General features: G+C 36.2%; 355 protein-coding genes, 5 tRNA genes and 2 pseudogenes. 162 read left to right on the top strand and 200 right to left on the bottom strand.

Annotated features, from left to right (window positions below; all coding sequences use genetic code 11):
* Positions 1-57: 57 nt before the first annotated feature.
* The 10 genes from ACFOWA_RS20585 to ACFOWA_RS20540 form a co-directional block, all read right to left on the bottom strand.
* On the bottom strand, positions 58-573 hold the full coding sequence (locus ACFOWA_RS20585; RefSeq protein ID WP_378988917.1) for a DUF1565 domain-containing protein: 516 nt from the start codon (positions 571-573) through the stop codon (positions 58-60).
* Positions 574-600: 27 nt separating this feature from the next.
* Positions 601-1,482 carry a phytanoyl-CoA dioxygenase family protein gene (locus ACFOWA_RS20580; RefSeq protein WP_378988915.1) on the bottom strand — a complete coding sequence of 294 codons (882 nt, stop codon included), beginning with the start codon at positions 1,480-1,482 and terminating at the stop codon, positions 601-603.
* Between the two features lie 182 nt (positions 1,483-1,664).
* The gene (locus ACFOWA_RS20575) at positions 1,665-3,056 is read right to left on the bottom strand and encodes a sugar porter family MFS transporter (protein ID WP_378988913.1); all 1,392 of its coding nucleotides are present in this window, start codon (positions 3,054-3,056) and stop codon (positions 1,665-1,667) included.
* Between the two features lie 14 nt (positions 3,057-3,070).
* Entirely contained in the window at positions 3,071-4,849 is a 1,779-nt protein-coding gene (locus ACFOWA_RS20570; RefSeq protein WP_378988911.1) for an endo-1,4-beta-xylanase, read from the bottom strand.
* Positions 4,850-4,873: 24 nt separating this feature from the next.
* Positions 4,874-5,692 carry a sugar phosphate isomerase/epimerase gene (locus ACFOWA_RS20565; protein WP_378988909.1) on the bottom strand — a complete coding sequence of 273 codons (819 nt, stop codon included), beginning with the start codon at positions 5,690-5,692 and terminating at the stop codon, positions 4,874-4,876.
* Between the two features lie 36 nt (positions 5,693-5,728).
* Positions 5,729-6,937: a glycoside hydrolase family 88 protein gene (locus ACFOWA_RS20560; protein WP_378988907.1), complete on the bottom strand. Its 1,209-nt coding sequence runs from the start codon at positions 6,935-6,937 to the stop codon at positions 5,729-5,731.
* A 248-nt stretch (positions 6,938-7,185) separates the two neighbouring features.
* Positions 7,186-8,091 carry a sugar phosphate isomerase/epimerase family protein gene (locus ACFOWA_RS20555; RefSeq protein WP_378988905.1) on the bottom strand — a complete coding sequence of 302 codons (906 nt, stop codon included), beginning with the start codon at positions 8,089-8,091 and terminating at the stop codon, positions 7,186-7,188.
* Between the two features lie 15 nt (positions 8,092-8,106).
* Positions 8,107-9,783 carry a GMC oxidoreductase gene (locus ACFOWA_RS20550; protein ID WP_378988903.1) on the bottom strand — a complete coding sequence of 559 codons (1,677 nt, stop codon included), beginning with the start codon at positions 9,781-9,783 and terminating at the stop codon, positions 8,107-8,109.
* A 14-nt stretch (positions 9,784-9,797) separates the two neighbouring features.
* Entirely contained in the window at positions 9,798-10,328 is a 531-nt protein-coding gene (locus ACFOWA_RS20545; protein ID WP_378988901.1) for a gluconate 2-dehydrogenase subunit 3 family protein, read from the bottom strand.
* 1 nt (position 10,329) lies between these two features.
* A complete protein-coding gene (locus ACFOWA_RS20540; protein ID WP_378988899.1) occupies positions 10,330-12,189 on the bottom strand; it encodes a heparinase II/III domain-containing protein in 1,860 nt (619 codons plus the stop codon).
* Between the two features lie 275 nt (positions 12,190-12,464).
* Between ACFOWA_RS20540 and ACFOWA_RS20535 the strand changes: the two genes are divergently transcribed.
* Positions 12,465-13,316 carry an AraC family transcriptional regulator gene (locus tag ACFOWA_RS20535; RefSeq protein ID WP_378988897.1) on the top strand — a complete coding sequence of 284 codons (852 nt, stop codon included), beginning with the start codon at positions 12,465-12,467 and terminating at the stop codon, positions 13,314-13,316.
* A 99-nt stretch (positions 13,317-13,415) separates the two neighbouring features.
* On the opposite strand, the gene ACFOWA_RS20530 is transcribed toward ACFOWA_RS20535, so the two are convergent.
* The 16 genes from ACFOWA_RS20530 to ACFOWA_RS20455 form a co-directional block, all read right to left on the bottom strand.
* On the bottom strand, positions 13,416-15,230 hold the full coding sequence (locus ACFOWA_RS20530) for an endo-1,4-beta-xylanase (RefSeq protein WP_378988895.1): 1,815 nt from the start codon (positions 15,228-15,230) through the stop codon (positions 13,416-13,418).
* Between the two features lie 208 nt (positions 15,231-15,438).
* Positions 15,439-16,911 (bottom strand): RagB/SusD family nutrient uptake outer membrane protein, encoded by a 1,473-nt coding sequence (locus ACFOWA_RS20525; RefSeq protein ID WP_154281189.1) that lies wholly within the window; start codon positions 16,909-16,911, stop codon positions 15,439-15,441.
* 25 nt (positions 16,912-16,936) lie between these two features.
* Entirely contained in the window at positions 16,937-20,146 is a 3,210-nt protein-coding gene (locus ACFOWA_RS20520) for a SusC/RagA family TonB-linked outer membrane protein (protein ID WP_378988893.1), read from the bottom strand.
* A 209-nt stretch (positions 20,147-20,355) separates the two neighbouring features.
* Positions 20,356-21,456: a bile acid:sodium symporter family protein gene (locus ACFOWA_RS20515; RefSeq protein ID WP_154281191.1), complete on the bottom strand. Its 1,101-nt coding sequence runs from the start codon at positions 21,454-21,456 to the stop codon at positions 20,356-20,358.
* 3 nt (positions 21,457-21,459) lie between these two features.
* Positions 21,460-22,452: an aldo/keto reductase gene (locus tag ACFOWA_RS20510; RefSeq protein ID WP_154281192.1), complete on the bottom strand. Its 993-nt coding sequence runs from the start codon at positions 22,450-22,452 to the stop codon at positions 21,460-21,462.
* Between the two features lie 86 nt (positions 22,453-22,538).
* Positions 22,539-24,911, bottom strand: a complete 2,373-nt coding sequence (hepB, locus tag ACFOWA_RS20505) for a heparin/heparin-sulfate lyase HepB (RefSeq protein WP_378988891.1) — start codon at positions 24,909-24,911, stop codon at positions 22,539-22,541.
* Between the two features lie 80 nt (positions 24,912-24,991).
* Positions 24,992-25,441, bottom strand: coding sequence for a GlcG/HbpS family heme-binding protein (locus tag ACFOWA_RS20500; protein ID WP_154281194.1), 450 nt, complete (start codon positions 25,439-25,441; stop codon positions 24,992-24,994).
* A gap of 28 nt (positions 25,442-25,469) precedes the next feature.
* Positions 25,470-26,678 carry a glycoside hydrolase family 88 protein gene (locus ACFOWA_RS20495; RefSeq protein WP_154281195.1) on the bottom strand — a complete coding sequence of 403 codons (1,209 nt, stop codon included), beginning with the start codon at positions 26,676-26,678 and terminating at the stop codon, positions 25,470-25,472.
* Complete coding sequence (locus tag ACFOWA_RS20490) at positions 26,675-27,970, bottom strand: DUF4861 family protein (protein WP_154281196.1); 1,296 nt, start codon at positions 27,968-27,970, stop codon at positions 26,675-26,677. The genes ACFOWA_RS20495 and ACFOWA_RS20490 overlap by 4 nt, the downstream gene beginning before the upstream one ends.
* Positions 27,971-28,508: 538 nt before the next feature.
* Positions 28,509-29,234 carry a GntR family transcriptional regulator gene (locus tag ACFOWA_RS20485; protein ID WP_378988888.1) on the bottom strand — a complete coding sequence of 242 codons (726 nt, stop codon included), beginning with the start codon at positions 29,232-29,234 and terminating at the stop codon, positions 28,509-28,511.
* Positions 29,235-29,260: 26 nt separating this feature from the next.
* Positions 29,261-31,867 carry an SUMF1/EgtB/PvdO family nonheme iron enzyme gene (locus ACFOWA_RS20480; RefSeq protein ID WP_378988886.1) on the bottom strand — a complete coding sequence of 869 codons (2,607 nt, stop codon included), beginning with the start codon at positions 31,865-31,867 and terminating at the stop codon, positions 29,261-29,263.
* Positions 31,868-31,905: 38 nt separating this feature from the next.
* Positions 31,906-32,907: a multidrug DMT transporter permease gene (locus ACFOWA_RS20475; RefSeq protein ID WP_378988884.1), complete on the bottom strand. Its 1,002-nt coding sequence runs from the start codon at positions 32,905-32,907 to the stop codon at positions 31,906-31,908.
* Between the two features lie 112 nt (positions 32,908-33,019).
* Complete coding sequence (locus ACFOWA_RS20470) at positions 33,020-33,805, bottom strand: phytanoyl-CoA dioxygenase family protein (protein ID WP_378988882.1); 786 nt, start codon at positions 33,803-33,805, stop codon at positions 33,020-33,022.
* Positions 33,806-33,816: 11 nt separating this feature from the next.
* Positions 33,817-34,728 carry a ribokinase gene (gene rbsK, locus ACFOWA_RS20465; protein WP_154281201.1) on the bottom strand — a complete coding sequence of 304 codons (912 nt, stop codon included), beginning with the start codon at positions 34,726-34,728 and terminating at the stop codon, positions 33,817-33,819.
* Positions 34,729-34,797: 69 nt separating this feature from the next.
* Complete coding sequence (locus ACFOWA_RS20460) at positions 34,798-35,619, bottom strand: sugar phosphate isomerase/epimerase family protein (RefSeq protein WP_154281202.1); 822 nt, start codon at positions 35,617-35,619, stop codon at positions 34,798-34,800.
* Between the two features lie 111 nt (positions 35,620-35,730).
* Positions 35,731-39,921 (bottom strand): hybrid sensor histidine kinase/response regulator transcription factor, encoded by a 4,191-nt coding sequence (locus ACFOWA_RS20455; RefSeq protein WP_378988880.1) that lies wholly within the window; start codon positions 39,919-39,921, stop codon positions 35,731-35,733.
* A 193-nt stretch (positions 39,922-40,114) separates the two neighbouring features.
* Between ACFOWA_RS20455 and ACFOWA_RS20450 the strand changes: the two genes are divergently transcribed.
* From ACFOWA_RS20450 to ACFOWA_RS20435, 4 genes are all read left to right on the top strand, one after another.
* Positions 40,115-41,221: a hypothetical protein gene (locus tag ACFOWA_RS20450; protein WP_378988878.1), complete on the top strand. Its 1,107-nt coding sequence runs from the start codon at positions 40,115-40,117 to the stop codon at positions 41,219-41,221.
* A gap of 217 nt (positions 41,222-41,438) precedes the next feature.
* Positions 41,439-43,484, top strand: a complete 2,046-nt coding sequence (locus ACFOWA_RS20445; protein ID WP_378988876.1) for a glycoside hydrolase family 31 protein — start codon at positions 41,439-41,441, stop codon at positions 43,482-43,484.
* 105 nt (positions 43,485-43,589) lie between these two features.
* Positions 43,590-44,651 (top strand): hypothetical protein, encoded by a 1,062-nt coding sequence (locus tag ACFOWA_RS20440; protein WP_154281205.1) that lies wholly within the window; start codon positions 43,590-43,592, stop codon positions 44,649-44,651.
* An 80-nt stretch (positions 44,652-44,731) separates the two neighbouring features.
* Positions 44,732-45,769 carry a hypothetical protein gene (locus ACFOWA_RS20435; RefSeq protein ID WP_167515688.1) on the top strand — a complete coding sequence of 346 codons (1,038 nt, stop codon included), beginning with the start codon at positions 44,732-44,734 and terminating at the stop codon, positions 45,767-45,769.
* A 109-nt stretch (positions 45,770-45,878) separates the two neighbouring features.
* Here the strand turns inward: ACFOWA_RS20435 and ACFOWA_RS20430 are convergent, their stop codons facing one another.
* The 8 genes from ACFOWA_RS20430 to ACFOWA_RS20395 all read right to left on the bottom strand — a co-directional run bounded on the left by ACFOWA_RS20430 (position 45,879) and on the right by ACFOWA_RS20395 (position 59,882).
* Positions 45,879-47,018, bottom strand: coding sequence for a hypothetical protein (locus ACFOWA_RS20430; RefSeq protein ID WP_378988874.1), 1,140 nt, complete (start codon positions 47,016-47,018; stop codon positions 45,879-45,881).
* 98 nt (positions 47,019-47,116) lie between these two features.
* Positions 47,117-48,289 carry a hypothetical protein gene (locus tag ACFOWA_RS20425; protein ID WP_154281208.1) on the bottom strand — a complete coding sequence of 391 codons (1,173 nt, stop codon included), beginning with the start codon at positions 48,287-48,289 and terminating at the stop codon, positions 47,117-47,119.
* Positions 48,290-48,542: 253 nt separating this feature from the next.
* Positions 48,543-50,741 (bottom strand): GH92 family glycosyl hydrolase, encoded by a 2,199-nt coding sequence (locus ACFOWA_RS20420; protein WP_378988872.1) that lies wholly within the window; start codon positions 50,739-50,741, stop codon positions 48,543-48,545.
* Positions 50,742-51,247: 506 nt separating this feature from the next.
* Positions 51,248-53,827 carry a beta-L-arabinofuranosidase domain-containing protein gene (locus tag ACFOWA_RS20415; RefSeq protein WP_154281210.1) on the bottom strand — a complete coding sequence of 860 codons (2,580 nt, stop codon included), beginning with the start codon at positions 53,825-53,827 and terminating at the stop codon, positions 51,248-51,250.
* A 99-nt stretch (positions 53,828-53,926) separates the two neighbouring features.
* Positions 53,927-56,482 carry a glycoside hydrolase family 38 C-terminal domain-containing protein gene (locus ACFOWA_RS20410; RefSeq protein WP_378988870.1) on the bottom strand — a complete coding sequence of 852 codons (2,556 nt, stop codon included), beginning with the start codon at positions 56,480-56,482 and terminating at the stop codon, positions 53,927-53,929.
* 42 nt (positions 56,483-56,524) lie between these two features.
* Positions 56,525-57,439, bottom strand: coding sequence for an alpha/beta hydrolase (locus ACFOWA_RS20405; RefSeq protein WP_154281212.1), 915 nt, complete (start codon positions 57,437-57,439; stop codon positions 56,525-56,527).
* Positions 57,440-57,489: 50 nt separating this feature from the next.
* The gene (locus ACFOWA_RS20400; protein ID WP_154281213.1) at positions 57,490-58,452 is read right to left on the bottom strand and encodes a hypothetical protein; all 963 of its coding nucleotides are present in this window, start codon (positions 58,450-58,452) and stop codon (positions 57,490-57,492) included.
* Between the two features lie 116 nt (positions 58,453-58,568).
* On the bottom strand, positions 58,569-59,882 hold the full coding sequence (locus ACFOWA_RS20395; RefSeq protein ID WP_154281214.1) for a Gfo/Idh/MocA family protein: 1,314 nt from the start codon (positions 59,880-59,882) through the stop codon (positions 58,569-58,571).
* Positions 59,883-60,205: 323 nt separating this feature from the next.
* Between ACFOWA_RS20395 and ACFOWA_RS20390 the strand changes: the two genes are divergently transcribed.
* The 3 genes from ACFOWA_RS20390 to ACFOWA_RS20380 all read left to right on the top strand — a co-directional run bounded on the left by ACFOWA_RS20390 (position 60,206) and on the right by ACFOWA_RS20380 (position 66,106).
* Positions 60,206-61,108, top strand: coding sequence for an AraC family transcriptional regulator (locus ACFOWA_RS20390; protein WP_154281215.1), 903 nt, complete (start codon positions 60,206-60,208; stop codon positions 61,106-61,108).
* Positions 61,109-61,411: 303 nt separating this feature from the next.
* Positions 61,412-62,755: a sugar porter family MFS transporter gene (locus tag ACFOWA_RS20385; protein WP_154281216.1), complete on the top strand. Its 1,344-nt coding sequence runs from the start codon at positions 61,412-61,414 to the stop codon at positions 62,753-62,755.
* Positions 62,756-62,767: 12 nt separating this feature from the next.
* Positions 62,768-66,106 (top strand): DUF5107 domain-containing protein, encoded by a 3,339-nt coding sequence (locus ACFOWA_RS20380; protein ID WP_154281217.1) that lies wholly within the window; start codon positions 62,768-62,770, stop codon positions 66,104-66,106.
* A gap of 222 nt (positions 66,107-66,328) precedes the next feature.
* Here the strand turns inward: ACFOWA_RS20380 and ACFOWA_RS20375 are convergent, their stop codons facing one another.
* From ACFOWA_RS20375 to ACFOWA_RS20360, 4 genes are all read right to left on the bottom strand, one after another.
* The gene (locus tag ACFOWA_RS20375; RefSeq protein ID WP_378988867.1) at positions 66,329-67,351 is read right to left on the bottom strand and encodes a LacI family DNA-binding transcriptional regulator; all 1,023 of its coding nucleotides are present in this window, start codon (positions 67,349-67,351) and stop codon (positions 66,329-66,331) included.
* A 736-nt stretch (positions 67,352-68,087) separates the two neighbouring features.
* Positions 68,088-68,255 (bottom strand): hypothetical protein, encoded by a 168-nt coding sequence (locus ACFOWA_RS20370; protein ID WP_154281219.1) that lies wholly within the window; start codon positions 68,253-68,255, stop codon positions 68,088-68,090.
* Positions 68,256-68,560: 305 nt separating this feature from the next.
* Positions 68,561-68,953, bottom strand: a complete 393-nt coding sequence (locus ACFOWA_RS20365; protein WP_378988865.1) for a transposase — start codon at positions 68,951-68,953, stop codon at positions 68,561-68,563.
* A gap of 215 nt (positions 68,954-69,168) precedes the next feature.
* Entirely contained in the window at positions 69,169-69,315 is a 147-nt protein-coding gene (locus tag ACFOWA_RS20360) for a hypothetical protein (protein ID WP_154281220.1), read from the bottom strand.
* A 120-nt stretch (positions 69,316-69,435) separates the two neighbouring features.
* Here ACFOWA_RS20360 and ACFOWA_RS20355 point away from each other — a divergent pair, with 120 nt between their 5' ends.
* Positions 69,436-69,855 (top strand): cupin domain-containing protein, encoded by a 420-nt coding sequence (locus ACFOWA_RS20355; RefSeq protein ID WP_378988863.1) that lies wholly within the window; start codon positions 69,436-69,438, stop codon positions 69,853-69,855.
* Positions 69,856-69,878: 23 nt separating this feature from the next.
* Here ACFOWA_RS20355 and pdxR read toward each other — a convergent pair whose 3' ends face one another.
* Positions 69,879-71,342 (bottom strand): MocR-like pyridoxine biosynthesis transcription factor PdxR, encoded by a 1,464-nt coding sequence (gene pdxR / locus ACFOWA_RS20350; protein ID WP_378988861.1) that lies wholly within the window; start codon positions 71,340-71,342, stop codon positions 69,879-69,881.
* 310 nt (positions 71,343-71,652) lie between these two features.
* On the opposite strand from pdxR, the gene ACFOWA_RS20345 reads away from it, so the two are divergent.
* From ACFOWA_RS20345 to ACFOWA_RS20335, 3 genes are read left to right on the top strand one after another with little or no spacing between them, the layout of a single operon-like run.
* Positions 71,653-72,144 (top strand): DoxX family protein, encoded by a 492-nt coding sequence (locus ACFOWA_RS20345; RefSeq protein WP_378988859.1) that lies wholly within the window; start codon positions 71,653-71,655, stop codon positions 72,142-72,144.
* A gap of 29 nt (positions 72,145-72,173) precedes the next feature.
* On the top strand, positions 72,174-72,608 hold the full coding sequence (locus ACFOWA_RS20340; protein ID WP_378988857.1) for a carboxymuconolactone decarboxylase family protein: 435 nt from the start codon (positions 72,174-72,176) through the stop codon (positions 72,606-72,608).
* 4 nt (positions 72,609-72,612) lie between these two features.
* The gene (locus tag ACFOWA_RS20335) at positions 72,613-73,050 is read left to right on the top strand and encodes a GNAT family N-acetyltransferase (protein ID WP_378988855.1); all 438 of its coding nucleotides are present in this window, start codon (positions 72,613-72,615) and stop codon (positions 73,048-73,050) included.
* A gap of 62 nt (positions 73,051-73,112) precedes the next feature.
* On the opposite strand, the gene ACFOWA_RS20330 is transcribed toward ACFOWA_RS20335, so the two are convergent.
* On the bottom strand, positions 73,113-73,709 hold the full coding sequence (locus ACFOWA_RS20330) for an HD domain-containing protein (RefSeq protein ID WP_378988853.1): 597 nt from the start codon (positions 73,707-73,709) through the stop codon (positions 73,113-73,115).
* A 219-nt stretch (positions 73,710-73,928) separates the two neighbouring features.
* Between ACFOWA_RS20330 and ACFOWA_RS20325 the strand changes: the two genes are divergently transcribed.
* From ACFOWA_RS20325 to ACFOWA_RS20315, 3 genes are all read left to right on the top strand, one after another.
* Positions 73,929-74,516 carry a Crp/Fnr family transcriptional regulator gene (locus ACFOWA_RS20325; RefSeq protein WP_378988852.1) on the top strand — a complete coding sequence of 196 codons (588 nt, stop codon included), beginning with the start codon at positions 73,929-73,931 and terminating at the stop codon, positions 74,514-74,516.
* 141 nt (positions 74,517-74,657) lie between these two features.
* The gene (locus ACFOWA_RS20320) at positions 74,658-75,506 is read left to right on the top strand and encodes an MBL fold metallo-hydrolase (RefSeq protein WP_378988850.1); all 849 of its coding nucleotides are present in this window, start codon (positions 74,658-74,660) and stop codon (positions 75,504-75,506) included.
* Positions 75,507-75,658: 152 nt separating this feature from the next.
* Positions 75,659-75,832 carry a hypothetical protein gene (locus tag ACFOWA_RS20315; RefSeq protein WP_378988848.1) on the top strand — a complete coding sequence of 58 codons (174 nt, stop codon included), beginning with the start codon at positions 75,659-75,661 and terminating at the stop codon, positions 75,830-75,832.
* Positions 75,833-75,909: 77 nt separating this feature from the next.
* Here the strand turns inward: ACFOWA_RS20315 and ACFOWA_RS20310 are convergent, their stop codons facing one another.
* From ACFOWA_RS20310 to ACFOWA_RS20300, 3 genes are all read right to left on the bottom strand, one after another.
* Positions 75,910-76,113 (bottom strand): DarT ssDNA thymidine ADP-ribosyltransferase family protein, encoded by a 204-nt coding sequence (locus ACFOWA_RS20310; protein WP_378988846.1) that lies wholly within the window; start codon positions 76,111-76,113, stop codon positions 75,910-75,912.
* Positions 76,114-76,315: 202 nt separating this feature from the next.
* On the bottom strand, positions 76,316-77,626 hold the full coding sequence (locus tag ACFOWA_RS20305; RefSeq protein WP_378988844.1) for a hypothetical protein: 1,311 nt from the start codon (positions 77,624-77,626) through the stop codon (positions 76,316-76,318).
* A complete protein-coding gene (locus ACFOWA_RS20300) occupies positions 77,605-78,231 on the bottom strand; it encodes an ATP-binding protein (RefSeq protein WP_378988842.1) in 627 nt (208 codons plus the stop codon). The genes ACFOWA_RS20305 and ACFOWA_RS20300 overlap by 22 nt, the downstream gene beginning before the upstream one ends.
* 1,276 nt (positions 78,232-79,507) lie before the next feature.
* Here ACFOWA_RS20300 and ACFOWA_RS20295 point away from each other — a divergent pair.
* The 5 genes from ACFOWA_RS20295 (at position 79,508) to ACFOWA_RS20275 (ending at position 86,391) form a co-directional block, all read left to right on the top strand.
* Positions 79,508-80,230, top strand: a complete 723-nt coding sequence (locus tag ACFOWA_RS20295; RefSeq protein ID WP_378988840.1) for a hypothetical protein — start codon at positions 79,508-79,510, stop codon at positions 80,228-80,230.
* Between the two features lie 916 nt (positions 80,231-81,146).
* Positions 81,147-83,876 carry a hypothetical protein gene (locus ACFOWA_RS20290; protein WP_378988838.1) on the top strand — a complete coding sequence of 910 codons (2,730 nt, stop codon included), beginning with the start codon at positions 81,147-81,149 and terminating at the stop codon, positions 83,874-83,876.
* Positions 83,857-84,663: a hypothetical protein gene (locus ACFOWA_RS20285; protein ID WP_378988836.1), complete on the top strand. Its 807-nt coding sequence runs from the start codon at positions 83,857-83,859 to the stop codon at positions 84,661-84,663. The genes ACFOWA_RS20290 and ACFOWA_RS20285 overlap by 20 nt, the downstream gene beginning before the upstream one ends.
* Complete coding sequence (locus ACFOWA_RS20280; protein WP_378988835.1) at positions 84,660-85,892, top strand: hypothetical protein; 1,233 nt, start codon at positions 84,660-84,662, stop codon at positions 85,890-85,892. The genes ACFOWA_RS20285 and ACFOWA_RS20280 overlap by 4 nt, the downstream gene beginning before the upstream one ends.
* Positions 85,873-86,391 (top strand): condensin complex protein MksE, encoded by a 519-nt coding sequence (locus ACFOWA_RS20275; protein ID WP_378988833.1) that lies wholly within the window; start codon positions 85,873-85,875, stop codon positions 86,389-86,391. The genes ACFOWA_RS20280 and ACFOWA_RS20275 overlap by 20 nt, the downstream gene beginning before the upstream one ends.
* Before the next feature lie 93 nt (positions 86,392-86,484).
* Here the strand turns inward: ACFOWA_RS20275 and ACFOWA_RS20270 are convergent.
* Positions 86,485-87,377 (bottom strand): annotated as a pseudogene (locus tag ACFOWA_RS20270) (IS982 family transposase).
* A 960-nt stretch (positions 87,378-88,337) separates the two neighbouring features.
* On the opposite strand from ACFOWA_RS20270, the gene ACFOWA_RS20265 reads away from it, so the two are divergent.
* From ACFOWA_RS20265 to ACFOWA_RS20245, 5 genes are all read left to right on the top strand, one after another.
* A complete protein-coding gene (locus ACFOWA_RS20265; protein ID WP_378988831.1) occupies positions 88,338-90,938 on the top strand; it encodes a tellurite resistance TerB C-terminal domain-containing protein in 2,601 nt (866 codons plus the stop codon).
* Positions 90,935-92,248, top strand: a complete 1,314-nt coding sequence (locus tag ACFOWA_RS20260; protein ID WP_378988829.1) for an ATP-binding protein — start codon at positions 90,935-90,937, stop codon at positions 92,246-92,248. The genes ACFOWA_RS20265 and ACFOWA_RS20260 overlap by 4 nt, the downstream gene beginning before the upstream one ends.
* On the top strand, positions 92,245-94,383 hold the full coding sequence (locus ACFOWA_RS20255) for a DEAD/DEAH box helicase (protein ID WP_378988827.1): 2,139 nt from the start codon (positions 92,245-92,247) through the stop codon (positions 94,381-94,383). Before ACFOWA_RS20260 ends, ACFOWA_RS20255 begins: the two co-directional genes overlap by 4 nt.
* A gap of 559 nt (positions 94,384-94,942) precedes the next feature.
* Positions 94,943-95,338, top strand: coding sequence for a hypothetical protein (locus ACFOWA_RS20250; RefSeq protein WP_378988825.1), 396 nt, complete (start codon positions 94,943-94,945; stop codon positions 95,336-95,338).
* A 590-nt stretch (positions 95,339-95,928) separates the two neighbouring features.
* Positions 95,929-97,098 carry a Fic family protein gene (locus ACFOWA_RS20245; RefSeq protein ID WP_378988823.1) on the top strand — a complete coding sequence of 390 codons (1,170 nt, stop codon included), beginning with the start codon at positions 95,929-95,931 and terminating at the stop codon, positions 97,096-97,098.
* Between the two features lie 493 nt (positions 97,099-97,591).
* Here the strand turns inward: ACFOWA_RS20245 and ACFOWA_RS20240 are convergent, their stop codons facing one another.
* Both ACFOWA_RS20240 and ACFOWA_RS20235 read right to left on the bottom strand, forming a co-directional pair.
* Complete coding sequence (locus ACFOWA_RS20240; protein ID WP_378988821.1) at positions 97,592-98,812, bottom strand: site-specific integrase; 1,221 nt, start codon at positions 98,810-98,812, stop codon at positions 97,592-97,594.
* 249 nt (positions 98,813-99,061) lie between these two features.
* Positions 99,062-99,134: transfer RNA gene (locus tag ACFOWA_RS20235), tRNA-Lys, on the bottom strand.
* A gap of 355 nt (positions 99,135-99,489) precedes the next feature.
* Here ACFOWA_RS20235 and ACFOWA_RS20230 point away from each other — a divergent pair.
* Positions 99,490-99,918, top strand: a complete 429-nt coding sequence (locus tag ACFOWA_RS20230; RefSeq protein ID WP_378988819.1) for a nuclear transport factor 2 family protein — start codon at positions 99,490-99,492, stop codon at positions 99,916-99,918.
* Between the two features lie 649 nt (positions 99,919-100,567).
* Here the strand turns inward: ACFOWA_RS20230 and ACFOWA_RS20225 are convergent.
* From ACFOWA_RS20225 to ACFOWA_RS20210, 4 genes are all read right to left on the bottom strand, one after another.
* A complete protein-coding gene (locus ACFOWA_RS20225; protein ID WP_378988817.1) occupies positions 100,568-100,966 on the bottom strand; it encodes a winged helix-turn-helix transcriptional regulator in 399 nt (132 codons plus the stop codon).
* Positions 100,967-101,425: 459 nt separating this feature from the next.
* Complete coding sequence (locus tag ACFOWA_RS20220; protein WP_378988815.1) at positions 101,426-103,873, bottom strand: TonB-dependent receptor domain-containing protein; 2,448 nt, start codon at positions 103,871-103,873, stop codon at positions 101,426-101,428.
* A gap of 65 nt (positions 103,874-103,938) precedes the next feature.
* Positions 103,939-105,684: a PspC domain-containing protein gene (locus ACFOWA_RS20215; RefSeq protein ID WP_378988813.1), complete on the bottom strand. Its 1,746-nt coding sequence runs from the start codon at positions 105,682-105,684 to the stop codon at positions 103,939-103,941.
* A gap of 20 nt (positions 105,685-105,704) precedes the next feature.
* Positions 105,705-106,040 carry a PadR family transcriptional regulator gene (locus tag ACFOWA_RS20210; protein ID WP_378988811.1) on the bottom strand — a complete coding sequence of 112 codons (336 nt, stop codon included), beginning with the start codon at positions 106,038-106,040 and terminating at the stop codon, positions 105,705-105,707.
* A 784-nt stretch (positions 106,041-106,824) separates the two neighbouring features.
* Here ACFOWA_RS20210 and ACFOWA_RS20205 point away from each other — a divergent pair.
* Together ACFOWA_RS20205 and ACFOWA_RS20200 are read left to right on the top strand one after the other, a co-directional pair.
* On the top strand, positions 106,825-108,282 hold the full coding sequence (locus ACFOWA_RS20205; protein ID WP_378988809.1) for an amino acid permease: 1,458 nt from the start codon (positions 106,825-106,827) through the stop codon (positions 108,280-108,282).
* 211 nt (positions 108,283-108,493) lie between these two features.
* Positions 108,494-108,661, top strand: coding sequence for a hypothetical protein (locus tag ACFOWA_RS20200; protein ID WP_378988807.1), 168 nt, complete (start codon positions 108,494-108,496; stop codon positions 108,659-108,661).
* Between the two features lie 8 nt (positions 108,662-108,669).
* Here ACFOWA_RS20200 and ACFOWA_RS20195 read toward each other — a convergent pair whose 3' ends face one another.
* The 5 genes from ACFOWA_RS20195 to recO all read right to left on the bottom strand — a co-directional run bounded on the left by ACFOWA_RS20195 (position 108,670) and on the right by recO (position 111,355).
* Entirely contained in the window at positions 108,670-109,296 is a 627-nt protein-coding gene (locus ACFOWA_RS20195) for a class I SAM-dependent methyltransferase (protein WP_378988805.1), read from the bottom strand.
* A 28-nt stretch (positions 109,297-109,324) separates the two neighbouring features.
* Positions 109,325-110,248 carry a UbiA family prenyltransferase gene (locus tag ACFOWA_RS20190; protein ID WP_378988803.1) on the bottom strand — a complete coding sequence of 308 codons (924 nt, stop codon included), beginning with the start codon at positions 110,246-110,248 and terminating at the stop codon, positions 109,325-109,327.
* Positions 110,249-110,360: 112 nt separating this feature from the next.
* Positions 110,361-110,438: transfer RNA gene (locus ACFOWA_RS20185), tRNA-Val, on the bottom strand.
* 53 nt (positions 110,439-110,491) lie between these two features.
* Positions 110,492-110,566, bottom strand: a tRNA-Val gene (locus ACFOWA_RS20180).
* Between the two features lie 63 nt (positions 110,567-110,629).
* Positions 110,630-111,355, bottom strand: coding sequence for a DNA repair protein RecO (gene recO, locus ACFOWA_RS20175; protein ID WP_378988801.1), 726 nt, complete (start codon positions 111,353-111,355; stop codon positions 110,630-110,632).
* Between the two features lie 121 nt (positions 111,356-111,476).
* Between recO and ACFOWA_RS20170 the strand changes: the two genes are divergently transcribed.
* The gene (locus ACFOWA_RS20170; RefSeq protein ID WP_378988799.1) at positions 111,477-113,828 is read left to right on the top strand and encodes an efflux RND transporter permease subunit; all 2,352 of its coding nucleotides are present in this window, start codon (positions 111,477-111,479) and stop codon (positions 113,826-113,828) included.
* A 43-nt stretch (positions 113,829-113,871) separates the two neighbouring features.
* Here the strand turns inward: ACFOWA_RS20170 and ACFOWA_RS20165 are convergent, their stop codons facing one another.
* A complete protein-coding gene (locus tag ACFOWA_RS20165; protein ID WP_378988797.1) occupies positions 113,872-114,144 on the bottom strand; it encodes an isoleucyl-tRNA synthetase in 273 nt (90 codons plus the stop codon).
* Between the two features lie 268 nt (positions 114,145-114,412).
* On the opposite strand from ACFOWA_RS20165, the gene ileS reads away from it, so the two are divergent.
* Genes ileS through ACFOWA_RS20150 form a run of 3 tightly spaced genes read left to right on the top strand, consistent with a single transcriptional unit; the run spans position 114,413 to position 118,833 of the window.
* On the top strand, positions 114,413-117,817 hold the full coding sequence (gene ileS / locus ACFOWA_RS20160; RefSeq protein WP_378988795.1) for an isoleucine--tRNA ligase: 3,405 nt from the start codon (positions 114,413-114,415) through the stop codon (positions 117,815-117,817).
* Positions 117,818-117,847: 30 nt separating this feature from the next.
* Complete coding sequence (locus tag ACFOWA_RS20155) at positions 117,848-118,231, top strand: TraR/DksA family transcriptional regulator (protein ID WP_123206568.1); 384 nt, start codon at positions 117,848-117,850, stop codon at positions 118,229-118,231.
* Positions 118,231-118,833 (top strand): lipoprotein signal peptidase, encoded by a 603-nt coding sequence (locus ACFOWA_RS20150; protein ID WP_378988793.1) that lies wholly within the window; start codon positions 118,231-118,233, stop codon positions 118,831-118,833. The genes ACFOWA_RS20155 and ACFOWA_RS20150 overlap by 1 nt, the downstream gene beginning before the upstream one ends.
* Before the next feature lie 197 nt (positions 118,834-119,030).
* Here ACFOWA_RS20150 and ACFOWA_RS20145 read toward each other — a convergent pair whose 3' ends face one another.
* Together ACFOWA_RS20145 and ACFOWA_RS20140 are read right to left on the bottom strand one after the other, a co-directional pair.
* A complete protein-coding gene (locus tag ACFOWA_RS20145; RefSeq protein ID WP_378988791.1) occupies positions 119,031-119,390 on the bottom strand; it encodes a ribosomal maturation YjgA family protein in 360 nt (119 codons plus the stop codon).
* Between the two features lie 65 nt (positions 119,391-119,455).
* A complete protein-coding gene (locus ACFOWA_RS20140) occupies positions 119,456-120,043 on the bottom strand; it encodes a YceI family protein (RefSeq protein WP_378988789.1) in 588 nt (195 codons plus the stop codon).
* A 637-nt stretch (positions 120,044-120,680) separates the two neighbouring features.
* On the opposite strand from ACFOWA_RS20140, the gene ACFOWA_RS20135 reads away from it, so the two are divergent.
* A complete protein-coding gene (locus ACFOWA_RS20135) occupies positions 120,681-121,106 on the top strand; it encodes a VOC family protein (protein ID WP_378988787.1) in 426 nt (141 codons plus the stop codon).
* 563 nt (positions 121,107-121,669) lie between these two features.
* On the opposite strand, the gene gcvP is transcribed toward ACFOWA_RS20135, so the two are convergent.
* The gene (gene gcvP / locus ACFOWA_RS20130; RefSeq protein ID WP_378988785.1) at positions 121,670-124,546 is read right to left on the bottom strand and encodes an aminomethyl-transferring glycine dehydrogenase; all 2,877 of its coding nucleotides are present in this window, start codon (positions 124,544-124,546) and stop codon (positions 121,670-121,672) included.
* A 343-nt stretch (positions 124,547-124,889) separates the two neighbouring features.
* Here gcvP and ACFOWA_RS20125 point away from each other — a divergent pair, with 343 nt between their 5' ends.
* Complete coding sequence (locus ACFOWA_RS20125; RefSeq protein ID WP_378988783.1) at positions 124,890-125,741, top strand: hypothetical protein; 852 nt, start codon at positions 124,890-124,892, stop codon at positions 125,739-125,741.
* Between the two features lie 38 nt (positions 125,742-125,779).
* Here the strand turns inward: ACFOWA_RS20125 and ACFOWA_RS20120 are convergent, their stop codons facing one another.
* The 3 genes from ACFOWA_RS20120 to ACFOWA_RS20110 form a co-directional block, all read right to left on the bottom strand.
* Positions 125,780-126,343, bottom strand: a complete 564-nt coding sequence (locus ACFOWA_RS20120; protein WP_378988781.1) for a hypothetical protein — start codon at positions 126,341-126,343, stop codon at positions 125,780-125,782.
* Positions 126,344-126,551: 208 nt separating this feature from the next.
* Positions 126,552-127,448 carry an EamA family transporter gene (locus ACFOWA_RS20115; protein WP_378988779.1) on the bottom strand — a complete coding sequence of 299 codons (897 nt, stop codon included), beginning with the start codon at positions 127,446-127,448 and terminating at the stop codon, positions 126,552-126,554.
* Between the two features lie 120 nt (positions 127,449-127,568).
* Entirely contained in the window at positions 127,569-128,285 is a 717-nt protein-coding gene (locus ACFOWA_RS20110; RefSeq protein ID WP_378988777.1) for a pyridoxine 5'-phosphate synthase, read from the bottom strand.
* A gap of 82 nt (positions 128,286-128,367) precedes the next feature.
* On the opposite strand from ACFOWA_RS20110, the gene ACFOWA_RS20105 reads away from it, so the two are divergent.
* Together ACFOWA_RS20105 and ACFOWA_RS20100 are read left to right on the top strand one after the other, a co-directional pair.
* A complete protein-coding gene (locus ACFOWA_RS20105; protein ID WP_378988775.1) occupies positions 128,368-130,008 on the top strand; it encodes an ArnT family glycosyltransferase in 1,641 nt (546 codons plus the stop codon).
* A 2-nt stretch (positions 130,009-130,010) separates the two neighbouring features.
* Positions 130,011-130,391, top strand: a complete 381-nt coding sequence (locus ACFOWA_RS20100; RefSeq protein ID WP_378988773.1) for a GtrA family protein — start codon at positions 130,011-130,013, stop codon at positions 130,389-130,391.
* Between the two features lie 315 nt (positions 130,392-130,706).
* Here ACFOWA_RS20100 and ACFOWA_RS20095 read toward each other — a convergent pair whose 3' ends face one another.
* The 3 genes from ACFOWA_RS20095 to ACFOWA_RS20085 all read right to left on the bottom strand — a co-directional run bounded on the left by ACFOWA_RS20095 (position 130,707) and on the right by ACFOWA_RS20085 (position 133,723).
* Complete coding sequence (locus tag ACFOWA_RS20095; RefSeq protein WP_378988771.1) at positions 130,707-131,051, bottom strand: DUF6370 family protein; 345 nt, start codon at positions 131,049-131,051, stop codon at positions 130,707-130,709.
* A gap of 297 nt (positions 131,052-131,348) precedes the next feature.
* Entirely contained in the window at positions 131,349-132,665 is a 1,317-nt protein-coding gene (gene ahcY / locus ACFOWA_RS20090; protein ID WP_123206581.1) for an adenosylhomocysteinase, read from the bottom strand.
* 455 nt (positions 132,666-133,120) lie between these two features.
* Positions 133,121-133,723, bottom strand: coding sequence for a hypothetical protein (locus tag ACFOWA_RS20085; RefSeq protein WP_378988769.1), 603 nt, complete (start codon positions 133,721-133,723; stop codon positions 133,121-133,123).
* 367 nt (positions 133,724-134,090) lie between these two features.
* On the opposite strand from ACFOWA_RS20085, the gene ACFOWA_RS20080 reads away from it, so the two are divergent.
* From ACFOWA_RS20080 to ACFOWA_RS20065, 4 genes are all read left to right on the top strand, one after another.
* Positions 134,091-135,065 carry a hypothetical protein gene (locus ACFOWA_RS20080; RefSeq protein WP_378988767.1) on the top strand — a complete coding sequence of 325 codons (975 nt, stop codon included), beginning with the start codon at positions 134,091-134,093 and terminating at the stop codon, positions 135,063-135,065.
* 25 nt (positions 135,066-135,090) lie between these two features.
* Entirely contained in the window at positions 135,091-135,279 is a 189-nt protein-coding gene (locus ACFOWA_RS20075; RefSeq protein WP_378988765.1) for a hypothetical protein, read from the top strand.
* Between the two features lie 514 nt (positions 135,280-135,793).
* The gene (locus ACFOWA_RS20070) at positions 135,794-136,015 is read left to right on the top strand and encodes a hypothetical protein (protein WP_378988763.1); all 222 of its coding nucleotides are present in this window, start codon (positions 135,794-135,796) and stop codon (positions 136,013-136,015) included.
* 41 nt (positions 136,016-136,056) lie between these two features.
* Positions 136,057-137,163, top strand: a complete 1,107-nt coding sequence (locus tag ACFOWA_RS20065; protein WP_378988761.1) for a hypothetical protein — start codon at positions 136,057-136,059, stop codon at positions 137,161-137,163.
* Positions 137,164-137,186: 23 nt separating this feature from the next.
* Here the strand turns inward: ACFOWA_RS20065 and ACFOWA_RS20060 are convergent, their stop codons facing one another.
* The 8 genes from ACFOWA_RS20060 to ACFOWA_RS20025 form a co-directional block, all read right to left on the bottom strand.
* Entirely contained in the window at positions 137,187-137,474 is a 288-nt protein-coding gene (locus ACFOWA_RS20060; protein WP_378988759.1) for a helix-turn-helix domain-containing protein, read from the bottom strand.
* 117 nt (positions 137,475-137,591) lie between these two features.
* The gene (locus ACFOWA_RS20055; protein WP_378988757.1) at positions 137,592-137,867 is read right to left on the bottom strand and encodes a hypothetical protein; all 276 of its coding nucleotides are present in this window, start codon (positions 137,865-137,867) and stop codon (positions 137,592-137,594) included.
* Between the two features lie 469 nt (positions 137,868-138,336).
* Positions 138,337-138,633 carry a hypothetical protein gene (locus tag ACFOWA_RS20050; protein ID WP_378988755.1) on the bottom strand — a complete coding sequence of 99 codons (297 nt, stop codon included), beginning with the start codon at positions 138,631-138,633 and terminating at the stop codon, positions 138,337-138,339.
* Positions 138,634-138,824: 191 nt separating this feature from the next.
* Positions 138,825-139,055 (bottom strand): hypothetical protein, encoded by a 231-nt coding sequence (locus ACFOWA_RS20045; protein ID WP_378988754.1) that lies wholly within the window; start codon positions 139,053-139,055, stop codon positions 138,825-138,827.
* Between the two features lie 152 nt (positions 139,056-139,207).
* Entirely contained in the window at positions 139,208-139,492 is a 285-nt protein-coding gene (locus tag ACFOWA_RS20040) for a hypothetical protein (RefSeq protein ID WP_378988752.1), read from the bottom strand.
* Positions 139,493-139,800: 308 nt separating this feature from the next.
* On the bottom strand, positions 139,801-140,352 hold the full coding sequence (locus ACFOWA_RS20035) for a hypothetical protein (RefSeq protein ID WP_378988750.1): 552 nt from the start codon (positions 140,350-140,352) through the stop codon (positions 139,801-139,803).
* 30 nt (positions 140,353-140,382) lie between these two features.
* Positions 140,383-140,619 (bottom strand): hypothetical protein, encoded by a 237-nt coding sequence (locus tag ACFOWA_RS20030; protein WP_378988748.1) that lies wholly within the window; start codon positions 140,617-140,619, stop codon positions 140,383-140,385.
* A gap of 12 nt (positions 140,620-140,631) precedes the next feature.
* Complete coding sequence (locus ACFOWA_RS20025) at positions 140,632-140,928, bottom strand: SH3 beta-barrel fold-containing protein (RefSeq protein WP_378988746.1); 297 nt, start codon at positions 140,926-140,928, stop codon at positions 140,632-140,634.
* A gap of 114 nt (positions 140,929-141,042) precedes the next feature.
* On the opposite strand from ACFOWA_RS20025, the gene ACFOWA_RS20020 reads away from it, so the two are divergent.
* From ACFOWA_RS20020 to ACFOWA_RS20010, 3 genes are all read left to right on the top strand, one after another.
* Positions 141,043-141,279, top strand: coding sequence for a hypothetical protein (locus ACFOWA_RS20020; RefSeq protein WP_378988744.1), 237 nt, complete (start codon positions 141,043-141,045; stop codon positions 141,277-141,279).
* Positions 141,280-141,307: 28 nt separating this feature from the next.
* Entirely contained in the window at positions 141,308-141,724 is a 417-nt protein-coding gene (locus ACFOWA_RS20015; RefSeq protein ID WP_378988742.1) for a hypothetical protein, read from the top strand.
* Between the two features lie 68 nt (positions 141,725-141,792).
* Positions 141,793-142,572, top strand: a complete 780-nt coding sequence (locus ACFOWA_RS20010; RefSeq protein ID WP_378988740.1) for a hypothetical protein — start codon at positions 141,793-141,795, stop codon at positions 142,570-142,572.
* An 80-nt stretch (positions 142,573-142,652) separates the two neighbouring features.
* Here ACFOWA_RS20010 and ACFOWA_RS20005 read toward each other — a convergent pair whose 3' ends face one another.
* Positions 142,653-143,045, bottom strand: a complete 393-nt coding sequence (locus ACFOWA_RS20005; RefSeq protein WP_378988738.1) for a hypothetical protein — start codon at positions 143,043-143,045, stop codon at positions 142,653-142,655.
* Between the two features lie 106 nt (positions 143,046-143,151).
* On the bottom strand, positions 143,152-143,343 hold the full coding sequence (locus ACFOWA_RS20000; RefSeq protein WP_378988736.1) for a type II toxin-antitoxin system HicA family toxin: 192 nt from the start codon (positions 143,341-143,343) through the stop codon (positions 143,152-143,154).
* Between the two features lie 158 nt (positions 143,344-143,501).
* On the opposite strand from ACFOWA_RS20000, the gene ACFOWA_RS19995 reads away from it, so the two are divergent.
* Entirely contained in the window at positions 143,502-143,867 is a 366-nt protein-coding gene (locus ACFOWA_RS19995; protein ID WP_378988734.1) for a hypothetical protein, read from the top strand.
* Between the two features lie 47 nt (positions 143,868-143,914).
* Positions 143,915-144,493, top strand: a complete 579-nt coding sequence (locus ACFOWA_RS19990; RefSeq protein WP_378988732.1) for a DUF4468 domain-containing protein — start codon at positions 143,915-143,917, stop codon at positions 144,491-144,493.
* 86 nt (positions 144,494-144,579) lie between these two features.
* Here the strand turns inward: ACFOWA_RS19990 and ACFOWA_RS19985 are convergent, their stop codons facing one another.
* The 5 genes from ACFOWA_RS19985 to ACFOWA_RS19965 all read right to left on the bottom strand — a co-directional run bounded on the left by ACFOWA_RS19985 (position 144,580) and on the right by ACFOWA_RS19965 (position 150,185).
* Positions 144,580-148,707, bottom strand: coding sequence for a tape measure protein (locus ACFOWA_RS19985; protein WP_378988730.1), 4,128 nt, complete (start codon positions 148,705-148,707; stop codon positions 144,580-144,582).
* 3 nt (positions 148,708-148,710) lie between these two features.
* The gene (locus ACFOWA_RS19980; protein WP_378988728.1) at positions 148,711-149,142 is read right to left on the bottom strand and encodes a hypothetical protein; all 432 of its coding nucleotides are present in this window, start codon (positions 149,140-149,142) and stop codon (positions 148,711-148,713) included.
* The gene (locus tag ACFOWA_RS19975) at positions 149,139-149,579 is read right to left on the bottom strand and encodes a hypothetical protein (protein WP_378988726.1); all 441 of its coding nucleotides are present in this window, start codon (positions 149,577-149,579) and stop codon (positions 149,139-149,141) included. The genes ACFOWA_RS19980 and ACFOWA_RS19975 overlap by 4 nt, the downstream gene beginning before the upstream one ends.
* Positions 149,580-149,582: 3 nt before the next feature.
* The gene (locus ACFOWA_RS19970) at positions 149,583-149,870 is read right to left on the bottom strand and encodes a hypothetical protein (protein WP_378988724.1); all 288 of its coding nucleotides are present in this window, start codon (positions 149,868-149,870) and stop codon (positions 149,583-149,585) included.
* 105 nt (positions 149,871-149,975) lie between these two features.
* Positions 149,976-150,185, bottom strand: a complete 210-nt coding sequence (locus tag ACFOWA_RS19965; protein ID WP_378988722.1) for a hypothetical protein — start codon at positions 150,183-150,185, stop codon at positions 149,976-149,978.
* 515 nt (positions 150,186-150,700) lie between these two features.
* On the opposite strand from ACFOWA_RS19965, the gene ACFOWA_RS19960 reads away from it, so the two are divergent.
* Entirely contained in the window at positions 150,701-151,087 is a 387-nt protein-coding gene (locus tag ACFOWA_RS19960) for a hypothetical protein (RefSeq protein WP_378988720.1), read from the top strand.
* 305 nt (positions 151,088-151,392) lie between these two features.
* On the opposite strand, the gene ACFOWA_RS19955 is transcribed toward ACFOWA_RS19960, so the two are convergent.
* The 13 genes from ACFOWA_RS19955 to ACFOWA_RS19895 form a co-directional block, all read right to left on the bottom strand.
* A complete protein-coding gene (locus tag ACFOWA_RS19955) occupies positions 151,393-151,848 on the bottom strand; it encodes a hypothetical protein (RefSeq protein ID WP_378988718.1) in 456 nt (151 codons plus the stop codon).
* Positions 151,833-152,312 (bottom strand): hypothetical protein, encoded by a 480-nt coding sequence (locus tag ACFOWA_RS19950; RefSeq protein WP_378988716.1) that lies wholly within the window; start codon positions 152,310-152,312, stop codon positions 151,833-151,835. Before ACFOWA_RS19950 ends, ACFOWA_RS19955 begins: the two co-directional genes overlap by 16 nt.
* Positions 152,312-152,485, bottom strand: a complete 174-nt coding sequence (locus ACFOWA_RS19945; RefSeq protein WP_378988714.1) for a hypothetical protein — start codon at positions 152,483-152,485, stop codon at positions 152,312-152,314. Before ACFOWA_RS19945 ends, ACFOWA_RS19950 begins: the two co-directional genes overlap by 1 nt.
* Positions 152,472-152,705 carry a hypothetical protein gene (locus ACFOWA_RS19940; RefSeq protein WP_378988712.1) on the bottom strand — a complete coding sequence of 78 codons (234 nt, stop codon included), beginning with the start codon at positions 152,703-152,705 and terminating at the stop codon, positions 152,472-152,474. Before ACFOWA_RS19940 ends, ACFOWA_RS19945 begins: the two co-directional genes overlap by 14 nt.
* A gap of 5 nt (positions 152,706-152,710) precedes the next feature.
* Complete coding sequence (locus tag ACFOWA_RS19935) at positions 152,711-152,929, bottom strand: hypothetical protein (protein WP_378988711.1); 219 nt, start codon at positions 152,927-152,929, stop codon at positions 152,711-152,713.
* A gap of 2 nt (positions 152,930-152,931) precedes the next feature.
* A complete protein-coding gene (locus ACFOWA_RS19930; RefSeq protein WP_378988709.1) occupies positions 152,932-153,513 on the bottom strand; it encodes a hypothetical protein in 582 nt (193 codons plus the stop codon).
* 156 nt (positions 153,514-153,669) lie between these two features.
* Positions 153,670-154,014: a hypothetical protein gene (locus tag ACFOWA_RS19925; RefSeq protein ID WP_378988707.1), complete on the bottom strand. Its 345-nt coding sequence runs from the start codon at positions 154,012-154,014 to the stop codon at positions 153,670-153,672.
* Between the two features lie 3 nt (positions 154,015-154,017).
* Positions 154,018-155,379, bottom strand: a complete 1,362-nt coding sequence (locus tag ACFOWA_RS19920; RefSeq protein ID WP_378988705.1) for a DUF6965 family protein — start codon at positions 155,377-155,379, stop codon at positions 154,018-154,020.
* Between the two features lie 107 nt (positions 155,380-155,486).
* On the bottom strand, positions 155,487-156,740 hold the full coding sequence (locus tag ACFOWA_RS19915; RefSeq protein WP_378988704.1) for a hypothetical protein: 1,254 nt from the start codon (positions 156,738-156,740) through the stop codon (positions 155,487-155,489).
* Positions 156,727-157,032 carry a hypothetical protein gene (locus ACFOWA_RS19910; RefSeq protein ID WP_378988702.1) on the bottom strand — a complete coding sequence of 102 codons (306 nt, stop codon included), beginning with the start codon at positions 157,030-157,032 and terminating at the stop codon, positions 156,727-156,729. Before ACFOWA_RS19910 ends, ACFOWA_RS19915 begins: the two co-directional genes overlap by 14 nt.
* A gap of 5 nt (positions 157,033-157,037) precedes the next feature.
* Positions 157,038-157,331, bottom strand: a complete 294-nt coding sequence (locus tag ACFOWA_RS19905) for a helix-turn-helix domain-containing protein (protein WP_378988700.1) — start codon at positions 157,329-157,331, stop codon at positions 157,038-157,040.
* Positions 157,331-157,717 (bottom strand): helix-turn-helix domain-containing protein, encoded by a 387-nt coding sequence (locus ACFOWA_RS19900; RefSeq protein ID WP_378988698.1) that lies wholly within the window; start codon positions 157,715-157,717, stop codon positions 157,331-157,333. The genes ACFOWA_RS19905 and ACFOWA_RS19900 overlap by 1 nt, the downstream gene beginning before the upstream one ends.
* A gap of 306 nt (positions 157,718-158,023) precedes the next feature.
* Positions 158,024-159,331 (bottom strand): tyrosine-type recombinase/integrase, encoded by a 1,308-nt coding sequence (locus tag ACFOWA_RS19895; protein ID WP_378988696.1) that lies wholly within the window; start codon positions 159,329-159,331, stop codon positions 158,024-158,026.
* A gap of 514 nt (positions 159,332-159,845) precedes the next feature.
* Between ACFOWA_RS19895 and ACFOWA_RS19890 the strand changes: the two genes are divergently transcribed.
* Positions 159,846-160,274 carry a CBS domain-containing protein gene (locus ACFOWA_RS19890; RefSeq protein WP_378988694.1) on the top strand — a complete coding sequence of 143 codons (429 nt, stop codon included), beginning with the start codon at positions 159,846-159,848 and terminating at the stop codon, positions 160,272-160,274.
* Between the two features lie 139 nt (positions 160,275-160,413).
* On the opposite strand, the gene ACFOWA_RS19885 is transcribed toward ACFOWA_RS19890, so the two are convergent.
* The gene (locus tag ACFOWA_RS19885; RefSeq protein ID WP_378988692.1) at positions 160,414-161,862 is read right to left on the bottom strand and encodes a M20/M25/M40 family metallo-hydrolase; all 1,449 of its coding nucleotides are present in this window, start codon (positions 161,860-161,862) and stop codon (positions 160,414-160,416) included.
* Here ACFOWA_RS19885 and ACFOWA_RS19880 point away from each other — a divergent pair.
* A complete protein-coding gene (locus ACFOWA_RS19880) occupies positions 161,861-162,016 on the top strand; it encodes a hypothetical protein (RefSeq protein WP_378988690.1) in 156 nt (51 codons plus the stop codon). The genes ACFOWA_RS19885 and ACFOWA_RS19880 overlap by 2 nt on opposite strands.
* 96 nt (positions 162,017-162,112) lie before the next feature.
* Here the strand turns inward: ACFOWA_RS19880 and ACFOWA_RS19875 are convergent, their stop codons facing one another.
* Positions 162,113-163,168: a TerC family protein gene (locus ACFOWA_RS19875; RefSeq protein ID WP_378988688.1), complete on the bottom strand. Its 1,056-nt coding sequence runs from the start codon at positions 163,166-163,168 to the stop codon at positions 162,113-162,115.
* Positions 163,168-164,139: a polyprenyl synthetase family protein gene (locus tag ACFOWA_RS19870; protein WP_378988686.1), complete on the bottom strand. Its 972-nt coding sequence runs from the start codon at positions 164,137-164,139 to the stop codon at positions 163,168-163,170. Before ACFOWA_RS19870 ends, ACFOWA_RS19875 begins: the two co-directional genes overlap by 1 nt.
* Before the next feature lie 72 nt (positions 164,140-164,211).
* Here ACFOWA_RS19870 and ACFOWA_RS19865 point away from each other — a divergent pair, with 72 nt between their 5' ends.
* Positions 164,212-165,207, top strand: a complete 996-nt coding sequence (locus ACFOWA_RS19865; protein WP_378988684.1) for an alpha/beta hydrolase — start codon at positions 164,212-164,214, stop codon at positions 165,205-165,207.
* Positions 165,208-165,214: 7 nt separating this feature from the next.
* Positions 165,215-165,751: a hypothetical protein gene (locus tag ACFOWA_RS19860; protein WP_378988682.1), complete on the top strand. Its 537-nt coding sequence runs from the start codon at positions 165,215-165,217 to the stop codon at positions 165,749-165,751.
* A 277-nt stretch (positions 165,752-166,028) separates the two neighbouring features.
* Here the strand turns inward: ACFOWA_RS19860 and ACFOWA_RS19855 are convergent, their stop codons facing one another.
* From ACFOWA_RS19855 to ACFOWA_RS19825, 7 genes are all read right to left on the bottom strand, one after another.
* Positions 166,029-166,997, bottom strand: coding sequence for a YpdA family putative bacillithiol disulfide reductase (locus tag ACFOWA_RS19855; protein WP_378988680.1), 969 nt, complete (start codon positions 166,995-166,997; stop codon positions 166,029-166,031).
* Positions 166,998-167,172: 175 nt separating this feature from the next.
* Positions 167,173-168,585, bottom strand: coding sequence for an MBL fold metallo-hydrolase (locus tag ACFOWA_RS19850; protein WP_378988678.1), 1,413 nt, complete (start codon positions 168,583-168,585; stop codon positions 167,173-167,175).
* 170 nt (positions 168,586-168,755) lie between these two features.
* On the bottom strand, positions 168,756-169,781 hold the full coding sequence (locus ACFOWA_RS19845) for an asparaginase (RefSeq protein WP_378988676.1): 1,026 nt from the start codon (positions 169,779-169,781) through the stop codon (positions 168,756-168,758).
* Positions 169,782-169,879: 98 nt separating this feature from the next.
* The gene (locus tag ACFOWA_RS19840) at positions 169,880-170,647 is read right to left on the bottom strand and encodes a TatD family hydrolase (protein WP_378988674.1); all 768 of its coding nucleotides are present in this window, start codon (positions 170,645-170,647) and stop codon (positions 169,880-169,882) included.
* A 99-nt stretch (positions 170,648-170,746) separates the two neighbouring features.
* Positions 170,747-171,742: an FKBP-type peptidyl-prolyl cis-trans isomerase gene (locus ACFOWA_RS19835; RefSeq protein ID WP_378988672.1), complete on the bottom strand. Its 996-nt coding sequence runs from the start codon at positions 171,740-171,742 to the stop codon at positions 170,747-170,749.
* 58 nt (positions 171,743-171,800) lie between these two features.
* Positions 171,801-172,811: a DHH family phosphoesterase gene (locus ACFOWA_RS19830; protein ID WP_378988670.1), complete on the bottom strand. Its 1,011-nt coding sequence runs from the start codon at positions 172,809-172,811 to the stop codon at positions 171,801-171,803.
* Positions 172,812-172,959: 148 nt separating this feature from the next.
* Positions 172,960-175,356: a TonB-dependent siderophore receptor gene (locus ACFOWA_RS19825; protein ID WP_378988668.1), complete on the bottom strand. Its 2,397-nt coding sequence runs from the start codon at positions 175,354-175,356 to the stop codon at positions 172,960-172,962.
* Positions 175,357-175,769: 413 nt separating this feature from the next.
* Between ACFOWA_RS19825 and ACFOWA_RS19820 the strand changes: the two genes are divergently transcribed.
* The 3 genes from ACFOWA_RS19820 to ACFOWA_RS19810 all read left to right on the top strand — a co-directional run bounded on the left by ACFOWA_RS19820 (position 175,770) and on the right by ACFOWA_RS19810 (position 177,283).
* Positions 175,770-176,189 (top strand): nucleoside-diphosphate kinase, encoded by a 420-nt coding sequence (locus ACFOWA_RS19820; RefSeq protein WP_378988666.1) that lies wholly within the window; start codon positions 175,770-175,772, stop codon positions 176,187-176,189.
* Between the two features lie 128 nt (positions 176,190-176,317).
* The gene (locus ACFOWA_RS19815) at positions 176,318-177,046 is read left to right on the top strand and encodes an FKBP-type peptidyl-prolyl cis-trans isomerase (RefSeq protein ID WP_378988664.1); all 729 of its coding nucleotides are present in this window, start codon (positions 176,318-176,320) and stop codon (positions 177,044-177,046) included.
* A 57-nt stretch (positions 177,047-177,103) separates the two neighbouring features.
* Positions 177,104-177,283, top strand: a complete 180-nt coding sequence (locus ACFOWA_RS19810) for a hypothetical protein (protein WP_208646881.1) — start codon at positions 177,104-177,106, stop codon at positions 177,281-177,283.
* A gap of 50 nt (positions 177,284-177,333) precedes the next feature.
* On the opposite strand, the gene ACFOWA_RS19805 is transcribed toward ACFOWA_RS19810, so the two are convergent.
* Together ACFOWA_RS19805 and recF are read right to left on the bottom strand one after the other, a co-directional pair.
* Positions 177,334-177,624, bottom strand: a complete 291-nt coding sequence (locus ACFOWA_RS19805) for a DUF721 domain-containing protein (RefSeq protein WP_378988662.1) — start codon at positions 177,622-177,624, stop codon at positions 177,334-177,336.
* Positions 177,617-178,720, bottom strand: a complete 1,104-nt coding sequence (gene recF / locus ACFOWA_RS19800) for a DNA replication/repair protein RecF (protein WP_378988935.1) — start codon at positions 178,718-178,720, stop codon at positions 177,617-177,619. The genes ACFOWA_RS19805 and recF overlap by 8 nt, the downstream gene beginning before the upstream one ends.
* Before the next feature lie 43 nt (positions 178,721-178,763).
* On the opposite strand from recF, the gene ACFOWA_RS19795 reads away from it, so the two are divergent.
* Positions 178,764-179,216, top strand: coding sequence for a hypothetical protein (locus tag ACFOWA_RS19795; RefSeq protein ID WP_378988660.1), 453 nt, complete (start codon positions 178,764-178,766; stop codon positions 179,214-179,216).
* 122 nt (positions 179,217-179,338) lie between these two features.
* On the top strand, positions 179,339-180,004 hold the full coding sequence (locus ACFOWA_RS19790; RefSeq protein ID WP_378988658.1) for a tetratricopeptide repeat protein: 666 nt from the start codon (positions 179,339-179,341) through the stop codon (positions 180,002-180,004).
* Positions 180,005-180,128: 124 nt separating this feature from the next.
* On the opposite strand, the gene pth is transcribed toward ACFOWA_RS19790, so the two are convergent.
* From pth to ACFOWA_RS19775, 3 genes are all read right to left on the bottom strand, one after another.
* Positions 180,129-180,689, bottom strand: a complete 561-nt coding sequence (gene pth / locus ACFOWA_RS19785) for an aminoacyl-tRNA hydrolase (RefSeq protein WP_378988657.1) — start codon at positions 180,687-180,689, stop codon at positions 180,129-180,131.
* Between the two features lie 241 nt (positions 180,690-180,930).
* Positions 180,931-181,515, bottom strand: coding sequence for a 50S ribosomal protein L25/general stress protein Ctc (locus ACFOWA_RS19780; protein WP_378988655.1), 585 nt, complete (start codon positions 181,513-181,515; stop codon positions 180,931-180,933).
* A gap of 147 nt (positions 181,516-181,662) precedes the next feature.
* On the bottom strand, positions 181,663-182,604 hold the full coding sequence (locus tag ACFOWA_RS19775) for a ribose-phosphate pyrophosphokinase (RefSeq protein WP_123207246.1): 942 nt from the start codon (positions 182,602-182,604) through the stop codon (positions 181,663-181,665).
* Positions 182,605-182,957: 353 nt separating this feature from the next.
* On the opposite strand from ACFOWA_RS19775, the gene ACFOWA_RS19770 reads away from it, so the two are divergent.
* Together ACFOWA_RS19770 and ACFOWA_RS19765 are read left to right on the top strand one after the other, a co-directional pair.
* Positions 182,958-185,984 carry a glycosyltransferase family 117 protein gene (locus ACFOWA_RS19770; protein WP_378988653.1) on the top strand — a complete coding sequence of 1,009 codons (3,027 nt, stop codon included), beginning with the start codon at positions 182,958-182,960 and terminating at the stop codon, positions 185,982-185,984.
* A gap of 230 nt (positions 185,985-186,214) precedes the next feature.
* Positions 186,215-189,256 (top strand): glycosyltransferase family 117 protein, encoded by a 3,042-nt coding sequence (locus ACFOWA_RS19765; RefSeq protein WP_378988651.1) that lies wholly within the window; start codon positions 186,215-186,217, stop codon positions 189,254-189,256.
* Positions 189,257-189,562: 306 nt separating this feature from the next.
* Here ACFOWA_RS19765 and ACFOWA_RS19760 read toward each other — a convergent pair whose 3' ends face one another.
* The 16 genes from ACFOWA_RS19760 to ACFOWA_RS19685 form a co-directional block, all read right to left on the bottom strand.
* Entirely contained in the window at positions 189,563-190,525 is a 963-nt protein-coding gene (locus ACFOWA_RS19760) for an acetyl-CoA carboxylase carboxyltransferase subunit alpha (protein WP_378988649.1), read from the bottom strand.
* A gap of 118 nt (positions 190,526-190,643) precedes the next feature.
* Entirely contained in the window at positions 190,644-192,203 is a 1,560-nt protein-coding gene (locus ACFOWA_RS19755; protein ID WP_378988647.1) for a S10 family peptidase, read from the bottom strand.
* A 126-nt stretch (positions 192,204-192,329) separates the two neighbouring features.
* Positions 192,330-193,910 carry a SusD/RagB family nutrient-binding outer membrane lipoprotein gene (locus ACFOWA_RS19750; RefSeq protein ID WP_378988645.1) on the bottom strand — a complete coding sequence of 527 codons (1,581 nt, stop codon included), beginning with the start codon at positions 193,908-193,910 and terminating at the stop codon, positions 192,330-192,332.
* Between the two features lie 19 nt (positions 193,911-193,929).
* Positions 193,930-197,205: a SusC/RagA family TonB-linked outer membrane protein gene (locus ACFOWA_RS19745; protein ID WP_378988643.1), complete on the bottom strand. Its 3,276-nt coding sequence runs from the start codon at positions 197,203-197,205 to the stop codon at positions 193,930-193,932.
* 183 nt (positions 197,206-197,388) lie between these two features.
* A complete protein-coding gene (locus ACFOWA_RS19740; protein ID WP_378988641.1) occupies positions 197,389-198,453 on the bottom strand; it encodes a FecR family protein in 1,065 nt (354 codons plus the stop codon).
* Between the two features lie 411 nt (positions 198,454-198,864).
* A complete protein-coding gene (locus ACFOWA_RS19735; protein WP_378988639.1) occupies positions 198,865-199,419 on the bottom strand; it encodes an RNA polymerase sigma factor in 555 nt (184 codons plus the stop codon).
* A 110-nt stretch (positions 199,420-199,529) separates the two neighbouring features.
* Positions 199,530-201,416 carry an alpha-amylase family glycosyl hydrolase gene (locus ACFOWA_RS19730; protein ID WP_378988637.1) on the bottom strand — a complete coding sequence of 629 codons (1,887 nt, stop codon included), beginning with the start codon at positions 201,414-201,416 and terminating at the stop codon, positions 199,530-199,532.
* A gap of 85 nt (positions 201,417-201,501) precedes the next feature.
* Positions 201,502-202,878, bottom strand: coding sequence for an MFS transporter (locus ACFOWA_RS19725; protein ID WP_378988635.1), 1,377 nt, complete (start codon positions 202,876-202,878; stop codon positions 201,502-201,504).
* Between the two features lie 133 nt (positions 202,879-203,011).
* Positions 203,012-204,856: an alpha-amylase family protein gene (locus tag ACFOWA_RS19720; protein ID WP_378988633.1), complete on the bottom strand. Its 1,845-nt coding sequence runs from the start codon at positions 204,854-204,856 to the stop codon at positions 203,012-203,014.
* On the bottom strand, positions 204,853-207,171 hold the full coding sequence (locus ACFOWA_RS19715) for a glycoside hydrolase family 65 protein (protein WP_378988631.1): 2,319 nt from the start codon (positions 207,169-207,171) through the stop codon (positions 204,853-204,855). Before ACFOWA_RS19715 ends, ACFOWA_RS19720 begins: the two co-directional genes overlap by 4 nt.
* A gap of 74 nt (positions 207,172-207,245) precedes the next feature.
* Entirely contained in the window at positions 207,246-207,926 is a 681-nt protein-coding gene (pgmB, locus tag ACFOWA_RS19710) for a beta-phosphoglucomutase (RefSeq protein ID WP_378988629.1), read from the bottom strand.
* Between the two features lie 168 nt (positions 207,927-208,094).
* A complete protein-coding gene (locus ACFOWA_RS19705) occupies positions 208,095-209,939 on the bottom strand; it encodes a glycoside hydrolase family 13 protein (protein WP_378988627.1) in 1,845 nt (614 codons plus the stop codon).
* A gap of 192 nt (positions 209,940-210,131) precedes the next feature.
* Complete coding sequence (locus ACFOWA_RS19700; protein ID WP_378988625.1) at positions 210,132-211,133, bottom strand: SusE domain-containing protein; 1,002 nt, start codon at positions 211,131-211,133, stop codon at positions 210,132-210,134.
* Between the two features lie 19 nt (positions 211,134-211,152).
* Positions 211,153-212,736: a RagB/SusD family nutrient uptake outer membrane protein gene (locus ACFOWA_RS19695; RefSeq protein WP_378988623.1), complete on the bottom strand. Its 1,584-nt coding sequence runs from the start codon at positions 212,734-212,736 to the stop codon at positions 211,153-211,155.
* A gap of 12 nt (positions 212,737-212,748) precedes the next feature.
* A complete protein-coding gene (locus ACFOWA_RS19690) occupies positions 212,749-215,700 on the bottom strand; it encodes a SusC/RagA family TonB-linked outer membrane protein (RefSeq protein WP_378988621.1) in 2,952 nt (983 codons plus the stop codon).
* A 423-nt stretch (positions 215,701-216,123) separates the two neighbouring features.
* On the bottom strand, positions 216,124-217,149 hold the full coding sequence (locus ACFOWA_RS19685) for a LacI family DNA-binding transcriptional regulator (protein ID WP_378988619.1): 1,026 nt from the start codon (positions 217,147-217,149) through the stop codon (positions 216,124-216,126).
* A 285-nt stretch (positions 217,150-217,434) separates the two neighbouring features.
* Between ACFOWA_RS19685 and ACFOWA_RS19680 the strand changes: the two genes are divergently transcribed.
* From ACFOWA_RS19680 to ACFOWA_RS19670, 3 genes are all read left to right on the top strand, one after another.
* Complete coding sequence (locus tag ACFOWA_RS19680) at positions 217,435-217,794, top strand: response regulator (RefSeq protein WP_378988617.1); 360 nt, start codon at positions 217,435-217,437, stop codon at positions 217,792-217,794.
* Positions 217,795-217,947: 153 nt separating this feature from the next.
* Positions 217,948-219,048 carry a DNA polymerase IV gene (gene dinB, locus ACFOWA_RS19675; RefSeq protein WP_378988615.1) on the top strand — a complete coding sequence of 367 codons (1,101 nt, stop codon included), beginning with the start codon at positions 217,948-217,950 and terminating at the stop codon, positions 219,046-219,048.
* Between the two features lie 125 nt (positions 219,049-219,173).
* Entirely contained in the window at positions 219,174-219,749 is a 576-nt protein-coding gene (locus tag ACFOWA_RS19670) for a hypothetical protein (protein WP_378988613.1), read from the top strand.
* Positions 219,750-219,798: 49 nt separating this feature from the next.
* Here ACFOWA_RS19670 and ACFOWA_RS19665 read toward each other — a convergent pair whose 3' ends face one another.
* Positions 219,799-221,286, bottom strand: a complete 1,488-nt coding sequence (locus ACFOWA_RS19665) for a glycoside hydrolase family 32 protein (protein ID WP_378988611.1) — start codon at positions 221,284-221,286, stop codon at positions 219,799-219,801.
* Positions 221,287-221,784: 498 nt separating this feature from the next.
* Between ACFOWA_RS19665 and ACFOWA_RS19660 the strand changes: the two genes are divergently transcribed.
* The 10 genes from ACFOWA_RS19660 to acpS all read left to right on the top strand — a co-directional run bounded on the left by ACFOWA_RS19660 (position 221,785) and on the right by acpS (position 228,812).
* Positions 221,785-223,017: a tyrosine-type recombinase/integrase gene (locus tag ACFOWA_RS19660; RefSeq protein ID WP_378988609.1), complete on the top strand. Its 1,233-nt coding sequence runs from the start codon at positions 221,785-221,787 to the stop codon at positions 223,015-223,017.
* Positions 223,018-223,090: 73 nt separating this feature from the next.
* The gene (locus tag ACFOWA_RS19655; protein ID WP_378988607.1) at positions 223,091-223,432 is read left to right on the top strand and encodes a helix-turn-helix domain-containing protein; all 342 of its coding nucleotides are present in this window, start codon (positions 223,091-223,093) and stop codon (positions 223,430-223,432) included.
* 250 nt (positions 223,433-223,682) lie between these two features.
* Positions 223,683-223,967, top strand: a complete 285-nt coding sequence (locus tag ACFOWA_RS19650) for a hypothetical protein (protein WP_378988605.1) — start codon at positions 223,683-223,685, stop codon at positions 223,965-223,967.
* The gene (locus ACFOWA_RS19645) at positions 223,968-224,288 is read left to right on the top strand and encodes a helix-turn-helix domain-containing protein (RefSeq protein WP_378988603.1); all 321 of its coding nucleotides are present in this window, start codon (positions 223,968-223,970) and stop codon (positions 224,286-224,288) included.
* A gap of 3 nt (positions 224,289-224,291) precedes the next feature.
* Positions 224,292-225,146 carry an ImmA/IrrE family metallo-endopeptidase gene (locus ACFOWA_RS19640; RefSeq protein ID WP_378988601.1) on the top strand — a complete coding sequence of 285 codons (855 nt, stop codon included), beginning with the start codon at positions 224,292-224,294 and terminating at the stop codon, positions 225,144-225,146.
* Positions 225,139-225,897 (top strand): hypothetical protein, encoded by a 759-nt coding sequence (locus tag ACFOWA_RS19635; RefSeq protein ID WP_378988599.1) that lies wholly within the window; start codon positions 225,139-225,141, stop codon positions 225,895-225,897. Before ACFOWA_RS19640 ends, ACFOWA_RS19635 begins: the two co-directional genes overlap by 8 nt.
* Before the next feature lie 21 nt (positions 225,898-225,918).
* Positions 225,919-226,989: a nucleotide kinase domain-containing protein gene (locus ACFOWA_RS19630; protein ID WP_378988597.1), complete on the top strand. Its 1,071-nt coding sequence runs from the start codon at positions 225,919-225,921 to the stop codon at positions 226,987-226,989.
* A 17-nt stretch (positions 226,990-227,006) separates the two neighbouring features.
* Positions 227,007-227,852, top strand: coding sequence for a dCTP deaminase domain-containing protein (locus tag ACFOWA_RS19625; protein WP_378988595.1), 846 nt, complete (start codon positions 227,007-227,009; stop codon positions 227,850-227,852).
* Positions 227,830-228,420: a hypothetical protein gene (locus tag ACFOWA_RS19620; protein ID WP_378988593.1), complete on the top strand. Its 591-nt coding sequence runs from the start codon at positions 227,830-227,832 to the stop codon at positions 228,418-228,420. The genes ACFOWA_RS19625 and ACFOWA_RS19620 overlap by 23 nt, the downstream gene beginning before the upstream one ends.
* Before the next feature lie 11 nt (positions 228,421-228,431).
* Positions 228,432-228,812: a holo-ACP synthase gene (gene acpS, locus ACFOWA_RS19615; protein ID WP_378988591.1), complete on the top strand. Its 381-nt coding sequence runs from the start codon at positions 228,432-228,434 to the stop codon at positions 228,810-228,812.
* A gap of 103 nt (positions 228,813-228,915) precedes the next feature.
* On the opposite strand, the gene ACFOWA_RS19610 is transcribed toward acpS, so the two are convergent.
* The 4 genes from ACFOWA_RS19610 to ACFOWA_RS19595 form a co-directional block, all read right to left on the bottom strand.
* Positions 228,916-229,971 (bottom strand): DUF932 domain-containing protein, encoded by a 1,056-nt coding sequence (locus ACFOWA_RS19610; RefSeq protein ID WP_378988589.1) that lies wholly within the window; start codon positions 229,969-229,971, stop codon positions 228,916-228,918.
* A gap of 245 nt (positions 229,972-230,216) precedes the next feature.
* Positions 230,217-230,798: a hypothetical protein gene (locus tag ACFOWA_RS19605; protein ID WP_378988587.1), complete on the bottom strand. Its 582-nt coding sequence runs from the start codon at positions 230,796-230,798 to the stop codon at positions 230,217-230,219.
* A 586-nt stretch (positions 230,799-231,384) separates the two neighbouring features.
* Positions 231,385-231,849 carry a JAB domain-containing protein gene (locus ACFOWA_RS19600; protein ID WP_378988585.1) on the bottom strand — a complete coding sequence of 155 codons (465 nt, stop codon included), beginning with the start codon at positions 231,847-231,849 and terminating at the stop codon, positions 231,385-231,387.
* A gap of 397 nt (positions 231,850-232,246) precedes the next feature.
* Entirely contained in the window at positions 232,247-233,251 is a 1,005-nt protein-coding gene (locus ACFOWA_RS19595; protein WP_378988583.1) for an NAD(P)/FAD-dependent oxidoreductase, read from the bottom strand.
* Between the two features lie 108 nt (positions 233,252-233,359).
* Between ACFOWA_RS19595 and ACFOWA_RS19590 the strand changes: the two genes are divergently transcribed.
* The 31 genes from ACFOWA_RS19590 to ACFOWA_RS19440 all read left to right on the top strand — a co-directional run bounded on the left by ACFOWA_RS19590 (position 233,360) and on the right by ACFOWA_RS19440 (position 271,621).
* The gene (locus ACFOWA_RS19590; RefSeq protein WP_378988581.1) at positions 233,360-233,737 is read left to right on the top strand and encodes a Fur family transcriptional regulator; all 378 of its coding nucleotides are present in this window, start codon (positions 233,360-233,362) and stop codon (positions 233,735-233,737) included.
* Between the two features lie 516 nt (positions 233,738-234,253).
* Positions 234,254-236,602, top strand: a complete 2,349-nt coding sequence (locus ACFOWA_RS19585) for a TonB-dependent siderophore receptor (protein ID WP_378988579.1) — start codon at positions 234,254-234,256, stop codon at positions 236,600-236,602.
* A 3-nt stretch (positions 236,603-236,605) separates the two neighbouring features.
* On the top strand, positions 236,606-238,012 hold the full coding sequence (locus ACFOWA_RS19580; protein WP_378988577.1) for an ABC transporter permease subunit: 1,407 nt from the start codon (positions 236,606-236,608) through the stop codon (positions 238,010-238,012).
* A gap of 1 nt (position 238,013) precedes the next feature.
* Positions 238,014-239,453: a DUF3526 domain-containing protein gene (locus ACFOWA_RS19575; RefSeq protein ID WP_378988575.1), complete on the top strand. Its 1,440-nt coding sequence runs from the start codon at positions 238,014-238,016 to the stop codon at positions 239,451-239,453.
* A 22-nt stretch (positions 239,454-239,475) separates the two neighbouring features.
* On the top strand, positions 239,476-240,171 hold the full coding sequence (locus ACFOWA_RS19570) for an ABC transporter ATP-binding protein (RefSeq protein WP_378988573.1): 696 nt from the start codon (positions 239,476-239,478) through the stop codon (positions 240,169-240,171).
* A gap of 27 nt (positions 240,172-240,198) precedes the next feature.
* On the top strand, positions 240,199-242,580 hold the full coding sequence (locus tag ACFOWA_RS19565) for a TonB-dependent siderophore receptor (protein ID WP_378988571.1): 2,382 nt from the start codon (positions 240,199-240,201) through the stop codon (positions 242,578-242,580).
* Positions 242,580-244,010 (top strand): DUF3526 domain-containing protein, encoded by a 1,431-nt coding sequence (locus ACFOWA_RS19560; RefSeq protein ID WP_378988569.1) that lies wholly within the window; start codon positions 242,580-242,582, stop codon positions 244,008-244,010. The genes ACFOWA_RS19565 and ACFOWA_RS19560 overlap by 1 nt, the downstream gene beginning before the upstream one ends.
* A gap of 2 nt (positions 244,011-244,012) precedes the next feature.
* On the top strand, positions 244,013-245,434 hold the full coding sequence (locus ACFOWA_RS19555; protein WP_378988567.1) for a DUF3526 domain-containing protein: 1,422 nt from the start codon (positions 244,013-244,015) through the stop codon (positions 245,432-245,434).
* Between the two features lie 52 nt (positions 245,435-245,486).
* A complete protein-coding gene (locus ACFOWA_RS19550) occupies positions 245,487-245,873 on the top strand; it encodes a hypothetical protein (RefSeq protein ID WP_378988565.1) in 387 nt (128 codons plus the stop codon).
* A 99-nt stretch (positions 245,874-245,972) separates the two neighbouring features.
* Positions 245,973-248,090, top strand: a complete 2,118-nt coding sequence (locus tag ACFOWA_RS19545; RefSeq protein WP_378988563.1) for a TonB-dependent receptor domain-containing protein — start codon at positions 245,973-245,975, stop codon at positions 248,088-248,090.
* 10 nt (positions 248,091-248,100) lie between these two features.
* Complete coding sequence (locus ACFOWA_RS19540) at positions 248,101-249,297, top strand: hypothetical protein (RefSeq protein WP_378988561.1); 1,197 nt, start codon at positions 248,101-248,103, stop codon at positions 249,295-249,297.
* Between the two features lie 135 nt (positions 249,298-249,432).
* Positions 249,433-250,848 (top strand): DUF3526 domain-containing protein, encoded by a 1,416-nt coding sequence (locus ACFOWA_RS19535; RefSeq protein WP_378988559.1) that lies wholly within the window; start codon positions 249,433-249,435, stop codon positions 250,846-250,848.
* Positions 250,849-250,853: 5 nt separating this feature from the next.
* Positions 250,854-252,188 (top strand): DUF3526 domain-containing protein, encoded by a 1,335-nt coding sequence (locus ACFOWA_RS19530; RefSeq protein WP_378988557.1) that lies wholly within the window; start codon positions 250,854-250,856, stop codon positions 252,186-252,188.
* A gap of 1 nt (position 252,189) precedes the next feature.
* Complete coding sequence (locus tag ACFOWA_RS19525; protein ID WP_378988555.1) at positions 252,190-254,382, top strand: carbohydrate binding family 9 domain-containing protein; 2,193 nt, start codon at positions 252,190-252,192, stop codon at positions 254,380-254,382.
* 9 nt (positions 254,383-254,391) lie between these two features.
* Entirely contained in the window at positions 254,392-255,558 is a 1,167-nt protein-coding gene (locus tag ACFOWA_RS19520) for a GTP-binding protein (RefSeq protein ID WP_378988553.1), read from the top strand.
* Positions 255,559-255,826: 268 nt separating this feature from the next.
* Positions 255,827-256,213 (top strand): MerC domain-containing protein, encoded by a 387-nt coding sequence (locus tag ACFOWA_RS19515; RefSeq protein WP_378988551.1) that lies wholly within the window; start codon positions 255,827-255,829, stop codon positions 256,211-256,213.
* Positions 256,214-256,389: 176 nt separating this feature from the next.
* Complete coding sequence (locus tag ACFOWA_RS19510; protein ID WP_378988549.1) at positions 256,390-256,998, top strand: ABC transporter ATP-binding protein; 609 nt, start codon at positions 256,390-256,392, stop codon at positions 256,996-256,998.
* Positions 256,995-258,215: an ABC transporter permease gene (locus tag ACFOWA_RS19505; protein ID WP_378988547.1), complete on the top strand. Its 1,221-nt coding sequence runs from the start codon at positions 256,995-256,997 to the stop codon at positions 258,213-258,215. The genes ACFOWA_RS19510 and ACFOWA_RS19505 overlap by 4 nt, the downstream gene beginning before the upstream one ends.
* A gap of 106 nt (positions 258,216-258,321) precedes the next feature.
* The gene (locus tag ACFOWA_RS19500; protein ID WP_378988545.1) at positions 258,322-258,747 is read left to right on the top strand and encodes a Fur family transcriptional regulator; all 426 of its coding nucleotides are present in this window, start codon (positions 258,322-258,324) and stop codon (positions 258,745-258,747) included.
* 97 nt (positions 258,748-258,844) lie between these two features.
* Positions 258,845-259,297 (top strand): hypothetical protein, encoded by a 453-nt coding sequence (locus ACFOWA_RS19495; RefSeq protein WP_378988543.1) that lies wholly within the window; start codon positions 258,845-258,847, stop codon positions 259,295-259,297.
* A 91-nt stretch (positions 259,298-259,388) separates the two neighbouring features.
* Positions 259,389-259,742: a hypothetical protein gene (locus tag ACFOWA_RS19490; protein ID WP_378988541.1), complete on the top strand. Its 354-nt coding sequence runs from the start codon at positions 259,389-259,391 to the stop codon at positions 259,740-259,742.
* A gap of 85 nt (positions 259,743-259,827) precedes the next feature.
* Positions 259,828-262,560 carry a TonB-dependent receptor gene (locus ACFOWA_RS19485; protein WP_378988539.1) on the top strand — a complete coding sequence of 911 codons (2,733 nt, stop codon included), beginning with the start codon at positions 259,828-259,830 and terminating at the stop codon, positions 262,558-262,560.
* A 16-nt stretch (positions 262,561-262,576) separates the two neighbouring features.
* Complete coding sequence (locus ACFOWA_RS19480) at positions 262,577-263,785, top strand: DUF4876 domain-containing protein (RefSeq protein ID WP_378988537.1); 1,209 nt, start codon at positions 262,577-262,579, stop codon at positions 263,783-263,785.
* A gap of 111 nt (positions 263,786-263,896) precedes the next feature.
* Positions 263,897-265,378, top strand: coding sequence for a DUF6850 family outer membrane beta-barrel protein (locus ACFOWA_RS19475; protein WP_378988535.1), 1,482 nt, complete (start codon positions 263,897-263,899; stop codon positions 265,376-265,378).
* A 118-nt stretch (positions 265,379-265,496) separates the two neighbouring features.
* Positions 265,497-266,249: a hypothetical protein gene (locus ACFOWA_RS19470; RefSeq protein ID WP_378988533.1), complete on the top strand. Its 753-nt coding sequence runs from the start codon at positions 265,497-265,499 to the stop codon at positions 266,247-266,249.
* A complete protein-coding gene (locus ACFOWA_RS19465; protein ID WP_378988531.1) occupies positions 266,239-267,411 on the top strand; it encodes an APC family permease in 1,173 nt (390 codons plus the stop codon). The genes ACFOWA_RS19470 and ACFOWA_RS19465 overlap by 11 nt, the downstream gene beginning before the upstream one ends.
* Before the next feature lie 42 nt (positions 267,412-267,453).
* A complete protein-coding gene (locus ACFOWA_RS19460) occupies positions 267,454-267,690 on the top strand; it encodes a hypothetical protein (protein WP_378988529.1) in 237 nt (78 codons plus the stop codon).
* A gap of 56 nt (positions 267,691-267,746) precedes the next feature.
* Positions 267,747-268,064, top strand: a complete 318-nt coding sequence (locus ACFOWA_RS19455; RefSeq protein ID WP_378988527.1) for a hypothetical protein — start codon at positions 267,747-267,749, stop codon at positions 268,062-268,064.
* Between the two features lie 37 nt (positions 268,065-268,101).
* Positions 268,102-270,462, top strand: coding sequence for a TonB-dependent receptor (locus ACFOWA_RS19450; RefSeq protein ID WP_378988525.1), 2,361 nt, complete (start codon positions 268,102-268,104; stop codon positions 270,460-270,462).
* A gap of 11 nt (positions 270,463-270,473) precedes the next feature.
* Positions 270,474-271,034: a hypothetical protein gene (locus ACFOWA_RS19445; RefSeq protein ID WP_378988524.1), complete on the top strand. Its 561-nt coding sequence runs from the start codon at positions 270,474-270,476 to the stop codon at positions 271,032-271,034.
* A gap of 95 nt (positions 271,035-271,129) precedes the next feature.
* Positions 271,130-271,621 (top strand): hypothetical protein, encoded by a 492-nt coding sequence (locus tag ACFOWA_RS19440; RefSeq protein ID WP_378988522.1) that lies wholly within the window; start codon positions 271,130-271,132, stop codon positions 271,619-271,621.
* 133 nt (positions 271,622-271,754) lie between these two features.
* Here ACFOWA_RS19440 and ACFOWA_RS19435 read toward each other — a convergent pair whose 3' ends face one another.
* The 15 genes from ACFOWA_RS19435 to ACFOWA_RS19365 form a co-directional block, all read right to left on the bottom strand.
* Positions 271,755-272,765, bottom strand: coding sequence for a hypothetical protein (locus ACFOWA_RS19435; RefSeq protein WP_378988520.1), 1,011 nt, complete (start codon positions 272,763-272,765; stop codon positions 271,755-271,757).
* A gap of 34 nt (positions 272,766-272,799) precedes the next feature.
* Positions 272,800-273,411, bottom strand: coding sequence for a hypothetical protein (locus tag ACFOWA_RS19430; protein WP_378988518.1), 612 nt, complete (start codon positions 273,409-273,411; stop codon positions 272,800-272,802).
* 1 nt (position 273,412) lies between these two features.
* Entirely contained in the window at positions 273,413-274,459 is a 1,047-nt protein-coding gene (traM, locus tag ACFOWA_RS19425) for a conjugative transposon protein TraM (RefSeq protein ID WP_378988516.1), read from the bottom strand.
* Positions 274,460-274,485: 26 nt separating this feature from the next.
* Positions 274,486-274,704: a hypothetical protein gene (locus ACFOWA_RS19420; protein ID WP_378988514.1), complete on the bottom strand. Its 219-nt coding sequence runs from the start codon at positions 274,702-274,704 to the stop codon at positions 274,486-274,488.
* A gap of 3 nt (positions 274,705-274,707) precedes the next feature.
* Entirely contained in the window at positions 274,708-275,319 is a 612-nt protein-coding gene (traK, locus tag ACFOWA_RS19415) for a conjugative transposon protein TraK (protein ID WP_378988512.1), read from the bottom strand.
* A gap of 44 nt (positions 275,320-275,363) precedes the next feature.
* Complete coding sequence (gene traJ / locus ACFOWA_RS19410) at positions 275,364-276,563, bottom strand: conjugative transposon protein TraJ (RefSeq protein ID WP_378988510.1); 1,200 nt, start codon at positions 276,561-276,563, stop codon at positions 275,364-275,366.
* A gap of 15 nt (positions 276,564-276,578) precedes the next feature.
* On the bottom strand, positions 276,579-277,199 hold the full coding sequence (locus ACFOWA_RS19405) for a TerB family tellurite resistance protein (protein ID WP_378988508.1): 621 nt from the start codon (positions 277,197-277,199) through the stop codon (positions 276,579-276,581).
* The gene (locus tag ACFOWA_RS19400; protein ID WP_378988507.1) at positions 277,186-277,824 is read right to left on the bottom strand and encodes a hypothetical protein; all 639 of its coding nucleotides are present in this window, start codon (positions 277,822-277,824) and stop codon (positions 277,186-277,188) included. Before ACFOWA_RS19400 ends, ACFOWA_RS19405 begins: the two co-directional genes overlap by 14 nt.
* The gene (locus ACFOWA_RS19395; protein WP_378988505.1) at positions 277,808-278,509 is read right to left on the bottom strand and encodes a conjugal transfer protein TraI; all 702 of its coding nucleotides are present in this window, start codon (positions 278,507-278,509) and stop codon (positions 277,808-277,810) included. Before ACFOWA_RS19395 ends, ACFOWA_RS19400 begins: the two co-directional genes overlap by 17 nt.
* A gap of 12 nt (positions 278,510-278,521) precedes the next feature.
* Positions 278,522-278,890 carry a hypothetical protein gene (locus ACFOWA_RS19390; protein ID WP_378988503.1) on the bottom strand — a complete coding sequence of 123 codons (369 nt, stop codon included), beginning with the start codon at positions 278,888-278,890 and terminating at the stop codon, positions 278,522-278,524.
* A gap of 6 nt (positions 278,891-278,896) precedes the next feature.
* Positions 278,897-281,356, bottom strand: coding sequence for a TraG family conjugative transposon ATPase (locus ACFOWA_RS19385; protein ID WP_378988933.1), 2,460 nt, complete (start codon positions 281,354-281,356; stop codon positions 278,897-278,899).
* Positions 281,343-281,678 (bottom strand): DUF4133 domain-containing protein, encoded by a 336-nt coding sequence (locus ACFOWA_RS19380; RefSeq protein WP_378988931.1) that lies wholly within the window; start codon positions 281,676-281,678, stop codon positions 281,343-281,345. Before ACFOWA_RS19380 ends, ACFOWA_RS19385 begins: the two co-directional genes overlap by 14 nt.
* A 10-nt stretch (positions 281,679-281,688) precedes the next feature.
* Positions 281,689-282,012, bottom strand: coding sequence for a DUF4134 domain-containing protein (locus ACFOWA_RS19375; RefSeq protein ID WP_378988501.1), 324 nt, complete (start codon positions 282,010-282,012; stop codon positions 281,689-281,691).
* Between the two features lie 18 nt (positions 282,013-282,030).
* Positions 282,031-282,564, bottom strand: a complete 534-nt coding sequence (locus tag ACFOWA_RS19370) for a hypothetical protein (protein WP_378988499.1) — start codon at positions 282,562-282,564, stop codon at positions 282,031-282,033.
* Positions 282,565-282,681: 117 nt separating this feature from the next.
* Positions 282,682-283,539, bottom strand: coding sequence for an RteC domain-containing protein (locus ACFOWA_RS19365; RefSeq protein ID WP_378988497.1), 858 nt, complete (start codon positions 283,537-283,539; stop codon positions 282,682-282,684).
* A 401-nt stretch (positions 283,540-283,940) separates the two neighbouring features.
* Here ACFOWA_RS19365 and ACFOWA_RS19360 point away from each other — a divergent pair, with 401 nt between their 5' ends.
* From ACFOWA_RS19360 to ACFOWA_RS19350, 3 genes are read left to right on the top strand one after another with little or no spacing between them, the layout of a single operon-like run.
* The gene (locus ACFOWA_RS19360; RefSeq protein WP_378988495.1) at positions 283,941-284,516 is read left to right on the top strand and encodes a Crp/Fnr family transcriptional regulator; all 576 of its coding nucleotides are present in this window, start codon (positions 283,941-283,943) and stop codon (positions 284,514-284,516) included.
* A 26-nt stretch (positions 284,517-284,542) separates the two neighbouring features.
* Positions 284,543-285,952, top strand: a complete 1,410-nt coding sequence (locus ACFOWA_RS19355; RefSeq protein ID WP_378988493.1) for a hypothetical protein — start codon at positions 284,543-284,545, stop codon at positions 285,950-285,952.
* Between the two features lie 22 nt (positions 285,953-285,974).
* A complete protein-coding gene (locus tag ACFOWA_RS19350; RefSeq protein WP_378988491.1) occupies positions 285,975-286,316 on the top strand; it encodes a hypothetical protein in 342 nt (113 codons plus the stop codon).
* A gap of 25 nt (positions 286,317-286,341) precedes the next feature.
* On the opposite strand, the gene ACFOWA_RS19345 is transcribed toward ACFOWA_RS19350, so the two are convergent.
* Positions 286,342-286,581 (bottom strand): helix-turn-helix domain-containing protein, encoded by a 240-nt coding sequence (locus tag ACFOWA_RS19345; RefSeq protein ID WP_378988490.1) that lies wholly within the window; start codon positions 286,579-286,581, stop codon positions 286,342-286,344.
* 315 nt (positions 286,582-286,896) lie between these two features.
* On the opposite strand from ACFOWA_RS19345, the gene ACFOWA_RS19340 reads away from it, so the two are divergent.
* Together ACFOWA_RS19340 and ACFOWA_RS19335 are read left to right on the top strand one after the other, a co-directional pair.
* Positions 286,897-287,790: a HEPN domain-containing protein gene (locus ACFOWA_RS19340; RefSeq protein ID WP_378988489.1), complete on the top strand. Its 894-nt coding sequence runs from the start codon at positions 286,897-286,899 to the stop codon at positions 287,788-287,790.
* Positions 287,783-289,066 (top strand): hypothetical protein, encoded by a 1,284-nt coding sequence (locus ACFOWA_RS19335; RefSeq protein WP_378988488.1) that lies wholly within the window; start codon positions 287,783-287,785, stop codon positions 289,064-289,066. Before ACFOWA_RS19340 ends, ACFOWA_RS19335 begins: the two co-directional genes overlap by 8 nt.
* A 158-nt stretch (positions 289,067-289,224) precedes the next feature.
* Here the strand turns inward: ACFOWA_RS19335 and ACFOWA_RS19330 are convergent, their stop codons facing one another.
* The 4 genes from ACFOWA_RS19330 to ACFOWA_RS19315 form a co-directional block, all read right to left on the bottom strand.
* The gene (locus ACFOWA_RS19330; RefSeq protein ID WP_378988487.1) at positions 289,225-290,007 is read right to left on the bottom strand and encodes a hypothetical protein; all 783 of its coding nucleotides are present in this window, start codon (positions 290,005-290,007) and stop codon (positions 289,225-289,227) included.
* Between the two features lie 265 nt (positions 290,008-290,272).
* The gene (gene mobC / locus ACFOWA_RS19325; protein WP_378988486.1) at positions 290,273-292,291 is read right to left on the bottom strand and encodes a conjugal transfer protein MobC; all 2,019 of its coding nucleotides are present in this window, start codon (positions 292,289-292,291) and stop codon (positions 290,273-290,275) included.
* A gap of 3 nt (positions 292,292-292,294) precedes the next feature.
* Positions 292,295-293,497 (bottom strand): relaxase/mobilization nuclease domain-containing protein, encoded by a 1,203-nt coding sequence (locus ACFOWA_RS19320; protein WP_378988485.1) that lies wholly within the window; start codon positions 293,495-293,497, stop codon positions 292,295-292,297.
* Positions 293,482-293,886, bottom strand: coding sequence for a mobilization protein (locus ACFOWA_RS19315; RefSeq protein ID WP_378988484.1), 405 nt, complete (start codon positions 293,884-293,886; stop codon positions 293,482-293,484). Before ACFOWA_RS19315 ends, ACFOWA_RS19320 begins: the two co-directional genes overlap by 16 nt.
* 322 nt (positions 293,887-294,208) lie before the next feature.
* On the opposite strand from ACFOWA_RS19315, the gene ACFOWA_RS19310 reads away from it, so the two are divergent.
* Positions 294,209-294,985 (top strand): hypothetical protein, encoded by a 777-nt coding sequence (locus ACFOWA_RS19310; protein ID WP_378988483.1) that lies wholly within the window; start codon positions 294,209-294,211, stop codon positions 294,983-294,985.
* A 198-nt stretch (positions 294,986-295,183) separates the two neighbouring features.
* Here ACFOWA_RS19310 and ACFOWA_RS19305 read toward each other — a convergent pair.
* Both ACFOWA_RS19305 and ACFOWA_RS19300 read right to left on the bottom strand, forming a co-directional pair.
* Positions 295,184-295,257 (bottom strand) — tRNA-Asn (locus ACFOWA_RS19305).
* Between the two features lie 74 nt (positions 295,258-295,331).
* Positions 295,332-295,405: transfer RNA gene (locus tag ACFOWA_RS19300), tRNA-Asn, on the bottom strand.
* 144 nt (positions 295,406-295,549) lie between these two features.
* Between ACFOWA_RS19300 and ACFOWA_RS19295 the strand changes: the two genes are divergently transcribed.
* Positions 295,550-296,473, top strand: coding sequence for a PfkB family carbohydrate kinase (locus ACFOWA_RS19295; RefSeq protein ID WP_378988482.1), 924 nt, complete (start codon positions 295,550-295,552; stop codon positions 296,471-296,473).
* Between the two features lie 44 nt (positions 296,474-296,517).
* Here the strand turns inward: ACFOWA_RS19295 and ACFOWA_RS19290 are convergent, their stop codons facing one another.
* The 3 genes from ACFOWA_RS19290 to ACFOWA_RS19280 form a co-directional block, all read right to left on the bottom strand.
* Positions 296,518-296,751 (bottom strand): cytochrome b5 domain-containing protein, encoded by a 234-nt coding sequence (locus ACFOWA_RS19290; RefSeq protein ID WP_378988480.1) that lies wholly within the window; start codon positions 296,749-296,751, stop codon positions 296,518-296,520.
* A gap of 953 nt (positions 296,752-297,704) precedes the next feature.
* Positions 297,705-298,397 carry a lycopene cyclase domain-containing protein gene (locus tag ACFOWA_RS19285; RefSeq protein ID WP_378988478.1) on the bottom strand — a complete coding sequence of 231 codons (693 nt, stop codon included), beginning with the start codon at positions 298,395-298,397 and terminating at the stop codon, positions 297,705-297,707.
* Positions 298,398-298,928 (bottom strand): hypothetical protein, encoded by a 531-nt coding sequence (locus tag ACFOWA_RS19280; RefSeq protein WP_378988476.1) that lies wholly within the window; start codon positions 298,926-298,928, stop codon positions 298,398-298,400.
* Between the two features lie 164 nt (positions 298,929-299,092).
* Here ACFOWA_RS19280 and ACFOWA_RS19275 point away from each other — a divergent pair, with 164 nt between their 5' ends.
* Complete coding sequence (locus ACFOWA_RS19275; RefSeq protein WP_378988474.1) at positions 299,093-300,574, top strand: phytoene desaturase family protein; 1,482 nt, start codon at positions 299,093-299,095, stop codon at positions 300,572-300,574.
* A 486-nt stretch (positions 300,575-301,060) separates the two neighbouring features.
* Here ACFOWA_RS19275 and ACFOWA_RS19270 read toward each other — a convergent pair whose 3' ends face one another.
* The 4 genes from ACFOWA_RS19270 to ACFOWA_RS19255 all read right to left on the bottom strand — a co-directional run bounded on the left by ACFOWA_RS19270 (position 301,061) and on the right by ACFOWA_RS19255 (position 303,792).
* Entirely contained in the window at positions 301,061-301,591 is a 531-nt protein-coding gene (locus ACFOWA_RS19270; protein ID WP_123207273.1) for an RNA polymerase sigma factor, read from the bottom strand.
* 133 nt (positions 301,592-301,724) lie between these two features.
* The gene (gene murB, locus ACFOWA_RS19265) at positions 301,725-302,741 is read right to left on the bottom strand and encodes a UDP-N-acetylmuramate dehydrogenase (RefSeq protein ID WP_378988473.1); all 1,017 of its coding nucleotides are present in this window, start codon (positions 302,739-302,741) and stop codon (positions 301,725-301,727) included.
* 40 nt (positions 302,742-302,781) lie between these two features.
* Positions 302,782-303,225: a hypothetical protein gene (locus ACFOWA_RS19260; protein ID WP_378988471.1), complete on the bottom strand. Its 444-nt coding sequence runs from the start codon at positions 303,223-303,225 to the stop codon at positions 302,782-302,784.
* A 114-nt stretch (positions 303,226-303,339) separates the two neighbouring features.
* Positions 303,340-303,792, bottom strand: a complete 453-nt coding sequence (locus ACFOWA_RS19255; RefSeq protein WP_378988469.1) for a sterol desaturase family protein — start codon at positions 303,790-303,792, stop codon at positions 303,340-303,342.
* Positions 303,793-303,955: 163 nt separating this feature from the next.
* On the opposite strand from ACFOWA_RS19255, the gene ACFOWA_RS19250 reads away from it, so the two are divergent.
* The 5 genes from ACFOWA_RS19250 (at position 303,956) to ACFOWA_RS19230 (ending at position 311,402) form a co-directional block, all read left to right on the top strand.
* Complete coding sequence (locus tag ACFOWA_RS19250) at positions 303,956-304,561, top strand: TetR/AcrR family transcriptional regulator (RefSeq protein ID WP_378988467.1); 606 nt, start codon at positions 303,956-303,958, stop codon at positions 304,559-304,561.
* Positions 304,562-304,763: 202 nt separating this feature from the next.
* The gene (locus ACFOWA_RS19245) at positions 304,764-306,104 is read left to right on the top strand and encodes a TolC family protein (RefSeq protein ID WP_378988465.1); all 1,341 of its coding nucleotides are present in this window, start codon (positions 304,764-304,766) and stop codon (positions 306,102-306,104) included.
* A 2-nt stretch (positions 306,105-306,106) separates the two neighbouring features.
* The gene (locus ACFOWA_RS19240) at positions 306,107-307,174 is read left to right on the top strand and encodes an efflux RND transporter periplasmic adaptor subunit (RefSeq protein ID WP_123207284.1); all 1,068 of its coding nucleotides are present in this window, start codon (positions 306,107-306,109) and stop codon (positions 307,172-307,174) included.
* A gap of 74 nt (positions 307,175-307,248) precedes the next feature.
* Positions 307,249-310,443 carry an efflux RND transporter permease subunit gene (locus tag ACFOWA_RS19235; RefSeq protein WP_378988463.1) on the top strand — a complete coding sequence of 1,065 codons (3,195 nt, stop codon included), beginning with the start codon at positions 307,249-307,251 and terminating at the stop codon, positions 310,441-310,443.
* 152 nt (positions 310,444-310,595) lie between these two features.
* A complete protein-coding gene (locus ACFOWA_RS19230; protein ID WP_378988461.1) occupies positions 310,596-311,402 on the top strand; it encodes a hypothetical protein in 807 nt (268 codons plus the stop codon).
* A gap of 47 nt (positions 311,403-311,449) precedes the next feature.
* Here ACFOWA_RS19230 and ACFOWA_RS19225 read toward each other — a convergent pair whose 3' ends face one another.
* The 5 genes from ACFOWA_RS19225 to ACFOWA_RS19205 all read right to left on the bottom strand — a co-directional run bounded on the left by ACFOWA_RS19225 (position 311,450) and on the right by ACFOWA_RS19205 (position 319,056).
* The gene (locus ACFOWA_RS19225; RefSeq protein WP_378988459.1) at positions 311,450-312,649 is read right to left on the bottom strand and encodes an MFS transporter; all 1,200 of its coding nucleotides are present in this window, start codon (positions 312,647-312,649) and stop codon (positions 311,450-311,452) included.
* Positions 312,650-312,854: 205 nt separating this feature from the next.
* Positions 312,855-314,378, bottom strand: coding sequence for a choice-of-anchor I family protein (locus ACFOWA_RS19220; RefSeq protein WP_378988457.1), 1,524 nt, complete (start codon positions 314,376-314,378; stop codon positions 312,855-312,857).
* A 760-nt stretch (positions 314,379-315,138) separates the two neighbouring features.
* Positions 315,139-316,545 carry a dihydrolipoyl dehydrogenase gene (gene lpdA / locus ACFOWA_RS19215; protein WP_378988455.1) on the bottom strand — a complete coding sequence of 469 codons (1,407 nt, stop codon included), beginning with the start codon at positions 316,543-316,545 and terminating at the stop codon, positions 315,139-315,141.
* Positions 316,546-316,712: 167 nt separating this feature from the next.
* On the bottom strand, positions 316,713-317,873 hold the full coding sequence (locus tag ACFOWA_RS19210) for an esterase-like activity of phytase family protein (protein WP_378988453.1): 1,161 nt from the start codon (positions 317,871-317,873) through the stop codon (positions 316,713-316,715).
* 289 nt (positions 317,874-318,162) lie between these two features.
* On the bottom strand, positions 318,163-319,056 hold the full coding sequence (locus ACFOWA_RS19205; RefSeq protein WP_378988451.1) for a DUF6515 family protein: 894 nt from the start codon (positions 319,054-319,056) through the stop codon (positions 318,163-318,165).
* A gap of 200 nt (positions 319,057-319,256) precedes the next feature.
* Between ACFOWA_RS19205 and ACFOWA_RS19200 the strand changes: the two genes are divergently transcribed.
* The 10 genes and pseudogenes from ACFOWA_RS19200 to ACFOWA_RS19155 all read left to right on the top strand — a co-directional run bounded on the left by ACFOWA_RS19200 (position 319,257) and on the right by ACFOWA_RS19155 (position 328,746).
* Entirely contained in the window at positions 319,257-321,125 is a 1,869-nt protein-coding gene (locus tag ACFOWA_RS19200; RefSeq protein ID WP_378988449.1) for a CocE/NonD family hydrolase, read from the top strand.
* A 6-nt stretch (positions 321,126-321,131) separates the two neighbouring features.
* Positions 321,132-323,003 carry a CocE/NonD family hydrolase gene (locus tag ACFOWA_RS19195; RefSeq protein ID WP_378988447.1) on the top strand — a complete coding sequence of 624 codons (1,872 nt, stop codon included), beginning with the start codon at positions 321,132-321,134 and terminating at the stop codon, positions 323,001-323,003.
* 34 nt (positions 323,004-323,037) lie between these two features.
* The gene (locus tag ACFOWA_RS19190) at positions 323,038-323,934 is read left to right on the top strand and encodes a hypothetical protein (protein ID WP_378988445.1); all 897 of its coding nucleotides are present in this window, start codon (positions 323,038-323,040) and stop codon (positions 323,932-323,934) included.
* Positions 323,874-324,695, top strand: coding sequence for a M1 family metallopeptidase (locus ACFOWA_RS19185; RefSeq protein ID WP_378988443.1), 822 nt, complete (start codon positions 323,874-323,876; stop codon positions 324,693-324,695). Before ACFOWA_RS19190 ends, ACFOWA_RS19185 begins: the two co-directional genes overlap by 61 nt.
* A gap of 200 nt (positions 324,696-324,895) precedes the next feature.
* Positions 324,896-325,627 carry a head GIN domain-containing protein gene (locus ACFOWA_RS19180; RefSeq protein WP_378988441.1) on the top strand — a complete coding sequence of 244 codons (732 nt, stop codon included), beginning with the start codon at positions 324,896-324,898 and terminating at the stop codon, positions 325,625-325,627.
* A 215-nt stretch (positions 325,628-325,842) separates the two neighbouring features.
* Positions 325,843-326,274: pseudogene (locus ACFOWA_RS19175) on the top strand (VOC family protein).
* 294 nt (positions 326,275-326,568) lie between these two features.
* Positions 326,569-327,219 carry a hypothetical protein gene (locus ACFOWA_RS19170; protein ID WP_378988439.1) on the top strand — a complete coding sequence of 217 codons (651 nt, stop codon included), beginning with the start codon at positions 326,569-326,571 and terminating at the stop codon, positions 327,217-327,219.
* Between the two features lie 10 nt (positions 327,220-327,229).
* Positions 327,230-327,799 (top strand): Crp/Fnr family transcriptional regulator, encoded by a 570-nt coding sequence (locus tag ACFOWA_RS19165; RefSeq protein WP_378988437.1) that lies wholly within the window; start codon positions 327,230-327,232, stop codon positions 327,797-327,799.
* Positions 327,800-327,892: 93 nt separating this feature from the next.
* On the top strand, positions 327,893-328,219 hold the full coding sequence (locus ACFOWA_RS19160) for an ArsR/SmtB family transcription factor (protein WP_378988435.1): 327 nt from the start codon (positions 327,893-327,895) through the stop codon (positions 328,217-328,219).
* Positions 328,220-328,275: 56 nt separating this feature from the next.
* Positions 328,276-328,746, top strand: a complete 471-nt coding sequence (locus ACFOWA_RS19155) for a DUF6428 family protein (RefSeq protein WP_378988433.1) — start codon at positions 328,276-328,278, stop codon at positions 328,744-328,746.
* Positions 328,747-328,892: 146 nt separating this feature from the next.
* Here ACFOWA_RS19155 and ACFOWA_RS19150 read toward each other — a convergent pair whose 3' ends face one another.
* On the bottom strand, positions 328,893-329,783 hold the full coding sequence (locus ACFOWA_RS19150; protein WP_378988431.1) for a hypothetical protein: 891 nt from the start codon (positions 329,781-329,783) through the stop codon (positions 328,893-328,895).
* Positions 329,784-329,868: 85 nt separating this feature from the next.
* Positions 329,869-330,573, bottom strand: a complete 705-nt coding sequence (locus ACFOWA_RS19145; RefSeq protein ID WP_378988429.1) for a DUF2490 domain-containing protein — start codon at positions 330,571-330,573, stop codon at positions 329,869-329,871.
* A gap of 243 nt (positions 330,574-330,816) precedes the next feature.
* Here ACFOWA_RS19145 and fabV point away from each other — a divergent pair, with 243 nt between their 5' ends.
* From fabV to ACFOWA_RS19120, 5 genes are all read left to right on the top strand, one after another.
* Complete coding sequence (fabV, locus tag ACFOWA_RS19140) at positions 330,817-332,010, top strand: enoyl-ACP reductase FabV (protein ID WP_378988427.1); 1,194 nt, start codon at positions 330,817-330,819, stop codon at positions 332,008-332,010.
* 96 nt (positions 332,011-332,106) lie between these two features.
* On the top strand, positions 332,107-332,649 hold the full coding sequence (locus tag ACFOWA_RS19135; protein ID WP_378988425.1) for a GNAT family N-acetyltransferase: 543 nt from the start codon (positions 332,107-332,109) through the stop codon (positions 332,647-332,649).
* 324 nt (positions 332,650-332,973) lie between these two features.
* Complete coding sequence (locus ACFOWA_RS19130; RefSeq protein ID WP_109926476.1) at positions 332,974-333,426, top strand: cold-shock protein; 453 nt, start codon at positions 332,974-332,976, stop codon at positions 333,424-333,426.
* Between the two features lie 593 nt (positions 333,427-334,019).
* Positions 334,020-334,706: an SIMPL domain-containing protein gene (locus ACFOWA_RS19125; RefSeq protein WP_378988423.1), complete on the top strand. Its 687-nt coding sequence runs from the start codon at positions 334,020-334,022 to the stop codon at positions 334,704-334,706.
* Positions 334,707-334,804: 98 nt separating this feature from the next.
* Complete coding sequence (locus ACFOWA_RS19120) at positions 334,805-335,116, top strand: hypothetical protein (protein ID WP_378988420.1); 312 nt, start codon at positions 334,805-334,807, stop codon at positions 335,114-335,116.
* A gap of 216 nt (positions 335,117-335,332) precedes the next feature.
* Here the strand turns inward: ACFOWA_RS19120 and serS are convergent, their stop codons facing one another.
* The gene (gene serS / locus ACFOWA_RS19115; RefSeq protein ID WP_378988418.1) at positions 335,333-336,604 is read right to left on the bottom strand and encodes a serine--tRNA ligase; all 1,272 of its coding nucleotides are present in this window, start codon (positions 336,602-336,604) and stop codon (positions 335,333-335,335) included.
* A gap of 116 nt (positions 336,605-336,720) precedes the next feature.
* Between serS and rsmI the strand changes: the two genes are divergently transcribed.
* The 8 genes from rsmI (at position 336,721) to ACFOWA_RS19075 (ending at position 341,960) form a co-directional block, all read left to right on the top strand.
* The gene (gene rsmI / locus ACFOWA_RS19110) at positions 336,721-337,434 is read left to right on the top strand and encodes a 16S rRNA (cytidine(1402)-2'-O)-methyltransferase (protein WP_378988416.1); all 714 of its coding nucleotides are present in this window, start codon (positions 336,721-336,723) and stop codon (positions 337,432-337,434) included.
* A gap of 18 nt (positions 337,435-337,452) precedes the next feature.
* Entirely contained in the window at positions 337,453-337,755 is a 303-nt protein-coding gene (locus ACFOWA_RS19105) for a nucleotidyltransferase family protein (protein ID WP_378988414.1), read from the top strand.
* A gap of 1 nt (position 337,756) precedes the next feature.
* Positions 337,757-338,086: a HepT-like ribonuclease domain-containing protein gene (locus ACFOWA_RS19100; RefSeq protein ID WP_378988929.1), complete on the top strand. Its 330-nt coding sequence runs from the start codon at positions 337,757-337,759 to the stop codon at positions 338,084-338,086.
* 16 nt (positions 338,087-338,102) lie between these two features.
* Positions 338,103-338,756, top strand: coding sequence for a PH domain-containing protein (locus ACFOWA_RS19095; RefSeq protein WP_378988412.1), 654 nt, complete (start codon positions 338,103-338,105; stop codon positions 338,754-338,756).
* Positions 338,757-338,832: 76 nt separating this feature from the next.
* Positions 338,833-340,470, top strand: coding sequence for an apolipoprotein N-acyltransferase (lnt, locus tag ACFOWA_RS19090; RefSeq protein WP_378988410.1), 1,638 nt, complete (start codon positions 338,833-338,835; stop codon positions 340,468-340,470).
* A complete protein-coding gene (locus ACFOWA_RS19085; RefSeq protein ID WP_378988408.1) occupies positions 340,442-340,912 on the top strand; it encodes a DinB family protein in 471 nt (156 codons plus the stop codon). Before lnt ends, ACFOWA_RS19085 begins: the two co-directional genes overlap by 29 nt.
* A gap of 6 nt (positions 340,913-340,918) precedes the next feature.
* Positions 340,919-341,434 carry a signal peptidase II gene (gene lspA / locus ACFOWA_RS19080; protein ID WP_378988406.1) on the top strand — a complete coding sequence of 172 codons (516 nt, stop codon included), beginning with the start codon at positions 340,919-340,921 and terminating at the stop codon, positions 341,432-341,434.
* Positions 341,435-341,543: 109 nt separating this feature from the next.
* Positions 341,544-341,960 carry an OsmC family protein gene (locus tag ACFOWA_RS19075; protein ID WP_378988404.1) on the top strand — a complete coding sequence of 139 codons (417 nt, stop codon included), beginning with the start codon at positions 341,544-341,546 and terminating at the stop codon, positions 341,958-341,960.
* A 69-nt stretch (positions 341,961-342,029) separates the two neighbouring features.
* On the opposite strand, the gene ACFOWA_RS19070 is transcribed toward ACFOWA_RS19075, so the two are convergent.
* Complete coding sequence (locus ACFOWA_RS19070; RefSeq protein ID WP_378988402.1) at positions 342,030-342,719, bottom strand: helix-turn-helix transcriptional regulator; 690 nt, start codon at positions 342,717-342,719, stop codon at positions 342,030-342,032.
* Between the two features lie 79 nt (positions 342,720-342,798).
* Positions 342,799-344,439: an NAD+ synthase gene (locus tag ACFOWA_RS19065; protein ID WP_378988400.1), complete on the bottom strand. Its 1,641-nt coding sequence runs from the start codon at positions 344,437-344,439 to the stop codon at positions 342,799-342,801.
* Positions 344,440-344,656: 217 nt separating this feature from the next.
* On the opposite strand from ACFOWA_RS19065, the gene gldB reads away from it, so the two are divergent.
* From gldB to ACFOWA_RS19050, 3 genes are all read left to right on the top strand, one after another.
* The gene (gene gldB / locus ACFOWA_RS19060) at positions 344,657-345,691 is read left to right on the top strand and encodes a gliding motility lipoprotein GldB (RefSeq protein WP_378988398.1); all 1,035 of its coding nucleotides are present in this window, start codon (positions 344,657-344,659) and stop codon (positions 345,689-345,691) included.
* Positions 345,692-345,789: 98 nt separating this feature from the next.
* Positions 345,790-346,560 carry a patatin-like phospholipase family protein gene (locus ACFOWA_RS19055; RefSeq protein ID WP_378988396.1) on the top strand — a complete coding sequence of 257 codons (771 nt, stop codon included), beginning with the start codon at positions 345,790-345,792 and terminating at the stop codon, positions 346,558-346,560.
* Positions 346,557-347,825, top strand: a complete 1,269-nt coding sequence (locus ACFOWA_RS19050) for a hypothetical protein (RefSeq protein WP_378988394.1) — start codon at positions 346,557-346,559, stop codon at positions 347,823-347,825. The genes ACFOWA_RS19055 and ACFOWA_RS19050 overlap by 4 nt, the downstream gene beginning before the upstream one ends.
* A 6-nt stretch (positions 347,826-347,831) precedes the next feature.
* Here ACFOWA_RS19050 and ACFOWA_RS19045 read toward each other — a convergent pair whose 3' ends face one another.
* The 7 genes from ACFOWA_RS19045 to ACFOWA_RS19015 form a co-directional block, all read right to left on the bottom strand.
* The gene (locus ACFOWA_RS19045; RefSeq protein ID WP_378988393.1) at positions 347,832-348,545 is read right to left on the bottom strand and encodes a 2-phosphosulfolactate phosphatase; all 714 of its coding nucleotides are present in this window, start codon (positions 348,543-348,545) and stop codon (positions 347,832-347,834) included.
* Positions 348,546-348,628: 83 nt separating this feature from the next.
* Positions 348,629-349,708, bottom strand: a complete 1,080-nt coding sequence (gene gcvT / locus ACFOWA_RS19040) for a glycine cleavage system aminomethyltransferase GcvT (protein ID WP_378988391.1) — start codon at positions 349,706-349,708, stop codon at positions 348,629-348,631.
* A gap of 241 nt (positions 349,709-349,949) precedes the next feature.
* The gene (locus ACFOWA_RS19035; protein ID WP_378988389.1) at positions 349,950-351,152 is read right to left on the bottom strand and encodes a glycosyltransferase family 4 protein; all 1,203 of its coding nucleotides are present in this window, start codon (positions 351,150-351,152) and stop codon (positions 349,950-349,952) included.
* A gap of 21 nt (positions 351,153-351,173) precedes the next feature.
* The gene (locus ACFOWA_RS19030; RefSeq protein ID WP_378988387.1) at positions 351,174-351,782 is read right to left on the bottom strand and encodes a ribonuclease HII; all 609 of its coding nucleotides are present in this window, start codon (positions 351,780-351,782) and stop codon (positions 351,174-351,176) included.
* 99 nt (positions 351,783-351,881) lie between these two features.
* A complete protein-coding gene (locus tag ACFOWA_RS19025; RefSeq protein ID WP_378988385.1) occupies positions 351,882-353,024 on the bottom strand; it encodes an ABC transporter permease in 1,143 nt (380 codons plus the stop codon).
* Complete coding sequence (locus ACFOWA_RS19020) at positions 353,024-354,160, bottom strand: glycosyltransferase family 2 protein (RefSeq protein WP_378988383.1); 1,137 nt, start codon at positions 354,158-354,160, stop codon at positions 353,024-353,026. The genes ACFOWA_RS19025 and ACFOWA_RS19020 overlap by 1 nt, the downstream gene beginning before the upstream one ends.
* On the bottom strand, positions 354,138-355,115 hold the full coding sequence (locus tag ACFOWA_RS19015) for a hypothetical protein (protein WP_449302295.1): 978 nt from the start codon (positions 355,113-355,115) through the stop codon (positions 354,138-354,140). The genes ACFOWA_RS19020 and ACFOWA_RS19015 overlap by 23 nt, the downstream gene beginning before the upstream one ends.
* Before the next feature lie 42 nt (positions 355,116-355,157).
* On the opposite strand from ACFOWA_RS19015, the gene ruvC reads away from it, so the two are divergent.
* Complete coding sequence (gene ruvC / locus ACFOWA_RS19010) at positions 355,158-355,745, top strand: crossover junction endodeoxyribonuclease RuvC (RefSeq protein ID WP_378988927.1); 588 nt, start codon at positions 355,158-355,160, stop codon at positions 355,743-355,745.
* Between the two features lie 67 nt (positions 355,746-355,812).
* Here the strand turns inward: ruvC and ACFOWA_RS19005 are convergent, their stop codons facing one another.
* From ACFOWA_RS19005 to ACFOWA_RS18995, 3 genes are all read right to left on the bottom strand, one after another.
* The gene (locus ACFOWA_RS19005; RefSeq protein WP_378988379.1) at positions 355,813-356,700 is read right to left on the bottom strand and encodes a DUF4349 domain-containing protein; all 888 of its coding nucleotides are present in this window, start codon (positions 356,698-356,700) and stop codon (positions 355,813-355,815) included.
* A 286-nt stretch (positions 356,701-356,986) separates the two neighbouring features.
* Positions 356,987-357,205 carry a hypothetical protein gene (locus ACFOWA_RS19000; protein ID WP_123207329.1) on the bottom strand — a complete coding sequence of 73 codons (219 nt, stop codon included), beginning with the start codon at positions 357,203-357,205 and terminating at the stop codon, positions 356,987-356,989.
* 58 nt (positions 357,206-357,263) lie between these two features.
* Complete coding sequence (locus ACFOWA_RS18995) at positions 357,264-358,028, bottom strand: 5'-nucleotidase, lipoprotein e(P4) family (RefSeq protein WP_378988377.1); 765 nt, start codon at positions 358,026-358,028, stop codon at positions 357,264-357,266.
* 176 nt (positions 358,029-358,204) lie between these two features.
* Here ACFOWA_RS18995 and ACFOWA_RS18990 point away from each other — a divergent pair, with 176 nt between their 5' ends.
* Complete coding sequence (locus ACFOWA_RS18990) at positions 358,205-358,915, top strand: hypothetical protein (RefSeq protein ID WP_378988375.1); 711 nt, start codon at positions 358,205-358,207, stop codon at positions 358,913-358,915.
* Positions 358,916-359,000: 85 nt separating this feature from the next.
* On the opposite strand, the gene atpG is transcribed toward ACFOWA_RS18990, so the two are convergent.
* From atpG to ACFOWA_RS18950, 8 genes are all read right to left on the bottom strand, one after another.
* The gene (gene atpG / locus ACFOWA_RS18985; protein ID WP_378988373.1) at positions 359,001-359,885 is read right to left on the bottom strand and encodes an ATP synthase F1 subunit gamma; all 885 of its coding nucleotides are present in this window, start codon (positions 359,883-359,885) and stop codon (positions 359,001-359,003) included.
* Between the two features lie 87 nt (positions 359,886-359,972).
* A complete protein-coding gene (atpA, locus tag ACFOWA_RS18980) occupies positions 359,973-361,547 on the bottom strand; it encodes a F0F1 ATP synthase subunit alpha (protein WP_121284031.1) in 1,575 nt (524 codons plus the stop codon).
* Between the two features lie 209 nt (positions 361,548-361,756).
* Positions 361,757-362,296 (bottom strand): ATP synthase F1 subunit delta, encoded by a 540-nt coding sequence (gene atpH / locus ACFOWA_RS18975; RefSeq protein WP_378988371.1) that lies wholly within the window; start codon positions 362,294-362,296, stop codon positions 361,757-361,759.
* Between the two features lie 108 nt (positions 362,297-362,404).
* Positions 362,405-362,899 (bottom strand): F0F1 ATP synthase subunit B, encoded by a 495-nt coding sequence (locus ACFOWA_RS18970; protein ID WP_378988369.1) that lies wholly within the window; start codon positions 362,897-362,899, stop codon positions 362,405-362,407.
* 89 nt (positions 362,900-362,988) lie between these two features.
* Positions 362,989-363,204 carry an ATP synthase F0 subunit C gene (gene atpE / locus ACFOWA_RS18965; protein ID WP_056087863.1) on the bottom strand — a complete coding sequence of 72 codons (216 nt, stop codon included), beginning with the start codon at positions 363,202-363,204 and terminating at the stop codon, positions 362,989-362,991.
* A 41-nt stretch (positions 363,205-363,245) separates the two neighbouring features.
* A complete protein-coding gene (atpB, locus tag ACFOWA_RS18960; protein ID WP_378988367.1) occupies positions 363,246-364,370 on the bottom strand; it encodes a F0F1 ATP synthase subunit A in 1,125 nt (374 codons plus the stop codon).
* 14 nt (positions 364,371-364,384) lie between these two features.
* The gene (locus ACFOWA_RS18955; RefSeq protein ID WP_378988365.1) at positions 364,385-364,654 is read right to left on the bottom strand and encodes a hypothetical protein; all 270 of its coding nucleotides are present in this window, start codon (positions 364,652-364,654) and stop codon (positions 364,385-364,387) included.
* A gap of 247 nt (positions 364,655-364,901) precedes the next feature.
* Positions 364,902-365,126, bottom strand: a complete 225-nt coding sequence (locus ACFOWA_RS18950; protein WP_378988363.1) for an AtpZ/AtpI family protein — start codon at positions 365,124-365,126, stop codon at positions 364,902-364,904.
* A 111-nt stretch (positions 365,127-365,237) separates the two neighbouring features.
* Between ACFOWA_RS18950 and porW the strand changes: the two genes are divergently transcribed.
* The 5 genes from porW (at position 365,238) to uvrC (ending at position 372,744) form a co-directional block, all read left to right on the top strand.
* Positions 365,238-368,009, top strand: a complete 2,772-nt coding sequence (gene porW, locus ACFOWA_RS18945) for a type IX secretion system periplasmic lipoprotein PorW/SprE (protein ID WP_378988361.1) — start codon at positions 365,238-365,240, stop codon at positions 368,007-368,009.
* A 1-nt stretch (position 368,010) separates the two neighbouring features.
* Complete coding sequence (locus ACFOWA_RS18940) at positions 368,011-370,233, top strand: transglycosylase domain-containing protein (RefSeq protein WP_378988358.1); 2,223 nt, start codon at positions 368,011-368,013, stop codon at positions 370,231-370,233.
* A 70-nt stretch (positions 370,234-370,303) separates the two neighbouring features.
* Positions 370,304-370,534, top strand: coding sequence for a hypothetical protein (locus ACFOWA_RS18935; RefSeq protein WP_378988355.1), 231 nt, complete (start codon positions 370,304-370,306; stop codon positions 370,532-370,534).
* 2 nt (positions 370,535-370,536) lie between these two features.
* On the top strand, positions 370,537-370,905 hold the full coding sequence (locus ACFOWA_RS18930; RefSeq protein WP_378988352.1) for a type II toxin-antitoxin system VapC family toxin: 369 nt from the start codon (positions 370,537-370,539) through the stop codon (positions 370,903-370,905).
* A gap of 30 nt (positions 370,906-370,935) precedes the next feature.
* Positions 370,936-372,744: an excinuclease ABC subunit UvrC gene (gene uvrC, locus ACFOWA_RS18925; RefSeq protein WP_378988349.1), complete on the top strand. Its 1,809-nt coding sequence runs from the start codon at positions 370,936-370,938 to the stop codon at positions 372,742-372,744.
* 88 nt (positions 372,745-372,832) lie between these two features.
* Here the strand turns inward: uvrC and porN are convergent, their stop codons facing one another.
* The 6 genes from porN to ACFOWA_RS18895 form a co-directional block, all read right to left on the bottom strand.
* Positions 372,833-373,741 (bottom strand): type IX secretion system ring subunit PorN/GldN, encoded by a 909-nt coding sequence (porN, locus tag ACFOWA_RS18920; protein WP_378988346.1) that lies wholly within the window; start codon positions 373,739-373,741, stop codon positions 372,833-372,835.
* 7 nt (positions 373,742-373,748) lie between these two features.
* A complete protein-coding gene (porM, locus tag ACFOWA_RS18915; protein ID WP_378988343.1) occupies positions 373,749-375,281 on the bottom strand; it encodes a type IX secretion system motor protein PorM/GldM in 1,533 nt (510 codons plus the stop codon).
* Positions 375,282-375,321: 40 nt separating this feature from the next.
* Positions 375,322-376,131 (bottom strand): type IX secretion system motor protein PorL/GldL, encoded by an 810-nt coding sequence (porL, locus tag ACFOWA_RS18910; RefSeq protein ID WP_378988340.1) that lies wholly within the window; start codon positions 376,129-376,131, stop codon positions 375,322-375,324.
* 48 nt (positions 376,132-376,179) lie between these two features.
* A complete protein-coding gene (gene porK, locus ACFOWA_RS18905; protein ID WP_378988337.1) occupies positions 376,180-377,502 on the bottom strand; it encodes a T9SS ring complex lipoprotein PorK/GldK in 1,323 nt (440 codons plus the stop codon).
* A 221-nt stretch (positions 377,503-377,723) separates the two neighbouring features.
* Positions 377,724-378,494 carry a uroporphyrinogen-III synthase gene (locus ACFOWA_RS18900; RefSeq protein ID WP_378988334.1) on the bottom strand — a complete coding sequence of 257 codons (771 nt, stop codon included), beginning with the start codon at positions 378,492-378,494 and terminating at the stop codon, positions 377,724-377,726.
* 14 nt (positions 378,495-378,508) lie between these two features.
* Positions 378,509-379,450, bottom strand: coding sequence for a DUF4271 domain-containing protein (locus tag ACFOWA_RS18895; RefSeq protein ID WP_378988331.1), 942 nt, complete (start codon positions 379,448-379,450; stop codon positions 378,509-378,511).
* Positions 379,451-379,580: 130 nt separating this feature from the next.
* On the opposite strand from ACFOWA_RS18895, the gene hemW reads away from it, so the two are divergent.
* The 6 genes from hemW to ACFOWA_RS18865 all read left to right on the top strand — a co-directional run bounded on the left by hemW (position 379,581) and on the right by ACFOWA_RS18865 (position 385,200).
* Complete coding sequence (hemW, locus tag ACFOWA_RS18890; protein WP_378988925.1) at positions 379,581-380,708, top strand: radical SAM family heme chaperone HemW; 1,128 nt, start codon at positions 379,581-379,583, stop codon at positions 380,706-380,708.
* Positions 380,709-380,754: 46 nt separating this feature from the next.
* Positions 380,755-381,537, top strand: a complete 783-nt coding sequence (locus ACFOWA_RS18885; RefSeq protein ID WP_378988328.1) for an SDR family oxidoreductase — start codon at positions 380,755-380,757, stop codon at positions 381,535-381,537.
* Between the two features lie 309 nt (positions 381,538-381,846).
* Positions 381,847-382,398 carry a fasciclin domain-containing protein gene (locus tag ACFOWA_RS18880; protein ID WP_123207348.1) on the top strand — a complete coding sequence of 184 codons (552 nt, stop codon included), beginning with the start codon at positions 381,847-381,849 and terminating at the stop codon, positions 382,396-382,398.
* 187 nt (positions 382,399-382,585) lie between these two features.
* Positions 382,586-383,377, top strand: a complete 792-nt coding sequence (locus ACFOWA_RS18875; protein ID WP_378988325.1) for a DUF3050 domain-containing protein — start codon at positions 382,586-382,588, stop codon at positions 383,375-383,377.
* Between the two features lie 180 nt (positions 383,378-383,557).
* Positions 383,558-384,436 (top strand): cupin-like domain-containing protein, encoded by an 879-nt coding sequence (locus ACFOWA_RS18870; RefSeq protein ID WP_378988322.1) that lies wholly within the window; start codon positions 383,558-383,560, stop codon positions 384,434-384,436.
* A gap of 149 nt (positions 384,437-384,585) precedes the next feature.
* A complete protein-coding gene (locus ACFOWA_RS18865; RefSeq protein WP_378988319.1) occupies positions 384,586-385,200 on the top strand; it encodes a sugar O-acetyltransferase in 615 nt (204 codons plus the stop codon).
* Between the two features lie 40 nt (positions 385,201-385,240).
* Here the strand turns inward: ACFOWA_RS18865 and ACFOWA_RS18860 are convergent, their stop codons facing one another.
* Positions 385,241-385,666 carry a YybH family protein gene (locus tag ACFOWA_RS18860; protein ID WP_378988316.1) on the bottom strand — a complete coding sequence of 142 codons (426 nt, stop codon included), beginning with the start codon at positions 385,664-385,666 and terminating at the stop codon, positions 385,241-385,243.
* Positions 385,667-385,752: 86 nt separating this feature from the next.
* On the opposite strand from ACFOWA_RS18860, the gene ACFOWA_RS18855 reads away from it, so the two are divergent.
* Together ACFOWA_RS18855 and rsgA are read left to right on the top strand one after the other, a co-directional pair.
* Entirely contained in the window at positions 385,753-386,634 is an 882-nt protein-coding gene (locus ACFOWA_RS18855) for a carbohydrate kinase family protein (protein WP_378988313.1), read from the top strand.
* Positions 386,635-386,744: 110 nt separating this feature from the next.
* Positions 386,745-387,665, top strand: a complete 921-nt coding sequence (gene rsgA / locus ACFOWA_RS18850) for a ribosome small subunit-dependent GTPase A (RefSeq protein WP_378988310.1) — start codon at positions 386,745-386,747, stop codon at positions 387,663-387,665.
* A 101-nt stretch (positions 387,666-387,766) separates the two neighbouring features.
* Here the strand turns inward: rsgA and ACFOWA_RS18845 are convergent, their stop codons facing one another.
* Both ACFOWA_RS18845 and ACFOWA_RS18840 read right to left on the bottom strand, forming a co-directional pair.
* Complete coding sequence (locus tag ACFOWA_RS18845) at positions 387,767-390,226, bottom strand: hypothetical protein (protein ID WP_378988937.1); 2,460 nt, start codon at positions 390,224-390,226, stop codon at positions 387,767-387,769.
* Complete coding sequence (locus tag ACFOWA_RS18840) at positions 390,192-391,217, bottom strand: hypothetical protein (RefSeq protein ID WP_378988307.1); 1,026 nt, start codon at positions 391,215-391,217, stop codon at positions 390,192-390,194. The genes ACFOWA_RS18845 and ACFOWA_RS18840 overlap by 35 nt, the downstream gene beginning before the upstream one ends.
* A 28-nt stretch (positions 391,218-391,245) precedes the next feature.
* Between ACFOWA_RS18840 and dtd the strand changes: the two genes are divergently transcribed.
* The 3 genes from dtd to ACFOWA_RS18825 are packed head-to-tail and all read left to right on the top strand — an operon-like array spanning position 391,246 to position 393,566.
* Positions 391,246-391,698 (top strand): D-aminoacyl-tRNA deacylase, encoded by a 453-nt coding sequence (gene dtd, locus ACFOWA_RS18835; RefSeq protein ID WP_378988304.1) that lies wholly within the window; start codon positions 391,246-391,248, stop codon positions 391,696-391,698.
* Position 391,699: 1 nt separating this feature from the next.
* Complete coding sequence (locus ACFOWA_RS18830; RefSeq protein ID WP_378988301.1) at positions 391,700-393,238, top strand: glycosyltransferase family 39 protein; 1,539 nt, start codon at positions 391,700-391,702, stop codon at positions 393,236-393,238.
* Entirely contained in the window at positions 393,228-393,566 is a 339-nt protein-coding gene (locus ACFOWA_RS18825) for a nucleotide pyrophosphohydrolase (protein ID WP_378988298.1), read from the top strand. The genes ACFOWA_RS18830 and ACFOWA_RS18825 overlap by 11 nt, the downstream gene beginning before the upstream one ends.
* A gap of 37 nt (positions 393,567-393,603) precedes the next feature.
* Here ACFOWA_RS18825 and ACFOWA_RS18820 read toward each other — a convergent pair whose 3' ends face one another.
* Complete coding sequence (locus ACFOWA_RS18820) at positions 393,604-393,903, bottom strand: DUF4286 family protein (protein WP_378988295.1); 300 nt, start codon at positions 393,901-393,903, stop codon at positions 393,604-393,606.
* Between the two features lie 148 nt (positions 393,904-394,051).
* Between ACFOWA_RS18820 and ACFOWA_RS18815 the strand changes: the two genes are divergently transcribed.
* Positions 394,052-394,366: a hypothetical protein gene (locus ACFOWA_RS18815; RefSeq protein ID WP_378988292.1), complete on the top strand. Its 315-nt coding sequence runs from the start codon at positions 394,052-394,054 to the stop codon at positions 394,364-394,366.
* Here ACFOWA_RS18815 and ACFOWA_RS18810 read toward each other — a convergent pair.
* Positions 394,363-396,186, bottom strand: a complete 1,824-nt coding sequence (locus ACFOWA_RS18810; RefSeq protein WP_378988289.1) for a tetratricopeptide repeat protein — start codon at positions 396,184-396,186, stop codon at positions 394,363-394,365. The two genes, ACFOWA_RS18815 and ACFOWA_RS18810, sit on opposite strands and share 4 nt — an antisense overlap.
* A gap of 232 nt (positions 396,187-396,418) precedes the next feature.
* Between ACFOWA_RS18810 and ACFOWA_RS18805 the strand changes: the two genes are divergently transcribed.
* From ACFOWA_RS18805 to ACFOWA_RS18795, 3 genes are all read left to right on the top strand, one after another.
* Complete coding sequence (locus ACFOWA_RS18805) at positions 396,419-398,305, top strand: S9 family peptidase (RefSeq protein WP_378988286.1); 1,887 nt, start codon at positions 396,419-396,421, stop codon at positions 398,303-398,305.
* A gap of 3 nt (positions 398,306-398,308) precedes the next feature.
* Positions 398,309-399,976 carry a sensor histidine kinase gene (locus ACFOWA_RS18800; protein ID WP_378988283.1) on the top strand — a complete coding sequence of 556 codons (1,668 nt, stop codon included), beginning with the start codon at positions 398,309-398,311 and terminating at the stop codon, positions 399,974-399,976.
* A gap of 112 nt (positions 399,977-400,088) precedes the next feature.
* Positions 400,089-400,778, top strand: coding sequence for a response regulator transcription factor (locus ACFOWA_RS18795; protein ID WP_378988280.1), 690 nt, complete (start codon positions 400,089-400,091; stop codon positions 400,776-400,778).
* 101 nt (positions 400,779-400,879) lie between these two features.
* Here the strand turns inward: ACFOWA_RS18795 and ACFOWA_RS18790 are convergent, their stop codons facing one another.
* The 3 genes from ACFOWA_RS18790 to ACFOWA_RS18780 all read right to left on the bottom strand — a co-directional run bounded on the left by ACFOWA_RS18790 (position 400,880) and on the right by ACFOWA_RS18780 (position 404,346).
* A complete protein-coding gene (locus tag ACFOWA_RS18790) occupies positions 400,880-401,416 on the bottom strand; it encodes a GNAT family N-acetyltransferase (RefSeq protein WP_378988277.1) in 537 nt (178 codons plus the stop codon).
* Between the two features lie 58 nt (positions 401,417-401,474).
* Positions 401,475-402,719 (bottom strand): metallophosphoesterase, encoded by a 1,245-nt coding sequence (locus tag ACFOWA_RS18785; protein ID WP_378988274.1) that lies wholly within the window; start codon positions 402,717-402,719, stop codon positions 401,475-401,477.
* 139 nt (positions 402,720-402,858) lie between these two features.
* Positions 402,859-404,346, bottom strand: a complete 1,488-nt coding sequence (locus ACFOWA_RS18780; RefSeq protein WP_378988271.1) for a magnesium chelatase — start codon at positions 404,344-404,346, stop codon at positions 402,859-402,861.
* Positions 404,347-404,380: the final 34 nt, after the last annotated feature.

Genomic DNA, 404,380 nt, shown 5'->3' with positions numbered 1-404,380 from the left:
AGAATGATCAAAAAACCACCTCACACATATAAAATGATTATCACTTAAACGCCTATTTCAATTATTTTTATCTGCAACTGGCCTAAGTACTTTATCAAGGGTTTCTTTTTCGTAAAGTGATTTGCCATTTAAAAATACTTCACCGGTATGGTGCACCCTTCCTTTGTTTAAAAACCAATCACCATCTATAAAATCTTTGTATGGATTGTAATCGCCAAAAAACGAATTAGGAATGGTTACTTTCCATATATTCTTCTCTTTTTTCCAACCTGATATTGCTTCGGAACCCTTAATCTGCACTTTTTCGCCCATTGCAGCACGATAAATAATTCTTTTTGTATTGCTTTCGCCTCCTCGCAATGGATTAACCCATTCCCGGTAGGTACCAGCATGAACTGTAATAGTATCTCCAGGGTAAGCTTTTCTTACTGCCGCAGCTATCGTTTTAAAAGGACTTGCAGCTGTACCGCTATTGGCATCGTTTCCTTTTTTTGTAACATGATATTCAGTGCAAAAGCCCTTTGTAGCAAAAATTAGTACTAAAATTGAAAAACATACGGTCAGTTTGTTCATAATTAATTAATTTTAAGATGATTACCTTTATAAACTGGTTTTAATTTTTAATACTTCAGGCCTCAAATAGGGTTTATTTAAGTCGACAATAGGCCGGTAAGCATAAGGATCTGCACCGGCCACCATCATGATATCTCTTAAATCTTCTGTTAAAGGAAATTTTCCGTCTTGATCCCATGGCAACATACTTTCGGCACTCATGTAATGATTAACAAGAGCTGTCCTAAAATTATCATCCGTTTTGTTACGGAGAGAGCTGTGCAAAAGATACCCGTTAAAAAATACCACATCACCTCTTTTTGCTGCTAAAGGGATGATATCTTCTGAGGGATAACTGGATACATCAATGGTATCTACATCTGCGTATTCATTACTAGAATTTTCGGCCCTTGGCATAATGTAGCCGGGTTTTTGACTTTGCGGAATAACCCACAAACATCCATTTTGCACACTTGCATCGTCAATAGCTATCCAAACTCCTATCAGAGATTTATCTCGGGTGGGAATATAAAATTCGTCTTGATGCCAAGACTGCCCAGCTTTGCCTGGACCTTTTACAAACAACATAGACTGCATGCACTTTACATTTGGGCTCACTATTTTAGTTAAAACATCTATAACAGCCTTGTGCGAGAGATAATTTTTTATCACCGGGGAAATTTTATGGGGAAAATGGATGGCCACATATTTCTTTAAAATGTCTGCGTCACTTTCATTTTCGCCCACGGGAAGCATGCCGTCTACCTGTCCGTAATCGCCCTTAAAAATTTTTGCGGTGTCGTTCTTAAGTTCTTCTACTTCTATAGGCGAAAATAAACCTTTTGCAACGAGGAAGCCGTAATTCTGATAAAAGCGAATATTCTCTTCGGTAATATTTCTGTGCTGTATAAACTGATCTTGATTGGTCATAATATTATTGTTCTTTGCGTACAGTGGGTTATGTTAACGTCCCGATAGCTACGGGGAGAAACGGTATCCTTTTTGGCTTTTGGGGTCAAAAAGATACCGTGGAAAGCGTGTTAAACCGAAGTTTTGCCGAGCTCATTGATACCAATAACAATGGAAATTTATCAATAAACGCCCAAATCTCATCAATCATCTGACTTGCCTATTAATTGGGTTTCGAGTTCTTCGAGTGTTTTTCCTTTAGTTTCTGGGATACTAGTTTTTATATAAAAGAAGTAGATTATGCAAAATAGAGCGAACAGTGAAAGTGTTACCGAGGTTCCTAAGTGTTTATTTAAAATGGGAAAGGAAAAACTTGCCGCAAAATCTGCTAGCCATAAAACCAATGTAGCAAAAGAAAGTGCCAGCCCGCGAATACGGTTAGGAAAAATTTCTGAAAGAATAACCCAGGTAACGGCGCCTAAACTGGCAGAAAAACCAGCTATATCGACCAATAAAAATATAAGCACTAAGTAGTACTGATAAAAATTGAGGAAGAAACAAGCGGCTACTGCCAAGAGTGAAAGCGCCATAACGGCACAGCCGGTAAGCAGTAATTTTTTACGACCAGCTTTATCTACCAGCCATATAGCTACCAAAGTAAATACCAGCATGGTAACACCGATAGCGATGGTTTGCATAGAAGCGATGGATGCACTTACACCTGTGTTTTTGAAAATCTCAGGGGCGTAATATAAGATAGCATTAATGCCTGTTATTTGTTGAAATATGGCAATCAATACGCCCATAATAAGCACTTTGCTGTACTTTGCGTGAAACAGATCTTTTAAATCACCTGCAATCTCACGGCTAAAACTGCTGCTAATGGTTAGTATTTCTGCTTCGGCATAAGCTTTGCCCCCAGTTTTTGAAAGTATGGTATATGCTTTGTCCTTTTTGTTATTTTGAACAAGCCAACGGGGAGTTTCGGGTACTAAGAACAGGGCAACAAAAAATAGTGCAGCCGGAATGGCTTGTGATGCAAACATCCATCGCCAACTATTTTCGCCTAAATCTGCTAAGGTATAATTTACCACATAAGCAAGTAAAATACCCAAAACTATTGCCAATTGATATAGGGAAACCATTCTACCCCGAAACAAAGCAGGCACTGTTTCGGCAATATACATGGGTACAGCCATGGCAGCTGCGCCTACTGCTATGCCGCCCGCAATTCTGAAGATGATAAACTCTATTAACGAATTGGCAAATGCAACGCCGATACCTGTAGCTGCAAATAAAAAGGCACAGAAAAACAGGGCTGTTCTCCTCCCAAGCGCATCGGCCAGTTTCCCAGCCATCAATGCCCCTAAGCCACAACCAATTAATATAGAACTTACTGCCCAGCCTAGCATCAATTCATCTAACTGAAAAAAGCCTTTTATAAATGGGATGGTGCCGGATATAATGGCGGTATCAAAACCAAACAAAACACCACCTAAAGCTGATATGGAACTTATCATTACCACGTAAAGCTGATTGAATGGATAGGAGGCGTTAGTGTTGCTTTGAGAAAAGGTACTCGCTGTGTTGGCCATGTTATCTTGTTATATTAATTTTTTAGCTTGATAGTAATTGTTTTTCCGTCGCTTGTTATAGTTGCTTGTTCTTCTATTTGTCTCGATCCGCTTTTTACGGTAATGCTGTAATTGCCGTTAAATGCTTTTACATTATAAATCCCTTTGCTGTTTGTACGTCCATCTGTATTTGTTGCCCATGTTTTACTAACCAGGTTTGTGAATACTTGTCCGTTAGGTTTTAACCGCCAATCTTTATCCCATAATGCTGCTGCAGGAATCCAATGTTGTTTTTCCCAAAAGCCCCATTGCGTTACTCCTGTTACAGAGGGGTTACTAAATACAGCGGTTAAAAAATCGCGGGTATAATTCATTTTAAAATCATCATCATCGCTGGTTATATCAAATTCGCTAATTTGTATGGGAAGCCCCAATTCGGCAAAACGATTTAAACGGGCTATTACATAATCAATTGAAGGTGGAGTTCCCCCAATATGGCCTTGTTCGCCAATGGCATCTACGGGTGCTTTCTTTTCCTTTAAAAACCGTACAGTGTTGTAAAAAGACTCACTAGCTTCTTCATCATGAAACATGGTATAGTCGTTTACCAATAACGTTACACCCGGAGCACCTTTTCTTGCGGCTTTAAACCAATCGATCATTACATCACGCCTCAATAAATCAATGATATCATGATGTGCATACGGCTCGTTAAGTACATGCCATTCGGAGAATTGGCCCTTCATTTCGCTGGTTTGCACATTAATATTATCGATAGCAGCTTTACGAAGTGCAGCAGTATCATTTTTAATGTCGGCTAGCCACGTTGGTGAGTGTTGCCACGATGGCCATATCATTACTGTACCCTGGGTGGTTATATTGTTTGCCCGCAGGTAGCGCACAGCGTCTTTAGTTTTATTATGGTCATATCGCGGCCAGTATTTCCACTTCAATTCATTTTCGAACACTACCTGATTGAAGTATCGGAACAACGTGTCGTGATAATTTTTTAAACTGGGGTTAAGTGTATCTAAAAGGGTTTTTGAATTTGCTGCTGTTCCCCAAACAAAATTCAGTCTTTTCATTTTTACAGCTACGGTTGCACCGGGCACAGGCTTACCATTTTTATCAATTACCTTTACCGCCAAACTTCCTTTTCTGTATTTTTCTATGCGCTCTGCAGCAGCTTTTCGCCAAGGAGCATCGGGTTTATCTCCATCATAATGAACTACACTACGCGGAAGCTCGGTAATTTGAACCGTTTGTTTGTAATTTCTTAAATCTAGATCTGCAATTTCAAAAACCTGAGCCATATTGCCACAATATATTGTCAGCGATAAATCTCCCTTATTAACGTCTCTTGAGGCAAGGATTGGCACTTTTATAGTTGTCCATTGCTGACCGCATGATATACCGCGTTCAAATAAGGGCGGCCATTCTATTTTGCCATTTATTGTGCGATCGAGTTTTACTTCTATAAAAGCTTCGCCTGTTTCCCTTTTGCTTTTTAGGGTACGCATTTTAAACCCTAACCAAAGTACATCTCCATTTTTAATTTCAGCATTAATAACCGATTTGAGCATAATCACTGTAGGTTTTTGCTCAATAGCACCCACCCTTAAAGCAGATTTAAAAGACTGCCCATCAACAGTGGTTATCTCTACATTTTGAGATGTATTAAACGACTTAATACCATCAGGCAATAACACTTCTCCAGTATTGGATTGAGCCCATAAAGAGTGTGTTAAGGTAAGTAGTGCAATTATGCTAATTAGCGTTTTTGTATTATTTAAGGTAATTCTCCCTGTTATCATGTTAATTTTTTTTGATACCCTATTTTAATTGTTTGGATAGCGTTGCTTAAGTAAATTCATCATATATACATTAATATCCCATTGATTAGCTATCGGCATTGCTGTATAAGGAATTGCAGGCATATAAGGAAAAGGGCCAAATTCGGGTGTAATGGTGAGCAAATCTGCACCCTCACTCCTTCTGTATTTTACAATTGCATCCCACCAATTTAAGTGTGTTTGCAACTCGGTTGTCCATTGTGGTGATCGGGGATCTGAAACTTGTGCCGACTGGCTGTATCCAACCCTGGCATGAATATGTACGGTACGGCTTATGGCCAATTCTATAGCGTCGTGATGATCTTCCAACAAACTTTCTGATACGTTGCACCAATGCGAAAAATCGGCGGTAATTACTATTTCGGGATTGGCTATAAGCAATTCTTTTGCAATATGGACTGCAAATAAAGCCTTGTTACGGTGGGTTTCGTGAGCAATGGTAATTCCGGTTTCGTTTGATATTACCTCAGCCATTTCAAAAAGCTTTCGGTTTTGTTCTGCAGTATAATAGTCTTTACCTGTTTGTGAATCTATTAATACTGGATTTAAACTGGCAAGCTTGTATAGGTACTTTTTAAAGCTTTCGGAATGTTGTGTAAAATCTTTTTCAAATGATTGATAATACTGACCCACCAAAAGCAAATCGTGCTGCTTTAGGGCATCGCCCATCTGTATTTTTTCTATTTCATTAATTGGCATCCCTGCTTCTACACCATCGTATCCAGCGTTTTTTACCATCGAGCAGAATTCATTCCAAGAGATTTGTTCAGCTCCCCAGCGGGGACAGCAGTATTTAATTTTCATTTTCTACTAATTATATTTTTAGTGATGAATCTATCGTCATCTAGTCATCTCATCTGCCGCCACCATAATAATTCCAGGTACAAAACCCATAAAACGTTCGTCCATTTTATTAACCTGCTTTTGTTCGGCTGGCACGGCCCAGCCTGTATAGGCATTGTGAATATTACCATTTTCGTCTACGCTTTTTTGTATAAATAACCATGCTTTGGCGAACATATCATCGTATTCATTAGGAATCCATCCCTTACGCACACCTTCTTTTAATGCAGATAAAACCATTGAAATACTGGTTACTTCTTCAGGTGTTGAAGGGTCATCAACAAGAACGTGTAACCCTCCATTTTTGCTCTGATACTGTTTTATACCATCTGCAATAATTTTCATGCTAGCAGCAATCGTTTTAAATTTGGGATGGCTCTTGGGAAGATAACGCAGTAAACCAGCAATAGCCCACAATAACCAGCCTTGCGAACGGCACCAATAAGTTGTTGCATTTTCGCCGTTAAACAATCCTGTCCTTACTAATTTTTTATCTTTATCTAAAAAATGTTTTATCCCTGCTTCTAGCTGAAAAAGAGATTGTTTCCAATAAATATCGGCCACTTTAGGGTCGGTAGATAGTGTAGCCGCAATGGCCGTTGTACGTGTAGCCCAATAAGCCGAATCAGGTATGGTAAACTTCATATAGTCAAAGTCATCATGCGCAAGCATACCAAACCTGTCTCTACCCACATAATGCAAAACCGCATCTGCAACATCAAAACACACTCTTTTTGCGGTAGGATCTTTAGTTATTTTATATAGCTCATGCACTGGAAACGAAACACCTAGGTTAGCCGAATAGATAACAAATGTTAGAGGTCCATCACGCAAAATCCTTGCTTTTGGCCCTTCGTATTGTTTAAAATACTCAGCATCAGTTAATTTTCCGTCATTTTCTACGTGATATTTAAACCATTTATCCGCAAAAACAAATCCTTCTTTAAATCCCCGATTTGCAAAACGAAGCAGACCCTCTACTTGTATAGAGCCAAACCAATCCGTATTTACCACACTAAATTCCTGCTTTAAAACATTTTGTATCAACTCCTTAATATTTGCAGGTAAGTTTTTAGGTAAACCCGTATCTACCAAGGGAGTTACCTCTAAACTTTTTAGATCAGGAGTGCTTTTAGCAAGTAAAGGCGCTAAAACACCACCTGTTGTGGCTGTCAATAATAGACCAGCGAAGTTCCTTCTTTTCATGAGATGATAAATTATTATTTATTGGTCTAATTTGGTTCCAGGGGCGTAAACATATGGCCTGATAAACTATAAAAATAAACCATCTTAAGGTGAAATGTTATTCTTATTTTATTTAATTTAGAAACTATTTTAATCAAATGGTAAATAAAAATAGCACTTTTTTAAAGCTTTCGAAATCTCAGTAGCACTCGGGGCAATGATACTTTTATTGATAAAAAGTATCCAAAAATCAACACCAATACGCTAAATTAAAAATATCGTTTTAAAGCATCTGGATATTGGGCTAAGGCAATTTCGGGCTCCTCCAATTCAGGGTGCCACAGCTTTTCCCATTCCAAACTGTAAAAACCTTTATATTTCACCTGCTTCAGGCTATCAAAAGCCTCCTTTAACGGAACGTCACCCTGCCCTAGCAATACATAATGTTCTTTACCATCAATTACTTTAGCATCTTTAACATGCACATGCCTAATGTATTTTGCTAATTTTTTACAGACTTCTGCAGGCGACTGTTTAGATGCCGCCCACATATTATGAATATCCCATATCATACCCACGTTGTGGTTTTCTGCTTGTTGCATCACGTACTGCAACTCATTCATTTCCACTAGTTCACCATGAGATTCCAGCAATACCATCACCTGACTAGCATAATTTCCAAGCAGTTTAAGGTTTGTGGCTATGGTATCCAACGAAGCTTTTCGTGCTTCGCCGCTCAACAGCTTTTCTGGAAATACCCGCACATATTTGCTACCTAAACGCTGCGCTAGGTCGATATATTTTTTGGCCTCGTCAAGGTTCTTGTCCCTATCAGGGTTGGCATTATAATGCATGTGCGCCGACGAGCCTAAATCTGTTATGATTAAACCCTTATCGCTAATCATACGTTTTGTAGAGGCCATATTCGCCTCGCTGAACCAGAGAGATTTGTTAAGGTCGAGTTCCCCGGCAATTATCCTTATTTCTACTCCCTGATAATCGTATTTTGAGGCAAAATCAAGTATCTGCGGAAGATCCCATTTGGGGCAACCAAGTGTAGAAAAGGATAGTTTGGGACCCTTTATTACAGCATCGGGTAATTTATAAGCCAAAGACAACGCACCCAACACTATTCCCGAATACTTGATAAATTTCTTTCTGTTGATCTGTTCCATCGTCGCCGTTACTAGTTATAGATTATTGTTTTTAAGTTCTGATACCGCATAGTTTGCAGCTCGAGCGGTAAGTGCCATATAGGTAAGCGATGGGTTTTGTGATGATGTAGAGGTCATGCAGGCACCATCGGTAACAAAAACATTTTTACAATGATGAAGCTGGTTCCATTGATTTAGTAATGATGTTTCGGGATCTTTTCCCATCCTTACTCCGCCCATCACATGGTTTTCATTACCAGGATTACGTTTAGTATCTATCGACTCAATATTGGTGAAACCGGCCTTGGTAAACATGTCTGTAAACTGACCAAAAAAATCTAATATCATTTTTTCATCATTCTCATCATAGCTAACATTTACCCTCAGCTGCGGCAGGCCATATTTGTCCTTTTTTACTGGATCAAGCGATACCTTATTTGTTATTTTCGGAATAGTTTCTCCCATCATTTGGGCAAAAATTTTCCATTTACCTGGCATTTTATTATCAATATTGGCTTTTAGGTTTTCACCATAATCATTTCCATAATCAGTATGGCCTCTTTGCGACCCTATCACCGTATTATAACCTCTTAAAAAATTGGTTTCTTGCGTGTAAATATTCCTGAAACGGGGCATAAAACTCATGGTCGGTCGGCGTCCGTCTGTACCGAATTCTTTTAGTCCATCGAATTCGGCGGTAACTTTTCCTCTGTAATTATGTGAACCTACGTATTTACCCAACAACCCACTATCATTCCCTAGACCGTTTGGAAACCTTGCAGAAGTTGAGTTAAGCAGAATGAGGTTACTGTTGAGTGCTGATGCGTTTACAAAAACTACCTTGGCATAGTATGCCGTAGTTTTCTTGGTTTTGATGTCGATCACGTTCACACCCGTAGCTTTTTTAGTCTGCTCGTCATAAATTATAGAATGTACCAGCGATTCTGAAAGCAATGTGAGGTTACCCGTTTTTTGAGCCCAGGGAATGGTGGATGAATTGCTAGAAAAATACCCACCGAAAGGACATCCTCTGGCACAAAGATCCCGATTTTGGCACTTCCCCCTTCCCTGTTGTAAATGTACTGGCTGAGGTTTGGTCAAATGCGCCACCCTCGCTATAATAACATTCCTGTCTTTATAATTACGCCCTACCACATCACGCAAGTGTTCTTCTAAACATGTCATTTCAAATGGCGGCAAAAATTCACCGTCAGGTAAGGTCGCCAATCCATCGCGGTTTCCGGCTATGCCGATAAATTTTTCGACATGGCTGTACCAGGGTGCTATATCTGCATAGCGTATAGGCCAGTCTACTGCGAAACCGTCACGTAGCGGACCGGTAAAATCGAAGTCGCTCCATCTTTGCGTATGCCTGGCCCATAAAAGCGACCGGCCGCCTACCTGATTGCCCCTTATCCAGTCGTAAGGTTTTTCTTGTATGTATTCTTGTTCAGCATCCTTCTTCAAAAAATGCATAGTGCTTTCATCAAACACATAATTTCTACTAGGTATTTTATATTCCTTACTTATACTATAAGGCACTGTACCTCGGTGGGCAAATTCCCAAGGAAACATATTTGTTGTAGGGTAATCTTTAATGTGCTCAACATTGCGGCCACTCTCAATCATCAGCGTTTTTAAGCCCTTTTCTGTAAGCTCTTTGGCGACCCAACCGCCAGACATACCTGAACCAATCACTATCGCATCATACATTTTTACATATCTATTTAAGAAACCGAAAATATTTTTACACAACCATGAAAACGACTCGGAACCAACTCATACGGGATAATTTTAGTCATAAAATACTCCGAGGTGTTATAGCCTTTTATAACCCACTTTCGTGTTTCTGCTAAAAAATATTTTAAATCTTCGATGGATTTTCCCTTCTCTATGCTCCTTAATATTGTTAATTTATCGGAATGAGTTAATTTATTAAAAGAGTTGCCCGCCTGTTCTCTTGAATAGTTGTTCAGTTGCCTTAAGCCTTTAACATATATTTCTTGTTGTTTATCATCATAGCAATCATCCATCATTTTTAACAAAAAATGATACAGGTTTAGCTTTTTTGCCCCATAGGTACCCGTTTCGGGAATTATTGTTTCTACTACCCCAGAAAGTAAAATTTCTTCCTTGTCGCTAATCCTGATGAATTTTAGCTTAAGGGAAATGGCACCCCTATCATCCTGACAGGCAGGTATCAATAATATGGCACCACCAACAATGGTTATTTGCTTAATCCATACCCTTCTATTCATGTTACCAGTTTTTTAAAGGTTTAATAATAGTATCTGAGTGATCTCCTTCGTCTTTATACACAACCGCAATGGTTGTTTTACTTACGTCTTTTAAGTGGATGGTTAACCTTTTGATTCCCTTATTTGTGTCTTCACGTTGTGGTTGTATGGATTGCGACAACGGCCTGGCTTCTAGTATTTCAAAGCTCGCGTTCTCAGGGCTTTCAATCTGGACTTTAAGTTTTTCATTATCCAAAGTCAATATCGCTATTCTTTTATTTGCAGAAAGTTGAATAGTTGCTGCTGTTTGCATAAACCAATACAAATCCTTCACTGGCGTTGCGGCAAGCACCTCATCCTGAACTAGCACCTGTTTTTTATCCTGCAAGGCTATACCGCGTATGGCCGATTCAACTTTAGGTGAATACGCATTCGTCATATCCATTATACCAAAAGTTGACGATTTGCCAGATACGAAGCGGTCAATTTTCGTCGAGGCTTTAGGATTTTGGTCGGGCTGTTTACTTGGGTTCATCACCAGTGTGTTATGGCCTTCCGCCTTCATCCGGTAATAAGTCCATCGCTGGCCAGTAGCTACATCAAAGTAACCGGGCAAATCATATGTATCATGTTGCAGGTCCATCGCCCAGCGTTTGCCGTTCCGCTCTAAAACAAAATTGCCAATGTCCAAATGCCCATGACTTGCGGTATTGGAACCGGCCTTAAAACCCACAAACCAAGCCTTAGGGTCACTCCAAGATGAACGCATTGTTGCTACTTCGGCTCCCCGGAAGTAATTATCTAGCGGCAGTTCTTTACCACCAACATAGCTCGCATCATACCATAGTAACTCGCGGACATTATATTCCGGATGTTTTTTTTGATAGCTTGCTAATAGCGGTTGATTATATTTTTTAGCAAACCAAAACAGTTCGGGCGATTGAATTAAGTCCGTCCAGCAATCGGCATAATCAAATGGCTTACCGCTGTTACTGCCCATAGCTAAAAAGTAATCGGCAGTTTTTGAAAATCCCTCTATCTTGCTCAAACCAAAGTCTGTACCTAAAGCCGTTTCTAATGACGCTATCAAGGCCACGTTATACTGTGTTCCGAACTTCCAATAACCTGGCCCTTCGTCGGTTGCCCCGTCAGGTGCTAACTTTAACATGGTATGGGGTATATGCTGTATTACCTGCCCAATTAGGTAATTGCAAAGCTTGGGCTCTTCATCGGCAATAGCTAAAGCTGCCAAACCTACGCCGCCGCTGCAAACCTGGTTCCAGTTACTGGTTGCTTTTGGCCAGTTAACCAAGTGCTTATTCTCCAAACCGCTGTACCCCATGTAAGCCCTTAATAAGCCTTTATCAATTATGGCCTGTTTGATGATTTTACGTTGTTCGGGCGTCCAAACTTCATACAGCCAGTCATACCCTATGGCAAATCCGTGAAGCATTTCCGATGTATCCAAAAAATGCCATGGGTTCCAGTCGGGGAAACGAGATGCAGAATAAAGATCGCCCCAGACCTTTGCAGCATATTTTTTATTTCCAGTTAATCGGTAAGCCATAGCAAGAACGTATACCCGCCTGTAAACAGTACGGCTCACTTCCAATAACTGTCCGCCCAACTGGTTAGCCAGAACATACTTAACAGTATCCGCAGAAAGCAAAGAGTCTGCTTGGTGTATCAATACCTTGCTAACCTTTCTAAGAAATTCATCTTTTGTAATATTTACTTTTAAATCTTCAAAGTCTTTAATCGATTTTAACATTAACCTAGGATGGCCGGTATTTAAAGTAGATAAAATACTATCCGGAAGTTTAACCTGTCCAAAGCATAAACCCGCATAGAAAATAAAGAAAAGTGAAACAAAAAATTTCATCCTATAAATCATATTAAATTTCTCCCTAATAATAAGGTGATATGGTTTTAGTGCTGATTTTATTAAATCCGTGAAGTTCCTTCTTTTCATGAGGTGATAAATATTATTTATTGGTATGATTTGGTTCCAGGGGCGTAAACATATTGCCCGATAAACTATAAAAATAAACCATCTTAAGGTGAAATGTTATTCTTATTTTATTTAATTTAGAAACTATATTAATCAAATGCTAAATAAAAATAGCACTTAGAATTAAAATACATTGTAATTATGCTATGAAGCCGATTGTTCAAAAATTACCCTTAACAGAAAATAGTTCGTTTGTGAGCAGATCTTACCGCACGCCTAATTTTGAAGTACCGTGGCACCATCATGTAGAATACGAGTTGATATTATTTACGGAAGGCTCTGGGATGAGTTTTATCGGTAATTATATTGGAGGGTTTGAAACAGGTGATATATTTTTCTTGGGAAAAAATCTTCCACATACATTTCAAAAGCGGGAGAAAGATTTAATAACAAGTGCCATCGTGATCCAATTTCGAGAGGACTGTTGGGGGGAAGACTTCTTTTTAGCCGACGAATGCTCCCCTATCAGAGAATTATTTGCTATTTCAGCGAAGGGATTAAAAGTTTCGAACTCAAGCAAGATTGCACTAACTGCCTTAATTAAAGAATTGGAGCATATAGTTGGCTTTCAACGTGTAATTGGTTTATGTAATTGTCTAAATATTATAGCTTCAGTAACTGATTACCTCCTACTGTCGACTGGTATGGTTAGACAATCTGACCCCAAAAGCAATGATAAGATTGATAAGATTTTTGACTTTACTATCTGCTCGTTTAAAAGACCAATTGAACTGCAGGAAGTAGCAAGCATTGGCAATATGAGCGTTCCTGCATTTTGCAGTTATTTTAAAAAATGCACAAAAAAAACTTACATCAGCTTTTTAAATGAAGTACGAATCGGTTACGCCTGTAGAAGTTTGGCAAATGTAGATAAAAGCATTAATCAGGTTTGTTTCGAAAGTGGCTTTCAAACACTACAGAATTTTAATAAACAGTTTTATAAACTAAAACAAGTTACGCCATCTGCCTATCGGAAAAAAATAATTAGAAATTTGTAGCAGCATTCCCCTTGAAACAACTATCTCTTGTGTAATTTAGTGCTTGTTACTTTTCCGACAACCCAGAGGTTATGATTTGCAGCAACCTTTTAATAACTTTTAGTTATCCAATATGACAGTAACAACTTCACCTTTAGCTGTTAATTTAGTCTGTTTTTTGATTACTTTATTACCTTTCTTTATCAAAATCTCGTATGCTCCATTAAATCCACGAACTTGTAGTTTACCGTCCTTATCGGTAATCCCTTTTTCATGGGTTGACCAAACATTGCTCACAAGGTTTGTGAAAACCTGACCCTGGGGCTTAATGTTCCAATTTTTATCCCAAAGTGCAGAGGCTGAAATCCAATGCTGTTTTTCCCAAAATCCCCATTGTACAAAACCAATTGTATTGGGATTACTGAATACTGCCGTCATAAAATCTCTCATATAACGTGCCTTAAAATCATTATCATCACTTGTAATGTCGAATTCAGAAATCTGAATCGGTAATCCTAACTCTGAAAAATGAGCTAGCTTAGCTATAACATATTCGATTGCCGGAGGAGTGCTACCAATGTGACCTTGCTCTCCAATGGCGTCTATAGCTCCATGCGCTTGCAAAAACTTAGCATTTTCAAAAAATGTTTCACTGGGAGAACCTTTTCCATCTTGTCGAAACATGGTATAATCGTTTAGAAATAATTTTACGCCAGGCGCTCCTGCTCTCGCTGCTTTGAACCAGTTAAGCATGGCATTATTACCTAATAAATCAACCAATTCATGGTGATTATATGTTTCGTTAACTACATCCCATTCTGTAAACTGCCCCTTCATTACTGTTGTTTGATCCTTTATTGTTGCCAATATAGATTTTTGAAGTGCACTGGTATCATTTTTTAAGGGTAACAAATGAGGTGAATGTTGCCAAGATGGCCAAACCATAACATGACCTCTTATTTTAATATCTTGCTGTTTTAACCATTTTGTTGCTGATAGCGTTTTGTTGTGGTCATATTTTTGCCAATACTTGGCTTTCATTTCATTTTCTAAAACTACTTCATTAAAGTACTTAACTAAGGTGTCGCGGTATATTTTTGCGTCTGCACTAACTGTATCTAATAAGATAGATGAATTTGAAGCAGTTCCCCAAGCAAAACTGTGCTTTTTTAAGTGTACCTCCACACTTGCACCTTGTACAGGTTTGCCGTTTTTGTTTAACACGAGAACTTGCAAATTGCCTTTTCGATATTTTTCTATGCGCTCTGCAGCTGCCTTTCGCCATGGGGCATCAGGACTATCTCCATCATAATGCACCACGCTGCGAGGTAAGTCGCTATATTTGGTAGTTTTTTCATAGTTGATAAGCGTTAAATCGCCAAATTCAAAAATCTGGGCTGCAGCTCCACATTTTAAAACAAATGATAGTTCACCAGAAGCTATGTTTCTAGAAGCAATAAATGGTATTTGAAAACTTATCCACTTAGCACCTATTGATATGCCTCGCTCTAGGATAGGCGGCCATTCATATTTGCCATTAACAGTACGGTCTAATGAGATTTCTATAACTGCCTCTCCAGATTCTCTTTTACTTTGAATACATTTTGCCTTAAATGATAGCCACATAACATCGCCAACATTAACCTTATTATTTACTGGTGCTCTTAATATGTATTCTTTAGTACCAACAGGTATATTGTAGGTATTTACCTTAAGGGCAGATGTGAATAATTGATCTTTTACAGTTACAGTTTCTATACCCGAAAATTCTTTAGTATTTGTTAGCGAGTTTATGCCACGGAGTAATGTGTCCCCTATTTTTACTTGCCCAAAAACCAGATTTGAACTAAAGAGAAAAAAAGCGGTTATTAGCTTTAAAAGATGGTTGTATTTCATTTTCTGCATGGAATGTAAGCGCGTAATTTTCCTTTTCATGGTTATATACCTGACAATTTTTAGTATTAACCAAATAGTCACATAGACCCACATAGTTCGGTGTCTATGTGCCCTCATGTTAGCTTGATGCAAATTGCATCCTGTCTCAATACTCATATCTCAATACTCACATCTATGTAGTTTAATTTATGTCGTAACAAGTCAGTATATTTAATAAAAGCCGGCGAAATCACCGGCTTTTATTTTGTTATTGATACCCGTTATTTTGAGGTAACAAATTAGTATTAAGGTTAATCTGCGGTTGAGGTACAGGGTAATAGCGATGAAAATCTTTAATATTAGTAAATCCTGCGGCGGTTAATACAGTCACTAACTTGCCCATACGTATTAAATCATCTCTGCGTTTCCCTTCAAAACAAAACTCCCAATGGCGTTCGTCTAAAACGGCATTTTCAAATGCATTTTGATCTAAGCCAGAAAGAAGCCCAAGGTTTACGCGAAATCTTACTTTGTTTATGCCAATGTATTTATTGGGGTCTGCTGGATTAATACGGTTTAAGGCTTCTGAATGCATTAACAAAACATCGGCATAGCGGATGATAAGAAAGTTGCAACGATCGTTAAAGGTCGTTAAAGCCAATGCATCATCCCTGTATTTAGCACAAAAAGGATTAGTTGTTGGAGTGGTTAAATAATTGTAGGGAGTACCAGTTATACCTACACCCTGATCGTAAAAATTGAATTTCTTCCTAATAACATCTGTACTTGGAAAAGAATCGTAAAATTTACGTTCTGCAGGGAAAGAGCCAAATGAGTTAGGATAAACAAGACCATCAACCAGAAATCCGGTCATGCCACCTGCACGATTCGGTGCCTGATCAAATTGGATAGAGAAAATATGCTCTATCCCATTTTCTTTAGTTACATTAAATACATCTGAATAGTTAGGAAATAAATTATACTCCTTAGAATTAATAACTTTTTCGCAAGCTGCAGCTGCATTTTGAAAATCATCTGCTTCTTTAAAAGGCATGTAAGCACGTGTAAGATATACTTTTGCGAGTAAAGAAGTAGCCGCACCAGAACTTGCTGTACCCTTGTAACCTGACGAGATTTGAGCTTCCTTTTTTAAATTTAGCTCTGCGTACTTAAAGTCTTCAATTATCTGTTTATAAACTAAGCTTTGTTCCGTTCTGCTAGGCTTTTGTGCTTTCAGATCTTCCAGTTCGGTAAATGATTCTAAAACAAGAGGTACATTTCCAAACATTTTTACGAGTTCAAAATAGCAGTGCGCCCGTATAAACCGTGCTTCGGCAAGGTAAGGGTTAATAACAGCATCAGACAACCCTGATAAAGGAGCTTGTTTAATAATCACGTTAGCACGAGAAATAATAATATAATTACGCACCCAAAATTGATCAATTTCACTATTCACAGGAGTGATTAAATGATTCTGCATTTCATATCTAGGCCCACTTGTTGCTATTGTTGTCAATTCGTCGCTAAATATATCAGTAAGTATCAAATTACTTCTTCCATAGCCTTCATTGGCCTCAAACATAATATAAAGCCCATTTGCCAATACTCGTAAATCTTCTTCAGATTTAGGAAATGTGGCTAAGTCTAGGCTGGAGAATTGTTTTTCGTCCAAAAATTTCTTGCATCCGGTTTGTATCGATACAAAAAATATTAATATTAAAATTTTAAATATATTTTTCATTTCATTTTCTTTTTAAGCGTTTATACTAAAATCCAAATTTTGCTCCAAATATAAATGACCGTGCAACTGCATAAGCTCCCTGGTCTACTCCTTGTACAAATTGTCTGGTAGAAGCATATGAATTAACCTCTGGATCAAAACCAGTATATTTGGTAATAACGCCTAGGTTAGTACCAGTAACATATAGGCGTAAAGAATTTATTTTAGCTCCCTTTAACCATTTATTATCATTTATTTGGTAAGATAAGGAAAGCGATTTTAGCCTTATGTAGCTTCCGTCTTCAAGGAAATCGTCTGCAAGCAATCTGCTAGTTTCGGAACCTGCAGCGGTAAGCGTGTTGCTTGTTCCTTCGCCTTTCCACCTGTTAAGCACACTTTTTCCTTTATTATTTGCTGCCTCATATTCTAAATAGTATTTATTCAGGTTCAAAATTTTATTGCCTTGCTGCCCTTGTAAAAAAGCATTCAGTTCAAATCCTTTATAAGAGAAGGTGTTAGTAAAGCCAAAAACGAATTTTGGATATGCTGATCCATCCATTATTTTCTTATCACCCTGGTCTATTTTCTGATCATTGTTAATATCTATATATTTGGCAAAACCAGGTTTAAGTGTGGCTTTGTAGGCGTTACTAAAGTTACTATTGTTGATTTCTGTTTGTGATTGCCAGATGCCATCAAATGTGTAGAGAAAAAATTTCCCTAATTCTTGGCCAGGTTGAAGAATTATAAAATCTTCTCTGGAGATAAGTGCTTCAAACTCACCTGACCCTATTTTCCGAAACGGTTCAAGTCCTAGGGATAAAATTTTATTTCTGTTGGTTGCAAGGTTAAATGACGAATTCCATTTAAAGTTTGTAGTGCTTATAGGTTTTCCTGAAAGGGAAAGTTCTAACCCTTTATTACTAATGGAGCCTAGATTTTCCTGAGCGTTTGTAAAGCCAGTTGTTGCAGGTAATGCTACTTGCCATAATAGATTAGTGGTTTTCTTATTATAATAATCAATAGTAAAGAGCAATCGCTCAGACCATAAACTTACATCCACTCCGGCATTAAAAGCTGCCGTTTGCTCCCATTGAAGATTTTGATTTGAGACTTGAGAGGCAGCAGCGGCAACTTGCTTGGTAGTTCCGAAAACTACATTGCCATCTTTTGCACTTGGATTATTGCTTGATGAAGCTAAATCATACCCATACCTTGATAGATAAGGATTAATTTCCTGATTTCCAGTTACCCCATAGCCTGCTCGTATTTTTAAATCAGATATCATATCTAATTTTTTAAGCATAGGCAACTCTTTAAGCTTATAAGCTATGGCTGCCGATGGGAAGTACCCATATCTGTGATTAGCACCGAACTTACTTGATCCGTCAGCCCTTAAAGTTGCTGTTAGTAATAAGTTAGACCATAGTTTCCCATTGATACGTGTATAGTATGATTGTAGCTGATTTTGATCTGCGAAAGAAAATGCTTTTTGTGCTGGCCCCGCACCTAAACTATTCTCCTCAAAAGCATTTGAAAATATTCCGGCACTACTAGCGGTACTAGTTTCGTTATTAAATTTTTGAAAAGATACACCAGCTAATGCTGTAATTGAATATTTAGATCCAAAATCTTTGGTATAAGTTAGGTAGTTTTCATTTAACCAGTTTCTGGTAATCCGGTTAAATTTACTACCAGAGCCTTTGTTACCAGCTTCTTCATAAAGATCGCTCGGCGCAAAAAAGTTTTGCCTTCCGCTTGCAGATTCGCCTCCAACAAGCACTTTAAGCTTCAATCCTTTTAAAATATCATACTCTCCAAACATGCTTACTTGTGCCCTATTTAGATAGGCGTCATTAGTTACCCTTTCAGAATAAGCTACAGGATTACCCAATCTGTCTACATTGCCAGAATAACTTACAGAGAAATCATCCCTTATGATGCCATTACCGTAAGAATAGCCATTAATTGGTCCACTTACAGGTATGGAAGGATTAATACGTAGAGCATTCAATATTACGCCACCCTGAGTTCCTCCAGCTGTATTAACAAGCGTGTTATGACCAAGTGTATGGGCTAAAACGGAAGTTAAACCGAATTTTAATTTATCAGATATCTGACGATCCAAGTTGAAACGTAAATTCCCTCTTTCAAAGCCAGTTTTTCGTACTATACCGTCCTGTTGAAATACCTCTCCACTTAGTAGGAATTTGGTTTTTTCTTCACCTCCACTTATGCTTAATTGTGCGCTAGATACTGGTGCTGACTGAAAAAGTTCGTCCTGCCAGTTAGTGGTGTGGGTAGAAAAATAATCTAATAAAGCCTGTGATGCAAAAGGCGCAGCCGTCGGCGTGAGGTTTTTAATCACCTCATTTTTATATTCCGCATATTCCCTGGCATTCATTAAATCAAGTTTTTTAGTAACTGAACTAACTCCATGGTAACCTTCCAAATTAATGTTCAACTGCCCAGCTTTTCCGCGTTTGGTGGTAATTAATATTACTCCGTTTGCGCCACGAGAACCATAGATAGCTGTAGCAGAAGCATCTTTTAATATCTCCATAGATTCAATATCGTTTGGATTTAAAGAACTTAAATCTTCATTACTCGGATATCCATCAACCACAAATAAAGGCTCACTACTTGTTCCTAATGAATTATTTCCTCGTATCCTGATGTTTGGCCGAGCACCAGGAGTGGCATCACTATTGGTTACCTGCACACCCGCAGCCCTACCTTGTAAAGCCTGACTAACTGAGGTTAGCTGTGTGTTTTTAAAATCAGCTGCTTTTATCGAAGATACTGAACCTGTTACATCGCCTTTTTTAACAGAGCCATAGCCGATAACCACTACATCGTTAAGTAATTTACTTTCTGATTTTAAAACAACATTTAACTTGGTATTCTTTCCAACAGATATCTCTTGTGTTTCAAAACCGATATAAGAAAAAACCAATACCGAATTTTCTGAAGATACATTGATACTAAAATCGCCATTATTTGTTGATACAACCCCATTTTGAGTGCCTTTTTCTTTAATACTAACCCCTGGAAGTGTCTCATTATTACTATCAGTTATTTTACCAGAAACAGTTATAACAGCTTTGCTTGAGGTTATTTTTAGTTTGGGATTTACTGCTGCTTTTACGTGTATGCTTAACAGCGATGCAGTAAGAGAAACTACTAGTAAACACAAAAAGGATTTAAACAATACACTTTTTGGAATACGTGGATCACGAAAGGCAAATTTTTTCATACTTTAAATTATTTGGTTAATTATTTGGTTATTTCAGATGCTTGTTATAGCACTATTGGATTGGTTTTTAAACTAAAATGAGGCATTCACTGTAATTTCCTCACTTATTCATTTAAGCAAATGGAAGAATAGTAAGCTAATCAGGGTTGCTGTAATGAGTATTTTTTTTACTCATTCCTGTATTTTTAAATAAAAAAGATGCTTCTAGCTTAAACAACAGATTCTTCTGGACGCGGTTCAATAGGTTTACTTCCCCAATAGGTTGCTAGCAGAGAAAATGTGGTGTTCATAATAGGCCCGTTAACTGCAGGGGCTAAACCCACCGTTGCAATTTTACCCATCTGTACTGCAATTCCAGATGCTAAGCCACCATTTTGCATCCCCACTTCAATAGCTATTGTTCTGCTGTTTAATTTTGACAGGCCAAATAAGCGACCACCCCAATAACCCAAAAACACTCCAGCGGTCATGTGTAAAAACATGGCAACCACCAACGTAATGCCAATATGCAACATATTGTTTCTACCTGCAGCCGTAATTATTATAATGATACAAGCGATGCCGGCCATAGAAATTTTGGGCATTACATGATCTATCCACACTGCTTTTTTATGAAAAAAGTGGTTTACAAAAACGCCGAGGAAAATAGGTATGATTACCAGTTTCAATATATCCAGAAACATAGCAGAAAAGCTAACTGGCACAAATTGACCTCCTAAAAATTTCATTAATAGTGGGGTCATTAGTGGAGCTAGCAGCGTAGAAACTGCAGTAATGGTGACCGATAAAGCTAAATTGGCCTTTGCAATAAAAGCGATGACATTACTGGCCAATCCGCTTGGCATACAGCCCACCAAAACAACCCCCGCCGCAATCTCTGGCGGAAAGCCGAATGCTTTGGCTATGGTAAAACCAACAAAAGGCATAATGGTATAATGGCATAGCACGCCAACCAATACTGCTTTAGGCATTTTAAACACGCCAGACAAATCGCGCCAGCCCATGGTACAACCTACTCCAAAAGTAATAATTTGCAGCAAAGGCACAATGAGGTTTTTTAGTTGAAAGCTGCCTAAGGTGATAAAATATTCAGGAAAAGTCATAGCAACAGTTACCGAAGCAAGGATGAAAACTGTATAAGCGAATTTTTTAAATTTGGCCGACTGCATCATGGTAAATGCCAGAAGCAGCCAAAATACGGTTAAAAACAAGCCTCCTTCCACAAGTTTATGACTTAAAAATAAGTAAGTAGCAATTATTAATATGGCTACCGTTGCCAGTAGGGATATTTTTTTTAGGGTGATGCCCATTTTTTAAAGTATTAAATCTATTTGAAGCAAAGCATTATTAATGTTATTGATTTCTTCGTCTGTTAATATGAAAGAAGCTGCTTTTACATTTTCTAACATCTGCGAAGCATTACGTGCCCCAACCAACACTGAAGTAACCGCGGGTTGCCTCATAGTCCAATTAAGTGCTAATTGTGCAAGGCTGATGTCTCTTTCATCTGCTATGTGTTTTACGGCATCCAGCATTTTCATCACTTCCTTATGGTTGTGCTCTTTAAAATAAGGTGTGTTAGGGCGGTGGTCGCCATGGTTAAAAACATGCCCAGGTTTTATTTTACCTGTTAAAAGTCCTTTTTGTAAGGATGTATGTGGTAAAATACCAATACCATTCTTTAGGCAAAAAGGTACCAGGTCTTTTTCAATACCCCGATTAACCATACTATACGCTACCTGATTTGTAGCTATTGGCAAAACAGCATTGGCTCTTTCCAGTAAATCTACTGGGCAGTTACATACTCCAGCCGCCAGAATTTTACCTTGCGTTTTCAATATTTCCAATGCTTCCATGGTCTCTTCTATAGGCGTGGTGCTTTCTGGCCAATGCATCTGGAAAAGGTCGATATAATCGGTTTGTAAACGCTTAAGGCTTCGTTCACATTCGTCGATAACACTTTGCTTACCATTAAACTTATATATTTTAACAGGTTTGTCCTGATTGTCTTTGCTCTCAAAAGCAAAATCACCTTTCTCGGCGTCCCATATCATCCCAAATTTTGTAAGCAGCTGCACTTTGTCACGCTTGCCCTTAATGGTATTTCCAACCACAATTTCGCTATGCCCCATGCCATAAACGGGAGCGGTATCAATGGTGGTTACTCCGTTTTCTATAGCAGCTTCAATTGCCTTAATTGCATCGCCTTCATCGGCTCCGCCCCAAAACCAGCCTCCTATTGCGAACGCGCCATAAGTAATAGGCGAAAGCATAATGTTTGTGCCCGGTAATTGCTTCTTATCCATTTTATTATTTTTTTATATTGATGTTTTAATATTTAGTTGAGATAAATAGAGCTGGCGTTTTTAGGTTAGCCTCACCTACTCAATTTTTATTTTCTTTTGATTATGTACTCACCCTGCCCTGCATTAAAATACAGCAAGCCATCTTTATTGTACAGGTCATTTATAGAATTTTTACTATTGCTTAGGCACTTGATACTCCAATTGCCTTTTGCCAAATCGGCAATTAACACCTTGGTTGTTCCCTTAGCAGTTATTTTTAAATTGATGGCAGTTGCAGCCAGGTCTCCGTTTTTATTGAACAGTACCATCCTATCACCGATTGTAGTGCCTACAAATCGATCTGTTTCTACCCTTTCGGCCAACAGTGGCTTGGCATTTCCATAATCCATCACCTGCATCACATTCAAAAAATTATCCACCTTGTTGCCATCCTTAGGCGAAATCTCTATTCGCCATGCGGCATTATCTCCAGAGTTATTTGCCGCAACAATTTGCTGAGGGAAATTTTTTCCGTTCACGTTGTATTCATTTCCCTTGCCACCAACTTTCTGTATACTAAGGTTTTGAATCAATGGCAATAAAGTAGTGTTGATCATTTGACCATTGTACCCTTTGTCGCTCCGTTTTACCATGGTAATATTCCCTTGGATTACAGGCTCTTCCACGCAGTGCAATAACCAAGATTTTTTATAGCTTTTATCGGAAGCATCTACGCGATCAAAAACAATCAAAGCTGCAGGTACACCTATATTTTTAAGGTTCAAAAACACAAAAGAGCGCTTAAAGCTTTTTACTTTATTACTATAAGCTTCTGCAAGTTCTCCTTTTAGGTAAGTATATTCGGGGGCTATGGTATCAGGGCCAAAAGCATGTGCCAGTACTTCACCTGTTTTATAATCTTTTGCAAGAAAATCTGAGAGGTTTTTGGGTTCTGCCGCACCATTGGGAAACTGCTGCCCACCATCGTTCACTACCTCATTATCATGCCAGGTGAACTTTTCATCAGACTTGTAGATAAGCATTGAATTATGAGCAATTGTACGTTGATAATAGTTTTTAAAATGCGCTGAGCCATAGGCTCCTGTGGTGCCTTGGTAAATGCCCGAGTTAACTGCAAGAGGCCCTTTATAATAAAGTTGAAAACTGCCCGCATCCAAATGTTGATGGTTGGTAAAATTATAGGCACCTATCTTCATCTCAGCCACTACTGCATTTGAGTTTATGCCAGCTTCCCAACCTGTTCTTGCCACCATGGTGCCCAAGGGCTCTTTAAAGTATTTTGTTAGGGGCGTAGAACGCATGTCTTCTTTTGGCAATACATTGGGGTCTATGAGTAAGAGATCGTATAGGGGGTCTTTGCCAATCAGTTTTCCTTTAATAGCCGCACTCATAAGAACGGGGTCTTTGAAATAACTTGCCGTAAGCGCATCGGATGCCATGCTCCAATAGTCGCCGAATTTGATGAACAACTCGTTAAAATCGTCGCCATCTCTAAATACCTGTCCATCGGGTCTGCGGGTATAAAACCATTTATACGGCACGTTAGCTTGAGACTTGCTTACCACGTTTGGATACCCCATCCTATCAAAAAGGAGGGTAAAAAGCAAATCGTACTTAAACCGGTAAGGTCCATAAGCACTTCCCTGGTGGTGGTAAGAAGCTGGGTAAAACAAATTTCTAATCGGGATAAATTCAGCAAATATCCTACCCGCTACCAAGTTGTATATCTCGGGTTTTTCATCATAAGTAGCAATGCCGCAAGAAAGCATATCTCTTGATAACTGTGCCTCTACCCCATGTCCCACAATGGATCCTTGCACTAATTTTGGCCAAACTACTTCTAGTTTTGTTGCCAAAGATTCCATTTGTGTGATGAGGACTTTTTTTTCTTTATCGCCTATTAAATCATAGCACCAATCATATACTACAGCCATGGTATGTATGGCATTACCGATGTCTCTGCAAACGTCGGCTTTATTATAATCAATGATGATGGTCTTATTCAGGTTTTGTATGGCAACCACGGCTGCTTCTCCCGATGGAACATGATGGTCAAACGCATACAAAAAAGCTTTTGATTCAATTGCACTTAACACTTTAAAATCTATGTTGTGCCTTACACCTTGTTTTAGCTTACCATCGGTAGGCCTAAGAGCCTGTTTCCTGATGCTATCTAAACAACCCGACAACAAAGGGTTTGCCGCATTTTCTTTTAGCTTCGCAATGTCTGATTTTCTAAAATACAAACGAGGGTGTTCGTGGGGTGGCTTGGGGATATCCAAGCCCAAGCCATCCCTTTTGGTTAAGGGTGGATATTTAACTTGAACAATTTTATTTGTATCAATAGCATGAATATAGGGATCCACATATCCTGGATGTGCGTCTAATACTTTCTGTGCATGCGCAGCTAATCCGATGGCAAAAGCAACTGCAGTTAGTAGTATTTTAATATTATGCATTAGCAGGTTTCATTTTGATTTTTTTATTGATGTTTTTATGGTACGGCGGTTATAGTGAGGATATTAATTATTGTTTTCTATTACAAAAAGAAACTGTCTCTTCCATATTCCGCTAATTCGTTGTCTTGCATCATCAAATCACCATCGCCCTTCTTACCTTTTCTGCCGCTTACGCCTATGCCGCCAATTACCTGCCCGTTATGCATAATGACCACACCACCTGTAAATCCAGTAAAATTTTCATCCGTCCAATTGCGCATATCAAAATCAACTGTTTTTTCATTTTTGGGAAAGGATGCCCAGTTGATGGTATCTTTTTGGCCTACTACCGCAGAATACGCTTTGCTTTGGGCTAGCTTGATACTTGCGGGCACCACATGATCCATCGCCTGAAATGCTATTAAATGCCCAGAGGCGTTAACTACCGCAACCGCTACGGGGTTACCTCCATCCTTGCTGGCGTTGGTTATGATTTGATTGACGCCTTGCATGGCTTCTTCTAGTGTTACAGATAAAATATTGAATGGCATGTTTTATTTCTAAATATTGAGGTTTTGCTTATCGGGTCATTTCGTCTGCGGCAAGCATGATAATGCCAGGCACAAAGCCACGGAATTTTTCATCCATCAAATTCACCTTTTTCTCTTCGGCGGTTACGGCCCAACCTGTATAGGTATTATGCACCACTCCTTTTTCATCCACACTCTTTTTAATAAACTCCCAACCCTTATTACACATATCATTATATATAGGCGGCAACCAACCATTTCTCATTCCTTCTTTTACAGATGCCACAACCATTGCGATACCGGTAACTTCTTCAGGAGAAGAAGGATCATCAACCAATACATGCAAGCCACCGTTTTTACTTTGATATTTTACAGTCCCATCTGCAATAACCTTCATTGCTGCTGCAGCTCTTTTAAACTCTGGATGTGTTTTTGGCAGATAGCGCAATAACCCACTTATAGCCCATATTAACCAACCCTGAGAGCGGCACCAATAGGTTTTAGCAGGCTCTCCCTTAAATAAACCGGTACGTACAATTCCTTTTTTAACGTCTAAAAAATACTCGATACCTTGGTTTAACTGATAGATAGATTGTTTCCAATACATATTGGCCACAGCTATATCAGTACATAGCGATGCAGCAATTGCGTTAGCCCTTGTTGCCCAGTAAGCAGTATCAGGTATGGCGAAATCCATATAATTATAGTCGTCATGAGCAAGCATTCCAAACCTATCTCTGGCAGCATAATGTAAAATGGCATCGGCTACATCGAAGCAAACTTGCTTGGCTTTTAAATCGCGGGTTTGTTTATACAGTTCATGTACTGGAAATGCTACGCCGAGGTTAGCCGAATAAATAACAAATGTTAAGGGGCCGTCTCGCAGTATCCTTGCCTTTGGTCCTTCATATTGTTTGTAATATTGCTCGTCGGTTAATTTAGAATCATGCTCTACATGAAAATTAAACCACTTTTTGGAGTAGTCTAACCCTTCCTTATAACCTCGATTAGCAAACCGGAGCAAGCCTTCTATCTGTATGGTGCCATCCCAGTCGGTATTAACCGTTTTAAACTCTGCCTTTAGGGTATTTTTCACCATTTGTTTCAGGTTAGCTGGAAGCATATTCGGTAAACCATCCGCACTCAATACAGACTTATCATAAAAATTTTCGGTTTGCTTGCCTACACTTAAAAGCGGCGATAGGAGGCCGCCTAGAGTTAAACCCAAGGCTAATTCTGTAAACTCTTTTCTTTTCATTTATATAAAATTTTTGTTTTTATTGGGTTATTCAACTTGTCTGCAACTTCTTGGATATAGCTTTCAAATCCTGCTTTGGTAGAGAAACGAGGGTCCGTTTTTTCCCAACAGGCGATAAAATAGATGTTATAAGTTTTATTTTTTTGAGGTTTAAGTGCTACATAGGAAGTATTTGGGATACTATCTGATGAGCTGGTGGTGGCATGACTTGCATATTGACTTGCCGGAAATAAAATGGCCAGTCCCAATTTGGTTTTAGTGCCATCGGCCTGATCCCCATAAGTAAACACAGAACTGTATTCGGAATTATGGTTTTTTAATACCGCCTCGCCACCTTCAAAATTAGCTATTCCGGTAACCAGATATTCATTGTCAGCAAGGCTCAACTTAATTTCATTCTTATAAAAATAATCTCTTTTTATGATGGAGACTTTTTCAAAGCCATTTTTTAATCTGCCAGCAGCGTCCCATTTCTTAAAATTTAGTTTAAATGCTGCGTATAAAGATCCTTCAGCAATCGCTCGAAAAGTGGTTTTATCAGCATCAGCCAGACGATAAAGGTTTCCGTTTTTTTGTACCGCTAAACCACCTGCCCCTAATGAATTGCCAGTACGTAAAATATCCATACCCCAATCTTGAAGCTTATGCCAACTACCAACCAAACCTACGCGGTTTAAAATAGGTTCTGATAAGACTTTACCATAGATATCTTTACCATTTCGTTTATCAAAAAAACTTCTGAAAGCCACTTTATCATTTTCAATTCCCGGACCTTCTAGCTGATAAACCGGATCAGCGATGTTCTGTGTAAACCCCCGACTTCTTTCTAAATACTCAATTTCCTTTTCAGGAAGTGCATTTTTACTTTTTTTGCTAAAGCGGATATTCGTTACTTGCGGAAAAGAGATTTCATCAATCGTTTTTACCCATTCCATCTTCAATGTATCTTTTGAGTTAGCATTGAGATTCACTTCTATTAATAAGCAATCCCATCTTCCGTCCTCATCTTTATCTATCAATTGGCTTGTTAAAGTTTTATTTGCTTTCTTTATTAGCGGATAAAAGCCCGAAGGCATATTTTTTAGTTTACTTTTTTCGATACAGATAATTTCACCTTCTCTTTTAAAGCTTTGGTCATTTTCAATAATGATTAAGTGTTGAGGTATTTTGGCTTGTGACCAAGCCTGAGTGGCTACCAAAATGATCAAAATTGGTAAACAAACACGTTTTATAAAAAAATCCTGAAATATCAGCTTATAAAATATCAGCAAACGAAACTTGTAACCTTTCATGTTTTTCGGTTTTTGATTCCATTGGTTTTACCTAATCACTTATTAAGCAAATACATTTGCGTCTCTTATTTGGAGTACAAAAGTATTTTGCTTAAAAAATTGGGTTGGCAAAAAATGAAGTCTATTATATTTGGTTAACCAATTTTTTGTTAACCAAATATAAAAACAATTTTAAACAATTCAAGAAAATTATTTTCTTTTTTAACATAGCTATAATGCTTCTTTTTTCTAAAGAGACATCATAAGACTTATAGAAGGCATGTTTTTGAAGTTTAGCCCAAAAGTAGTTAAGGCCATATCATAGGTAAGTGGAATAGCAGAGTGCTTGTTAACGATGGGTAAGTTATAAGCCGCGCCCGTTCTTCTGCCAAGAAACGTTTATTCGAAAACCAGATTATGGTTTAAAATGGCCAAAATTATCAGTTCTGTTATTTGCTTGAGCAGCTAAGAATTGATTTATTGGAGACTATTAAATCGATTTATAAAAATATTGTTGAACCCGCTAGCTTAAAAAATCAACACTTGTGTTTTGCCTGAGTTAAATTAAACCTTGCAAAATATATTTCTCGGTATTTGCATATAATGAAGTATAAATGCTAAAATCGGTTCTATTGGTATCAATTCTTCTTTCCAGGCGTAATACAGGGCTACCGGCATCAATTTCTAGGTAATGGCTCACCAAATCATCTGCTAAAATTGCCCAAATTTTTTGCTCTCCACCTTTTATCTCAATTTTATAATGCGTTCGTAATAGCTCGTATAAAGATTTGTTTGCTAAGGATCTGGAAGCAAAGCGTGGCAAATTATGATTTGGGATATGGAGAAACTCATAAAAGACAACGGTATCCGCTACCCTTCTCTGCCTTTCAATGTAGAAACAAGAGTCTTCCAATTCTTGCTGAGTTGGAGTAAAAGGCATAACATCTGGCCATGATGTAATTCTAGGGCCGTCGATAATTTTTGTCAATAAGTTTTCTACATTACTGTTTGAATTAGCTAAGCGGCCTTCTATGGATAGAATACCCAGCCCGGTTGGCAATTCTTGTACAATGCTTCCCTTGCCATGATGTTTTTTTATATAGCCATCATTAACCAATAAGGCCAAAGCCTGTCTAATAGTTGGTTGTGTTACCGAGTGAGCGATATTGAGTTCACTTTCTGACGGAAGCAAGTCGCCAGCTTTATAAACCCCATTACTGATTTGTTTACGCAGGGTTTCATAAAGCTGGCGATATTGTGGAATCCTAATATTTTTATCAGCCATTTACAATATTAACAAAAATTAAAGAGCTATTGGTTAGCGTTCATCATACATCTAAAACCAAGTGTACCAGCTCGATCTAAACCTGGGTACATCAAAAAATATTTGCAATGAAAATCAATGGGCTGTTTACCCCCTGGAGCAGCTTTAAAATAACTTGTTCCACCGCCAAAGTACCACCTAGATGTGCTCAACTGCCAAGTTTCACAGCCGCCGCGGAGGGTTACAAAGCGATTATTACCGTCAAACCTTTCGCTCTCATTCCATTCCCATACTTTATTAAATACAAAGCTTGTCCCGTGGGTTTCAGCTGCAGCTTGCCATTCCCATTCTGTGGGTAAGCGCATACCAGCCCATGCGGCGTATGCCCTTGCATCTTCCAAAGAAACATACACAACGGGTTCGTTTTTAATGGCATCTGGGCATTTAGTGCCTTTCCAATGTTTCAAATAGTTATCAGTATTTGTTGGCGTATAGCCTGATTTGTTTATGAAATTTTCAAACTCTCCATTAGTAACCACCTTAGGCATGATTTGGTAATTGGGCAATACCTGATTTTGGTGATGAATAATAAAGCTGAAACCATTCTCTTTCACAAATTTATATTCGGTTTCATTCACTGCGTCCTCATCTGGGTAACAATCACCTTCACGCTGTGCATGTTTAACGGTAAAGTGGTAATTAGCACCCTTAACCTTCAATAAATTGGCGATATAATTTTTATTTGCAACTACAGCACTAGGCGTTTTTGCTTTCTTTAAGGACAAGACTTTAGCATAATTATCATTTACAGGAAGCGGTTTTGCATCTTCCGCCTTTTGCTTAGCTAGCAAAGCAAAAATTTCTTTAGAAGGCATTTTACCTTTAAGACCTAACACGCAACCTAATCGATTTATACTTACACTGATTTTACCATTAACCAAGGCTAATTTTTTTCCTGTCCATAAATCATAATACTGCATGTGATGCTCATCTGCATCAAATTCTACCTTAACACCTTTTAATGGAGCATCGGCAACGACATTCCAAATTCGAGTTTCGCTGTTTTCCCAGGATGATATATTTACCGATTTATTGTTTGTAGGCAAATATGGTTTCCATGAATCAGAGGTGTATAAAGGATAGTATTGTTGCCAAATGGCGTTCATTTTACGGATGGTCTGACGATCTGTGGCGTTCCATTTATTCATTATTCCAAATAGGTTTTCCCAAACTATCGCCCCTTGGCCGTTTAACCATGTAAAAGCAAGGTCGTTCTGGCGGTCGGTTTTACCACGATTGATCCTTAACTGCAAATGATCTGGAATGATCCATTTCAAGGCAAGCACCCCTTGATTATTGATTGGCTTTACGGTTTGTGCCCATGAAGAGGTAACGGCGTTAGGCCCTTGTGCGCATTGCAACAGCGGACTCAATTCAGGGCCAACCGTAACACCTCTTTTATACTTATCCAGCTCTTGCTGAAACTCCATCCCATAGGTGCCAACATCCATAAACAACCCATCGGCATCGGTTTTACCAATTATTTCCGGAAAAATTTTGAAATCAGTTTTGTCAGCTTGCCTGGTATCTACGTCCCAAGGATTATAGATAAGAATTGCTTTTACTCCGTTATCATGAAATTCCTTTACAATATTGGCTAAAGCAGGTATACCGCCGGGCATATTGTAAAAATAATCAAACTGGTTTTTTTCGTCGATACCGATATTAGGATAGCTATGCCATATCATTACCGATTGGAAACCTCCAAATTCCTTTTTCATCTTATCGCAGTACTCTTTTACCTTATACTTGCCGGTTTCGTTATCATAAAAATCCTTGTCCCACATAAATGCAAACCCCATAATAAAATTCTTTTTGAGCCATTGCATTTCAGGCCGGTCATACAATTGCCTGTCTAATGCAATTGATTTAGGATTAAACATTATAGCCAGTTCATTATATCTTTTTACACGGTCTGGATTAGATGGCAGCGACAAATTCAATGAACGTATATTTACCTTTGCAATCATATCATCAAGCGCTTCTACACGTACAAAGGGCACTATAGAAAAACTATCAGTGTTAAATTTGGGCACTGAAAGTGTTTGGCTAAACCTTGCCATTTTCTTATCCGCCATAAAATATTCGGTCCCATGGAATACCCGCCTAACTGGATTTGAAATTTCTTCCCCTTTGTTCTTTAATGCGAAATCGATAAATATCTTGGCCTTACCTGCCTTAGCATCTATCATTCCATCTATCACTATTTTTTCTGAAGGCACTAGCTTCATATCGAAAGCTACCTTATTAAAGTTTATGGTGGTCTGTCTGGTTTTATCAAGAATCAACTCGATAAAATAAGCCGTTGTATCATTGGTATGTGCCCTTACAAATGATTGATAATCTTTCATTTTTTTGTACCAATCGTTCCAATTTTCGCCTGGTTTAGGAGGTAAGATAACAGATTCGCTATGTTCTAAGGTTTCTGAGTACTTCCAGTTAGCTGTACCATCCCACATATCGGCATTTATTACATATTGAGAGAAAGGGAAACGGAGGTAATCTGATTGCTTATTTTGTGCATGGAGTTCAGTGGCTGCAATAAGCAAAATAAAGCATATAAGCAGTTTAAATGTTAGATTTTTATGTTCCATCGTAAAGATTATTAAAAAGGGAATGAGATGATATATTATTAGACTATTTTAGAAACGATTATAGCGATAAGTCCAAACACATAAAAAGCAATGGTAAGGCTTAATAAGGTTAAAGTTCCTTTCGGAGGATTTTTAAATTCTTTCCATACAAAAATACCCCATAAAATGGCGACCACTGTTGCACCCTGTCCCAAACCGTAAGAGATAGCGAAACCTGCCTTTCCTGCTGCTAAAATACTAGCAGACATGCCTATACACCATATCGAACCTCCAAGCACACCTATTAAATGAGTTTTTAAAGTGCCTTCAAAATATTGGCTATAACTTACAGGTTGGCCCACAAAGGGCTTTTTCATAATCACTGTGTTTAAAATAAAATTACTGACGAAGATTCCTAGTGAAAAAAAGAATATAGCAGTATAAGGGCTAAGAAGTCCCGCTTCTGGAGTAATTAGATTTACTGCCATTGATTTGGCTACAAACCGATAAAAAAAACTCATTAAAACACCACTAATTACCGCTAATACAATGCCTTTGGCAGAAGTTTGCTGCGAGCCATTATTCATTTTACGGTAAGCGAAAGCGCTGGTTATAATAGCCAGTGCAACTAAAAATACGCCAACTGCGAGATAAACCGGATCGCCGACGGGGGATGCCATGTAATTGATAAACACACCTAATACTAAAGCGATACCCACGCAAATAGTTATAGCAATGGACATGCCTGCAATAGCAATAGCGGCCACTAATAAAATATTTGCAATATTAAAAATCAGTCCTCCCAACATGGCAGACCCAATACTGCCTGAGCCTGCCTGAGCGAAATCATCGGCGAAAGACCGCCCATGGCTGCCTGAACTACCCAGCGTTAGGGCCAAGACCAAGGAAAACAATAAAATACCGATGGTGTAATCCCAATAGAAAAGCTCAAAACGCCAAGTTTTTGAAGCGAGTTTTTGAGTGTTTGCCCAGGATCCCCAGGCAAACATGGCAACAAAACATAAAATAACAGAGATGGTATAACTTTCTGGAGTATACATTTGGTTTAGGTTTAAATTTGGTTAATTATTGAGGTGAGCTTGATGTAAATTGCATCCTGTCTCAATACTCATATCTGCTTGGTTTAATTCTATAATGTAATTAGGCATTTGTTTAAAATTCCATAATCGCTTTGCGGGATACCTTTAGCAAAGGTTCAAAATTCCCATAATCCCTCACTTTTTTATAGGGTTTGTTTGCAACTGTGTTGTATGAGGCGATAAGGCTCCATCGGTCATGATCAGAATTATTACTATCGGAGCGATGAAGAATATTTCCGTCAAAAAACAAGGCATCGCCAGGTTCCATCTCCATATATTCCAATTCATATTTACTAATTGCTTCTTGTAATCTTTCTTCGTCTACCACAGTTTGTTCGTTGATGCGATCGTGATTTATACGGCCAATTTTTTGCGAACCTCTTAACACCTGAAGGCATCCATTCTCCCTAGTTGCTTTATCTACTGCAATGGTACAGCTTAACATATCTGGCAATAAGCAACCGTAGTTGTACCAATATCCATAATCCTGATGCCACTCCCAAGCCCCACCTTCTTTGGCATTTTTGAGTATCATTTTCGCACTATACACGTAAATTGATTCGCCAAGCAAAATTTCTGCGTTTTCAACAACCCTTTCGTTTCTTGAAAACATGCTGTAAATATCTTCTCCAGGCTTATCCCACATTTTAAGTTTGGTAAGGTTTCCGGTTTGGTCACCTTTAACCAGTACTTCTTCTGGATTAATATCTGCTTGCGCAATGGTTTTTAATTTAGCCACTTCTACTGCACTAAACAAAGATTTAACCAGTATAAATCCACTTTCTTTAAATATCTTTTTATCGGCTGGACTGAATAATTTAAAATTAGGATCTGCGATTACTTCTGGTGATTGTAACATGATGATAAATTTTAGCTATTGAAATTGTTTACTTCGGTTAAAGTAGGTAGACCAGCTACCGTGCCTATTTTTGTTACAGCTAGCGCAGCCACTTTTGAAGCGAAATCAATCGCATCTTCAATAGGCTGATTAGTTGACAATGCATAAACTAGTCCACCGTTAAAGGCATCGCCAGCACCCGTAGAATCGATTGATTTTACTTTTTTAGCTGGGAAATGTTGCTTTTTATCTTGCGAAAGCAGAATACTGCCACATTCCGCCAGTGTAATAATTACATTTTTAGACCCTTTACTGATTAGCGCATCTGCTGCGGCATAGGCCGATTCTAGATCGGTAACTGCTATTCCAGAAATGATACTAGCTTCGGTTTCGTTGGGCGTAATATAATCCACTAAAGCGAGTATTTCAGGCTTAATGGCCTGAGCTGGAGCTGGGTTAAACACTACAGTTGTATTTGTTGAATGGCCAATCCTGATCGCTTCTTCCACAACGTCTAAATTGTTTTCCAACTGGATCAGTAAAAAATCAGCTTCTTCAAACAGTTGTTTATTGGCGTGCAAATCTGCAATGGTTAAATGAGAATTTGCACCCGCAACCACACCTATGGCATTATGGCCTTTATTATCAATGAGTATAAGTCCTACACCAGTATGGCAATCGTCAATCACTTTTACAGCATCTGTCGCTAAGTTTTCTTTTTTAAACAGCGCTAAGGCGTCCTTGCCAAATGTATCGTCGCCAATACAACACATAAATTTTAAGTCGGCTCCAAGTCTGGCCAGCGCTAAAGCCTGGTTAGATCCCTTTCCACCTGGTCCCATATCAAACCTACTGCCCATAATTGTTTCTCCAAGCGATGGAATTTTATCTCCGATTACGCTTAAACCCACGTTGTAACTACCTATCACTAATATTTTCTTCATTTAATTAATTAGATATAAGATTTGAGAAATGAGATATTAGATCTTGCTAAGATTTATACCTTTCTACCTTTAAAATATATTTGTTACTTTTTTAAATCGTTCTTTTTGCCTTTCGTTCATCCATTCGCAAATTTCCCATAAATTAGATACTGGAGTATTAGAAAAGGGCAATGTATGATGATAACCTGGAGGGCCGAATTCGGGAGCAATGGTACTTTGCCTCATCCCTTTAGCTAATTGTTTTTGCCAGATCATATCCCACCATTTTTCATGCGCTTCAACATGCTGCTGGTATTCTGGTGCTCGTGGATCGGGTACTTGTGGCCCTTGTTCATATCCTACACGTGCATGGATGTGTATGCATCGCTCTGCACAAAGCTGTATAATTTCTATTTCTGATTCAATTAAACGCTCACAAACACAAACCCAATGACTAAAATCGCAGCAAATGTTTAGCTCAGCAAATGACAGCAATAGCTCTCTGGTATCCCATGGATTATAAGTTATCCTGCCCCTATGCGTTTCATGTGCAACAGGTATTCCTATTTCTTTTTCGTATGCTAAAGCTTGTGCTAAAAACTCGTGTTTTTGGCTCATTGTCCAACTGTCTTTTCCACTTTGGCTATTGATAAGAACAGGGTTTAAAGGTAATGACTGTTGTATCAATTCTTTAAAAGAGGCTACGTGCTCTGTTACGGTTTCGCCATACGTGTGAATCTGGGCAATAAATTCAAAGTCATACTTGGAAAGTAGTTTTTTAAAGCCTACATGCTCCAATGCTCGAACGCTTTTAAACTCTACCCCGTTGTAGCCATTTTCTTTGATTTTCGAAAATGCCGATTCAAATGGTTCTGTAACTCCCCATAAATGGCGAAAGGTCTTTAACTGCATTTGGTTAGCTTATTATAATAAGTCAAAGCTATATATATTTAATGAAACATACAACACTTATTATAATAAGAATAATTAAATTATTGATTTACAAGATTATAAATAACAAATTTAACCTTTTCCTTTCTTAATGCTATGGTCTATATCAAGCAAAAATTGACTAGGACTAACCCCATATTCCTTTTTAAAAACAGTAGAAAAATATGATTTCGATAAAATACCCACCCGATACATTACTTCTCCTACCGAAACTGCTTCACAGGTCATAATCTCAACTGCTTTTTTTAGGCGTACATTTTTTACAAACTCAATAATGGCAAGTCCTGTTATTTCTTTAATTTTTGTACCAAGTTTAGTTTTGCTCATTCCTATCTCCTTGCAAATCATATCCACACTCAAATCTGGGTTTTCCATGTGTAGTTCTATAATAGCCAAAAGTTTGTCCATCAATTCCTTATCTTTAGCAGAGTGTACAAGTTCCCTTACCTCCACCTTATAGTCTTTCAAGTAACGCTGCTTTATTTTTTGTCGCTGATCAAAAAGATTTTTAATAGTGAGCGATAAAAGATCTATATCAATCGGCTTACTAAAATAATGGTCGGCGCCAAACCCTACACCGCTAATCTTTGTATCAGGAGTATCGTTGGCTGTTAATAAAATAATAGGGATATGACTCGTTTCCAAATCTTCTTTTAGCAAACGGCAAAGTTCAATCCCATCCATTTTGGGCATCATCACATCGCTAAGAATAAGATCCGGACTTTGCTCTTTTGCTTTAATAAGTCCTTCCAGACCATCAACAGCTTCATAAATATGATAATGCAATGCTAAGCACTCCCTTAAAAAAGCCCTTATTTCATCATTATCTTCTACAATAAGTAAGGTTTTTGCTTCCCTTGGCAGCGCTAAATCTAGGTTTCCTTTTATTAGGATATCTTTTTTAAAATACAATTCGTTTTTATACTCCAGGCTTTCTAGTTTAACGGTACTTTCTTCATTATTTTCGTCCCACAGTTCTGATAATTTATACTCTTTTTTACCAATTGGGATTGCTATGCTAATTTCCGTACCCTTAAGCTTTTCACTGTATACATAAATTTCCCCTTTGTGCAAAAACGTAAGGGTTTTAACAAAAGCTAGGCCAAGGCCAGAGCCTAAGTGCGATTGAGTAATCCGGAAATATCGCTCAAACAAATGGTTCATAGATTGTTTGGAAATGCCTATCCCGTTATCGGCCACACGGATGTAAACATATTCGGCTGCTTTATAATTGCTTTTTAAAATCAGTTCATTTTCAAACGATGGCTTTAAGTCTGCAATAGCAAAAAAGATTTCAATTGTTACTGTTTCTCCAGCCGGAGTGTATTTAAAAGAATTATGCAACAGGTTGATGATGATTTTTTCTATGATCCGTTTATCAAACCATAAATCTTCGTTTATTACAGGAATATTTACTTTAAAATTGATCCCTAACTCAATTGCTTTTTCAGAAAAGTCTGCAGCTAAATCATTAATCAATTGAGCTAAATTTCCCTTTGTAACCTTTAGGTTTAAAACACCTGTTTCTGCTTTACGGAAATCGATAATTTCGTTGATCAAACCCATCAGGCGCATGCCGTTTCTGTACATAATTTGAGTTGAGTTCTTCAACGTTTCAGAACCTCCCTCTTTCATTATTCGTTGAAGTGGCCCTAGTATTAAGGTAAGCGGGGTGCGTAATTCGTGAGATATATTGGTAAAAAATTGAAGCTGAGATTGATGAATCTCTTCCTTTTTTACTTCATCTATTTTTTTAAGCTCTACTTTCCTTCTTTGTTGAAGCAAGAAAATCAGTGTTGCCATCAAAACCAATACTCGCGACAACTTAAACCACCAGGTCATCCAGAATGGTGGAACAATAATAACATTTATAGATGCCTCGTTTGTACCCCAAACACCATCGGCATTTCTTGCTTTTACCTTGAAAACATATTTTCCTGGATCTAAATTCGTATACGTTGCTTTTCGCTGATTTCCCACAAAGTTCCATGCCCTGTCAAAGCCTTCAAGATAATAAGCATATTGCGTTTTTTCTGGGTCGATATAATTGAGAGATGCATAGTCGAAAGAAAATAATGATTGATCGTAGGCTAGTTTGACTTCCTTCGCTTCACTAATTGGACTTTTTAAAACCGAATTATCGCCAAATGCTATTACACTTTTGTTAAATATTTGGAAATCGGTAAAATATACAGGTGCTACATTACTGCTGTTAGAAATACTATCGGGATGGAAAATATTAAAGCCCTGAGTTCCTCCGAAAAGCATTTTGCCATCTCGGGTTTTTAAGCTAGAATTTCTAGAAAACTCAAGACCTTGCAATCCATCTGCTTCAGAATATCGTTTAAAGAAAAGCTGATCAGGGTTGTATTTGATAAGGCCGTTATTTGTACTGATCCAAAAATTTCCCTTCAAATCTTCCATAATTTCTAAAATTATGATTTTACCGAATTTAGCGCTTAATGCAGGTTGCTTAAATGTTCTGGTTTTAAAATCAAACAGCATTAAACTGTTTTGCCCTATCCATAATCGTCCTTTAGAATCGTTAAAAACCACATCAACAGGTTCATAGAACGAAATTTTGGTATTAGAGTTCGGATTAAAATAACTAGTTAACGATTTATTTTTTTCAGAATAGCAATATAAACCTGCATCGTCTGTTCCTATCCATAAATCCCCATTTTTATCTTCCTGTATCCGGCTGATACTTTTGCCTTCAAATTTTGTTTTTTGATTAATTGGCCCCTTAAAAAGCCTAAATATGCCTTTTTTTCTATCTAAAACCGATAAGCCGCCGTACGCAGTACCCACCCATAATTGCCCCCTGCTATCTTCAAATAGCTGGCATACGTCATCAGAACCGGTGGAGTTTGTATCTGCGGGCTGGTGAACAAAACGAGAAAAGTTGTTTGTTTTAGGGTTAAACCGATTAAGCCCCCCTCCCCATGTTGCAACCCAAATAGTTCCTTGTTTATCCTTATAGACATGAAGTACCGCATCGGACCCTAGAGTACTTGAATTACCCAATTTATTACGATATACCCTATACGTGTTATCCTTTCGATTCCAAATGTTGATGCCTCCACCGTCTGTCCCTATCCAAATTAAACCGTCTTTATCTTCATAAAAAGTTTTTACGTTTTTATGAGATAAACTGTTCGATTGCGGAAGGGCCGTAACCAGATTGAATTTATACCGTTCGGGACTGTAAACGCATAGCCCCCCACCTGTAGCCACCCAAAAATTATGCTGCTTGTCTTCCAATACAGCGGATACACTGTTTTGAGGAAGACTTGTTTTAGAAGACGGATCACTTTTGTAATGGGTAAAGCTATTGGTCGTAAAACTATATACACTGAGCCCACCATTTACTGTTCCAACCCAAAAATCACCTTTACTATCTTTAAATAGACATAGAACTTCATTTTCTGGCAAACCGATTAGCTTGTTTTCATTTTTTTTAAACTGCCTGACAGATCCTTTTGTACTATTAATAACTGATATTCCTTCCTCTTTTGTCCCTACCCATAGATCGCGGTTTTTATCTTCACAAATTGCAGTAATGAAATTACTGGAAATGCCATTACTTCTATTAAACAACTTCCAAGTACGGCCAAATAATTGATACAGCCCATTTCCATCCGTGCCTACCCAAAGCGTTTTATTGCTAGCTTGATAAATACAATTTATGCCATTAAGGTTCTTTGCCTCTTTAGTGTAAGCGCTATAATTGTCTATTCGCTTTTTTCCAAATTGTATAAGGTTCAAACCACCCGCAGTACCTATCCATAAATTTCCTTTATCATCTACAAAGACAGTTCGGATGTTATTATTGCTTAATCGGCCTGCATTCTTGGTATTGTACAAAAAACGAGTAAATGTATTTGAGTTTCTGTTAAACCTATTTAGTCCAAAACCTGTTGCAACCCAAATATTATGGTCTTTATCTTCGCAAATGCCATTAATAAAGCTATTGCTTATGGAGCCTTTATTGTTTACATCCGGTAGGTAATTTATAACCTGATAGCCATCATATCGGCTCAAGCCATAACTCGTTCCTATCCATATATAACCTTTACTGTCTTGAAAAACACATCTTATTTTACTATTTGACAGCCCTTTTTCAATCACTCTAAATTTAAGTTCAGGATAGGAAGCTGAAGCAATACCTGCATTGGCAAAAAAGAACAGTATAATATATATATGGAAAACGAGCCTACTATATACCAGTGAAATTGTTTTGCAAAGGACCTTTTTGCTCATTAACATTTTAAACAGATTTTAAGGCTAAAATACTGAAAATAACTTGGTGCGATGCCCATATACAAACCACTCGTCGTGTTTTTTGAACGTTATAAGCTAATACAGTTACAAAAATGACCAATCAAGCAACAAGGTATAATTTTAAATTTGGTCATTTGTAGTATAACCATTTATAAAAATTATAAACCTAAACATGATACAAAAACCGGAGGCATTAACCTCAGCTCAATCGATTGCTGGGACAACTAACCTCAAGTATTTAGATTGCTGTCTTTCAGGGCTTTTTGCCAAAAGCAGCGAACATACATCCCAGAAAAAAACCCTTTTCTTAACGAGTTGCAGCTTAACTATTGGTATGATGATCTCAATCACATCATGGGCGCAGGAGGTAAAAAATAAACAGCTGAAACCCCAGTTAATCATTCAATCAAATTTTGAAGGGACAACCCGAGTTGTGCCAATACCTGGTACTAAAGATTATGGCGCTTCAATAGAACGGTTAGCTGGCAAGGGAGCAAAACTAAGGAATAGCGACTGGGATAAAGATCTTATACCAGTAATTAAAAGTGGCATACTGGAGGTTCAATACACTGGTGGCGATTCTTCTAAACGCTACGCTAAAGTTGTACCAGAGCCAGGCAACCCTAACAACCATGTACTTAAGTTTTGGCTGGATGGTTCATGGACAGCAGATTTGGGACTTCAAAAAGCAAGGGTACAAACAAATCTATATGGCATCAAGGGAGGTTTCAAAGAATTTTATCAGTCGGTAAGAGTATTTCTTTCTAACGATTTTGCAGTGCTTCGAGATTACCCTAAAAGAATAACATGGCTTACACTTTCAGAATTTTGGAATAACGAATGGTGGGTAAAAGAAGAGAAATATGGTTTCAGGAATGGCTTGTGTATTGGCAAACTAGATCCTAATGAAACAGATTTAAACTTTTTATTAAATGCCGAAGACCCAGGCCAAAAAGAAGTTTGGCGGTATAACAATACAAACGTAAAAGTACCCATAGGAAAATGGTTTACCATGGAATACTACTTTAAAGAAGGCAATAAAGAAACCGGCCGTTTTTATCTAGCCATAACCCCAGATGGTGAGCCGAAAAAAGTGGTTTATGATGTGCATAATTTTACGCACATGACCACTGATCCAGCTCCAAACGGATTAACAGGATATAACCCGATGAAATTATATACTTCACCAGAAATTGTTGCCTATGTGAAATCTAAGGGGAAAACACTCCAGATTTATTGGGACGATTTTAAACTCTGGAAGAATAAACGCCCACAATAAATACACTTTAAAATTTACAAATAAACTTTATGAAAAACAGGTTTTTGTTTTTACTTCTATTTTTTATGGGTAGCCAGGTTACTGCCCAAAGCACTAATCCCATCGTTATCGGTAAAACTAGATTCACGGTTATTACCCCCGAACTTATCCGAATGGAATATGCCTTGGATGACAAATTTGTAGACAATACTCTTTTTTTGCACATAATCGCTCAGCCTTGAGCAATGAGTTTCAGATTAAACAAGACGGAAACAAGTATACCATTACTACCAAAAGAATGGTAGTAAAATTTATAGATGATGGCTACCCGCTCAGCAACCTTAACATCCGTATTACCGTTTTTAATAAGCCAAAAAATTATGAATGGGCGATGCATAAAAAGGATAATAAAAACCTTGGTGGAACCCTGATTACGCTTGATCAGATTACGGGCGAAGTCCCTACTAGCAATGGTTTATTATCCAGAAACGGTTGTCAGTTAATTGATGATAGCCGAAAAGAAATTTTTGTAGATGGATGGATTGCCGAACGTTCTGTAAATCACCTGTCCGATTTTTACTTTTTCGCCTATGGCAATGATTATAAAACGGCACTCAAGGCCTTGTCTACCATAAGTGGTGAAGTGCCTATGAATCGTAAATATATTCATGGAAGCTGGTATTGCCGCTGGTGGGATTACTCGGCAGATGAGTTTTTAGAAATAGCTAAGGGATATAAGGAACATGATTTCCCGCTTGATGTAATGGTATTGGATATGGGCTGGCATACTCAAAAAGATGCCACAACTGGATTGGGCAATACAGATTCTTACGGATGGACGGGCTACAGCTGGAACAAAAAACTATTTCCCAATCCTCAAGGTCTGCTGAATAAGTTAAAAGACGACGGTCTGGCTATTGCCCTGAATGATCACCCTCATGATGGGATCCGCCATCACGAAGATCAATACCCTAATTTTATGAAAGCTATGGGCGAAGACACTACGGGTAAAAAAGACTTGTTGTTTAATGCCGGAAATAAAAAGTACATGGAAAACTTTTTTAAGTATGCTCAGCAGCCTTTAGAGAATATGGGGGTAGATTTTTGGTGGCTAGACTGGCAACAAGATATGGAAATGCCTTATGTGTTGGGCTACCGCACCTTACGACACTTACCTTGGCTTAACAACCTTTACTTTAAAAATTCAGAACGTGATAACAAACGAGGACTTCTGTTTAGCCGTTGGGCGGGATGGGGAAGCCACCGTACACCTATACAATTTTCTGGTGATGCAAAATCAACCTGGGAATTGCTGAAATTTGAAGTGCCTTTTACCACCAATAGCGGTAACGTTGGATGCTTTTTTTGGGCGCATGATATTGGTGGCTTTTTTGGCGACCGTAATCCGGAACAATACGTGAGGTGGACACAATTCGGACTTACCAATTCATCATTAAGAATACATTCTACTTATGATTCAAAATTAGACAGGCGTCCTTGGCTTTGGGGCGAACAGGCTGAGATAGCAATGAGAAAGGTCTATCATCTTCGCTCGCAATTAATGCCGTACATCTATTCAAGCGTTTGGCAATGCCATAGTCAAACAATCCCCTTAAACCGAGGAATGTATATCGAGTATCCCGACAAGGAAGAGGCGTACAATAATCCGCAACAATACCTATTTGGCGACTTGTTACTCTCTGCCCCGATAGTATCTCCCGGAACAGGAAAAGATTTAATTGCTAACCAAAAAGTTTGGTTTCCAGAAGGTGATACTTGGTTTAATATCTTTAACCATAAAAAATACGAAGGAGGTACAACACAAGATGTAAGTGCAGATATTAATGAGTCTCCCTTATTTGTTAAAGGCGGTTACCCTTTGCCAATGCAACCTTATCGCCAACGAATGGCAACCGCAAAGCTTGATACCCTGGTTATACGATGCTATCCAGGAACAGAGGGTAAAAAGAACATGTTTACGCTTTATGAAGATGATGGTGTTTCTACCGATTATTTAAAGGGCAAAAATGCATTTAATAACCTGTATTATTTGCAAGCGAAGAACGGAGCGGATATAACCATTGATGCTGTTGCCGGCCAAGGTTATAAAGACCAACCGCTAAAAAGGGCCTATCAAATAGAGCTACTTGGTGTAGTGATGAAAGGTGCCAAAGTAAATGGGAAAAGTAGGAAAGTAGTATGGCGAAAAGATTTAAATGCAAGCGTTGTTACTATTCCAAGTACAACGATAAAGCAAGTGATTACCGTTAATTTATTTCAATAAAAGTATTACACTGAGTTCGATAAAAAAATTTATAAAAAGAAAGTTACGAGTACAAGCAATTTAAAAATATTTTTTTAACCAAATAATTATTAATTAAACCAAAGTATGAAAAATTCTTTTTTAATAGTGCTAACTATTCCTGCATTAATATTATGTATGGGCAGTTGCAAGAAAAACCAAGAGGTAGCAAATACCACTGCCTCTTCATCCAGCACTTCAGAAAACCAGCTTCAGTTGCTAAGCACCACAGGCACACTGGTTGCGTCATCAGATTTTAACAATTCAGCTATTTCTTATGTAGATCCACAACGTGATGACCTTACCGGCATTAATGTTAGTCCCTACGACTGGACAACTTCAAATTTTGGAAAAAGCTTTCGCTTTTATTACGAAGGGGGAACATCTACAGACCGCAAAGCTGTAATAACAACAGATGATAACAGTACCAATAACATTCTAAAATACATTATTACTAACGGCACCATTGCGGCAAACCCGCCAAAAGCCAGAGTACAGGTAGAAATTGATGGCTTTAAGGACCCAGTTACTGGCGGATATTTCAAAGAGTTTTACCAAAGCGTAAGAATGAAACTTCATTACAGCTCATTCAAGAAAATTTTAGATGACCCAAACCGACTAGTCCCACCTACCCCAACATACGATCCACATGATTGGCTTACCTTATTTGAACTTTGGAACAATAATACCTGGGGAGATGATTTTCCTTTTAGAATAGGGATAACTTTAAAGAAATCTGCAAACTTGCAAAATTTTAACTTTGAAGCAGGTGCTCAAAAAGATGTTAGCGGTTCGTTTCAAGACGTTTGGAAAAATTCTTCCTCTACATTTGTTGTACCACTAGGCACCTGGATGACTGTTGACATCTATTTTAAAGAAGGTACAGCAGGCAGTAATAATGGTAAGTTTTATATGGCTGTTACGCCAGATGGCGGTACTAAAACAGTAATATTTGATTATGCAACCGGCACTAATCACAATTGGACACAGCACCCAGGTGATCCTAATCCAGACGGTGTGCAAAGTTGGAACGCCATGAAACTATATACTTCTAAAACTATTATCGACGCTGTAAAAGCAGGTACTAATCCTCAATCGTTACAAGTATCTTGGGATAATTTTAGAATTTGGAGAGATAAGCAACCTTAATAATTTAAAAATTGCTTGTACTTTTTTAATAAAGCTTAGTAAACAATAAATATGATCAGCTATAAAAAACCAAATATATCATGAAAAAATATTCTTTTTTGTTAGTATCCATGTGCTTCTTCTTTGCATGCAGCAAAAAAAACAGTCCACTAGTGTCCTCACCACCTATTAATCCAATTGACATCAGTCCTGTACCAACTTCAGAGTTGATATTTAACTCTGGTTTTGAAAACACTACCATCATACAAACTAATGCGCAGATGGATGAATTTAGAGGTAAAGATCTTACGTTCTCTACAAAGAATGATTGGGTAACTGATTTCGCAAACCATCCGAACGTTGGTTATGTAAGAAATTACTATGAAGAAGGTGATAGTACCCAGCGTAGGGCCAGAATTGTAGCAGAACCATTAAACCCGAGCAACAAAGTGCTTAATTATAAATTACTTACACCTCATATTGCCATTCCGGCAAGCTCTCAGTATACGGTAAATGGAATTGTTTTCGATAAAAAAGCCAGAATACAAATGGATATTTACGGCAATACCGATTTGAAGGAAGTATACCAATCTGTACGCCTATTTATACCTACAGACTTTAACAAGCTTGTTAATTCTGCATACCCAGCAAGTGGAGATTGGATTACCCTATTTGAGTTTTGGAATAATGCGCAATGGAATCCTGGGGCTACCTATCCTTTCCGTTTTGGTGTTACGCTTAGCAAAATTGCTCCTGGCACCGTTGGCTCTCCATTCTTTTTCAAAGTTGAAGCCCAGAAATTAGTAAGCGGATTTGTAACCGTATGGGAAAAATCTAACACCGGTTTTCAAGCTCCTATTGGTAAATGGATGACCATAGAGTATTATATCAAAGATGGTAACAAAGGAAACGGACGCTTTTATTTTGCAGTTACACCAGATGGCGGCACTAAAACGGTAGTTTATGACCTTAAAGAAGATACCTGCCATCCAGATGACCCCAATCCGGACGGGCTTGGAGACATCAATCCAATTAAACTTTATACCTCTAATAACATGGTAAATCAGATGAACGCTAGAAATGGCATCTTCCAAGTGTATTGGGATGATTTTAAGTTTTGGAAAAATAAAAGGCCATAATTTTCTTCAATCGAAGAATCCGCTTCATAATAGAACAGCGATTAAACAATAAAATTCCCGGCAACTTGCGCAACCGGGAATTTATACCTTTCAGCCGATTTACCTACTGCTATGGCGTTATAGCGCCCACGCTAGGAAGTTTGTTTTCGTACATTTCCAAGTCATCCCAATATACCTGTAGAGATTTACCTGCAACTTGAAAAGGTTTAACCACAGCCTCGCTGCAGTATAATTTCATCGGGTTAAAGCCATTATAACCCGTAGGACTGGTATTATTGCGATGGATATTAGTTGCATATTTATCACACAACTTATTCCAAACACCTGTATTGGTAGCATTTACCTCACGAACTGCGAAATAAGTTCTGCCTGTACCAGCATCACCTTCTTTAATATAAATTTCTGCTTCCAACCATTTGCCAGTTGGTATTTTATAATTGGTGTTCTGCACACTCCATATATTTAGTGGTTGTGCACCATTTACACCCATTTCATCACAGCTAACTACAAAATTAAATTTTGTTGTGCTTAAATTGTTTGGCCTAGTAATATCAATCGTTATTCTTGAGTCTTTCCCTGTGGTGGTGGGTACATGATCTCTAAATTCCCACAATAGCAACCAATCACCTGCGTTTGGCACTGGAAAAGTAGAGGCTTGAAGAAGATTGAAATCGTTTGGTAAATAAAACTTAACTTTTTGATAGTATTCCCTGATGTTTGATGATACGGCCAAATCTGCCGTTGTGGCACCAGGAGCAAGCGATTGTGAGAATAGTTCTGCAGCCACACGACCTTTATTTGTGTACCCTGCCGGTATTACAGCATTAGTAAGCCTAAAACTTAATATGTTGTCGCTATTGTTGCTACCCACATCCTTAACAGAATTTGGAATTATTTCGGCTCTTCGATCGGTATAAGTTCCCATTTCATAATTCATACGGAAAAGCTTGTATTTTACTGGCGTTTTTGTTTCTAAATCATAGATCCAATCACTATTCATCAAGCCTGTGGTATTACCTTTAATATCCTCTCCTTGAGCAGTTGGGTTAGCCACTATTTGTGGATAGTTAGTATTGGCAGTGCTTCCTGGCTCAAATCCAGACTGAAATATAAATTCCTCTGCTTTAGATACTGCAGGAGGTTGCGTAACAATTGGTGGTGTAACAACAATAGCCGTTTTTGTTCCTTTCTTACATGAATATACCATTGTAAGTAAAAGAATAGCGAAAAGTAAAGGTTTTTTTGTCATAATATTAGATCGTAATCTATTTTTTAAGTTTACTATACCATTAATAAAAGAAAGTTTCTTTAAGCAAGTCACCTTCTTATTATTTAACACCATACATTTTAAGGTGCTATAGCGCCAGGGGTAGGAAGTTTGTTTTCTTGAATTTCAAGATCATCCCAATACATTACAAATGATTTGCCAGCACTTTGAAAAGGTTGAAGAACAGGCGCACTGCAATATACCTTCATTGGATTCCATCCATTCCAGCCCTGTGGGTTTGTATTATTGTGATGAATATTGGTAGCATATTTATCGGTGAGTTTGTACCAAGTACCAGTATTATTCGCATTTACATTGCGCATTGCAAAGTAGTTTCTACCTGCACTACCTACACCCTGTTTCAGGTAAATTTCCGCTTCTAGCCATCTGCCAGAATTTATTGTATAATTGAAATTCTCATCTTTCCAAATATTTACAGGTGGCCCGCCCACACCCATTTCATCACAAGTCATAATAAAGTGAAACTTTGTTGTACTGGTATTATTGGCTCGTGTGACATATATTGCTACTCGAGAATCTTTGCCAGTAGTTGTTGGTATATGGTTTCTGAATTCCCATAATAATAACCAATCGCCTGTATAAGGTAAAGGAAACGTGGAAGACTGTAAGAGATCAAAATCAGTTGGTAAGTAAAACTTAACCTTTTGATAATATTCCGTGACATTAGAAGCTACTGCTTTATCTGCAGTTGTAGCACCAGGTGCAAGTGATTGAGAAAATAATTCGGCTGCCACACGTCCTTTCATATAATTACCTTCGGGTATTGTAGCATTAGTAAGCCGATATCTCAATACCGTGTTGCTGTTGTTGCTGTTTACATTTTTTACAGGGTTGGTTATTATTTGCGCTTGGCGATCGGTATACGTTCCCCCTTCATAATTAATTCGGAAGAGCTTATATTTCACCGGCGTTTTGAGTTCTAAATGATAAGTCCAATCGCTTGATGTTAAGCCTAGGGTATTACCTAAAATATCCTCACCTTGGCCAGTCGGGTTTGCAGCTATTTGGGGGTAATTGGTATTACCACTGCCAGGCTCAAAACCCGACTGAAACACGAGAGAAGGGGTAGCAGCTATTTCTGTAGCATTACTACCCAAGGCAACTATTTTTGCAGATTTACTACCTTCAGAAGCTAAACTTGCCTCAGGATCTGCATTTTTTGAACAAGCACTCAATAATGCCATTGGCAATATTACAGCGTAAATTCTGCTAAAAAAGAATTTCTTTTTCATAATTTTTGGTTTATAATTGGTTAGGTTGTTATTAGTAAATTGTTATCATATTCATTCTATCCTAACTTAAATCAGAATATTGAATGAAATGTTATCAATAAAAAGCAAATGACTATTAACTTAAAATTCATAGATTAAAAAAGACCGAAATTCTTTAATTATCAATGTTTATCTGCTTATTGATGTGTTCAAGACAATCTATTTGCATCTTTCTCTTTGCATAGTTATATCCTGTTAATTATTAAATTTTATACTATTTGCCCCAATTACCCGCCTGTGCTGCCAATTCAAATTCTATAGTAGCGCCATTTGCAATATCTTTATGCCTAATAACAGAACTGTTCCATGGCTTTCCATTTACCTTACATGATTTGATGTAGATATTTTTAGCCGATAAATTATTTGCACTTATACTTAACTTTTTTCCATTGCTTAACGTTATCACCGATTTTTTGTAAAGTGGTGCGTTCAGGTAGTAAATATCCTGACCAGCATTAGGGAATAAACCCACGGCAGACAAAATATACCACGAAGTCATCGCCCCGGTGTCATCATTGCCGGTATAGCCGGTAGTGTCGTAATTTTTATTTAATATCCAGTGTACCCATTTAGAGGTTAGATCTGGTCGCCCAGCGTGGTTAAACGAACGCAAAGCCCAAAATGAAGGTTCATTTCCATAGTCAATAAGCTTGTTATTCATTCCATATTCAAGTCGTTTAGCATACATTTCCTTTCCACCAACCAATTTTATCAAACGGTTTATATCATGCGGAACGAAATAGCTATAGGTCCATGATGTACCCTCATAAAATGGGTTTACCCATGATTTTCCCCACATTTTAGCATCTTGATTGATGAATGATCCATCGGCTTTTTTAGCATCAATGAAACCTTTAAAGCCATCACTTTCTAGGTTAGGGTTCCACAGATTTGTCCATCCCTTACTTCTTTTAATGAATTTTTCATAATCGGCGGTTTCCCCTAAACCTTTGGCTAATTGTGCTACGCAAAAATCGTTATACGCATATTCAAGCGTGTTAGAGTTACTGTTAAAGCATTCAGGAATCCAGCCCAATTCTTTATAGCGGCCATTGTTGGCCTTATATTCCGGATTTTGTTGATTGCGGGCAACTAAACCCTTACGTTCTTTTTCTGCATTATATTTTACCAACCCATAAACTTCTTGCCAGTTTACACCTTTAAGGCCTTTAACATAGGCATCGGCAATTACATTGTCTACATCATTCCCACCTTGCTCTTCCTCCATTTCAATGCCAGCTACAAAGCCATCACGTACAGCACCATTATGTTTATAGCGATCTACAAAGCATTGAATGTTACCACGAACCATATCTTGATCAATTAACATGAACAAGGGGAAGGCCGAACGCCAGGTATCCCATAAGGCGTAATTATCATCCCAATAAGGAGCGTTACTTTTCCAATTTGGATTGTCGCCGGTACGATCACGGGGTTGAATCATGGTATGATACATTGCGGTATAAAAAATCTTTTTTTGTGCTTCAGAGTTGGTTTCAATTTTAATATGCTGCAGCTTGTTCTCCCAAGCAAGCATACCCGCTTTTTCCACATCTTCTAGATTCCATCCTTTAATTTCATTATTGAGGTACTTTTCAGCATTTTCAAATCCCGAAAAGGAAATAGAAGCTTTCATCAAAATTTTATCATCCTGTTGAGTTTTGAAGCGGCAGAATGTTCCAACACGTTGCCCTGCATCCTTATCTAAAGACATGGCATATTCACCTTTTTTCAATGTATTGTCTTTCCATACGCCACTTTCAGAAAATGACTTGTTAAACTGTGCAATAAAATAAAGTTTATAATAGCCATAAGCCCAACCTCCTGAACATTCTATGGATGCACGAATTTGATTTTTTTCAGGCAGTATTTCTACGTCGCATTTTCTAAACTTATAACCTAGCTTGGGTATAAAATCTGCAATGCTTTGGGTAGCATCCAAAACTATGTAAGCACTATCTGTTTTAGGGTATGTAAACTGGTATAATGCAGCATGATGTGTGGGCGCAACGCCAGCAACAATGTTATAACGGTCTAAATTAGTTTGGTAGTAGTATGCCGTGGTAATTTCTTTTGATTTAGGAGAATCGTGCTTATCTGGAGCTACAGCAAGTCCTACTTGAGGAGAAATCAGGAAATGGCCGTACTTTCCCCAGCCTGTACCGCTTACATGCAATTGACCAAACCCTCTGATAGGTCGATTTGGATGGTAACCATCATGATCTCCGTCTATAGTTTGCGGAGATGGGCTGATACTTGCATAAGGTAGTTGCGGACCAATGATACAATTGCTTCCTCGAGTATCAATCACTCCTATTTTGGTGTCAATATAGTTTACCAGTTTAGTTTGTGAAAAGCTTTGAATGGATATTAACAACCCAATACCCATAGTGCTTAACTTTTTAATCATCATAATTTGTAGTCAATTAATTGTTGCTTGTTATTATCTTTATATTTTTTTGAGATGGTAAAATGCTGACTGTAGCTACGTTTAGAAATGATGGCGTTGTACGCTCAAATTCATTCTTGTAAATAAGTACATAGGGAATATTTCTATTAGCTTAGCACTTGGATAATTATGCATGATTGATATTTGGTTACAATTACGGCTATAGTTATAGGCTATACCGATTTAATTTTTTAAGTCTATACTATTAAATAGAGACTTATTAATCTCAAATTACGGCACTTGCTTTGAGGTAAATTTGCTGATATGGATATTTTTTTTGCTGTAATTAGTCAAAAGCCAAATTTCTTTTCACTACGGTTCTATGACATTGATGTCCTCTCTGTAATAAAGGCGCAAAATTTTAGGTAAGAAAAATCACAATAAGATTAAGAAGAATAGAATACCTGTAAACATAATACTGCCGCCAATATGACAGTAGTATTATGTTTACAGGTCATATAACTGAAATACTATTTCATTTTACTTCTATCAGAAAGCCATGTAGTTATAGTTCCACCCGTTTGGCCTGCATCTGCAAATGGCACTAGTATTAATTTTTGTTCTTTACCGTTCGCTGCTCCTAAGACCTCATAAGCCTGATTGCCTGCCCAATCTGCTGGCAAAACTGAACTCACCGCATTTAACTTAATTTGTTTTCCATTTAGTAGAATATCTGCTGAAGCCTTCTGATTAAGCATGTTATCTACTACCAAAACTTGCGGGCCTCGCTGAATGGCAATTTTTCCGGGATAACTAATGCTTCCGCTTAACACCTTGGTTGCAATGTTAAAAGTGATGTCAATCTTGTCGCCCTTCTTCCACACTCGGTCAAGCGTTGCAAAATCGGTTGAGGTAGTTTTATGTTTCTTATTATTTACCCAAACAGTAAAATCATCTGCCCAATATGGCTTACGCAATTGAACAGCAAACTGTCTGGCTATGGCAGGATTTACAACAATGCTTACCTTTCCGTTTGTAGGAAACTGGGTTTGGGTAGTAAACTCAACCGAGGTTTTTTCTTTATTATCCAAGTTAGTTTTAAAAACACCTGGCTGATATAAAAAGAAAGAAGGTGCACCTTTAATCTTTCCGTTTGCGAAAAGCGGGATCATGGCTATGCCGCGAGGCACACTAGAAGCGCAGCAGGACTGATAATCAATACAAGCTTTTTTACCCATAAGAGGTGTGTAATAGCTTACAAAACCAGTATGTGGATCTTGAGCCCCAATTAAGTGGTTATAAACAGAACGTTCCAATTCGTTTAGGTACTCTATTTTACCTGTTAGGCAGAAGAGCTGGTAGTTTAGTTGCACCCAAGTAGTAGTAACACAGCCTTCTCCCATATTGTCTTCAGTTTCGGCAGGCAGCAAATGGTTATCCATAAAGTGTTCTTTAGAGCTAGATGTACCTGTAATGTACAAGCGATTAGCCACAATGTCTTTCCAAGCATTTAATATTGGTGTTAAATAATAGGTGTCGCCTGTAATTTTATACAGTTTTATAACACCAACTAAATTTGAAAGCATTTCGTAAGCTTTACCATTAGCTGTTTTATCTACCCGACCCAAGGTTCCGAGCGTCGAAATTATTCGTGGCCCTTTTGGTTCATCGAAACTTTTGATAATATAATAGCAGAAATCCAGGTATTTTTTATTCCCGGTAAAACGGTAAAGGTCTGTCATTGGATCTAAAATGCAGGTAGCTGCCATGCCAACGTGCCCACCTGCATTTAAGATATTTTTCTGTCCCTTTGCAGTGCCGAATTTTTGGCATAGTAAATCGCCTATTTTGTCGGCAGCCTTTAATGCTGGTTTAAAACCTGAAATTTCATAATACTTCAAAAGCCCGATAAGATCGTACTTGTGTGACCAAACATCCCATCCTGTCCAATGATTATCCATGGCATAAGTACCCAGGTAGCCGTCGCTTAACTGCGCTGCGATCAATTTTTGTGCACTACGGTCTATCTGTATTTTCAAAGCAGGATCCATGGTATTTTCATAGGAGTTACAGGCAGCTTCCAAAAATTTGCCAATATGCTCTCCTATCCATGGATGGTTGCCTGGCCGGTTAATAAATGATCCTAGTATTTTATCTTCGTCAATCCGATATAATCGCTTTTCTATATTGACCTTCATTTTGTCGCCTAACCAGCCTGTTAGTTTCTGGTTATTTAACGCGGCCGGTTTAAACTCTTCGCCTACTTTATTTGCAATTACAGGAAACGCGACATGGTATGGGATATTTTTATAGCCATATTCATCGTTCCATAGTCCGGTATATTGATATTCTGGCACCACTACAGCGTATTCTATTTTAAGAAATGGAGATGTAGATTTAAAAACAAAATCAACGGTATTACTGCCACTGTTCAGTTTTACCTTTTTTTCTAAAGAACTGAGTTTTACATGATCCAGATCAAAAAAATCTGCTTTTATTATCCCATCAACAGCCTTTTCTGATTTATTTTGAACAGTACAGGTGAAGGTGATCTCCTTATTACTCACCTGTTGCTTGTTGGTTATACCTTTTGCACCAACCGTAAAAACAAACATTTGAGCAGGCGGCGCAGCCCCAAACTCCGGCATTCCTTCTAAGGTATTATAGCTCCACCAGTGCTTCATCCGTATGGCGAATGTATTTTCTTCATCCCATTTAATTTGTGCAGGATTAACCAAATACCCTTTTCTGGTATCGCCAGATTTGGTGGTTCCTATAAGCTTGCCGTTAAAGAAAGCATCATAGGTTTGGTCGGTCTGTCCAATAAAAAAGGCCAATGCACCTGTTTTATTGAGTTCCTTTTTAAGGCTTGATGGTATTACTACCGTTTTTCTTAGCCACACTATCGGACTTTCTTTTGGTAGTTCAGCCATTGTCCAAGACAGTTTTCCGCTAATTTCCTTCCAGGCTTTGTCATCAAAATCAGCATCCGAGTAATTCTTTTTATCGGCAAAATTGTACTTCCATTTACCATTCAGTAACAGCCCCTGACCGTGTGCTTGTAGGATGAAAATAGAAATTACAAAAAGCAGTAGCGTATATTTTTTCATTTGTGAATTAAGGTTATTAGACGTAATATCTTTAACGTCTAGCTATTTATTAAATTTTGCGTTTATCTATTGGTACTAATTTTGTTCAGCCACCTTTTTTTACTTTAAAAACAGCTTGTATGTTTGTATTCGGTTATGCCCAATTACAGTTTTCAAGTCATTTTCACCTGTTTTAATCGGCTCGTCATCTGTTTCAATATGGGTAATCTTACTCGCTTTTAAAATTGAAGTATTACCTTTTATCGCGTAATTTATTTCTTCATTTGCCAGGTTCCATACCCGCATTACAATGCCTTTATCAATCCCTTCTTCCGCGGGTTTTAATGCCCATACCAGTACATTTGGGTCTGATATAGAAAAAAGAGAGAATTGTTTTTCAGGATAAGCAGAGCCACCAGTAATTTGATGTGACACTAAAGGATTTTGATGTTGAAGAGAAAAACGCATCGCATCAGCAGCCTTAAAACTTCCTGTATGAGGCTTTAAAGCGAGAAAGTTTTCAAAATACGAATCTCCATCCTGATTTATGATGCCTAGGCCCTCATCTATTTGTCCAGCGGCCAATACCTTGATTAATGCGGTACTATCATCAAAATTACTTACGCTACTCTCTCCCGTTTTCATAAAATAGGCATCGCGGTTTGATAACACCATTCCATAATTTTTATCAGACATATCCGCAAAATGGTTCATCGCCAACCAGTCTAACCGACAAATACTATCGGCATAATGCCCGCCTTTAGCTACTGTTTGCGCTTTTAAAATAGCACCAGCTTCTTCATGCCAGGTTTCTGGTTTATCAATATTTAATGCGAATGAATAGGTAACTGGTTTGGCATCTAGGTTTTGGGTGATGTAGTTTTCTATTTCAACCCGCTCGTTGCCTGCAAATAACGTTATTTTAGAGGTATGCTTAATGGGTTTGTAAGATGATGCCACTAGCGTAACAGAAACTGGGCCTCTGTTTTCAATCCTTATCGGCTCGCCTTCGTCCGCTAAACCTGACCCCAGATCGTTAAAATACATTTTCTTAAAAGGCTTAATGCATTCCTTTTTGTTCTGCTTATCCCATAATCTGGTTACAACCCCCTGGGCAGTCAGGGTAATTTTATAATATTCGTTTTCAATGGTATTACCAGCTGCACTTAAGCCATTTTTCCAGGTTGTGGTTGTATTTTTTCTAATTTCAAAAACTTTATAGCCGAGCGAAGGCACATCTGAAGCCAGGATCCGTAAATAAGATTGATTCTTTTTCATAATGATTTGCGAAGGCACCGCTTTCATGCTCGTTTTGTCAATTACGGTTACATTGGCATTACCTCGATATAAATAGTCACTATAATCTGTTCTTTTCCAGCTTAGCGGATTAAATACATAAAACGCTTCATTTCCGTTGGCTTGCTTAGTAACTAACTCCCCTAGTCTTTTACTAGATTGGCTATACAGCGTATCTACATAACTGTTTAACTGTGTCGCAACTTTGCGCTGCCAGTCTGCACGTTGTTTGCGGGTAATGTATGGGCCGTCGGCTGTCCAGTCGTGTTCAAAATACATTCCACAGGCAAACCATGCTTTCTCCTTCATGTCCTCCAGATTTGAGGCAAACTTTTTGTCTTTTAAAGCAACAAGGGTGTACAAAGCTTCCGCGGCCCTTAACTTTTCAACTGACCGTTTTACTGAAGCCGAAACTTCGGCCAGAGAAGCAAAACTGTTTCCCCACTCGGTAGTGCCATAAGAAAAAGTTTCAGACGGTAGTTTGTTACCATATTGTTTTTCAAAATCCTTAAAAAAATCTATCTCGTTAGATACAATAACCTGATAATCGGCATCAGTTTTTGCTCTGGCTATTTTAGGGAAGGTATTAGTAAGGGTTTTAAGACTGTCGCCTCCTTTGCCAAAAGCTCCTGAAATTGAATACGGGTAATTTTTGGTATCGCGCATTAAATCTTTACAATCTTCTACTGCGTGTTCTGGATTAAAGGCTTCAAGATAAGTACCCATAAAGTAGCGATGATCCTTTCTTTTTGTAATTATAGCTGGGTTAACGGCATACCATTTCATCAAAACCTGCTGATCATCGAGCCCTTTATACCAATACATCTGATTTTTTCTGGTCTCGAGCCCAGTTACTTTTGATGCACATGCACAAACTCCCCTCCAGGAATATTTGGCCCCTGATCCTGCCCATAAAGACGACAAGCCCAAGGGCAGCACTTGATCTTCCATATTTAATACCAAAGGCATATCAAGGCCGTATTTGCGCTTTAATGATCCTGCATAGTACATGTCTCTTAACGTCGCTTCTGCTGGTGCAGCACCCATTAAAACAATCATCGAATTTAACGGCACGGTAATCTGGCCTGCCTTTATTTGGGTAATTAGCTTGTTAAACTGCTCGGGGCTTTTGTTTTTCTGATACGTATACACCCAGTAAGAGCCATCGCAATTCCATTTATTTTGATAAGCGTAGGGCTGTTTAGCAGTAGAATCATTAAGCTTGATATAATAATCGAGTGTTTCTAAAAAAGTGTTTTTATATTTTTCTTCATCACCTGTCCACACATAGTCGGTATGATCATCTAAGGCGATATAAATCTTTTTTTGCTGACCAAAAGCAATGGTTGACAAAAAACAAAGTAGAAGGGTATATTTCATTTCAAATAAAGATGTGGATGTAAATTATAACGATAGCTGAACTTATTTAATAAAACCGCTTGCCAACAACCAGTTGTGGCATCTGTCTATCCAAAGGTCTTTTGTACTATTATTGTTAAGTCCAAAACCGTGGCCACCTTTAGTGTATAAGTGCATTTCTACTGGCACCTTGTTTTTGAGCAGTGCCTGATAAAAAATTAGGCTATTGTCTACCTTCACCCAACCGTCATTACTCGCATGCACGATAAAAGTAGGCGGGGTTTGTGGAGTAACCTGCGTTTCGTTTGAGTAAGTATTAATCATAGCTGCCGTAGGCGAATTTCCTATTAATTTAGTGCGAGAACCTAAATGGGCGATAGTTTGATCAAAGCTGATAACGGGATAAAGTAGCATCATGAAATTTGGCCTTAAACTAACACTTGATAAATTTGGAACTACCGGACGGTCAAAGTGTGTACCCAAAGTAGATGCCAGATGTCCGCCTGCAGAAAAACCGATTACTCCTACCTTTGCGGTATCAATATTCCATTTTTTAGCCTGGCTGCGAATAAGTTTTATTGCTTGTTGGGCATCTTGCAAAGGACCAGTTTCTTTATTTTCCATGATGTTATCATTCGGCAAACGGTACTTTAACACAAAAGCGGCTATACCCATTTTTTGAAATTCTTGCGCCGAGCTATATCCTTCTAAAGACATGGCCAAAAAACCGTAACCACCACCCGGACAAATAATTATAGCAGCACCATTAGCTTTTTCTTTCTCTGGAAGATACATCGTTAACGTGGGAACGGTAACTCCCGTAACTTGCACTTTACCATCAGCTGTAGTTTCGATTTTTTCTATTACTGATGAACTTTTAGCACCGGGTATACTGCTTGTATACAAGGGAATAATTGCTTGGCTATTTGCTGCAAACGATGTTAAAAGTAAGAGGAAAAACGTACAGTGCTTTAGCATGATTGGTTATATTTTAGAGACTTATCAATTGATTACTGGATAGATGGGGATTAATCTTTACCGTTAGCCATTTGACTCTCTGGTGTTTTATTTTTCCATAATTTAAAATCATCCCAATAAATGCGTAGTGGGGTGTTGTGTGCCTTACCAAAAGCAACCAACTCTTTAGACGTGTATAATTTCATTGGATTATAACCAGTAAGTCCATCAGAATTCATATCAGTAGTGTTATGTGTAAAGTTGTGAACATCAAATACTACTTGTTTTTTACCATTTTGAGGCGTTATGGCCATATAAAATCTTCCATTTTGAGCATCTCCGTCTTTAAAATAATATTCCATGGTAAACCATTTTCCCACAGGTACTTTAATGGCTGTGTTATCAGCCTTCCAAACTTCTTTCTGACCAGCATTTTCGCCATTGAGAATAAAGTTAAAATCACTTTCTTCAGCTTTAGGCTTACCTATGCCCAATGTTACCCTGAAACCGTATTTTTCTGTGCTTACCCACCATTCGTTATTCCAGAATTCTGAAATGGTTAACCATTTTATTGGCTCAGGAAAGCTTCTAAGCACATTAAAATCGGCCGGAATAAACATCCTAACAGATTGGTAAAATTCTTTATATCCTTTTTTAATACCGTAAATATTGGCTTGTACCCTTGCTTTTTGCTGCCCTTCAGAAGCTAACCAACTATCATTAATACTAAACATCAACACCTTGTTTTTAATGTTTCCAGGTTCGGGGATAATCTGGGCAATCCTTTTGGTAGAATCGCCACCAGTGTATTGTAAGTTAAATTGTCCTCCACCAATCTTCTCCAAGTCTGCTACCCAATCATTTTTTCCATTTAGCTTGGTATCTTTTCCAATAATGTCATTATCAGACCCTTTAAAAGGTATAACTTTCGAGGTGCCCTCAAATCCTGATTGAAAAATAAGTTCGGGTTTGGCGGGCTTCCCTTTTGAACTTCCTTTAGCTCCCTGCCCATAAGAATTATTAAAGGTGAACATAACTGATATTATTACCGCTATGTATACTATTTTTTGCTTAAAAACGGGTTTATTTATTGAAATCATTTTTTATTTTTTATACTTTTTAAATTAATAATACGCTTAGTTTCTATACCTTAAACTTTAGGCTCCCAGCCTTTTTCATATTTTCTAGACCACAGGTTTTCCGCGGCCTTATTATTAATAATATGGCCATTTGCAGCATTACAGTGCAAGGTATCACCTGTTCTTTGCGATATATTTGCCAAGTGACACAAGAGCACACTTTTATAAGCTTCCGAAACCGGTGAATTAAGCTGAGCATTACCCCTGATTGAATCAACAAAATTTTGAAAATGATAAAGGTCTAAACTCGCAGTTGAGCTTAAAAGATTGTTAGCGTCAGCCTTACTATCAGATTTAATTTCTTTAATCAGTTTATTATCAGCATCGTAAAATTTGCTTCCCGCCGCCCCATCATAAACTAATGTTCCGTTTTCGGCATAAATTGTTGCACCCCGACTATTTTTTTCTACTGGGTATTGATTACAACTTCTGCTTTCCCAAGTTATTGCCTTTTCTTTGCCGAATTCAAAAGTGGCAATTTGCGTATCTGGTGTTTCCCAGTCATCTTTAAATGCATAGCGTCCGCCAGCAGAAGTAACTTTTGTTGGAAAATCTACGCCCAAAAACCATCTGCAAACATCAATTTCATGGGTACCATTGTTGCAAGCTTCGCCCGTTCCCCAGTTCCAGAACCAATGCCAGTTATAATGAACTAAATTACTTTTATAGGCAGATCGTGGTGCAGGTCCTTGCCATAAGTTGAAATCCAAAGTAGCTGGCACAGGAATAATATCACCATGACCAATAGATTTACGATTATTTACATACCATGCTTTCCCAAGATAAGGTTTCCCGATAATTCCGGATTTCAATAGATTAGCCGCTTCCATCACTGTAGGGAACGAACGGCGCTGGTTGCCCATTTGAATTAATTTTTTGTGTTTTGACATTGCCTGTACGAGCAATTCGCCCTCATGCGCATTATGGCCACATGGTTTTTCTACATAAACATGTTTATTGTTCGCAACACCAAGAAGTGCAGCTGGCGCATGCCAATGATCTGGAGCCGCTACAATTAAAGCATCGAAATCTGTCTTTTTAACCAAGTCATGAATATCCCTTACCAAAGTTGGCTTTCTTTTCTCATTAACAAGCGCGTTGAAGCCTTTTTGTATCGCTTTTTCTTCGACATCACAAATGTAGGCGATCTCCACATTTTCAAGCTTAGCATAACTGCTTGCCAAGAAAGAGCCCCTTCCGTTTAAACCCATTACTGCTAACTGTACTTTGTTACTGGGTGCGTTTTTCCCAAAAACAGGGAAATTAAGAATAGTTATTCCAGCTGTTGCTATAGCTGTATCTTTTACAAATTTTCTCCTGTTCATCGTAGTTTGATTCTAATTTGGTTATTAAAGTTTATAATTGGCGCCCCAAATAATTGGTAAACCAAAAATAATCCTTTTATTGTAATTCCATCTTTCTGAAATTCAATTTCTTTTGTATTAGATAAGGTACGTGAACTACATATTGTTACACAGCTTATACATGAACTAATACAAATTAAAAATTGCATGGGAGTATATGGTTGCAATTTTTAATTTGTATTAGCTTATTCGAAGCTCAAACAGTCTAAAAAAAATGAACAAAAGCTAGAATATAGGGTATAACAAAAACTTGATTTGTTAAAACATTTTTCTAACATTGATAGATGAAGAATATACATGGGAATTTTAAAAAGGATGGTTTTGAAGGTCAAATGGCCATCGTTCTTCCAAAATCCATAATCAACCAATTCTGCATTAAGAACAAGATCATAGATAAGGCTTTCATTACAGATATTGGATATTATCCGAAAGCCAAATTTCATTATAGAAAGAGAGCTGGAGTTGAACAAAATATTTTAATTTATTGTGTGGAAGGCAAGGGCCAGGTAACACTTGATAAAAACAAGTACACCATTAACCCAGGAGATTTTTTTGTAATCCCTTTTGGAAAACCTCACGCCTATCAGACAGACATTGAAAACCCATGGACCATATATTGGTGCCATTTTAAAGGTGAACAAACAGATGAAATTATAAAGCAGATCTATAATAAATTTGGGTCTTTTAAAGCGAGTGTTCCTTTCACGGATAGTAGAATTGAGTTGTTTAACAAGTTATACCAAAACTTGGAGAAAGGTTATAGTTTCGAAAATATTAGCTATGTGAATCTATTATTCCCTCAATTTTTAGGCTCTTTTTTATTCAACCAAAAATTTACACCTAATCTAGCGCTTGACACGCCCGACATTATTGACTTATCAATTCAACTGATGCAAGAAAATATTTTCAAGTCACTGTCCCTAAAGGAACTAGCAGAACACGTAAACAGTTCACCAAGCAATTATTCTGCAGTTTTTAGAAAGAAAACTGGTTTTCCGCCTGTAGCATATTTTAATCACCTTAAAATACAGAAAGCTTGTCAGTTTTTACAATTTACGGATCTCAGGATCAAAGAAATAGCATTAAGGTTAGGCATTGAAGATCAATATTATTTTTCTCGCTTATTTACAAAAATAATGAGCTGTTCTCCATCAACATATCGAGAACAAAAAACAGCTGTTAGATGACCTGAAATACTTAATTGATGTTAATTGATCGCTTAAAAGATATATCGAACATTTTTGTTAATGGCAATTTTTAGTATTAGCCTCCTATGTTAGCTTGATGTAAATTGCATCTTGTCTCAATACTCATATATCAATACTCATATCTACGTGGTTTAATTTTTGTCGTGTACTTACATTGATATTATATGGGTTTTGAAATAACCTGAATGATAATTTTGTCTATTATTTTAAGATTTAAGTCCATTGATTAAGCACCTTTATATCTTTACTATTGTATCAAGAACCATCTATTAATTTATTGTTATGAACAAAAGCAACCCCATGTTTAACACTCGTTATATCATTTTCATTTCCTTTATTTCGGCACTTGGAGGTTATCTCTTTGGATTTGATTTTGCAGTTATTGCCGGTGCGCTTCCCTTTTTAAAAGAACAATTTTCCTTTAACGCCTATTGGGAAGGTTTTGCAACTGCTTCATTGGCATTAGGTTGTGTAATTGGCTGCCTAGTTGCTGGATCATTTTCAGATAAATATGGCCGTAGGCCAGGCTTAATGCTAGCTGCATCAATTTTTTTTATTTCTTCCTTGGCAATGGCGTTTTCACATAATAGGGACCTGTTTGTCTTTGCACGTTTTGTTGCGGGCATAGGTGTAGGAATGGCTTCCATGTTATCGCCAATATACATAGCAGAAGTAGCTCCTGCAAGTACAAGAGGGCGTATGGTGGCCATCAATCAGCTTACTATAGTTATTGGCATCTTAATTACTAATTTAGTTAATTACGCTCTAAGAAATAACGGACCAGACGCTTGGAGATGGATGGTTGGGCTTGGAGCAGTACCATCAGGTATATTTTTATTGGGAATCATTAGGCTGCCAGAAAGCCCACGATGGTTGCTTAAAGAAGGTAAAAATGAAAAAGCAGCAGCTATTTTAGCTAAAATAGGCAATAGCGATTTTGTAAAGGAAACAGAAACCAACATTAAAAATTCTTTAAAAGGCGTCTCCGTAAAATTCAGCTATGCTGCCGTTTTTAAGAAAGCGGTTTTGCCAGCGGTATTTGTAGGAATTGGATTGGCAGTATTTCAACAGTTTTGTGGTATAAACGTAGTATTTAATTTTACGACCACTATTTTTGAAAGTGTAGGTTTTACTACTGACGACCAATTAAAACAAACCGTTTTTATAGGCATAGTTAACTTGGTTTTTACGCTTTTAGCCATGTGGCAAGTAGATAAGTTGGGTCGTAAGCCATTAATGATATTAGGTTGCTTAGGATTGGCAATTTTATATATCATAAGTGGCTTTTTGCTACAAACAAAATCTCCACTAGCAGCTTGGCCACTATTGGCTGCAATTGGAGTTTACGCTATGACAATAGGCCCAGTTACATGGGTGCTAATTTCCGAAATATTTCCGACACAAATTCGGGGTGCGGCTACATCAGTGGCAGTAATCTCATTATGGTTGTCTTATGCTTTACTTGTTTTTACATTTCCAATTTTGGCCAGTAAGTTAGGTGCCTATACTCCTTTTTACATCTATGCTGGCATTTGTGTAATCGGGTTTTTGTTTGTGCGTAGTAAAGTAAAAGAAACCAAAGGGCAGACATTGGAAGAACTGGAGAATAATTTCATCGGACATTAATTAAGATTTAATATGAACGTAAAGGCTTGGACTGAAAAAGTTAACATTCCGACATACGAGGTTGGCGAACCTGATAAGAACCCTATGTTTTTTGAAAAACGTGTATATCAGGGAAGTAGTGGGGTGGTTTATCCAAACCCAGTGATAGAAAAAATTTTCGATGAAAAAGCTGATAAAGAATACAATGCTGTTTACCTAGAGAACAAATATTTGAAAATAATGATTTTGCCTGAACTTGGAGGTAGGGTTCAAATGGCATTTGATAAAATCAAGAATAGACATTTTGTTTATTATAATCAAGTAATTAAACCTGCGTTGGTGGGATTGTGTGGCCCTTGGATTTCTGGTGGTATAGAATTTAACTGGCCACAACATCATAGGCCGAGCACTTATGAGGCTGTAGGATATGCTATTGAAGAAAATGAAGATGGAAGCAAAACAATTTGGGTAAATGAAATAGAAAAAATGTTCCACACAAAAGGTATGGCAGGATTTACACTACATCCTGATAAGGCATATTTAGAAATTAATGCCAAATTGAGCAATTTAACAAGTACACCTCAAACCTTTTTGTGGTGGGCAAATCCTGCAGTTAAAGTTCATGATGACTACCAGTCGGTATTTCCTCCTGATGTGAACGCAGTTTTCGATCATGGAAAAAGAGATGTTTCTAGCTTTCCAATCGCAACAGGTACTTATTACAAAGTAGATTATTCTCCAGGAACTGATATTTCTAACTATAAGAATATTCCAGTGCCAACATCTTACATGGCGGTAAATTCCAAGTATAATTTTTTAGGAGGCTATGAGCATGATATTGAGGCAGGCATGCTCCATATCGCAGATCACCATGTATCCCCAGGCAAAAAGCAATGGACATGGGGAAATGGAGATTTTGGGCTTGCTTGGGATAGAAATTTAACTGATGAAGATGGGCCCTATATCGAACTCATGGCGGGAGTTTTTACCGATAACCAACCAGATTTTACTTGGTTAAAACCTTTTGAAGAGAAAATATTTACCCAGTATTTTCTGCCATACCGCGAGCTGGGCGTAGTTAAAAATGCCTCTAAAGATATTTTGCTAAGTATTGATGCCGTAGGAAATATAGTAACAGTAAAAATATTCGTTACCTCAACACAGGAATTAAAAATTAACCTGATTAAGGGTGAGGAAATATGTTTAAGCAAAAAACTGGAATTATCTCCTGAAAACGTATTTATAGAGGAAATTGAATTTTTAAACCAAGTAGATATTAAAGAGTTTAAGGTTTATATCTTTAAAAAAGATGGTAAAGAAATATTAAAACACAACCCTAGCGATGATGAAAGCTCAGAGAAATTGCCTGAAGCTGCAAAGCCGGCATTGCAACCAGACGAAATAGAAAGTGCAGAAGAACTATTTTTAACGGGTCAACATTTAGAGCAATATCGCCACGCTACTTTTAGGCCAATGCCATATTATTTGGAAGCTTTGAAAAGAAATCCAAGTGACATTAGAAACAATAATGCAGTTGGCCTTTGGTATTTTAAAAAAGGATTATTTGCAGAAAGTGTTCCTTATTTTAAAAATGCTGTTGCAACAATTACCAGTCGAAACCCAAATCCTTACAATTGCGAACCCTATTATAATTTAGGCCTAGCACAATTGTTCCTTAATGAAACGGATGCAGCTTACGCTAATTTCTTTAAGGCTAGTTGGGATAAGGCTTATCAAGATTCAGCCTATTACTATATTGCCCAAATTGATTTCGTAAAAGGCAATTTTGAGGATTGTTTACCACATATTAATTGGGCTATTGATAGAAATGCCCGAAACGGTAAAGCTTATGTGATAAAAACTGCTGCTTTAAATAAACTAGGATTTAAAAAACAAGCGCTCGAATTAATTGAACAAGCTTTAAAAAAAGATTTATTTAACTTGACTGCCCGCTATGAGCGTTACTTATTGGCAAAAGAAGCTGGGGAAGATCAAAATGCCAGTGAAACAAAAGCAGAGCTTATCAAATTAAGTGGACAAACATCGCATAATGCCATTGAGTATGCCATTGATTATTTTGGTATGGGTGAATATCAAAAAGCCATTGATTTTATGGAATTAGTTGCATTTAAAAACTGGGATGAACCTCTGATTAATTATTATATTGCTTTTGCTTATTTGCAGTTAAATGATAAAGAATTAGTGGTTAAGCACCTTCAGAAGGCCGCTAATGCAGCTAGTGCTTATTGCTTCCCTAATCGCCTACAGGATATTTTAGTTTTAAATGCAGCAATTGAAAACAACCCAAAAGATGGTAAAGCTTTATACTATTTAGGAAATTTATATTACGATAAGCAACAATATGATTTAGCAATTTCTTTATGGGAAAGAGCAGCAGAATTAGATCCTGAATTTGCTACTGTAAACCGGAATTTAGGTCTGGCTTATTATAACAAAATGCATAATGAAATTGATGCCCTTAGTTATTATGAAAAAGCCTTTGCATTAAATGTTAAAGATCCGAGGGTGTTGATGGAATTAGATTCGCTTTATAAAAGACTGAATAGAACTCCAAAATCAAGATTAGAATTTTTAATGAAAAATCAAGTAGTTGCTGAGCAGAGAGATGATCTTTATTTAGAAATAGTAAGTATCCAAAACATTTTGGGCAACTATGAAAAAGCTTATGATTTACTCAAGGGTCGTAAATTTCATCCTTGGGAAGGCGGCGAAGGAAAAGTTGCTGAACAATATATTTTTGCTTTGGTAGAAATAGCCAAGCAAAATATTACTGAAAAAAATTATAGCAAAGCCATTGGTCTTTTAGAAAAGGCACAGTTTTATCCAGAAAACTTGGGAGAAGGGAAACTTCCTGGAGCACAAGAAAACGATATTTTTTATTGGCTAGGCTGTGCTTACCTAGGTTTGGAGGAGAAAGAAAAAGCTAAGCAATTTTGGGGAAAAGCCACTATCGGTCAAGACGAACCAGGGATTGCCTTGTTTTATAATGATCAGCGGCCAGATAAAATATTTTATCAAGGTTGTGCATGGGTTAAACTAGGGCAATTAGCTAAAGCTGAGAATATATTTAACAAATTAGTTAATTATGGAGAGCGAAATATGGCACAGGAAGTAACTTTAGATTATTTCGCGGTTTCGCTACCTGATTTATTGATTTTTGAAACCGATTTGAATATCAATAACAAAATTCACTGTCTATATATTGCTGGTTTAGGGTATTATGGAATAGGCGAAAACAAAAAGGCTGAAGAATTTTTTGAAAACATATTAGCCATTGACGAAATGAACAGTGGTGCAAAATCACATTATAATTTACTCACAAATTTATCTGTCACAAAAAATGAGCTGTAAGGTCAGGAAAACCTAATCACCATCAAAATAGAAAACGACTGTTACTAACTATTCACATGGTCAAGCTACTGTCTCCGTGCGGACCATATTCTTAAAGATAATTAAGAAAGGAAAAGCTGTAAGTAGTAATTTTTAAACATTTAATATTTACTTTTTTAATGGAACTTGCTATTCTGTCTAGCATATTGGCCAAGCAGAATGTTATTCAATATGAATTTACGACTATGCTCTGACAACATTCCTATTATCGGAAGACTTCCGAACTATCATCTTAGTAGATATAATTTTGTGTATTTTAGCTTCTTGAGTGGACTCACCCAGTCGGGTCAACAGAATGTCCATTATCCCTACGGCAATCTCTTCGAGAGGTTGCACGATAGCGGTAATTGGTACTGGCAAAAATTGGAGGATCTCGATATCATCAAAGGATATCATAGCAAATTGCTCTAAAAGTTTTGGGTCTATTGATATGAGGAGACGCAGAGCTTGCATGGTAATATAATTGGCTGCAAAAAGAAATGCATCTGGTTTGTCATTTCCTTTAATTATATCCCAAAACCCTCCTCCGTGTTCTATTGGACTGGAAAGGTATATAACCCTTTCAACCATGCCATAATCTTTTATTGCACGTTGATAGCCCGTGCAACGATCGATCATTTGCTGCTGAGTAGTTTGAGGCCCGACAAACGCTATTCGTGAATAACCATTTTTAATAAGATGGATTGTTGCGGCATACGTGCTATCTATATTATTTACAATAACATAATCGGTATTAAGGTCCAATAAATATCGGTCAAAGAGTACCATGGGGATGTTTTTTTCGAGTAGTTTACTTATTTCCTGCTCTACCCCTTCCGCAAGAGCAATTATATAGCCATCTACACTCCTATCGTTAAGCATGGAAATAAGCTCAGAGGCCTTTTTAGGGTCATTTCCTGTGCAACAGAAAAGTATTTTATAGCCGCTAGCCGTTGCCTTTTCATCTAAATATTTAGCGATTCCACTAAAAAATGGCTCGGAGATATCGTCAACCAGAAATCCTATAGTTTTACTTTTCCCCGTCCTAAGTCCCTGCGCCATGGAATGTGGCTGATAGCCCAATTCCGTGATTACCTTCTTTACTTTGGCAGTCATCGTTTCGCTAATTTTTTTCTCGTTTGCTCTTCCATTGATGACAAAAGATACAGTCGTTATTGATGTCCCACATTTTATCGCAATATCTTTCATCGAAATTTTATTAACCATGTTGCGCTAAATTTTTATATATCATTTTTTTTAAAAGAACGGCAGACCTGAAAGCGCTCATTGGTTGGCTCAAATTTAAGAATGCCAGTTAGTTTTTTTAGATACTAATATCATTATTAATCGACTTAGTTCGTGTTTCTGCGAAGGTTTATATATAGACAATAGATGGGATAGCTACTTTAGAAGGTTTTACTTACAAAGCCTTTTAATTGGTGAGAGCAATATACCATCTAATCATTGAGCAGCGTATATTAACCTGTTCCAAGTCAGTCTCGCTAATTAACAACAAACTGTTTATAAGAACGAAGTTCGATCAGTTTACTGAAGCTCAGATCATATCTAATTGATTAACTTTAAACATATTCTATATTGAACTGGTATGTTTAGAGATATGTAATTACACCAAAACATTTTTTTCTCAATGCTAATACCCATATTAGTTTCAATAAACCCTCAAGCATTCTGCATGATGAAGCCAAAAATGCTCAGGATAAACTGCACTGTAATTACTTTAATAAAATTTAAATCCTCATCTCTCTTTCTGTGCTTTCATTTTAGCATACCGTTTAAATACATATTAGAAACATATACGGAGTACATGACATCGATTTATTTTCATGAACCATCTAATGCAATTTTGTACTCCAATTGTAGAAAAATTTATTGAGCAACGTGTTACGTAAGACTAGTGACTAATTCAGCGGGCAGCCCATGCAATTTTTTGCATATTATTTTCTTAGGATCTGCTCAAAACCACTTGCTGTAATTCTTTTGGTATCCCCAGTGTATTCATTGGCTGTCCCATCGGAAAGTTATAGGTATCTTTTTGATCATTGTAATATAGGTTGCTTGCTGAAAACGGGCGTTTGCTATTGTAATTTTTATTCTGCTCCTTATCGACCATGTTATATTTCACATAACCGTTTATTTCTTTTGTTTCAAGTAGTGAGTCCCCTGTAAATGGATAAACCGCTGTCAATTGACCCTATCTTGCCGAAAATATTCTTGTCGTAAAAGGTTATTTCTTAATGAGCTTACAAATAATTAAAATTGGTGCAAAGGGGGTAAATTAATCGGTTTGTCCAATTTCTCCTCTATAACCGCCATCGGCAATTATGATCTTGATACTACAAAGAAAATCCCTAAGCACCCGCATCAATAACATAACCACCTTACTATCATGTACATGCGCTACCGTAACCATTATGGCTATAAAAAACCTTTCTTATCAACCACCACATGTCTTTTTATCCCTTTTACTTTTTTGTTGCCGTCAAAACTATTTAGCGCCTTGTTGTTCCCCCAACGAACACTTTGGCTGTCAAGAATGCCCAAACTTGGCTCTGCATTCTGGCCCAGCCCGAACCTTACCTTTTCACGTAGTTTTTCTAAGAGAATGTCCAATTGGCACAGGTCAGACCATTTTTTATAATAATAATAAACCAGTTGCCAATTTGGAAAATCGCTGGGCAGCATCCGCCATTGACAACCTGTTTTCACAAGGTAGTGGATGGCATTCCATATTATCCTAAGGCTGTACTTCCGCTTGCGACTACACAAATTCAAGGTCTTTTTTATAAATTGCCATTGGCTATCGCTCATGTTGGTCGGATAAGTCATATCTAATTGAGTTTGTAGTGATTCACAATTAATATGTTTCCCCCAACGTAGCGGTAGCTTTTTTATCAACTTATGCACATAAACAAAAAAATCAAACTATTTTTAAACAGGCTCTTAGTTACTTGCTTTTAATAACAATCCTAGATAATCGAATCACTAACAAAATTCTATTTGATCCTCATGAGGGATTAAAGACGCTATTTATCCTGCTCAAATTTTTGGGTAAATACATAGCTTAGGTTAAGCAATTCCGCCAATTGATTATAGAAAAATAGCATATCTGTTAGCTCCTCTCCATCGGGCCATTCAGCGGAAAATGCACCCATCCCTTCTACAGCTCCCAAAGTTTGGTTCTGGATTCTTGGACCCTAGCCATCGTCGTTACTGGACCCATTCAGACATCATGCAGTGCTTTAACTTTGCTGCCACATTCAAATAATTGAGTTTACATTAAATCATTAACTATGAAAAAGATCGCACTAATCATTTTAGCAATGTGTGCAGAATTTGTAACAGCACATGCACAACATGATTCAAAAACACTGAACGTAACTAAAACACCTGCCAAGGTGATTTTCAAACAATTGATGAATACCACGGATTTGAAAAACCAGGAAATTACGGTAATAGTGGTAACCATCGCACCAGGTGAAGTTTCTGGAGCGCACATACACCCGATCCCTACGGTTGGTTATGTATTGGAAGGCGAAGTGGAAATGAACTTTAATGGTAAGACCCATCGTTTCAAGCAGGGAGATGCCTTCTACGAAGTTCCCAATCAAATCCATAAAGGGACAAAGAACCTAAGTTCAACAAAAGATGCCAAGCTATTGGTATATTTTATTGGACCTAAAGGGAAGCCATTTATAGCTCCCGGCCATTAATAAGGTGAAGGGTTAACTATGGCTTATTTGGTGATCTTCGACAAGATATTAACAGCACATTCCATGTCTTCTTCGCTCAGAGATGCAAACCCAAAACGTAAGCCGTTATCGTTGACATCACCCTTTTTTTGAAAAGTTGTTCCGATCAACAATAGGCCATTGCGCGCTGCATCAGCAAGCACCTTGTTGATTGGATATTTATCTCTGAATCGTAGCCATACGGACATACCGCCTTGTGGTTTGGTAAATTCGACAGCATGACTCAGTTTCCGGGTTAAAAGATCACAAATAAGATCACATCGTTGTGCATACAATTTATTGGATTTGTTGATATGGCGACTGAGGTCTCCCTTAATGATCATCTGAGCAAGCATATATTCCATAAAGGTATCGCCCCGCAGGTCAATAAGCCGCTTAAGGTGGATAGCTTTTTTTACTATTTCGGGTGCAGCGATTAAGTACCCCACTCTTACCGAGGGGGCAATTAGTTTAGTAAATGACCCTATATAAATAATTTTGCCATTATGACTGGCACTGGCCAAAGGAAGGATGGGACTGTTCTTATAATGAAAATCATAATCGTAGTCATCCTCCATTAAAAAGAGATTATGTTGATCAATCAATTGGAGCAATCTCAGTCTCCGGTTAGCGGACATGGTTACTGTGGTCGGATGATGATGGTGCGGCACAACATATAACAGCTTAACCGCCTGTTTTTCTAAGACCTTTTCTATCTGATCTACATCAATTCCTTCTTGGTCTACAGGAATGGTAATAATGTTTGCGCGGGCATTTACCATGATCTCTGTAGCGAATGAGTAATTAGGGTCACTGACAATAACATTGTCTCCGGGCTTTACGAGCACCATTGTGGCAATATAAATGGCCATTTGCGCCCCGCGGGTTATTATAATATCTGACTTGCTTATATTAAGTCCTCTTGTTTCGTTGAGAAAAATACTGGTTGATTCCCGGAGTAGCTCTAAGCCACCTTCGTCACGCAGGGCCATCAGCTGTTTTATTTTTTTGCTGCTCACCGGATCGTGATATACCTCGCTGATTTCTTTAAAGGGAGCCAGTCTGACATCCGGGAAACCGTCATTAACCACAATATCTTCACTAGTTATTTTTATTGCCTCAACCGGAGAGACTAAGCTGGTATACTTTAAATCTCCAGATACAGCTGGAATAAAATGATTTTTAGGTTGAAACGATCTTGGTTTAATCACGGGTAACTCGGGAATTACCCGATAGCCTTTTCTGGGCACGGTCTCAACCCATTCCTGAGATAAAAGTTCCTCATATGCATTGATCACTGTTTTACGGTTTACATTCAGTAGATGTGCCATTTGCCGGGTCCCTGGGAAATAGGTTCCTGGCTGAATAGTTCCCTCTTGTATCAGGCTGATCAATCTGTTAGTGATCTGCTTATAAATAGGAAAAATCTTGTCTCTGTCAGGAAGGATCAGATTTTGGAAAGGCAGCATATTAACTTTCAGATAACTGGTTGGCAGGTATGCAATAAAAATACAATTTATATCAATACTGTCCTAAACGTTTATTGATTTCTTAAATATCCTTTGCAAAGACTGAATCAATTGTGTTTTAATTGTTCTTTAGAAAAGAGTCCAATGTATACTAAAGTTTGGTTCGGCTTTTGGTGGTCCCCTTCTGAGCCAGTTACCGTATTCATTCTAAAAGCAGGCGTTTAAAATTCAATTAACGAGCAATCCCGATGTTCCAGTTATCGGATTTACTAACTGGACCACCTGATTCCTATCGACTGGTACCCCAAACATGAATTTACGTCCTTTAACTTTGCTATTTCTAAAAATAGAACAAATGAAAAATTCTTCAGGGATCGCCCAGTTATTTTTACGCATTGCGCTTAGCCTTGGCTTTTTACTGCCTGTGATGGACAGATTAGGCTGGATGGGTGCTCATGGTTCGAGTGGAGTTGCCTGGGGCGACTGGAAACATTTTATTGATTATTCCAATATTTTAATGCCCTTTCTAAACAGACCATCTGCTAATATAATGGGATTGACCGCTACAGTTTCTGAAGTAGTGTTTGGCATATGTCTGATTGTCGGCTTAAAGATCAAGCAGATCGCTTTAGGGGCAGCTATCCTGACTCTTGGTTTTGGCCTATGCATGGCCATATTTTTAAACATTGGCGCGCCTTTCACTTACCCTGTATTTGTTTTCACGGGAGCCGCCCTTGTCCTTTCGGGAATCGGCCATTATAAATGGAGCATAGATGATTATATCGCAGTTAAAAACGCATAAATTAAAACAATTATATGAACAGGTTAAAAATGAACGAAGCATTTCCTGAAAGCTACAAGTTGTTGCGGGAAATAGATACCTTAATCAAAAAGACAGGGATACCACCGCTGTATTTGGAATTGATCAAACTCCGAGCATCCCAATTGAACGGCTGCGCCTATTGCTTAAATATTCATAGCAATGATGCCATAAAATATGGAGAAGATCCCAAGCGTATTTATGTGCTAAGCGCTTGGCGCGAGGCAAAGGAGTGGTTTACCGAAGAAGAACAAGTCATTTTGCAGCTCACTGAAGAAATTACGCAAATCAGAAACCATGGTATCAGCGACGAGGTTTACAATAAGTCCATCGAACTATTCGGTGAGCAAAAAACAGCCTATCTGATCACGGCAGCGATCAATATTAATTCATGGAACAGGCTTGGCGTCGGTCTGAATATGCACCCGGTAAATAATAAATCTTAAGCACATGACCTTAACATGCCTCAAAGCGCAAACTAAAGCGGATATTGAATTTTGTAAGGAAGCAATCCTGGAATTCCGTAAAAGCTTAGATCCAGAAAAAGTGGTTGATCATGTTTATCAAATGATTACTCAGGAAGGTTTTGAATTAGTTTTTATTCCTAATGCAGACAATACTAAAGCCGGGGCATTTATCGGTTACCGTATTATGAATTTATTACGTACTGGACCGGTAATCTATGTTGACAATCTATTTACCTTTTCCGAATGCCGGGGTAAAGGCTATGCAGGAACTTTATTGGATCATGTTGCCAGCCGTGCAGCAAGTCAAGGAATAAAAACTATTCATCTTGACAGTGGCTATGATCTCCATACTGCACACCGATTATATTTGAATAAAGGATATTTCCTGGCTTGCAATCACTTTGCTAAATTGATCAGCTGATTGCAAACAAAAAGCACATTGGTTTATCCATTAAGAATTGAACTGCGATGAAGTCTCTGAAATTAAGAGTTACGATTTAAAATACCTTTCTTAACACTTTCTTCAATTAGGCTTTCCGCATAATTCCATATTGTATCTGAACCTTCCTTTATAACTTTCTTCTTTTCGTAAACTTTGTCATAGTTCACCCCAAATTCAGTCCAGGTTCCTCCATGATTAGAAATGTTTTGAAGTAATGGTTCAAGTCTATCCATCGATTTCGCAAACTTTGCTTCATCAGTATTTCCGGCTTCAAACTCTTCCCATATGGCAATCAATTCCTCGGATTGTTCCTTTGGCAGCAATCCAAAAATCCGATTTGCTGCTATTCGTTCTTCGTCTGTATTGGAATGTTTTTTTTGAGTATCATAGATGAAAATATCTCCTGCATCAATTTCGACGATATCATGTATTAGAACCATTTTAATGACTTTCAAGATATCAATAGTTCTATTTGAATGCTCTGCTAAAATAATTGCCATGACAGCCAAATGCCAGCTATGCTCAGCATCATTTTCGTTTCTATCGCTGTTAAATAATTTGGTCTTCCGTTGTATATATTTGATTTTATCAATTTCTTTGATAAAATCGATCTGTTTTATTAAATTATTTGAATCCATTGTTATATAAACTATCACTGTTCTCCGGTAAAAAGAAAAAGAGGTTGGCGTTAGTGCCAACCAGTTAAATACCTTTGAAGGTACGACACTATCAAAGTAATATGGGTAAAAATACAAATTTTAGCGGAAAGCAGATATTTTCCCGATGTTGCGGAATTTATAACAGTTGAAACCACGCCAGTAAAAAATCACATTTGATAAAAAATATTTGTAATTTCAATGATGATGACAGACCTTCTTCAACAGAATGTAGCCAAACATATCTGCCTGACAGCTGAAGAGATGGAACAGTTTTGCAAACCATTTAGAGTAAAGGAGGTGAACAAAAAACAATTGCTGCTCAAAGCAGGAGAAATTTGCAGGTTTGAAGCTTTTGTAACCAAGGGATGCTTCAAAATCTATCATACTGATGATAAAGGACTAGCGCATATCCTTTATTTCGCTGTGGAAGACTGGTGGATAGGTGATATAGATAGCTTTACCAACCAAACCCCGGCGCAACTTTGCATTGAAGCATTGGAGGACAGTGAAATACTGTTAATCAACAAAAAAGACAAGGAAATGCTTTATGAACAGTTGCCTAAAGTGGAGCGGCTTTTCCGGATCATGGGGCAGAAAACCTTTGTTGCCTTACAGCGCAGAATGCTTGGAAATTTAAGCAAGACCGCTGATGAGCGCTATATCGAATTTATTGACAAATACCCAAAGATCGCTCAACGGCTAACTAATATTCAAATTGCCGCCTACCTGGGTATCTCTCATGAGTTTTTAAGTAAGATCAGGAAAAAGATCGTTCAAAAAAAATAAGACCTTTTTTCATTTATTGAACTTGTTCAATCTTTACTACTTCAGTACTATGGATATTTGCATAGTCAAATAAATAATTGAACCATGAAATTTTTAAGCGTATTATCTCCAATAATGTTAACCTTAACAAGTATATTTACTATGGAAACTCAAGCACAAAGCATCAAAACAATTGATGCGCAACCTTTGCAATTGAAAGTTTATCACGCCAATGAAGCAGGCATAGGTGTTGCTTCTGTTATTGTATACGGTAAGACAGATGCAATACTCATCGATGCCCAGTTTACGTTGGCCGATGCCGAAAATGTTGCAAAAGAGATTAAATCAACAGGTAAAAAGCTAACCGCGATTTATGTATCTCATGGCGACCCTGACTATTATTTTGGATTGGAAGTTTTTAAAAGATATTTCCCTGGTGTGACTGTTTATGCGACGACCGAAACAGTTGAACATATTAAAGCCACGGCACAAAAGAAATTAGGTGTATGGGGAGGCCAGGTGGGTGATGCGATCACCAAAAATATAATACTGCCACAGATCATAAAAGGCACCAGCCTTGACCTGGAAGGACAAAAATTAGAGATCATTGGTTTAAACGAGTTTCCACAAAGAACGTTTATCTGGATCCCATCTATAAAAGCTGTGGTTGGCGGGATCAACGTTTTCGGTGATAATTTCCATTTGTGGATGGCCGACGACAAGGAGTCGACCGAAGTGAACCCGCGTGGTAAATGGTTGCTTGCCCTGCAAAAAACAGCAGCTTTAAAACCAGAGATCGTTATCCCTGCACATGGAACAGGTGCATCGTCATTTAATCTTAAATCGATAAAGTTTACTGAAGATTATCTGCAATTTTACCAGGAAGCACTAAGAACAAATAAAACTTCGGCCGAATTAATTAAAACGATCAAAGCGAAATATCCCAACCTCGCCTTTGAAACTGCTTTGCAGATTGGCGCTAAAGTAAATACCGGGGAAATGAAATGGTAAAATAAATCACTGCCGGCCCGACACAGGAAAAATGCCTGGCCGGCTTTTAAATTTAATACAATGACAAATTTAGAGATCGTAAAAAGTACTTATGAAGGTACAGCTGAGGAGAATGCTGCGAACCTTGCTAGGTTTTTACATGAGAACGCCGCGTGGACCGAGGCCAGGGGGTTGGTTTCGAAGCTATTGTAGCTAACGTGTTTCAACGCCTGGCTACAGAATGGATAGCTTATAAAGTAACCATTGAAGATTATGTTGCCGATGGTGACAAAATTTTTGCCTATGGCACCTATTCAGGGACTTACTGGACAAACCGATCCATTTGACCCCTTCCCGCCAATTCCCTAACAGACAGGTAAGCAGAACTTTATGACAATTTTATTTTCGGCGAGAGGGGGTCAATCTACTCTGATTTATCCACATATCCGTCAAGTTTCACCTCAAAGTTATCCCTGACATTGATGATATCCAGGTTTCCAATATTTACGTAATTGGGGTCTTGATTTTTATGCCCCCTGACATAGATGCCATTTTTTAAGATATATTCTAAATTATCGCAATGTATTATTCTGTAAAGCCACAACGGATTAGGAATGCTTCCCGCCATAAAGAGTTAGTTTGAGATTGATGGATTAAGTTGCAAGATAGCGATACTGGATCAGAATAGAAATAGTTCCACTAATTAACATTATCTATAGATGACGGCTGGCCCAACCATTTTCCAGGCAAGAGACTGGAAGAATTATTGTCACTATGACCATCTCCTTAGCATGAATTTCAGACAGATCTTAGCATTGTTTTCCAAAGCGCTAAATTGCCAGACGCTTTTGTTGATTAAAGAGTTCAATCCCCGTCACATCGGCATATCTTTCATTAAGTCTTTCCCTGAGATTGAATAGCCTGCGTTCGGATGAATCGACGATCTGTGAAAAAAGGCAAATTTGAACCTTACCAATCTCAACCTTATTTTCATTCTCGATGGATTGAATTGGCTGCACTTTTTCACTAAAGCTTTCTCCTACCACGTATGCGTTTATATACGGAGTTCCGATTAAAGTGCCGCAATTTCCGAAATCTTCCACATAGCCAACAGCTTGATTTCTTTCTTCCCTACCCAGTTTGAACCCGCCGCGCTTGAGTTCGATAATGAGTATTTTCTTAATAGCACTTAAACCATTCTCATGATCGAAATCTGTGGTTGCTGTAATGGAAAATGTAGAATTTCCCATTACAGCAATGTCCGGGCGTTTCCTGTTATTATTAAACAGGTTTTTCTTGAGCTTTTTACCAAAAACCTTTTCCACGGTCGTTTGAAGCTGATTATTTGAAGAAAATTCCGGAGAATCATATTCGGGGCCAAAAATCCAGCGGGCGCTCGCCACCAAAGGGTGCAAAACGTGGAGTTCATCTACTGCCGGATCGCTGGCAAGTTTTCTGATTGCTTCTATCACGGTGATTCTGTTGTCAATCTCATCGAGCACGGTCAACGCATCTTTAATGCTCCAGTTTTCAAGCAGCGTATTCAGACCATCAACATCTTCGCCTGATAGATTGGAAAGTTTAACAAGCAACTCATGTCCGCTACGTGTTTTTTCCAGGTTCAGAACAGTCTCCAAGGCGAGCGCAATAGATTCCTGCTTAGCCGTTGGATTGGAAACGGAGATGTGCTCAATAGCCTCATTGAATTCATTTTTGGCTAAAGGACTTAGATCATTGTATTGATTTTCATATTGCTTTCTGATCTGCAGGGTCCGCTCGTTGATACTATCCTTGGCGATTTTCAAGAACAGGTCTTGAACAACATTGTTTATCGCCTCATAAACCTCATCAAGCTTGGTATCTCTTTTGAACCCAGTCCAGTCTTCGCGAATGTAATCCGCTAAATCCTCAGTCTCAACGACTACGGAATATCTTTTGGCTTCCTGGGACCTGCCATCCAAAACCATGATGTTGCCTAATATCCAGGAAGGTTCTCCTACAAGCCTCCCGCTTTGCCAAATGGCGATACCTTGATATATGGTAGATTTACGGGCTTTCTTGGCATCAATCAAATTTATATTGAGCTTGATCTCACCAACCTGGATTGCGACAGGCTCTATCAGGCCTTTATGATCTTCCAACTGATGGTTTCCCGGTTGATGGAAACTTTAAATTTCGGGTCATGGAGAAACCTGGCGGAAATTACCTCAAGAATCATCTTTGGGTCAGGTAGGTTTTTAGCAACAACTACTTCTAGCCTTGTGCCATTCTTTACGGATTTCTTGAACGTTTCCGATTTAATTACAAAGGGTTGGTCTTCACTCTTTGTGCTCAAAATAAAAGTACTTTGCAGTCCGTTCTTATTGGTAATTACCTTATACTCATTATTGAAACAAAGCAGGCCGTGTCGTCCAACGCCATTTCTACCATAGGCATGTCGCTTAAGGTCAACGCCCTTTGGAAATTCCACCATCTTACCCTGATGTTTAAGGCGGTTGTAGCTCAGCTTCATCCATCTTGAATAGAAATCTTCCTTTGATAATCCAGTTCCATTATCCTCGATGGTAATCTTTTGACCTTTTTCCTGAGGTATAAAGATATCGACTTGCGTCGCGCCAGCATCCCAGGCATTAGCTACCAGTTCGATTAATGCAACTTCGGGAAGTGTGCCCAAATTACCTAAAGTCCGAATAAGATAATCATCTTCGAACAGCGTTCCCTGAACTATTTTAGTAGTATCTTTCATAATTGTCTATCAAAGTGAACTTTGAAAATATTTATTAGCAGAAAATCCTCAGCTGACCCGGTATATGAAATAAGCTTGAAGGGCATACAACTATCCCGCCTGCGGTTTATCAAGTAAAGAATCAGTTTAGCTTAAGCCAATATTTATAGAAGTAAAGGCTAAGAGCATGAATAAATTGCGATGAGCATTAAAAATGCAATAAAGCGTGTTCTAAGAAGAGGATTATATTTTATCAATAAGTGAACAGATCGTGCAACTACATTCTGTGCTGTTCAGCAAAAAAGGAAATTAGCTTTTTTTCTTCGGTCCCGTAGACTGATGTAAGACATCTGAAAACTAGATTCAGGATCGTATTGAAGTACAGTATTTGTTAAAGGGCTTACAAATGAAAGTAGTCCAATTCATATATAAGTTGCACCTATCATAACACTTCAGTGGATATCATAGGAATAGAATGATGTATCTAAGCTAGCGTGCAGAATTTGTGATGGAGAAATTACTTATCGGAAAGATCTATGGTTTTCTTGGACATGTCCGCTATTGAAATTCAACAACAGCCTAGCACCTATCCAAGTGTGTGGACATTAGAAGCACATCAAATTTTATTCAAGTGTTCTTCTTCAGAAATGCCTGGAAATCATTAGAAAGTGAAATCAATTCGCGCGGATATCATTTTCATTCTTCTAAAAAAACATTGCACGCAACAACGATGAATGAATCAGCATCAATGACAGTTTAGGAGTATTATTCCATTTACCAATATACCGGGCTAGCCATAATACCTGAAGACAAAACGTTGGCGCTGTGATAAAAATTCTACATTATCCATTTCCGTTTCCCATATTTTCCATACCTCTAACATCTCTGGAACCAAACCTTCAGCGGGATAAAGTTTTAGTCCCGGATGATTGGTGGAAGAATAAATATCTTTTTTATACAAGGCTGAAAGTGCCTTAAGTATGCCTTTAAGTAATTCCCTTGCTGGTTAGATCCGGCATTCCATTATTATCTGAATATTTTACAAAATACTCATCCTGAAAATTCATCAGTTCAAAAGTAAAATGGAAAAACCAATTCAATTGACCCTTCTTCGCCAAAATACTAAAACAAAGACAAGCAATAATTTACAGTAAATATATTTCTGGTGGGATGGGGTCAATCTATTCTGGTTTATTCACCAACCACTCCATTGTATGCATGTGATATTTCCATTGCGGTTTCCAATAGTCCCTTCAATCAGGCGTTAAGGTTTCCTCCAAAATTTAATCCAGACGTAATGTTGCAGACTGCCAGCCGGGTAGATCGGAATAGGAAATTGTCGTTTGCCGTTACCCCTGAGCTTCATGAGAAAAGAAAACTTGCGCTAAAGGTCTGGAATTTCTATGATGTGGCGAGCGTTTCTGTGACATCGCCAAAAATAACCGGGAGCAGGGATATCAAAAATGTTTTCAGAAGTGTAGCCTATTCGGATTCGAGCATTAAATTGGATAGGTTTCTCAGCCTGTTTAACAATGATTTTTCATTTTTGCAGGATTACATCCATGATAAGTTTTGGAACGATCTTTTTTTGGAGCTAACCACGAGTGGCAAGGCCGAAGGGGATACTATTGTTTTTAAGGATCTTTTTGAACAGTGTCATAAGGTTATGCTCGAACAAGGCCAGGTGTTCACCCCTCGTGAGGATGGAAGGTATAATTTGGAAAATCTCAGCCTTAGCCTTAAGTACATGGTACAGACCCTTTGCGAACATAAGGTTTTTCTGCCTGGATTCGTGATCAAATGTCGCCATTGCTCATCGCGTATCCGGTATTCGATAGAAGAATCAAAGGAGAAGTTCACGTGCAAGGGATGTTCTGGAACCAACCACTTAAGGGCTGAAAATCCGATTGCCTATAAGCTCAATAGCCTTGTGAAAAATAACTACGGGTCAAAAAGTGCAAAGGGGATCTATGTGCCTGATGGAAACATGACGGCGGTGAGAACACTTATCCATTTGTGAAACAAGGCAGTAAATAGTTTTCAATACATCCCTCAGATAGACATTTATGATTGTTCGCAAAGTCGTAAGCCCTTTACCGATCTTGACATTGTTGCTATGTCCTCTGGCAGGTTTTATATCGGAGAGTGTAAACATAGCAGCGACCTGTTTTTTGATAGCGGGAATAAAGCCCTGCTTAACATGGTCGAGCTCGCTGCTATATTGAAGCCCGATTACGTAATCCTTTCTTGCACTACCGATGTCAATGGCAAGTTGGATAAAGCAGCGAAATTTCTCAGACACCATATGGTAAGCTGGAAGTGCCAGCCAGAAGTGGTTCCATATATTGCTTGGGAGCCAGACTATTTTGGCACACATAAATCCGAATACTTTTATTATTAATTAAACGTAAAGTATGGTCTTAAGAATTGGAGAATATAAGATAATCCAGTAGCCAAAAGCGATTTGAAACTGATGTTGGGCGCTAATGATCGCCAATCCTTCTGAATATTTATCCACTAAAGCGATACTTGCCAATCGTTTATTATCATCTCCCTGTTTCATTATCTCGTAGTAGACAATATCACTTATCGGAAAAATGCATTTACCGGAACTGTAAAGTTTTCGTATCCTATCAATGACTTGAAGAGTTACAGGGTCAGAACTTTTCTCGCCATCTCGTAAAAGAATCCAATATTTTAAATCTAAATAGATACTTTTTTACCTGCATAATGGTCGTCAATTTTTGGGTTTTCCTCTCTCATGTAGTCTAATAGATAAGGCATTGGCAAGTTCAATCGGTATTGAATGCTAAATTACCCAATTTTAATATTCATTAGACTTATTTATTGAAGAAGTACGGGCGATGAGAATAATTATTGAGCACAACGATTATCAAATAGCTATTCCTATATTAGGCTACCCTTATAGATAGATTATGCTAAATAGAATAGTAATTATAAATTCAGAATTATATGCTAAGGCAAGCATTCAAATCGGAGATAATGCCAGTATTCAAATAACTGCTGAAAACAATGTTGGCAAAAGTTCTTTTTTAAACAGTCTGAATTTTCTTTATATCACCGAAAAGGATCAGATGCGATTTGAAGATAATCGCAAGCTCTCTGATTCCATGAAGCATTATTTTGATGGCACCAGCATTCATAGTTTTATTTTATTCGAGATTTTTAAAAATGGCTATTACTGCATTTTAGTTAAAGCTACCCCTGAAAACACAATTGAATACTACAAAATAAGTGGCATATATCGAGAGCAGTTTTTTATCGAAACCTCGACTGATGGCTTTAAGGCAAAAAAATGGGAAAAGATATTACAAGAGTTAACTAACGATAATCCTACAGACCCACCTTATTTGCTAAAAAGTGAAGAGCTATACAACCTGGTATATAATTCAGATAAAAATAAAAATCCGGTAGTTTGGATAAAAAAGGAGGTGAAAAGGAAGGGCAGATCCCTCTCAAATAGCTTTACTGATATTTATAAGCACTTGATCAAAACAAGTGAAATTAACGAAAAGTCTTTCAAGAATGCTTTATTGATTGCTGATAACAAGCAAGATGTTTCGTTAAGCGTATTTACTAGTTCCAGTTTCGATAAAATCAATGAATTTGAAAAAAAGAAAAGCCATTTAGACAACTTATCGTCTGCAAAACTTGATTTTGAGAAGTTAAAATTGCTGAACGATAAATTTATAAGCGAGGAAAGCATCTTAGGTAAATTAAAAAATACATTTATTAAGTCATTTGGTAAGGTAGAAAATGAATTGTCAGATAAGGTAGCTCCTGATAGTCTTTTGTCTATTTCAATCCGTAACCACGAAGTAAAAGTTAATACGGTACTAAAAAATGAAAGAGATGATTTAATTGCAGAGAGGGCTACATTTAATTCTCAGATCACCAACGCAATAAATGCCAACAAGGAAATTGAGATGCAATTAAAAGAATTGATTGACTATGAACCTATCGAGGATCACTTAATGTATCAAGGCCTGGTAATGAAACTTGATGAATGCGAAAAGCAAAAAACCGGACTGGAATCTCAATTGACGCAATTAGAGCGAAGTAAATTTTCCCTAAATGAGGTAAAAAAAGGTATCGTCGAGTTGGAAAATGAGATTCAGAAAAAGGAGCAATCCATAGTTCAATATGACAATTTGCTTTACCAAAATATATCGTCCGACCCGGAGATTGTAAAAAAGGTTTTCAATTATCTGAGCAATGATGTCGCACATCTTGATAAATCGAAAATTCAAAAAGCTATTACTATAGCTGATTTACCCATGGTTCTTTTCGATGGTCAGATCGATACATCATCAGTCACATTTGCCAACCCTCCGTCAATTTATCAATTGCAGGAAGAAGTCGCAACAAAGCAAAAAGAATTATCAGAAAAAAAAATCCAATTAGATGCTATTATTAACCGCCATACGCTTCAAGATAAAATTGATGTACTCAAAAGGAGCATAATCGAACAGGGAACCTTATTGGCAAAAATCAGGAGCAAACCGGAATTGTTGAAAAAGAAGACGGAAAATGAGATGTTGATTCAGGTTGTTTTAAAAAAGGCAGTTTTTGAAACCACAATCAAAATCGATGAAAAAGATGTCCAAATAGAAAAGGAAAAAGTAGCATGGGATTTGAGGAAGAAAGAAAAAGAGAAATATGAAAGTGATCTAAAAAAATATAAAACACAGTATCAGTATATAAGTGAGCGATCAGATATTTACGAAATCGAAGAGATACTTGAAGATCCGTTTGACAAAATATATGATAAGTTCACTCGCCTTTATGATGCATTTCGCACAACAAGGGAAAATAGGAAAGAGTTAAAGGATGAGATTAGTACCAAGTTAAAAAAAGATATACAAGATATTAAACAGTTTATTAGAGAGGTTGAAGAAGAAATCAATAATATCCCCCAGATGGATCGGGTCATAAATAATTTATTGGATACGCTTTCCTTTGAAATTGGTAGCCCCACGTTTACTTTTCTTTCGCAATTCAATGATTTTAAGTCATTTGTTTACAAAAGCTATAACAATAAACTTGCGGAATACCCGGTTTCAAATATTCAAAATGTAAAAGTTAAGATTCATGAGAATGAAGCCCTAATGAAGGATTTGGATAAAGTTTCCAAACTGAAATTTTCTAACGGTCTGGATTTCGATAATTCATACTCGGATAGCAAAAGGGCATTGGAAAGACAGATTGCTGAAAGTAAAGGTCGTCCTATTGGAATATCTGATCTATTTACAATCAAGGTTGAAATAACAAAGGCTACAGGCGAAACGGAGGAAATCGATTTGTCAAAGCAGGTTCAGTCAAGGGGAACGAATATTGTACTGAAACTTTATCTATTTCTAAATATCTTAAAAGATCTCGTCCACTCTGCTCCCGAAAATAAGATCGTGATCTATGTTGACGAACTGGATGCAATAGGGCAAAAAAATGTTAAATACCTAAACCGTTTTTGTTCTGAAAATAATTTTGTACCCATTTTCGCTGCTCCAAGGAAAGTAGAAGGTATCCAAAAATATTATATGATTAAAGAGCCAATGAGCAATAACAGAAATCAAAAACCTAAAATCACATTTGGGGAATTACAGTCTTTCCCTGTAACTTATAGAAATGCAGAATCAGGTCTTTAGGAATTTCATTAGGAAAATACTTAATGAGGAAAAAATTAGTTTTTCATCAATCGCGGCTTCAATTAAGGGTTCAAGTGATTTTAATACCTTGATTAATGGAGGATTTATTGCACACATGCCAGCAATAACTGGCGGTGGAAGTATTTATTTAAAAAACAGAATAGCTCTTGAAAAATATTATGCCGCTAAATTTCCTGGCGTTGAGGCTGGAAACACTGCAATTGGTAACATCCATGCATTTCGCAACACGAAAGCCGGGAAAAGGCAAAGTCAAAATATTGTTTTGATACGTGGTAAGAAACCGGTTTTGTTAAATGAGTTAACTGTTGATCTGAGTTTTTATACTGGTGCATTTGGTGCATTTTCAAGTATCTTATTACATCTTGAAACTGATAAAATATGTTTTGTCGAGAATCTGGATTCATTTTTATTAGCCGAACAGGTGATAGGCGATGATTTTACATTTATTCACACCTATGGTGGTATTGGCGCTTCTGTAGTCCAAAAAATAAAAGCCGAAGAAATACTGGTTTTTCCAGATTATGATTTTATTGGGCTACATACTTTTTTAATGGTTAAAAACATTTTTCATTACACCAAACTGTTTGTCCCAGATAATTATAAGGCACTTTATGATACCAAGTCAAGAACGATCAAAACTAAACAGGGCCGAGAACAGCAACCAAGTAAACAGGTTTTAGAATGTAACGAGGAAATTGTGGTCAAAATCAGAACTGATATTTTTGAGCAAAAGAAATTTTTAGAACAGCAGGCACTATTCAAATGAGTAACTTAAACCTATCAGGAAAAGACATTTTAAAGTTCTTGCTGGCACATTATGAATTTGTGCAATTAGCTTTCAACGCAAGTAAGCCTGATTTTATCATTGATGCAGATAAGTTCCTAAACCTCATCAATGAATATAATACCAGTAGTGAGAGCAAAATTTCTGTTTCAAAGATAACTGTCGATCTAAAGTTTTGCCGGCAAATACCAACAGGGGAATATAAGTTGAATGGGAATTACACATCATTCTTAGAGTTTATATTTGATGATTTTATTTTGGACCTGCCAGAAACCTTGAAGAATAGATATCAAGCGATTTTTAGCCATTTTACCAGTCTACAGGTAGAAGCGAATGTGGGAAAGATCATCTTATTGATCCAGGAGATTATTAAAGTCGTTGAAAAGTTTTTGAATGATATTGAAGGACAAACTTATCGGTTGCTAAGAGATACGGAATCGTTAAAAATCAATGCTGAAAATCATTCGGACTTTACTATGCGTATCCAAAAAGCGAATTATTGGATAGACGAATATATCATACCGCTAAATTCAATACTGAATATTGACCACCCGCATTCGGTAGTGAATGCAATAGTCCAAATTCAAAGATATACGAGTGAAAAAAGAATTTTAACTGAAAACTATGAATTGAAGAGGGAGTTTGAAAAACTATATGGTTGTACAGTAAGTGCAAAAGTAGAATTGGATCAGACTTTGAGTAGACTGACGAGAGAATTGTTGCCGCTTTTGGAGAGGATTAAAAGTGATTCCATTATTCTTAGCGGATTTTACCACTATGTTGAAAATGTTGACCAGCCTGAAAATTATATTATTTCATTACCAGCGTTATTAAGAAAGACCAAAACCAATGTAATTTCAAAGACTTTTGGAAGTGAGGCTGCTTTTTTTATTGATCAATTTAGTTACTATGCGCCAGAAGTCCTTTATAAGGAACAATATGAAGAACTAGAATGGCTTCCGGATGCAAGTTATTTTAAAGATCAAATTTTAAAGGCCAAGGGAGTTGATGATTTTTACCAATGGTGTTTTGATGCTTTGAAAGAGCATACTAACAACATTACCCTGTCCAAGTATTTTACTGTTTCAAATCTGATACTGGAGGAAGACCTGCTTGCTGAATATGCTGAAGGTCCGCGATTCGAGATCCAGCTTTCTGATGCTATATTACAAATGCCCAAAGTTAAATTGTATGAAAAGTTACCCCAGTGATCACAAAGAAATAGTAACACAACTATTGGATGGTAGGTTTATTATTTATCCCAATTCATTGTTTGCGACAATACAGCAACAGGAAGAGGATTATATAGAATTTTTCAGAGAATCTCATGGTTTCGAGTTAAGCATGGATGCTGAATTTGCCTACCTTTCGTCAAATGAAATTACAAAAAAGCGTACAAGAGACCTTACACTCTTTCTTGCAATCCTATGCCGGGAGCTGGATTACAGTGGCAAGAATTTTAGAGATGCGATAGAACTGTCGAGTTTTGATATTGCAGAAACAGAACAATTGTTAAAACAGTCCTCTAAATGGGAAATTTTGGAGAAGACTTCCGTAAAAGATTTTGAGATTTTTATTAATGTGTGGCACAAGAAAAATGTTTTAAAAAGGACAGGAAACCAATTTAAATTTACAAAAGCGGTAAAATTGTTTTTTGAATTTGCAGTAAATGTCGCCAATGCAAAGTTAAAGGAACAGCAATCTCAATAAGTCAACGCTATACTAAATAAATATAACTACCGGTCACCGTTAATTTCTTTTTTCAATAAGTCGATATTTATCTATTAACCTGAGTTCGATCAATTAGAATGCAAAAATTTGGTTTGATGATGATTTCTGATAATTGATTGATGGTTTTTTAGGGAAGAATGAATATGCTATCAATCCTGCAATCATATTTGAAATGAAATTGGTAAAAGACCTATGCCTAGAATGTTCCACCTGACATATGTTTTTCAGCTCGTCGTTAACAGTTTCAATTACTGATCTTTTACGAAGCATTATCTTGTCGTTCATAGTCATCAGACTATTTTTCATATTGTTTCTAATACTAGTTATTAGGTGTATATCACTGATAAAGAGTATTTTGGTAAGTTGTTCTGATATGTAGCCTTTGTCTGCGAAAAGCTTACCAAATACGGCTTTCAAGAAATTTTCGTTTTTCAGGGCTGTCTATCATCAACATTTGCTTGGGTAATGGCAAAGTTTAAGATTTCCCCTTTATCATTGATCACAATGTGCAGCTTGAAGCCATAAAACCAGCCCATCGTCGATTTTCCAACCTCTGCAATTCCCTTGAATACCTTGTTTCGTTTTACACGCTTGTTATTGCATACCCTGATTGGGGTAGAATCTACAAAGGAAATACCCGTACACTGACCCAGGCAACAGGTTTTCAAAAAGATGGTCATTGGCATCAGTACGCTTTGACTGAGCTCAACAAAACGGTTATAGGATACTGTATTTGGGAATTCTGATCGCATATGTTTCTGGAGATAGAATAAATAGAAATGCTTAAAGCATCTGAAACCACTCAAATGAAAGAGTAGGCAAACAGAAATTATTTCGCTCTTAGACATCACCGCAGGTCGTTTTGAGCGCTTGCCCAGAAGAAAAGGGCTAGTAGTTTTATCGAAATCTTTGCAGAACTCATCTACAAGACAAAAAATATCACTAATTTTAGAGTAGTCAATCATAAAGAATTATATCTAAGTATTTGGTTTTAAGACACTTAAATATAAGATTTTTTCTTTTGATTGACTAATTTTTTTACCTCATTTATTAATCGAACTCAGGTTATTATATCTTCACCATTATAATAATTCAATAAATCTGTTTTGGTTAGCGTTCCGTCATTGAGGAATTTTTTTTTAAAATAGTGTTGATTAAATTCCATTAAGAGCATACTCTTTTCCAATTGCTTGAATATGGATTTATTATTTTCAATATTACTTTCTACTAAACTTCTTATTGTTAAAAAATTTCATTTAGACCTTTAATAATTCTGTTTATCAGTGTCGCCAAAAGCTCATTATCAAGCTCAACTGATGTGGCACTTAACGCAACGTCTCGTGCCAGCCAGTATATAAGCAATTACTAAGTTGCTACATCCCCCTTCTGAGAATTCACAATGGCGACCATACCAATACCGGGAATATAACTTGTATTTTGTAATTGACACCTAAAAAACCAACACTATGCCAATCAAACCAGGACCAAAAAAAATCGCTGAATTACAGGAGAAATGGATAAGCGCCAGAGGGAGATACCCCTGGAAATACGCCTTCATTGAAACCCCACAAGCACACCAAGGGTAAGTAAAACAAAAGCCACTGGAAGATGCACTGCCCCCAAAAAGTTAGACACTATTTGGGGGCATTTTTTCACGCTGGAGATAAAAATCTGTAATGAGCGCCCCTCACCTGAACAAAACTGAGCGAGAAGCTTGGCAGATAGCACATAAATATCCTTAACGCTGCAGTAACCAGAGCGAAAGAGGCCATATACGAATAGGAAAAAGTACAATTGGAAAAGCGCCGGCTATTCAGTCAATTGGCAGAAAAAATACCTAAATAAAAAACAAACCTGCAAAAACATAGAAATTGCAGGTTCCCGTAAAAGAATCTTAAAAACATTCAATATATTGCCTACATCTAATGATCGGTTTTTATCTCTTATGCATCGGCCTGACTATCGTTTTTTTAACCACGCCAAAGGCTAGAAAAAAAATAGTAGAAATATATACAAATGTTTCGGCTTTTTTTGCCGGTTTGTCTAATTACGCGCAGGTCATTTCTCAAATGCTATTTAAAAATTCTGTCAAAAAATCTTCCCCTAAGATAACAAACAGGAAGATAAACAATGTCATGATTGATAAAAATGTGGCAATCATTCCTTCCCCGGATAAAGCACCCACTCTTTCATACAGCTCTTTGAAGATAGCGCAATCAGGTAAAACAATAGCAAGCACAGAAACCCTGCTCCCGATAATTAATTATCCGTGCTCAAACTCACAGGCACTAGATATCACGTCAGCGGCTATTGATAGATCAAATCCAGGAATAGCAACCGAAATAGAAAATTCGAACGAAAAAGAGAACAAAGCGGACAACCGTTACGTAATAGCTCAACTAATTTCCGGTCTCATTGAAAAAATAAATACACAATCTGCGCAGATACTAGAAATAAACCAAGAAAAAACCATTCCTGTTAACTGGAACCCTCCCCTAGCCCAAGAAAAAGTTGACACTCAAAGTTTAGTCGATCAAGTAGATACGACTACGAATAAACAAGACCCGGAAAACCCAAGGGAAATAGAGATTGTGGGAGAAGAAATTAACCAAGCACAAAACTTGGAGGCAAAGCGGGAAAACGCGAAGCAGCCAGAACAAAGTTTTATTTATTCTAAAAATGAAATACATTCAGAAAAAACAGAGGAAACAGACAGTTTCAGTTTAGAGCAAAACGAAATGGAGGATATTTGGGAAAGGCGCGATAGCCTTATTGACGAGGTAATTGAAATTGATGAAGACAATGAACCAATCGATCAAGAAAAGCTTTCTTTTCGACTGGATCTGGTGATTCCAAGCTGGCCACATCGGTATATCTATTCATTTTCAGACCTCAATCAGGCTAGTAGTGAGCAAAAGGAATTTTACGGTACCTTCAAACAGGAATTTCTTCAAGGTAATTGCATTGATACCCTGGGAAACAGCAACTACTACTTTATTCTTCTGTTCGACTTATTACAGGAATATGAATCCCATAGGGACATTGTAAAACTGGAAAAGCTGATAGACCGGCTATCCGCTGCATATCCCAGAACGAGAAGTTATGCAATGAGATTTTTACTGGAGAAAATGCATCAGGCTTCCTATACTCAGGGGATAACCAGACTAGAAAACAGAATAACAACAGAAATCTCCTATATGTCTTGGGACTGGCGCAGCCGTTACCGTGATAAACTTAAGCTTAGCAAAGCGGATATGGATATTCTTGAAAAAATCAGCCTTCCATCCAACGCATTTGTGAGTATTCCCTTCTGCGGGGCAGAACTTGTTAAACTCTATATCCGTTCGGTAAAGGTTTTGCAAGAAGCATACAAGAGAAAAAATCTAAGTCAGAAGGTAGAATTTGATCTCATCCTCGACCTAATTGCCAGAAAAGAACGCCGTTACCATTTGAATAGTTCAAATTATAACTATGAAATGAAATACGGTTCAAATGGTCTCTATGGATACATCCTAAAATACTGCGAGCAACTTCTGCGGGCGCATTATCATTTTAAAAAGCTTTCTGGATTTGAGCGTCAATACACGCATGCAGCGGTACAAGAAGCAGTAAAGGAGCACATTACCATCCATATTGAAGAAGCGCTCAACGAGCTTTCCTCAAATATTACTCCATTAGATGAACAGACCGAGAAAGCGCTGTACACCATCCATCCAACCCGTTGGAAATCTACCCTTATCCTGGACCAAGACCAAGACCATTACCAGAAAACAGGCAAACAAAGGTTCATTGCCCACGCCGAAGATATAATTAAACTCAACAACAGCAACCCATCTCTAGAGCAGATATACCTCGAGCTTTCCAGGTTTCTCTGCGAGCTGGATAAACAGCTTAGCATAGAATATTTTCTAAAGTATGCGGCGCAAAATGTATCTGCACTAAAACTGGGATTCAAGGAGATGCCTAAATCCATGTCGAAGAAACTCTTCAAGGAACCTGCGAGCGAAACGCGCTTCCTTGGCGTATTGCTGAAAGTTATCAAAAGGGAGATATCAATTAGCGAGGTCCTGATGGAAGTCAAAGATTTTTATGAGCCCATTAGAAAAAAAATCAAACTCGATGAAAATGCAATCCAAAAAGTCCAAAGTGAATTTTCAGGAACGGTCGGACTGCTTGGGGAATTCTTGAGCGATGAGGATCCGGAGGAACAAAAACCAGCCGGTATCCACACACCGGAAGCGAAGTCAGCAGAAGCCTTAAACAATACGGCAAAAAATAACACCGGTTATAAAATAGATTTCAAGGGAATAGAGGCCGGTTTACTGGAACTGTTTGAAAAAAACGATTTTACTTTGGAAAGTCAGCTGATAAATGATTACTGTATCTCAACGGGCACAATGAGCAGCGTGTTGATTAATAACCTCAACGAAAACTGCTACGAACTAATTGACGACCTGCTCATTGAGCAAGAAGGAAGTCATTACTACATCAATAAAGATTATTACGCTCAAATAAAAGACATATGATTACTGGATTAAAACCAAGGGAGGCTACAGCCATCATAAATTCCCTTACAGGCGGAGTAGTTCCCAAGATTGGCCTTCAACACATTACCGTAGGGCGCTCTGCTGAGGTAGATGCATTCTTGCAGGCGCTTAGTGACGTTAAAAATGGACACAGCATGTTCAAGTTCTGGATTGGCGATTTTGGTTCCGGCAAATCCTTTATGCTACACCTTTTAAATACTGTTGCATTAAAACAAAAATTCGTGGTAGCGAACGCCGACTTTACCCCGGATAACCGCCTGTATTCCAATGACGGCAAAGGCGTCGCGCTTTATTCCGCTATCATGGACAATATATCCATACAAACCATGCCTGAAGGCGGGGCCCTGCCTACCCTGCTTGAAAAATGGATTGAGCAAATGCTCGGTGAAACAGCAACAGAGCAAAACATTAGCCTGATGGATATCAGGAAAGAAGAGCATTTGCCACTTGTGGAGCAAAAGATCATGAAAACCATTAACACCATTACAGAAGTCGGCGGATTTGACTTTGGCCTGGTGATATTAAAATATTATAAGGGCTACATTACAGGTAAAGACGGGTTAAAGAGAAATGCACTAAAATGGCTCAAAGGAGAATACCGCACCAAGACTGAGGCCAGAGCAGACCTGGATGTAAGAGAGGTTATTAATGACCTGAATTACTATGATATGCTCAAGAACTTCTGTAAACTTTTTGTGAGCATGGGATATAGTGGCTTTATGATCAACCTGGATGAGGCTATAAACCTCTATAAGATCTCGACTTCCACGATGAGGGAAAAGAACTACGAAAAAATCCTTACGATATACAACGACTGTTTTCAAGGAAAAGTAAACAACTTATTTTTTAATCTGGCCGGAACCAAAGAGGTACTGGAAAACGAACGCCGGGGCCTCTTCAGCTACCGGGCCCTCAGGTCAAGACTAGAAACCAACAAATTTGAAACAGCCGAAATCAGAGATTTTGCGCAACCAGTGATCAGATTATTGCCACTGGACCATAATGAGATCTTTGTGCTGCTGAAAAACCTCAAGGAAATCTTTGATTTTAACTTCAGTACCAATATTGCAATAGATGAGAGGGATATCCACCAGTTCATGGAGGAGCTTTTCAATAAACCAGGCGCTGAAGAATTCCTGACCCCGAGAGAAGTTATCCGGGACTTTCTGAATATCCTGAGCCTTTTAAGGCAGAATCCTGAAATAGATAAACAGCAATTATTTGGCGATTTGCAGGTAAAGGATGAACGTCCGGTTGAAATGAGTTTGGATGATATCGAAGAACTATGATTGAGCTGCTATCAGAGCCAATTCGAAGATACATACGCGATAAACGGTGGGAAGAGCTACGCGCCATCCAGAAGCATGCCATCAAGCATATCATGGAAAGCGAGAAAAACGTGATCCTCTCTTCACGCACCGCCTCGGGAAAAACAGAGGCTGCTTTCCTGCCGATGCTCTCTAAAATCGACTTTAACAAACCGGGCGTCAAAATTCTTTACATCTCCCCGCTGATAGCACTTATCAACGATCAGTTCAATAGAGTCGAAGAGCTTTGCGAATACCTGGATCTACCGGTAACCAAATGGCACGGGGAAGCCAAAAAATCAGCAAAAGAAAACCTGCTTAAAAACCCCGATGGCGTAGTGCTTATCACGCCGGAATCGATCGAGGCGATGCTGGTTAATAAGGAGCAGAACGCAATAAAATTGTTCAGCAGCTTACAGTTTGTGGTTATCGACGAGATCCATTCCTTTATCGGAACTGACCGGGGCATGCAGCTGGCCTCACTCCTTTCCCGACTATCCAGCTTTCACACTTCCAAGTTTCGGGTAATCGGACTATCTGCTACGATCGGAGCGATAGCAGAGACAAAGAAATTGACCGGAGATGCAGAAGGGACAACATTGCTTAGAGACAAAGCCCCCAAAGAGATGGAGGTTTCATTTCGATATTTCAAAATGGAAGGTGCTGAGCTTCCAATTGAGCTCATGAAAGACCTTTATTTAGAGGTAAAAGACAATAAGGTACTCATTTTCCCAAACAGCCGTGGCAGAGCAGAAGAGGTATCAGTCAAACTTAAAAAAATATCAGACCGGCTCAAAGGCCATAGCTATTACTTTTCCCACCACTCCTCCATCGATAGAGAACTACGAGAATATATCGAACAGTTTGCAAAAAACAACAAACGTTATCCATTCAGCATTTCATGCACCTCGACCCTGGAACTGGGCATCGATATCGGCTCAGTTGAAAAAGTAGTACAGATCGATGCAGCACATTCCATATCTTCCCTTATCCAAAGAGTAGGCCGGAGCGGACGGCGTGAAGGCGAAAAAAGCAGCCTGATATTCTACGCTACAGACCAATGGAACCTGTTACAGTCACTTGCCTGTTTATTACTTTTCAGGGACGAATTTATAGAACCTGTTCTCGCCTCAGAAAAACCCTACGATATTTTGCTTCACCAGATGCTCTCGATAATTAAACAAACCAACGGCAGAACACCTCAGCAGCTAAAAAAACATATCAAAGAAAACTATGCTTTTGAGCACATCCAGGAAGCCGAAATGGATGATGTCATCCAAACACTAGTTGAAAAAGAACAACTAGAGCTGATCGGAGGTGAATTGATTGTTGGCGTAGAAGGCGAATGGACAGTTAATAATAAAGACTTCTATAGCGTCTTCCGCTCAGATCCCAGCTTCAAAATCATCCACCACGACAAAACAATAGGCGAGCTCCCGTTAATGTCCGCTTTCCAGATAGACGAAAACATACTTCTGGCAGCAAGAATCTGGAAGATATTAGAGATCGACTACAAGGCAAAGAAGATATTTGTTATTCCGGCAAAAGACGGCAAAAAACCCATGTTTTTCGGTACAGGCGGAGAAGTGCATCCAAAGATCAGAGAAAAGATGCTTGATGTCCTTTCCTGCCAACAAGAATACCAGGAGCTCAACGAGGAGGCAGCGGAAGCATTAAGACTCTTAAGACTAGACTTTAAATGTTATCCCATAACAGAAATAGCAACGCAGCGCCCACTTGTAGCCAAACATGCTGAAACCATATTTTATTCCTTTCAAGGCACTAAAATCAACAAAAGCATAGATTTCCTGCTCAGACTTCAGGGGATTACGGCAGATTATAACGATCATGAGAGTAGTTTTAACTTCAAAGCAAACCCTGCCGAAGTCAAAGCGATGCTAAAAAAACTCAAAGCATCAACAGAACATATAGACTCCGCATTAATAAGTATGCTGGAAAGCAATCCCGCAGTAATGGAGTTTTCAAAATGGGGAACCCTGCTTCCCCTTCAATACCAGCTCATCATCTTAAAACTTAAAATCTACGATTTCACCCACACCGAAATTTTTCTAAGCACCTGTGAATTTGTAGAAGCCCAAGACGGAAGTAAAGATTAAAGCAAACCCAAGAAAATAAATCCAGAAAAATTTATTTCAATACAATAATTTCTTTTTCCTGTACTGCCCTTCAATCTTATTCGTCAATACTTTATCAAAATTAACTATCGCTTCACAATGCTCAAAAAAGGTCGAACTTCCGCGGATTGACCCTACCATAGTGGGCAAATCAAATTTTTGTTTGGTTTGCCCCTTTTTTTTACCCTCAAAAACGGCCTTTAAAGTACCTAGAACGCGCACAGCCTCATTCATTCGAACAGTTCGATGTTGTGTTCCGTCAAAAGTGAGTTTTTTGGGGGTAGATCGAACTAATTAACCGCCTTTTTCCTTCAGAATCCTCCTCTATATATGTTTCATTAAGGTTTTTCAGCAATCCAGTCGCTTTTCCGATTAATTCACCAATACTCTCTTTTCCCCTAGATAAATCGATGAGTCTATTTTCAAGAATGAGGATATTTCTTTCACAGTCTGATTTTATTTTCCTGTACTCAAAATCTAGAATTACATCATTGAGTATCTTTGTCTCGTCCTGCTATAGCTTGTCATTAAAAACAGCAAAATGGCAACAAAAAGTAAAGACAAGACAAAAATTGCAACCAGGAAACCTTGGAGGCGATTAGGTGAGGATGTTAAAGAGAAAATCGTATGCGAAGTTAATTCTGGTATGCTTAGTAAGCGGACTGCTGGCCGTAAATATGGTTTGCCCCCAAGTACTATAGGAAATTGGCTCGATAAGCATAATTTAGCTATCTTGGTACATTCAAAAGCATCTAATGTACTTTCAGCGATGGACGAAAACCAGGAGACAAAACTTCTTAAGAAAAAGATCGATGAGCTAACAAATGCTTTGGCTGATGCCCAGCTAAGAAATGTTGGATTAGAGACTATGATTGAGGTTGCGGAAAGCGAACTTAAGATCAATATTAGAAAAAAGCGTGGTACCAAACGGTCTTAGGAATGCAGCAAAAACTACCGGATAAGCGTCTGATTGAACTTTGTGCACTGTTTGGTGTAAGCCGCCAAGGCTTATTATTTGGCGCAGAAAACAGCGATAAAAACTGATATTTCCCACATGGTGGTATTAGCCTTGGTGGCTGAATTCCGTACAGCAGTTCCGTTTTTGGGAACAAGGAAACTGCTATACATGCTTCTCTGGAAATGGAAAAGCATAATATAAAGATGGGGAGAGACCAGCTTTATGATCTTTTGAGATTTCATGGACTACTTATACGGCGGAGGAAACGCTCCGTTAGGACTAATGACTCCAACCACTCCCTAAAAAGATACCCGAATCTCATTAAACATATGATGCTCTCTGCCCCGGAACAATTATGGATAAGTGTGTATAGTCCTACTATAGCTTGTCGGATAAAACCACATAACCTAAATTCCTACCTACGATTTTATTGACTCTATTTGATATCAGTAATGAAGTGATTGAGGTATGACGTATAAATTAGAAGCCGGGTAATAACAAATAATCTCAACACCTGCGGAGATTAGCCCGCTTAATCTCCGCATTTTTTCGTTAGATTACATTTGCTTATGCGGAGAAAACAAGCTATATTTACCGCATATCTTGCGGAGAATATAATGTACATACACCAATATAAGGCTTGGCCAAAGTTTACTTGGGATGATAAGGCACTCTCAAAATTGCTTACGTCGGTAAGGCATAAGCAAGGTAGGTTATTGGGCAAAATGGAGGGGCTAGGCTTTAGCCTAAAAGAAGAAGCTACCCTACAAACACTTACTCAAGATGTTTTGAAGTCGAGTGAAATTGAAGGGGAAATTCTTAACGCTGACCAGGTACGTTCATCCATCGCCAGGCGGTTAGGAATGGAAGTCGCCGGACTTGTTCCCTCAGACAGAAACGTTGATGGCGTAGTTGAAATGATGCTGGATGCTACTCAGCGTTATAACTCAGCCCTTGGCGACGAGCGATTGTTTGGATGGCATGCAGCACTCTTCCCCACAGGCAGAAGCGGTATGTATAAAATTGTAGTAGGTAATTGGCGGAATAATTCAAAAGATGATCCTATGCAGGTAATTTCCGGCGCAATGGGGAGGGAAACAGTGCACTACCAAGCACCGGACGCCGAACTCCTCGAGCAAGCAATGAAGCACTTTCTAACTTGGTTCAATTCTACCGTTGATATTGATCCAGTTTTAAAAGCAGGTATAGCTCATCTATGGTTTGTTACGGTCCACCCATTTGATGATGGTAATGGCCGTATTGCACGGGCTATTACAGATATGCAACTGGCACGAGCAGATGAGAGTGCACAACGGTTTTACAGTATGTCCTCTCAAATAAGAGTAGAGCGAAATACGTATTATGACATGCTTGAGAAAACACAAAAAGGAGATTTGGATATAACTGAATGGTTAGAATGGTTTCTTTCCTGTTATGATAGAGCTTTGTCTAATACAGGCCAAACATTGGCGAATGTAATTCAAAAAGCTAAGTTCTGGGAAAATCCTGCTACTACGAATATCAATGATAGACAAAGACATATGTTGAATAAACTGTTAGATGGCTTTGATGGAAAGCTTAATTCCTCAAAATGGGCGAAAATAACAAAATGCTCTCAAGATACAGCAGGACGGGATATAGCAGATTTGATTGAACGGAGAATTTTAATTAAGGAAGCTGGTGGGGGTAGAAGTACTACCTACGCTTTAAGTGAAAACTCACGGGTCATCAACTTCTAATTTTAATACATTTAAACAAAAAATTTATAAAAATTCTCTTGATTTAATTTTTCATTTAGATTAGGTGTCTCTCCTAGTATAGCTAGTCATCAACCCGATACTGAAAACACTTATAATAATTTCTTTTTCCTATACTGCCCCTCAATTTTGTTCATTACCACTTTTTCAAAATTTACTACCGCTTCACAATGTTCATAAAAGTTCGATTTTTCGCGGATTGACTCTAGGTGAAAAGGCGATAAACACTTGTGCAAATAAGGTTGGGCTGTCATGTTATAATTTGCAAATCTGAAAGCGAAGAGTACAATGAGTTTAGCTATGAGAATCAAAAAAAATATAATTTTTATTGTAAATAAAAAGCCCCACTCGGACGGAATGGGGACTAAATAATTGATTATCAGACCTAGTTGCTTGACTCGAACAAGCGACCCTCCGATTAACAATCAGTTTAAAAGAATTGTTCTAACATTACTTAAAAGCTACGCTATTTTGACTATTGGATAATAAAAAATTTTTCCTTCAATAACGCCATGTCTGCGCTCACCTTGATATCTAAGACCTTGGCATAAATTTGAGTTGTTTTAATATTAGTATGTCCTAGCATTTTCGAAACGCTTTCGATCGGAACTCCATTTAGTAAAGTTACCGTTGTTGCAAAAGTGTGCCTTGCGATATGGGAACTCAAGTGTTTTTCAATTCCACAGAGAATTGCAATCTCTTTCAGATACTCATTCATCTTCTGGTTACTTGATACTGGTAGTACCCTACCTTTACTTGCACAATAGGGATTATCTTTATATCTGTCCAATATTACAACAGCCGAAGCTAGTAAAGGAACGGCAGAGCGTACACCTGTTTTTGTCCTGTTGGTATAAATCCAGCTGCTACCGTCGATTCCTATCTGGATATTTGATAAACTTAGTTTTTCTACGTCTGAGTATGCGAGTCCGGTAAGACAACAAAAAAGAAAAACATCCCTGACTTGAGAAAGCCTTTCAGTAGAAAATTCTTTTCTGGCCAAGCTATTAAGTTCTTCTTGTGACAAAAAAGGGCGTTCGACGGGTTTCATCTTTATCTTAAAACCAAACATTGGATCTCTATCAATCCATCCTGATGCCAAAGTGATTCGGAGAATCTTCCCAAAATTCTTTAGGTATTTTGCAGCAGTATTACCAGAACATTTATTTTCCGTTCTCAGAAAGAATTCAAAGTCATTTACAAAAGGACGATTGATTTTCTTAATGTTCATGTCTTTGGTACGATATTTCTTTTCAAGAAATGCTAAAACGTGACGCTCCAATACCTGAAATCTTTTGAGGGTTCCTAAGGCATAACCATTCCCAATTAAAGCCTCCATCTTCTGATTATGAAGCTGAATAGCCTCCGCTATGGTGTGAATTTCCGTTTCAATCCCCAACCACTTACACCTAATACTTTCTGCTGTAATTTCCCCAGATGACTCCGAAAGATTCTTATGAGCCTTATAAATATCTGACTGAAGATTGTCAAGGTATGCATTGAAGATTTTCACTTCTTCTTTGTTCCCGGTCTGGCGACCTGTTTTAGAATTCCAGCGGTCGAGATCACAATTAACACCGGTAGTTGTTTCGGAACGTTGTCCCGAAACCGTTATGCGCACATAAACCGGAACAATTCTCTTTTGTTGATTCTTTGGTCTCTTCACATAAAAGAGCAAACTGAAATTAGTTTTCATATAACTGAAATAAGGTTAACAAAGTTAGCCTTACAGTCTAAAAACGACAAGATGTTCACTCTATGAACTACTTGATTAACAATTGGTTACAAGGGATTCGGTGAGTCATTTAAGAATTTTAAATGACTCACCGAATGACGCACCTTTTATATGCGATTTAATGCACATATTAGGTCTTTTATGTCTTTCAAAAAAAAACAGTAATCATTTGATTTACATCGATTTAGTGTTTTTTAACCTTGTTTTCAGTGACCCCTCAGGGGTTCGAACCCTGGACCCACAGATTAAGAGTCTGTTGCTCTACCAGCTGAGCTAAGAAGTCGGTGATTATTAATCAAATATAAAGTAAAAGGGTGATATAGCAATTTATTGTCTAGTGAGTAGAAATGCCCTACGTATTGATGCTAAATTTTTCACAGTATTTTTTTTATCCTATATCATACTTAGGATGTTGAAGTATTTTATCATAGGTCTTCGACAAGCTCAAACTGACAACTAGATAATACCCAATTCAAAGCCTAACTTCATACTCTACCGTCTTACTCCACAGTTTTATTTACCATGGTATCCTAAATGTTATCGGTATCTCAAATGTAACCCATAGTATGAGTGCCTTTGTTCTAACATATTTTTGCATCTAATTAACAACACAGAATTTATTAATTAACAGCAAAATTATGAACACATACAATAACAATAATAAGGTTTCGCATGCCGAAAGTTTATTTCGTAAGCACTTATCTTATTTTACAAACCCGGAAATGAACAAGGAAGAATACGCTAAAATATTTACTGAAGATGCGGTTCAGGAATTTCCTTTTGCACCAGCGCCATATGCAAAAACAGTAAGTGGAAACGAAGCAATTACCGAATACATTACAAACGTAATTAAAGGGGCAACTGATTGGGCTTTCACAAATTTCAATTTCTTCCATACATCCGACCGAAACACGGTATTTGTAGAATTTGAAGGCAGTGCCAAAGTAATTGCTACTGGCAAGTTATACCAACAAATCTATGTGGGTCGTATTTCGATAAGAGGAGAGCAAATTGAAAACTATCGCGAGTATTGGAACCCAACTTCGATTTTTGAGGCATTTGTATAAATTTAATAGTTACTGTTTTATTGCCGTATTGTTTTACGACACGTCTTGCTGAATTTATTTCAGCATCTTCACTGCGAAAAAGATTGGGAAATAATTCAGGGTGACGTAAACTAAAAAATGTAGCTTATTAATAAGTTGAAGGAAAATTAATAATCGTATTCAGGTTAGTAATTAGGAAAACTATTGGTCAAAGACCGCTCTATTCCGCTGCGCTCCAATCGAGATGACGGGAATATATGACGTCATTTCGAGCGTAGCCGAGAAATCTTTTTAATTGGCCGTATGAAGATTGTAGTTCCGCTACGTTCCAATGGATCTGACGGCAATGCCCGAAAAGCGACTTACCTTTGTTAAATAAACGTGATTGAAATGGAAAGCCCCAATTCTTCATTGGGCTTGAAATGGAAAGCAGGGCTGAAACACCAAAAGAATTACTGAACTAACGTTTTCAGGAAAAAATAAAATTGCCACAGAAACACAGAAAGCACAGAAGAAGTATGAATGTAATTCCGAAAATGATTGAGAAATCTTTGTAACCTGGGTTCGATGTTTAAACTTAATATATGCTGTTTTATCGCCGTAATGCTTGTACGACACGTCTTGTTGAATTTATTTCAGGGTGACGCAAACTAAAAAGTAGGATTAAAAATTATTGTTCTTTGATTCTTTGACGATGCTGTTTCCCCCATTCGTGCATGGAGACTATCATTTCTGAGAGCGTTTGGCTATAAGGCGTTAATTCGTATTCGACGGAGATTGGTCGAGTGTTTAACACAGTTCTGGTAACCAAACCGTTGATTTCAAGATCCTTTAATTCCCTTGATAAAATTCTTGGAGATATATCAGCTTCTCTGGATAATTCGCGAAACTTCAGTTTACCACCCCTTAAAATGGCTATCAAAACTAATTTCCATTTGCCTCCAACAACGTCGAGAGTATCTTGCAAAGCGAGCCATGCTTTTTTGCATTCTTCATCAGTCGCGGGCTTTAAACAACGGTCTTTATTCATCATAATACCATAAATATTATCAAGGCAAAAGTATGCCATTCGGCTATATTTTTATGTCTAATTAACAACATAAAACATTTTAAATCATAAAACCTATTATGTATATATACACTAAAAATCCCAAAGCCTTACTTACAGAAAGTTATTTTGTTTACACTTATCTTATTCCACCAAATAAGATATGACGTTTAATAATTATCTATGAGCAATACATAATTTTAACCTCACCCTATCAAAATTTTGGTTTAACTCATGCTGTGCTACCCCTCTCCTAAGAGAGGGATTTAATGGATATACGAGTTACACAGATTGGTTCAAACCACAATTTCTGTTTCCCTCTCTTCAAGGAGAGGGGATGCAATGTCAATACAATAAATACCTTCTTTCATAGGGTGAGGTTAAAATAGAAAGCAAAATTTAGAGCTCTTGTCATTCTGAGCTTGTCGAAGTACTATATCTTGTCTTTGATAAACTCAGACTGACAACTAAGACTATACCCTAACCTCCAGCCCTGCCTTTTATATCATCGGTTGCAGTATTTCTAGATCTTGCTGATTTCACATTTTGGTTACCAAAACCATAACTCACGCTAAAATTTGCCCGTCTGCTGGTGTAACGGTTTGTAACCCTTAAATTTACGTTTTGGTAATCAAGTGCCCCTTTCCAGTAATTGGTAAGCAGAATATCATCCATATTTAGCCTTAACTTAAGCTTTTTGTTTAACATACTTTTTTGTATTCCGGCATTTAAAGCATATTGCGGAATGGTTGTTTGCTCTACACCGGAAACCTTTGGCGATTCGTACCAAAAACTTATTTCTACAGTGATGCTTTTAGGTAAAATAAATGTTTGGGAGGTATTGAAATTATACGCCAGTTTACTTGCACTGTAGGCTGCACCTTCTATGTTTGCATCGGTAAATTTGTTATAGTACAAACTCGCATTGTTTTGCATATTCCACCATTTAGTAATTTTTACAGGAAAATATAGGTTTGCAGAATAGTTTTGCGCTCTGCCTAAATTCTGCCTGATTACGCTAACTATTCGGGTTACTTCATCTTGCTGAGAAATTTGAGTGATTAAATCCTTCGTATTAGCATAATTTACCGAAAGCGAAACTTCTTTATGGCTATAACCAATTTCATAATTATCAGTAAATTGAGGTTTTAAGTATGGATTTCCTTGGTCGATAGCATATGGGTCCATATAAAATGCAAACGGATTTAATTGCTGGTAATTTGGTCGGTCAACCCGGCGACTATACGAATACTTAATGTTGTTATTCTCATTCAGTTTCTGATTTAAAAATGCAGTAGGAAACAAGGAAAGGTAATTCCTATCTACTTCTTTATTTGCAGTAACAGAGTTTCCGTTTGAGTGTGTATGCTCTGCCCTTAAACCGAATTGAATTTGCCAAACCTTCCATTCTTTACCAAAATTAAAATAGGCCGCATTTATGTTCTCTTTGTAAACGAAATTGTTCGATTTGTTTAAATCATTTTGCCACATATCGGCTATAAATTGTTCTGACAAAAAATCATTATGTGTTACCACGTAACTGCTTTTTAATCCGGCTTCAAACTTCATTGTTTTATTGATGAGTAGAACTAAATCAGTTTTTGCGGCAAATATATCTATGTTAGCATCTGTAGTATTTCTTAATAAAGTAGCGTTGGTTTGCTGCCCTGCATGGTTTAAATATCTGGCATTAAATTCTTCATTTTTTTTATTGTTGAAATTTGAATAATCAACATCAAATGAGATGTTTTTACCAGCTTTATCGAAATCGTGCTTAACATTAAAATTAGCCGTTAAGTTATTTGCAGGTGATTTAGAAAAAGCATCTTGCAATACCGAATTGTTGCTCGATACGTTCGATTGTACTTCTTTTATCGATGTATTGCTGAAATTTACAAGATCGGTATTTACGGTATTCGCATCAACCATTACACCAAAAACAGTCGTTTCCGATGCATAATAATCTGCACCCAACTTTCCCTGGAAGCCAACTCCTTTATTTTTTCTGTCAAAATTTTGAGTAAAATCGCTTGCTAAACCATTAGCAAAAGTAGTTCTTGTGAGAAAGGTATTGTTAAAACTTGCTTTTCTGGCCAAAGCTCCATTTCCAAAAATATTCCACTTACCATCTCTATGATTTAGGTTTAGATTAATGCCTGCTCTTGCCAAATCTTTCGGTGAATCTGGCATAATACCTTGTCCGCCGTTCAATGAAACAGTTCCGTTTGTACCAAAAGCTTTGTTTCTTTTTAACTTGATGTTGATAATTCCGGCATTACCTGATGCATCGTATTTTGATGAAGGATTGGTTATAAGTTCGATGGTTGCAATTTGATCGCTACTCATGTTGCTTAATAAAGTAGTAACATCAGCACCCGAAAGAAAATTGGTTTTCCCATCAATCATAATGGTTACGCCTGATTTATTGTTGAGTTTTATCTGTTCGCTTTGCCTGTCTATTTGAACACCCGGTGCCTTTTCCAATACTTCTAAAGCAGTACTTCCCGATGAAACAATACTATTTTCTACATTTACAACCGTTTTATCCATTTGATGCTCTATGTAAGGTTTGCGACCCTGAATACTAACATCCTTAAGTTGTTTGGCATCCGTTTCCATCAAAATATCAGGAATTTTAACATCCGCATTGAGATTAAACACAGCAGTCTTTTTGATTTTGTATCCAATCATAGAAACTTGCATTTGGTAATTACCTGGTTTTAGGTCTTCGAAAATAAATTCTCCGTTTACATTGGCAGCACCGCTTTTTACTACCGTTGTATCAGGAGAATTTAAAATTTTTACTACTGCAAACGGCAAGCCCAAACCTTTTTCATCTACAACTTTACCCGAAAGTTTATTAAATTTTTGGGCAAAGGAAACCCCACACACCAAAAGGCATGCAATTAGCATAAATAATGTTTTCATGGTTTTTTAAATTTGACCTTTGAAGTTTAATGCGATGCGCAGATTAAACTTCAAAGGTATAAAAGTTAGTTTTCTTCAATATTAATACCCAACTCTTGCTCAACTTCTCTAATTCTGGTAGATACTGAATCCTGATAAACGGAATCAGTTGACCTGTTTTTCTTCAAAAATTCCAAATCAAGCAGTTCTTGTTGTAGCTTCTTCTTCTTTATAGCATCTTCTTTTAATTGTGCAATGCATTTCAAACCCTCTTCTGTCATTATCCAGGCAGTGGAATCGTTAGAATCATTTTCTTTATCAGCACAATCCCAGGTTCCATAATTGTTAATATATCTGTAAGCATCTTGTTTAATAATCAGCTTTGTTCCAACAGGAACTTCGAGGTAAATGTAAACCTCCTGATTGCGCCAAATGCTACCTTTTTTTAGTTGAAAGCGAGGATTGAAAACTAATGATTCATCTTTTGTAATATAGCTGTAGCTTATATTTTGAGCATTCTGCAACGCACTCGGGAAAGTTTTTCCCTGCGATTCATATTTCTGAACAATACGAGATGAAGTTGTTTCGCTTTTATTAATGATGATGCGAACATTGTTAGGCGAAACGAACGGTCCATCTTCAAAATCATCAACCACAATTTTATTTTTTTCGTTTCCGTTGATGTGGTAGGCAATGCTATCTTCCTTACTAAAAAATTTACTTTTATCGATATCAATAATGTAAGTGGGTAGCGTTTTTAAATCATCTGTTTGAGTAAGTTCTGCATGCTGCTTAAACTCTGATGAAATTTTCGCCGCTTGATAACCCACGGTGGCAACGCCAGCCAACCAGATAATTAATAAGGCGAACGAAAGTGTTTTATTTATAGCTTGTTTACTAAAAGCAACACGAATAGAAAAGAGAACAAGCGCTAAAATGGGGATGAAACATACAATAAATGCACTTAAAACAATCACACCACGGTTTCCTTCATTAACTATAGAAAACGGGAAATATTCATAAATACTTTCATCCCAAAAACCTTGAAATGCAGCCGCTCCGATAATTAATGAAAGTAAAAATAATGCTCCAAATACAATAATAACAATGGCAATAACCTTAAATATTACTTTTCCGGTACCTGAAACAAAACGACCCAGCCATTCGAAAAACTCACCAATAAAAGTACCCACCTGTGCGAAAATTGGCTGTGCATGTTTGTTGGCTTCAGATAAACGTTCTTTTACTGCCTGCAATTCTTCATCAAGGTTTTTTTGAAATCCCTGTAGATTGGCGGGTTCGCCTTTCATCTCCATTTTTTCTAATCTCGATTTAGCTTTTGGCATAATTATCCAAAGCAACGCATAAACCAAAAGACCAGTTCCACCAAGTAAAATTGTCAAAAGAGTAGCTAAACGAATCCATTTCACATCGAAATCTAAATAATGAGCAACACCGGCACATACACCAGCAATTACACGCTCATCCATATCGCGGTACAATTTTTTATCTACCGGTTGAGCTTGATAGTTTGTGTTTACAACAGGCTCGCTTTCCTCATCTTCAATCGTGTCAAAATCCTGCACACGCCCCATTTGGCCGATAACAAAATTAACATTGGCAGCATCCACAACCTGTTTTTTCTGTTCTTCTAATTGCTCGGTTAATAATTCTGCAATTCGATTTTCGATATCGGTAACAATTTCCAAATCATCAGCATGATTTACAAAATAGTGTTTCACTTCGTTTAAATAAGCCTTTAAAAGCTCGTAGGCACTTTCTTCAATATGAATAATTGTGTTGCCAATATTTATGATGATGGTCTTTTCCATTTCTTTGCGGTTATAAATTGTTACGAATTAGCTCCTGTTTGTGATATACCTACAGCATAAGCCAACTCTTGCCAGGTTTGATCTAATTGAGATAAAATGCTTTTACCATCTTCTGTTAAAGTATAATATTTCCGTGGCGGACCCGAGGTAGATTCTACCCAGTTGTAGCTTAATAAACCATTGTTTTTAAGCCTGGTTAATAATGGATACAATGTTCCCTCAACAACAAGCAGTTTTGCCGATTTTAATTCAGCAATAATATCCGAGGCATAAATTTCTCCTCTTGCTATAATTGATAAAACACAGTATTCCAGAATTCCTTTCCGCATTTGTGTTTGCGTATTTTCTGCTATCATAAAACAAAGATATATTATTTTTATAATACTATGCATTACATAGTACTAAAATAATTTAAAGTTTACAAACAACTAACTGTAAATCAGATTACTAATTTTTTGAATAATTTACATAAATAATTTTAATGAAGATAAATTGATATATTTTACCGTTTTTTGAAAAGCAAAACCGGCGGTTCTTCGGCCAAGATAGTCCTCCTTTTCGCCTATAGTCCCGATGAAAAATCGGGAGCTATTTGGCTCAATCAGGTTTAAATTACTCAGGACTTTACAAGTAATTCACAGTAAAAAATCGATAATGTGATTATTATAATAGTTGGATTTTAACCTTTTTTGAAAAGCAAAACCTGCGGTTCTTTGGCCAAGATAGTCCTGCTTTTCGCCTATAGTCCCGATGAAAAATCGGGAGCTATTTGGCTCAATCAGGTTTAAATTACTTAGGACTTTACAAGTAATTCACAGTAAAAAATCGATAAAAACATCTTAATTTCTGCGAAAATCCTTTTAGACTTACGAGACAAAAATCCAGCACAAAAAACCTTAACTGCCGCGTCATTGCGAGGCATGAAGCAATCCAAATTATTTGAGAAACCTAACGGCCGTTCAAGTATTGCTTCGTGCCTCGCAAAGACGAATGTGTTGATAATATCATTCAGGTTACTATTATTTCAATCTAAAATGGTGTAACAACGATATTTAAAGCACTTCAGCGAGAACAAAAAAACTATACAAACACCATAGATTTAATATATTTTGATAATTTTGCAGCGTTTAATTTTATCAGATGAAAAAATCTATAGCCAGTATTGTTGCAGAAGCCAATCAACAAGGCGAAGGTTCGTTAAAAAGAACCCTTGGTCCTGTTAATTTGATATTAATAGGCGTTGGTTTAACTCTGGGTGCAGGGCTATTCTCTATTACCGGACTAGCGGCCGCAAACCATTCCGGACCAGCAGTTACTTTATCATTTGTTATTGCAGCGCTAGGCTGCGGTTTTGCCGCATTATGTTATGCAGAATTTGCTTCAATGATTCCAGTAGCTGGAAGCGCTTACACCTATTCTTATGCAACAATGGGCGAACTTTTCGCATGGATTATTGGCTGGGATTTGGTTTTAGAATACTCTGTGGGCTGCGCTACAGTTGCTATAAGTTGGTCGCAATATTTAACCCGATTTTTAGCCAGTCTGGGCCTTTATTTACCTCCACAACTTACGCTTTCGCCTTTCGAAACTGCAAAACTTGCTGATGGAAGTACGGTTAGTGGAATAGTGAATATCCCTGCGGCATTGGTTGTAGTTTTAATGACCGCAATTTTAATTCGTGGTACCAAAGGCTCGGCAATTGTAAATGGCATTATCGTTTTTCTAAAAGTTGGTGTTGTTTTGGTTTTCATCGCCCTTGGCTGGCAATACATCGACCCGGCAAATTACCATCCATATATACCCGAAAACACAGGAACCTTTGGACATTACGGCTGGAGTGGTGTATTACGCGGTGCAGGTTTAGTGTTCTTTGTATTTATTGGTTTCGATGCTGTTGCAGCATCCGCACAGGAAACTAAAAATCCTTCCAGAGATTTACCCATTGGAATAATTGGCTCTTTACTCGTTTGTACGGTATTATTCGGTTTGTTTGGTCACGTTATGACGGGATTGGCGAACTATAAGGAATTTGCAAATAGCGGCGCTCCGGTTGCTATCGCAATAGAAAAAACACCTTATGCATGGTTAAGTCAGGGAATAATTTTGGCAATTTTAATCGGTTATACCTCAGTAATTTTGATTGATTTAATGGCGCAATCGAGAATGTTTTATTCGATTAGTAAAGATGGTTTGCTACCGAAGATTTTTTCTGATGTGCATCCAAAATTTAAAACCCCATGGAAATCGAACATGATGTTGTGTGCCTTCATCGGAATTTTCGCCGCATTTGTACCCATGAATGTAGTTGGAGAAATGACAAGCATCGGTACGCTTTTAGCCTTTTTAATGGTTTGCGTAGGAATTCTCATTCTGAGAAAAACAGATCCAGATGCGAAACGTCCATTTAGAGTTCCATTTGTGCCACTAATCCCAATTTTAGGGATTTTAGTTTGTCTTATAATGATGGCATTTTTACCATGGGAAACTTGGTTAAGACTTGGCGTTTGGTTATTTATTGGTTTAGCCATCTATTATTGGTACGGCAAAAAACACAGTAAGCTTAATGGAGTAAATTCGACACAAGAACCAATAAAATAGTGTAGAATTCTGAGGAAAAAATTATCCGATATGATATTATTGAGGAATTATCTAACCGCTCGCTTTTCAAGCAAATGGTTTTATAGCGTTCTTCAAGTAGATAAAAATCAATCCGTTAACAATAATTTGTAAGTTATTAACATTTAAACAAATTTTTATTCTTTGGCTTAACATTTGTCTTATGGAAAATACCTATAAAAAACATTTTCCTATGATTATTAAATTAGACACATCAGTTTTTCGATTTGCAAAGTCGAAAGTACAAACCGAAGAAAAAATCATTAGCAACCTTACAAAAGCGCAATGGATTAATGCAGATAGAATTGTTATGGCAGCTATGTTTGCAGCAACTATCGCTGGTGCAATTTTGTTCAATTAAAAGAGATTTTATTTTTTAAATACGGTAGCTTTTATAAATTTATTATAATAGAATTGTTCTTGCACAATTTCAAATTTTCTATTTAAAAAGTATGGAGTCATCTCGATAAGATTTGATGCTTCTACAATACCTAATGTTTTAAAGAAAATATACATCGAATTTAATAAAACTCGTTGCCACAATTTACCTTTTGATTTGGATAGATTAAAATCTACGAAAAGCCAAAACCCTCCTATTTTTAACATCGAATTTAGCTTATTAAAAATCAATTCGGCTTTTTCTAACTTAAAATTATCAAATAAAAAAGGCGTTAGAATAACATCAAATTCTATAGAAGTATAAAAATCGTCAATAGCAATATTAACAAAATCGACTGTATTCTCTTCAAAGTTTCGAGCTTTAGAAAGTGTTATCATTTCCTTAGAAATCTCCACATAACTTATCTCTAATCCCGTAGAATGTATCTTTGAGATTTCTTCCAAAATCCAGCCTGTACCGCCGCCAACAATCAATACAATACTTTTATCGCCAATGGATTTTAATTGATTGATTTGCGCATTAACCTGCGATTTACCAAATACCAAGCGACTCAGTACATCGTAATTTTTAGCAATTTTATCGTAGTTATTATTCAATTTTTCAGGAGTTGAGAATACATATCAATTATTTAACAAATTGCATTCCTATAATACCACAAATCGCTTTGAATAATATTAAACCGTCTATAACCATTAAGTAGTATAAAATCTTCTTTCGTTTATGCATGGAGTAAGCTAAATAAATTGTTAAGATGAATGGTAGCACGTTAAACAAAACCTGAGGCCAGCCAAATCCTTTGTAAACAGCAAAAATGCCGAGCGAGAGCAACCCTATAATTAATAAAGGAATAAGGATGTTAAAAATCGTTCTGCGCAAACCATAACGTACCACAAAAGTTCTTAAATGTTTATTTGCATCCGTTGGATAATCTTTAATATCAAAAATTATAGCGTTAACTGTACAAAACATCCAGTTTTTTATAAAGAGCCAGGTCCACAAAACAGAATCATGGTAACCGATTCCCGTTTCTATTTTTAACATAATTAGCGGCAACACATTGGCGCAACAAGCCCAAACGAAACCAATTACAAAGGCTTTTAACCAACCTGTATTTCGAAGGTTAAAATTTAACAAAGATTTTGGCAATAACTCGTAATATAAGGCACCAGCAACTATAATAATCAATATTGCTATCCAATAAGAAGTTGGAAGATTTAAAATGTTATAAAAGTTTTGAAAGAGCAAATTAAAGGCTAAAACCAAACATAGGCACATTAGTAAAACCTGACTCCTATTTAGGAATTGCTTATGTTTAAAATACCATTGATTTCGTGGGTTAATTGCTGTAGGACTTGTTGAAACCTTGTTGTAAGCGTAAGTATAATAAATTGTGGGCGCTAAGAATAACAGTAAGTAGTAGTTAATGGAATTGAAAGGCAATCGCAATTGCAATGTTGCTTCTAAAGTTAAAGCAACAGCCAAAACACCCACAAAGTAATTACCGAAAAATATAAAGCGGATGATTTTACCCATACTTATTTGGCTCATCAAAATGAATTGCCAATTTCGGATATAAAAATGATATTGGATGGATATTAATTGTAGAATTTAAATCAGATGATAATAAACAGAAAAAGCCTTTCAGTTCCCTGAAAGGCTTTGGTGGGAAATGAGGGGTTCGAACCCCCGACCCCCTCGGTGTAAACGAGGTGCTCTGAACCAGCTGAGCTAATTTCCCAATAATTTGAGATTGTAAAATTTAAAACCCTTTCAAATCCTTGAAAAGTTTAGTGGGAAATGAGGGGTTCGAACCCCCGACCCCCTCGGTGTAAACGAGGTGCTCTGAACCAGCTGAGCTAATTTCCCTTTCCTTTTGGGATTGCAAATATAGCGGTATAATCTTGTTTCGCAAATCTTTTTTGTTTTTTTTCAGCTAAGCAATATTTCCAGGATTTTGTGCGATTGAACTTCTCCAAATGATGCCGTATGTAAGGTATAGAAAACCAATATCTTATCTAATAAAAAACGTCTTTGCTTATTCGTCATTTTGATATCCGAGATGTTTTCTAAAGGCGTATTAAATAATGAGAGAAAAATTAAAGCATCTTCAAGTTGTAAATATTGAGCATGAATGGGAACCTTTGATACGTATTCCCCTTCTTGCAGGTCAAAATAAATCTGATCAGTCCTTCTAGTTTCATTCGGTGAAAAACCTAAAAATCGTGTAAGTTTAAGTAAGAATGATAAATGAAAATTTGGATTCAAATCTTCACTTTCATCAAACCAGGCAACAGAATTAAATATATAGTCGAATAAACTTTCATCAGCCGATTGCTGCCTAATGCTTTTATACAACACCTCATTTAAGAAAATTATAATACTTGTTTTAATTACATCATATGGAATACTTTTGAAAACAGGAGTTTGACGAACTTCAGATACGCGTTGAATATTGGTGTTAACTTTATGATAAACCACCATATCAAGCAAATGCAGTGATTGCAACATGTTCATCTTTACCTTTGCTTTGGGCTTTTTAACACCATTAATAAGATAAGATTGCATGCCAAATTTATCGGTGAGCACCTGTACAATCACACTACTTTCGCTGTAATTTGTAGTCTTTAAAACTATACCCCTAACCTTGTGCAGCATGCTGTTAAAACATTTTTATCAAAAGTATGTTATTTGTGCAAATTTAGTTGTGCAAAAACCAATCGCATTTTACAAATTAGATTAGTTTTGCCATAAATAATATCATTAAACTAAGCTGCAAATGTGGATTAAGCTATCGCGATTTATTCTTCAAAACCGTATCGCAATCATCGTATTTTTCTTATTGGGCACAGTATTTATGGCTTACCAGGCCAAAAATGTAAAGCTATCTTATACGGGCAGTAAAATTTTGCCAGTTACAGATAGTGCTTTCGTAAAATACAACAATTTCAAAAAAACCTTTGGCGAAGATGGTAGCGTAATGGTTATCGGCATTCGGTCTCCAGCAATTTTTAAGAAAGAAATTTACAACCAATGGGTTCAGTTAAGTAATGACATTCAAAAGCTAAAAGGTATTAAGCAGGTTTTATCATCCGGAAGAATTTTTCAACTGGAAAAAGATACCGTTAATCAGAAATTTCAACTTAAAGCAATTCCTGCAGGATTAGTGAAAACCGATGCTGAAATGGATTCGATTAAAAATACACTTTACAACACGCAGTTTTTTGAAGGTTTGGTTTACAATAGGCAGAATGCAACTTTAATGGCAATTACTTTTGATACCAAAATATTAAATACAGCCGATCGAAACCCTATTTTAAAGCAAATTGAAGAGAAAGCAAAAGCTTTTCAAGAAAAATCAAAAATACAAGTACACATTTCGGGTTTACCTTACATCCGCACAGCGGTAAGCAAATTGGTAAGCAATGAATTTGTACTATTCTTAGGCTTATCAATTTTGGTTTCGGCCATCATCCTTTTAATTTTCTTCAGGAAATTCTATGCCGTTTTCTTCCCTATATTGGTGGTAATTATGGGTGTGATTTGGAGCATTGGAACTTTAGTTTTATTTGGTTTTGAACTCACTATTTTAACAGGACTTATTCCACCATTAATTGTGATTATTGGTATTCCAAACAGTATTTTGTTGCTGAATAAATATCAAAATGAGCTTAGAAAAGATGGCGATAAACAACGGGCTTTAAGCGTAACAATAGAAAGAATTGCGGTTACTACACTTATTGCAAATATAACAGCGGCTATAGGTTTTGGCGTATTGTATTTTACCGGAAGTGAATTATTAATGCAATTTGGTAGCGTAGCATCAATAAATGTTATGATAACCTGGTTAATGTGCCTATGCTTAATCCCGATAATTTTTAGCTATTTGCCTGCACCAAAATTAAATGCGCAAACCCATGTTGAGGAAGGGTTTTTACATAAATTATTAGTAAAAACTGATGTTCTTGTTCAAAACAAAAGTTCTTTAATATATATAGCAACAATTGTAATTTCTATAATAGCATTTATAGGCGTTATGAGAATAAATGTTAATGGTTATGTGGTTGATGATTTACCTAAAAACTCAGAAATACTAACTGATTTAAAGTTTTTCGAAAAGAATTTTGAGGGTATTTTACCGCTTGAGGTTAGTGTTGATACAAAGAAAAAGAATGGTGTATTCAACCTAACAAACCTTAAACGAATGGAAAAAATGGAGAAAATGATTTCTTCATATCCTGAGTTTTCTCGGTCTATCTCGGTAAATATGGGCTTGAAATATGCCACTCAGGCATTTTACAATAACGATTCTACGTTTTTCCGCTTGCCAGATAATATGGAAAAGAACTTCATTTTATCTTATATCGCTAACGGCGGAAAAGGAAATGCTAGTTTGCTGACAAATTTTGTGAGTAAGGATAATCAAAGTACAAGAATTAGTTTTCAAATGGCCGATGTTGGTTCTAAACGCCTTGATGCCATCATGGCCGAACTAAAACCCCGCATTGATAGCATTTTACCTCCAGATAAATTTGATGTAGAATTAACAGGCTCAAGTGTAATCTTTTCTAAAGGAACAGATTATATGTTGAAGCACTTGTTCGAAAGTATCGGTTTAGCCATTGTGTTAATTTCGCTTCTTCGCCTTGCCCAATTTAAAAGTTTAGGCATTATGTTTATTTCCTTACTGCCTAATATAGTACCATTAATTATTACAGCTGGTATTATGGGTTATTTTGGAATTTCATTAAAACCATCAACAATCTTAATTTTTACTATTGCTTTTGGTTTGGCTTCCGATCAAACAATATATTTCTTAACCAGATATCAACAAGAATTAAACCTTACGAATTTTAGCGTTCCGAGGGTAGTAACAGATACCATAACTGAAACAGGTGTGAGCATGACACATATCGCCTTAATTTTATTCTTTGGTTTTGGAATTTTTACAGCCTCGACTTTCGGAGGAACAGTTGTTCTAGGTTTATTACTATCTATAACCTTGTTCGTTGCTTTAATATTTAACTTAACCTTATTACCAGCATTGGTTTTATGGTTAGATAAAAAGAAAGTTAGGAAAGTTGTTTCTGATGAAGATTCGTTAAAAAATGCAGGTGGGTTTGATCATTAATAAATCAAATCCACTAATCAAATCTTCATGAGATAACTTTACTCTATTCCGTGTCAGGCTTTTTCTCTTCTTCATCTACCGGAACTTCAACTGTTGGGTCGGTTTTAATTTCTGCATTCCCCTCGCCATCTTTTTTAGCAAAAAGAATTGGGTAAAGCAGCCAAAGTGCACCTACCATAACCAAAATACCCGATAGAATTTGTAAGTAACGAGCTGAATCTACTTCGTTTGCGTCTAAAATTAAATATGCGATGTAAGAAAGTATGCCTAAAATTAAAACCAAAACGGCTTTTTGTAACTTAAGTAGCTTAATCATGAATTTCTCTTTTTTAAGGTAATTATATGAAATAAAATAAGGATTAGCCCAATAAGTTCTAAAACACCACAAAAATAAAATGCATAAAGCACAAAATCTCGATTCTTAACACTTAAAATGGCTACGATTGGCAAAGCGATTACGGCAATAATCATACAAAAAAGCCCAATATTAAATAATTTCACATTAAAAGTATTTACATCAAAACTACCAAAATTGAGCGAAAAACTTTAACTTTGCATCCTTAATTTTTTGAGGTACTTGATTGATGTATAGCGAATTTAAACAATTAGATCTTGCCAAAATAGGGCAGGAAATACTGGATTTTTGGAAAAAAGAAAACATCTTTGAAAAAAGCATTTCTTCCCGTCCTAAATCCAATCCATTTACTTTCTACGAAGGTCCACCGTCTGCCAATGGCATGCCCGGAATTCACCACGTAATGGCTCGTGCTATTAAAGATATTTTTTGCCGTTACAAAACTCTAAAAGGTTTTCAAGTTAAACGCAAAGGCGGTTGGGATACTCATGGTTTACCAATTGAGCTTGCTGTTGAAAAAAAATTAGGCATTACAAAAGAAGATATAGGTAAAAAAATAAGCGTTGATGATTACAATGCAGCTTGCCGTACCGAGGTAATGAAATATACGGATGTGTGGAACGACCTGACCGAAAAAATGGGTTATTGGGTTGACCTTGAAAAACCATACATCACTTACGAAAACGAATATATTGAAACCCTTTGGTGGATATTAAAACAACTTTACGATAAGAACTTTTTGTACAAAGGTTATACGGTTCAACCGTATTCACCAGCTGCAGGAACTGGTTTAAGCTCGCATGAATTGAACCAACCTGGAACGTACAAAATGCTGAAAGATACTTCTATAACAGCGCAATTCAGACTTAAGAAAGATCAAAATCATCCTTTAATTAATCAATTATTTGAAGAAGAAGCAGAAGATACGGTTATCATTGCCTGGACAACTACACCTTGGACTTTGCCAAGTAATGGTGCTTTAGCAGTTGGCGAAAAAATCGCTTATGTAAAAGTTAAAACTTTCAATCAATATACTTTTGAGCCGGTTAGCGTTGTTTTAGCAAAAGATTTAGTGGCTAAACACTTTAAAAAAGAAGCTGAAAACCTTTCCTTCACAGATTATGAAGGCGGTGATAAATTAATTCCATGGACCATCGTTTCTGAGTTTGCGGGTAAAGATTTGGTTGGATTAAAATACCACCAATTATTAAATTATGTTTCCTCGCCAGAGTTAGAGGAAAACGCTTTTCGCGTTATACCTGCCGATTATGTTACTACAGAAGATGGTACAGGAATCGTTCACATCGCATCGGTTTTTGGTGGGGATGACTTTCGTGTAGCAAAAGAAAATGGCATTCCGGCGGTTATGATTTTTGATGACAAAGGAAATGAACTGCCTTTGGTTGATAAGCAAGGAAAATTTGTTGCAGAGGTTACTGATTTTGCTGGCCGCTACGTAAAGGAAGAATATTATAGTGATGAAGAACGCAATAATCCTGAATTCAGGGCAACTGATGTTTTAATTGCAATTAAACTAAAAGAAGACAATAAAGCTTTTGACGTTAAAAAATACGAACACAGTTACCCACATTGCTGGAGAACTGATAAACCTGTTTTATACTATCCTCTAGATAGCTGGTTTATCAAAACAACAGCTGTTAAAGATAAAATGGTAGAGCTGAATAAAACCATTAACTGGAAACCTGAATCTACCGGTACAGGTCGTTTTGGTAATTGGCTTGAAAACCTGGTTGACTGGAATTTATCACGTTCTCGTTATTGGGGAACTCCCCTTCCAATTTGGAGAACTGCAGATGGTTTAGAGGAAAAATGTATCGGTTCTATTGCTGAGTTGAATTCAGAAATATCTAAATCTATCGAAGCTGGCTTTATGCCTGCAGGCTTTGAGCTGAAAGATATGCACCGCCCTTATGTTGATGATGTGATTTTAACTTCATCAAAAGGCGAAAAAATGAGTCGCGAAACTGACCTGATTGATGTTTGGTTTGATAGCGGCGCCATGCCTTATGCGCAATGGCATTTTCCGTTCGAAAACAAAGAGGAATTTGATAATGCCTACCCTGCAGATTTTATTGCAGAAGGTGTAGATCAAACTCGTGGTTGGTTTTTTACTTTACATGCAATTGCAGTAATGTTAAGCGAGACCAGTGATGAAATTAAAGCCGTAAATGAGAAGGTTGGAAATCCAGGTGTAGCATTTAAAAATGTAGTTTCAAATGGCTTGGTGCTGGATAAGAATGGCAATAAAATGTCTAAACGTTTAGGCAACGCAGTTGATCCATTTAGCACCATCGAAACCTACAGTGCCGATGCAACACGTTGGTATATGATTAGCAATGCATCGCCATGGGATAACCTCAAATTTAGTATAGAAGGACTGGATGAAGTTCGCCGGAAATTTTTCGGAACACTTTACAACACTTATGCGTTTTTCGCTTTGTACGCCAATATCGATAAGTTCGAAATCGACAAAAATAATTTAAGTAAAGTTGAAGAAAGAACTGAACTAGATCGTTGGATTTTATCGTTATTGCAAAACTTAATTAGCGAAGTTGATGAAGCTTACAACACCTATGAGCCAACAAAAGCATCTAGAGCAATACAAACCTTTGTAGATGAACATTTAAGCAATTGGTACATCCGGTTAAGTCGCCGCCGTTTTTGGAAAGGCGAAATGACAGATGATAAACGTGCTGCTTACGAAACGCTTTATACTTGTTTAGAAACTTTAGCACAGCTGATGAGCCCTGTTGCACCTTTCTTTGCCGATTGGTTGTACAGAAACCTAACTGTTACCGATGCACATGCAGAAGAATCGGTACATTTAACACTATGGAAAGAGGCTGATAAAAGCTTAATTGATGCAGCATTAAACGAAAGAATGGTTTATGCGCAAGATATTTCCTCAATGGTTTTATCCCTACGTAAAAAATCAAGCATCAACGTTCGTCAGCCTTTAGCCAAAATCCTTATACCATCATTAAATGGCGATTTTGAACAAAAGATTTCAAAAGTTGCTGATTATATCCTTTCAGAAACAAATGTTAAGCATATCGAATTTATAACAGATACACATGGCATCGTTAAGAAAAAACTTAAACCTAACTTTAAATCATTAGGAAAAAAAGTTGGTAAAGATATGAGTTTAGTTAAAGAAGCTCTAGAAAATGCCAATCAGGATGATATTCAGCGTTTAGAAAACGAAGGCTTTTTAACGGTTGTTGGTAGCAATGATGTAGAGTTTACCATCGATTTAAATGGAGATGTTGAAGTTTTTGCAGAAGATATTCCTGGATGGCAGGTTACAAATCTGGGCAATTTAACAGTTGCTTTAGATGTTACCATATCAGATGACTTGAAACAAGAAGGTATATCAAGAGAATTGGTAAACCGGATTCAGAATTTGCGTAAAGAATTAAACTTCGAAGTAACCGATAGAATAAAAGTTGCTTTACAAAATGATAACCTTGTGGCTGATGCAATTGCTAAAAACAAGGCATACATTTGCGCAGAAATTTTGGCCGATGAACTAGAATTAACAGATACGGTTGCAAATGCAAACAAAATCACTATCGATGATGTTGACTTAAGCATTTCAGTAACTAAAATATAAATCCATATATTAGAAAACTAAATTAAAAGCATGGAAAACAGCAATAAAACCCGCTACTCAGACAGTGAACTACAAGAATTTAAAGAATTAATTCAAGATAAATTACGCAGTTCTAAAGAAGAACTTAATGCGCTAACAACATCTCTAAGTAACCCAAATGCGAATGGTACAGAAGATACTTCTGGTGCTTATAAAACATTAGAAGATGGTTCTGCTACGATGGAAAAAGAGCAAATCAATCAATTAGCTGCTCGTCAGAAAAAGTTCATTGATAACTTAGAAAATGCATTGGTTCGTATTGAAAACAAAACTTACGGTGTTTGCCGTGAGACTGGTAAATTAATTCCAAAAGAACGTTTACGTGCTGTACCGCATGCAACATTAAGCATGGAAGCTAAATTAAAGCAGAATTAATGAAAGGCTACACAAAACCTTTAATATTGATTTTCTTAGTTTTATTAGCCGATCAGCTGATAAAAACCTGGGTTAAAACAAACATGTATTTAGGCCAGGAGTTTAACATTATTGGTAAATGGTTTATCATCCACTTTACCGAAAATAATGGGATGGCTTTCGGGATGGAATTTGGTGGAGAGTTTGGAAAACTAGCTTTATCCTTATTTAGAATTGTAGCTGTAGCCGGGATTGGTTATGGTTTACACTATTTAATCAAACACAAATACCACCGCGGTTTAATTTTAAACGTAGCGCTAATATTTTCTGGTGCTTTAGGTAACATTATCGACTCGGTATTTTATGGTAAAATTTATGGCTACGAAAGTTTATTTCATGGCCGTGTAGTAGATATGTTTTACTTTCCAATTGCCGAAGGGCATTTCCCAACCTGGATTCCGATTTGGGGTGGCGATGAATTTGTATTCTTCAGACCAGTTTTTAACCTAGCCGATGCAGCAATTTCTGTTGGGGTAATCTTAATTTTAATCTTCCAAAAAAACTATTTTAAGGATGATGTTAAGGATGAGGTGAGTATCAACAGTGAAATTGTAGAGGATTAAATAGATTTACGAATTTAGATTTAAGACTTACGATTAAATATCTAAAAAGCAATTAAAAGCCCATTTCTTAACTGAATTGGGCTTTTTTTAATGCAAGAAATCTTAAACTACATTTCCGTTATAGTTAGGTAATGAGCAATCTTTAAGTTTATTGCATATTAAATCAACAAGTTTCATAATTGCAATACCGCACATTCTTAATCTTTAAATAGCAAGCAGATTAAATATCCTACAAAATATGCCAGCAAATCATAAATGCTAAAGTACGTTCCAAGCACGGTGCTCCAAAGTTTGTTGTTTTGCAAACCCAACCAATTAACATAATTAACATCCTGTAGAAACTCAATTATAAAAGAAAAAATCAATAATCCTAAAGCTAACTTTCTATTATTAGTTAAAAGAAATATCCTGAAAAAAGCATACATCAGCACAACTACCAACACATCACCACCAAACGGCCTTATAAAAGCATCATGCAAATAAATCGCGATTAATACCTCAATAATTAGAATTGCAATGAAGATGAATAAGAACTTTAAGTTAAATGTCAATTTCATAGGTGATTAAACGAAAAAAGGTCTCGATAAATATCGAGACCTTTCAATTTCTTTAAACAGAGCAATTATTTTTTAGCTACTAATTTAACTGATAATTCGAAGTTATCATCAATTGCTTTGTCGCCAATGCTATCGAAGAAAGATTTCGAACCGTAACGAATATCATATTTAGTTCTATCAACAGTAATTTTACCTGCTAATGCAGAAACAGTACCATCACCATTTACAGCAACAGTTGCAGGGAAACTTAATGGTTTTGTAATGCCTTTGATAGTTAAATTACCCGATACTACTAAACTTGTTCCAGAACCAGCAACCTTAGTAATTACAAAAGTTGAAGTTGGAAATTTAGCAACACCAAAAAAATCATCTGCTTTTAAATGTCCTTCTAATTTTGCGCTACCATCTGCATCTTTAATAGAGTTCATATCGATGGTGAAAGTACCACCAATTACTTTTTTACCATCAACGTTTAATGATCCTGATTTTAAATCAATTGTTCCGTTATGAGAACCTGTAACTTTTTTACCTACCCATGTAATGGTCGATTTTGATGCATCTGCAGTATATGTTACAGGTTTTTTAGGGTTTGTAAAAGCTGATAAAGCTACTACTGCCACTAATAAAAAGATTGAGCTGAATTTTAATTTCATTTTTTAGTTTTTTAATTTATAATACAAAGATATACTAACAACCGACATTCTCTTATTGACCTATGATAACTTTTTCAAAAATAGTCGGTTTGCTTTTAAAGCTAATTGACTATGATTATAGCTGTAAGGTTTAATTTGTGTGAATATAAATTTGCTAAAGAATTTTTGGAAAGCAAATACAGCATTACTATTTACGTTATTCGGGCTTATCCGCTCTATATAATTTTTTCTTCTACACGTATTTTAGTTTGCATTACACCTATCAGCATTTTCTTCGAAGATATTTCTTTGTCTATATCTTCACAAAACGAAACACCGTGAAAGATTTAAAAAAAAGATATCTTAAAATCCATAAATTTTAGAAGAGCAATACTTGAAGCATCTATTAATGTTCCTCCCGCTATCGCTTCAAGTCCTCATCCTCGTTCCTCGTCTTCCGGGCTTTACGCTCTATCGGGTCTAAAATAACTTTGCCTATGTAAGCATTTAAGGCTGCATAAAACACCGTCATTTCGATCGTAGCCGAGAAATTCTTACTCTACGGCTTGTGTTCCCAAAGACCAAAACAAATGCTAAGCCTTTTAACTTCCGCAACAAGAAATGATACCATTTCAATCCCGTGTAAATAATTAATGTTGTGCTGCTATTTCGAATTGTAGATGCCAAAAAAACCGACTATCTTAGTTATACAATTCCAACAGGCATGAACCACAACGCAAAATCAATACGACCTTTTATTGGCGCCAAAGACTTTGAAACATCAAGAAATTTCTATCGCGACTTAGGTTTTGAAGAAGTTACCCTTGGCAAGCACATGTCGGTTTTTAAAACTGGAAATATGGCTTTTTATTTGCAAGATGCTTATGTAAAAGACTGGATCGAAAACACCATGATATTTATGGAGGTTGATGATGTTAACCGTTTTTACAACGAACTTTCAGCTTTGAACTTAACAACTAAATATAAGGTTAAACTATCACCAATTAAATATGAAGATTGGGGCGAAGAATGTTTCTTACATGACCCAGCTGGTAATTTATGGCATTTTGGGGCATTCAAATAAGTTTCCAATTTTCTTATCGGTAATTAATTGTTATAGTTTGGGCTATTAACCAACCTTTGTTTTTAAACCTGACAGAAGCGGCAGCCCCGAGTTTTTTCTACGAGGGCTACAGCGTATGGCAGGACTGCTTTACCCGATGAAATTCTAAACGTTCATTTCCAAAACAAATCTGTAAGCTTTGTAAAAGATAATTTACGAAATTTCCCCACCATTGCCCCATCCAGCGGGGGATATATATTGCAGATAGCGATGTGCAAGTAAAGTTGAGTACTGAAATATCCAGATATTTACTGCCGACTACCGTTGTTTTTAAACCTGACAGGAGTGGCAGCCCCGAGTTTTTTCTACGAGGGCTACAGCGAATGGCAGGACTGCAGTTCCCGATGAAATTCTAAACGTTCATTTCCAAAAAAAAATCTGCAAGCTTTATAAAAATGAATTTACAGAACTTGCAGATGATTTTATATGGATAAGATTGCCACGTCGGCTGAAAAAGCCTTCTAACAATAACGATCGGGCTTAATTAAGGAGATGGAAAGAAAACCATTTCCCATCTTACATCCCTAAGGTACTATTTCTTCCAAATAACTTTCAACTGGCGGACAAGCACAAATTAATGAACGGTCTCCGTGGCTATCGTTAACGCGACCAACTGATGGCCAGAACTTACGCTCTAACACATAAGGCAATGGAAACGCTGCTGTTTGACGGCTGTAAGCATGCTCCCATTCGTTTGCTGTAATTACCGAAACCGTGTGCGGCGCATTTTTTAGCGGGTTATCAATTTTATCGAATGTACCGTTTTCTACTTCATCTACTTCTTTTTTAATGGCGATTAATGCATCACAGAAACGGTCTAATTCATGTTTAGGCTCAGATTCTGTAGGCTCAACCATTAACGTTCCAGCAACTGGGAATGAAACCGTAGGTGCGTGGAAACCATAATCCATTAAACGCTTAGCGATGTCGGTCACTTCGATTCCAAAAGCTTTAAATGAGCGGCAATCTAAAATCATTTCGTGTGCACAACGACCTTGAGCACCAGAGTATAACACCGGATAGTGTTGCTCCAAACGAGCTTTCATGTAGTTTGCATTTAAAATGGCGTATTTGGTTGCATTGGTTAATCCCTCAGCACCCATCATAGCAATGTAGGCGTGAGAAATAATCAAAATTGATGCTGAACCCCAAGGTGCAGAAGAAACCGCAGAGATCGATTTTCCTTTATCAATATCAACCACTGCATGACCAGGCAGATATGGCACTAAATGTTTTGCCACACCGATTGGACCCATACCAGGACCACCACCGCCGTGAGGAATGCAGAAAGTTTTGTGAAGATTTAAATGGCAAACATCAGCTCCAATATTAGCCGGACTTGTTAAACCAACCTGTGCGTTCATATTTGCACCATCCATGTAAACCTGACCGCCATTGGCGTGAATGGTTGCGCAAATTTCGATAATACTTTCTTCGAATACACCATGAGTTGATGGATAAGTTACCATCAAACAAGAAAGATTTTCTTTATGTAATTCTGCTTTAGCTTTTAAATCTTCAACATCAATGTTGCCGTTTTCTAAAGATTTTACAACAACAATTTTCATATCGGCCATTGCTGCAGAGGCAGGATTTGTACCGTGAGCGGATGCAGGAATTAAAGCTACATTACGATGGAAATCGCCTCTATCGTGGTGATAAGCACGGATAACCATTAAGCCAGCGTATTCTCCCTGAGCACCAGCATTTGGCTGTAAACTCATGGCTGCAAAACCCGTGATTTCGCTTAACCATTTATCTAATTCATTAAAAACAGAATAATAACCTAAAACTTGGTCGGCCGGAGCAAATGGATGGATGCGACCAAAATGTGACCAGGTAACCGGAATCATTTCTGCAGTTGCGTTTAATTTCATGGTGCAACTACCCAAAGCAATCATAGAGTGGCAAAGCGATAAATCTTTTGCCTCTAACGATTTTATGTAGCGCAGCATTTCATGTTCTGAATGATGTGAATTGAAAACCGGATGTGTTAAAAATGCCGATGTACGTTGCAATTCAGCAGGAATAACAGTTTCTACATTCTCTACAACTTCCACTTCATCAGCTGCAATCGCCTTAACTTTAGCAAAGATTTTTGCAATTAAAGCAACGTCTTCAAACGTGGTGGTTTCATCAACAGAAATACTAACTACACTACCCGAATAATTTAAATTGATTTCGTTATCAATACAACCCGATTGAATACCACCTCTTAAATCGCCCAATTCGAAACGAATGGTATCGAAATACACAGAACTTAATTGCTCGTAACCTAAATTTTTAATGGTTGATGCTAAGCTGATTGCCAAACCATGCGTACGTTCTGCAATGGCTTTTAATCCTTTCGGACCGTGGTAAGCAGCATAAAAACCTGCCATAATAGCCAACAAGGCTTGTGCAGTACAAATGTTTGACGTTGCTTTATCTCTACGGATGTGTTGCTCGCGGGTTTGCAAAGCCATACGTAAAGCGTAATCGCCATGGCTATCGATGGTTACACCGATTATACGACCAGGGATAGAACGTTTATATTCATCTTTAGTTGCAAAAAATGCGGCATGTGGTCCACCAAAACCCATCGGAATACCGAAACGTTGTGTTGTACCAACCACAATATCTGCACCCCACTCGCCTGGAGGCGTTAATAAGGTTAAGCTTAAAATATCAGCCGCTACCGTTAATTTAATATTTTGATTGTGCAGCTCTGCAGCAAAGTTTTTATAATCGAAAACTTCACCATTTCCTGCCGGATATTGAACAATTGCACCAAAGAAATCTTCCGTTGTAACGAAATCCAAATGGCTACCAATCACCAATTCAATTCCGTAAGGATTAGCACGGGTTTTTAAAATATCGATGGTTTGAGCGAAAACCAATTCGGATACGAAATATTTTTTAGCTGCCTGGTTTTTGCGTGTGCTGTATTGCATAAACATCGCTTCAGCCGCAGCAGTACCTTCATCTAAAAGTGAAGCATTGGCAATTTCCATTCCGGTTAAATCGATAACCATGGTTTGAAAATTTAACAAAGCCTGCAATCTACCTTGAGCAATTTCTGCCTGATATGGTGTATATTGAGTGTACCATCCCGGGTTTTCAAAAACGTTACGCAAAATAACACCTGGCGTAATGGTATCGTAATAACCCTGTCCGATAAAGCTCTTAAAAACTTTATTTAACAATGAAGTTTGCTTTAAAGCACCAAGATATTCAGTTTCTGATTTCGCAGCTGGCAAATTTAAAGGTTGTTTTAACCTAATTGTTGCCGGTACAGTTTGTTCAATTAAATCATCAATCGAATTAACGCCAACGGTTTGCAACATTGCCTCAGTATCTTCCTGGTTTGGCGCAATATGTCGGTTTTGAAACTCTTCTTTGTAGTGGATGTTTAAGCTCATGCTATATGAATAATAAGATGCCGCAAAGGTAGGAATTTCGCTTATGTTTTAAGCCATAAACCTGTGTAAAAATCATATATCGAGATGGATATTTCGCCATGATTTTACTTCAGAATTATAATTGTTCCTATCAAACGATTGTGTTGAACATGTTACTAAAGGTTGGTTGTAGATGCATTCAATAGATTTTGATACTATTTTGTAAACGATATGATAAAATCATTGACTTTCACTCTTTTTATGTTTTAAATTGTTAAAGCGAAGAAGTAATGTTGTAATATTCAAAGACGTTATAAAGGCAGTTTTATTACCTTTGATAAAACATCACAGCCATATAAATTTTATGAGTTCCAAAAAAAATAATGTTGCTATTTTAGTTCATGCCTGCGATAGGTATGAATTTCTATTTCAAGGCTTTGATCACTTTTTTTCAGCACATTGGGATTTTAAAATTCCTGGCAATTATTATTTCGCAACTGAAGAATTAGATGCAAAAATTAATGGCTTTGAAAATATTAAATCAGGTAATGGAGCATGGGCCGACCGACTAGCTTTCTTATTAAAAAATAAAATTGAAGAAGATTACATTCTTTATTTTCAGGAAGATATGTGGTTGAGCAAGCCTGTGAATAGAAAATTTTTTACAGAACTATTTGATGAAGCTATTAAAAACGATTGGAAACATGTAAAACTTCACAGTTCGGATGTTTATAAAACTAAACCGACGGATAATTTCATTGAGGGGTTTAATGTATCGGAGATAGATAATCGGAAATCGGATTATTTAATGTCGCACCAAGTTACCCTTTGGAAAAAGGATTATTTATTGGCTCAACTTTTTAAAAACGAACATCCGTGGAGAAACGAAAGAAGAGCAACAAAAAGATTGAAAAAACTTAATCCACAAATTTTTCATATTGATTACTTTTCTGAAAATGGTTCTGCAGAAATTAACGTAAACAATCTACCCAAAGATAGAAGTGAATATCATGCAGTATCTTTTAATAGCACACTAAATTTTAATGTTGTAGAATACATTAAGCTGCTAAATAAAGGAAAAGTGGCCCAGAAAAAATATGCTGCTGAATTGCAAGACCATTACGATAATAATTTAACGCATGATGGTAAACCAAAAGCTAAAAAAGAAGATGTTTTTAAAAAGTTTAAAAATTGGTTTACCAAAAAGAAAGGGTAAATAAATCACTTTTTTTACCCTTTCTTTCATTTTAATACTTATTTCTGAACTTTCCAGCCTTCATCTTTACTTAGCTTTAGCTTGTAAGTTTTAGTGATGAAGTTGCTGTTTTCGCTACCATCTTTATCAAATGGAGCAAAATCTGTATTTACCTTTTTAAGCGAAACGGTTACTTTAGCAGTACTTGAATTTACCTGAGAAAAATCGACTGGTTTTTCATCTGATAATACATATTCTACAACTTTTACGGTAGCCTTATCTTCATCCTGTTTTAAAACCAACGGACTAGCTTTTTCGGTTAAAGTTATTTGGTAAACAAAGCTACTATCCTTCGATAGAAATTTCTTGCTAGCTTCTTTTAATGCTAATGAAACCATCCCTTTACTTTCCAAAATTTTATATTTGGCTAAATCCAATTTATCATTTTTGCTGCTAAATTTTATCTCGCCAAAATCGAAACGAGTAGTTTTATATTCTGGGTTTGCTACCAAATATTCTGTTATAACAGAACCTGCTTCTTCTTGGTTAATAGTAGTTTTGGGTGTACAAGCGGCAAAACCGATAATGATTAGTGATAAAATATAATTAATAAGTTTTTTCATTTGACTATTTTTTGTGTTTTAAAGGTATCTAATTTTATTTCAACTGCAAAAAACGCTAAGTTTTTCGCAAAGGAAAAGAAGATATTTTACCACAGAGTATAAGTAGATTCACAGATAGGACAGAGAATTGCAACAGGACTTTGTTTGCTCTGTGCTTTTACTGAGTGTTCTCTGTGGTTTCTAAGCACCAGCTTTGCGAACTTTTCTGTTAAATACTTTTTTGTTTTAAGTACTTCAAATTTGGCAAAACCATTGCTGATAAAATCACGACTACACCAATCCATCGTAAAACCGAAACCTGTTCTTGCAAAACAAAACCAGCCATCATAACTGCTACGGGCAATTCAGCAGCACTTAAAATAGAACTTAATGCTGTGCCAATACGAGGAACGCCTTCTGCGTAAAATAATGGCGGTATTACTGTTCCAAAAACCGAAATAATTAATCCCCATTTTAATAACGAACCACTTAATGCTCCATTAAATAAAAAGACTGGAGGGAAAATTATGAAGATTAAAATGCAGGCTCCCGTTATCATTAAAGCACCCTTCTGCAATGGTGGATATTCGTTTCCTATTTTACCACTTAACATTAAAAAGCCCGCATAAGCTATCGCAGCAAGCAAACCGAAGCCTATTCCTGTTAAATTTAATGCTGAAATTTTAGCTTCAATCATACCACTTGCTAAAACTGTTCCAAATAAAACCAAGAGAATTGCCAGAAATTGTAATGCGCTAGGCTTTTTTTTGTAGATGATAAATTCTAGCAAAATGCTCATCCAAATAAATTGCATCAATAAAACTATCGCAACAGAATTTGGAACCAACTTTACACATTGATAATAAAAGATGCTAACCATTCCGGTGCAGGTTCCTGCTAAAATCATTTTCCACCAGGGTGTTTTAATTTTAATTTCTTTTGATTTATATGTTGATGTTTTGGTTTGAAAGAAAAATAAAATCCACAAAATTACTGCACCAAAAAATGCCTGTGCACCAGTTACATCACCCAAAGTATAGCCATCATGATAAGCAAGTTTAACAAAAGTAGAAAGGATACCGAAACTGCAGGCACCAAAAAAAACAAGGAGAATTCCTTTTAGCATTATATGATTTTATAAGTAGACTTGTCATTCTGAGCTTGTCGAAGAACAACTAAAAGTTTCGACAGGCTCAACATGACAATATGAACGGGAGTAAGCTGTTTAATTTAGTCTTTCAGCTTTTTAAGTAAGTTGCTGTAAATATTTTTTAATGGTAGTTTCTAGTCCCAGATAAAGCGCATCGCTAATTAATGCATGACCAATAGAAACTTCTAACAAACCTGGGATGCTTTGAGCAAAGTAATGAAGATTATGTAAGTCCAAATCATGCCCGGCATTAATACCCAATTTTAAATGATTTGCATGGTGAGCTGCAGCAACGTAATTTACAATAGCTTTTTCTCTATCAGCAAAATAATTGTGTGCGTAAGCCTCGGTATATAACTCGATTCTATCCGTTCCTGTCTCTGCTGCACCTTCAACCATTTCTACAACCGGATCAACAAAAATAGAAACTCGAATGCCTTCCTTCTGGAAAACAGTAACCATTTCTTTCAAATAATCTTTATGTTTAATGGTATCCCAACCATGGTTAGAAGTAATTTGACCCTCAGCATCGGGAACCAATGTAACTTGAGCCGGTTTATTTGCAAGAACTAAATCAACAAATTTATCTTCTTTGCAATTTCCTTCGATATTAAATTCAGTAGAAATGGCAGCTTTTAAATCATAAACATCCTGATAGCGGATATGACGCTCATCTGGACGAGGATGTACTGTTATTCCTAGCGCACCAAATGCCTCACAATCTAAGGCAACTTTTACCAAATCAGGATTATTGCCTCCACGACTGTTACGTAAGGTGGCAATTTTATTGATGTTAACCGATAACTTTGTCATTCAGCAAAGATATAGCTTTGCCTTTATTAATAGGGAATGTTAACTAAATTTGAATTTTTTGCTCATATTTGTTCGAAGCAAAATGAAGATAAAGGATACAAAATTATATAAACTCCTAATCGTTTTACTCACCTTAGCGAGTATTCCTGCACTTTTTAGTAGCATATTAGAACCAGATGGAACGCTTTATGCATCCATGTCTAAAAACATTATACTTTACAATGATTGGTTTAATCTTTACGGTCGCGGGGCAGATTGGTTGGACAAACCACATTTAATGTTTTGGATAACCGCTGCATCTTTTAAAATTTTTGGTATTTCATCTTTTGCATATAAGTTTCCATCATTTCTAGTTGGCTTGCTCGGCGCATGGTACTTATACAAACTTGCCTGCGATATTTATGAGGAGAAAACTGCATTAATCAGTTCCTTAATCTTTCTTAGTGCACTTCACATTATAACCTCAACATTCGATGTTAGAGCAGAAATTTACATCACAACTTTTACTTTAGCTTCCATTTATCATTACTATAAAGCTCAGCATAATTCATTTTGGCATATAGTTGCAGGTTCGTTTTTTGCAGCTTGCGCTATACTTATAAAGGGAATTTTTGTATTGATACCGGTTTTTGCGGGCTTTATTATTTATTGGCTATTTACAAAACAATATAAGCAGTTGATAAACCCAAAATGGTACGTTGCCATATTGCTAATTTTAGTTTTCATCACACCAGAATTATATGCGCTCTATACGCAGTTTGATATGCACCCAGAGAAAGTTGTATTTAACAGAACTGGAGTATCTGGATTAAAATTTTTCTTTTGGGATAGTCAGTTTGGGCGATTTTTTAATAACGGACCAATTAAGGGTAAGGGAGATATTTCATTCTTTTTTCATACAACACTTTGGGCATTTTTGCCTTGGTCGGTTTTGCTGTATGCTGCGGTTGTAAATTTATTTAAAAAGAAAAATAGAGAAAATCTGGCTCCAGAAAGCATCATCATTTGGGCAAGTACAACAGTTACATTTCTTATCTTTTCTCTTTCCAAATTTCAACTTCCCCACTACGTATTAATTATTTTTCCTCAGTTTGCTATAATTACTGCACTGTTTCTTCAGAAACTGGAAGGCAAGGCATTACAAATATTTTTAACAGTACAAAATGTAGTTTTAGTTATAGTATTTGTTCTATTGAGCGTTATCTGGTTTTTGTTTGGCTTTGAAAATTCATATTTGGTATTATTTTTTATTTTAGCAGGTGATTTCGTAACGTTTTTCTTTTTTAAAGGCAATGATATTAAAACCTTAATTGGCCGAAGTGCAGCTACTTCCTTATCGCTTGCGCTTTTTCTTTTCATATTCTTCTACCCTGCTCTTTTGAAATATGAATCTGGTATGCATGCCGGAAATTGGCTTAAAAGAAATTACCCAAAGGCAAAACCAGCGGTTTTAAATTATATTGATGCTTTCTCTTTTGATTTTTATGCTCCCGGCGAAGTGAAATATTTTTATAACTACGCCGATTTAGATAAGACCAAAGCGACAATAGATTTGGTTATTTATGTGCCAGAAGCAGAATTACCAAGATTAAAAAAGGAATATCATGCAGAAGTTTTAAAATCGTTCGAATACTTCCACATCTCTAAATTAACAGCTAAATTTTTTAATGCAAAAACCCGCAGCCAGGTTTTAGAGCGTTTTTATTTGGTTAAATTACATTAAAGATGGATTTATTTCTACGCATTATAAAGTTTGGTTTAACAGGCTTATTGGGGATGGCAATTGATTTTGGAGCAACCTGGTTATGCAAAGAGAAGATCAAGATTAATAAATATATTTCAAACGCCATTGGTTTTGTATTGGCTGTAACCAATAATTACTTAATTAATAGGGTGTGGACTTTCCAAAGCACGAACGCACACTGGGGGACAGAGTTTAGTAAGTTTTTAGCAGTTAGTTTAATTGGATTGGCCCTAAATACGATAATAATATATCTTTTCCATCAGCGCAAAAATGGAACAAACTTTTATGTGGCGAAATTTTTTGCTATAGTTATTGTATTTGTATGGAATTTTATTGCAAATATGTTGTTTACATTTAAGTAACGTTTTTGCCAATAAAATAAAACACAACAAGCCAAATTAATCCTTTAATCAGGAAGAATAAAAACCCTACTAATCCAACCCGCTTAAACCAAAATGTTAGTTTTTCTTTGTTCATTGCGTTATGGTAAAGATAACGGATTTGAATTAAATTAGAAAGATTTTAAATAAGTGTTTGATTCCTTGATGAATAATAACATGTACAACATTACAAATGTATTTACCATCTGACACATTTAAGAAAACTTGAGCTAGTCTGCTAATTTAAGGAAAGGTGGATTTACCTATTTATAATAAGATGCTAAGCTTTTTGACAAGTTATATCTTAATAGTAGGCAATAACTTTATTTCTTTTGCTTTAAAACGATTGTTAACAATTTCTCCTGTTACTTCTGCCGTACTAATTGCATTACAGAATCCGTGTTCGCCATGCGCATCACCGAAATCATCGATGTTTTTCCCATCAACAAAATATGGTTTACCATCAATTTTAACAGCTAGTTCGCAATCCTTTCCTTTCATTTTGAACTGACACTCGCCACAGGCAATTTCTACAATTTGCTTGGAAATTAATTTCGCAGAAGCTTTTTTACTTGGAACTGTTTGCGCATATCCAGCTATTGCACACATGCAGATAAAGAAAGAAAATATTAAATTTTTCATTGATGTTTTTTTTCAAATTTAAGTTTTACCAGCAAAAGAATTACTGTATTTAGTTAATTAAACCTGATAGCAACAAAATCCTTTTTGGTCGCACAAACATCAAACTCCCTCTCGATACTTAAACCAAAAAGATTGTAGTGAATAGCAGGACTGCTTTACCCGAAGCAATACTGAATTCAGGTTTCATAAAATGGCTAATCATAAAACAGAATGTTCCAATATATCTCAAATGATACGCAAAAAAAAAGGGATACACAAATGCGTATCCCTTTTCCAAATCTATTAACTTATTTGGTCTTAATATCTGTAAGTATCTGATTTAAAAGGACCTTCTACCGGAACGCCGATGTAATCAGCTTGGTATTGATCTAAAACATCTAACTCTACACCAATTTTTTCTAAGTGTAAACGAGCAACTTTTTCATCTAAATGCTTAGGTAAAACGTAAACTTTGTTTTCGTAAGCAGCAGTGTTTGTCCAAAGTTCTAATTGAGCTAAAGTTTGGTTTGTAAACGATGCACTCATTACAAAACTTGGGTGACCCGTTGCACAACCTAGATTAACTAAACGACCTTCGGCTAAAACGATAACATCTTTACCTTCTATTGTGTATTTATCAACCTGTGGTTTAATTTCGATTTTGGTATCACCATAATTTCCATTTAACCAGGCCATATCAATTTCGTTATCGAAGTGACCGATATTACAAACAATCGCTTTATCTTTTAATGCTCTGAAGTGCTCTTCGCGAACGATGTTACAGTTACCAGTTGTGGTTACTACAATATCTGCTTCTTTAATAGCATTAGCTAATTTTTTAACTTCGTAACCTTCCATTGCAGCTTGCAAAGCACAAATTGGGTCGATTTCTGTTACAATAACACGTACGCCTTGTGAGCTTAATGATTCTGCAGAACCTTTACCAACATCACCATAACCACATACAACAGCTACTTTACCTGCCATCATAATATCAGTAGCACGACGGATTGCATCTACTAAAGATTCACGACAACCATATTTATTATCGAATTTTGATTTAGTTACCGAATCGTTAACATTAATTGCAGGTGTGTGCAATGTTCCGTTTTTCATTCTTTCGTACAAACGGTGAACACCAGTTGTAGTTTCTTCTGATAAACCTTTAATAGCTGCAATTAGCTCAGGATATTTATCAAAAACCATATTGGTTAAATCGCCACCATCATCTAAAATCATGTTTAATGGTTGTTGCTCCGGACCAAAATGAAGTGTTTGTTCGATACACCAATCAAATTCTTCCTCGTTTAAACCTTTCCAGGCGTAAACCTGAATACCAGCAGCAGCAATTGCAGCCGCAGCATGATCTTGTGTTGAGAAAATATTGCAAGATGACCAGGTAACTTCGGCACCTAATGCAGTTAATGTTTCAATTAATACCGCTGTTTGGATGGTCATGTGCAGACAGCCTGCAATACGAGCACCTTTTAACGGTTGCGTTGGACCGAATTCTTTACGTAAACTCATTAAACCTGGCATTTCTGCTTCGGCTAATTCGATTTCTTTACGGCCCCATTCTGCCAGTGAAATGTCCTTAACTTTGTAAGGGATGTAAGTTGTCTCTACTGATGACATATTGTTTTTATTTAATTGTTTAAAAATCAATCGATTACAAATAGCTTAAATTTCGATTGCCCACTATTTGCCCACTTTTTGTGAAAGTGCTTTGTTTTCGAGCCTCAAAATTACGCAATAGTTTACCCATTATCAAAAGCTTAGTAATTAATCTGTTTTACATTATGCTTTATAACTTTTCAATGGCAAACATTAAACGGAAAACGAACTCATGTACGGTTTTAACAGATTTATGGATTTCCGCATGAATTATAAGTTTTGATAAGTTCTGACTTCCTTGAGTGTGCCGGCTTGAATGTCAACAACCTAGCGCATGGGTTAATACCGCAGCTATTTAAAATCATGTCAGCAATTGTGAGCATTACGCGCGCGCGTAGCGATGTTGGATAATTGCACCAGCTAGCATGTTGCCTTCACCATTTAATTATAGTATTCTGGATTTTATGTTAGCACTTCTACAAACATCCATTAATGATTATTCCATCTATCTCATCTCTGGTCATTAAACTAATTCGTCTTTTCCATATCATCAACTTTTTATACCGCTTTGTAGGAAGTCCGTTATACCACCGTTTAAGGTTTTTCTTTGCAAGCTGCTCATCAATATTGTTAGGACCAAACATGTAACCAACAAGCCTGTCGAAATCCCTTGCTTTCCTTGATAGGGTTTGGCATTCGTAGTATCCATCTATTTGAGATTGATGAACGAACACTCTCCCATTAAAAAACAACTTCCTACATAGCTTTTTAGTGACTGAGCATTCAAAGAAATAAATAAGTGATTGCTGCGGTAGATTTGATTTGCGCGAAACTATTGGGATTTTATACTCAATATCTTCTCCATTGCACTTATATTCCAGTTGAAGACAACCAGTACCGGCAAGCCGGTGGTTTAACGAATAGATACCAAGCTTAGCACCAACCTTAAAGTTTTCACTCCATTCCAATGGACATATCACTTTTTTACCTGGATCAACCATTCCCATCTTCATCAACAAAGCCATGTTAATTCGCTTAGTTTCATCAATAATCGTTCTGCCTTGAGCGGGATAAGCCATAAATAAACTATTTTCCAGCAAATTAAGCCTAAATTACTAGGGAAGATGAAACCTTAGCACTCATTAGATATCATTGGTAATGGTTTAGTATTGGTATTTATTATTGGAATGAGGGTAAAACAATATCCTTTCTGCAAAATATCTCAGGTTTTTGATTGTATCCACTGGAGTATTATATCTTGAGTATTATATCTTGAATGATGTGCGAAAAATCTTTACAAGACAGCAAATCAATCTTTCCTCTAAACACGATATGACCATGTCAAAAACCTTTAACAGTTTACATTGGGAGAACGGTAAAGTTATATTTTCATATTTGGAAATATGAAAGAGATATTATAGATTAGAAAAAAATTAACCTCTCATAATGACTTTCATAGCAAGTGTTATCGCAAAAGAAGGTGTAGCTATAATTGCTGACTCTTTAGTTACAACCTCACAGCCGGTGCTAGACTTTGGCACCTTTCAAAAATATTTATCGGACCAAAAGAAAAACAATGGTAAAGGTGTATCGATTGAAGCAAAAGATATAGCAAAATTGTTTAAAGTCAAGCCGTCTTATACTAAGGATTACGAAGATAAGTTATACAAGTATGATAAGTTTACCGCTATAACGACAGCAGGTTCTGCAAGCATTAATAATAAACGGATTAAAAAGCTAATTCAGGAAGCTATAAAAAAATTTAAACCTACGGGAAGAAATACTGTAAAGAATATTGGAGATAAAATCTCTCAGCTAATTGATTTTATTACACAGGAAGTAAAAAAATTTTTAAACGCGAACTTACGAATTAGTGAAACAATTTTTATTGTTACATTTTATGCTCCGAATACCAATAAAACTACCATATACAAATTAACGGTAAAACAATCACGTCAAGAGGATTTGGAGGACGAAGAATTCGAGTTTGTTGATGTTGATGAAATGCCTGAGAATATCAAGGTTGTCTGCGATGGACAAAACCGAATGGCGGAAAGGATTTTATTCGGTGATTTTAATGCTGCTTTTGACCTGATACCAAAAATTGTTCAACGTGTAGCTAAGGATTTCAAACTACCTGCTAATAAGGTTGGGCAAGATTATTGGAGTTCAATTTTGGAGGATGAGAGCATAATTAATGAACAGATGTGGTCTGAAGCCAAAATAAACAAATTAACTGGGCTTAGTTTACAGCAGGCTGTTGACTTAGCAAATCTTTTAATGAAAATGGAAATTGATATTCAGAAATATACTGAAAACATTCCAACTGTTGGAGGTGTTATAAAATTAGCCGTTATAGATGATGAAGGTTTTAAATTTGTATCAGGAAATACAATAGTAAAGCATCATGATAATATTTAAAAAAATATATCTAAATTTGAAAACTATGAAGCCGACATTAAAAAGACAACAAAAAATCTCTAACTATAAGGAGTTTTATGCTAAAGCGGTTGAAAGGATACGAGCAGCTGAAAGTAAAAATGAAGAGCAAAAGAGATCAGAAATAGAAAAAGATATCGAAAGAATACTGGATGGTAAACACATTATTATTCACGGAAATTTAATTGCGTACTAATCGGGAAAAGAATATAATAGTTAAAGCCCCCGCTTAACACGAGGGCTTTTATTTTTTTAAAAATATCTGTAACGAATACATTGGAAATCCCCTCAAGTGTTAACAGAAAAATTTATTCTTTTCAAACATATGTACTCCCGATTGAGAAGTATCTTCAATCCATCATATTTTAACATTCATACTGGTATTTTTTTCTTGGTTGTTTAAATAAGAAAACGCAAAAATGCTCTGCATAATTATTCACTTTAAGGTATGGTTCTTAAATCTCTTAGGATTTAGTTTCTCGAATTTATTCAGCTGAAATGATTGCTGTTAAAGGATAGATAGATTTTAATTTCGTGTAAGAAACAACGTGTTTTGTGTAAAAAAATGTTAAATAGCTTTTTTAAAACTAAATGTTTTATTAACTTCGATTGGCAAATTCAACGGAATGATATTGGAAAATATAAATTTATCGAATGTCGAACTATAACTGATTTAATTTCCAAATCAATTACTTAGATTAATTTTGATCATGAGCAAAGATTCTTTTATCGATAACCTATATCGTGCTGCATCTAATATGATTAACCAGTTCAATACTGATGAGCCATTAATAAGTGAGGAAGCAACTGATATGTTAAATAATGCTCAAACTAAAGAGCAGATTGTTGATAAGATTTTAAACAACCCTATGACAGGTAAAGTTACGCTAAATCATAAAGGAGAAGACATTACCTTTTTTGTTGAAGCCTAAAGGTGGAAATTAATGTCGCGGTTAATGCTCTCGCCGCAATAATGCTCGCAATATTTCCAGGGTTTCTATTTAGAAAATGTTACTACAAAGGTGAATTCTCAAAACAGTTTAATCAATCAAAAGATATTGACAAATTGTTATGGAATATATTTTTTAGTGGATTATCAATTTTAAATACCTCTTTCCTAATTTATGTATTTAAAGCGATTACTGGTCTAGAAGTTCTATCTTCTTTGAATTATGAAAATTTCAATGGAATCATAGATCCTATCAGCAAAAACAATCTTCCTGCTAAAAAAATCATAGAAAATACCTATAGAGATTTATTTACTTTGATTGCTTTAATATATTATTTCTCCGCCACATCTGGTTTTCTTTGCAACTGGATAGTAATTACATTTAGACTCCATGTAAGAACATCCTTTTTCCGTTTTAAAAATTATTGGCATTACTACATACATGGAGGTTCATTAATATACAGAGCTAAAAGCAACAGGATAAACGAATTTACAATTGCAGATATACTTTGCAACTGCGGTGGGCAGAACATACTCTATAAAGGCATAATATCACAATACACTATTAATGATTCGAATGGCTTAGAAAATATATTTTTAACTGAAGCGAGGACCCTTTTACAAAAGAAAAATGAATTTGGATTTGTGGTTAACACAATTGAAAGGGATATTGCTGGCGCTGCGTTTTGTATACCATACAATACTGTATTAAACATGAATTTTGTTTATGTATATCGGAGTGAACGCCCCAAGCCTTTCAACCAATTCTATTCATATTCACTCAACATTCTATTTATATTAGCATTTATGTCATCTATTCTGCTTATATTTTTTGATTTAAGTAAATATGGTGTAGATGGGTTTTGGGAGAAAACATGGTGTATTTTATTAGCCATAATCTTAATTACTAATGTTAGACTTTTTCTAATGCAGCTGATTAAGGAAAAACCTTTGAGGCTAGATATTTTAAGTTCAACCGTGTTATCAGTTTCTGCATTATTATGGCTTATGAATTTAACTGAAAGAATTACATGGTGGCCAGCTGTCATCACAACTATAATTTATGTTATGGTAGTCGGTTTTTTAGGCAATAAAAATAAAGTGGATGACGATAATGCCTATATCCAATAGCTATGTTTTAAAAGCCTTCTTAATTATCTTTTGGTTTTTGGTATTTTGAAATAGTCTTGTTCAATGTATTCTTCAACATCCTTGCGAAGGAACTTTAATTTGCCAGCTACTTTACTGCCTATTTGATGTTTGTTTATTTTTAACCAGGCATAACTAACATCCATCATATCCATTACCTCGTTAGTCGATAAGTAAGGCTTTTTTCTATTGTACGACTCAGTCAAAAGAATGCTTACCATACCTTCTATATTTTCAATTTTCGTAATCAGTTCTTTAAGGTCTACTGTATCAACTCTATTAAACTTTTCCATATTTTTTTAATTTGTGATGAATATATTATAAAGCTTGCATTTATATTGCCAAGGGTAGTTTACTACTTAAACCACTTGTTGGCAAAGCCATTGAGCATTAATATTAGATTTGCTTGATTATTCGTCTTTGTAAAACGGTTTATCTACGAAGGCGTCAACGATGCTTTTTCTAAACCTCCATTCCCCTCCAACCCTGCTGCATCCTATTTTATGTTTGTTATGGTCAACCCAAGTGCCTCCCTTTTTTAAGTACTCCTGAACTTCTAAGGAAGTCATTAAAGGGTCTTCAATTTTATTCGCCTTGGCAATTTGTTTAACAAGGTTTTCTAAATTCAGTATGCTCTGCTCAAGTTTTTCTAACCTGGTCGTATCCATAAAAGTTACTGGTTCCATATAATATATTAATTAAAAACTACCTTATAATTTATGCTACAAGGTAGTTATGTGATAAGCCAATCAGAAATGTGCTAACTCTAATATTTAATTTTTAAGAATGAATGTTTGTTTGATGATTTGGCTAATGCTTCAAGTTTGGAAATGTCTATCTCCAAGTATGGTTTGGACTATCTCTTTGAGTGGTTATTAAACCCTCTTTTATCCACCTGTCAATCAAAGCCTCTCCGTATATTTTATAAGCCTAAGATTTGCTGATTGTTGGTTTTGATAGTCCCAACTTATCAATTGCTTTTCTTGCTCCCAACTCTGCTGCATCAGCCAAAAGGGCTTGGCATTGTGATAATGACATTGATACTTCCATATGATTTTAATTTTGATCTATAATATACTTAGATTTTGGCGTTCGGGAATGTTGTATTTGATTATCCCATATTGATTGTGTTGCTTCATGTGAATTTTAAGCATGTTATTTATCTTTATGGTAAGATTGATTAATATAATTTTCGATGGAGCTTTGTCTGATTACCCATCCTTTCCCCACTCGGCTGCAACCTATTTTATGTTTGTTTGAAAAAATCCATGTATAACTTAGGTTCATGATTTCAGCAGCTTGTTTAAGAGAGTGCACGATATCTTTCTTTTCTGCCCCTTGTAATAATGTTTGAATCATTTGCTTCATTTCGGCAAGCTCCTGTTGAAGGGCTAACCAATCTTCGGTTGCAATAATTGTTATCGGCTGCATTTTATTAATTTCGTTTTTCATGGGCTAGTTTTTTAAATAATTAAATATCTGGTTCGCATAACCATTCATTATGATATCGTTTTTAAATTCTGTTATGTACGCTCGTGAATGGCAAGCGTAGCACATCCTCCAAAATAATAAAAACCCTGTAAATTAAATAGTTACAAGGTTTTTTTTGGTTGCATCCCGTACATAGGGATTTCAATAATGTATTAGTTTTTTGTTGATTCTTCTTTTTTGCGCTTTACAAATTTTTTAAGTTTGCTTTGTGTTCTTCCAAATAACAAAGCTTGAGTTTTTAAATTAATTGTTTCTTCAGTAATAGGTATGCCCTTTCGCTTAAGAAGCCTCACAACGTAATTTCTGCTAATATCGCCACCCACGCTGGAATGAAGTATTTTAATATCTTCATCTGTGGCTAACACTGATTCTTCATTTTTCATATTTCAATTCACTAATTTACATTATTAATTTATCTTTCGGTACTGGCAAAAGCTGCGGAGCAGGCTTGCACGGTATAATCTCTTCTTTTTTGCATGAAGAGAATGAAATGCTAATCAGCAATATAGCTGTTAATATGTATGTTGTTTTCATCTTAATTATGTTCATTATTAAAAATTGCAGTTGTTATTTCACTCTGTTCCTTGAGAGCAGCCTTAAGTTCTCGCTGGTGCTGGCGCCACTTGATTTGGGTTATGCCTTTCTCGTCACGGTTGGCAATAGCACATTTTACCCGGCAAGAAATCCTTGCCAAATCATAAGCTAAATCCTTGTATGAAGAAATGCTTTCATCCAGCGGGTTTTGTTTTAGAACCTCAAGACTATTTGCGAGCCCTTCAAGTTCTCCTTTAACATAATTAAGTATCTCGCTAGTTTTCATCGTTGCCTCCTTTTTGATTTTTTGACCTGTGGTATTTCCCCATAGCTGGCCGGTTCAATAAAATTATTGAGCGAGAACTATTTAAGTTGAAACTAGACAGCAACTCTCTGATAATGAACGAAAGTCCAAAATTGGATTTTCGAAATGAATGATCATGTGCGTCGAAATCACACACATGATTTGCTAGTAACTTGTGCTTACTAGCAGGTGATATCGAGGTAATTTTTATTACCTCTGGTGATGGGAGAATTAGTACTTCATTCACAAACTTGTAATGTGTGAGTGACCAGTGTGTTTTTATGATTGGATTATTGGCCATTCTTAGCCCCCTTTCCCACGAAAATTGCCACTTCTCTGGTATCCATCACCACATCATTTAAAAGTAGGTGGAAGTTTTTAATGTTCACCTCTGAGTTTGCAATTAAGGATCTTATTTCCTCCTCTGGTTTGCTCCTAATCGTTTGATATTCAACATTGATAAATTCAACCTCATTAGCATCATAAATGCTGCGGTCTGGCCAGAATCCAACCGCTTCAACTATCCAGCCAGTGTTTAGGTTTGGAGTATTACATGAACCAGCTGGTATTGGAGTTAACCAGGCTTTTTCTTCTTTGGCCTCTTTAGGCATCGAAGCAAGTTGCTTTTTCGTATATCCGGACAAATCTCTATGATGGATATGAAAGCGTTCCGTTCCACGATCGTTGAAGAATTTTTTCCAACCTGGATAATACTGTGGACTTTTGGCTGTCACTTTGCAGCCCCAGTGGTCGCATTTAATGTGTGATTTGCCAGGCAATAAACAAGTGTGGTCGACACCAATAAAACGTGGATCTGCGGTTACTATATTTTGAGTTTTCATTATTTTGGTTTAAAGTGGTTAGTTGATTGATTAAGAGATCATACCCCCGGTTGATAAGGTGGCGATGATTAAATATTTTTTTTCTTCAATAATTGTGGTTAATAGTTCACCATCGGTCATGCAGGTATAATGATCCTTACTCTCAAATGGTACGCAGCAAATTGATTTGCTATCGTTTAATGCTTTTAATTTTAGTTCCTCTCTCTCAAGCGCAATACCGTATAGGCATTGCACTGGTCTTGCTAATGAGGTTGGTTGAGTTTTCATAATATTTTTGGTTTAGTAGATTAGGTTTTCAATTTTAAAGCACCTGAATGCTCCCTGTTCTAAATCATAGTAAGCCAGAGTTTTGTTAGTGCTTGGTTTACCTTTATACTCATAGTTTACATGCGGCATTTGCAATGTTCCTACTGCAGTTCTGATTGAGCCATCAACCTTTCGGTATGAGAATTCTACTACACCTTTCATCATAGCGAATTTTAATTTTATCAATTCCCATGCGTGTTTTAAAGCTTCAGCAAATGTTCCGAAGTTTGAGGCAATCTGCCATGCTGTTTTAAATACTAATGATTTCATAATGTTTTTTTTGTACACAACAAATGTAGTTTATGATAACATGATTAATGTCAAGGTAGTGTCATAATCTACAATTGTAGTTTACATAAAAAAAAGCTGATTATCTTTGCCCCCATGAAAGAACAAGACTTAAAAGATTTGCTTGGAAGAGAAGAACTTAATAATTCAGGTATAGCAGATAAAATGTACCCAGATAATAAGTTTGCCAGAACATACTTAAGCGCAAAATTAGCAGGAAGGAAATCTGGTAATGGTTTTGCTCGCCTGACAGACGACGACTTATCTAAAGCATGGGAAGTATTGAAGGACCTAGCGGATGATATTTACAGTAAGGGGCCGGAGCAAGAGTAATCCACAATATTTACAAGAAAAAATAACAATGGCAAATAAATACGATTTAGGACAGGCGCAAAGATTTAGAATTTTCAGAAAGAAGTTCATCAATAATAATAGCGCTACCGCAGCGAAAGATTTGAGTATTGCTCAAAGTAGAATCAGCGGTATAGAGAGTGGTAAGTTTCCCATAGGCCCGCCATTAATTAAACTGCTCGAGCAGAAATACCAGTTGAATAAATACTGGTTGCTTGATAATATTGGCGTTCCGCAAAAAGGAGAACAAAAAACAAGGCCTACACCGCTACTTATATCCGAACTTGGCGATAAAATTGACAAGTTGACTACTGAGGTTTTGGTTCTTTCTAAAAACCTCGACCGAGCTTGGCAAATTATAGAGAGGCTTAACAAAGAGTTAGAACACCAGCAAAAGGACATTGAGAAATTGAAAGGGAAGTTTTGAAACCATTAGCTGATGATATCTATAGTAAAGGGCCGGAGTCGAAATAGCTAATTATAAATAAGATACCAATGAGTAAACCAGAACAGAAACGAGCGATGCCGAAAGGACTTAAAGCAAAAAGTTTAACTTATACCGCTCTAATAGGAATAAGTAGGGTCGTTAAAACAGCATTTATAATAGCTTCATGTTCAATTTTATTGATAGAACTCGTCCTAGTCAGATTTGCAGCACCTACTTTTTTTATTTATAGTCTAGGCACCATATATCTCAAAGGTTGTTACGCAGTTTTCGGCTCGGTTATATTCTATTTCATAAATATTCAGATACCAAAGGAGAAAAAGAAGTTTAAGTCATCTCTATATGTGACTAACAGAATTACCAAACTAATTATAAATCTGGATTTCATCCAAGATAGATTAGAATTAGACAGGCACCCAAAAGCTAAACTAAACTTAGAATCTTTTACAAATGCTGTTGCTAAGACAGATCCAGATCAATCAGTACAAACATTTGTAGATACCAATTTTAAAAATTGGGCTGAATTCTTAGAATTTTTGAAACAGGAATCAAACTCTACATTAAAAGATCTTCTGTTAATACAGGACGTGGTAGATAGCGATATATTAGAATATTTAATCAAGATAGAAAACATTTTTAACTTGATGACATTTTATGAAATTGGCGTTTCTTTCCATCCTGCAAGATGGAAAATGATGAACATTGATTTTCATGGGATCTGGTATAACAAAATAAAGGTCCAAAAAGCATTAGCAAAAAGCTATACAAATACTTTAAAGCAGCACCACGAAAAGCACTATAAGGAACAAGTATTACCAAATTTAAAATAACTCTCTCACCTTATGCAAACACAAAAAGCCCTCACAATCTGCAAGGGCTTTAATATGATAATTAAATAATAGGAATTCTTTTAAGCGGTGGTAAGATTCAATGAAGATAGTTCTTCACCAATTTCCCTAATACCGGCAAGTATTCTATCAACTTGTTTTGGCCCTGGCACTTTGTGACCATTCGCATATTGAGAAATTAATGTTTTGTCCATACCAATGCGCGCACCTAGCGCGCTGGCATTAATGATTTTGTAATAGTCGAAGAACTGCTTCACATCTAACTTGATGGCCACATCTTCAATGGTGATTTCTTTTAAATCTTTGATTTCTGCATACGAGTTATACGCATCAACGATGTTATTTTTTAATTCGGTGACATTATCACCTGATGTACCTATTGGTAAATCTTCGTTTGAAGCAAATGCAGAAAAACCATCCTTGGTTTTTTCTACAATAAATTCGATTTTTGACATCTGCAACTGTCTGCCATTCCGGCCATTTAACTTTTATTACGCAATCCGTTGCGTACGCTCTATTTTCTAGGTTATAGGGAACCTTAATTCTATAATGTAAGCAGGGCTATTTTAACCCTGCTTGTTTTAGTAACTTGTGTGCTAGACCTGTGCCGACTTCTTTCGAATCATGGCTAGTGAGAATCATTTCACTGTTTAGTCTATCTGGGTGGTGCCATACCTCGTGGCTCCCTTTTGCTTCTCTTAAGAAGACAAACCCCTCTTTCTTTAATTTGCGTTTAAGTTCGCTCCATTTCATTTCTCCTATTTTTAAATATCATGATGTAAAGGTAAACAATAGTTTACTTATCTGCAAATAAAAAGTAAACTATTTTATACTTTTATATTGGGAATGGTGTTGAGTTTTTTGTTTACAAAAAACAAATACATACTATTGCAGTAACCAAAATCTAGGAAATGGAATTCAATGAACAAGCCTCGCTCTACTTTTATGCTATCATTAGCCTGAAGGAACAAGAAATAAGACTACAAAATGCGAAACTAATGCTTGAGGAATTTAAGTCTTCGAATACCCAGACATCAACTGATAGGCACTTAAGAGGTATACAATTTGCTGAATCCTTGTACCAAGAACAAAATGCTTTTGATGAAAGGCAAGCCGAGGTCGATGATTATGCTGTCGATGTCATTGAGGATTTGAAAGCTGCGGCAGTACCCCCTAATCAGAATGAAAGGTATGATTTTGAGGAAGGCAGGTATTTCGAAGTTAATTATGACCAAAATGACAAACTAAAATTTTTAGGTCCTTATAGTGAAAATTAATTTATTAGAAAATTTCCCCTTACTTTTATTGCACCAATTTTCAACCCATGAAACGCTTACTACTATCGCTCGCATTTGCATTGATTACCGCAGCGACTTTTGCTCAGACTACACCTAAAATGGAGTTAAAACCATTTGGATTTGCCAGCGCTGCGGATTCCACAAAAAACTTTGTTGTTTTGGAAGTGCCGAAGTTGAAGCAATCTGATTTGTATAACAAAACGCTCACCTACCTGAACGGCCTTTATAAAAACCCTTCTCAAGTCATTAGCTCTGTTGATGGCGAAAGCATTACAGTTAATGGGTATACAAATGACGTCCAAGGAACCTTTAAGTTTCATCAGTACCCTTTCACTTACAATATAGTATTTCAATTTAAAGATGGTAAAATAAAATATCAGCCACGTTTTATTAAATTAATGGAAGTGCCGGAAACTATGCCAGCTAAAGAGATTTACTTGAAAAACACAGATTCAAGCAAACCGCATGAAATAAACGCGATATTTTTTAAATCAAATCGTGATGGATTTTATTATCCGCTAAAAGATTCAATTCAAGAAAACTTGTCATCTTGGGCGAACAGTTATTTAAACGAAATCAAGAAATCCCTTTCAGATAACTGGTAATTAAATGTTATACTGTATCTTAGAAATAAAAAACCTCACTCAAATTAATGAATGAGGTTTTTTTGTACACTAGATGCGAGTAATTACTACGGTTTTACTCCATTGTTTATTAAGTTTTGATAACCTGAATTTGGAGAAGGTTTTGTGTTCTTATCTATATTTATTAAAAGGGCCTCAACATTATCCGTGTTTTTAGCTGTTCTAAACGTATTGGCGTTTATAGCTTGAAGTTCTTGAAAAGAATTAAGAGCGCTCAAATAAATCTTACCCAGATCCGTAGCAATTTTTAGCGAATTAACTGCAGTTATTTTGGTATTATCAAATGTTCCTCTTGCTATCCCTAATAATTGATTCGCAGAATTTTCAGTAAGCCCGGCACTAGTTATAGTACCTATCACACCAGATGGCGGAGTAACATTTGAATTTAACCCAGCTGCATCTATCATTTCTTGGTACTGCTGACCTAAGTTAGAACCAATTTGTTTGTACTTTTCGCGCAAGGCATCAATCTGTGAGTTTGTTGGTGTCCCAGACACAAATAAGGCGGCGTATTCATCATAAAAAGGCTTAAGTGCATCTTTCATAACTTTCTCACTGAAACTGGTGGAAAGTGATTTCCTCATGATATCCTCAAAACTTGTCGCGAAGTCTTGAGCAGCAAATTTACCGTTCTCAAAAAGCTGTTTTAATCCATCGGCCAAACCATTAACGTTTGTACCGGTAAGCAAATCGTTAAGTTGTTCCTGAAGTTGCTGAACACTTATGCCTGCAAGTTCCAACTCATCCCTCAAGGCCTTCAATGATTCAAAGTCTGCTTTAGCCTGGTCTTTTAATTTGCCTTGAGTGTAGAGCTTTTCTAAATCGGCAAATTGTGATCCTGCAAGGCTGGCCATGATGTCCCACGTCTTTGCTTTCCGAAGCCATGTACCATTCTGATAGCCAACACCGCTGGTATAACTTTCACCTTGTAAAGCAGAAAATATTTTATTGTATGCTTTTTCAATTTCTGGCGATTGTTTCTTTAATGCTTCAAGCTGACTTATGATTGCATTATATGAAGTTTTCCCTCTCTGAGCATCATCCAGTTGACGTTTTCGCAATAGAGCCTGATAATCTCGTTCTCCTTTAATCGCTGCGTCCTGATATTCATCCATTGCTTTTTTTGCCGCTTCTTTAGCAGCCTTCAATCCTTTGAAATATCCAAACACACTATTCGCTACACTTATAGCTGCACCGACAATCCCAAGTCCTGCACCAATTTTTTCAGTAGTTGATTTTTCTGGATCTTTTATGTCCTTAATCCCTTTTTGAATGTCGACATAAGCCTGAGCAGCATTTATAAGTACTTCAGAAATATTTCCAATGTTGCCGTTGATATTATCGAATATCGTGGCAACCTGAGATAATTGAGAAACAACCTCTTGAAGTTCCTGTATATTATTGGTTTTGATTGCCTGTTTTAAATTATCAAGTTCTTTTTGTGCCTTGGCTTTTTCCTGAGCGTTACCTTTAAAGTTTTTTAAATCCTCTTCATAAGCTTTTATTGCTTCATATAGCTGCTTTTTAGTACGTTTCCCAACCCAATCGAAAAGCACCTTGTAAGAAGCCATTTTCTTAATATTTTCAGAATCAAGCTGTTTTACCTGCTCAATACCCTCGTTAATAGCATTTTGTGCAGCTGCCTCATCTCCAAGCTTTCTAAGCCGTGCTGCTTCTGCTAATGCTGCCTCCTGATAACCCTTCCTTTTATCTGCATAACTTTGATAAGCCTTTAATAATTCCAGGTTTTTTTTATTTTCTTCGTCTACAGCAACCCTTGTGGCATCTTCCAAAACTTTAGCTTGTTTGGCAATTTGCTGTCCACCACCATCACCACCTTTGGCTTTATCATCGCCGGTAAGTTTAGATTGGAGGTCGTTAAGTTTTTCGAGGTAGGTACGGTCCAAGTCAATTAAGTTACCATAACGGTCTTTAGCGTTTTTAAACCTCTCTTTTGCTTTTTCCTCACCAAACGTAATTCTAAACTGCTCAAAATCTTCATAAATCTTTTTCTGGTCATCAAGGGAGTTTTTAAGTTCATTAGCTGCGATCTTGTCTGTTATTCCGCCTATTGCATCAGATTCTCCAGGCAAGAGAACTCCAGCATCAACCTTAATTCTTCTTTTCTTTCCTGAGTTTTTAGGACTAGCATTATACTTCTCGACATCTTCATTATGCTCCCTGGCCAATCTTCTTAAATTTTCATAAAATGCTTTTTTATCAGCGAGTTCTTTTTCATCTGCATCTAAAGATTCTCGTTTACCTTTTGCGCCTGCTTCATCAAGTTTTGCCTGTAATGCGCGTTGTGCTTTAAATGCAGAATCATCTTCAGCAATAACTTTTTTATTTGATGGCTTTTTAAGCTTATCTTGAAGGGCTTTTATTCTGTCAGATACATCACTGCCTTCAATAGCTGAGCCAGACATTTTTTGTAATTCTGTGATTCTTTTCCTGATATCTGCAACCGCTGTCAATGATTCGTCTCTGACTTCCTTGATTGCGCTTTTTTGTTGTTGCTTCAATATTGCGTATGCTTCGCCAATCCGTCTGCGTTGTGCTATAATTCCATTGGCGATAGCCGTATATTCAATGACTGTAGCATCCTTAGTTTCTTCTTTTGCACCACTTTTTACATCCGCTTTAAATTTAGCTTGAGCCTCTACAGCATTTTTAACGCTCTCGCCTAATTGCTGATATTTAGTGCGTAAATCAGCCAACGATTTACCCTCAGTTGAATACTGCTCGGCCGCTTTTTGAGCGCTTAAATTATTGTTCTTTGCATCTCGTAAATCATATACTGAACGCTGATTTGCCAAACTTTTATTAGAAAATGTAAAAAAATAACGAAGGTTTTCGGCAAAAGAACCGCGGAACATTTGACCAATTTCCTTGACTGCCTCCCTGGCACCAATAATTATAGGCTCAAATAATTTTTTGCTTAAAGCGCTGCTATCTCCTGCAGCCGATGAAAGTTCTGTTGTTAATCTACCCAGTTCAGCATTTAAGCCGGCAACACCTGCGGCTGCCTTATCTCCATAGGACTTGTCAAGCTCTAGTGCTAATTTTGGCAATAAATCGCTGGCAACGACATCACCAGTTTTAAGTAGTTTATTAAGTTCTTGTTCAGTAACTCCCATTGCTTTCGCCGAAAGGGCAAACGCTCCTGGTAGACGTTCTGATAACTGGCCACGTAATTCCTCTGCCTGAACGTTTCCTTTCGATATCATTTGCTGAATAGCCAACAATGAGCCTTCAAGTTGTTCATTTGATAAACCAAGGACTGCAGATGCTTTTGTCACTGATTTGAATATCTTTTCAGATTGCGCTAAATCAAAATTGGAAGCCCGGGCAGCTGCGGTAAACTGTTTGTAAGAGTTTGCTATTGTAAAAAATTCAAGTCCTAAATCTGCGGCAAGTTGCTTTAATTCTGCTAGCTTATTATTCGCTTCACCTTCAGAACCTAATATGTAAGTAAGGGGTGTTTTAATTCGCTGAAAAGCTAAGGTTTTATCGAAAACGTACGTTAAGGCATTACCAAGTGAAAGGTAAGTAGTAGCAAATGATAATAAGTCTTCACTTGCGCCTCTGATTGCGCCACGATAGTTACCAACGTTGCGTTGGTGGTTACCCATTTTCTCATCGAACTTCTTAAGGGCCTCGTTTAATTCGTTGTACTCCTTAACTTTCGCCCTGAGCTCTGGAGTAAGTTTTTTAAACCCATTTTCAGCACCCTTAATTTCAGTTCCTAATTCTTTTAATCGCTTTTGCGCCTCATTGTAAGAACCGGCAACTTCTTGAGCGGCTTTTCTTGCTGCCCTAGCTGCTTCAACTTCTTGCTTACGTTCTAGGTTTATTTTCGCTATTTCAGTTCGATAAGATTGTGCTGAAATCTTTCCTTGTTCATACTCGTTACGAAGGCGAATATTTTCTTGCCTTAACCTTTCTGTGTTTTCCTGGCTAGTTGCTAAAGCCGATTTGAGGTTTAACAATCCTTGCTGGTAACCGGTCATTGGTTTGGCATCAAAACCACTTGTTAAAGCCTTCGATGCCAGCTGTGCTTTTTTTATCATTTCGTCAAATTCCTGACGAATAGTTTTAATGTTTTTTCTAGCCTCATCAACACTAACTTTAACACTCCAGTTTAAGGAACTGCTTCCACTTGCTCGCTTTGCCATTAATTAAATGTTTTTAAAATTATTTTGTATGTGTTGGTAGTTGACTTTGATATTAAGAAACCAACCACCGTCGGTATTTCTCATTGGAATGGGCGGAGAATCAACCCATGTGTGAAAGTCATATTTAAATTGAGAATCTAAAAAAGGTATGATAAGATTTGCAAGAAAATCAAATCTCAATAGATTTGGCTGAGTATTATCGATTCCAGTATTGTTAACTAGATTGATTTTTAAGTTGGGAGCGTAGATGTTAACATTTACGAAACTGCTTTGTATCTTTTCATTGTCAATTGCCAAAACACTAATAGCTACGTTTTCTCCTGTAGCATTTTGAGGTAACCAAAAGTCATAAATTTTCCCTGAAATGTTATTGGTGATTTCGGGGATATTCATTAAGCTTCTGATATCACGAACCACTTCTAATCCTGTTTTCATAGTAATAATGATTTTAATAGTTTTTCAAAAGCCATCGATGAACCGCTGATAACGTCATGTTCTGTAGCTTCTACAAACGCAGCATATTCTAGGCCCGCGACTACGATTAAAATAAGCTCGCCATCATCTACTAAGGTGGCTATCTCTCTTGCATATGCTTCTCCTTTGGCTGCTCCTCCTGAAGCATTAGATATTGGAGGAAAGTAAACGTCTATTATTTGATGGTCGGCAACAAGAACATACCCTATTGATTCTCTGAGGTTATATGTCAGGTTGGAAAAGCCTCCATCGCTTTTAGTTTGGGCTCTTGCCCGGTCAACATAAAACTTTCCAGATTCTTTAAGCGAATCGATTATGCCGTCAATTTCTTGATTGATCAATGCGTTAATGTCATCATCAATATCTTTAATCGTAAAATCTGGATTAATTGATAGCATAACTTAAACCTCCAACCTTGAACTTAATTGACCGGCATAGACGCCTCGAACTGGTCCAGAGAAATATCCAGGTATTTCAATTGCTTGACCAACTAGCGGTAATTCAATGTTAGCGTCAAGACGAACAGAACCAACTTGCCTTGATACCGTTCCATCTTCATTTTTAAATTCTTTTGTAGAATCTAAATGGAATCTGCAAGGGGTTTCTTTATCCTCACCTGGTGCGCCTTCAATTGGGTATCCGGTTACTGCATCTTCGGTGGTTGTACCTCCAGGGGTTTTCCATTTCATTATATGTGGTCTTAAATTCATATTACTGTGTTAATTATTTAATTGTCTCGGTGATTAGTATTTGTTATGCTTTAAAAAAATCCAATACACTAATTTTAGAATTTTTTACATCAATTTGGATAACCCTAAAACCATATTAATTCGTTCGACTGGTGTAGCGGTTTCCATTGCAGATTCTATAATATCCAGATTAGTAGATATCAATTTCTCGATTCTGGATTTAATGTTCTTCCTTCGTCCAAGAGGGTTTGGCGATGGCTCACCCTTTTTAAATGGTATTGAGCCCAGTGGTTGTTCTCCTTTAATAAATGGCATATTACTGTTGTATTTCTGTTAATGATTAAATCAAAAATACCGCTATAGCATGGGATGATGTTGGTGAGGGGGTTACTTGAGGGGGTTGGTAAAATGCTGAAAACAATTTGGAATTGTATCTTAACATAGCCAGCGAAAACATTAAATAGGTGTAATGTGTGCCAAATGATAAAATCAAAATGTCATTAAATTGTAATGTATTAAAATTTATTTAAATTATTTTCTGAAAACTTTTTCGAAATATTTTTAAAATATTTTCCATATAAGGAAATAAAAAAGTTCGTTGAGCACATGACTTTACCGATTAGTAAATAATTTAACTAAGAGCTTTATTTGATGTTCATTTTACATTCTGTTTCGCTTTACAATTACAATAACGCTGACAATAATAGTTTTATCATTATAAAGAGCGGCACTAACATCACTATTATCATCCCTAAGTTAAACACTACTAAAATTAGCATAAATGGTATAACTTTGGTAACTACGTTACCCAAGATAAACAAAAATTAACCATGCTTGAACCAAAAGAATACCTAAATATTCAACACTCTAAACAACATAAAAGTATTAGAGGAGAAGTTAAAAGTATTGACTTTCAAAACGATGGTTTTTTCATAGTTTATATTCCATCATTAAAACTTAGCGCTTATGGAAAAAGTCTTAATGAGGCAAAGGAAATGATGGCTAAAATTACGATCCCAGATTTTTGTGAGAGTTTAATGGATCTTCCAATTGAGAAAGTTTTGATAGAACTTAAATCATTAGGATGGAATTCTAATTCGTTTTTTAAGAAGGAATTAAGTAAATCTGCTCATGTTGATGTGGAAGGCATTTTGAGAGAATTTGATTTACCTAAAGAAACTAAAATTAACGAAAGCACTTTATCAGTAGCGGCTTAAATATGGGTGGTTACCGACCTGTAAAAACTAAGTGTTGGATTGCGTTTCTGAAATTTAAAAATTGTAAACATAAAAGAACTACGGCCTCTCACGATCAATGGAAATGCCCAGGGTGTTTTCGAAACATAGTAATAAGAGAAAAAGATAAGGAAATACCAAGCTTCCATATAAACACCAACTTAGAAACGATGAAAATCGATAAAAAATAATTTTGGGATTGGTTAGAGAATAATTGTTAAAGCAAGCCCCCGCCAAAAACGAGGGCTTTTATATTTTAAAACAAGCCCCTCTCATTTAAAATAATACTATCCTTCCCTAGTATGAGCATAATACTCAGGAAAGTTTTTAATCAGAACCTCATTCAAATCCTTGCTTCGGCCATTCAAAAGAATTGCATAAACATTCCTTAATATGCTGCGGTGTCTTTCAGTTGCTGGCAACATATCCATTTGCTTCACAAGTTCTTGAATAGGAGTTGACAATCGTTCTTCCATTCGCTTAGGATAGTAGAACCTTGCTATCTCCCTTTCTGTTAAATCAATACCTAGGAATACCTTTGTAATCTCCTCATTCTGTACCACTGACCTATCAAAATGGTTAAAGTGATCATTAGGATTTAAAAGGATATTTCTGATCTTACAGAGCATATCTGTTTTCTGAAAATCGCTCATGAAATCTGGATGAGGAATTTCATTGTACACTTGGACGCGAATTTCTACCGTTCCCAAATCTTCTAGGCTGTTTATTATTCCGTTCCCCATTCGGTGCTGTTTTTTTCCATGTAACCGGAATCCTGTAATTCTTTCATTATTCGCTCACCCACTTCATGTACCTTCGTTTTAAAGCGCGGGTTTTTATAGTAAACGTCCAAGTTGTTTGAGAACATACTCACACTCTCGGGGCTATTGAATCCCATGGCCTTCTGAATGACTGGTCTAAATCCAATTTTTAGCTTGAGTTCTTTGTAGAGTATTTTAAAGGGCGCGATGAACCAATATGCTGTTGCTAGAATTATTGGATAGTTTTCTGGTTTTAATTCATAAACCTCAAGTATATCAAGCATAATGATCCCCAGTAAATCCGGATCATCTATCTTTCGCTTACTGTAATCGATACACTCTTGATATACATCGTAATTCAAATCTTTCAACCTAAGCGCCGCCATTTGTGAGAATCTAAGCCGTTCGTTAGTTGTCATACCTTCAAATATTTTTATACCTGACATTATTTATACTCGTTTTTAGCTTCCAAAAGTTTACAGATTTGTTTACTTTTTTCCTGCTCACTTAAAAACCTGTTTCGTTTAACCATTTTAATTTCCTGATCAATTATCTGAACTTCTGATTTCACTGGTAAATCTTCAAACCTGCCAAATTCTTGCTTGTTACCCTCTTCCATCACCTCTAATTATGTTTAATTTTTCATTTGTTAGTTTAATAATTTTAATAAAATGAAGTGTCATTTCAGAATAAAGCGTGATAACATGATTGGCGGCAGTCAAATCTTCTGTAGTCGATTCTAAAGCCTCAACAAGAACATTATTAGTATTAGTCACCTGTTTATGCAGCGCCTCGATTTCCATGTCAATAGCTGCTAATTTTCTTCTTCTTACGTTCATAACTCTTAGCTTAATAGTGCTTGAAATACATGCTCCGGCATATTAGGCGCCAGTATATTTTTCAGCTTTTTTATTTTTACTTGTTTCTCTTCAATTGTCAACCACTTGTTCCCCCGAATACAGGCAATTTCAAGCTTAAGTACATCCATTGTTGTGGTTTTGAAATCCTGATCTGGCACCGAGGCAATACTGGCTGCGGAATACCTAGTTTTTGTTATTGACATAATTATGCTGTTTCGATAGGGAATAATTCTTTGAGGGCATTAGTTTTCGCTTCACTTGTTTTGTTGTCGTGGTAGCTAATATCGAATCTCTGTAAGGCACGAACTGACTTCACAAGGTCATTATCTTTGATAAGTGGCCATATATCCTCACGCTTAAGGAAAGCCAATAAAGCAGGCACATTGGCTTTCTCAAAGAAGTACCTACCATTATCGAAAAAGTTTAGATGATTATCATCGATGCGTTCCTGTATGAAATCTGGATTTTCTTCCACCAATTCAACCAGACTTTTAAGCCTCATTTTTGGTCCGTAAATCACTGGTATCTCAAATATTGCTACAGGCTTCTTCTGATCGCCCGCAGCGGCTTTAAAATTCAGATGCTGCATCAAACTCGGGTCTTTTACTAAAATGCTCATAGCAAAACCGTACATCTTATAGATAATCTCGCCAGAAAAATCCCATTCTTCCAATACGCTTAATTCTTCTTCTATTACCGGCTTTAAATCTTTAAGCCGATCAATATTTCTTGCTTCCCCGATTTTAGCAAGCAATTGCTCAATCGTCATTGTTTTTAAGTTTGTCATCCGTATTTTCAATTATTTAATTATTAAACATTTTCTGGTTTTCCTTCCGTACCAAACCAGAAGTGTTTTGTTCCGGGTATAATCAATCCTTGGTTGGTAATACCATTCTATGGCCAAGGTTATTATGATTGTGAGTATGATTGTGGTGCTCATTTGTTAAAAATGTTGGCCTTCGAGATGTTTGCTGCGGTGGATTATAAGTAATTTCAATTGTCTTAGTTCCTGAGCTTGATAGATCGCACCATATTGATTGATATTGCTTTGAATCTGATCTAGTAGCTCATTGGTTGTGCAAATACTGATAACCTTGGATAAGTCAACAAACTCATAAAATATTGCCAGATCTATACCTTCATCAAAAAACTCAAGTCCAATTGCCTCAACCTGCAGAGCTGCGGGCTCATGTCCCTGGTCATTCTTGTAGTCTCTATCTAGTATTTCGTTGATGTTAGTCAGCATTTCAAGCATTTCAGCTCGTGATAGTTTTTTTAAGTCTTTCATAATTTAATTTTGAGTTATAAGTGAATGTATTTTTTCAAGTCGGGTTAAGTATGGCCGGCAGGCTCGCTTGCCATTGTTGGCTGTTACGATTTCGATGTGGCTACTTATGCAGGCATCTACATCATTAATAGCGCTACCTGCATCAAGCCGCAGCGTTTGTGGTATTATCAATCCTTCAAATGATGGTATATCCCAAAGCTTTTGTTTAGGCTGATCTATGTCTGCTGCAGGAGACGGATTATTAAAATCAGCATATCCAGGGCTAACATAAATGGGATTTTCATTAGTAACTTTTGTAGGTTGAGCATTTGCCAAGTCAAATAATGATTCATTTTGAAAGGTATTCTCAATTGGTTCCTCAATAATTACTGGCAATTCAATTGGTTTCTCTGGTACTGGCAGCGGTATTGGTGATGCCGGTGCAGGCGCGGGTATTGGTGTAATAAAATCACTTACTTTAAACCTGATAAGATAATCTGCTAAGTCAAGACCGTTTTCTCTTTCTTGTGGTGTGGCTTTCTTTTCCAGTAAATCCGACATTTTGAAATTATAGAGTTTGGCTTTTTCGTTCCATTCCTTAAATGCATTTAAGTCAGGGTATAGAATTACCGCCCTGCCATTACAGTTTGCTTTTAGTGCATTGCACTTATCAATACTTAATCCGTTTTTGTTGCCGGATGCAACCCATGTAAATTGTGGAAGATATCCGGTTGCAATAATTGCTGTTTTCTCGCTCTCAACTACTGCAATAGGCAGGTTATTATTAGCTAATTGATGTTCGCCGAATAAGCATTGTTTTAAATTAAAATCAACGGCATTTGTTACCTTATGCACCCATTGTATCCTATCAAATGGAACTTTATTTCGCTTTCCAGTAATGAGATCATATTGCATAATCTTGCCTGTGCGCACTTTGCCAGATATGTCTACTTGCCAAAATACCGTAGAACCTGGCCAATGTTTAGATGTGCCAATTTTGAATTTCTCAATGAGATTGCTTACTGTTTGGCTATCAAATAAGGTGTTAAGGAAGATGATGAAATTGTTATGCTCATAATTTGCCATTGTCTGGCTAAGTAATTTAGTATCAATGTAAGAGGTCGGTATTACAGGTTGAGGAACACTCACTGAAGCAACATCAGTATTATGATCTGGTACTATTCCGTTATCTGCAAAGAAATTTTTAGGTCTGTAGTGAAATCCGCAGCGGTCCGAGCGCTCACATTTACCAACACTTGTGCCGAGCTCGATATTCTTTTCAGTATCAATGTATCTAGCAAACTTTCCTTTTTGCCGACACTCAGGGCAAACGTGTCTAGAGGACATTCCCTTGTATGGTTGAAGTATGTATCTGTGAGTGGTCATTATTTAATTAATTTATACTTGCTGGTCAAGTGATGGTCGATGGTTGACGGTTGTTGGCCCCTTATAAATAAGGGGACGACTCAACCAACCACCAACACACCTCATATCTACACGATGGTTGATGGTTGAAATAGATGGTTGAGCTTTTCAACTAGGTCAACCAACAGTTTTTTATCTTCATGATCACTATGAATTTTTATTACTTTCGAGGTTCCTTTTCCAGACGGAAATTCTTTTGTATAGACATCTTCATAAAAAGTTTTCAGACTTCGGGCAAAATATTCGCTTATGGTACTACGGGTGTAATAGTCTTCGATTTCATCGAAATGATCTTGATAGAGAACCGGCCACGCCTTTATCATCTTCTTTTTGAAATCGCCAGCACTCAGTCCATCTGGATAGTGAGCAAAGATTGAATGCAGAAAAATGAGATGGAAGTACACGGGATAGTCATTAGGCTCCCAATCTTTTTGTTTTTTGACCATTTGCCTAAGTGATCCAGTATTGTTAGAGTTTGATGCAGACCAATCTTGAACGATACGAGGCAATGCACCCTCTTCCCAAATTATTGCAAAATCTTCGAATGGTAATCCCCTAGTTTCTTTTGCTGATACAACACTCAAATTTTTATTTTCTGTATCGCGCTCTACCATTATCTCCATCTCACATTTCTGCCCTGCGATACTTCCTACGTGTGCACGAGCCTCTTTGCTAGCACCTTTGTTTTGGTGTAAAACACCAGTGACATGAATATCGTGTTGTGAACTCAGCTTAAGTAAATCGGTTATCACCAAATGCCCTTCCTCAGCAGACATGAAATCATCCATCACATCAACTATACCGTCCACAATAACCCATTTCACATTTGGCGTTGATTTTACGCCAGCTGCAATCACTTTTTTCCTTTCCTTAGGTCGAAATTCACGTAAATCACAATAGATAAGTCTATCACTCTCTTTGAGATTAGCTAAAGCTAAAATTAACTTCATAGTCCTCGCGGCGTAACTTTCGCCTTGCTCATTATCAAAAAACAACACCACACCCGGCTCAACACATTCAAAATATATCGTCTCGCCTTCGTTAACAGGATAATTATTGATATAGGCGGCTACCTCCATTGCCAACTCTGTTGTTTTTTTGCTTTTTTGTTTTCCTTGTTGGAGGCTGAAGCTTTTCTTGGTTCTATGTGGAAATATCTTCCCATTTTGAACGAAATGCATAAGTGGCTGGGGCAGTGGATAGTCTCTTTTTTGATCTAAAATTGACTTTCCAAATGCGGCAAGCGCATCAAACTCTTGCTCAGGTGCTTCAGCAGCTTCTCCCGCAGCAACATCACTAAGTATCTCTCTAACCTCTATCATCCCCTTCTCCTTTCTTCAGTTCCGGATTGCAGCTTAAATAGCAAACTATTCTACCAGTCTCTTTACATGGTGCTTTGTGGGTTACGAATAATACACCATCATCCTCAAGCATATGTTTGTATCTTGTTAAATTGGGCCTGTAGATATTAAGTGCAGTAGCAACCATTGTTGCAGAGGCGTTAAACTCAGTTAAGTATGCTCTTACCTGCACAAGCTCTGCTTGTTGGTTGTTGTAATTATACTTACCTTTACCGAACTGATCCCCATCAGAATTACCGTTTACGTCTTTCATAGGATTTAAGCGGTTTTTTTGCGTTTAACAATTAATATATCTTCTGGTGTCGCATTAGCATGGTTAACCCTACCACTTTCAAGCCAATCGATAAGATCAGATTGAAGAAAATAAAGCTTGCCCAATCTTTTTATATGCGGCACTTGTCCCCTTGTCACCATCACCCGCAGCGCGCCAGAGGTAATACTTAAAAACTCTGCAGCTTTCTCAACTTTCCAATACGTAGGAGCAGCATCTTTTATGATTAAAGACTTTAACTCTTTTACCTCAGTAACCAATTCTTGTATCTGTGCGTCCATTATAGTTTGTTTGGTTTTTTTGTGAATACAGCATCTATATCGCTTTTAAGGAAGTACACCCTTCCATTGCTACCAGTGTAACAAGGCAAAGTATTTCGCAATCTGTAGTTGCGAATCATCATACGGTTACAACCTAAATAATCCGCAGCTTGCTGCGTTCCCATTCTTTGCTGGTGGTTATCATAAGCATTGATCTCATCAATAGAGAAATTGAATTTCTCAACGAGATATTTTTCAATTCTTTTTAGTCGATCAACATAAACACCAATGGCGCTATGCGGATTAATCCTGGTTGTATCCATTTCGATAATAGATTTAATTTCAATTAATAATAATCCATCAATACCCTGACAGGGATAGTTGACAACTAAAGCACGTTTGTGCATTTATCTGCCAGGGCATTATGTGTGATATGTCTTTGTAGCCATTCTATGGCGCTTACAGGATTTGAAAGCATCTTTATAATCAACGCTAACTTTATATTAATCCTATCAATCAGTTAATGGGATAGCTTTTTTCGTTAATATCATTTGTAGCATTAAAATGATATTATTTACTGAAAAAAAACCCGATTGTTCGGGATAGCTTCACTAGTAACTTTAGCAAATATAAAAATAAATTTAACAAGTGGTAAATAATTTAGCTTTATTTTTTTCTTATAGACTTACAGAATGCTTTTAGGAAATTAAATGCTAGCCAGTTTGATCTTTGACCAGTAAGTTGCTTTGATATTCCGCAGCTTTATCAGTCGTGAAGCTATCAAGGTAATTTTGTGTTGTTTTCAAATCTTTATGGCCAAGCTGCTTAGAAATAAAAGCCAGTGGAGCCTCATTATTCATCAAGTTTGTGCTATAACTGTGGCGCGCATAGTAAGTACTAATTTCCTCAGTAATACCAATCTTGACTGCAATTTTTTTAAGCCCTTGATTGATGGCTGATATTGCCGCAGCCGTTTTGCTTTTGATTTCTTTCTCTGTAGCATTTAAAGGTATGACGTTAAAGATATACCCGTTATTCAATTTGCGCGTTCCATGTCGTTCAATAATTGACAATAGATCTTCTGTTAGACTGATAGTTATTTTGTTTGTTCCACCAGTTTTATTCTCGGTTTTCTTACGAATAAAAGTAAAATGGTCTTTCTTCAAGTCCAACCATCTCAGCCTAAACATGTCAATACAGTTGATCCCACTTGCTAAATAGCTGAAAATAAACATATCCTTAGCAAAAAACTCAGTTTGGTTCTGCGGTTCGTAATTGTAAATGCTCATTATCTCTGGCATTGATAGCGCCCTTTTATTGTTAACGCCTTGAGGAATTTTATACCCAGCTTTATTATCAGCTTTATGGAAAGGATATGCTGCAGCGCTCAATTCTTTACGACTGATCACTTCATTAAAAATAGCTCTTACCCTGATTAAGTACATGCCCAAAGTTGTGCGAGAATACTTAAGTTCTGTTGTCGTCTCTTTAGAGCCTTTAGACTTTTTTTGATAAGTAACCTTCAATGCCCATTTTTCAAAATCAGTAAGCCACTTGGGAGTAACGGTAGATATAATTAAGCTGGTGATTTTACCAGACTTTTCTGTCCTGTTTCTGTTGATATACTCGGTAAGCATTGCAGCTGCCTGATTGTATAGGTTCCTGCTACCATACTTTTCATCTTTTTCAAAATCACTAGCTTTATCATTAAGGAGGAAAATCAAATCGCTTCGGTCCCCCTTTTGCGAGAACCTGGTATTGAAGGTATGAAAATCAAAAGGTTCTAAACTATCAATGATGCCGTTAGCTTTTAGAAGCAATGCATCAAGTTTTCTTTTATCTTCTTTTTGCTCGTCCTTGAGATTTTTACCAGCCATAAGCTTGATAAATTCAGCCTCGGTAAGAGACAAAGAAGTTCCTAATCGTTGAAAGGCCTTAACGTGGGCAACTCGTATTTTAACCGGGAATGTTCCGTCCTGCTTTTTGCTTCGCTTATCTAAGATTATTCTTGCTGTAGCCATACACAAAGATAAGCGTTAGATCGGCATTTGCCCACTACTTGCCCACCTTTTTGTTTTACTCTGTAATATTGTGTAATTAATTTCAATGATAAAACCCATTAAATGAGATTTTTAAGGGATTTTGTTTCTATCAGTATTAGCTTGTAATAAGAGTGTTTATCACTACTGATGACATAATTTATTGTTTTTAAATGTGATACAAAGTTACGCCATAGCTTTGTGAAACCCAAATAAATGACAGCGCAAGCTGGTTTGTGAATTGTAAAATAGCTGATAAATTAACAACATTTGGGTGTAATATCTTCCTTTATATTTTTAGAAAAGCAATACCGTGCTGCTTATGTTATTCCAGTCCTGCTGTCCCAACAAGCACCAATAGGAAAGATTGGTGGCTTTTCGTACCATCAGGTTTAAATAATGCAGAATTGTATTTTTATGCCAATCCTTACACTAAAATAAAAAGTTGATTTCCAGTTATTTATTTCCTAAATTGTTATAACCAAATAAACAAAATATGAAATCAGTTAAACACCTGCTGGATACCAAACAAGTCCGCATAATTTCCGTAAATAAAAATATCTCTGTTTTAGATGCATTAAAAGTTATGACTGATAAGAACATTAGTGCTGTTCTTGTTATGGATGATGAAAAACTTTCGGGCATTTTTACAGAACGGGATTATGCTCGAAAAATCATTCTTCAAGGTAAATCATCTAAAGATACACTGATAGAAGAAGTAATGACACCAAATCTCATTTCAATTACGCTAAGCGATACCATAGATAAATGCATGGAAATAATGACTGAAAAGCACATCCGCCATTTACCAATTGTTGAAAATGAAGAAGTAAAAGGAATGATTTCGATTGGCGATTTAGTAAAATATATTATTGCAGACCAGAAACAAACGATTTCTCAATTGGAAAGCTATATTAGTGGGTAATTTTGGGTTTAGGGTTTAGGGTTTAGGGTTTAGGGAAAACACATCACATGCAATAATGCTTCGAAAAATTGCAAAATATCTGTCTAATCCCTTAATCTGTGGAGTCAAGCCGAAGGAAAAGTCAATAAATCTTTCAGTTCTATTTCCAACGCCACTCCCCAGCAATCATTAATGGTTCTTTTAAATTTTGAGCTTCAAGAAAGGTTTTTAATTCCTCCTCACTTTGAACGCCAACCGGTATTTTGGGTGTATTAGCCAAGGCATAAGTTAACATTGCGCTATATCGAACTGTATTTTTTAAACCTTGCTCATCAACTAATTTAAAACTGTCGCCATCTGAGTGGTAAAACGGACCAGAATTGTTTGGCAATTTACCACCTGCTCCACCACCTGTAGGTATTCCGGCTAGCATAAAGGGTTGATGATCGCTATGTAAACCTGCACCTGCATTAAATATATTTTTAAATCCGGTATCAATTTTAACAATATCTGCGCCCCATGCCGTAAATAGCTCTTTCATTTCGGCTCTGGAAGTTGAAAATCCCTTTGGGTCGTTAGTCATGTCGTAGTTCAACATAAATTTAACCTGACCAATATTTCCGGCTTTCTTTGCTTGTTCTACATATGCTTTAGAACCTAACAAACCTTGCTCCTCACCCATAAACAAAACAAACTCGACTGTTCGCTTAGTTTTTAAATTTAGTTTTTTGAATGTACGGGCCATATCCATAATTGCAAAAGAACCAATGCCGTTATCTATTGCGCCAGTAGCTAAATCCCAGCTATCTAAATGCCCACCAACAACAATTTTATCGTTTGGTAATTCTGCTCCTTTGAAAGTAGCAATTACGTTTCTAGCTTTAATTAAACCCGAAAAATTAGTCATGTTGATGTGCGCTAATTGGTTTTGTGTCTTTAGCTTTTCTTTTAATGCCATCCCATCTTCTAAACCAATGCAAACTGCGGGAATAGGTATTAACTTACCAGTAACCGAAGCCGTACCAGTTAACAAAACACCATCTCTTACTGTATTGATTATAATTACACCAGTAGCACCATATTTTGTTGCAATAGCTGTTTTTTCTGAACGATGTAGCGATTTTGTTCCGGCAGGCGAGCCTGGTAAAACACCTAAATAAATTAATGCGATTTTTCCCTTGAACTTATCAGGATTTGATTGGTAATCTGCCTCTAAACCATTCCCAGCATCTACAATATCACCAGTTATATCTGATTGCACAGGTGAGTGTGCCAAAGTAACAGCTTTGACTTTAGCGAGTGTACTTTTATCTGCACCGATTTCTACATTAATGGTTTTTCTAGCCCAACTTTCCACTTCAAAAGGCTGAAATTTAACATCGCAACCATACGATTTTAATAAATCATAAGCATACTGTTCTGCCTTTGCCCCATTTGCCGAACCTGTTAAACGGTGGCCGATGGTTTCAGTTTCATATTTAAGTGTTTCGTAAGCTTTAGAATTTTGTTGTACATCGGTATTGATTTTATTAAAAACATCGCCGAAGTTATCTTGAGCTTGAACAAAAAAAGATGTGCAAAGTAATGCAGATGCGAAAAAGTATTTCATGAATAGAAGTTTGGTTGCTGATTTATGCGATGAAAATACAAAATATTACACGAGAGTAAGTGCTGTAACGTATATTTTGCTTTGGCATTTTGCAACCGTTAAAAAAATTGAAGGAAAGATTGGTCTAAACCTGACTGAAGTGAACACGAAATGAAATGGAGTACAACGTAAAGCAGGACGAACGATAAAATGAAACACAGGTTTTGCTTTTCAGAAAAACAACTTAGAAAAATCAGTGGCCTGACACAAATTATATTGCCTTATGAACTTTCTTCTTTGGAAAAATTAATGATGCAACCACACTAATTACCAAAATGCTTAAAATAACGATTAAAGAATGCTCTGTTGTAAAACCCCATTTCTCTAGGTAGGTATGGGCAAGCATTTTAATACCGATAAAGGTTAATAGAAAGGCCAAACCGGTTTTTAGGTAATGAAATTTATGGATGATATTTACCAGTAAGAAAAACATAGAGCGCAAGCCCATTATTGCAAATATGTTCGAGAAAAATACGATATATGGGTCTTTAGTTACTGCAAAAATAGCCGGGATAGAATCTACAGCAAATAACAAATCTGTAAATTCTACAATTAATAAAACAATGAATAGCGGCGTAACCATTCGCTTCGCATTAATTTTTACGAAAAAGTTTTTACCCTCGTATTTTGGATGAATAGCGAAAATTTTAGATGCCCATTTAACCACGGGATGGTTTTCCGGGTCGATTTTATCATCCTCATCTTTACTTAAAAACATTTTTACACCAGTAAAAACAAGGAATGCACCGAATACATACAAAATCCAGGCAAATTTGGTTATTAGCGCTGCTCCAACAAAAATGAAGATGAAACGCATAATAATTGCACCTAAAATACCCCAAAACAATACTCTATGATAGTATTTCTCTTCTACAGCAAAGGCAGAAAATATCAATACAATAACGAAAATATTATCAACCGATAAAGCATATTCTATAACATAACCGGTTAAAAATTCTAAACCTAGGTTTTGCTTGTAAATGGATAAACTTTGTTCAAAGCTGCTGGGAATTAGGCTTATGTGATGCTGGTGTTTTACAACAATTTCTTTGAGGTGTGCGAAATCTTTAATACCATGCAATAAATGACCTTCGGTAATTAAAATAAAATAGAAGCCGATAGCAAAGCCAACCATTATCAAGCTCATTACACCAGCTTGTTTTAAACTAACAACATGCTCTTTTTTGCTAAAAAGACCTAAATCTAAGGCCAGAATTAGCACAATAAATAAAAGAAAACCTATGCTGAAAAGTAACTCGTTGCTCATTATTTTTTACGTTCGGTGGTGTATAAAACAAGTTGTTCTAAACCTGTTCTTGCTTCGCCTGCTTCAAATTGGTGTAAAATATCAAATGCTTCCTTCTGGTATTCCTGCATTTTTTGATTTGCATAAAAAACACCTTCCTTTGCGTTAACAAAATCTATAATTTGCTGAATTTTTGCAGGTTCATCCTGATGGTTTTTAACCAAGTTGATGATCCTTTTTCGTTCAGATTTTTCTGCCTTATTCAGCGCATAAATTAATGGTAGCGTTACCTTTTTTTCTTTAATATCGATACCCAAGGGTTTCCCAACATCATCTGTTCCAAAATCAAACGTATCATCTTTTATCTGAAAAGCAATACCAACCTTTTCGCCAAAAAGGCGCATTTTTTCAATTGTTGCATCATCAGCACCTGCTGATGCAGCACCCGCAGCACAACAAGAAGCAATTAAGGAAGCCGTTTTCTGGCGGATAACATCGAAGTACAAATCTTCAGAAATATCCATCTTTCGAACCTTTTCTATTTGCAATAATTCGCCTTCGCTCATTTGCTTTACTGCTTCAGACACAATCTGTAACAAACGATGTTCATTATTGTTTACCGATAACAATAAACCTTTTGCAAGTAAATAATCGCCTACCAAAACGGCTATTTTATTTTTCCATAAAGCATTGATAGAAAAAAAACCGCGGCGTTCGTAAGCATTATCCACTACATCATCATGCACTAGAGTTGCCGTGTGTAAAAGTTCTACCAAGGCAGCACCACGATGTGTAGATTCGGTAATTCCACCGCAAAGTTTAGCAGCAAAAAACACGAACATAGGTCGCATTTGCTTTCCTTTTTGCTTTACAATATAATGCGTAATCCTATCTAGCAATGGTGCATCGCTGTGCATAGAATCTTTAAAGGTTTTTTCAAACGCTTTAATGTCTGCTGCTATAGGTTTTTTTATCTGTTCGATTCCCGGCATTAAGTCGAAAAATTTTGATTGCAAACTTAGGTTAATTTCCTATAAAAGTTTACATTTAATAAAAACATTGCATTGAAAAAACGCTATAAAATTCTGCTTGGCTTATCTGTTATAATAATCGGAACCTATTTTGCTGGTCCGAAGCCAAAAAAGCCTGTTTATAATGAAGAGCCTATCAAAGTGCCGGATATTAAAGAACTTGATGGTTATGTTAAAACAATAGAAAGTAAATTTGATTTAAAACTAGGTAACGCATCAGAAATTGTATGGGCAGATTCAGGTCATAGCCAAACCGAATACGCCGTGGTTTATTTACATGGTTTTTCTGCTTCAAAAATGGAAGGAAACCCGGTTCATATTAATTTAGCCAGAAAGTTAAAGGCAAATTTATATCTGCCACGCCTTGCCGACCATGGTATTGATACCATTGCACCAATGCATTATTTTACAGCCGAACGGCTTTGGGAAACCAGTAAAGAAGCACTTGCTATTGGAAAGAAACTAGGTAAAAAAGTGATATTAGTTGGCACATCTACAGGTGGAACGGTTGCTTTGAAACTTGCTTCTGTTTATCCGGAAATCAATAGCCTGATTCTGTTATCACCTAATGTTGCCATAAATGATAAAAATGCTTGGCTATTAAATGACCCATGGGGATTGCAAATTGCCAGAAAAGTTGTTGGTGGCGACGAACGAAGGGTTTTGGATGCCAGAAGTGACGAATACAAGAAATATTGGTACACCAATTACAGGCTAGAATCTTTAGTGCAATTGCAAGAATTTATTGAAAGCACCATGACAAAAACTGTATTTGAAAAAGTAAAGCAACCTGTTTTAATGCTCTATTATTATAAAAATGAATTAGAACAAGACCCCGTGGTGCGTGTAGGTGCTATGCTGAAAATGTTTAGTGAACTCGGAACCGACCCAGAGTTGAAGAAAAAAATTGCGCTACCAAATGCGGGAAACCATGTTTTAGGTTCTTACATTACATCTAAAGATTTACCAAGCGTAGAAAAAGCAATTGAAAGTTTTATGGGAAATACACTTAAAATACCGATGAAATAACTTTATCATGCTTTCATCTAAATTAAAATTATTATTAATTGAAATCTCATGGCTATTATTGGCTGCTGTTATTACACTTCTATTATGCACTTTAATATTTGGGCTACAAATTTTTCAGAACAGTATTGATATCAACCTACACGATACCTATTTTGTGACCCAATCTTCGCCCATAATATTCATTTTTTTTATAGTAATCAGTTTCACCATTTATCTGATTAAAGAAGGTAAACATTCATATCGACGAAAATTTCAAAATCTCATTACGTTATTTTTAGGATTTATTTTGTTGATGTGCCTTTCACACTTGATTAATATAGTTGCCACATTTGCATCATTTGAAAAATTTTCCCAAGCTTCATCTGGCGAATCTTTAGATAATGGATGGACCGTTCACCCACCTTTAGAAGCAAAAAATAGCAAGTCGGTCGGAAAATTTGAACCTTTTAAAATACTTTCAATTCTAATAATTTTGACTCAATTAATTGCTGCTTCATTAATGATTAGATTGGGATATAAATGGGGGCAGGCAAAATTATTTTAATTTAATCCCTTTCATGAAATATTTCCTTCTGCTTAATATTTCCGCTTTTTACAGCAAACTTTAGCAAAAGAAACACAGGTTTATCTCACTGTTGGCACAGAGGGATAACGAATGAAAATGATGCTAAAAAACTTGCTGAGATTCTACAAAATCGCCTAAATCTTAACATTAATTTCAACCCAATGCCCAGAGAAAATCATTTAAGAATTTTACACAACGGACTGTATAAAGGTTTTGTTCTTTTTATCCTTAGAAAAAATAATGCTTGGTTTTATTTCTAGCCAACTATATTTTTCACAATTATTTCTGCATGAACACGCGAATTTTCGATGAAAAGTTTATGTGTATCTAAGCCGCCACAAACAACACCAGCTAAATACAAACCTTTCACATTGGTCTCCATAGTTTCTTCGTTATAAACCGGACACAAACTTTCGGGCAATTCGATACCAAATTTTCGCAACATAGAAAAATCTGGCTGATAACCAGTCATTGCGATTACAAAATCGTTAGGAATAGTGATTAAACCTTCAGGCGTTTTTACATCAACTTCGTTTGCTCTGATTTCAACCAATTCTGAATCAAAAAATGCTTTAACATCTCCTTCTTTGATTCGATTCTGGATGTCAGGACGAACCCAATATTTAACATGTGGACCAAGTTCTCCACTTCTGATAATCATGGTAACATTTGCACCTTTTCGGTAAGTTTCTAAGGCAGCATCAACTCCAGAATTGTTTGCTCCAACCACCACAACATTTTGAAAAGCATATAAATGAGGGTCTTTATAATAATGGGTAACTTTTGGCAAATCCTCACCAGGAACGTTCATTAATAATGGCACATCATAAAAACCTGTGGCTACAATGACATTTTTGGCTGTATAATTTGTTTTAGATGTACTAATTTCGAAAGCATTTTGCTTGTTTTTTATTACTTGTTTAACGCTTTCAAAAAGATGTATGTTTAAAGCAAATGTCTCTGCAACACGGCGATAATATTCTACTGCTTCATTTCTGTTAGGCTTAGGATTAATGGTTACGAAAGGCACTCCACCTATTTCTAGCTTTTGTGAAGTAGAAAAGAATTTCATAAACACCGGGTAATTAAAAAGGCTGTTTACCAAAACACCCTTCTCTATAATTACGTAGCTCAGGTTCGCTTTTTTGGCTTCGATGGCGCAAGCCATACCGATTGGACCAGCACCAATAATTAATACATCGTAATGATTTTGATTTTCTGACATTTATAAATATTTACCAACTTGGACATGTAAAATCATCTAAGTTTTTGTATAAAAATCTTTATTCTAATTATAATTAACAGCCTCGTTATGGAGTGGCAAGAGCAATCCTTCTATGTAGGTTGATAAGATTTTGCAACTACATTAAGATTGCATAATGCCATGAAATAACGAGAACCTATACTTTCATTGCTTTAGTAGGACAGGCAAAATCGGTGGTTTTTAAACCAGTATTTTTAATTGCCGCATAACCACCTGCAACATCAATTACATGCTCTACTCCTCTTGCTTTCAAAATTGAAGCGGCAATCATCGAGCGATAACCACCTGCGCAATGGATATAATATGTTTTCTCAGGATGAATTTCACTCGTCCAGTCATTAATAAAATCCAACGGGCGACTTAAGGTAAAATCCAAATGTTCAGATTCATACTCTCCAGGTTTGCGAACATCCAATGCAATAATATCACTTTCATTTGCAGCCTTCTCAAAAGCATCGGCAGAAACGGATTCTATAGTATCTACTTCCTTTTCTGCTTTAATCCAGTTTTCAAAACCGCCATCGAGGTATCCAATTGTACTGTCGTAACCCACGCGGGTTAATCTGGTAATCGTTTCTTGTTCCTTACCTTCGTCGGTTATTAGCAGAATTGGTTGTTTTAAATCGGTTATTAAAGCGCCAACCCAAGGTGCAAATTGTCCGTTTAAGCCAATGTTTATAGCGTTTGGAATAAAGCCTTTTGCAAAAACCTGAGGATCTCTCGTATCCAGCATAACGGCACCAGTTTGATTTGCCATATCTTCAAATTCTTGAGCAGATAAGGCAATCATACCCTTTTCAAAAACATCATCAATACTTTCTACACCACCTTTATTAATGGCCGCATTTTTAGCAAAATATTGTGGTGGAGGCAAAATCCCATCCGTAACTTCAGCTATAAACTGTTCTTTAGATTGCGCCTTTAAGGCATAATTTACTTGTTTTTGATGCCCTAAAGTATCAAAAGTTTCCTTGCTCATACTTTTTCCGCATGCAGAGCCTGCACCATGAGCAGGATAAACAATCACATCATCAGCCAAAGGTTTAATCTTTTCGTTTAACGAATCGTAAAGCATTCCTGCTAAATCCTCCATGGTAAGTTGCCCTTTTTGTGCTAAATCCGGGCGACCAACATCTCCAATAAAAAGGGTATCACCACTAAAAATACAGTGATCTTTACCGTTCTCATCAGTTAACAAATAGGTAGTTGATTCTAAGGTATGGCCGGGAGTATGTAATGCGGTTATGGTTAACGCACCAATTTCAAATTGTTCGCCATCTTTGGCAATGTGCGATTTGAATTCTGTTTTAGCTGTAGGACCATAAATGATTTCAGCACCAGATTTTTCGGCTAAATCTACATGACCTGATACAAAATCTGCATGAAAATGTGTTTCGAAAATATACTTAATGGTAGCACCTGCCTTTTCAGCCTTTTTTAAATACGTTGAAACCTCTCTTAGCGGATCTATAATTGCAGCCTCGCCATTACTTTCAATGTAATATGCGGCTTCAGCCAAGCAACCGGTGTATATCTGTTCTATTTTCATTATATAAGATTTAAGTATTGAGATATGAGATTAGAGATTAAAACCTTACGCCCTAAAACTATATTCCATTAACCTTTATTAGCAAAAATAAGGCTAATTACTTAGAACACGAATCGCATACATCATAATTGCACAAGTTTTACTTTTACAGATGTGCGGGAAATTCCAGATTAAGCTGTTTCGTTTGTCAATTCACCACGGATAGATTCTTCCATCAAAACCCGACTTTCGGTTATCGGTAAACCTAAACCCATAACAAACATTAATTTAGTTACGGTGGCTTCGAAAGTAAGGTCGAAACCACTTAAAATACCCATTTTTTGTAATTCGCGACTTGTTTCATAACGACCTAACTGAACGGAACCCTTTTTGCATTGAGAAATATCGATAATGATTTTACCATTTAAAATTGCTTGCCGTAAACTATCTAAAAACCATTGAGCCGTTGTGGTATTGCCCGAGCCAAATGTTTCTAAAATTATGGCATCAACTTTCGAATCTGTTATGGCTTGAACGGCTTGAATTGTAATGCCGGGATAAAGTTTTAAAACCCCGATGTTGGAGTTAAAATTTGTTCTTAAAATCAAGGCTTCATCGGGAGCCGGTAAAATGTAATTTTTATAAAATTGAAGATGTACGCCAGCCTCAGCCAATATTGGATAATTTGGTGAACGGAAAGCTTCAAACTTTTCGCTGTTATATTTTATAGATCGATTTCCACGAAACAATTGTGAATCGAAATATATACAAACCTCTGGCACTAAAGCTTTACCATCTTCTTTTGTAGCAGCAATTTCTAAAGCTGTAATCAGATTTTCCTTTGCATCTGTTCTGATTTCGCCAATTGGCAATTGCGAACCCGTTAAAACAACAGGTTTACTCAAATTCTCTAACATAAAACTTAATGCCGATGCAGTAAATGCCATCGTATCAGAACCATGGAGAATTACAAAACCATCATACAAATCATAATTTTTATAAACCAGTTCTGCCAATGTTTTCCAAATCTCAGGATCCATGTTCGAAGAATCTAAAACCGGATTAAAAGAATGAACATCTAAATGATAATTTAAACGATTTAATTCAGGTACATTTTCTTTAATCTGCTCAAAATTAAAAGGAACCAGCATCCCGTTTTCGGGGTCGTTTATCATCCCGATGGTGCCACCGGTGTAAATTATTAAAATATTATTCATTTGGTTTGGTAAAGTTGCTCATCGCAAAAGAACGTAAAAAGATTCTATTTTGAAGCTTGTTTTATCACGAAATAAAAAGGGTTAATAATTGGAAAAACTTAAACACCAAAAATTTTCTTCGAGTTTTCGGTAGTTACCTTCGCAACATCTTCAACAGAAACATCGTAAATATCTGCTAACTTTTGGACAATATAAATCAAATAACTGCTTTCATTGGGTTTGCCTCTAAATGGAACTGGGGCTAAGTATGGTGAATCCGTTTCCAAAACCAGATTAGATAAAGGGATTTGTGCTAAAACTGCATCTAATCCTGCTTTTTTGTAGGTAACCACACCACCAATTCCTAAGTAGAAATTTAAAGCAATAGCCTGTTTGGCTTGCGCTTCATTTCCGGTAAAACAATGAAAAATGCCTCTCAATTTATCATCCTTTTCACTTTCCAAAATTTCAAAAACTTCGTCGAATGCTTCACGGCAATGAATTACAATCGGCAGATTTAAAGCTTTAGCCCAATTAATTTGTTTACGAAAGGCATCCTGCTGAAAAGCTAAAGTGGTTTTATCCCAATATAAATCAATGCCAATCTCTCCTATCGCATAAACTTTTCTATCAGCAATACTTTTGTGAATGATATCCAGTTGATGCTGATAATCCTCTTTAACATCACAGGGATGCAAACCAGCCATAGCAAAACAATTTTCAGGATATTTTGCTACTAAATTATCTATCATAGCGATAGAAGCCACATCTACATTTGGTAAAAACAATCGATTAACATCATTTTCGAAGCAACGCTGAATCAATTGTTCTTGTTTTTCAGCATCCTGTTCGTAATATATGTGGGTGTGGGTATCGGTAAGAATCATTTGGTAAAGATAGATAAGAAAGGCTAAAGCAAAAAGCATGAAAACACAAAGCCCCGAAACTTAGCGTTTCAGGGCTTTACATCTATTAAATATTTTAACTTATTGAGCCGGAGTTGGCATCATTGGTTGAGCTGCAACAGGTGCTGCACTTCCTTTTTTAATTGATTTGATTTCGATATCGAAAACCAATGGAGTGAAAGGGTTTATTGGACCACCACCGTTTTCGCCGTAACCTAATTTAGATGGGATAATGATTTTAACTTTACCACCAACACCAATTAATTGAACACCTTCGATAAAACCTGGGGCCAATTGATTTAACACTAAAGGACGAGCTGTATATTGAGCCATTGGAGAATGAATACCTGCTTCTTTAGCAATTTTTTCGTTTGATGTATCGAAAACATTGATTTTGCCATCACCTTTTTTATTGGTAAACTGACCAGTGTAATCAACCATAACGGTATCAGTTAAAGCCGCTCTTTCTGCATTACCCGGTTTTTCAATAATGTATTGCAAACCTGATGCTGTAGATTTAACCTCTAATTTATTATCATCGATATATTTTTTAATTTTAGAAGCTTCGTTTGCTTTGTTTTTAGCAATTAAACCTTTGTATTCCGATTCAAAAAATTCTCTTTTCTTTTTCTCGAAAGTAGAATCCGCTTCGTTAGCAGTTTTATGTAAAACTTTTTCAATTTTAACCGTAAAAGTTGCATAATTAGTTTTTAAACCTGCAGGTTTTGGTTGGCCTGAGTATTTAGCCATCGAATCTAAATTCAACTTGAATGAAGCGCTATCGCCTTCACCTAACATTTTCAAAGCAGAAACTAAATCGCCTTTAAACATCGATTTGCTAATTGGGAAAAAAGCAGGACGTTCGTTATCGTAAGTATTCACCAATGTAGAATCGGCGTTGGTGTTGCTTTCAACGGTTTGAATACCGTTTAATTTAACAAAATCACCTTCTTTGATTTTTTCTTTACCTTCATCTTTAAGGATTTTGTATTGCAAATCTCCTTCACCTTTTTTGTAATTGTTACAAGCAGCTAAACCTAACGTTGCTGCGAATAGAATAATTATTCCTTTTTTCATTATTTATTTATTGATTTTTATCGGTTATGAAGCTTGCTTTGCAGGTTTCATTATTTATTTATGCAATTAATTGATTTTTATATTCTGGTAATATTGATTTAAACTCACCTATAACTTCTGTTAATGATTTATCTGATGCGCCACCAGCTGCGTTTCGATGTCCACCACCACTAAAATATTTCTTACAAATTTCATTTGCAGGGAAATCACCTGTAGAACGTAAAGAAAGTTTAACCTTATCTGTTCTTTCGATAATTAAAGCCGCTAAACGAATACCATTTATGGATAAGGCATAATTTACAACACCTTCTGTATCGCCAGTCGTACTGTTGTATTTTGCAAGTTCATCCTTAGTAACTGTAATAACTGCGGTATTAAACTCGTGCAAAACTTCAAGTTTATTTGATAAACAATAGCCTAGAAAGCGTAAACGGTCTTCACTTGCATTATCGTAAACCAACTGATGGATTTTCCAATGTTCTGCACCCAAATCGATTAAATTTGCTGCAATACGATAAACATTTGATGTGGCTAAAGGAAAACGGAAAGATGCAGAATCTGTCATAATCCCTGTGTATAAACAGGTTGCAACATCTTTATTTATGCCCTTTTCATCTTCTAACTGGTTTACAATAAAATCGTAAACTAATTGAGCTGCAGCACATGCATTAATATCCCAATGGCGGTAATCATTAAAATCTTCTGGCTCCAAATGGTGGTCTATCATTACCTTTTTTGCACTTGCCGCTCTAACCAATTCGCCCAACTCATTAATGCGACTTAACGTATTAAAATCGCAACAGAAAATCAGAGCTGCTTCTTCAACCAACTTAGCTGCTTTTTCTTTTTCATCGGTAAAGATTACAACATCACTATTGTTAGGCATCCAATGTAAAAAAATAGGATAATCGGTAGGTGTAACCACAGTTACGTGATGACCTTTTTGAATTAAGTATCCATATAAGCCCAATGATGAGCCCATTGCATCTCCATCAGGTTTATGATGTGTAGTAATTACAATTTTTTGTGGCGTAGCCAATAAGGACTTTAATTCTGTTAATGTAAGCATAATTTTTGCGATGCAAAGCTAAGTAATTTTACCTTTAGTTGTTCTTATTTAATGCTTTAATCGTTGATCTCGATATCACATCTATTTTAAAATAAAAAAGGTTAGCCTGTTTACAGACTAACCTAATTCCTTGTTGCATTACGAGTTATTAGAATTTATAAGATAAAGTAGTAACAAACTGGCGTGGTGGAATTGGATTTACGCTATAATTCTCATGAACAAAATAATTTAATTCGTTTGTTATGTTTGATAATTTAGCCAATAAAGACAATTTCTTCCAAGTATAACCTGCTGAAAAATCAACAGTAGTAAATGCGGTTAATGGAATAATACCTGTTGATGAATTGTTTTTAGTTGTGTTTCTTCCACCGTTTCTATCACCTGTGTAAAATACAGAAGTACCTAATTTTAATCCTTTAATGCTACCATCCTGGAAAGTGTAAAATAAAGTTCCATTTGCTGTATTTTTGGTAGTTCCTACAACACGCTCACCTTCTACAATACCAGTTACAGCCAAAGTAGATGTGTAACGCATATAATTATAGCTATAACCTGCAAGAAAATTTAAGCCACGCACAATCACACCAGATAAATCGATTTCTAAACCATCACTAGCGGTTGCACCCGAAAATTCACGCTTTGTTGGGTCGGCAAGTGCGGTTTGCGCAAATTTGTCGTTCTTAATTTTATACACAGTTAGGTTTGCAGTAAGTTTCCCTTTTAGGAAATCATTTTTAATTCCTGCTTCATATTGGTCGATAATTGAAGGACCCATCGGACCATTTGTTGCAATGTCTATCCCTGTATTTGAGGTAAAGTTATTTGAATAACTAGCATAAATTGAGGTTGTTGTAAGCGGTTGATAGATTAAGCCAAATTTTGGTGAGAATGCTTTATCTATTTTGTCGGCAGCCGTACCTTTGGCATCCAAACCACTGGCAACATTATTTATAGTTGTTGTCGGCGTTTTCTGGAACGACCAACGCACACCAGCCAAAACCTTAAATTGTTCGGTTAAAGAAATTAAATCTTGCACAAAACCGCCCATTCTAAACACCGTGGCATTTGTATTGGTAAGCAAAGTAGTATTTGGCATATTAAAATTACTAGGCTTATTGAATGAAGATGGGTCTAACAAGTTTACACTATCATAATATGTAGGTGCTGTGGTTGGTAAAACATTTGTTGATGCAAATCCACCAGTTTTAGTTTTAGCTTGATCAGCATCTGCACCAATCAATAATGTATGTTTAATGCCTACCGTATTAAAATTACCTGTTAAATTAATTTGCTGATTAAAAGTAAACTCTTCGATATCAGAACGTGTTAAGGCTCTATTCCATATACCGGCTGCATTGGCTGCAGGTCGCTCGGCTGAAAAATAATCTCTGTTGTAAGACTGTACCGCAGCAATTACATTTAATTTCCAATCTTCATTAAACTTGTGGTTTAAAACGGCTTGTGCTGTTGCTGTATTGGTTTTATTATATGCCCAATCGGTATCTACAAAAACATTTCTACCAAGTGGAGACAGTTTATTACCGACAGTGCCGATACCAAAATCAGGGGTAAAATCGCTTTTTAAATAATCTCCCTGAACAATGATTTCTGTATTATCATTCATTTTATAAAGTAAAGATGGATTTACGTAAAATCTTTTCGATTCAACATTATCTCTGTAACTTCCAGCTGATTCGTAAGTGCCAATCACTCTAAAAGCAATTTTCTTAGAAATTGGACCATAAAAATCTACAATAGGCTTATACAAATCGTAACTGCCAACACGCATAGAAACTTCGCCACCATACTCAAATTTTGGTTTTTTGGTAACCATATTCACAACTGCACCGCCACTAACACCACCATATAATAATGCAGCGCTACCTTTTAAAACTTCAACCGATTCTAAAGTACTGGCTTCAGGACTTCCACCAATAGTTGTTCTTGCACCGTTTTTGAACACGTTGTTGGCACCAAGACTGTAACCTCTTGCAAAGAAATTTTCTCCAACCGAACCTCTATTGGCTCCTAATGCAACACCATTAATGTTTTTCATTACATCCCCCAAAGTATTTGCTTGTTGATCTCTGATAACTTGGGCACCTACGATTTGAACGGATTGAGGCAAATCTTTAGGTGCAATTGCAATCTTGCCTAAATTAATCGGCTTTTTATTTGGTGTTTTGTAACCATTAATTGCAACTTCATCCAATTGTGACGCCGATTCGGCAATGGAAAATTCTGTAGTTGTTGTTTCGCCTGCTTTAACTGATATTTCTTTTTGTTGAGCTTTAACACCCACCGCTGAGATTTTAATCACATAATCTCCAGCCAAAACATTTTTTATCACAAAAGTTCCTGATTCATCTGTTTGAGTCGTTTTGGTGGTATTCTTTAATCCAACACTAACAAATGCTGCAGGTTTACCATCGCTGGTTTTAACCTGACCACTAATTACACCAGTTTTATTCTGGGCGACTGCATTTATGCCGAAGAGCATAAAAATTGCTATGAAATTTAAAACGAAAGTAAAGTTTTTATACATGATTATTTGGATTGATTCTAAACAGCCGCAAAGATAGTGTGAGAAGTTAAAAACGCAAATTTATTTAGAATTAATTTAAATAAAAATTGCAAACGCAGCCTAATTAGCCGAAAGCCACTTTTTAAAATGGTTCAGAGGTTTCATAATACATTTTAAGTAGGTGCTTTATCTACCCCGATGACAAGGAATTAAAAGGAATGGTTTCCAGTTATACTTCTTAAGAGAAATTAAACATTCCACTGCAACCTGGAGATGGGGATAGCATGGGCGATAACTACCTATTTATAATATGAAAAGCAAAGGCATGCTTTAATCAAAAGGTTTATAGAGTGGGATAATCTAAGATTTAATAAACATTTCGCTTTAGCCAATTAAAACGTACTTTTGCAAAAATTAATTGATATTAAAGCACAATGAGCACTAACAGAACTTTTACCATGATTAAGCCAGATGCAGTAGCTAACGGCCACATCGGATCTATCTTAAACGACATTACAAATGCAGGTTTTAAAATCGTAGCATTAAAATATACTAAGCTAACGGATGAAACTGCTGGTGAATTTTACGCAGTTCATGCAGAACGCCCTTTTTATAAAGATTTAGTTAGCTTCATGTCGTCAGGACCAATTGTAGCAGCTATCTTAGAAAAAGATAATGCAATTGAAGATTTCAGAAAATTAATTGGCGCAACTAACCCTGCTGAAGCGGCAGAAGGAACAATCCGCCAGAAATATGCTAAATCTATCGATGCGAATGCAGTTCATGGTTCAGATTCTGATGAAAATGCAGAAATCGAAGGAAACTTTTTCTTCAAAGCTGACGAACGTTTCTAAGTTCGCTTAAAAAATTTCTAATAAAACCCCGAAAATTCGGGGTTTTATTGTTTAAAAGAGTTTGTATCTTTCGCTCCATTTATTCAATTATAAAACCTTAAAAGGTTAAGAACATCAAAATTACACCAATGAAAAAAATTTTCTTCGCGATATTAATTTCCAGTATCGCCATTTCATCTTCTGCACAAACCAAAAAGCCAATTGCTAAAAAACCAATAGCTACGGCTAAACCAGCAATTGCCCCGCTGGCTTTAAAAACTGCGCTAGATTCAGCCAGTTACGCGTTTGGCACATCCATAGGTTCGAGTTTAAAAACAACTGGTTTATCAACTATGAATTATGATGTTTTGCTTAAAGGCTTAAAAGATGCTTTTACCGGCAATAAATTACTGTTAAGCCAAGCGCAGGCTCAAGAATGTATTAGTGCAATTATGGCTAGTGCCAATAAAGGAAAATTTGCAGCACAAATTAATGAAAGCAAAACTTTTTTAGAGCAAAATAAAACACGAGCAGGTGTTAAAACTACCGCAAGCGGATTACAATATGAAGTTTTAACCGCGGGAACAGGTGCAAAACCGACTTCGGCTACTGATTCTGTATTGGTGCATTACAAAGGTAGCTTATTAAACGGAAAGCAATTTGATAGCTCTTACGACCGCGGCGAACCGATTACGTTTATGCTAAACCAAGTAATTAAAGGCTGGACAGAAGGGGTTCAATTAATGACGGCAGGTTCGAAGTATAAATTCTTTGTTCCTTACAATTTAGGTTATGGAGAACGTGGTTACGGACCAGACATTCCTCCTTACAGCACATTAATATTTGAAATTGAATTGTTAAAAGTTAACGGGAAATAGCAATCTGTTAAAACATTATTTCGGTTTCTGATGTTAGGTAAAACAAAAATTAACATCATGAAAAGAACATTCCCTTTAGTACTAATTGCATTTTTATGCAGCACCCTTAGCAGTTGCGAACTTATAGGTGGTATATTTAAAGCTGGCGTTTGGTCGGGCGTAATTGTAGTTGTTATTGTTGTAGCCCTGCTAATTTGGATACTTGCGAAAGTATTTGGTGGCGGTAGTAAAGGATAACTGATATAGATATTTAAAAAAAGGTTGAGGACAAAATCTTCAACCTTTACCTAAAGAAAAACCAATTCGGTAATTACCTGACTGCCTGCATGAGCATTTAGTTTTTGTATTATCCCGTCTCTTACCATTACCAATTCATTTTTTATTACTGATGATTCTATCCGGATGAACAACTTTTTATCGTGGATATAAATCTGTTTAGTTCTGTTGGCAATAGCAGTTCCCATTATTTCTGGCCAAATAGCTAGTATCGATGTTTCGTCAAATTTGCGGCGCAAACGATACACATCAAGCATTTTGGTTATGGCATCTTTTAAAGTTACATCGTTGGGTTTACGCATTTCGAATTTGTCCGTTAGTTACTTCAAATAAAGTTACATCAACTTCTATCTTTTTAAAAATAGATTTTACCCTTTCTATTCCAGTGTCGGTAATAAAGATTTGTCCGAAATCGTGATGAGAAACCATTTGCATCAATTTTTGCACCCGATTATCATCCAATTTATCAAAAATATCATCTAATAAAAGTAATGGCTTAAAACCTTTTATTTTAGCTAGATAGGCGTATTGAGCAAGCTTAAGTGCAATTAAAAAAGATTTCTGCTGACCTTGAGAACCAAATTTCTTGAGCGGCATTTCTGTTATTACAAAAGCAAGTTCATCTTTATGAATGCCAGTTGTAGTGCGCTCTAAAACTCTATCCTTCTCTACGGATTTTACAAGCAAATCTTCGAAAGAAGTTTCGCTTAATTGCGATTGATAATTTAGTGCTACAGTTTCATTATTATCAGTGATGTAACTGTAATAATGATTAAAGAGCGGAATAAATTCATCCATAAATGCTTTACGAATGGCAAATATTTTGTTGCCAGCATGAATTAGTTGTTCATCCAATATTTGAAGCAAAGTTGCATCGTAGCGTTTCGTTATTGCAATTTGTTTAAGGAAAGCGTTTCTATTGGCAAGAATACGGTTATAGGTAATTAGTTGGTCGAGATAATGAGCATCGGTTTGAGAAATCACATTATCAATAAATTTACGGCGCTCCTCACTACCTTCCATAATTAGATTTACATCATAAGGTGAAACCATAACTACAGGAAATAAACCAATATGATCAGCAAGTTTGTCGTACTCTTTTTTATTTCTTTTAAACTGCTTTTTCTGATTTCGTTTTACACCACAGCTAATTTTTTCATTCTTTAAATTCCGGTCAAAATCACCTTGAATCATAAAAACATCTTCACCAGTTTTTATTTGCTGGCCATCAATCGGATTAAAATAACTTTTACACAAGCACAAATAGTGAATGGCATCGAGCATATTGGTTTTTCCCGAACCATTATTACCAGTAAAAACGTTTACGGTTTCAGAAAAGCTGATGCCGGCATCGCTGTAGTTTTTAAAATTAAGAAGGGTAATGTTTTTTAACCACATAAATATGGTGCAATTTACCGATTTTTTAGCCTTCAAATGTTCAATGTTAAAAATAAAGCTTACATTCATCGCAAGGAACAATATTATTATGGTTGCACAAAAAATGTTAGAAGGAAATGTTCTTTGGTCTTACGACTATGAACTTACTGAAGGAAGAAATTCTGGCTGGGTAGAAAAATTCGCAGGTATGTTTTCATTTTTAAAACCGCTGCACAACCACGAAGGGAATATTTTATTAGCTTCTAATGGCATATACATTACTGGCGATGAGCAATTAGAACTTCCTTTATCGCATATAGAAGAAGTGTATATGGGTTTTGATGATTTATTTCCGGCCTCATCCGTTAAAAATTTCGGTACATTTTGGCAACCTATTCGAATAAAATCAATCATCAGCAATTCTGAAAGTCAAACCATTTATTTGGTAATTAATTACACAGGTATTTTTAGTGATAACAAAACCTGGTTTAATACCTTAATAAGCTTACTTCGATAAGTTTGGTACTACATACTTATTATCGATTCCTAAATAACTATAGTTTAATTAAATACTAAAAATAAAGGTTGATAGTTTGATTGAAAAACGTATTTTTGCAATCTTAAATTTTTTAAACAAACATGTCTACAACAGATACTCAGACAACACAACCTATTAGAAAAGGTTCTTTTTTACAGGAAAATAGCAAAAGCTTGTTATTTATTGCAGGTGCAGTAATTGTTTTAATTGGTGTGTACTTCTGGTACCAGAACGTTTACTTAAAGGATCGTGCTCAGGAAGCTGCAAGCAAAATGTTTAAAGCAGAGCAACTAATTGGTGTAGATTCTTTATCTAATAGAGCGATTAAAGGCGAAGGTGGCTACCCAGGTTTAGAACAAATTGCTAAAGATTACGATAATACAAAATCGGCTAACTTGGCTAATTTATATTTAGGTGGTATTTATTTACGCAAAGGCGAATACAAACAAGCAATTGATGCGTTAAGCAAATATAGCGCTACTGGTAGTCCGGTTGCTGATCCTTTAGCTTTAGGTTTGTTAGGTGATGCCTACAGTGAATTGAAAGATTACAAACAAGCTTCTACTTATTACAAAAAAGCCGCAGATAAATCAAGCAAATTTACATCGCCTATGTTTTTAAAGAAATTAGGTTTAGTAAACGAAAATTTGAAAGATTTTAAAGGTGCTGTTGATGCTTATACTAAAATTAAAACGCAATATCCAGAAAGCCAGGAGGCACAATTGGTTGATGCTTATATTGCAAGAGCACAAGAACAAGTTAAGTAATTTTGAAATACATAATATTAAAAAAGACTATCGAAAGATGGTCTTTTTTTGTTTCTATCCAAACGTATTTATCTGTTTTAAAGAAATGGAGATAACGCAATTGTGAATAGCTGAATATTATCGTCTATTTATTAAAGGCAGTCATCGTATGAGCAGGCCCAACAGTTACATAACTTTTGATAAGTTCTACACTTTTATCGATTAATGCAGGAAGTTCTAATTGTTCCGTTTTATCAAATAATCCGAGCACAAAATCAACCTGCCGACCTTTAGGATAATCGCTGCCTATACCAAATCGCAATCGGGCGTAATTTTGTCCGCCACAAACTTCTTCAATACTTTTTAAACCATTGTGCCCGGCGCTGCTTCCTTGTAACTTTAATCGCAGCTTTCCTAAGGGAAGCGCCAAATCATCTACAATTACCACAACATTTTCTGGAGCAATTTTAAGTTCTTTCATCCAGTAATTAACTGCCTTACCGCTTAAATTCATAAAAGTTGTAGGTTTAATCACATGAAGCTTTCTGCCTTTAAAAGTCACTTCAGAATAATAAGCCAAACGAATGTTTTCAAAACTTCCATCTAAACTTTTCACCAATTCATCGGCAATATCAAAACCAATGTTATGACGGGTGTGTGCATATTCTGGTCCAATATTTCCTAAGCCAACGATAAGATATTTCATGCGGCAAAGGTAAAAGCTTAAAGCTGAAAGACAAAAGATAAATGAGGAAAGATCGAGGGTGAGGCTAAGTTTGAGGATGAGATTGATGATAAGACTGAGGGTGGAAGATTAGGCCTGAGATTCTTATATGCCGCATATACGAGCTCATCTTGAAAATCCTTAAATCCTAAAAATCCTGGTATAAAAAAAAGCGGTGCAAATATTTGCACCACTTAATCCTATAATTAGTTGTAAATCCTAATTATTTTTTACCTTTTGCAGCTTCAGTTTCTGCTTGTTTTAATGCTCTAGACATACCTACTGATACGATTGTATCCTCAGGAGTGTTAGTAATTGCATATTGGTCTGCTTTAATATCACGAACGCGAACTAAACCACCAACTTCTAATTTGTCGATGCTTACTTCAACCGATTGAGGCATATCAGCAGGCAATGATTTAACACGAAGCTTACGTAATTTTTGAACCATTTTACCACCCATTTTAACACCTGGAGAAGTTCCTGTTAATTTAACAGGGATTTCCATAACGATTTCTTTATCATCAAATAATTGAAGAAAATCGATGTGCATTAAAATATCAGTTAATGGATGGAATTGTGTGTCTTTAACGATTGCTTTAGTTTTTGTACCGTTAACATCTATCTCTACGAAGTTTGCTTCAGCAGTATAAATTACATCTTTTAAATCGGCAATAACTACAGCTAAATGATGTTGTTCTTTGCCACCGTACAATACCGCTGGAACTTTACCTTCGTAACGAAGTTCCTTGGCATCGCGTTTCCCTACGTTCTCTCTTGGAGAACCGCTAATTGCGATTGTTTTCATTTTTATATTTATTTATTAGTATTTAGTATTTAGTATCGAGTATAAAGACCTTAAGCCTTAAACCATCTACCTTACACCTCAAATTTACTTATTAATAACCAGTGTTGAGTATAAAGACCTTAAGCCTTTAAACATAAACCTTTCATCCTAAACTTTAAACAGGTCGCTGATTGAACCATGTTCATTTACGTTTGCTATCGCTCTTGCAAATAAACTTGCTGTACTCAGCTGCCTAATTTTCGGACTTTCCATTTTTAAAGGAATAGTATCCGTAACAATCAATTCTGATAAAACAGAATTTTCTACCGTTTCTATTGCTTTACCCGATAAAACTGCATGCGTACAAACCGCTCTAACACTTGCTGCACCATTCTCCATAATCAAAGCCGCAGCTTTAGATAAGGTTCCTGCTGTATCACATATATCATCAATCAATACAACATCTTGACCGGTAACATCACCAATAATCGACATTGATTCGATTTCATTAGCACGTTTACGACGCTTATCGCATATAATAACTTCTGCATTAAAAAATTTAGCAAAGGTTCGAGCCCTGTAAGAACCACCCATATCTGGTGATGCTATTGTTAAATTTTGTAAGCCTAAGCTTTTAATGTAAGGAACAAATATAACCGAGCCATCTAAGTGATCTACCGGGATATCAAAAAATCCTTGTATTTGTGCTGCATGCAAATCCATCGTCATAATGCGGTGGATGCCTGCAGATTTTAATAAATTAGCAACCAATTTAGCACCTATTGCAACACGAGGTTTATCCTTTCTATCTTGACGGGCTAAACCATAATAAGGAACTACTGCGGTAATATAATGTGCCGATGCTCTTTTAGCGGCATCAACCATTAGCAAAAGTTCCATTAAATTATCGCTGGGCTGATAAGTAGATTGGATTAAGAAAACATCGCAACCACGAATAGATTCATCAAATGAGGGCTGAAACTCACCATCACTAAATTTGTGAATGGTTACATCACCTAAAGCCTTGCCGTAACTTTCGGCAATTTTAAGTGATAATCCTCTGGAACCTGTTCCAGAAAATAGCTTTACTTGATTAAACTGCAATGGCATGATCCGTGTGTAGTTTACTGTAAAAAAAAATCGGATCATGCATTTTGAAATACACGATCCGATGCTAAATTTTGTTGTCCGACCTGGATTCGAACCAAGACAAACAGTACCAAAAACTGTCGTACTACCCTTATACTATCGGACAAACTACTTATCGAGGATATATCCCCGAAAGGGAATGCAAATGTAGGCAGCATATTTTAAATATGCAAGAGCGATTTTAAAAAAAATTAAAATTTCTTTCTCTTTAAAAAGATTCAAGATTTTTCTATTTCGATGCAACGTTTAGCATTCAAATACGACTTTATAGGTTAAAACCTATAACCCTTTTAATATCAATTACTAAACTAACTATGACCTATTCAAAAATCAACAACTTAACCGGTTGGCTGTGTTTTTTAATTGCCGCTGTAACTTACATTTTAACATTAGATCAATCTGCAAGTTTTTGGGATTGTGGCGAATTTATAGCTTCTGCTTTCCGTTTGGAAGTTGTTCATCAACCTGGAGCACCATTGGTTTCAATGATTCAACGGGTATTTTCTTCTTTTGCATTTAGCGATAAAACCAAAGTCGCTTATTGTATGAATATCGCTTCTGCCCTAGCAAGTGCGGCTACAATTTTGTTTTTATTCTGGACAATAACTGCCCTAGCAAAAAGAACTATGATAAAAGTAAAAGAAGAAATTACAAAAGCTAAAACCATAACTATAATCGGCGCAGGCCTTGTTGGTGCTTTGGCTTATGCATTTTCTGATAGTTTCTGGTTTTCGGCAGTAGAGGCCGAGGTTTACGCCATGTCATCTTTATGCACAGCAATTGCCTTGTGGGGAATTTTAAAATGGGAAGCCCAGGCTGATAAGCCAAGGGCTGACCGATGGCTTGCGTTTGTGGCGTATATCATCGGCTTATCAATTGGGGTACATTTACTAAACCTCCTGGTTATTCCTGCCGTTGTTTTTGTTTATTACTTCTGCAAAACGCCACAACCTTCCAATAAAGGGATTATAAAAACATTTTTTGTTTCTATTTTGATTTTGGCATTTGTCCAATTTTGCGTTATTCAATATATGGTATCAACCGCAGCATGGTTCGATTATTTCTTTGTAAATACATTTGGATTGAATTTTGGAACAGGTGTTTTATGCTTTGCTATTCTACTAATTAGTGGCTTAACCTTGGCAATAAGATATTCTATCCTTCAAAAGAAGCAAACCTTAAATCTTGCTTTAGTTTCTACCATGCTAATTATGTTCGGCTACAGTTCCTTTTCCATGCTGATAATCAGAGCAAAGGCAAAACCCAATTTAAATAATACAAACCCCGAAAATGCCTTTACATTTTTAAATTATGTTAACAGGGCGCAATATGGTGAAAGGCCATTGCTTTATGGGCAAAACTATAATGCTGATAAAATAGATATTAAACAAACGGGAAACCTTTACAGAAAGGGCGAAGTTAAATACGAATCAGCTGGTACTAAATCGGATTATGTTTATGACAAGAAAACGCTTTTACCGAGAATGTACAGCGATAAGCCCGAGCATATTAAGTTTTATAAAGATTGGATGGGTTTTGATGACATCCACAAGCCAACTTTGCTCGATAATATAAAATACATGTTTTCCTTCCAGGCAGGGCATATGTACATGAGGTATTTTATGTGGAATTTTGTGGGTAGGCAAAATAATCAGGATGGACAGTTAGGCGAAAACGGCGGCGGCTGGCTAAGCGGCATAAAACCTGTAGATGCCATCCGCCTCGGTGATCAGAAAAATCTACCTCCTTCAATAGTAGATAATAAAGCTTACAATCGCTTTTTCTTCTTACCTCTAATTTTGGGTTTAATTGGTGCAGTTTGGCATTTCAAAAGAAATAAAAACCATGCCGCCGTAATCGCTCTACTTTTCTTTTTTACAGGCGTTGCGATTGTACTTTACTTAAATTCAGTACCTATAGAGCCACGTGAAAGAGATTATGCATACGTTGGTTCCTTTTATGCTTTTGCCATCTGGATTGGATTAAGTGTAATTGGCTTAAAAGAATGGGTATTTAAAACATTTACGCCGGCTAAGTCAGCAATTTTAGCATCCTCAATTGCCTTATTTGCAGCTCCAATATTAATGGCAAGCCAAGGATGGGATGATCATAACCGTTCAGAAAGTCATTTGGCGAGAGATATTTCCGTTAATTACTTAAAATCTTGTGCGCCTAATGCAATACTATTTACCTATGGAGATAATGATACTTTTCCGGTTTGGTATGCTCAGGAAGTGGAAAATATTCGTCCCGATGTAAGGGTTGTAAATTTGAGTCTGTTTACGGCCGACTGGTATATAGATGGTATGAAAAGGAAACAAAATCAATCGGCTCCGCTTCCAATTTCCATGAAACCAGCCCAATATGCCGAAGGCACAAGAGATGTAATGTATTACCAAGATTTTAAGATTGCCCGAAGCATTGAGCTAAAACAAATTATGGAGGTATTGCTATCTGATAATGATGAAGATAAAATTACACTGCAAGATGGTTCAAAATCCAATATCCTGCCAACAAAAAACTTTAAACTAAGCATTAACTCCAAGGATGTAATAGATACAGGAACAGTTCCGCTTGAAGATGCCGGAAAAATTGCGAGTAGCATGGAATGGACGTATAATTCAGATTATGTTAGTAAAGGCACTTTGGCACTGCTCGATATTTTAACCCATAACAATTGGAAGAGACCGATATATTTTTCAGGTGCGATGCCTGATGAACAATATGTGGGCCTAGATAAATATCTATATACTGAAGGCTTAACATTAAGGCTACTTCCATTAAAACCCGATACCGTCAAAACTGAAATGTATGAAAGAGTTAATGTAAAACCTTTTTATAATAATATGATGAATACGTTTAAATGGGGTAACATTAAATATGCTAATCATTTAGACAGGCAATCGGCAGATGATGTAACTATGTTTTCGAACATGTTTAACGGTTTAATTGGCGAATTGATTAATGAAGGCAAAATCACTGAGGGCAAGGCAGCAGTTAACAAATATTATGAAGTGATGCCGCTTAAATTTTACAGTATGCGCCATGTGATGAGCTCATTTTATTTTACTGAAAACCTTTATCGTTTAAATGATTTAAACAGGGCAAATGCTTTTATAAATAAATCGGCTGATTACATGAACAAAGAGTTAACGCACCTGGCTGATGTTTGTGAAAGTAAAAACCAGCTTTCATCAGAAAGAGAAATCCAGGTTTATATGACATACCTTGACCAAATGGTGAAGCTAACGCAAGCTTATAAGCAAAATGATTTAAGCAGTACACTTGAAAAACAATACAGTTTGTTTGCTAATAGGTTTAGCCCATATTTTGGTAGCTAAGCTCCTAATTTATTCTAAATCGAAACCCGTAAAGTATGCCAATCTAAGCTCTTTACGGGTTTTGTATCGTTTTAAGAATTTTATTCAAACGAAGTTAAGTTAGATAGCGAGACATTAAACCATTAAAAATTGTAAAAACAATGGGATATTTTCCTTACTTATCGACTATATTAATTAATTTCGGCAGCATTTTTATGCTCAACATCATTTAATATCATTATCAAAAACCAATGAATTATTCAAAAGTTAATAATATAACAGGCTGGGTTTGCTTTCTAATAGCCACAATAACTTACGTTTTAACCTTAGAACCATCAGTTAGTTTTTGGGATTGTGGCGAGTTTATCGCTTCGGCACTCAAAATGCAAGTAGTTCACCAACCAGGTGCACCATTGTTCTTAATGCTACAACGGTTTTTCTCCATTTTTGCCTTTGGCGATGTTACTAAAGTTGCATACTGGATGAACATTGGCTCTGCATTATCAAGTGCAGCAACAATTTTATTCTTGTTCTGGACAATTACAGCTTTAGCGAAAAAAACATTGGTAAAAGTTGGTGAGGTTATAACAAATGCTCAATTAATAAGCATAATGGGTGCAGGTGCAGTTGGCGCATTGGCGTATGCATTTTCTGATAGTTTCTGGTTTTCTGCTGTAGAATCTGAAGTTTATGCACAATCATCATTGTTTACCGCAATTGTTTTTTGGGGAATTTTGAAATGGGAAGCACATGCTGACGAGCCTAGAGCAGATAGGTGGTTATTGTTTATCGCTTATATTATGGGGCTATCTATCGGTATCCACTTATTAAATTTGTTAACCATTCCTGCTATTGCATTTATTTATTATTTCAGAAAAACCAACAAAGCAACAACATCTGGTATTTTTAAAACACTTTCAGTTGGTATATTAATATTAGGAATTATTCAATATGGAATTATCCAATATTTGGTTTCATTTGGTGCTTATTTCGATTTATTCTTCGTTAATACATTAGGCTTAGGCTTTGGAACTGGAGTTTTATTCTTTGCAATTTTAGTTATTGGTGCTTTCGTTTGGGCAATCCGCTACTCTATAAGACACCAAAAGAAGTTATTAAACTTAGGTTTAATATCTACCGTATTAATCATTTTTGGCTATGCCTCATTTGCTATGATAATTATCAGAGCCAAAGCAGATCCAAACTTAAATAATAGTGCACCAAAAGATGCCTTCTCATTCTTAAGTTATTTAAATAGAGAGCAATATGGCGACAGACCTTTGTTATTTGGCCCTAATTACAACTCAGAGAGAACTGGCGTTTCAGAAGGAAAAACCATCTGGAGAAAAGGAAATGATAAATATGAAGTTGCTGGTAAAAAGAACGATTACGAATATGCAGATAATACCTTTTTGCCTCGTATGTACAGCGACGACCAGAAACATGCCGATTTCTACAAAGAATGGATGAATTTGGATGAAAGTAAAAAACCTAACACAGTAGATAATATTGGTTTCTTATTTAGCTATCAAATTGGATACATGTACATGCGATATTTCGGCTGGAATTTCGTTGGTCGCCAGAACGATGAGCAAGGACAAGGAAGTGGCTTTGAAGGAACATCGCTAAGCGGTATTAAACCAATCGATGCAGTTTGGCATGGAGACCAAAGCCATTTGTCTCCATCAACAGTTGATAACAAAGCGTACAACAGATTCTTCTTTCTACCTTTAATAATTGGTTTGCTAGGTGCAATTTGGCATTTCGGCCGTAATCAAAAAGATGCTGGAGTTGTTGGTTTGCTGTTTTTCTTTACCGGTATAGCAATTGTGCTGTATTTAAATCAAAAACCTTTAGAACCTCGTGAGCGTGATTACGCTTATGTTGGCTCATTTTATGCTTTCTCCATTTGGATTGGGCTCGGTGTTTTAGCCATTAAAGAGTGGTTATTTAAAAAACTTACACCAGCAACTGGTGCAATAGCGGCAACCGTTATCGGTTTGTTCGCAGCACCAGTTATTATGGCTCAACAAGGATGGGATGACCACGACCGTTCAACTAAAATGGTTGCTCATGACATTGCTTATGACTATTTGCAGTCATGCGCACCAAATGCTATTCTATTCACGTACGGCGATAATGATACCTATCCACTATGGTACATTCAAGAGGTTGAAAAAGTTCGCCCGGATGTTAGAATTGTTAATTTAAGTTTGTTTGATACGGATTGGTATATCAATGGAATGAAGCAGAAACAAAATGATTCAGAACCATTGCCAATTTCAATGAAAGAATCGCAGTTTGTGCAAGGCGAACGCGATGTTATGCCTTACGATGATTACAAAATTGCGGGCAGCGTAGAAATCAAAAATATTGTCGATTTGCTATTATCTGATAATGCAGATGATAAAGTTGCCATGCAGGACGGAACAAAATCAAATTTCCTACCAACAAAAAACTTTAAATTAACCATAAATCCTCAAGAGGTTATTAGCACAGGTACCGTCTCAGCGGCTGATGCAGGTAAAATTGCGCAAACAATGGAATGGAAATTTAATAAGGGTTATGTTACCAAAGGTACTTTAGCCATGTTAGATATTTTAGCACACAACAACTGGAAACGCCCAATTTATTTTGCATCTACAGTTCCTTCTGAGCAATATAATGGCTTAGATAAATATTTATACAATGAAGGATTAGCGCTTCGCTTATTGCCGTTAAAAACAGATACAACAGCTACTGATGAGCGTGAAGAATTATTAAATACCCCTGTTTTGTATAAAAACATAATGGATAAATTTAAATGGGGAAACATCAAAACGGCAAAATATTTAGATCCGCAATCATCTGATGATACTTTTATTTTCACCAACATATTAAGCAGCTTAACGGGTAGTTTAATTAAAGAAGGTAAAATAGAAGAAGCAAAAAAAGTTGCTGATAAATATTATGAAGTTATGCCAGACAAGTTTTTTGGCATTCGTACTGTTGTTGTTAAGTATTATATGGCCGAAAACCTTTATAAACTTGGCGAAACCGCTAGAGCAAATGATATATTAATTAAATCTGGAGATTACATACAAAAAGAACTTACTTACCTAGCCGATATTTCTGCTTCGAAAGGAAGTTTATCGGGAACTCAAAACGTTCAAACTGGATTGTATTATTTAGATAGAATGATTAAGACTTCTAAAGCTATGGGACAAACAAAAGTAAGTACACAGCTTGAAAGGCAATTTGCGGGTTTAGAATCAAGATTTTCTGGTTATTTTGGACAACATCAAACTCCGTAACTGAAATTCTTTTAAAAAAAAGCAGCTGCATTAATTTGTAGCTGCTTTCTTTTTGCGCCAAAATTCGAGATGGTTTCTGCGCCTAAAAACTTGCGAAGTCTAAAAAGCTAAGAGCGAAGGAAGACTTCGAAAGTTAATTTATAAGCTCAAAGCGAAGTTTCCTGTAATAGACTTACGAAGTTCTGCCAACACATATCCCCATCCAAACTTCGTAAGGCTTATGCGCCCCTATCTAAACTTCGTTAGTCGAGGCAAAAAAAAACCTGTTTGAGTTAACAAACAGGTTTTTATTATTTAAAAAAATAATTATTCATTCACAACACCCATTGCGCAGAATTTTTCAATTCGTTGTTCTATGAGTTTATCTGTTTTTAATTTACCTAGTGAAGCCAAATCTTTAATAATATAATCTTTCAGGGTTTGCGCCATTAATTCAGGGTTTTGGTGTGCACCACCTAATGGTTCAGGAATAATGCCATCAATAAGCTTGTTTCCAAACATATCATCAGAAGTTAACTTTAAACACTCTGCAGCTTTCTCCTTAAAATCCCAGCTTCTCCATAAAATGGATGAACACGATTCTGGTGAGATTACAGAATACCAGGTATGCTCTAACATATAAACTTTATCGCCTATACCAATACCTAAAGCACCTCCAGATGCACCTTCTCCAACAATAACACAGATAATTGGAACACGAAGGATAGACATTTCGAGTAAGTTTCTGGCAATTGCCTCGCCTTGTCCGCGTTCTTCAGCTTCCAAACCTGGGTAAGCACCCATAGTATCAATCAAAGAAATTACGGGTTTGTTAAACTTTTCAGCTAAGCGCATTAAGCGCAGTGCTTTACGGTAACCTTCTGGGTTAGCCATACCGAAATTATGAAACTGGCGTTCCTTGGTATTTTTACCTTTTTGATGACCGATAACCATTACCGTTTGGCCATTTATTGTGGCAAAACCACCAACAATTGCCTTATCATCTTTTACTGTTCTATCGCCATGTAGTTCAATAAAATCATCGCAAATCATGCTGATGTAATCAAGTGTTTGAGGTCTGTCGGGGTGACGACTCATTTGCACTTTATTCCAACCGGTTAAATTATTATATAAACTTTGAGTGGTTTCATTTAATTTACCATCAAGTTCTTCTAAAGTAGCAGACATATCTACTTTAGTTTTATCGGCAACTTGTTTAACCTTTTCTATCTGCTGAACTAAATCTGCAATAGGTTTTTCGAAATCGAATGATGTTTTAATTTGCTGCATAATTGGGTTACAAAACTAAGTATTTATTTTTAGTTTGCAGTTAACAGTTTAGAAGTTAAAATACGAATTGTTAATTCGCAAATGTATTTGATGGATGTTACTAACATTTAAAATCGGTTTAAAACTTTGCGGCTTCACCTGATTTTGGTAATGCCTTCAGAATAAAATCTCTAACATGATTGTTCGATGTTTTCAAATCTTCCTTGCGTAGATACATCATGTGTCCGCTTCTGTAACCTTCCCAAGTTAATCTATCTTGTAATTTCCCAGCAGCGTCTAATTGCCACATGCTGTATTTTGCATTAAAATAATCACAAGCACCATCATAATAACCTGATTGAACCAATACATGCAAAAATGGATTTTGTGCCATTGCTTGCCGTAAATTATCACCGGTTTTATCGCCCGAATTATCCCATGGATAAACCGAACCAAACATGTTATATTTTAAATCAGTTTTGTAGTTCAGCTCATTTCTAATGTACATATTAATGGCTGGCGTAAAAGAATGCAGCCATGAAGTTAACTCAGCATTATAATCTGGCGATTCACCGGCACCCATTATATCTATTCCTTTGTACCGAGAATCTAATCGACCAACAGTAAAGCCTTTATCCCGGAGCAATTCTTTCCAGAAGAAATCAGTAGGAACGTTCAAGTTATAATCTAAAAATACCTTTTCAGATATTCCGGAATACCGAGCCATTTTAACTGCAATAGCCCGTTTTTTATCAGGACTGAGCATGCTACCTTGGGCAATTGCCGGGATAACCTCATTTATCGTAAAGCTTTCTACCTCTGGCAACATCGCTGTCAAATCTTTCGATTGCAAATCGGCAGGCAAAACCTTATGATACCATGCAGTAGCTGCAAAATATGGTAAACGCAAGGCAGCATCAACTGGTCCACCACGCTCAATACCAAGCTCAGTTGGAGAAACCAAAACAACGCCATTTAAATACATCCATTGATTATTTTGTAGTTCTAATGCCAAACCAGAAACACGAGTGGTTCCATAACTTTCGCCAATTAAAAATTTTGGAGATGCCCAACGGTTATTTCGGGTAACAAAAGTGTTTATCCACTCTGCTAGATACTTGATATCGGCCTTTACTCCGAAGAATTTATTTGTTGGAATATCTTTACTAATCGCTCTGGAATATCCTGTATTTACGGGGTCGATGTAAACAACATCAGCAACATCCAAAATCGAGTATGGGTTTTCTTTATATCCGTAAGGTTGAACAGGATAACCTTCATCATCAATATTTAAAATTACAGGACCTGTGTAAGCAATATGCATCCAGACAGAGGCAGAACCCGGACCACCATTAAATGAGATAACCAATGGTCTTTTATCACGATTTTGTACATCACTCCTTTCGTAATACGTGTAAAACAAACCTGCAATTGGTTTCCCTTCCTCATCCCAAACGGGTAAAGTACCAGTTGTTGCCTTATATGGAACGGCTTTACCGTTAATGGTAACATTGTGGTTGGTAACAACCGAACTTTCTACCTTAATTGTGCGCTCATTGCCTGCTGGCTTTGGCTCTTCTTTTATAGTTACCTGCGATGTTGTGGTGGTTTCTTTGGCAGGTGTTTTTCTTTGAGTTTGCTGCGCTGATGAGTAAATACCAGCAAACAGACAGATGGATAGTATAAATTTAAATTTCATAGCGTTTTGGTTTGGTGCCTAAATATCTTACTAAACATGCGCTTATCAAAAAAACATTGAAAATGTTACTATAAAAAAACGGCATTGCGAAGTTGCAATGCCGTTTCAAAATTTCGAGCGTATTTTTTATTTATCCCACCAAACTCTACCCACCAATTTATCGCCACCTGGAACTGCAGCAGATGCAACTTTATAATTTGCTGCATTTGATACGCCTTCGGCCAATGGATATGGAAAACGACGTGGTATTGAACCGCCCGTATTTGTATTTGGATATACAATTGGAACTAAAGCAGGCAATCCTGTCCTTCTCCAGTTCGACCATGTTTCGTAAAAATCTAACATCGTAATTGTATGTACCCAATATTGCATCGAAATCATTTCTAAACCATTAGCCGCCACATAAGGATGAGCGGCTAGATAAGCTGCTGCATCACTTGCATTTACTGCCATGTTTGCATCGTATTGAGATAAAAATGTCATTGCCGAGGTTACGCCTGCATTATAATGTGCTGCTGCAGAACCACCAATATTAAAACGTTGTGCTGCTTCAGCCCACATTAATTCGGTTTCGGCATAGGTTAAAATAAAGGTATTACCATCTCTCTTAAGCATCCCTGGGTTTGGCGATGAGTAATCTGTAAAATCAGTATATGAAGCATCCTGACGAACATCTCTGCCAGCAATACCGCTCAAATCTTTACCGTTCGGCATTCCTTTCTGAACGCTAGCTGTAGTTATATAAGCAGGATTTTGGGCTTTCGTTACATCTGTTAAGTATAATTTTGTAACGGCAACTTTGCTTAATCTTGGGTCATTATTTGTTTTTAGGTAATTAATAAATGTATTGCTCCAACGGGTATAAAAGTTTTCCTGTCCGCCATCGCCCAACAAAACCTGTGCATTTCTATTTTGCGTAACGCGACCGCCATTTGCATCATGTTTAAAAAATGCATTATCACCATCACCTATCATCGTTTTACCCACAGCCTTTGCAATATAAGTTTGTGCAAGCGTCGCATCAGCCTTGGTTAAACGCATTGCCATACGTAACATCAAACTATTTCCAAAACGTTTCCATTTTGCAACATCACCAGCGAAGATTAAATCACCATTCACAACATCGCCCGAGGCATTTAAAGCTGTCGATGCTTCATCAACCTCTTTTAATAAATCAGTATAAATGGCTTGTTGCGCATCGTATTTAGGATACAAAATGGAAGAATAATAGCCCTTACCAGCATCAAAATATGGGATATCGCCATATAAATCAGTTAGCCTTTCAAAAATTAACGCTTTCCAAATTCTGCCCATTTGATAAACGTTATTGTATTGTGCCTTTCCTCTGGTAAACTCTACTAAATCAACAGCATATTTTACTTGGTCGGGATAAGCTTTTTCCCAATAAGCAGCCGTGTAGCCTTCATTAAGCATGTATTTATCGCCTGCCCAATAGCTAATAACCGATGACATACCTTGCATCATTGTTGCCGAGTAAATCAAATTTCCACGCCAGGTTTCGTATGCAAAATCGGTGCTACCTGTATAGGTTAACTGTGCCGTAGATAGTAGGTAATTTGGATTGTATTGTTCCTGACTTACAGATACGGGATCTGTATTGATTTTTTCGAAGTCTTTTGTACACCCCGATATTAGGATTAACCCTGATAATAAAAGTGGTACGTATAATTTTATGATCGTTTTCATTTTCAATTCGTTTAAAGGATTATAACTTAACACTTAAATTTAAACCATAAGTGCGTACTGGAGGTACACCGCCTAGTTCCATACCCGGAATGGTTGCATTGTAACTAGATTCCGGGTCGATGTTATCTGTTTTCTTCATTAAAATGAATAGATTACGACCAACGAAACTTACATTTAAGCCCTTTATTTTATTGTTAAACATTTTGGCCGGAAAATTATATCCTAAAATTAATTGCCTGAATTTGATAAAGCTTGCATCTTGTACAAACTGCTTAGAAACATTATTGGCGTACGTGCTGTAATAGTTAGCTGCGTTTACACCCAAAGCATCTCGGTTTTCGAGTGTTGCCTGGTGTAATCCAAAAATATAACCATAATAATCAGTTGCAGAAAATATCTTCCCTCCCCACTTACCATCAATTAAGAACGATAGATTTACACCCTTATAACTAAATTCGTTATTCCAGCCAGCTGCCCATTTATTATAAGCAGAACCATAAGCTTTTAATTCGCCTCTTTGTGGTGCGCCATTTGCATCTTTTACAATATTACCAGTGCCATCATACAGAAAATCATAAGCCATTACCTGACCAATAGCCATTCCTTCTAAATTTTGTAAAAACCCAACATTACTACGAGAAGTTGCAAGCAATTGCGAGGCAGTACCAGGAGCTAAGGTGATAACCTTATTATCGTTGTAAGACCCGTTAACACTTGAAGTCCAGTTAAAATCTTTGCTTTTGATAACGTTACCAGAAATTAAAGCTTCAACACCTTTATTTCTTAATTCGCCAATATTTAAAACAGCGCCGCTATAACCTGTAGTTGTAGAAGCTGGAACGGCAAGAATCTCATCACTTGATTTTTTATTGTACCAAGTAACATCTAAGTTTACCCTATCACCAAACAATCGCATTTCGGTACCAATTTCTAGCTCAGTTGCTTTCGAAGCTCTAAGGGATGCATTTGGAATAGATGAGTTAACGATATTCCCAAGCGGAGAGCCATTTACAGATTCGCTACGTAAATTGTAATAAAGTTGCGTTTGGAATGGTGAAGTTGCCTGCCCTACCATTGCATAACCAGCTCTTAATTTACCGAAGCTTAAAAATGATGGTTTCCAAAGTTCAGAAAACACAAATGAACCACTTATTGATGGATAAACTACATTGAGTTTATTATCCTTCCCCGGTGTAGCGAGGGTAGAAAACCAATCGCTTCGGGCACTTCCGGTTAAGTATAAAATATCTTTATAAGTTACTTCTAAAGTTCCATAAATAGATTGCGTTTCTTGGTCTGATTGATATACAGAGACTGATTTACCACCTGTATTACTAAGCGTATAAATACCAAAAAGCTGAAAAGATGCACCGCTATTGTTTGTACCCGAACTTTTGGTTCGGCGATAACTTGCACCCACATTCGGTGTGATGGAGAAATCGTTTATTTTAAACGACTTTCCCATTAAACCATCAACATTTATATCAGAGAACTTGCTAATTTGTTCAGTATATCCACCATCAGCATCGTAAGCTGTACCAGATGGCGTTACTGAAACGTAATTATCATTGTAAGAATCTCTTCCCGCTCTTGCCTGCAAAAATAAACCATTATCAAAAGTATATTTAGCATTAAAAGAACTTAATAAGCGTTCTCTTTTAGTATTATGAATAAAATCATTAGCTGCAAACCATGGATTTGTAGCATAAGGATTTCCTGTATTGTAAGATAGTTCGTTACCCGTAGGCGTTTTGCCAGGTTGTAAAGTTGCAATGTTAACACTTGTTGGTAAAAACGCGGCATTGTAATTTGCATTACCAGCACCATCAGATAGCATTGGTCTGTTTTTAGCTTGCTCTAAAATGTAGTTGAAACGGGCATCTACAACCAGATTTTTAATCGGGTCGAATGTACCAGCTAAGGTAAAGTTTTGTCTATCTAAACCAGAGTTAGGCACTACCGATTTGTTTGTCAAATCGCTTCCAGATAAGCGGATTACGCCGCCCGTAAAAGTTTTGTTTAAAGCCAAGGTATTTGTCCAACTTCCACCAGTTCTGTAGAAGTCTTCGATATTATCTTCTTGTGCGGTGTATGGTCTGCTTACTCCATCAAATTGCACAACATTTGTTCCATCCAATCTTGCTCCCCAACTCGAACTACCAGTAGATGCAGCAGCCAATTGTGTAGCAGGCTTTTGTCCGTTTACACCTTGCCCATAAACATATTGCCAATTGGTTCTATCCATTACCTGTTCGGCAACATAATTACTGCTAAATTCTATGCTATTTCCCTTTCCACTTTTTGTAGTGATGAGAATTACGCCTGCTTTTGCTCTATTCCCGTAAAGCGCAGAAGCCGCAGCTCCCTTTAATACAGAAATACTTTCAATATCATCAGGATTAATGTTGCTAATTGCATCTCCTAAATCTGGAGCATTATCATACTGACCGCCGTTGTTACCAATACCAATTGTGCTACCAAAACCAACCGGAGCACTTTCCATAGGGATTCCGTTTACTACATAAAGTGGCTGACTTGACGGACCTAAGCTAGATACACCACGTATGGTAACATTGGTTGCTGCACCTGCACCACCCGATGTACCTGCAATATCCAAACCTGCAACTTTACCTACTAACGAATTTGTAATGTTGTTTTCGCGAGCCTGAGTTAACGTTTCGCCACCAATTTGCGTTACAGAATAACCTAAAGCTCTTCTTTCTTTTTTGATACCCAAAGCAGTAACCACAACCTCAGATAACTGTTTACTATCTTCTGCCAATACTATATCGATAGATGTTTGAGAACCTATGGATACCTCTTTCGTTTGAAAACCTGCATAAGAAACCACCAAAATGGCATTTTCTGGAGCGTTTAAAGCAAACTTACCGTTAACATCAGTTGAAGTTCCTATAGCTGTTCCTTTTACTCTCACGGTTGCACCAGGCAATGTTACTCCCTGGGCATCTTTTACTGTTCCGCTAATTGGTAAGTCTTTATTTCTGCTGATAACAATTAAGCCACCATCAGAAACTGAGTACTTTAAATTTGTTCTGTTTAATATGGCCGATAAAACATCAGTAACTGGTGTATTGGTTACAGTGATGCTCACATCTTTATTAACAGGAACATAAGACGAGCTATAGACAAAATGATAACTGCTTTGCTGCTCTATAATTTGTAAAACCCTTGCCAATTTTGTTTTCTTCACATCGATAGAAATTTTTTCCTGAGAAAAAACCGATGCGGAAACATTAAGGCAGGTAATGAAAACCATAATACAGGTTAGTTTCATTAGCATAATGAATTTTAAAAGCGCTCTGTATTTTGGGCGCTCTTGCAGTAAGTAATAATAAATCATATTTTTGTTTTTTTGGTTGCATAGTTATTTGGCAGCAAGTTGTTTGCGCATAAACTGCCATTAATTAATCAAAGAAGAATTTTTGAGGGCGGTGCGCCAACACCGTCCTTTTTTGCTCTACTTCGAGATGATTACCTGATTTCCTTTTATCTCATATTTAAAATTTTCTACTTTTTGTAATGCAGACAATACCTGATCGATACTTTCGTGGCTAAAAGTTGCCGTAAAGCGATATTTTTCAATTTCAGGATCTGTAAATTTGATTTCAACACTATACCATTTTTCTAAAACACTCTTTATATCATCAAAATTCTGGTCGTATATTTCTATGCGGTTTTGTGTCCAGGCGGTTTCTACAATTGTACTATCTTTAATTAAAGTATAGTGGTTTATAGTAATTTCCGGGCGAGCAGCTTCGGGTTTTAAAACCTTTTGTTTGGAAGCAAGAGCAACAGTTTTATAAAAAGTAACTTTCTGGCTTGGCTTTAAAGTGATTATACTTCCATTTCCGTTAACAGCTTCCATGGTAATTAAGCCTCTAATTAATGTTGCTTCCGATGAAACTTCATCTGGGTAGGCCTTTACATTAAAAGCAGTACCTAGCACATTAATGTCAAAATCACTTGTATGCACTTTAAAGATTTTGCTTTTATTGTGTGCAACATCAAAATATGCCTCGCCCTTTAAAATAACCTCTCTAGTGGTTTCATTAAAACCCTTTAAAATTGATAAAGAACTTTTCGCATTTAACAATACAATAGAACCATCAGGCAATGTTATTTTCTTCCGCTCACCGCTTTTGGTTGTAAACATTTGGGCTTGAGACATTCCATTCGCCTTATTTTGTCCAACATAACCCCGATAAAAAATGCCAACTGAAATTACAACTAAAATGGCAGCAGCAATTTTTAACCATAGATAGCTTTTGCGCAGTTTTAATGACCTTGTCTCGTTATTAAAATTCAACTTCAATTGCGCTATTTGATCACTCACAGAGTGCTTGTTTCCACTAAGGATAAAATGTATTTTTTTTGCTTCGGCAATTACATTTGCCTGTTCAGGGTGAGCCTTAATATACTTTTCCCAATATTCAATACAAAGCTTGTCGGTTCCTGCACAATATTGCTGGAAAGTACTATCGACAAGGAAATCTTCTGTATTGAATTGACTTCTCTCAATCATTATTATCTGGCTTTTACTAATCAGTGCCTAAAAAGTTTACTTTTTCCTAAAGAAATCTTAACTTTTTTTTAATAAAGCAAATTTATTAGCTGAATGACGTATAGATAAAGAAATTTAATTTGTGATAAAGGGAAAAATTAGGCGAAATGGTTGGTTTGAAGATGAAGAGTTAAGAAATTTTGTCAGATTGTTCATAATTTACCTCACCCTATCAAAGTTTTTGCTTGCTCTTCTATTGTGAGTTCCCTTTCCTTAAAAAGAGGGGTTTATGGACAGTGAATAAATACTCTAGGCTCAAAGTATTGTGTTTCGTTTCCCTCTCTTCAGGGAGAGGGATGCACTAACTTAGTAATAGTTTAGCTTTCATAGGGTGAGGTTACAAAAAAGGATACTTAATTCCCCTACTAAATTTTAAGCTTTCAGTTCCTTGCGCAAAACCTTCAGAGCATCATAAATGGTATTGTATGAAGTTTTTATGGATTGGTTGGTTTGTTCGGCAATTTGCTCATAACTTAATCCATCAAAAAATTTCAAATGAATTAATTGCTTTTGCCTAAAGGTGAGTTTTTCGAGGGCATTTTTAAGTTGATGCTTAACCAATTCGTCGCTTTGAACTTTCACGATAAATTCTTCATAGCTCATTTCCATCCATTCGCCATCGGCTCCGGCATTAAACAGTGCATCATTAATTTTCTTTTTACGCTCTAAAATCCGCAGTAGTTTCCTTTTTAAAAAGGTACGAAGATAAGCTTCAACGTTATCAACACGATTTAGTGTTTCGTGTTTTTCCCAAATGGTTGTAAAAACAAGATCAGTTGCTTCGCTAGAAATATCGGCACTTGCACATACCCTTATTCCGAAATTAACCAAAGGGTAGTAAAGTTCCTTATAGAGATCAAAAAAAGCATCCTTATCTCCGGTACGTAGTCGTTCCCAAAGCAAGTGATGCGATAATTTGTTCTCCATATTTTAGTTAGTTGCTATCGCAATATTAACTAAAATAGCCAAGATTATTTTAGAAAAAACTGCCTCCCTTCTTGGTTATATAAAAACAGGAGACAGCATTATCAAGTAATTTATTTTAAAGCAACTTTACTAAAAATATGGTATTCACCAGGCGCCATTGTTGCCGAGTAAATATTTGAAGTAAGGTTAATTACATTACCAACGGCATCAACCCAATTTCCAGATGCACCAAAATCTACATTAGCATTTTGATTATTCACATCGAAATTTCCAACTACAACAACAGTGTTAGAGGCATCACTAAGTTTAATATATTTTACTCCGCCTGTTAAGTTGTAAGTTGCATTGGTGGTATTAAAAATCGCATTGTTATTTTTTAATTTTATAAACTTAGAATACGCATCATACAAACCCTTTCTATTCGTGTCAGAAAAATAATCCCATTTAATTGGTTTTTCTCCTGTTCTACCGTTAAAGTCGATGCTGATATCATAACCTAACTCTCCAAATTGCCAAACCATTTTCGGTCCGGGTATGCTGAGCAGAAACGCTGCAGCCATCTCATTTCGCTTTAAGGATGTGGGTAAATTTCCCTTTATTAAATAGCTTCCGGCCATATTGCCAAAGGAAATGTTTTTATAATTTAAACGTTCTTCATCATGACTTTCGCTATAAGTTATTAATCCATCCGATTTATTAAAGCCATGTTTGACGTAAAAACCATAAGAAAAATCTGAGCTGCCTAACCAACCCATAGTAGCCTCATTCATATTATAATTTATGTTATTCCAAAGCATCATACCATCTTCTGCTAACACTTTCTCTTCTGATTCTTCTGCGAAATGTTCTAAAATTACATAGAAATTATTGGCATCGATACTTTTAATAAAGCTATTGTATTCTTTCCAAATGGCTACTCTTGTTGCATCATACAGTCTAAACCCAGCATCATCTGTAGATGCTTTTTGTGTAAATCCCTTTGATAAATCAAATCGGAAACCATCGACTTTATATTGCTGCATCCAAAATTTAATCACATTTTTTGCAAAATATTTGGTTGCTGCGCTTTCGTGATTAAAATCATAACCAACATTAAATGGGTGTTTAGGATCTATATTAAACCAAGGACTATTTCCGGCTGGCTTTGAACCATTAAAATACAATTGAACCATTGGCGATTGCCCGAAAGAATGATTTAAAACCATATCCATAATTACAGCAATGCCTTTCCCGTGGCATTCATCAATAAAATTTTGCAATGCTGTTTTCGTTCCATAATATTTATCTGCAGCGAAATAAAAAGAAGGGTTATAACCCCAGCTTAAATTCCCTTCAAACTCATTAACTGGCATCAACTCGATTGCATTAATGCCCATGTTTACCAAATAATCTAGCTTTGCTAAGGTAGATGCATAGTTATGTTCAGCAGTAAAATCACGAATTAGCAATTCGTAAATCACAAGGTTGCTTTTTTCAGGACGAACGAAGCCATTATTTTTCCAAGTATAAGTTGGCTGATTCGCCATCATTGTACTTACAATTCCAGTAGTTTTTCCTGTGGGATAAGCCTTTAAATTTGGATAAGTAGCAGCAGAAATGAAACTATCATTAGCAGGATCCAGAATTTTTTCACAATACGGGTCTGCAACTTTTAATGTACCATCAACCAAAAATTGATAAGCATATTCTGTATTAGGATCGAGATTATCAATCTGAATCCACCAGGTATTTCCATCTGTTGTCCTTTTCATAACCGAAGTAGATGATGACCAATTATTGAATTCGCCAATTAGCGAAACTGATGTTTTATTTGGTGCGTAAAGGGTTACAATTGCCGATTTACCACCGTTGATAAAAGCAACACCATCTTTTGCACCCGCAGGCAAATCAGTTGTAGGCAATACTGGAGGATCAATCCCAGGTCCTTCTGAAGAAGCTTTTTTGCAAGACGTACTAAAAGCTGTTAACAGCAGAAATAGGTAAATAATATTTTTCATTTGGTTAGATTTATTTGGGATTTGTTCACTGCGAACCACCAATACTGCCGGCCGACAAGATTAGTGCTTCGCAGCAGAGATTTGATTAAACCGATCTGTTTTCTTCAATACTTAGCTCAGCAGCTAATACTTCATCAGTTTTCTTTGGATCTTTGATAAATACAAAGCAGATTATTGCTGCTAAAATCATTAATCCGCCACCAATTTGAACGGCTAATAATCTATCATTATTTAACACATTACGCATTAACCAACCGAAACCTAGAGAAGCCATAATTTCTGGCAATACAATGAAGAAATTAAAAATCCCCATGTAAATACCAATTTTATCTTTTGGTAATGAGCCACTTAACATGGCATAAGGCATTGATAAAATACTTGCCCATGCAATACCAACGCCTGTCATACACAGGTACAACATATTTTTATCGTGTACCCATGCGACACTTATTAAGCCAATTGCACCGCAAATTAAACACAAAGCATGCGTGGTTTTTCTACCCAAAGCATCGGCAATTTTTGGCAAAACCAAAGCAAAAAGAAATGTGATAACGCTGTAATAAGCTAATGTTAAACTTCCAAAATCCGCACCTTGCGCATAAACCGGATCTGAAGCATCTTTACCACCGAAAACATTTACCGCAACTGCAGTTGTATAATAGAACCACATTAAAAATAAACCTGGCCACGTAAAAAATTGTACCAAAGAAACAATTTGCATTCGTTTCGGCATGTTTCTTAACGCATGGAGAATTTCGCGAGCTCCACCGCCAAAACCCCTATTGCTTTCGAGAACTTTTTCCTTAAAATCAACATCCTGTGGTGGATATTCTTTCGTGGTAAAAACTGTCCATAATACAGCTGCTAGAAAGAAAAACGCCCCTATATAAAATGAAAATTTTACGTTTTCTGGGATGCTTCCTTGTGCCGCGGTGTTGGTTAAATGAAATACATTATTCATCACCCATGGCAATGAAGACGCAATGCTTCCTCCTAAACCAATCATCATACTTTGCATGATAAAACCTCTGTTTACCTGGCTATCAGGTAATTTATCGGTAACAAAAGCACGGAAAGGTTCCATTGCTATGTTGCCAAAAACATCTAAAATATAGAGCAAGCCTGCCGCCATCCAAAGTACGCTACTGTGCGGCATAAAAATTAAAGCAATACTGCTTACAATTGCTCCAATTAAAAAATAAGGTCTTCTTCTACCCCATTTCGGGTGCCAGGTTCTATCACTTAGATAACCTATAATGGGTTGAACCAAAAGTCCTGTTAATGGAGCTGCCAAAAACAACAATGGTATTTGATCTGGATTAGCGCCAAGGTTTTCGTAAATGCGACCCATGTTGGCACGTTGTAAATCCCAACCAAACTGGATTCCGAAAAAACCAACACTCATATTGATAATTTGTGCGAGTGTTAATTTTGGGTTTTCAAATGCTGTTTTTAAGCTCATTATATTTGGTTTAATTTTTTTACCACAGAGCGCACCGAGCTTTACACAGAGAACACTGAGCTTTTGAAAAACTTCTTTGTTTTCTCTGTGATTTTGTCTTTGTGTACTCTGTGGTAAATTCTTTCTTATTCTTCTAAAATTCTATTACTTGTGCCGAAACCGGATCAAGTTTTACAGGAATACTTGTACCTGCAGGGATGTTTAATTTTCTATCCGTCAGCAAATCGGTAACTGGCGATGAAGATTTAACTTTTAAAATTTGGTCAGGAATTTCGATGTTAGCTTCCAAACTTTGAGAGCGGTCGAAATTTACCACAACCAATAAACGCTGTTTGCCCGAATAGCGGATAAAAGCATACATGCGATTATTCATGTTGCCTGTTTGGGGAACATCATAAATATCACCATGAATAATGGCATCACTTTTCGTGGTTACCTTTAATAATTGCTGATAATAAGCCCTCAATTTCAGCTGGTTTTCATTTAAACCTCTTCCATCAAAAGCGCCATTGTTCATCCATTTCTGATGACTTGGAACACCCCAATAATCAAATATTGTAGTTCGGTTATCATCTCCCCCGTAACCTTCAGCACCTTTGCCTGGCTCACCAACTTCTTGTCCGAAATAAAGCATAACCGGACCAGAGCCCAAAGTTGCTGAAACAACCATTGCCGGTAAAGCCAGTTCAGCATGGCCAGCAAAGCCTTCAGATGCAATGCGTTCTTCATCATGATTTTCTAAAAAACGTAGCATTTTATTTCCAAAACCAGCGCTTTCAGTTTGCCACACATAACGAATGTCTTTTACATCGGCATGTGGTTCATTTCTGATCAATCGTTTCAATCCATCATATAAACCCACTTTATCGTACAGATAATCAAATTTACCTTCATCAAGATATTGCTTATAAACATGTGGATTATAAGCTTCTCCCAGGAAAATAATATCAGGATTTACTTTTTTTACCTGCGGAATAACCCAATTCCAAAAAGCAATTGGAACCATTTCAGCCATATCGCAACGAAAACCATCAACACCTTTTTTAGCCCAGAAAATTAAAATGTCTTGCATTTTAGTCCACACGGGTGGTATTGGGTCAAAATATTTTTTTTCTCCGTTTAGATAATCTACACCATAATTTAGTTTGATGGTTTCATACCAATCATCATATTTTGGTTGCGCTACAAATGAATTATTTCCCGTCGCCTTGGCCGGATTTTCATCAAATTTTCCATCCTGCAAGGCGGAAAGCGGCGTTTGCTTGGGCTCATGCTGTGGCACTAAAAACTTCTGACCAGGAATATAATAGAAATCATTTGCCGGACTAAAGCCTTTAGTAACATCATCATTCGCACCAAAATCTACAACACTTTTTGGTTTCGCATAAGAATGATAACCTCTGGCTACGTGGTTAGGTACAAAATCAATTAAAACTTTAAGGTTTTTAGCATGGGTTCGTTTCACCAAGTCCTCAAACTCCTTCATCCTGTTTTTAACATCTACGGCTAAATCAGGATTTACATCATAATAATCGCGAATGGCGTAAGGAGAACCGGCCCTGCCTTTAACTACATCGGCATCATCAACCTTTATTCCATGCTTGGAATAATCGGTTAAACTTGCATGCGCAATTACGCCCGTGTACCAAACGTAGTTTGCATGGAGTTCTTTAATTCCATCCAAAGCCTTATCGTTAATATCATTAAACTTACCCGAACCATTTTGCTCAATGGTACCGTAAGGAATATTTGCGGTATTTTTATTGCCAAATAAACGAGGCAATAATTGGTAAATAACGATTTGTTTATCGTTCATGCTGTTACTGTTTTTTTGTGCGAATGATGGTGTTGAAAATAATAAAATAAAAAATATACCTAATGAAACTATCGCATTAAGGTTGCTTCGTTCCTCAAAATGACGGGAAGCCGAGGCATAATTTAATACATCTTCCATTTTACATTCTACCCTTCCAATCATACCAACTCCGCGTTATTTACTTCAATTTCTGAGTGACCAGCCAATTTATAAATTTGATTTTTGATGCCGATTTCTAAATCTACAGCAGCATTATTTTTTATGCTGATGCCATTTTCTGTAATGTTAACTTTCAATGTTGCTCCTCTAAAACCAATTGTAAACGAAAAAGATTTCCATTTTTCGGGAATAAAAGGGCTAAAGTGCAGCTTACCATCACGAACACGCATACCAGCGAAACCCTCAACAACACTCATCCAGGTTCCTGCCATCGAAGTGATGTGTAAACCATCTTCTGTATCGTTATTGTAATCGTCCAAATCTAAACGGGCAGTGCGTAAATAAAATTCGTAAGCACGAGCTTCATCGTTTAATTTTGCGGCTAAAATGCTATGTACGCAAGGCGATAAAGAACTTTCATGAACGGTGCGTGGTTCATAAAAATCAAAATTTCGTTTCAAAGTATCTAAATCATAATCTTCCTCGAAGAAGTATAACCCTTGTAAAACATCGGCCTGTTTGATAAAGCATGAACGTAAAATTCTATCCCAACTCCATTTCTGGTTTATTGGTCGCTCGCTTGCAGGTAAATCTTTAACCAGAATTTGTTCCTTATCTAAATATCCATCTTGCTGTAAGAATATCCCCAATTTTTCATCCTGAGGAAAATACATTTTCTCGATAATATCTGCCCAATCTGCAAACTCCTTATCATCGAAATTTAAGCTTTTTAGTAAGCTCGAATATTTTTCTGGTTGTTGGTTTTTAACGATTTCAGCAGCTTCGGTGGTATATTTCATACACCATGTTGCTAATAAATTGGTGTACCAGTTGTTGTTTATATTGTTTTCGTACTCATTCGGACCAGTAACGCCAAGCATTACATATTGCTGCTTATCGCTACTCCAGTTTACACGTTGTTTCCAGAAACGGGCAATGGCAATTAATACCTCTAAACCATAATCTGATAAATAACTTTCATCTGCAGTGTAACGCACATAATTGTAAATTGCAAAAGCAATTGCGCCATTACGGTGTATCTCCTCGAAAGTAATTTCCCATTCGTTGTGGCATTCTTCGCCATTCATGGTAACCATTGGGTACAATGCAGCACCATCCTTAAAACCTAGTTTCGCTGCATTTTCAATCGCTTTGCCCAATTGTTTGTGGCGATAAATCAATAAGTTTTTGCTAACCTCTTGTGGTGCAGTCGCCAGGTAAAAAGGGACACAATAAGCTTCAGTATCCCAATAGGTTGATCCGCCATATTTCTCGCCTGTAAAGCCTTTCGGACCAATATTTAACCTATCATCTTTACCCGTGTAGGTTTGGAAAAGTTGAAAAATATTAAAACGAATAGCTTGCTGAGCAGAAACATCGCCTTCGATAACGATATCACTTTCTTCCCATTTAGTTGCCCAGGTTTCCGCTTGTTCTTTTAATAAAGTATCAAAACCCTTTGCTGTTGCTTTCGCGATAACAGATTTGGTTTGCTTTAAAAGTTCTTCTTTCGGATAATTTTCTGAAGATAAATTAGCAGCAATTTTAATTAGCGTAATTTCTTCATTAGCTTTTATATCAAGCGAAAATGTTTGCCCAACGAATTTTTCCTTTCGAACTTCTTCTGAATTAATTTCTAGTTTTTCTGCGTTTTTATAAAGCTCGATGTTGCTTCCTGTACAAACTTCAAATTCGGTTTTCTTGGTCCTGAGTTTAATGTGAGCTTCTGTTCCAGAAATTTCGTCAGCAACCATTGTCCAAAATTTTTCGTCGTAATTGCTATCCTGATTTTTAACATCACCATCAATAAATGGCATTAAAGTTAATTTTCCATCGAAATCTAATGGCGTGATGCTATAACGAATTGCACCGACCTCATCATCGGCAATACTGCAAAAGCGGGTTGATTTTACCTTTACCGTTTTGCCATTTTTAAGCTTTGCCGTAAAAGTACGTTCCAAAATACCGGCATGCATATTTAATACCCTTTTGAAATCACTTACTTCAGCCGTTGCTAAATCTAGAACCTCATCATCAATTTTTACTTCAATACCCACCCAATTTGCAGCATTTAAAACCTTTGCAAAATATTCTGGATAGCCATTTTTCCACCATCCAACACGGGTTTTATCTGGATAATATACGCCAGCGACATAATTTCCTGGTAAAGTTTCGCCAGTGTAAGTTTCTTCAAAATTGGCTCGTTGCCCCATTCGGCCATTCCCCAAACTGAAAATACTTTCTGAAATTTTATTTAAATGTGGATCAAAGCCTTCTTCGATAATATTCCACTCATCTGCCTTAATGTAATTCTTCATAATTAGTATTGAGTAGTGAGATTTGAGATTTGAGACATGACCCTAAACCTTAAACCCTACACCTTAAACCTCTCTTATAACTTTTCTAAATCTTCTACTGTTAATTTATCTAAACCACTTACCACCACATCGGCTTGGGTAAGTACACTTTTTTCGCCAACGCCGATGGCCTTCATGCCACCACGTTTTGCAGCTTCTACACCAGCAACTGCATCTTCAAAAACTACGCATTCATCTGGCTGAAATCCTAAAAGTTCGGCACCTTTAAGAAATACTTCAGGATCTGGTTTGGATTTAGTTACCATATTTCCATCAACTATTTCATCAAAAAAATGAGCAAGATTGGTGCGTTCTAAAATAATTCCTGAGTTTTTACTTGCAGAACCTAATGCCGATTTATAACCTGCCTTTTGGATGGCTGTTAAAAAATCAACTGTACCTGGCAAAACTTCATCAGGTGTCATTTTGGTAATCATTTCTACATACCAGCTATTTTTTAAGGTAGCCAATTCATCCTTTTCGCTCTCTGTTTTCTCTACACCGCCCCATGCTAAAATTTTGTTCAAACTTTCTACCCGGCTTACACCTTTTAGCTGCTCATTTTGTTCTTCAGTAAAATCGAAACCCATGGTATTTGCTAAACGTTTCCAGGCTTGATAGTGGTAAACTGCCGTATCTACAAGCACACCATCTAAATCGAAAAGGCAAGCTTTAATTGAGGATGATGGAGGTAATATCTGTGATGTATCTTGCATTGTTTTTTTTATAATGTCATCAAATTAATTTTTCTAAAAATAAACCAAACTGATGCCAACTAAATAAATATCTTTAAACAGCTTATAATAAACTTATTACGATTCAATAAATTTTAATGGTTGTTCAATATTGAACATAACCACCAATAATGGACACTTAGTTGCTAATTAATTTAACTCTAAAACTAAAGTTGTTTTAGCAGGCACTTTAATTTCTTTAAACGATAAATTCTCACCTGAAATTACATTTTTTGCTGTAGTTATTCCACTTGTGCGTTCAGAAAACCGCTCGGTATTTAAATTTTTATCCTTATCGGTATTGTTTACAATTACCATAACCGAACCTTTGGCTGAGTTATTATAACGGAAATAAACATAAAGATCATCTTGCGGAACAAACTGCATCAATTTGCCGGTTTGTAAAGCAGGACTATTTTTTCGGTAATTGGCCAAGGTTTTAACAAAAGTAAAAGCCTCATTTTCTTTGTTGGTTCTTCCATCAGCGATAAATTTATCTTTCTTATCGCCATCCCATCCGCCAGGAAAATCTGAACGAATTAAACCATCCGGATTAGAAAAGTTTTTCATTAAAATTTCGGTTCCATAATACATCTCCGGAATGCCACGCATGGTTAATAGTATGGATAAACCCATTTTATACTTATCAAAATCTTCGCCCACTACTGAATAGAAGCGACTCATATCATGATTATCTAAAAAGATACAGTTGGTGTTTGGGTTTTTATAAAGAAAATCGTGAGCCAAAGTAGCATACAAGCGATTTATTCCATCTACCCATCCGTTTTTCCCGTTGATACCTTCGTAAATTGCATCTTTTAATGTAGCATCGGTTATGCCTTGTAAGTGTGTATCAAAACCGCGATTAACTGTATTTCCACCTGTAAAAAATGCCTGGTTAGGAACTGCGGTTACTAAGGTTTCGCCAAAAACTGAAAGACGAGGAAACTCTGCCTGTACTTTCAGCGCCCAATCCGCCATGTAAATGGGGTCATTGTAGCCGTAAGTATCTAAACGCAAACCGTCAATCCCAGCATATTCAATCCACCAAATGTGGTTTTGCGTTAAATAGTTTTGAACAAACGGATTACGCTGATTTAAATCGGGCATTGATGAAACAAACCAACCATCTAGCATTTGTTTACGATCTGCTTCTGAAGCATGAATATCCATCACCGTTTGATCGCGGTAGCTGGTTTGTGTAAATTTTGGCCATTGATTTAGCCAGCTTTTCATTGGTAAATCTTTGTAAAACCAATGGTTGGTACCAACATGATTGTGTACAATATCTTTAATAACCTTCATGCCTTTTGCATGAGCAGTTTCTACATATTTTTTATATAGTTCATTGGTACCATATCGAGGATCTATTTTGTAATGGTCGGTAACAGCATAACCGTGATATGAGGCTTTTGCCATATCGTTTTCCACTTCTGGAGTCATCCAAACAGTAGTTACGCCCAAATCTCTCAGGTAATTTAAATGATTGATTACGCCCTGAATATCACCACCATGACGATAATACATACTATCCCGATTTAATGCAGTTTCAGTTAATCCTTGCACTACATCATTACTTTTATCGCCGTTAGAAAACCTATCGGGCATCAATAAATAAATGAAATCTTTTTGAGTAACGCCTTGAATTCTTTCGGGACTTTTATTGCGGTTTTTTAATTCGTAGGTATAAGAAAATAGCTTTTTGCCATTGGCAGAAAAATTTATTGGGAATTTGCCTGGCTTAGCTGATTTAGATAGTTCTAAATCTATAAACAGGTAATTAGGATTTTCAACTTTATTTACCTTAACTAACTTTACGCCAGGATAAGATAGTGTAATTGTACAAGTAGCAATATTCTCGCCATGCACAAGCAATTGCAGCTTTGGGTTGTGCATTTCAGTAAACCAAAACATAGGTTCTACACGTTCTAACTTTTGGGCAAATAAATTAAAACCTGTTAGAAGAATTATTAAAATAAAATATAATTTTTTCATGTTGAGGTACCGGATGTAAAATGAAAATGGTATTGGTGGATGGTTACATAAAATCAGCATCCTAATTTTATGTAAGATAATTTGAATAATTTATTTGGATAATAGTGAAGAAACTAAAGTTCTTTGAGCAAAAGAATATGCTCTATTTAAAAATACCCTACAAAAGCAATTGCCTTTGTAGGGTATAAATTATTATTGTTTTACAGCTGTAAAACTGCCGGTTTTACCGTCGGCATTTAATTTTAAAGTAAGTTTATAAGTACCAGCACTTGCAATAACAACGTTATTTGCACCATCGCCAATACTGGTTCCCCAATCATGGTTTAACCTGAATTTAAGTTCACCTGCAGTAAGCGGCGTTGTGATTGTCCAGGTATTGTTTCCATCATTGATAAATTTCATGTCAGTATCAACAGACCAGTTACTACCTGGAACAGCGTTACCAATAATAGACCAAACAAGTGGTGTTAAAGTAAAAGTATTTGCATTTAAATCAACTGTCAACTGCTTTGCTCCTTTAGTTACAGAATTGATATCAGCACCAGATGTGCTAATCTTACCACCTCCGGCATCGCCATAAGCAATATCCCATTTCTTGGCAGGAGTGATTTTAAATTTATCACCATCAAAAGCAATTACACCTGTGTAGACACCATTACCAGTTGCAGAAATTAAACTATCTGCTGTGGCAGGATTCCATCCTTGATAATTACCTGGAACATAAATCCAAGCAGTTAACGGGAAAGGTTTCGCACTAACGGTTACAACATTACTATAAACAGGAGCAGTGTTGTTAGAAATTGAGGCTTTAACTCTAATCTCAATATCTGTATTAGAAGTTGTTGGGATACCCAATGATAGCAATAGATTGTTAAAATCTAACCCATTGTAAGCTTTAGTTACTGCTTTAGCATCTAAAATCGCTTCTTTAGGCGTTGCAAAATTAGTCCCTTTAACAGCTAATTGTAACACATTAGAAACAGCTGCTTGGTAGCCGAAACTTGCATCATTAAGCGTGAAGGTAATAACGTTTGTAGTTAGTTTTGATTTATCTAAAACAACTGACGTTGCAGAAGTTTGCAAAGCACCTCCTGTGCCAGAAGTTGCAATAGCTTTAGTTTCATCTTTTTTGCACGACCATAACGACACAGCTATTAAGCTTAACGCCATGGATTTTAAAATTAATGATTTCATATATATTAAAATATTAAGATTAATAACCTGTGTTTTGAACCAAATTCGGATTTGCAATTAAATCTGCAGTTGGCAATGGGAATAAGTTACGGAATGTAGGCAGACCTGTACCAGCTTTAACACCACCTTTAAATGGCCATAAATAACTTGCATCTGTGTATTTACCGTAACGCACTAAATCTGTACGGCGGTGACCTTCCCAATATAACTCACGACCACGCTCATCTAAGAAAAAGTCTGTTGTAAGTACAGAAACGTTACCAGAAGCATTTCCATAAGCACGTGCACGCAAAGCATTTACATACGTTAAAGCTTGAGCCGTTGTACCACCAGTACCACCACGCAATACTGCTTCACCATAAATTAAATACTGCTCAGCCAAACGGAAAATTGGAAAATCTAATGAGCTGAAAACTCCGTTAAGACTTGGCAGTGTTGAACCTGTTGAGGTAACATTTTTAAATTTAGTAACACGCAAACCATCTGTAAATACACCAATTTCATCAACAGCAGCTTTAGTACCGAAGAAAACACCGCGTTTATCTAAAGTACCATTTGGATCAGGAAATAATGCCGGTAAATTAGCACGGGTTCTGTTACCACCCCAGCCACCGTTTGGCACACCATAAGTTGATGGATTCATATCTCCATTAAGGGCTGCATTAACCAAGAAAGTTGTACCACCATAGTTTGTACCATTTACAGCATCATAGTTAATACTTAAGATAGTTTCAGGATTGTTTATGTTATTATCAGATTTAAATAAATCCATATAATTTGCCTTTAATGCATAACCTGCACTGATAACCTTACTAGAATAGGTAATTGCTTCAGTGTATTTGGCAGTGCCTGAGTAAACTTGTGCATTTAAATATAACCTGGCTAATAATGCCCAAGCAGCACCTTTATCAGCACGACCGTATTCGTTTGTACGAGGTTCTGCTAAATCAGTTTCAATTGCTTTCAATTCTGATTCGATGTAAGCGAATAATGCTGCTCTTTTAATTTGCTGAGGAGCAACTTTACCTATAGCATCGTTTTCTGTTACAAAAGGTGGATTACCAAAGGCATCAATCAGTACCCAATACTGGTAAGCACGTAAGAAACGAGCTTCAGCACGGTAACGCTGAATGTTGGTAGCATCAGCACCTGTAATGTTACGTTCTGCTAACTTTTCTGGTGTACTTTCGCGAAGAAATTCATTAACGAAAGTAATTTGAAGTAAACTTCTAGAGTAAAGTCCTCTTAAAAATTGATTATCAACATTAGGGGTAGAATAATCTAATTCTGGAATTCCGGTATCACCCCAAGCACAAATCGCTTCATCAGTAGTTAACTCTTGCGATGTCCAGAATAATCTTAAGAAATCTGCAAAGCCCGCATTTAAACCACCAACATCACTATTATCTGAGCCAGTTGGACTAGTTAATGCATAAGTTGCGTATAATTTAACTAAACTATTTTTGTAACCTGCAGGTGTAGCATAAACTGTCGGTGCAGTAACATCATTCGTTGGTGTTAAATTTAAATCTTCTTTTTTACATGAATTTAATGACAGCAGTAAAACAGCTGATGCCAGTATTGTTTTAAATGAATTTTTCATTTTTATTTATTATTAAAAACCAACATTTAAACCTAAAGTGAATGTTCTTGGTCTCGGGTAAAGATTGTAATCTATACCAGAGATTAATTCAGGATCAACGCCTTTGAAATTAGATACGACAAATACATTCTGACAGTTTGCAGAAATACGCAATGTTGTATTACCATTTTGAGAAAGCTTACCAACGTTATAAGCTAAACCAACATTATCCATTTTTAAGAAAGATGCGTTTTTGATGTAGTAATCGCTTAAAAACTGATTGTTTTGGAAACCTGTATTGTAAATATCTCTACTAGAGTTATTTAAAATTCCTTGCGTACTTAATACGTTATTTTTGATACCGAAGTTAGATGATACGTTATCATAAACATAATTTCCAAGGTTAGCTCTTAAAACAGTACTTGCCGTCCATTTTTTATACGTGAATGAAGTATTGAAACCAAAAGTAAAGTTCGGGTCTGGAGATTTATAGAAATACTGATCGTTTGTATTGATAACACCATCACTATTCAAATCTGCATAAACACCTTCAATTGGTGCACCGCTAGCATTGTAAACTTGTTTGTAAACAAAATATGCTCCTGGTATTTGATTTACAGCGTTGTATTTTAGTGTTACACCAGTTCCACCTGTAATATCACCAGCACTAACTTTAGATCCTGGATCAGGATTTAAAGTCAAATTGGTAATTTTTCTTTTGTTGTAAGCCATATTGAAACCAAAATCCCAGGTAATGTTTTCCTTTTGTATCGCTACAAAATTTAAGCTTGCCTCAATACCTTTAACTTCCATATTACCAACGTTTGTTGTTAAAAGGTTGCTAAAGTTGGTACCTACCGGGATGTTAATTGTACTTAATAAATCTTTAGTTTTCTTAAAGTAAGCATCTACACTACCGTATAATCTGCCTTTCATAAAACCGTAATCTAAACCGGCGTTATAAGTTGTAGTTGTTTCCCATTTCAAATCAGGGTCGTACCCCGCCGGACTGTAGTAGTTATAAAAAGTATTTCCTACCTGGTACTGACCATTATTGCTGTTTGCGTAATATTTTGATAAATAATCATAGTTTCCTATACCATCTTTATTACCAGTTTCACCATAACTTAATCTTAATTTTAAGTCAGATACTACTTTACTGTCTTTCAAGAAATCTTCACCAATAATTCTCCAGGTAAAACCTCCAGATGGGAAATAACCCCAACGGTTTTCTTCAGCAAACTTAGATGATGCATCAGCACGCATGGTACCTTGCAAAATGTATTTATCATTAAAAGTATAAGTAAACCTTCCGTAGTATGAAAGCAATTTATTTTGCTCAATCGAGAATGGGAATACAGGAGTAGTTAATAATTCGCCAGTTCCTCTATACGTATTATAGTTGAAATTTGTTTGAGCGATATCGTAATAACCGTAACCAGCTGTTACATCAAACCTACTCTTAATACTTTCAACGTTTTTTGCGTAATTTAAATAAAACTCAGAAAATGTATTTTTCTCTATATTCTGTCTGTTTCCGTAAAAACCACTAGTAGAAGCGCTTTGTGCTGCAAAAATCGGAACACGTGTTGCACCATAACCTTTAGATACATCATAACCTAAGTTTAAGTTAGCATGTAATTCTGGTAAAAAGTGGAAGGAGTAATCAAATCTTGCGTTACCAAAACTTCTAGCTGCATTACCTTGGTTATCTTGTAACTCAATTAAACCTACAGGATTACGAGGTGCATTTGGATTTGGAACAGTACCATTTATCCATTCGTAATAACCACCAAATTGATTGGCAGCATAAACCGGTTTGGTTGGATCAAATTGAACTGCCGCACCAATCGCATCATTAGGATATTGCGATTCTGTTAATGAACCCTTTAGGTTTAAATCGATTTTTAAATGGTCGGTAAATAATTTTGGTGAGATGGTAATTGCACCAGTTGCTCTTTTTAAATCACTTCTGATAACTACACCTTGTTGATCTAAATAACCACCCGAAACACGGTATGGAACACCTTTAAATGAACCTGAAATGCTTAAGTTATTATCAGTTGTAAATGCAGTACGATAAATTTCATCTTGCCAATCTGTACTTGCAGTACCTAATAAAGCCTTTTGAGCAGCAGTACCATTTGCATTAACATAAGCACGAACTTCATCTGCAGATAATACATCTACTTTTTTCGCAACTGTACCTATAGAGTTATTGGTACTGAAATTAATTACAGGAGCACCGGAACCACCTTTTTTAGTTGTAATTAAAATTACACCATTTGATGCTCTTGAACCATAAATTGCAGTTGCATTCGCATCTTTTAATACTGTAAAGGTTTCAATATCGTTCGGATTTATTAATGATAAAGGACTTGGTGCATTACCAATACTATTACCACTAAAAGGAACACCATCTACAACGATTAAAGGATCGTTACTTGCATTTAGTGAAGCACCACCACGAATACGGATTGTACTACCACCCCCTGGAGCACCGCCACCAGAAATAATGTTTACACCCGCTACTTTACCTTGAATCAATTGTTCTGGAGTGGTAATGGTACCTTTTTGGAAATCTTTCGATCCAACTGTTGTAATAGAACCTGTTAGGTTTTTCTTTTCGGCAGTACCGTAACCGATAACTACAACTTCATTTAATTTTTGTGCATCGGGAGCTAATTGGAAATTAGCTGTTGCATTTGCAGTTACATTTACTGCTTTTTCTAAAGTTTGGTAACCGATAAAACTGGCAGATAAGGTTAAAGAACCATTTGTTAATCCTGTCAATTTGAAGTTACCGTTTCCATCCGTAGATGTACTTCTGGTTGTTCCTTTAACTAAAATGGAAGCACCAGGTAATGGTTGGCCGGTTTCATCAAGCACGGTACCGGATACAGACCCGGTTTGTGCTTTTACGATTAATGCTGTAAAAACTAATAGCACTAAAAGCCCCTGTTTTAGCAGGTAAAATACTTTCATATTCGAAGCTCGTTTAAGTATAAAAATTTGGTTAAATATTATAGTGAATTACACATAGGCCTAATTTACAGCACTTAATGGGAATTCAAAATTTATTTAAAAAATATATTTTTAGCAGTTTTGCATCATATAATTTGTATCAAAAAATCATATACTTTAAAGATTTTTTGATTAACATACATCAATAGATTAAATTTTAACTAACTGATAATCATATTTTTATAAACATAAAATTTGATTTTAAAGTGTAATTATTACACTAAGCCATTTTTTGATGTTTTTTCGGGAACGTTCCCGATGATTCTTAGAGAATTTAGGAATAAATTTCGGGAACGTTCCCGATAGACGCAAGAAATTCTGCCTAAAATACACTAAGTCACGAATTTTTTTGATGAAAAATAGCTTAAAAAATGACTAGAAAATTTATGGTTTTTGAGGTGATTTTGACGTAGAATTACGCATGATAATTTTAGACTCTAAAACCACTTCCGAAGGGAGATTTACGTCTGGTCCTGCATCTAAAATTTTAAATAAAAGGTTAGCAGATTCGGTTCCAATTTCTATTGCAGGTTGGGTGATTGTAGTTAATGATGGGTTTAATAATGGCGCTATTTCTAAACTCGAAAAACTAATGATTTTTAAATCTTCCGGTATAGAAATATTTAAATCATAGCAGGCATAATAAGTTGCAAACGCCAAACGCTCAACCGATGCAAAAAAGCCATCGGGCTTTAATTGGGTTAAAGCATTTTTAATAATCACGCTGTTTTCTTCATAACTGTTGCTACAATCTACAATCAATTGCTCATCAAAAACAAGATTATGTTTTGCTAAGGCGTCAATATAACCCTGCATACGGGTTTTACCAATTGATAAACTTTTGTTTACTACTAAATAACCTACGCGTTTACATCCCTGTTCAATTAAATGTTCTGTAGCCAAAAAGCTGCTTTTATAATCGTTGGTTATTACTCTAGGGGTTTCAATGTCTTCGTAAATTCTATCAAAAAATACCAAAGGCAAACGTTTAGTGCCAAATTTGTTAAGGTAATTATGATCGTTAGCCTCGCCAGATACCGACATGATAATCCCATCAGCACGACCATTATGTAAATGCCGTATGAAGTTTACTTCTTTCTTGTAATCATCATCTGTTACATAAATCAAAATATGGTATCCATTTTCTCGGGCAACACGCTCTATTCCATGAATTGCTTGCGAAAAATAGTTATTTGCCAATTCAGGAACAATTACAGCAATGGTTTTACTTTTTTGTTCACGCAGGTTACTTGCGTAGTGATTGGGCTGATAGTTTAATTCTTTTGCCTTTTCTAAAATAAGTGTTTTAGTAGCAGCATTAATATCGCTGTTATCTCTAAATGCTCTCGAAATTGTAGATGTAGATAAATTTAGGGCTTCAGCTAATTTCTTAATATTAATACTGTCCATTAATTGTAAAACCTTATTGTTAGATAAAGAAGCTGTAAATATAAAATAATAAAATTCTAAATGAATATTGACTTATGAAAATCAATAATACAGATTAATATTACATCTTAAATAAATGGGAAACTAATCATTACGAATTGAAAAGTATAGCTTTAGGCTATAAGCAAAAAAATAATCTATATTTATAAAACAAAATAGGATTTTATTCTATTATTAAGGTATCACAAAAAAATCAAAGCTCAAAACTGCAATCCCGTAGTAAGATTTGGTATTGGGAATAAACGGATGGAAAATAAACGAATACTTATAGCAGATGATGATGAAGGAATAGTTGATGCCGTTACAATGATTCTACAAGTGATGGTCTATGAGGTTGACTTCACCTATGATGGTGCTGCAGTTTTTGAAGCCGTAAAAAAAAGACCTGATTTAATTTTATTGGATATCTGGATGAGTGGCCATGATGGTAGAGACATTTGCCGACAGTTGAAAAGCGACCCAGATTTTAAAGAAATACCAATTTTGATGATATCTGCCAGTCGTGATATTAAGCAATCTGCGCTTGATGCCGGAGCCAACGATTTTATGGAAAAACCCTTCGAAATGGATTCCCTACTAAATAAGGTTACGCATCTATTAAACTAATTTCTTTTTTCATCTGAAGATTTTATTCTGCTATTAAATTTCTCCTTAAGTATATCTTTATACTCAACATCTCCAGATTAGAGCCCCTTATTTTGTAAAGAAATAAATCTTTTTAAATTTTGAAGATAAAAATTCGGAATTTTAGATGATTAAATGTCTGAAGAAACAGCAAACGTATTAAGAAAAATTATTCATATTGATATGGATGCATTTTATGCATCTGTAGAGCAAAGAGATTTTCCTGAATACCGTGGTAAACCAGTAGTAGTAGGTGGAAAACCTGATAGCAGAGGCGTTGTAGCTACAGCAAGCTATGAGGCCAGGCAATATGGTATTCGTTCAGCCATGTCATGCAGCAAAGCTTATCAACTATGCCCAACAGCAATATTTGTTTACCCACGGTTTGATGCCTATTCTGAGGCTTCTAAGAGCATTAGAGAAATTTTCCATCGCTATACAGATATCATCGAGCCACTTTCTTTAGACGAAGCCTATCTCGATGTAACAGAAGATAAATTAGGTATCGGTTCTGCAATAGATATTGCTCAATCCATAAAAGATGCTATTAAAACCGAACTAAATTTAACCGCTTCTGCAGGCGTATCGGTAAATAAATTTGTAGCAAAAATTGCATCTGATATGAATAAGCCTGATGGGCTGACTTTTATTGGTCCATCGAGGATTAAAGCTTTTATGGAAAAACTTCCGGTTGAGAAATTTTTCGGCGTTGGTAAAGTAACTGCCGCAAGAATGAAAGCGATGCAAATTAATACCGGGGCCGACTTAAAAAAGTTAACAGAAGCACAACTATTAGCACAATTTGGCAAATCAGGAAAGTTTTACTACAAAGTTGTTAGAGGAATTGATGAACGACCAGTACAAGCACACCGCGAAACCAAATCGGTAGGTGCAGAAGATACGCTATCTGAAGATACAAGTGATGATGCCGTACTGCATGCATTGTTACAACAAATAAGCGTAACAGTTGCCACTCGGTTAGATAAGCACAAGCTAAAAGGAAAAACCATTACACTTAAAATTAAGTTTGAAGATTTTAGGCAGATAACAAGAAGCCGTTCTTTTGTAAACCCAATAAATGAAGCATCAAACATTTACAATGAAGCTATTAAATTACTAACCGAAGCAGGTTTAGGTTTATTAAAAGTTAGGTTGTTAGGCATTACGCTTTCCAGATTTTATGATGATTTGCCAATTGAAAAGGCAGACAATAATCAGTTGGAGTTTGAATTTTAAGTACAATAGATATTTGCGCAGATTAATCTGCTGATTTATCATTCATCCAAATCCATACTAAAATTTAAGTATAGTTTAAATGATTAAAAGTTCTTAACTTAATTGAGGAATTAAAACAAGCTTTCATGAAAGGCATCATTAAAAAAAACGCTCATGCTTTAACTCGTGAGTTAAACTGGCTATCTGAAGTTATTGATACCAGCATGAAATTGTATTTTGAGCAGGAAACTCCTTACCAAAGCATTTACGATATTCCACCTCCGGATATTACTACCGATGAATCTTTTTACGCAGAAGTATTAAAGCGAGACCAAACCAGTATAGCCGAAAGGATTGTTTTATTACTGAGTTTAGCACCACACATTCGTCCACAAATGCTTGATGTTTTTTTAATAAAAAATAAAAATCTAGATAAGAACTTTACCGAATTTGGAGGTGTTTGCGATACCAAATGCAATTGTTTTATTCCAACCGGAGAAACCGCAGCATTCATTTTAGCCACAAACAATCTCGAAAGTAGATTCGATCTCTTCAATCTCTTTTGCGAAGACCATTATTTTAGTAAAAGAAATATCCTTCAAATTGTAAAGCCAAAAAGTTTCGAACCATATCTTTCTGGCGCCTTAATTCTTTCTTTAGAGTATTTAAGTTATTTGAGCGTAGGGCTTTCAAAATTTACAGCCATCTATGCAGATGATTGACCTAGAAAATTTGAAAGCCTAAAGCAATGTATTAAAAAAGCTCAGCTTATCATTTACGCACCGATATACTTGATATAGCAATTTCAGTTATTGGCTTTTTACCACCTTTAATAATTTCCAATTTACTCAATGGTGATTTAGGGAAAAATGTATCTGTCATGCTGGTAAGACCTTCATCAGCAAAAAGTTCCAAAGATGCAGCATCTAATACTATTGTTATCTTTCCCACTTTAGATTTAGAAATTCTTGGTGCAATGTGCTTCCTGGCAAATCCCTTTTCAAAATTAGAAATGCCTGCTTTAGTTCTATCGATAAAGTAATTGCCAAGCTTATCATAACCAACTATTAATTTTTCGCCTTTGTTGTTACTTAAATTAATTGAGAAACTTTCAGATGCATCGAAAGTTAAACTAAGTTTAAAACATCCTTTTAATGATTTTACAGTTTCTGATAGGTTAAGGTTTTTTTCTGTTGATAAAATCTTTGTCTTTCCTACAGGCTTTATCAGGGCTAACATTTCCTTTACTGGAGTTGATGTTAGATAAAATTCATCCTTAACTTTAGTTAATCCCAATTCGCGGGGCAATGTTGTAGCGCCTCTCCATTCTTTTGTAGGAACCAGATCTGCATATTGCCAGTTATTCATCCAGCCAATAAAAATTTTTCGTTTACCGGTGTTAGACCATGTTATACCAGCATAATTGTCGGTTCCATAATCTACCCATTTTTGTCTATCAGAATCAGGAATAAAAGTTTCTCCGTTAAAACTACCAGTAAAATATTGAGTTGCCGAACCTCCATTTGGCCCACCAGGATTAATGCTTACCAACAGCACCCATTTTGTTTCGCCATTTACTTCTAAAGGGAAAAGATCAGGGCATTCCCAAACGCCACCGTGGGCACCAATATTGTTGCCAAATTCACTTTCCTTTTTCCATTCCTTTAAATTGGTAGATGAATAAAATGTAACACGATCTTTAGTAGCAAGGGTCATTATCCATTTTTTATCTTTTTCAAACCACATTACTTTAGGGTCTCTAAAATCGGTAATTCCTGGGTTTGGTAATACAGGGTTGCCTTTGTATTTCGTCCACGTATCTCCATTATCTGTACTATAAGCAATGCTTTGATATTCGTAAAAGCCTGTTTTTGCTTTTTCAATTTCTGCGTTATGGTGCGTAAAAATTGCCACCATTGCGTTTTTACCAAATCCGGCAGTATTATTTTCATCCACAACTGCACTACCCGAAAAAATCATCCCTAAACTATCTGGGTATAGCGCAATCGGTTTTTCCTTCCAGTTAAATAAATCCTTACTGGTAGCATGCCCCCAATGCATAGGTCCCCATTTTGTATCGTTTGGATAATATTGATAAAACAAATGATAAATGCCATTGTGATAAATCATCCCATTGGGATCGTTCATCCAATGGGCTTTTGGCGAAAAATGAAACTTTGGTCTAAAATCTTGAGCGGAAAGTTTATTGGTATTCAGCCCCAGTAACATTATAAAAATCATCAATTTAACAGTGTTCATATTATAGTTTAATCAGGTTTAACTTAGTATTCGTATAGTATCAATAGGTATGAAAAAAAATTCACAAAATATGATTGCAAAAAATAAGACATTTATTTTTCTCCTAAGAAAAATTATTCTCGCAGCAAATTTATCGTGTAATTAAATCATCTTAAGGTATTAAAAAATCTCCTTTAATTCAAGATGATGTTATTTTCGCCGTAGGGATGGCTTAGAATGAACTAATATAAGTTGCTTTTATAAAAATCAGCTAAAAAACAAAAACCCTTTACAAAATGTAAAGGGTTTTGCTCCCTCTGCTGGGCTCGAACCAGCGACCCTCTGATTAACAGTCAAAAACTGGTGTTTTGCGATGTCTATATATATCTATAATTACTCTGTTTATCAAACACTTACGATTTTTTTGGTTATCTTTGTTTTGAAGGATTTTGCACTATTTCGAGGCTTTTTGTGCAAATCGTGTGCAAATGAAAAGTCCAAAATTTACCTTTTATCAAAATGAAGAAAGCAATAATATCACTGTACCACGATACGAGAAGAGAGCTGGAAGACGGGAAATTTCCTGTCAAATTACGAGCCTATTTTGGCACTGCCAAATTATATGAAACTGGCATTTTCCTAACTATTGAAGAATTTGATCATAGTTATCATGAAAAATCACCAAGAGGAAGGTTTAAAGAAATCCAGATCAGTTTAAAGGCAATTGAAGCAAAGGGGATTGAAGCCGCAAATGCTAATAAGTTTTTTTCCTTCCAAAAATTTGAACGGGCATTGTTCAGGAACAAAGACAGTATTACTAATGTAATAGACCATTACTGCGAGCGAATTAATGATTTAGAAGGAAATGAGCAGATTGGGTATGCTTCCAATTTTCGTTGTAGTATGAATTCTATCTTATCTTTCGCAAATACAGGTAAGGGTAATCCAATATCGGTTTTAAAATTTGAACAAATAACACCTGAATTTCTTGAAAAGTACGAGCGATGGATGGTGGATAGAGAGCTAAGCAGAACAAGCGTAGGAATCTATTTGAGACCTTTGAGAAAGCTTTACAATGATGCTATAGCAAATGGCGATATTAATCCAGATTTATATCCATTTAAAAAGTATAAAATCCCAACTGGAAAAAACATCAAAAAAAATATTGAAAAAGATGTGATGAAATCTCTATTTACAATTGAGGTGGATGATCTCAATGTGGAAAAGGCGAGAGCTTTTTGGTTCTTCAGCTATCAATGTAATGGAATGAATTTTAGAGATATTGCTGAGCTTAAATTCAAGAATTTGGCAGGCAGTTATTTTTCATTTATCAGGTATAAAACCCGAAATACTACTAAAGAAGATCCTACGCCCATTGTGGTTCCTATCACTCCAAGCATAAAGAGTTTTATTAAAAAATATGGTAGGAAAAATGGTAATAACAATGATTATATCTTCCCAATTTTTGAGGTTGGTATGTCGGCCAAGGAAAGGCACCGCATCAACCAAAACTTTATCAGGTTTGTGAACCAACACATGAAAAAGCTTGCCATATCGGTAGGAATTGAATTTAATCTTGGAACAATGTATGCTCGGCATTCATTTACAACAAGAGTAACACGAGAGTTAGGATTGGAGTTTGCACAGGAAGCATTAGGGCATACTACTATTGTGACCACCCAAAATTATTGGGCAGGATTTGAGACCACAGTAAAAAAACAAATGGCAGAAAAGTTATTAGATTTTGGTTAGATAGGGTTATAACCAAGGTTATATTACAAGTATAATAAAGCTAGGTGCAATCTTTGTTTTATAATATGAATTTATGAAACATCTTACTTTTGATCAATTGCCTGATGCTGTAGTAACGCTTTACGAGAAGCTTTTGTCGATAGAGAAAATGCTTACAGACTTAAAAATAAGCAATAATCCTTCTGAAAAAGATTTGCTGAATATTCAGCAAGCATCAGAACTTATTACGCTAGCAGTTCCAACATTATATAGCAAAGTGAGCTTGAAGGAAATTCCCTATATCAAGAAAGGGAAAAGACTTTATTTTTCTAGGTTGGAATTATTGGAGTGGATTAATTCTGGTAAAAAAGAAACAAACTCTGAGATTGTCAATGGAGTAGAAACAGCGTTTTTAAAACTTCATCCCAAAAAATAATATGTTATCCATCCTATTGCTAAATGAATTTATTAAACATATTAGATGCTTAGTGTTTTGAAATAGCCGTACACCTCACTTCTATTTATAAAATTGTACTTTGTTGCATTACTTATATCATCTATGATAAAAAGATAATGGATTTTTACTCATTTTAATTGATGATTTCCTTAGACCAAATAAAAAATATCAAAAAAAAATTGGAATGTAAGATTTTCTTACTACATTTGTGGTATTATAATACACTATTATGGAAACATTAACAATTGAAGCGGTTGAAAAAACTATGGTGGACACTATCCAAGAAATAGCTGATGATCTTGGAATTGACATGAATGTGGAAATCAATTCTCGACCTGGAAGCGCAGGCATAAGTAGTCATATACTAGTAAGTGTTATGGCCAAACTGGAATCAATATTAGATGTTAAAATTCCTGATAATTGTTACATCTTCCATGATAAAATAACCCTACAACAACTTTCCGTAAGAGAAGCAACTCAAAAACTATTAAAGGTAATTAAAAGAAAAAAATAAATGTCAGATAGAGAAAAAATTGCGGCGCGTTTAAAAGATGCTAGAACGTTAGCTGGGCTTTCTCAGGCCCAGGCTGCTGAGAAATTAAGTCTTCAAAGACCTGCGATTTCCGAAATTGAGGCGGGAAACCGTAAAGTAAGCGCCGAGGAAATTGTAATCTTTGCAAATCTTTATAAGGTAGGCACATCATGGCTTCTTGGCGAGGAAGATGATGAAGATCAAACAGAGGAAAGACGAAGATTTGCGGCAAGAGAGTTAAGTAAACTTAGTTCTGACGACGTTCAAAAGGTATTTGATTTATTAAAAATCCTACCAAAATAAATTATGAATCCAACCTACATTGCCGCAACAAAACAAGCAGAGCATTTAAGGCTCAGATTCTCATTGAAAAGTTTCCAGTCTGTCGACATTTATGATCTATGTGATAAATTGGAGGTCACAGTAAGATTTGTTGACGTTAACATGGAAGGAATGTATTTTATAGATGAAAATAAAAAACATCCAACTATTTTCATTTCGAATTTAAGGCCCCTTCCTCGACGTAATTTCACTTGTGGACATGAATTAGGGCATCATTTATTTGGGCATGGAAGTAAAATGGATGCCCTCAGCTCTACAGGTGTGGAACAGGCAAGTTATAATACCGAAGAACGTTTAGTTGATACATTTTCGGGAGCGCTATTAATGCCTATAGGTGGAATTTCTGCTGAATTTAATCGTCGAAATATTCACCCTGATACGGCAAACGTATTGGATTTTTACAAAATCTCTTCGCTTTTCGGCGTTGGATATAGAACATTAATTTCACATTGTAAGGTAAATGGATTGATCAAAGATTTGCAAATGATAAACTTATTAAAGTTTACACCTTCAAAAATTTTAAAAAAGCTTTATCCAAACGGAGAACAGAATACTCATTTCAAAATATTTGATGGCAAATCGAAAGTGGGTCCCGTAGATCTTGAAGTTGGAAATTATCTGTTTTTACCTCCCGACTGTAATGTAGATGGCGACCATCTTAGTTTGATTGATCAGACTAATTATGGTAATATATTCTGCGCAAATAAACCAGGGATAGTACGCGTATTTTCCCATGAACGAGATTTCGGTTTTTTTACCAGAATTCAAAAGTTAGGCTATGTCGGTCTAGCTGAGTATAGACATTTAGAAAATGATTAAAGAAAAAAACATGTCACCAACAATAATCGAAAACACAAATCTGTCAGGCGCTTACATGAAAGTCCTAGGACTTCTAGCCAATGAAAAAGGTAATGAAATAACTCCACTGATATTGTCATTAACAGATTTTAGTGAATCTGAACATATACGTGATTTCCTAGATGATCATTTGATTAAAAGTAAATTAGATACCGTTCAAACCGTATCTGAAACTATCTTCCCTCATTCGCTTTACAAAATGTGTAAGTATGATAGAAAGCGATTATATCAAGAATATCAAACAAACTTTCGATGGATAAGAAGAATTAAAACTGCCAATAGGAATGGAACATATTTTTACCGACTAATAGCTTATAATAAGGGTGGGCAGCCGCTTAATCAACTAGAGAATATTATACACTCCATAGTAAATGACACCCCGTTACGTCGTTCGAAACTTCAAGCTTCAATATTTGATGCAACGGTAGATCATACAAATCAACCATTCCAAGGGTTCCCATGCCTGCAACATGTAACTTTTTATAAATCCGAAAAGGGAGGATTGATTATGAATAGTTTCTATGCTGTACAGTACTTTTATCGTCGGGCATATGGTAACTGGCATGGATTGATTAAACTTGGAGAGTTTGTTGCGAGAGAAACTGGGCTTGAGTTTGAAAGATTGAATTGCTTCATTGGAGTTGAGAAGTTAGACGGCATAACTAAAACAGAAGCAAAAAAACTGTTTGAAAGTATGGAGATCATAAGTTAATGAACGCTTATCTTTGTGATCATGAGTAAAATAATTTCAAATAGCGACCCAGTTCTACCAATAAAGCAACCGCCCAAAAAAAATAGGATGCAAATACATGTTTCTTTAGCGCCAGCAAAAACAACTGAAGTTTTTGACACATATTGGAAATTTGCAGTACTTAGACAAGAAGCATTCTTTAAGAGGTTTCAACAACTGGCTGGACCTTGGTCAGAAGATGAGATTATCAATAAATTTAAATTTACCAATGCTTACCGTGCTGCAGACCGCACAAGTCAATATTTGATTAAGGAAGTTATCTATAAAGAGGGGTATTCAAATGCTCCAAATGAAATTTTGTTTCGTATTTTATTATTTAAATTATTCAACAAAATAGAAACATGGGAGCTCCTAATGTCTGAATTTGGTTTACTAACCTACAAGGATTACGACTTTCGAAAATATGATAAGATTTTATCCGAAGCTATGTCAATTGGCGAACGCATCTATTCGGCAGCTTACATTATGCCTTCAGGTGGGGCATTTTTCGGTTTGAAAAGTAAGCACTCAAATCATCTCAAGTTAATCGAACATATCTTAGAAAATAAAACAGCAGACAAATTGATTGAGGCAAAATCTATGCAGCAGGCATTTGAGATTATCAAGACTTTTCATGGGTTAGGTGACTTTTTGGCTTATCAGTTCACGGTAGATATTAATTATTCCACTCTTACCAATTTTTCAGAATCTTCTTTTGTAGTACCTGGACCGGGAGCAAAAGGTGGTATTAGTAAATGTTTTACGAATACTGGAGGATTGAATAATGTTGAAATCATAAAGTTAATGACCGATAGGCAAGAAAAAGAATTTGAACGCTTAGGCTTAACCTTTAATGATTTATGGGGTCGAAAGCTACAGTTGATAGACTGTCAAAATCTTTTCTGCGAAGTTGATAAGTACTCGAGAGTTCGCCATCCCGATATCAAAGGCTCAAGCGATCGAGTCAAAATTAAACAGATTTTTAAAAGCAACCATTCCCCAATAGAGTATTGGTTTCCTCCCAAATGGGATATTAATAAAAATATCCCTAAAAATAATAAGACAGATCAGTAAATTTAAAATGAAATATCATGAGCTTTCTAGGTGTTAAACAGCTTAATGCACTTCAACAAAAGAAAAATATTATAACCCCTTTTAATTCAAAAAGGGTCAAAAACGGTGCATATGAATTGTCACTAGGTGGTGAAGTTTATTTAACGGATTCTAAGGATGGAAAAGTTGAATATCTTTCTCCTGAAAATAGACAAGTTGATATAAATCCAGGACAGTTTGCGTTATTGCTTACAAAGGAAACTGTAAACATTCCAAATGATAAAATTGCATTCATCTCTATAAAGGCAAGTGAAAAACTTAAAGGACTTGTAAATGTATCTGGTTTCCATGTTGACCCAGGTTATCACGATAATTTACTATTCTCCGTTTACAATGCCGGACCATCTTGTATAGTTTTAAATTTAGATGAACCATACTTCCCAATTTGGTTCGCAGATTTAAATGAGGAATTGACCGAAGAGGAGGCTTACAATAATAATAATGTCCATTTCAAAAAAATGGATCACATTAACCCCAAATATATCGAATCACTTAAAAGAGGAGAGTTGACTTCACCGAAAGCCATTGTAGACAAAATCAAAGAAGGTGAGAATCAAGTTAATGAGAAATTTATTCGATTGGAGGAAAAAACAGATAGAAATGACTGGCTACTTAAAATATTAATTGGTATTGTTTTTGCCATCTGCTTGAAATTGATATGGGACTGGTCTGCGTTTGATCGGGGATTTGAACAAGGGAAAAAATCAGAAAAATTTATTAATGAAATACAATCTGAAGTACTTAAAACATTGCCAGACAGTGTTGTAGTTTACAAAATAGATAGTATCTTAGCAGAACGAAATGGAACAAAGAAAGCAAAATAAGTATTTTGATGAGAATTACAGTCCGAGTGAACAAATTCCTCGAGCTTTCTCTGTTGCATTTGAGGAAGTCAAAACTGGCAAAAAGGGTGAAGTCCGTGTGACAATTAACGAAACTAATCAACTTGGTGATATCATAAATGATAATTCTTCTGTAAGTGATTATTATCGTTATCATGATATATTCCATTATTCTTTTGCAACAATACTTGGCTGGTCTCCTTGTACTCGTGCTATGATGAAAAGGAAGAGGAAAAGCGATCCTGTTACAGATGAAAATGAAGATGGCGCTAGAGCGACAATTACTGAAGAAGCACTATCAATGATCATTTTTAATGAAGCCAAACGTAAAAACTACTTTCTTGATTCTGCAAAAGTTTCGAAAACGACTTTAAGAATAATTAAAGAAATGACAGAAAATTTTGAAGTGAAGGTTCGTACTTCCCAAGATTGGGAAAAGGCTATTTTAACAGCCTACAGAATTTTTAGACATTTAATATCTAATAACGGCGGAGTTGTACATTTCGATTTATCAATGCAGAAGGTTATATATCAAATCCAAGCTAATTAGGAAATAATTTCATGATTGTAAGCATAGGAACAGATATAGTACAGCACACACTAAATTCAAAGCTGTTAAATTGGAATTCAAATGGCAATCTTCAAAATCGAATTTTGTCAGATATTGAGCTCGAAATTTATAATTCTAACCCTTCTGATGATTTTGTAGCAGGCAGGTTCAGTGCAAAAGAGGCCATATTAAAATGTCTGGGAACAGGAATGCAAGATGGAATCTCTCTCAAAGATATATCTGTGTTAAAACATAAGTCGGGAAAAATTGAAGTTGAATTAATTGGTCAACCGAAAGAAATAGCTGATCAACTAGGTATTAATCACTGGCATATAAGTATAACCCATTCACAGGATTATTCTTTGGCATTTGTAATTGGAGAAAAGGTCTAATGTTATATTATATTTAGCATACATTAACACTTATCAGGCACTTAAAGCGCCAAAAAAAAAACGCCCATATTACTACAGACGCTTTAAAATATTGCTCTAGCCTTTAATTAAACACATTTACGCCACTAATAGCGAAGCTTTGGCACAAATCGAATGCGGTTTGGTTTCGCTGTAATGCCGTGCCGTACATGATACTTTTAAATTTGCTTTCATCATCCTTATAATTTCGCACGTTTTGAAAATATCCGTTAACCGCATTATATGCTCCGTACAAAGTGCCTTTTGTGGTGGCTTCCTGTTGCGAGTGGTGCGAAAATGCATAATCCAAAACCGCACTTACCGTATTTGTGTAGATACTGGATAGTTCATCTAGTCGGTTACTTTGTAGGCTTTGCAAAGTTTCCTTGTTTGGAGCCATTGCCATCTGCACCAATTTTTTAACCTCTGCATCTGTAATCCGCACTTTCGCCCATTGGTTAAAAAGTTGCTCCATTTCTTGCGCCAATAAGTTGGTAATTCCTAGTAGTTGATGCGCTTGTTTTAACCTATCGGTTGCGCTGGAGGTATGACGAATTTTAATGCAGTTGCTTTTGTGGCTCATTGCAGCATTTAAAGTATTTTGGCAAACAATGCGAACGGGCGTAAATGCTGCCGTTATGCTTCCGTAACCATTATGCGAAGTAGTCAAAAATAAATACTGCTCTATCAAATCGTTTTTTCCAACACGGATATACTCGGGCAACTTTGCCGTTATGAATATCTTTTCGCCCTTACCCAAAGCCCCTGCGGTTTCGTATAAAATCCCTTCCTTTCCGCCAACAATGGAATCAAAAAAAGAAAATGCATCTATGTTCTGTACAATGTGGTAATCTTTACCAACTACCCCCAAAACTTGGTTATTATCAGTTCTAACATTGGCATAAAAATTTTCTACATCTACATCGGGGATACTATTTGGCAATCCATCTGAGTCGATATATTCGGAAAATGTAATTAAACCTCTTTTTTCTACGGTATAATCTAGCCCAGCATGTTTTATTGCTTCCGCACTTGTCGGATAATCCTGTATGACCTGTCCTAAGGTGTGCCATGCTTTTTCCTTCACGCTAAAAAAACTATGTTTCTGTGTGGCTTCATTGTAATTAAGATTGTGTGCCATGATTGATATTGCTAATGTTTCTTATTCGGGTTAATAGAATTTCAGTCTCAAGTATTTTTACTTTGGGGGTATTGGGCAAAATAAATCTTGAATGCGTTTCCACCTCGTGGACTGTATCGGATATCGTGGTTAGTTCGGTTTCCGCAACTACCCTAACCATTAAATAAAGGGTGTGATACTTTTTCATTTTCTTAGATATAAGTTTAAAAAATGCCCCTTGCCATTTGGCAAAGGGCTAAAGAATTTTATGCAGGGATAACTAAATTTGCTTCGATTTCAGCTAATTTGGTTGAACATAAATTGTTCACAAAATCCGCTACTGCTTTAATGATTGCAGGATTTTTGGTACTGAAAGTATTTCGGTTATCATCTTCGATAGTTAACTTACAATTCGGAAATTGTGTAACTTCAATATCCTCGTTTTCATCCTGTACCAAAACCTTAAATTCGTCCAATGTGCCGATAATGTTTAAAAGGTTATCACGGTGAACTTTACGTTTGTGCAAAATTTCCAACACCTTTAATGTTTCCTCTAAATTTAATGCTGGTTTTGCAGATTGAACTGGCGTTTGATGTTCCGCTTTAGGTTCTTGTTTTACCTCTTCTGTTTTAACTTCGGTTTTAATCGGCTCGGCTTGTTGGCTAGATGCTTCCGCAACTTTACCTTTTACGATGGGTAGAATATCTACTTTTTTTGCATCGTCTTTTTTATCTTCAAATGCTGTGCTATTTGGCATAGCTCCATTTTTAGCCTGTGGCGTTTGAACTGCTGTTGTGCCGTTAGCACCGTTGTTGTCTGCTTTTCTTTTTAAATCTAACGTTTTCATAATTTCTTTTTTTTAAACTGTGGAATAATAATTTTGATAATCTGCCCTATCGGCATTGCTTTTTTTAGTCGTGCAGTCGATTTGTTCGAACTGCTTCTTTTTCTTGGCGGGCTTCTGTCTTTTAATCGTATCATGGCTTAAATATTTAGGTCAGTCGGCTAACGCCTCCTGGCTTTTTGTTAAGCCCCCTCACCTTGATACAATTGATTTGAAAGACAAGACTTTGCGAAAAAAAACCTCGTGAGCGCAGCGAGCAGGGAAGATTTTTTCAGCAAACCCGTAGGGCCTGGTCTTTTCGAAAAATCAATTGTTCAGAAATTTGCTACTCAAAAAGGTTGGATGTGTTAGAAATCAGTTTGAAAATTTTGATCCAAAACCTTTATTGGAATTATTGATAGGTAATATTTTATAATTAATGGTTTGGTGTAGTTGAGAGGTATTCAAAAAGCCCTAACAATTAGTTTACAGAAATTTTTAATCACTCATCAGGCACTTACCCCGCTCTTGAGCGAAAAAAAATAACAGACTATACCCATATTCAAGAGGATTAAGAGCTCAATTGCTTTGTTTTAAGACTTATCTAATGTTACATCAAACCTTCCTTTGCCATCGACAAATAACCATCTACGCTAATGATTAGGTGATCATGAATATCAATCTGCAACAACTTGCCACATTCGCAAATCCTTTTAGTCAAATTCAAATCATGTTTGGAAGGGGTCAGATTTCCACTTGGGTGATTATGCACAAGGACAATAGAGCAGGCTCCAGCTTTTAACGCAATCGCAAAAATCAGCCTTGCATCAACAACCGCCCCATCAATCCCACCTTTTGAGATTTCGGAAATACCGATAACCCGATTGGCACGATTTAGCAACATGATTTTAAATTGCTCCTGTATTTCGATCAATCCCAAATCCCAGTTGTCCATAAAGATTTTATAGCACTGTTTAGGTTCTGAAATTTTTGGTCGCTCATTGGCTTTAAAATGTGGGTGGTAACTTAACTTGATTTCTGCAACCGCTGATAATGGAAATTCGTTCTGTTTCATGGCTTAAATATTTAGGTCAGTCGGCTAACGCCTCCTGGCTTTTTGTTAAGCCCCCTCACCTTGATACAATTGATTTGAAAGACAAGACTTTGCGAAAAAAAACCTCGTGAGCGCAGCGAGCAGGGAAGATTTTTTCAGCCAACCCGTAGGGCTTGGTCTTTTCGGAAAATCAATTGTTCAGAAATTTGCTACTCAAAAAGGTTGGATGCATTTGATTGTAGATAAAAAGAGATCTCATCACTCTTTTGGTCATAGGCCCTGAAAAGCTTTGCCAGAAATTTTTATCAACATTAAGAAAGGTGTAATATTAAAACAGCAAAATCTTTATCGGCAATTTGATTACCTTTTACCTTATTGTTTGATGTGACCGTCTATTGGTAGGTATATCTTTTTTGATTTAAAAACTTTCCTCAATTATTTCTCTATTTGTCATTCCACCTGCAATTCCACCCATTGCAACTGCATAGGATACAGCACGCATCATACTGCTATTGTCTCCACAGGCAAATATTCCCGGTAAGGTTGTTTTCTGAAAAGCATCAATTTTTAAATAATTTTGTTCTGTAAATTCGCAGCCCAATTGTTTGGGTATTTCGCAGGAATGTTCAAATTTTGGCCTTGCGTATAAAGCCATTATTTCTATTGAGGTGTCATCATTAAAAACTACACGTTCAATAAGTCCATTTTTTTGCTCAAAATGATCGATTTCTGTGGTTATAATTTTGATGTTCCGCTTTTTAAGTTTGATCGTTTGTTCTTCTGTTAGTGTAGAGATTCCATTGGTAAAAACCGTTAAATACTTGGTCCAGTTATGGATCAATTTTGCAATTTCAAATGCCATGTCACCATCTGCAAGAATTCCTGTTTTGTCATTTTTGTATTCATAACCGTGGCAATATGGGCAATGAATAACTGAAATCCCCCAACATTCTGAAAAGCCTTTTATATTAGGCATAATATCCTTTACGCCTGTTGCAAATATCAATTTTCTTGCGGTGAATTTGTCTTTCATTTGCGTTGCTACCTCAAAACCGCTTTCGGTTTTTATTCCAACCATTGCCAAGCCGTCGTAAAACTTTACAGTTCCATATTTTTCAACTTGCTTTTTGGCAAGTGTTAATATTTCTTTTGGAGCCTTTCCGTCTTGGGTAATGAAATTATGCGATTGTGGTGTTTGAATATTGCAGGGTTTACCATTGTCAATAATCAATACATTTCTTAAAGCTCTTGCCAAAGCCATTGCAGCCGAAAGCCCTGCGTAACTTCCACCTATGATGATTACATCGAAATCTTTACTGTCCGTCATTGTATGATATTTTGAAAATCCTGTTAATGGAAATGGCAAAGCCAATGCTGTAAGCGCCAAGCTACTTTTTTGAATAAATTGTCTCCTTGAATTCATTTCTTCCTATTTCCTCTGCAAATATACATATATTTTTTATTAATGCGATATTGTCGCAATAAATTATTGCAGCTTTGTCGCATTAATATTTTTGATTAATTTTGCCAGATGATAAAGCGAAGGAATACGGCAACACAGGAGGCTGTTTTGTCAGTGCTGTTAACCAAAAAAAGAGCAATGAGTCAAGATGCTATCGTGAAGCAAATTGATGTTAATGCTGACAGGGCAACTGTTTACAGGATATTAAATCGTTTCTGTGAAGATGAGATTGTCCATAGAATTGTGGCCGACGATGGGAAACAATATTTTGCTATCTGTGTAAAATGCAATGAAACAGATATACCTAGCAATCATTTTCATTTTCGCTGTACAAATTGTGAAACTATTGAATGCCTTCCAACACTTGTTGAATTCTCAGTTCCAGACAAATATTTTGTTCACCAAATGAACTGTTTGCTGGTTGGTATCTGTAAGGATTGTTCTTGATTATCTATTGTCACAATTTAGTATGAAATGATAACTACTTTAAATGGATTAGGATTGTAATAAAATTTAATGCAACTTTGATGCAGTTGTGAATAAGAACCGCTCCATATTCAATAAGCTGATCAGGCAATCATTTGCGCTTTGCATATTATTGCTGTTTATTGGATTCCAGTTTTTCCAATACCATCATCACCATAGCAGTTCCTATACGCTAAGCAATGCTGAGAAAGCTTCTTCAATTACTCAAAAATGCGATATTTGTGAATTTGTACTTAGTAAGCAAAACAATTTCACGGAGTACAAAGCACTAACTATTCCTGAAGCTTCTTCCCAAGAAATCACTACAAATAGCTTTATCTATAAAGCATTCTGGAACAATACCTATCAAGTATTGACCGACAATAAAGGCCCACCTTCCTTCATTTAATCATTCAATTGGCATCTATTGCCAAAAAATTCGATTATTTCTTAATAACCTCCCAAAGGCAAAGCTCCTATGGGAACAAACACGATTAAATGAAATTTATATTTACCATTTTATGCCTTTTTGTAGGTATCTATTGTTATGGACAAGGCAATCTTAAAGGCAAGATTACCCAAAACGGAGGTATGCCAGTATCCAATATCAACATTACCCTAGAAAAAATCAATAAGACTACCATTACGGATGAAAAGGGTGATTTTAGCTTTAATTCAATAGAAGCGGGAACATATAGCCTAAAAGCAAGTGGCGTAAATTTTGTAACCAGTAAGGCAACCGTTAAAATTACAACTAGCAAAACAACAAGCGTCAATCTGGAGATTACCACATTGGATACCCAGCTTGAACTGGTAGAAATCAGTAAAAAGAAAGATCAAACACCATCTCTAACACGCACCAATACGCCCCTCAAAGATTTACCCCAAAGCGTGCAGATTGTAGGGACGCAACAGATAAATGATCAGCAACTCTTATTCATTGAAGATGCCCTGAAAAATGTTGCTGGTGTAAATAATTCTTCCCCATACGGTAATTTCAATTACCGAGGCTTTGAGACTGGTTTGCAGGAAATAATGTTCAATGGAATGAAGGGAAGTCCATTTGCAGAAGGTGTATCTCCCATGTTATCCAATGTAGAATCTATCGAAGTGATCCATGGTCCAACGGCAATACTTTACGGACAGGGCGCATTGGGCGGAAACATTAACCTGATCACCAAGCAGCCAAAAAAATTCGCTTCAGTTAACACCAGCCTATCTGCCGGGAACTTAAATCTATACCGTGGCATGGCCGATATTTCGGGCAGCTTTAATAATAGCAAGACACTGTATGCGGTAGCTAGTGTCGGGTATCAGGACGGTGGGGCTTATTTGGATCGTTTCAAAAAAAGAAACCTTCAGCTTTACGGAGCTGTCAGATATGATCTATCCCTAAAAACATATATCCAGTTAAACGGGACTTATCTAAATGATGTCCAGACCCGAAATTACACGCCATCCATACCAATCGTAAAAACAGATTTATTTGCCCTGCCGATAGACTTTAATTATTCTGGTGATGATGCCTATTACAAAGGAAGTTCATATCAAGCACAATTAGAGGTTCACCATACATTTAACCCAAATTGGAGCTCGCACCTATTGACAAATTTGGCAGAAAGTAATTCTAAAAGAAATGAATACGGGGCATTGGGGTTCTATAATCCGACCACTAAAGAACTGCCTCGTTATTTCACAAAACAGTACATCAGTTCCCCATCATTATCAATTAATCCTTATTTAAATGGAAAAATAAGTGTTGCGGGCATAAAAAATATTTTTTCTTTTGGTGTAAATACAGACTTCAAAAGGAACAATTATCCAGATGGATTTATGCAGTATTCTGCCAACTCCATTTTCCTGAACAATCCAGACTATGGCAATTTCAGTACCGCTGGCCAAACGCTATTCTACCTATCCGATAAAGAAACATTTACCTATAATATTTTTGGGGCATACCTCCAAAACCAATTTGAAATTACCAGTAAATTAAAGGGATTGGTTGGAGTAAGGTACAATAACTATTATTCGAGATACGAAGTACCCAGCATTACGTATGATGGAGTAAGCTTTGATACCTATAACGAATATCCGCAGGTAACTTCTGCATTTATCCCAAGGTTTGGCCTGGTTTACCAGCCATTTAAGCATAGCACATTTTATGTTGACTATAATGAAGGTTTTTCTCCGCAATATAACAATGCGAAAATATATGGTGGACCATTTCCTCCAGAAACCAGCAATAATTATGAGTTGGGCTACAAGGGCAATTTCTTTGAAAATAAATTAACGGCTGGAATTGCTGCATATAGATTAAACAAATCGAATGTATTGACCAATGCCTTGGATCCAATTAACACTTTGTTGCAAAGAGCAATTGGACAGGTTCGAAGTCAGGGAATAGAACTGAGCCTCGGTGGAAATGTAACCAAAGCTTTCTTTATCACCGCAAATTATGCCAACAATAGCACAAAGGTCAGAAAGAGCAACAGGCCAGCAGAAATTGGGCAGGTTTTCAGTAATTCTCCAAAACACATTGCCAATCTCTGGTCAAGCTATCAAATACATGATGGAGCCATGAAAGGGCTACAAATTGGCGCTGGGCCGAGATATATCAGCACAAGATACCTTAACGTAAGAAAAGTTGATGCAGATGTGCTTAAACTACCTAGTTATAAAGTTGTTGATGCCATGGCAAGCTATCAGGTTAGTAATTACAAACTACAGTTTAACATCAACAATATGTTCGATAAAAGTTATGCTCAGAGTGGAAGTTACAATGTTTATGTGCCTGGTATACCTAGAAACTTTCTTTTTACACTGGCATACAGCTTTAAAAAACAATAAGCCATGATCAGAACGATTGCAAAAAACGAAATTAAATCAGCTTTACGTAACACAACTGCAATACTTTTAGCTACAATATTCTATTTACTGGCAGGTGTTGCGGTTTTCTGCGGATGGAAAAACTATACAACTGGAAACGAGCAGCGAAAGCAGGCCAAGGAAATGTTCAGGCACGAGTGGGTAGAACAAAAAGCAAATCCGCATTCAGCCGCCCATTTTGGCACATACCTGTTCAAGCCATTTACCTTCATCAGTCTTTTTGATACAGGGCTGAATAATTATACGGGAAACTCCTACCGTGTAGAGGCACATAACCAGGCTGAAATGAATTATGCGGCAGCACAGGATTCAGACACTGAAATGCGTTTCGGGGAATTGACCATTGCAAACCTTTTTCAGCTTTTTCTTCCTATGTTGATCATATTCTTATGTTTTAGGTCTATATCTGCAGAAAGAGAAAACCAAACCATCAAATTATTATTTGCGCAGGGACTGAAATCCTCTACATTGTTATGGGGCAAAATTATGGGCAATTACATTCTTGTGGTTGGCATCATACTCCCGGTAATTATTACGATGTTGGTGGCAACAGTTCTAAGGGAGCCAGGTATGATTTTTAGAATGTTGTTCTTCAACTTAGGTTACCTTATCTATTTCCTCATCCTTACCTGTGTTTTCGTTGCCGTATCTGCACTTAGCAAAAATTCAAAGAACGCATTGATTTCGAGTTTGGGGATATGGGTGGTGTGTTTCATTATGGCACCCAAACTTGTTGCAGGAATTTCTTCGCGGCTTTATCCGCTCCCATCTCGGGGTGAATTCAATAAAATGATAGAATTTGCAAATTCGAAGGGACTAAAAGGCGACAAAGACAGGATGGAACGCTATAAAGAATACCTCAAAAAAACCTTGTTGAAATATAAGGTAGATAGCGTAAACCAATTACCGGTGAATTTCGACGGATTAAGTATGCAGAACGGTGAAGATTACCTATCGAAAGTATATCAGACCATTAATGATCAGGTAGAAGAGAATATCAATAAACAACAGAACATAGCACAGTTTTTTAGTTTTTTAGATCCTTTTCTATCTATGCAACAACTTTCTATGGCTCTGGCCGGAACGGATTATGAACACCATATTCATTTTCATAAAAAAGCACAAATTTATAGAGATGAGTTTATTCGCAAGCTGAACATTAAAATGGCATACGGGGATAAAAACTACCTCCAATATGATTACGAAGTTGGTCCAGAATTTTTTAAAACCATGAAAGATTTCAACTATAGCCAACCGAATGTAACATGGGCGATTTCAAACTATCAGTATTCACTTTACGCATTAGTATTCTGGCTTGGAATTGCTATCCTATCCATCAATCCGATTTCAAAAAAAATAGCCCTTAACTGATATGAACTTATTTAAAACCATATTCCATTTCGAATGGATACAGCTAAAAAGGCAATACACGCAACTATTGGCACTCGCTCTTTTTCTGGTAATTGGATTCTACGCCATTCATTCTGGCAGTAATGTGATCCGACACCAAAAAACAGTTATAGACACCTTAAACCAACAGTACAATAAGGATTATGCACTGGCAATTAAAAAATTTACCGATACCTTAACACCAGAAACGAAGGCACAGGCAGCAAATGCTGGAATGCCACAAATGATCAATTTCAGGATTGCTCCAATTGCCATTAATGAGCCTAGTGGACTGGCTGTACTGGCCATCGGTCAGCGTGATGTAAACCCGTATTACCAGAAGGTAAAATCGAGCGTAAATTTTTTGGATAATGAGAACGTAGAGCTCAGTAACCCAACGATATTGTTTGCTGGAAATTTCGATCTTTCCTTTGTGCTGATCTATCTTTTACCGCTACTCATCATTACGCTATGCTATAACAGTTATGCGGAGGAAAAGGAACAGGGAACCTATGCCCTGCTTAGTATTCAATCGGCGAGCATCTTAAAAATAATGGTCTATAAGCTTCTTTTTAGAGGAGTTATTGTAATAATTATTGTTATGGCACTAAGTACGATAGGCTTTATCGTTTCTGGAAGCATTGGTGGCGTAACACTATCAGATGCAGCGCTTTGGAGCTATGTCACTGTGCTTTATATCGCTTTTTGGTTTGCAATCTGCTATTTTTTTGTACAGCTAAGGAACAATTCCATAATTACAGCACTAAAATTAGTTGGTGCCTGGCTCTTTTTCTTAATCTTGCTGCCCTCTGTAAGCAATTCCTACCTATCGCTTACCAAACCAATTCCTTTAAGGGCAAATCTTGCGTCATTTGCAAGACACGCAAGTGAGGAAGTTTGGAGTACCAAGCCTGTAATACTTGCAGATTCATTCAATAAAAGTAATCCACAATATAACTCATCTATCAATTTGGAAAAAGATAGTACCAGAAGTGGCGAAAGATTTATCGTAGGATATTACGATCTATTGGAAAGGAAGGTTTCGAGGTACGCCCACGGTATAAATAGCGAGCTAGAAAAAAGAAACTTGTCTGCACAATTTCTAGCAAAATTTAATCCCAGCATTACCATGCAATACTTATATAATGGTATAGCACAAAGTGGAAGAAATGATTACAAAGAATTTGAAAATCAGATCAGCAATTTCCAGAAAAAATGGAAACATCATCTGTATAGCAAACAACTAATAGGAGCCAATTTCACTAAAGAAGAATTAACAAGTCTTCCAAAATTTGCTAAAAGCAAGCTGTCAACTATTTCCGAAATTCTAAAGGGAAGCATAAGCCTTTGGATCGGATTCATTCTATTCCTATTACTGGCAGCTTGGGCTGGTAAAAGAAAGTCTATCAATAACTACAATTAAATTTCAACATAAATCAAAAATCATGTTACAGGCAATAAATCTTACAAAAAACTACAACAATCAAACTGCATTAAACAACCTAAACCTAACCATACAAAAAGGTGAAGTATTTTGCCTTCTAGGGCAAAATGGGGCTGGTAAAACCACTACAATCAACCTTTTTCTTGGGTTTACCACACCAACAACCGGGCAGGCTTTGGTAAATGGGATTGCCGTTGAGAACGATAGCGAAGCTGCAAGAAAACATTTAGCTTACATTCCAGAAGTAGTGATGCTTTACCCAAACCTATCTAGTATAGAAAATCTCGATTTTTTTAGTCGCCTAGCGGGATTTAAATACACAACTCAACAACTAGAAGGATTTTTAGAAAAAGTTGGACTTCAAAAAGATGCTTTTGAAAAACGAATGGGCGGGCACTCTAAGGGCATGCGACAAAAAGTAGGTATTGCGATTGCCTTGGCTAAAAATGCAGATGTATTGTTAATGGATGAACCCACTTCTGGCCTTGATCCAAAAGCAACGGCCGAGTTTACAGAACTGGTTAAAAATTTAGGCAAGGAAGGCAAAGCTATCCTAATGGCTACCCACGATATTTTTAATGCGGTTGAGGTTGGAACAACCATCGGCATTATGAGACGTGGTGAACTGGTACACCAAATGCCAACATCAAATTTGATGGCTACAGATCTTCAAAAACTGTATTTGGAAACCATATAAGCAAACTTTAAAATTCTAAAAATTATCATGAAAAATTTATTACTTATTTATTTATTATTGTGCAGTACACTATCATTTGCACAGAAAACTACTCAACTTACTGGTAAAATAACAGATGAAAATAATTTACCAATTGCAGGTATTACAGTCCAGATAAAAGAAAGGAGCTTTCAAACTTCTACTGATAATCTGGGCAACTTCAAATTCGTTAATCTTGCACCAGGTGTTGTCTCGATAGAAGTTTCTGGTGTAGGATTTACTGCAGAAAAACAAAACATAACTATTCCATCTTCGGGCGTCATCTCATTGGAATTACAGCTTAATAGGCCGAAAAATCTGTTGCAGGAAGTTGTTATCAGTGCAAATAAAACCAGCCCTAATAACACTAGTGCGACCACAAGAATAGAAAGCAGGTTACTAGATCTTCCACAGTCGGTACAATTTGTGAGTAGAGAACTGATAGAGAAACAAAAAATATATCGTTTTGATGAAGCTTTAAAAAATGTGGCAGGCGTAAATTATTCATCAGGCTATGGACTGTTTAATTTTAGGGGCTTTGTAACGCCATCTCAAAATTTCAAGACCAATGGAGCCAATGGAACGGTTTACCCTCAGGGAATTCTTCCCTCACTCTCAAATATTGAGCGTGTGGAGGTTTTAAGAGGCCCTACTGCTATTCTGTTTGGAGAAGGTCAGTTGGGTGGAAATGTAAATTTTGTAACCAAACAACCAAAAAAAGATTTAACAGCTGGTGCAGGCTTGAGCACTGGGAGTTTTGATCTTTTTAGGGCTCAGGCTGATTTAACTGGCTCACTAAACAAAAAACAGACAGTTTATGGTGTGTTTAGTTTTGGTATGGAAGATGGTGGCAGGTTCATTGAACGATTTAAAAATGAAAATCAACTCCTTTACGGAAGCTTAAAGTGGGAGATTGATCCAAAAACCAACATTCAGTTTTATGGGACATATAATCGTGACAGGGCTGGTAATGTTATACCAATGGATGTGCCCTTCTATCGTGACAACTTATTCTCTTTACCAATTAACACCAATATTTCTGGGAATGACTCAAAATTTGATGGCAACTCTTACCAACTGCAATCACATATCAAAAGGCAGTTAACAAACCGAATCTCTGCAAATGTAATTGCTGCATATTCAAATACGCAATCAGAAATTATCAGTTATAGCGCAAGTGGTTTTGTAAATGCAACCACATTTAATGTAGCGAGAGTTAAAACACAAAATAATGTAGAAGAAATTACCCGTTCTCTAAACCTTTTTTTTAATGGGGAATTTGGGCAGGGTTGGTTTAAAAACAAGATTACCTTAGGTTTTGATTTGAAAGGAGAAAATAGTAACTATCCAGATGGACTACTTTCTTTTGTAGCGAAGCCGCTGAATGTGATAAATCCAGATTATAGTCCTTCCGAAAGACTTCCCTCGTCCATACTAACTTACTCATCTATTGCTGAAAAAGTGACGGTAAGAACTACTGGACTTTACTTTCAAGACCAAATATCTCTTACTGAGAAGGTAAAGGCAGTTGCTGGTTTAAGGTTTAATAATTACTATTTTCAGAATAGGATTAATGGAATAAGTTACGATGCAGTAAAGTTTGAAGACATGCTGGATAAACCTAAAAATGTGACTGCCGTAATCCCAAGATTTGGACTTATTTTTCAACCTATCAGCAATATTTCATTTTATGGAGATTATAACACTGGTTTCATTCCACAATCTACCACTTCTCCAGCCCTTGGTGGACCTTTTGATCCAGAAACAAGTAGACAATTTGAAGTTGGTGCAAAGGCAGAGTTTTTTGGGAGCAGGCTGATACCTACTGTTGCTTTCTATGATATTCATAAAAATAACGTGCTTACAAGAGACCTTGACGACCCAGCAGGAAGAAGGAGAAGAGCAATTGGCCAGGTTTCAGGCAAAGGCATGGAATTTACACTTTCTGGATGGGCTGTAAAGGGCTGGGAAATTACTGGAAACTTTAGTTACAACAGAACCAGGATTACAAAAAGCAATGTGCCTTTAGAAATAGGTCAAATATTCGACAATTCTCCGAATCGTATATGGAGCATATGGTCAGCTTATTCATTTAGTGATCCTATATTTAAAGGGCTGGAAATTGGAGGAGCGGCAAGGTATACCAGTTCACGCTATATAGGTGCCAAGCAGATAAGTGCTATTGTCCTAGAACTCCCAGATTACTATGTGTTCGATGCAATGGTAGGCTACAAATTTCAGAATTTGAGACTTAGTTTAAATGGCAATAACCTAGCTAAGCGTAGGTATGCTCAGAGCAGCTATTTTCCAAGAACTTATTTTCCAGGTACTCCCCGTAACTTTTTGGTGTCGCTATCTTACAATATAAGTGTACCTAAAAAAAATAAGTAATGAGTACTACCCTAAAAATAGCTTTCGCTGAAATTAAAAGAAACCGCAGAGAGCGTTCTTTTTTGATTTCAATTATACTCATTGCCGGACTAAGTCTGTTTGCTGTATATGGGGCTGCCAAAGCTTACCAGTCCCAACTAAGTGAAAGAACGAAAGCCAATCAGTTAATGAGAAATAAATTTCTGGGACAAGGTGAAGTAAATCCTCATAACGCGGCTCATTACGGACACTATGTTTACAAGCCCCTTTCTTTTTTTTCTGTTTTTGATGCTGGTATTGAGCGCTATACAGGAAGTTCAATACGCCTTGAGGCCCATAAACAGAATGATGGGCGGTTTTTAGAAAGTCAGCAGTTTTCTGCTCTTGGACGCTATGGTTCATTGTCATTCGCCCTTATGCTGCAGCTAATTTTGCCTCTATTATTAATTTTTATAACTCATGAAACTATTGCTGGTGAAAAAAACAGGGGTACATTAAAAATGATGTTGGCACAGGGGATTAAAACATCAAGTCTAATAAGAGGGAAAGTTTTAGGACTACTTATGATAGCCCTAACGTTCTTATTAGGCTCCTTTTTTGTTTTTTTTCTCTTCGGGCAGTTAAGTGGATTCTCTAATGAAATTCCAAATTTTTCATTCAGGGTACTATTGCTGTTTACAAGTTATGGTGCATATTATTTTTTCCTGATCTCAATAACCACGCTATTATCCGCCAGAAGCTCTAATTTAAATATTACTTTAATTTGTTCTATCTCCATTTGGTTTGTGTTTAGCATTCTAATTCCCCGGCTTGCTGCAGATATTGGTGAGCAACTTTACCCGCTTCCTTCAAGATCCGAATTTCAGGCGGCAATAATTGAAGACACTAAAAATGGGTTAAATGGCCACGATCCAAGAAATAAAAGAACGGAAGAAGTAATGGCAAATATCTTAAAAAAATATAAAGTGCATAGTGCTTCTCAACTTACGGTAAATGCCGATGGAATATTAATGCAAGAAGATGAAAATTATCACAATTTGGTTTTTGACAAGCATTTTGCTGCACTCAAGCAAAAAATGGATGCACAGAATAGTGTGAGCTCTAAATTGTCGCTGATCAATCCATTTCTTGCCCTAAGAAATCTATCTATGTCAATCTCCATAACGGACCCTGCATCATATTTTCAGTTTAAGCAAAGCGCAGAAATGTACCGCAGGTTCCTAATCAAAAAACTAAATGATGAATTTGCGTATGGTGGAGCAAAAAATGGAGATTTCGAGTGGAAGGTGAAATCAGATTACTGGAAAGGAATTTCAGATTATCAATTTAAGTATCCATCAATTAACAGCCTGTTAAAAAATAGTGCTTATGAAATCTATGCAATGTTGATCTGGCTGGTTCTTAGTCTATACCTCTTATCACTTTCTTCTAAAACAATTAATTTAAGTTAGCCATGATACCAACAATATTCAAATACGAGTGGATTGCTATCAAAAGAGGTTACCTACTCAAAATAGGTTTTTCAGTTTATTGCCTCTTGGCATTTTATGCGGTTTTCAAAGGTAATAACATGATTCACAACCGAGAAAGCATCCTTTATAATATTGATACCGCTCAAGTTGCACGCTACAAGACCTTACTTGTAAAGTATGATAAAATAGATACTTTAACCAAACCCGGTAAAAGTACGTTTCGCTTAGTTTCAAATGCTATGCGAATAGATCAGGAATTAAAAAATACGGTAAGTATGCCGACGCATCCATATGCAGCACTTTCCATCGGGCAACTTGATAACCAAAGTTTTTATCACCAGGTTTCACTTTGGAACAATGTGTATAATACAACTGCGGAAGAAATTTTTAATCCTCAAAAACTAATGGTTGGTAACCTTGATCTGGCTTACCTTTTGATTTTTTTATTGCCATTATTGGTTATTGGATGGAATTACAATATACAATCTGATGAAAAAGAGTCAGGAACACTACTGCTTTTAAAAACTTACGCTCGGAAACCTATCCATTTTACAGGCATTAAACTTGCATTTAGATTTGGAGTGCTCTTCACATTAGTGGCGGTATTAAACCTTATTTTTTTTACTGCACTATCAAATCCATTTAATTACCCCACAGAAATCGCTTTTTGGTTGCTTACTACCTTTGTTTATCTGCTATTTTGGTTTGCTCTGATATTCCTTGTAGTATCTCTCAATCAATCAGGCAAATCAAATGCTATTTTTCTTGCTGGTTGCTGGATCACTATCCTGTACATTATACCTACAGCATTGAACAGACATGTAGAATCTAGTAGTTCATCTATTGAAAAAACAGCCTTTGAAGAAGCTCGTGACAACGATATGAAAGTTTGGGAGATACCGTCTTCCATATTAATTGACTCCTTAAAGAAAACCAAATTTAATGCTGATTTTAATAAATATCCTATAACAGATACTCCTTCTTTTAAGTATGCTGCTTTTGTAGAATTTGGGCAGCAGTTTAATGATCATATCGGAATTGCGAACGACAACATAAAATTGTCAAACTATAAAAAGATGCTTTCATTTAACATCATTAATCCAGTATTTTCAACCTTAAGTAGCTTAAATGAATTAACTAGGTCTGATCTCAATGCTTATATCCATTATACAGATGCAGTAAAGCAATATCAGCAGCTCCGTAGATATTATATTTATCAGTTTATGCTTGGTAAAAAGCCGTTTTGGGTAAATGAATTTAAGCACTTTCCAAAGTTTGAATATCAACTAAAATATATTGATAGAACTCTTGTGATTAAGAATCTTATTCATCTACTCACTGCCATAATTACTTTCACTACTATGGGTTTAAGGGTCGGAAACAGGCAATTAAACTCAAGGTGATTATAAGGTACATTGAGAAAAAATTAATAAAATAGAATTTCCCTAATTTAAAATGATAGCTAATAATTTTAAAACCAGTTTAAGCAAATCCACAATAAAGGGACTGGTTTACCTGTTGCTTTTAATTTTCGGCTCTATTCCTTGTATAGAAGGTAGGCATGGTCATATTGCATCATCTGAAAATGAAATACAATTAGCTATTAAGAAAAATCCCAGTGCAAAAGTATTACATCAACATTTAGGTGGTTGTGCTATTTGTAAATTTCTTTCTATCCAACAAGATTCTTTTATGCTAAATTTTAGGATAATTGAGATCATTGCCTTCAATAAGTTAATAAGCATAAGTCGTAGCACATATTTAAGCAATGTGTTTAAGATACTGGCAAATCGGTTTACCAACAAGGGCCCTCCATCGCTAGTTCGTCATTTAATAAATTAATTACCCCATTCTAGGGTTTCCCATTTCCTGTCATTTTAACGAGTGGGATATAACATGCTGTCTTATTCAATTTCTCATTTTTAAAAATTGTCTTTCCATATGAAATGCACAGTTACCTTACTATTATGTCTATTTTCTCTGCTTTGCTGTGCCCAGAACATCAGCAAAAGCAAGCTTGATACTTTACAAAACTTGAAAGAGGTTAATGTTAAAAGTAATTTTCTGCAACTGATTAAAGAGCAGCCTGTGAATATTTCCATTATAGATGTGAAACCATTTTACAATAGCAATACTACGCCAATACAGCTTCTAAAACAGTCTTCTGGCATAAAGATTAAACAAGACGGCGGATACGGCTCTAGGGTAGATTTTTTTATAAATGGAAGTACGGGTAAGCAATTAAAGTTCTTTTTAGATGGACTTCCGTTAGATAATATGGGAGAAACGCAAAGCTTAAATAACCTACCAGTTGAACAGATTGATAGAATTGAAATTTTTAAAGGTGTTTTACCAATTGAATTGGGAGCTGATGCCTTGGGCGGTGCAATCAACATTGTGACCAGGAAGGAGAAGCGAGACTATTTAGATTTATCTTATGCTGTAAGCTCTTTTAATACCCATAAATTAAATTTATTAGGGAAAAAATATTGGAAAGGCAATTTTTACGCAGGCATGCAAGCGGTTGCGGGCACTACAAAAAACAACTATACCGTCACGGCCCAGGTACCCAATAGTTTTGGCAATCTAATTACCAAAGATGTAGAAAGGTTTCATGATGGCTATGAAAATTTTGTAGTGAAGGGAGAGGCAGGATTTGTTGATAAAAAATGGGCGGACGAATTATCTCTTACCATTTCTGCAAGTGGCTTAAATAAAGAATTACAGCACAATTTAACCATGGCGCAACCCTTTGGGAAAGCAACTTATCGAGAAAATTTAATCAATGGCATTTTAAAATATCAAAAGTTAAACCTTATTAAAAACATTAATCTAAGTAGCTACTTTTCTTACAATAGGGTTAAGGGGTTATTTACAGATACTACAAAAAACATCTACACCTGGGATGGGGAAATAGTAGACCGAAAGTTTAGCGGAGGTGAGCTTTCGGGTTCAAGAAACCAACTTAATATTTACACCGATATCTTAAACCATAAACTGATAAGCACTTACTGGATTGCAAAAGATCAGAAGTTAACTTTTAGCAATACGTTACAATATTATTATAGAACTGGTAAGGATACGGTAGCGCAAAATTATTACAACGGTGTTGATTATTTTGCTACCCCATCTGCAATGGCAAAAAATATTGCTGGAATAGGGTATGAGCGTTCGTTCTTTAATCAGAAATTAAAATTTAGCACGTCAGTTAAACACTTCTATGCAGCTATGGAAGGCTATACGCAAGATGGAGATAAACAATTTAAGTCTGTAAATCATATCAATAAAGGTGCTTATAATGTAGCTTTTGCCTATTCGCTTAATCCACAACTGTTGATTAAAACCTCATTTGAGCATGCCTCCCGTTTGCCAGATGTAGAAGAAGCATTTGGAAACTTGATGCAGATTAAGCCTTATCCGAATATTAAGCCAGAAGTTAGCGATAATCTAAATTTGAACTTACTTTATCAGCATAAAATTGCGAGCATAGAACTTACTGGGTTTTATAAAAATGCCGATGACCTGATTTACCTTCAAACCTCGCCAAATTCTGCGGTCTACCGCAATATCTTAGAAGCTCGAATAATTGGTATAGAAACTGCCTTTAATTATCACCCATTTAGTTTTTTAGACTTCAATGCCAATGCTACCTACCAAGATCTAAGAAACAGATCTGAATTAACCGACCTGGGCTTTAACAGCGATCGTTATCTGAATGCCCGTTTACCTAACATTCCCTATTTAATGGTTAATGGCGGGATTTCTTTTAAGCGAAATAACTTTCTACGCAAGGCTGATCAATTACAGGTCTGGTTAAACAGTAATTACACGCATCAATATTTTTTATCATGGGAAATAGATGGAGCAAAGGAGCTTAAGAACCGAATCCCTACACAATTGCTTCATAACACAGGATTATCCTACACTATTAATAATAAACTCACATTCACTTTAGAATCCTACAATTTAACAAACGAGAAAACCTACGACAACTTCAAGGTTCAACTACCAGGAAGGTCGCTGAGTTTTAAAACGAGATTTTACATTTTTAAATCATGAAAAAACAAATATGAAAACTAAAAATTACCTTTTAATCGCCATTTCGGCAACACTTTTATTCATACAGGCATGTAAAAAAGAAAAGGAGCCAGAAAATACGTCAATAGCAAACTATGCATTAAGTGTTACGGGAGGTGTTTACCCAAGCCAGAAAACATACCTTTTTGGTGCTAATCAATTTCCTACGGGAAACATAGGAACCTCAACTGCGCTTGAGTCTGAAAGTAGCGGAATGATGTTTAAATATGGGAAATTCGTCTACCAAACAACTTTTTTAGCGCCTGCAACACTGAGAAAATTTGAGTTTGGCGCAGATGGCAAGCCTGTAGAAAAAGGTTCTTTTGCCGTTGCAGGATTTAGAACCTTTGGCGGAGTTGATTTTATCAGCGAAACCGAAGCATATGCCAGTGCCAATAGCTATGGTGCTGTACCAAAACTGATCAAGTTCAATCCCACCACCATGCAGATTTTGCAAACCATAGATTTAAGTAGCATACAAAAGCCTGGCACCACAGAAGTTTATTACCAAGGTTTTATTCATCGTGGTAACTACTTATATTTTGGGGTAAACTACCAGAAGAACTTTGCTAGTCTAGAAGACAAAGTATTTATCGCCATTGTAGATCTTACAACTGGAAAATTGTTTAAACTTATTTCTGATGACCGCAGTAGCCAAATGTGGAATGGCGGATCTGAGGCATCATTTAGTCCCAATTTTATGATAAAGGATAGTAGTGGGGACATTTACGCAATGGGTTATGCCAATAACGGAAAACCAAGTGGCGTATTAAGAATCAAGAATAATGAAACGGAATTTGATCCTACCTACTTTTTTAACTTAAATACAGCAACAGGAAAACCTTGTTTGGGATTATTTAATTTTCCAAATGGCTTGACCTTTACGCTTGCCTACAGCCCGACTTCATATCCTTTTGATAGTGATGCAAATTACGACCCGCTTGCTACAGCAGAATACCATAAAATTAATTTAACTACCAAAACATCCTCAGGAAACATCTCGTCTTCGCTACCTAAGTTTTTTGGTAATGCGGCGTTCATGACAAAATGGAACAATGAGAAAATTTATTTTAATGTAGCTGCTGGGAACAGCAACAACATTTATTCATATTTAATAAGCAACGGTACAGTAAGCAAAGAATTTACTTTAAGTGCCGGAGCTTGTAATGGTTTTGCGAAACTCGATTAATTTTTCAACAGGCAGGATGGCAACGTCCTGCCTTTAATTTATACGACTTTGAAACCATCATGAGCAAATCAATCAACAATAATAATCTATATGCTCATGATCGCTTCAAAACATTTAAAAACAAATTACATACTGATGAAAATCTGGTTATTAATTAGACACCAATATAAAGAATGGCATTTAAACAAGCTCTTATATGTTTTTATAGGAAGCATTGCTTGTTTATGGATATTCTGCCTATTTACAGGACTGAATGAATATAAGGCAGTTGCGAAAACAAGACAAATAGCGCAGCATAACGATAGAGAACAATGGCTTAACCAAGGCGATAAACACCCGCATATTGCGGCGCATTTTGGCAACTTTGCTTTTAAGCCAATTAATGTACTGAGTATTTTCGATAAGGGAATTGATGCCTACTCTGGAACATATATTTATTTGGAGGCACACAGGCAAAATGATTTTTTACTTAGCCCAGCACAAAGTTCTTCCTCATTAATTCGATTTGGAGAACTTAATGTTGCGTTGTTATTGCAGTTACTCGTACCACTGTTATTAATTATTTTGAGTTTTAATAGTATCATAAGCGAACGCCTTTCTGGAACACTTACCCTAATTAAGGTAACGGGAATTAGTGGACACCAAATGGTAGTTGCCAAAATTTTGTCCCCTCTTATGCTTGCGCTATCTACAATAGTTGTGCTGTATGCTATTTCATTTGTATTATTTTACTTTTCAGATATAAGATTCACAAGCGAGGATCTAGTCAAAACAAGTTTAATACTAATTGCGTATGGGTGCTATTATTTTATCTTTTTAACGGTAACCATTAGTATAGCTACGTTCAGCAAAACACTAAAACAAAGTCTGATCATTTCATTAAGTGTCTGGATTTTTGCCTGTGTAGTTTCACCAAAGCTATTGGCTAATTTTTCTTCAGCAATCTACACCCTGCCATCAAACACCGCTTTTAAAGAAGCGGTTAGAAATGACATCATAAATGGCATGGATGGACATAACACCAGCGATATCAGGGCTAAAAAATTTACAGCCGACCTTCTTAAAAAACACAAGGTAGATAGCACTAGTCAGCTTCCTGTAAACATTGAAGGCCTCGTTATGATGGAAGGTGAAAAGTATAGCAGTAAAGTCTATAACAATCATTTTGACAGCTTGAGCAATGCATTACAAAAACAGCAGAACATTTTTACTTATGCTAGTTTTTTAAACCCGCTTCTAAGCATTAAAAATCTATCCATAGGTCTCAGTAATACCGATTTATCGAATGAGATAGCGTTTCGTAAGGATGCAGAAATATATCGGATGCAATTCGTTCAAGCCATGAATGAAGACATGGCAAAAAACTCTAAAGAAGGAGATTTTAATACCTATAAAACAGGCAAAAAACTATTTAGCCATATCCCAGATTTTGCGTACAAAAATGCAGACACATTAAAGGTATTTAAAAACCATTTACTAGATTTTATTGCATTAATTTTCTTAATGCTGGTAAGTGTAATCTTAATAAAAATAACGGCACAAAAAATTTAAGAACTATGTTAATTCACACTGTATTTACTTTTGAATGGAAGAAAGTAAAAATGAGCTCTGCATTTTGGATCGCCAATGCCCTGCTATTTTCTATTGCGCTAATTGCATTAATAAATGGAAGAAATATAATACGGCAGCAAAAAGACACCATCGATAAAACCATTGTGAAAGAGAAAAAAGTCTTCGATGGAATTATCAACCAAATGCATTATCCAGATACGAGTAGTGCTGATAAAAAATGGGACTACAGTAAGCTTACTGACCCATCTTGGTCGTTGATTTCGCCAAACAAAAGATGGACAACATTTTGGGAGCCCTCTGCTTCATCATTTATGGCAATTGGCAATAGAGATGTTTATCCCTATTATCACGAAATGGAACCTTTTAGCTTCTATATGCGGTTTTTCAAAAATGAAATAAGCAGTCCATTTAAGCTGCTTTTTGGCAACCTAGATCTGGCGTTTGTAATCATATTTTTATTTCCCCTATTTATGATTGCATTTAAATTCAATATCCGATCGGAAGAAGTGGAAAGCGGTACTTTTGCTCTTCTTGATTCGACTAGTTCGGCATCAAAGATTATTAATTTAAAAATACTTTTTTATTTACTATCAACCCTAATACTGCTCAACGGCATTTTGTTGATTTCAGTTGCCTATTTCGATGATCTCAGTTTATCACAATGGCTTAGTTACAGCGTAACTGCTAATTTGTATATCATAGTTTGGTTTTTGATTATATTTTTGGTCGTACAGCTAAAAAAATCATCGGTACAAACTGCCATATTACTGTCAACGCTATGGATATTTCTCTCCATTGGTTTACCTGCAATTATCAATTCGGTGGCAAATTCAAAATACCCTGTTAGCACAGAGGTTTTTAGTAAGTACATCCGCAGGGTTCAGCTAAATCCAGAACCTATACTTTTAAAAAATAGGTTATCAGCATTCACCAAGCTTTATCCTCAATATAAAAATACAGATACTTCTGACCATTTGCTTTTCAATAAAGCTTACGCAGTTAGCGGCGAATTAAGCGACAGAGAGGCCGACGTTGTTTTAAAAAGCTATTTAGAACAAGTGGCGCAGAGAGAAAATTTTATAAGAAAATGGAACTTTTTAAATCCAGTTACCCAATGCCAGCAATCATTTACCAAGACAACACAAACTGATTTAACTGCATTTACAGAATACCTAAAAAGTGTTAGGGCTTTTGTTCAGTTAATTAAAGAAGATTTAACCAATAAATATTTCACTAATCAGAAAATGACTGTTGACGACTTCAATAACAGACTTTCTTTTAAGGAATATTTATCCATTAAAAGCACTGCAAAAAAATAAAATGCAAAAAAAAACCTGTAAATTCTTTTTCCTTGTTGCTACACTATCGGCAAGCCTTTGTTTACATTCATTTGCACAAGAAGTTGACAGAACAGGCAATTTCCCACCACCTGTTCAGCAGGTTAAATTGCAGGCACTAAGAACCAATACACCGATTACTATTGATGGCAAAATTGATGAGCAGGCCTGGAAGATGGCAATACCAGTTAATGGATTTGTACAAGTTGACCCCAATCAGGGAAAGCCTACCAACTATTCAACAATTGTTAAAATATTGTTCGATGAAAAATACCTTTATATAGCCGCCTATTGCAGCGATAGTATCGGCAAAAATGGTATTCGGGTACAAGATCTACGCAGGGATTTCGGCTTTTTCGATAACGACCTTTTTGGTGTGGCCATAGATCCTTTCAATGGTAAACGCAATGCCATGGTTTTTCAAACTAACCCTTACGGAGCCCAAAGAGACCTACAATCATTTGATGATAACATATTCGATAGGGATTGGGATGCGCTATGGAACACCAGAAGTCAGATAAACGATGATGGTTGGAGCTGTGAAATGGCTATCCCGTGGAAAACACTACGTTACCCGGATGCAAAGGATGGGAAAAGCATCTGGGGCATCAACTTTGTTAGAATTGCAAGAAGAACAAACGAAACCAGCGCCTTTCCTGGCTACCCTAGGAGCACAGATAGCTATAGGATGACCTATACAGCGCTTTTGGAAGGGATTGAACCTCCTAAGCCATCCACCAATATACAGGTAAATCCTTATACGGTAGCCACCTATACAGATCATCCAGATGGAGGCAAGAAACTACAATCTAAATTTGGTGGAGAGTTTAAATGGAACCCTAATGTACACAGCACGGTTGATGTAACGATTAATACAGACTTTGCACAAGCTGATGCGGATAGACAGGTTAACAACCTGACAAGATTTTCTGTTCTTTTTCCCGAAAGGAGACAGTTTTTCTTAGAGAATGCTGGATTATTTGATGCCGGAAGTGTGGGTAATTTTAAACCTTTTTTCAGTCGTTCCATAGGTTTAGACCAAAATGGCGACCTTATACCTATCGATGCGGGCTTGAGGTATACCGATAAAAACACCTCATACAGTTTGGGTGCCTTGTACGTACATCAAAGAAACGACAACAATTCTCTCGCTAGCAATATTGCTGTTGCAAGGCTCATCAAGAATTATAGTAAAGCAAATAATATAGGCCTGCTGCTAACTGGAAACCAGCAACAGGCAGATAATGGAACATCTAATGGTAGCGCCTCGATAACAGGGTTTAATAGAATTAGCGATAAACTTAGCCTAGACTATACATTCAGCGGCACAAAAACAAAGGGTATCACACCTGCCGATGGTGTCGCAGCTACCGCCAAACTGAGCTATAACAGCAATGGTATGGGCTTATTGTACAGTACTACCTTTATTTCTAACAATTATAATCCAGCGCTCGGTTTTGTAGCAAGGAACAATTATATCAATAACTATCTGGATGTGTACTTATTGAGAAGAAAAGTAAGTTGGCTACCAAAATTTATAAGGAGTTGGGAACCTGGTGTAAGTTTAGATAGCTATCAAAATCCTGCAAACCTAAACCTACAAGAAGCATTGATAAAAGTCTATCCCATCTTTCTGGTTTTTAATGATGGTGGCAAATTAATTGCTTCGGCACATTTTAACCTGCAACGTTTAGACCAGGAATTTAACCCATTGGGCTTAACCATACCGAAAGGAAGTTATAACTATACGCAGGCAAACCTCGAATACTACAGCGACCGTAGCAGTAAGTTCTCTTATGGCATCTACCTCAATCATGGTGGATATTACGATGGCAATATCTCCAGTTTTACAGGAAATGTAAGGTATGCACCTCTTGCTCAACTGGCGTTTAGTATCGATTACGAATACAATAAATTGAAGAATATAGGTATTGATAAAAATGATTTAACTACACAGCTTGTGGTGCCAAATGTAAGGATGGCATTAAACCCTAGGTTACAGTTTAACCTATTTTACCAGTACAACACGGCAACCGCAAGCAGCCGGTGGAATTCTCGGTTTAGCTGGGAATACAGACCACAATCCTTTATCTATTTAGTATATAACCAACTGGGGCAAACTGGTCTACATCAGCAACAAACCATTGCGAAAATCAGTTATCTCAAACAATTTTAATTAAAACACATGAAGAAATTACCAATAACCATATTAAGTGGCTTTTTAGGCAGTGGCAAAACAACGCTGCTTAATCACATCCTACATAATAAGCTCAACCTTAAAGTTGCCGTGATCGTAAACGACATGAGTGAAGTAAACGTTGATGCCAACACCATTAACAGTGGTGGTACTTTATCAAGAACTGAAGAGAAATTGGTAGAAATGAGCAATGGTTGTATTTGCTGCACACTGCGAGAAGATTTGATGATTGAAGTAGAAAAATTGGCAATGGAAAATCGTTTCGATTACATCTTAATTGAAAGCAGTGGAATTTCTGAGCCTATACCCGTTGCCCAAAGTTTTTCTTTTGTTGATGAAGAAAATGGAATTGATCTCTCCAAATTTAGCTATGTAGATACCATGGTTACCGTAGTAGATTGCTTCAACTTCTCTAAAGACTTTGGAACCGATGAGCTTTTGGTTGATAGAAAACTGACCGATATGGAGGGTGATAACAGAACCATTGTGAACCTTTTAACAGAACAGATAGAATTTGCGAACGTAATTCTACTCAATAAAATTGATTTAGTGTGCGAAACCGAAGTCGGCTTGCTAAAAGCGGTGATAAATAGACTTAACCCAGCTGCAAAAATTATAGAGAGTTGCTACTCCAAAATCCCTATCAAAGAGATTATCGATACCAGGATGTTTGATTTTGATACCGCCTCTCAATCTGCCGGGTGGATTAAAGAATTGGAAGGAACACACCTTCCAGAAACTGAAGTTTACGGAATTTCTTCACTGGTTTATAGAAGTAAGCAACCCTTCCATCCAAAACGTTTTATGAAGTTTTTACAGGAAGATTTTCCTTCCAACATCATCAGGTCAAAGGGACTGTTTTACATTGCTGATCAAAAAGACCAAGCCATGAATTTTTCTCAAGCAGGAGGGTCATCAAAATTGGAGCCAGCTGGTTTATGGTGGTGCAGTATGCCTTATTCAGAGAGAATGGAATATGCCGATTTTGCCATGAACCAAAAAGATATAGAAGCCAGATGGGACAAGGATTTTGGAGACCGAATGAATGAACTCGTCTTTATAGGACAGGATTTGGATAAAGGATTATTAAGCAATGAGTTAAATTCTTGCTTGCTCAATGAAATGGAATTAGTTGATTTTAAGAAAAACAAATAAAGACAAAGGTTTAACATAAAAAATGCGGCGGAAAACCAACCCCGCCGCACTACTACTGCTAACTTAAACTAATTATAATGAAGATCAAATATACTAAATAATTTATTAAAAGCAACAATGTTGCATTTATTTTACAATCCTAAATAATTGCTTTTAACAGCTCCAGAGAGGACAAAATATAACAAAATGGAAAGAAATATTAGTGCTAACGGTATCGAATTGAGAGCAGACAACCATAATGCAACATTATTGCATTTATATTTGTCTCATGAAAACTCGAATTCCTTCAAACCTGCTCGACCGCACTGGTATGACAGCCTCTATTGCTTGCGCCATTCACTGCGCAGCACTTCCCATCATCGCATCTTTACTTCCACTTTATGGGATGGAGTTTCTTTCAAATCCATTGTTCGAACTAGCGATGTTAAGCCTTTCTGTATTAATCGGTATTTCTGCGCTCTTCACCTCATACAAAATACATCGGCAAAAACTACCTTTTATGATTTTAATGCTGGGATTTATTTTCATCGCTTGTGGACATTTATTAGCTGGGTTAGAAGCTTTTTTAATTCCGGTAGGTGGTGTCTTAATCGCTGCTTCACATCTACTTAATATTAAGCTTAATCATAAATGCAGGAAAGATCACCACAATTAATCATACAATGATGAAAACAACAAACAGAAAAATTTTTATCGCCATGCTTGTCATTATTTCCATTCTACAACCAGGATGCAAACATGACCATAGCAAAAAAATAAATGCAAAAGATATCTATCAACTTTACCTGAAAAGCCATGTTAGAAAATAGTGCGGTGATCCAAACGGTCGATATGCATCACCAGTTTGGCAAAGGAACTAGTCTTCATTTCGATGATTGGAGGGTAGAAAGAAATCAACATTATTTGTTGCTAGGCTCATCTGGCAGTGGAAAATCAACACTACTGCATCACATCTCAGGTCTGTTAAAGCCAACAAACGGAAATATATACCTCAATGGGATTGATATCTATTCCCTTTCCGAGCGAGAGCTGGATACATTTAGAGGGAGATATATAGGCATTGTCTTTCAGCGACCGCATTTGATCAAAAGCCTAACTATCGGCCAGAATTTACTTTTGGCACAGGGAATGGCAGGTTATAAAAGTGACATCAAAAGAATCAAAGAGGTATTGAGTTCTTTAGACATCAGAGAAAAATTTAAAAGTAGTACAGAAGAGCTTAGCCAAGGTCAGCTTCAGCGTGTATCTATTGCAAGAGCCGTAATTAACCGTCCTAAGCTGTTAATTGCCGATGAACCCACATCTAGCCTAGATGATTTAAACACAGAAAGCGTAATGGAGCTCTTACTTCAGCAGTCTGTACTTAACAAAACCACCCTTGTAGTGGCTACACATGACCAAAGGATCAAACATTTCTTCACCAATACTTTTCAACTATGAACGCACTGATGATTACTTGGAAACATATCACTTCCAAAAAACTATCTTCATTTCTAAGTATACTGTTAATTGCATTTGGCTCGGCTATACTTTGTGTTTTGTTACTTGCGGCAGCGCAAATTTCTTCCAAGCTAGATCGAAATGCTAAAGATATTGATTTAGTGGTTGGCGCCAAGGGAAGTCCGCTACAGTTAATTCTTTCCAGTATTTATTACATCGATTTTCCAACGGGAAATATACCGCTTATCGAAGCACAAAAAATAATGAGTAGTCCCTTTGTTAAGCGAGCTGTACCGCTAGCACTTGGCGACAACTACAACGGTACCAGAATCGTTGGAACCGATACCAACTTTATCGCCCTCTATGACCTTTCGCTGCAAAAGGGGCAATTTTGGAAAGAAGATTTCCAGACTACTATCGGAGCCGATGTAGCAGAGGTTAATCAACTAAAAATTGGGGATAGCTTTTATGGTGCGCATGGATTAACAGGCAGTTCTGACGTACATAAGGCACATGCCTATAAGGTTGTTGGGATACTTAAAAAACAAGACAATGTAACTGATAATCTGATAATGACCAATGTAGCCAGCGTATGGAAGATGCACGATCCAAAGGATGAGGAAAAGCAAAAAGAACCCCACTCTACAGTAGAAAAGAAAACTCCTGAAATACAGGATCGCGAGCTTACTTCTATTCTAATCCAATACAGATCGCCAATGTCTGTAGTGATGTTTCCAAGAATGGTTAATGCTACAACGAATATGCAGTCTGCTTCACCTGCAATGGAAAGCACAAGGCTCTTCTCCCTTATTGGGGTTGGTATAGATACGCTACAGTGGTTTGCTGGATTGATTATGGCCATTGCAGGCATCAGCGTTTTTGTAAACCTCTATAACTCACTCAAAGAACGAAGTTATGATCTAGCGATTATGAGGGTACTCGGCGCCTCAAGGGCAAAGTTGTTTTTGATTGTCATATCTGAAGGTATAATCCTAACCCTAATTGGTACAACACTTGGTATTGCGCTCGGACATGCTGTAGTAGAGTTAATTGGTCACTTTCAGGATAACGGACAGGCAAAACTTACTGGACTGATCATGATAAGCGGAGAGTATAAACTCTTGATAATTGGACTAATAATTGGCATAATTGCTTCATTAATCCCATCTTTTCAAGCTTACCGAAGCAACATATCGAGTACATTGGCCAAAAATTAGATCAATCAAAAAACAATATGTAAGTCAATTTATCACAGTATTTTGGTTGCTCAAAGTAATATGATTAACCTTGTAAACTGATTGCAAATTTGTATCAGTTTACAAGATGAAACGAGATCCTAACAAGCTACTGATTGATAATAAACTTAAACAGACCCGTCCGAGGTTGCTTGTTCTCGAACAAATTATTGGTAGAAGTGCTGCTGTTTCGCAGCCAGAACTTGAAAAGACATTAAAGCAAGAGGTAGATCGTGTAACCCTTTATCGTACATTAACTACCTTCGAAGAAAAAGGAATTTTGCACAAGATCATGGGTAGTGATGGAAAAGCTAACTACGCAATGTGCGATACAAAATGCACCATCGATCATCATCAAGATCAGCATCTGCACTTTAGCTGTAGCACTTGCCAAAAAATTTATTGTCTTGATATCCAAATCCCGAATATAGCTATCCCAAATCACTTTAATGTGGATGCCATGCAAGTAATGGCAACTGGCACTTGCGAAACCTGTTCTAAAAAGCCTAAGTAAGAGTGATTTCAAGGAAATAAATTCGCTAGGTATTTCTTCAATATATTTAGGAATTTCTTCCATTTTATTGCAACTTTGATGCATTAAAAGAAAAGCCATGAAGCTTAAAATCCTTACTACATTTTTTATGATGTTGTTAGTAAACAACGTTATTGCACAGCAAAAAAAGCACAATCCAAAAGATCAGGTTTCCTCATTGAATTGGGATATTATAGGTAGCATAAGATATACCTTAAACGATAAAAATCAATTAATTGCAAATTTTTCTGAGTCTATGGAGAGATTCAAAAATAAAACTTTTGAACTTGAAGGATACCTAATCCCAATTAAAAACAAAAGAATGCATGATCGCTGTTTACTTTCCCCGCTCCCAATCAATCAATGTTTCTATTGTGGCTCTAACGGTGTACCTGCAATGATTTTGATCGAAATGAAAAAGCCAATACCCTATTCTGAAAAAACCATCCATATTTCGGGTATTTTAAAACTCGCAGAAGGCGATAATAATGTGCCTGTATCATTAATTCAAGCAGAGACCTTTGAGAAATAATAAAAAAAATGATAGGCAACCCTTGAAAAGACGACCCTATCAGATTTTAAAAAATTATAAACTTTCAATTTTTTAATGCAACTTTGTAGCAGTGGTAAAAAGTAAAAAGACAACTCGGAAGAAATTAGGTTTCATCAATCAGATGATTTCCCTTCTTTTGTTATGTGCTATTTTTTCCATTACCACAATACAGGCCTTTCATTATCATAAAGCGATTTCCGAAAAAAATATCTCAAGAACTACTTCTTATGATATACACGTTGAAAATTGCGCAATCTGTGAATTTTTATTGCATCAAAAAAGCAATGAATACCTGCCTTCAAACCAGATTTCGTTAGCCTACTTTCTACCAGAACCAACAACAATTGATGGAACAATCCATTCTGCAATATATCCCAAAGCAATAGCTGCCTTTACCAATAAAGGTCCCCCAACTACAGCATAAGTATCATTTCAAAACCTAATTCTTAGGTTGTAATTAAAATCAAACCATTTTTTTGAATACGGAAGGAGAAATCCTTTTAAACACTATGTATAGAATTTTCTTATGCATTGCATTTTTTGCAATGCCATTCATTGCCTTTTCCCAAAAAAGCAAAACCATTTTACTTAAAGGGAAAGTGCTTGATTTATCTAATTCCAAACCCCTTTCGGGGGTGTCTATCCAAGCTTTGGGAACTCAAAATTTTAAGTTCTCGGCTGATGATGGGTCATTTGAGCTCAGACTTAAACAAGATGGAAATCAAAGTATTAGTTTTTCGCTACTCGGCAAAAAACCCATTCAACAGGATTTCAATCTAAAGAGCGATACTACTATTGTGATCTATATGGAAACGCTGTCCCTTGCATTGAAAGAAGTAGCAGTAACCGCAGGCAGAAGAAAGGTGGGGTCATCATCGGTTATAGATAAAACAGCCATAAAAAATACCCAGCCAACAAGTCTTGCAGATGCTTTACAGTTGTTGCCTGGCCAACTCGCACTCAATCCTGATCTTTCTTCCGCACAACAGATCAACATCAGGCAGGTGCCTTCTAATACCGATGCTGCTAGAGCAAATGCGCTTGGAACGGCAGTCGTATTAGATGGCATCCCATTTTCCAATAATGCAAACTTGCAGACCAATGTAAATATCTTAAATTCATCACCAGGTGCACTTGCTCCATTTTCTTCGGTAGCTGGAAGAGGTAACGATCTTAGGCAAATCCCAGCAGACCAGATCGAAAGTATAGAAGTAATACGGGGTGTGCCTTCTGCCAGATACGGAGATTTAACAACTGGCGCTATATTGGTAAATACCAGAGCTGGCGTATTTAGGCCACAATTCACTACTCGGGTTAATCCAAATCTTATCGAACAATCCGTTGGCTTTGGTACTAAGCTCAAAGGAAACCAGGGAATTCTGAGTTTTGATGGGAATATCAGTTACTCCGAAGAAGACCCAAGAAATACCTTATCTCAATACACCAGAATAAATACACAGTTTACCTGGAGCAGGCCGTGGCTAAACCAACAATTATTTACCACAAATAGAATTGCAATATTTAGTACGCTCGATAATGCAAAACAGGATCCAGACGACCTTCGCTACCAGCGAAAAATATACAGCAGTGATAAGGGGATCAGGCTTTCGAGCAGCGGCAAGTTAAATACGGCGAACTCGTGGTTTTCTTTGTTAAGTTATGATGTTGGTTTTAGCTATACCAACCAGAAAAGTTTAGTGCAGGAACTCATTACCAGAGATCTTTTCCCAGTAACTGATGCCACAACCAACGTTACACAAGTTGGAAGATATGGAGAAGCAGAATATTTGAGTATTGTAAATACTTCTGGAAAACCACTTTCACTCTATGGAAGGCTTGAAGGAACGATTTTTCGCACTACAAAAAATACAGGTAAAAATCAATTCTCAAATCAAATGGTAGTTGGTGCGGAGTATCGTTATGACGGCAATAATGGGGATGGCAGATTATTTGACCCAACACGACCACCCAGACAGAACTATAGTATGGGCGACCGTCCCCGAAGCTATGCAGACATCCCCTCCCTCTTACAGATTTCATACTATGCAGAAGATAGGATAACGACCAATATATTCAACAGAGAGGTAAATTTTAATGCTGGATTAAGATATGACAACATACAGCCACAAAACCCATTCAAGGGAGATTATGGTAATATTTTGGCGCCTAGATTAAATATTGCCATAGAAACTATTAAAAATCTTAGGCTAAAGGCTGGTTATGGAATAACGGCTAAAGCACCTACGCTGTCCTATATGTACCCAGGCGATCGCTATTTCGATTTGGTAAACTATAATTACTATGCTACCAATCCTGCCGAAAGGTTAGTGGTATTAACAACAGTGGTTTTAGACACCAAAAACGAGGAGCTAAAATCTTATCAATCTGAAAAATTTGAACTGGGACTTGACTACGACTTCAAAGGATTTATAGGTTATCTTACCGGATTTAGCGAAATAACTACCGGTGCATTTGGCACCGACCGAAAAGTTGTTCCATTGTCGGTTGCCAAATTTGGAGCAACAAGCTTTCCCATCGGACAACCACCAATATTAAATCCAGTACCCTTAAAATACGATCCTTTTTTTGCAGCAGTAGATATTACCAGCAACAACCGTAGAATAAAAAACACTGGGATGGAATTTCAATTTGACACGCCACCCATACAGCAGATCAATACCAGCTTTAACTTTACAGGAGCTTGGATACAAACCCAGAGCTACGATGATGGAAATGTAGCTGATGCTGCTAGGGCTGTATTTACCAGTGTTACCCCAAAGCGAATTCCAATTTTCCGTTCGGGATTTGGCAACAAAGGAGAGCGCTTTAATACGAGTGCAAGGTTTATTACAAGGATTCCAAAATTAAGGTTCCTGGTAAGTGGCCTTATCCAAACCATCTGGAAAGATACCAATCGAGGTCTAGATCTTAGCCCTTATGCTGTTGGATACATCGATCAGCAGGGAAGTATCACCTACCTCACAACAGAGCAGGCCATGGAGGCACAATACACAGATTTGCGGAGATCACTGTCTGGTACTGTTGCGCTCACAAATAAGCCGCCACCTTTATGGCTTTTCAATATCAGGGTTACTAAAGAATTTAAAAGCGGAAGTGGGCTTTCCTTTTACGTAAACAACTTACTTGCTGATCGCGGAAATTATTTTAATGTCAATACCCAGGCTTACACCACTCGCAACCAAAATCTTTTTTTTGGAGCTGAATTTACTATCAATTTATAACTATAAAATACATAAAATGAAAACACAAAAATTTACTTTAATCCTATTAATTGCCGTAGCCACTACCATTTGGGGCTGCAAAAAAAGAGATGGCAACCTTGTACAAACGGCTACCGTTAAAATCAATGTAAACTATCCAGATAACTATAGCCAAAAAGCTGTAGCCAATACCGAAGTTAAGCTAATCAATAAAGGTAGTGGTAGTTCTATCACTGGTTTTACCAATTCTACAGGAGTAGCTACATTTTCAGATGTTGTACCTGGCACTTATGACATTTCTGTGAACAAATCACTTAGTGCAGCTGAGTCACTTACACTTACTGGTGTATCCCAAGCGCTCGTACTCAACGCAGCTAAGACCGATGCCGTAATTTCAGCACCACAGTCGCCAGAAATAACACTACAACTCTCAGGTTCTGCCGCAGGAAGTTTACTCATCAAGGAAGTTTATTATACTGGTTCAAAGACAGCATCTGGAGGAACTTATTTTTCAGATCAGTTTGTAGAAATTTACAATAACTCTACCGATATAATTTATCTTGATGGATTGTGTATCGCTGATATTTATGGGAATTCTGGGCTAATCAATCCAACTTCACTTCCAACCGCATTTAACACCGATAATACCAGTAGTTATGCCGGAAATGTTTGGAGAATTCCAGGGTCGGGAAAAGAACGTCCGCTTGCACCGGGAGCTAGTATCATTATTGCCCAAGATGGGGTTAACCATAAGGAAGCCACGCTTAATCCAAATTCTCCAGTTGATCTTTCTAAGGCAGACTGGGAAACCTATAACGAAAGGCCAGATAATCGCGATGCAGATGCGCCTGGAGTTCCAAATCTTGAAAAATTGTATTTTACTGGTGGATTTGATTGGCTACTGACCGTTTTCGGTCCGGGTTTGGTCATATTTAAAACAGACGATTTTAGCAAATTGACGATGGCCAACATTCCTGGCAGCACCAGTACCACTACTTATGTTAAAATTCCAAACACCTTGGTAATCGATAGTTTTGAAGCTTTAAAAGATGCATCGAGCGGTAGTTTTAAGCGTTTGCCTGTTGCTATTGATGCAGGTTTTGTATTTGCAAGCGATACCTATACTGCTGAAAGTTTTAGAAGAAAAGTGGCTACTACCATCAATGGAAGAAGAGTACTTCAAGACACGAACAACAGTGGTAACGATTTTCAAAAACTTACTACACCAACACCAAAAGGATTTTAAATAAATGACAACTATCCTTTTTAACCCTTCATTAGGATTGGCCATTTGGTCAATCCTAATGACTTGTTTCCTGATCTTAATCGGCTTTTTGATTTTCAAACTATTAAAGAAATGAGGAAATCTATTTACGCTATACTTAAAAGAACTGGGTTTTTACTGTTGCTGATGATGAGCGCAATTTTGTCTGCAAGGTCACAGTCAAAAACAGATAGCTTGCTCTCATTGTCCCTGGGCATTGGTAATAATGCCTTTTCGCTTTCTTCAAATCCGATATTTATCCGCCATACGGCGATACCCACATTCGCTGAAGTTGGTTTAAGGGCTGAACTCACAAATGGAACTTTTAGGCGACCGCAAGATTTTAAACGGCAGCGCAATTTTGGCTTTGGAGCAACTGGACTTAGCAAGGTGGGAGATTGGCTATTCTATGGTTCGTTTAGCTATGGAAAAAATTATAGGGATAGCATTAAGTATGCAAATGTTGCTAGACCTTACAGCGGCAATCCGTTTATTACTGCTGATGCAGTTGGTGGAAATTGGCGAGGCGATGGGTTGGATGCAAGCTTACAAATTGTAATGCCGAGCACTAAGAAATGGCAAACAGCCATAAAGCTAGATTATGAAACCGAGCAAAACTCTAGAGATAATGATCCAAAACCGCTAAACAGGTTATTAAATTATACCATACAGCCATCATTAGCCTATAAATTCGGATTGTACAATACCCTATCTATCCTAGCGGGTTATAGCTATATGGATGAAATGGTTGAAACTGGTTATTATGCAGATCAAAATCCCATTATTTACAGTTTAAGGGGTTATGGAGAATTTACGGCAGGCCCTGTTGTTACCGCACAGCGATTTACCAAAGGATATGGTTATTTATTCGGGGCGGATTACCTTTATAAAAACGATGTAGAGTTTCTTTTCGGACTGCGGTATGGCTACCAAACCCAAGATGTAAACGATGGTATAGCAAAGCCAATTTTTATTGGTGGTTTGGATGAATTTAAGGGAGAAGCATTTGCCAGTTACACAAGTGGATCAAATCAAAATGGATTTAACGCAAGCGCTAAGGCTTGGTTCAGAGATGGAACTGGTTTTGATCCTGTTTTTAGCGCAATTAACCCAGCTTACTATTTTTCTGGAGTGGATACCAAAATAGCTTATTGGAAAAAACGAGATAGGTATATATTCAATTTTGCAGTCTATCCTGGATTAAGTTATACCAACTACAATGAAGGTATCGCAAAAACGGATTGGACAAGTGTGATGCTTCATCAAGATGCAGGATTTTCAATGATCAATCAGCTCACCAAAAAAACCACATTTGGTGGCGAACTAAAATTAGGTTACCATTTTAACCTTCAAAAAGAAATCATCATTAATCGCCCAACGCAGCTTTCGCCCATTTTGGTAACACCATATTATCAATTTGCATCTGCCGATTACCTCAAGGGAGCTTTCAACCTTTCGGTTACCTATCGCAACGCTAATGTATCCTATCAGTTAAAAACTGGAATTGATTTGGTTAATACGGTTGATTTTGGTAGCAGGAGTATTGCAAACTTATCACTTAACTTAATTTTTTAAAATGAAAATACAATACAGAAATCTTTTATCCATACTGTTAATTGCTATCGTTACAGCCTCATGTAGCAGTACACGAATGTCTCAGCAATCGAAGCGCTACGCTAGTACCTATAAAAAGTTGTCGCAAACCGACAAACAGCTTGCTGATACCCTGATTAAGAAGGTACTCGATAACGAGGGTCTGTTTACAGTTGTTAGCGGGCTTAAACCAATGAGCAGCGTAACAGAACTTTACCTCAAGATTACCACTGCGGATACGCTTCGTCGAGGAGATCGTAGGATTACAGATACCACCAGTGAAGACCTTAAAAAATTAAAACGCTATCAGCAGATCGTAAATTCGCTCAATTTTGGGGATTTAAAATTTATGATTAGCCCTTATCGCATTACACAGAAAGATTCACGCCCAATACAGATTACGGTAAATCGAAGGTCGCTTGTAGATTCGCTCTTAAAAGCCGAGCAATCGTTTTTCGGACAGTTCGGTTTTGTTCCAGGCACCAGCCCCGAAATCTTAGTAAATACAACTGAATACGAGCATAAGTACAACCGCTTTAGGGCCTACGGTTACCTGTTCGGCTATCCAGAACATGCAGTTGATTTTTTTACTGTGGCTTCTATCAGTAATGACAAAACTGGCGTGTTCGTGAAACGGGACTTTTTCCAGATTCCAGTATTCAGCGCCATAAGGGGGCATTTTGTATATGCCGTTCCACAAGGCTACAAACCCGACGAAGTTGACAGTACCATCCTGAACAGGGCTAAATTTTATCTACTACAATATGAAAAGGTAAGAAAGAAGTTCCAACGTGCCGACGGATCTGTCGAATATTACAAATTACTGAAGAAACTAATCAAGAATGCAGCATAAGAAAATAGGCTTTTTTACGGCATGCGCATTGGTTGTAGCAAATATGGTTGGCACTGGGGTATTTTCGAGTTTGGGCTTTCAGGTTGCTGCACTCCCCTCAGTTAGTGTGCTTTTGTTGCTATGGCTTTGTGGGGGCATAGTTGCCTTATGCGGTGGGTTAAGCTATATTGAGTTGGCACGTTTATACCCTGGATCGGGAGGAGAATACCATTACATCAGGTCGGCCTATCCAAAAGTGCTCAGTTTTTTCTCGGGTGGCGTGTCCATATTTGCAGGATTTGCTGCGCCCGTAGCGCTAGCTGCTATTACCTTCAGTAAATATTTTGGGCAATTTTATACAGGGATTCCCGGAAAATGGCTTTCCATCATCCTAATAAGTATTGTTACTGCTTTCCACTGTTTTAGTTTAAAGCTAGGCAGTGGCTTTCAATTGGCTACAACAGTGATTAAAGTTATCATTCTACTCATGTTCATCGGCGCTGGCCTATTCTCTTCGGAACTTGCAAACCCTCTTGATTTAGGCATAGCCCAGTTCGACCTAGTTGCGAGCAAGGGCTTTGCCGTTTCGTTGGTGTATGTATCCTTTGCCTATTCGGGGTGGAATGCTTGTGTGTATATTTTTAGCGAAATCAAAAACCCTGAAAAAAACATTTCCAGATCAATCTTGATCGGCACCGCAGTGGTTACCATCTTATATGTACTCTTAAATTTTGTCTTTCTGAAAACAGTTCCAATAAAAAGTTTGGACGGAGTGATTGAGGTTGGAGCTGTCTCGGCCAAAGCTATCTTTGGTCCTTCTGGAGGGAAATGGATGGCAATTATTATCTCTCTGCTTTTGGTTTCCACAATCAGTGCGATGGTTTGGGTGGGACCACGGGTAATTGATCGGATGTTTTGGTGGAAAGATGGGCAAGAAAGCACAAAAAAAGTAGAGGTACCGCTCAAAGCAATGTTTCTTCAATATGTGGTAACTATGGCCCTGCTCATTACCGACACGTTTGAAGGGATACTTATATCAGCAGGAGTATTACTTTGTTTGAGCTCCTGTTTATGCGTTGCCATCCTTTTCTTTAACAAAAGGCAGATTTCTTTTCAAAGAATGATTGCACCGACTTTCTTTTTGATAGCAAATATTTATACAATGGTGGTACTTCTCACTTAAACTAATTATTAACGGCGATAAACTTAAGATCGAAAACACAAAATGAAATATCTCATCACAGGACTTATTATTTTGTTAACTGGCATTGGCCTAGGAATTTTAGAAGTGATGGAAATCATACCCGATCCAATGACATTTGTGGAACACCACCGTCCAATAGGTATTAAAAAACTACTGGCTCCCTATCTTGTTATGTGTGGGATGATTATCACATTTGTGGGTGTCATATCAATTTGTTACAATCGCCCAAAGAAGAAAAGAAACTATTTAGGCAGATAACTGTTATTTTCCAATATAATTTTCGTTAAATTTGGATAATTGAGGATTTACAATAAATGAAGAAAAAAGGTTTGTATAGATTGGTTACGTTAGTATTGCTTTTTGCGATGCAACTTTCCATTTTGCCTTTTTATCAGATTTTCCACAAACATCATTATTCTGCCAACGAAAAGCAAGGTCAAACAGTTGTTAAAAAGTATGAGAAACCATGTTGCCATCCATTTGAGGTAACCTTCGAAACTGATTTACCTAGGCACCTCACCTTTGTATGCGATAAGCCTATTCCAGCATCATATCTTGATTATTCAAATCCAGAATTTTCAAATCAATTTTTTCATTTTTCAAATAAAGCACCTCCTGTAACAACAGTATAAACACTCTTTATATTGCTTTTACTCATTTACAGGATCAATGAATACCTTTCTTAGGCTATTTAGCCTTTTCTTATTTTTTATTTCTTCTATTAACTCACAGGCGCAAAACTGCCAACTGAAAGTATCTGGCTATGTGCTGAATAGTAAAGATAAAACTCCTTTAACTGGCGCTAGCGTATCCATTAGTAGCTCTGGCACTACGGTGTTGACTGATAGCAATGGATATTTCGCTTTGTCAAACTTATGCCAAGGAAACTACGATATCCATGTTTCAAATGTCGGCTTTGCAGAAAAACATATCGTTTTTACGTTAGGTGCGAACAAAGAGCTACAAGTAGTACTCAATCCTAAAACAACCACACTGAAAAGTGTAGAAGTGAGAGGCACAAAAACAGAAGCTAGACCGTTACAGACCACTAGTCAGCTTACTGGAACTGCCCTAGAGATGACAAAAGGCGTGTCGCTTGGAGAAGCACTTAAAGCAATTGCGGGAGTAAATTCAATTCAAACTGGACCAAATATATCAAAGCCTATCATTCAGGGCCTGTATGGAAACCGTGTCTTAGTTTACAATGCTGGAGTACGGCAAGAAGGTCAGCAATGGGGTAGCGAACATGCACCAGAAGTAGATCCATTTATTGCTAGTCAACTAACTGTGATTAAAGGTGCAGCAAGTGTGATGTATGGTGCCGATGCAATTGGAGGCGTGGTGTTGGTTGAACCTGCACCACTTGGCTACAGAAGCGGATTGGGCGGCAATCTTCATCTTGTAGGGATGAGCAATAGCGGCCTTGGAGCATTTTCGGGTTCTCTTGAGGGTAGCTCTGGAAAAAACAACGAGTTCAGTTGGAGGGCACAGGGAACTGGGCGTATCGCAGGCAACTCGAAAACTGCGAATTATTATTTAAAAAATACAGGTTTAAGGGAGTATAACGGTGCTTTAACATTAGGCTATCGAAAGAATAGTTTTTCGGCAGAATTATATGCGAGTAGTTTCAATACCAAGCTCGGTATATTCAGCGGATCTAATGTGGGCAGCACAGAAGACAGGGACAACGCCATTGGCAGAAATGAGCCGCTCGACATCTATAAATCTGATCTAAACTATACAATAGAAAGGCCTTATCAAGAGGTAAACCATCACATTGCAAAAATCAAGGGTTCATACCGCTTTGAAGACGTAGGCACGATCAGTGTACAGTACAGTTATCAGCAAAACTTCCGAAAAGAATTCGACGTGGTTCGGGGATCAAGTGAAGATACCTACCAGTACCGTTTTGACCTCAGCACACAGGTTGCAGATATTTCCTTTGAGCATAAAAAGCTTTTAGGAATGGTTGGTAAAATTGGAGTGAATGCAATCTACCAACAAAATTTTTATGACGGTGCCTACCTTATCCCCTTTTTTAACAGTTTAAATGGTGCCGCATATTTTATCGAGCGCTACTCATCTGGAAACCTGAGCTTGGAGGCGGGATTTCGCTATGATCACAAGAATATGGATGTTACAAAACGAGTTAATCCGAGGGATAGCAATAGCCCGTTTGAATATCCAGAATTTCGGTTCAGCCAAGTATCAGGAACCGTTGGGGCATCTTATCAGCTTCCGCACGCTTTCAAATTAACATCAACAATAGCAAAAGGCTGGCGCCCACCAGCTATCAATGAACTTTTTATCGAAGGTGTTCATCAGGGCAACGCTTCTTTTGAACGGGGCGACCGATCATTGAAGGAGGAGTCATCTATCAGTTTATCAGCAGGTCTGGTAAGGCAAACTGGGAAATTGACAGGGGAATTTAATGTCTATCGGAACCTGATCGACAACTACATTTATCTTCAGCCGCAACTTGATGCGCAGGGGAAACCAATTTTTGAAATTACCCAGCGAGGGGGTTTCCTTTCTAACAAATTTGTTCAACTTGATGCCAGGTTTACTGGCGCAGACCTATCGTTAGCTTATGAATTGAACAGGCACTTCACGTTTTTAGGAAAATATGCAATGGTTCGGGCATATGATAAAAAGAGCGGGGATCACCTTATTTATATTCCGGCAGATAAGGTTTCTGGCACATTAAGTTATCATCTTTTAGAAACCAAGGGCTTGGGGAAGACAACTTTCGAACTTTCTGCTACGCATGTTTCCAAACAATCAAGAGTTAGAGATAATCAAGACTTTGCACCTGCGCCTAGCGCATACACTTTACTTGATGCCGATATATCCTCTACCCTCAAGGTTAGGGGGAACGAATGGAATATTTCGTTGAGTGTTAACAACGCACTTAATACGGAGTATCGCGATTACCTGAACAGGTTTAGATACTACAGTGCCGACCTAGGTCGAAATATCACATTAAGACTTAAAATACCATTTGGAAATAATAAAAATAGCAACAATTAAACACAAAAATCATGATCAAAAACAAATTAAAACTAGGATTAATTGCCGCAGCGGCAATTGTAATGAGCATTTCAGCTTGTAAAAAAGACAAAGAAGTTCCAGAGCCAGATGAAAACGAGCTGATCACAAAAGTATCTCTCAAGTTTACTAATTCAACTAATGCTAGTGACATTGCTACGGTAACTTGGACAGACCCTGATGGGGATGGTGGTGTTGCCCCAACAATCGGCACACTAAACCTTAAGGCAAATACTTCATATAACTTTGAAGTATCAGAGGTGCTCAATGAAACTGCTGCCCCTGCAGATCGTAATGTTCTGAGTGAAATTACTTCTGAGTCATTCGAGCATTTATGGGTTTACAAGCCAGCGACAGGGTTGAACTTAACACTGGTTAGAACTGACAAGGATAAGAACAATCTGGAAATTGGGATTAAGGGAACTGCTGCTGCAGGAGCTATCTCGTCTGGTTCACTACAGGTTGTATTAAGACATCAGCCAGGCGCGAAAAATGGCACTGAAGCCCCAGGAAGCACAGATTTTTCAGCTGCAATTCCGGTAAGTATAAAATAGATTATAGTATTTAAAAGTCCAGAGGTAATTCTGGACTTTTTTAACTACTTAGATGTAAACTGAAAAACATTCCTATAACCACTAAAAAAATAACCATGAAATTAACAACAATCGCAAGTGTAATTGCTGTATCAACTACATTATTATTTGCAAGTTGTAATAATATAAACGCTGAATTGCAAAAACAATTCAGCGCCGACCACGCTAAACTTGAAGCCGATGAAGCTATTTTGGAAAAAGCGCATGAAAAAATGGAAAGCGAACATGCTGTTTTTGTAACTGAGCACAATGCTATGAAGGAAGCCGACAGCAGTGCTCATAATAAAGTAGAAGCCGAGCATAAAAAATTGCTAGAAAGTCATACCGCTTTAATTGAAAAACATAAAGCCATTATAACGGCACATGAAGCATTAGAAAAAAAACTTGCCGAAGGTAAAACACCTGATGAAGAAATAAAAACGGAGCATAATCAAATGATGAAAGATCATGACATGCTAATGGCTGATCATAAAAAAATTGAATCCGATCATAAAATGATTTTGGAACAGGACAATAAAATCAAAAAAGAAGATAATATGAAGATGTAATTTTTAGGTCTTGTAGCTATTTTAAATGAACTAGAAATAATATTTAAGAGGCTAATAGACTCAGATAATCTTATGCAAAAAAGGGTTGCCAAAAAAATTGGCAACCCTTTTAGTATACAGAAACTAACAACTATCAGACACCAATTCCTTGGCCTTGTCCTTTAGATTTATTTTGAGCTTTATTTCTGCTTTCAGCATATTCTTGTTTAAAGTCCGCTGCTTTTAAAAACTGCTCACGTTTTTCAGGTCGTCCTTCTTTGGTGTAAAGGTTAATCTGACTATAACGTGGCACGGCTTCCAATTGAAGTTTAACAACTTCTCCATTTTTTTCGACAGTAACGGTTGGTCGATTTCCATTGCGAATACTGCCTTCTAAAATTTCACGCTTAACAGGATCTGCCAATTCTTTGATTTCAAACTTATCCAGCACCTTAGAAAGGTCGAATCCGTATGCAGGGTCGGTGTACTGGTTGATCATAAAATTTCCAAAACGATCTTTCGGCACATCAAAATCCAGTTTGATCCAGGCCTTATATTGTTGCCCTGCTTGGCTAACCATATCATCACGATATACCGCACGCCCTTGGATCAAGTTACTTGCCTGTTCGGCAGAAAACCCTTTACCTTTTTCTACATAGATTGTTTGATTAATAGGAGAGGTACGGTAGGTCTGCGCAAACTCTTTCTGTAGATAGTTTACTTTTCCATTTTCCATCGTTGCTAATTTCACAGCATGATTGGCATCCTTACCTACGGCTAAATGACATACTCCATTATGCTCAGTTAGCACCCCTTTTCTTGAATTAAAAAAAGCGATCCCTTCAGAAATATTTGGTAAATCTTTGCTTATTCCCTTATCAGCACCTTCCATCTGCATCAGCACCATTATCTTGTGACCATCTGGAATAGCCTGCCCTTTTTCATGGCAAACCTCAAATTTGTTCAGGTAATAATAATCTGATTGGCTCGATTGCTTAAAGAACAATGTCATATCTACCCTGCCACGAGTAGCCTCCACGGAATCATACAATTTGAAATCAGCCACGTTGGCTTTCATCTTTTCTTCCATCTGCTCAATGAGCTCCTTTTTAAAGCCCAATTTTGCCATCTCCTCGCGGAGGTTTTCTAAATTATTTAAGTTCATAATCAATTTTTTTGGGGGATCGAACATAGCCAAATCACTTAATGCCTGTAACGCTTCCCGTGTCATTAATCTTGTTAAGCACAACCCCAGTGTGCAATTCTGGCGGAAAAGAAAAAACCTCATAAAACTTATTCTTCCAATATCCTTCATCAATGGTTAAGAGGTAATTCTCCAGCCCATTTCCAATACCATATTTAATCAGCAAGCTATCCACCATTTCCCTTACCTGCTTAATTTCATTTTCATCTGCCTCATCCAAGAGAAAAAATTCAAGGTGATCAAATTCTTGGAATACCCCCGCAATCTGATCGTATGCCTTATTTTCATCTAGACGAGAGATAAAATCCATGGGTAGTTCTGATGGGAAATTAATTAACTTCAATAGTTCCTCAATCGGTCTTGTCGGTGTTCCATTATTAAAATGCTGTGGAATTTCAACGGGTCTATGTTTCCATAGCTCATACCCCAAAAGTTCCAATTCACCTTTTTCCCTCGCTTTTATCTCTAAAGAAAGTTTTACCTCACTATCTAAAAAATTTCTGCTAATCACCACTGGAACTTCATCGCCTATAAAGGCTGTAATTTGCTTAGGCAATTCCTCGTCCGAAAGTCCAATTGTTTTTAGGTGTTCTAGCAGTTGCTTCATGCTAAAGCTCCTTGTTTACACGTAGCAAAACTGGAAAATCTCCTTTCAGTCTTACTTTTACTACACGTACCTTTTTAGAGAGCAGAGACCTCGCAGCATCAATACCCGCACCCGCAACTTGACCGCCTATGCCGTCTAATCCATAGATTTGTACGCCTCCGATTGCATCTTCAGCACCCGATCCGGCCACATCACGAAAAACTGCATCTGGTGCATCAATACCCGGCATACCATCGAGCGAATAAACTGAAAGATCGACCGGAATAATTTGATTGCCCAAGCGGATGTTCTTAATATCAAGCAAAAGCCTTTGATTTACAATTCTGCAAAGCCCAAATAGTAAATGACCCTTTGGGATCACTATTCCAGACAACAGAATAGAATCTGTAAGTTTTAATTTTACCGATCCGCCCTGTACTACGTTTTGACTTCCATCAACTAATGCAGTAATGGCTGAAAATTTTTCAGAATGTTGCCCTGAATAAATCTTCCCCAATACTTTTTGCTGCGCCCTAGCTGGATTTTGGATATCTAATATCTTATCCAACACATTGTTCATCTGGTCCATTTCAGGATCTCTTTGCTTTTCATCCTGCATTGATTTCATCAGGAGCTCTAACCTATCTACATCGCTTTTCATCGTACTTGCTCCAGCTTCGAGACCTCTCTTGACCTTCGTTTCTGGCGCACCTACAACCGGAGCATTGATTTCCCTGTTGAGTGCTGCGAGTTTCGAATTGATTTCCATGGTCTTTAAATCGGCATCTCCCAGATTGCCAAGTTTATCAGCTATGGAAGTACCATTTGTATCAATAGAAGTATCTTTACCAGCCTTGGCGTAAAAGCCCATCTTATCTACTGGTTCATCAGCCTTAAAGCTTGCGTCTGGAAGCGTGGTATTGATTCCCTTACTGGCGAGGGCAGCGTTTATTTTTACACCGCTGCCTCCACCCATGGCATAGAATGCCAGTGCCATAAAGGGCATGAACATTAGTGGCACTACCAAAAGGATTTCCCTTTTGTCTCTTGTTTTCTTGTTTGTTTCCATAAAATCTGTTTTTAATTAATAATTGATTATCTAAATAGGCTTAGTATCAGCCAAAGGGAATAGCCTCCAAATGCCAATGCAATAAAGCCAAGCATAATGGCTAACTTTTTCTTTGGTATATCTTTAGCTTTCGTGTTAAGGTTGTCAGCAAGCCTTCGTTGAACTTTTAAAATTTTTGAAGCAATCCTTTGCGCTACAACTTCGACCGAGGGATCATTTTCCCTTTCCTTTTTAAACCATTTCATAAGCTAAGGTTTTAAAATATCCGTGTTTTCTACGGTCTCCCAACGCTGGATCAAAAATCCGTGAGGGTTATTGTCAGATCTTGAAACACTCCTTAAATACCCTTGGGTTACTAAATGACGAACCAAGGTTGAGGTAGATCGGATCAGCTGCTGGGTGGCATAACACTTGAAGTAATAGGGATAAACATCCAAGTTAACATCAATGGAGTCTACCGTGATTTCCTGTGAAATATTGGCGGAAATCAGATTCGTAAAATATCCCTGTTCCTTAAGATTATCATAGGATTTTTTCGCACTTTGGTCAGCTAGGTTCAGTGCCAATAACATATTACGCTGTATAACCTTTTCATCTGGATCCAACGTAAAAAACCAGTGGTGGAACATTTTCACATGGTCTCTTATCTCAACCCCAATGTTATCCTTTCGCTCTGCTGAAATGGCCTCCAATGCTTTCCCATTTGCAAGAATATAAATCCTTTTATTATTGGTCTTTATGATATCAAAACTCTTATAAATGGCAAAGCCAGAGACCAAAATGCAGGCTGCAATCAGAAACAGGCTAAAAGTTTTGATGTGCTTGAAGGCAGTATCTATATTTTTAAATTGTGTAAACATTTTTGTTTTGTTTTTTAGTTAATAAAAAGGAAATGAACAATAATCTACTTGCCCGAAAGTTTGTCCCGCTGATGCGAACTTCCACCATCTGGAAAATAATTGCCGGTAGATTCTGCAGCATAACCTTGCCTCATTTCGCGAACCCCATCGCCAAGGGCATCTGCTGCCATACCCACACCTGCTGATCCTGCGCTCATTCCAGCTGAGGATGTGCCAATGATGATTGAATTTACTTTTTGAACAACCGCATTGCCTCCGCCTGCATGTACCACATAATTTGCAACTGATGGTACGCAGAAGTAGCCCACTATACCAATAACCAGAAAGATGAGGTAAGCTATATCGGTTGAAGAAAAGAAGGTATCACCAGCGGAGTCAATTTGGGAGATATCCAAACGCAGCATGTTTTCCTGAATCTTGCCCAATATGCTGCCATAAATATTGGCGATTGGCAACCAAAGAAAAATATTTACATACCTAGCAATCCAAACCGTTAAGGTTTGTTGAAAACCATCAAAAACTGCAAAGCCGAAAACCAAAGGGCCCAGTATGGCCATTACGATCAACATAAATGTTCGCACCACATTAATGCATAATGCGGCAGAGGCATACAAAACTTCCAGCACCTGGCTCATCCACTTTTTGATCGAATTTTCAAAATTGTACTGCTGCTTTTCCATATAAAAGCTCATGTCATTTGCTATCCCATCTAAAAAGCCTTCATCATCACCATTCGGGTCTTTTGGATGTTTATACTTATACCACTTATCACGGTCGCCATCCCCAGAATCCCCTACATACACCTGCCATTTTTTGGTCTTTTTCATCGCCGCTTCCTTTTGTGCGAGCAAACGCTCGATTGCCTTGTTCGAGTCCTTTACCATGTTCCTAGTGACCGAAACTGTAGGAGAGAGTACTCCATTCATCAAACCAATCACCATAGGGAACATCAATATTGCCAATCCCAAGGCAAATGGACGCAGTAGCGGATAAAAATCAATCGACTCTGCTTGGGCAATTTGCTTCCATACCTTCGAACCAATGTACCAAAGGGCGCCAAAACCTGCCAGCCCTCTTCCTACATCAATAAGCTTGGCACACATCGGCATCATTTCACCGTAAACCTTATCCAAAACGGGTTGCATCCCGTGCAGACTATCAGAAATACCCTGCCCAAAAGTAAGTAATGGCAAAACCGTTCCCATTAGCGCTAGACCAGCGCTCCATAAAATCTTTTTTTTCATAATTTCTAGATTATATCAGTAAAGGCCTTTGAGCTGGGAAATTTCCTTTTTCTGCTGTTTTTTTTGAAGCAAGAGCATATTCGCCTCTGAGTTAAAATTCCGCAGAAACATCAACTTGTCTTGGGTATCTACAAATATCCTATCAATTGCCTTCAGCCGCTCATCATCACTCATTCTTAGCTTACTCGATGTGATGACCATTGTTAAATCTTCGATATTTTGCAGGCTTTGATCAAATAAGTTTTCATATACCCTTGAAAGATAATCCAGCTCATCTACCGAAAAAACATTGGCAGAGGCAAACCCCTTAAATGCACGCTTGTATTCTGTGAGAATATTCTTTTGATAGGAAATGATGTCCGCCACCCTCGCATATTTTTTGACTTCTGGTGATACAGACATCAGTCCATCCAAAAATACCTCATGCAATGAAAAATTGCCCTCGGCAATGTTCTTTACAGATTTGTAGCCATTGGAAACTATTGTGTAACCCTTCTTCATGTCAGTAAGTATATTCTTGAGTTGCGAAAGCTTTTCCACGTTCAATAACAGCTGTGTAGCTTCCTGCGACTGGGCAAAGCAGACATTGCCGCCTAGTAACAATATCAATCCCAAAAAAATTCTAATTCTTTTCATAAAGCCTCCTCATTTTAATGATTTCTGATTTTTCGTTTTTCTGAGCTTTACTTAAACCCTCTACTTCAGCATATAAGCCTAAACTGAACTCGGTTTTTTCGCTCATCGAGCTATGCACTTTCGCAAGTCTAATCAGTCTTTCATCATCGCTCATTTCAACTTTTGATGCAGTTATGATGAGGATCAATTCGTCTAAATCCTTGTTACATTCTGAATGTATCTCAGCGTTAACAGTGCGGAGATAATTAAGATTTGTGTTTCCTATATCCAAAAAAGCCATGTCAGCAAACATTTTTGAAATCTTCACCTGCATAGAAATAATTTCAATCACCCTATAATTTTGTTTGATTACTGGGCTTACCATTTTCAGCGAACCAAAGAAGGCCTCATGTAGTCCAAACTCTCCTGAAGTAAAGCCCTTGATCGTACTAAGACCGTCGGAAACCACATCATATCCTTTTTTCAGATAGCCAGCATACATTTTTAGGTAAGCCAATTGCTTTAGCAAGTATTTTTCCTGCGTTTTTTTCTGCCTGAAAAACTCTGAATAGGTCTGTCCGTAAGAAAGTGAAGTGATAAAAAGCAGAGCCACCATTAATCCAAATACCCTAATTCTCGACCCCATAAAGCTCTTTTAATTTAGCCGCCTCATCTAATGATTTGGCTCGCTGGATTGATAGCAGACTATTTTCCCTATTGAACTTTTTAAGGTCTGACCAATTGCGATCCATCTCATTTGCCGCATCAACGATCATTTCAAGCCTTGCTGCATCACTCATCTGCGTTTTAAATGAATTGACTACCAAAAAAATCTGATCTATATTTTTAACACTCTCTTGCAAGATGCCAGAATAAACCCGTCCCATTTCATCCAGTTCAGCTACCGAGAAATGCCCACTCTTGTTAAAGAGATTCCATGCCCATTTGTATTCATCTACAATATCAAGCTGACTTTGGGTGAGTTCCTTTAGCCGCTTATAATACATGAGTGAAGATTTCACCTTCCAAAGTTCCTCGTAATATTTACTGTAAAGTTCCTTCTGCTTCTGTGTCCAATCCGAAATCTCGGTGAGCTTTAGCTTTGACAACTGGTTTTCCAAAACCTTCTGCGCATTCTGTAGCCAGATGGTTTCATTCTGCAAACGCTGCACCTTCAGGTCCATCGCTTTGATTACTTTTTTTACACCTGCCTTGATCACTTCCAAAACCGCAACTTGCGCATTTGCCCCAGTGGGCAAACTCACAAATATGGTCATGGCGCTTACGGGCAGGATGACCATAAACTTTTTCATAATTTTAAAAATTTTCATAATAATATTTTGTTAATTAATCTTCTTGTATGTCCTTCTACCAATAGAGAGTGAGTTCTTGTCGGGAAAGAAAGAGATAATCTTTCCCTTGCGCGTCTCTGTTAGGCTTTGGGCTTCTGCATTGTAGATCGTTTTCCATACTTCCACCTCATATTCCCGTTTTCCCAGCTTACCCTCTGTAATCAAGTTAAATCCAGTTCTTCGATGGATGACATAATTGTTTCCTTCAATTAGTTCAACTTCTAGCGTGTCATCTGCAATAGAAAACTCGCCTCCAGCGGAATTCACATAGGTGCCTGGGATAAAATCCCTCACCTTATCAGTCGAGCAGCCAAGCATCAAAACAATACCCACGACTAATTTTGCAATTGTACTTTTCATAACATATTATCTAGTTCTGATCTCTTGTGCCAAAACAGCAATTCCCTTTTGGATACTGCCATACTTTCTGGCATATTCGTTTACCTGCACCTTTTCTCGTTCTTCAGTGGTGTAAGCGAGGTATTCTTCTAGCGAAACCTCGGTTCGGTAGACCTTTGAAGATTGACCGCCGATGGAAATAAACACCTCCTTATACTTCCGTTTTTGGTCATTGGCCTTGTTCATCGACAGCACTTGTGCTTTCTCTTTATCGGTCAAGCCAAGCATCTTCTGTATCTGATCAAACTTGTTCTGGTACTTGCTCTGGTCCAATAGAATTTTACAATCTGAGTTATTGATGATTGCCTGTTTTACGATAGGTGACGAAATGATATCCTCCACCTCTTGGGTAACCACTATTGCCTCGCCAAAATGCTTACGAACAGTTTTGAACAAATATTTAATGTATTCTGCCATTCCTTCTTTAGCAATGGCTTTCCACGCTTCTTCCAATAAGATCACCTTTCGTATCCCTTTGAGTTTTCGCATCTTGGAAATGAAGACTTCCATAATGATCAGCGTGATTACAGGGAACAAAATGGGGTGATCTTTCACTTGGTCTAATTCGAAAACAATGAATCTTTCACTCAACAGATCGAGATTTTCAGTTGCATTTAGCAAATAGTCGAACTCGCCACCCCTGTAATATGGATTTAGAACATATAAGAAATTGCCCATATCAAAATCTTTCTCCTTCACCTTGGAGTCTGAAAGTACATCCTGATATTCTGTTTGCAGGAACTCGTAAAAAGTATTGAAACAGGGAAAAATATCACTTCTAGACTCCAGGTGCTCAAAATAAAGCGTTAGGGCATTCGATAATGCCACATACTCAGAGCGCCTAAAATTTTCATCATCCTTTTTCCAAAGCGCAAGCAGTAAAGTTTTAATGCTTTCTTTTTTCTCTGTATCGAGTAAATCACCATCCGCTAAAAAGAAGGGATTGAAGGCTATTGGGCATTCTTCAGAATAAGTGAAATAATACCCATTAACCAAATCGCATAAACCTTTATAGCTGTGGCCAACATCTACCAATACCACATGTGCTCCCTGTTCGTAATAACTTCTGACCATGTGATTGGTAAAGAATGATTTCCCAGAACCTGATGGCCCCAATATAAACTTATTGCGATTGGTCGCTATTCCCATAGAGATGGGTTCATCAGAAATATCTACATGGATTGGTCTTCCAGACAATCTATCTCCCAAGCGAATTCCAAAAGGAGAAACCGAACTTCTGTAATTACTCTCCAGATTGAAAAAGCAGGTTGCCTGTTCCAAAAAAGTATCAAATGTATCATTCATTGGGAAATCGGCCTCATTACCCGGCAGCCCCGCAAACCATATTTGAGCTTGTCCATCGGTTTCCTGTTTGGCAACTGCATCCATCTGTGCCATCGCAGAGGAAACCATATTGCGTAAATCTTTTACCTTATCCCTTTCATCGCTCCAAGCCAGCACGTTAAAATGGGCCTTAACTGGAAGCTTCCCAGAGGCAATCGCCTCATTCAGAAAATCATTTACCGCATCCCGTGAGATTGCATTTTCTCTTGAATATCCAGATAAAGACTGAAGTCTCAATTTTTTTGCCTCTAGGCGTTTTAGGGTCAGGGATGAATCACCTATAAAGACATATTGGTTTAGGATGTGATTACATGGCAAGAGTTGTCCAAGCGGGCTAGCAAAACCTACTGAAAACTTTGTCCTGTCGGTAGAATATTTATCATAATTGATCCTGCTTCCACATAGGGGTGGCAAGTCTTCTACATCAGAAAGCGTGTATAATTCACAATGCTTGTCGCCAATCTTGATTTCTTCACATAGATGTATATCACGGATTACGCTAGCTTGTCCCTCTTTCAAAAGAAAACAATAACGTTCCAATACCCCTGGCGAATTTGCAGTTCCTGCAAGTTCATCATCATTAAGCCGATGAAGCCCCACAAATCCGCTATCTGTTAAGATCCTTTCAAACTGGCCCACTGAATCCAGATAATCACTGTATAGAATTGGGGAAATGGTTTGCGCTGGAACTACTGATTTACGAAGAATATTGCTGTATGCCGAAGAAGATATTTTTCTTCCCGTTGGCTTTTTGGTCAAGAAAATGTAACAGCTATGGTCTAGGCATTCACGTTCGTTAAAAAACCGCTCACTGGATCTAGACAAGAAACTGTCTCCAGCCGACCTAAAATCTGCCTTATAATTACCAGAAACGAACCAATCTTGTTTATGAAATACCGAGTGCTGTGGCAATAATTTGATCGCTTTTATCCATATTTGGTGGTAGGCCTCATAATCACGATCCGAAAGCGTAAAAATTTCTGGTAATGTTACCTTGAAACCAACCGTGATATCTCCCTGCCTAGATAAGATGCAGTTATGCTCAATATTATAAATTGGCAATAAATCTCTAGCCTCTTTCATCATGGCCTCCCTTCAAAGAAATGAACAACCTCCGAGAATTGAACCTTATATACCTTGGGATACCCCGCTTGGCAAAAAATTTCATCAGCCCATGCTCACCGAACTTATGCGAAAGCTTGAATACAGTAAAGAATAGCCCGAAACCAAGTAAAAGAATCACTGGCAGCAATATGAACAACGATGTCCTCATGATATAAAAAGCTGCGAAAAGCACTAGAAGAAAAACTAACCCTACTGCCAGGTAAGCAATATATTGTGCCTTTAGCCCTTTGAATACAATCGGTTTTGAAACTCCCTTATTGATCTTATACACACTTGCCATAACCAATAGATTAAATTCCAAAGAATGATTTCAGCACCGTTGCCACTATCACCAAGAAAATACAGCTCCCGAACCAGGCAGCTGCAACTTTATTGGTGTCTGGCTCGCCCGCATTCCATTTGTTAAAGACCTTAACGGCACCAATTATACCCACAACTGCACCAATTGCATACATCAGATCACAGCCCGTATCAAAGTAACCTTTCACCTTGTTCGTGGCTTCTTGAATTCCAGCATTACCGTCTTGGGCGAAGCAAACGCCGCAAATCAGAACCAGTATCGAGCAAAGTCCAATCGTTACTATTTTAATCTTATATGCTTTTAAATTTTCCATCTTCATATTATTTAATCGTTAATACCATAAATTTTCAAGCTCATCGGCAGTTAAGTGAAATGGTGCATGCTCTGCAATAAATGCATTGATTGCCTTGATATTGGGGTGCGCCCCAATCTTCCCGTAGTCTTCTTTAACCTTTTCGAGCATCTTAAAAAAATCAAGCTTAGAAGCTGCATTTGTTTCCAGCGAACTGAAAATGAGTTTAAGCTCTTGGATTACGTCTGCCACAAGTCCTACCTGTTCGTAACGCTGATCTTCATTGCTAGAAAAAGAAAGCTGACCGATAGGTAGAACTTCAAGACCTTTTGCTGCTGCCGATTTCCCCATTAAATTTTCATCCCCATCTAAATTTTCCTCCTTTTGGATTTTTTCTCCTAAAACATCTACTTCTTTTTCCCACCGATGTGGCAATGATTCACCTGAACCAGATCTTGTCAAAAAAACTTGCATCTCCTTTCGGTAGAAAACCAGTAGTACAAAGACATACCATAAAAAGCTGAGCATGAAAGAAGCAAGTAGAAACTGCCCCCAAGTAAACTGTTGTAACATATTTTATATATTTTTCTAAGGGCTGAATTGCGCTTAGCATGATCAAAGTTGGGTAACCGAGCTTTCTGATTTAGCATATAACCCGAGTTATAACCCTCGAATCCTCTTGCCTTAGACCTATTTTGCCCAAGCTGGTACATAGGCATCTGCATCGTCAATACGCTTATTTACGGCTTGCACCATTTCATCGAGAAAACGAGTTTTGGAAACCGATTTGCGCCTTTTAATTGTTGTAAATCGCCTGAAATAATTGGAAAGATTAACATTGAAAACCTGTTCGAAGACATCCACCATATCAGAAATATCAATGTCTCCATCATTGAACTGTTTGGTTTCAGCAAGGCCGTATAAAAGTTCGATCAGGTTGGTACTATCGCCAGTCCATCGCAATGAACGACCCTTTCTGCTTTTAACTTCCGTCTCTGCCGTGCTTTTTGGACCTTTAATATCTGACAGAATAAGATCTTGCATCATCTCCAGTCCAATGAATTTAGCGAAAAGGTAATCGCCAGCCGTGGCAAATGAATTGTCAAGTTCGGGTATATCAATCCCGAATAATCCGTCTGGCTTTTTACCCCGGAGAAAGTAAACTGAGTCCATTTCGCTCATGTCAAACCTGTAATACTGGTAAATAAACTCATGCTGGCGAAAGAACTTGGAGATATAGTTTAACTGCTGATTATAAAAGTCTGCATAGCCATCAACCAACAACGGTCTTGCAATTTCATAACTGTACCTTTCTGCCGCATATATCAACAGCCCATAAACTTTTGGCTTCCAGACCTTGAAAAATTCAATCTCATCTGCCTCCGAAATAAAGGGGTCTTCCAGAATGGTTGCCTTCATCGTAGCCACACATGAATTCGTTAACGATAGGTAAGATTTTAACTTTTCGATGGGGCTTAAGCCCATCGTTTCTACTTCTTCTAGTTCAACTCTTAGTTTCCCCAATAGTAATTCGCATTTTTTTCTCATAGCTTCAGGTTTTAAGTTTAAAAGAGCGTAGAGTGCGAAATAGACAATTCAAATGTAGTAGGTCATTGATTTTATAGCGTTGATGTAAAACACAAACGAAAAGTAAAAAAGAGGGTAAATCGTACGCCCGAATAATAATATTTAACTTTTATGTTTTGATTCAAATCACATAATGAAATCAATTTTTATACAATATGGCATGAGAAAAGTGCCAAACTTTCTTTTTTTTGAGTTGCGATAAGACTTTGATTAGCATAGTTTTAGTCTACATAAAAAATAAATCGAAAATTCTTTCGTTTTTTAAATAAGGCGTTTTCAAAATCGGTCTAATTTCTCTCTCTTATTTTAGGATTTAGTGATTATGATTTATGGAAAATAGCATAAACTACCCCATTGATTTAATGCAGGTACTCGGTTCCATCACGCCACTTTCTGCTCCATTTCAAGACAGAATAGCTAGCCAAATCTTAACTGAGTCATTTAAGGCCAAGCATATTCTATTACAGCCCGGCGAAACAGCTCGACGTATCTACTACATTAAGGAAGGATTTTTAAGAGCATACAATGTGGATGAAAATGGCAAAGAATGTACTTCTTGGCTAATGGGAGCAAATGACCTTATGATTTCTGTCTACAGCTTTTTTACCCAGAGACCAGCCGATGAGTATATCGAAGTTTTAGCAGATTGCATCCTTCAGTCCATCTCTTACCACCAGCTTCAATCCTATTATGCAGATTTTAGGGAGGGGAATTATATTGGCCGTGTGCTCACCGAGAAATATTACATCCTCAGTGAAGAGCGAAGTATTTTTATGCGTACCAAAACTCCCGAAGAACGCTATAAAATATTGCTCCAACAGCATAGCCAAATTGAACAGTTAACCACTCAAAGCAATATTGCCTCTTACTTGGGTATCACCAGAGAAACTTTAAGCCGTATTAGAGCAAAAATATTAAGACCGCATCTCACTAAATAATTTATCTTCCACTTATACCAAAGTATATGAAAAAGAAAATTCAATTTATTGTCCTGTTTATGTTAACTCTCTCGGCATGTAAAAAGGAAACGGTTGTCGATAAAGAACCCGTACCTGTAAAAGAAAACATTACAATTAGTGAAGCACTAGATTGGCTAAGCGATCAGTCTGACACTTCTGCTTACATCAAGAAGTACCCTATAAGATTAGACGATGCTAAATCTGTTTCTACCAGTAATGGCAATCGGATAGTAATCCCCATACCTGGACAACCAACTTACCAAAACACTAAACAAGGCTATCGGCAGCTTTCTATAGAAAAAGATATAAAAACAAATAAAATTGAAGGGAAATTTCTCGAGATCATCCCCGATGCACTTTATTTCCAGGCAAAACAGAAAGTTGATGTAAGTGATTTCACTGGACGAATTTTTGTTTACAACCTTAATTATAGCTTGGAGAAAGGAGCTATTTTTAAAAATGGAAAACAGATTGGAGAATCACGCCCCTCAACCAAAAGCGAAAAGTTAGCTTTTGCTGAAAACAAAACCCAATTACCATTATTGGCTACTTTCGAACAAAATCGCACATCAGCCAATGGTAAAATAGCTCTGGCCAGGATGATCGAAGCCTGTGTATGGTTGCAAACAAGTTATGTAGATGCCGAAGGAATTTTTACAATCTATGCAGAAAAGTATTGCGAATACTATTATTTAGACGATGGTGGCGGAGGTGGCAATTATAATGATAGTGGAATAAACTATGAAACACCAAGTGGTGGCGGCGGAGGTGGTAGTACAAGCGCTCCTGCACCACCAGCCGCATCTAACATTCCTGGGGAAAACAATAATAATGTTGACCCTAAAAAAATGGTCGAATGCTTCGGTAACGTTCCAAGTACGGGTGCTGCATTTCAAGTAAAGGTTTTAGTGGTTGAGCCAATGCCTGGCACGTTTTTTAATGTTGGCCCAAATAGTTTCGGGCATGTTGCTATACAGTTAACGAAAGTAAATGGGGATAAATCAGTTACTCAAACTCTAGGATTCTATGGATCTGGCTCTGGTTTAGATAAATTAATCTCTCCATCAACTATCAAAGATAATGGCGATATTGAATATAACATGGATGCAAGTTATTTTACAGACGCAGGTAGTTTTCAGAAAATTCTAGACTATGTTTCAAATCCTCCAAAAGATTATCATTTTACAGATTTTAATTGTGCTGCCTTTGTTTACAATGCAGCAAAGGCAGGAAATCTTCCAGTTCCAAACCCAACTACAACATTTGGTTTCGGTGGGCCTGGTGGTGTAGGTTCGGGTATGTCTCCCGCTGGTTGGGGATCTGCCTTGCGATCAGAAATGAAAGCTAATCCTAATTCGCACAACATTAGTGAAGGTGGTGGCACTGCCCCTGCCAGTAAAGGAGAGTGTAAATGATAATCAGAGTTAAGCTTATATTATGGAAAATCAAAAATCAATGATAACAAAAAGGAGAAAAATGATCTTGATTGCTATCGTGGTAGTAGTTGTAATCAGCAATACTCCGCCAATGCAATTTTTCCTTCTCGAAAACTACAGTTACCGAAATGCAGATGGTTCTTTTAAATACACTGAAGAGCCTGGACAGGCATTAGATTTTAAAGTTGGTGAAAAAAGATGGGAGAGGTTTAAAACAGAAAACAGCAATAACCCCAATCAAACGCTATATAGAAACTTCAGGCTTAAACCTTGGCAATTTTGGGAGTGGTGGCAATATATTGCCCATTCGAAAAGGTTTTCCTTACCATATCTTAAAGCGTAAGTCGATAGCTATTGGGCAATGAACATTATTGCTCAATCGGCTTATCGGGGAAAAAATCTTTTATGGAGCATTCAAAAATGATCGCAAGCTTATTCAGATGATTGATGTTGTATTTGTCATCGGTTTTAGCCCTTTCAACGCTTCCTACAAATCTTGGGTTTAGATCCATAGCAACAGATAAAACTGCCTGTGTTAATCCAGCTTTGATTCGTTTTTCTCTTACTTTGTCGATAACATACTGCTCTATCGGACTTAATTTACCCATAACTACAGCTAATTAAAGAACAAATAAAAAATATTAAACGTGCTATGGCACGTTTAATATTTTTTATTATATTTGTTATGAAATAATTAATATGAATTTTAAGAGTCTTGCGGTACCATTCTCAGGCCGTGACGCAGGACAGCAGAGTTTTCCCACAATCTATGTGTAGATTTGTATATTTACAAATCCAGATAGATTTGGGGTCTGCTGTAATTCCGTGTCAACTTAAGGCCTGAGAACTTTACGGTACCACGGTTGGTAGACCCCAAATTTATCAATCCATTAATCAAGGCTCATTCTAGTTAAATAACTAAAATGAGAAATATGGAACCACAAATCTTTACCGCAGTAGATCATCACGCTAGGTATCTTAGGACATTTATAGGTTTACTAATAAGCAGATTTAAACCCTTGCAAATTTTCTCTTTCTCTAAACGATTTGTTGCTGAAGAAATGGAAGGTGATTTTATAGATAATTCAATAACCTATAAGGGTCATTACTGCTTGTTAATGGTTACCGAAACCAACACAAGAATCGATCACGAAGTACAAGACTATTGTAATGGCATGTATGAGGATGGCACGGTAACCATAATCTGTCACGGGCAAGAAGCCATCTCTGAAGCTTTACAAAAAAACAGTAGATTTTTTATAACAGTATATTCCACTGGAGAGTTGATATATAGCTATGATGGTATTTCACTTTGTAATCTTACCAAAAAAATAGATTTTTCAAATGCTTCAGTAAAAGCAAACCAACATTTTAATCATCGTATTTCTTTGGCAGAAGGCTTTTTAACAGGTGCTAAAGAATGTCTTTTTAGCCGACAATTTAATGTATGTACTTTCATGTTACATCAAGTTGTAGAACAATGTTGCATAGGTTTGATTAGAGTGCACTTAGGCTATCGCTCTGAAGTTCACAATTTAAATCGTTTGTTGCGCTTATGTAATTCATTTTCTGATGTTCCCTATAATATGTTTTTAACAGGGCGACAAACTGATGAAGATTTGTTCGATATTCTGATTAAAAGCTACTCCCAAGCACGTTACGGGAAAACTTTTTTGGTTGTTGAGATTGACGCACAGCGGCTATTTGAAAAGATTTCGTCGTTTGTAGAACTTACAAAAAAGATGTGTCAAATGAAAATTGTTGGTCTAGAGAAATTAAGCGAAGAAAATTTGGACAAGGAGGTATCAAATGAATAACACACGAAACCCAATACCTAACTCCCGTTTATTTAAGTTGCCATTTATAGAAGGTACTTTAAAATTAACATTTGAAACCCTGAATAGCTATTCATTATTTAGGTTTACCAAAGGTTTAACACGGATAGTACGCAAAATTTCCTATCAAAATGAATGGTTGACCATAGGTATAAAAATCAATGACGAAAAGGAAGAAAAAGTTTATTTGAAGGTTACAAAGAAGGAATTATTGGTAAGCTGTAGCGTAGATACAGACGAAAACTATTTAAGCCAATACGCCTACTTGGTTCTTGATAAGCTAATGCATATTAACGATTATTGCGATTTTGAGCGGTATTATTGGCCAGACTTTTTCACATCCAAAAATGGCGGAAGTAAATACCTTTCTATCATAAATGACAGAAATGGATTAGATATAACATTCAAGCCTGCTTATGCTTTCTTTTTCAAGCCTGGGCAAGAACTAAGAATACCAATGATCGAAAAAAAAATCAATAGACCACAAATGATTTTCATGGATAAAGCATTTGTGGTTAAACAGCAACTTAATGGAATTGGATTTTGTTTTGCAGACACATTTCAGAAATCATGGCATTCCAACCATAATCCATTTTTGATACCCTATAGTGGAATACTAACACAGAACAACAATGCAATAAAAACTTTTACTTCATTTGTTACTTCTGAGTCGAATGAAGCATTTCAAAACTTCTCTCCGATGCAGATTGAACTCTACAAAGTTTGCAGGAAGATGGAACTTCTTGCCCCAATACTAAAACCCAATTATAATTGTACAAAAGAGCAGATCGCATCAATTGATAAATTGAATTATCAACGTTCAAAAGATTTATTCACCTTGTGGCAGGATGCCTTTCCATATCTTATCCATCAACCTTTCACCCACCATTACTTTACGTACGGATTAAGAAATATTCGTCAAAAGCCTCGAAAAATGGACATGAAGTCCTGTACGTTTAGTTATGAAATACCTAAAATCATCTTTCTGTGGAAAGATAAAGGTGAATATTACGAACTGGACTTTAGATTTAAAATTGATAAACAACTTTTTAAACCTTCTGAAAAAAATACTGCATTCTTTATTAATGAAGAAAACAATCCAACGAAATTTTATCTTTTTGAATCATTTTCACATTGCCAACTTACATTGTTTTTTGTTGAACGTCGCTTCAGAATATTAATTCTCAAAGCACATTATGGCGATTTTAAGGATTATTTAGAAAGTCTTAGAGCAATTTATGAAGTTAGAGATTTATAATAGAATAAGAAAAAAGAAAGCGGGAATTACCCAAAGGCTGTTCCCGCTTATCTAAATTAACGCTCTCGTATATAATACGCTGTGAAATTAAAAATATTGTAAAGAAGCAGTATTATTCAACAAGAATTATTCAACTATCATTTACTTATGGTTTATTCCTAATTATCGGTCTCATCAGCAAGTTCAATAACATGATGAACCAAGAAGGCATCAATTAAGGAAAGTGCATAGTCTCGATCGATTGGTAACATATCTGGTCTTAGAAGACTTTCATCGATATATTTTTCTGCATTCCATAATTTACGTACTAAGTGAGGGTTTTCTGGCTCAATTCTATAAAGGACATCCTCGAAAACCGAGTTAGCCGTTTCGATAAATTCAATTCTATCTGCACCAACCAATGGTAAAGCAGAAATTTGGACAGTAGATTTACCTATCATTTTCGTTTTTTTTGGTTTATTGATTTGATTTTCAACTCTTGGTTTTTCGTTTATTCTATTTAAACGATAATCTATACCATCACTTTGATGGCCATCTACATCAGCAAAAACCGCTTTGAAAATATCCAGTTTAAACTCATCATCAAATTGAAAACCTTTAGCACGTTCTTCTACAGAAAGATAAATATCCCAATCTATAACGCTGATTTTATTCATGTTGTCAAAAAGTAATTTTGATAGCTCTAGAGCAGAGGAAGAAGCTTTCACCATATCCGTCCATTTTCTAAATCCAGCCAACTGCGCAATGTAGTGTTGAGCATTCATATGGGTGAAATTGTCTTCGTCGATATCGAAATCGAGAACCAGTGCATCTACATCGAAAAACTTTGGCGCATACTCATATAGCTCTCGGCCATAAGTGGGATCAAAATAAGGTTTTTTTGATTTAAAATCTTTGTGAAGATTTTTTGCTTGGAGTTTAAAGTACTCAACTGTTTTCATAATACATTCCTGTTATACCAACTAATTATCCAGAGTTTTGCGTTCGTAATCTTGTTCGAATAATAAGCAGGCAGGTTTGCATTATTAAACTATTGGCTGATGAAATCTTTGCACGAACGAGCATGCTTGCCAATAAGCATACACAATTATAGAAATAAAAAATTTTAATGTCAATACCCAATTCTATTTTGCAAAATGTTTTGTAGATCCATTATAATTCAAGAATGTTGCTGGCGAAACATATGATAGTCTTGACCTTAAATCTTCAAAATGAAACTGCTTGTTCTTTTGTTGGCGGATGTCCTTTTGGCTTAGTGGCTTTTTCTGGAGTGGTTTGGAGTGGGGGTAATTTTTTTAGTTCTTCGATTAATAAATCAGCAATTTCTTCCTTTATCCGATTATAGTTTTCAGTTACATCCTCTGCGGAAACATTTTTAATCGTTGGAATATCAAGATAGTCTGCTTCTTCTTTGGCAATGGCCTTGTGATCGTTCTGTATCTCACAATGAAACATTTTGAGCTTAATCTTCTGTTCAGGATTATCAGCCACAACCCCAACAAATTCTCCAGAGGAAAGGGTTGCAATTTTACTTGCAGGTATTGCGTAATCCATCTGTGTTGCCTTGGTAATCGAAGTATCGGAACTATTAATGCTCATGCTGTCCTTCTGCTGAGAAATCTTGCCGAAATTCTCCGATAGGGTCTTAGCCGTAGAATTTGTAACTTGTCCACTGATTACATTGCCCACAATTCCTGTAATTACATCCGCTTGTTCTGCACCATAATCCTTTTTAAGCTGGCTAAAATCCTGAACGGCCAAAGCTGTAGAAACTTTATTGCTTCTCGCTGTAGCGATTAAGCTATCCATGTTATTAAAATAAATGGTTGGAAACTCATCAAAGATTAAACTGCTTTTTAACTGTCCCTTTCTATTCACAAGCTTTATCATCGTAGAAATATAAAGCGAAAGCACCGCACCATAAACTTGCAGCTTTTGAGGATTGTTACCCACACAGATAATTTTTGGTTCACTAGGATTATTTATATCTAATGTGAAATCATTTCCACTCAACACATAATAGAGTTGTGGTGAGGCTAATCTTGCAAGACCTATTTTTGCAGAAGCGATTTGCCCCTCAAGCTGTGGCATCGCATCCCTTTGATATGCAGAAATAAATGGATTCATTAATACCTTAATTTCATCTTCGGTTTCCAAAACTGCAAAAAGCTGGTCATAGTCAGATTGCATGAGCTCAATCACATGGGGCAATGTGCAATATTTACCATCTTCATATTTTCTTAAGTACCATATACAGGCTGTTAGAAAATTGATGGGCGACTCTACAAAAAAGTCTCCCTGCTTTTTGATCCAGTCTCTATTTAATCCCATCATGATGGTACGTGAGGCTTCGGTGGCATCAGTAATATCCTCCATACTTTCAGGGTGCAAGGGATTACATCTATGGGTTCGGTTAAGGTCATCAAAATTGATAACAAAGAACTTAGGTTTGATTGGATAATTCTTTGCGTATTTTAAGAGCTTATTGTATGCCAGTTTGCTAAGATCATCAAACTTGAAGTCATAAAGGAACATTGCAAACCCTTTTTTAATGTGCTGATCAATAATATGTCGAATAACAAAATAACTTTTTCCTGCACCAGGTGTTCCAGCTATCAATAAACCCCTAAAAGGATTAATAACATTGATATAGCTATTTCTTAGCTGCTTTCCCAATAGATATTTTGCTGGTAGATTGATGGAATATTCATTTTCAAGCAAACGCTCTTCTTGTGGAAAGGTTTCGTTCTCCTCGTTGAAAATATCCTTTTTCAGCTTTTCCTTGATTAGCCTGCTCAACTGTCCTCCCCCTGTAAGTACCAGCATGTATCCTAGAGAAGTGAGAACGATGTAGCAAATGGCAATAACAATAGAGCCAGCTGGGATATAAAATACCAGCACTGCAATAAAATAAACCAAAAGTCCAGTGAGTAGGAAAGCAATTATACTTCTAACCTCGATCTTTTCATCTTTCTTACCTTTCACCCCTAGGAGTGAAATGGATAGCAGTAATAAACAGGCTAACTTCGCCCGCCAGATGCCCGTGAAAAGCCCAGTCCTCGAAATATTTTCTATTATTCGATCAGAAATACTTGCTGTAAATCCCCAATGTGCAAATGCCTGATAGCAGCATAAATAAAAATGTATAGATAGAATAAATAAACTGATAAGCCTTGTAAAATCTATGATTTTTCTCAGTCCTTGAATGTCCTCACCTGTATTCATATTTTAAAGATTTTGTTGTTGTGATTTTTTCTTTTTCTTCTTCTTGTCAATTAGAATTGGGACATCATAATCCCTTTTTTCTAATAGAATTTCTAACGGATTAGAAATTTGGTTTCGCAGAAAATTAGTTTCAGGTTTTGGTAAGAGATAGGCTTTGATCTCATCTTTATTCGCAAACTTGCTGGTTATGGTCTTAGCGCTGTACGCTTTACCAAGGTCGCTACCGTTGAATACTGTCCTTTGTTTATGGTCAACATAGGTAACACCATAAATTATTCCTTTTTCATTCTGCCGAAACACAAGCCCAATCCCTTGTTTGGCAAGCTCGGAAATCAAAGTGTTTTTGGATACTGTATTGTATTTTAACAAAATCCAGTCTATCCGTTTCTTTAAATTTTCTCTCTTAGGTTTTCTCTTTTCTATACCTAATGAAAAATCCTTTTCCAAATTGGTAAGTGTAGGTTGGCTGTAAAAACTGCTCGCCTTTATCGGCACCCCGATTGGATTTCTATTTTCATCCAGTATTGAATACATTAGCCCCTTTTTTTCGAACATCATCGTATCCTCCCGTCCACGATCTGCCCTGACATTAAATTGCCCAAGTATTGCATTGAACTCGGATAGGGAAGTGAAAGCATAGTTTTCCCTTACCGATAGCACTATGGAGTTGATAACCTGTTTAGTTGACCGCTGTCCATAAATCGCAGGCTTAATGTTTATGCTATGGTTCTGGTTTCTCCCTTCTGCTTTGATTAGGCCATATTTTAGCTCAATTTCCTTCCTTGCTGGCTCGGACATCAGTCTCCCCATATTGTGGGTGTATTTACGTTTGCCATTTTGCTGAATAAGAGTAGTGGCAATATGTATATGTGGGTGTGCTGAGTCGTTATGCTGATAGACTATGTAGGGCTGTTCGCCGAATCTAATTTGCTCCATATAGTCCAATGCAATCTGCTGAACTTTTTGCAAGTCCAATTTGTCGGAAGCGTCGAAATTAAGAGATATGTGCATAGCGTTGGTTTTAACAGTCGGATTTAGATCGGTGAGGTTTTTAAACCGCTGGATTTTCTGGTTAATGTTTAAGCGTTCTATATCTACTGCAAATCCGCTAGCCATGATAAGGTTTGCTTTTTGCTGCTCCACCTTGGTTTCATTATAGATCAAAATTCCCCTAATAGATTTGCCATATCTTATTTTTGCAACCATCTCTGAGCAAGGTTAGAAATAAGGTCAAAAAGCCTCTCGACTTTTACTTCAACTTTAAGATAGAGCGCCACAGTCTGATCAGAATGATAATTCTTTTCTGCTGTTGATTTACAGGCATTGAAGTATCTGGTTTGCTGATTGATATTTACACCGATTGCTTTAAGTTCCTTACGGATCAGTGCCATTTCTTCCATTGGGGCATTCATGCTAATATCCTTATAAAAGCAGTTGATCTTTTGACCAGCCAGTACTTTTCTAGCAACTTCTGCAAGTGTTTGGCAATCACTTTCGGCAAGCAGCTTAGTCAATTTTAGGTACATGCTATCATTTACCCTAATGATTAAATTGTGCTTTAACAGTTCATCTTCGCTGATCTTTTTCTTCGCCATTTGATACACTTTTAGAATTACGAGTTCCGAGTAATTCTCCGGCCTCAAGGACGGCAAGATGCCAATGCGCATGCATTGGTACATCTTGCTGCAAACCCGAGTTTGCCGGAATTTACCTGTATTTGTTTTTTATTAACTTGAAATTCTTCATTTATATAGTTTTAAATAGAATTGTTGAAAATCATTCCTTCGAGCCATATTGATGAAGACTATGATACAAATTTGCTTTTGAAAATTCTTTGCTATGGACAAGGTGTAGGGTTATAACCTTTAAAAGAAATTTCATTATTTTATTTATAAATTGGTGGTTCAAATCAATTCAATGGAAAAGAAATACCAGTACATCCATAAAATATTGCCTGAAAAAATCGATAATCAATTTGTTGCGTTCTTGGATGTTATGGGTTTTAGCAATTTAGTATCCCAAAATAATCTGGAACAATTAGATAGATACTTTTTTCATGTGAATGATATTTTGAGAGGATTAAAAGAGACAAACTCGAAAATAGATTTTCTTTCCATCAGCGATTCGATAATTATTGTTTCACCTGATGGTGCTTTTGGACTAAAACAAATCATCCAAACGATTAAAAAAATACAATTAAGACTGTTGCAAAAGAAGATATTGCTAAGAGGGGCTTTGGCGTATGGACCTGTTTTTTTCGACAACACTAATAACATTCTTGTAGGAAAAGGCTACATCAAAGCCTATAAACTCGAAAGTCAAGCTATCTATCCAAGAGTAATTGTGGATCCTTCTATTGTTGCTTTGTTAGGTGAAGACAGAACAATTTTTATAAAAACATTGAATAAAGACGAAAATTTAATTTACAAGAACAGCGGAACATCTCTTATCAAAGACGATGCAATTTTTATAAATTATAGCGAAATTCTTGATGATGGTAAAATTCACAGAACGGTTAAGGATGTTTATGATATGATTAAAAACAATCTATATGCCGACCAAAGTATATTTGAAAAATACATCTGGATTAAAAGTTATTATTTAGAAAGTCTAAAAAAGGTAGAGATAGAAAGCCTACATTACAATACCAAAAGGGCTATTGAGGAGTGGATTGAAAAATTCAGCCGCCTTTAATGTTGTACAATCAATGCATATCTTTCAAAAAACACATCTTTAACAACCTTCATTAATTACATAATTTGGGCTAAAACTTAACTCAAAGTATCGTTGTGGGAAAAAAATCACTCCTTTTTCGGCTAAATTTCGTGTGCAAATCGTGTGCAAATAAAAAGCCCCACTCGGACGGAGTGGGGCTAACTCACTGATTGTGAGCTCCCTCTGCTGGGCTCGAACCAGCGACCCTCTGATTAACAGTCAGATGCTCTAACCAGCTGAGCTAAGAAGGAATATTCCTGGTTACTAAAATTTTATTTTAAAAAGTACTTCATAAAAAATCCCCACATTGCTGTGAGGATTTTTGCTCCCTCTGCTGGGCTCGAACCAGCGACCCTCTGATTAACAGTCAGATGCTCTAACCAGCTGAGCTAAGAAGGAGTACTGGTTATTCCTAAAACGAGGTTATTAATGCTTTGCAGCGCAAATACCCTTGTTCGTTTTGGGAATGCAATATTAGGGCTTTTAAATTATTTATGCAATATTTGCAGTAAAATATTTTAAAAAAAATTCAAATTAATATATATGAGCCTGATAATCATAGGTACTGTAGCTTTTGATGCTATTGAAACTCCTTTCGGAAAAACAGATAAAATAGTTGGTGGCGCTGCAACCTACGCTAGTTTGGCTGCCTCGTACTTTTATAACAAGACTAAAATAGTAGCTGTAGTAGGCGATGATTTCCATCAGGCAGATATTGATATCTTCACAGAGCATGGAATTGATACAGAAGGACTGCAAATAAAAGCAGGCGAAAAATCATTCTTCTGGTCGGGAAAATACCATAACGATATGAACAGTCGCGATACTTTAATTACAGAATTAAATGTATTAGAAAATTTCGACCCAATTATTCCAGAGAGTTACCAAGATTGCGAATATTTAATGCTAGGTAATCTTACACCGCAAGTGCAGCAAACGGTAATTAAAAGACTTCAAAAACGCCCGAAACTAATTGTAATGGACACCATGAACTTTTGGATGGACATTATGATGGACGATTTATTAGAAACCATAAAGCTGGTAGATGTATTAACCATTAACGATGCTGAAGCACGTCAATTATCTGGAGAATATTCTTTGGTTAAAGCTGCAAGAAAAATCCTTGCTATGGGCCCGAAATACCTAATTATCAAAAAAGGCGAGCATGGTGCATTGCTATTTCACGAAGATCAAATTTTTTCTGCACCAGCTTTACCTTTGGCTGATGTTTTTGACCCAACTGGCGCTGGCGATAGTTTCGCAGGTGGTTTTATTGGCTACATGGCTAAAGTAGGAGATGTTAACTTCCACAATATGAAAAATGCCATTATTTATGGTTCGGCATTGGCCTCTTTCTGTGTAGAAAAATTTGGAACAGAAAAATTATTAAACTTAACTGCCGAAGAAGTTTCAGCAAGAATTCAGGAATTTATTAAACTTAGTGCATTTACAATAGAAGTTGAATAATACATTTAACAGCTGCAGATTTTAGAAAAACCGCTAATCTGCAGCTATTTTATTATTCCAATTGCTACAAACTTTTCAAAAACCGCATCGGTATGTGGTGCATCCGGCAGCTCATCAGTTAAATCTTGCCCAGCCCAATGTTCGTAATGCTTCCCGTTTCTCCACAATCTACTTTCGGTCATATCATAAATAAAACCTTTATAAGCCACCCAAATTTGAGGTTTATCTTGCCCGTTTCGTAGTGCTAGCTGTTGTTTGGTATAAGCTGGTAATTCCATCTAAATAATATTTTAATTGTTTTCGTAGCGCAATGCTTCTGCAACAAAATTAATTTCTTCCCGCTATTAACTTTTACGCTTCGCTTCCTCGTTCCTCGTTGCTGCAGGTTAACGTTTCAATCGGGACTAAATGGCTAAATTCGCATTCATTTTAATGGTTGCATAGCACAGAACATTGTGCCTAAACCTGATTGAAATGAAAAGCCCCAATTTTTCATTGGGCTTGTAATGTAAAGCAGGACTGAAAACCGCCAAGAACCACCCACCTTTCATTTCCAAAAAATAAGCATTTTTTTAAAAAGCCTATTAACGTTTCAAATTCTTACTAGTTTTTTGAAGCGCAATGCTGCTGCAAAACAATTAATTTCTTCCCGCTTTTCACTTTTACGCTTCGCTGCCTCGTTCCTCGTTGCTGCAGAGTAACGTTTCAATCGGGGCTAAATGGCTAAATTCGCATTTCATTTTAATGGTTGCATAGCACAGAATATTGTGCCTAAACCTGATTGAAATGAAAAGCCCGCGAACCGATTTTTTATCGGGAGCGGCTTGTAATGTAAAGCAGGGCTGAAAACCGCCAAGAACCACCCACCTTTCATTTCCAAAACATTAAGCAATCTCATTTACTTTTAAATAAGTATTTTAATCGTTTTCGAAGCGCAATGCTTCTGCAAAGCAATTAACTTCTTCCCGCTTTTCACTTTTACGCTTCGCTTCCTCGTTCCTCGTTGCTGCAGGGTGCCGTTTCAATCGGGGCTAAATGGCTAAATTCGCATTTCATTTTAATGGTTGCATAGCACAGAACATTGTGCCTAAACCTGATTGAAATGAAAAGCCCCAATTTTTCATTGGGCTTGAAATGTAAAGCAGGACTGAAAACTGCCAAGAACCACCCACCTTTCATTTCCAAATCATTAAGCAATTGTAATGATAGACCCTAACTTTTCTATTAATAACTAAGCATTTTGTTTTACAACTGCTTTGCGTTTGAAAAATTCGTATAAATAAATATTCATTAAAAGTAAGGCCATTAAATAGAAATGATCTTCGAAAGGAATGGTTCCTACCCTGAAGCCGAGATTTTCTTTATCATTATACATTACAACAGGAATCGCAGTTAAATATCCATTTACAATATAAAATGGAATTAGCGCAACAAGATATGCCCGGTAAAATTTAAACATAAACCTAAACTGAATATTTACATATTCTACATAAGCCAAAACCAAGAGCAAAAAACCAAAATTAATGACGGTGTACCACCTATTGTAGCCTAAAAAAAGCATTGCTACACATAGCCCTAAAAACAAATTGCTTAAAGAGAAACTGTATTTCTGCAGGCCATCTTTCGGGAAATAGGCGTTTAAACATTCATAAATAAAAACGCAGGCGTAGGGAACGGTTAAAAAGAAAAGTATTTCTTCGAGCGGTAAACCAAAAAAATATATCCCAACGACATAATCGGGGTTAAAAGACCATACATTAAGCTTAACAAATAGCAAATCCCAAATTAAAAATACTACTCCTGTAATCAAAATTGCAGGTAAAACAAATTTCCACTTGCTAAAGAAATGCACTTTTTTATCGAAAGATAAAACCAGAGGAAAAAATATTACGGCAATATTTATAAGTAAATAGATATATGTCATTTAGATAAATTTCTTTAAAACCTTAACCTCATCAGCAGTACATCGCTTACTATCAATCATAAACTTTGCTACATTTTTAATTAATTCCTTATCGGCAACGCCGAAGTTGTTGTTTTGATAATGCTTAACAATTTCCTTTTTATCTACGGCTAAATCTTTACTAAAACCTAAAAATGATGGCGTAAAGTGTTCAATAGAGAAACGCATAAAACGGATTTCCATATTTTCCTTGTCTAAGTTAATAGCCTTCTGCATGGTTTGCAGCGACTCCTTTATATACTTTATTTTATTGTAAGGATTCCACGAATGTTTAGCTTTTAAAGCTTCTAGAGTGCCGGCATAAGCAGTAATTAAACCAGTTTTATTTGGGTATTTATTTAATTTATCCCATAACGTATTGGTTAGTTTTGAATCATCAACAGCCTTAATTAAATCTGCTTTTAATTCGGTAATTTCTTTCGGTGAAAGTTGTGCTTTGCAAATTGTTATGGAAGCAAAAAGCAATATTAGTATTAATCGTAGTTTAATCATGTGTTGTGCCAAAGATAATAAAACGAAGCGGATTACTAATTGAAGTTAAGGTATAGTATAAAACATTAATATAACAGAATTAAGCCAATTCTATTTATAGATAATATATTCAAAATCTTAATTTCCATAAATCAATATTGCCGAAAAATCCCTTTCTTTATGCAATGGATAAAAAACCAAAAGTAACCGTTATTGGAGCAGGTTTCGCGGGCTTATCTGCAGCAGCTTTATTGGCTAAAGATGGTTTCGATGTAACCGTTATCGAAAAAAATGAAATGGCTGGTGGAAGAGCCAGAACCTGGGAGAAGGATGGCTTTTTATTTGATATGGGACCAAGTTGGTATTGGATGCCTGATGTTTTTGAAAATTATTACCAATTATTCGGAAAAACTGCAGCCGATTTTTATCAGCTGAAACGATTAAACCCTTCCTATCGCATTTATTTTGGAAAGGATGACACTTTGGATGTTCCATCTACACTGCAAAATTTGTATCAACTTTTCGAAGATTTAGAGCCCGGTAGCAGTAAAAGTTTAGATTCTTTTTTAGCACAAGCAAAATACAAATACGATGTTGGGATGAATGAATATGTGTTCAAACCATCGCACAGTGTTATGGAGTATTTCGACCCCAGGCTTGCAGCAAGCGGTATTAAGCTACAGTTGCTTGGAAATATGCGCAAACATGTACACCAACTTTTCAAAAATGAAAAATTAAGAAAACTATTAGAATTTCCTGTATTGTTTTTAGGTGCCACGTCCCAAAATACACCAGCCTTGTATAGTTTAATGAACTACGCTGATTTGGTTTTAGGAACATGGTACCCGATAGGTGGCATGCATAAAATCGTTTTGGCCATGCAAAACATTGCGGAAGAGCAAGGCGTTAAGTTTATATTTAATGCTGAAGTAACTAAAATCGAGGTAAAAAATAATATTGCCGAAGAAATTATAACCAATAAAGGAAATTTTAAAACAGATTTTGTTGTTGGCAATGCCGACTATCACCACATAGAACAGCATCTTTTAGATAAGCCATTTCGGAAGTATGATGAGAAATATTGGGATAACCGAACAATGGCTCCATCTTGCTTATTGTTTTATATTGGTTTAGATAAAAAATTAAATAACATTCTTCATCATAATTTATTCTTCGATGAGAATTTTGATGAACATGCTGAAGAAATTTACACCGAACCTAAATGGCCAACTAAACCACTGTTTTATGCGTGTTGCCCTTCTGTTACTGATTTAAGTGTTGCACCGGAAGGTTGCGAAAACTTGTTTTTTTTAATTCCGATTGCACCCAATTTGGAAGATAGCGAAAGCAAAAGAGAAGAATACTTTAACTTACTTGTTAAACGCTTTAAAGATTTAACTGGAAACGACATAAGTGACAGCATTATTTTTAAACGAAGTTATGCTATGAATGACTTTGTTGAAGATTACCATGCCTTTAAAGGAAATGCATACGGATTAGCAAACACATTGAAACAGACGGCTTTCCTTAAACCTAGTATGAAAAGTAAAGTAACTAATCTTTTATACGCTGGCCAGCTAACCGTTCCAGGACCTGGTGTACCGCCTGCAATCATATCTGGACAAGTGGTTGCAAAAGAAATAAAAAAAAAGTTAAAAAAAGCTTGACAAATATAAAATTTCCCTTATCTTTATAACCACAAAACAAAAACATTGCAAAACAACCTTTAAAAGCATTATTATTTAAGGTTTGCATTTGTTTCGAAATAAGAGAAAAAGACTATTGTTGAAATAAAACATAAGAATCAACTAACCAAATATACGATAAGCAAAAAGGCCAGGAATTATTTCCAGGCCTTTTGCTTTTTGCATCCATTATTAATTTTTGGCTTTTTCAGGAATACATATATAAGCATTAATGTATATACATTAAATTTGCCGATGGCCACACAACCTTTAATATTTCTACTATCCGAGGTTAAATAGCCCCGATAGAATGGTATTCCCGTTTTTCGATTTTTCATCAAAAACGGAATGGAAGGATAGCGGGACTAAAGAGACCTATTAATTACTACAGCACCGCTTCGGATAAAAATTAAGCATAAAAAAAGCCCCGAAAATTAATTCGAGGCTTTCATCTTTTATAAGGTATGTTTATGCCATTTCTGCAATTGCAATATCTTTAGAATATGTTTTTAAATATTTTTTAAGAATACCGCGAGCTACGTGAATACGGGTTTTAACGGTCCCGATTGGAATATTTAACATATCTGCTATTTCATGGTATTTAAACCCTTCGAAATAGCGAATAAATGGTACGTAGTATTCTTGTGGTAATTGCGCTAAAGCTTTATCAATATCTCCCAATACAAATTTACTTTCAGCCTGATTTTTTGTTGCACTAAAACAAAGGTTTGCAGAAGAAATATCTTCACTTTGCGTAATTAATGTGTTTGTTTTAACCAAACGACGGTAATTGTTAATGAAAGTGTTTTTCATAATGGTGAATAACCAACCTTTCAAGTTAGTACCTTCTTTAAATTTATTGTAGTAAGTAATTGCCTTAAGCATGGTATCTTGAACAAGATCATTTGCGTCTTCAGCATCTTTTGTAAAATTTAAAGCGTAAGATCTAAGGGAAACTGAGTGGTGGTTAACTAGATGGTTGAATTCAAATTTGGTCATGATGTTTTAGCTTTAGGGTAAGATTAAAAAAACAAAAAATTGCGTCTTATTCTTATTAAACCTAAACAAACTTAGTACCAAAAATTTTTGGCACGATGCTAAAAGCGTAAAACTACCTACGACACCGTATTCGTCACAGTATATTTACCTCACGTTCCAAAGTGACTCCAAAAGTAGACTTCACACTGTCTATAATTTGTGCAGAAAAGTTGAATACTTCTGTGCCAGATGCGTTTCCATGATTTACTAAAACTAAAGCTTGATTTTTCCATGTACCCGTATTTCCCACAACTTTACCTTTAAAACCGCACTGTTCTATTAACCAACCTGCTGCGAGTTTTACTTTTCCATCTGCTGTTGGGTAGTGAACTACGTCTGGGTGATTAGAAACCACATCTGCAAACTCATACTTTTCTATAACCGGGTTTTTGAAAAAACTTCCTGCGTTTCCTATGGTTGTTGGATCGGGCAATTTACTAACCCTGATGTGCGATACCGCAGCAGAAACATCAGCAATATTCGGTTTTTCGATTCCTCTTTTTTGTAATTCCGTTTCTATTGCGCCATAAGATGTGTTAACATCGGCTTCCGTTTTTAAACTAAAGGTTACTGAAGTAATAATGTACCTACCTTTTAATTCGCCCTTAAAAATGCTTTCACGGTAACCGAATTGGCAATCTTCATAATTAAATGTTTTAATATTACCCGTTTCGATTTCGAAAGCGTTGCAGCTATGAAAAATATCTTTAAGCTCCACACCATAAGCTCCAATATTTTGAACAGGAGATGCACCAACTGTGCCAGGAATTAAACTTAAATTTTCAGCGCCAGCAAAGTTATGCTCCACACAATAGTTTACAAAATCATTCCAAATTACACCCGCTCCTGCCGTAACCTTTACGGTATTGCCTTCGGCTAATGACTTTATACCAGAGATGCTTATTTTTATAACAAGTCCATTATAATCTTGAATAAATAAGATATTGCTTCCACCGCCAATAACTAACAACTTCTGCGTTTTAGTTATGTCGTTTTGAAATAGAGATTTTAAATCTTCTTCCTTAAATATCTCTGCAAAATATGCCGCCTTTACATCAATTCCAAAAGTGTTAAATGGTTTAAGGGAAATATTTTGTTGAATTTGAAGCATAGCAATTTTGTGTTGTGCACAAAAGTAAAATAAAAATTAATTATGGAGTTATCTTACTTATCGCCTTGTCAAAATTAAAGCTCAATGTTTCCGATTGGTCGCCCTTAATTTTAATCCCCGATAATTTCCAGCCTATAAATTTAGGTTTGGCTTTAGCTAAATCTAATAAGCGATATCTTTGTTTTGTAAGTGTAGCGCTAATTTTCCCCACGCTATCTGACTCTGCTTGGGCAGAATGTTCTATTTCACTTTCTAAAACAGCCAAAACAGAATCCAATTCATTACCCTTTTTTATACTATCGGCATAGGCTTTGGGAGAAATATTATAAAGACTATCGAAGCTAGAGTTTTCGAAATCTAATTTTTGGGTACTGCTTTCATATTTCGATTCTACTAAATCTATCGCTCGGTCTTTATCGGTTTTTTTTACGCATGATGCAATAATAACCGAAATTAAAATCAGTAATGCGATGTGTTTTTTCATAGTGATACTATTAATTTGAGATGTAATTTAAATTTTTACCTGATAGATTAATTATAAAGAATGCTCTTTTCATCTAAAAACGATCATTCAGTTGCAATTGTGTTACATCTGAAATTACTCGCCTTTATCAGCAGCTAATATTTTCTTTCTAACAAAGAGTAACCCAAAAGCCCTACTATCCTTTTTGCCCATATTTTTATGGTGAACTTTATGGGCTTTTCGTACTGCTTTTAAATAAGTGTTATTGCTTTTAAAGGTTTTAAACCTTCTGTGTACAAACCAATCGTGAATGATAAAATATATAATTCCGTATAAACCTATTCCAAGCCCAATAAAAAACCTGTATCCAAAATCTTCTCTCTCGATAAACATTAAGTATAGAGAAATCCCTGCAAATAGAAATGCAAACAAATCATTCCACTCGAAAAAAGATTTGTTATGCTCGTGGTGACTTTTATGCATAAACCATAGTACACCATGAAACAAATATTTATGAATAGCCCACGAAAGGCATTCCATAAAAACTATAGTTAACAATACAATACCGATATTTAATATGACTAACAAATTTTGTAATTTAGTTTGTAAAGATATATAAACCAACGCAAACCGTTTTAAATGTCATTAAATTGTAACGATGCAAATGTTTTTTAATCAATCGATTAACAATTGAATTTTTAGATCTATTTTTGACTAAAATATTAAAAAAGTCAGAAAGTAGAAAAGTAAAATGATTGTAGCCGATAAAAAGCGAGAACAAATTATTGAAGGTGCTATAAAACGCTTTATCCATTTTGGTATTAATAAAACTACCATGAATGATATTGCCGAAGATTTATCTGTTTCAAAGCCATCTCTTTATTATTATTTTCCTGATAAGAGAAGTCTTATTGTTGGCGTAATAGAAAAAGTATTTACCGATTATTTTGATGCATTAAAAAAGAAATATAATCCTGATGCAGCAATAGAAGATACGTTATTTCAAACTATTGATATTCGCAATTCTTTTTTTATGAAATACTTTATGCTACGTATTTCGGAAGGAATTCCAGATATTTTTACTGACCAAACTTTAAAAGAAAAACTTACATCGCTTAAAAATTCTGAGAAAGCATTTTACGCAAAAATCTTCGAAAGGTCTCAGGAGAAAGGTGAAATTAAACATGAAAACATGTCGCACGTAGCCGAACTCTACTTAGAAAGTTTAATGGGCTTAACAAATATGTGCATAATAGAACTTGGTAAAGATTTATTACCCGATAAAAAAGCAGTGAACAAAATGACCCAAAAGCAGAAAGACTTATCTTCTATATTTACTAGAGGGTTGAAGTGTTGAGGAATGAGGTTGACGTTAAGACTGAGAATGAGGCTGAGACCAAGGTTAAGGTTAAGAACGAGATTAAAGTGGAAAGCTGAAATACAAGAACGAAAAACGAACATCAATAACACAATAACAAAGTTGCCCAGTTGCAGGTCTTGATGCCTGATACTAGCTATTTGATACTAATAAGAACCCAAAAACAAAAAAACAATACATTATGCTTAAAGTAAAAATGGTAAAATTAATGCTCATACTAATTACTGGCATTGCTTTACCTCAACTGGCAGCTGCACAACAACAGCTAACCCTGAAAAATGCGCTAACCTTTGCGCTTCAAAATAACACCAAATTGCGCAAGGCAAAATTGGATATTGAAGGTGGAAGATACAAGGTAGAAGAAGTAAGAGCACAAGCATTACCTACACTTTCGGGGACTGCAGGCTTAACCTACAACCCAATTATTGGTCAGCAGGTGGTAGATTTCGGCGGACAATTACAAACGCTTAAGTTTGGTCAGAAATGGAATTCATCTGCAGGCGTTCAACTTTCTCAACAATTGTTTAATCAGCAAGTTTTTACGGGCTTACAAGCCGCAAAATCTAGTGAAGAATATTACAATCTAACTTCACAATTAACTGAAGAACAAATTATTGAGTTGGTTGCAAATAACTATTACCAGGTTTTGGTTAACAGACAACAATTAAACGTTATCGACACAAACATTAAAAATGTTAAAGTGGTCGAAAAAATTGTTAGCAACCAATATAAAAATGGTTTAGCTAGAAAAATTGATGTAGATCGTATTAACGTAAACCTTACCAATTTAAACACACAGCGTGAGCAAGTGATTAATGGCATCACTCAATTAGAGAATCAATTAAAATTTTCTATGGGCATGCCGGTTTCAACGCCTATTAGTTTGCCTGCAACCGAATTAACAGAAGTTACGCAATTACCCGTTTTAACTGATTCTGTTGATTTAACAAACAGAACAGAAGTTAAACTTTTAGATAATCAGGATAAACTTTTGGCACTGCAACGCAAGGCTTATGTGGCAGAATATTATCCATCTTTATCATTATCAGGAAATTACACCTACTCCAGCCAAAGCAACGGATTTGATTTTTTAAATTCGAATGCTACTGCGATTGGTTTTGGTTCATCGGCAATTGGTTTAAGCTTAAAAGTGCCTATTTTTAATGGTTTCCTTACCCGCTCTAAAATTCGCCAGGCTAATGTTAACATTAAAAAAGCACAAGAAGATAGAAAAGAATCAACAAACTCTTTAAACCTTGCTTACGAGAATGCGAAAATTCAATTGCGCAACAACTTAAACACTATAAATTCGCAACGTAAGAATGCCAATTTAGCGCAAGAAATTTATAAAAGCACTCAAAACAATTACAATAACGGCTTGGCTTCTTTAACGGATTTAATCGACACAGAGAACGCATTAACAGAAGCCCAAAACAGCTATACACAGGCTTTACTAAACTATAAAGTTGCTGAAATACAATTAATCAAATCAAACGGAAATATTAAATCGCTAGTACAATAGAAATGAAAAGAGTAATAATTATAATCGTTGTAATTGTTGTTGCCCTTGGTGCAATAGCTTATGTTTTAAGTAACAACAAGAAGAAAAATGAAGAAAAAACTGCTTTCATTGCTAAAGGCGGTGGTGCTGTTGCAGTTCGTGTTGCAAAAGTAGAGAAAAAAGTTGTTGACTTAGATTTCGTTGCAAATGGAAATTTTGTTCCGAAGCAAGAATTAAACTTCCTATCAGAAAATGCAGGTCGCGTTTCAAAAATTTATGTTGATGAAGGTGCCCGCGTAAGCAAAGGACAGGTTTTAGCTCGTATTGATGCTGAAATTATCAATACAGACCGTGAAACAGCTCAGGCATCGTACGATAATGCAAAAAGAGATGAGGCCAGATACCAAAGTTCTTACGAAACCGGCGGTGTAACGCAGCAACAACTAGACCAAGCAAAATTGGCAACTAGAAATGCAAAATTGCGTTTACAAGCTTCGCAACGTAAACTAAGTGATGCGAACATTAAATCGCCAATTAACGGAATTATCAATAAACGCTACATTGAGGTTGGTGCTTTTGTAACCGCTCAAGGAACTCAATTATTCGAAATTGTTGATGTTTCTAAGTTAAAACTTAAAGTAAACGTTAATGAATCGCAAGTTGCAAGTCTTAAAATTGGCGACCAGATTGAAATTAAATCTTCAGTTTTTCCTGATGAGAAATTTTCTGGGAAAGTAACCTTTATTGCGGCTAAAGCTGATGCGACTTTAAACTTCCCGATAGAAATTGAAGTTTCGAATTCGGCAAAAAGTAGCTTAAGAGCAGGTATGTACGGAACTGCAGTATTTAATTTCCCTAAACAAGCACCAAGTATTCTTATCCCTCGTACCTCTTTTGTGGGTAGTGTAAGTAGTAACCAGGTTTTTGTTTACGATACTGCTAACAATACTTCAAAATTACGCAAGGTAATTACCGGTCGTATTTTAGGCGATAACGTAGAGGTTTTAGATGGATTAAAAGAAGGTGAAACCGTAATTACCAGCGGACAAATAAACTTAGCTGAAGGTACTGCCGTAAGCATTGTTAAATAAGTTTAATAGAAAGTTTACGGTTTTTGATGACTAAAAGTCTAAAATCTAAACCTCAGTACTAATATCAAATTAAAATGAAGATAACAGACATATCTATAAAAAGGCCCTCGCTTGTAATTGTGGTTTTTACCGCACTTACGCTACTTGGGCTGCTAAGTTACTTTTCGTTGGGTTATGAATTGCTTCCGAAATTCTCCAACAATGTAGTATCTATTTCGACGATTTACCCTGGTGCATCACCAGCTGAGGTTGAAAATACAGTAACTAAAAAAATTGAGGATGCGGTGTCCTCAATGGAAAATATTAAAAAAATAAATGCGGTTTCATTTGAAAGTTTATCGACAGTAACGATAACCTTAACAGATGCAGCAAACATTGATATATCATTAAATGATGCGCAAAGAAAAGTAAATGCCATACTTTCGGATTTACCAGATGATGTTAAAACGCCATCGCTTAGTAAATTCTCTTTGGATGATTTACCGGTTATCACCATGTCGGCATCTGCAAATATGGATGATATTACCTTTTACGATTTAATTGACAAACGTATTGCTCCGGTAATTTCGAGGGTAAGCGGTATCGCTCAGGTAAATTTAATTGGTGGTTCTGAACGTGAAATTCAGGTATCGTTAGATGCTGATAAACTTCAGGGTTATAATCTTTCGGTTCCTCAGGTTCAGCAATTAATTTTAAGTTCCAATCTTGATTTCCCTACAGGAAGTGTTAAAACTCAAAACCAAGATGTATTAATTCGTTTATCTGGTAAATACAGAAGCATCGAAGAATTAAGAAATTTGGTTTTAACAACATCAAAAGATGGTGCTCAAATCCGTTTAGGAGATGTTGCAGATGTTCAAGATTCGCAAAAAGAAACTGAAAAATTAGCACGTATTGACAGAAAAGCGGCAATTGCAATTCAAATTATTAAACAAAGTGATGCAAATGCGGTAGAGGTAAGTAAAGGTGTACATGCAATTATAGAAAAGCTTAAAACAGAATATGCAGCAAATAAATTAGATATAAAAATTGTTAACGATAGCTCGATTTTCACTTTAGAATCTGCAGATGCTGTTATCCATGATTTATTTTTAGCTGTAATTTTGGTAGCCTTTGTAATGCTTTTCTTCTTACACAGTTTAAGAAATGCATTAATCGTAATGGTATCTATTCCGGCATCGTTAATTGCAACATTTATTGGCGTTTCCTTATTAGGTTATACCTTAAATCTAATGTCGCTACTTGGTTTATCGCTCGTTGTAGGTATCCTGGTAGATGATGCGATTGTAGTTTTGGAAAACATCCAACGCCACATGGAAATGGGTAAAAACAAAGTAAGGGCTGCATCTGATGCAACCCGCGAAATTGGTTTCACAGTTGTATCCATCACTTTAGTAATTGTTGTAGTGTTTTTCCCTATTGCAATTAGTTCGGGTTTGGTATCAAATATCCTTCGCCAGTTTTGTGTGGTTGTAATTATTGCAACTTTGCTTTCATTGTTTGCATCGTTTACAATTGTACCATTGTTGTACTCAAGATTTGGTAAGTTAGAACATATAGAAGGCAAAAATGCATTTGGCCGTTTCATTCTTTGGTTCGAAAGACAATTAAAAAAATTCACCATTTGGATTACAGGAATTTTAACTTGGTCTTTAAACCATAAAAGACGTACAGTTGCTGCTGTGGTAGTATTATTCGTTGCTGCAATGTGGTTAGCCGGAGCCGGATTTATTGGTTCGGAGTTTTTCCCTAAATCAGACAAAGGTGAGTTTTTGGTTCAAATTGAATTACCAAAAGATGCGCCTTTAGAGCAAACGAACTTTTTTACGCAAAGAGCAGAAACTTTCTTATCTAAACAACCAGAAATTACGCAATTAATTACAACTGTTGGTCAGGCCAGTGGTGATTTTGGTGGAACACAAGCAACCGCATATAAATCAGAAATAAATGTAAAACTGGTTGAGCGTGATAAGCGTGAAGGAGTTTCATCAGATATTTTCGCTACCAAAATGAGCCGTGCTTTGGCCAAAGAATTGGTTGGAGCAAAAGTAAAAACAGTACCAATTAGCATATTGGGTATTGCCGAAAATGCACCAATTAGTTTGGTGGTTATGGGTTCTGATTTAGATAGTGCTTTAAAATATGCCGAAGGTGCAAAAGCTTTACTGGGAACAGTATCTGGAGCAACTGAAATTAAACTTTCTGTAGAAAAAGGAACGCCTGAGATTAACGTTCAGGTTGATAGAGATAAGATGTCGGCCGTTGGTTTAACACTTGCAACGGTAGGGTCTACCATGCAAACTGCATTCGCTGGTAATACAGATGGTAAATACAGAAAAGGCGAATACGAATACGACATTAACATCCAGTACCAAGACTTTAACAGAAAGAATATTGATGATGTACGTAACCTTATTTTTGTTAATGATAAAGACGCACAAATTAAATTATCGCAGTTTGCTACAATTAGCGAAGGTTCAGGCCCAAGTCAGTTAGAGCGTTTAAATAAATCAACATCAGTTTCTGTTCAAGCACAATCAATTGGTAGGCCAACCGGAACAATCGTTGCCGAGTTTAAACAAAAATTAATCGACCAACAAAAAAGTGGAAAGCTAAAAGCACCTACTGGCGTAAGCTATACATGGGGTGGTGATGAAGAAAATCAGGCTGAAGGATTTGGTACTTTAGGGATTGCATTATTAGCTTCTATAATTTTGGTTTACCTAATTATGGTTGCGCTTTATGATAGTTTTGTCTATCCATTGGTAGTAATGTTCTCCCTGCCTCTGGCATTAATTGGAGCATTTTTAGCATTGGCTTTAACCAATAATTCAATCGGTATTTTTACCATTTTAGGTTTTATTATGCTAATGGGTTTGGTTGCGAAGAATGCAATTATCCTGGTCGATTTTACTAACCACATGAAGGCCGAAGGAAAATCGACCGTAGATGCGTTAATTTTAGCCAATCATGCTCGTTTACGTCCAATCTTAATGACAACCATCGCCATGATTTTTGGTATGCTTCCTATTGCACTAGCAAGTGGCGCAGGTGCAGAATGGAAAAATGGTTTGGCTTGGGTTATTGTAGGTGGATTAACAAGTTCTTTATTTTTAACCCTAATTGTAGTTCCGGTTGTTTACTTAATTTTTGATATAATTTTAGAAAAATTAGGCTTCAACAAAAAAGGTAAAACAATTGATGAGTTGATGGAAGAACCATACGACCATAAAGATGTTTTAGAATACGATATAGATGCTACTCACTAACATCAAAAATTAACAATTATATAAAGCTGCCTTTACCCAAGGGCAGCTTTTTTTATGCTAAGTTTAACCGTAATTCATTTTTATTTTATCTTGAGTTAAGGTTGTAAAGTATCAATCCAAACAAATAATATCCAAATCTTGTATATTAGGTTATGTTTAAAATTATCCCGCAAATAATTCTGGCACTTATAGTTTTTGTTACAAAAGCTCAGCATCCACCGGTATTTGATGCCATGCAATCCGATTCTTCTTTCATTAAAATTTACGATTTGGATATTGCTTTGGTAAAATATAGCTATAAACCAAATGGCATTCGGTTTTTGGTTGTTCATGATAATGAAGATACAGGCGTAAAAGCAGGTTTCGATTACATCCGCTGGAATGGAGGCGAAATTATTGATAGCCAATATGGTAGTGTTCGCGATTACAATTTTACCTACATGGATGATGTTTATCGTATTGATCCAAATGCAATATATACGGAACGTGGTATTAATACACGTTTAAAGAAAGATGAATTTAGTTCTAACGAAGTAGAAAAGGCTCTCAATACTGCCGGAAAGCAAATATTGGATTTCTACAACCCGAAATCTTTAGGATACATTTTAACGCTACACAATAACGGAGATGGAGGTTTTGGCATATCATCCTATTTACCAGGCTATGATCTTTCAAGCGCAGCAGACTCGGTATTTATAAACTTCGAAATGGATGGAGATGATTTGATTTATGTAACTGATCTTCGGCTTTTTAATAGCTTTAAAAAAGCAAATGTGAATGTTATGCTCCAATCAAAATTTGTAGAAAACGATGGCTCACTTTCTGTCTACGCGATGCAAAATAATATTCCCTACATAAATGTAGAAGTACAACATGGCCACATAGATGAACATTTAAGACTTATTGAAATTGCCGTTGCGGTTTTAAAAGAGTATAATTTAGTTAAAAAACCGGGATGATAAATTGATATTCAAGACGGAGGCCCTTCACGAGATAAATCTAAAGCTTAAGCAATTGCTTTGATTTTAGTTACCAAAAAGCTAACAAACAATCCAAAACAACCAATTACTGCGTAAGAATATTGCAAACTTGATAATGCAGAAATGTATCCAATTAAAGGCGGACCCATTAAAAACCCTAAATAACTCACACTAGACACCATTGCAATAGCCATTCCTGGGGCAACTTTTCCGTTTTTACCTGCAACACTATAAACTGTAGGCACAATGCTTGAAACACCAAGACCAACCATCATAAACCCTAAAGTTGCGGTTACTACAAATGGAAAAAACACGGAGATAAACATTCCGGTTGATATGATAATACCACTAAATTGAATGGTGCGTTTTCGCCCTAATTTAGCAATGATTGAATCGCCTACAAATCGACCTGTTGCCATCATCACCATAAATGAAGCGTAACCCAAAATCACCAAAGATGATGGCGCTTTAACAATTTCTTTAAAATAAACCCCACTCCAATCGAACATTGCACCTTCTGTAGCCATACTACAAAAACCGATGATACCCAACTGCAATAACACACCTTCGGGCTTTACAAAAAGTTTAGGCTTACGTTCTGTTGGGGCACCTTTACCAGGAACTAAATGTTTATAGTTAAAGAAAACATTAATCCATATTAGGCTTACTACTATCCAAAAGTGATAATATGGAATGATATGCAGATTAACCATTAATAAACCAACTAGCGCACCTGCAAACCCGGCAATACTCCATGCACCGTGGAATGACGTCATAATGGGTTTTACAAATAACTTCTCTGCTTCAACACCTTGCGTATTTACTGCAATATTGCACATGTTGCCAATTACACCAAACAGAAAAAGGAACACAGCTAAATGCCATGGAGCCGTAGCCAAACCTAAATTTGTTAAAGCTAAAACATATAAGGGTGCAGTAATTGTTAGGATTGCTTTGCTACCATATTTTGTTACCAACCTACCAGAAATTGGCATGGTACACAGCTGACCTAAAGGAAGCGCTAATAAAATACTTCCTAGCTGGCCGTCGGATAAATTTAAGGTATGTTTAATATCTGGAATACGACTAGCCCAGGATGCAAATGCAATTCCTTGTCCGAAATAAAATAAAGATACAGCTAGGCGAGTTCTATTTGCACTACTTTGAGCTACTACAGGTTTCACTGTTAGATTTTGTTTTTCCTGATTTGCGTTAGACTCTTCCAAAATGCGGGATTAAATGAACATGATTGTTCTTGCAAAGGTCTTTAAATCTATCGGAAATAGAAAGGGCAAAATATCATTTATAAATAATTATTAGTTTGAGTCAATTTTTACTCAAAATCTATTTCATTGGATATTAAATTAAAACAAAAAAGGCTTTTGGAATCTATATAGAATCCGAAAGCCTGCTATTTAATAATTGTTTTTATTAAGCTTTATCTGGTTGATAGAACCTAACTGTTCCGTCTTCTTCACTCGAAACAATTAGCAAACTTCTACCATTCGGACTATCCTTTGGTTTAACAAACATTAATCCTTCTGGGGCATCACCTGTAGAAAACAATTGAACAAATTTTGGTGATTCTGGTGTGCTAACATCATATACCGCAACCATATCAACACGTTCCATCCCTATAAAAGCTAAAGTTTTTCCATTTACCTGTGCTACTGTAACACCTTCAACTTCAACTCCTTTATTATCCGAACGGGTATCATCATATTTACCAGCATCAATAACACGTTGCTCTAAATCTTTACCAACATTAGCAATTAATTGCCCTGTACTTGCATTAATAATGCTCATGCTTCTCCCGCCTGTTGAGTATAATTCATCGTAATCACCATCTCCATCAGTATCGCCAAATGCCTTTGTTACGGTTAATCTACCCAAATTAGCATCTAATTTTAAAGTTGCCGCTGTTGGAAATTTTGTAGGATCCAACGTTAAACTTTTAACCCTACCCTCTTCATCATAACCCTTCCAGGCACGTGTATCGCCTTCGTTTGCCAAAGCCAAATAATTTGAGCCATTTGCAGTGAAATAAGAAATTGCATCTGGCAAGTAAAATGCTTTAATTGGCCACAAGCCAAGTTGTATTTTGCCATCCAAATCACTTACATCAAAAGCATTATCGGCAAGATTAATATCTCTAATACCTAAAGGCATAATTTTGGTTAATGTACCTGCAACAACATCAAGTTCGGCAACTGCATTATTTTCCTGAAGGGTAATATAAGCCTTTTTAGAATCAGCAGAAACGGCTACATATTCAGGTTCTATATCTTGTGCAAACGTTGCCTTTGGTCCGTAAATTCTTAATCCCGCAGCAACAAGAGCAGTTTTGGAACTCTCAAAAGAAGCGAAATCTAACGTTTTAACTGTATAATTAGCCTTAACATTGATAACAGAAACAGTTCCTGCCGGGTCAATTGTATATTCATCGTTTGGCTCTCCTTCATTTGCACTTATAATGTAATTGCCATCCGGACTAAAAGTTACCATATCTGGCATTGCGCCAACGCTAATTTTTTTTACTTCTTCTAAAGTGGTTGTTTTAAGAACAACGATATCGCCGTTAGATTGCTTTGTTACCCCATCCAATGCAATAGCCAATAATCCATTACTAACTGCAACACTATTTATGCCTGCATTTGTAGGAAAAGTAAGTGTTCTAGATTTGGTAAGTGTTGGATAAGCACTTAAATCTATCACTTCTACTTTTGTACCGCCATCATTGCTAACAACAAAAAGTTTTTTGGTTGAAGGATCATAAGCAGATATTTCTGCTGAAGTTACTCCACCCAAATCTATCATAGCAATTTCTTTAAAACTAGAAATGTTTTCAGGGATGGTGGTTTCTGAAGGATCTTCGATAGGGTTATCTGATTTTTTACAAGCTGTAAATGCAACAGAAGCGATTAGCAGGGCGCTAAACAGTTTTTTAGGGTTCATGGTTTTTTTGTAATATCTGAATCGCAAAAATATACTGCAACAACGCTGATTTTTAGCCATGTACTGTTATCATTTTGTTAAGGAATTGTGAAATGGGAATCATGTTAAGTAAAAAAATTACCTAGTTTGCTTGAAATAAAGTTTGAAGGTTTCTACAGAATTTAGATTTTTTTTGGAAAGCAATTTCAGTAGTGCTTTTGTAAAAGCAGTCCCGCCCTCGTTTCTGCCGATGAAAAATCGGCATCTCACTAAGTCGGGTTTAGGGATGTTATAATTGTGCTGATTTTGAAAACTGGTTAGCTCTTTCATAGCTCAGTTCGTAATCACAGAGAAAAGTTTCGTCCAAACGCACAACAAACCGTTGTTTTTAAACCTGATAATAGCGGCAGCCCTGAGTTTTTTTACGAGGGCTATAGCGGTTGGCAGGACTACAATCTCCAATGGAATGCTAACGAGAATTTCCAAAAACAAATAACAAAAAATTCATTACTCCGCTCGTAACGATAGAGAAAAGTTTTTGCATTTAGCAAACGAACCGTTGTTTTTAAACCTGACAATAGCGGCAGCCCCGAGTTTTTCTACGAGGGCTACAGCGGTTGGCAGGGCTGCAATCGCCAATGGAATGCTAACATTAATTTCCAAAAACAAAAATTAATTATGCAGCTTCGAGAATCCTTAAAAATTTTAATAAAAAAAGCCGATAATTTCTTATCAGCCCTTCTATAAAAAAAAATGCTAAATCAAGTTCAGCATGATGTTGTTAAATATGTATAGCCCTATTATCAGTAGCAGCTAATGCCGCCTCTTTGAATGCTTCTGTATAGGTTGGGTGCGCATGGCTTGTACGAGAAATGTCTTCCGCAGATGCTCGGAACTCCATAGCGAGAACAGCTTCCGCAATCATATCTGCCGCACGTGGACCAATCATGTGTACGCCTAAAACTTCATCCGTTTCGGCATCAGCTAAAACTTTAATAAAGCCATCGGTATCCATACTTGCTTTAGCTCGACCGCTAGCTTTGAAAGGAAATGAACCCGACTTGTATTTTGTGCCCTTCTCTTTCAATTGCTCTTCTGTTAAACCAACAGAGGCAACTTCTGGCCAAGTGTAAACCACGCCTGGTATCAGGTTATAATTGATGTGTGGTTTTTGTCCGGCAATGGTTTCTGCAACGTAAGTTCCTTCATCTTCTGCTTTGTGAGCAAGCATTGCACCAGTAATTACATCGCCAATGGCATAAACACCTTCAACGGAAGTTTCCAAATGCTCGTTTACCGGAATTTTTTTACCTCTTTCTTCAACTGTAATTCCGATTTTATCCAAACCTAAACCTTCGCTATATGCTGTACGACCAACGGCAACAATACAATAATCAGCATCGAAATTTACAGCTTCGCCTTTTGAGTTTTCTGCAGTTACAGTTACGGTTTTTCCTTTATTGGTTGCTCCAGTAACCTTGTGCCCCATGTAAAATTCCATACCAAGGTTTTTCTTTAATATACGTTGAAGCTCTTTACCTAAACTAGCATCCATTGTTGCAATGATAGAAGGCAAAAATTCGATTACAGAAACTTTAGTACCTAAACGGGCATAAACCGAACCTAGTTCTAAACCAATAACACCACCACCGATAACAACCATCGATTTTGGAACTTCTTTTATATTTAGAGCTTCTGTTGAAGTAATAATTCGTTTTTTATCAATAGGTAAAAACGGTAATACGGTTGGCTTTGAACCAGTAGCTATTATTACATTTTTAGCGGTTAGGGTTTGTGTAGAACCATCTGTTTTGGTAACTAAAATGGTATTTTTATCTACAAAAGAGCCAAGGCCTTCGTACGTATCGATTTTGTTTTTCTTAAATAAATATGTAATACCCGCAGTATTTTGAGCAACAACGTCGTCTTTACGAGCAATCATTTGTGGCATGTTTACTTTAAGGTTTTTTAAATCGATACCGTGAGTGGTAAAGGTATGTTCAGCATTATGAAAATGCTCTGAAGAATCTAGCAAAGCTTTTGATGGAATACAACCAACATTTAAGCAAGTACCTCCAAAAGTTTTATATTTTTCTATAACTGCAGTTTTTAATCCTAACTGAGCACAACGGATTGCGCCTACATAACCGCCCGGCCCTGAACCGATAACAACGACATCGTATTGCATAATTTCTTGATAATTTTGATTAACCAAAGGTAGGGAAAAAAGGTTGAAGGTGAAAGGCGGAAGGTTGCAGGTAAAAGACATGATGCCGTAAAATTTCTGCAATCTGAACAGAACTAAGAACCGCAAACGCTGAACTAAAAATTGCAAACCACCATCTGCAAACTGATTTACGGCATTACCTCAAAAAGAAAAAATTGTTGAACCTGCGATTTAGAAAAATTGTTATCAACGCAGAAAATTAAAGTCTTGTGCCCATTAGGTAAATCGGGACCAAAAGTTATACCCTCAAAATTATCAATATGAATGTTTAAAACATCAAAATCAAAAAGTAACTTCTTTTTTAAAGGTTTTGGATGATGTACTGTAAACGACGAATTATCAAGTTCATTTTTTGCGGCACTTAAATCGACGAGATATAGCTTTATAAAAGTATGATCGTCATGCCCCTTTGCCCAAGCCCGCTCCATAATTAAAAGCGTATGCTTATTTATGACCAAAATTTCTGAAATTCCATTTAAATTCCAATCGCTTGCAGATGTTGGATTTACCGGGAGCGCTCCTAAATTATAAGCGTATTGTGCTATATTTTTTTTGCTTTCAACATCAAATTTAGAAATCCTTGTTAAGGCTCCCGCAAAACCAAAAGCCGCTTGCTTTCCATCTTGATAAAGTGGCTCTTCTAAACTGGCATAAAGCGTTTTATAATCGTCAGCAAAAGTCAAACCTTCAAAAAAGGCATTTTTGCGAACGCCATAAGTTTGCTTTGTAATTTCAAATCCTTTTGGCAAAGGCACCGAATCTAAAAACTTTCCTTCAGTAGATATAAAGGTTAAAGCTGGTTGTACCAGTGTTGTATCTGCTGCTCGAAATAAGCGTTCGCCTTCATTGCTCCAAACCAATCGGTTACGGATTGGGTCGAATCGGACAGATTCACCATCTGCTTTAGCATTTTTTCCGAATTGATATTTCGGGTATTGCCGCCCATCTTTCTGCAAAATCGAAAATACACTAGTAAATTTAATTGTATCAATTTTATTATCTCGTATTTCTATTTTTGCCGTATAAATTCTAGCTGGACTGAATTGCGAAGGGTCATCGCTAATTAAAAAGTATTGATCTTTTTTTGCATCATAATCAATCCCGGATAAACCACCTACAACAGTACTTTGGTAGCTGGGATTGAGCGGCACTATGTATTCGTTCAAAAATTTTATAGCAGAAATAGTTGTTTCTTTTTGCTTTGAAGCATATTTCGAAACCGAGCATGATGCAAAAATAAAAACAATTAATAGATAGCTAATCGAATTTGTAAGTGATGCCTTTTTCAATTTGAAGTGGTTTATTGGTAAAAGTATTTAAAATATTGCTTGAAAATAATGAATGAATTATTTTTCGCAATAAATTAAACTCATCGAAGATCTGTGCAATCAACGAAAATTAGTTAGTCAAGGAATAATTTTGCAAAATGCCAATCTGATTAGGCTATTTAAAATATTGTATCGCAGATAACGCATATGCAAAACGAATTTCTAGAATTCTTTATCGAACAGATTTTTGCATTAAAAAAAGCCGCTTCAATATTAAATCAAAGCGGCTTTAAATTATTTTAAAATCTTACTAATATAATTTACCAATAACACGATAACTTGTAGTGTTTCCACTTACAACCTCTTCGTAGTAAACATCATCAGGAGAAACAAAATATTTCTCATTTTTAATGGTAACTTCTCTACAGCCTTCTGGCAATGCATTAATTACATCACCAATTTGGTGTGTATCAATCGGACCATCAGTTGTGTTTAAAACCCCATCTTTACCAGCAACAATATAAACTGTTTTACCATCTTTATCTGTTCCCTGCGTATAATAAATGCCTTTATATTCATAGTAATCTACACCATCAATGGTAACCAACTCGGCTTCAGATGGTAAATTAGGTACTTCAGCACCTACTGGCGGAACAACAACTTGGTAATTATTTTCATACTGACGATAAAACAATCCTCCTGAATAATAAAACTGATCTTGCCCATAATAAAATGGATAATAGCCAAATGGCAAAACATTTAAACGAAAGCCAATAAACGGTCTGTAAAAGTTGTAATAACCGAAATAGGCTCTGTTTCTAAAGCCAGAACGATAACCAAAACCTTGACGATAAGCGTATCCGGGACGATTGAAACCTACACCTGGTCTGTATCCGTTGTTTGAACGATATCCTGGTCGCTCAGGTCTGCCAGAACTGTAACGGCTCCCTTGCGAATTATTAAAGCCACCACGATTTGGTGCTTGAGAAATCCTATTATTTGATGAAGGCGCTTGCGCAGATGGTTGTCTGAAAGCACCACCTCTTGAAGGTGATACAGAACTAGAACGACCACCGCCACCACCCATGCTGCTACCGCCACCGCCTCTGCTTGGTCTTTGGGCAGAAACACTTTCTATAGTTAAAGTTGCAACCGCAGCTATTGCCGCAAAAACAACCACAGTTTTATTTAATAACCTTTTCATTTTTTTGTGTTTAAATCAATTGTGTATAAGACGAGAAAAATCTATAAAAGATTATCTGCTATTCGTTATTTAACTAAATTCTGATAATGGAATGACTATCAACATATTTTACATCCTAACAAACCTTTTACCGGATGTTTTTTCTATTCAATTCTGATAAATCCTATATTTAAATTTTATTCCTAAAAACCAACCTTAAAATGAACCCTTGTAAAATTTTAGGCCTCTTAATTTGTTTGTTTCTATCTAACAATTTACTGGCTCAACAAACCGATTCGGCTTATGTAAGAGAAAACTACACAAAAATAGAACGTAAAATACAAATGCGAGATGGTGTTAAACTTTTTACTTCAATTTACATACCCAAAAATCAATCCAAAAAATATCCTTTCTTAATCAATAGAACTCCTTATACCGTAGCGCCTTACGGCGAGAATAAATACAAATTAAGTTTAGGAAATTTTCCTGCAATGATGCGTGAGGGCTTTATTTTTGTTTATCAGGATGTACGTGGAAGGTGGATGAGCGAAGGAACGTTTGAGGATATTCGCCCGCAAACTTTAAACAAGGGGAATAAAGCGATAGATGAAAGCACCGATACTTACGATACGATTGATTGGTTGGTGAAAAACATCAAAAATAATAATGGCAATGTAGGTATTTATGGTATTTCCTACCCTGGCTTTTATTCTACCACATCGTTACCTAATTCGCACCCTGCATTAAAGGCGGTTTCGCCGCAAGCCCCGGTTACCGATTGGTTTATTGGAGATGATTTTCATCATGGCGGCTCATTATTTTTAATGGATGCATTTACTTTTATGAGTGGTTTTGGCGTTCCGCGTTTACAACCAATTACGCCAGATAAGGGCCCAAAAGGTTTCAAATTTCCCATTCAGGATAATTATCGTTTCTATTTAGAAGCGGGTTCTGTAAAAAATTTAAAAGATAAATACTTCGCAGATAGTATTAAATTTTGGAATGATTTATTTAAACATCCCAACCTCGATACATTCTGGAAAGCGAGATTCATCCTTCCGCATTTAACAAATGTAAAACCTGCAGTTATGGTTGTAGGTGGTTTTTTTGATGCCGAAGATGCTTATGGAACTTTTGCAACTTATAAGGCGATAGAAAAACAAAATCCATCTGCAAAAAATATTCTTGTTGCTGGTCCGTGGTTTCATGGCGGTTGGGTTCGTAGCGATGGCGCATCTTTTGGAGATATTAAATTCGGTAAAACCACAAGCATAAATTACCAACAGCAATTTGAACTGCCGTTTTTTAAACATTACTTAAAAGGGGAAGGCGATTTTAATGCTGCAGAGGCAAATATTTTTGTAACAGGAAGCAACGAATGGAAAAAGTTTAGTGCATGGCCACCGAAAGAAGTTGAAACAAAAAATTTGTATTTGCAACCGAATGGGAAACTAGCATTTGAGAAGGTTGGTAGAACCGATAGCTGGGATGAGTATGTTAGTGACCCGAATAATCCTGTGCCTTATCAAGACGGTGTACAAGCAAGGCGTACACGAGAATATATGATTGACGACCAGCGTTTTGCCGCTCGCAGACCAGATGTTAAAACCTATCAAACTGATGCATTAACAGAAGATATAACATTAGCTGGACCTGTACTGGCAAATCTGGTGGTTTCTACCACCGGAACAGATGCTGATTATGTTGTGAAATTGATAGATGTTTATCCCGAAGATGAACCAAATCCAACACCCAACCCAAATAATATTATTATGGGTGGTTATGAAATGCTAGTGCGTGGCGAAATCCTTCGGGGCAAATACCGCAACAGCTTCGAAAAACCTGAGCCATTTGTTCCAGGTGCAATTACAAAAGTTAATTACGCTTTGCCTGATGTTGCACATACCTTTAAAAAAGGACACAAAATTATGGTTCAAATTCAAAATTCTTGGTTTCCATTAGCCGATAGAAACCCGCAAAAATTCATGGATATTTACCAGGCAGAACCCGGTGATTTCCAAAAAGCAACGCATAAAATTTACCACGATACATCGAACAGTTCCTACATCAGCTTATCTGTTTTAAAATAAATTAATATGAAACACCTTAAAGTTATATTATCATTTTTCATTTTATCTGCTACCGCGAGTTTTGCGCAAACCAATAGCAGCTTCACGAAAGAAAATTTCACTAAAAAAGAAATCTACATTACCATGCGAGATGGGGTGAAACTATTTACAGCCATTTATACACCAAAAGATGCTGCAAAAGATAAAAAATACCCAATGATTATGCAGCGCACTTGTTACAGCATTGCACCTTATGGCGAAGACAAATTTCCTGCAAAATTAGGTCCATCTGATTTGATGATGAAAGAAGGTTACATCGTAGTTATGCAGGATGTTCGTGGCCGTTATAAGAGCGAAGGTACCTTTACAAACATGACACCGGTTATTGATAACAAAAAAGCAAAAACTGATGTTGACGAAGGATCTGACACTTTTGATACGATTGATTGGCTGGTAAAAAATGTTGCCAACAATAACGGCAAGGTTGGTCAGTGGGGAATTTCTTACCCGGGTTTTTACACCGCAGCAGGTATTTTAAGTAACCATCCTGCTTTAAAAGCTTCATCGCCACAAGCGCCAATTTCGGATTTTTTCTTTGATGATTTCCACCACAACGGTTCATTTCTACAAAGTTATTTCTTTACTTTTCCAGTATTTGGAGTGCAAAAAACACAGCCTGAAACATCAGCATGGTATAGCAAGCAAACCATCAAACCAAATACTAAAGATGGTTATCAGTTTGCGTTAGATTTGGGTCCGCTAACAAACGCAGATAAATATTACAAGGATAATTTCTTTTGGCAGGAAACCGTTAATCACCCAAACTACGATGAATTTTGGCAAAAACGCGGTTTGTTAAAACATTATAGTACGATTAAGCCAGCGGTTATGGTAGTTGGTGGCTGGTATGATGCAGAAGATTTAGCAGGACCATTAAATATTTATAAATCAATTGAAAAGAAAAATCCAAATGCATACAACACCATTGTAATGGGGCCTTTTGGACATGGAAGATGGAGCCGTGAGACCGGTCACACCATGCATAGTAATGTTTATTTTGGAGATAGCATTGCAACATTTTACCAAAAAAACATAGAAGCAAAATTCTTTAATCATTTTTTAAAGGGTAATGGCGATAAAAATTCTGGTTTACCAGAAGCATACATGTTTGATACAGGTAAAAAAAGTTGGGAAACATTTACTAAATGGCCAACCGAAAAAGCAAGTAAACAAAAACTATACTTAGGTGCCGATGGAAAGTTAAGTATGACAGCTCCAGCATCTACAGGATCTGTAAACTACATTAGCGATCCTTTAAAACCCGTGCCTTACACCGAAGATTTAACCACAACTTTGGGTTTTACGCCGCATAATTATATGAGCGAAGACCAACGTTTTGCTGGCAGACGACCAGATGTTTTAGTGTATCAAACAGAAATCCTGGATAATGACATTACCTTGGGTGGCGAAATTATGTCGCATTTAAAAATTGCTACTACTGGTACCGACGCTGATTTTATTGTTAAGCTAATTGATGTTTATCCTGCCGATGAACCAAACAATCCATACATGCCAAATAAAAGCATTACGTTAAGCAATTATTGGCAAATGGTACGCTCAGAAGTTATGCCTGCCCGTTTCCGCAATAGTTTCGAAAAACCCGAAGCTTTGGTAGCAAACCAGAAAACCGATGTTAATTTTAGATTACAAGATGTTTTACACACATTCAAAAAAGGTCATAGAATTATGATTCAAGTGCAAAGTACAGCATTTCCTTTATTTGCACGCAACCCACAAAAATTTGTAGAAAACCCATATAAAGCTACCGAATCCGATTACATTAAAGCCACCCAAACTATATTTAACGATAGTTTTATTGAGGTTGATGTGATTAAATAGTTTAAATAAATTTCGGATTGGCTCGCAAAATAAAATGAAAAAGCTACTATTATTATTTATGCTTGTTTTAAGCATTTTCACATCACATGCCCAATTAATGGGCAAAAAGCAGGTTAATACACGAGCCGATAGTTTGCGTGGAACGTTAACGCCATTACGTACTTGCTATGATATTAATTATTACCACTTAGATGTTAACATAGATTTGGAGCAGAAATCTGTAAGTGGTAGCAATGAATTCGCTTTTACTGCAACACAAGATTTTAGCAAACTTCAATTCGATTTGTTTTCTAATTTAAAAGTTGAAAAAATTATTTACAATAACACAGAGCTAACTTATAACAGAGAATTTAATGCTGTATTTGTAAACTTTCCTAAAATAATTAAAAAAGGTACGAAAGATAAATTCACGGTTTTTTATTCGGGGAATCCACCTGTAGCACGTAACCCACCTTGGGATGGAGGCTTTATTTTCAAAAAAGATTCTGCCGGAGATCCTTTTGTTTCTGTTGCATGCCAAGGCTTAGGTGCCAGCGTTTGGTGGCCCAATAAAGATCATCAAAGTGATGAAGTTGACAGTATGTTGATTAGTATCAGCGTTCCGAAATCTTTGCAAGAAGTATCTAATGGAAGATTGAGAGGCATTAAAGATAAACCTGATGGTACAAAACAATACAACTGGTTTGTTGCCAACCCAATTAACAATTACGATGTTACTTTTTACATCGGTAAATATGCCCATTGGACAGACACTTACGATGGTGAAAAAGGAAAACTGAGTCTTGATTTTTGGGCTTTACAAGTAGATAGTGCAAAAGCTCGCCCACATTGGGATGCCGATGTAAAACCAATGTTAAAATGTTTTGAGTATTGGTTTGGTCTTATCCATGGTATAAGGATGGTTACAAACTGGTTCAGGCACCCCATTTAGGTATGGAGCATCAAAGTGCTGTGGCTTATGGAAATCAGTTTAAGAAAGGTTATATGGGAGGAGATTTAAGCGGAACCGGACATGGGTTAAAATGGGATTATATCACGGTGCATGAAAGTGGGCATGAATGGTTTGGAAACAGCATAACTTCTAAAGATATTGCCGATATGTGGATACACGAGGCATTTACAGATTATTCTGAAACCCTTTTTACAGAGTGTACCCAAAATAAGCAAGCTGCTGATGAATATGTAATTGGTATCAGAAAAAGCATCGGAAACAGAACTCCAATTATTGGCCCTTATGGGGTAAATAAAGAAGGTTCGGGAGATATGTACTATAAAGGTGCTAACCTGATTCACACCATCCGCCAGTTAATAAATAACGATGAAAAATTTAGACAGGTTTTGCGTGGTTTGAACGAAACTTTCTATCATAAAACAGTAACTACAGTTGAAGTAGAAAATTATATTGCAAGAAAAAGTGGTTTAAAATTGGATAAAATTTTTGACCAATATTTACGCTACAGCAAAATTCCAGTGTTAGAATATAAAATTAATCAAGGTATGCTTTCTTATCGTTGGATTACAGATGTTAAAGGTTTTGACATGCCTGTTAAAGTTTCGCTGAAAACTGGAAATTATTCCTTAATTAAGCCTAGTAATGATTGGAAAACCATAAAGGTTGATGCAAGCATTAACGTAGATAATTTTAAAAGCGACCCGTTATTTTATATTGCAACAAAAAAACTGGTTGATTAAAGGCATGAGTTTTTTAAGCGATGAGATTTGGTTTATTTAAGGTTTAGGAAATATAAGTTTAATGCACTTTTTAACTTCCTTATTTATTTGAATAAAAATTTAAGCTTGATGCAACTTTTTAAAAAAACCATCGTCTTATTAAAAAACCCTAATCATGTCCGCTTTGATGTTTTTAACAAAAAAGCATAAATTTTAATACCATGAAAAAAATATTCTCAATTTTATGTGCTGCAATATTATTTACAGCAAGTTATAATGCATTTGCTAACTCATCATTTCCGTCAAATAATTCTGCAAAGGCAGGAGATGACAGAGAGGTAAGAAATTTTAATGGGGTTGCTGCAGGCGGTCCGATAAATGTTATAATCACTTTAGGCAGCACAGAAAGCTGTAGGTTTGAAGGTGATGCCGATGCCATTGCAACTTTAATTACTGAGGTTAAAGGCAATGTATTAATTATTCGCCCTGAAAATAGCTGGACAAGTTGGGAACATAAATACGAAAGCAAAAAGATAACGGCTTACGTAACTGCTAAAAATATTAAAAGTTTAACAATGAGCGGTTCTGGCATTATGAGTGTTAAAGGAAATTTATCAGCAAAAACGCTTTCTGTAACCGTAAGCGGCTCGGGAACGGTTAATACTACTGCAGATGTTGATGATTTAAATAGCGTTATTAGTGGCTCTGGTAAGTTAAATATTAATGGCTCTGCTGACGAAGCAACGATTGTAATGAGTGGTTCTGGCAATTTTTCTGGAAAAGATTTATCTGTAAATGATTTATCTACAACAATGAGCGGTTCTGGCACAGTCAATATTAAAGCTGAAGAACGTATCAAGGCAGTTATCAGCGGCTCTGGAAATATTAATTATTCTGGCAATGCAACTGTAGAAAAAACTGTAATTGGTTCTGGTAGAGTTAGAAAAATATAAAATATTTAATCTGTAACAGATTTTAAAGCGTCCCGATGTAAAATCGGGACGCTTTTTTGTTCACAATAGTTTTAGCATTTGCATAAAAATCTTGCTAAATGAGCAAGGAAGTTTATTATATTTAGGTTGTAAATTTTATGTGGTATATAAATCGAGCACTAAAATTTGATTCAGCTACTCATAGATTGCTTTTATAAACCTAACAAATCCTAATTATGGCACTTATCAATCCTCACATTAATTTTAATGGAAATGCCGAAGAAGCATTTAACTTCTATCAATCTGTTTTTGGCGGAACGTTTGCAAAAATTATTCGTTTCAAAGAGCTTTCGAGTTCAGAATTTACGGTAGCAGAGGAGTAAGAAAATAAGATAATGCATATCGCTTTATCAATTGGCAACAACGTTTTAATGGGCAATGATGTTCCAGAAATTTTGGGCACTGTTAATGAAAATGAAAATCGTTCAAAGATTTCGATAAGTGCAGAAAGTCGCGAAGAAGCCGACAAGCTCTTCAACGGATTATCAGCAGGCGGAAGTGTTGAAATGCCAATGGCAGATAGCCCGTGGAGTACGTATTTCGGAATGTTTAGAGATAAATTCGGTATCGAATGGATGATAGATTTTGACCCGCAGCAAAATGGATAGTAGATAATGAATTGAACGTCTTTTTCTATAGAGAATACGTTGCTCTCATTAATCTATTTTAATAACATTTTTTTCTTATTCATTTCTTAACAAATGTTCAGGATATTAATGAATTTAACCTCTGATATTTGTATCAGCATTTGCTGCTGATTAAATAACATGTTTAAATACCTAATTAAAAATAAAATTCTTTTTTGGCTTGGCGCAATTCACCTCCTACTGTTCATATGCCTATTAATCTATTACCATTTTAACACAATAGAGGTTTTAGGGATAAATTCGACAATAAAACCGATGAAGTTTGCATTAAGCATTTGGTTGTACAGTTGGACAATGGCCATAATTTTAAACTATGTTGCAGACCAAAGAAAGGTAAAAATATATTCATGGGTGGCGGTAGTTGCCATGTGCTTTGAACAGGCCGCAATAACTATTCAGGCACTAAGAGGGCAACAATCTCACTTTAATAGTAGTGATGCTTTTGGAATAATCATATTTGCTTTAATGGGCATATTTATTCTTACCATTACGCTTTGGACAGCATACATAACCTATATTTTCTTTAAACAAAAAGAATTTAAATTACAGCCTGCACTTGTATTAAGCCTTAAATTTGCTCTAGTCTATTTTGTTATTTTTAGTTTATTTGGCGGCTATATCAGTAGTTTAAAAGGACATACAATTGGTGCTTCGGATGGTGGTAAAGGATTATTTTTTTTAAACTGGAGCACAACCTTTGGCGATTTAAGAGTTGCACATTTCTTTGGCTTACACAGTTTACAACTCATCCCGATATTTGGTTATCTTGTAAATAAATATTTCAGTACAAATAAGGCACTGCAATTAGTCAAATTATTTTCCTTAATTTATTTGATTTTTATAATTTTCACGCTAATAATAGCATTGAATGAACATCCTTTTTATGCCATTAAATATTATAGTTAATCAATAAATTATGAAGTCATCACTTTGGCAAAATATAGAAAGTACCATTTCGATTTCAGAAACAGATTTAGATTTTACACTCTCCTTATTCAATCATATTTCCTTAAAAAAGGATGATTATTTTTTGGAAATCGGTAAACGATGTAATCATGTTGCATTTGTAAAATCAGGAATGTTAAGAGTATTTTATCCAAACAATAAGGCAGAAGAAACAACTTGTTACTTCTCTTTACCTAACGAATTTGTAACGTCCTTCTCTAGTTTCACATCTGGGAAACCCTCTACAGAGAATATACAAGCTATTGAACCAAGCGAATTATTTATTATCAGTAAACAAAATTTAGAAGAGCTTTATCAGAAAATTCCATCAACTCAAGAATTTGGTAGAAAAGCAGCAGAAAATTTAGCCATCATTATGGAAAAACGTATTTCGCTATTCCTAAATAATTCTGCTGAAGAACGTTATCAATATTTGTTAAAAAACAATCCAATTTTAATTCAAAGTGTTCCATTACAGCACCTTGCCTCATATATTGGCATATCACCACAACATTTGAGCAGGTTGAGAAAGAAAATTTAGATCTAAATTATTTATCATAAATTATTTAAAGTATAAATCAAATTTCCAATTACAAAAACTATATCGTAATATTGCAATATAAAAATATTAAAGATGGGTGCTACTAAAACAGAACATTTTACCGATAAGCAAAATCAAATTGCTACGATAGCAAAAGCACTTGGTCATCCGGCTAGAGTTGCAATCATAGATTATTTATTGAAAGTAAATGCATGCATTTGTAGCGATATAGTAACTGAACTGCCATTGGCACAACCAACAATCTCTCAACATTTAAAAGAACTTAAAAGCGCAGGTTTAATAAAAGGAAACATCGAGGGAAATGCAATTTGTTATTGCATCGACGAGAAAACTTTCGATATTTTAAAGCATTACTTCTCAAATATCATATCAACCACAACCAAACAAAAATGCTGTTAAGCGTTTTTATTTTTTTACTATATCACAATAATGCATTGTAACAATAATTACATATCATGAAACTAGCAGAAATTAAAAATCATTTATCTACAGTAGAAACTGTAAATTTTAAATTGCCATCAGGTGATTTTGTTCCAGAACATTTTCATGTTACAGAAGTAGGTTTGGTTACAAAACACTTTATTGATTGTGGCGGCGTAGAACGTTTAGAAAAAGTAGTAAATTTTCAACTTTGGGACGCGAACGATTTTGAACATCGCTTAAAGCCGGCAAAACTGCTCAGCATTATAAATCTTTCAGAGGAAAAACTCGGCATAGGGAATTTAGAAATTGAGGTAGAATTTCAATCTGACACCATTGGTAAATATGATCTTGCTTTTAATGGTAAAGACTTTGAATTGATAGCTAAAAAAACTGCTTGCCTGGCTCCAGATAAATGTGGTATTCCGCAAAGCAAGCAAAAAATACAGATGGTTCAGCTTAATACAACACCTGCAGCTTGCACACCTGGCGGAGGTTGTTGTTAAGATTTAAAAAACAACGAAATGAAGATTGCGCTATTTGAAAACCTAACTAAGTAATTGATCCGCTGGTTGAAGTACCTGCATTAATTTTACTGGTTAATGTTGCATTTTGGTTTAAAAGAAAATGGTATCCTACCGAGAGTTAATTATTAAAATTGTACGCCAATTACCCACATGTTTTCCAGGTAATTAATTTTTTGGCTTGCTTTATCAGAATCGTTAAATCCGGTTGTGTGCACATTGGTTAGTTTAGTTGCACCAACTTTTGTTGTATTTTGAACGTAAATATTTTTCCATACGTAGAATTTTAAACCAAGCTTTGCAGATACACCATAACCAGCCACGTTAAAATTATTGTTTCTACCCAAGCCAAAAAGTCGCACATCAGATCGTGGAACCATTAAACCTCCACCAATTCCCGTTTCTAACGTTAATGAAGTATTTCCTCCAGGTGCAACCCATATATCATCATATCTTTCTACTTCTACATTAGCATAATTAAAGCCATCAGTATGTTCGTAAGTAAGCATGCTTTCCTTCACATTAATTACTTGCCCATTATAGCTGCCTGCCATTAATCCTGTTGATACATTTTGAGTAGAAATATTAGCACCAATATTTCCAGTAATTGCAACGTTTTGGGGGATATCCATCACGTATTTCATATGATCCCAACCTAGAGAAATGCTATAATTATCTTTAATGAAATAACCAATTCGAATATTATATTGAGGAACAGTAATTAATCCTGGGTTAAGATACTCCCAGCTTAATTTTGATTGTCTATCGTGAGCAACAACATCTTTTAATGTAAAATCATAATTCGGACCCTGAAATCTAATGTCCGACTTATTGTACCAAGAGTGATTGTATCCCCAATGAAAATAAAAATCACCCTTACGAGAGTCTTTTCTTTTATGTTCTGGATTAAATAAGCTTCTCGATGTTGGTGCAACATCAGTGGTTGATGTATTAAGCTGTTGGGCATGTATCCGCCTGCCAAATAACAGCGCTAGAAATAGTAACGAAAATCTTTTCACGCAGCAAATTGAGCGAAAAGGATTATCAATTACAATAGTTTAAACATTTTGTAATAGTTCTGATACAAAAAATGACTTACAGATTTTAAAACCTTGTGTAAAGTGCTAATTGAACGATATTATTATTGGTATGACTGCTCGTATTTTTTACAGCCTGGTTCATATATCCCAGCTCCATATCAAATTTCTTAGAGAACCGATATCCTCCCGCCAGGTATATCCGATTTTGATCGAATACGCTATTGTTTATTTTTGCCTTATTTTGAAAGTTTAAGAAAACCTCATTTTGCAATGCAATAAATGCGCCTTTGGTAAATGTAGGTTGTGGTTTTTGTAAAGGCTTAATTAACCTAATAAAATACCTGAAACGCTGTGCAAATACATCTTCATTTGCTCTTTCTATAAATCGCTGTTCTACCCTAACTCTATGGCTTACAAAAACCGTTTTGAGTTTATGATTATAAATGTACTGTTCAAAAATTCTATGTTCATCAAAACTAGTATTTGCACTTCCATCAATTTGATTTTGAGTGGTTTGCCATAAATAACCAAGTGCAACATTAAGTTTATCGTTTATGAAATATTGTACCGCAGGCCTAACTAAAGTATTTCTAACATACTTCCAATCATCTGCAGAACGCACCTGAACATCAAATTGCAAACCCCATTTTTTATTTATTTTGGTATTGTTAAGCAAAAAAAGCCAGCCTGTATTTTGATATTGAGTTTGTGCAGATAGCTTTGTAAAAGCAGCTGTACACAATAAGAATAGGAATATTAATTTTTTCATAAAAGAAATTAAACCGATGGTATCTGATGCCGCTAATTTAACAGAAAATTAAGAAAGCAAACTACTTAACACTGAATTAATACATGTGGCAATTTTAATTGTCAATTAAAAATCTGTTTATTTAAATTTCATTTAGCGTTAAGCAATTAAAAATTTATCTTCGTTAAAGAATTTTATCATTAGCTGCTTTTGAAACGCTAAAATTTAACTTTCGACTTATTACAAAACGTAAAAGAAAACAAAATGATTATTGAACCAAGAATGAGGGGCTTTATTTGTTTAACAGCGCATCCTGATGGTTGTGCACAAAACGTAAAGAACCAAATTGAATATGTAAAATCAAAAGGTACCATCAACGGACCAAAAAAAGTATTGGTTATTGGAGCATCAACGGGCTTTGGTCTTGCATCAAGAATTACCGCTGCTTATGGTTCTGGCGCTGCTACCATCGGTGTATTTTTCGAAAAAGCACCTACAGCAGGCAAAACAGCATCTCCGGGTTGGTACAATAGCGCAGCTTTTGAGCATGAAGCGCATGAGGCGGGTTTGTATGCAAAAAGCATAAATGGCGATGCTTTTTCTAAAGAAATTAAAGAAAGAACATTAGCAACTATTAAAGCTGATTTAGGCCAGGTAGATTTAGTGATTTACAGCCTTGCTTCTCCTGTAAGAAAACACCCTGATACAGAAGTTTTGCACCGCTCTACTTTAAAACCAATCGGTGGTACTTACACCAATAAAACGGTTGATTTTCATACTGGAAATGTTAGCGAAATTTCTATCGAACCAGCAACTGATGAGGATATTGCTAATACAGTAGCCGTAATGGGTGGCGAAGATTGGGCAATGTGGATTGATGCCTTAAAAGCTGAAAACCTATTAGCTGAAGGTGCAAAAACTGTTGCTTACTCTTACATTGGTCCGTCGTTAACCGAAGCTGTTTACCGTAAAGGTACAATTGGCCGTGCGAAAGATGATTTGGAAGCAACTGCTTTTACAATTGCCGATAAATTGAAAGATATTAATGGCAAAGCGTATGTTTCTGTTAATAAGGCTTTGGTTACGCAAGCAAGTTCGGCTATCCCAGTTATTCCTTTATACATTTCATTGCTATACAAAATAATGAAAGAAGAAGGCATTCACGAAGGTACCATCGAACAAATACAACGCTTATACGCAGAGCGATTATATACAGGCAGCGATGTTCCTGTTGATGAGCAAGGTAGAATTAGAATTGACGATTGGGAAATGCGTGAAGATGTACAAGCAAAGGTTGCAAAACTTTGGCAAGAAGCTACCACTGAAACCTTACCTGCAATAGGCGACTTAGCAGGTTACCGTTCTGACTTTTTAAGTTTATTTGGTTTCGAAATTGATAAGGTTGATTATCAAAAAGATGCTAATGAATTGGTAGAAATTGAAGGCTCAGTTGAATAAAAAGCAAATTTCATAAAAATGATTGCTTTAATAGCAATTTAAATTATAAACTCAACGGCCGACCTAAAAATCGGCCGTTTTTTTAATACCAAACAAATGGACTTTGATTTACAACCATCTTTAAAAAATGATTTGATTACTGTTATTCCGCTAAAGGATGAGGATTTTGATAGCCTATATGCAGTTGCTTCCGACCCACTAATTTGGGAGCAACATCCGAATAAAGACCGCTACAAAAAATCTGTTTTCGAAACCTTTTTTAAAGGCGCAATAGAATCAAGAAGTGCTTTTATTGTGTACGATAATATAACTGGTGAAGTTGTAGGCAGTTCGAGATTTTATGATTTTGAAGAAAATAATTCTATTGTCGTTGGCTATACCTTCATCGGGAGAAAGTTTTGGGGTAAAGGCTATAATGCATCACTTAAAAAATTGATGTTAGATTATGCATTTCAACTTGTAGATAAAGTTATTTTGCACATTGGTGCAACAAATTTTCGCTCACAAAAAGCTGCGGAGAAATTGGGTGCAGTAAAGATTAGTGAAATAGAAATAGCCTATTACGGCGAAGCAATAAAATGGAATTTTGTGTATCAAATAGAAAAGGATAAATGGCAGAGTAAATTAGATGCAATATAGTTTTTGCAACAGCTTAACACTGAACTAAGCATCTAACTTTTTTCTATTCGGCGATTTCTATACCTCTGCGGCAAAATAAATACAGACGATGTTTGCCACAGGATCACAGATTTACACTGAACTGGAAATTTAATTTTTAGATCCCTTATTTTCTGACCCGCTATGGCAAAATAAACCGCAAACTTGCGATAATCATTTAAAATTTAGTGCCTTTAAATAATAACACACAAATTGAATAAAATCGTAATTCTGCTTTAGTATTGTTATATTTGTATTAATCTGAATTCCACTCACTCCACATAAAAACAAAACAATTAAATAAATATGGCTAAATCTCAGGCAACATACAGTAAAAAAGAGAACGAAAAAAAACGACTAAAAAAGCAAAAAGACAAGCAAGAGAAAAAAGAAGAACGTCAGTCTAATGCAAAAAAGGGCTTAGCTCTTGAAGAAATGTTTGCATACGTTGATGAAAATGGTAATATCTCCTCTACCCCACCAGACCCGAAAAAGAAAAAGGTCTTTAACATCGAAGATGTTCAAATTGGTATAACAAGACAAGAAGATATTATTGACGAAAACCCTGTGAAAAAAGGAACCGTTACTTTCTTTAATGATAGTAAAGGTTATGGTTTCATCAAAAACACAGAAACTCAAGATAGTATTTTTGTTCACGCAAATGGTTTGGTTACCCAAATTAAAGAAGGCGATAAGGTTACGTTCGAAGTAGAAATGGGTCAGAAAGGACCAACTGCTGTTAAAGTTTCAAAGGTATAAAAACCTAAAATTAGTATTCCAATTTGTAGTTTTCTTAAGCTGCACCACGATTAAAATTCTGCAGAATATTCTGCTGCGCCAGGTTTTATAAACATTTATATTTCCGTCTATTTAAGCATAAAACCTTGCGCATAATTTTATTCAACCTCTAATATTTTTATTCTAGGAAATCACGGTTCTGTAATGCTTTGGTTATAACAGTCCCGCCATCGCTTATAGTCCTCATTGCCGCTTCGCTTTCATTCCGGGCTATACGCTCTGTCGGGTTTAATTGGCAAAAAAATGTAATTCTTATTTTAATGAGCACGTAATTTGATGAAATATTATCATGAAAATGCTAACCCTTCAAATTGCATTTTTATACAAGATTCTCTGCACAAAGATTGTATTTTCATAGCCGCACAACCTGTTGTTTTTAAACCCGATAGGAGTGAAAAGCCCACAGCGAAGCGAGGACTTGTAACGAATAGCGGGGCTGGTTTAGCCATTAATTACTAGCGTAAATTTTCAATAAATTTTAAAAAAATATTAATCTCGGTGTGGAATTTGTATTAAACCAACATCATTACAACACACACAAAAGAAAAATAAATATGAAAAAGTTAATAGCAATTGCACTTGTTGCATTTTTTGGTTTATCTACAGCGATGGCTCAACAAACAGATTTACGCCGCAAAATTAATGTTAGTGGTACCGCAGAAACTGAAGTTACTCCAGACATTATTTACATCAGTATTTCGCTTAAGGAATATTTAAATGGAAAGAAAAAAATAGAAATTACCGATTTGGAAAAACAACTTTATGCAGCGGTTCAAAAGGCTGGAATTGCTAAAGAAAACTTAACCATTAGTAATTTAAGTAGCTGGAATTACGCAACAGAGAAAAAGAAAAACCCCGATTTTTTGGCGAGCAAACAATACCGCTTAAAGGTTACTGACTTATATAAATTTGACGGGATATTGGAAGCAATTGACCCTAAAGGAATTGCAAGCACAAATATTGAAAGTTACGATTACTCGAAAATTGAAAGCTTAAAAAAAGAACTTAAAATTAAAGCATTACTATCGGCAAAAGAAAAAGCTGCCTATATGGTAGAGGCACTTGGCGATAAGTTGGGTGGTGTAATAGAGATACAGGATGGTGGCGACAATGTTATACAACCTGTTTACAGAAACTACATGATGAAATCTGCAATGGCCGATACAGAAGCCGCTCCAGAAATAGATTTCAAAAAAATTAAGCTAAATTTTACTGTAAACGCTGTTTTTGAAATTAAATAAACGATTTAATACTCAGTTTAACGCTTTTTAAAACCTACCGGAACATTTTGGTAGGTTTTTTGTTAAACAGACATTAAACACTAAAAAAATTAAACATTATGAAAAAATTTATTTACACTTTAGCTCTTATTTTTAGTTTAGGAGTTAGTTTTAACTCAGTTCAAGCTGCCGAAAAAGCTAAAAACCCTACAGAATTAACTACTGAACAATCTTTAAAGTTAGAAAAGATTAAAACTCGTGTTGAAGAAATCAGAGACATGGATAAATCTAACTTAACTAAAGCAGAACGTAAAGCTTTACGTAGCGAATTAAGAGAATTGAAAGGTCAGGCTCGTGCAGTTTCTGGAGGTGTTTATCTTTCAGTTGGTGCAATTATCATCATCATTTTATTATTGATTTTGATTCTGTAATTCTCAAAGCATTCAAAATACATCTATCTATAAAAACGAAAAGCTTTGCAGCAATGCAAAGCTTTTTTTGTTAAGCCACTTTTTTAAAGTTTGTAATTAGGTAAGCTTAATAGCTAGATTTTGTATTGGACTAAACGCACTAGTTTTCGTTTTTCCTCATTTAAAGGAGAAGGATGCACTAACTTTAAATAAGTTTCGGCTTTCAAAGAGTTAAGTCTAATCAATAATATCAAATCCTGTATATTTTCTCAATACCTCTGGTATTACAATTCCGTTTTCTGTTTGGTAATTTTCTAAAATCGAGGCTACAATACGAGGTAAAGCTAAGGCACTACCATTTAATGTATGTGCTAGTTGCGCTTTACCTTCTTTTCCTTTGAAACGAAGTTTTAATCGGTTTGCCTGATAGGTTTCAAAATTCGATACAGAAGAAACTTCTAACCAACGCTCTTGAGCGGCACTCCAAACTTCCATATCGTATGTCATTGCAGAAGTAAAGCCCATATCGCCACCACACAAACGTAAAACGCGGTAATGCAAACCCAATTCTTGCAATAAAGATTGAACGTACTTGCTCATATCTTCTAAGGTTTCGTAAGATTTATCAGGATGTGTAATTTGCACAACTTCAACTTTATCAAATTGATGCAAGCGATTTAATCCCCGAACGTGGGCTCCGTAAGAACCTGCTTCTCTTCTAAAACATGGCGTGTAAGCCGTATTTTTTATTGGTAGGTCTTCCTCTTTTAAAATAACATCACGGTATAAATTGGTAACAGGAACTTCAGCTGTCGGGATTAAGTATAAATCATCAACTGTTGAATGATACATTTGTCCTTCTTTATCTGGTAACTGACCAGTACCAAAACCAGAGGCGGCATTAACCAAATGCGGCACCTGCATTTCTTTATAACCGGTAGCAGTTGCATGATCCAGAAAGAAATTTATTAAAGCACGTTGTAATCTCGCTCCCTTTCCTTTATACACCGGAAAACCTGCACCTGTGATTTTAACACCCAATTCAAAATCTATAATATCATACTTTGCTGCTAATTCCCAATGTGGTAGCGCTTCTGATGACAATTCTGCTGGCTTTCCGTGTAAATAAACAACTTCATTTTCTTCGGCGGTAGAACCAGTAGGCACCAAATTGTAAGGTAAATTAGGCAGCTGTACAACCAAATTAAACTGATTCTGTTCAAGTTCACTCAGTTTTTCGGTAAGGTTTTTAATATTCTCTTTATGTGTAGTAGTTTGCGCTTTTACAACATCTGCTTCATCCTTTTTCCCGGCTCGCATCAAATCACCTACTTGTTTAGCGGCTGCGTTTGCTTCTGCAGAAATACTATCAAGAGAAGTTTGTGTTGAACGACGTTCTTCATCAATCTTGATGATTTCATCTACCAATTCTGGTTGTTTAAAGTTACGTACACTTAAACGTTCTAAAACTTTCTCTCTATTTTCGCGGATATAATTAACTTGCAGCATTATTTTAATTTTTTCACAAAGATAATAATTAAGTCGTCATTGCGAACGTGGTGTGGCAATCTCTCTCAATAAGATTGCTTTGTCGTTCCTCCTCGCAATGATGAACTCTTGATACTATGGAAGGAAAACTATTTCTCGTACCAACGCCAATTGGCAATCTAGAAGATATGACCTTTAGGGCTATACGCATTTTAAAGGAGTGCGATTTAATTTTAGCCGAAGATACCCGTACAAGTGCGCCAATGCTTAAACATTTTGGTATTGATAAAAAGGTGTTTGCACACCATCAACATAATGAGCATAAAGCAACTTCAGAAATTATTAAATTTTTAAATGAAGGACAAAAAATTGCTTTAATTTCTGATGCAGGCACTCCGGCAATTTCCGACCCAGGTTTTTTCCTGGTACGCGAAGCGATAAAAAATGAAATCCCCGTAGAATGTTTGCCTGGTGCAACTGCCTTTGTTCCGGCACTTGTAAATTCTGGTTTACCAGCCGATGCTTTTTGCTTCGAAGGATTTTTACCAGTTAAAAAAGGGCGACAAACAAAGTTTAAAAAGCTTGCCGAAGAAGATCGTACCATTATACTTTATGAAAGTCCGCATCGTTTACTGAAAACATTAGAAGAATTTGCACAATATTTAGGTGCAGACAGACAAGCATCAGTAAGCCGCGAATTAACTAAAATGTTTGAAGAAACTGTACGTGGAACATTATTAGAAATAAAATCACATTTTGAAAACAATACTTTAAAAGGAGAATTTGTAATTTGCATTGCAGGGAAAACAGCTACAAAAAGCAAAAATAAATATGATGATGCTGAAGAGTAGATTTATTAACTTAGTAAAATGGAAAGCTTAATTTCAAATAATTTACCAGAGATAAAAAACCTTTTAATTAAATATGATGTAAAGGAGGCTTATCTGTTTGGAAGTGCAGCTAAAAATAACCTAAAAGCTGATAGTGACATCGATTTTCTAATTAACTTTTCTAATAAATCAGACTTTGAAAGTTATGGAAATAATTATTTCAACTTACTTTATGCCTTGCAAGATTTATTAGAAAGAGAAGTTGATTTAGTTGCCGAAGAAACATTAAGCAATCCATATCTAATAGAAAGCATTAACCAAAGCAAAATTCAGCTTCTATGAGATTATTAGAAGAAAAAAACTTCTTACTGATATAAAGATTTCCATAGAATCCATCTATGAGCATTTAGATAATAATTTTGATTTTGAAGTTTATAAAAACAATAAAACGAAAAGAAGAGCTGTAGAAAGAGAGCTGGAGATTATCGGTGAGGCGATTAACAAATTGCTTAAGATAAATCCAGAAATCATTATTTCTTACTCAAGACAAATTGTTGATTTACGAAATAAAATAATTCATGCGTATGATAATGCAAACAACATTGTTCTATGGAAAATTATAATTAAAGACATACCAATTTTACAAAAGGAAGTAAACAATTACCTTCAATGAAATTTTTAAAAACATTATGATTAGCATAGATAGATTTTTAAGTGACGAGCAAGACCCAAAAGCGGTTGAAAAAGTTATCGGAAAATTAAACGACCTTTTAACCACAGGCGAAGAAATATTATACCTAGCAGTGCAGAAAAAGCCTGCTGTAAACTTATTACCTGATAGCATTGCCATTACAAACAAGAGAATTTTTTATTGTGAACCCGGCAACTTAGGTTTAACCATGAATTTTAAAGACATTTCATGGAAAAGCGTTAAGGAAATATCTTTTAAAGAAGAATTATTTGGCTCGAAGTTTATTTGCGTTCCGCAGCATGGCGAAAATATTGTAACCGAGTTTATCCCGAAAACACAAGCGAGAAAATTGCATCAGGCAGCGAACCAACAGTTAGAAGAATATAAAGAATTGTTGCACAAACAAAAATTGGAAGAAAACCGTGAAATGGCTTCAACAACGAACACTATACCACAACCATTTGCAGATTTTGCTACAATCGAAACGCCAATAACTGATGAGCCTGAGCCACTTCAAATAGCAGAAGTTGTAGAAGAACCTGAAGACGAGGCAACATTAAAACTCAGAAAGCTAAAAACTTTATACGATAAACATCTAATAACCCAAGAAGAATATGAAGCAAAAAAATCGGCAATTTTAGATAGTTTGTAATATTCGAGTGTCAAGTTGAGCTTGTCGAAACGCTTAACCTTCTTCGACAAGCTCAGAATGACAAATCTCCTTAACAATGAATAAGAACCAAACCTATTCCCTAGCAATATTAAGCGCTTTTCTACTTTGGCTAGCCTGGCCGCCAATGCCATTTACAGCGCCATTACTATTAATCGCTTTAGTTCCATTGTTTATTTCAATAGAAAGTATTGCAAATAGCGGAATAAAAAAAACTGGGAAAAGGATTTTTTTGACTGCCGGCTTAACATTTTTAATCTGGAATACCGCATCAACCTATTGGGTTTATAATGCCATCAGCTCTTACAATGAAACATTTGTAGCTATACCAGTTTCATTAATTCCTTATTGTTTAGGCGCATCATTAATGACTTTAGCCTTCTGGTTGTATTACAGATTAAGCAAATACGTTAATAAAAACATAGCTTATTTAGGATTAATCTCTTTTTACATCGCTTTAGAATACTTGCAACAAACCTGGGATTTAGCTTTCCCTTGGATGACATTAGGCAATGGCTTCGCAGCAATGCATCAATTGGCTCAATGGTATGATTATACCGGAGTTTATGGTGGCTCACTTTGGATATTATTAAGCAACATCTTAGCCTTCGAAGCTTATAAGAAGTTTAAAAATCAATCAGGATTTTTAAAATTTAAACCTGTAGTAATTTGGGCCTTGGTTGTCATTATTCCTGCCGCAATTTCTTTAACAAAATATTTTAATGCGGTAGAGCAAGGCACACCAAGCAATGTGGTGGTGGTTCAGCCAAACATCGACCCATATAAAAAACTTGAAGTCATTCCACCTGCAGAACAAATTCAAATTCTAACACATTTATCCGACTCTATCGGACAAACAAATACAGAATATTTCATTTGGCCCGAAACTGCAATCCCCAATTATGCAGATGAAGATAGAATTAGAAGCAATCCCGATTTCCTTACCTTACAAAACTTTTTAAGTAAGTACAAAAACGGAACATTAATAACAGGCATAGAAAGCATTAAATGGTATCAGGATAAAAAGACGGTTTCGGCAAAAAAATATCCTGATGGCATGTATCTCGATAATTTTAACTCTGCCATGCAAGTTGAAAATTCGGCTAAAGTAGAATTTTACCATAAATCAAAACTAGTTCCCGGTGCCGAGAAAATGCCCTTTCCACAAGTATTTTCTTTTCTTGATGGTGTATTTTCTGAGCTTGGTGGAAGTGTTGGTGGTTGGGGCTGGCAAGATAAACCTAGCGTTTTATATGCTCAAAGCGGTATAGGTGTTGCGCCTGTTGTTTGTTATGAAAGTTTATGGGGCGATTGGATTGCGCAGCAAGTAAAAGATGGCGCACAGTTTATCGCCATAATTACAAACGATGGCTGGTGGGGAAATACTTCTGGTAAAGATCAGCATCAAATGTATGCCAAACTACGAGCAATTGAAACCCATCGCAATATTGCCCGATCGGCAAACACAGGCATCTCTTCATTCATCAATCAACGTGGCGATGTAACGCAGAAAACAAAATGGTGGACTAGAACCGCTATTAAAGCTGATATAAACTTAAATGATGAGATAACACTTTATGTTAAAGTTGGTGATGTTATTGCAAAAGTTTTAAGCGTATTAGCCATCCTGTTAGCATTAGTAATTCCTTATAAAAAATGGGTAAAAAATGATAGATCTGCTAGCCCAACAATATAGCTTTGTTTTATATTCTAGAAATACAATTTTAGATTATATTAGAACCATATCAGAGGAAGATTTTTTACAAGAAAATAGCAATTTTGGCAGAGGTTCTATTCGCAATTTGTTGGTTCATATTTGTGATACTTATTCTGCCTGGATTGGTGAAAGGGCTTTAAATACATTTGTTGCTTACAAGCCCTTTGAAGAATATAAAAACCTAGACGCATGTATTGCCTACTTTGATGTAGTTAACACTTATCTAAATGATTTTTTTACATCATACGCAGATAATTATAATGTCAGTCTAAAAATTATAAGGCATGGACAAATAATTGAGGTAAGTCCACTTAAGTTATTTACCCATGTAACAACGCATGAGTTTCACCATAAAGGACAAATTATGTCTTTAAGCAGGCATTTAGGTTATATACCTGCCGATGCTGATATTATTCGTTAAACTAATATGACTTCAAAACATACCTTTAGGATAATTTTTTTAATCTTTTTTCTGCTGCTAAACATTGGCTGCGACCAAATTTCTAAAAATATTGTAAGAAACAGAATTAGCGATTACGAGCATATAAGCATTATTAAAGATACCTTTACCCTTACTAAAGTAGAAAATAGCGGAGCGTTTTTAAGTCTTGGCGACCAAATGCCTTACGTTTTTAGATTGATAATTCTTTCGGGTTTACCGCTTCTATTTTTAGGCTATGGCTTGTATTACCTTTTTTCTAATCGCAACCTGCCTGGCACAATGCAAATTGCTTTATGCTTTTTAATTGGTGGAGGCATTGGAAATTTATACGATAGAATTGTTCATGGCTCGGTAACAGATTTTATGCATCTCGACTTTAAAATTTTTGAAACGGGGGTATTTAACTTTGCCGATATTTCGATAATGATTGGGGTTGGTATTTTATTATTTCAATCGATAAAAGGCAAAATTAAACATAGAGTTGTAATCGAAAGAGACTAAAATCTTCGATTAAAAATTACAAATTCTTAATGTAGATAGTATTTTATCAACGAACTTATAATTATCTTTATGTGTTAAAAATCTTAAATCAACTCTTAAAAAATTCACAATGAAAAGAAATGCAACAGCCGTATGGCAAGGTTCGGGTAAGGAAGGCAAAGGAAATTTGACAACCCAAAGCACAACTTTAAGCAACACACAATATTCCTTTGGTTCTCGCTTTGCTGAAGGTGTAGGTACAAATCCTGAAGAATTAGTTGCCGCGGCACATGCAGGTTGTTTTACCATGGCCATATCCTTTAAAATTGACGAGGCAGGTTTTACAGCCGAAAACCTGGAAACCAAATGTGTTATAAATTTAGATCCTGCACAAGGTAAAATCACAGAATCTCACTTAACATTAATCGCTACTGTACCAGGTTTATCTCAAGAAAAATTTGATGAATTAGTGGCTGATGCGGAAAAGAACTGTCCTATTTCAAAATTACTGGATACTACTATTTCTGTAGATGCTACACTAGTATAAAATTTAATCTTGTTGAGCTAGTCGAAAACTTTTTAATGTTTTGGTTAGCTCAACATGATAATTATTGCTTTATATCAAATCGAAAGCCCTTGCATATTGTGCAATTTCGTATGATGTTTTCGCATTTAGTTTATCTCTGATATTTCTCCTGTGTGTATCAACCGTAGTAGAAGAAATATGCAATTCAGAAGCGATTTCAATTGAACTTTTACCTAAGGAAATTTCTTTTAGAATTGTTTTTTCACGCCTGCTTAATTTGGAAAAGTTCCCAACGTTATTTCTTAAAAAGTTATTTTCTTCCAATAATTTATCGGCTTTTGCAGCCATATGATGCATGGCATCAATAGGAATTGAAATTGTAATGGATAAGACAGGTTTCTCATCTTCATCACGCAAAAATATTTTGGTGCTTGATAAATGCCATTGCCAGCCATCATTTTCAGGAAACTTTAATTGCTGGTAATAACTAAGTGTATCTTCTTTATTATTAGCATGCATAAATGCACCTATTTTCGGAACGTAATCTTTAGCATCCTCTTCATTAAAATATCTTGAATAATATTCTGCGTTGGTTAAATTACAAACTTCATCTTGCGTTAGTTTAAGTTGTTTTAAACCTCTTTCGCTCATGTAAACAACCGTCCAATTTTCTGTTTCGTGAATAATTACTACCCCAGGAATTTGATTAAAGCCTTCTGCATGTTGATCTATCAACGATTGCATTTCAGCAGTAAGTGTGGGTTTATGATGATTAAACATGAGGAGCGTTAGGTTTAATGATTTACGCTAAAATACTCAAAGTAAAGTAGATAGCAAAAAACCTAATGCATTTAATGACTTATGTCAAGTACTTACCAACAATTGGCATTCGCCTACCCATTCCGAAAGCCTTTGGCGATACCCTTAAAATTGGTGGTGTTTGGTAGCGCTTAAATTCTGCAACATTTACCATTTTTAAAATTCGTTTTACCAAAACTTCATCAAAGCCTTTAGCAATTAATGCTGTAGATCCTTGTTTTAATTCGATGTGCTCATATAAAATTTTATCCAAAATGTCGTACTCAGGAAGCGAATCTGAATCCTTCTGATCTGGTCTCAATTCTGCCGAAGGCGGTTTAACAATCGTATTTAATGGTATAATTTCTCTTTCCTTATTAATATATTTTGCCAATTGAAAAACCTGCGTCTTATAAACATCACCAATAATGCCAATTGCTCCACACATATCGCCGTACAATGTTCCATAACCAACAGCGCACTCACTTTTGTTAGATGTGTTGAGCAAAATATAGCCAAATTTATTGCTCATAGCCATCACTATCGTTCCACGAATTCTGGCTTGAATATTTTCTTCTGTTAAGTTAAATGGTAAACCTTTAAATGCTGGGGCCAATATATTATCAAAAGCTGCTGCAACATCTTTTATCGGGATAATTTCGTGCATGCAACCAATATTTTCAACCAAATCCAATGCATCCTGAACAGAATGATCAGAAGAAAATTTTGACGGCATTAAAACAGCCATTACATTTTCTGCGCCCAAAGCCCTGCAAGCTAAAGCGCAAACTACTGCAGAATCTATTCCTCCAGATAAACCTAAAACTGCCTTTGTAAATCCAGATTTTTTAAAATAATCTTGAATACCAAGTACCAAAGCATCATGAATTTGTTCAATATCTGTTAATCTTTCTGGCTGAGGATATTTATTTCGAACATTTTCTACCTCGGCTAAATCAAACACCTGTAAATCTTCTTCAAAATATTTCATTTCAGCCTTCATAGCGCCATCGGCATCAAAAACTAAAGAACCTCCATCAAATATAATTTCGGTTTGTGCACCAATTTGATTGACATAAAACACCGGCAAATGGTATTTCGTTGCATTATCAGAAAGTACTTTAATTCGTGCATCATCATGGGTGTAAGAAAAAGGCGATGCAGCTATATTTATCATCAAATCGGGCTGCTGCTTAATTAAATCATCCATCGGATTAGACACATATAATGGATTATCATTGATATTCCATAAATCTTCACAAATGGTTAAAGCAATCCTTTTGCCTTTAAAATCGATACAATTAAATGTTGTAGCTGGTTCAAAATAACGATATTCATCAAACACATCATAAGTTGGAAGCAAAGTTTTTTTTGCAATAGATTTTACTTTTCCATCTTCAATAAAATAGGCAGCATTAAATAAATCTTTACCCTGTAAAACATCGTTTTTTATGGGTAAACCAACAATACAAGCAATATCTATACAATGCTTTGCAATTTCTTGCGCCGACTGTTCACATAGTAAAATAAATTCTTCTGACTCAAGAAAATCTCGTGGTGGATAGCCACAAATTGCCAACTCTGCGAATACAACTAAATCAGCACCTTTATGCTTAGCTAACTGAATATTGCTAATTATTTTTTGTGTGTTAGATTCGAAATTGCCGATATGATAGTTAAGTTGCGCTAAAGCTATTTTCATGTTAATTTTAATTACCAATTTACTAAATCGAAAAGGATTTTAAGCTGTTCTTCCCTTTTTGATTTATCTTCAAATTTATAAATACTCTGATAATAAATCGTGTTTAGCCTGATATATAATTGAGAGAGCGGCTTAGTGATAAAACTTGTGCAGACTTGCAATTTAATTTTTTATTGTATTTGAATTTGCTGAGCACTTTTCTCTAATTTTGATACTAATGAAAGATAAAATAACACAAAAGCCCTTATACTTAATTTGCCTGTTTGCACTAATCCTGGTATCATGCAAGCAAAGCAATCGCCCTGATGTAAGCAATATAAATGTTGATGTAAAAATTGAACGATTTGATATTGATTTGTTTGCAGGAAAAGGTAAAAATGTAGCACAAACTGATGCTGTACTTCAGAAAAAATATAATTTCTTTTACGATGATTATATTCATAAAATGGTTGGAACGCCAGAATATAGTAATCCTGAGATAATAAACACGCTATATAACGACACAGCTTACAGCGATTTAATGAAGGAGGTACAAAGCGTTTATCCAAATCTTAAACTACAGGAAGAAGGCCTAACTGAAACTTTTAAATACATAAAATATTACTATCCAAATATCAAGGTACCTCGTTTCATTTCATTTGTTTCGGGCTTTTCGTACCCAACTCCAATTGGAGAAGGTTACCTGGGAATTGGCTTGGACACTTTTTTGGGTAAAGACAGTAAATTTTATCGAGGGATTGTAGAAAGTGTTCCACTTTATTTGTCTAGACGGTTTACTCCGGATAATATTGTGCCTCGGGTTGCCGAAACTTTTGCTCATGAAGAACTTTTCACTGAACCGGATGGAAACAGAACTTTATTATCAAAAATGATTTTTCAGGGCAAGATACTCTACTTTCTTGATGAGGTTTTACCAGAAAGCGTTGCCGACTCAACAAAAATTGGTTACACTTCAAATCAATTAGGATGGGTACAAAATTTTGAACCAGATATTTGGGCATACTTTTTGGAAAACAATACCTTGTATGAAACAGATTACCAGAAAATTCAGGTGTATTTATCTGATGGACCATTTACTCCAGGATTAGGCGAAAACCGAGAATCGGCACCAAAATTAGGCGTGTGGACAGGCTGGCAAATTGTTAAGAAGTATATGAAAGAGCATCCGGATGTTTCCTTGCAACAGTTAATGACAAATAACGATGCACAAAAGATTTTAAATGAATCGAAATATAAACCAAAGAAAAAATAGGTTGTGGCTTTTTTTATTTAATGTGTATTCAAATTTCATCAATATATCCGTAACAAATCGGCATTCTTAAATCTAACACCAAGACTACTTCTACATATATGAAAGTTGGAATCGTATTATCAGGCGGGGGAATTAGAGGAATTGCGCACCTTGGTGTGCTGAAAGCATTTAGCAATTTAGGTATTACTTTTAGCCACATCAGTGGCACGAGTGCTGGTGCAATAGCAGGAGCCTTTTTCGCTGCCGGTATCGACCCGGAAGAAGGCTTAAGCATTTTTTTGAAAACCAAACTTTGGCGTTTCATTAGACCAGCAGTTGGTTCTTTAGGTTTGATTAACATCGAAAATACCTCGCAAATTCTTAAAGAATATTTCCCCGAAAACTCTATTGAAAAATTAAAAATTCCGCTAACCATTGCAGCCGTGAATTTTAGTGAAGGTAGGTTAGTTTATTTTACAAAAGGACCGCTGATTCGTGCAATTCATGCTTCAAGCTGTATTCCAGGTATTTTTAAACCGATAATGATTGATGGACAAATGTATGTTGATGGTGGAATTTTGAATAATTTTCCGGTAGAGCCTTTGATGGGAGAATGTGATTTTATCATTGGCTCTTCTTGTAATCACCTTAAGCCTGTAGATAAAATCACCGGAATAACCAATTTAATGGGCAGAGCAGGCATCATGTCAATCAACCATGATATGGAGCGAAAGGCTAAATTTTGTAATGTGGTTATAGAGCCAAAAGGATTGGGTGCTATAAGTACTTTTGACATGAAAAGAGCAGAAGACATTTACTGGTTAGCACACGAAGAGGCATTGATAACCATCAAAAATAGTCCTACCATTTCGGAATTGATTACAAAATGATAGAAGAGAATACTGAGGTTTTTGTAGTAAAAACCGCATTAATATTCTGGCAGAATTTAATCTTTCTAATTACATTTTTCATAATAGAATTTGGTTTGATGACCACTTTCCATCCAAAAAATATAGGCTATATCTTATTGATTTTTGCAGGCGCTTTAGCTGCGGGATATGCTTTATCTGGTATTGCAAAAAGTAAAGCAAAAATATACTTTAAAGATGGAAAAATTGTAATCGAACAAGATAATAGCTTTATTAAAAGAGGTGTTGATATGACCTTTGATCTTAATGATCTCAGAGGGTTTGAAGTTGGTGAAGTGAATACCCGTTATGATACTTCATTAATACTTTACAAAAAGGATTTTAGTACATATCGTTATCTTTTGGCAAATACAAAAGAAAGTGGTAAACTAAAAAACTTTTTAGCTCAACATTTACCGTTAATTACAGCGAAATCCAATCCTAAATTTAATAGCTTTAAAAAAGCTTTTTGGTTTGCATTAATTAATATTTTAATTCTTTTTCTTTTTACAACCTTAGTTTTTAGTGTAATATCCTTATTTAATAACTCTAACAACTTTTTATTGGCATTAACAATTGGGCTTTTAATTGCGCTATTATTCTGGCATTTCGTCACGAAAAAGAGTTTGAAAAGAAACTATTTTCGTCTCTCTTCAACATCAATCTTAATACTGCTTTTCCCTGTTATTGCAGTTATTCTATTATTTCCAACAATAAAGTGTTTAAATGAATTAACAAATAAACCGCAGAGTATATTATATCCGAAAGAAGTATTTCTTCATAAAAATGAAAAGTTTTTTTACATTAAAAATATTCAAGGAAGCTTAGATAATATTATTGCCAGTTATAAAGTGGGTACCAATTCAAGAAAAAGTTCCGTATTTCCTGTAGCACATTATATTGAAACTCGTGCAATAGATTTAAATAATAACTTTGATAACGTTTGGCTACGAAAGGAATCTGAACAAAAAATCAGTAAATCCATCTCTACCGAAGGCAGGACTTTTTTAATTACTGAATTCCAGCAAAAGGCACAAAAAGATTTTGAGCATATGTTAAAAAACAAGGCAAGTTTTTACAGAGTTATACTTATCAGAATGGACAATACTCCTTTAGCAATTTTAGAGCCTTACTATACCTCCTTAAGAAGCTATAAAATTGATGTACAAAAACAATTGGTCTACTTTATTGGTGGCATACTTTTGCTGCTTGGAATTGGAAGCTGCATAATTGCCTTTCATCGATAAAATAACTTATTTCAACTTCACCAATCTTTCACCCTCTAAAACAGGAATTGCACTGCAAGTATTTAACTGTAAACAAAACACAACATCATCCTCAATATTTAGTTCTGCAAGTCGGTTACTATGAGATGATTTATGAAGATATTTTCTCAAATCATCTTTTGCTAGTAAATATAAATCTTCTGCAGCAACGCTAGAATCATCGAAATGTTCGAAATTTTTGCGAAGTTTATTTACAACTGCTCCCGCAAATAAGGTATCTTCTAAGTTGAACTGATCTTTCCAACCAGCACAAAGCAGTAGCACATTTTTATTCTGACTTTGTAAATAATCACAAAGGGAATCTAAATTCAAGAAAGCGCCAATTACAACCTGATATGCTCTTTTATTTGCTAAATGCAAAGCTTTAGTTCCGTTAGTGGTTGTTAAAACAATCGTTTTGCCACCAACTTTTTCTTTGGTATAAGAGAATGGCGAGTTACCAAAATCATAGCCATTAACAACCTCACCATTTCTTTCTGCAGCCAGCAGATAACCTTTATCTGCATATTTCAAACAGTCTTCTACGTTAGCTACGGGTATTATTGCTTCAGCACCATTTTCAATACCATAAGTTATGGAAGATGTTGCTCTTAAAATATCTATAACAACAACAATACTATCTTCGATATCGTATAAATCGATTAAAGCAGGTGTTAAGCAAACTTCTATTTTTTTTGACATTTTTTGAGATTTGAGTATTGAGATTTGCGATATGTGATTTAAAAACATTTTGCTCTCAAATCACATATCTGATGTCTCAAATCTTATTTATAAAAAGGGAATTTAACGACTTTAGCCTTAATAGGTGTGTTGCGAATATTGATGAAAATCTCTGTACCTTCTTTACTGAAATCTTTAGTTACATAGCCCATTCCGATTGCCTTTTGCAACGATGGCGCTTGCGTTCCAGAAGTTACTTTTCCAATGATGTTCCCTTCTGAATCGGCAATTTCATAATCATGGCGAGGAATACCTCTATCAATCATTTCAAAACCAACCAATTTCTTCTGAATACCAGCTTCTTTTTGTGCTAATAATGCTTCAGAATTGGTAAATGTTTTTGTAAATTTTGTAATCCATCCTAAACCAGCTTCAATTGGAGAGGTGCCGTCATCTATATCATTTCCATATAAACAGAAGCCCATTTCTAACCGCAATGTATCTCGAGCGCCCAAACCAATAGGTTTAATATTATAAGCTTTACCTGCTTCAAAAATTGCATCCCAAATTTTATCGGCATGTTCGTTATCAAAATAAATTTCGAAACCGCCAGCACCTGTGTAACCTGTTGCAGAAATTATAACATTACTTACTCCGGCAAAAGTACCTTTTACAAAGGTGTAATATTCCATTGATGCTAAATCCACATCAGTTAAAGTTTGTAAAGCATCCGCAGCTTTAGGTCCTTGAATTGCCAGTAATGATGTTTTATCAGAAATGTTGTGCATCTCTACATCTTTATCATTAAACTGCTTAATCCAGTTCCAATCCTTTTCTATGTTTGATGCATTTACCACCAACAGATAGCTTTTCTCATCTATACGATATACCAAAAGGTCATCAACAATACCACCATCTTTATTGGGTAAGCAGGAATATTGAACCTTACCATCATATAATTTTGAGGCATCGTTACTTGTAACCCTTTGAATTAAATCTAACGCATTTTCACCTTTCAAAATAAATTCACCCATGTGGCTAACATCAAAAACACCCACACCATTACGAACTGTTGCATGTTCTGCATTTATACCCTCGTAAGTTACAGGCATGTTATAACCTGCAAACGGAACAATTTTAGCTCCTAAAGCAATGTGTTTTTCTGTTAATGCGGTGTTTTTCATTCGTTTTTTATGATTTTTCTATGGTGCTAAAAATGATTCTGTTACTTAGTGCGATAATTGTGGCACAGTAAATTAACATGAATTTTGGTTATCTAAAGCTTGCGGCAAAACTACTAAGAAATTGGCATGTTTTAAAGCAAAATTTAAAAGCCATCTATATTGTTTCTAAAGGAATTTTATACACATATGCTATCAAGCAATGATAAATAATTATCCAGAATAAATGTTTTATCAGCTTTTCTTAGCTCCTAATTAACTCTTCATAAATCTTAAGCATTTTTGAGGAGATTAGATTAATACCGTGGTCGTTTTCTACTGTTTTACGAGCATTTTCTCCAATTTCCATCCATCGTTTTGGATTAATAATGCATTGTAAAATTGAGCGGTAAAATTCATCAGCAGAATCGGCAATTAAAATATCATGCCCATGTTTGCAGTTTATACCTTCGGCGGCTGTTGTTGTTGCAATGATACATTTTTTCAAGGCCATTCCTTCGATAATTTTAACCCGCATGCCTGTTCCAGAAATTAAGGGTACAATCATAATCGCCTTCGAATTCATAAATTCGACTGCATCAAAAACCTCACCTTCTACAATTAGGTTATCCGAATCGTAATCGAAAAAGTGTTTTTGCATATTTTTGCCCGCAATGTAAAACCTGAGGTCTTTATTTAGTTTCTCTATATCCGGCCAGATGTCATCCAGAAACCATTCCAAGCCTTCTTGATTTGGTCGCCAATCCATAGCACCCAAATGAAACAGCGTTGGGAAACTGGTTTTCGTTTTATCAACCTTATACTTTTCCAAATCGATGGCAACCGGAAAAACAGACATTGGTACTTCGCAACCAAAACGCAAAATGCTTTGTCTATCGGGTTCACTTATGGCAAATATTTGATGGAAACGATTAATCTGCTCCATTTCATAGGCCTTAAGCCTGTGCGATAGAAATGCCAGATATTTACGCCTGATAAGAAAATTTTCTGAATGAGAACGTCGTTCCCACATTGTAAATTCGATATTATGCGCTCGGTAAATTAATTTGGCGTTACTGTTTGCCTTAACAATATCAAGGTAAGGCACAACAAAAAGCCCTTCGAATTGTATGATATCAAAACTATTCTCTCGAAGTAAACTTTCCAACTGTCGGGCGGCTTCCTCTGTGTAATACCTGGAAACATTATAAGATTCGTTTGTGAAAATATTAAAAAACGCCGACCACATCGTTACTTCGGTATCTAAATCGTGTGTATGGGTTTTTACCGAATCAAAAACAGGGTCGGAAATATCTTCTAAATCTAACCTGGCATTTGCAGGGTTTAAGCTGAACAAAGTGATATCTGCACCAAGCTGTAGCAGGCCTTTCATGGTGTTGTAAACCACAATTGGATAACCACTATTTGGCGGGAAGGGAATCCGCTTAGTAATTAACAGAATTTTCACAATGTGGTGAAAATACGAAAATTAGACTGCTTTTGAAAACAAATTAAGTTGTGGGTCGCTTACATTAAATGTTTTACGATGAAATGGCGATAAGCCAATTTCTATAACCGCTTTACGATGTGAAATTGTAGGATATCCCTTGTTTTGTTGCCAATTATAATGGGGATAATCTGAATGAAGATTTGTCATATATTCATCGCGATGCGTTTTCGCTAAAATAGATGCTGCCGCAATGTTTAAATATTTTCCATCGCCTTTTACAATGCAACTGTGCGGAATTTGAGCATAAGCTTTAAACCGATTACCATCGATTACTAAATATTGGGGTTTACATTGCAGCTTTTCAATTGCCCGGTGCATAGCAAGAAATGAAGCATTTAGAATATTTATTTTATCAATTTCATCGTGGTCGCATGATGCAACTGCCCAAGCTAAGGCTTCTTTTTCAATTACTGGTCTTAGTAATTCTCGTTGAACATGAGAAAGCTGTTTAGAATCATTTAAGCCATCTAAGGTGAAGCCTTCAGGTAAAATTACAGCAGCAGCAAACACCGGACCTGCTAAGCAACCTCTACCGGCTTCATCACAACCTGCTTCTAAAAACTCTTCCTGAAAACATCTTAACAACATGTAATGTGATTTTAATTCTAAGCAAAGATAACCGCCTTACCTTAAATTATGGAATATTATGTTTCCACATAAACAACAAACATGGAAAAATAGTAGAATCTATACTGTTACATTCTGTCCTTTAACATCAAAGGCATCGCGTAAACCTATTGCCAAAACATTAAAAGCGTATACTGTTAGCATAATTGCTAAACCAGGTAAAACGGCTAAATATGCAGCATCCATAATGATGTAACCAAAGTGCTCTTTTATCATGCTGCCCCAACTTGGCATTGGTGGTTGAGCACCGAAACCCAAAAAGCTAAGTCCAGTTTCTAGTAAAATGGCAGAAGCAAAGTTTGCCGATGCTACAACTAAAATTGGCCCTGCTATGTTGGGTAAAATGTGTTTAACAATTGTACGGGTTGTGCTAAATCCTAAAGCTCGGGCTGCTTCTACAAACTCAACTTCTTTTAATGCCATTACCTGCCCGCGAACCAGTCTGGCTACATCTACCCAAGTTGATAAACCAACAGCTATAAAAATTTGCCAAAAACCTTTACCTAATGCAAAAGATATAGCGATAACCAGTAATAAAGAAGGTAAAGACCACACCACATTCATGAACCAACTAATTGCGGCATCAACCTTTCCACCAAAAAAACCTGCAATTGCACCTAAGCTTATGCCAATAATTAGTGAAATTAGTACCGCCATTAAACCTACTGAAAGCGAAACTCTAATCCCTAAAATTAAGCGACTTAATAAATCTCTACCATAAATATCAGTTCCTAAAAGAAATGTTTTGGTGTAGATATTTTTTTTAGCAAAAAGCATTTGGGGTGTTCCAAGTTTCGATATTACCACACAACTTGGGCAAAGTTCTCTCAAATCATACTTGGTTTCTTCGGCCTTTTCATCCTCACCAATATACTCTCTTACCAATACAGTTTTGTTTACAATTTGATATGATGTAATCGGTATGCTTTTAAAATCAGGCTCTTGTCCGTAAAGCATTTTTTGGAAAAAATTAACCTTCTTAACTTTGGTATTTCTGCTTACAATTAAAAATTGAAAGCTTTGTCCGGGTTTTTTGTTGGTTAATTGTAAATGCATAACGTTAGCATTTGGCGAGTTGTCTGGCATAATTAAATAACCAAGAATACCAATTAACATTAAAAGCAAAATAAAAATTAAGCCGCCTAAAGCGAGTTTGTTGCGCTTAAATTTTAACCATACCTTTTTCGATGGGCTAATATCCATTACCTAACCATTCTGCCTTTCCAATTGTATTTACCGCTGTTACCTGCAATGCCGATGTATATGATATAAAGTATGTGCAGTACATTTAAAACAGGGATTAAAATCATCAGGCTGCGTCTTTTCGCGAAGCCTGTTACGTTCCATAAAAATAAGCTTTCTAAAAGCATTTTAACCAACAATTGATAAAAGGTAATGCTCATAAAACCAGGCATAAATAAACCTGCAATAAAATTAACCAAAATACTGATGTTAAAAACCCAGACAAATACACCTAAAACGATGATGGCTTTATTTTTATAACGCGTACTTTTTGATGCCCAGCGTTTCCTTTGTTGAATAAATGAACTTAAATTTTCTTTAGCATGCGTATATACAACCGCTTCTCTGTTTTTTAAGAAACCAATTTTTTCTGGATATTTTGCCGCAATTTTGTGTAGTAATAATTCATCATCTCCAGATGCCAAATCATCAATACCCTGAAACCCGCCAACCTCGTAGAAAGTAGATTTTTCGTAGGCCAAATTTGCGCCATTACAAGTTGATGGTGCTTTGTTACCAATGGTTGATGCACCTAAACCTATCAGATATAAAAATTCTAATGATTGCAATCTCTCGAACAAATTTTTCTCTTGAAAATATGCCACTGGAGATGAAATCATTTTCAAATCCTCTGTTTCATAAAATTCTATAATGGTAGCCAACCAATCTTTGCCCATTCGGCAATCTGCATCGGTTGTAATAATTAAATCGCCCAGGCAGGTTCCAATAGCTGTTTGAATTGCCTTTTTTTTGTAAGAATTTAAAGCCCTATCCTCATTAAGTTTTATAAGTTTAACATTCCTATCAGCATATGCTAAAACAATATCAGCGGTATTATCGCTCGAATGATCATCGATAATAATAATTTCTGTGAGGTTTTTAGGATAGTTTTGCGCTATTAAATCTTCAATGGTTTTACCAATATTTTCTTCCTCATCCCTAGCTGCAACTATAATAGACACATTTGTTTTTGGAGCTATATTTCGAGGTGTAAAGTATACTAATTTATGCCATCCTCGGATAAAGCTTAAAACTAAAATTCCATAAACCAAGGTTAACGCTGCCGATAAAAGACTAATTAGATTTAGGTGTGCCAAAAAAATTGAGTTTAAAAACGAAATAAATGCCTAAGATAGCAGGAATAATAATATTTATCAGCCAAATACTTGCCGTACATGCAATAACTGCTACATCATGATTGGTTATATAGCCAAAAAAATATGATGCTGTTACACTCCTAATGCCTACATCAAACAAATCTAAAGAGGGTAATGTAGATTGAACAAAAAATAAAATGCTTATCATCATTACAATATCTGCATAGTGCAAACCTGGTATTAACCAGATAAACAGGATGAAATATTGAGAACTGAAAACTACATAACGAGCCAAACAAAAAAGTAATATTTTAAAAAGTTCGGCTTTTCTGTATCTACCTAAAATGCTATAGAACTTTTTATATTTTCTAGTAAATTTTATAGATAATAAGATGCCATTAAGCCATTGAATATTGAAATAAAAGATGATAAAGAATAGACAAAAAACCACTACCAAAATCTGAATAGCAAAAAATAGCCGGTAATCTAAATCGATAAATCGATAAATAAAAGCACTTAAGGCTATTGCGCCAAAAATATTGGTTAAAACCAACTGACCAATATTGCCGACAGCCATAGCCACAACACCAATAACTCTTCTTTTTGGCGATAAAAAGAAAACTCTACCGCCATATTCGCCTAATCGGTTTGGCGTAAAAATAGCTAAGGTTAATCCACAGAAAACCGATTCTATTGCTCGATAAAAGCTAATGCTTTCTATCCGGCTCATTAATCTTTTCCACTTTGCTGCTTCCAAAAACCAGTTTACAAACATTAGCAAAAAGACTAGGCCTATAACGCAAATAATTTCTATTTGCGGTAGATTGCTTAAAAGTGCTTCGAAATTTTGAAGGTTTTTATTCGCAACTATTTTATGAGAAATAAACCAAAACGCAAATACTACGATTACAGCTTTAATTACGATCGAGAATATTTTTTTGTTTCTGGCTGTCAAGATTATCTGTTTCTTTTTGCAAATATGCTTAATATTGCTGTAATGTTGAACGAAAAAAAGGAACGTATAATTATGGGTATCGACCCAGGCACCGCGGTGATGGGTTATGGCGTAATTTTAGAGAAGGGAAATAAAACAGAATTAGTTAGTTTAGGTGTGGTAAAAATGACCCATCTAGAAGATCCCTTTTTAAAACTTCAACGAATTTTTGAAAAAACTGTAGTGCTAATTGATGAATACAAACCAGATGTATTAGCTATTGAAGCTCCGTTTTATGGAAAAAACATTCAGGTATTATTGAAATTAGGCAGAGCACAAGGCATTGCAATTGCAGCAGCATTATCAAGAAATGTTGCGGTAACCGAATATTCGCCGAGGAAGATAAAGCAATCCATTACTGGGAATGGTAATGCCACAAAAGAACAAGTTGCAGCGATGTTGCAACGTTTATTAAATTTTAAAGAAACACCTCAATTTTTAGATGCTACAGATGGTTTGGCGGTTGCAGTTTGCCATTCGTTTCAAAAAATAACTTCTGGCGGTAAATCTAAAACCTATTCTGGCTGGGAATCTTTCGTTACCGATAATAAAACAAAAGTTAAAGGTTTAGCTGTTAAGATAAAAAAGTAAAATCTTACGAAGTACGAATAATTTACATAGGATAAATTGATTCGCACCTCGTTAATTACTGTTCTAGCTATTGGCGTTGATTTGCCAAATTTTTAGTTGCTAGTTCTATGGCAGATTTATTTTTTCTTACAAAATATCTAATTGTAAAAAACATTCCAATCCCTATTGCAAAAATCATCCACAGATTAGTTAATGCGAGAATAATTTCTTTAAAAATTGTCCAGCCATTTGTAATGCTCAGCCAGAGTCTGTTCGCAAAAGCAGGTCGGTAATCGTAAAGATTATCGTTAGCCACAATCATCGTTTTTACCTTATTATCTTGATAAAAATTAAGCGTAATGGTACTAAACCTAACTTTTGAATCGATGCTCATGTTATCGATTTTTCTGTCCACATAATCGTCGTTCAGAGCTATTGAGGTTTCAACATTTTCTACTTTTTTGGATGAAATTTTACCAATTTGTTTAGATGCTGCTACCCTATTGCGTGCCTTCATCTTATTGGCTAAATAGGCGATGCTTTGATCATCCATCTTCATTGAGGAACTATTTACAAAAACAGCCATTTTTGAAATGGTGTTGGTAAATTCATCTAATTTCTCTGAGGGAACTTTGGCTACTAAATATCCTTCCGTTCGGTATGAAGTAATTTCTTTTAACGAATCGGTAGATTGTTTAATTTTATCGGTTTCTTGGATGTTACTTTGAATAGAAAATTCTGCAACCGTTCCACCTTGCGCTTTAATGGTTTCGCTTAAGCGTTCTTTAGTATGCTGCACATCTTTAACCCTGAAACGCATATCAGCAGTTTTGATAATTTTTGATGTAGCGGTATCAATTCCTTCTTTATTTAATTCATCGATGCTCATCGCATCAGCACTTTCAGCTTTTCTTTCAGCATTTTGGCAGCCAAACATGGTTACAATTATGGCAATAGCAATTATATTCCTTTTCATGATTTTGTGGTTCTAAAAAATTAATCATTTTAAAATATTGCTTCAAATGGCCATTAGAAGTTGGGCGTTTCGGTTAGATTAACAGCCCTATTTTCCCTTTATACAAAAAAGTGTTTTAGGTAACCCATAATTGTTTTCGGCAGGAACTCATCTTTAATATATTCTTGGCTAGAACCGCTATCGGATGATATACTGTTGAAAATATTTTTTCAAAAAAACTTAATAACCAAAAAAGCCAATTACTTAAGAATCGTAATTGGCTTTTATATTTAGAAAGAAAGAATCTTTATGCGTCTAAAATTTTGAATACTCCTTTAATGCAAATAAATGCACCAATAAATAAAATTATCCATGATACTAATGATAACATCCAAGAATCAAAAGCGAAACGAGCATAAGTACCTACCATGCAAACCAGTACGCCAAAAATCATTAATTTATATATTCCGGGCTGGTTAGCCGTTTTCATACTTTCTGTATTGTGCTTTAATTCGTTGTTCTCCATAATGTTTATTTTTATGATGAAGCAAAAGTAATACTTATTGCTGAATATTTACACATACTTAGTAACTTTTTAATCGTTCTAAACGCTGTTTAGCTTTATCTTTATCACTAAGGTTTTCTCCTTGATATAAAGGCTTTTCCCAATCGCCATACATTGGGTTTGGCAACACAATATATTTTGTACCAAATAAGGTTTGGTTTGAATTTACCTGCGCAGCAGTATTTTTATTTTCACGATAAAACACATTCGAAAAATCGCTTAAGTTATCACCGCAAAGCAAAAGGACATTGTGTGTTTCTGCAATTTTCTGCCGACGAGGTTCTTTGTTTGAAGTTCCTTTTGAAACCAACAAATGAGCATCATCGGCATAAGGAAAACCAAATTTTTGTAGATTTTTTAGCGTTGCCGAATAATCCTTTTCATCGCGATTGCTAAGGTAAAAAGTTTCTATATTTTTCGACGCTGCGAATTTTAAAAAAGACAAAGCACCAGGAACAGTATCAGCCTGAGCCAAATTTGTCCAAGCTGTCCAATCTATAGGATTATAACTCAAACCCTTTTTAATTTCATGTCCCTGAAATGGCGAATTATCTAAAACGGTTTCATCTATATCAACGATAACACAATTGGGTTTTCGACTTGTATCTGCCCATAGTGACTCTTTTAATGATAACCGAGCAAAGTTATAAGCCTGAAAACACAAAGCCTTGTATTCCCCAGATGTTTGCTGCCAAAGCACGGCATTGGTGTAATCTCTGGCAGGTGATTGAGCATTTACAAAAAATGGAGCAAGTGATAAAATGATCAGAATATATTTTTTCATAATTAAAATTCTGATACAAAGATATTAAACTGCCTATGAATGTAAGTTTCGCAGGGCAAAAAAATAATGAGATTACTATAGTAACATACATGATGGAAATACAAATATTTAGGTAATACTATGAATTCAGTTAAAGGTTTTTAATAGGTTTGCCCAACACACAAACAACCAATAATATGAAATTTAAAAATTTACTTTGGCTTAGCCTAGTCGTACTTTTCTTTTACTCATGTAAAAAAGATAATCCAAATATCGATATTCCAATAGATAAAGCCGATATAGTTGCCTCATTGAGCGATTCTGCTGCATATACTATTGATGGGAAATTGATTACAGTAAATAAAGTGAATTCATTTGGAGGCTTCAATCTGCAGCCGAATTCAAAAATAGATTCGATTGTTAACTACTCAAAATACATTTCTGGAGATAAGGATTCGTTTATGTTCGGTCAGCGTTATGATATTCATGACTTAGATTATCATAATGATATAAGTTTTGTTTTCGCAAAGAAATTCAATAAGAAAAATATGAATAGCAATAATAGTATTTGGTCTAATACGCCGAAAAACTATTTAGAAATGTTTTATACAGGTAATTATCCTTATGCAGTGGATTTGTATAATGAAAATACACAAAATGGCGTTGCAATTTTCGTCCGTAACAGTAGCCAATATTATAAAACCAGCGGACCTGATTTTTTCGGGCAAGCTACAACTATTAAAAAAGATGCTCAAAAAAATTCAAAATTCGAAGTTGTTAAGTTAACCAAATTAAAAACAGGCAGCTATATGTTAGAGGCAAAGTTTAGTGCTACAATTTTTGATGATAAAGAAAAGCCCAAAAAAATCGAGAATGGTTATTTGAGATTAAAACTAAATATTTTATAAAACTTATTAAAAAACAAAGCCCATCTCAATTAAGAAATGGGCTTTGTTTTTTTCAATCCTTCAACAGGCTTAGTATAACAATTTTTTATCCGTTCAACGCTGCTGCTCCACTTACGATTTCTGTTAATTCAGTTGTAATTGCTGCTTGTCTAGCTTGGTTGTAAGATAATTTCAGGGCCTTTAATAACTCACCAGCATTTTCGGTTGCTTTATCCATTGATGTCATACGTGCGCCATGCTCTGATGCATGAGAATCTAAAACTGCTTTGTACAACTGTATTTTAACCGATTTAGGAATCAATTGTTCTACAATTTCTTCTTGTGATGGCTCTAAAATATAATCAATGTTAGTTGTTTTACTTTCAACTTTAGCCTCTTCTGCCTTTGGTAATGGCAACAATTGTTCTGAAGTTATAATTTGAACTGCTGCATTTTTAAATCGATTGTAAACCAATTCTACCTTATCAAAGTCGCCTTTGATAAAACCAGCCATTATTGCATCAGTAATTTTAGTTACGTTTTCGAATGTTAAAGCCGAGTAAACTTCATTGTTGTTACCAATAACGTTGTAGTTACGTTTTTCGTAAAAATCCTGGGTTTTCTTACCGATAGAAATAATGCTCACGTTACCGTTTTTCAGCTGTTCGCTATATTTCTCAGCAATTAAATTATTGGCCGCTTTAATTACGTTCATGTTAAAGGCACCAGCCAAACCACGGTTTGATGATACCGTTACAATCAATACCTTATTGGGTTCACGCTCTTGGATAAAAGGCGATGAAGAACCCTCTAAACTTGCTGATAGATTCGCTAAAATCTCTTTCAGTTTAGTTGCATAAGGACGTAAAGCGATAATTGCATTGGTTGCACGCTTCAACTTCGCCGCCGAAACCATTTTCATAGCTTTGGTAATCTGCTGGGTTGATTGTACCGACGCAATTCGGTTTCTTACTTCTTTTAAATTAGCCATTCTTTATTTAGATGTGAGATGTGAGATGTAAGATATGAGACGTTTCCGGCCCAATCTCAAATCTCAAATCTCATGTCTCAAATCTTATTAATATTTACTTGAAATCTCTTTTGCTACTGTATCTAAAACACCTGTAATGGTATCATCAAATTTACCAGCTTTTAATGCCGCTAAAGTTTCTGGATGACGCATTTCCAATTGGGTTAAATATTCAGTTTCGAATTCTTTTACTTTATCAACTGGTACACTACGCATTAAGTTTTTAGTACCTGCATAAACAATTGCAACTTGTTTCTCAACCGTAAATGGTGTAAATTGTGCTTGTTTTAGCATTTGTACGTTACGAGCACCTTTATCTAAAACCGATTTCGTTGCAGCATCTAAATCAGAACCGAATTTAGAGAATGCCTCTAACTCACGGTATTGAGCCTGGTCTAACTTTAATGTACCTGCTACTTTCTTCATCGATTTAATTTGAGCATTACCACCCACACGTGATACCGAAATACCTACGTTAATAGCCGGACGAATACCTGAGTTGAATAAATTCGACTCTAAGAAAATCTGACCATCAGTAATCGAAATTACGTTAGTTGGAATATATGCAGAAACGTCACCCGCTTGAGTTTCGATAATCGGCAAAGCTGTTAATGAACCACCACCTTTAACGATATGTTTAATCGACTCGGGCAAATCATTCATCGCTTTAGCGATATCATCATTCGCGTTAATTTTTGCAGCTCTTTCTAACAAACGGCTGTGTAAGTAGAAAACATCACCTGGATAAGCTTCACGACCTGGTGGACGACGAAGTAATAAAGATACCTCACGGTAAGCAACTGCTTGTTTAGATAAATCATCATAAACAATTAAAGCTGGTCTACCTGTATCACGGAAAAATTCACCAATTGCAGCACCAGCAAACGGAGCATAGAACTGCATTGGAGCAGGGTCTGCAGCCGAAGCAGCAACAACAACTGTATATGGTAAAGCACCGTTTTCTTCAAGTGTACGTACAATGTTTGCAACGGTAGAGTTTTTCTGACCAATGGCTACATAAATACAGAACACGGGCTGGCCTGCTTCATAAAATTCTTTTTGGTTAATAATGGTATCGATACAAACTGCAGTTTTACCAATCTGACGGTCGCCAATAACCAACTCACGTTGACCACGACCAATTGGAATCATTGCATCGATTGCTTTAATACCAGTTTGCAAAGGCTCATTTACCGGCTGACGATAAATTACACCTGGTGCTTTACGCTCTAAAGGCATTTCGTAAGTTTCACCTAAAATCGGACCTTTACCATCTAAGGGTTCTCCTAAAGTGTTAACTACGCGGCCAAGCATACCTTCACCAACTTTAATAGAGGCAATTTTTTTGGTACGTTTAATTGTATCACCTTCTTTAATCTCGTCAGATGCACCCAAAAGTACCACACCAACGTTATCTTCTTCAAGGTTTAATACAATGCCCTGTAGGCCGTTCGCAAATTCAACCAACTCACCCGATTGAACTTTAGTTAAACCGTAAACACGGGCAATACCGTCGCCCACTTGCAACACGGTACCAACTTCTTCCAGTTCGGTTTCTGATTTAAAGCCCGCCAATTGCTGTCTGATAATTGCCGAAACTTCGTCTGGTCTTACCTCTACCATAATTTTAATTTATATCTTTTGTAAATGTAAATCTTGTAATTCTTTTGTTATTCCAGTCCCGCTTTCTGCTTTAGTCTTTTTGCTTTCAGCTTCAAAGCCTATCGCTGCCAATCGGGTTTATATATTTTAGTACTGTAGTCCTTCGGTTATTTCAGTATCCCTCACAGTTCATCAAACTTATCTTGATACTTGATACTCAAATCTCGATACTACAGCGCAAATTCTTTTTTCAGTTTACTCAAGCCACTCGCAATACTTGCGTCAAATTGTTTATCGCCAACTTTTAAAATAAAGCCACCAATTAGTTTCTCGTTAATTTTCTCTTTAACAATAACTTCATTAGCACCTAATTCTCTTTTAACAATTGCAATAATCTGCTCTTTGGCTTCAGCACTTAAGGCTGTTGCCGTAGTTACATCAGCGGTAACAATTCCTTTTATTTGATTGTATTGTTGTATAACCTGTTTCGCTGTTGCATATAAAATTGCCGAGCGACCTTTGTTTACCACAATTTTGAAAAAGGCAATGGTTAACTTACCAACTTTATCCGCAAAAATTCCATTTAATATACCAGTCTTTTTATCTAAAGGTACAATTGGGTTTTTTAATATTGCTTCCAGTTCAGGGGTTTCATTAACCACTTTCTCAAACAAAACCATATCATTATAAGATTCGGCTAAACCGTTGTTTTCAACAGCTAAGTCGATTAATGATTTGGCGTATCTGCTTGCAACTTTAATTTCTGACATATATTTTGAGTCGTAAGTTGTAAGTCATAAGTTGTAAGTTTTAGTTGTCGATTAAAAATCTTTCAACTGCACCACAATACTTAAAACTTAAAACGTAATACTTATAACTTAATTTAATTCAACGTCTTTTAACAAGTTTGCTACTAAAGCTTCTTGCTTGGTCTTATCATCTAATTGAGTACGCAAAACACGTTCGGCAATTTCTAATGATAAAGTAGAAACCTGATCTTTAACTTCAGCTAAAGCTGCTTTCTTTTGGTTTTCAATTTCGATTTTAGCTTTCTCAATTAATTTAGCACCTTCTACCTGAGCTTGTTTTTTAGCTTCGTTTAAGATACCGTCTTTTAAGGTTTTAGCTTCCTTTAAAATTTCATCGCGTTCAGCACGTGCTTGTTGCATCAAATCTTGATTTTGGCTGGTTAAACGAGCCATTTCTTGTTTAGCCAATTCAGCTTTGTTTAATGCTTCATCAATGCTTTGCTCGCGTTCGTGAATAGCACCTAAAATAGGTTTCCATGCAAACTTTTTAAGTAAAATCAATAAGCAGATAAACGCTAATGATGTCCAAAAAACCAATCCTATGCTTGGGGTTACTAATTCCATTTTATCTAATTTTTAAAATAATCTTTGCTATTAAGGCTGGGTAAATAACCAATCGTTAAATACCCTGCCTAAAATTTTTTCAGTTTGAATTACTGAGGATTGTTTCCTAATAATGCAACTACTACACCGAATAAAGCAGCACCCTCAATAAGGGCAGCAGCAATAATCATTGCAGTCTGAATTTTTGATGCAGCCTCTGGTTGACGAGCAATACCTTCCATTGCTTTACCACCTACTTGACCGATACCGATACCTGCACCGATTACTGCTAAACCGGCACCAATTGCCGCGATTGAACCTACCATAACTAATTTAATTTATATTAATTGTAAAAAATAGTTTTCTGTTAATGATGTTCTTCTACTGCCATACCAATAAATAAGGCAGTAAGTAATGTAAAAATAAAGGCTTGTAAAAATGCAACAAGTAACTCTAACACATCCATAAATAATACAAATGCAACAGATACTGGTGCAATAGCCAATGTTTCGAAAATAAAGATTAAGGAAATTAAACTTAATACTATAATGTGACCAGCTGTAATGTTCGCAAACAAACGAATCATTAATGCAAACGGCTTAGAGATAATACCGATTAACTCCACAGGAATCATAATTGGATATAACCAAAGTGGCACATCGGGTTTAAAAATGTGCTTCCAATAATATTTGTTACCATTTATGTTCACAACTATCATTGTTCCTAAAGCCATTACAAATGTTAATGCAATATTTCCAGTAACGTTTGCTCCCCCAGGAAAAATAGGAATCAAACCAAATAAGTTATTAAAAAGAATAAAGAAAAACGTGGTTAATAAATAAGGCATGAATTTCGCATATTTATGACCAATGTTTGGTTTAGCTATATCATCTCTAACGAAGATTACAATCGGTTCAATGAAAGATTGTAAACCTTTTGGTGCTTTACCTACACGTTTTTTGTAAGCGCCCGCAACCGAAATAAATACGATTAGTATAACCGCAATTGCAACAAACATTGCAGCTACGTTTTTAGTAATAGAGAAATCTAAAACAGATGCTTCTTCATCAATTTTACCATCGGCCCCAACAACTTTAATGTGGTCTTCTTCTAAACGATAAGTATTGTATTTACCAACGTAATCTTGCTCACCATGATGAAAGTTACCCGAAGAAAAAACTTCTAAACCACCATTTGTATATAAAATTACTGGTAAAGGTAATGAAGTATGACCCCACAAATGCCACATGTGCGAATCTGCAATGTGTTCCATGATAACCTTAGTAGGCTCGAATTTTTCTTTTCCATGCTCCACAGTGCCATGTTCACCAGAAACAGCTTCAGCAGTTTTAACAACAGCACTATCAACAGGAACAACAGCACTATCAGTTTGAGCGAAAGTATCAATCTTGCTAGATAAAAACGCGATTAAAAGCGTAAAAACAACAATTACCTTCTTAACTTTAGATACTAAAACTTGGTTACAATCCATTTATTGGCAGATTTTTACTTTAAATTTTGGTGGCGCAAGTTACGTAACAGACAGTATATTTCAAAGACAGAAAACAATAAATATAAAGAAAAAAAATTTAGGAGAAATAGAACCCCAATTCCCTTGCCTTTTATACTGTAAATCAATACAAAAGCCATACAAAAAATCATCTTCACGGCAATCGATCCCATAATTGCCATTATACCCACTTCAGGATCTCTTTTTACACCAATGTCTACAAGTAAATAAGCGATAAAAGTTATACCAGCCAGAAAACCAAACATCAACCAAAAGTTAGGTACAAATAAATTCGAACCCGGAAAAATAGAAGGCAAAACAGCAACCAATCCGATTAAAACACCGATGAAAATAAAATAGAAACTGGTAAATTTGGTTAGCGACAATGGATAATTTCTTTTCGAATAAAACTTCTCCAAAGATAGGATTTTAGCGTCAAGTAATTAGTGCGCAAGCGATTTATTATGTTGTTGGTTAATTAGGCGTACTCATTGAAAATTGCCAACTGAAAACTCACGGCTTAGTTGCCTGCCGAATGGCTTGATACAATGCTATTCCAACGCCAACTAAAGCAAATAAAGCTGTTATAATATTTGTTTTACTATTTCGATGTTCATCAATTTTATAACCAATGAAAGTTAATAAACCAATTGTTGCAATCATTTGGAAACCAATTGCAGAGTATTTTGCAGCAGCGTTCACTTTTTTTGTTGGTATTTCATCTTTAGGTTTTTCCATTATTAAATACAATAATTAAGTTAACTTTGAATAATAAACTTGTTGCCGAATAAAATAATTTTGCTTACATTTTGTTAATTGTATATATCCACCAAAAGCGATTTATTATACTTGAAAAAATTTATAAACAAAACCTTATCTCCCTTCCTCTTCTTTATTAGCTTATTCTTTATTTATGGCTGCGTGGCCAATAAAGATACCGCCATTGACCGTAAGATGCAAAACTTAACGGCTAGGTATAACTATATCTATAACTCAAATGTTTTATTAACTGAATATAATGAGGCACAATTGCAAATTTACCCCGATAATTACGAGAAAATTTTGCCGGTTTATCTCGATCCTGAGCCTCAAACAAACCTTACTTTAACCCCAGGCGTAGCCAATAAGCCTTTAGATGATGTAATATTTAAAGGTCAGGCAATTATTAATGAAAAGAGTTTTAGCAATTACATTGATGATGCTTACATGCTTTTAGGCAAAGCCAATTATTTAAAAGGGAACTACTTCATCGCGTCTGAATATTTCGATTATACTGCTAAAACGTACAGTAGTAATTTGAAAACATTCATTATGGCAATGAACTGGAAAGCCAAAAGCCAGATGGAGTTAAATAATATGGCTTATGCAGATAAGATTTTAGATACCATGTTGCGTGCTGTAGATCAATTGAAAAAAGATTTACCAGAGCCTTTAGCTACAACAGCACAAATGCGTATTTATCAAAAAAGAAATAAAGAGGCCATTTTACTATTAGAAACCGCAATTAGAACTGCTGATGAAAAGCAATTAAGGATTCGTTGGCAGTATATTTTAGCCCAATTGCAGGAGAAGGAGAATGACTTACAAAATGCTTTTATAAACTACACAAAAGTTGAGAATAGTAATGCACCTTTCGAAATGTATTTCCATGCAAATTTGCAGCGCATAAAAGTTCGGGCTTTAATAAGTGGATATAAGGTGGATGAAGATAAAGCTTTACTCGCCTTGCTGAAAGATGATAAAAACTTCGATTATACCGACCAGATTTATTACCAGGTTGGTGAACTTTTTTCTAAAGAAGGCAATTTTTTAAAAGCGGAAAGTAATTATCAAAAGTCTGTTTTGAATAGCACCAAAAATCAAACTCAAAAAGCCCTTTCGTATTTAAGAATTGCCGATTTAAACTTTAAAGAGTTTAAGAATTATATTAAGGCAAAATTGTATTATGATAGTACGGTAATGATTTTACCAAAAACTTTTCCTGATTACGATAACATTGCCAAGAAAGCAAATAACCTACAATATTTATCAGATAGATATACCATAATTTCTCGCCAAGATACTCTACAAGTATTTGCCAAATTACCCGAAAGCGAACGTGAAGCTAGAGTTAAAGAATATTTAAGACCAAAAGTTGAGGTTGCAACTGTTGCCAACATTAGCAATCTTTCTTTAAACGACCCAACTTTCCCTAATCAAACTTTAAATGCTAATCCATCGACAGGAAATGGAAACACTTTTTACTTTAATAATAATGCAGCAATAAGTAATGGATTTGCAGATTTTAAAAAGCGTTGGGGAAACCGGCAATTAGAAGATAACTGGAGACAAAGTGTTCGCACTTCAGCACAAGAAAACAATCAAATCTTAGCCGGAGGTAATGTTGCAACGGGAATTTCTACAGTAACCGATCCAAACATGCAGCCAACTGCAGGGCAAACTTCTGTAGAAAAACAGTATTTAGACTCTTTACCGGTAACACCTACATTATTAGCTTCATCAAACCAAAAAATTATTGATGCCTATTTTGAAATTGCAAGTTTTTATCAGCAAGAATTAAACGATAAAGACGAAGCCATAAAAGTTTATCTGGAGTTATTAAGGCGATTCCCAGAAAACAATCACCTTGCCGCAATTTATTACAGTTTGTATTTAAATTATAAAGGCAGCGAAGAAGGAAAAGCCAACGAATACCGCCAATTGGTTTTAACTAAATTTCCTGAATCCAATTTTGCCAAAACCATCCTCGATCCATCCTATTCAACCCGACAAAATGATTTAAGTAAACTGATAAATACGAACTATAACCGCACTTTTGATGCTTACGCAAAAAAAGATTACAGAAGTGTTATCAACCAGTCGAATGAAAACGTTAAAGCATATCCGAACAATGATTTAGCACCGCAATATGCCTATTTAAAAGCCATTGCAGTTGGGCGAACTTCAAAAGTTGATGCACTTTTAACTGAATTTAATTTAATTACGTTGCTTTATCCAAACGATTTAATTGTTGTGCCTTTGGTTAAAGACCATTTAAAATACATCAACGCCAATCTAGAAGAGTTTAAGCAAAGGCCAGTCGCTTTGATAGATTTTGATGCCAATGAGCCAAGGTTTGTTAGTCAGGCAGCCCCAGTTAACGCTAAGCCGAAGCCGATTGAAAATATAAATGCAGCGGTTGTAGAATTACCAAAGGCCGATGTTGTAAAAGTTGAAGAAAAACCTACCGAAATAAAAACAGATAATGCCAAACCTGCAAGCATATTTAGTGCAGCTACATCAAATACTTATTATTACGTGATAGATGTTGCAGATGCTTCCTTAACTTTGAGCTCTTCTAGATTTGGAATTGGCCAATTTAATCGCGGAAATTACCCCGATAACGATTTGGCTCATAAATTGGTAGAGTTAAATGATGATCAACTAATCTACGTAACCAGTTTTGTTGATTTAGAAGATGCAAAAATATACGAAGCGAGTATTAACGGCCAATTAAAAAACATAATGAAAGTGCCTGCAACAAAATATAAAAGCTTCATTATTAGTAAAGAAAATTTCGAAAAACTATCAGATAGGAATCGTATCAACGAATATTTGGAGTTTTACAAAAACAATTATTAAAATGAATAAACCCCTATCCGAAGCCGACGTTAGAAAATATAATCTCCGAATTTGGAAAATTGTAATCGGCGGCATTGCACTTTTCGCCATATTTATTTCTATGATGGGTTTTGGGCTTTTCGGTAGCTTACCATCTTTCAGAGATATTGAACACCCTAAAAGTAACCAGGCATCTGAAATTATGGCCGATGATGGTAGAACACTTGGAACATATTTCGTTCAAAACCGCTCAAACGTTACTTACAAAGAAATTTCTCCTAATGTAATAAACGGATTAATCGCTACTGAAGATACCCGATTTAAGGATCATTCAGGAATTGATTTCCAACGAACATTTACCATTATTGGTTACAATTTAATCGGCAAAAAACAAGGTGGTAGTACCATTACACAGCAATTGGCGCTAAACTTATTCTCTGAAGAAGGCAGACAACGCAATTTCTTTAAACGTGTAATGCAAAAATTTAAAGAGTGGGTTGTTGCTGTAAAACTAGAACGCAATTACACCAAAGAAGAAATCATCACCATGTATTTAAATACGGTTGATTTTGGTAATCAGGCTTATGGAATTAAATCGGCAGCACGTGTTTATTTTAATACTACACCAGATAAATTAACAGTTCCACAGGCTGCAACTTTGGTTGGAATGCAAAAAGGAATCACCATGTATTCGCCAACCCGAAACCCTGAGCGTTCTAAACAAAGACGAAATACGGTAATGGCTATGATGGTAAAATCTGATTTTTTATCGCAACAACAGTTTGATGAGGAAAAGGAAACGCCACTTAATTTACACTTTAATGCAGCTACAGTTAATGATGGTATTGCTCCTTATTTTAGGTCGGTTTTAAAAAATGATATAAAAACGATATTTGAAGAACAAGGCATTTTGAAGCCTGATGGAACGCCATACGATTTGGATAGAGATGGCTTAAAAGTTTATACCACCTTAAATTATGAAATGCAGGAATACGCAGAAGAGGCTCAAAAAGAGTACATGCGCATTTTGCAAGCTCAATTTATAAAAAGCTGGAAAGGTAGAAACCCATTTAAAGACAAAGCTCTACAAATTGAGCAAGGTGTAAAACGGTCTGACAGATATAAATCATTAAAATTAGAAGGAAAAACAGACGAAGAAATTAAAACCAATTTCAACACCCCTACTGATTTAACCATCTTTACGTGGAAAGGTAATGTTGATACTACCATGAAACCAATCGATTCAGTTCGTTACTATAAAATGCTTTTACGCAACGCCATGATGACAATGGACCCAACAAATGGTTATGTAAAAGCTTGGGTTGGCGGTATAAATTACGAACATTTTAAATACGACCAGGTAAAAATGGGAACTCGTCAGGTTGGTTCTACAGCTAAACCATTTACCTATGCTGTTGCTGTAGAAAATGGTTTTTCGCCTTGTTTAACTGTACCAAATGTGCCTGTAACCATCGAAGGTTATGGCGATCCTTACACGCCTAAATCTTCTGGCGTACCATTGGCAGGCTCAATTACTCTACAAAAAGCATTGGCATATTCTCAAAACTATGTTACTGCTTACCTAATGAAACAGGTTGGTCCGGTAGCAGTAGCCAATTTGGCTACCAAAATGGGCATAGCTGATGTTCCGGCTTATCCATCCATTTGTCTTGGTTCATTCGATGCTTCTGTGTATAACATGGTTGGCGCTTATGGTGCATTTGCAAATAAGGGAATTTACACCAAGCCTATTTACCTTTTAAAAATTGAAGATAAAAACGGAGTTGTATTATTCTCGCAAAAGCCAATACCAAAACCAATAATGAGCGAGGAAGTTGCTTATGTAATGACTAGAATGTTAAAAGGCGTTGTTACAAACGGAACGGGTTCTCGATTAAACTATAAATATCATATAAATGCCCCTATCGGAGGGAAAACGGGCACAACCCAAAATAACTCTGACGGTTGGTTTATGGCTGTAACACCACAATTAGTTACAGGAATATGGACAGGTTGTGAGGATCGTGCTTTTCACTTTTTAAGTACAAATCAGGGTGAAGGAGCAAATACTGCTTTACCTATTTTTGCTGGTTTTATAAAAAGAGTATACGCAAATCCGAAGTTAAAAATAAGTCATGCAGATTTCGAAGCACCAAAATCTGGCGTTTCAATAGTATTTGATTGCAATCAGTACCAGAAATTAGAAGAAGGTCCTACTGAATTAGATGAGAAGCTAGGTTTTTAAGTAATTAGTGATGCCTTAATTTGCCCTGATTATAAAAGATATATGTTAGATTTGTGGTAAATTGAAATATATGAAAGTTACATTAGAAATAACCGACTTTGAAGAGATGGAGAAATTTCTTTCCTTATTTCGAACTATGAAATTAGAAAATATTAAAATTGTTTCCTCAACAGATGATTCTAAACCTGAAATAGTTAAAGGTAACAAATCACTTAATCCAAAAGAACTTTTTGGTATTTGGAAGGATACACCTAGAAATATAAAAGACATCAGAGCTAAATCTTGGCATCGTAATGAATAGATATGGTTTTGTGCGATACCAATATTTTAATACATGCCTTTAATAGCAATATCTCTACTATTGAAGCTTTGGAAAAAATCGGGTTCGAAAATATTTTACTCTCGTCTGTTACCACAATGGAATTATTGCAAGGTATGGGAAATAAAATAGAATTGGCTCAAATGAAGAAAAAGATTAAATATTACGACATCATTCATTTCGACATCAAAATATCTCAAAAATCAATAGAACTTATCGAAAACTTTAAGTTAAGTCATCACCTTCAAATTCCAGACGCAATTATAGGAGCAACTGCAATTGTAAATGGAATCGGGCTGTTTACTTACAATAAAAAAGATTTCGATTTTATGCCCAATATTATTCTCTATTAAATTACTATATTCTTTGCTCCTTAACTTTTCATGAGCAGTTTCGACCATAAAACAGCATTAACAGCAATTCCGCATAAACCCGGCGTTTACCAGTATTGGGATGCGGATGGGAAGTTAATGTATATTGGAAAAGCAAAAGATTTACGAAATCGGGTTGGCTCATATTTCAATTCAGACAATAGACAATTTAATGGTAAAACGAGGGTTCTGGTTTCTAAAATCAGGAAGATAACTTTTACCATCGTTGATACAGAAATTGATGCCTGGTTATTGGAGAATAGCTTAATTAAAAAACATCAGCCAAAGTTTAATATTAATTTAAAAGACGATAAAACCTATCCATGGATTATTGTTAAAAATGAAAATTACCCACGAATTTACTGGACAAGAAAAGTAATTAGAGATGGCTCAACTTATTTTGGACCCTATGGTTCGATAGGTATGATGCATACCATCCTTGATTTAATCAAAGAAACATATCCTTTAAGAACTTGTAATCTTCCATTAAACGATAAAAATATTGCGGAGGGTAAATTTAAAGTTTGCCTTGAGTTTCAAATCGGAAACTGTAAAGGCCCCTGCCAGGCTTACCAAACCGAGAGCGATTACGATAAAAATATTGCTGAAATAAAAGAAATATTAAATGGTAAAATTGGCAATGTTATACGTGATGTAAAAGGCATTATCAAAAGCGCATCAGAAGAATTAAACTTCGAATTGGCTCATCAATATTCCAGACGATTACAGGTTCTAGAAAAATACCAGAGTAAATCTACTGTTGTTAATAGTGCGATTACAAACGTTGATGTAGTAAGTATTGCTTCAGATGAGCGCTATGCATTTGTAAATTACCTTAAAGTAATGAATGGAACCATCATTCAAACGCAAACCATTGAGGTTAAAAAGCAATTGGATGAAAGTGATGATGAAATTCTAACCCTTGCGCTTTTAGATTTTAGAACTAAATTTAACAGTACATCAAGAGAGATTATTGTACCTTTTGAACCTTTTTTGGAAGATGAGAGTTTGCGCTTTACAGTACCAAAACTGGGAGAGAAAAAGAAACTTTTAGAGCTATCACAAAAAAACGTTCTATTTTTTAAGAAGGAAAAACTAAATCAATATGAAAAGCTAAATCCAGATTTGCGCACCGATAGGATTTTGACAACTATGCAAAAGGATTTACGCTTAACGCAGCTACCCAAGCATATAGAATGCTTTGATAACTCAAATTTCCAAGGTAAATATCCTGTTTCAGCAATCGTAGTTTTTAAAGATGCCAAACCATCCAAAAAAGATTACCGGCATTTTAATGTCAAAACAGTTGAAGGCCCGAACGATTTTGCAACCATGGAAGAAGCTGTTTTCCGTCGCTACAGGCGCATGCTCGAGGAAGACCAACCATTACCTCAACTAATTATTATTGATGGCGGTAAAGGACAGCTATCGTCTGCGGTTAAAAGTTTAAAACTGTTAGGTATCGAAAGTAGAGTTACAATAATTGGCATTGCTAAAAGGCTCGAAGAACTATTTTACCCAGGTGATTCTTATCCTTTATATTTAGATAAGAAATCCGAAACGTTAAAAGTAATACAACAACTACGCGATGAGGCTCACCGTTTTGGAATAACTTTCCACCGGAAAAAAAGAGATCAAGGCACTTTAAAAACAGAGTTAGAACAGATACCTGCTATTGGCAAAAACACTGCCGATAAATTGCTCATGCATTTTAAATCTGTTAAGAAAATTAAAGAAGCAACTGAAGAGCAGCTTAGTGAAGTTTTAAACAAAAAACAGGTTTTAACTTTATTAGAGTACTTTAATCCCAGAGCTGAATAACGTGGAAATGAATCAAGTTATTTTGGTTGGCACCGATTAAAAAAACGAACCTTATAAAAAAGGCCTCGATAAATCGAAGCCCTTTTTATTAATATTCCCAGAGTCCTTGTTCGTAATCAAGAACCGACTTTTTAATCCTTTCAGATTCCATCAGTCTTTCTCGTGGGTCTGAAATTATATCTCTTAGTTTATTATCTCCAGGATTAGATTCTTTAACTATGTAACTGCTAAACAACCTACGAAGAAAGAAATCATCAAAACTTAAAGAAGAAGCGTCATTGTTTGTATTTATCAATCTTTTGTGCGCAATAATTGGTCTTAATTCATCATAACTTACCCAAAATACTGGTTGCCAAACTTTAGATATTTCATTAAATTTTAATGGTGCAATACCTACAATACGAGGTTCGAAAATAGAACGTTTTGTATCGAAAATCCAATCTTCTTTAATTCTGAATTTTAAAAAAGATTCAGGATTAAAATCATTAACAACTGTTGTTACGGTACCAGTTTTGTTATTGGAAATTTCTGATGTTCCTAGAGCACCTCTAGCTGCAGAATCTGCACTTAAAGGCATTTGGAACGTATCATCTTCATTTAACATACTATCAATTGGCGCATAAGCAGTTAATTCCTCAGATTTTATTGAAGAGATTAAAACGTCAATTAATCTTGACTTCGGCGATCTTAAAACAGAATTAACAGTATCACGCAAATCAATTTCTCGCCAAATACGTTTAGCATAAAAAACATCTTCTTCACGTACATCTGCCAAAGGAACCATTTCCGTGCTATCTATATCCTTACGGGCATAAAAACCATCTTTAGGCGGTACCTTTAACTTTTTCTTTACGGTTAATTTCTTAGTAGTATCTGCAGGAAGCGTATTTGTTGCAACACCAGGTTTTGGAGTTGTAGCTTTCTTCTTTAATGGTGTTTGCGCAAAAGCAACCCCACTTGATAAAACTAATACAGCAATGCTTAAAATCCTTTTCATCTTTTCTTTATTTTACATTAAATGAAACCGAAGGCAAAATCCTTTGGCGACCATCTGGCCCCTGAGAAACGATATCATCGAAGAATACTTTAGAACCAGGAGTAATCGCATTCATCGCACTTCTTACAGCACCTGCAAAATTGCCGCCACTACCTGAAATGGTAACTGCTTCTGAACGTGGCTTTATAACTGTAATTTTATATCTCAATATTCTAAAACTTACATCGAAAGGAAAATCATCCAAATCGGCTTCAATTTCAGTTTCACTTTTTAACTGCACTGATGAAACATCACCACCAATTCTGCCACCTACTTTAGCAATAGGAGCTGGAATTGCCTTAACTCTAAATTTCTGAACGCCAAGGTTTACTGTTTTACCTGCATTGCTTGCGCTAACATTAATCGAAACTTCTGAACCAACTTGTCCGCCAGAAACGTTTACCATATAGTTTCCATTTCCACCAGACATACTGCCTGCCGAAATTGAAGCCTTTACACTTTCCAAAGGGAAACCTGCTGCCGAAACAGAGAATGGATTAGGAATACCTGCGTAAATAACGTTCATTTTTGTTGATGAAACCGTAGCGGATGGTTTTGCAACTTGATAGGTTTGCTCAGGAGTTTTGTATTCCTTAATCTGTCCGTCAGTTTGTTTAATACGCACCGTACCAACCCATTTAAAAACACCTACACTACCTGTGCTTCCGGTATAAGTTCCTTTACCATCTCTAACATTTAGTTTACCACCACCAACTATAATTTCAGGATTTGATTTAGAATCGCTTGCAGTTAAAAATACTTCAGCAGTATATGGCTGACCTTGGATAACATAAGATGTTGGCGCTACAGCAACTGCAGCAAATTTATCTATATTAACAACGGCCTTATCCATATTTCCGAATAATTTTTTTACAACTTCAGCCTCAGCATTTTTGGTGTCGGTTTGAAGTTTGGTTAAGATGGTCATTGCAGCAGTTAAAGGCGTTCCTTCACCAAACAATGTTTCCTGCCAATTACCTTTTCTTTTTCTTACCGGATCTTTCGCTTCCAATGAAAATGTAATTCCTTCTCTATCTTTCGGGTCAAGAAGCGAAATTAATTTTTCGCGGGTTGCGTTAATTTTAGCTTTCAACTTTTCACCTTCTTTTTGGTTAATCATTAAATTAGGAGCTATATCCTGATTATCACGATTAGTCAAATCTCCGGTTTCAGGGTTAATACCATCACCGGCTGCTGTAAATTGCTTTTTAATGCCTTCAATATAATTATTCAAGTCATCAGCTGCTGCTTTTGCCTGTTTTGCTTTATCGTAAATTGGTTGAGCACGAGCAGGTTCTTCTTTTAGTTTGGAATTTTCGAAAGAAGAAAAAAGCTGATCTATACCGGTATTTACGTTGTTTTTTGATGTATCTAAACTATCGTTGATATTTTTAAATGCATCTAATATTGTATCTGATACGTTTAAGGCCAGCATGGCTAACAATACCAAATACATGATATTAATCATCCGCTGCCTTGTTGTTTCTTTTCCGCCTGCCATTTTTTATTTAGCTTTCTATTTAAATTAAAAACTATATAAATTATACGCGTGGGCTGTTCATAGCCGATAACATATTGCCATAAATCGCATTTAACGACGATAAGTTTTTAGCTAACTTATTCACTTCTTCTTTAAACTGTTTAGAATCTTCCATCGATTCGTTAAAGTTTTGCATGGTTAGTGAAAGGTTTGAATAAAATTTATTCATCGATTTTAAATGAGCGCTAGAATCTTGTAATTCTAATTCGTAAACGGCATTTAAAGCTGATAAGTTTTTAGCTAAATTATTTACCTGATCGTGGTATGCTTGAGAATCTACTTTGCTTTCGCCCATTGCCTTTAAGTTTGCAGTAGCTTTTTCGAACGATGAACTTAAATTATCAAATCCTGCAGAGGCAGTTTTTACTTTACCTGTAAATTCATTGGTAGCCAATGATGCATCTGCCACATTAGAAATAGAAGCAACTTTATCGCCAAAATTACGCAAGCCTGTACCTAAACTTTCGATTAACTCTGGTCCAATTTTAGCTTCCGATAACATTTTATCTAAAGCTGCTGTATTTGGAGATGAAACAGCCGCTGCAACTGGTCTTGTTGTTGCAACTGGTAACTCGCCTTTAAAATCTTCTCTTAATTCTGGGTAAACTCTTTCCCAAGCTGGTTCAGGCTCAGGAGGGAAGAAACCGGTTAAAAAGAATAAAATTGCCTCTACACCAAGACCAATACCTATCATATAATTACCTAATATTCCGCCAATGTGCAGAATTTTAAATAATGCCCCGATAATTACAATACTTGCTCCCCATGAAATCGCTACGTGTAACCAGCCTGGTTGTTTCTTTGCCGCCATAAAATTTGAATGTTTTTCTTTAAGTTTTAGTTTTTTGGTTTGATTTTTTTAGTTTCTCATGTCAGTTCCAGGATATGCAGAAACGCATCTAAAACCGATGTAAGATCTTTGTTGGTCTTGATATTCGTAAGTTGATACAGCATTTTGAAGAAAGTAACCAGTATCTTTCCATGAACCACCCTTAACTACTTTACGCTTTAAGTATTTACTATCATTTTTTCCTGCCACGTAAGTAAAGTTTGGATTTAAATCATGTAATAATGGTCCTGAAGATTTGTTATAAGCAGTTTTTGTCCATTCTGATACGTTGCCAGACATATTATACAAACCAAAATCATTCGGGAAATAAGATTTTACACCAACCGTATAAATACCACCATCGCTCGAATAATCTCCACGTCCTGGTTTAAAGTTTGCTTGTAAACAACCTTTAGTATTTCTGATGTATGGACCGCCCCAAGGATATTTAGTTTTGGTATTACCACCTCTGGATGCATATTCAAATTGAGTTTCTGACGGTAAGTCGTAATCCATTCTGGCATTTAATGGCATTTTTCTAGCCGCAGCAACACCTTGATAAAGCTGCGTACGCCAGTGAGAAAAAGCCTGTGTTTGTTCCCAGCTAACACCAACAACTGGATAGTCATCATATGATGGATGATTAAAATAACCCCTTACCATAGGGTCGTTTTGCGAATATGAATAATCCGTTTTCCAAACCATTGTATCTGGATAAACAGCAATGGTATATCTGTCTATATAATCCTGGCGTTTGCTGTTAGGGTCTTTATGACCAATTGCTGCCTTATCTAAATTCAGGATACCGTAAGAATACTCTAATTTACGAACATCAATTTCTTTTCTACCTGGTAAAGCATCTAAACCAGAATAGTACATATTATCCAATTGACTTGCATTTGCAGCGTTTGCACCTTTACCTTTTCCACTCCAAATAGCCGAACCGTTTCCAACTTTTTTCCAATCGATGTATTTTTCACCGCCTAATGCATTTGCTGCTGCACCTTTTGGGGTTATCATAAATTGTTGTGGGTTACCCATCATCACAATCGCAATCGAATCTCGAACCCATTTTGTAAATTGACGGTATTCTGCGTTTGAAATTTCGGTTTGATCCATGTAAAATGCACTAATTGTAGTCATTCTACTCGGACCAGATTGAGAGAAAGTAATATCCTCATCAGAGCCACCCATTGGCGTATGACCTGGTGGAATATATACCATACCCAAAGGAATACTTTGGTTCTTAAATTTACGATTGTAAGCGCCAACTAACTCGCCCTGGCCACCACGACCACAGCTTGAAAGTAATACAGTTACAGCCATTATAGCTAGAAAGTAGATTTTCTTCATATATTAATTATAGTGTTCAAAACACAATTAGCAATTGTATCAAAAATCATTTAAATAAACAACAAAAGCAAAAATTTTACACGAAAGCACCTTAATTAGGGTATAAGCACGCCTTTCGGGCATTGCTACACTAATTTTTTCGTTACAATCGCGACATTATTCTGCTATAACTTAAAAAGCTACAGTTTATTGTTGCTACAGGAAATAATTTAGAGGGAATCTTATTTATTGGATACTTTAATGTAATTTTCAATAGCCATAGTCATCGAAGATACGCCTGGTGTTGGGGCAGCAATATCAACAATTAAGCCTAAATCCGTTACAGCTTTACTTGTATTAACTCCAAACGCTGCAATTCTAGTATTATTTTGTTGGAAGTTAGGAAAATTTTTAAATAATGATTGGATACTCGATGGACTAAAAAAAGCAATGACATCATAGAACACCTCGGCTAAGTCAGAAAGGTCGCTTACCACAGTTTTAAACAATACTGCAGGTGTGAAATCATAACCACTTTTCTCCAAAAATTTCATGGTATCTTCAGTAGCTACATCAGAACATGGATATAAAAACTTTTCGTTGGCATGTTTTTTTAATACTTCAGCTAAATCGGAAGCAGTTTGTTTTCCAAAGAAAATCTTACGCTTTCTATACTGAATGTATTTCTGCAAATACAATGCGATTGTTTCTGAAAGACAAAAATATTTTAATTCTGCAGGCACATCATACCTCATTTCTTCACAAATTCTAAAGAAATGGTCTGCAGCATTTCGGCTAGTAAAAATAACGGCTGTAAAATCTCCTAAGTTTATTTTATCCTTTCTAAAATCACGTGCAGGCACACCTTCAACATGAATAAATGATCTAAAATCTACTTTAAGGTTATGTTTTTTGGCTAAATCATAGTAGGGAGATTTCTCAGTTTCAGGTTTCGGTAGAGTAACTAAAATACTTTTTACTTTACGGATTCTAGAGTCGTTCTTTTCTTGCATTTTCCTTTTTTCAGCTACAATCCTATCGTTTTAATTAGTATTAAAACGGGACATATTTCGAGGGCGCAAAAGTACAAAAATAAATGCATTTTGGAAAACTTATTGTTAGAAAGTATTGTGATTCCGGCACGTAAGAGTTGGAAGGCAAATATTACGACTAATAGTAAAATAGCTAAACCTATATAAATGGCACCATACTTTAGTGGAGATAACGCAAACGCTATTACAAGCGGTATAAATAGCAAAGAAGCATTAAAATAACTTAAATACAATATTGAAATATACTCATTTACAGGTCTTTGTATATTAAAAAGATAACCCAAAAATCTTAAAATTATCAATTTTAAAGCGTAAAATATGATAATGAGAATAGATATACTAAAGAAAAACTTAAATCCATCTTTAGCCTGATACATATCATAATATTGAGCTACGAGGAAAAAAAACATTCCTAAAATGAATCCGAATTGTATAAATAAAAGTAAAAAAGGCCAGGAACTGAATAAGTTATCTTCTTTATTTATGTTGTTTAAGATTCGATTGCTATAAAAAGATTCTATAATTGCGAAAAGTTGTTTAGAGAAAGCGTTTTTCAAAATCGCAAATACAACCAACATTATAAAAATAAATCCTAGCAGCCAAACATTTCCTTTAGGAATAGAGCGGCCCAATTGATATGGATTTTCCTTCTTTTTATAATCTTTATATTTCTTTTGCCAACCCAACAAATCCAAACTTGGAAACATAAATTCTTTCTCAACACTATCCAGCAATGCACTTTTGTTAATCAAACTATCTGGCAAAACCCAGGTATGACGAATGATGGAATCAGTAACAAAAATTTGTTTTGCAAGAGTTGCAGAATCTACACGATAACGCCTGTACTGATATTTAACAACTGCATTAGAATCAACCTTAACCGGAATTTGTTGCGCTGCAATAAAATCAGCAGACAATAAAAACGCGAATAAAATTAAAAAGAATCTCTGCATCTGTTAAAACGAAATTAATGTTGCAAAAGTAATCGAATAATCATTGTTTACCTAAACAAAATAAATGGTTTAGATAATGGCGTATCTTTGCCAAATGTCCGGTATTTATATCCATATTCCCTTCTGTAAGAAAGCTTGCCACTATTGTGATTTTCATTTTAGCACTTCTCTAAAATATGCTGATGAAATGGTTGAAACGATTTGCAAGGAAATAAAGATGAAAAAGGATAGAATTTCTGGCCAGGTTGGAAGTATTTATTTTGGAGGTGGGACGCCTTCTATCCTATCTCAATCATCCCTACAAAAAATTTTTGATGCCATAAATAGCACATTTTCGGTTGATGCAAATGCAGAAATTACCATCGAAACCAATCCAGATGATTTAACCGCACAAAAACTAAAAGAATTAAAGCAAATGCCCGTTAATCGTTTCAGTGTTGGTGTTCAATCTTTTTTTAATGAGGATTTGATTTGGATGAACAGGGCGCATAATGCTGATGAAGCTGAAAACTGCATTAAAAGAAGTCAGGATGCGGGCTTTGAAAACCTTACTTTGGACTTGATTTATGGCTACCCACTTTTAACAGATGCCAAATGGCTAAGCAATATAAATAAAGCGATAGAACTGGAAGTTCCGCATATATCGGCTTATGCACTTACTGTAGAGCCAAGAACAGCCCTAGCTCATGCCATTAAAACTAAAAAGCAAAGCCCTGTTAGCGATAGCCAAAGTGCCGGGCAATTTGTGATTTTGATGGATAAGTTGCTAGAAGAAGGATTTGAACATTACGAAATCTCAAATTTTGCCAAACCCAATTTTTACGCCGTTCACAATACTAATTATTGGAAAGGTGTTAATTATATTGGTATAGGCCCATCTGCACATGGTTTTGACGGGCAGAACCGATACATGAATCCGGCAGATAATTCGCTTTATATGAAGCAATTAGAACGAAACAAATTACCAGAGCTAGTTGAAGAATTAAGTTTGAACGACCAATTTAACGAATACATCATGACTTCTCTTAGAACCATGTGGGGAACGGATTTAGAAAAAATTAAATCAGACTTTGGCAAGGATTTTTATGAGGAGACGAAACATAATCTCCGTAGTTTTGAAGATAAAGATTGGCTAATACTGGATGGAGAAAAAATTAAGTTAAGCCAAAATGGAAAACTATTTGCCGACCACATTGCGTCAGAATTATTTATTGTAGCATAGAAAAATGAATTTTACAAGTAATATAACCTTTCAATAATTAATAAATATGTCGAAGATTGTATGGATTACTGGTGCTTCATCAGGAATTGGCGAAGCTTTAGTTTACAATTATTTCAAGGCTGGAGATAAATTAATTATTTCTGCTCGCAATCGTGATGAATTGTTTAGAGTGAAAGGAAATTGTCAAAATTCTTTTAACGTACATGTTTTACCCCTTGATTTAAGTGAAACATCGATGCTGCAAACCAAAGCAGAGGATGCAATTAAAATTTTCGGAAAAATAGATTTGCTTATTAATTCGGGAGGCGTTAGTCAACGTGGTTTAGCTTTAGACACATTGATTGAAACCGAACAACAAATTATGAACACCAACTTTTGGGGAACAGTAGTATTAAGCAAGGCTGTTTTACCATTGATGATAAAAAATGGAGGAGGGCAAATTGTGGTTGTAAGTAGCTTAGTTGGCAAATTCGGCACAAAATTACGCTCGGCTTATGCTGCTTCTAAACATGCATTACACGGATATTTCGATTCACTACGTTCAGAAGTTTATGATAAAAACATAGATATTACGATTGTTTGTCCGGGTTTTATAAAAACTAAAGTATCGGTAAAGGCTTTAACTGCAAATGGTACAGAACAAGGAACTATGGATGATGCGCAGGCTAATGGAATGAGTGCCGAGCAATGTGCAAACGAAATTGTTGCAGCTGTAAAAGCCAAAAAAGAAGAAGTTTACATTGGCGGAAAAGAGACTAAAGCCATATTCTTAAAACGATTTTTCCCAGCTTATTTTTCGACAAAAGTTAGAGCTGCAAAGGTAACCTAACCAATTACAAACTTACCAAAGCCAACTGGTACGGAAAATTGAGTAATGTGCACAAGCTTATGTTTATAAACCGTATTGCAGCGGTATACTTTTTTGGTGCAGAAATTGCCGCAACTGTAATGCATTCCCAAAAAAGATTTAGCGGAAAGACGGACTGATTTATCCTAAGAATTACCACAGCACTTTTTCCTTGAATTTTAAAGGCCTCATTATTAATTGATTATATTTTTTTTTCTGCTTCTAAAAATCCAAGCAGCTGTTAGTCGTCGTACATGAGTGCAAATAACAGAAACTTAAAAATTAGAAATAATGAAAAAATTAATCCTATCAGCAATTGCCGTTGTTACTATGGCATTTACAAGTCAAGTTTACGCTCAAAAAAATCCGATGGTTGGTGGCGCAGAAATGTATGCAACTAAAGACATTGTTGACAATGCAGTAAATTCAAAAGACCACACTACACTTGTTGCAGCAGTTAAAGCAGCAGGATTGGTAGAAACCTTAAAAAGTGCTGGTCCGTTCACAGTTTTCGCACCTACAAACGAAGCTTTCGCAAAATTACCTGCAGGCACTGTAGAAACTTTAGTGAAACCAGAAAACAAAGCTACTTTAACCAAAATTTTAACTTACCACGTTGTTGCTGGTAAAATGGATAGCAAAGCAATTGCTAAAGCAATTAAAGCTGGTGGTGGTAAAGCAGAACTTACAACTGTAGAAGGCGAAAAATTATCTGCACACATGATGGGTAACAAATTGATGTTAACTGATGCTAAAGGTGGTATGAGTACTGTAACCATTGCAGATGTTAATCAATCAAATGGTGTAATCCACGTGATTGATACTGTTTTAATGCCACAATAATATTTCACATCCCTATAATGATTAAACGTTTCTGCTTTGCAGGAACGTTTTTTTTGTGGAAAATTAATCGACTGCTGAACAATTTGTCAGCTGTTTTTCAGGTTTTTAGTTTGCAGCGAAACAAGCCGCAGAAGTAGGTATTTTTACACCGAAAATAAAAGCGTAATAAAATTTTTATCAAATTGATATGCATCCCAACATTATAAAAATTCAACAAAATATAGAGCCATTAAGACAACAAATTGTTAACCACAAGGTATATTCTGAAATTAGCGAATTAGAAGATTTGCAGATATTTATGGAACATCATATTTATGCCGTTTGGGATTTTATGTCGTTACTTAAAGCTTTACAGATAAACTTGACCTGCACAACTTTGCCCTGGTTCCCGGTTGGCGATGCAGTAACCAGACAATTAATTAATGAGATTGTTGCTGGTGAGGAAAGTGATGTAGATGCCAACGGTACTATTAAAAGCCATTTCGAACTGTATTTAGATGCAATGGAACAGTGCGGTGCAAACACCGATGCGATTAACAATTTTTTAACCTCGGTAAAAAACGGAAGGGATTTTGATATGGCTTTTGAACTGGCCTCAGTACCAGAAGCCGCAAGAAGTTTTGTTCGCTCTACTTTCGAAACCATCAACAGCGGAAAAACCTACCTGCAGGCAGCAAGTTTTACCTTCGGCCGAGAGGATTTAATTCCAAACATGTTTTTTAGCATGGTTAACGATTTAAATAGTACACAACCAGATAAGGTTTCGATTTTTAAATATTATTTGGAAAGACACATCGAAGTTGATGGCGACCATCATAGCCATTTGGCTTTAGCAATGACAGAAAAACTTTGTGAAAAAGATGAACGCTTTTGGTTAGAAGCTGAAGAAACAACCAAGCAAGCCTTGCAAAAACGCATTGATTTATGGGATGCTGCTTACGCAGAAATTGTAGGCAGAAAAGTAATGACAACAGTATAATTATCATATTGCTTTAAAGTTGAATTGTTAGATTATTCAATGTTGGTAGAGTAATAACTTTTTTAATCTGAATGCTTTACAGCAGTTACGAATTTGCGTCACATTTTATTCAACTTATATTATTTGTAAAATAAAATTTACACATTTGTTATTCGGCAATAAATAACCGATTTAAAACGCATGAGTTTCATATTAAAACCTGTAGATATCGTCGAGAATATTACTCCCGAAGATTTCAAAAAAAATTATCTGAAAACCAAAAAACCATTAGTAATCAGAGGCTTAACTAAAGATTGGCCAGCGAGAGAAAAATGGACTACTGAATATTTGAAAGAAATTGGCGGTAATTTAGAAGTGCCTTTATATGATAACTCTAAAGCCGACCCATCGAAGCCAATTAATGCAGCTACTGCACACATGAAGTTTGGCGATTACCTTGATTTAATTAAACGCGAACCTACAGAATTGAGGATTTTTTTCTTCAATTTATTTAAGAAAGTGCCAAGTTTAATTAACGATATTAAAATACCTAAAGATTTAATGGGTGGCTTTATAGAAAGCATGCCGGCAATGTTTTTTGGCGGCTCTAATTCGGTAACGTTTTTACATTATGATATCGATTTACCTCATATTTTCCATACTCATTTTGGTGGCAGAAAACACATTGTTTTGTTTGATAACAAGTGGAAAGATAGGCTTTACTGCTTACCGAACGCCACTTATGCTTTAGAAGATTATGATGTTGCAAACCCCGATTTTAAGAAATTCCCAGCATTAAATGGTGTGGAAGGTTATGAAGTTTTTTTAGAGCATGGTGATACTTTATTTATGCCAACCGGAATGTGGCATTGGATGAAATATTTGGATGGTTCATTCTCTTTAAGCTTACGTGCCTGGGACCAATCGATTACCAGAAAAGTTGCAAGTGTTTGGAGTTTATTTACTCACGGTGCGATTGATAGTTTAATTAAAATGACCTTTAAAGAAAAATATGCCTATTGGAGAGAAAAGAAAGCTGTAAAAATTGCAGAGCATGCTTTAGCAAAAGGCAAACCTTAATTTAGCTATATTGATTAAAAAAACGGGGCATCGGTAATGGTAGCCCCATTTTTTTTGCGTGAATTTACTTCGTTTTTATAAAATGACTTTTTAATTGATAGATGGAATTTGATAATCTTTTATAAATTCGATAATTATTAGCACATTAAATGGAACCTACAATACTTACAGAGAAGCAAAAAATGCTTGCGGGAAAAGCTTATCAAGCTGGCGATGCAGAACTATCTAAAGAACGATTAAAAGCCCGCGAAGTGATTTTTGAGTTTAACAACCTCGCCCCAAAATTTATTAAGCAGCGAAAGGAATTATTAAAAAAATTATTCGGCAAAACCGAAAAGATGTTTTACATCGAACCACCATTTCGTTGTGATTATGGATATAACATTGAGATTGGTGATAATTTTTACGCAAACTTTAACCTTGTAATTTTAGATTGCGCTAAAGTGAGCATTGGCAATAGCGTTTTTATTGCACCAAATGTAGCAATTTACACAGCCGGTCATCCAATACATGCACACCTGCGAGATCAGGAACACGAATGGGCACAAGAAATTACCATTGGCAATAGCGTTTGGATTGGTGGAAACGTGGTGATAAATCCTGGAGTTAAAATCGGCTCGAACGTGGTAATTGGCTCCGGAAGCGTGGTTACAAGAGATGTTCCGGATAATGTTTTCGCAGCAGGCAACCCATGTCGTGTAATTCGCCAGATTACCGATGAGGATAAAGATTTTTATTATAAGAATTTTAAATTGGGCGAGTAGTAATTCCAGAATTATTTTGAACTCTCAATTTACATCTCTCTTAGCTCGAATGATCTACAAAAATTTTCCATTCTCCATTAAGTTTTTTAAACAGTAAGGTAAAATACCCTTGAGGCTCATCTTTTTCTCGCTTTAAATGCCAGCTGCCTAATACAAAAGCAACATCCTTATTCAAAAAATCTATTTTCTTTATTCCAAAAGTTAAAAATCCCATTCCTGCTTTACCTGGATAACTCTTTTGATAGTTTTCAAAGTTTTTTTGCCAACCGTATGTCGGTCCGCTTTTGCCTACAAATAGTAAACTATCACTTTTTACATAAGCATCCATAAAGGTTTCCAGGTTTCCCTTATTCCACTCTCCTCTTTGTTTTTCCAACACATTGAGTATGGTTTGTTTATCTTTTGAAGTCTGCGCAATCGCCGAGTATGAAATCAGTAAAAAGGCGATGATTAAAAATTTTTTCATGTTTAAGGGTCTTTTAGTAAAGATATAAAACAAATTATTTCGTTCCATGCATAAAAATTGTTTCTTTACATTTTCAATTTTAATCTATGCAAAATAAAGTTATCACAATAGGCGAAATCCTTTGGGATGTTTTCCCCGAAGGCAAAAAAGCTGGCGGTTCTAGTATGAATGTTGCGCTCAATCTTCATAAACAAAGTATTGAAAGTAGTTTTATAAGTGCCGTTGGTGATGATGATAACGGAAAAGAACTTTTAACTTTTCTAGCAAGCAATCAGTTTCCAACCAAACTGATTCAGGTAAATAAGCTATTGCCAACCAGCACTGTTGTTGTTCAATTGGATGAGAAACATCAAGCCACTTACACCATAAAACAACCAGTTGCCTGGGATGATATAAAAATTACTGATGAAATTATAGCGGCAGTAAAGCAAGCTGATGCTTTTGTATATTGTAGTTTAACCTGTCGTGAAGAGCAATCCAAGCAAACCATTTTAACCTTGCTAGAAAGCGCAAAAATTAAAATCTTCGATATTAATCTTCGTGCCCCATTTTATGAGAAAGAATTAATTGGGCAGCTTCTAAACAAAGCAGATATTTTAAAAATTAATGAAGATGAAATTATTTGGGTTCGTGATGCTTTTGGGTTAACAGGCAATAACGATGAGCAAATTTTGAAGCAATTATCTACACAATTTAACATAGAAATTATTTGTTTAACGCTGGGCGATAAAGGTGCCTGTGTTTTAAAAGACGGCAAATTATTTAAGCATAATGGATATAAAGTTCAGGTTGTAGATACAGTTGGTGCGGGTGATGCTTTCCTGGCGACTTTTATAGCTTGCCATTTACAAGGTTATCCCATGGAAACCATTTTAGATAATGCCTGTAAAGTAGGTGCATTTGTGGCTTCGCAAGCTGGAGCAAATCCTGAGTATAATAAGAAGATTTATAGCATGGCTTTGGGGTAGATGGGACTGAAGTCTACCTACCAACCATCATTTTCCAATCATTTTACAAAGCCTATTAACAAAACAATATGTGTAATCAGTAAAATCATATTATTACCTTTACGCCAAATATGCAGGGCTTAGTTATTAAATCTACGGGGAGTTGGTACAACGTTTTGGCCGATAATGGCGAGCGTTACAACTGCCGTATTGTAGGGAAATTCAGAATCAAAGGAATTAAAACAACCAATCCAATTGCGGTTGGCGATCGAGTGAAATTTGATTTGGAAAAAGACAGCAATCAAGGTTTGATTAATGAAATGCTGCCCCGCAAAAACTACATTATCCGTAAATCAATTAACTTAAGTAAGCAAGCTCAAATTCTGGCAGCCAACCTCGACATGGCGATTTTGCTGGTTACTTTAGCATCTCCAAGAACATCGTTAGGCTTTATTGATAGGTTTTTGGTTACCGCTGAAGCTTATGATGTACCTGCTGTTTTAGTATTTAATAAACTGGATTTGTTTAGTAAAGAAGGTTTAGAAATTCTACAAGATTTTAAAGAAATTTATCAAACCATCGGCTATCCTTGCTACGAGGTTTCAGCACTAAAAGGCATCAACATAGAACTTATACAAGAGTTAATTACCGATAAAATCACCTTAATTTCTGGTCACTCTGGTGTAGGAAAATCTAGTTTGATCAATGCTCTGTTGCCTGATAGAGATTTACGAACGGGTGAAGTTTCTGATTGGAGCGATAAAGGGCAACACACAACAACCTTCGCAGAAATGTTCGAACTGCCACAAGGTGGTTTTATAGTTGATACCCCTGGAATAAGAGAACTGGGCGTAATTGATATTGAAAAAGAAGAACTCGGGCATTTCTTTAGAGAGATTTTTAAAACCTCACACGATTGTCGCTTTAACAATTGCAGGCACATAAATGAACCAGGCTGCGCAGTTTTGGAAGCTGTAAACGAAGGAGACATTGCCGTTTCGAGATATGAAAGTTACCTGAGCATTTACCATGGTAATGATACAAGGCATTAAGCTTAAAGACTAAAGACTAAAGCGAAATTGACTATGATTATAACATCACAGTCGACCTGGTTTTTAGTTTAGGGTTTTTTAGTCTTTCAGCTTTAATCTTTTTACTTTCTGGCAATAAAATCCTTCATATAGCTACATTCACCAGCAGCGGTAGCATAAAATGGAGTTTTAGCATACTTAAGTTTTAATTCTTTAAAATATGGGTTTTGATAGTTTGCGGTTAAAAAGTTTTGATATTTCACATCCTTTACATCATAGTAACTGAAAGAAACCATGGTGTAATTCATAATGATTTGTTTCTGCGCACATTTAGCCAACATAAAAGTACATTTCGCTTTAAAATCAGCATTGGTGCTTAATGCCCTCGCCTTTAAATACCATGTTTTTGCGGTTTGGGCTTTTTTGTAATCTACATCATAACTAAATTTTGCAGCACTACTGTTATCGTATGATGACCAATCGTAGCTAATCAAAAACCAGCTATTTCCATAATAACCAGTTTGATAAACCGCATTGGCCATTTTATAGAAATAAAGTGCAGCATTTTTCTTATCTGTCAAAGTCAGTTTTTGCAAGCGCAACATTTCTGTAGCGAAACCCTTTTTATTAATTAGCTTTTTAGCAGAACCATATTTTTTAGGGAAGTCATTAATTGTTTCTATAAAAGGATTGGCATATAGCTTACTTTCTTCCTCATTTGCATACCAATTTTCCGGGCTAAAATATTTGTAATTCGCCGAAACTTTATTGAACATTTGAACAGCCTTATCGTACTGATGTGTACGTAAATAAGTTGTTCCATAAAGCTCATAAAAATCATCGTCCTTTAATAAGTTTAGGGCTTTAGTAAGCAATCCACTAACATCATTTTCGGGTTTTGCATTCTTAAAAACAGCTAGCTTCTGCATACTTTTCGGACTTAAGTATTTCTGCCAAAAAGTTGTTGTTTGGTAGCTCATGTTTTTAAACAATGAGTTCTCATACAAAGTCTTATATTTTAAATCGCCCTTAACCATTGCCAAAGCTGCTTTGGCAGTATCGCCCATTTTCATATAAGCTGGGGCTAAAATTTGCTGATAAAAATTTCGAGTGGTAGTGGTAAACCGGCTATTTGCGTTGCCTGTCCTGTTGTAATAATAATTTTGATTTTTAAGTTGCTCTTCGTTTTCGTCAAATCGTTTCACATCAAGCCATTTAAGGGTTGGCAATAATTCGTTCTCATTAAATGGATTGCCCTTCTTAATATTTTTCGACTTAATCAATAAATCAACAATGCGATACTGATTAAGAAGTTTTTCTGGAAGCCTATCTGGATTTAATGTTTTAAGATAATTTGAAGCAAGTAAATCCTTATTTTCCATCCACGATAAATAAGAAGCCGTTAATGTACCCAATTCTGGTTGAGGATATTTCTTTTCAGCAGCAAGTTTAATAGCAAAATCTTTGATTTGATTCAAATGTTTCAGATTTAAATTCCGCACACTGTCTTCATATTTTTTACCATTTCCACTATCGGAAAAATAATAATTGTAGCCAATTTTTGCTATATCATTATCTTTAATTAAATCTTGCTCTAGCTTGTTAATTTCACGAACCAAAAGAGCACCATTTAATAAACTTTTAGGATTGTATTGATATACCTTTTGTAAACTTTCTAGGTCTGCTTCAGAATTGCCAAAACCATTTATCGCCCAGATATTTGCTTTCTCATTGTTATTTTTCGCATACTTTAAAGGCCCACTTACAGGCGAACTTGTATAATAGTAATTTTTATAAGCTTGTGTTCTACGCTCAGGATTACTTGCAAAAACTTTAGTAAAAATATAAGCTGACTCTTCAGCGTTACCTAATTTCCGTACCGAACCAGCATACAAAGCTTCGGCCCAGCCTTTAACAGCACTATTGCTTTTTAATGGCTTTACATATTTTTCGTAAACCATTTTGCAATCTTTATAATTTCCGGAATAATGAAACATTCTTGCCGATTGATAAGCATAACGCAATTTTAGGAAATCATCATCTTCTGCCAAGGTTAACTTTAATGCTTCCTTTGCTTTGGTTTCCATTGTTGTAGAATCCCGAGGTTCAGGGTTCCAGTCATTCCAGCTAGCATTGGCCAAAGGCTCGCAACTTTTAGCAAAAGTATAATAGTTTAGTGCATCTTTGTTTTTGGTTAGTGCTAATAAATAGCTGTTATTATGCAAACTATCTGGCAATTCATTTATTGATTTTCCATTATAGCTAGCAAGTTTAACACTTGTTGCGCTATCTACATGGTACATCACTTTATACACGTCTTTTTCATTAACGTCGAGGTATTTTGCCCATTCCCTACTGTTTATTTCGGCTTCATTTGCTACATTATCTTCGCTATATAAATAAGCCATTTCAGTAAATGCAAACGAAGTATATTCATCACCCTGTGTGTTATTATGAAAATACGAAACATAATAATCGTATGGATCAACTTCGCCTCCACAAGCTAAATTAACTGCGATTTCGGCAAAATATGCAAAAACAAAGGCACTAAAAATTATCGATAACTTTTTGAAGGTCGTCATGTTTAAATATTTTTAAAAGGTCATTATCGAGATGATAGAATACGAGATTTCGTTCTTCCGGCTTTAAATATCGGGATAAAAATTTTGAAGTTGCAATCAGATCATCAACCGAAATTTCTTCCCACCTAATAACATCGCCATTTTTTAACCCGGCTTGAGGATAATCAATTAGCAAATCATATAGAATGGTGTTTCCTCTCCTTTTAAAAAGCTTTTTATCACTTAATTTTTTTTTATTTATTTGCCTCGAAATACCTGCGTATTTTTCTTTTCTAAAAACAACGGCCCAACTAAAAAGCGGCAAAGCAACATCCATTTTAAGGGGATATTTATCTAACTCATTTTTGAGATAAGTTTGCATTTCTTGCATATCCAGAATAGAATTCTGAGTACCATATTTACGTAAATTACCCATATTATAACACATAAGCATAACCTTTTTTACTGGCGGAATACCACTTGACACCAAATTTCTTACCTGATGTAAGCGTAGCGTAACCGAAACCTCTTTACCTTTTAATAAAGGATTAGATTGGAACTGCTTTAGAAAACTAAAGTATTTATCTCTTGTGTTCTTTGTCCAATCGCAATCTATTTGAATTTCTTTGTAATTACTTTTACCAGCCTGATTAACTTTTGCATTAACAAATTTTGCAATTCGGCTTACCAATAATCTGCTTTGCGCTTCGGTTAAATTATTAAAAATATTATTAACCAGATAAACCACCGGAATAATATCGGTTTGTTTTGGCAAAGCATCATCAAAAGTTATCGGAGAAACCGGAGCAGGTTCTTGTGTAATGGCATTTAAATCTACATCCATTATGCGCACATAAATTGATTTCGATTTAAAATCATTTAGTATTGTGGTTTCTGCAATTTGATTTTTATAAACTGTTCGCCAAAAATAGAAAGTAGTATGTACGGCAAACTTAGGTTTGCAAGTGGTAAATAAAAGTGTAATAAATAGTAAAATACTTATCTTGCGCATATCAATCTAATTCCCAAAAGTAGTTAAAATGCGGGCAGTTTTACAAAGAGTTACACAAGCTAGTTGCGTTGTTAATGGCGAAGTAACAGGACAAATAAATACGGGCTTTTTGGTTTTGTTGGGCATTGAAGATGCTGATACAACAGACGATTTAGATTGGCTTGCGCAAAAAATAGTTGGGATGCGGGTTTTTTCTGATGAAAACGATTTAATGAATAAGGCACTGGCCGATGTTGATGGCGGCATTTTACTAATCAGCCAGTTCACATTATTTGCTGCCACCAAAAAAGGTAACCGACCAGGTTTTACCAGAGCAGCAAAACCCATTGTAGCTATTCCCCTGTACGAGCAAATGATTATTAAACTTTCTGCTTTGCTAGGCAAAAAAGTTGAAACCGGAATTTTTGGGGCAGATATGAAAATCAGCTTACTAAATGATGGACCAGTAACGATTTTAATCGATACTAAAAACAAAGAATAAAATGAAGAACAGTAATTCTCTTTTGATTGAGCGGGCTTCACTTATCGGATTTGTTCTCCTAAAATTTATTTTAAGCTATGCATTAGCTAACTCGGTTTACGAACTTCACCGTGATGAATTTCTACACCTCGACCAAGCCAATCACCTTGCCGCTGGTTATACTTCTGTTCCTCCACTAACTTCGTTATTTTCATTGATCATAAAATTTCTAGGGAATGGTGTTTTTTGGGTAAAATTTATGCCAACGCTATTTGGTGCGTTAACAATGGTTTTTGGGTGGCTTATTGTTGATAAGTTAAAAGGAAATCTATTTGCAAAATGCTTGCTAGCCGTTGCTTTTATTTTTTCTGCTTTTCTAAGAATTAACATTTTGTACCAGCCAAACTCTTTTGATGTTTTAGCCTGGACAGCTATATTTTATTTCCTGTTATGTTATTACGAAAATAATAAACCTAACTACCTATATGCTTTCGCCGTTTGGATTGCACTGGGTTTTTTGAACAAATACAATGTTATGTTCTTGGTATTTGGTTTGTTGCCTGCAATATTAATTACACCAAACCGCACAATTTTTACAAATAGGCACCTATATTTCGCCATTCTATTGGCGCTAATAATCATTGCACCAAATGTTATCTGGCAAATAAACCACAACTTCCCGGTAATTAGTCATATGCAAGAGCTTGCCGAAACACAACTGGTGCATGTAAAGCGATCTGACTTTTTTAAAGAGCAGATATTATTTTTTATAACTGATATTTTTGTTTTGGTTGCTGCATTTGTCGGTTTTGCTATTTACAAACCATTTCGTAAACATCTATGGGTAATTTTCACTTACATTTTTACATTAATCATTTTCAGTTATTTCAATGCAAAATCTTATTATGCTCTGAGTTTATATCCGGTTTTACTGGCATTTGGAAGTGTATTTATTAGCATTATTTCTACCAAAAAGTATGCTTTACGAACGGTTCTATTTGTATTTATAGTTGGCATGTGCGTGTACATTACGCCTATTATTATGCCTGTTTATTCGCCTGTTAAAATCATAGAAAATCACAATCGATTTGAGCGAGTTGGCGCTTTACGATGGGAAGATGGAGAAAACCATAACCTACCACAAGACTTTGCAGATATGCAAGGTTGGAAAGAACTAGCTCATTTAACAGACATCGCTTATGCAAAGGTTAAAGATAAATCGGCTGTGGTTGTGCGTACAGATAATTACGGACAAGCTGGTGCAATAAATTATTATTCGAAATTTAAGGATATCAATGCAGTATCATACAATGCTGATTACCTGTATTGGTTTAAAATAGATAAGCCAATTAAAGATTTAATATTAGTACGAGAAATTAACGAAGAAGACCCGCAAAGGAAAAAAGAGCAACCCTTGTTTGATAAGATAATTAAAGTTGGCGAGGTGAAGAATCCTTATGCAAGAGAAAAAGGTACTGCAGTTTTTCTTTTACAAGGTGCTAAAATAGATGTTAATAGCAGATTACAACAAGAAATACAAGAAAGAAAACATGACCATTAACGAAGCGCAACAAACGGTAGATAACTGGATAAACACCACAGGGATTAGATACTTTAATGAACTTACCAATACCGCAATCTTGATGGAGGAAGTTGGCGAAGTGGCCAGAATTATGGCTAGAAAGTATGGAGAACAATCATTTAAAAAAGGTGATGAGGAGGTGAATTTGGCGGATGAAATGGCGGACGTACTATTTGTATTAATTTGCCTTGCTAATCAGACCGGAATTGATTTGACAGATGCCTTAGAGAAAAACCTTCAAAAGAAAACCATCCGTGATGCAGACAGGCATAAAAATAATGAAAAGATAAATCCTTCTAAAATTTAAGAATTGAAGTAGAATATAACCTTCTATAATCCTAAGGTTATACAAATTCCATTAATGTTCTATAAGCAACAAAGCGATTTTTAAACTTATCGTTTAAATCTGCTTGCAGAGCTGGCGCAAAATTATCTACGTAATTGTTGTAATTCTCTAAGCTTTCTGCAACATATTGTGCACAATACGTAACACCTTCATTTGGAGAATCTAAAACCTTTAAAAGTCGATTTGACACAAACATACCGGTTGCCATTACTTCTGGTATATGAACATCCTGCATCCATTGCAACCATTCGTTTGCAGCTGCATCATCTAAAATCAAAGTAACATTGTATAATAACATGGTGCAAAGATAAAAAATAAGCTAGCCGAAATTAGAATCAATAATCATTTTGTTGTAGCTGTGCGATTAAAATATTTTTTTATTGTTCAGATAATCATAAATTTTTCGAACTTAGAGGTCTAAGTACAAAATATCTTTTCATCCCTAAATGGAAAACTTTCGTCTCTACAGATTTTTCAAAGCTTTTGTTATTATTGGCTTTTTAACAATGGTTTGCTTTTTTGCATTTGCATCAGAAGACAGGCATGTTTTTGCTAGTAATTTATTTTTACGTACGCTAGCCGATTTATACTCATTTTTCCAGTTCCCAACGCATACTTTCTTATTTAATTTTTTGGGTTCTCACCTTGGGCTGTACTTTTTAGGTTTGGTAATAAATTCGGCTTTTTATGCCTTTATCATAGAAAGTGGAATTGCCATTGAGACATCTTATCGCGATAAAAAGAAGAAGCAAGAAGCTTAAACGCCATCACCTCTCAAATTTCTAAACCTTTTTCTTGCTTCGGCACTAAACATACTGCCTGGGTAATCGGTTATCAATTTTTGAAAATAGATTTTCGCCTCGGCAATATTATTTAATTTCTTTTCGTACAAATCGGCAAGAGTAAATAAAGCATCATCCGTCCAAATGCCATCTTTAAAATCATCTGTTACCTTTTTTAATATTACTGCCGCTTCGGCATAATCATCGGCTTTAATTAAAATTTTAGCCTTGCTCATTAAAATTGCATCGCCTAAACCATTTTGAGGATATTTCACTAAAATGCTATCTAGTTTTTTTATGGCCTGTTGAGGTAAGTTTCTGAAAATAAGCATCTCTGCATCTGCATACATTTTAAGTGCATTGCTATCGATAGGTGTTTGAATATTATCCGATATCAGTAAGCTTAAGTTTAATGCATCATTAGCAATTAGTTGTGAAGTGGCCGCTTTTAAAACCAAACATTGGCTGTTACTGTACTCAAAATTACCCTGATAAAAAGATAGTTTTGCACTTCTATATCTTGCCTCATTGCCTATGGCTTGTCCTTCAAATTGTTTACTTACTTGTTCATAAACCAAAAAGGCTTCCCAAGGTTGGTTTGTTAAGATGTAAATATCACCTAAATCTAATTTTAGTTGGCCAACCTCTACCGCACTTATGCCGGGCAGTTTAATAGCATCTTCAAGGGCAACTTCAGCCTTTTCTGGCTGTTTTAAATAGTATGATTGTAATGTTGCCAGCTTTTTTATTGCAAAGAGCGTGTTTTTATTTTTGCCATTTTCATCTAACAAAATTTGATAATCTTTAGCCAATAAATCCAAATTGGCAGCGTCGTACTTTCCTTTGGTTTGAATGCTGTATTTTGTATTGAGCATCTCAATTTTAGCAGGCAAATAGTATTGGTTTTCCTTACCCTTGGTTAGTAAATATTCATAAGCCTTTATCGCTGTTTCGTATGCGCCATTATCTACAAACGTGTAAATTGCATTAAATAAAGTGCCTCCATCGGCTTTTGTTCTTTTATCAAAAGCAATTAATTGGCGCAATGCCATATCGTATTCCTGCTGCTGAATGTAGTTCCATGTTAATAGCTGGATATAAATTTCGGCATCAGGTTCTTTCTGAACTTTCTTTAAAATTCCTGCCTGGAAAGTTTGATAATCAGATTTATCTTCAAAAAGCATGGCCAATACGGCTTCAGCTTGTGGCAATAGTTGCGGATTTGTAGGTAGAATATCCAAGTATTCCTGCATCAACATAGGTTTATCTTTTTTAAACCTATAAATATTTAAAAGCTCATAGGCAAAAGCTTTTTCATCATTCATTAATTTCCTGCCTTGTTTAAAGGTTTGAATCGCATATTCATAATTTTCGAAACGATAAAAACTATTGGCCAGCATCCTAATTTTAAATTCATCTTTAGGCATTTTGGCAATTACATCTGTAAAAATTTTATTTGCAGCAGAAGCATCACCTTTTTCTTGATATAACTTGCCCAAAGCGATAGAATACATCTCTGATTGAGGCGATTGTTTAATTTGCTTTTTTACAATTTTTTCGGCAACATCATACTTCTTCAGCTTTAGCAAAGTGTTAAAATAAATATCGAAGTAACCCTCATTATTTGGGCTTTGAAAAAGTTTTTCAAAAATTACAGCAGCCTTTTCGTAATCGCCTTCTTGGTAATATTGTATGGCTAATGAACTTTCATCAGGAATTATTTGCCTGTTCTGCCGAAGGTTTTGTGCGTTCGCAGAGATACAGAAAAATAGAATAATGATGAAGATGTTGCGTTTCATATCCACAAGTTAAAAGATTTAAATGTAACATTTTAATACCTATTTACTTAAAGCATTGGCAGGTATAAAACGTATTTTAAATGTTACCTGTATTTTATTTTGTGTGTTTATTTTAAATACTAAATTGTAACCAATCGTTGTTTAAGGCAATAAACAATAAGTAACATTGTTACTGTATTTTATGGTTAAACTGTAAGGTTGTTATATTTTTGGTATCCCGAAGGAATTGTTTATGTGGAATAGAATTTTATTATTGGTTTTAGTGGCTTCTATTTGGGCTTGCAAGGGCACCAAAGAGGAGAATACTATACCCGTAGATAACTTTTTTAGAACACAAGATAAAGCTTATTATCATGTTTCGCCTGACGGTAAAAGCTTATCATACCTTAAGTTACAAGATAAAAAACTCGATTTATTTGTAGAAAATATCGAAACCGGTGTGATAAATCAGCTTACTCATTTAAATGAAAAAAGCATTAGTTTTTACTTTTGGACGAGCAATAACGAACTGATTTATTATACAGAAGATGAATCTAAAGAGCGAAAATCAGACTTATTTGTTGTAAGCAAAGATGGCAAAACACAAAAGCAATTAAGTGCTAACGAAAAAACCAGAGTAAGGGTTATCGAGGATCAGCTTATTGATGATAAATACATCATTGTAGCTTCGAACAAGAGAGATTCTACTGTTTTTGATGTTTACCGTTTAAATGTTCGTACTGGTAAAATGGACATTGCTGCAAAAAACCCTGGCAATGTTACCGAATGGGTTACAGATAATAAAGGAATTTTAAAAATTGCCGTGGCCAGTGATGGTGTTAATGAAACTTTGCTATATCGTGAAAATGAAAGCTTGCCATTTAAGCCAGTTATTACCAACAATTTTGAAACTACACTACAACCTGTTGCATTTTCGGAAAACGAAAAGGATGTGCTTTTTGCCATTTCGAATGTTAATCGAGATAAAAATGCTTTGGTTGCTTTAGATTTAAAATCGGGCAAGGAGAAAAAAGTACTTTTTGCAAATGACACATTAAATGTTGTTGATGCAAAATATTCGAAGGCAAAAAAGAAAATGATTTTTGTGACTTGCGAAAGCTGGAAGAAAGAAAAATATTATCTTGATGATAGTACGCAAGTTAAGTATGCAGCAATTGATAAACTCTTGCCAAATACGGAATGGCGAATAATGGATAAGGATAAAAACGACAATGTGTTTGTGATACGTACTTATACCGACAAAAACCCAGGTTCGTATTATGTTTACGTTTCTAGCCAAAATAAACTAAAAAAACTTGCCGATATAAATCCCTCTATCAATGAAAAAGATATGAGTGAAATGAAACCCATTAGTTATAAAAGTAGAGATGGGTTAACAATAAATGGTTACCTAACCTTGCCTAATGGTAAAAAACCAACCAATTTGCCCGTAGTGGTTTTGCCACATAGCGGTCCAGGAGGAAGAAACACTTGGGGATATAATGCTGATGTACAATTTTTGGCAAATAGAGGTTACGCCGTGTTACAGGTTAATTATCGGGGTTCATCGGGTTATGGCAAATCGTTTTATGCCGCCGGTTTTAAACAATGGAGCGATAAAATTCAAGAAGATGTTAACGATGGCGTTAAATGGTTAATTCAGAAAAAAATTGCTAACCCTAAAAAAGTCGCTATTTATGGTAACGGTTTAGGAGGTTTTATAGCGCTAAATTGTTTGTATAAAAATCCTGATATTTATAACTGTGGTGGTTCAAATTCTGGTGTAATTAGTTTATTTAGCTATTTAACAACCATACCGCCGTTTTTAAAATCGAACCTGCAAATGTATTACGAAATTTTTGGCAACCCCGAAACTGACACCGATTACACTCGTTTTGCGTCGCCGGTTTTTCATGCAGATAGATTTAAGGCACCCGTTTTTATTGCTCAAAACCCGAAAGACCCACGTGTAAATGTTGCGCAAGGTGTACAATTTGTAAAAGAGCTTAAAAAAAGAAATGTTCCTGTAACCTACATCGAAAAAGAAGAAGGACCAAACCCTGTACTTAGGCAACAAGGCAGAACTGCATTATATAAAGCCCTTGAAGGTTTTTTACAAGAAAACCTGGATAAGAAGTAGATTATGTCTTTGGAGAAGAAGAATGGGTATCGTAAAAATTTCTCACTGAGTGTTACTTTTATTGCGCTCATATCCATCCTGTTTGTATTATCATTATTTCTTGCTTTTAATTATAGTAAAAAATCTATAGAGAACGAGTTTGTATCAGAAAAGGTTAATGTTTTAGAAGAAAGCATAAAATCTTACAGCGAGTTCTTCCAAAATAAAATGCCTGAAGTTTCTTATTACAATGGCTTTTTAGATTCGGCTACGGCATCGAAATTTGTTGATACCGTAATTGTAAAATTTCCTTTTGTAGATAAGGTAATGTTTTACGATTCGGAGGTAAAAAATGTCCCTGTAAGAGATGGCGTTAATGTTGGCCAGCTTTCTATCGGCCCGAAATCTATATTCCAGTTTGGCAAAAACGTAAATCCCGATTCTATTAAATTATTTTCTGAACAAGATAGGCGTTCTTTTAGGGTTGATGACGATTTTAACAGTATGGCTTTAAAGCTGGTTCGATTTATCGACCAGTTGGATACCGCTTCTGTGCCAACTCAAGAAGAGTTATTTACCAATTTTTCTGTAGTTCTATCCAACAAAATTACATACCTGAATATTCCAAGACGTGAAGATTTAAAAGTGTATAAGCAGATGTTGCAAAGCAAATTAAATCCTGCACCGATTTATCAGCAGGATATGCTTGTATTCCATCTCAACCCAAAAAAAATCAAAATCATAAACACACGCCCGCTGCTTTATCAAATTATTCGGGTAGAGCCACTTACTTATGATCCTATTGATACTTCTGATGAAAATATCACAACAGAAATAGCACTTCCGGGAGCGTTTTCTGATTTTAAACTTTATTTCACTTCATCAAAATCATACATTAAAAAAGAGATTTTTATATATTTTATGCCAATTGCCTTGGTGTTGTTGTTGGTTTACGGTGTGCTTTTACTGGTGGCGTTTTTAATATATCGAAATTTAAATGTGAATAGTAAAATGTTTAAGCTTCAGTACGATTTCGTTAATAATCTTACGCACGAATTTAAAACGCCTGTTAGTGTAATTAAAATTGCAGGAAACAATATTAAAAGTGCTGCTGTTTTAAGCTTAAAAGAGCAACAGTTATATGGTAAGATTTTAGATGAAGAAGCCGATAAACTAAACGGTTTAATGAATAAATTACTTGCCTTTACACAAATAGAAAATAAGGCAATTATATTAAACCGAGAGGAAGTTAACATTGAAGATTTTATTGAAAGTACTATTGAATCGCACACGTTAAAACACCCCGATTTTGTTATGACTTACGAGGTGGTTGGCTTTAAAACTTTTATTACAGACCCAGTTTTGTTAGGCAGTTTGTTTGATAACCTGGCAGAAAATGCTTACAAATACTCTAACCCGGGCAACAAAAAATTAAACATCAGCGCAAAGCTCATTAAAGGTGTTTTAGTGTTTCGTTTTGCAGATAAAGGAATCGGTATTCCTTCTTCAGAATTAAATAATATCTTTAAGAAGTTTTTCAGAATACAAAATGAATATAACCAAATGGGCAGTGTTGGATTAGGTTTGGCATTTTGCAAAGAACTGGTTAATTTTATGCAAGGCGAAATTACCGTTAAAAGTAAAGTTGGCCTTGGCACCGAATTTAAAATTGTACTGCCATTTAATAATTAAAAAATTAAGAATATTGTAATGTTGCAATGTTAAGTGATAAATGTAATTACTAAACGTTAAAACCATTTAGCTTAACAACCTTTCAACTTCCTAACCCTATAATAAAACACAAATGTCTAAAGAAGTAAAAATATTAATTGTAGAGGATGATGAGAATCTTCGTTTTTTGGTAGCACACCGTTTAAAAACTGAAGGTTATATTGTACTAGAAGCAAATGATGGCGAAGCAGGCGAGCGAATGATTATGGCAGACCAACCTGATATTGTTTTATTGGATTGGATGATGCCTGAAAAACAAGGCGCTGAAGTTTGCGAAAGCGTTCGTAAACAAGGTTTTGAGAATTTGATTATAATGATGACTGCCAAAGCGCAAGATGTAGATAAAATTGATGCATACAATTTTGGTGCTTCTGATTACATCACTAAACCATTTAATATGGATGTTTTGGTTGCGATGTTAGAGAGTAAAGTGAAATTCATTGTGAACAAAGATATGGCCGAAATTCACCGTTTTGGCAATATGGAGCATCACCCAAACATTCATACTTTATTTAGAGAAGGCAAAAAAATAGAACTTACCATTTTAGAAAATCGTATTCTACTTTATTTTTTACGTAACCCAGGTAAGGTGATTAATCGAGATGAATTAATGTTAGTGGTTTGGGGATATAACTCTGATGTAAATACACGTACATTGGATATGCACATTGTACGTTTACGTAAAAAGATAGAATTGAACCCTGATAACCCACAATTATTGCAAACGGTTAGAGGAGTTGGCTATCGATTTAACGCAGGATAGGTTGAATGATTGAATGAATTGAAGAATGTGATTAGCAAATAAGTAGATATGTTGTGCCTTCGTCATTGCAAGGCACGGAGCAATCTACTTAACTGCTTAAATTATCCATGAGAACAGATTAAAGTAAAAACATTAAGGTTGGAGTTTTCTATATCGATTTGGTTGGAATGAGAAAAATGTAATTTGGTTAATAGTCTAACTGAATGATGGTTTTCATTATGAACAGATGCGACTACTTTTTGAAATTCTAACTCCTGAAATGCATATTCAATAACTGCTCTTATTGCTTCCGTCATTAAACCTTGCCCTTGAAATTGTGGTATAAGTTCATACCCAATTTCGCAACTATTTTCTTTTGCAGAAAAGTCGAAAAGGCAAATTGTACCAATAAATGTTTGCGTATTGGTTAAGCAAATCGCCCAATAAACAGAGTTATTGTTAGTAGTGTTACTATTAACATTATAAATAAAGTTTATTGCATCTTCAATTTTTTTACTAGGTTCTCTGTTCAGGTATTTATTTACTTCGGCATTAGAACGCAACGCAAAAACACCTTGACCATCATCTAGTGACAATTGTCTAAGTGTGAGCCTTTCAGTAGCTATTAATGGAAAAGGATTGAAATTTCTATTTACCATTCTGTCATAAAATTAGCTAAACATTCACTAATTCAATCATTGAAAATTCACTAATTACCTATGCCCTTTTTAATGTAAAAACTGTTATCTCTGGTAATACACCAACTCTTCCCGGATAACCTAAAAATCCGTAGCCAACATTAACATAAAGTTGTTGTTTTTGCTCCTGATATAAACCCGCCCATTCTTTATAAATATACTGAACCGGGCTCCATTGATATTCTTTTAACCGCACTCCAAACTGCATTCCATGGGTGTGTCCGCTGAACATAGCATCTATTTGAGGATATTTCTTTAAGACCTCTCCACGCCAGTGCGATGGATCATGACTTAGTAAAAGCTTAACTGGTAAATCGTCAGTATTTTCAACCGCTAGCTCCATTTTACCATATTTTGGAAAGCGCCCCATTCCCCAATTTTCAATACCTAAAATTCCTATTTCCTCACCATCAACTTTTAACCTGCGGTTTTCATTCATTAACAAATCATAACCCATTATCTTGTGTACATCAATAATGTCTTTAAGGTTTTTTGCTTTAGCGGGCGATGATTCTCTTCCATAATAATAATCGCCATAATCATGGTTACCAAGTGTTGAATAAACACCGAGTGGTGCTTTTACTTTCGCAAAAATATCCTGATATTCTCTTACCTCATTGGTTAAATTATTAACTAAATCTCCTGTAAAAAACACAAAATCCGGTTTTTCAGACATTAGCAAATCTACCCCACCCTTAACGGCTGTTTTATTATAAAAACTACCAGAATGTATGTCAGAAATTTGTGCCATTGTAATGCCATCAAATGCCTTCGGTAAATTCGGAAGAATAAGATTAACACGCCTAATCTGATAATCATAAGCCCCAGAAATGATACCCCAGCTTAGTGATGTAAGGGGAACTGCTGCGGCAACCAAACCAGCTTTAACCAGAAATTCGGATCTCGAAATTGGCTCTGCTTCACTTATGGGCTGATCTTGAATAATTTCCTTCTTTTTGAAAAGCTTTACTACTAACCTTCGTAAATCATCCAAAACCAAGAAAGGCAACATTGCCATTTTACAAGCAACTGTTAAGAAAAATGCTACCAGAATTATTGCTCTTAATGTTAAGAAGAGATTTAAATATATTCCCGCAAAAACCCCAAGGATTAATAAAATGCTGAAGCTCCAATATACAATCGTAAAGATTTTTTTGGTTTTTGGTTTCCAGCTTTTAAACACAGCGATAATTGCCTTGAAGCAGTAAATATCAAAAGCGATGATGAATATGCATGCGGCGATGATGAAAGGTAATCTTCCCATGTTAAAGGGTTATGGTTTAAATAAAAAGCTTCGACACATTTCCATCCCGAAGAAATAAAAATCTGTCAAAGCTAAAATAATAATATTTAAAATAGTTTTTTGATTTTGTGTTTAGAAGCTCTTTAAACTGAAAGCTAAACTATCTAAAATCGTCCTCGTCTTCTTCCTCATCAAATTCGGCATTAAATAAGCTGCCAAACATATCGCTAAATCCAAAGCCACCATTTAAAAAGTTTTTACTCAATTGCGAATATTCTGCCAATCCATGAAGCACAAATTCCATTAAAAGTAAAGTTTGGTTTTCGCTCAATTTTGGGTGGAATTTCTTAACCAAATCGTAAAGACTAGGAACCGACATTAACACCTTTTTGTATTCGGCATTTGATAAAGTATCCGTAACATCTAAATTATTTCCATCGGTAAACCATTCTGTAATTTCTGTATATGGGTTTGCAGTTTTAGATTTTTTAGCCTTTTCTGGGTCTGGAAAATAACGGGAAAAGAGCGTTTTAACAGCTTTGCCAATTAGCGTTGTGGCCACATGTGCAGGTCCTTCCAATTCACCTTCATAAACCAATTCTATTTTTCCGGTAATTGCTGGTACAATTCCAGCCAAATCAGCCAAACGAACTACTGTGTTTTTCTCACCAGAAATTAACATTCTACGTTCAGCGGTACTAATTAAATTTTCGTAAGCTGATATGGTTAACCGGGCTGAAACACCCGATTTTTGGTCGATGTATTCACTTTTACGAGCTTCAAAAGCAATTTGCTCAATTAAATCTTTTACTAAACCATCCGCCTCAATATTCTCTCTTTGCTCTTTAGTAAGTTTAGCTTCCTGAAAAGTTATTTTACGAGAAACTTCGATACTTTTTGGATAGTGTGTTAAAATCTGACTTTCAATTCTATCTTTCAGTGGCGTTACAATGCTTCCACGATTGGTGTAATCTTCCGGATTGGCAGTAAATACAAACTGAATGTCAAGCGGTAAACGCAATTTGAAACCTCGTATCTGAATATCCTTTTCCTGCAGCATATTAAAAAGTGCTACTTGAATACGAGCTTGCAAATCTGGTAATTCATTAATAACAAAAATGCTTCGGTGCGCCCGAGGGATTAAGCCAAAGTGAATTACACGTTCATCATTATATGTTAATTTTAAAGTAGCCGCTTTTATTGGGTCAACATCGCCAATTAAATCGGCAACCGTAACATCTGGCGTTGCCAATTTCTCGGTATAACGCTCGCTTCTGTGTAACCAAGCTATTTCTGTTGCATCACCTTTGGTTGCAATTTCGTTTTTTGCATACCACGAAATTGGATTCAATGGATCATCAAAAATCTCACTTCCTGCAACATACGGCACATATTCATCTAATAAATTGACCATCAAACGGGCAATCCTGGTTTTCGCTTGTCCGCGTAAACCCAAAAGCAGAATATTATGTCGTGATAAGATTGCAGTTTGCAATTCCGGAATTACAGTTTCATCATAACCAATAATGCCTTCAAACTCTGCCTTATTACCTTTTAATTGTTTAATTAAATTCTCTCTTAGCTCTTCCTTAACCGATCTTGATTTATATCCAGTGGTTTTTAATTCGCCTAATGTAATGTTTTGCATATAATTATGTTACCTCTTATGTTTTATAAGTTAC

This window comes from Pedobacter lithocola (assembly GCF_042650845.1).
Lineage (GTDB): Bacteria > Bacteroidota > Bacteroidia > Sphingobacteriales > Sphingobacteriaceae > Pedobacter > Pedobacter lithocola.
The sequence above is the reverse complement of the archived record's forward strand: the minus strand, read 5'-3'. Positions and strand labels throughout refer to the sequence as shown.

Coding starts and splice junctions, on each gene's coding strand:
- ACFOWA_RS20585 (WP_378988917.1), bottom strand. CDS start 573: ATGAACAAACTGACCGTATGTTTTTCAATTTTAGTACTAATTTTTGCT.
- ACFOWA_RS20580 (WP_378988915.1), bottom strand. CDS start 1,482: ATGACCAATCAAGATCAGTTTATACAGCACAGAAATATTACCGAAGAG.
- ACFOWA_RS20575 (WP_378988913.1), bottom strand. CDS start 3,056: ATGGCCAACACAGCGAGTACCTTTTCTCAAAGCAACACTAACGCCTCC.
- ACFOWA_RS20570 (WP_378988911.1), bottom strand. CDS start 4,849: ATGATAACAGGGAGAATTACCTTAAATAATACAAAAACGCTAATTAGC.
- ACFOWA_RS20565 (WP_378988909.1), bottom strand. CDS start 5,692: ATGAAAATTAAATACTGCTGTCCCCGCTGGGGAGCTGAACAAATCTCT.
- ACFOWA_RS20560 (WP_378988907.1), bottom strand. CDS start 6,937: ATGAAAAGAAGGAACTTCGCTGGTCTATTATTGACAGCCACAACAGGT.
- ACFOWA_RS20555 (WP_378988905.1), bottom strand. CDS start 8,091: ATGGAACAGATCAACAGAAAGAAATTTATCAAGTATTCGGGAATAGTG.
- ACFOWA_RS20550 (WP_378988903.1), bottom strand. CDS start 9,783: ATGTATGATGCGATAGTGATTGGTTCAGGTATGTCTGGCGGTTGGGTC.
- ACFOWA_RS20545 (WP_378988901.1), bottom strand. CDS start 10,328: ATGAATAGAAGGGTATGGATTAAGCAAATAACCATTGTTGGTGGTGCC.
- ACFOWA_RS20540 (WP_378988899.1), bottom strand. CDS start 12,189: ATGAAATTTTTTGTTTCACTTTTCTTTATTTTCTATGCGGGTTTATGC.
- ACFOWA_RS20535 (WP_378988897.1), top strand. CDS start 12,465: ATGAAGCCGATTGTTCAAAAATTACCCTTAACAGAAAATAGTTCGTTT.
- ACFOWA_RS20530 (WP_378988895.1), bottom strand. CDS start 15,230: ATGAAAAGGAAAATTACGCGCTTACATTCCATGCAGAAAATGAAATAC.
- ACFOWA_RS20525 (WP_154281189.1), bottom strand. CDS start 16,911: ATGAAAAATATATTTAAAATTTTAATATTAATATTTTTTGTATCGATA.
- ACFOWA_RS20520 (WP_378988893.1), bottom strand. CDS start 20,146: ATGAAAAAATTTGCCTTTCGTGATCCACGTATTCCAAAAAGTGTATTG.
- ACFOWA_RS20515 (WP_154281191.1), bottom strand. CDS start 21,456: ATGGGCATCACCCTAAAAAAAATATCCCTACTGGCAACGGTAGCCATA.
- ACFOWA_RS20510 (WP_154281192.1), bottom strand. CDS start 22,452: ATGGATAAGAAGCAATTACCGGGCACAAACATTATGCTTTCGCCTATT.
- hepB (WP_378988891.1), bottom strand. CDS start 24,911: ATGCATAATATTAAAATACTACTAACTGCAGTTGCTTTTGCCATCGGA.
- ACFOWA_RS20500 (WP_154281194.1), bottom strand. CDS start 25,441: ATGCCATTCAATATTTTATCTGTAACACTAGAAGAAGCCATGCAAGGC.
- ACFOWA_RS20495 (WP_154281195.1), bottom strand. CDS start 26,678: ATGAAAAGAAAAGAGTTTACAGAATTAGCCTTGGGTTTAACTCTAGGC.
- ACFOWA_RS20490 (WP_154281196.1), bottom strand. CDS start 27,970: ATGAAAGGTTACAAGTTTCGTTTGCTGATATTTTATAAGCTGATATTT.
- ACFOWA_RS20485 (WP_378988888.1), bottom strand. CDS start 29,234: ATGGCTGATAAAAATATTAGGATTCCACAATATCGCCAGCTTTATGAA.
- ACFOWA_RS20480 (WP_378988886.1), bottom strand. CDS start 31,867: ATGGAACATAAAAATCTAACATTTAAACTGCTTATATGCTTTATTTTG.
- ACFOWA_RS20475 (WP_378988884.1), bottom strand. CDS start 32,907: ATGTATACTCCAGAAAGTTATACCATCTCTGTTATTTTATGTTTTGTT.
- ACFOWA_RS20470 (WP_378988882.1), bottom strand. CDS start 33,805: ATGTTACAATCACCAGAAGTAATCGCAGATCCTAATTTTAAATTATTC.
- rbsK (WP_154281201.1), bottom strand. CDS start 34,728: ATGAAGAAAATATTAGTGATAGGTAGTTACAACGTGGGTTTAAGCGTA.
- ACFOWA_RS20460 (WP_154281202.1), bottom strand. CDS start 35,619: ATGCAGTTAAAGACCTTTCGCCATTTATGGGGAGTTACAGAACCATTT.
- ACFOWA_RS20455 (WP_378988880.1), bottom strand. CDS start 39,921: ATGAGCAAAAAGGTCCTTTGCAAAACAATTTCACTGGTATATAGTAGG.
- ACFOWA_RS20450 (WP_378988878.1), top strand. CDS start 40,115: ATGATACAAAAACCGGAGGCATTAACCTCAGCTCAATCGATTGCTGGG.
- ACFOWA_RS20440 (WP_154281205.1), top strand. CDS start 43,590: ATGAAAAATTCTTTTTTAATAGTGCTAACTATTCCTGCATTAATATTA.
- ACFOWA_RS20435 (WP_167515688.1), top strand. CDS start 44,732: ATGAAAAAATATTCTTTTTTGTTAGTATCCATGTGCTTCTTCTTTGCA.
- ACFOWA_RS20430 (WP_378988874.1), bottom strand. CDS start 47,018: ATGACAAAAAAACCTTTACTTTTCGCTATTCTTTTACTTACAATGGTA.
- ACFOWA_RS20425 (WP_154281208.1), bottom strand. CDS start 48,289: ATGAAAAAGAAATTCTTTTTTAGCAGAATTTACGCTGTAATATTGCCA.
- ACFOWA_RS20420 (WP_378988872.1), bottom strand. CDS start 50,741: ATGATGATTAAAAAGTTAAGCACTATGGGTATTGGGTTGTTAATATCC.
- ACFOWA_RS20415 (WP_154281210.1), bottom strand. CDS start 53,827: ATGAAAAAATATACGCTACTGCTTTTTGTAATTTCTATTTTCATCCTA.
- ACFOWA_RS20410 (WP_378988870.1), bottom strand. CDS start 56,482: ATGAAATATACCCTTCTACTTTGTTTTTTGTCAACCATTGCTTTTGGT.
- ACFOWA_RS20405 (WP_154281212.1), bottom strand. CDS start 57,439: ATGCTAAAGCACTGTACGTTTTTCCTCTTACTTTTAACATCGTTTGCA.
- ACFOWA_RS20400 (WP_154281213.1), bottom strand. CDS start 58,452: ATGTTCACCTTTAATAATTCTTATGGGCAGGGAGCTAAAGGAAGTTCA.
- ACFOWA_RS20395 (WP_154281214.1), bottom strand. CDS start 59,882: ATGAACAGGAGAAAATTTGTAAAAGATACAGCTATAGCAACAGCTGGA.
- ACFOWA_RS20390 (WP_154281215.1), top strand. CDS start 60,206: ATGAAGAATATACATGGGAATTTTAAAAAGGATGGTTTTGAAGGTCAA.
- ACFOWA_RS20385 (WP_154281216.1), top strand. CDS start 61,412: ATGAACAAAAGCAACCCCATGTTTAACACTCGTTATATCATTTTCATT.
- ACFOWA_RS20380 (WP_154281217.1), top strand. CDS start 62,768: ATGAACGTAAAGGCTTGGACTGAAAAAGTTAACATTCCGACATACGAG.
- ACFOWA_RS20375 (WP_378988867.1), bottom strand. CDS start 67,351: ATGGTTAATAAAATTTCGATGAAAGATATTGCGATAAAATGTGGGACA.
- ACFOWA_RS20370 (WP_154281219.1), bottom strand. CDS start 68,255: ATGGTCGATAAGGAGCAGAATAAAAATTACAATAGCAAACGCCCGTTT.
- ACFOWA_RS20365 (WP_378988865.1), bottom strand. CDS start 68,953: ATGAGCGATAGCCAATGGCAATTTATAAAAAAGACCTTGAATTTGTGT.
- ACFOWA_RS20355 (WP_378988863.1), top strand. CDS start 69,436: ATGAAAAAGATCGCACTAATCATTTTAGCAATGTGTGCAGAATTTGTA.
- pdxR (WP_378988861.1), bottom strand. CDS start 71,342: ATGCTGCCTTTCCAAAATCTGATCCTTCCTGACAGAGACAAGATTTTT.
- ACFOWA_RS20345 (WP_378988859.1), top strand. CDS start 71,653: ATGAATTTACGTCCTTTAACTTTGCTATTTCTAAAAATAGAACAAATG.
- ACFOWA_RS20340 (WP_378988857.1), top strand. CDS start 72,174: ATGAACGAAGCATTTCCTGAAAGCTACAAGTTGTTGCGGGAAATAGAT.
- ACFOWA_RS20335 (WP_378988855.1), top strand. CDS start 72,613: ATGACCTTAACATGCCTCAAAGCGCAAACTAAAGCGGATATTGAATTT.
- ACFOWA_RS20330 (WP_378988853.1), bottom strand. CDS start 73,709: ATGGATTCAAATAATTTAATAAAACAGATCGATTTTATCAAAGAAATT.
- ACFOWA_RS20325 (WP_378988852.1), top strand. CDS start 73,929: ATGATGATGACAGACCTTCTTCAACAGAATGTAGCCAAACATATCTGC.
- ACFOWA_RS20320 (WP_378988850.1), top strand. CDS start 74,658: ATGGAAACTCAAGCACAAAGCATCAAAACAATTGATGCGCAACCTTTG.
- ACFOWA_RS20310 (WP_378988846.1), bottom strand. CDS start 76,113: ATGGCGGGAAGCATTCCTAATCCGTTGTGGCTTTACAGAATAATACAT.
- ACFOWA_RS20300 (WP_378988842.1), bottom strand. CDS start 78,231: ATGAAAGATACTACTAAAATAGTTCAGGGAACGCTGTTCGAAGATGAT.
- ACFOWA_RS20295 (WP_378988840.1), top strand. CDS start 79,508: ATGTTGCAGACTGCCAGCCGGGTAGATCGGAATAGGAAATTGTCGTTT.
- ACFOWA_RS20290 (WP_378988838.1), top strand. CDS start 81,147: ATGCTAAATAGAATAGTAATTATAAATTCAGAATTATATGCTAAGGCA.
- ACFOWA_RS20285 (WP_378988836.1), top strand. CDS start 83,857: ATGCAGAATCAGGTCTTTAGGAATTTCATTAGGAAAATACTTAATGAG.
- ACFOWA_RS20280 (WP_378988835.1), top strand. CDS start 84,660: ATGAGTAACTTAAACCTATCAGGAAAAGACATTTTAAAGTTCTTGCTG.
- ACFOWA_RS20275 (WP_378988833.1), top strand. CDS start 85,873: ATGAAAAGTTACCCCAGTGATCACAAAGAAATAGTAACACAACTATTG.
- ACFOWA_RS20265 (WP_378988831.1), top strand. CDS start 88,338: ATGATCGGTTTTTATCTCTTATGCATCGGCCTGACTATCGTTTTTTTA.
- ACFOWA_RS20260 (WP_378988829.1), top strand. CDS start 90,935: ATGATTACTGGATTAAAACCAAGGGAGGCTACAGCCATCATAAATTCC.
- ACFOWA_RS20255 (WP_378988827.1), top strand. CDS start 92,245: ATGATTGAGCTGCTATCAGAGCCAATTCGAAGATACATACGCGATAAA.
- ACFOWA_RS20250 (WP_378988825.1), top strand. CDS start 94,943: ATGGCAACAAAAAGTAAAGACAAGACAAAAATTGCAACCAGGAAACCT.
- ACFOWA_RS20245 (WP_378988823.1), top strand. CDS start 95,929: ATGCGGAGAAAACAAGCTATATTTACCGCATATCTTGCGGAGAATATA.
- ACFOWA_RS20240 (WP_378988821.1), bottom strand. CDS start 98,812: ATGAAAACTAATTTCAGTTTGCTCTTTTATGTGAAGAGACCAAAGAAT.
- ACFOWA_RS20230 (WP_378988819.1), top strand. CDS start 99,490: ATGAACACATACAATAACAATAATAAGGTTTCGCATGCCGAAAGTTTA.
- ACFOWA_RS20225 (WP_378988817.1), bottom strand. CDS start 100,966: ATGGCATACTTTTGCCTTGATAATATTTATGGTATTATGATGAATAAA.
- ACFOWA_RS20220 (WP_378988815.1), bottom strand. CDS start 103,873: ATGAAAACATTATTTATGCTAATTGCATGCCTTTTGGTGTGTGGGGTT.
- ACFOWA_RS20215 (WP_378988813.1), bottom strand. CDS start 105,684: ATGGAAAAGACCATCATCATAAATATTGGCAACACAATTATTCATATT.
- ACFOWA_RS20210 (WP_378988811.1), bottom strand. CDS start 106,040: ATGATAGCAGAAAATACGCAAACACAAATGCGGAAAGGAATTCTGGAA.
- ACFOWA_RS20205 (WP_378988809.1), top strand. CDS start 106,825: ATGAAAAAATCTATAGCCAGTATTGTTGCAGAAGCCAATCAACAAGGC.
- ACFOWA_RS20200 (WP_378988807.1), top strand. CDS start 108,494: ATGATTATTAAATTAGACACATCAGTTTTTCGATTTGCAAAGTCGAAA.
- ACFOWA_RS20190 (WP_378988803.1), bottom strand. CDS start 110,248: ATGAGCCAAATAAGTATGGGTAAAATCATCCGCTTTATATTTTTCGGT.
- recO (WP_378988801.1), bottom strand. CDS start 111,355: ATGCTGCACAAGGTTAGGGGTATAGTTTTAAAGACTACAAATTACAGC.
- ACFOWA_RS20170 (WP_378988799.1), top strand. CDS start 111,477: ATGTGGATTAAGCTATCGCGATTTATTCTTCAAAACCGTATCGCAATC.
- ACFOWA_RS20165 (WP_378988797.1), bottom strand. CDS start 114,144: ATGATTAAGCTACTTAAGTTACAAAAAGCCGTTTTGGTTTTAATTTTA.
- ileS (WP_378988795.1), top strand. CDS start 114,413: ATGTATAGCGAATTTAAACAATTAGATCTTGCCAAAATAGGGCAGGAA.
- ACFOWA_RS20155 (WP_123206568.1), top strand. CDS start 117,848: ATGGAAAACAGCAATAAAACCCGCTACTCAGACAGTGAACTACAAGAA.
- ACFOWA_RS20150 (WP_378988793.1), top strand. CDS start 118,231: ATGAAAGGCTACACAAAACCTTTAATATTGATTTTCTTAGTTTTATTA.
- ACFOWA_RS20145 (WP_378988791.1), bottom strand. CDS start 119,390: ATGAAATTGACATTTAACTTAAAGTTCTTATTCATCTTCATTGCAATT.
- ACFOWA_RS20140 (WP_378988789.1), bottom strand. CDS start 120,043: ATGAAATTAAAATTCAGCTCAATCTTTTTATTAGTGGCAGTAGTAGCT.
- gcvP (WP_378988785.1), bottom strand. CDS start 124,546: ATGAGCTTAAACATCCACTACAAAGAAGAGTTTCAAAACCGACATATT.
- ACFOWA_RS20125 (WP_378988783.1), top strand. CDS start 124,890: ATGAGTTCCAAAAAAAATAATGTTGCTATTTTAGTTCATGCCTGCGAT.
- ACFOWA_RS20120 (WP_378988781.1), bottom strand. CDS start 126,343: ATGAAAAAACTTATTAATTATATTTTATCACTAATCATTATCGGTTTT.
- ACFOWA_RS20115 (WP_378988779.1), bottom strand. CDS start 127,448: ATGCTAAAAGGAATTCTCCTTGTTTTTTTTGGTGCCTGCAGTTTCGGT.
- ACFOWA_RS20110 (WP_378988777.1), bottom strand. CDS start 128,285: ATGACAAAGTTATCGGTTAACATCAATAAAATTGCCACCTTACGTAAC.
- ACFOWA_RS20105 (WP_378988775.1), top strand. CDS start 128,368: ATGAAGATAAAGGATACAAAATTATATAAACTCCTAATCGTTTTACTC.
- ACFOWA_RS20100 (WP_378988773.1), top strand. CDS start 130,011: ATGGATTTATTTCTACGCATTATAAAGTTTGGTTTAACAGGCTTATTG.
- ACFOWA_RS20095 (WP_378988771.1), bottom strand. CDS start 131,051: ATGAAAAATTTAATATTTTCTTTCTTTATCTGCATGTGTGCAATAGCT.
- ahcY (WP_123206581.1), bottom strand. CDS start 132,665: ATGTCATCAGTAGAGACAACTTACATCCCTTACAAAGTTAAGGACATT.
- ACFOWA_RS20085 (WP_378988769.1), bottom strand. CDS start 133,723: ATGGCTTATCCCGCTCAAGGCAGAACGATTATTGATGAAACTAAGCGA.
- ACFOWA_RS20080 (WP_378988767.1), top strand. CDS start 134,091: ATGACTTTCATAGCAAGTGTTATCGCAAAAGAAGGTGTAGCTATAATT.
- ACFOWA_RS20075 (WP_378988765.1), top strand. CDS start 135,091: ATGAAGCCGACATTAAAAAGACAACAAAAAATCTCTAACTATAAGGAG.
- ACFOWA_RS20070 (WP_378988763.1), top strand. CDS start 135,794: ATGAGCAAAGATTCTTTTATCGATAACCTATATCGTGCTGCATCTAAT.
- ACFOWA_RS20065 (WP_378988761.1), top strand. CDS start 136,057: ATGCTCGCAATATTTCCAGGGTTTCTATTTAGAAAATGTTACTACAAA.
- ACFOWA_RS20060 (WP_378988759.1), bottom strand. CDS start 137,474: ATGGAAAAGTTTAATAGAGTTGATACAGTAGACCTTAAAGAACTGATT.
- ACFOWA_RS20055 (WP_378988757.1), bottom strand. CDS start 137,867: ATGGAACCAGTAACTTTTATGGATACGACCAGGTTAGAAAAACTTGAG.
- ACFOWA_RS20050 (WP_378988755.1), bottom strand. CDS start 138,633: ATGAAAAACGAAATTAATAAAATGCAGCCGATAACAATTATTGCAACC.
- ACFOWA_RS20045 (WP_378988754.1), bottom strand. CDS start 139,055: ATGAAAAATGAAGAATCAGTGTTAGCCACAGATGAAGATATTAAAATA.
- ACFOWA_RS20040 (WP_378988752.1), bottom strand. CDS start 139,492: ATGAAAACTAGCGAGATACTTAATTATGTTAAAGGAGAACTTGAAGGG.
- ACFOWA_RS20035 (WP_378988750.1), bottom strand. CDS start 140,352: ATGAAAACTCAAAATATAGTAACCGCAGATCCACGTTTTATTGGTGTC.
- ACFOWA_RS20030 (WP_378988748.1), bottom strand. CDS start 140,619: ATGAAAACTCAACCAACCTCATTAGCAAGACCAGTGCAATGCCTATAC.
- ACFOWA_RS20025 (WP_378988746.1), bottom strand. CDS start 140,928: ATGAAATCATTAGTATTTAAAACAGCATGGCAGATTGCCTCAAACTTC.
- ACFOWA_RS20020 (WP_378988744.1), top strand. CDS start 141,043: ATGAAAGAACAAGACTTAAAAGATTTGCTTGGAAGAGAAGAACTTAAT.
- ACFOWA_RS20015 (WP_378988742.1), top strand. CDS start 141,308: ATGGCAAATAAATACGATTTAGGACAGGCGCAAAGATTTAGAATTTTC.
- ACFOWA_RS20010 (WP_378988740.1), top strand. CDS start 141,793: ATGAGTAAACCAGAACAGAAACGAGCGATGCCGAAAGGACTTAAAGCA.
- ACFOWA_RS20005 (WP_378988738.1), bottom strand. CDS start 143,045: ATGTCAAAAATCGAATTTATTGTAGAAAAAACCAAGGATGGTTTTTCT.
- ACFOWA_RS20000 (WP_378988736.1), bottom strand. CDS start 143,343: ATGAAATGGAGCGAACTTAAACGCAAATTAAAGAAAGAGGGGTTTGTC.
- ACFOWA_RS19995 (WP_378988734.1), top strand. CDS start 143,502: ATGGAATTCAATGAACAAGCCTCGCTCTACTTTTATGCTATCATTAGC.
- ACFOWA_RS19990 (WP_378988732.1), top strand. CDS start 143,915: ATGAAACGCTTACTACTATCGCTCGCATTTGCATTGATTACCGCAGCG.
- ACFOWA_RS19985 (WP_378988730.1), bottom strand. CDS start 148,707: ATGGCAAAGCGAGCAAGTGGAAGCAGTTCCTTAAACTGGAGTGTTAAA.
- ACFOWA_RS19980 (WP_378988728.1), bottom strand. CDS start 149,142: ATGAAAACAGGATTAGAAGTGGTTCGTGATATCAGAAGCTTAATGAAT.
- ACFOWA_RS19975 (WP_378988726.1), bottom strand. CDS start 149,579: ATGCTATCAATTAATCCAGATTTTACGATTAAAGATATTGATGATGAC.
- ACFOWA_RS19970 (WP_378988724.1), bottom strand. CDS start 149,870: ATGAAATGGAAAACCCCTGGAGGTACAACCACCGAAGATGCAGTAACC.
- ACFOWA_RS19965 (WP_378988722.1), bottom strand. CDS start 150,185: ATGCCATTTATTAAAGGAGAACAACCACTGGGCTCAATACCATTTAAA.
- ACFOWA_RS19960 (WP_378988720.1), top strand. CDS start 150,701: ATGCTTGAACCAAAAGAATACCTAAATATTCAACACTCTAAACAACAT.
- ACFOWA_RS19955 (WP_378988718.1), bottom strand. CDS start 151,848: ATGGGGAACGGAATAATAAACAGCCTAGAAGATTTGGGAACGGTAGAA.
- ACFOWA_RS19950 (WP_378988716.1), bottom strand. CDS start 152,312: ATGTCAGGTATAAAAATATTTGAAGGTATGACAACTAACGAACGGCTT.
- ACFOWA_RS19945 (WP_378988714.1), bottom strand. CDS start 152,485: ATGGAAGAGGGTAACAAGCAAGAATTTGGCAGGTTTGAAGATTTACCA.
- ACFOWA_RS19940 (WP_378988712.1), bottom strand. CDS start 152,705: ATGAACGTAAGAAGAAGAAAATTAGCAGCTATTGACATGGAAATCGAG.
- ACFOWA_RS19935 (WP_378988711.1), bottom strand. CDS start 152,929: ATGTCAATAACAAAAACTAGGTATTCCGCAGCCAGTATTGCCTCGGTG.
- ACFOWA_RS19930 (WP_378988709.1), bottom strand. CDS start 153,513: ATGACAAACTTAAAAACAATGACGATTGAGCAATTGCTTGCTAAAATC.
- ACFOWA_RS19925 (WP_378988707.1), bottom strand. CDS start 154,014: ATGAAAGACTTAAAAAAACTATCACGAGCTGAAATGCTTGAAATGCTG.
- ACFOWA_RS19920 (WP_378988705.1), bottom strand. CDS start 155,379: ATGACCACTCACAGATACATACTTCAACCATACAAGGGAATGTCCTCT.
- ACFOWA_RS19915 (WP_378988704.1), bottom strand. CDS start 156,740: ATGATAGAGGTTAGAGAGATACTTAGTGATGTTGCTGCGGGAGAAGCT.
- ACFOWA_RS19910 (WP_378988702.1), bottom strand. CDS start 157,032: ATGAAAGACGTAAACGGTAATTCTGATGGGGATCAGTTCGGTAAAGGT.
- ACFOWA_RS19905 (WP_378988700.1), bottom strand. CDS start 157,331: ATGGACGCACAGATACAAGAATTGGTTACTGAGGTAAAAGAGTTAAAG.
- ACFOWA_RS19900 (WP_378988698.1), bottom strand. CDS start 157,717: ATGCACAAACGTGCTTTAGTTGTCAACTATCCCTGTCAGGGTATTGAT.
- ACFOWA_RS19895 (WP_378988696.1), bottom strand. CDS start 159,331: ATGGCTACAGCAAGAATAATCTTAGATAAGCGAAGCAAAAAGCAGGAC.
- ACFOWA_RS19890 (WP_378988694.1), top strand. CDS start 159,846: ATGAAATCAGTTAAACACCTGCTGGATACCAAACAAGTCCGCATAATT.
- ACFOWA_RS19880 (WP_378988690.1), top strand. CDS start 161,861: ATGAATAGAAGTTTGGTTGCTGATTTATGCGATGAAAATACAAAATAT.
- ACFOWA_RS19885 (WP_378988692.1), bottom strand. CDS start 161,862: ATGAAATACTTTTTCGCATCTGCATTACTTTGCACATCTTTTTTTGTT.
- ACFOWA_RS19875 (WP_378988688.1), bottom strand. CDS start 163,168: ATGAGCAACGAGTTACTTTTCAGCATAGGTTTTCTTTTATTTATTGTG.
- ACFOWA_RS19870 (WP_378988686.1), bottom strand. CDS start 164,139: ATGCCGGGAATCGAACAGATAAAAAAACCTATAGCAGCAGACATTAAA.
- ACFOWA_RS19860 (WP_378988682.1), top strand. CDS start 165,215: ATGCTTTCATCTAAATTAAAATTATTATTAATTGAAATCTCATGGCTA.
- ACFOWA_RS19855 (WP_378988680.1), bottom strand. CDS start 166,997: ATGTCAGAAAATCAAAATCATTACGATGTATTAATTATTGGTGCTGGT.
- ACFOWA_RS19850 (WP_378988678.1), bottom strand. CDS start 168,585: ATGAAAATAGAACAGATATACACCGGTTGCTTGGCTGAAGCCGCATAT.
- ACFOWA_RS19845 (WP_378988676.1), bottom strand. CDS start 169,781: ATGAATAATATTTTAATAATTTACACCGGTGGCACCATCGGGATGATA.
- ACFOWA_RS19840 (WP_378988674.1), bottom strand. CDS start 170,647: ATGATTCTTACCGATACCCACACCCACATATATTACGAACAGGATGCT.
- ACFOWA_RS19835 (WP_378988672.1), bottom strand. CDS start 171,742: ATGAAAAAAGGAATAATTATTCTATTCGCAGCAACGTTAGGTTTAGCT.
- ACFOWA_RS19830 (WP_378988670.1), bottom strand. CDS start 172,811: ATGCTTACATTAACAGAATTAAAGTCCTTATTGGCTACGCCACAAAAA.
- ACFOWA_RS19825 (WP_378988668.1), bottom strand. CDS start 175,356: ATGTATAAAAACTTTACTTTCGTTTTAAATTTCATAGCAATTTTTATG.
- ACFOWA_RS19820 (WP_378988666.1), top strand. CDS start 175,770: ATGAGCACTAACAGAACTTTTACCATGATTAAGCCAGATGCAGTAGCT.
- ACFOWA_RS19815 (WP_378988664.1), top strand. CDS start 176,318: ATGAAAAAAATTTTCTTCGCGATATTAATTTCCAGTATCGCCATTTCA.
- ACFOWA_RS19810 (WP_208646881.1), top strand. CDS start 177,104: ATGAAAAGAACATTCCCTTTAGTACTAATTGCATTTTTATGCAGCACC.
- ACFOWA_RS19805 (WP_378988662.1), bottom strand. CDS start 177,624: ATGCGTAAACCCAACGATGTAACTTTAAAAGATGCCATAACCAAAATG.
- recF (WP_378988935.1), bottom strand. CDS start 178,720: ATGTGGTTAAAAAACATTACCCTTCTTAATTTTAAAAACTACAGCGAT.
- ACFOWA_RS19795 (WP_378988660.1), top strand. CDS start 178,764: ATGTTAAAAATAAAGCTTACATTCATCGCAAGGAACAATATTATTATG.
- ACFOWA_RS19790 (WP_378988658.1), top strand. CDS start 179,339: ATGTCTACAACAGATACTCAGACAACACAACCTATTAGAAAAGGTTCT.
- pth (WP_378988657.1), bottom strand. CDS start 180,689: ATGAAATATCTTATCGTTGGCTTAGGAAATATTGGACCAGAATATGCA.
- ACFOWA_RS19780 (WP_378988655.1), bottom strand. CDS start 181,515: ATGAAAACAATCGCAATTAGCGGTTCTCCAAGAGAGAACGTAGGGAAA.
- ACFOWA_RS19775 (WP_123207246.1), bottom strand. CDS start 182,604: ATGCCATTGCAGTTTAATCAAGTAAAGCTATTTTCTGGAACAGGTTCC.
- ACFOWA_RS19770 (WP_378988653.1), top strand. CDS start 182,958: ATGACCTATTCAAAAATCAACAACTTAACCGGTTGGCTGTGTTTTTTA.
- ACFOWA_RS19765 (WP_378988651.1), top strand. CDS start 186,215: ATGAATTATTCAAAAGTTAATAATATAACAGGCTGGGTTTGCTTTCTA.
- ACFOWA_RS19760 (WP_378988649.1), bottom strand. CDS start 190,525: ATGCAGCAAATTAAAACATCATTCGATTTCGAAAAACCTATTGCAGAT.
- ACFOWA_RS19755 (WP_378988647.1), bottom strand. CDS start 192,203: ATGAAATTTAAATTTATACTATCCATCTGTCTGTTTGCTGGTATTTAC.
- ACFOWA_RS19750 (WP_378988645.1), bottom strand. CDS start 193,910: ATGAAAACGATCATAAAATTATACGTACCACTTTTATTATCAGGGTTA.
- ACFOWA_RS19745 (WP_378988643.1), bottom strand. CDS start 197,205: ATGAAACTAACCTGTATTATGGTTTTCATTACCTGCCTTAATGTTTCC.
- ACFOWA_RS19740 (WP_378988641.1), bottom strand. CDS start 198,453: ATGATTGAGAGAAGTCAATTCAATACAGAAGATTTCCTTGTCGATAGT.
- ACFOWA_RS19735 (WP_378988639.1), bottom strand. CDS start 199,419: ATGGAGAACAAATTATCGCATCACTTGCTTTGGGAACGACTACGTACC.
- ACFOWA_RS19730 (WP_378988637.1), bottom strand. CDS start 201,416: ATGAAAAATATTATTTACCTATTTCTGCTGTTAACAGCTTTTAGTACG.
- ACFOWA_RS19725 (WP_378988635.1), bottom strand. CDS start 202,878: ATGAGCTTAAAAACAGCATTTGAAAACCCAAAATTAACACTCGCACAA.
- ACFOWA_RS19720 (WP_378988633.1), bottom strand. CDS start 204,856: ATGATTGGAAGGGTAGAATGTAAAATGGAAGATGTATTAAATTATGCC.
- ACFOWA_RS19715 (WP_378988631.1), bottom strand. CDS start 207,171: ATGAAGAATTACATTAAGGCAGATGAGTGGAATATTATCGAAGAAGGC.
- pgmB (WP_378988629.1), bottom strand. CDS start 207,926: ATGCAAGATACATCACAGATATTACCTCCATCATCCTCAATTAAAGCT.
- ACFOWA_RS19705 (WP_378988627.1), bottom strand. CDS start 209,939: ATGAAAAAATTATATTTTATTTTAATAATTCTTCTAACAGGTTTTAAT.
- ACFOWA_RS19700 (WP_378988625.1), bottom strand. CDS start 211,133: ATGAAATCATTAATTTTAAAATCCATGGCGTTAAGCTTAATAGCTGTG.
- ACFOWA_RS19695 (WP_378988623.1), bottom strand. CDS start 212,736: ATGAAAAATTCATTTAAAACAATACTGGCATCAGCTGTTTTACTGCTG.
- ACFOWA_RS19690 (WP_378988621.1), bottom strand. CDS start 215,700: ATGAAAGTATTTTACCTGCTAAAACAGGGGCTTTTAGTGCTATTAGTT.
- ACFOWA_RS19685 (WP_378988619.1), bottom strand. CDS start 217,149: ATGGACAGTATTAATATTAAGAAATTAGCTGAAGCCCTAAATTTATCT.
- ACFOWA_RS19680 (WP_378988617.1), top strand. CDS start 217,435: ATGGAAAATAAACGAATACTTATAGCAGATGATGATGAAGGAATAGTT.
- dinB (WP_378988615.1), top strand. CDS start 217,948: ATGTCTGAAGAAACAGCAAACGTATTAAGAAAAATTATTCATATTGAT.
- ACFOWA_RS19670 (WP_378988613.1), top strand. CDS start 219,174: ATGAAAGGCATCATTAAAAAAAACGCTCATGCTTTAACTCGTGAGTTA.
- ACFOWA_RS19665 (WP_378988611.1), bottom strand. CDS start 221,286: ATGAACACTGTTAAATTGATGATTTTTATAATGTTACTGGGGCTGAAT.
- ACFOWA_RS19660 (WP_378988609.1), top strand. CDS start 221,785: ATGAAGAAAGCAATAATATCACTGTACCACGATACGAGAAGAGAGCTG.
- ACFOWA_RS19655 (WP_378988607.1), top strand. CDS start 223,091: ATGAAACATCTTACTTTTGATCAATTGCCTGATGCTGTAGTAACGCTT.
- ACFOWA_RS19650 (WP_378988605.1), top strand. CDS start 223,683: ATGGAAACATTAACAATTGAAGCGGTTGAAAAAACTATGGTGGACACT.
- ACFOWA_RS19645 (WP_378988603.1), top strand. CDS start 223,968: ATGTCAGATAGAGAAAAAATTGCGGCGCGTTTAAAAGATGCTAGAACG.
- ACFOWA_RS19640 (WP_378988601.1), top strand. CDS start 224,292: ATGAATCCAACCTACATTGCCGCAACAAAACAAGCAGAGCATTTAAGG.
- ACFOWA_RS19635 (WP_378988599.1), top strand. CDS start 225,139: ATGATTAAAGAAAAAAACATGTCACCAACAATAATCGAAAACACAAAT.
- ACFOWA_RS19630 (WP_378988597.1), top strand. CDS start 225,919: ATGAGTAAAATAATTTCAAATAGCGACCCAGTTCTACCAATAAAGCAA.
- ACFOWA_RS19625 (WP_378988595.1), top strand. CDS start 227,007: ATGAGCTTTCTAGGTGTTAAACAGCTTAATGCACTTCAACAAAAGAAA.
- ACFOWA_RS19620 (WP_378988593.1), top strand. CDS start 227,830: ATGGAACAAAGAAAGCAAAATAAGTATTTTGATGAGAATTACAGTCCG.
- acpS (WP_378988591.1), top strand. CDS start 228,432: ATGATTGTAAGCATAGGAACAGATATAGTACAGCACACACTAAATTCA.
- ACFOWA_RS19610 (WP_378988589.1), bottom strand. CDS start 229,971: ATGGCACACAATCTTAATTACAATGAAGCCACACAGAAACATAGTTTT.
- ACFOWA_RS19605 (WP_378988587.1), bottom strand. CDS start 230,798: ATGAAAACGTTAGATTTAAAAAGAAAAGCAGACAACAACGGTGCTAAC.
- ACFOWA_RS19600 (WP_378988585.1), bottom strand. CDS start 231,849: ATGAAACAGAACGAATTTCCATTATCAGCGGTTGCAGAAATCAAGTTA.
- ACFOWA_RS19595 (WP_378988583.1), bottom strand. CDS start 233,251: ATGAATTCAAGGAGACAATTTATTCAAAAAAGTAGCTTGGCGCTTACA.
- ACFOWA_RS19590 (WP_378988581.1), top strand. CDS start 233,360: ATGATAAAGCGAAGGAATACGGCAACACAGGAGGCTGTTTTGTCAGTG.
- ACFOWA_RS19585 (WP_378988579.1), top strand. CDS start 234,254: ATGAAATTTATATTTACCATTTTATGCCTTTTTGTAGGTATCTATTGT.
- ACFOWA_RS19580 (WP_378988577.1), top strand. CDS start 236,606: ATGATCAGAACGATTGCAAAAAACGAAATTAAATCAGCTTTACGTAAC.
- ACFOWA_RS19575 (WP_378988575.1), top strand. CDS start 238,014: ATGAACTTATTTAAAACCATATTCCATTTCGAATGGATACAGCTAAAA.
- ACFOWA_RS19570 (WP_378988573.1), top strand. CDS start 239,476: ATGTTACAGGCAATAAATCTTACAAAAAACTACAACAATCAAACTGCA.
- ACFOWA_RS19565 (WP_378988571.1), top strand. CDS start 240,199: ATGAAAAATTTATTACTTATTTATTTATTATTGTGCAGTACACTATCA.
- ACFOWA_RS19560 (WP_378988569.1), top strand. CDS start 242,580: ATGAGTACTACCCTAAAAATAGCTTTCGCTGAAATTAAAAGAAACCGC.
- ACFOWA_RS19555 (WP_378988567.1), top strand. CDS start 244,013: ATGATACCAACAATATTCAAATACGAGTGGATTGCTATCAAAAGAGGT.
- ACFOWA_RS19550 (WP_378988565.1), top strand. CDS start 245,487: ATGATAGCTAATAATTTTAAAACCAGTTTAAGCAAATCCACAATAAAG.
- ACFOWA_RS19545 (WP_378988563.1), top strand. CDS start 245,973: ATGAAATGCACAGTTACCTTACTATTATGTCTATTTTCTCTGCTTTGC.
- ACFOWA_RS19540 (WP_378988561.1), top strand. CDS start 248,101: ATGAAAACTAAAAATTACCTTTTAATCGCCATTTCGGCAACACTTTTA.
- ACFOWA_RS19535 (WP_378988559.1), top strand. CDS start 249,433: ATGAAAATCTGGTTATTAATTAGACACCAATATAAAGAATGGCATTTA.
- ACFOWA_RS19530 (WP_378988557.1), top strand. CDS start 250,854: ATGTTAATTCACACTGTATTTACTTTTGAATGGAAGAAAGTAAAAATG.
- ACFOWA_RS19525 (WP_378988555.1), top strand. CDS start 252,190: ATGCAAAAAAAAACCTGTAAATTCTTTTTCCTTGTTGCTACACTATCG.
- ACFOWA_RS19520 (WP_378988553.1), top strand. CDS start 254,392: ATGAAGAAATTACCAATAACCATATTAAGTGGCTTTTTAGGCAGTGGC.
- ACFOWA_RS19515 (WP_378988551.1), top strand. CDS start 255,827: ATGAAAACTCGAATTCCTTCAAACCTGCTCGACCGCACTGGTATGACA.
- ACFOWA_RS19510 (WP_378988549.1), top strand. CDS start 256,390: ATGCATCACCAGTTTGGCAAAGGAACTAGTCTTCATTTCGATGATTGG.
- ACFOWA_RS19505 (WP_378988547.1), top strand. CDS start 256,995: ATGAACGCACTGATGATTACTTGGAAACATATCACTTCCAAAAAACTA.
- ACFOWA_RS19500 (WP_378988545.1), top strand. CDS start 258,322: ATGAAACGAGATCCTAACAAGCTACTGATTGATAATAAACTTAAACAG.
- ACFOWA_RS19495 (WP_378988543.1), top strand. CDS start 258,845: ATGAAGCTTAAAATCCTTACTACATTTTTTATGATGTTGTTAGTAAAC.
- ACFOWA_RS19485 (WP_378988539.1), top strand. CDS start 259,828: ATGTATAGAATTTTCTTATGCATTGCATTTTTTGCAATGCCATTCATT.
- ACFOWA_RS19480 (WP_378988537.1), top strand. CDS start 262,577: ATGAAAACACAAAAATTTACTTTAATCCTATTAATTGCCGTAGCCACT.
- ACFOWA_RS19475 (WP_378988535.1), top strand. CDS start 263,897: ATGAGGAAATCTATTTACGCTATACTTAAAAGAACTGGGTTTTTACTG.
- ACFOWA_RS19465 (WP_378988531.1), top strand. CDS start 266,239: ATGCAGCATAAGAAAATAGGCTTTTTTACGGCATGCGCATTGGTTGTA.
- ACFOWA_RS19460 (WP_378988529.1), top strand. CDS start 267,454: ATGAAATATCTCATCACAGGACTTATTATTTTGTTAACTGGCATTGGC.
- ACFOWA_RS19455 (WP_378988527.1), top strand. CDS start 267,747: ATGAAGAAAAAAGGTTTGTATAGATTGGTTACGTTAGTATTGCTTTTT.
- ACFOWA_RS19450 (WP_378988525.1), top strand. CDS start 268,102: ATGAATACCTTTCTTAGGCTATTTAGCCTTTTCTTATTTTTTATTTCT.
- ACFOWA_RS19445 (WP_378988524.1), top strand. CDS start 270,474: ATGATCAAAAACAAATTAAAACTAGGATTAATTGCCGCAGCGGCAATT.
- ACFOWA_RS19440 (WP_378988522.1), top strand. CDS start 271,130: ATGAAATTAACAACAATCGCAAGTGTAATTGCTGTATCAACTACATTA.
- ACFOWA_RS19435 (WP_378988520.1), bottom strand. CDS start 272,765: ATGAACTTAAATAATTTAGAAAACCTCCGCGAGGAGATGGCAAAATTG.
- ACFOWA_RS19430 (WP_378988518.1), bottom strand. CDS start 273,411: ATGAAGCAACTGCTAGAACACCTAAAAACAATTGGACTTTCGGACGAG.
- traM (WP_378988516.1), bottom strand. CDS start 274,459: ATGGAAACAAACAAGAAAACAAGAGACAAAAGGGAAATCCTTTTGGTA.
- ACFOWA_RS19420 (WP_378988514.1), bottom strand. CDS start 274,704: ATGAAATGGTTTAAAAAGGAAAGGGAAAATGATCCCTCGGTCGAAGTT.
- traK (WP_378988512.1), bottom strand. CDS start 275,319: ATGTTTACACAATTTAAAAATATAGATACTGCCTTCAAGCACATCAAA.
- traJ (WP_378988510.1), bottom strand. CDS start 276,563: ATGAAAAAAAAGATTTTATGGAGCGCTGGTCTAGCGCTAATGGGAACG.
- ACFOWA_RS19405 (WP_378988508.1), bottom strand. CDS start 277,199: ATGAAAAGAATTAGAATTTTTTTGGGATTGATATTGTTACTAGGCGGC.
- ACFOWA_RS19400 (WP_378988507.1), bottom strand. CDS start 277,824: ATGGGGTCGAGAATTAGGGTATTTGGATTAATGGTGGCTCTGCTTTTT.
- ACFOWA_RS19395 (WP_378988505.1), bottom strand. CDS start 278,509: ATGAAAATTTTTAAAATTATGAAAAAGTTTATGGTCATCCTGCCCGTA.
- ACFOWA_RS19390 (WP_378988503.1), bottom strand. CDS start 278,890: ATGAAAAGTACAATTGCAAAATTAGTCGTGGGTATTGTTTTGATGCTT.
- ACFOWA_RS19385 (WP_378988933.1), bottom strand. CDS start 281,356: ATGAAAGAGGCTAGAGATTTATTGCCAATTTATAATATTGAGCATAAC.
- ACFOWA_RS19380 (WP_378988931.1), bottom strand. CDS start 281,678: ATGGCAAGTGTGTATAAGATCAATAAGGGAGTTTCAAAACCGATTGTA.
- ACFOWA_RS19375 (WP_378988501.1), bottom strand. CDS start 282,012: ATGGAAAATTTAAAAGCATATAAGATTAAAATAGTAACGATTGGACTT.
- ACFOWA_RS19370 (WP_378988499.1), bottom strand. CDS start 282,564: ATGTTACAACAGTTTACTTGGGGGCAGTTTCTACTTGCTTCTTTCATG.
- ACFOWA_RS19365 (WP_378988497.1), bottom strand. CDS start 283,539: ATGAGAAAAAAATGCGAATTACTATTGGGGAAACTAAGAGTTGAACTA.
- ACFOWA_RS19360 (WP_378988495.1), top strand. CDS start 283,941: ATGCAGGTACTCGGTTCCATCACGCCACTTTCTGCTCCATTTCAAGAC.
- ACFOWA_RS19355 (WP_378988493.1), top strand. CDS start 284,543: ATGAAAAAGAAAATTCAATTTATTGTCCTGTTTATGTTAACTCTCTCG.
- ACFOWA_RS19350 (WP_378988491.1), top strand. CDS start 285,975: ATGGAAAATCAAAAATCAATGATAACAAAAAGGAGAAAAATGATCTTG.
- ACFOWA_RS19345 (WP_378988490.1), bottom strand. CDS start 286,581: ATGGGTAAATTAAGTCCGATAGAGCAGTATGTTATCGACAAAGTAAGA.
- ACFOWA_RS19340 (WP_378988489.1), top strand. CDS start 286,897: ATGAGAAATATGGAACCACAAATCTTTACCGCAGTAGATCATCACGCT.
- ACFOWA_RS19335 (WP_378988488.1), top strand. CDS start 287,783: ATGAATAACACACGAAACCCAATACCTAACTCCCGTTTATTTAAGTTG.
- ACFOWA_RS19330 (WP_378988487.1), bottom strand. CDS start 290,007: ATGAAAACAGTTGAGTACTTTAAACTCCAAGCAAAAAATCTTCACAAA.
- mobC (WP_378988486.1), bottom strand. CDS start 292,291: ATGAATACAGGTGAGGACATTCAAGGACTGAGAAAAATCATAGATTTT.
- ACFOWA_RS19320 (WP_378988485.1), bottom strand. CDS start 293,497: ATGGTTGCAAAAATAAGATATGGCAAATCTATTAGGGGAATTTTGATC.
- ACFOWA_RS19315 (WP_378988484.1), bottom strand. CDS start 293,886: ATGGCGAAGAAAAAGATCAGCGAAGATGAACTGTTAAAGCACAATTTA.
- ACFOWA_RS19310 (WP_378988483.1), top strand. CDS start 294,209: ATGGAAAAGAAATACCAGTACATCCATAAAATATTGCCTGAAAAAATC.
- ACFOWA_RS19295 (WP_378988482.1), top strand. CDS start 295,550: ATGAGCCTGATAATCATAGGTACTGTAGCTTTTGATGCTATTGAAACT.
- ACFOWA_RS19290 (WP_378988480.1), bottom strand. CDS start 296,751: ATGGAATTACCAGCTTATACCAAACAACAGCTAGCACTACGAAACGGG.
- ACFOWA_RS19285 (WP_378988478.1), bottom strand. CDS start 298,397: ATGACATATATCTATTTACTTATAAATATTGCCGTAATATTTTTTCCT.
- ACFOWA_RS19280 (WP_378988476.1), bottom strand. CDS start 298,928: ATGATTAAACTACGATTAATACTAATATTGCTTTTTGCTTCCATAACA.
- ACFOWA_RS19275 (WP_378988474.1), top strand. CDS start 299,093: ATGGATAAAAAACCAAAAGTAACCGTTATTGGAGCAGGTTTCGCGGGC.
- ACFOWA_RS19270 (WP_123207273.1), bottom strand. CDS start 301,591: ATGACCAAATTTGAATTCAACCATCTAGTTAACCACCACTCAGTTTCC.
- murB (WP_378988473.1), bottom strand. CDS start 302,741: ATGCTTCAAATTCAACAAAATATTTCCCTTAAACCATTTAACACTTTT.
- ACFOWA_RS19260 (WP_378988471.1), bottom strand. CDS start 303,225: ATGAAAAAACACATCGCATTACTGATTTTAATTTCGGTTATTATTGCA.
- ACFOWA_RS19250 (WP_378988467.1), top strand. CDS start 303,956: ATGATTGTAGCCGATAAAAAGCGAGAACAAATTATTGAAGGTGCTATA.
- ACFOWA_RS19245 (WP_378988465.1), top strand. CDS start 304,764: ATGCTTAAAGTAAAAATGGTAAAATTAATGCTCATACTAATTACTGGC.
- ACFOWA_RS19240 (WP_123207284.1), top strand. CDS start 306,107: ATGAAAAGAGTAATAATTATAATCGTTGTAATTGTTGTTGCCCTTGGT.
- ACFOWA_RS19235 (WP_378988463.1), top strand. CDS start 307,249: ATGAAGATAACAGACATATCTATAAAAAGGCCCTCGCTTGTAATTGTG.
- ACFOWA_RS19230 (WP_378988461.1), top strand. CDS start 310,596: ATGTTTAAAATTATCCCGCAAATAATTCTGGCACTTATAGTTTTTGTT.
- ACFOWA_RS19220 (WP_378988457.1), bottom strand. CDS start 314,378: ATGAACCCTAAAAAACTGTTTAGCGCCCTGCTAATCGCTTCTGTTGCA.
- lpdA (WP_378988455.1), bottom strand. CDS start 316,545: ATGCAATACGATGTCGTTGTTATCGGTTCAGGGCCGGGCGGTTATGTA.
- ACFOWA_RS19205 (WP_378988451.1), bottom strand. CDS start 319,056: ATGAAAAGGTTATTAAATAAAACTGTGGTTGTTTTTGCGGCAATAGCT.
- ACFOWA_RS19200 (WP_378988449.1), top strand. CDS start 319,257: ATGAACCCTTGTAAAATTTTAGGCCTCTTAATTTGTTTGTTTCTATCT.
- ACFOWA_RS19195 (WP_378988447.1), top strand. CDS start 321,132: ATGAAACACCTTAAAGTTATATTATCATTTTTCATTTTATCTGCTACC.
- ACFOWA_RS19190 (WP_378988445.1), top strand. CDS start 323,038: ATGAAAAAGCTACTATTATTATTTATGCTTGTTTTAAGCATTTTCACA.
- ACFOWA_RS19180 (WP_378988441.1), top strand. CDS start 324,896: ATGAAAAAAATATTCTCAATTTTATGTGCTGCAATATTATTTACAGCA.
- ACFOWA_RS19170 (WP_378988439.1), top strand. CDS start 326,569: ATGAAGTTTGCATTAAGCATTTGGTTGTACAGTTGGACAATGGCCATA.
- ACFOWA_RS19165 (WP_378988437.1), top strand. CDS start 327,230: ATGAAGTCATCACTTTGGCAAAATATAGAAAGTACCATTTCGATTTCA.
- ACFOWA_RS19160 (WP_378988435.1), top strand. CDS start 327,893: ATGGGTGCTACTAAAACAGAACATTTTACCGATAAGCAAAATCAAATT.
- ACFOWA_RS19155 (WP_378988433.1), top strand. CDS start 328,276: ATGAAACTAGCAGAAATTAAAAATCATTTATCTACAGTAGAAACTGTA.
- ACFOWA_RS19145 (WP_378988429.1), bottom strand. CDS start 330,573: ATGAAAAAATTAATATTCCTATTCTTATTGTGTACAGCTGCTTTTACA.
- fabV (WP_378988427.1), top strand. CDS start 330,817: ATGATTATTGAACCAAGAATGAGGGGCTTTATTTGTTTAACAGCGCAT.
- ACFOWA_RS19135 (WP_378988425.1), top strand. CDS start 332,107: ATGGACTTTGATTTACAACCATCTTTAAAAAATGATTTGATTACTGTT.
- ACFOWA_RS19130 (WP_109926476.1), top strand. CDS start 332,974: ATGGCTAAATCTCAGGCAACATACAGTAAAAAAGAGAACGAAAAAAAA.
- ACFOWA_RS19125 (WP_378988423.1), top strand. CDS start 334,020: ATGAAAAAGTTAATAGCAATTGCACTTGTTGCATTTTTTGGTTTATCT.
- ACFOWA_RS19120 (WP_378988420.1), top strand. CDS start 334,805: ATGAAAAAATTTATTTACACTTTAGCTCTTATTTTTAGTTTAGGAGTT.
- serS (WP_378988418.1), bottom strand. CDS start 336,604: ATGCTGCAAGTTAATTATATCCGCGAAAATAGAGAGAAAGTTTTAGAA.
- rsmI (WP_378988416.1), top strand. CDS start 336,721: ATGGAAGGAAAACTATTTCTCGTACCAACGCCAATTGGCAATCTAGAA.
- ACFOWA_RS19105 (WP_378988414.1), top strand. CDS start 337,453: ATGGAAAGCTTAATTTCAAATAATTTACCAGAGATAAAAAACCTTTTA.
- ACFOWA_RS19095 (WP_378988412.1), top strand. CDS start 338,103: ATGATTAGCATAGATAGATTTTTAAGTGACGAGCAAGACCCAAAAGCG.
- lnt (WP_378988410.1), top strand. CDS start 338,833: ATGAATAAGAACCAAACCTATTCCCTAGCAATATTAAGCGCTTTTCTA.
- ACFOWA_RS19085 (WP_378988408.1), top strand. CDS start 340,442: ATGATAGATCTGCTAGCCCAACAATATAGCTTTGTTTTATATTCTAGA.
- lspA (WP_378988406.1), top strand. CDS start 340,919: ATGACTTCAAAACATACCTTTAGGATAATTTTTTTAATCTTTTTTCTG.
- ACFOWA_RS19075 (WP_378988404.1), top strand. CDS start 341,544: ATGAAAAGAAATGCAACAGCCGTATGGCAAGGTTCGGGTAAGGAAGGC.
- ACFOWA_RS19070 (WP_378988402.1), bottom strand. CDS start 342,719: ATGTTTAATCATCATAAACCCACACTTACTGCTGAAATGCAATCGTTG.
- ACFOWA_RS19065 (WP_378988400.1), bottom strand. CDS start 344,439: ATGAAAATAGCTTTAGCGCAACTTAACTATCATATCGGCAATTTCGAA.
- gldB (WP_378988398.1), top strand. CDS start 344,657: ATGAAAGATAAAATAACACAAAAGCCCTTATACTTAATTTGCCTGTTT.
- ACFOWA_RS19055 (WP_378988396.1), top strand. CDS start 345,790: ATGAAAGTTGGAATCGTATTATCAGGCGGGGGAATTAGAGGAATTGCG.
- ACFOWA_RS19050 (WP_378988394.1), top strand. CDS start 346,557: ATGATAGAAGAGAATACTGAGGTTTTTGTAGTAAAAACCGCATTAATA.
- ACFOWA_RS19045 (WP_378988393.1), bottom strand. CDS start 348,545: ATGTCAAAAAAAATAGAAGTTTGCTTAACACCTGCTTTAATCGATTTA.
- gcvT (WP_378988391.1), bottom strand. CDS start 349,708: ATGAAAAACACCGCATTAACAGAAAAACACATTGCTTTAGGAGCTAAA.
- ACFOWA_RS19030 (WP_378988387.1), bottom strand. CDS start 351,782: ATGTTGTTAAGATGTTTTCAGGAAGAGTTTTTAGAAGCAGGTTGTGAT.
- ACFOWA_RS19025 (WP_378988385.1), bottom strand. CDS start 353,024: ATGGATATTAGCCCATCGAAAAAGGTATGGTTAAAATTTAAGCGCAAC.
- ruvC (WP_378988927.1), top strand. CDS start 355,158: ATGTTGAACGAAAAAAAGGAACGTATAATTATGGGTATCGACCCAGGC.
- ACFOWA_RS19005 (WP_378988379.1), bottom strand. CDS start 356,700: ATGAAAAGGAATATAATTGCTATTGCCATAATTGTAACCATGTTTGGC.
- ACFOWA_RS19000 (WP_123207329.1), bottom strand. CDS start 357,205: ATGGAGAACAACGAATTAAAGCACAATACAGAAAGTATGAAAACGGCT.
- ACFOWA_RS18995 (WP_378988377.1), bottom strand. CDS start 358,028: ATGAAAAAATATATTCTGATCATTTTATCACTTGCTCCATTTTTTGTA.
- ACFOWA_RS18990 (WP_378988375.1), top strand. CDS start 358,205: ATGAAATTTAAAAATTTACTTTGGCTTAGCCTAGTCGTACTTTTCTTT.
- atpG (WP_378988373.1), bottom strand. CDS start 359,885: ATGGCTAATTTAAAAGAAGTAAGAAACCGAATTGCGTCGGTACAATCA.
- atpA (WP_121284031.1), bottom strand. CDS start 361,547: ATGGTAGAGGTAAGACCAGACGAAGTTTCGGCAATTATCAGACAGCAA.
- atpH (WP_378988371.1), bottom strand. CDS start 362,296: ATGTCAGAAATTAAAGTTGCAAGCAGATACGCCAAATCATTAATCGAC.
- ACFOWA_RS18970 (WP_378988369.1), bottom strand. CDS start 362,899: ATGGAATTAGTAACCCCAAGCATAGGATTGGTTTTTTGGACATCATTA.
- atpE (WP_056087863.1), bottom strand. CDS start 363,204: ATGGTAGGTTCAATCGCGGCAATTGGTGCCGGTTTAGCAGTAATCGGT.
- atpB (WP_378988367.1), bottom strand. CDS start 364,370: ATGGATTGTAACCAAGTTTTAGTATCTAAAGTTAAGAAGGTAATTGTT.
- ACFOWA_RS18955 (WP_378988365.1), bottom strand. CDS start 364,654: ATGTTTGGTTTTCTGGCTGGTATAACTTTTATCGCTTATTTACTTGTA.
- ACFOWA_RS18950 (WP_378988363.1), bottom strand. CDS start 365,126: ATGGAAAAACCTAAAGATGAAATACCAACAAAAAAAGTGAACGCTGCT.
- ACFOWA_RS18940 (WP_378988358.1), top strand. CDS start 368,011: ATGAATAAACCCCTATCCGAAGCCGACGTTAGAAAATATAATCTCCGA.
- ACFOWA_RS18935 (WP_378988355.1), top strand. CDS start 370,304: ATGAAAGTTACATTAGAAATAACCGACTTTGAAGAGATGGAGAAATTT.
- ACFOWA_RS18930 (WP_378988352.1), top strand. CDS start 370,537: ATGGTTTTGTGCGATACCAATATTTTAATACATGCCTTTAATAGCAAT.
- uvrC (WP_378988349.1), top strand. CDS start 370,936: ATGAGCAGTTTCGACCATAAAACAGCATTAACAGCAATTCCGCATAAA.
- porN (WP_378988346.1), bottom strand. CDS start 373,741: ATGAAAAGGATTTTAAGCATTGCTGTATTAGTTTTATCAAGTGGGGTT.
- porM (WP_378988343.1), bottom strand. CDS start 375,281: ATGGCAGGCGGAAAAGAAACAACAAGGCAGCGGATGATTAATATCATG.
- porL (WP_378988340.1), bottom strand. CDS start 376,131: ATGGCGGCAAAGAAACAACCAGGCTGGTTACACGTAGCGATTTCATGG.
- porK (WP_378988337.1), bottom strand. CDS start 377,502: ATGAAGAAAATCTACTTTCTAGCTATAATGGCTGTAACTGTATTACTT.
- ACFOWA_RS18900 (WP_378988334.1), bottom strand. CDS start 378,494: ATGCAAGAAAAGAACGACTCTAGAATCCGTAAAGTAAAAAGTATTTTA.
- hemW (WP_378988925.1), top strand. CDS start 379,581: ATGTCCGGTATTTATATCCATATTCCCTTCTGTAAGAAAGCTTGCCAC.
- ACFOWA_RS18885 (WP_378988328.1), top strand. CDS start 380,755: ATGTCGAAGATTGTATGGATTACTGGTGCTTCATCAGGAATTGGCGAA.
- ACFOWA_RS18880 (WP_123207348.1), top strand. CDS start 381,847: ATGAAAAAATTAATCCTATCAGCAATTGCCGTTGTTACTATGGCATTT.
- ACFOWA_RS18875 (WP_378988325.1), top strand. CDS start 382,586: ATGCATCCCAACATTATAAAAATTCAACAAAATATAGAGCCATTAAGA.
- ACFOWA_RS18870 (WP_378988322.1), top strand. CDS start 383,558: ATGAGTTTCATATTAAAACCTGTAGATATCGTCGAGAATATTACTCCC.
- ACFOWA_RS18865 (WP_378988319.1), top strand. CDS start 384,586: ATGGAACCTACAATACTTACAGAGAAGCAAAAAATGCTTGCGGGAAAA.
- ACFOWA_RS18860 (WP_378988316.1), bottom strand. CDS start 385,666: ATGAAAAAATTTTTAATCATCGCCTTTTTACTGATTTCATACTCGGCG.
- ACFOWA_RS18855 (WP_378988313.1), top strand. CDS start 385,753: ATGCAAAATAAAGTTATCACAATAGGCGAAATCCTTTGGGATGTTTTC.
- rsgA (WP_378988310.1), top strand. CDS start 386,745: ATGCAGGGCTTAGTTATTAAATCTACGGGGAGTTGGTACAACGTTTTG.
- ACFOWA_RS18845 (WP_378988937.1), bottom strand. CDS start 390,226: ATGACGACCTTCAAAAAGTTATCGATAATTTTTAGTGCCTTTGTTTTT.
- ACFOWA_RS18840 (WP_378988307.1), bottom strand. CDS start 391,217: ATGCGCAAGATAAGTATTTTACTATTTATTACACTTTTATTTACCACT.
- dtd (WP_378988304.1), top strand. CDS start 391,246: ATGCGGGCAGTTTTACAAAGAGTTACACAAGCTAGTTGCGTTGTTAAT.
- ACFOWA_RS18830 (WP_378988301.1), top strand. CDS start 391,700: ATGAAGAACAGTAATTCTCTTTTGATTGAGCGGGCTTCACTTATCGGA.
- ACFOWA_RS18825 (WP_378988298.1), top strand. CDS start 393,228: ATGACCATTAACGAAGCGCAACAAACGGTAGATAACTGGATAAACACC.
- ACFOWA_RS18820 (WP_378988295.1), bottom strand. CDS start 393,903: ATGTTATTATACAATGTTACTTTGATTTTAGATGATGCAGCTGCAAAC.
- ACFOWA_RS18815 (WP_378988292.1), top strand. CDS start 394,052: ATGGAAAACTTTCGTCTCTACAGATTTTTCAAAGCTTTTGTTATTATT.
- ACFOWA_RS18810 (WP_378988289.1), bottom strand. CDS start 396,186: ATGAAACGCAACATCTTCATCATTATTCTATTTTTCTGTATCTCTGCG.
- ACFOWA_RS18805 (WP_378988286.1), top strand. CDS start 396,419: ATGTGGAATAGAATTTTATTATTGGTTTTAGTGGCTTCTATTTGGGCT.
- ACFOWA_RS18800 (WP_378988283.1), top strand. CDS start 398,309: ATGTCTTTGGAGAAGAAGAATGGGTATCGTAAAAATTTCTCACTGAGT.
- ACFOWA_RS18795 (WP_378988280.1), top strand. CDS start 400,089: ATGTCTAAAGAAGTAAAAATATTAATTGTAGAGGATGATGAGAATCTT.
- ACFOWA_RS18790 (WP_378988277.1), bottom strand. CDS start 401,416: ATGGTAAATAGAAATTTCAATCCTTTTCCATTAATAGCTACTGAAAGG.
- ACFOWA_RS18785 (WP_378988274.1), bottom strand. CDS start 402,719: ATGGGAAGATTACCTTTCATCATCGCCGCATGCATATTCATCATCGCT.
- ACFOWA_RS18780 (WP_378988271.1), bottom strand. CDS start 404,346: ATGCAAAACATTACATTAGGCGAATTAAAAACCACTGGATATAAATCA.